At 61.3% G+C, this 461,373-nt stretch carries 368 protein-coding genes, 2 tRNA genes and 20 pseudogenes (2 of these 390 running past the window's edge); 180 read left to right on the plus strand and 210 right to left on the minus strand.

Annotation, left to right across the window (positions count from 1 at the left end):
* The 5 genes from V1294_RS32965 to V1294_RS32985 form a co-directional block, all read right to left on the minus strand.
* Positions 1-209: the 5' end (the start) of a sensor histidine kinase KdpD gene (locus V1294_RS32965; protein WP_334503086.1), read on the minus strand. 2,506 nt of this gene lie to the left of the window's left edge; 209 of the gene's 2,715 nt are visible here — the first part of the coding sequence; its start codon is at positions 207-209; the stop codon falls past the left edge of the window.
* A gap of 41 nt (positions 210-250) precedes the next feature.
* Positions 251-853, minus strand: a complete 603-nt coding sequence (locus tag V1294_RS32970) for a K(+)-transporting ATPase subunit C (RefSeq protein ID WP_334503087.1) — start codon at positions 851-853, stop codon at positions 251-253.
* A 141-nt stretch (positions 854-994) separates the two neighbouring features.
* A complete protein-coding gene (gene kdpB, locus V1294_RS32975) occupies positions 995-3,112 on the minus strand; it encodes a potassium-transporting ATPase subunit KdpB (RefSeq protein WP_334503088.1) in 2,118 nt (705 codons plus the stop codon).
* A 24-nt stretch (positions 3,113-3,136) separates the two neighbouring features.
* Entirely contained in the window at positions 3,137-4,840 is a 1,704-nt protein-coding gene (gene kdpA / locus V1294_RS32980) for a potassium-transporting ATPase subunit KdpA (RefSeq protein WP_334503091.1), read from the minus strand.
* Positions 4,841-4,957: 117 nt separating this feature from the next.
* Positions 4,958-5,047 carry a K(+)-transporting ATPase subunit F gene (locus V1294_RS32985; RefSeq protein ID WP_016846764.1) on the minus strand — a complete coding sequence of 30 codons (90 nt, stop codon included), beginning with the start codon at positions 5,045-5,047 and terminating at the stop codon, positions 4,958-4,960.
* A gap of 434 nt (positions 5,048-5,481) precedes the next feature.
* Here V1294_RS32985 and V1294_RS32990 point away from each other — a divergent pair.
* The 3 genes and pseudogenes from V1294_RS32990 to V1294_RS33000 form a co-directional block, all read left to right on the plus strand.
* Positions 5,482-6,031, plus strand: a pseudogene (locus V1294_RS32990) (dihydrodipicolinate synthase family protein); the annotation flags it as partial.
* A 403-nt stretch (positions 6,032-6,434) separates the two neighbouring features.
* A complete protein-coding gene (locus V1294_RS32995; protein ID WP_334503093.1) occupies positions 6,435-7,451 on the plus strand; it encodes a magnesium and cobalt transport protein CorA in 1,017 nt (338 codons plus the stop codon).
* 113 nt (positions 7,452-7,564) lie between these two features.
* Positions 7,565-8,716, plus strand: coding sequence for a LysM peptidoglycan-binding domain-containing protein (locus V1294_RS33000; RefSeq protein WP_334503094.1), 1,152 nt, complete (start codon positions 7,565-7,567; stop codon positions 8,714-8,716).
* Positions 8,717-8,773: 57 nt separating this feature from the next.
* On the opposite strand, the gene fdhF is transcribed toward V1294_RS33000, so the two are convergent.
* The 8 genes from fdhF to mobB form a co-directional block, all read right to left on the minus strand.
* Positions 8,774-11,539 (minus strand): formate dehydrogenase subunit alpha, encoded by a 2,766-nt coding sequence (fdhF, locus tag V1294_RS33005; protein ID WP_334503095.1) that lies wholly within the window; start codon positions 11,537-11,539, stop codon positions 8,774-8,776.
* Entirely contained in the window at positions 11,536-13,254 is a 1,719-nt protein-coding gene (locus V1294_RS33010) for an NADH-ubiquinone oxidoreductase-F iron-sulfur binding region domain-containing protein (protein WP_334503097.1), read from the minus strand. Before V1294_RS33010 ends, fdhF begins: the two co-directional genes overlap by 4 nt.
* A gap of 305 nt (positions 13,255-13,559) precedes the next feature.
* Positions 13,560-15,215, minus strand: a complete 1,656-nt coding sequence (locus tag V1294_RS33015; protein ID WP_334503099.1) for an OFA family MFS transporter — start codon at positions 15,213-15,215, stop codon at positions 13,560-13,562.
* A gap of 407 nt (positions 15,216-15,622) precedes the next feature.
* Entirely contained in the window at positions 15,623-17,647 is a 2,025-nt protein-coding gene (locus tag V1294_RS33020) for a sensor histidine kinase (protein ID WP_334503100.1), read from the minus strand.
* Positions 17,640-19,028 carry a sigma-54-dependent transcriptional regulator gene (locus V1294_RS33025; RefSeq protein WP_334503101.1) on the minus strand — a complete coding sequence of 463 codons (1,389 nt, stop codon included), beginning with the start codon at positions 19,026-19,028 and terminating at the stop codon, positions 17,640-17,642. Before V1294_RS33025 ends, V1294_RS33020 begins: the two co-directional genes overlap by 8 nt.
* A gap of 132 nt (positions 19,029-19,160) precedes the next feature.
* A complete protein-coding gene (locus V1294_RS33030) occupies positions 19,161-19,412 on the minus strand; it encodes a sulfurtransferase TusA family protein (protein WP_334484736.1) in 252 nt (83 codons plus the stop codon).
* A gap of 41 nt (positions 19,413-19,453) precedes the next feature.
* Entirely contained in the window at positions 19,454-20,710 is a 1,257-nt protein-coding gene (locus V1294_RS33035) for a molybdopterin molybdotransferase MoeA (RefSeq protein ID WP_334503102.1), read from the minus strand.
* Positions 20,711-20,718: 8 nt separating this feature from the next.
* Positions 20,719-21,246, minus strand: coding sequence for a molybdopterin-guanine dinucleotide biosynthesis protein B (gene mobB, locus V1294_RS33040; protein ID WP_334504917.1), 528 nt, complete (start codon positions 21,244-21,246; stop codon positions 20,719-20,721).
* A gap of 188 nt (positions 21,247-21,434) precedes the next feature.
* On the opposite strand from mobB, the gene V1294_RS33045 reads away from it, so the two are divergent.
* On the plus strand, positions 21,435-22,322 hold the full coding sequence (locus V1294_RS33045; RefSeq protein ID WP_334503104.1) for a formate dehydrogenase accessory sulfurtransferase FdhD: 888 nt from the start codon (positions 21,435-21,437) through the stop codon (positions 22,320-22,322).
* Positions 22,315-22,950, plus strand: a complete 636-nt coding sequence (gene mobA / locus V1294_RS33050; RefSeq protein ID WP_334503106.1) for a molybdenum cofactor guanylyltransferase MobA — start codon at positions 22,315-22,317, stop codon at positions 22,948-22,950. Before V1294_RS33045 ends, mobA begins: the two co-directional genes overlap by 8 nt.
* A 67-nt stretch (positions 22,951-23,017) precedes the next feature.
* Here the strand turns inward: mobA and V1294_RS33055 are convergent, their stop codons facing one another.
* From V1294_RS33055 to V1294_RS33075, 5 genes are all read right to left on the minus strand, one after another.
* Entirely contained in the window at positions 23,018-24,169 is a 1,152-nt protein-coding gene (locus V1294_RS33055) for a reverse transcriptase family protein (protein ID WP_334503108.1), read from the minus strand.
* Positions 24,170-24,342: 173 nt separating this feature from the next.
* On the minus strand, positions 24,343-25,188 hold the full coding sequence (locus V1294_RS33060; protein ID WP_334503109.1) for a phosphoribosyltransferase-like protein: 846 nt from the start codon (positions 25,186-25,188) through the stop codon (positions 24,343-24,345).
* Between the two features lie 629 nt (positions 25,189-25,817).
* Complete coding sequence (locus V1294_RS33065; RefSeq protein WP_334503111.1) at positions 25,818-26,948, minus strand: FAD-dependent monooxygenase; 1,131 nt, start codon at positions 26,946-26,948, stop codon at positions 25,818-25,820.
* A 51-nt stretch (positions 26,949-26,999) separates the two neighbouring features.
* Positions 27,000-28,961: a molybdopterin biosynthesis protein gene (locus V1294_RS33070; protein ID WP_442895401.1), complete on the minus strand. Its 1,962-nt coding sequence runs from the start codon at positions 28,959-28,961 to the stop codon at positions 27,000-27,002.
* A 1-nt stretch (position 28,962) separates the two neighbouring features.
* Positions 28,963-30,075, minus strand: a complete 1,113-nt coding sequence (locus V1294_RS33075) for a molybdopterin-binding protein (RefSeq protein ID WP_334503115.1) — start codon at positions 30,073-30,075, stop codon at positions 28,963-28,965.
* Between the two features lie 183 nt (positions 30,076-30,258).
* Between V1294_RS33075 and V1294_RS33080 the strand changes: the two genes are divergently transcribed.
* Complete coding sequence (locus V1294_RS33080) at positions 30,259-31,470, plus strand: ABC transporter substrate-binding protein (protein ID WP_334503117.1); 1,212 nt, start codon at positions 30,259-30,261, stop codon at positions 31,468-31,470.
* Between the two features lie 79 nt (positions 31,471-31,549).
* On the opposite strand, the gene V1294_RS33085 is transcribed toward V1294_RS33080, so the two are convergent.
* On the minus strand, positions 31,550-32,515 hold the full coding sequence (locus V1294_RS33085; RefSeq protein ID WP_334484754.1) for a TAXI family TRAP transporter solute-binding subunit: 966 nt from the start codon (positions 32,513-32,515) through the stop codon (positions 31,550-31,552).
* A gap of 167 nt (positions 32,516-32,682) precedes the next feature.
* On the opposite strand from V1294_RS33085, the gene V1294_RS33090 reads away from it, so the two are divergent.
* The 3 genes from V1294_RS33090 to V1294_RS33100 all read left to right on the plus strand — a co-directional run bounded on the left by V1294_RS33090 (position 32,683) and on the right by V1294_RS33100 (position 34,970).
* Positions 32,683-32,758 (plus strand) — tRNA-Ile (locus V1294_RS33090).
* Positions 32,759-33,537: 779 nt separating this feature from the next.
* On the plus strand, positions 33,538-34,200 hold the full coding sequence (locus tag V1294_RS33095) for a DoxX family protein (protein WP_334503119.1): 663 nt from the start codon (positions 33,538-33,540) through the stop codon (positions 34,198-34,200).
* Between the two features lie 29 nt (positions 34,201-34,229).
* Positions 34,230-34,970 carry a class I SAM-dependent methyltransferase gene (locus V1294_RS33100; RefSeq protein WP_334503120.1) on the plus strand — a complete coding sequence of 247 codons (741 nt, stop codon included), beginning with the start codon at positions 34,230-34,232 and terminating at the stop codon, positions 34,968-34,970.
* Position 34,971: 1 nt separating this feature from the next.
* Here V1294_RS33100 and V1294_RS33105 read toward each other — a convergent pair whose 3' ends face one another.
* From V1294_RS33105 to V1294_RS33125, 5 genes are read right to left on the minus strand one after another with little or no spacing between them, the layout of a single operon-like run.
* A complete protein-coding gene (locus V1294_RS33105; RefSeq protein WP_334503122.1) occupies positions 34,972-35,706 on the minus strand; it encodes a glycosyltransferase family 2 protein in 735 nt (244 codons plus the stop codon).
* 35 nt (positions 35,707-35,741) lie between these two features.
* Complete coding sequence (locus V1294_RS33110) at positions 35,742-36,821, minus strand: radical SAM protein (protein WP_334503125.1); 1,080 nt, start codon at positions 36,819-36,821, stop codon at positions 35,742-35,744.
* On the minus strand, positions 36,818-38,191 hold the full coding sequence (locus tag V1294_RS33115; RefSeq protein ID WP_334503127.1) for a hypothetical protein: 1,374 nt from the start codon (positions 38,189-38,191) through the stop codon (positions 36,818-36,820). The genes V1294_RS33110 and V1294_RS33115 overlap by 4 nt, the downstream gene beginning before the upstream one ends.
* The gene (locus V1294_RS33120; RefSeq protein ID WP_334484766.1) at positions 38,188-38,892 is read right to left on the minus strand and encodes a TIGR04282 family arsenosugar biosynthesis glycosyltransferase; all 705 of its coding nucleotides are present in this window, start codon (positions 38,890-38,892) and stop codon (positions 38,188-38,190) included. The genes V1294_RS33115 and V1294_RS33120 overlap by 4 nt, the downstream gene beginning before the upstream one ends.
* Complete coding sequence (locus tag V1294_RS33125; protein WP_334489933.1) at positions 38,889-39,698, minus strand: nucleoside phosphorylase; 810 nt, start codon at positions 39,696-39,698, stop codon at positions 38,889-38,891. Before V1294_RS33125 ends, V1294_RS33120 begins: the two co-directional genes overlap by 4 nt.
* A gap of 317 nt (positions 39,699-40,015) precedes the next feature.
* Between V1294_RS33125 and V1294_RS33130 the strand changes: the two genes are divergently transcribed.
* Both V1294_RS33130 and V1294_RS33135 read left to right on the plus strand, forming a co-directional pair.
* The gene (locus tag V1294_RS33130) at positions 40,016-41,161 is read left to right on the plus strand and encodes an acyl-CoA dehydrogenase family protein (protein ID WP_334503129.1); all 1,146 of its coding nucleotides are present in this window, start codon (positions 40,016-40,018) and stop codon (positions 41,159-41,161) included.
* A 123-nt stretch (positions 41,162-41,284) separates the two neighbouring features.
* The gene (locus tag V1294_RS33135; protein WP_334503131.1) at positions 41,285-42,130 is read left to right on the plus strand and encodes a phosphate/phosphite/phosphonate ABC transporter substrate-binding protein; all 846 of its coding nucleotides are present in this window, start codon (positions 41,285-41,287) and stop codon (positions 42,128-42,130) included.
* A gap of 49 nt (positions 42,131-42,179) precedes the next feature.
* On the opposite strand, the gene V1294_RS33140 is transcribed toward V1294_RS33135, so the two are convergent.
* Positions 42,180-43,226, minus strand: a complete 1,047-nt coding sequence (locus tag V1294_RS33140; RefSeq protein ID WP_334503133.1) for an Rv1681 family radical SAM protein — start codon at positions 43,224-43,226, stop codon at positions 42,180-42,182.
* A 618-nt stretch (positions 43,227-43,844) separates the two neighbouring features.
* Here V1294_RS33140 and V1294_RS33145 point away from each other — a divergent pair.
* Positions 43,845-44,855 (plus strand): IS110 family transposase, encoded by a 1,011-nt coding sequence (locus tag V1294_RS33145; protein WP_334503135.1) that lies wholly within the window; start codon positions 43,845-43,847, stop codon positions 44,853-44,855.
* Between the two features lie 765 nt (positions 44,856-45,620).
* Here the strand turns inward: V1294_RS33145 and V1294_RS33150 are convergent.
* Positions 45,621-46,304, minus strand: a complete 684-nt coding sequence (locus V1294_RS33150) for a TetR/AcrR family transcriptional regulator (protein WP_334503137.1) — start codon at positions 46,302-46,304, stop codon at positions 45,621-45,623.
* A 115-nt stretch (positions 46,305-46,419) separates the two neighbouring features.
* Between V1294_RS33150 and V1294_RS33155 the strand changes: the two genes are divergently transcribed.
* From V1294_RS33155 to V1294_RS33180, 6 genes and pseudogenes are all read left to right on the plus strand, one after another.
* Positions 46,420-47,313: an NAD(P)/FAD-dependent oxidoreductase gene (locus V1294_RS33155; RefSeq protein WP_334503139.1), complete on the plus strand. Its 894-nt coding sequence runs from the start codon at positions 46,420-46,422 to the stop codon at positions 47,311-47,313.
* Between the two features lie 21 nt (positions 47,314-47,334).
* Positions 47,335-47,808 carry a methyltransferase family protein gene (locus tag V1294_RS33160; protein WP_334503142.1) on the plus strand — a complete coding sequence of 158 codons (474 nt, stop codon included), beginning with the start codon at positions 47,335-47,337 and terminating at the stop codon, positions 47,806-47,808.
* Between the two features lie 73 nt (positions 47,809-47,881).
* Positions 47,882-48,187: pseudogene (locus V1294_RS33165) on the plus strand (SAM-dependent methyltransferase); the annotation flags it as partial.
* 591 nt (positions 48,188-48,778) lie between these two features.
* Positions 48,779-49,375 (plus strand): glutathione S-transferase N-terminal domain-containing protein, encoded by a 597-nt coding sequence (locus V1294_RS33170; RefSeq protein ID WP_334503145.1) that lies wholly within the window; start codon positions 48,779-48,781, stop codon positions 49,373-49,375.
* A 5-nt stretch (positions 49,376-49,380) separates the two neighbouring features.
* Positions 49,381-50,118 carry an SDR family NAD(P)-dependent oxidoreductase gene (locus V1294_RS33175; RefSeq protein WP_334503147.1) on the plus strand — a complete coding sequence of 246 codons (738 nt, stop codon included), beginning with the start codon at positions 49,381-49,383 and terminating at the stop codon, positions 50,116-50,118.
* A gap of 2 nt (positions 50,119-50,120) precedes the next feature.
* Positions 50,121-50,678, plus strand: a complete 558-nt coding sequence (locus V1294_RS33180; RefSeq protein WP_334484799.1) for a TetR/AcrR family transcriptional regulator — start codon at positions 50,121-50,123, stop codon at positions 50,676-50,678.
* A gap of 157 nt (positions 50,679-50,835) precedes the next feature.
* On the opposite strand, the gene V1294_RS33185 is transcribed toward V1294_RS33180, so the two are convergent.
* The 3 genes from V1294_RS33185 to V1294_RS33195 form a co-directional block, all read right to left on the minus strand.
* Positions 50,836-51,861 carry an alpha/beta fold hydrolase gene (locus tag V1294_RS33185; protein ID WP_334484801.1) on the minus strand — a complete coding sequence of 342 codons (1,026 nt, stop codon included), beginning with the start codon at positions 51,859-51,861 and terminating at the stop codon, positions 50,836-50,838.
* Positions 51,862-52,057: 196 nt separating this feature from the next.
* Positions 52,058-53,506, minus strand: a complete 1,449-nt coding sequence (locus tag V1294_RS33190; RefSeq protein ID WP_334503150.1) for a DUF4403 family protein — start codon at positions 53,504-53,506, stop codon at positions 52,058-52,060.
* Positions 53,507-53,965: 459 nt separating this feature from the next.
* Positions 53,966-54,982: a sugar ABC transporter substrate-binding protein gene (locus V1294_RS33195; RefSeq protein WP_334503152.1), complete on the minus strand. Its 1,017-nt coding sequence runs from the start codon at positions 54,980-54,982 to the stop codon at positions 53,966-53,968.
* A gap of 399 nt (positions 54,983-55,381) precedes the next feature.
* On the opposite strand from V1294_RS33195, the gene V1294_RS33200 reads away from it, so the two are divergent.
* Together V1294_RS33200 and V1294_RS33205 are read left to right on the plus strand one after the other, a co-directional pair.
* Complete coding sequence (locus tag V1294_RS33200) at positions 55,382-56,740, plus strand: HlyD family type I secretion periplasmic adaptor subunit (RefSeq protein WP_334503154.1); 1,359 nt, start codon at positions 55,382-55,384, stop codon at positions 56,738-56,740.
* A gap of 11 nt (positions 56,741-56,751) precedes the next feature.
* Complete coding sequence (locus V1294_RS33205) at positions 56,752-65,196, plus strand: VCBS domain-containing protein (protein WP_334503156.1); 8,445 nt, start codon at positions 56,752-56,754, stop codon at positions 65,194-65,196.
* A gap of 442 nt (positions 65,197-65,638) precedes the next feature.
* Here V1294_RS33205 and V1294_RS33210 read toward each other — a convergent pair whose 3' ends face one another.
* Entirely contained in the window at positions 65,639-66,922 is a 1,284-nt protein-coding gene (locus V1294_RS33210) for a sensor domain-containing diguanylate cyclase (protein ID WP_334503159.1), read from the minus strand.
* Positions 66,923-67,164: 242 nt separating this feature from the next.
* On the opposite strand from V1294_RS33210, the gene V1294_RS33215 reads away from it, so the two are divergent.
* From V1294_RS33215 to V1294_RS33245, 7 genes and pseudogenes are all read left to right on the plus strand, one after another.
* On the plus strand, positions 67,165-68,775 hold the full coding sequence (locus tag V1294_RS33215) for an ABC transporter transmembrane domain-containing protein (RefSeq protein WP_334503161.1): 1,611 nt from the start codon (positions 67,165-67,167) through the stop codon (positions 68,773-68,775).
* A 188-nt stretch (positions 68,776-68,963) separates the two neighbouring features.
* Positions 68,964-71,024 (plus strand): ATP-binding cassette domain-containing protein, encoded by a 2,061-nt coding sequence (locus tag V1294_RS33220; protein WP_334503163.1) that lies wholly within the window; start codon positions 68,964-68,966, stop codon positions 71,022-71,024.
* A 407-nt stretch (positions 71,025-71,431) separates the two neighbouring features.
* Positions 71,432-72,370 (plus strand): zinc ABC transporter substrate-binding protein AztC, encoded by a 939-nt coding sequence (gene aztC / locus V1294_RS33225; protein WP_334503166.1) that lies wholly within the window; start codon positions 71,432-71,434, stop codon positions 72,368-72,370.
* Between the two features lie 52 nt (positions 72,371-72,422).
* Positions 72,423-73,628, plus strand: a complete 1,206-nt coding sequence (gene aztD, locus V1294_RS33230) for a zinc metallochaperone AztD (RefSeq protein WP_334503170.1) — start codon at positions 72,423-72,425, stop codon at positions 73,626-73,628.
* A gap of 130 nt (positions 73,629-73,758) precedes the next feature.
* Positions 73,759-74,709 carry a hypothetical protein gene (locus tag V1294_RS33235; RefSeq protein ID WP_334504919.1) on the plus strand — a complete coding sequence of 317 codons (951 nt, stop codon included), beginning with the start codon at positions 73,759-73,761 and terminating at the stop codon, positions 74,707-74,709.
* 248 nt (positions 74,710-74,957) lie between these two features.
* Positions 74,958-76,141, plus strand: a pseudogene (locus V1294_RS33240) (integrase core domain-containing protein).
* Between the two features lie 259 nt (positions 76,142-76,400).
* Positions 76,401-77,993, plus strand: coding sequence for a hypothetical protein (locus tag V1294_RS33245; protein ID WP_334503173.1), 1,593 nt, complete (start codon positions 76,401-76,403; stop codon positions 77,991-77,993).
* A 187-nt stretch (positions 77,994-78,180) separates the two neighbouring features.
* On the opposite strand, the gene vapC is transcribed toward V1294_RS33245, so the two are convergent.
* Both vapC and vapB read right to left on the minus strand, forming a co-directional pair.
* Complete coding sequence (gene vapC, locus V1294_RS33250) at positions 78,181-78,579, minus strand: type II toxin-antitoxin system tRNA(fMet)-specific endonuclease VapC (protein WP_275198039.1); 399 nt, start codon at positions 78,577-78,579, stop codon at positions 78,181-78,183.
* Positions 78,579-78,812, minus strand: a complete 234-nt coding sequence (vapB, locus tag V1294_RS33255) for a type II toxin-antitoxin system VapB family antitoxin (protein WP_334432905.1) — start codon at positions 78,810-78,812, stop codon at positions 78,579-78,581. Before vapB ends, vapC begins: the two co-directional genes overlap by 1 nt.
* A gap of 280 nt (positions 78,813-79,092) precedes the next feature.
* On the opposite strand from vapB, the gene V1294_RS33260 reads away from it, so the two are divergent.
* Positions 79,093-80,520, plus strand: coding sequence for a Fic family protein (locus tag V1294_RS33260; protein WP_334503176.1), 1,428 nt, complete (start codon positions 79,093-79,095; stop codon positions 80,518-80,520).
* A gap of 606 nt (positions 80,521-81,126) precedes the next feature.
* Here the strand turns inward: V1294_RS33260 and V1294_RS33265 are convergent.
* Positions 81,127-81,516: a type II toxin-antitoxin system VapC family toxin gene (locus tag V1294_RS33265; protein WP_334432897.1), complete on the minus strand. Its 390-nt coding sequence runs from the start codon at positions 81,514-81,516 to the stop codon at positions 81,127-81,129.
* Entirely contained in the window at positions 81,497-81,778 is a 282-nt protein-coding gene (locus tag V1294_RS33270) for an AbrB/MazE/SpoVT family DNA-binding domain-containing protein (protein WP_334503178.1), read from the minus strand. The genes V1294_RS33265 and V1294_RS33270 overlap by 20 nt, the downstream gene beginning before the upstream one ends.
* A gap of 699 nt (positions 81,779-82,477) precedes the next feature.
* Between V1294_RS33270 and V1294_RS33275 the strand changes: the two genes are divergently transcribed.
* The 7 genes from V1294_RS33275 (at position 82,478) to V1294_RS33305 (ending at position 88,285) form a co-directional block, all read left to right on the plus strand.
* Positions 82,478-82,801, plus strand: coding sequence for a helix-turn-helix domain-containing protein (locus V1294_RS33275; protein WP_334504921.1), 324 nt, complete (start codon positions 82,478-82,480; stop codon positions 82,799-82,801).
* Between the two features lie 119 nt (positions 82,802-82,920).
* A complete protein-coding gene (locus tag V1294_RS33280) occupies positions 82,921-83,514 on the plus strand; it encodes a hypothetical protein (RefSeq protein WP_334503180.1) in 594 nt (197 codons plus the stop codon).
* Between the two features lie 275 nt (positions 83,515-83,789).
* Positions 83,790-85,895, plus strand: a complete 2,106-nt coding sequence (locus V1294_RS33285) for an AAA family ATPase (protein ID WP_334503182.1) — start codon at positions 83,790-83,792, stop codon at positions 85,893-85,895.
* A 135-nt stretch (positions 85,896-86,030) separates the two neighbouring features.
* On the plus strand, positions 86,031-86,288 hold the full coding sequence (locus V1294_RS33290; RefSeq protein WP_334503184.1) for a hypothetical protein: 258 nt from the start codon (positions 86,031-86,033) through the stop codon (positions 86,286-86,288).
* 88 nt (positions 86,289-86,376) lie between these two features.
* On the plus strand, positions 86,377-86,709 hold the full coding sequence (locus V1294_RS33295) for a hypothetical protein (RefSeq protein WP_334503186.1): 333 nt from the start codon (positions 86,377-86,379) through the stop codon (positions 86,707-86,709).
* Positions 86,706-87,281 carry a hypothetical protein gene (locus V1294_RS33300; RefSeq protein WP_334503188.1) on the plus strand — a complete coding sequence of 192 codons (576 nt, stop codon included), beginning with the start codon at positions 86,706-86,708 and terminating at the stop codon, positions 87,279-87,281. The genes V1294_RS33295 and V1294_RS33300 overlap by 4 nt, the downstream gene beginning before the upstream one ends.
* A 584-nt stretch (positions 87,282-87,865) precedes the next feature.
* Positions 87,866-88,285 carry a hypothetical protein gene (locus V1294_RS33305; RefSeq protein WP_334503190.1) on the plus strand — a complete coding sequence of 140 codons (420 nt, stop codon included), beginning with the start codon at positions 87,866-87,868 and terminating at the stop codon, positions 88,283-88,285.
* Between the two features lie 455 nt (positions 88,286-88,740).
* Here the strand turns inward: V1294_RS33305 and V1294_RS33310 are convergent, their stop codons facing one another.
* On the minus strand, positions 88,741-89,703 hold the full coding sequence (locus V1294_RS33310) for a hypothetical protein (protein ID WP_334503192.1): 963 nt from the start codon (positions 89,701-89,703) through the stop codon (positions 88,741-88,743).
* A 628-nt stretch (positions 89,704-90,331) separates the two neighbouring features.
* On the opposite strand from V1294_RS33310, the gene V1294_RS33315 reads away from it, so the two are divergent.
* On the plus strand, positions 90,332-91,603 hold the full coding sequence (locus V1294_RS33315; protein ID WP_334503194.1) for a hypothetical protein: 1,272 nt from the start codon (positions 90,332-90,334) through the stop codon (positions 91,601-91,603).
* A 303-nt stretch (positions 91,604-91,906) separates the two neighbouring features.
* Here V1294_RS33315 and V1294_RS33320 read toward each other — a convergent pair whose 3' ends face one another.
* Complete coding sequence (locus V1294_RS33320; RefSeq protein ID WP_334432891.1) at positions 91,907-92,149, minus strand: helix-turn-helix transcriptional regulator; 243 nt, start codon at positions 92,147-92,149, stop codon at positions 91,907-91,909.
* Positions 92,150-93,686: 1,537 nt separating this feature from the next.
* On the opposite strand from V1294_RS33320, the gene V1294_RS33325 reads away from it, so the two are divergent.
* The 5 genes from V1294_RS33325 to V1294_RS33345 all read left to right on the plus strand — a co-directional run bounded on the left by V1294_RS33325 (position 93,687) and on the right by V1294_RS33345 (position 97,439).
* A complete protein-coding gene (locus V1294_RS33325; protein ID WP_334503196.1) occupies positions 93,687-94,214 on the plus strand; it encodes an MbcA/ParS/Xre antitoxin family protein in 528 nt (175 codons plus the stop codon).
* Positions 94,211-94,879 carry an RES family NAD+ phosphorylase gene (locus tag V1294_RS33330; protein ID WP_334503198.1) on the plus strand — a complete coding sequence of 223 codons (669 nt, stop codon included), beginning with the start codon at positions 94,211-94,213 and terminating at the stop codon, positions 94,877-94,879. Before V1294_RS33325 ends, V1294_RS33330 begins: the two co-directional genes overlap by 4 nt.
* A 496-nt stretch (positions 94,880-95,375) precedes the next feature.
* On the plus strand, positions 95,376-95,630 hold the full coding sequence (locus V1294_RS33335) for a class I SAM-dependent methyltransferase (protein WP_334503200.1): 255 nt from the start codon (positions 95,376-95,378) through the stop codon (positions 95,628-95,630).
* A gap of 211 nt (positions 95,631-95,841) precedes the next feature.
* On the plus strand, positions 95,842-96,606 hold the full coding sequence (locus tag V1294_RS33340; RefSeq protein WP_334432879.1) for a DUF899 family protein: 765 nt from the start codon (positions 95,842-95,844) through the stop codon (positions 96,604-96,606).
* A 653-nt stretch (positions 96,607-97,259) separates the two neighbouring features.
* The gene (locus V1294_RS33345) at positions 97,260-97,439 is read left to right on the plus strand and encodes a hypothetical protein (protein WP_275190303.1); all 180 of its coding nucleotides are present in this window, start codon (positions 97,260-97,262) and stop codon (positions 97,437-97,439) included.
* Between the two features lie 395 nt (positions 97,440-97,834).
* Here the strand turns inward: V1294_RS33345 and V1294_RS33350 are convergent, their stop codons facing one another.
* A complete protein-coding gene (locus V1294_RS33350; RefSeq protein WP_334503202.1) occupies positions 97,835-99,619 on the minus strand; it encodes an adenylate/guanylate cyclase domain-containing protein in 1,785 nt (594 codons plus the stop codon).
* A 545-nt stretch (positions 99,620-100,164) separates the two neighbouring features.
* Here V1294_RS33350 and V1294_RS33355 point away from each other — a divergent pair.
* The 4 genes from V1294_RS33355 to V1294_RS33370 all read left to right on the plus strand — a co-directional run bounded on the left by V1294_RS33355 (position 100,165) and on the right by V1294_RS33370 (position 103,642).
* A complete protein-coding gene (locus V1294_RS33355; protein WP_334503204.1) occupies positions 100,165-100,956 on the plus strand; it encodes an alpha/beta fold hydrolase in 792 nt (263 codons plus the stop codon).
* A complete protein-coding gene (locus V1294_RS33360; protein ID WP_334503205.1) occupies positions 100,940-101,503 on the plus strand; it encodes an adenylate/guanylate cyclase domain-containing protein in 564 nt (187 codons plus the stop codon). Before V1294_RS33355 ends, V1294_RS33360 begins: the two co-directional genes overlap by 17 nt.
* A 71-nt stretch (positions 101,504-101,574) precedes the next feature.
* Positions 101,575-103,239 carry a pyrroloquinoline quinone-dependent dehydrogenase gene (locus V1294_RS33365; protein ID WP_334503207.1) on the plus strand — a complete coding sequence of 555 codons (1,665 nt, stop codon included), beginning with the start codon at positions 101,575-101,577 and terminating at the stop codon, positions 103,237-103,239.
* A gap of 64 nt (positions 103,240-103,303) precedes the next feature.
* Positions 103,304-103,642: a c-type cytochrome gene (locus tag V1294_RS33370; RefSeq protein ID WP_334503209.1), complete on the plus strand. Its 339-nt coding sequence runs from the start codon at positions 103,304-103,306 to the stop codon at positions 103,640-103,642.
* A 735-nt stretch (positions 103,643-104,377) separates the two neighbouring features.
* On the opposite strand, the gene V1294_RS33375 is transcribed toward V1294_RS33370, so the two are convergent.
* The 5 genes from V1294_RS33375 to V1294_RS33395 form a co-directional block, all read right to left on the minus strand.
* The gene (locus V1294_RS33375) at positions 104,378-105,073 is read right to left on the minus strand and encodes an ABC transporter ATP-binding protein (RefSeq protein ID WP_334503211.1); all 696 of its coding nucleotides are present in this window, start codon (positions 105,071-105,073) and stop codon (positions 104,378-104,380) included.
* Between the two features lie 23 nt (positions 105,074-105,096).
* Entirely contained in the window at positions 105,097-105,900 is an 804-nt protein-coding gene (locus V1294_RS33380) for an ABC transporter ATP-binding protein (RefSeq protein WP_334503213.1), read from the minus strand.
* Positions 105,897-107,006 carry a branched-chain amino acid ABC transporter permease gene (locus V1294_RS33385; protein WP_334503215.1) on the minus strand — a complete coding sequence of 370 codons (1,110 nt, stop codon included), beginning with the start codon at positions 107,004-107,006 and terminating at the stop codon, positions 105,897-105,899. The genes V1294_RS33380 and V1294_RS33385 overlap by 4 nt, the downstream gene beginning before the upstream one ends.
* 55 nt (positions 107,007-107,061) lie before the next feature.
* On the minus strand, positions 107,062-107,982 hold the full coding sequence (locus V1294_RS33390) for a branched-chain amino acid ABC transporter permease (RefSeq protein ID WP_334503218.1): 921 nt from the start codon (positions 107,980-107,982) through the stop codon (positions 107,062-107,064).
* Positions 107,983-108,044: 62 nt separating this feature from the next.
* Positions 108,045-109,223 (minus strand): branched-chain amino acid ABC transporter substrate-binding protein, encoded by a 1,179-nt coding sequence (locus V1294_RS33395; protein ID WP_334503220.1) that lies wholly within the window; start codon positions 109,221-109,223, stop codon positions 108,045-108,047.
* A gap of 324 nt (positions 109,224-109,547) precedes the next feature.
* Here V1294_RS33395 and V1294_RS33400 point away from each other — a divergent pair, with 324 nt between their 5' ends.
* Together V1294_RS33400 and V1294_RS33405 are read left to right on the plus strand one after the other, a co-directional pair.
* The gene (locus tag V1294_RS33400) at positions 109,548-109,916 is read left to right on the plus strand and encodes a tripartite tricarboxylate transporter permease (RefSeq protein WP_334503223.1); all 369 of its coding nucleotides are present in this window, start codon (positions 109,548-109,550) and stop codon (positions 109,914-109,916) included.
* 432 nt (positions 109,917-110,348) lie between these two features.
* On the plus strand, positions 110,349-111,380 hold the full coding sequence (locus V1294_RS33405) for an IS110 family transposase (protein WP_334503225.1): 1,032 nt from the start codon (positions 110,349-110,351) through the stop codon (positions 111,378-111,380).
* Positions 111,381-111,730: 350 nt separating this feature from the next.
* Here V1294_RS33405 and ku read toward each other — a convergent pair.
* Positions 111,731-112,245, minus strand: a pseudogene (gene ku / locus V1294_RS33410) (non-homologous end joining protein Ku); the annotation flags it as partial.
* Positions 112,246-112,435: 190 nt separating this feature from the next.
* On the opposite strand from ku, the gene V1294_RS38155 reads away from it, so the two are divergent.
* The 4 genes from V1294_RS38155 (at position 112,436) to V1294_RS33425 (ending at position 114,625) form a co-directional block, all read left to right on the plus strand.
* Complete coding sequence (locus tag V1294_RS38155; RefSeq protein WP_442895471.1) at positions 112,436-112,546, plus strand: hypothetical protein; 111 nt, start codon at positions 112,436-112,438, stop codon at positions 112,544-112,546.
* Positions 112,506-113,195 (plus strand): haloacid dehalogenase type II, encoded by a 690-nt coding sequence (locus V1294_RS33415; RefSeq protein WP_334503228.1) that lies wholly within the window; start codon positions 112,506-112,508, stop codon positions 113,193-113,195. Before V1294_RS38155 ends, V1294_RS33415 begins: the two co-directional genes overlap by 41 nt.
* A gap of 453 nt (positions 113,196-113,648) precedes the next feature.
* On the plus strand, positions 113,649-114,455 hold the full coding sequence (locus V1294_RS33420) for an aldo/keto reductase (protein ID WP_334503230.1): 807 nt from the start codon (positions 113,649-113,651) through the stop codon (positions 114,453-114,455).
* On the plus strand, positions 114,452-114,625 hold the full coding sequence (locus V1294_RS33425; RefSeq protein WP_334503232.1) for a hypothetical protein: 174 nt from the start codon (positions 114,452-114,454) through the stop codon (positions 114,623-114,625). The genes V1294_RS33420 and V1294_RS33425 overlap by 4 nt, the downstream gene beginning before the upstream one ends.
* Positions 114,626-114,683: 58 nt before the next feature.
* Here the strand turns inward: V1294_RS33425 and V1294_RS33430 are convergent, their stop codons facing one another.
* The gene (locus V1294_RS33430) at positions 114,684-115,427 is read right to left on the minus strand and encodes an MT-A70 family methyltransferase (protein ID WP_334503235.1); all 744 of its coding nucleotides are present in this window, start codon (positions 115,425-115,427) and stop codon (positions 114,684-114,686) included.
* A 508-nt stretch (positions 115,428-115,935) separates the two neighbouring features.
* On the opposite strand from V1294_RS33430, the gene V1294_RS33435 reads away from it, so the two are divergent.
* Complete coding sequence (locus tag V1294_RS33435; protein WP_334503237.1) at positions 115,936-116,490, plus strand: thioredoxin family protein; 555 nt, start codon at positions 115,936-115,938, stop codon at positions 116,488-116,490.
* Positions 116,491-117,099: 609 nt separating this feature from the next.
* Here V1294_RS33435 and V1294_RS33440 read toward each other — a convergent pair.
* From V1294_RS33440 to V1294_RS33465, 5 genes are all read right to left on the minus strand, one after another.
* On the minus strand, positions 117,100-117,495 hold the full coding sequence (locus tag V1294_RS33440) for a DUF1127 domain-containing protein (protein WP_334503239.1): 396 nt from the start codon (positions 117,493-117,495) through the stop codon (positions 117,100-117,102).
* 1,432 nt (positions 117,496-118,927) lie between these two features.
* Positions 118,928-120,892 carry a PAS domain S-box protein gene (locus V1294_RS33445; protein WP_442895402.1) on the minus strand — a complete coding sequence of 655 codons (1,965 nt, stop codon included), beginning with the start codon at positions 120,890-120,892 and terminating at the stop codon, positions 118,928-118,930.
* A gap of 568 nt (positions 120,893-121,460) precedes the next feature.
* Positions 121,461-122,006: a DinB family protein gene (locus V1294_RS33455; RefSeq protein ID WP_334503241.1), complete on the minus strand. Its 546-nt coding sequence runs from the start codon at positions 122,004-122,006 to the stop codon at positions 121,461-121,463.
* A gap of 198 nt (positions 122,007-122,204) precedes the next feature.
* Positions 122,205-122,966 (minus strand): Crp/Fnr family transcriptional regulator, encoded by a 762-nt coding sequence (locus V1294_RS33460; RefSeq protein WP_334504923.1) that lies wholly within the window; start codon positions 122,964-122,966, stop codon positions 122,205-122,207.
* A 1,870-nt stretch (positions 122,967-124,836) separates the two neighbouring features.
* Positions 124,837-128,004, minus strand: coding sequence for an alpha/beta fold hydrolase (locus V1294_RS33465; RefSeq protein ID WP_334503243.1), 3,168 nt, complete (start codon positions 128,002-128,004; stop codon positions 124,837-124,839).
* 443 nt (positions 128,005-128,447) lie between these two features.
* Between V1294_RS33465 and V1294_RS33470 the strand changes: the two genes are divergently transcribed.
* Both V1294_RS33470 and V1294_RS33475 read left to right on the plus strand, forming a co-directional pair.
* A complete protein-coding gene (locus V1294_RS33470; protein WP_334503245.1) occupies positions 128,448-128,912 on the plus strand; it encodes a cupin domain-containing protein in 465 nt (154 codons plus the stop codon).
* 518 nt (positions 128,913-129,430) lie between these two features.
* On the plus strand, positions 129,431-129,847 hold the full coding sequence (locus tag V1294_RS33475) for a GFA family protein (RefSeq protein WP_334503248.1): 417 nt from the start codon (positions 129,431-129,433) through the stop codon (positions 129,845-129,847).
* Here the strand turns inward: V1294_RS33475 and V1294_RS33480 are convergent.
* Positions 129,844-130,824 carry a Bug family tripartite tricarboxylate transporter substrate binding protein gene (locus V1294_RS33480; RefSeq protein WP_334503250.1) on the minus strand — a complete coding sequence of 327 codons (981 nt, stop codon included), beginning with the start codon at positions 130,822-130,824 and terminating at the stop codon, positions 129,844-129,846. The two genes, V1294_RS33475 and V1294_RS33480, sit on opposite strands and share 4 nt — an antisense overlap.
* A 167-nt stretch (positions 130,825-130,991) precedes the next feature.
* Between V1294_RS33480 and V1294_RS33485 the strand changes: the two genes are divergently transcribed.
* On the plus strand, positions 130,992-132,563 hold the full coding sequence (locus V1294_RS33485; protein ID WP_334503252.1) for a winged helix-turn-helix domain-containing tetratricopeptide repeat protein: 1,572 nt from the start codon (positions 130,992-130,994) through the stop codon (positions 132,561-132,563).
* Between the two features lie 230 nt (positions 132,564-132,793).
* Here V1294_RS33485 and V1294_RS33490 read toward each other — a convergent pair whose 3' ends face one another.
* The 5 genes and pseudogenes from V1294_RS33490 to pdxR form a co-directional block, all read right to left on the minus strand.
* Entirely contained in the window at positions 132,794-134,566 is a 1,773-nt protein-coding gene (locus tag V1294_RS33490; protein WP_334503254.1) for an adenylate/guanylate cyclase domain-containing protein, read from the minus strand.
* Between the two features lie 414 nt (positions 134,567-134,980).
* On the minus strand, positions 134,981-135,388 hold the full coding sequence (locus V1294_RS33495) for a hypothetical protein (protein WP_334503256.1): 408 nt from the start codon (positions 135,386-135,388) through the stop codon (positions 134,981-134,983).
* Positions 135,389-135,571: 183 nt separating this feature from the next.
* Complete coding sequence (locus tag V1294_RS33500) at positions 135,572-138,676, minus strand: helicase-related protein (RefSeq protein ID WP_334504925.1); 3,105 nt, start codon at positions 138,674-138,676, stop codon at positions 135,572-135,574.
* A 358-nt stretch (positions 138,677-139,034) separates the two neighbouring features.
* Positions 139,035-139,259, minus strand: a pseudogene (locus tag V1294_RS33505) (SDR family NAD(P)-dependent oxidoreductase); the annotation flags it as partial.
* Between the two features lie 168 nt (positions 139,260-139,427).
* A complete protein-coding gene (gene pdxR, locus V1294_RS33510; RefSeq protein WP_334503259.1) occupies positions 139,428-140,900 on the minus strand; it encodes a MocR-like pyridoxine biosynthesis transcription factor PdxR in 1,473 nt (490 codons plus the stop codon).
* 124 nt (positions 140,901-141,024) lie between these two features.
* On the opposite strand from pdxR, the gene V1294_RS33515 reads away from it, so the two are divergent.
* Positions 141,025-142,284, plus strand: a complete 1,260-nt coding sequence (locus V1294_RS33515; protein WP_334503261.1) for a hypothetical protein — start codon at positions 141,025-141,027, stop codon at positions 142,282-142,284.
* 491 nt (positions 142,285-142,775) lie between these two features.
* On the opposite strand, the gene V1294_RS33520 is transcribed toward V1294_RS33515, so the two are convergent.
* The 9 genes from V1294_RS33520 to V1294_RS33560 form a co-directional block, all read right to left on the minus strand.
* The gene (locus V1294_RS33520; RefSeq protein ID WP_334503264.1) at positions 142,776-143,249 is read right to left on the minus strand and encodes an RHS repeat-associated core domain-containing protein; all 474 of its coding nucleotides are present in this window, start codon (positions 143,247-143,249) and stop codon (positions 142,776-142,778) included.
* Positions 143,250-143,450: 201 nt separating this feature from the next.
* The gene (locus V1294_RS33525; protein WP_334503266.1) at positions 143,451-143,729 is read right to left on the minus strand and encodes a hypothetical protein; all 279 of its coding nucleotides are present in this window, start codon (positions 143,727-143,729) and stop codon (positions 143,451-143,453) included.
* A gap of 1,056 nt (positions 143,730-144,785) precedes the next feature.
* A complete protein-coding gene (locus tag V1294_RS33530) occupies positions 144,786-145,232 on the minus strand; it encodes a hypothetical protein (RefSeq protein ID WP_334503268.1) in 447 nt (148 codons plus the stop codon).
* Positions 145,232-145,507 (minus strand): hypothetical protein, encoded by a 276-nt coding sequence (locus V1294_RS33535; RefSeq protein WP_334503271.1) that lies wholly within the window; start codon positions 145,505-145,507, stop codon positions 145,232-145,234. Before V1294_RS33535 ends, V1294_RS33530 begins: the two co-directional genes overlap by 1 nt.
* Positions 145,508-145,856: 349 nt before the next feature.
* Positions 145,857-146,261 (minus strand): DUF4259 domain-containing protein, encoded by a 405-nt coding sequence (locus tag V1294_RS33540; RefSeq protein WP_334503273.1) that lies wholly within the window; start codon positions 146,259-146,261, stop codon positions 145,857-145,859.
* A 154-nt stretch (positions 146,262-146,415) separates the two neighbouring features.
* A complete protein-coding gene (locus V1294_RS33545) occupies positions 146,416-146,931 on the minus strand; it encodes an Imm26 family immunity protein (RefSeq protein ID WP_334503276.1) in 516 nt (171 codons plus the stop codon).
* Between the two features lie 12 nt (positions 146,932-146,943).
* A complete protein-coding gene (locus V1294_RS33550; RefSeq protein ID WP_334503278.1) occupies positions 146,944-152,826 on the minus strand; it encodes an RHS repeat-associated core domain-containing protein in 5,883 nt (1,960 codons plus the stop codon).
* Between the two features lie 96 nt (positions 152,827-152,922).
* Entirely contained in the window at positions 152,923-153,561 is a 639-nt protein-coding gene (locus tag V1294_RS33555) for a hypothetical protein (protein ID WP_334503280.1), read from the minus strand.
* A 288-nt stretch (positions 153,562-153,849) separates the two neighbouring features.
* A complete protein-coding gene (locus V1294_RS33560) occupies positions 153,850-154,074 on the minus strand; it encodes a hypothetical protein (protein WP_334503282.1) in 225 nt (74 codons plus the stop codon).
* A gap of 759 nt (positions 154,075-154,833) precedes the next feature.
* On the opposite strand from V1294_RS33560, the gene V1294_RS33565 reads away from it, so the two are divergent.
* The 4 genes from V1294_RS33565 (at position 154,834) to gspD (ending at position 159,237) form a co-directional block, all read left to right on the plus strand.
* The gene (locus V1294_RS33565; RefSeq protein ID WP_334503283.1) at positions 154,834-155,796 is read left to right on the plus strand and encodes a PilN domain-containing protein; all 963 of its coding nucleotides are present in this window, start codon (positions 154,834-154,836) and stop codon (positions 155,794-155,796) included.
* Between the two features lie 8 nt (positions 155,797-155,804).
* Positions 155,805-156,386 (plus strand): type II secretion system protein GspM, encoded by a 582-nt coding sequence (gspM, locus tag V1294_RS33570; protein ID WP_334503285.1) that lies wholly within the window; start codon positions 155,805-155,807, stop codon positions 156,384-156,386.
* A 73-nt stretch (positions 156,387-156,459) separates the two neighbouring features.
* On the plus strand, positions 156,460-156,933 hold the full coding sequence (locus V1294_RS33575; RefSeq protein WP_334503287.1) for a hypothetical protein: 474 nt from the start codon (positions 156,460-156,462) through the stop codon (positions 156,931-156,933).
* Positions 156,934-156,948: 15 nt separating this feature from the next.
* The gene (gene gspD / locus V1294_RS33580; protein WP_334503288.1) at positions 156,949-159,237 is read left to right on the plus strand and encodes a type II secretion system secretin GspD; all 2,289 of its coding nucleotides are present in this window, start codon (positions 156,949-156,951) and stop codon (positions 159,235-159,237) included.
* 27 nt (positions 159,238-159,264) lie between these two features.
* Here gspD and V1294_RS33585 read toward each other — a convergent pair whose 3' ends face one another.
* Positions 159,265-160,089 (minus strand): GntR family transcriptional regulator, encoded by an 825-nt coding sequence (locus V1294_RS33585; RefSeq protein ID WP_334503290.1) that lies wholly within the window; start codon positions 160,087-160,089, stop codon positions 159,265-159,267.
* A 570-nt stretch (positions 160,090-160,659) separates the two neighbouring features.
* Between V1294_RS33585 and gspG the strand changes: the two genes are divergently transcribed.
* The 7 genes from gspG (at position 160,660) to V1294_RS33620 (ending at position 166,232) form a co-directional block, all read left to right on the plus strand.
* The gene (gspG, locus tag V1294_RS33590) at positions 160,660-161,115 is read left to right on the plus strand and encodes a type II secretion system major pseudopilin GspG (protein WP_334504927.1); all 456 of its coding nucleotides are present in this window, start codon (positions 160,660-160,662) and stop codon (positions 161,113-161,115) included.
* A 77-nt stretch (positions 161,116-161,192) separates the two neighbouring features.
* Complete coding sequence (locus tag V1294_RS33595) at positions 161,193-162,941, plus strand: GspE/PulE family protein (RefSeq protein WP_334503292.1); 1,749 nt, start codon at positions 161,193-161,195, stop codon at positions 162,939-162,941.
* Entirely contained in the window at positions 162,938-164,173 is a 1,236-nt protein-coding gene (locus V1294_RS33600; protein ID WP_334503294.1) for a type II secretion system F family protein, read from the plus strand. The genes V1294_RS33595 and V1294_RS33600 overlap by 4 nt, the downstream gene beginning before the upstream one ends.
* 38 nt (positions 164,174-164,211) lie before the next feature.
* On the plus strand, positions 164,212-164,658 hold the full coding sequence (locus V1294_RS33605; protein WP_334503297.1) for a GspH/FimT family pseudopilin: 447 nt from the start codon (positions 164,212-164,214) through the stop codon (positions 164,656-164,658).
* Between the two features lie 11 nt (positions 164,659-164,669).
* Complete coding sequence (locus V1294_RS33610) at positions 164,670-165,095, plus strand: type IV pilus modification PilV family protein (protein WP_334503299.1); 426 nt, start codon at positions 164,670-164,672, stop codon at positions 165,093-165,095.
* Positions 165,092-165,733, plus strand: coding sequence for a prepilin-type N-terminal cleavage/methylation domain-containing protein (locus V1294_RS33615; protein WP_334503302.1), 642 nt, complete (start codon positions 165,092-165,094; stop codon positions 165,731-165,733). The genes V1294_RS33610 and V1294_RS33615 overlap by 4 nt, the downstream gene beginning before the upstream one ends.
* Before the next feature lie 13 nt (positions 165,734-165,746).
* Entirely contained in the window at positions 165,747-166,232 is a 486-nt protein-coding gene (locus V1294_RS33620; RefSeq protein WP_334503305.1) for an A24 family peptidase, read from the plus strand.
* 26 nt (positions 166,233-166,258) lie between these two features.
* On the opposite strand, the gene V1294_RS33625 is transcribed toward V1294_RS33620, so the two are convergent.
* From V1294_RS33625 to V1294_RS33695, 15 genes and pseudogenes are all read right to left on the minus strand, one after another.
* Positions 166,259-167,227: a general secretion pathway protein GspK gene (locus V1294_RS33625; RefSeq protein WP_334503307.1), complete on the minus strand. Its 969-nt coding sequence runs from the start codon at positions 167,225-167,227 to the stop codon at positions 166,259-166,261.
* A gap of 504 nt (positions 167,228-167,731) precedes the next feature.
* A pseudogene (locus V1294_RS38160) lies at positions 167,732-167,833 on the minus strand (aldehyde dehydrogenase family protein); the annotation flags it as partial.
* Positions 167,834-167,973: 140 nt separating this feature from the next.
* On the minus strand, positions 167,974-168,360 hold the full coding sequence (locus tag V1294_RS33635; RefSeq protein ID WP_334503312.1) for a helix-turn-helix domain-containing protein: 387 nt from the start codon (positions 168,358-168,360) through the stop codon (positions 167,974-167,976).
* 872 nt (positions 168,361-169,232) lie between these two features.
* On the minus strand, positions 169,233-170,315 hold the full coding sequence (locus V1294_RS33640) for an SDR family oxidoreductase (RefSeq protein WP_334503314.1): 1,083 nt from the start codon (positions 170,313-170,315) through the stop codon (positions 169,233-169,235).
* 33 nt (positions 170,316-170,348) lie between these two features.
* Entirely contained in the window at positions 170,349-170,864 is a 516-nt protein-coding gene (locus V1294_RS33645; RefSeq protein ID WP_334503316.1) for a hypothetical protein, read from the minus strand.
* A complete protein-coding gene (locus V1294_RS33650; RefSeq protein ID WP_334503319.1) occupies positions 170,857-171,900 on the minus strand; it encodes a hypothetical protein in 1,044 nt (347 codons plus the stop codon). The genes V1294_RS33645 and V1294_RS33650 overlap by 8 nt, the downstream gene beginning before the upstream one ends.
* Positions 171,897-172,334, minus strand: a complete 438-nt coding sequence (locus V1294_RS33655) for a type II toxin-antitoxin system RatA family toxin (RefSeq protein WP_334503321.1) — start codon at positions 172,332-172,334, stop codon at positions 171,897-171,899. Before V1294_RS33655 ends, V1294_RS33650 begins: the two co-directional genes overlap by 4 nt.
* A 17-nt stretch (positions 172,335-172,351) precedes the next feature.
* Positions 172,352-173,584, minus strand: a complete 1,233-nt coding sequence (locus V1294_RS33660) for an aspartate aminotransferase family protein (protein WP_334503324.1) — start codon at positions 173,582-173,584, stop codon at positions 172,352-172,354.
* Positions 173,585-173,619: 35 nt separating this feature from the next.
* Entirely contained in the window at positions 173,620-174,819 is a 1,200-nt protein-coding gene (locus tag V1294_RS33665; protein ID WP_334503326.1) for an acyl-CoA dehydrogenase family protein, read from the minus strand.
* 228 nt (positions 174,820-175,047) lie between these two features.
* Positions 175,048-177,807, minus strand: a complete 2,760-nt coding sequence (locus V1294_RS33670; protein ID WP_334503327.1) for a PEP/pyruvate-binding domain-containing protein — start codon at positions 177,805-177,807, stop codon at positions 175,048-175,050.
* Positions 177,804-178,601: a hypothetical protein gene (locus V1294_RS33675; RefSeq protein WP_334503330.1), complete on the minus strand. Its 798-nt coding sequence runs from the start codon at positions 178,599-178,601 to the stop codon at positions 177,804-177,806. The genes V1294_RS33670 and V1294_RS33675 overlap by 4 nt, the downstream gene beginning before the upstream one ends.
* 173 nt (positions 178,602-178,774) lie before the next feature.
* The gene (locus V1294_RS33680; protein ID WP_334503332.1) at positions 178,775-179,554 is read right to left on the minus strand and encodes a hypothetical protein; all 780 of its coding nucleotides are present in this window, start codon (positions 179,552-179,554) and stop codon (positions 178,775-178,777) included.
* Positions 179,555-179,672: 118 nt separating this feature from the next.
* Positions 179,673-181,124, minus strand: a complete 1,452-nt coding sequence (locus V1294_RS33685) for an MFS transporter (protein WP_334503334.1) — start codon at positions 181,122-181,124, stop codon at positions 179,673-179,675.
* Positions 181,125-181,152: 28 nt separating this feature from the next.
* Positions 181,153-182,157, minus strand: coding sequence for a hypothetical protein (locus V1294_RS33690; protein ID WP_334503336.1), 1,005 nt, complete (start codon positions 182,155-182,157; stop codon positions 181,153-181,155).
* 4 nt (positions 182,158-182,161) lie between these two features.
* Entirely contained in the window at positions 182,162-183,391 is a 1,230-nt protein-coding gene (locus V1294_RS33695) for a cytochrome P450 (RefSeq protein ID WP_334503338.1), read from the minus strand.
* Positions 183,392-183,810: 419 nt separating this feature from the next.
* Here V1294_RS33695 and V1294_RS33700 point away from each other — a divergent pair.
* Both V1294_RS33700 and V1294_RS33705 read left to right on the plus strand, forming a co-directional pair.
* A pseudogene (locus tag V1294_RS33700) lies at positions 183,811-184,813 on the plus strand (transposase).
* Positions 184,814-184,987: 174 nt separating this feature from the next.
* A complete protein-coding gene (locus tag V1294_RS33705; RefSeq protein ID WP_334503340.1) occupies positions 184,988-185,728 on the plus strand; it encodes a metallophosphoesterase family protein in 741 nt (246 codons plus the stop codon).
* A 900-nt stretch (positions 185,729-186,628) separates the two neighbouring features.
* On the opposite strand, the gene V1294_RS33710 is transcribed toward V1294_RS33705, so the two are convergent.
* Complete coding sequence (locus V1294_RS33710) at positions 186,629-188,110, minus strand: cytochrome P450 (RefSeq protein ID WP_334503342.1); 1,482 nt, start codon at positions 188,108-188,110, stop codon at positions 186,629-186,631.
* 11 nt (positions 188,111-188,121) lie between these two features.
* Here V1294_RS33710 and V1294_RS33715 point away from each other — a divergent pair, with 11 nt between their 5' ends.
* A complete protein-coding gene (locus V1294_RS33715; RefSeq protein WP_334495671.1) occupies positions 188,122-189,471 on the plus strand; it encodes an IS5 family transposase in 1,350 nt (449 codons plus the stop codon).
* Positions 189,472-189,893: 422 nt separating this feature from the next.
* Here V1294_RS33715 and V1294_RS38165 read toward each other — a convergent pair whose 3' ends face one another.
* Entirely contained in the window at positions 189,894-190,343 is a 450-nt protein-coding gene (locus V1294_RS38165) for a helix-turn-helix transcriptional regulator (RefSeq protein ID WP_442895403.1), read from the minus strand.
* A 10-nt stretch (positions 190,344-190,353) separates the two neighbouring features.
* Positions 190,354-190,950, minus strand: a pseudogene (locus V1294_RS33720) (cupin domain-containing protein); the annotation flags it as partial.
* A 288-nt stretch (positions 190,951-191,238) separates the two neighbouring features.
* Here V1294_RS33720 and V1294_RS33725 point away from each other — a divergent pair.
* The 15 genes and pseudogenes from V1294_RS33725 to V1294_RS33790 all read left to right on the plus strand — a co-directional run bounded on the left by V1294_RS33725 (position 191,239) and on the right by V1294_RS33790 (position 204,497).
* Positions 191,239-192,912: a helix-turn-helix transcriptional regulator gene (locus tag V1294_RS33725; RefSeq protein ID WP_334503347.1), complete on the plus strand. Its 1,674-nt coding sequence runs from the start codon at positions 191,239-191,241 to the stop codon at positions 192,910-192,912.
* A 126-nt stretch (positions 192,913-193,038) separates the two neighbouring features.
* Positions 193,039-193,308 (plus strand): DUF4242 domain-containing protein, encoded by a 270-nt coding sequence (locus V1294_RS33730; RefSeq protein WP_334503349.1) that lies wholly within the window; start codon positions 193,039-193,041, stop codon positions 193,306-193,308.
* Positions 193,309-193,405: 97 nt separating this feature from the next.
* The gene (locus V1294_RS33735) at positions 193,406-194,608 is read left to right on the plus strand and encodes an NAD(P)/FAD-dependent oxidoreductase (RefSeq protein ID WP_334503351.1); all 1,203 of its coding nucleotides are present in this window, start codon (positions 193,406-193,408) and stop codon (positions 194,606-194,608) included.
* Positions 194,609-194,677: 69 nt separating this feature from the next.
* Entirely contained in the window at positions 194,678-195,298 is a 621-nt protein-coding gene (gstA, locus tag V1294_RS33740) for a glutathione transferase GstA (protein WP_334503353.1), read from the plus strand.
* A gap of 200 nt (positions 195,299-195,498) precedes the next feature.
* Positions 195,499-196,242 carry a class I SAM-dependent methyltransferase gene (locus V1294_RS33745; protein ID WP_334503355.1) on the plus strand — a complete coding sequence of 248 codons (744 nt, stop codon included), beginning with the start codon at positions 195,499-195,501 and terminating at the stop codon, positions 196,240-196,242.
* 66 nt (positions 196,243-196,308) lie between these two features.
* Positions 196,309-197,055 carry an alpha/beta hydrolase gene (locus V1294_RS33750; RefSeq protein ID WP_334503357.1) on the plus strand — a complete coding sequence of 249 codons (747 nt, stop codon included), beginning with the start codon at positions 196,309-196,311 and terminating at the stop codon, positions 197,053-197,055.
* A gap of 73 nt (positions 197,056-197,128) precedes the next feature.
* Positions 197,129-197,956 (plus strand): flavin monoamine oxidase family protein, encoded by an 828-nt coding sequence (locus V1294_RS33755; protein ID WP_334503359.1) that lies wholly within the window; start codon positions 197,129-197,131, stop codon positions 197,954-197,956.
* Entirely contained in the window at positions 197,946-198,623 is a 678-nt protein-coding gene (locus tag V1294_RS33760; protein ID WP_334504928.1) for a flavin monoamine oxidase family protein, read from the plus strand. The genes V1294_RS33755 and V1294_RS33760 overlap by 11 nt, the downstream gene beginning before the upstream one ends.
* A 300-nt stretch (positions 198,624-198,923) precedes the next feature.
* A pseudogene (locus tag V1294_RS38170) lies at positions 198,924-199,121 on the plus strand (cupin domain-containing protein); the annotation flags it as partial.
* Between the two features lie 9 nt (positions 199,122-199,130).
* Positions 199,131-199,343, plus strand: a complete 213-nt coding sequence (locus tag V1294_RS33765) for a hypothetical protein (RefSeq protein ID WP_334503361.1) — start codon at positions 199,131-199,133, stop codon at positions 199,341-199,343.
* A gap of 223 nt (positions 199,344-199,566) precedes the next feature.
* Positions 199,567-200,178: a class I SAM-dependent methyltransferase gene (locus V1294_RS33770; RefSeq protein ID WP_334503363.1), complete on the plus strand. Its 612-nt coding sequence runs from the start codon at positions 199,567-199,569 to the stop codon at positions 200,176-200,178.
* Positions 200,179-200,489: 311 nt separating this feature from the next.
* Positions 200,490-201,128 carry a FecR family protein gene (locus tag V1294_RS33775; RefSeq protein ID WP_334503364.1) on the plus strand — a complete coding sequence of 213 codons (639 nt, stop codon included), beginning with the start codon at positions 200,490-200,492 and terminating at the stop codon, positions 201,126-201,128.
* 105 nt (positions 201,129-201,233) lie between these two features.
* A complete protein-coding gene (locus V1294_RS33780) occupies positions 201,234-203,366 on the plus strand; it encodes a CHASE2 domain-containing protein (RefSeq protein ID WP_334503366.1) in 2,133 nt (710 codons plus the stop codon).
* 77 nt (positions 203,367-203,443) lie between these two features.
* Positions 203,444-203,926: a hypothetical protein gene (locus tag V1294_RS33785; RefSeq protein WP_334503368.1), complete on the plus strand. Its 483-nt coding sequence runs from the start codon at positions 203,444-203,446 to the stop codon at positions 203,924-203,926.
* Positions 203,927-204,083: 157 nt separating this feature from the next.
* Positions 204,084-204,497 carry a hypothetical protein gene (locus V1294_RS33790; RefSeq protein WP_334503370.1) on the plus strand — a complete coding sequence of 138 codons (414 nt, stop codon included), beginning with the start codon at positions 204,084-204,086 and terminating at the stop codon, positions 204,495-204,497.
* On the opposite strand, the gene rocD is transcribed toward V1294_RS33790, so the two are convergent.
* Complete coding sequence (gene rocD / locus V1294_RS33795) at positions 204,440-205,654, minus strand: ornithine--oxo-acid transaminase (protein WP_334503372.1); 1,215 nt, start codon at positions 205,652-205,654, stop codon at positions 204,440-204,442. The genes V1294_RS33790 and rocD overlap by 58 nt on opposite strands.
* 497 nt (positions 205,655-206,151) lie before the next feature.
* On the opposite strand from rocD, the gene V1294_RS33800 reads away from it, so the two are divergent.
* Entirely contained in the window at positions 206,152-207,090 is a 939-nt protein-coding gene (locus V1294_RS33800; RefSeq protein WP_334503374.1) for a metallophosphoesterase, read from the plus strand.
* 123 nt (positions 207,091-207,213) lie between these two features.
* Here the strand turns inward: V1294_RS33800 and V1294_RS33805 are convergent, their stop codons facing one another.
* On the minus strand, positions 207,214-208,245 hold the full coding sequence (locus V1294_RS33805; RefSeq protein ID WP_334503376.1) for an alpha/beta fold hydrolase: 1,032 nt from the start codon (positions 208,243-208,245) through the stop codon (positions 207,214-207,216).
* A gap of 217 nt (positions 208,246-208,462) precedes the next feature.
* Here V1294_RS33805 and V1294_RS33810 point away from each other — a divergent pair, with 217 nt between their 5' ends.
* Positions 208,463-209,044 (plus strand): TetR/AcrR family transcriptional regulator, encoded by a 582-nt coding sequence (locus V1294_RS33810; protein ID WP_334503379.1) that lies wholly within the window; start codon positions 208,463-208,465, stop codon positions 209,042-209,044.
* Positions 209,045-209,500: 456 nt separating this feature from the next.
* Here V1294_RS33810 and V1294_RS33815 read toward each other — a convergent pair.
* The 7 genes and pseudogenes from V1294_RS33815 to V1294_RS33845 all read right to left on the minus strand — a co-directional run.
* Positions 209,501-209,963: pseudogene (locus V1294_RS33815) on the minus strand (IS110 family transposase); the annotation flags it as partial.
* A 192-nt stretch (positions 209,964-210,155) separates the two neighbouring features.
* A complete protein-coding gene (locus V1294_RS33820) occupies positions 210,156-211,247 on the minus strand; it encodes a HupE/UreJ family protein (protein WP_334503381.1) in 1,092 nt (363 codons plus the stop codon).
* A complete protein-coding gene (locus V1294_RS33825) occupies positions 211,244-211,798 on the minus strand; it encodes a hypothetical protein (RefSeq protein ID WP_334503383.1) in 555 nt (184 codons plus the stop codon). The genes V1294_RS33820 and V1294_RS33825 overlap by 4 nt, the downstream gene beginning before the upstream one ends.
* Positions 211,795-213,354 carry a GldG family protein gene (locus V1294_RS33830; protein WP_334503385.1) on the minus strand — a complete coding sequence of 520 codons (1,560 nt, stop codon included), beginning with the start codon at positions 213,352-213,354 and terminating at the stop codon, positions 211,795-211,797. Before V1294_RS33830 ends, V1294_RS33825 begins: the two co-directional genes overlap by 4 nt.
* 3 nt (positions 213,355-213,357) lie before the next feature.
* Positions 213,358-214,059 (minus strand): ABC transporter permease, encoded by a 702-nt coding sequence (locus V1294_RS33835; RefSeq protein ID WP_334503387.1) that lies wholly within the window; start codon positions 214,057-214,059, stop codon positions 213,358-213,360.
* Positions 214,056-214,790 (minus strand): ABC transporter ATP-binding protein, encoded by a 735-nt coding sequence (locus V1294_RS33840; protein WP_334503389.1) that lies wholly within the window; start codon positions 214,788-214,790, stop codon positions 214,056-214,058. Before V1294_RS33840 ends, V1294_RS33835 begins: the two co-directional genes overlap by 4 nt.
* A 111-nt stretch (positions 214,791-214,901) precedes the next feature.
* Positions 214,902-216,077, minus strand: coding sequence for an N-acyl homoserine lactonase family protein (locus V1294_RS33845; RefSeq protein ID WP_334503391.1), 1,176 nt, complete (start codon positions 216,075-216,077; stop codon positions 214,902-214,904).
* 20 nt (positions 216,078-216,097) lie between these two features.
* Between V1294_RS33845 and V1294_RS33850 the strand changes: the two genes are divergently transcribed.
* Positions 216,098-216,499, plus strand: a complete 402-nt coding sequence (locus tag V1294_RS33850; protein ID WP_334503393.1) for a hypothetical protein — start codon at positions 216,098-216,100, stop codon at positions 216,497-216,499.
* Positions 216,500-216,967: 468 nt separating this feature from the next.
* On the opposite strand, the gene V1294_RS33855 is transcribed toward V1294_RS33850, so the two are convergent.
* From V1294_RS33855 to V1294_RS33865, 3 genes and pseudogenes are all read right to left on the minus strand, one after another.
* Positions 216,968-217,438, minus strand: coding sequence for an SgcJ/EcaC family oxidoreductase (locus V1294_RS33855; RefSeq protein ID WP_334503394.1), 471 nt, complete (start codon positions 217,436-217,438; stop codon positions 216,968-216,970).
* A gap of 825 nt (positions 217,439-218,263) precedes the next feature.
* Positions 218,264-218,704 (minus strand): cupin domain-containing protein, encoded by a 441-nt coding sequence (locus V1294_RS33860; protein ID WP_334503395.1) that lies wholly within the window; start codon positions 218,702-218,704, stop codon positions 218,264-218,266.
* Positions 218,705-219,258: 554 nt separating this feature from the next.
* A pseudogene (locus V1294_RS33865) lies at positions 219,259-219,508 on the minus strand (Crp/Fnr family transcriptional regulator); the annotation flags it as partial.
* 87 nt (positions 219,509-219,595) lie between these two features.
* On the opposite strand from V1294_RS33865, the pseudogene V1294_RS33870 reads away from it, so the two are divergent.
* Positions 219,596-219,885, plus strand: a pseudogene (locus tag V1294_RS33870) (PaaI family thioesterase); the annotation flags it as partial.
* 203 nt (positions 219,886-220,088) lie between these two features.
* On the opposite strand, the gene uraD reads toward V1294_RS33870, so the two are convergent.
* From uraD to V1294_RS33900, 6 genes and pseudogenes are all read right to left on the minus strand, one after another.
* The gene (gene uraD / locus V1294_RS33875) at positions 220,089-220,976 is read right to left on the minus strand and encodes a 2-oxo-4-hydroxy-4-carboxy-5-ureidoimidazoline decarboxylase (protein WP_334503397.1); all 888 of its coding nucleotides are present in this window, start codon (positions 220,974-220,976) and stop codon (positions 220,089-220,091) included.
* Between the two features lie 39 nt (positions 220,977-221,015).
* A complete protein-coding gene (gene hydA / locus V1294_RS33880; RefSeq protein WP_334503399.1) occupies positions 221,016-222,425 on the minus strand; it encodes a dihydropyrimidinase in 1,410 nt (469 codons plus the stop codon).
* Between the two features lie 21 nt (positions 222,426-222,446).
* Positions 222,447-223,172 carry a maleate cis-trans isomerase family protein gene (locus V1294_RS33885; RefSeq protein ID WP_334503401.1) on the minus strand — a complete coding sequence of 242 codons (726 nt, stop codon included), beginning with the start codon at positions 223,170-223,172 and terminating at the stop codon, positions 222,447-222,449.
* Between the two features lie 115 nt (positions 223,173-223,287).
* Complete coding sequence (locus V1294_RS33890) at positions 223,288-224,064, minus strand: ABC transporter ATP-binding protein (RefSeq protein ID WP_334503403.1); 777 nt, start codon at positions 224,062-224,064, stop codon at positions 223,288-223,290.
* Complete coding sequence (locus tag V1294_RS33895; protein WP_334503405.1) at positions 224,064-224,915, minus strand: ABC transporter permease; 852 nt, start codon at positions 224,913-224,915, stop codon at positions 224,064-224,066. The genes V1294_RS33890 and V1294_RS33895 overlap by 1 nt, the downstream gene beginning before the upstream one ends.
* Positions 224,899-225,845: pseudogene (locus tag V1294_RS33900) on the minus strand (ABC transporter substrate-binding protein). The gene V1294_RS33895 and the pseudogene V1294_RS33900 overlap by 17 nt, the downstream one beginning before the upstream one ends.
* 183 nt (positions 225,846-226,028) lie before the next feature.
* Between V1294_RS33900 and V1294_RS33905 the strand changes: the two are divergent.
* Complete coding sequence (locus tag V1294_RS33905; RefSeq protein WP_442895472.1) at positions 226,029-226,808, plus strand: GntR family transcriptional regulator; 780 nt, start codon at positions 226,029-226,031, stop codon at positions 226,806-226,808.
* A gap of 2 nt (positions 226,809-226,810) precedes the next feature.
* Entirely contained in the window at positions 226,811-227,560 is a 750-nt protein-coding gene (locus tag V1294_RS33910; RefSeq protein ID WP_334503407.1) for an aspartate/glutamate racemase family protein, read from the plus strand.
* On the opposite strand, the gene V1294_RS33915 is transcribed toward V1294_RS33910, so the two are convergent.
* A complete protein-coding gene (locus tag V1294_RS33915; protein ID WP_334503409.1) occupies positions 227,561-228,949 on the minus strand; it encodes an amidase in 1,389 nt (462 codons plus the stop codon). It lies immediately after the preceding gene.
* Between the two features lie 85 nt (positions 228,950-229,034).
* Between V1294_RS33915 and V1294_RS33920 the strand changes: the two genes are divergently transcribed.
* From V1294_RS33920 to V1294_RS33935, 4 genes are read left to right on the plus strand one after another with little or no spacing between them, the layout of a single operon-like run.
* Positions 229,035-230,129 carry an ABC transporter ATP-binding protein gene (locus V1294_RS33920; RefSeq protein WP_334503412.1) on the plus strand — a complete coding sequence of 365 codons (1,095 nt, stop codon included), beginning with the start codon at positions 229,035-229,037 and terminating at the stop codon, positions 230,127-230,129.
* Between the two features lie 34 nt (positions 230,130-230,163).
* Positions 230,164-231,207: an ABC transporter substrate-binding protein gene (locus V1294_RS33925; protein ID WP_334503414.1), complete on the plus strand. Its 1,044-nt coding sequence runs from the start codon at positions 230,164-230,166 to the stop codon at positions 231,205-231,207.
* A gap of 11 nt (positions 231,208-231,218) precedes the next feature.
* Positions 231,219-232,082: an ABC transporter permease gene (locus tag V1294_RS33930; protein WP_334503416.1), complete on the plus strand. Its 864-nt coding sequence runs from the start codon at positions 231,219-231,221 to the stop codon at positions 232,080-232,082.
* Between the two features lie 3 nt (positions 232,083-232,085).
* Positions 232,086-232,901, plus strand: coding sequence for an ABC transporter permease (locus V1294_RS33935; RefSeq protein ID WP_334503417.1), 816 nt, complete (start codon positions 232,086-232,088; stop codon positions 232,899-232,901).
* A gap of 8 nt (positions 232,902-232,909) precedes the next feature.
* Here the strand turns inward: V1294_RS33935 and V1294_RS33940 are convergent, their stop codons facing one another.
* Entirely contained in the window at positions 232,910-233,251 is a 342-nt protein-coding gene (locus tag V1294_RS33940; protein ID WP_334504932.1) for a hydroxyisourate hydrolase, read from the minus strand.
* Between the two features lie 98 nt (positions 233,252-233,349).
* Here V1294_RS33940 and V1294_RS33945 point away from each other — a divergent pair, with 98 nt between their 5' ends.
* The 4 genes from V1294_RS33945 (at position 233,350) to V1294_RS33960 (ending at position 237,558) form a co-directional block, all read left to right on the plus strand.
* The gene (locus V1294_RS33945; RefSeq protein WP_334503420.1) at positions 233,350-234,474 is read left to right on the plus strand and encodes an MFS transporter; all 1,125 of its coding nucleotides are present in this window, start codon (positions 233,350-233,352) and stop codon (positions 234,472-234,474) included.
* Positions 234,471-235,832 (plus strand): amidase, encoded by a 1,362-nt coding sequence (locus V1294_RS33950; protein ID WP_334503422.1) that lies wholly within the window; start codon positions 234,471-234,473, stop codon positions 235,830-235,832. The genes V1294_RS33945 and V1294_RS33950 overlap by 4 nt, the downstream gene beginning before the upstream one ends.
* A gap of 405 nt (positions 235,833-236,237) precedes the next feature.
* A complete protein-coding gene (locus V1294_RS33955; RefSeq protein WP_334503424.1) occupies positions 236,238-236,534 on the plus strand; it encodes a hypothetical protein in 297 nt (98 codons plus the stop codon).
* A gap of 328 nt (positions 236,535-236,862) precedes the next feature.
* The gene (locus V1294_RS33960) at positions 236,863-237,558 is read left to right on the plus strand and encodes a phosphoribosylanthranilate isomerase (protein ID WP_334503426.1); all 696 of its coding nucleotides are present in this window, start codon (positions 236,863-236,865) and stop codon (positions 237,556-237,558) included.
* 375 nt (positions 237,559-237,933) lie between these two features.
* On the opposite strand, the gene V1294_RS33965 is transcribed toward V1294_RS33960, so the two are convergent.
* From V1294_RS33965 to V1294_RS33990, 6 genes are all read right to left on the minus strand, one after another.
* Positions 237,934-238,821 carry a hypothetical protein gene (locus V1294_RS33965; protein ID WP_334503428.1) on the minus strand — a complete coding sequence of 296 codons (888 nt, stop codon included), beginning with the start codon at positions 238,819-238,821 and terminating at the stop codon, positions 237,934-237,936.
* A gap of 187 nt (positions 238,822-239,008) precedes the next feature.
* A complete protein-coding gene (locus tag V1294_RS33970) occupies positions 239,009-244,732 on the minus strand; it encodes a hypothetical protein (protein WP_334503429.1) in 5,724 nt (1,907 codons plus the stop codon).
* A gap of 12 nt (positions 244,733-244,744) precedes the next feature.
* Positions 244,745-250,240, minus strand: a complete 5,496-nt coding sequence (locus tag V1294_RS33975) for a hypothetical protein (RefSeq protein ID WP_334503430.1) — start codon at positions 250,238-250,240, stop codon at positions 244,745-244,747.
* A gap of 1,591 nt (positions 250,241-251,831) precedes the next feature.
* Positions 251,832-253,472, minus strand: a complete 1,641-nt coding sequence (gene groL / locus V1294_RS33980; RefSeq protein WP_334504935.1) for a chaperonin GroEL — start codon at positions 253,470-253,472, stop codon at positions 251,832-251,834.
* A gap of 1,883 nt (positions 253,473-255,355) precedes the next feature.
* Positions 255,356-256,384: a caspase family protein gene (locus tag V1294_RS33985; protein ID WP_334503433.1), complete on the minus strand. Its 1,029-nt coding sequence runs from the start codon at positions 256,382-256,384 to the stop codon at positions 255,356-255,358.
* 1 nt (position 256,385) lies between these two features.
* Positions 256,386-257,741, minus strand: coding sequence for a hypothetical protein (locus V1294_RS33990; protein ID WP_334503434.1), 1,356 nt, complete (start codon positions 257,739-257,741; stop codon positions 256,386-256,388).
* A 395-nt stretch (positions 257,742-258,136) separates the two neighbouring features.
* On the opposite strand from V1294_RS33990, the pseudogene V1294_RS38175 reads away from it, so the two are divergent.
* Together V1294_RS38175 and V1294_RS33995 are read left to right on the plus strand one after the other, a co-directional pair.
* Positions 258,137-258,495: pseudogene (locus V1294_RS38175) on the plus strand (hypothetical protein).
* Positions 258,496-258,536: 41 nt separating this feature from the next.
* Positions 258,537-258,782 (plus strand): annotated as a pseudogene (locus tag V1294_RS33995) (hypothetical protein); the annotation flags it as partial.
* A 40-nt stretch (positions 258,783-258,822) separates the two neighbouring features.
* Here V1294_RS33995 and V1294_RS34000 read toward each other — a convergent pair.
* Both V1294_RS34000 and V1294_RS34005 read right to left on the minus strand, forming a co-directional pair.
* Positions 258,823-259,413, minus strand: a complete 591-nt coding sequence (locus V1294_RS34000) for a hypothetical protein (RefSeq protein ID WP_334503435.1) — start codon at positions 259,411-259,413, stop codon at positions 258,823-258,825.
* Positions 259,414-259,570: 157 nt separating this feature from the next.
* Positions 259,571-261,586 carry an AAA family ATPase gene (locus V1294_RS34005; RefSeq protein ID WP_334503437.1) on the minus strand — a complete coding sequence of 672 codons (2,016 nt, stop codon included), beginning with the start codon at positions 261,584-261,586 and terminating at the stop codon, positions 259,571-259,573.
* Between the two features lie 113 nt (positions 261,587-261,699).
* On the opposite strand from V1294_RS34005, the gene V1294_RS34010 reads away from it, so the two are divergent.
* The 3 genes from V1294_RS34010 to V1294_RS34020 all read left to right on the plus strand — a co-directional run bounded on the left by V1294_RS34010 (position 261,700) and on the right by V1294_RS34020 (position 265,122).
* A complete protein-coding gene (locus V1294_RS34010) occupies positions 261,700-262,914 on the plus strand; it encodes an ABC transporter substrate-binding protein (RefSeq protein WP_334503439.1) in 1,215 nt (404 codons plus the stop codon).
* A 7-nt stretch (positions 262,915-262,921) separates the two neighbouring features.
* A complete protein-coding gene (locus V1294_RS34015) occupies positions 262,922-264,151 on the plus strand; it encodes an FAD-dependent monooxygenase (RefSeq protein WP_334503441.1) in 1,230 nt (409 codons plus the stop codon).
* Between the two features lie 83 nt (positions 264,152-264,234).
* Positions 264,235-265,122, plus strand: a complete 888-nt coding sequence (locus tag V1294_RS34020; protein WP_442895404.1) for a DUF1127 domain-containing protein — start codon at positions 264,235-264,237, stop codon at positions 265,120-265,122.
* Positions 265,123-265,659: 537 nt separating this feature from the next.
* Here the strand turns inward: V1294_RS34020 and V1294_RS34025 are convergent.
* The gene (locus V1294_RS34025; RefSeq protein ID WP_334503442.1) at positions 265,660-267,294 is read right to left on the minus strand and encodes a winged helix-turn-helix domain-containing tetratricopeptide repeat protein; all 1,635 of its coding nucleotides are present in this window, start codon (positions 267,292-267,294) and stop codon (positions 265,660-265,662) included.
* 76 nt (positions 267,295-267,370) lie between these two features.
* On the opposite strand from V1294_RS34025, the gene V1294_RS34030 reads away from it, so the two are divergent.
* Positions 267,371-268,348 (plus strand): Bug family tripartite tricarboxylate transporter substrate binding protein, encoded by a 978-nt coding sequence (locus tag V1294_RS34030; RefSeq protein WP_334503443.1) that lies wholly within the window; start codon positions 267,371-267,373, stop codon positions 268,346-268,348.
* A gap of 25 nt (positions 268,349-268,373) precedes the next feature.
* Complete coding sequence (locus tag V1294_RS34035) at positions 268,374-269,390, plus strand: methyltransferase (RefSeq protein ID WP_334503444.1); 1,017 nt, start codon at positions 268,374-268,376, stop codon at positions 269,388-269,390.
* Between the two features lie 1,061 nt (positions 269,391-270,451).
* Here V1294_RS34035 and panE read toward each other — a convergent pair.
* Both panE and V1294_RS34045 read right to left on the minus strand, forming a co-directional pair.
* The gene (panE, locus tag V1294_RS34040; RefSeq protein WP_334503445.1) at positions 270,452-271,372 is read right to left on the minus strand and encodes a 2-dehydropantoate 2-reductase; all 921 of its coding nucleotides are present in this window, start codon (positions 271,370-271,372) and stop codon (positions 270,452-270,454) included.
* Positions 271,373-271,436: 64 nt separating this feature from the next.
* Positions 271,437-272,675 (minus strand): MFS transporter, encoded by a 1,239-nt coding sequence (locus tag V1294_RS34045; protein WP_334503446.1) that lies wholly within the window; start codon positions 272,673-272,675, stop codon positions 271,437-271,439.
* A gap of 243 nt (positions 272,676-272,918) precedes the next feature.
* Between V1294_RS34045 and V1294_RS34050 the strand changes: the two genes are divergently transcribed.
* Positions 272,919-273,506 carry a bifunctional transcriptional activator/DNA repair enzyme AdaA gene (locus V1294_RS34050; protein WP_334503447.1) on the plus strand — a complete coding sequence of 196 codons (588 nt, stop codon included), beginning with the start codon at positions 272,919-272,921 and terminating at the stop codon, positions 273,504-273,506.
* Between the two features lie 359 nt (positions 273,507-273,865).
* On the opposite strand, the pseudogene V1294_RS34055 reads toward V1294_RS34050, so the two are convergent.
* Positions 273,866-275,234, minus strand: a pseudogene (locus V1294_RS34055) (transposase).
* A gap of 175 nt (positions 275,235-275,409) precedes the next feature.
* Between V1294_RS34055 and V1294_RS34060 the strand changes: the two are divergent.
* On the plus strand, positions 275,410-275,808 hold the full coding sequence (locus tag V1294_RS34060; RefSeq protein ID WP_334503448.1) for a RidA family protein: 399 nt from the start codon (positions 275,410-275,412) through the stop codon (positions 275,806-275,808).
* Between the two features lie 258 nt (positions 275,809-276,066).
* On the opposite strand, the gene V1294_RS34065 is transcribed toward V1294_RS34060, so the two are convergent.
* From V1294_RS34065 to V1294_RS34100, 8 genes are all read right to left on the minus strand, one after another.
* Complete coding sequence (locus V1294_RS34065; RefSeq protein WP_334503449.1) at positions 276,067-276,420, minus strand: hypothetical protein; 354 nt, start codon at positions 276,418-276,420, stop codon at positions 276,067-276,069.
* A 302-nt stretch (positions 276,421-276,722) separates the two neighbouring features.
* Positions 276,723-276,974 carry a DUF1272 domain-containing protein gene (locus V1294_RS34070; RefSeq protein WP_334503451.1) on the minus strand — a complete coding sequence of 84 codons (252 nt, stop codon included), beginning with the start codon at positions 276,972-276,974 and terminating at the stop codon, positions 276,723-276,725.
* 37 nt (positions 276,975-277,011) lie between these two features.
* A complete protein-coding gene (locus V1294_RS34075) occupies positions 277,012-277,926 on the minus strand; it encodes an alpha/beta fold hydrolase (protein ID WP_334503453.1) in 915 nt (304 codons plus the stop codon).
* 39 nt (positions 277,927-277,965) lie between these two features.
* Positions 277,966-278,265 carry an Ada metal-binding domain-containing protein gene (locus tag V1294_RS34080; RefSeq protein ID WP_334503455.1) on the minus strand — a complete coding sequence of 100 codons (300 nt, stop codon included), beginning with the start codon at positions 278,263-278,265 and terminating at the stop codon, positions 277,966-277,968.
* A gap of 4 nt (positions 278,266-278,269) precedes the next feature.
* Positions 278,270-279,106 (minus strand): alpha/beta fold hydrolase, encoded by an 837-nt coding sequence (locus tag V1294_RS34085; protein WP_334503456.1) that lies wholly within the window; start codon positions 279,104-279,106, stop codon positions 278,270-278,272.
* Positions 279,107-279,131: 25 nt separating this feature from the next.
* The gene (locus tag V1294_RS34090) at positions 279,132-279,980 is read right to left on the minus strand and encodes an isocitrate lyase/PEP mutase family protein (RefSeq protein ID WP_334503457.1); all 849 of its coding nucleotides are present in this window, start codon (positions 279,978-279,980) and stop codon (positions 279,132-279,134) included.
* Between the two features lie 73 nt (positions 279,981-280,053).
* Positions 280,054-280,617, minus strand: coding sequence for a methylated-DNA--[protein]-cysteine S-methyltransferase (gene ogt / locus V1294_RS34095; protein WP_334503458.1), 564 nt, complete (start codon positions 280,615-280,617; stop codon positions 280,054-280,056).
* Between the two features lie 63 nt (positions 280,618-280,680).
* Positions 280,681-281,433 carry a glucose 1-dehydrogenase gene (locus V1294_RS34100; RefSeq protein ID WP_334503460.1) on the minus strand — a complete coding sequence of 251 codons (753 nt, stop codon included), beginning with the start codon at positions 281,431-281,433 and terminating at the stop codon, positions 280,681-280,683.
* 148 nt (positions 281,434-281,581) lie between these two features.
* Between V1294_RS34100 and V1294_RS34105 the strand changes: the two genes are divergently transcribed.
* Positions 281,582-283,210 (plus strand): AlkA N-terminal domain-containing protein, encoded by a 1,629-nt coding sequence (locus tag V1294_RS34105; RefSeq protein WP_334503462.1) that lies wholly within the window; start codon positions 281,582-281,584, stop codon positions 283,208-283,210.
* A gap of 310 nt (positions 283,211-283,520) precedes the next feature.
* Here the strand turns inward: V1294_RS34105 and V1294_RS34110 are convergent, their stop codons facing one another.
* The 3 genes from V1294_RS34110 to V1294_RS34120 all read right to left on the minus strand — a co-directional run bounded on the left by V1294_RS34110 (position 283,521) and on the right by V1294_RS34120 (position 286,138).
* Positions 283,521-283,757 (minus strand): hypothetical protein, encoded by a 237-nt coding sequence (locus tag V1294_RS34110; RefSeq protein WP_334503464.1) that lies wholly within the window; start codon positions 283,755-283,757, stop codon positions 283,521-283,523.
* Positions 283,758-283,979: 222 nt separating this feature from the next.
* Positions 283,980-285,371 carry an ATP-binding protein gene (locus V1294_RS34115; RefSeq protein ID WP_334503467.1) on the minus strand — a complete coding sequence of 464 codons (1,392 nt, stop codon included), beginning with the start codon at positions 285,369-285,371 and terminating at the stop codon, positions 283,980-283,982.
* Positions 285,371-286,138: a response regulator gene (locus tag V1294_RS34120; RefSeq protein WP_334503469.1), complete on the minus strand. Its 768-nt coding sequence runs from the start codon at positions 286,136-286,138 to the stop codon at positions 285,371-285,373. Before V1294_RS34120 ends, V1294_RS34115 begins: the two co-directional genes overlap by 1 nt.
* Before the next feature lie 191 nt (positions 286,139-286,329).
* On the opposite strand from V1294_RS34120, the gene V1294_RS34125 reads away from it, so the two are divergent.
* The 4 genes from V1294_RS34125 to V1294_RS34140 are packed head-to-tail and all read left to right on the plus strand — an operon-like array spanning position 286,330 to position 289,524.
* A complete protein-coding gene (locus tag V1294_RS34125) occupies positions 286,330-286,572 on the plus strand; it encodes a hypothetical protein (protein WP_334503471.1) in 243 nt (80 codons plus the stop codon).
* A 50-nt stretch (positions 286,573-286,622) separates the two neighbouring features.
* A complete protein-coding gene (locus tag V1294_RS34130) occupies positions 286,623-287,780 on the plus strand; it encodes an ABC transporter permease (RefSeq protein WP_334503472.1) in 1,158 nt (385 codons plus the stop codon).
* Positions 287,777-288,520 carry an ABC transporter ATP-binding protein gene (locus V1294_RS34135; RefSeq protein WP_334503473.1) on the plus strand — a complete coding sequence of 248 codons (744 nt, stop codon included), beginning with the start codon at positions 287,777-287,779 and terminating at the stop codon, positions 288,518-288,520. The genes V1294_RS34130 and V1294_RS34135 overlap by 4 nt, the downstream gene beginning before the upstream one ends.
* Positions 288,520-289,524, plus strand: a complete 1,005-nt coding sequence (locus tag V1294_RS34140; RefSeq protein WP_334503475.1) for an efflux RND transporter periplasmic adaptor subunit — start codon at positions 288,520-288,522, stop codon at positions 289,522-289,524. The genes V1294_RS34135 and V1294_RS34140 overlap by 1 nt, the downstream gene beginning before the upstream one ends.
* A 253-nt stretch (positions 289,525-289,777) precedes the next feature.
* Here V1294_RS34140 and V1294_RS34145 read toward each other — a convergent pair whose 3' ends face one another.
* Positions 289,778-290,179, minus strand: coding sequence for a winged helix-turn-helix transcriptional regulator (locus V1294_RS34145; protein ID WP_334356919.1), 402 nt, complete (start codon positions 290,177-290,179; stop codon positions 289,778-289,780).
* A 106-nt stretch (positions 290,180-290,285) separates the two neighbouring features.
* Here V1294_RS34145 and V1294_RS34150 point away from each other — a divergent pair, with 106 nt between their 5' ends.
* Positions 290,286-290,672, plus strand: coding sequence for a hypothetical protein (locus V1294_RS34150; RefSeq protein WP_334503477.1), 387 nt, complete (start codon positions 290,286-290,288; stop codon positions 290,670-290,672).
* Positions 290,673-290,674: 2 nt separating this feature from the next.
* On the plus strand, positions 290,675-292,327 hold the full coding sequence (locus V1294_RS34155) for an amidohydrolase (RefSeq protein ID WP_334488975.1): 1,653 nt from the start codon (positions 290,675-290,677) through the stop codon (positions 292,325-292,327).
* Between the two features lie 146 nt (positions 292,328-292,473).
* Here V1294_RS34155 and V1294_RS34160 read toward each other — a convergent pair.
* The 10 genes and pseudogenes from V1294_RS34160 to V1294_RS34205 form a co-directional block, all read right to left on the minus strand.
* Positions 292,474-292,851: pseudogene (locus V1294_RS34160) on the minus strand (amidase family protein); the annotation flags it as partial.
* 32 nt (positions 292,852-292,883) lie between these two features.
* Positions 292,884-293,567 (minus strand): DUF2848 domain-containing protein, encoded by a 684-nt coding sequence (locus V1294_RS34165; protein ID WP_334503479.1) that lies wholly within the window; start codon positions 293,565-293,567, stop codon positions 292,884-292,886.
* A complete protein-coding gene (locus V1294_RS34170) occupies positions 293,551-294,243 on the minus strand; it encodes an ABC transporter ATP-binding protein (protein ID WP_334503481.1) in 693 nt (230 codons plus the stop codon). The genes V1294_RS34165 and V1294_RS34170 overlap by 17 nt, the downstream gene beginning before the upstream one ends.
* The gene (locus V1294_RS34175; RefSeq protein WP_334488969.1) at positions 294,243-294,989 is read right to left on the minus strand and encodes an ABC transporter ATP-binding protein; all 747 of its coding nucleotides are present in this window, start codon (positions 294,987-294,989) and stop codon (positions 294,243-294,245) included. Before V1294_RS34175 ends, V1294_RS34170 begins: the two co-directional genes overlap by 1 nt.
* Positions 294,986-295,909: a branched-chain amino acid ABC transporter permease gene (locus V1294_RS34180; protein ID WP_334503483.1), complete on the minus strand. Its 924-nt coding sequence runs from the start codon at positions 295,907-295,909 to the stop codon at positions 294,986-294,988. The genes V1294_RS34175 and V1294_RS34180 overlap by 4 nt, the downstream gene beginning before the upstream one ends.
* Entirely contained in the window at positions 295,909-296,808 is a 900-nt protein-coding gene (locus V1294_RS34185; protein ID WP_334503485.1) for a branched-chain amino acid ABC transporter permease, read from the minus strand. The genes V1294_RS34180 and V1294_RS34185 overlap by 1 nt, the downstream gene beginning before the upstream one ends.
* A 47-nt stretch (positions 296,809-296,855) precedes the next feature.
* Positions 296,856-298,151: an ABC transporter substrate-binding protein gene (locus tag V1294_RS34190; RefSeq protein WP_334503487.1), complete on the minus strand. Its 1,296-nt coding sequence runs from the start codon at positions 298,149-298,151 to the stop codon at positions 296,856-296,858.
* Between the two features lie 68 nt (positions 298,152-298,219).
* Positions 298,220-298,600, minus strand: coding sequence for a cupin (locus tag V1294_RS34195; protein ID WP_334488959.1), 381 nt, complete (start codon positions 298,598-298,600; stop codon positions 298,220-298,222).
* Positions 298,601-298,616: 16 nt separating this feature from the next.
* Complete coding sequence (locus V1294_RS34200) at positions 298,617-300,086, minus strand: 4-hydroxyphenylacetate 3-hydroxylase family protein (RefSeq protein ID WP_334503488.1); 1,470 nt, start codon at positions 300,084-300,086, stop codon at positions 298,617-298,619.
* Between the two features lie 21 nt (positions 300,087-300,107).
* Positions 300,108-300,650: a flavin reductase family protein gene (locus V1294_RS34205; protein WP_334503489.1), complete on the minus strand. Its 543-nt coding sequence runs from the start codon at positions 300,648-300,650 to the stop codon at positions 300,108-300,110.
* Between the two features lie 116 nt (positions 300,651-300,766).
* Between V1294_RS34205 and V1294_RS34210 the strand changes: the two genes are divergently transcribed.
* Both V1294_RS34210 and V1294_RS34215 read left to right on the plus strand, forming a co-directional pair.
* On the plus strand, positions 300,767-301,378 hold the full coding sequence (locus V1294_RS34210; protein WP_334503491.1) for a MarR family winged helix-turn-helix transcriptional regulator: 612 nt from the start codon (positions 300,767-300,769) through the stop codon (positions 301,376-301,378).
* 615 nt (positions 301,379-301,993) lie between these two features.
* Complete coding sequence (locus V1294_RS34215) at positions 301,994-302,653, plus strand: hypothetical protein (RefSeq protein ID WP_334503493.1); 660 nt, start codon at positions 301,994-301,996, stop codon at positions 302,651-302,653.
* A 360-nt stretch (positions 302,654-303,013) separates the two neighbouring features.
* Here the strand turns inward: V1294_RS34215 and V1294_RS34220 are convergent, their stop codons facing one another.
* The 3 genes from V1294_RS34220 to V1294_RS34230 all read right to left on the minus strand — a co-directional run bounded on the left by V1294_RS34220 (position 303,014) and on the right by V1294_RS34230 (position 304,874).
* The gene (locus V1294_RS34220) at positions 303,014-303,520 is read right to left on the minus strand and encodes an RES family NAD+ phosphorylase (protein WP_334503495.1); all 507 of its coding nucleotides are present in this window, start codon (positions 303,518-303,520) and stop codon (positions 303,014-303,016) included.
* Positions 303,517-304,002 (minus strand): type II RES/Xre toxin-antitoxin system antitoxin, encoded by a 486-nt coding sequence (gene parS, locus V1294_RS34225; protein ID WP_334503497.1) that lies wholly within the window; start codon positions 304,000-304,002, stop codon positions 303,517-303,519. The genes V1294_RS34220 and parS overlap by 4 nt, the downstream gene beginning before the upstream one ends.
* Positions 304,003-304,541: 539 nt before the next feature.
* Positions 304,542-304,874 carry a hypothetical protein gene (locus V1294_RS34230; RefSeq protein ID WP_334503499.1) on the minus strand — a complete coding sequence of 111 codons (333 nt, stop codon included), beginning with the start codon at positions 304,872-304,874 and terminating at the stop codon, positions 304,542-304,544.
* A 217-nt stretch (positions 304,875-305,091) separates the two neighbouring features.
* On the opposite strand from V1294_RS34230, the gene V1294_RS34235 reads away from it, so the two are divergent.
* From V1294_RS34235 to V1294_RS34260, 6 genes are all read left to right on the plus strand, one after another.
* Positions 305,092-306,087 (plus strand): helix-turn-helix transcriptional regulator, encoded by a 996-nt coding sequence (locus tag V1294_RS34235; RefSeq protein WP_334503500.1) that lies wholly within the window; start codon positions 305,092-305,094, stop codon positions 306,085-306,087.
* Between the two features lie 78 nt (positions 306,088-306,165).
* Positions 306,166-309,489, plus strand: coding sequence for a TM0106 family RecB-like putative nuclease (locus V1294_RS34240; RefSeq protein WP_334503503.1), 3,324 nt, complete (start codon positions 306,166-306,168; stop codon positions 309,487-309,489).
* A gap of 147 nt (positions 309,490-309,636) precedes the next feature.
* Positions 309,637-310,950 carry a DUF2130 domain-containing protein gene (locus V1294_RS34245; RefSeq protein ID WP_334503505.1) on the plus strand — a complete coding sequence of 438 codons (1,314 nt, stop codon included), beginning with the start codon at positions 309,637-309,639 and terminating at the stop codon, positions 310,948-310,950.
* A gap of 318 nt (positions 310,951-311,268) precedes the next feature.
* Positions 311,269-317,259 carry a DUF3320 domain-containing protein gene (locus V1294_RS34250; protein ID WP_334503507.1) on the plus strand — a complete coding sequence of 1,997 codons (5,991 nt, stop codon included), beginning with the start codon at positions 311,269-311,271 and terminating at the stop codon, positions 317,257-317,259.
* Between the two features lie 356 nt (positions 317,260-317,615).
* The gene (locus tag V1294_RS34255) at positions 317,616-318,881 is read left to right on the plus strand and encodes an exonuclease domain-containing protein (RefSeq protein ID WP_334503509.1); all 1,266 of its coding nucleotides are present in this window, start codon (positions 317,616-317,618) and stop codon (positions 318,879-318,881) included.
* A gap of 69 nt (positions 318,882-318,950) precedes the next feature.
* Positions 318,951-321,257 (plus strand): AAA family ATPase, encoded by a 2,307-nt coding sequence (locus V1294_RS34260; protein WP_334503511.1) that lies wholly within the window; start codon positions 318,951-318,953, stop codon positions 321,255-321,257.
* Between the two features lie 267 nt (positions 321,258-321,524).
* On the opposite strand, the gene V1294_RS34265 is transcribed toward V1294_RS34260, so the two are convergent.
* The 3 genes from V1294_RS34265 to V1294_RS34275 all read right to left on the minus strand — a co-directional run bounded on the left by V1294_RS34265 (position 321,525) and on the right by V1294_RS34275 (position 324,302).
* A complete protein-coding gene (locus V1294_RS34265) occupies positions 321,525-322,376 on the minus strand; it encodes a hypothetical protein (RefSeq protein ID WP_334503513.1) in 852 nt (283 codons plus the stop codon).
* Positions 322,377-323,162: 786 nt separating this feature from the next.
* Positions 323,163-323,696 carry a DUF1353 domain-containing protein gene (locus V1294_RS34270; protein ID WP_334503515.1) on the minus strand — a complete coding sequence of 178 codons (534 nt, stop codon included), beginning with the start codon at positions 323,694-323,696 and terminating at the stop codon, positions 323,163-323,165.
* Between the two features lie 243 nt (positions 323,697-323,939).
* On the minus strand, positions 323,940-324,302 hold the full coding sequence (locus V1294_RS34275; protein WP_334503518.1) for a hypothetical protein: 363 nt from the start codon (positions 324,300-324,302) through the stop codon (positions 323,940-323,942).
* Positions 324,303-324,407: 105 nt separating this feature from the next.
* On the opposite strand from V1294_RS34275, the gene V1294_RS34280 reads away from it, so the two are divergent.
* The 4 genes from V1294_RS34280 to V1294_RS34295 all read left to right on the plus strand — a co-directional run bounded on the left by V1294_RS34280 (position 324,408) and on the right by V1294_RS34295 (position 331,551).
* Complete coding sequence (locus V1294_RS34280; RefSeq protein ID WP_334503520.1) at positions 324,408-325,148, plus strand: matrixin family metalloprotease; 741 nt, start codon at positions 324,408-324,410, stop codon at positions 325,146-325,148.
* A gap of 129 nt (positions 325,149-325,277) precedes the next feature.
* Positions 325,278-326,594 (plus strand): hypothetical protein, encoded by a 1,317-nt coding sequence (locus V1294_RS34285; protein ID WP_334503522.1) that lies wholly within the window; start codon positions 325,278-325,280, stop codon positions 326,592-326,594.
* Positions 326,591-328,636, plus strand: a complete 2,046-nt coding sequence (locus V1294_RS34290; RefSeq protein ID WP_334503524.1) for a hypothetical protein — start codon at positions 326,591-326,593, stop codon at positions 328,634-328,636. The genes V1294_RS34285 and V1294_RS34290 overlap by 4 nt, the downstream gene beginning before the upstream one ends.
* Positions 328,633-331,551: a DEAD/DEAH box helicase gene (locus tag V1294_RS34295; RefSeq protein WP_334503526.1), complete on the plus strand. Its 2,919-nt coding sequence runs from the start codon at positions 328,633-328,635 to the stop codon at positions 331,549-331,551. Before V1294_RS34290 ends, V1294_RS34295 begins: the two co-directional genes overlap by 4 nt.
* Before the next feature lie 39 nt (positions 331,552-331,590).
* Here the strand turns inward: V1294_RS34295 and V1294_RS34300 are convergent, their stop codons facing one another.
* The gene (locus V1294_RS34300; protein ID WP_334503528.1) at positions 331,591-332,361 is read right to left on the minus strand and encodes a DUF2779 domain-containing protein; all 771 of its coding nucleotides are present in this window, start codon (positions 332,359-332,361) and stop codon (positions 331,591-331,593) included.
* A gap of 113 nt (positions 332,362-332,474) precedes the next feature.
* A complete protein-coding gene (locus V1294_RS34305) occupies positions 332,475-333,170 on the minus strand; it encodes a metallophosphoesterase family protein (RefSeq protein WP_334503530.1) in 696 nt (231 codons plus the stop codon).
* A gap of 415 nt (positions 333,171-333,585) precedes the next feature.
* On the opposite strand from V1294_RS34305, the gene V1294_RS34310 reads away from it, so the two are divergent.
* The 4 genes from V1294_RS34310 (at position 333,586) to V1294_RS34325 (ending at position 339,648) form a co-directional block, all read left to right on the plus strand.
* Positions 333,586-334,779 carry an ADP-ribosylglycohydrolase family protein gene (locus V1294_RS34310; protein WP_334503532.1) on the plus strand — a complete coding sequence of 398 codons (1,194 nt, stop codon included), beginning with the start codon at positions 333,586-333,588 and terminating at the stop codon, positions 334,777-334,779.
* A complete protein-coding gene (locus tag V1294_RS34315; protein ID WP_334503534.1) occupies positions 334,776-336,038 on the plus strand; it encodes an MBL fold metallo-hydrolase in 1,263 nt (420 codons plus the stop codon). Before V1294_RS34310 ends, V1294_RS34315 begins: the two co-directional genes overlap by 4 nt.
* Positions 336,039-336,101: 63 nt before the next feature.
* The gene (locus V1294_RS34320) at positions 336,102-337,229 is read left to right on the plus strand and encodes a hypothetical protein (protein WP_334503536.1); all 1,128 of its coding nucleotides are present in this window, start codon (positions 336,102-336,104) and stop codon (positions 337,227-337,229) included.
* 1,246 nt (positions 337,230-338,475) lie between these two features.
* Positions 338,476-339,648 (plus strand): LLM class flavin-dependent oxidoreductase, encoded by a 1,173-nt coding sequence (locus V1294_RS34325; RefSeq protein WP_334503538.1) that lies wholly within the window; start codon positions 338,476-338,478, stop codon positions 339,646-339,648.
* Positions 339,649-339,924: 276 nt separating this feature from the next.
* Here V1294_RS34325 and V1294_RS34330 read toward each other — a convergent pair whose 3' ends face one another.
* The 6 genes and pseudogenes from V1294_RS34330 to V1294_RS34355 form a co-directional block, all read right to left on the minus strand.
* A complete protein-coding gene (locus tag V1294_RS34330) occupies positions 339,925-340,512 on the minus strand; it encodes a hypothetical protein (RefSeq protein WP_334503540.1) in 588 nt (195 codons plus the stop codon).
* Positions 340,493-340,747, minus strand: coding sequence for a hypothetical protein (locus V1294_RS34335; RefSeq protein ID WP_334503542.1), 255 nt, complete (start codon positions 340,745-340,747; stop codon positions 340,493-340,495). The genes V1294_RS34330 and V1294_RS34335 overlap by 20 nt, the downstream gene beginning before the upstream one ends.
* A gap of 211 nt (positions 340,748-340,958) precedes the next feature.
* Positions 340,959-341,231 (minus strand): hypothetical protein, encoded by a 273-nt coding sequence (locus V1294_RS34340; protein ID WP_334503544.1) that lies wholly within the window; start codon positions 341,229-341,231, stop codon positions 340,959-340,961.
* A gap of 138 nt (positions 341,232-341,369) precedes the next feature.
* The gene (locus tag V1294_RS34345; RefSeq protein WP_334503546.1) at positions 341,370-348,902 is read right to left on the minus strand and encodes a SpvB/TcaC N-terminal domain-containing protein; all 7,533 of its coding nucleotides are present in this window, start codon (positions 348,900-348,902) and stop codon (positions 341,370-341,372) included.
* 37 nt (positions 348,903-348,939) lie between these two features.
* On the minus strand, positions 348,940-353,625 hold the full coding sequence (locus V1294_RS34350; RefSeq protein ID WP_334503547.1) for a hypothetical protein: 4,686 nt from the start codon (positions 353,623-353,625) through the stop codon (positions 348,940-348,942).
* A 213-nt stretch (positions 353,626-353,838) separates the two neighbouring features.
* Positions 353,839-354,021: pseudogene (locus V1294_RS34355) on the minus strand (IS256 family transposase); the annotation flags it as partial.
* A 191-nt stretch (positions 354,022-354,212) separates the two neighbouring features.
* Here V1294_RS34355 and V1294_RS34360 point away from each other — a divergent pair.
* On the plus strand, positions 354,213-354,440 hold the full coding sequence (locus V1294_RS34360) for a hypothetical protein (RefSeq protein ID WP_334503548.1): 228 nt from the start codon (positions 354,213-354,215) through the stop codon (positions 354,438-354,440).
* Positions 354,441-354,681: 241 nt separating this feature from the next.
* On the opposite strand, the gene V1294_RS34365 is transcribed toward V1294_RS34360, so the two are convergent.
* Positions 354,682-355,701: a hypothetical protein gene (locus tag V1294_RS34365; protein WP_334503550.1), complete on the minus strand. Its 1,020-nt coding sequence runs from the start codon at positions 355,699-355,701 to the stop codon at positions 354,682-354,684.
* Positions 355,702-356,684: 983 nt separating this feature from the next.
* On the opposite strand from V1294_RS34365, the gene V1294_RS34370 reads away from it, so the two are divergent.
* On the plus strand, positions 356,685-358,352 hold the full coding sequence (locus tag V1294_RS34370) for a recombinase family protein (protein ID WP_334503552.1): 1,668 nt from the start codon (positions 356,685-356,687) through the stop codon (positions 358,350-358,352).
* 738 nt (positions 358,353-359,090) lie between these two features.
* Here V1294_RS34370 and V1294_RS34375 read toward each other — a convergent pair.
* The 4 genes from V1294_RS34375 to mnmA form a co-directional block, all read right to left on the minus strand.
* A tRNA-Met gene (locus V1294_RS34375) sits at positions 359,091-359,167 on the minus strand.
* 115 nt (positions 359,168-359,282) lie between these two features.
* Complete coding sequence (locus V1294_RS34380; protein ID WP_334484937.1) at positions 359,283-359,612, minus strand: hypothetical protein; 330 nt, start codon at positions 359,610-359,612, stop codon at positions 359,283-359,285.
* A gap of 178 nt (positions 359,613-359,790) precedes the next feature.
* Positions 359,791-360,429, minus strand: a complete 639-nt coding sequence (locus tag V1294_RS34385; protein ID WP_334484939.1) for a class I SAM-dependent methyltransferase — start codon at positions 360,427-360,429, stop codon at positions 359,791-359,793.
* 20 nt (positions 360,430-360,449) lie between these two features.
* On the minus strand, positions 360,450-361,649 hold the full coding sequence (mnmA, locus tag V1294_RS34390; RefSeq protein WP_334503554.1) for a tRNA 2-thiouridine(34) synthase MnmA: 1,200 nt from the start codon (positions 361,647-361,649) through the stop codon (positions 360,450-360,452).
* 454 nt (positions 361,650-362,103) lie between these two features.
* On the opposite strand from mnmA, the gene V1294_RS34395 reads away from it, so the two are divergent.
* From V1294_RS34395 to flbD, 8 genes are all read left to right on the plus strand, one after another.
* Complete coding sequence (locus V1294_RS34395) at positions 362,104-363,603, plus strand: flagellar hook-length control protein FliK (protein WP_334503556.1); 1,500 nt, start codon at positions 362,104-362,106, stop codon at positions 363,601-363,603.
* Between the two features lie 11 nt (positions 363,604-363,614).
* Positions 363,615-364,316 (plus strand): flagellar hook assembly protein FlgD, encoded by a 702-nt coding sequence (locus V1294_RS34400; protein WP_334503558.1) that lies wholly within the window; start codon positions 363,615-363,617, stop codon positions 364,314-364,316.
* 207 nt (positions 364,317-364,523) lie between these two features.
* Complete coding sequence (gene sciP, locus V1294_RS34405) at positions 364,524-364,799, plus strand: CtrA inhibitor SciP (protein WP_002714638.1); 276 nt, start codon at positions 364,524-364,526, stop codon at positions 364,797-364,799.
* A gap of 171 nt (positions 364,800-364,970) precedes the next feature.
* On the plus strand, positions 364,971-366,587 hold the full coding sequence (gene fliF / locus V1294_RS34410; protein WP_334503559.1) for a flagellar basal-body MS-ring/collar protein FliF: 1,617 nt from the start codon (positions 364,971-364,973) through the stop codon (positions 366,585-366,587).
* A gap of 6 nt (positions 366,588-366,593) precedes the next feature.
* Positions 366,594-367,676 (plus strand): flagellar motor switch protein FliG, encoded by a 1,083-nt coding sequence (gene fliG / locus V1294_RS34415; protein ID WP_108521341.1) that lies wholly within the window; start codon positions 366,594-366,596, stop codon positions 367,674-367,676.
* Positions 367,676-368,302 (plus strand): FliH/SctL family protein, encoded by a 627-nt coding sequence (locus tag V1294_RS34420; protein WP_334503561.1) that lies wholly within the window; start codon positions 367,676-367,678, stop codon positions 368,300-368,302. The genes fliG and V1294_RS34420 overlap by 1 nt, the downstream gene beginning before the upstream one ends.
* Before the next feature lie 19 nt (positions 368,303-368,321).
* Positions 368,322-368,672 carry a flagellar motor switch protein FliN gene (gene fliN / locus V1294_RS34425; RefSeq protein ID WP_108521346.1) on the plus strand — a complete coding sequence of 117 codons (351 nt, stop codon included), beginning with the start codon at positions 368,322-368,324 and terminating at the stop codon, positions 368,670-368,672.
* Positions 368,673-368,727: 55 nt separating this feature from the next.
* Complete coding sequence (flbD, locus tag V1294_RS34430; protein WP_334503565.1) at positions 368,728-370,107, plus strand: sigma-54-dependent transcriptional regulator FlbD; 1,380 nt, start codon at positions 368,728-368,730, stop codon at positions 370,105-370,107.
* Positions 370,108-370,181: 74 nt separating this feature from the next.
* On the opposite strand, the gene V1294_RS34435 is transcribed toward flbD, so the two are convergent.
* Together V1294_RS34435 and V1294_RS34440 are read right to left on the minus strand one after the other, a co-directional pair.
* Positions 370,182-370,361: a hypothetical protein gene (locus V1294_RS34435; RefSeq protein ID WP_334484955.1), complete on the minus strand. Its 180-nt coding sequence runs from the start codon at positions 370,359-370,361 to the stop codon at positions 370,182-370,184.
* 63 nt (positions 370,362-370,424) lie between these two features.
* Positions 370,425-371,633, minus strand: coding sequence for an LLM class flavin-dependent oxidoreductase (locus V1294_RS34440; RefSeq protein ID WP_334503567.1), 1,209 nt, complete (start codon positions 371,631-371,633; stop codon positions 370,425-370,427).
* 187 nt (positions 371,634-371,820) lie between these two features.
* Here V1294_RS34440 and V1294_RS34445 point away from each other — a divergent pair, with 187 nt between their 5' ends.
* Positions 371,821-372,936, plus strand: coding sequence for an ATP-dependent DNA helicase (locus tag V1294_RS34445; RefSeq protein ID WP_334504937.1), 1,116 nt, complete (start codon positions 371,821-371,823; stop codon positions 372,934-372,936).
* 137 nt (positions 372,937-373,073) lie between these two features.
* On the opposite strand, the gene V1294_RS34450 is transcribed toward V1294_RS34445, so the two are convergent.
* Positions 373,074-374,783 carry a caspase family protein gene (locus V1294_RS34450; protein ID WP_334503569.1) on the minus strand — a complete coding sequence of 570 codons (1,710 nt, stop codon included), beginning with the start codon at positions 374,781-374,783 and terminating at the stop codon, positions 373,074-373,076.
* A gap of 252 nt (positions 374,784-375,035) precedes the next feature.
* On the opposite strand from V1294_RS34450, the gene msrA reads away from it, so the two are divergent.
* The 5 genes from msrA (at position 375,036) to V1294_RS34475 (ending at position 377,574) form a co-directional block, all read left to right on the plus strand.
* Positions 375,036-375,752, plus strand: coding sequence for a peptide-methionine (S)-S-oxide reductase MsrA (gene msrA, locus V1294_RS34455; RefSeq protein ID WP_334503571.1), 717 nt, complete (start codon positions 375,036-375,038; stop codon positions 375,750-375,752).
* A 24-nt stretch (positions 375,753-375,776) separates the two neighbouring features.
* Positions 375,777-376,187: a peptide-methionine (R)-S-oxide reductase MsrB gene (gene msrB, locus V1294_RS34460; protein ID WP_108521379.1), complete on the plus strand. Its 411-nt coding sequence runs from the start codon at positions 375,777-375,779 to the stop codon at positions 376,185-376,187.
* A 123-nt stretch (positions 376,188-376,310) separates the two neighbouring features.
* Positions 376,311-376,685, plus strand: a complete 375-nt coding sequence (locus V1294_RS34465; protein WP_334503574.1) for a hypothetical protein — start codon at positions 376,311-376,313, stop codon at positions 376,683-376,685.
* Positions 376,686-376,899: 214 nt separating this feature from the next.
* Entirely contained in the window at positions 376,900-377,064 is a 165-nt protein-coding gene (locus tag V1294_RS34470) for a DUF3309 family protein (RefSeq protein ID WP_108521384.1), read from the plus strand.
* A 225-nt stretch (positions 377,065-377,289) separates the two neighbouring features.
* Positions 377,290-377,574, plus strand: a complete 285-nt coding sequence (locus V1294_RS34475) for a hypothetical protein (protein ID WP_108521386.1) — start codon at positions 377,290-377,292, stop codon at positions 377,572-377,574.
* Positions 377,575-377,655: 81 nt separating this feature from the next.
* Here the strand turns inward: V1294_RS34475 and V1294_RS34480 are convergent, their stop codons facing one another.
* From V1294_RS34480 to V1294_RS34510, 7 genes and pseudogenes are all read right to left on the minus strand, one after another.
* Positions 377,656-378,192, minus strand: coding sequence for a DUF4112 domain-containing protein (locus V1294_RS34480; protein ID WP_334503575.1), 537 nt, complete (start codon positions 378,190-378,192; stop codon positions 377,656-377,658).
* A pseudogene (locus tag V1294_RS34485) lies at positions 378,192-378,386 on the minus strand (helix-turn-helix domain-containing protein); the annotation flags it as partial. The pseudogene V1294_RS34485 and the gene V1294_RS34480, both read right to left, overlap by 1 nt.
* 350 nt (positions 378,387-378,736) lie before the next feature.
* On the minus strand, positions 378,737-379,159 hold the full coding sequence (locus tag V1294_RS34490) for a DUF5413 family protein (protein ID WP_334503577.1): 423 nt from the start codon (positions 379,157-379,159) through the stop codon (positions 378,737-378,739).
* Between the two features lie 223 nt (positions 379,160-379,382).
* Positions 379,383-380,519 (minus strand): DUF2336 domain-containing protein, encoded by a 1,137-nt coding sequence (locus V1294_RS34495; protein WP_334484972.1) that lies wholly within the window; start codon positions 380,517-380,519, stop codon positions 379,383-379,385.
* A gap of 399 nt (positions 380,520-380,918) precedes the next feature.
* A complete protein-coding gene (locus tag V1294_RS34500; protein WP_334503579.1) occupies positions 380,919-381,425 on the minus strand; it encodes a hypothetical protein in 507 nt (168 codons plus the stop codon).
* A 264-nt stretch (positions 381,426-381,689) separates the two neighbouring features.
* Positions 381,690-383,309 (minus strand): hypothetical protein, encoded by a 1,620-nt coding sequence (locus tag V1294_RS34505; RefSeq protein ID WP_334503581.1) that lies wholly within the window; start codon positions 383,307-383,309, stop codon positions 381,690-381,692.
* Positions 383,310-383,359: 50 nt separating this feature from the next.
* Positions 383,360-384,652 (minus strand): adenylosuccinate synthase, encoded by a 1,293-nt coding sequence (locus V1294_RS34510; RefSeq protein WP_334503583.1) that lies wholly within the window; start codon positions 384,650-384,652, stop codon positions 383,360-383,362.
* 279 nt (positions 384,653-384,931) lie between these two features.
* Here V1294_RS34510 and ybaK point away from each other — a divergent pair.
* Positions 384,932-385,401, plus strand: a pseudogene (gene ybaK, locus V1294_RS34515) (Cys-tRNA(Pro) deacylase).
* A gap of 23 nt (positions 385,402-385,424) precedes the next feature.
* On the opposite strand, the gene V1294_RS34520 reads toward ybaK, so the two are convergent.
* Positions 385,425-385,589 (minus strand): hypothetical protein, encoded by a 165-nt coding sequence (locus V1294_RS34520; protein WP_334484977.1) that lies wholly within the window; start codon positions 385,587-385,589, stop codon positions 385,425-385,427.
* Between the two features lie 407 nt (positions 385,590-385,996).
* On the opposite strand from V1294_RS34520, the gene V1294_RS34525 reads away from it, so the two are divergent.
* The gene (locus V1294_RS34525; protein ID WP_334503585.1) at positions 385,997-386,926 is read left to right on the plus strand and encodes a DMT family transporter; all 930 of its coding nucleotides are present in this window, start codon (positions 385,997-385,999) and stop codon (positions 386,924-386,926) included.
* Between the two features lie 2 nt (positions 386,927-386,928).
* Here the strand turns inward: V1294_RS34525 and V1294_RS34530 are convergent, their stop codons facing one another.
* The gene (locus tag V1294_RS34530; protein ID WP_334503587.1) at positions 386,929-387,918 is read right to left on the minus strand and encodes a zinc-dependent alcohol dehydrogenase family protein; all 990 of its coding nucleotides are present in this window, start codon (positions 387,916-387,918) and stop codon (positions 386,929-386,931) included.
* Positions 387,919-388,021: 103 nt separating this feature from the next.
* On the opposite strand from V1294_RS34530, the gene V1294_RS34535 reads away from it, so the two are divergent.
* From V1294_RS34535 to V1294_RS34545, 3 genes are all read left to right on the plus strand, one after another.
* The gene (locus V1294_RS34535; RefSeq protein WP_334484981.1) at positions 388,022-388,921 is read left to right on the plus strand and encodes a LysR family transcriptional regulator; all 900 of its coding nucleotides are present in this window, start codon (positions 388,022-388,024) and stop codon (positions 388,919-388,921) included.
* Between the two features lie 107 nt (positions 388,922-389,028).
* On the plus strand, positions 389,029-389,850 hold the full coding sequence (locus V1294_RS34540; RefSeq protein ID WP_334503589.1) for an MlaD family protein: 822 nt from the start codon (positions 389,029-389,031) through the stop codon (positions 389,848-389,850).
* A gap of 77 nt (positions 389,851-389,927) precedes the next feature.
* Positions 389,928-391,103, plus strand: coding sequence for an alpha-hydroxy acid oxidase (locus tag V1294_RS34545; RefSeq protein WP_442895473.1), 1,176 nt, complete (start codon positions 389,928-389,930; stop codon positions 391,101-391,103).
* A gap of 68 nt (positions 391,104-391,171) precedes the next feature.
* Here V1294_RS34545 and V1294_RS34550 read toward each other — a convergent pair whose 3' ends face one another.
* A complete protein-coding gene (locus tag V1294_RS34550; protein ID WP_334503593.1) occupies positions 391,172-391,576 on the minus strand; it encodes a hypothetical protein in 405 nt (134 codons plus the stop codon).
* A 76-nt stretch (positions 391,577-391,652) separates the two neighbouring features.
* Between V1294_RS34550 and V1294_RS34555 the strand changes: the two genes are divergently transcribed.
* Entirely contained in the window at positions 391,653-392,261 is a 609-nt protein-coding gene (locus V1294_RS34555) for a TetR/AcrR family transcriptional regulator (RefSeq protein WP_334503595.1), read from the plus strand.
* A 35-nt stretch (positions 392,262-392,296) separates the two neighbouring features.
* Here the strand turns inward: V1294_RS34555 and V1294_RS34560 are convergent, their stop codons facing one another.
* Positions 392,297-392,698 carry a DUF1330 domain-containing protein gene (locus V1294_RS34560; RefSeq protein WP_334503596.1) on the minus strand — a complete coding sequence of 134 codons (402 nt, stop codon included), beginning with the start codon at positions 392,696-392,698 and terminating at the stop codon, positions 392,297-392,299.
* A gap of 115 nt (positions 392,699-392,813) precedes the next feature.
* Here V1294_RS34560 and V1294_RS34565 point away from each other — a divergent pair, with 115 nt between their 5' ends.
* The 3 genes from V1294_RS34565 to V1294_RS34575 all read left to right on the plus strand — a co-directional run bounded on the left by V1294_RS34565 (position 392,814) and on the right by V1294_RS34575 (position 396,751).
* Positions 392,814-393,752, plus strand: a complete 939-nt coding sequence (locus tag V1294_RS34565) for a DMT family transporter (RefSeq protein ID WP_334503597.1) — start codon at positions 392,814-392,816, stop codon at positions 393,750-393,752.
* 151 nt (positions 393,753-393,903) lie between these two features.
* Positions 393,904-394,830 carry a Bug family tripartite tricarboxylate transporter substrate binding protein gene (locus tag V1294_RS34570; RefSeq protein ID WP_334489940.1) on the plus strand — a complete coding sequence of 309 codons (927 nt, stop codon included), beginning with the start codon at positions 393,904-393,906 and terminating at the stop codon, positions 394,828-394,830.
* A gap of 694 nt (positions 394,831-395,524) precedes the next feature.
* Positions 395,525-396,751, plus strand: a complete 1,227-nt coding sequence (locus V1294_RS34575) for a Spy/CpxP family protein refolding chaperone (RefSeq protein WP_334503599.1) — start codon at positions 395,525-395,527, stop codon at positions 396,749-396,751.
* 211 nt (positions 396,752-396,962) lie between these two features.
* On the opposite strand, the gene V1294_RS34580 is transcribed toward V1294_RS34575, so the two are convergent.
* The gene (locus V1294_RS34580; protein WP_334503601.1) at positions 396,963-398,099 is read right to left on the minus strand and encodes an OpgC domain-containing protein; all 1,137 of its coding nucleotides are present in this window, start codon (positions 398,097-398,099) and stop codon (positions 396,963-396,965) included.
* Between the two features lie 1,096 nt (positions 398,100-399,195).
* On the opposite strand from V1294_RS34580, the gene V1294_RS34585 reads away from it, so the two are divergent.
* On the plus strand, positions 399,196-399,915 hold the full coding sequence (locus V1294_RS34585; protein WP_334485001.1) for a response regulator: 720 nt from the start codon (positions 399,196-399,198) through the stop codon (positions 399,913-399,915).
* Positions 399,915-401,444, plus strand: a complete 1,530-nt coding sequence (locus V1294_RS34590) for a sensor histidine kinase (RefSeq protein ID WP_334503603.1) — start codon at positions 399,915-399,917, stop codon at positions 401,442-401,444. Before V1294_RS34585 ends, V1294_RS34590 begins: the two co-directional genes overlap by 1 nt.
* A gap of 50 nt (positions 401,445-401,494) precedes the next feature.
* Here V1294_RS34590 and V1294_RS34595 read toward each other — a convergent pair whose 3' ends face one another.
* Complete coding sequence (locus tag V1294_RS34595) at positions 401,495-403,180, minus strand: methyl-accepting chemotaxis protein (RefSeq protein ID WP_334503605.1); 1,686 nt, start codon at positions 403,178-403,180, stop codon at positions 401,495-401,497.
* Between the two features lie 252 nt (positions 403,181-403,432).
* On the opposite strand from V1294_RS34595, the gene V1294_RS34600 reads away from it, so the two are divergent.
* The 4 genes from V1294_RS34600 to V1294_RS34615 all read left to right on the plus strand — a co-directional run bounded on the left by V1294_RS34600 (position 403,433) and on the right by V1294_RS34615 (position 407,869).
* Positions 403,433-404,476: a C-terminal binding protein gene (locus tag V1294_RS34600; RefSeq protein WP_334485007.1), complete on the plus strand. Its 1,044-nt coding sequence runs from the start codon at positions 403,433-403,435 to the stop codon at positions 404,474-404,476.
* Positions 404,477-404,554: 78 nt separating this feature from the next.
* Entirely contained in the window at positions 404,555-405,901 is a 1,347-nt protein-coding gene (locus V1294_RS34605; protein WP_334485009.1) for an ABC transporter substrate-binding protein, read from the plus strand.
* Between the two features lie 122 nt (positions 405,902-406,023).
* Positions 406,024-406,980, plus strand: coding sequence for a carbohydrate ABC transporter permease (locus V1294_RS34610; protein WP_334503607.1), 957 nt, complete (start codon positions 406,024-406,026; stop codon positions 406,978-406,980).
* Between the two features lie 46 nt (positions 406,981-407,026).
* On the plus strand, positions 407,027-407,869 hold the full coding sequence (locus V1294_RS34615; protein WP_417021284.1) for a carbohydrate ABC transporter permease: 843 nt from the start codon (positions 407,027-407,029) through the stop codon (positions 407,867-407,869).
* A gap of 10 nt (positions 407,870-407,879) precedes the next feature.
* Here V1294_RS34615 and V1294_RS34620 read toward each other — a convergent pair whose 3' ends face one another.
* The 6 genes from V1294_RS34620 to V1294_RS34645 form a co-directional block, all read right to left on the minus strand.
* Positions 407,880-408,707, minus strand: coding sequence for an energy transducer TonB (locus V1294_RS34620; RefSeq protein ID WP_334485015.1), 828 nt, complete (start codon positions 408,705-408,707; stop codon positions 407,880-407,882).
* A 4-nt stretch (positions 408,708-408,711) separates the two neighbouring features.
* Positions 408,712-409,152 (minus strand): TonB system transport protein ExbD, encoded by a 441-nt coding sequence (gene exbD / locus V1294_RS34625; RefSeq protein WP_334503610.1) that lies wholly within the window; start codon positions 409,150-409,152, stop codon positions 408,712-408,714.
* Between the two features lie 4 nt (positions 409,153-409,156).
* Entirely contained in the window at positions 409,157-409,930 is a 774-nt protein-coding gene (gene exbB / locus V1294_RS34630; protein ID WP_442895474.1) for a tonB-system energizer ExbB, read from the minus strand.
* 43 nt (positions 409,931-409,973) lie between these two features.
* Complete coding sequence (gene hutX / locus V1294_RS34635) at positions 409,974-410,489, minus strand: heme utilization cystosolic carrier protein HutX (RefSeq protein ID WP_334503612.1); 516 nt, start codon at positions 410,487-410,489, stop codon at positions 409,974-409,976.
* A 12-nt stretch (positions 410,490-410,501) separates the two neighbouring features.
* On the minus strand, positions 410,502-410,837 hold the full coding sequence (locus V1294_RS34640) for an antibiotic biosynthesis monooxygenase family protein (protein WP_334503614.1): 336 nt from the start codon (positions 410,835-410,837) through the stop codon (positions 410,502-410,504).
* Positions 410,838-410,973: 136 nt separating this feature from the next.
* Positions 410,974-413,274 (minus strand): TonB-dependent hemoglobin/transferrin/lactoferrin family receptor, encoded by a 2,301-nt coding sequence (locus V1294_RS34645; RefSeq protein WP_442895405.1) that lies wholly within the window; start codon positions 413,272-413,274, stop codon positions 410,974-410,976.
* A gap of 319 nt (positions 413,275-413,593) precedes the next feature.
* On the opposite strand from V1294_RS34645, the gene V1294_RS34650 reads away from it, so the two are divergent.
* From V1294_RS34650 to V1294_RS34670, 5 genes are all read left to right on the plus strand, one after another.
* Positions 413,594-413,800: a hemin uptake protein HemP gene (locus V1294_RS34650; RefSeq protein WP_244608552.1), complete on the plus strand. Its 207-nt coding sequence runs from the start codon at positions 413,594-413,596 to the stop codon at positions 413,798-413,800.
* A gap of 16 nt (positions 413,801-413,816) precedes the next feature.
* Positions 413,817-414,770 (plus strand): heme/hemin ABC transporter substrate-binding protein, encoded by a 954-nt coding sequence (locus V1294_RS34655; RefSeq protein WP_334503618.1) that lies wholly within the window; start codon positions 413,817-413,819, stop codon positions 414,768-414,770.
* A 50-nt stretch (positions 414,771-414,820) separates the two neighbouring features.
* Positions 414,821-415,864, plus strand: coding sequence for a FecCD family ABC transporter permease (locus V1294_RS34660; RefSeq protein ID WP_334503620.1), 1,044 nt, complete (start codon positions 414,821-414,823; stop codon positions 415,862-415,864).
* The gene (locus V1294_RS34665) at positions 415,861-416,661 is read left to right on the plus strand and encodes a heme ABC transporter ATP-binding protein (protein ID WP_334503622.1); all 801 of its coding nucleotides are present in this window, start codon (positions 415,861-415,863) and stop codon (positions 416,659-416,661) included. The genes V1294_RS34660 and V1294_RS34665 overlap by 4 nt, the downstream gene beginning before the upstream one ends.
* Before the next feature lie 213 nt (positions 416,662-416,874).
* Positions 416,875-418,227 (plus strand): esterase-like activity of phytase family protein, encoded by a 1,353-nt coding sequence (locus V1294_RS34670; RefSeq protein ID WP_334503624.1) that lies wholly within the window; start codon positions 416,875-416,877, stop codon positions 418,225-418,227.
* Between the two features lie 83 nt (positions 418,228-418,310).
* Here the strand turns inward: V1294_RS34670 and V1294_RS34675 are convergent, their stop codons facing one another.
* From V1294_RS34675 to V1294_RS34725, 11 genes are all read right to left on the minus strand, one after another.
* Positions 418,311-419,996: a mucoidy inhibitor MuiA family protein gene (locus tag V1294_RS34675; RefSeq protein WP_334503626.1), complete on the minus strand. Its 1,686-nt coding sequence runs from the start codon at positions 419,994-419,996 to the stop codon at positions 418,311-418,313.
* Between the two features lie 180 nt (positions 419,997-420,176).
* A complete protein-coding gene (serA, locus tag V1294_RS34680) occupies positions 420,177-421,766 on the minus strand; it encodes a phosphoglycerate dehydrogenase (RefSeq protein WP_334503628.1) in 1,590 nt (529 codons plus the stop codon).
* Between the two features lie 191 nt (positions 421,767-421,957).
* A complete protein-coding gene (locus V1294_RS34685; RefSeq protein WP_334504941.1) occupies positions 421,958-423,130 on the minus strand; it encodes a phosphoserine transaminase in 1,173 nt (390 codons plus the stop codon).
* 79 nt (positions 423,131-423,209) lie between these two features.
* Positions 423,210-423,404 (minus strand): hypothetical protein, encoded by a 195-nt coding sequence (locus V1294_RS34690; protein ID WP_334485038.1) that lies wholly within the window; start codon positions 423,402-423,404, stop codon positions 423,210-423,212.
* Positions 423,405-423,636: 232 nt separating this feature from the next.
* Positions 423,637-424,107, minus strand: a complete 471-nt coding sequence (locus V1294_RS34695; protein WP_334503631.1) for a GNAT family N-acetyltransferase — start codon at positions 424,105-424,107, stop codon at positions 423,637-423,639.
* A 17-nt stretch (positions 424,108-424,124) separates the two neighbouring features.
* The gene (locus V1294_RS34700; RefSeq protein ID WP_334503633.1) at positions 424,125-424,715 is read right to left on the minus strand and encodes a glutathione S-transferase family protein; all 591 of its coding nucleotides are present in this window, start codon (positions 424,713-424,715) and stop codon (positions 424,125-424,127) included.
* Between the two features lie 78 nt (positions 424,716-424,793).
* Positions 424,794-425,621, minus strand: coding sequence for an outer membrane protein (locus V1294_RS34705; protein ID WP_334503636.1), 828 nt, complete (start codon positions 425,619-425,621; stop codon positions 424,794-424,796).
* 212 nt (positions 425,622-425,833) lie between these two features.
* A complete protein-coding gene (locus V1294_RS34710) occupies positions 425,834-426,670 on the minus strand; it encodes an outer membrane protein (protein WP_334503638.1) in 837 nt (278 codons plus the stop codon).
* 297 nt (positions 426,671-426,967) lie between these two features.
* The gene (locus V1294_RS34715) at positions 426,968-428,227 is read right to left on the minus strand and encodes an MFS transporter (RefSeq protein ID WP_334503640.1); all 1,260 of its coding nucleotides are present in this window, start codon (positions 428,225-428,227) and stop codon (positions 426,968-426,970) included.
* 146 nt (positions 428,228-428,373) lie between these two features.
* On the minus strand, positions 428,374-429,720 hold the full coding sequence (gene glmM, locus V1294_RS34720) for a phosphoglucosamine mutase (protein ID WP_108521483.1): 1,347 nt from the start codon (positions 429,718-429,720) through the stop codon (positions 428,374-428,376).
* 211 nt (positions 429,721-429,931) lie between these two features.
* A complete protein-coding gene (locus V1294_RS34725; protein WP_108521486.1) occupies positions 429,932-430,111 on the minus strand; it encodes a hypothetical protein in 180 nt (59 codons plus the stop codon).
* Between the two features lie 106 nt (positions 430,112-430,217).
* Between V1294_RS34725 and V1294_RS34730 the strand changes: the two genes are divergently transcribed.
* On the plus strand, positions 430,218-431,354 hold the full coding sequence (locus tag V1294_RS34730; protein WP_334503642.1) for an alpha-hydroxy acid oxidase: 1,137 nt from the start codon (positions 430,218-430,220) through the stop codon (positions 431,352-431,354).
* Positions 431,355-432,301: 947 nt separating this feature from the next.
* Here V1294_RS34730 and V1294_RS34735 read toward each other — a convergent pair.
* From V1294_RS34735 to V1294_RS34770, 8 genes are all read right to left on the minus strand, one after another.
* Positions 432,302-432,928 (minus strand): hypothetical protein, encoded by a 627-nt coding sequence (locus V1294_RS34735; RefSeq protein WP_334503644.1) that lies wholly within the window; start codon positions 432,926-432,928, stop codon positions 432,302-432,304.
* A gap of 74 nt (positions 432,929-433,002) precedes the next feature.
* A complete protein-coding gene (locus tag V1294_RS34740; RefSeq protein ID WP_334485056.1) occupies positions 433,003-433,629 on the minus strand; it encodes a hypothetical protein in 627 nt (208 codons plus the stop codon).
* A gap of 88 nt (positions 433,630-433,717) precedes the next feature.
* Positions 433,718-434,551, minus strand: a complete 834-nt coding sequence (locus V1294_RS34745) for a shikimate dehydrogenase (RefSeq protein ID WP_334503647.1) — start codon at positions 434,549-434,551, stop codon at positions 433,718-433,720.
* Positions 434,552-434,679: 128 nt separating this feature from the next.
* Positions 434,680-436,728 (minus strand): elongation factor G, encoded by a 2,049-nt coding sequence (locus V1294_RS34750; RefSeq protein WP_334503649.1) that lies wholly within the window; start codon positions 436,726-436,728, stop codon positions 434,680-434,682.
* 301 nt (positions 436,729-437,029) lie between these two features.
* Positions 437,030-437,854 (minus strand): alpha/beta fold hydrolase, encoded by an 825-nt coding sequence (locus tag V1294_RS34755; protein WP_334503651.1) that lies wholly within the window; start codon positions 437,852-437,854, stop codon positions 437,030-437,032.
* Between the two features lie 155 nt (positions 437,855-438,009).
* Positions 438,010-438,492, minus strand: coding sequence for a DUF992 domain-containing protein (locus tag V1294_RS34760; protein ID WP_334503653.1), 483 nt, complete (start codon positions 438,490-438,492; stop codon positions 438,010-438,012).
* Between the two features lie 311 nt (positions 438,493-438,803).
* Positions 438,804-439,325: a DUF992 domain-containing protein gene (locus V1294_RS34765; RefSeq protein WP_334503655.1), complete on the minus strand. Its 522-nt coding sequence runs from the start codon at positions 439,323-439,325 to the stop codon at positions 438,804-438,806.
* Positions 439,326-439,563: 238 nt separating this feature from the next.
* On the minus strand, positions 439,564-440,766 hold the full coding sequence (locus V1294_RS34770; RefSeq protein WP_334503656.1) for a pyridoxal phosphate-dependent aminotransferase: 1,203 nt from the start codon (positions 440,764-440,766) through the stop codon (positions 439,564-439,566).
* A 692-nt stretch (positions 440,767-441,458) separates the two neighbouring features.
* Between V1294_RS34770 and V1294_RS34775 the strand changes: the two genes are divergently transcribed.
* The 5 genes from V1294_RS34775 (at position 441,459) to V1294_RS34795 (ending at position 444,369) form a co-directional block, all read left to right on the plus strand.
* The gene (locus V1294_RS34775; protein WP_108521990.1) at positions 441,459-442,112 is read left to right on the plus strand and encodes a glutathione S-transferase family protein; all 654 of its coding nucleotides are present in this window, start codon (positions 441,459-441,461) and stop codon (positions 442,110-442,112) included.
* A gap of 206 nt (positions 442,113-442,318) precedes the next feature.
* Positions 442,319-442,492, plus strand: a complete 174-nt coding sequence (locus V1294_RS34780; RefSeq protein ID WP_247780862.1) for a hypothetical protein — start codon at positions 442,319-442,321, stop codon at positions 442,490-442,492.
* Positions 442,493-442,561: 69 nt separating this feature from the next.
* The gene (locus tag V1294_RS34785) at positions 442,562-443,722 is read left to right on the plus strand and encodes a PQQ-dependent sugar dehydrogenase (RefSeq protein WP_334503657.1); all 1,161 of its coding nucleotides are present in this window, start codon (positions 442,562-442,564) and stop codon (positions 443,720-443,722) included.
* Positions 443,723-443,827: 105 nt separating this feature from the next.
* Positions 443,828-444,106 (plus strand): type II toxin-antitoxin system Phd/YefM family antitoxin, encoded by a 279-nt coding sequence (locus V1294_RS34790; protein WP_247780866.1) that lies wholly within the window; start codon positions 443,828-443,830, stop codon positions 444,104-444,106.
* Complete coding sequence (locus V1294_RS34795) at positions 444,103-444,369, plus strand: Txe/YoeB family addiction module toxin (RefSeq protein ID WP_334503658.1); 267 nt, start codon at positions 444,103-444,105, stop codon at positions 444,367-444,369. The genes V1294_RS34790 and V1294_RS34795 overlap by 4 nt, the downstream gene beginning before the upstream one ends.
* A gap of 99 nt (positions 444,370-444,468) precedes the next feature.
* Here the strand turns inward: V1294_RS34795 and V1294_RS34800 are convergent, their stop codons facing one another.
* A complete protein-coding gene (locus V1294_RS34800) occupies positions 444,469-444,822 on the minus strand; it encodes a DMT family protein (protein ID WP_334503660.1) in 354 nt (117 codons plus the stop codon).
* 206 nt (positions 444,823-445,028) lie between these two features.
* Between V1294_RS34800 and V1294_RS34805 the strand changes: the two genes are divergently transcribed.
* The 3 genes from V1294_RS34805 to V1294_RS34815 all read left to right on the plus strand — a co-directional run bounded on the left by V1294_RS34805 (position 445,029) and on the right by V1294_RS34815 (position 447,644).
* A complete protein-coding gene (locus V1294_RS34805) occupies positions 445,029-445,841 on the plus strand; it encodes a PAS-domain containing protein (RefSeq protein ID WP_334485078.1) in 813 nt (270 codons plus the stop codon).
* Positions 445,842-445,956: 115 nt separating this feature from the next.
* Positions 445,957-446,418: a GNAT family N-acetyltransferase gene (locus V1294_RS34810; RefSeq protein ID WP_334503662.1), complete on the plus strand. Its 462-nt coding sequence runs from the start codon at positions 445,957-445,959 to the stop codon at positions 446,416-446,418.
* Between the two features lie 287 nt (positions 446,419-446,705).
* Positions 446,706-447,644: an aldo/keto reductase gene (locus tag V1294_RS34815; protein ID WP_334503664.1), complete on the plus strand. Its 939-nt coding sequence runs from the start codon at positions 446,706-446,708 to the stop codon at positions 447,642-447,644.
* A 167-nt stretch (positions 447,645-447,811) separates the two neighbouring features.
* Here V1294_RS34815 and V1294_RS34820 read toward each other — a convergent pair whose 3' ends face one another.
* The 3 genes from V1294_RS34820 to V1294_RS34830 all read right to left on the minus strand — a co-directional run bounded on the left by V1294_RS34820 (position 447,812) and on the right by V1294_RS34830 (position 451,030).
* Positions 447,812-448,156, minus strand: a complete 345-nt coding sequence (locus V1294_RS34820) for an endonuclease domain-containing protein (RefSeq protein WP_334485084.1) — start codon at positions 448,154-448,156, stop codon at positions 447,812-447,814.
* Positions 448,157-448,226: 70 nt separating this feature from the next.
* Complete coding sequence (locus V1294_RS34825) at positions 448,227-449,462, minus strand: DUF1501 domain-containing protein (RefSeq protein WP_334503666.1); 1,236 nt, start codon at positions 449,460-449,462, stop codon at positions 448,227-448,229.
* Between the two features lie 5 nt (positions 449,463-449,467).
* Positions 449,468-451,030, minus strand: coding sequence for a DUF1800 domain-containing protein (locus tag V1294_RS34830; RefSeq protein WP_334503668.1), 1,563 nt, complete (start codon positions 451,028-451,030; stop codon positions 449,468-449,470).
* Between the two features lie 301 nt (positions 451,031-451,331).
* Between V1294_RS34830 and V1294_RS34840 the strand changes: the two genes are divergently transcribed.
* Entirely contained in the window at positions 451,332-452,024 is a 693-nt protein-coding gene (locus tag V1294_RS34840) for an HAD family hydrolase (RefSeq protein ID WP_334503670.1), read from the plus strand.
* On the opposite strand, the gene V1294_RS34845 is transcribed toward V1294_RS34840, so the two are convergent.
* The 4 genes from V1294_RS34845 to V1294_RS34860 all read right to left on the minus strand — a co-directional run bounded on the left by V1294_RS34845 (position 452,001) and on the right by V1294_RS34860 (position 455,807).
* Positions 452,001-452,648 (minus strand): VOC family protein, encoded by a 648-nt coding sequence (locus V1294_RS34845; protein ID WP_334504947.1) that lies wholly within the window; start codon positions 452,646-452,648, stop codon positions 452,001-452,003. The genes V1294_RS34840 and V1294_RS34845 overlap by 24 nt on opposite strands.
* 215 nt (positions 452,649-452,863) lie before the next feature.
* Positions 452,864-453,040 (minus strand): hypothetical protein, encoded by a 177-nt coding sequence (locus V1294_RS34850; protein WP_334503672.1) that lies wholly within the window; start codon positions 453,038-453,040, stop codon positions 452,864-452,866.
* Between the two features lie 226 nt (positions 453,041-453,266).
* A complete protein-coding gene (locus V1294_RS34855) occupies positions 453,267-453,959 on the minus strand; it encodes a glutathione S-transferase family protein (RefSeq protein ID WP_334503674.1) in 693 nt (230 codons plus the stop codon).
* 303 nt (positions 453,960-454,262) lie between these two features.
* On the minus strand, positions 454,263-455,807 hold the full coding sequence (locus V1294_RS34860) for a peroxidase family protein (RefSeq protein ID WP_334503677.1): 1,545 nt from the start codon (positions 455,805-455,807) through the stop codon (positions 454,263-454,265).
* A 468-nt stretch (positions 455,808-456,275) separates the two neighbouring features.
* On the opposite strand from V1294_RS34860, the gene V1294_RS34865 reads away from it, so the two are divergent.
* Complete coding sequence (locus V1294_RS34865) at positions 456,276-457,163, plus strand: SDR family NAD(P)-dependent oxidoreductase (RefSeq protein WP_334503679.1); 888 nt, start codon at positions 456,276-456,278, stop codon at positions 457,161-457,163.
* Between the two features lie 58 nt (positions 457,164-457,221).
* Here V1294_RS34865 and V1294_RS34870 read toward each other — a convergent pair whose 3' ends face one another.
* The 3 genes from V1294_RS34870 to V1294_RS34880 all read right to left on the minus strand — a co-directional run bounded on the left by V1294_RS34870 (position 457,222) and on the right by V1294_RS34880 (position 459,217).
* The gene (locus tag V1294_RS34870; RefSeq protein WP_334485099.1) at positions 457,222-457,500 is read right to left on the minus strand and encodes a hypothetical protein; all 279 of its coding nucleotides are present in this window, start codon (positions 457,498-457,500) and stop codon (positions 457,222-457,224) included.
* 227 nt (positions 457,501-457,727) lie between these two features.
* Positions 457,728-458,435, minus strand: coding sequence for a glutathione binding-like protein (locus tag V1294_RS34875; protein ID WP_334503681.1), 708 nt, complete (start codon positions 458,433-458,435; stop codon positions 457,728-457,730).
* A gap of 281 nt (positions 458,436-458,716) precedes the next feature.
* A complete protein-coding gene (locus V1294_RS34880) occupies positions 458,717-459,217 on the minus strand; it encodes an autoinducer binding domain-containing protein (RefSeq protein ID WP_334504950.1) in 501 nt (166 codons plus the stop codon).
* Between V1294_RS34880 and V1294_RS34885 the strand changes: the two genes are divergently transcribed.
* Together V1294_RS34885 and V1294_RS34890 are read left to right on the plus strand one after the other, a co-directional pair.
* Complete coding sequence (locus tag V1294_RS34885; protein ID WP_334503684.1) at positions 459,216-459,650, plus strand: hypothetical protein; 435 nt, start codon at positions 459,216-459,218, stop codon at positions 459,648-459,650. The genes V1294_RS34880 and V1294_RS34885 overlap by 2 nt on opposite strands.
* A gap of 175 nt (positions 459,651-459,825) precedes the next feature.
* Entirely contained in the window at positions 459,826-460,578 is a 753-nt protein-coding gene (locus V1294_RS34890) for a hypothetical protein (protein ID WP_334503686.1), read from the plus strand.
* Between the two features lie 63 nt (positions 460,579-460,641).
* Here the strand turns inward: V1294_RS34890 and V1294_RS34895 are convergent, their stop codons facing one another.
* Complete coding sequence (locus tag V1294_RS34895; RefSeq protein WP_334503688.1) at positions 460,642-460,878, minus strand: hypothetical protein; 237 nt, start codon at positions 460,876-460,878, stop codon at positions 460,642-460,644.
* Positions 460,879-460,907: 29 nt separating this feature from the next.
* Positions 460,908-461,373 carry the 3' portion of a sulfite exporter TauE/SafE family protein gene (locus tag V1294_RS34900; RefSeq protein WP_108522006.1) on the minus strand. Its footprint extends 296 nt past the window's final position, so the window shows 466 of its 762 coding nt (coding positions 297-762); its start codon lies off the right edge, out of view; the stop codon is at positions 460,908-460,910.

A 461,373-nucleotide genomic window follows, 5' to 3' on the forward strand; every position in this document is an offset into this window, starting at 1 on the left:
CCATGGGTCTCGACCACGCCAACAACGACATCGGCGCCGGCCTTCTTCCTGGCATGGGCGCTCTGCAGCATTTCGTAGGTCTTGCCGACGCCGGGGGCGGCGCCGACGAAGATCTTGAGCCGGCCCGCGCGGCTGTCCTCGCGCCGGGCCGCCTCCAGGAGGGCTTCCGGCGAAGGACGCTGTTCAGGGTCGCGGCGGGTTTGGACCATGCGGCAATATAGTCCTCACGCCCGGGCCGGCCTAGCCGGTCTCATTTTGAGGCCTCGTCCAATGCCAGATTCAACGCCAATACGTTAACGTGGGGGTCGCCGAGCAATCCAGCCATGCGGCCCTGCGTATGCTCCACGACCAGTTCGCGAACGCGGGCTTCCGGCAGGTTACGGGCCTTTGCCACCCGGGGGACCTGGAACAGCGCGCCTTCCGGCGAGATATCAGGGTCGAGCCCGCTGCCGGACGTCGTGACGAGGTCGACCGGCACGGCGGCGGACGGGTTTTCGGCCTTCAACTTCTCGACGTCTTCCTTGATCCGGTCGGCCAGCGCCTTGCTGGTCGGGCCGAGGTTGGAGCCTCCGGAATTGGCGGCGTTGTAGGGGGCGGAGACCGTCTTGGTGGAATCGGCCGGGTCCGGGGCCGTGGTGGCGGACGGGCGACCGTGGAAATATTTATCGGTCTTGAACTCCTGCCCGATCAGCGCGGAGCCGACGACCTTGCCGTCCTTCTCGACCAGGCTGCCTTGCGCCTGCTTCGGAAAGATCGCACCGGCGATGGCGGTCATGGCGAGGGGATAGGCGACGCCCGTGATGGCCGTGAGCAGGAGCAGGATGAGGATAGCGGGACGGATTTCTCTGAGCATTGTGGTCCTCCGTAGGTGTATTGCGTCATTGCCTGCGACAAACGCGAAGCTTTTGCGCAAGGAAGCGAAGCGACGAAGCAATCCAGCTTTCTTGACGTCGTGAGATGGCTTGCCTCGCTTCGCTCGCAATGACGGTTGGGTTCAGGCCAGGTGCAAGGCAGCCACCACCAGGTCGATTACCTTGATGCCGATGAAGGGAACGATGATGCCGCCGAGGCCGTAGATCAGCAGGTTACGGCGCAGCAGTGCGCCGGCGCCGACGGCGCGGTACGCCACGCCTTTCAGCGCCAGCGGGATCAACGCGATGATAATGAGCGCATTGAAGATGATCGCCGACAGGATCGCGCTTTGCGGACTGGCGAGGTGCATGATGTTGAGCACTTCGAGCTGCGGGTAGAACGCCAGGAACATCGCCGGGATGATGGCGAAATACTTTGCGACGTCGTTGGCGATCGAGAACGTCGTCAGCGCGCCACGCGTCATCAAGAGTTGCTTGCCGATCTCGACCACCTCGATCAGCTTGGTGGGATTGGAATCGAGATCGACCATGTTGCCGGCTTCCCGCGCGGCTTGCGTGCCGGTGTTCATGGCGACGCCGACGTCGGCCTGTGCCAGCGCAGGCGCGTCGTTGGTGCCGTCGCCGCACATCGCAACCAGCTTGCCCTTGGCCTGCTCGTCGCGGATCAGCTTCAGCTTGTCTTCCGGTGTTGCCTGGGCGAGAAAGTCGTCGACCCCGGCTTCTGCGGCGATGGCAGCTGCCGTCATCGGGTTGTCGCCCGTGATCATCACGGTGCGGATGCCCATCCGGCGCAGTTCGGCAAAGCGTTCGCGAATGCCGCCCTTGACGATGTCCTTCAGGTGCACGACGCCGAGCAATTTACCGTCGCGCGCGACCGCCAGCGGCGTGCCGCCGGCTTTGGCGATCTCATCGGAAATCGTCCGGATCTCGCGCGCTGCCTCCGAGATGGCGCCCGACTGCAAAGCGCGCGCAGCATTTCCAGCAGCGACCACGCGCACCGCGCCGCCGCCATCGACGTAATTCAGGATCGCATCCACGGCGCCCTTGCGGACGGAGGATGTTCCGGCATCGATGCCGCTCATGCGCGTTTGCGCGGTGAAGGGAATGAAGGTGGCGTTGAGCTCTTTCATGTCGCGGCCACGGATGCCGTATTTCTCCTTTGCCAGCACGACAATCGAACGGCCTTCCGGCGTCTCGTCGGCAAGTGACGCGAGCTGTGCCGCGTCCGCCAGTTTCTGCTCGGTGACGCCGCGCACGGGGCGGAATTCCGTTGCCTGACGGTTGCCGAGCGTGATGGTGCCGGTCTTGTCCAGCAATAGCGTATCGACATCGCCCGCCGCCTCGACCGCGCGGCCGGACATCGCCAGCACGTTGAAACGCACCAGACGGTCCATGCCGGCAATGCCGATCGCCGACAGCAGCGCGCCAATGGTGGTCGGGATCAGCGTGACGAACAGCGCCACCAGCACGACCACCGAAATCGAGCCGCCGGCATAGGCCGCGTAGCTCGGGATCGTCACGGTGGCAAACACGAAGATGATGGTTAAGCCCGCAAGCAGAATATTGAGCGCGATCTCGTTCGGCGTCTTCTGCCGCTCGGCGCCCTCCACCAGCTTGATCATGCGGTCGATGAACGTCGAACCTTGCGCCGCCGTGATGCGGACGCGGATCCAGTCGGACAGCACCTGCGTGCCGCCGGTCACCGCCGAGCGGTCGCCGCCGGATTCGCGGATCACGGGCGCGGATTCGCCGGTGATGGCCGCCTCGTTCACGGAAGCCACGCCTTCGATCACCTCGCCGTCGGAAGGGATGTTGTCGCCCGACTCGACCAGGACGATATCGCCGACCTTGAGGCTGGTGCCGGACACCAGCCGATAGGACTTGTCGTAGCCTTCCAGCAGCTTCGCCTTGCTCTCGGTGCGGGTCTTCTTCAGCGATTCCGCCTGCGCCTTGCCGCGGCCTTCGGCGACGGCTTCGGCGAAATTGGCGAACAGCACCGTGAACCACAGCCACAGGATGATCTGGAAGGTGAAGGCGAGGCCCTCGCCGCCCATCACCAGATTGCGCAGGAAGATCACGGTGGTGAGGGCTGCGACGATCTCGACCACGAACATCACGGGATTCTTGATCATCAGCCGCGGATCGAGTTTTGCAAATGCCGCGCGGATCGCGGGCACGACGATCTTGGGATCGAGCATGGCCGACGCAGTCACTTTTTTCTGCAGTTTCATGGTTTCCATAGCCGTAGACTCCAAAGGCGCCGCTCAGAACAGGGTGTTGGCATTCATTGCGAGGTGCTCGACGATCGGCCCGAGCGCCAGCGCCGGGAAGAAGGTGAGACCGCCGATGATCAGGATTACGCCGACGACAAGGCCGACGAACAGGCCACCGGTGGTCGGCAGCGTACCGGCCGACGGCGGGATCGACTTCTTGGCGGCAAGCGAGCCCGCCAGCGCCATCGCCGGCACGATCATGAAAAAGCGGCCGACGAACATCGAACTCGCGAGCGTCAGGTTGTAGAAGAAGGTGTTGCCGGTCAGGCCGCCGAAGGCCGAGCCATTATTGCCGGTCGCGGACGTGAAGGCATACAGCACCTCGGTGAACCCATGCGGCCCGGAATTGGCCATCGACGCCACCGCCGACGGCAGCACCACGGCGACCGCGGTCCAGCCGAGATACATCAGCGGCAGCACCAGAATGGCAAGCATCGCCATCTTGACTTCGCGCGCTTCGATCTTCTTGCCGACATATTCCGGCGTGCGGCCGACCATCAGGCCGGCCACGAAGATCGCCAGCACGACGAACAGCAGCATGCCGTAAAGCCCGGCACCGACGCCGCCGACGATGATCTCGCCGAGCTGCATGTTGATCAGCGGGATCATGCCGCCGAGCGCGGTGAAGCTGTCATGCATGGCGTTGACCGCGCCGCACGAGGCCGCCGTGGTGATGACCGCAAAGAGCGAGGAGGCAACGATGCCGAAGCGGACTTCCTTGCCCTCCATGTTGCCGCCGGAGAGGCCAAGCGCGGTGAGCGTCGAGGTGCCGTTGGCTTCGGCCCAATAGGTGACGGCAACGCCCGCAAGAAACAGCACGCCCATCACGGCGAGGATCGCCCAGCCCTGGCGCTGGTTGCCGACCATGCGGCCGAACACATTGGTCAGCGCCGCGCCGAGCGAGAAGATCGAGATCATCTGCACGAAGTTCGACAGCGCGGTGGGATTTTCGAAGGGGTGCGCGGCGTTGGCGTTGAAGAAGCCGCCGCCATTGGTGCCGAGCATCTTGATCGCGACCTGCGAGGCGACTGGCCCGACCGCGATGGTCTGCTTGGCGCCTTCCAGCGTCGTGGCTTGGACATAAGCGCCGAGCGTCTGCGGCATGCCCTGCCAGACCAGGAACAGCGCGTAGACGATGCAGATCGGCAGCAGGACATAGAGGGTGCAGCGCGTCACATCGACCCAGAAATTGCCGATGGTGCGCATCGAGGAGCGGGAGAAGGCGCGGATCAGCGCCACTGCCAGCGCAATGCCGGTCGCCGCCGACAGGAAATTCTGGTGCGTCAGGCCGAGCATCTGCACCAGATACGACAGCGTGCTCTCGCCCCCGTAGTTCTGCCAGTTGGTATTGGTGATGAAGGAGATCGCCGTGTTGAAGGACAGGTCCGGAGCGACGGCAGATTGATCCGCCGGATTGAACGGCAACAGCGCCTGCAGCCGCATCAGCCCATAAATGATGACGAAGCCGCCGACATGAAACAGCAGCATGGCGACCGTATAAGTCAGCCAATGCTGTTCGCGCTTTTCGTCGACGCCGCCGATCCAGTACAGCCCGCGCTCGACCGGGCGCAGCGCCGAGGACAGAAAGGTGGACTCGCCGTTGAAGACGCGGGTCATGTACCAGCCGAGCGGTTTGACCAGCGCAACCACGATGGCGCAGTACAAAAGAATTTGGATCCAGCCGATGACAGTCATTTTTCGGGATTCCTTCAGAATCTCTTTGCAGGCAGCAGCAGGTGAATGAGCGCGATCAGCAGCGCCGAGGTGATGACAAACGCCAGGACGACTTCGACCAGCGTAATCATGGCGCACTCAGAAGCGCTCGGGCCGCAGCAGCGCGTAAGTCAGGTAAAACAGCAGGCCGAGCGAGACGAGCCCGGCGAGTGAATAATCGAAGATCATGGCTCTGCTCCGTTACAGCCGTTCGCAGGCATAGGCGTAGCCAATGCCGGCCACGAAGAAGCCGAGGGCGAGCGCCAGCATGACAATGTCCAGCATGGGATGTTCCTGTGCGTCGTGGACCGCGGGCCGAAGGTGCGGCTATCCGCGTTTACCGGACTGAGGTGCCACCAAGCGCATAGGTTTTCGAGACGGGGCAGATAGGAACGTTATAGGAATCTCATAAAGACGCCGATTTTGCGCCGCCTCGAAGTTTATCCGCACTTCCAGCTTGGCCCGAGATCGAATCGCGGTCTTCCGTGCATCGGCATCGTTTCCAGAAACGCACGCTTGAAATCTCTATTTTTCCGTCCCTCGCCTCATCTCGCTTTCAAATGGCGCTCTGACGACCTTGGAAGCGCGGTTGTCATGACCGCTCAACGAGTCGAGATGACGCCATGTCACTTCTTTCGGAACACTCAACCAACACCGACCTCGGCGACCGGCTTCACGACACCTGCGCCGTCGAGACCGTGCAAGGCCGTGCCCGCATCATTGCGGGCGCCGGATCCAATTCGACCGATCGCGCGATCGAGTTGACGCGGCAGGCCGAACGCGCCGGCGCCGACGCAGTGCTCTCGGTCGTGCCCTATTACAACAAGCCGATGCAGGAAGATCGCGCACTTCCGCGCAATCGCCGCCTCGACCACTCTTCCGGTCATCCTCCACGACATTCCTGCACGGACTGTCCGCGGGTTGCCCGACACGACGCTGGAGCGGTTGGCCGAGTCCGCGCAATTCGTCGGGTTACTGGATGGCGCCGGCGATGTCGCTCGCCCGTTGCGCCTGCAGCAGCGGTTACCACCGCATTTCCGCCTCCTAACCGGCGATGACGCCACGGCGCCGGCCTATATGATGGCCGGCGGCCATGGCTGCATGTCCGCCGTAGCAAATATAATTTCAGGGCTGTGCCGGGCGATCCATGCGAGCCCCAGTGAGGGACGGCTGCAGTCGGCACGACTATTGTCCAGCCGGCTGTCGCCGATCGCTGAACTACTGGCTGCCGATCATCCGGCCGCGGCGTACCGCGCGGCGGATGGAAAAGCCGCCGGCCGAGCCGTACCGCCGGTCATGGTGCGTGTAGAAATGCGTCATGCTCGTCTTCCCAATGTCGGCGCGAAGCGCGCACCGGATAAGCGAACATGCAAAGGCAGACGTAGGATTTCGAGAGGTCGGGGAGCCTTTCGCATAGGCACGGCATATAGATCGGCAGGTCGCACCGGCATGGTCGAAGGAGCTTGCGGGAACATCGTCGCCGCGATCGCGTTGACGGTGGATTCCATGGTGCTAGCCTCATTCGAAAACGTCGCCGCGAAGCAAGGTTCGGCAACAATCATCGAGGGTGGAAGCCATGAACGTCGCATCGTCAGGCATTGTGAAAACCGAGCCCGCCAGTTCCGGCGGCGTGGTCGCGGCCGGCGTCTACGTCGAAGGCCGGCGTGTCGCCAACATCGCCATCGATGAAGCCTCGAGCTGGCGCAGCAAGCCCGACCACGTGGTCTGGATCGGACTCCATGAACCCGATATCGCCGTACTGCGCCGCGTGCAGCGGCAGTTCGAGTTGCATGACCTTGCGATCGAGGATGCCGACCACGCGCATCAGCGACCGAAGATCGAGCAATATGGCGACGCGCTGTTCATCGTGGCGCGCACCGCGCAGCTCGACGGCGACAGCATCGCATTCGGCGAGACGCATCTGTTCGTCGGCGAAGGATATATCGTGTCGGTCCGGCACGGTGCCTCGACGTCCTACAAGCCGGTGCGCGAACGATGCGAAAGCTGCCCTCGGGCGCTGGCCCGGGGTGAGGACTACATTCTCTACGCCATCCTCGATTTCATCGTCGACAACTACTCCCCCGTGCTCGAAACCATTCAAGAGGAAGTCGAGGCGATGGAGGCGCAAGTGCTCGCAAGCGCCATGACGCAGGCGCAGATCGAGCGCCTCTATTTGCTCCGGCGCGACCTGCTGCGGCTGCGCAATGCGGTTGGGCCCCTGGTGGAAGTCTGCCGCCGGCTCGAGCATGACAATCTGCCGATGGTGCGATCCACGATGCAGCCGTTGTTTCGCGACGTCACGGACCACGTCCGGACGGTGCAGGAGCAGATCGATTCGCTTCGCGAGGTGCTGGCGTTTGCCTTTGAGGCAAGCCTTCTGGTCGGCCAGGCACAGGAGACCGCGGTGTCCAAGAAACTGGCGTCATGGCTCGCCATCATCGCCGTCCCGACGGCGATCGCCGGCATCTACGGCATGAACTTCAAGCATATGCCGGAACTGGAATGGCAATATGGCTATTTTGGCGTAATCAGCATGATCCTGCTCGTGTGCGCAGGCTTGTTCTGGCGATTCCGGCGCGTCGGCTGGTTGTAAGCCTGTAAGCTGACCCCCAAAGGCCGCATTTTCTTGTCGCAAACCGGTACCCACCCTGCTCGATACGATATAGAGTATCGGCGAGCCAACGATCCGGCAGACGGGTGAATATCATGACTGCCATATCGGCGAGCCGAACGATCATCCCCATCCTGGCGTTTGTCGCCTGTGGCGTGGCGCTCGCCTTCGCCATTCAGCACGTCCGCGAACCCCCGGCTGACAGCCTGGCGGCAACGACAGCGCCGATGATCTCAAAGCCTGCATCGGACGCGCGAGAGCAGAGCCCGGCCCCGCTCGCAACGGCTAAAGCGGAAGCCAACGCCATCGTGGACGCGCTGGCCGGATCACCCCCACCGCCAGAGAACAGCGACGGCGTGCCGACGTTCGACGTTGCCCGCATCGAGCCGACGGGCGAAGCCGTCATCGCCGGCCGGGCGGCGCCAGGCGCAACGGTGGAGCTGCTGCGTAACGGCGAGGTGCACGATCGCGCGGTCGCGGATCAATCCGGACAATTCGTCATCGTCCCGCCCCGGCTTCCGTCAGGCACCTATGACCTGACGCTGCGCTCCAGGCAGCCGGACGGCAAGCAGACCACGTCCAAACAGAATGTGACGGTGGCGCTTGAGCCGAAAGCGACTGACCGACCGGTCGTGGCGCTGATCACGCCGAACAAACCCACGGTCATGTTGTCGCAACCAGCGGCGCCAAAACCGGCGGCCGGCGCAGTGGTCGTGGAAACGGTCGAGATGGAGCCGGGCGGCAAGTTCCATGTCAGCGGCCAGGCGCGTCCCGGCGCAGCGCTGAGGCTTTACCTCAACGATAGTTTTATTACGTCGGTAATGGCCGGCACGGATGGACGTTTTGCAGTCACCATCAATGAGGGGGTCGCAGCGGGCAGCTACCGTGTCAGGGTGGACGAGGCGTCGAGCTCCGGCACGGTGCGTGCACGCGCCGAGGTGCCGTTCAGCGTTCCCGATACAACCGCGTCCGTGACGGCGCAGGCCAAGCGCGCGGACATAGCAGCTCCCCGGCTGGCCGCCGCAGGGACTACCGTTTTGCCGGATAGCGGCTCGCCGCCCTCCACCGTGGTGGTACCGAAGATTGCAACCACCACCGTCTCACGCGGAGATAGCCTCTGGCGTCTCAGCCAGGTCTCGTACGGCGCGGGCACGCGCTATGCCGTCATTTACAAGGCGAACCGGGAACAGATCCGCAATCCCAACCTGATTTATCCCGGGCAGGTATTTGTCGTTCCGGCGAAGTGAAGCGCCACCATCTTCGCGATGACGCGGTCTTAATCGCTGTTATCGATTGCCTCTCGCCTATTCCGCCGCCGACTGCAATTCCACCTTTTCGGCGCGCACGGCGCAGAACTTGAATTCGGGGATCTTGCCGAACGGATCGAGCGCCGGGTTGGTCAACAGGTTGGCTGCCGCCTCCGCGTAGCAGAACGGCATGAACACCATGTTCTCCGGCACGTCGCGGTCGGAGCGCACCTTGACCTCGACGGCGCCGCGGCGGGTCTCCAGCTTAATGAAATCGCCGGGCCAGACGCTTAAGCGCCGCATGTCCTTTGGCGACATGAACGCCACCGCCTCCGGCTCGATCTGGTCGAGCACGCTGGCGCGGCGGGTCATCGAACCGGTATGCCAGTGTTCGAGCACGCGCCCCGTGGACAGCACCATCGGATATTCGGTGTCGGGCACCTCGTCGGGTGCGACCACCTTCGCCGGAACGATCTTGCCGCGGCCGCTTTCGGTCGGGAAGCCCGTGGTGAAGATGATCTCGTTGCCGGGCTTATTGGGATCGTCGACAGGATAGGTCACCGCGCCCTCGCGCACCAGCCGGTCCCAGGTGATGTTCTTCAATGACGGCATCACTTCCGTCATCTCGGTGAAGACATCGGCCGGACCGTCATAGTTCCACGGCAGGCCCATCCGCTTGCCGATTTCCTGGATAATCCAGAGATCCTGCCGCGCATCGCCGGGCGGCCGGATCACCTCGCGCGCGAGCTGCACGCGGCGGTCGGTGTTGGTGAAGGTGCCGGACTTCTCGGCAAATGCGGATGCCGGCAGGATCACGTCGGCATGGAACGCAGTTTCGGTGACGAAGAGATCCTGCACGACCAGATGGTCGAGCATCGCCAATGCTCCGCGCGCGTGCTGCAGATCGGGATCCGACATCGCGGGGTTTTCGCCCTCGATATACATGCCGGTGATTTCGCCGGCATGGATCGCGTTCATGATCTCAACCACCGTCAAGCCGCGCACGGGGTCGAGGTCCTGATGCCAGAGCTTCTCAAAGGGCTCGCGCAGATCAGTGCGGCCGACCGGCTGGTAGTCCGGCAGGAACATCGGGATCAGGCCGGCGTCGGACGCGCCCTGCACGTTGTTCTGGCCGCGCAGCGGATGCAGCCCGGTGCCGGGACGACCGACCTGACCTGTGGTCAGCGCCAGCGCGATCAGGCAGCGCGCATTATCTGTGCCGTGGATGTGCTGGCTGATGCCCATGCCCCAGAAGATGATCGAGGCCTGCGATCGCGCGTAGACCCGCGCCACTTCCTTCAGCGTCTCGGCAGGGATGCCGCAGATCGCTTCCATCTTCTCCGGCGGGAATTCCTTGATGCGCTCGGCGAGTTCATCAAAGCCTTCGGTGTAGCCCGCGATGTACTGCTGGTCGGTCAGCCCTTCGGTGATGATGGTGTGCAGCATCGCGTTCAGCATCGCGACGTCGCTGCCGGGCTTGAACGCGAGGTGCTTCCAGGCGTGGCGCGACAGCGACTGCGTGCGCGGATCCATCACGATCAGCTTGGCGCCGCGCTTGGCCGCGTTCTTGAGGTAGGTCGCGGCGACCGGATGGTTCACGGTCGGGTTAGCGCCGATCACGATGATGACTTCGGCGTCCATCGCGGCCGCAAACGGCGCCGACACCGCGCCCGAGTTCAGCCCTTCCATCAGCGCCGCCACCGACGAGGCGTGGCACAGTCGCGTGCAGTGATCGACATTGTTGGAGCCAAAGCCGGTGCGCACCAGCTTCTGGAACAGGTAGGCCTCTTCATTGGAGCCTTTGGCCGAGCCGAAGCCGGCCAGCGCCTTGACGCCCTTCTCATCGCGGATTTTCACGAGCCCCTTGGCCGCGATATCAAGCGCCTCTTCCCACGAGGCTTCGCGGAAATGCGTGAACGGATTGGCCGGATCGACCTGGTCGTTGGCATCCTTCTTCGCATTCGGCAGCCGCACCAGCGGTTTTGTCAGGCGATGCGGGTGGTGGATGTAGTCGAAGCCGAAGCGGCCCTTGACGCAGAGGCGGTTGTGGTTGGCCGGGCCGTCGCGGCCTTCGGCATAGATGACCTTGTCGTCCTTGACCTGATAGGTGACCTGGCAGCCGACGCCGCAGAACGGGCACAGCGAATCCACCTTCTTGTCCGCGTAGGTGACGCGGGTCTGGTTCTCGTCCAGCATCACCGAGGGCATCAAGGCGCCGGTGGGGCACGCCTGCACGCATTCGCCGCAGGCAACGCAGGTCGATTCACCCATCGGATCGTCGAAGTCGAACACGATCTTGGCTTCGTGACTGCGATAGGCCATGCCGATAACGTCGTTGACCTGAACCTCGCGGCAGGCACGCACGCAGAGGCCGCACTGGATGCAGGCATCGAGATTGACGCTCATCGCGGGGTGGCTGCTATCGCCCGCCCAGCGCTCGGCGGCCGGGAAGCGGCTCTCGGTCACCTCGACCTTCTCGGCCCAGTGCCAGAACTTCGAATCGGGATCGTGCGAGGTTTCGCGCGCCGGCTGGTCGGCGACCAGCAATTCCATTACCATCTTCTGCGCCGCGACCGCGCGCGCGCTCTCGGATTTCACCTTCATGCCAACGCTCGGCGTGCGTTTGCAGGACGCGGCCAGCACGCGCTCGCCCTCGATCTCGACCATGCAGGCGCGGCAATTGCCGTCAGGCCGGTAGTCCGGCTCCGGCGAATAGCAGAGATGCGGGATTTCCTTCTGGTGGCGTTTTGCCACTTGCCAGATGGTTTCGCCCGCGTTGGCCTCGACCTGTTGGCCGTCGAGCTCGAACTTGATCCTGGTCATTCCGCGGCCTCTTTCGGCACGAATTCTTCCGGAAAATATTTAATCACTGACGTCAGCGGATTCGAGGCGGCCTGGCCGAGCCCGCAGATCGAGGCATCGCGCATCGCCTGGCTCAACTGGTCGAGCAACTCGCGGTCCCAGACCGGGCGCTCCATCAAGATCGCCGCCTTCTGGGTGCCGACCCGGCACGGCGTGCACTGGCCGCAGCTCTCATCCTCGAAGAATTTCATCAGGTTCAAGGCCGCGCCCTTCACGCTGTCCTGCTCGGACAGGATGACGACAGCGGCCGAACCGATGAAGCAGCCGTATTTTTCCAGCGTGCCGAAATCGAGCGGGATGCTGTCCATCGAGGCCGGCAGGATGCCGCCCGAGGCGCCGCCCGGAAGGTAGGCATGGAAGGTGTGGCCGTCAGCCATGCCGCCGCAGAACTCGTCGATCAGCTCGCGTACAGTGACGCCGGCCGGCGCCAGCTTCATGCCGGGATTTTTCACGCGGCCCGAGACCGAATAACTGCGCAGGCCATGACGGTCGTTGCGGCCGTGGCTCTTCCACCAGTCGGCGCCCTTCTCGACGATGTCGCGCACCCACCACAGCGTCTCGATGTTGTTGATCAGCGTCGGCAGGCCGAACAGCCCGACCTGGAACGGGTAAGGCGGCTTGTGCCGCGGCAGGCCGCGCTTGCCCTCGATGGATTCAAGCAGCGAGGATTCCTCGCCGCAGATATAGGCCCCTGCGCCGCGGCGCATATGCAGGACGGGACCGCCCGGCGGCAGCTTTGCAATCTCGCGTTCGAGAATTTCGCGCGAGGCCGGATATTCATCGCGGAGATAGATGTAGACGTCGGTGGCCTCGACCACGTGCGCGCCGATCAGCATGCCCTCGATGAAGCGATGCGGATCAGTTTCGAGATAGAAGCGATCCTTGAAGGTGCCGGGCTCGCCCTCGTCGCCATTGATCGCCATCAGCCGCGGACCGGGTTCGCCGAGCACCGCGCGCCACTTGCGTCCGGTCGGAAAGCCCGCGCCGCCGAGCCCGCGCAGCGAGGCGTCGTCGAGCGACTTCAGCAAATCCTCTTTCGTCATCGCGCCGGAGCGCAGCCGGTTCAGCAGCTTGTAGCCGCCATCGGCGACATAGGCGTCGTAGTCGACATATTTCGGCAGATGCGTGTGGGTCTCGCCGGCCTTGGCGGCGGCGAGTACGTTCGTGACCGTGGCATGATCGACGAAGTGATGGCCGACCTCGGCGGCAGGTGCGGTGTCGCAGCGGCCGACGCAGGGCGCGCGCACCACGCGAATGCCGGGGCCGGCACTGTCCTGCAATTCATGCAGCAGCTTTTCCGCGCCCATCATGGCGCAGGTAAGCGAATCGCAGACGCGGATGGTCAGCGGCGCGATGTCAGGCTCGCCTTCCTTCACCACGTCGAAATGGGCGTAGAAGGTCGCGGTCTCGAACACTTCCGCAAACGACAGCTTCATCTCGTCAGCCAGCGCCGCGAGATGCGCCGCCGAGATCTGGTGATATTTGTCCTGGATCAGGTGCAGGTGCTCGATCAGAAGATCACGCCGCCGCAGCCGGTCGCCGAGCAGAAGCTCGATCTCGTGGGCGGCGGTGGGATCGACCTGGCGGCCCTTGGGGGTCGCCTTGGCCCGCTTCCGTCCCGCGCCCGGATGTTCGAACGAGCGGACTTTCTGTAAGTCCTGTACGTCGTGATCCATTGAAAAATCTCATCCCTGCTTATCGTCTAGCGCAAGCTTAGTTCGTGGCATGCCAGATGCCAAGCGAATTGTGGCGTCTTGATAAGCGTTTAAGTTGCTGCCGGTAGCGCGGCTTGGCGTTCGAGCCCTCAGCGTTCCTCGCCGGTGCCACCTTGGCTGCTGGAAAGATGAGTACTCGAAATGACCGCAAGATCAATAAAGCCATCGCATGCTGCGATTGCGAACACCTATCGATCGGCCGGTCGGAACCGAGGTCGGAAGACGCCGCGGGAAACCATGATAGCGGTCCCGCGACGTCTCCGTCGTCAGAGTATCTTGACGGCGCTTTCCAGCGTCTTCCACACGCCCCAGGCTAGCGGGATGCCGACAAACGCCCAGAACAGCGCGGCCTTGGCGTCGAGCCCGCCGAACCCGATGCCGTAGGAGCCCGACGGTCCCGACTGGCCTGCGCTGGCCGTCGCCGCCTGCAACTTGGCGACCTCGGCATCGCTCATGTGCCATTTTTTATCGACCGGCTTGATCAGGTAGTTGCAGATCAGGCCCGCGATCAGCATGGCACACAGGATGTACATCGTCGTGTTGTAGAGCTGGTCACGCGGCACGCCGGCGGCAAGCTGGAACTCGCGGATGTAGTTCACAACCACGGGACCGATGATGCCGGCGGTCGACCACGCCGTCAGCAGCCGGCCGTGGATGGCGCCGACGAACTGGGTGCCGAACATGTCAGCGAGATAGGCCGGCACCGTGGCGAAGCCGCCGCCATACATCGACAGGATGATGCCGAAGCCGAGCACGAACAGAAGCTTCGAGCCCATTGCGGCGAAGGTCGGCGCCAGCGCGTAGAGCACGATGCCCAGGATGAAGAACGTGTAATAAGTGTTCTTGCGGCCCATCTTGTCCGACAGCGACGCCCAAAAGAAGCGGCCGCCGATGTTGAACAGCGAGAGCAGGCCGGCGAAACCGGCCGCGATGCCGGCAATCGTCGCCTTCTGCGCCGCATCGAGCTGGTTGAAGCCAACGTCGGGCAATCCGATCAGCTTGCCGGCGAAGATTTCCTGCAACATCGGCGAAGCCATGCCGATCACGCCGATACCGGCCGACACGTTCAGGCAGAGCACCCACCAGATCAGCCAGAACTGCGGCGTCTTATGCGCGTCCTTCAGATGAACATGATTTTGCGAGATCATCGCATTGGCTTTGGTCGGCGGAGTCCAGCCCTCGGGCCGCCAGCCCGCCGGCGGAATCCGGTAGCGGAAGGCGCCGATCATCATGAACACGAAATAGATGGCGCCCATCGCGATGAAGGTTTCCCAGGCGCCGACCGAGGTCGGCGACTTGAAATAGTTCATCAGCAGGTTCGCCAGCGGCGCACCGATCATGGCGCCGCCGCCAAAGCCCATGATGGCCATGCCGGTCGCCATGCCGCGCCGGTCCGGAAACCATTTCACCAGCGTCGACACCGGCGAGATGTAACCGAGGCCGAGCCCGATGCCGCCGATGACGCCGGAGCCGAGCCACAGCAGCCACAGTTGATGGGTGATGATGCCGATCGCGCCGAGCACGAGACCGCCGCACCAGCACAGCGCCGACACGAAGCCCGCCTTGCGCGGTCCGACGCGCTCCAGCCAGCCGCCCCAGATCGCGGCGGAAACGCCGAGCAGCACGAAGAACAGCGTGTACATCCACCCCATGCTAGCGACCTTCCAGTCGCAGGTGGTGGTGAACAATTCCTGCATCAGCGTCATGTCGGGGCAAGCCTTCGGCGCGGTCACGCCGATCGCGCGCGACAGCGGCAGCCAGAACACGCTGAAGCCATAGGCCATGCCGATGCACAGATGAATGCAAAGCGCCGCCGGCGGCACCAGCCAGCGATTGAAGCCGGCGGTCGCAATCGTCCGCTCTTTGTCAAGGAATCCCGTTCCGGCACCGGGTATACTCCCGGCGCTGCTGATTGTTGTCATCGCTATTTTCCCCTGCAGCCCATGTTGAATTGGGCGTTTTTTGACGTCTTCGATCCCGTCGTCTTCAGCCATGCAGTGGAACAGCCCCATCCTGCTGTCCCACGCAATTCCGGAACGCGCGGGGACCGCCACGCGCATTCGAGAATCCACCCTGATGTTTTGATTGTGCTCGCAGCCATGCCGGCCAATTGAGGTGAGATTTTGCCGGCATGAGATGCGCGGCCGACAGCTCAACCCGACTGCACACCGCTGGTCATCGCTCCTCCCCTTTCAACTTGTTGAAGAGGAGTGAGCAATCCGTGTGCCAAATCGCACGATGCAAGAAATCAATGACTTGTGAGTGACCGCGCGGCGACTCAAGACAAAATGTCCGGACTCTCCGGACAAAATGTCCAATCCGTCGGGGATCAGTCGGCTTCCGGAAGCCACACGCGGAATATGCTTCCGCGGCCGACTTCACTTTCCACCGTGATCTGGCCGCGCTGGCGCTTGATCAATGTCTGACTTATGGAAAGACCAAGGCCCGTACCCTCGCGGCGCTTCGTCGTGAAGAAGGGATCGAACACCTTCTCCACCATATCCGCTGGCATGCCAACGCCGGTGTCGGCCACTTCGATGACGATGCCCGGATTGCCGTCCCGCTCGGCGTCGAATGACCGCAGCGCAAGCATCCCGCCGTCCGGCATGGCATGGATCGCGTTGACGATCAGGTTGATCACGACTTGCTGCAGTTCGGTGCGGTTCATCAGGACCAGGCGGCTGGCCCGATCCTCTCTCACCACGTCGATTTCCGTCTTGTTCAGGAGATGCTGCACCAGCGGCAGGCAATCCGCCACGACGCTTCCGGGCGCATGACGCTCGACATAGCCGGCATACTCTTCCGGCCGGGCAAACTGCAAGAGCTTGGTGATGATCTGGCTGATGCGATGGATCTGCTCGTCGAGCAGGCGGAATTCGACCTTGGCCTTTTCGACGTCAGGGCCGATCACGCTGCGGATGACGTCGAGATTGCCCTGCATCACCGCGATCGGGTTGTTGATCTCATGGGCGACGCCGGCGGTGATTTCGCCGATCGCGGCGAGCTTTTCGGACATGATAAGCTGCTTGGTGGTCGCCTCCAGTTTCAGATTGGCGTGCTCGAGATCCCGCGTTCGCTCGCGTACCCGCGTGTTCAACTCCTCGTTCCACTCCCGCAACTGGCGGTCGCGCTCCTGGATCTGGTCGAGCAGGGTATCGAGGTGAAACGCCACGCGACCGATCTCGTCGCCCGACGCGGGCAGTTTGGTGCGGGCGGACAAATTGCCGCTCTCCACTTCGCCGATCGTCGTCGTAACGCGCTCGAGCGGCATGAATATCGACTGCGCCCAGCGCAGGAAGATCGGCACGGTTGCCGCCGTGATCACGATGAATGCGAGCGCGATGATCAGCAGCGTCTCAAACTTCGCGTCGCTGAACGGCTTTTGCAGGAAGCCGACATAGAGCATGCCGACACGCTTGCCGTAGCTGTCGACCAGCGGCTCATAGGCCGAAATGTACCAGTCGTTGACCACGAACGCGCTATCGAGCCAGGTGCGCCCCTCGTCCATGACAGCAGAACGCACGGCCGCTGATACGCGCGTGCCGAGCGCGCGGCGCCCTTCAAACAGCCGGACGTTGGTGGAGATCCGCACGTCGTCGAGGAACAGCGTCGCCGTGCCCTGGCTGCCCTCAGGGAGGCTGGCCGCCCGATAGACGAGGTCGTTGATCGTATCGATGAATTCCAGGTTTTGATTGAGCAGAATGCCGCCGACCAACGCAGCCGGCGCTCCCCCCGGAGTCGTTGCCCGGCTCGCCGCATGCACGACCATGCCGTGCGTTTCCGTGCTGCGGTCGGTCGGCACGGCGTTCGGCGTCGGCACCAGGTCGAGACGCGCACGTTCGGCCAGAACAGGCGAAATCGCCGCAAGCTCATCATTGGTGAAGATGTCGATGCCGGCTGACGAGGCTTCCCCCGACAACGCCGAAGTGATGATCGGCCAGTCGCCCTTTGGCCGTCCAGGAAACGCGGGTGACGAGACGAGGATCTTTCCGCTGGAGTCTACCAGGTAGAGAAAGTCGAGACCTATCTCCTTGCGGGAGCTTTCGAGCAGGTCGCCCACGGCGGACAGCGGATCATGCTCTTCCACATCGCGGAAGCGGGCCGAGAGACCGAGCGCGCGGATCTGAACGCCAGTTTTTTCGAGAATGCGGGCCAGATATTGGTGGGCGATGGTGAGATCGCCATTCACCTTCGAGATCAGCGTCGCATCGAATCTCGCGTTCCAGCGATAGACGGCAACTCCGAGCAGCAGCGGCAGGATGACCAGCATCGGCAACAATGCAATGGCGAGCAGCCGGAAGCGGACGGATCGCCCGCGCACCGGTCCGTCCGTGCGGCCTGCCCGGTCAGCCATTCCATAACGCAAGCTTGCGATCGATGGTCTTGCGCGAGACCCCGAGCCGCCGCGCCGCTTCCTCACGGTTGCCGCCGGTCTCCTTCAGCACTGAAAGAATGTGGCGACGCTCCATGTCCGCCAGACTGTCGGCGGTGGCGACCTGCCCGTCGTTCCGCGGTCCGGCGAAATCGTCCGGGAACGCGCCGAGAATCAGCGTGCGTTCGATCAGATTGCGCAGCTCCCGCACATTACCCGGCCAGTCGTAACTCGCCAATGCGGCACGAACCGCGCTGTCGATCGTAACCGGCGGCATGCCGAGCTGTGTCGAGAGCTTGCTCATGAAGATGGTGGCGAGCTCCTGCACGTCGTCGCCGCGGTCCTTCAACAGCGGCAGGTGAATCTGCATGACGTTCAGGCGGTAGTAGAGGTCGGCTCGAAAGCGCCCCTTTTCCACTTCCTTCGGCAGGTCGGCATTGGTCGCAAAGATGAAGCGGAGATCGACCGGCACTTCACGCTCGGAGCCGACGGGACGGACGCGGCGGTCCTCCAGAACGCGCAGCAGCTTGCTCTGCATCGGCAACGGCAGTTCGCCGATTTCATCCAGAAATAATGTGCCGCCATGCGCATAAAGGAACAGGCCCTCGCGCCCGCTGTCTGCGCCGGTGAAGGCTCCCTTGATGTGGCCGAACAGTTCGGCCTCGATCATGTCGGGCGGAATGGCTGCGCAGTTGACCGGCACGAAAGGTTTGTCGGCGCGGTCGGACAGCGAATGAATCGAGCGCGCCGCGACTTCCTTGCCGGTGCCGGATTCGCCGGTCAGCAGGATCGACGTCGGCAGGCGGGCGACGCGGGCAATGGTTTCCCGCACGCTGCGGGTCGCCGGCGACGCCCCGATCAGATTGTCGCGCAGGAAGGTGCGATCGGAGGAAGCGCGCAGCGCATAGCGCAGCACATAATTCTCGCGCTGCAGCCGGACCCGGTCGAGACAACGCGCCACCGCGTTCAGGATCTGGTTCGAGCGGAACGGTTTCAGCACGAAATCGACCGCGCCGGCGCGCAGCGCCTGAATCGCGGTGTCGAGATCGGCATAGGCCGTGATCAGGATCGCATCCGCAAAGAAGCCGACGGCCCGCTGCTCGGCGAGCCAGTCGACGCCATTCTTGCCCGGCATGATGTTGTCGAGGATGACGACGTCGAACCGGCTCTTGTCGAGCATGCGCGAGGCTTCGTCCGTGTCGGCCGCCTCCGCCACATGCTTGCAGCGCGGCCCCAGCGTGCGCACGAGAAAATTGCGCATCCCGGGCTCATCATCGACGATCAGGATCGAGGCCTGCGCCAGCGCGCTGAACTCAGGCCCACCGGCCGATCTGCCGAGTTTCCCCGCCGGTTCATTGACCATGGCAAGAGATGCCGCTGCGCTTGCCTTCGATGTCGGGAGGTTCATGCCGGGATTTGTAGGGCCGAATGTCGCACCCGGCAACCGCTCGGTCGTCTAATTGACGAGCGAGGATCTTGTCCCCGCCCGGTCCGCTCAGGCATTTGTCTTTTCCGCGGAACCCATTGCTTTTTCTATCAAAAAAACAATCCGGCCCTGGCTGCGCTCGGTAATCTCGACCTTGTCGCCGGTCTCGCGAATGAGGTTCGGGATATCGATCACCGACAGCGGATCGGTACAGAGCACTTCCAGCCTGTCGCCGGGCGGCAACGTCTTCAGCGCCTTGCGCGTCTTCAATGCCGGCAAGGGACATTTCAGCCCGGCAAGATCGAGTTTTGTCGTCGTCATGCTCCGACCATGGCGAAGGGGCCCTGCATCGTCAACGGACATCAGTTGATCAGGCTTGCATAGGACAGGAACCCGATCGTCTGGCCAGGCGTCACCTGCGTGACTTCTTCGCCGAGTTCGACCAGGCCGTCAGTATCCGCCAGCGAAGACAAGAGGCCCGCGCCTTCGCGCGGAAACTTCACCGCTTCGAGCGCACCATCGGCGGCCTTGCGCAGGGTGACGCGGACATATTCGCGGCGGGCAATCTTCTTCTTGTAGCTGAATGCGGCGCGAACCGGCATCGGCAGCAGCGGCTCCGGCTGCGCACCGGATAGCGCCAGAATCGTAGGCCGCACGACGTGGACGAAGGTGACAAAGCTCGCCACCGGATTGCCCGGCAAGCCGATGAACGGGGTGCCGCCGATGATTCCCATCGCGACGGGACGTCCCGGCTTGATCGCCATCCGCCACAGCACCAGGCGGCCTACGCTTTCGACGCTCGCCTTGACGTGATCCTCTTCCCCGGTCGAAACGCCGCCGGTAGTGAGGATCAGATCGTGGCTGCCGGCCACCTCCTGCAGGGCGCGCGCGAGCGCGGCGCGATCATCCCTGAGGATGCCGAGATCGCTGACCTCGCAGCCGAGCCGCGACAACATCGCCATCAGCATGAAGCGGTTGGAATCGAACAATTGCGCCGCGGCGCGTGCTTCGCCCGGCGACGCCAGTTCGTTGCCGGTGGAGAACACCGCGACGCGAATACGCCTGACGACATCGAGCCCTGTCAGGCCGAAAGCTGCCGCGAGCGCGACATCCTGCGGCCGCAGCCGCTGACCGGCCTTCAGTGCCACAAAACCTGAGGGGATATCTTCGCCCGCCGGCCGCACATTGGCGCCGGGCTTGAGGCCCGCGGGAACCACGACCTTGTCCCCGTCGACGCGCACGTCTTCCTGCATGAACACGGTATCGGCGCCTTCCGGCATCGGCGCGCCGGTGAAGATGCGCGTCGCCTGCCCCGGCTTGAGCGGCGCAGATGCGGCGCTGCCCGCCTGAACGCGGCCGATCACCGGAAACGCCTGTTCTTCCTTTTGCGGCAGGTCGCGGCTGGAGACCGCATAGCCGTCGACGGCGGAATTGGTGAAGGGCGGCAGCGGCAGCGGCGCCAAAATATCGTGCTCGAGAATGCGGCCATCGGCGCGCGCGAGCGTAACCGTCTCGACATCAACGACCGGCGTCACGCGCGTCGCAATGAGACCGACCGCCTCATCGACCGACATCATCGGACCGCCGAAGGCGAAGCAATCGTCGGACAATTGCGCCATGTGCCTGATCAGCCCTCAGTTTCGCATTTCGCCAGCACGTCCTCGAGCGATATCGCCGATTTCAGCATCATCGCCGCCACCGCTTCGATATCATCGAGATGGGCGGTCGGCAGCGTGGTTTCAACCGGGGTGTCGGTCGCTACCCCGACGATGCCGGGATCGTCGGGGAACAGCAGCGGTTTTTCATTCGCGGCGCGATAGACCTCGACCTTGCGGTGCGGCTCGCGCTTGAAACCCTCGACGACGACGAGATCGACCGGCGACATCTTCGCCAGCAGTTCCGGCAGCCGCGGCTCGGCGGCACCACGCAGCTCGTGCATCAGGGCCCAGCGCTGGCTGGACGACACCAGCACTTCGGCCGCACCGGCCTGCCGATGCTTCCAGGAATCCTTGCCGGGCACGTCGACATCGAAGGCGTGATGGGCGTGCTTGATGACGGAAACGCGCAGGCCCTGTTTGTGCAATTGCGGGATCACCCGCGTCAGCAAGGTGGTCTTGCCGGCGCCGCTCCATCCCGCGAGGCCTATTACTTTCATTTCATGCTCCGGCACCGGCGTCAGTATCGCCGTCATGCCCGGGCTTGTCCCGGGCATCCACGTCTCGAACCGTCTCCGAAAGAAGACGTGGATGGCCGGGACAAGCCCGGCCATGACGGGTAGACCGTGACTTGTTCACTCCGGTGCTTATATCAGCCCCGGGACAAAGTCATGCTAACCTGCGTGCTATGATGAAGATGGAAAAAGCCCCCGCCCCCCTGATCGTGCCGAATCCCGAGGATCCGCGGCTGACCGAGCGGGTCGCCGGCACCGACCAGACGGGTGCTGCGGTCGAAATCCGGGTGCCGGTGGAGCGGCCGCTGACGCTGTATCTGAACGCCCAGGAGATCGTCACCATGATGACGATCGGCGACTATCCGGAATACCTCGCGCTCGGCTATCTCCTGAACCAGAACATGCTGAAATACGACGACGTCGTCACCGAGGTCGAATATGACGACGACCTTCAGGTCGTGGTGGTGCGCACCGAGCACCACACCAACTTCGAGGCAAAACTGAAGAAGCGCACGCAGACGTCAGGCTGCGCGCAGGGCACCGCGTTCGGCGACCTGCTGGAAGCGGTCGAAAGCGTGGCGCTGCCGAAGGCGGAATTGCGCACGTCCTGGCTCTACCAGATGACGCATGCAATCAACACCATGCCCTCGCTCTATCTGGAAGCCGGTGCGATCCATGGCTGCGTGCTGTGCAAGGAAGGCACGCCGGTGTGCTACACCGAGGACGTCGGCCGCCACAATGCCGTCGACAAGATCGCAGGCTGGATCTATCGCCACGGCGTCGATCCCGCCGACAAGATCCTCTACACCACCGGCCGCCTCACCTCGGAGATGGTGATCAAGACGGTGCGGATGGGAATTCCCATTCTCGTCTCACGCTCCGGCTTCACCGCCTGGGGTGTCGAACTGGCGCGGCAGGTCGGACTGACACTCGTCGGGCGCACGCGGGGAAAGCGCTTCATCGCGCTGTCCGGACAGGAGCGGATCGTGTTCGACCAGGACCTCGACTATGTCGCGGAAGAATCCGCACGGCACAAGCGCAAAGGCGAAAGCGATGACTGATGCGACGGGGACCGTCAAAATTCCCGGCGTGCTGCTCGCCGGGGGCCTTGCGCGACGGATGGGCGGCGGCGACAAGCCGATGCGCACCATCGCCGGCCGCACCATTCTCGACCGCGTGATCGCGCGGCTGAAGCCGCAATGCGACGGCCTCATCCTCAACGCCAACGGCGATCCTGCACGCTTTGCCGCGTTCGGGCTGCCGGTCATCCCCGACGGCGTCGCGGATTTTCCCGGCCCGCTCGCAGGTATCCTCGCGGCACTCGACTGGGCCGCAGCCAACCGGCCAGACACAAAACTCGTTCTCAGCGCCGCCGCCGACAGTCCGTTCCTGCCGCGCGATCTGGTGTCGCGGCTATGCGGCGCGCTGGAAGCAGAGAAGGCTGAGCTGGCCGTTGCTGCCTCCGACGGACAATCGCATCCGGTGATCGGATTGTGGAGCGTCGGCTTGCGCGAAAAGCTTCGCCACGCGCTTGTCGTCGAGGACATCAGAAAGATCGACCGCTGGACCGCGCGCTTCAGGCTCGCCACCGTGACATGGCCGATCACGCCGCTCGATCCGTTCTTCAACGCCAATACCATGGACGATATCGCGGAGGCGGAGCGGCTGGCGGCACTGGATGGGGGCTAAGCGAGAGAAGCACGCTGCTATCGGCGACGAAGCAGTGCGGAGTATCAGGTAACAACACCTTTACGGATCAAGCCTTTGGGAGATTTGGCCAACCTTCGCGCGCGAGTACTGCATCCAATTTTTTACGCAGCGAGTCCATTGCTTCGAGACCTTCCACAGCAATAGCGTAATTCAATAGACCCCGAACATGGCGCACCATGCCCCAGATCGACGCGAAGTCGCGGTGTTCAGCGTGGGCGGCTAAACCAAACCTATCGAGGCCGCGGACGTGATCTGCAAGACGAGCGCGATAATCCTTAGTCAAACGCAGCCGATCGCCATGGACGAGGAGGCCTAAAACAACTTTACGCGCGCCAGGTGGCGCTACCGAAACCTTCTTCCGATGAAGCGCATGCCCGAACGACTTGAAAATTCGATCCACTTCATTGAGCAGCGTACCTGCTCGCTTCCCATCAAAATAGCCGCCAGTTGAAAAAACGATGTCATCTGAATATCGAGTATAAGTCAGGCCATTTCGATCAGCGAGTGCTTGGAGCACACTGTCTAAGCGTAAACTAGTTAGATTGGCTAGCATCGGACTGCTGGGCGCACCTTGAGGCAAGTGACCCACGGCCCACGTTCGATAGGGTTTGATTGTGCCCGATCCACGCCGTTGTATGCGCCATTTCGAATTGCCAGCTTCTTGTCCATGCGGCAATCGCGTGCAGAGACGCGCGAACTCGAGTGCAATTAGCGGCTGGTAACCTGCACCACGAAATACGTCATAGACGGATCGCTCCGAGATGCTCTCGAAGAAATCGTGAATATCGACCTTCACGACCCATGTTGCGCCGAGATGGCGAGTTGCGCAGTGTATTGGCGAAGACCCTGGCGCATAAGCAGAGGAAGCCACATGAGGGCGCAGCTTATTCAGAATATTGATAGCTATCCACTTCTGAACTGCCGCCAGTTGCGGTTCGGGCGCCGAAATAGCGCGGGCTCCGCCCCTGCGTTTGCGAATTAGGAAGGGTTTGTAAGCATCGCTGCTGCGTTCAACGATTTGCCGCAAATAAGAATAGCTGGCACCGGTTAAATGAGCCAAATGGCGAAGCGTCAAGACTGCCGGCAGCCCCCGCGACTCCGGTGGCCCTGCCTGCTTTAAGGCTCGCTCGATTATCTGAGGATCAATTGAGCGTTCCGCACCGATCTTGCGGTAAAGGTTGGGTGAGGCGGAGATCATTTACTTTGGCGCATTCGCGTGACGATGGTGGAGGGGACGCCTTGAGACCCCGAGAGATCCAGTCCGCTTCACCACCGGCGCGTCTGGCGTTTGCTTTTCCCAGCCTGGCGCGACGCGCTGGCCGTATCGGTTACCCGACGTGGACGTCGATACTCCATCGACATTGCTAAACGTCACCGCCCCACCCTTAAGGAACGAGGATAATAGGGTTCTTCAGAACCGCGCAAGTCCGCAATCTCTTCCCGCAGCGGAATAGTTTTTGCATGGGCTAATTCGCGCAGCCCTGCGTCAGTGAGGCGCAAGCTCGATCCGACCAAGCCCCACCTTCTGCAGGCGGCAAGGGTACGAACGATCTGTGCGGAAGGGAGCCCCGTCAGCTCTAATACTTTGGTCAGACTTCGAGGCCTCCGAGCGAGCGCCGCCAGGAGCAGCATGACGCCAGCAGTATCACCCTCGGCGACCTCGTGCCAACCGCCGGTCGCCATCCTAAGCTGGCCCAATCGAGCTAACGTTTCGTTTGCCCTTTCCTCTGGTGTCGCATTTCCAAATAAGGGCTCCAGCTCGACGGGCACCGCCTTTTCGACAAAGAAGCTAGACCACGGTTTCTTGGTTGGTCCTGACCTTTGCCAAAGGATCGGTGGGATATTATTCGGCACAGAGTGTGAAAAGGCCATGAGAGCCCGACTTTCCAGAAAGCCGTATGGACTCACGAAATTTCCGGACCGGTGATATTTACGACAAAGCGCCTCGACAGCCGCTAGTTCACGCGCATTCCAGGACTTGGTTGCGAACGTAGGGCAGATTTGGTGATAGTGCACACGCTCATCCCCAAAGCACCTCTTGAGCCGAGCTTCGGCCTTCACCGTCATTGCGAAAACCACTACATGAACTCTCACTAATCCATATGACAACCAACTTTGCACTGTCCGATGGCGACGAAAGGCATCATAAAAATTGATCAATCGATTGCCTGAACCGGAGAAATCTTCCAGAAAAAAAAACCGAACGGCATTTAGCATCCCGCATATTCGCTAAACTTGGCGAGGCGACAAAAGCGCCTCGCGGCCCTTCCTCTCGCCGAAGCCCACCTGCTACGTTCGCGATGACGGCTTCGCTTCCAGGAAATGAGTTCGACAGGAGAAGTTGTGCCTTCGCGTTCTTGTCGCCTTTATAATAGCTCTGCCCGTAAGCCATTTCTCGCACGGGTATAAGAGCAATCGGACTAGGCACCGTCTTCGCGAGCCCAAGTACCAACTCAATCAAGCCGGCTCGGAGGCGATCCTGACCAACGAGATCAAGCCCATCCAAGAGCATGCGCGCTGTCGCCTGCTCGTGTTCTTCAAAATTCGCGAGCCACGCTTGTCCTCGTTCCGTTTGGCTAAGTTCCACTGCACTTGTTCCGATAGGTCAAGACCGGACGATCGTACGATTCTGACTAAGCAATTGTAAGAGGTTTCTAATGGGCTTGCTGTCTGAAACATCGTGACGCATCAGGCTAGACTCCGAAGTCCTTTTTTCAGACCTCGTGTCCGTGTGACGCGGCACGGGCGCACAACGCGCGCTTGGAGAGATCGAACAGCGTCACATCGGCGGCGTCTCCTTTATCAACAAATCCGTCAGCGCGTTCTGCAAGTAACGCCGGGCACCGTTACGCTGCCAGCAGCGCCGTCCAGGCATCGTAGCCATAAACCCAATCGGTATCGGTCTTCCCGCTGAGCCAGGTATTGGCGCGCGAGGTCTGCTGGATGCGCTCGGTGCGTTCCTTGCGTGTCGCCTCGAAGCGACGGAAGGCATTGGCGACACCGTCAAGATCGACACCGTCGAGACAGCGCGACAGCACCGCGGCGTCCTCGATCGCCATCGCCGCACCCTGCGCCATGTAGGGCGTCATCGGATGGCAGGCATCGCCAAGCAGCGTAACGTTTCGATCCGTCCAGCGCTCCAGCGAGTTACGATCGACAATCGCCCATTTGTGTACGTCGGGGCATGCGGCCAGTACTTGCTGAACCTGACGGTCGAAGCCGGCAAACGCCCTGCGCAATTCCCTAACGTCGCCCTTCGCCGACCACGACTCGATCCGAAACTCCGGCTCCGGCTGGCTGGTGACGAGGTAGATCTCGCTGCGGTTCGGCTTGACGTAATAGATGACGATGTGGCGCTCCTCGCCCCACCATTTGGTGCAATCGTCGATCTTTTCGCCGCCGAGCAGCGCGGCGGGATAGGTGGTGCGGTAGGCGATCCGCCCGGTGAAATTCACCGGCGAGATGCCGAACAAAATATCTCGCACGACCGAGTGAACGCCGTCGGCGCCGATCACCGCGTCGGCAACTGCGGTCGCGCCGTTAGCAAAGGCGAGCCGGACGCCCTCGCCGCTTTCCTCCAGCCCGACCAGTTTGTGATTGAGCTTGACGCATTGATCTGGAACGGCGCTGGCGAGCGCCGCATGAAGATCGCCGCGATGCGCCAGCAGATAGGGCGCACCAAACTTCTGTTCGGCGCTCTCGCCGAAGATCATATCGAATTTGACTTCGCCGGTGCGCCAGTCGCGGTTGTTCCAGGAGCGCGGATAGAACGACTGGCCGCGCAGTCGTGCCTCCAGCCCCAACCCGCGCAGCACCTTCATGGCATTGCAGCCGATCTGGATGCCGGCGCCAATCCGCGCGAATTGCGTGGCCTGCTCGTAGACGGTGACGTCGAAGCCCACCCGCCGCAGCGCCGCGGCGGTCGCGAGCCCACCCATGCCGGCGCCGATGATCGCAATCGATAGCGGTCTTGCCATTCCCGTCCCTGCCCGAGCCGCTTCTAATGACAGCTTCTCACAAGTCGCGCGTCAGGCCGGCCGAAATCCCGCCTGCTCCAGCGCCGCGCGGCTCGCTTCCGATACCAGCGCATCAAGGAAGGCCTGCACCGCCGGCCGCTGCTTGCGCGCCTTCACCAGTGCAAAATCATAATGCTCTTCGGCAAAGGGAATGAAACCCAGGTTTGACGCATGCGCGACCGGCGCAATGGTCATGCCCCAGTCGGCGCGATGCTGCGCGACCGCGGCCGCCACCGCATTGTGCGAGCGCGGCTGATTCCAGTAGCCGTCCGGGCGCGCGCCGCCGAGCAGCCGGTCGATCAGGATGCGCGTGCCCGCGCCCTGGTTGCGATTGACCATGATACAGGCGGGATCAGCGAGTGCGGCGCGAACTGCGTCTTCGGCCGACAGCCCTTCGAAGCGCCGGTCGACCTTGCGGAATACGATGCCCTGCATGCGCCGCCATCCCGGCACCAGTTCGAGCCCGTCGCTGAGATAGGGCGTGTTGTAGGTCTCGGTCTTCTCGTCGAACAAATGGATCGGCGCAAAATCGCATTCGCCGCGCTTGGCGGCGGAGAGCCCCCCGAGACTGCCGACGGCGATCGAGCGCACGACAAATCCCGCATGCGCCAGCGGCGCGGTGACGAGATCGAGCCCGGTGCAATGGCTGCCGACGATGACCAAATCTGGCACCCGCACATGCGGCGTGAACAACGTCACCTCGGCCTCGACGCCCGCGGGCATCTGGTCGGCCAGCGCATCGATGCGCAGAAAGCCGTCGGCCTGCGCGAATGATGTGATGGCGCCGGAGCCTTTGCCTGTCGGGTACGCGATCAACCCGTCCGCCCCTTCGACCAGCGACACCATGACGAATTCGGTGCGGCCGAGTTCGGAGGCGATCCGCACCGGCACGCGTGCGGCCACCTTGGCGTCCGAACGCGGCGGCAGGCCGGCCATCCGCCGCAGCACCGGCACGATCATGTCGTGGAAGGTGAACATGGCCGAGGTCGGAAATCCCGGCAGGATGATCACGGGCTTGCCGTCGCATACCGCAAGGCACAGCGGCTTGCCGGGCTTCAGCGCAACGCCATGCGCGATGATGCCGGGCTTGCCGAGCCGGCCGATGATGCGGTGGGACACGTCGCCCGCGCCCTTCGACGTGCCGCCCGACAGCATCAGCATGTCGCTGGTCTCGAGCGCCCGGCGCATGGCAGATTCGAGTGCTTCCTCGTCGTCGGGAATCGCGCCCAGAAACACCGCCTCGCCGCCGTTCTCGGAGATCGCCGCGGTGACGATGGCGCCGTTGGTGTCGTAGATCGCGGCCGGGCGCAACGGCGGGCCGGGCTGCATGAGTTCGTCGCCGGTGGAGATGACGGCGACGCGCGGAGGCCGCGCGACGGTGACATCCGCGATGCCGCAGGCGGCCAGCATGCCGATCTCGCGCGAGCCGATGATGGTGCCGGCACGCAGCAGCGCCTCGCCACGGGCGATATCGGAACCGGCATGGGACACGAATTGCCCTGGGGAAGCGGCGCGGCGGATTTCGATCGCGCGAGGTCCGGATGGCTGCGTATGCTCCACCATCACGACGGCGTCTGCCCCGCGCGGCACCGGACCGCCGGTCGCGATCGGCGTGGCCGTCCCCGACAATACCGGCCGCGTCGGCGCGGTACCGCAGGTGATCACCTCGTCGTTCAGCATCACGCGCACCGGTAAAGCCTCACCGGCGGAAGCAAGATCGGCCGAACGCACCGCAAAACCATCGACATTGGAGCGGTCGAACGGCGGCACGTCGATCGGCGCCACGACATCCTCGGCAAGCGCACAGCCGAGCGCGTCGGCGAGCGGGCGCTTCTCTGCCGGCACCGCACGCGGGAACAAGGCTGCCTCGAAACGTGCCAGCGCATCCTCGCGCGACAGGATCGTCAGGAACTGGTCCTGCTCGCTATTGTCGCGGTCTCTTGGCGAAGGCGTATTGGTCATTCCCGAACTCATATCACTCCCGCAACATATAGGCATCGACCGGGCTGCCTGCCGCAAAGCCTTCGGAGCCGCCTGATACCACGAGCCAGGCTTCGGCACGCGCGATCGCGTCGAGCGACAATTCGCCCACCGCCAGCGTGGCCCACATATCCTGCTTCCGCTCCAGCAACACGATCTCGGCGATGCCGACGCTGGATGCAATCTTGCGCGACAGCGGCAAATTGACTGTTTTGCGCTGGCGCCGGCCCGCGAGGCGATCGAGCACGGGAAGCGCCAGCGTCCACCATGCCGCGAGGGCCTGATCCGGTGCGCCCGGCAGCACCACGACGGGCGTCTTGCCGAGGCGCCCGACGGCCGAGGTGCGGCCGGGTTGCAGGGCAATGCCATGGCTAAGAATTTTGCCGCGCGCGGCCAATGCGGTCACCGCCGCATCGGTGCGGCCGACGCCGGAGCCGCCGACGATCAGGAGCAGATCGGACGCGCCGTCATCGAGTGCCGCCGCAATCGATCCGGCATCGCGGCCCGCAGCGGTGAAGGAGACGGTTTCGGCACCTGTCGCTTGCGCGCTCTCTGCGATCAGATTCGCCGCCACGCCGCCACCGGGGACATTGACGATGCGCAGGCGCGGACGGCGGACGTTCAATCGCTCTATTCCGGCAGCGCGTGCCAGCAGGAGATCGCGCGGCAGCACGCGCCGCCCGGCCTCCACGACGAGACTACCGGCCGCAACATCGCCGCCGGCCCGGCGCACGCCCTGCCCCGGAATCGCTTCCGCCAGCACCTGCGGCATCGGCCCGGACAAATCGACGGAATCGGAATCGAGCACGCAGTCGCAGGCCTCCGGGATGGCCTCGCCGGCCTCGACCCAGACCGGCGGCGCCGATAACGGCAACGGCGAATAGGAAGATGCGCCGACGAGATCGCGCGCGCGGAAGGTGTAACCGTCGACGGCGGCGATGTCGCGTGACGGACGGGCCTCGAGCGGCGGCATTTCGGCGGCAATGCAGCGCAGTGCTTCCTTGAGCGATAATTCCACCGGCGCGACCGGTTCCACGCCCTGCAGCAAGGCGTCGAGCGCCGCATCGAGCGGCGTAAGTGAGTTCGGGAGGCGCTGGGGCGAGGTCATGGTCCGGCTATGCCCTGAATCGGGCCGGAAATAAACAGAACCGGGGGCAGCCTATCGTCGGGACCCCTCCACGGAACCACGTTGACGCCGCCCGAAAATAGTTGCAAATGAGACCAATTGGCGGATCAAACCGCCTGCCAAAACCAGCGGCCAACGCGCCGATTCCAGGGAGGAGAAGACAGGATGTTCGCCAGGAACCTATCCAGGCTGGGAATACTTGCGGCCGCGCTGCTGGCGTCGACCGCCGCGCTCGCGCAAGTTTCAGACGATGTGGTCAAGATCGGCGTCCTCACCGACATGAACGGGCCGGCGGCGACGCCGACCGGCCAGGGCTCGGTCACATCAGCGCAAATGGCGATCGACGATTTCGGCGGCAAGGTGCTGGGCAAGCCGATCAGCATCATCGTCGGCGACCACCAGCTCAAGCCGGATATCGGCGGCGCGATTGCGCGGCGCTGGTATGACGTCGATCAGGTCGACCTGATCGTCGACGTTCCGGTCTCCGCGGTCGGCCTTGCGGTGCAGAACATTGCCAATGACAAGAAGAAGCTGTTCATCACGCATTCGACCCTGGCCGCGGATTTCCACGGCAAATTCTGTACGCCCTACGCGATGCAGTGGGTGATCGACACCCGTTCGCTCGCCGCAGGCACCGCGCAGGCGGTGGTGAAGCGCGGCGGCGATAGCTGGTTCTTCATCACCGACGACTATGCGTTCGGCCACTCGCTGGAACGCGACGCTTCCAGCGTCGTCGCCGCCAATGGCGGCAAGGTGCTGGGTTCAGTGCGGCCGCCACTCGCAACGCCCGACCTGTCGTCCTTCGTGCTGCAGGCGCAGGCCTCAAAAGCCAAGATCATCGGCATCGCCGCCGGTCCGCCGAACAACATGAACGAAATCAAGACCGCCGCCGAGTTCGGTGTATTGAAGGGCGGCCAGCAGATGGCGGCATTGCTCGCGCTGATCACCGACATCCATTCGCTGGGATTGCCGGCAGCCCAGGGCCTGTTGCTGACGACCTCGTTCTACTGGGACATGGACGACAAGACGCGTGAATGGTCAAAACGCTATTTCGCCAAGATGAACCGAATGCCGACGATGTGGCAGGCCGGCGTCTATTCCTCGGTTATGCACTATCTCAACGCCATCAAGGAGGCCGGCACCGACGAGCCGCTGAAAGTGGCGGCGAAGATGCGCGAAAAGCCGGTCGAGGATTTCTTCTCCCGCAACGGCAAACTGCGCGAGGACAATCTGATGGTGCATGACCTGTGGCTGGTGCAGGTCAAGAAGCCGGAGGAATCGAAATATCCGTGGGACTATTATCAGATCCTCGCCAAGATCCCCGGCGATGAGGCGTTCGGTCCGCCCGATCCGGCGTGCGCGATGGCGAAGAAGTAGTCGAGCGAATGGCGAGTAGTGAGTGGCGAATGGTCGGCAGCGAGTTCTTCCATTCGCTACTCGCCATTCGCTATTCGCCCTATTTCACCACGCCCACCTCGCGGAAATATTTCATCACGCCGGGGTGGATCAGCGCCGCATTCGGCGCGGCCGCGACCGTGTTCGCGGCCGTGGTCTCGCAGGCCTGCGGCAGCTTCTTGCAGAGCGCAGCCTCAGCCCTGTGCAGCGTGCGCGCCAGCCGGTAGGCGATGTCGTCAGGCAGGCTTTCGCGCGCGAGCACAAAACTCCATGAGCCGACGGAATCGATCGCAGTTGGCTGGTTCGGATAGCTGTCGGCCGGCACCGTCAGCGGTTTCAGGAACGTATGCTTGGCGCGGATGCGCGCGATTTCGGAAGCGTCGGGCGCGATGAACCGTGCGCCGCCGGGCGCTTGCGCCATCGCGGCAAAGCCCGGCCAGCCGATGCCCGCGCCCCACAGCGCAGCGGCGCGACCGTCCTGCACCATGGCGGGGCCGTCGCCGGCGCGGTCGAGATAGATCGATTTGAAATCCTCGTCCTGCTTCAGCCCAATACCGTCGAGCATGTAGCGCGACAGGATCGGCAGGCCGGAGCCCTTGGCGCCGAAGGCAACCGGCTGGCCGACCAGATCCCTGATCGTCTTGTAGGGACTGTCCGCCCGCACCACGAACATGCCGGGGCTGGAATACATCGCGGTCAGGATTTTCAGCTTTGTCGCCGCCCGCCCGATGCCCATGAAGGCTTCGTAGGACGGCTCGCCGGCCACCAGCGCGATGTCGAGCTGGTCGGATTCCAGCATTGGAATATTCTCGTAGGAACCCTTGGTGTTGCGCGGCTCGATCGACAACGTAGGATCGGCTGCATTCAGGATTTCCGCGAATGCATTGCCATAAACCGGGAAGCCGCCGCCCGGCGTCGCGGTCCCCAGGCTGATTGTGGTCTTGGTAATGGCCCTACCTCCCTCCTGCGCCGCAGCGGCGCCGGCGAACAGGAGCAGGCCGGCCCAGACGATCCCAGCGAGTTTCATTTCTAGCCTCAAGCGTTCGGTGACGAATGATGCAACGGAGGTTGTAGGCAAGCGCGGGGCCCGATGAAAGCCTGTTCTTGGCTGCCAACCCGGCATTGCCGTATCGCTGTCATGCCTGTAAACGATGGCGGCACCGTTGCCGGCCGCCCCCGCGGCCGTTCGCGGCGGGGCCTGTAGCTCAATGGTTAGAGCCGGCCGCTCATAACGGTCTGGTTGCAGGTTCGAGTCCTGCCGGGCCCACCACGCTTCGCCCTTCGGGCTACGCGTGGCGCAGCCAAGCGGGGCCGAAGGGGCGAAGCGTGGTGTCCGGCGTAGCTTGAGCAAAGCGAAAGCGAAGACGGACTGGAGCGGCGAAGGGCGGGCCGCGCTCCCGACCAAAAATATCGAAAACAACCCCATGCAAAGTAGCCGGTGGTCGCTGCATGGTTTGAGCGATCCCTCGAAAACATTTTGACACGTCGGGCAAATCACCGGCACTATTCCATCATCGCGCAATTTGCAGAACCGCCCATGGCGTTGCCTCGGCGCGATTACAGGCCAAAATTCCGACATTGAAGTTGTACCGGCTCGCTATAGCGAATGATCGCCTGCGGGTTGCCAAACCGCAGGTGCTTGCTTGACGGCCGATATGCCGGCTATTCCGATAGACCGTTTGCAGGCTACCCTGCGGCTGATGAATGAGGCGCTCCCGACGGCGATGGTCAGCGGGTATGAGAAGCACATCCCGATGGACATAACGGCCTGGTTGCAGGTTCGAGTCCTGCCGGGTCCACCAATCAAATCAGTGGTTTGCTGAGGCTGGTTTCGCAACCATCGCACAACGCGGTCTCTTACGCGGGGAAGACCAGGAAGCCTTCCCGGGCGAGATACGGGCGCTATCTAAGTTTTTTGACGGGCCTTCTGCGTAATAACCACGCGTTCTACTGCGTAGTAACCTGGTATGTGTCCTCGATCGCCCGCGCTGCGGCGCGCCAACTGGCCGATAGGCAGAGCAGCTATTCAATTCATTGGAGCACGCGCCTATGCCCAAGAATCCATTTACCGATGTCTGGCAGTTCCTGACCGCGACTACCGGCGACTATCTTCAGCTCGGAAACTGGCGCTTTCTGATCCTGGCGCTGTTCTGGGCACTGCTGCTCGCCGGCATTGCAGTGGCCTTCCAGAATTGGCGGGAGGATTCGGCGCAACGTAGCGGGCGACATCTTGGAATCTGGCTGGCCCGGGTCCTGATCGGCTGCATGTGGTTCGAGGGCATGTTGTGGAAACTCCCGCTGCCCGTGTCCGGCGGCCTGCAATACTGGACCGAGCAGGAAACCACCCGCGCGGCGTTCGAGTTTCACGGCACCTTCGTGAAGGATATCGTGTTGCCCAACATGAATTTCTTTGGGCCAATTGCTTTTCTTGCCGAGCTTGCGTTCGCCACTTCGATGATCCTCGGGCTTGCGGTACGGTTCGTGGGCGTGCTGGCCCTCGCCTATACGCTGCAACTCTGGCTCGGCATTTATCGGCCGGGCGATCCGGCCGAGTGGCCGTGGTCGTACATGTTCCTGGCCATGCTGATGTTCCTGTTTGTGCTCGAGGGCGCCGGCCGCAGTCTCGGCCTTGATGCCTGGTTGCGCCGCAAAGTGCCCGCCGTGCGCGATGGGAAGGGACTTGTTGGCTGGTTCTTCAACATCGCCGGTTAGTCGGCGTCGTTCTACGTGGGGAGACGAGCATGATAGCACTGGCCCGCGCGGTGACGCTTCTTGTGGGCCTAGGCGCAAGTTGCGGACACGCCGCTGACATCGGCTATCTTGCTCCGCCGGGTGTCCCTGCAAAGGAGTTTCCCGCGCCTCAGCGCCCGGTTGCGCAGATCGTCAGCCCAGGCCGTGCCTCCGAGGAGCACCGCGATTCCCTGAATGAGGCCGGTGAGGTCGCCCGCCTTCTCGAACTGAAGCCAGGCATGACCGTCGGCGACATTGGTGCAGGCAGCGGCTACCACACGGTGCGTCTCTCCCGTCTCGTCGGTCCCACCGGCTCCGTCATCGCCCAGGACGTCACGCGAAGTTACCTCATCGCGCTCGCCAAGCGAACGCAACGCCTGAGGCTGACAAATGTCACATTCGCGCTGGGCAAACCACACGACCCGCGCCTTCCCGCTTCCTCGCTCGACGCTGCCATCCTCGTGCACATGTATCACGAAATAGCTCAGCCCTACGCCTTCCTCTACAATCTGGCGCCCGCCTTGAGGTCGGGCGCGCGGGTCGGAATTGTCGACCTCGAGCGTCCGACGTCGGAGCATGGCACGCCAATCGAGCTGTTGCGTTGCGAACTGACCGCCATTGGCTATCGCGAGGTCGCCACACATCAGCTCGCAGGCGACGGCGGATACCTGGCGGTGTTTTCGCCACCGGAGCCAGGGAATCGAAAAGCCCCCCGGGACATCGTTGCTTGTCGGGGTGCCGGCACTCGCTGATCTAGCCGCGCCTCTCTCCCGGACCCCTTTGGTGTCGCAGCTCAATCGCGAGGCGAACAAATGTCGTCGAAATCGACCAAGCCGCCTTGATGCCGGCAATGAGATTGCCGGAGACCTTCGATACCCCACCGATCCGGCGCCGCTGCCCCACGGCGATCTCGAGTGCCGGCAAGCGGGCGGCTGCAACCCGCATCAGCATTTCCAGGTTCCAGCCATATGTCTCCTCCTTCATACCGAGATGTCTGAGCTCATCCCGCCGGATGGCGCGAAACGGCGACAGGTCGGTGAAGCCTGCGCCATAGACGAGGCGCAGGAGCAGCCTGGCGACATGGGCCGCGAGGAGCTGCTGCGGCGACAGGCTGCCGGATTCGCGTGAACCGCGAACGCGCGAGCCGACAACGAAGACGGCCTGCCCAGTTACGATCGGCGATACCAGATCAGAGATGCGCTCTGCAGGATCACTGCCGTCGCCGTCGAGAAAGACCAGAATGTCGGCGTCACCGCGCGCAGCGGCGATGCCTGCCTGGATGGCGCGACCGTAGCCCCGTCGCGGCTCGACAATCACGCGAGCTCCGGCGGCCCGTGCCCGCTCGGCCGTGCGGTCCCGCGAACCGCCATCGACAACGACGACCTCACTCACGTTCTGTGCCAGCGCTGCAGCTACGACCTGGCCGATTGCCGTTTCCTCGTCGAGGCATGGAATGATCGCCGAAACGACCGGCGGTTGGCAAAACACGGGCCGCTTCCCGCCGATCCCGTGGGTCACCTCGTTCATAGGCTCCAGCGCAGGCCGCAATTGGCGCAGCTCTTAGGCGGCTTGTCCGATAGAAGGGCCGCACGAAACTCCCGATACGCGGACCCGTTCCAGATGTCGTGTAAGGACTGCTGACCTGCATGGCCAAGCGTGTAGTTCTCGTAGCCATGTTGCGAAAATGGCGCGATGCAGCATGGCAAGGCGCGGCCATTGGCCGTGAAATACATCAACGACCACGGCCGTCGGCAGAGCGACCACGGCGAACCATCACCACTGCCCTTCAGGCTTAGTCCCGGCTCGCTCGCCGCGCCCGACGCGCTGAAGGTCACGCCGAGGGAATGCGCCAGATCCTCCGCCTCTTTCAAGTAGGCCGCTTCTGCCTGCGTCAGGCGCTCGAACAGGGCCTGATCCGGTTGCGCCATGCCAATGGCGGATTCAGTGAAGAACACGAGCCGTTGCAGATAAACCTCTTTGACACCGATCTCCGCCGCAACTTTCACAAATGCAGGCAGTTGCTCGACAGTCTCTTTCAGACCGGTGAGCCAAACGGAAACTTGCGGCCTTGCGTACCCCTCCCGCTCCTGTAGCTCGCGAAATGCACGAACATTGCGGACGATCCGACCGAAATAGTCCCTGCCACGAATCGCCTTGAAGCTCTCGCGATTTGACGCGTCGAGCGATACACGCAGCTCATCAAGCCCGGCGTCGATCAGCGCACGGCCGTTGCGCTCACTGAGGACCGTTCCATTGGTGTTGAACAGGACGTAAACGCCGCGCTCTTTCAGGTATTTGACCATTCGCGGCAGGTTCTGGACCAGCATCGGCTCGCCAACGCCGTGCAGAACCACGCGCGCCAGACCGGGAAGCTGGTCGACGATCGACGTGAACAAACCCCAGCTCATGTCTGCCGGCGGCTCGAGCTCCTCGTAGGTGCGAGGACAGGTGGTGCACAGCAGATTGCAGCGGTTGGTCACTTCCAGATAAGCGCAGACCGGCGGACGGTGGGCGACCTCGGTGCGCTCGCCCGTGACCGTCTCGTGATAGCGGCGCGGATCGAACGCCGCGCGAGTGCCCTGCACTTCGCCGAAAACGTTCATTGCGATGCCCCCGAAACTGCAGTTCGCTGCATGCGGGCTCTCCACGCCGTAAAGGCGCAAGCCAGGAAAAGACCTCCGAACAGAATTGATTTGCTCACAATTCGCGGAATGTAGAAATCCCAGTCGAGCTGTTCGGACAGCAACAGCGCTCCGATCGAAACGGCCCACGTAGGCGCGGATCCACACAGGGCGACAAACGGCATTATAACTAGAAAATGCCAGGGATAGTTGGGCGACAACAACAGGAGCGTGAGAAGTAACAGCATGTTGATGTCGGCAAGACGGGATGCGATGCTGTGATGAGCGCTGCGGGCCACGGAGAGCCCTGTGAACCAAAGAACCAGCGCGGCCAGTGCGACGTAGGCGGCAACATCACCTTCATGATAGCCAAACACAAGGCGCCAAAGTGACAACAGCCAGAGATCGTTGCCGCCACTGATGCCCTGTTCTGCCAGATAGCCTTTGGTGAGGAATCCGAAAACTCCCGAGCCGACCGACAGATAGGGAAGATAACAAAGCGCGACGGTAGCGATCACGACGAGCGGCATCTTGACGTCCCAGGGGCGCCAGATCCCGGCCAGCACCGGCGCCGCATAGGGCTTGACCAGCACTGAAAGCGTGATCACCACGGCTCCGCGGAGCGGACGGCCGGTCAGGGCAATCCACAGACCCAGCAGCATCAGTGCAACCATCAGCGCGTCGACATGGCCGTTGTTGGCAATCTCCCACACAGGCAGCGGATGCCAGAGATAGGCAACTACGCGCGTCACCGGGCGGTCCATGCGCCGCAGCAGGACCACGATCAGTATCACTGTGACGGACTCGCACCCCAGCAGCGCGAGACGCATCGTCGTCACGCTTTCGCCGATCCGCGTGACAATGAGGAAGAAGAATTGCGCCACGGCAGGATAGATGGTTACGGCCGTATCAGCGCGGTTGATGTGAGGAAAGACCATCCCGTCGCGCAGAAACGCCAGCGACTCATCGGCTGGCATGAAGCGATAAGGATTGATGCCGGCGGCCTGAACCCTGCCATCCCAGACGTAGCGATAGACGTCACTGGACAGAAGTGGATCGAACAGCAGCACATAACCTCTCAGCACGATCCCAAGTCCAACGATAAGCCATAGTGCGCGACCAGTTGGCGAACGCTCCGCCAGACTTGTCGCTACGATCGTCAGCAGACCTGCAAGGATGCTCAGCGCAATGAAGGCATTGTCGCCGGCAGCCTCGAAGGCATAAGGAGTCACCAGGGTAAGACCGCACAAGACAACTCCGATGCCGGCCAACAGGCAAAGTGGGGATATCTTGTGGTCGGAACGCACCAGTCGACCGAATTGACCGGCGATCGCTCCTGGCAAGGGCTTCATTGGCTTACCTGCGGCGCGTCCTTCAAAAAGGCCCGGCTCGCCGCGGCAAATCCGCCGCCGCGAAAGCGGATCGAATGCCCGGCCAGCTCGTCCTGCAGCCAGCGCAAGGTTTCGATATCGTCGACATCGTACCATTCCGGTAGCAGGATCGTAGCAAGCCCGATTTCGGCAGCGCGCTCGCGCGTCCTGCGAGCTACGGTTTCAGTTCCCCATGCGATCTGCGTAAACAGGTGCTTGTGCGGATGCTTCAAGCCGATGAGATAGTAGCCACCGTCGCTTGCTGGCCCAAGCACCATCCGATCTCCGGACTCGCGCATGGCTTCAATAGCCTGTACCAGCAAATGGATTGGCAGCGTCGGGCTGTCGCCATTGACGAGCAGGACACAGTCGTGTCCGGCGTCCAGGAACGCGCGCGTCGCGCCCAACAACACATGCCCCAAATCGTCGCCAGCCTGTAGCAACAGTCCGAACCCTGCCGGAAGCAGTTGCCGCATGACGTCTTCGGTGCCCGCCGGCGCGTAGACGCCGTAGCCGCGCCTGCCGAGTGCCTCAGGGACCGCCTCGATTGCCGCGGCCACGTCGCGCAGAAAGCAGGCGGACAGCTCGGAAGCGGCAACGTCGCCAATGACCGTCGCAAGTCGCGTCTTTGAGCGGCCGGGCAGCGGCGCCTTGCATACAATCCCGATCGCCGCGACGCTCATGGCAGCCGTGACCGCAGGCGATCAGCGGCGATCGCGATCAACTGCAGCGCGTCATGGCTGCCGTCTGCTTCGCCCTTTTCAAAATCCCCGTCGACGCGCCCCATTTGATTTGTCACATGTGCAAAGCACAGCACGGGCTTTTGCCTGATTTGTGCGAACGCATAGAGCGCGGCTGCTTCCATTTCGACTGCCATCAGATTCCTTTTGACCATGGCGTCGATCGCCGGCTGGGTCTCGCGGAACGGCGCGTCGGTTGTCCAGGTCGCGCCTGTGAGCACCGGCACGGGAAATCCACCGAATGCGCCGTTGAGCGCCGCGATCAATCCGGCATCCGCATCCGAATAGTCGGACGGCGCCATGTAGTGATAGCTGGTGCCTTCGTCGCGCAGCGCGCGTTCGATGATGATGAAATAAGGCGGCGGGCGCATCGGCACGATCTGCCCCGAGGACGTGACGCTGATCAGGAGCTTGCAGCCTGATGCGAACAATTCCTCGGCGATCAGCACCGCGTACGAGGCGCCGACGGCGCAGCCGACAATTCCGAACTCAATCCCGTCGCGACTGAAGCTGTAGAGCTGCGTGTGATAGCAGGCCCATCCCGCTTCAAGCCGGGCCTCGCCACGGGCGAGCAGGCTGCGCACGATGTCGCCGTCCGGATCGAGGATGCAGATGTTCGGGATGCCGGCGTCCGTAATCCGCTTTTGCCTGCGCGCTTCGCGCAGCAGATTTTCCGGCGTGAAGGCGGACGGCTGCGCATAGTGCTTTTGCGCGAGGATGGGCGGGACCCCGCCCTCATTGACTGCCATCACCAGACAAGCCTCGTCACCCGGTTGCCGGTCATTGGTAGCGTTCTCTCCGACAACGGGCAAGCTCTCCGCAACAGCGGGCAAGCGCCGCCAAGGTTTCGGCGACGTCAAAAAAAAGATTTCAGGTGGTGTAACAAGATGGCCCTGAAGAACGTAATAACCGCGGCCCGTACTCGCTGCCGGCATGGCAAGGGCTTGCCATGCCCTAAGCCAGTCGTGTTGATCCGATGGTGCGCGTGGCGTAGCATTGGTCGCAAAGGTAGCGGATGCGATATTTTCGAACTTTGGTACGCAACACCTAAGCGTCGAGGGTCGCCATGAATCACGAGACCGCAGTTTCGAATGCCAAAGAAATCGCCGATCGCATTCTCGCACCGGCGGCCAGGCAAAACGACAAGGAAGCTCGATTTTCGTCCGAGGCAATCGCGGCGCTCGGTTCGGCCGGATTGCTGGGGGTCATGCTTCCCGCCGAGGTCGGCGGCTCGGCCCTGGGACCGCGGACGTTCGCTGCCGTCGTTGCGGCGCTCGCAGAAGCGGACGCGTCCGCCGCGATGGTTTATTTGATGCACATGAGCGCTACCGCAACGATTGCGGCGGCCCGTCCGGGTGCCACGGTTGCGCAGACGCTAAAGGATATTTCAGCCGGAAAACATCTAACTACCCTGGCATTCAGCGAAGCCGGATCGCGTAGCCACTTCTGGGCGCCCGTTTCGCGAGCGAAGCGCAACGCCGCCAACGTGCACCTCACGGCCAAGAAATCATGGGTGACGAGCGCCGGTCACGCACAAAGCTACGTCGTCTCGGCGCTCGCGCCTGAAGGCAAGAGCCCAACGGATTCGACCATTTATCTTGTCGCCAGTGACACGGCCGGACTGTCGGTCGCCGGCCCGTGGGATGGTCTCGGGATGCGCGCCAACGCTTCCGCGCCGATGATCCTCGATGATTGCAAGATTGAAGCCGATCTCCAACTCACGGACGACGGCGCCGGGTTCAAGGCGATGCTGGAGGTCGTGCTTCCGCTATTCAACCTCGGAACATCGGCGGTCGCGCTTGGTCTTTGCCGGGCTGCGGTGTCGGGGACGGCAGCACATCTCAACGGCGCTCGCTTCGAGCATTTGGGCCAGACGCTCGGCGAGAGCCTGCCGACGCTTCGCGCACAGCTTGCAACGATGCAGATCGACACCGATGGGCTTGCAGCGCGCATCGACGATCTCGTTGATCACCTTGAGCGCCCCCGAGACACCACTATGCTGCGCGTGCTGGAGAGCAAGGCGGCGGCGGGTGATGTTGCCATCGCCGTCACGTCGGCGGCGATGCGGGCGTGCGGAGGCGCTGCGTTTTCCAAGCATCTGGCCATCGAGCGATTGTTCCGCGACGCACATGCAGGCGCCGTCATGGCGCCGACGGGCGATGTGCTGCGCGAGTTCATCGGCAAAGCCGTTTTGGGAATACCGCTGTTCTAGTGGTCCGATCCTAACATTCGCATTCCATTCGGAACCACGTTTGCGAGCGTTAGGATCAAAGGACCACTGGCAAACTATAGTGATCGCATTTGAAATATTGAGCTCGGGAAGCGAGATGCAATCATGAGCCGGACGATCTGGGTAGGCGCCGTCGCATATGACCAGAAGGTGGTTGGTATCTGGGAGGGCATGCGACGCTACTTTCACGAGGAAGCGGGCCTCGCCGTAGAGGTGGTACTGTTTCAAAGTTACGAGGCGCAGGTCGCTGCCCTCCTGGCCTCGCCGAGCGAACGGCTGCCGCGCATCGACATCGGATGGAATACGAACCTCGCCTATATCCAGGCCGATGCCTGGAGCGACCATCGCTGCCGACCGATCGCGATGCGCGATACGGATGTGGGCTGGATGACCAAGATCGTTGCGGTAACCGGGGGGCCGGTCGCCACGCTTGCCGATCTTAAGAGCCGCGCCCTCGCTCTCGGCAGCCGCGACAGCGGCCATGCGGCAATCCTCCCGGTTTATTTTCTGCACCGCGAGGGACTGGTGGAGGGGAGGGACTACCAAACGCTGCGCTTCAACACCGACCTTGGCAAGCACGGTGACACGGGTACAAGCGAGTCCGAAGTCGTTCGCGCGGTTCTCGACGGCCGTGCCGATGCCGGCGCAATCGGCAGCCCATTCTGGAACGCGGTGCGTACCGAGCGTCTGGTGCCGCAAGGTGCGCTGACCGAGATCTGGACCTCGCAGCCCTATAACCACTGCATGTTCACTGCTCGGTCCGATCTGGACCCCGCGTTGGAGCAGCAGTTTGCCAAAGCATTATTTGGGATGAGCTACGATAACCCGGCCCATCGTCCTGTGCTCGAAGCGGAAGGGTTGCGCCAATGGATAGCACCGCAGCTTGATGCGTATGCGCAGTTACGGGAAGCGTCGACGCAGCAAGGTTTCCTAACGCGGCCCTTGGCCTAACAGCCGAGCCAAAGCCCCGATCCGGCGTTGAGTGCGCTCCGTGCCTTTGTCAGGCGCAATTGAAGATCATCGCCAAACTGCGCTGATGCTCGGATTCGCGATCGAAGGCGCGGCGCACGGCTGCGAACGAGTCGGCGAGCGGGAAGATTTCACGGCTGACTAGCAGATCGTCATCCTCGGCTCCAACCGGGTGCCAAAACACGCCTTCCGCCGTAATCGTCATCTCGGGAACCAGATCCGCCCTTGCCAAAGCGATGCCCTGCGTGGCGGAGCCTCGCAGCGCAATCCGCCTGATCACCCGGTTCTCCTCGCTAATATGATGAGCGTCAAGGAAGCTGCGGAACTCATCGGCCTCTGCGTCAGTCGACACTGTAGCCGCCAAACGCACCCGGAATCCTTCAGCGCGGGCCCGTTCGATTCCCTTCCAGGCGCGTGCCCATGTCCCCTTTCCACGATGGCTGTCGTGGCGCTCCGGCGTGGGACTGTCGAGGCTAATCTGGAAGGTTACGCGCTCGCGCGGCAACGAGCGCAGCGTTGCGAGCCGACTCCCGGCAAACAGCATGCCGTTGGTGAGAACTGTCGTCGGCGCCGCCGCGGCGCACGCGGCAATGATCTCGCCAATATCCGGCAGCATGAATGGCTCGCCGCCGGTCACAAAGATTTCACCTACGCCGAGCTCCGCTGCCTCGGTGGCGATCTGTCGCACCCGCTCGATACCGAGAGCCCGCCGCGGAGCTTTGGGTGACGAGCGTACGCAACAATAGTCACAGCTCAGGTTGCAGTCGAAGTTGGTATAAAGCCACAGACGAGAGCCGACAAGCCGATCTTCTCCGACGTTCTCGGGAGCGTCTCCGTACCGGAGCACCCAACGCGTGCGACCTTTTTCGACGGCTGTGTCGACCAAACTGTTGCGGGTGAAACGACACCATGCCTCGAGTTCGGGACCGATGCTTGGATCGCCGCTGATCACGGCCACGAGATCGCCTTTACGGCTTCGGCGGAGCGCAGCTATCAAATCCGGCAAGAGGCCGGAGGCGAACGTCTTGGTGCCGGCGTCGAGCTCAACGTTTGCGTTCGTTCTCATGAAGAAGCCCATGGTCCTACAGACGTTCCGCGTGGAACGCACCAGTTTCGCACCAGAAACGATCCAACCAGACCGCAATGAACAGGATCAATCTCCGCCGAAAATCCAGGAAAATCAACGATCGCGTGCGATATCCTCGCGCTCATAACGGTCTGGTTGCAGGTTCGAGTCCTGCAGGGCCCACCAGCAAATCAATGGCTTTGTGCGGACACCGAAAGAGTGACTCGATTCCTCTATAAGACTGACTCGATTGCCGCCTTTAAGAGTGACTCGACTTCGTAATCCGCTGATTTGATTCGCCAAATCCGCCCGGATTTTTTCCGTACCGATTCTGAGCGCGAAAGAACCGAGGGGGTCTTTTTCGATCCTAGCGTCGCTTCGCGAGCTCCGGCTGGGCAAGCCCGTGCCACGAACTCCCAGCGAAGCGAACGAAGGCTGTCAAGCCGAAGCCCGCAGGGCGAAGGCGGACTGGATTCGGGGAAATGCGCTGCCGAGGGTTCGCCGCTTCCGCTTGATGGGATGTTTTGTGCGCTGAAGATCATCTAGCCGGCCTTCGTGACCAAGAAGGCGGTGGAGCTAAAGTGAGTTCGAAGTCATCGAATCACTTTTGGCCACGAGGAGGCGAAGATGATGTACAGCGGAATTGATCTGCATTCCAACAACAGCGTTGTCGCTGTTATCGACGATGGTGATCGGGTTGTTGCGCAGAAGCGCCTGCCCAACGACACCGGGAAGATCACGGGCTTTCTGGCCCGGTGGCAAGACGAATTGGCCGGCGTGGTGGTCGAGTCGACCTACAACTGGTATTGGCTGGTCGACGGATTGCAGGACGCCGGCCTCCACGTGCACCTCGCCAACACGGCGGCGATCAAGCAGTACGAAGGACTGAAGCACAGCGGCGACGAGACCGATGCGCAGCACCTTGCGCACCTGCTGCGACTGGGCATCCTGCCGACCGGTACGATCTTGCCGAGGGAGCACCGAGTAGTGCGTGACCTGGCGCGCAAGCGCATGCAGCTGGTGCAGTCATGCACGACACATGTCCTCGCGGTCGAGAACATCATGGCCCGGCAGTTCGGCGGGCGGATGACTAGCAATCAGATCAAGCGGCTGACCGACGACACGATCGACAGCCTGCCCCTGGCGGCGGATGTAGGCTTGGCAATCAAGGCCAACGTTGCTGTTATCGCGACACTGCAGTCACAGATCGAGCTTCTGGAGAAGCGCCTGCAAGAACGCGTCAAGCCGCGTCCGCAATATGCCTTGTTGACCACCGTGCCGGGCATCGGCCAGACGCTTGCCACGGTCATTGTTCTGGAAACCGGCCCGATCGATCGGTTCGCCGAGGTCGGCAACTTTGCGTCATACGCGCGCTGCGTCGACAGCGTGCACACCAGCAATTGCAAGAAGAAGGGCGAAGGCAACGTCAAGAACGGCAACAAATATCTCGCCTGGGCATTCGTCGAGGCGGCGAATTTTGCCAGGCGTTTTTGCCCCGAGGCCAAGCGTTTCCATGAGCGCAAAAAGGCCAAGACCAACAACATTGTTGCCACCAAGGCGTTGGCACACAAGCTGGCGCGCGCCTGCTACCACATCCTGAAGGAGGGCAAGCCGTTCGATGTAACGCGCTGCTTTGCCTGAAGGACGACGACGATCCGGAGAGCCACGTACGGTGACTGGGGCTGCAACCAGCTGCACTGAATTGGACGCCGGATCGCCGTCACCAGTTGCGGTGACAGCGGATCGCCCGCACCGTAAGCCATCCGGAGATTGGCGCCGGCCTGCCGGCAACCACAGTTCTGCGAAACTCTTTTGGATACGGGACGGTACCAACGTTCTTCTGGGGCGGCTATGCCGCCAGGGCGCAGGCCTCACTCGGGCCGATGCTTGATCCCGATGGGTGTCTGGCGCGATCCGCAATGCGGACGCAGCCATCAACCGAAGAAACGGGCGCGGTACGAGCACAGTAGCTGAAAGCGACCAATCAAAGATGTTGGCAGCTGCCGCTGCCAAAAAAAAATTGCTCTGCATCTTGACGACCGGCCGGCTAATGGGTGCATCTTGACGACCGGCCGGCTAATGGGTGCATCTTGACGACCGGCCGGCTAATGGGTGTCACCGTAATGCCGAAATGCGCGTCCGAAGCTGCCAGCGTGTTTGTACGCAAGACAGATCGATTCCCGCTGAGTGGCGCCGGCGACGTGAACACATACGCATTATTTGCGGAGCTATTTTCCCAACTGACAAGAGCGGGTGGGCGCGCGGGAATCATCGTGCGGACTGGTATCGCAACCGATAGTTCAACAAGCGTATTTTTCCGCGATCTTGTCGCCAATCGAAAGCTCTTCAGCCTCCATGATTTTCAATCCGGTGTCGGTTATTTTGGCAACATCGGTCACGCGCGATTCAAATTTTCTCTTTTGACCTTGGGGCAGGCAAATATCCGCCCACATGGTCGTTGCCACCGTGCGCGGCGATGAACATGGCGACGGCCGACCGGCAATAGGATTCGATTTCGTTGTCGTCCTCTGCTCTCGCCTCATCGAAGCGTGCGATAATCAGGAGATCGGATCCTTTGAAAAGCGCGGCAAACAAGCGGGCGGACCGGAGAGGATCGGGCACGTTCAGAAGCGCCTTCGCGTGCAACTGACGCAACAGGGCCTCGATTTGGGCGATGACATGGGCGGGGCCGGCTTCGTAATGGAGCTTGCTTAACGAGTTTTGATTCGTCTTGTCGGCCATTACCATGGCTTCGACACTGCGGACGTCTGATCTCAACAGCGTGCGAAGCAGTGATGATCCCACCGCCATGAGCTGATCTTCGACCGAACCGTCGACGCCTTCAAGAAGGGCCTGTGGTGCAAACAACTGATGGCAGCCGGCCGCGATGGCCGCGCTGAACAGCGCCTCCTTGTTCTCGAAGTGCCGATAGATGCTGAGCTTGGATATCTTCGCTCGCTGGGCGACCTTGTCCAATGTCGTCGCTTGAAAACCCAATTCCACAAAGAGTTCGCGCGCGGCGTCGACGATCGTTTGGCCAAGCGCCTCGTTGGCGGGCCGGCCGCGCCGACTCTGTCTGTTTTCGGTCACGAAAATTCCAGTACTTGACAGTATTCTAATTCTTGAATTACGATACCATGCAGTGTCTGAAATGTGCAAGCCAATGGGTAGGTTTCGACCTGTCCTCCAAACGGAGCCCATCATCATGGATGACGTCATCATCATCGGCGGCAGCTTTGCCGGTCTCGCCGGCGCCCTGCAGCTCGGCCGCGCGCGCCGCAAGGTCACCGTTCTCGATACCGGCCTGCCGCGCAATCGCTTCGCCGGTCACTCGCATGGTCTGCTCGGCCACGATCACAAGCCGCCGCTGGACATCCTGGCAGAGGCGCGCCAGCAGCTGGCGCGTTATCCCACGATCAGGCTGGTCAGTGCCCGGGCCGAAGGTGTCTCCGGCGCCATCGACGATTTCAACGTCCTCACTTCCGATGGCGATAGCTTCAGGGCGCGTCGTGTGATCCTGAGCTATGGCGTCGCCGACCAGATGCCTGATGTTCCGGGCTTTGCCGAAAGCTGGGGCACGTCCATCGTGCCCTGCCCCTATTGCGACGGCTTTGAAGTCGCCGGCCGGCATTGGGGCCTCGTCTGGTCCGGCCCGCAGTCGCACAATCAGGTCAGACTGTTCCTCGATTGGACCGACAAGTTGACTGTCTTTGCCGATGGTCACGACATTCCGCCTGATATCAAGGCCGATCTGGCGCGTCGCAACATACCTGTCGTCGATGGCCGGATCGTCGAGATCGCCCATCACAAGGGCCGTATCGCCACCGTCAATCTCGATACTGGCCGCACTATCGCGGTCGACATCCTGTTCGCCCATCCGCGCACCAAGCCGTCCGCAAGCCTGCATGAATCACTGGGTCTCGCCACGGTGGATACGCCCCTCGGCATCGCCCTCAAGGCCGACGAGCGCCGCGAAACCAGCATGCCCGGCACCTACGCCGCCGGCGACCTCGCCAACCCCCTCATGCCCTCGGTCACCACGGCATCATGGCAAGGCGCGATGGCGGGTATCTTCGCCCAGCAGTCGATGCTGGTTTGAGAGCACAGATTGGAGATGAGCATGGCCGTCGAACCGGACAGCGCGGGTGTGCGCTTCCCTCCGCCCTTCGTCTATCTGGGAGCGCTGCTGTTGGGGCTGGCGGCGGAGCGGTTCGTCACCCTGCGCTCTTTCGGCATCGACTGGCGGTTGCTGGTCGCGACGGGCGCGCTGCTGTTCGTTGCCGGCGCGGCGATGATGCTTGCAGCGGCGGGGCTGTTCCGGCGGCTGGGCACCAACGTTCCGCCGTCGCAGCCAACGACCCTCATCGCAACTACCGGCCCTTATCGGTGGACCCGCAATCCCATGTATCTCGGCATGGCGCTTATCTATGCCGGCCCTGCGATCGGTTTCGACGGGCCGATCGCCTTCGCCTTGCTCCCGTTGGTGCTGATCGCGATCCAGACGCAGGTGATCGCCCGCGAGGAGCGCTATCTCGAAGCGAAGTTCGGCGACGACTACCGCCGCTACAAGGCCGAGGTTCGCCGCTGGCTCTGACTATTCCGCCGCTGCCGCCTGCGTGGCCTTCTTATAACCAGCACCGGCTTCCTTGCCGCGAGCTATCACCGGGTTCGGCGACCGGGGGCGGGTGGCTCGCATCCTGACGGCGGCCGGCTTCACCGATATCGCTATCGCGCCCTTCGATGCTTCCGTCCCGTTTGGCGAGGGCGCGACGCGGGACGCGGCGATCGACGACGCGGTGAAGATGACGTTCGAGGTCGGCCCGCTGTCGCGCGCGCTCGCTGATCAGCCCGACGACATCCGCGCCCGGGCCTCGGCCGCGGTTCGTGCCGCCTTCGCGGGCCGCCCCCGCGAGCGGTCGGTGATGATCGACGGCGCGACGTGGATCGTCATGGCGCGCAATCCGGCAAGCTGACAGGGATTAGCAGGGGAGACGCCCCGCTCGGTGGAGGGGGGCGTCTTTGGCCGGTCAGCGGGACCAGATGAGGGCGTATTCGCCGGCGGTCTCGGTCTCGGAGAGTAGTGAGTTAGTTAGTTGGCCAATCGGTCAGGGTACGCAGAAGAGATGGGTGCTGACATGAGTCACCGGCTTATCGATGCCGCTCCCTCGAATGCGTCCGAGCTCTCCGCTTATGTGGAGAGTCTCCGCGAGGCATGGCCGTCGCCGGCTGGCGCTTCGAGCCACGCCGACGGCATTTGAGATGTCAGGCAAATCGGCGGGGAGACTGCATCATCGGGCCGACGATTGAGCGTCGGATTGTCCTGCGATCACGCACTTCCTCCCCTCCATTTGACGGCCATGGCAGCGGCCCCGGCACCTTATCAAACAATGTGAAAGTCCGACTGAGGCAAGCTGGTTAGAGTCACATTCTGCAGAACCACACTATTGTTGGCGTCGATCATCATCGGGATATTGCCATTGACTTTATAGACGACCGGTCGTATGTTGAATACGACCGGTCGTCTTGGCAAGCGCGTTCCGAAATGCCCTTGTAAGGAGAGCTGTATGAAGCTGATTGGCACCTATCTGTCGCCCTATGCGAGGCGGGTCGCAGCGGCCCTGATCTCTCGCGGTATGCCTTTCGAGCATGAGGCCGTGAACGGCTACCGAGAGTTCGAGATCGCCAGCCGGTATAATCCCGTGGCGAAGGTACCTTCGCTCGTGCTCGACGATGGCGAGGTCCTGATCGACAGCACGGCCATCCTCGACTACCTCAATGAACTGACGCCTTCGGCGCCGCTGATTCCCGCCGGGTCGAGAGCGCGCCGGACGACGCTCAAGCTCGCGGCCATTGATTACGGCGTCTATGAACAGGCCGCCAGCCTCTCGTTCCGCGGACGCGAGGTCCCTGAGACCGAGGCCAGGCGCTGGAAGGCGCAGATCCTCGGAGGCTTGCGCGCGCTCGACGAGGCCGCGCGCGACGGCGGACCGCTCAGGGCGACGCCAATGGACGCGGCAGCGATCACCGCCATCGTAGCGGTGGAATACCTCGCGCGGACGAATCCGGATTTGGACGCCCTTCCCGCAATCCCCGCCCTGGCCGCGCTTGCGGCCGAGTATCGCGACGCACCGCCCTTCGCGCTGACAAGGGCAACGGCTTGAGGCGCATGGAGGAAAGCATGACTGATCGGATTGCTCTTATCGCAGGTGTCGGCGGCGCCACCGGCGCCGCGCTCTCGCGGCGCTTCGCGCAGGGCGGGTATCGTGTGGCGATGATCGCCCGCAACGCCGAGCGGCTCGCGGAGCTCGAGGCCCAGATACCTGGTGCGCACCGCTATCCTTGCGACGTAGCCAACCTTAACCTGCTCGGCGAAATTGTCGAGCAAGTGCGGACCGAGCTAGGGGCACCCCATGTGCTCATCCATAACGCCGTGGCGGCGACATTCGCCAAGATCCTCGATGCATCGGTCGAGGATCTCGAGCGAAATTTTCAGGTGAACACTACTTCCCTGTTCTTTCTGGTGCAGAAGCTCGCGCCGGCGATGATCGACCGCGGCGAGGGAGCCATCATGGTCACCGGAAACACGTCGTCGTTCCGGGGCATCCCGCTGCGCCCGGCCTTCGCGCCGACCAAGGCCGCCCAGCGCATCCTCGCCCAGTCCCTCGCAAAGGATTTGGGCCCGAAGCGCGTGCATGTTGGATACATCACCATCGATGCCGCGATCGACGCGCCGTGGAGGAGGAACACCTCGCCGCTCCCGGATTGGCAAGATAAGCCGGGCGACTATTTCGCGCATCCCGATGCGATTGCCGACGAGGTTTACCACATCGCGCATCAACACCCCTCAACCTGGTCGTTCGATCACATCATCCGGCCTTTCGCTGAGAACTGGACCCTGAACTGACCATGCCGAAACCTAATCATAAGGAAGCACTCCTCGACGCGGGCCTCGCGGCGTTTCATCGCCGCGGCTATCACGCGACCGGTGTTCAGGAGATCGTCTCGTCGGCTGGTGTGCCGAAGGGCTCCTTCTACAGCCATTTCGAAAGCAAGGACGCCCTCGGCCTGGCAGCGCTCGCGCGCTACTGGGAGGACCGCGCCAAGGCGCGTGCCATGCTGCGGGACGCGAGCCTTCCCGGGCTAGAACGGATTGACCGATACTTCGCGGCGCTCGGCTATAGCGAAGACGGCTGCCTGATCGGCAACTTCACGGCCGAACTCGCGCAACTCGACGCCTTCCGCCAAGATTTGTCGCGCCTGTGGCGTCAGTGGACGGATGCGCTCTCCGAGTGCCTGGCGGATGGGCAGCGCGACGGCAGCGTGCGAACCGACCTGCCTGTCACCGAGCTCGCGCGCACGGTTCTGGCGCTTTGGGAAGGCGCTGTGCTTTCAGCAAAGGTCGAGCGCGGCCCCAAGCCGCTCAACACAGCGCGCCGCACGCTGCGGCGTTTGCTGGCACCGTGACGCATAGCCCACGCCCCGCACCAGTTTCGCACCAGAAACGACCTCGCCAAAATGCTGAGGGCAGCTGTTGCGGTGAGGCGAACGTCACACGTGAAGTCGAAATTGTCTCTACGCATCGAGCAGATAGCCGACTCCTTCGTAGCTCTCTGGCCAAACTCTATCTGACGCAGTCGTCCGGAGGTGTTTTCCCGGCAAAACGATCAGTCAGCCAGTTCACCGCCGCCATCGTGCTCGCTTGCGCGGCGCGTCCGTGGCCGATACCGGGCAGCATGACCATCCTGACCTTGCTGCCAGCCTTGCACAGCTTGTCCATGTAGGCCCGGGTAACCACCGGCTGGATGATCTGGTCGTTGGTTCCCTGCGCTAGAAAGATGGGGATCTCAGGGGAGAGCACGCCGGTGCTGTTCTGTTCGAGAAGCGAGCGCCAAGGTTCGGCCTTGGTCGGATCTTGCACCGTCAGGAAATATTGCTCGAGCGGCCGCCCTGTTCTCTGCCTGACGATCAAATCGAAAGGGCCTTCGATGCATTCTTGCGCGAGCCTGTCGATCGCCGCCATCGCGCGCGGATCGACCATGTTGTCGATGGCCGCTCCGTAGACCCGGTGCCACGACCATAAGGTCATCGCCGTGATGTTCTTGCCGCCGATCGAGTTGATATCGTCGCTCATCAGCTTCGCGAGGTCCGTTGCCGGCGCCGCCGCAGCGACGCCGAGAAGCCTCAGCTCAGGAGCGTACGCGCTTGCCAACATCCCGGCGAACAGCGCGGCTTGCCCGCCCTGCGAATGTCCCCACACCGTGAAGTCCTTTCCCTCGCCTGCGCGGAGAAGGGAGCGTGCCGCACGCACGATATCTAAGACGGCGCGACCTTCGCTCTCACCCACCAGATAAGGATGCGGGCCCGGCGTGCCGAGACCTGGATAATCGGTCGCCGCCACGACGAAGCCACGGGCGATCATCGAACGAAGGCCCTGGATCTGCTGAAACAGAAAAATGGCGAGCGACGGCGCGCAGCGCGGAACGATGCCCGAGGTAGGATGTGCCCAGGCAACGATCGGACGGCCGCCGGGCGGAGGCGCGCCTTGCGGAACAATGACGACGCCGGATACGAAGATGGGCCGGCCATTCAGCCCCGTCGAGCGATAGAGCACGCGATAGGTGGAGGCGCCGAGCGGCGCGCCGTCCATCGGCTCCTGCCGCACCAGGCTTCCCGGAGCACCGGCGAGCAATGATTCCGGCGCAGCATAAAATGCCGTCTGGGCCGGCGCTATTCGCGCCAAGCAAACGATAGCTGCGACCGCGACGAACGCCTTCGGCATCCATCTGCGCCGCCAGCGGCGAACGCGATTGGTGGTGAAGTATCGCATGGTCCAGCTCATGCGCTTACAGACCGTAAAGTATCTTCAGACCGCCGCTGGCACGAACGGCGATCGTGATGCCATCACCCAGCAACTGCAATTTTTCGAGGCTTGCCGAGTCGAGGCGGCCTTCCATGCGAAAGCCATCTTTCAGCGGACGCGTCAGGCGTTCGTTCGCCGCGTTGAGCAGGTTCTGGTAGGAGATGCCGTAGTCGAGATTCGCGACATTCTTCAATTGCGCCGCGAGGTGTTGCACGGCAGATCGAATTTGGTCGTCATCTGATGAAGTTGTCAGGCCGATTTCACCGAAGGTGAAGGTCTTTGCGTTGGTATCGACTTTTGGCGTGGCGGAGAGATAGGTCCATTGGCCCGCGCTGGAATCAGTGTCCGAGCTCTTTGCGAGGCGCAGGCCGATCACGAGTTTGCCCGAAGACGGATAAACCTGAATCTCGCGCACGGATATGTCCTGTGCCGGCGCGGCTGCGATCGCCTGGCCTATCTTGTCCTTAAGCGTCTCGTAGCTGATGCGGACGGGAAGAATGACATCAAAGGTACCCGGCTCGGCCACGGCGGTGCCGAGCGGCGGCAGGACTGTCACGGTGACAGCCGGCGGTTGCTGCCCGATCACGGTTTCGGCGGAGCCAGCAAGCTCAAGTGATCCCCACAATACCTTGGCATTGGCGTGGACTCCCGCGAAAGCCGCGCTCTGCGGCGTCAGCTGCAGCCAGACCGGCGGATTCTCCGCGAGTTTGATGGGTTCAAACGCGTGACGCCAGGCCGTCTCGGCCTTGCCGTGCAGGTCGAGTGCGCGCGCAGCCGCCAGCGCCCGCGACCGGATGCGGCCCAGCTGCGTCCGGATGTTGGGCTCGACATACGGCGCAAGGTCAAACTCGCGGCCGAGCACGTGAAGGTAGGGATGTTCGCTCCAGTGGAAGGAGTCGCTGATGTTCAGCTGGAGCGACCCGTCCCTGCGCAGCGCCGGGCGCGCTTCAACCTCGATCGTGGCGCGCGCCTCGGTCTCGCCGCGAATGCGCGCCGTGAAACGATTGGCTCCCTGGCCTTCGGCCGCGCCATAGATGGAGACGGCTCCGAAGACGCTGTCGCCCCGCCCATAGAGCGAGACGGGGCTGGTCCGGTCGACGTGACCCCAGACGTCGCAATTGGCGTTGACGCGGAAGATGAAAACACGACGATGAACGCAGTTGACGCGCTCGTCGATGGTGGCAAGCCGCTTTGGAATATCCCGCTCGATCGCCGCGGCCAGGGCCGGCAGCCCGAACTCGACCGTCGCAGAGATGCGCGAAGTCGTTACGAGCGGCGTTGCTGCATCCGGGCTCAACGCCGGCTTATCGGCGGCGAACGCGATCGACGGGAGCGCCCCAAGCGCGAGCGCGGCGAGGCGCGCTATGCCCATGCGTGATTTATTCACGATCGAATCGTATTCCGGCTGATATGTGCGCAATGGATGGATCATTTTACTACTCCAACAAAGGCTCATCGCGGAGCTTCAGGAAGAGCAGAACCACAGTTGGTACTGAGTGCGCTCGCGAGCAACTCCGTTAGGGCTGCACAAGCGGCGGAGGCTGCTTCTCGATCCGGCCCGGCAGAGCTGGCAAGCTCGAGCGATCCCGAGATCGAGCTACCGCCATTCTGTATCCGTTTTCGACAAGAGTTGGGCGGATCCGATCCACGAGCTGGTGAACCTCAAAGCCAACTTCACGGTGAACGCCTGACGTCTCGCAAGAAAAATCACAAATGACGCAAGTCGATGGCTTTCAGACCCTCCGCATTTCCGCACCAGTTTCGCACCAGAAAAATCGCACATCAGTTGTTATGGCAAAGCACGTACCTGCCCGATACGAGCTGCGATACCGCGCCAGTTTCGCACCAGAAACGACCTCACTGGTCCGCAACAAACGCTAGCCACATCAGATTAGATCAAGAATTGATCCTGCAACCAGCGTACGCCGGCGGCATTTTCGAAGGTTACGACAGGACCATCCGTAATGACGCGCCTGGGGAGGTTGATCCCCGGCTTGTTCCCCGCGGTGACCGCAGCGATACCGGCGAGGATGGCTCCGCCATGAATGAGACAGGACGGATTGCGCACGGTGGCAAACATGCGTCCTTCAAAGACGGCATCGAGGGCAGGCGGCATGGCGTCGATGCCGCCGATGAGGATGCTGGTGCGGCCGCGCGCCTTCATCACGTCGTAGGCCGCGAGCGCCATGTCGTCGCTGTGAAAGAAGGCCGCGTCAATTCGCGCGTGCTTGGCGAGGAGCGCTTCCCATAGCCGTGTCACCTTTGCGAGGTCCCAGTCGGCCGCCTGGGTGTCGAGCACCTCGATGCCGGGAAACCGTTTCACCACGGACTCAAAACCCCTGGCGCGTTCCTGCGCGGCGCTGTGGTCGAGCGGCCCCTGGGTCATGATGATCTTGCCCTGACCGTCGAGCTTGGCGACCAGCGCGCGGGTCACAGCCCGGCCCATGGTCTCGTTGTCGGCTCCCAGGTGACTGTAGATGCTGAGCTCGCTGGCGGGCGCGATCACGGTTTCCATCTCGATCACGGGGATGCTGGCGTCGATCATTTTCTGCACCGGCTCCATCAGCGTGCCGGTGCCAAGGGCCTGAATGGCAACGAAGTCCCACTTCTGCGACGCCATTCTGTCGATCGCCGCGCGTTGCTTGTTGGCGTCGAGTTCGCCATCGAACCAGGTCACATCGACGTTGCGCAGTTTGCCCCAATACTCAGCGGCGGCCTTGCCCTGAGCGCACCATGTCGATTGCAGTCCGCCATTGGAGAACGCAGCTTTCAGCGGCTTGTCCAGGCGAACAGCAGCCGCTTGTGCTCGCGCCTCGCCGAAAGCCAGGGCGCCAAACGTTGCTGTCGCTCCTCCAGCGGACACTCCAGCCAGAAAGTCACGCCTGCTGCTGTTCAACGTGTCGGTCATCCCTGCCTCCTGGGTCAACTCGTCCAGCGTCGATATCGCGCGGAAGTCTGGCAGTACAGGAATCGCGTTGCAAGCTGATCATATTAAATCAACTTGTAACTTGTCGGCCTGCTGCAGGCTGCCCAACGTCGGGAGTTCGCCAGAGTTCCGCACCGAGAGTGAAACTTCGGCTGCTATCCTAGGATGTGCTATCGTAGTAGCATTACCGACGAGCTCGATCGGCGAACCCCACGCGTCGAGATGGGGATAGCGCTGCGGCCAAAGAGCTGCGCTCTCCGGCTGCAATCGGGAAAGTAGGGCCATCGCCTGACCTGCCCGAAGCAAACCTCGTTCTCGAGCCGGAGGTGCACCGTACCCCGACGACATCGCAAGCGGTTGTCAGAATGACGGGAGACGAAGGTGGACAGCCTAGCAAAGAGCCAGGACTACAAAGGAATCGCGACGCCGATTGCCCGCGACCGTCGGGCGACACCGCAGATCGGCAGCGATGTCGGCTACCTGAGAGTGACGCGCGGTGTCCGGAATCTTCTCATCGCCGTCATCGCACTGGTGGTACTCCTCGTTCTCCTGTCGCTATTCGTGAAGATCGAGGAAGTCGCCCGGGCTCGCGGTGAATTCATTCCGGCAGCGCGCGTCCAGAATATCCAGACCGCCGAGGGCGGCCTGCTCGAGGCAATCCTCGTGCGCAATGACGATCGCGTTGCAAAGGATCAGGTCCTCGCCAAGTTCCGCGCCACCGACCTGTTACGAGATATCGATCTGACCGATGTGCGCATCGGCCGGCTCCAGATCGAGGCCGAGCGGCTCGACGCCTTTGCCAACGGACGGGACCCCGACCTGGAAAAGTACCGGGCCCAGCATCCGCAGATGGTCGATGAAGCCCTCGCGCTTCACAAGCAGCAGGTGCTGCGGTTGCAACGTGACCTCGAACAGAAGGATCATACCATCAGCGAGGTAAAGACCGCGATTGCATCCGCGGAACAAAAGATCCCGGCGGCGAGAGCGAGCCTCAAGTCCACCCAGGAACTGCTCGAGCGCACGCGCGAAGGCGTGCGCCTCGAGGTGATCGCGCGCAATCGCCTGGCCGGGGTCGAGGAACAGGCGGCACAATCCGAGCGGACCTATGTCGAGCTCGTATCGTCGCTCGACGAGCTCAAGTCACGCATCAGGAGCATCGAGGCCGAGCAGGCCTCGATGACGGCCAAGGCGGCGAGCGATGCGCGCAATGAGCGCGCCGACCGCATTGCGCAGTTGAACGAGGCCAATGTCACGCTCGCAGCGCTCCGCACCCGCTCGCAAGGCATCGAGGTTACGGCACCTGTCAATGGCATCGTGCACAAGGTGTCGGAGACGCCGGTCGGAACGGTGATACCGGCCGGCGGAACGGTATGCGAGATCGTGCCGACCGATGGCGGCGTGCTGATGCAGTCACGGGTCACGCCGCGCGATATCGGTTTCGTGCATGTCGGTCAGAAGGCGCTCGTGAAAGCCGACGCTTTCGAATACGGCCGCTTTGGCGCGATCGAGGGCAAGGTGGCCCGCATCTCGCCCTCGAGCGAGAAGACGCCACAAGGGCAGGAACCGTTTTTCGTGGCGGAGATAGAACTCGACCGCGATCATGTCGGCGTTGACCGGGCCCATGTCGTGACTCCGGGGATGACCGGCGAGGTGAGCATCCTCACCGGCGACAAGACGATCTTCCAGTATCTGCTGAAGCCAATCTACGTCACTTTGGATTCGGCCCTGCGCGAACGGTGAAGGAGCGTAGGATGGCAAAGTCAGGCCAGCCCAGGGACAAGACAAGGTCTGCCGTCCCCTCCAGTCGCAAATCCGGCACGGAGTCGGACAGCAAGCTGAGCAAGGCCATCGATAGGCCCATCGGTGCACCCGACAAAGCGCGCGAGGAAGCGCCGATCGGTTGGGACTTCGGCCCGGATGGCCACCAGCCGCCGATCATCCCCGTCCCCGATGAAGGCGCGCCGGCGGACGCGGCTCCTCCTTCTGGGACAGACCAGTCGAGCGCCCGTCAAGGCGACGAAAATCTGCCGGACGGGACCGGCGGTGCTGCACCTGTTGCGTCCGATGCCGGCTCGGCAGCCATAGCCGGCGTCGATGACGTTGCGGGAGAGGACGGCCGCATCTCAGGGTCGGCGCTGCATGCCCGGGGGAGCGGTTCGCTCGATGCCGCAGCGCCCGTGCTGCGGCCAGTCGATCCTGGCGGCGATTCACGGCCGGCGCCCGCACCACCGGCAGGTGGCGGCGGCGGGGGCTCCAGCGGTGATGATCGTGGCCAGCCGGAGGAAAGCTACCCGGGTCAGCAGGAGGACGACACTCCCGGCACCGTTAGCCCGAACGCGCCGCCCATCGTCAGCGGCGGGCACGAGAGCGAGGTTACTGAAGACACGATTCTCACCTCCAGCGGCCAGCTCATCGCGACCGATGAGGCGCCAGGTTCCATCAGCTGGAGCGTGCAAGGCGGCACCGGCGCCTATGGCAGTCTGACCATCGATGCGGACGGACGCTGGACCTATACCATGGACAACGACAGCCCCGCTGTGCAGGGGCTGAAAGCCAGCGACACCGTACAGGAGATCTACACGGTGCGCGTCGCGGATAGCGCTGGTGAAGTCGTCGACCAGCAAATCACCATTACGATCAAGGGAACCAACGATCTGCCTGTGATCAGCGGCACCCACACGGGCGAGGTTACAGAAGACACAGCCCTCGAAGCCGGTGGCACGCTGACGACCACCGATGTCGACGTCGGCGACACCGCGACCTGGTCTATGGTCGGCGATAGCGACGGCACCTATGGCGCGCTCACCCTCAATCCCGACGGCTCCTGGTCCTATGCGCTCGACAACGATGCGGCACAGGGTCTGAAGGCCGGCGAGACCGTGCAGGAAATCTTCACGGTCAAGGCGACGGACTCTGAAGGCGCTTCGGTCACGCAACAGGTGACGGTGACGGTCACCGGCACCAACGATGTCCCGGTGATCTCCGGTACGGCCACCGGCACGGTCGCCGAGGACGGCACCTTGGCCGCGCAGGGTGCGCTGACGGCGGGCGACGCCGATGTCGGCGATACCGCGACGTGGTCCGTGGTCGGCGACAGCGACAGTACCTATGGCGCACTGACGCTCAATTCCGATGGCTCCTGGTCCTATGCGCTCGACAACGATGCGGCACAGGGTCTGAAGGCCGGCGAGACCGTGCAGGAAATCTTCACGGTCAAGGCAACGGACTCTGAAGGCGCTTCGGTCACGCAACAGGTGACGGTGACGGTCACCGGCACCAACGATGTCCCGGTGATCTCCGGTACGGCCACCGGCACGGTCGCCGAGGACGGCACCTTGGCCGCGCAGGGTGCGCTGACGGCGGGCGACGCCGATGTCGGCGATACCGCGACGTGGTCCGTGGTCGGCGACAGCGACAGTACCTATGGCGCACTGACGCTCAATTCCGATGGCTCCTGGTCCTATGCGCTCGACAACGATGCGGCACAGGGTTTGAAGGCCGGCGAGACCGTGCAGGAAATCTTCACGGTCAAGGCGGCGGACTCTGAAGGCGCTGCGGTTACGCAACAGGTGACGGTGACGGTGACCGGCACCAACGATGTGCCGGTGATCTCCGGTACGGCCACCGGCACCGTGGCTGAGGACGGCACGCTGACGGCGCAGGGTACGCTCACAACGAGCGACGCCGATGTCGGCGATACCGCGACTTGGTCCGTGGTCGGCGATAGCGACGGCACCTATGGTGCGCTCACCCTCAATCCCGACGGCTTCTGGTCCTACGCGCTGGACAACGATGCGGCGCAGGGTTTGAAGGCCGGCGAGACCGTGCAGGAGATCTTTACGGTCAAGGCCACCGACTCCGCCGGCGCCGAGGTCACGCAGCAGGTGACGGTGACGGTGACCGGCACCAACGATGTGCCCGTGATCTCCGGCACCGCCACCGGCGCGGTCGTCGAGGACGGCACGCTGACGGCACAGGGTACGCTCACAACGAGCGACGCCGACATCGGCGATACAGCGACATGGAACGTGGTCGGCAACGACACCGGCCAGTACGGTGAGCTCACGCTCAACTCCGACGGCTCGTGGTCCTATGCGCTCGACAATGATGCCGCCCAGGGCCTGAAGGCCGGCGAGACCGTGCAGGAGATCTTCACGGTCAAGGCGACGGATTCCGAAGGCGCTTCGGTCACGCAACAGGTGACGGTGACGGTCACCGGCACCAACGATGTCCCGGTGATCTCCGGTACGGCCACCGGCACCGTGGCCGAGGACGGCACCTTGACGGCGCAGGGCGCGCTCACAACGAGTGACGCCGATATCGGCGACACCGCGACTTGGTCCGTGGTCGGCAACGACGCGGATCAATACGGCGAGCTGACGCTCAATGCCGATGGCTCGTGGTCGTACGCGCTCGACAACGATGCCGCGCAGGGCTTGAAGGCCGGCGAGACCGTGCAGGAGATCTTCGCGGTCAAGGCGACGGATTCCGCCGGCGCCGAGGTCACGCAGCAGATCACCGTCACGGTCACCGGCACCAACGACGTCCCGGTGATCTCAGGGACCACCACCGGCGCAGTCGCCGAGGACGGCACGCTGACGGCACAGGGCGCGCTGACGACCACTGATACCGATGTCGGCGATACTGCAACCTGGAGCGTGGTCGGCAACGACACCGGCCAGTACGGCGAGTTGACACTCAACACCGATGGCTCGTGGTCCTATGCGCTCGACAACGATGCAGCGCAGGGCCTGAAGGCCGGCGAGACCGTGCAGGAGATCTTCACCGTCAAGGCGATGGACTCGGCTGGCGCCTCGGTCACTCAGCAGGTGACCGTCACGGTCACCGGCACCAACGACGTCCCCGTGATCTCCGGCACGGAGACGGGCTTAGTGGCCGAAGATGGCACGCTGACGGCGCAAGGATCGCTGACTTCCTCGGATGCGGACATCGGCGACAGGGCGACGTGGTCGCTGGTCGGCGACGACACGGGCCAGTACGGCTCGCTGACGCTCAACCCCGATGGCAGCTGGTCCTACGCGCTCGACAATGACGCGGCCAATGTGCAGGGGCTTGCGAACGGCGACACTGCGCAAGACATCTTCACCGTCCAGGTGACCGACTCGTCTGGGGCGACTGTGACGCAGCAGGTGACGATCACGGTCACCGGCACCAACGACGCACCGTTGATTTCGGGGACAGGGACAGGGACGGTCGAAGAGGACGGCGACAGAACCGCCAAGGGGGTCCTTACCGCCACGGACAACGAGGGCGGACGCCTCACCTGGCAACTCGTCGGTGACGGCGACAGCCAGTACGGCAGCCTCAGCCTCGACTCCCGCGGCAATGACGCTGGTTGGCATTATGTGCTCGATAACAAGGCCGCCCAGGGCCTGAGGGAAGGCGAGACCGTCCAAGAGATATTTACGGTGCGGGTAACCGACGCTTCCGGCGCCAGCACCGACCACACGGTGACGGTTACAATCGTAGGCACCAACGACGTGCCCGTGATCTCCGGCACCACCACCGGTGCGGTGAGAGAGGACGGCACGCTGACCGCGCAGGGGACGCTCACCTCCTCCGATGCCGACATCGGCGATACGGCGACGTGGTCGCTGGTCAGCGACGAGACGGGCCACTATGGCGAGCTGACGCTCAATGCCGATGGCTCCTGGTCTTACGCGCTGGACAATGATGCGGCGCAGGGGTTGAAGGCCGGTCAGAGCGTGCAAGAGATCTTTACGGTCAAGGCGACGGACTCCGCCGGCGCCGAGGTCACGCAACAGGTCACGGTGACGGTGACCGGCACCAACGATGTGCCGGTGATCTCGGGTACCACTACCGGCGCAGTCGGCGAGGACGGCACGCTGACGGCACAGGGCGCGCTAACGGCGAGTGACGCCGATGTCGGCGATACCGCGACATGGTCGGTAGTCGGCGATAGCGACAGTACCTATGGTGCACTGACGCTCAATCCCGACGGCAGCTGGTCCTACGCGCTGGACAACGATGCGGCACAAGGCCTGAAGGCCGGCGAGACCGTGCAGGAGATCTTCACGGTCAAGGCCACCGACTCCGCCGGCGCCGAAGTTACCCAACAGGTCACCATCACGGTGACCGGCACCAACGATGTGCCGGTGATCTCGGGTGCCACCACCGGCGCAGTCGGCGAGGACGGCACGCTGACGGCACAGGGCGCGCTGACGACCACTGACGCCGATGTCGGCGATACCGCGACCTGGAGCGTGGTCGGTAACGACACCGGCCAGTACGGCGATTTGACACTCAACACCGATGGCTCGTGGTCCTATGCGCTCGACAATGATGCGGCGCAGGGGCTGAAGGCCGGCGAGACCGTGCAGGAGATCTTCACCGTCAAGGCGACGGACTCAGAAGGTGCTTCGGTCACTCAGCAGGTGACGGTGACAGTCACCGGCACCAACGACGTGCCCGTCATCTCCGGCTCCGCCACCAGCGCGGTCGCCGAGGACGGTACGCTGACGGCGCAGGGTGCGCTCACAACCACTGACGCCGATGTCGGCGATACCGCGACCTGGAGCGTGGTCGGCAACGACACCGGCCAGTACGGCGAGCTCACACTCAATGCCGATGGCTCGTGGTCCTATGCGCTCGACAACGATGCAGCGCAAGGTTTGAAGGCCGGCAAGACCGCGCACGAGATCTTTACGGTCAAGGCCACCGACTCCGCCGGCGCCGAGGTTACCCAACAGGTAACGGTGACGGTGACCGGCACCAACGATGTGCCCGTGATCTCCGGCACCGCCACCAGCACGGTCGCCGAGGACGGCACGCTGACGGCGCAGGGCGCGCTGACGGCGAGTGACGCCGACGTCGGCGACACCGTGACCTGGAGCGTGGTGAACGATGGTCGCGGCACTTATGGCGATATCACGGTCGACCAGGATGGTCACTGGAGCTACGTGCTGGACAACGACTCCGCGCAGGGATTGCGAGATGGCCAGAACGCTCAGGAGATCTTCACGGTCAAGGTGACCGACAGCTCGGGCGCGACCAGCGAGCATCAGGTGACGGTGACTGTAGCCGGCACCAACGACGCGCCGGTGATCTCCGGCAGCTTCACCGGCGAGGTGACCGAGGACCAGGACCTGACCGCGAGCGGCAGACTTTCGGTCACCGATCCGGATATCGGCGATACCGCAACGTGGAGCATCGGGGACGAGGGTCAAGGCACCTACGGACACCTGACGCTGGATCAGGATGGCCACTGGAGCTACGTGCTGGACAAAGACTCCGCACAGGGATTGCACGATGGCCAGAACGCGCAGGATGTCTTCACCGTCAAGGTAACCGACAGCGACGGCGCCGTCTCCGAGCATCAGATTACCATGACGGTGACGGGCACCAACGACGCGCCGGTAATCTCCGGCGCATTCACAGGCGAGACGCAGGAGGACGTGACGCTGGTGACGAGCGGCGATCTCGTCGCGAAGGACGTCGATGTCGGCGACACTGTAACCTGGTCGGTGGATGGATCGGCGACGTCGGACTACGGCTCGCTTACCGTCGACCCCGAGAGCGGCCACTGGGTCTATACCCTGAACAACGATGCCGCCCAGTCGCTGCAGCCAGGACAGGTTGTCCACGACAGCTTCACTGTTCAGGCAACGGACCAGTCCGGCGCGACGACAACGCAGGTCGTGACGGTCAACGTGACCGGCACCGCTGACGAGCCTCCTCCTCCGGTTGATGCGGGGGGAGACATCACGCTGGTCAATGTCAACGACTGGTACAATCCGGCCTGGGGCGGCGGCTATAACGCGACTTTCGAGCTTACCCTGACCGACGACATGCTGCAGGGCGGCAGCCTCGAGGCATGGATTCTGCAGGTCGTCGTCAACAATCCGAACGCGGTCATCTCGGGCGGCTGGCTCAACGGCTTCGATGGCACGGTCTCCTTCGACCCCGCCACGGGCAAGTTCAGCAACGTAGGCCAGGGTTATCAGCCCGAGTTGCATGCGGGCGATACCATCCAGTTCACCATCGAGGTGCAGGGCACCGGTTACAACAGGGATGATATCTCGTTCTCGTTCCAGGACGCCGATCTTGCGCCCACAGCAACGGCGAAATTCAGCGCCGTCGTCGCGGCAACAGCGCCGGATATCGATACATCTTCGGATGCCGCAGCATCGGCCGCGAATGCCGCGGCGACCGCAGTCGCACTGGATCACGACGCGTCGCCATCGACGGACAGCACACACGCGACGACAGCGCAAACCAGCGATCAGGCTCCATCCGATCATCTGGCAGACACGACGACAGCCGGCACCAGCGATGCATCCGGGCCTGCCACCCATCCAGCCGACCAGACGGTCGCGGCCACGGATGGACAAGAGGCCACTGCCCCGGCGTCGAGCGATGCAACAGGGACCGCGGCCGCCGCGCAGCCGGCAGCCGAGCCGCCGGCCCCATCGGACGCGCAGCAGCCAAGCGCTGCGCCTGGAGAGGATATCGCTCATGTGGAGCCGACTGTTGCTGCGAACGCCGGCGATGCGCCTGCGACGGATGCAACTCATACCGACAGCGGCGCCGCAGCAGTCGGCGGTGACCAGCATGATGCGACTGCATCTGCGGATACCAGTTCGCAAGCAGACACGGTTGCGTCGTCAGGCGCGAGCGAGCCTGGCCAGCAGCCGAGCGCACAGGATGCTGCTCAGCAGGCGGCGTTACCATCGGATGCCCTGTCATCGGCACCTGATTCCGGCAGACCTGCAGCGAGTGGCGATGCAGCCTCCGCGCCGGCTGCGCATGACAGCGTCAGCGAAGTTGCGCCTCCGGTCGATGCAGGCGGACACATCACGCTGGTGAGCGTCAACGACTGGTACAATCCGAGCTGGGGCGGCGGTTATAACGCGACCTTCCAGCTCACCCTGACGGACGACATGTTGCAGGGCGGCAGCCTCGAGGGATGGAGCCTGCAGATCGGCGTCAACAACCCGAACGCGGCCGTCTCGACTGGCTGGCTTGATGGCTTCAATGGCACGGTCTCCTTCGATCCCACGACAGGCACGTTCAGCAACGCCGGACAGGATTACCAGCCCGAGCTGCATGCAGGCGACACCATCCAGTTCTCCATCCAGGTGCAGAACGCTAGCTTCGACAGGAACGACCTCTCGTTCTCGTTCCAGGACCTCGATCCCGTGCCCGCATCGACGACTGCGAGTACCGGCACAGGCGTCGCAGCAACAGCGCCAGATGCCGGTACATCTTCAGATGCCGCCGATGTGCAAACGGCGTTCGTGCCGGCGGAGGTTGGCGCCGGCGAACAAGTCGCGCACGATTCCCCTCATACAGGCAGTGCTGCAGGCGACGCTCAACCGCAGCCGGCCACCGTTGTGACGGAAGAGGCTGCGGCACATGCCGGTGCCGCTGCTGCTGCAAGCGATGGTCAGGGCGCCGATCAGAGCCAGACGACAGCAGATGCGCAAACCGGTCATGCATCGGTAGCCGATGCGGGCGCGGCCGATCGCGATACTTCGGTCACGAGTGTCGGCGATGAGCATCAGGCGGTGGCCGGAAGCGGTGCCGCGGACGTGACGACACGGGCCGAGTCGGATGTAGGGGCGAGCGCCGATCAGGGCCATGGCCATGAGGACATGGGACTGCATCTTGGTCAGGACCCGGCCAGCCACGACGATCACGGCGACGGAGGACTGTACCTTGGACAGGATCATGACGACCATGGCGACAGGGGACTCCATCTTGGCGAGGACCCGGCGGCCCACGATGACCACGGGGACATCGGACTGCACATCGGACAGGATCATGACCCGCTGGGCGGCGCAGCACAGGCGGGCGTAGGTCCCGTCACTCCGGATCAAGCAGCCACGACCCCTTCGACGGCAGGCGCCTATCTGGATTTCGTCGAGTCGCCGAGCATCGATCACGCGTCAATGGCACAAGCGGCCGACCAGCAATCGGCGGCGGGCGCCGCCGATTATCTCCACATGGTCACGGGAGCCGATCAGGGAGCGCACGAACCGCCGCCGCCCGATCATCTCTTTGCCGACGCCCAGATCGACCACAGCCACGACTCCGGGGCCGGCCTTCACGACTCGCACGCGGACGCCGTCCACGATGATGCGAGCCTCGCCGCCGCGGCTACGCCCCCGGAGCCGATGCCCGCGGAGCAGGATCAGGGCCATGGCGGGCACTAGCGTCACGGCCGGCGGTTCGAACCTTCGGGCACGCCAGGCGGTGGAGCATCCTTATTCGGCGCGCCGTCCGGATCGAGCCCGATTTATGAACGACATCGACATCTTGATCGGTGATCTCCAGCGTGTCGACGGGCAGATTGCGGTCGTTGTCATCGATGCTGCTACACCAGACCAGTACGACGAACTCACACGTACCCTGGGAACGGCCGCCGCCGATTTGTTCGGCGATGCCATGGCCGCCTCGATCAGCGCGTGCTTGCCGACAAGGGCCCGGCTCTACAGTTTCTCGGCCGCGCGGTTCGGCGTCCTGCAAGTCGACAAGCCCGGCCGCATCGAGGCGTTCCTTGACAGGCTCGCGTACGGCATGCGGGGCTGGGAGACGATCGGGCCGACTATTCCGGCGGCGACCTCGCTGGTCGGACGGTTCCGGAGCCTTGAAATCCTATCCGACCTCCACCCGGTTTCGTCCGTTTTCCTTTGCCTGGTACAGAGCCTCGTCCGCGCGCTTCATGATCGCGTCCAGATCATTCTCTCCATCGGCCCGCGTCGCTACGCCGATACTGACTGTGAAGGGAATGGCATGACCGATGCTCCAGTCATGCTCGAAATCCTGCTTTTCGAATGTCGTTCTCAGCTTCTCTGCAGTCGCGCGCGCGTGCTCGGCGTCCAACCCCGTCAGCGCCGCCACGAATTCCTCCCCGCCCCATCTGGCGAACACATCCATCTTGCGGCTGGCCGCCATCCCGATCTTGGACAGAACGCGAAGCACCTCATCGCCCGCGTCGTGGCCATATGTATCGTTGACCTTCTTGAAGTAGTCGATGTCAAGCATCAGCACCGCCAGCTGCTCGTCCGATTCCAGAACTTTCTCCATGATCTCGAGGAATTCCCTGCGGTTTGGAAGGCCGGTCAATTCGTCCGTCACGGCCTGCTTCTGAAGCAGGTCCATCAGTCGGACACGGTCCGTGATATCCCTGATGACGGCCGTGAATTCCAGCAATCCGCCAACGTTGATCTTGGATATCGCGATTTCGACCGGCAGTAGCGTTCCATCACGATGCTGCCCCCAAATCCGATTGCGCTCGTCCATTTGCCGCGAATTGACGGGCGAACGGGAAAACTGGTGGATGTAGGCGGAATGATGTGAGCGAAACTTCTCGGGCAGGAGGTTTACGAGGGGATGGCCGATCACCTCGGATGCGTCATATCCGAACAGATTCTCCGCGGCCCGATTAAACAGGGTAATGTTGTGCTCCTGATCGACCGTTATGATCGCATCGTAGGCCGCATCCACGACGGACCGAAAGCGCGACGTACTCACCTCCAGCTCGTGCGTGAGGATCATTTTCGGCGTGATGTCGAGACCGGTGACAAGAATCTCGAGCACGCTGGAATTCCCCCCCGCGTGCCGGAACGGCTTGAGCGAAAGACGCCACCAGCGCGTTCCTCCCTTGAAGTCGTAGGCCTGCTCCAGTTCCTGGGCGATCCCGGTGTTGAAGCACTCCAAAAGCTTCTTGCGGAACTCGTGCCGCGCATAGCTCGGCATCTGCGCGTCGAGCAGCACGGACGAACCGCGGAGCCCGCCACGCCGCCCGCCGGTCATGTCGAAGAAGCTGTCGTTACAGGCGGAGACGATCAGCTCACCTCCCTGACCACGCCCCACGATCGCAACACTGGCCGCGATTCCATCAACGAATTGCTGGAGTGGATTGGACTTGTCCGCCATGTGAACCTCGCTTCCGAGCCCCGAATGAACGTCGCATCCCCCGCCATCAACAGAATGGAACTGATGAACTTGAATCGAACTTGATGCGCTGTCGCACCTCAAGAATAGCGCCAACGACCAGAGGAGAGAAGTCGCCTCCAAACAACGGAGGGTTGAACGCCTCTTGGTAAGAGGCGTCACCAGGGATAGAATATTTGCCGGAAATAGTTCCTCCGAACGTGCGTGCGGAAGGATGGTGAGCCATGGCAACCTTCGACGCAGCCAAGCCTCCAGGAGCGGTCTCACTCAGTGTGGCCGCATCGCTCACAAGCCACACGCTGGCCCTCGCCCTTCCGCTCGCGCTGCTGCAGACCTACGATCGCATCCTGCCGAACCAAGCCTATGGCACGACCTTCGTGCTCGCCGTCGGTGTCACCGTGGCCATTCTGCTGGAGGCCATGCTGCGATATTCCCGTTCAGTGTTGTTCGCCTATGTGGGATCGGCATTCGAGTCGGAGATGACCGTCCGCGTGGTCGATCATGTGATGCACGCCAACAGCAAGGCTCTCCATCAACTCAGTGTCCCGGACCTGTCGGATGCGATGCGCGCCACGGGAGAGGTCCGCGACTTCTGGTCCGGCAATGCCGCCGTGGGTTTGCACGAATTGCCGTTCGCCGTGATCTACATCGCCTTGATCGCGTATCTGGGTTCGTGGCTTGCGTTGATTCCTCTTGCCTTTACAGCCCTCGCACTGCTTGCGGCGCTGGTAGTCATTCGGTCGGCAGCCATTGTCCAGCGCGAAGCCCAGGAAGCGCAGGTGCAGCGCCAGAAGCTTGGCTGGGGAATCTTCCTGGGCCTGCTCGAGGCAAAGGCCATGGCCGCCGAGACGCTGCTGACGCGACGCTATCGCGATGCTGTCGGGCGCGTCATGGATACGGCGGCGCAACTGGAGAACCGGATGGCGCTGATCAGCGAGAATGGCAAGCTGATGGCGCAGCTCTCGACGATTGGCATCGTCACCGCCGGCGCCTTCATGGTGGTCGGCGGAGAATTGACGACAGGCGGCCTCGCTGCATGCACGCTGCTGGCAGGGCGCTCGGTGGGGCCGGCGATGGGCGCCTTCGGCTATCTCAGCCGTCGCAATCAGCGGGGCGAGGCCGAAGGGCGAATAAGCAAAGTCCTGTCGCTGCCGCGGGCGCCGGTATGGACCACCGTTGGTGAGACGCGCCCCTTTACCGGTGGCACCATCGTCTTGTCGGGCCCTGCCTTGCACAGGGTGGGCGGTTCCGTCTCCATCCCGCAGGGCACCTTCGTTCATATCGACGCACCGAATGCTCCGGTCGCCACGATGACGCTCAGAACGGTGATGCGGCTGGAGGACTCGCTCGATCTTTCGATCACCTTTGACGGGTTACCGAACAGCGTCTATGACCCGCAGAGCTTTCGGCAAGGCGTGGCGGAAGCAGGTTCGCGCGGCGAACTGATCCGCGGCACCCTTCTTGAAAATCTCACTCTGTTCAGCCCTAACTTCGAAGCGGCGGCGATCCAGTTTTCGGAGCTGCTCGGCCTGAGTACGTTCGTCGATGGCTTGCGCCAGGGCTTCATGACGCCGGTCGGCCCCGGTGAAGTGGAGATCATAAGTCCCGGCATCGCCGCCCGCATCGGCCTAATCCGGGCACTGGTGCGACAGCCGCTCGTCCTGTGCCTCGACAATGCCGACGGGTCGCTCGATCTCGACGGCGTGGCGAGACTCCGTGAAATTCTGAAAGGGATGGAGGGCCATACGACGGTGTTCCTCGTATCGAGCAGGCCTGCCCTTACCGAGCTCGCGGATATGAAAATACGCGTCGATCGCAGAAAGACATCGACATGACGGACGCATCCATTCCCTCTGCTTTGCCGAGCGCCCCAAGTGCCGCCTCGAGTGCCCCCCCAAGTGCGACGGCCGGGGCGCCGAAGAGGCCGCCAACGTGGACCGAGACGGTGTGGCTGGAGCGCCTGGAAGCAGCCGTCGGACCCGATCGGCGCGCGGCGTCAGCGGTTGCGGATGCCTTGCCCGCGATGCTTGTGGCGCTCGGCTGGCTCGGCACGGCGCGAAGCTTGGCGGCCTTGCTGCCTGCTGCCGACGTGCCGATGACGCTGGATCATCTCGAGCAGATTCTTCCCGTCATCGGATTCCGCACCCATCGCTTGCCGGCGACGGGTACGCCGTCGGACACCAACAAGCTGCCCGCCGGCAGTCTCGTCCAGACACGCGCCGGAGATGTCGGAGTCTATCTCGGCCGGCCCGACGGCGAGGATCTCTGGCTCGCCAGGGACAGCTACTGCCGCCTTGCGCTTGGCAAAGATGACACGATCCTCGCAGTCGAGACTGACATCGACTTCCACCCGGTCAATGAGGCCCGGCCAAACTGGTTTCGCGGTCTCTTCGAACAGATACGCGATGAGCTTTTCAAGCTCTTCGCGATGAGTTTCGTCATCAACCTGCTGGCACTGTCCGTGTCGCTGTACACCATGCTGGTCTACAGCATCGTGATCCCCTCGGGCGCGACGTCTGCGATTTGGGGCGTGATGCTGGTGGCAAGCGTCGCCGCGATAGGCGGCTGGGGGCTCAGCATTGGCCGTCAGGTCGTCAGTTCATGGATGGGAGCATGGGTGGGTACGCGCATCGGGGCCGTGACCATGCGCAAGATGCTGGCGCTTCCCGCCGAAATGACGACGCGGCTCGGCGTCCAGAACAACATGGTTCGCATGCGCGGCTTCGAGAACGCGCGCTCCTTCCTGAGCGGCGCCGGCGGCCTCAATCTGATCGATTACCCGTTCCTCGTGATCTTTCTGGTGGTGGTGGCCCTGCTGGGCGGTTGGCTTGTCTTTGTGCCGATCGTTGCTCTCTTCGCCTACGCCGCGCTGGCCTTGCCGATGTCCGACTACGTGTCAAGCAAATCGACTGCTGCGGGCGTTGCTTCGGGTCGTCTCGAGGAGCATGCGGTGTCCGCCTTTCATGGCATGAACGCTTTCCATCAGGCTGGCGCGGACAGCCAGTGGCTCAGCCGGCTTGCTCAATTCGCGCGGGAATCGGCGGTACGTAACCGTGACTACGCGATTGCTGTCGCCCGCGCCCAGGCGATTGGACAGATGTTGAGCTCGCTGACGGTGCTGGCGACGTTGTGCGTCGGCATTGTTCTGGTCCTCGGCGGCACGATGCATGCTGGCGGATTGGTGGCGACCATGATGCTGATCTGGCGGATCACGACGCCCGCGCAGCAGGCGTTCAGCTCCGTGGTCCGTCTTCGCCAGGTGCAGAGTTCCGTGCAGCAAATCGACCGGCTGATGGCGACACCGGCGGAAAGCTCGGGCTCCGAATTCACCAGTCCGGTGGGCCTCGCCAATGTCATGCTCACCGCCGACCGCATCTATTATCGACCGGACGCCGACTACGATGCCGCGCTGAACGGCGTATCCTTCAATGTGCGGGCCGGAGAGCGGACCGCCATTGTCGGCCCCAGCGCCGGCGGAAAGACGGTGCTGCTGGAGTGCCTGGCCGGTTTGCGACGTCCTCACTCCGGCCGCGTTCTGATCGGTGGACGGGACATCCGGCAGTTCGACACCACGGAGTATCGCGCCTGGATCGGCTACGTGCCGCAATTTGTCCCGGCATTGCCCCTGACCGTCCGCGACTATTTTCGCCTGCGCGCGCCGACACTGACCGATGAGGAGGCCTTTGCCGCGCTCGATCGGGTGATCGGCGCCGACTGGCGGGAACTTCCACTGTTCGGTCGCAGCGCCGACAAGGTCCTGGATCGAGAGCTAAACCCGTTCTCCGACGACATGGCCGAACTGCAGTTCCGCCACCTCATGGCCTTTGTCGCGGCGACACTGAACCAGCCGGCAGTTCTGCTACTCGACGGCGATGGCATCGCCGGCACCCCAGAGTGGGACACGCGCATCCTGCGTTATCTCGATTCCATTCGCGGCGAGACAACGGTCATTTGGGCCCCTCATATCGCGGCCCATATCCAGGCCTGTCAACAGATCGTCGTTCTAGAGCGCGGCAGTGTGGTGCGCGCCGGCCCGACGGCGCAGCCTCCCGCACCGGCGGAACGGACGACGGTGAGCGGATGATGAAGTACGCTCGATTTGGTAGCGGCGAGCGACTCGCCCCCCGACTCTCGTGTTGTCATGCTTTCTTTGCGATCAGCCGCGGGACGACCTGTAGTTTTCACGCGATAACTGTTATGTTATAACATTACAGTTCGGGCTGAAGCGAGCATCGCATGGACGCGATCATTAGGAAGTGTAGGCACCGCGTTCGGTCAATCCGCGCGCCTTTTGGCGAGGATACCTCGTTTCGCCCTTTGCAATCTGGGCTGCGCCGTCAATGCGGTCACCTCTGTCCCGGCGCGGCTCCAATCCAGCGATCATCGGAAAGCCTCCGGGTGCGGTCGGCAAACGCAGCGATCGATTCCTCGCCAAGAGCTGTCCAGCGCTACCGCCATCAAGCACCTGAAACAACGAGAATACGACGGCTCATGCTCAAGACGTTAAGAACGGTCGTGCTTGCGGGACTCGTCTCACTATCACCGCTTGCTGCTGGTGCCGCGTCCGCCAAGAAGCTCAATGTGGTCGCCAGCTTTTCGATTATTGCTGACTTTGCGCGTCATGTCGGCGGAGACCGTATCGATGTCAGCTCACTCGTCGGAGCAAACGGCGATCCCCACGTTTACGAACCCAGGCCCGCGGACGTCAGAACGATTGCTGCCGCCGATATCGTACTCGTCAATGGCCTTCAGTTCGAAGGCTTTTTGAGACGTCTTATCGAAGCGAGCGGAACAAAGGCGCCGGTTGTCGAGCTTACGAAAGGAGTCCAGCCGCTCAAGAGCACTGAGCAAGCGCACGACCGCGAGCGATCTGGCCATCACCATCATCACGGCGACTATGATCCCCATGCGTGGCAAGCGGTTCCGAATGCCCGGATCTACGTCAAGAATATCGCCGACGCGTTCTGTTCGATCGATCCACCCGGCTGCAACACGTATGAGACAAATGCCAAAACCTATGATTCAACTCTCAGTGCACTCGATGACGAGATCAGAGCGACGATCGCACCCATCCCGACGCACAAGCGCGTTGTCATCACCGCGCATGAGGCGTTCGGCTACTTCGCTCACGAATACGGTTTGACATTCCTCGCGCCAGAAGGCCTCTCAACAGACGCCGAGGCCGCAGCATCCGACATCGCCGGTCTCATCCGGCAAATCAAGCGGGACAAGGTCGCCGCGGTCTTTGTGGAGAACATCACCGATCCCCGTCTCGTGCAGCGAATTGCCGCGGAAACAGGGTCGAAGGTCGGCGGAGAGCTCTATTCCGATGCTCTGTCCCGACCCGACGGGCCGGCGGCCACCTACGTTGACATGATGAAGCACAACGCCTCGACAATTCGGAATGCCATCATGCCTGCTGTCCCCTGATCGAACGCGGCTTGTTTCGGAGCGCGAATGCTGTTTTGAGAGGAAATATCCGATGACCAGAGTTCAAACCGGCACTATCGGTGTCCTTCTGACGACACTCGCCCTCAACTGCGCTGCTTTGGCTGGCGAGAAGACGGCGTGGCGCCTGTTCGTCTCCGACCATTCCGAGCCAATTGTGAATGTCATCGATCTCCTCAAGCAAGAGAAGATCGAAACCTTTGCGACCAAAGCGCCAGCTCGTCTCTACCGCAGCAAGACCGGACGGACGGTCCTTGCCGTGCAGAGAGGCGCGGACCTGGTCACAGCGATTGATAGTGGCATATCATTTGAAGATCATGGCGATCACGGCGACATCAAAGTCAAGGCGCCGGGATTGCTTGGCGTTGAGATCGCGGGCAAGCAGCCATCGCACGTGGTCGAGTATGGTGGTGAGATCGCGATCTTCTTCGACGGCGAGGGCCGCGCTCGAATCGCATCCGAAAGGATGATCCAGGAATCGAAGTCTGTTCTGCGCGAAACCGCGCCGGGGACGCCTCACCATGGGGTAGCGGTTGCGAATGATCGCTACACGCTCATTTCCGAGCCTAACGTCAAGAACTCAGATGCATTGCCCATTGGCATCAAGATCGTTGACAAGTCCGGTGCGCAAATCGGCGGCGTTCATCCGTGTCCGGACCTGCACGGCGAAGCAACATCGGGAAACATCCTTGTTTTCAGTTGCGCTACCGGACTTCTCGTTGCCAGCATGGATGGGTCCACGCCGCTGGTTAAGCACCTTCCCTACGCCGCCGCGCTGCCAAGTGGCAAGACGACTACCATGCTTGGCGGACGAGGCTTGCAATACTTCCTTGGCAACTACGGGTCGGACAAGGTCGTTCTGATAGAGCCGACTGACGCGGAGCCGTTTCGCCTGGTGACATTGCCAATGCGGCGGGTGGATTTTGCCGTCGATCCAGTCCGCGCAAAATTCGCGTACGTTTTCACGGAAGATGGACGATTGCATCGATTGGACGTTATCGCCGGAAAGCTCGACGGATCGCTACGAGTGACCGAGCCCTATTCCATGGATGGTCATTGGAATGATCCGCGACCGCGGCTGGCAGTCGCTGGTGACATGGTCGCGGTCACTGATCCAGCAAGAGGCGTCGTTGCGCTCGTCGACGCGATGAGCCTCACGAAAGCCGGCGAAATTACTGTCGGCGGGAGGCCCTTCAACATTGTGGCGGTGGGCGGGTCAGGTCAGTCTCATGACGAATAGCAGCTGATCTGAACCAACGCGGCCTTTGCAGAACGTGGCGACATCCGAGCCGAGTGCAAGATACGTGGACAAGAGAGTTGTTGCATTGCAGTCAAGAGTGCACCTTCTGAACATTGTCGGCCTCGTCAGCATGACTGTCTTGTCCAGTTCGGACCCAGCTTTTGCGGTAGGCCAGTCATCGGCCGTGCCGGCCTGGTTGCAGCCCCATGTCGGCGACAGCGAAGGTCAAATCGCACCAGTGGTCTTGGAGAGGGCTCGCGAGCTCTACCTGAAAAAGTTGCGTGCAGGCGCGGTCAAAAATCCCTGCTACTTCGCCATGGACGCTACGCGACCCAACTATTCAAGTGAAGGCTACTTGGGGCGCCGGTTCTACATTATCTGCGAAGCCGACCGGTCGTTCCGCGCAATTTCAGCGGGTCACGGCAGCGGTCGCGATTTGAAAGGTATCGTGGATTTTGCAAATGGGAGGCGGTGCGCGAAGAACTTCGGCAATGCGATAGATTCCAACCTGACAGCCGGCGGCGCGTATGTGACGGCCGAGACGAAGACCTCCGTCAAAGGCTACTACCGCGTTTCGGCAAAGCAAGACGCGATCCTCATACGCTCATTCGTTCAGTTTGACGGTGAAGGCGAGACCGCGAATGCCAGACAACGCGCGATCGGGGGACATGCAGCCGTATCACTAAAGGGAGTATGTCTTCGAAGGAACCCGCGCAGCCCCTACGCGAGTCATGACGGTTACGTTCCATTTGGAACGCTGGTCGATTACTCTGCAGGCCGCAGCAATGGTTGCACCAGTTGGTCGCCATCGGACGCCGAGCAAGTCATCGCGTTGACGAAAGACAATCCGACCACGGTCTACATTTATCCTGAATCACACGACATCGACGCCATCGCCCAGGCAGTTGCGGCTGACCAGTTGCCATCGCGCCGGGGGCTATATTGGAACCGATCCTGCTTGAAAGAAATCAGGTCTCCGAAATTTTGGTCAAAAGAAGCTCTCGAGCCAATCCTTGCTCAATACAAGAAGAATAATCCGGCGCCGCCGTCGCAGCCGGCGCCGATTTGCAAGGAGCCGTGAATCAACGCCGGAGATTCCGAGGCGACGGAAGCAATTCGCGACCTCGTTGAGACAGTGACGGTATTTAGAGACCCTACGCGGCCAGGCGGCGTCACGGTCGAAATCGCCGGGCGCTTAACCGCCTTACTGCACGAACCTATATTCCCCAACAACGTTCGAGGAGTGTGGTGAGCGGCCCGAGACATAGGTGACAAAACGTACCGGACACATGGGTTACACTTTCCGCTTTTGTTCTGCGGGAGGTGTGGATGCCGTGGAAAGCGAGTTCGGTGATGGAAGAACGCCTTCGCTTTGTCGCCCGGCTGCTGGACGGCGAAGCCATGACGGACGTCTGTCGGGAGTTCGGCATATCCCGTAAGACCGGCTATAAGATTTTCGACCGCTACAGGGAACAGGGGCTGGCCGCCCTGAGCGACCGGTCGAGGAGACCGGTACGCTATGCCAATCAGTCCCGGAGCAAATCGAGGGCCTGATTGTTCGCCTGAAGGCTGAGAAGCCACACTGGGGGGCGCGCAAGATCCGCGAACTGCTGGTTCGGCGGCTCGATGGCGATGTCAGGATTCCCGCCAAAAGCACCATCCATGCGGTGCTCGATCGCCATGGCCTGGTCAAGCGTGGCGGCGGGCCGCGCCACCGCGCGCGCGGCACGCCGCTGTCCGCGGGCGGTGGACCCAACGATTTGTGGTGCACTGACTTCAAGGGAGAGTTCAAGCTCGGCAATGGTCGGTATTGTTATCCGCTGACCGTCACCGATCATGCCTCGCGCTTGCTGTTGTTGTGCGAAGCGCTCGATTCAACGCGTGAAGACCCTGCAATTACAGCCTTCGAGCGCCTGTTCCGCGATCGTGGTCTGCCGCTTGCCATCCGCTCCGACAATGGCGTGCCCTTTGCCAGTCCCAATGCCTTGTTCAATCTTTCCAAGCTCTCGGTGTGGTGGCTTAGGCTTGGCATTGCCATCGAGCGTATCAAACCAGGGCATCCCCAACAAAATGGCCGGCATGAGCGCATGCATCTAACCCTCAAGAAGGAGGCCACTCGTCCGCCGGGCTTCAACAGCCTGCAGCAACAGGAGCGGTTCGATGCCTTCCTCCGCGAGTTCAATGCCGAACGTCCGCACGAAGCACTCGACATGAAGTGTCCTGCCGAACTCTACACCGCCTCGGCGCGCTCCTACGTCGGCCTGCCGGAACTGATCTACCCCTTCCACGACCGTGACGTCGTCGTCACTGCGTGCGGCCGCCTCTGCCTGCATCGCAAGAGGATCAACATCTCAACCGTCCTGGCCGGCCAAAAGCTCGGCATCAAGGAAGTCGACGAGGGCATTTGGCTCGTCAGCTTCATGCACTATGATCTGGGATACTTCGACCTGGAGCAGAAAACCTTGCAGCCCCTCGACAACCCGTTCGGCACTAGGTTGTCACCCATGTCTTAGGTACGTTCCGTTACCCATGTCTTCGGGCCGGACATGGTGAAAGGTGGTAGCGAGAGAGGGACTCGAACCCCCGACCCCAGGATTATGATTCCCGTGCTCCGACGGTTTGAGTCCTTTGGCGCGGACATTTCCGCATGGATCGGCCTGAAATCCGCCAAAAAACTCAACCTCAATAGGGCCTTGTCGGGTCGGTTTTCGCGGACGACCGACCGCGATGCGCTACCGATCTGCTACGGGCTGGGGGCCAACGGAGTTGGCCATGGCACCCAAATCCCAGCGAAAGGAAATCACCCAGGCAGTCGTCGACGAGGCCTTGGCGCGCGCCTCGCGCGCCAAGGATTCGAAGGAAATTCACGACTACTTCGACACGACGCAGCGCTACTTGCAGCTGCGGCAGCGGGGCCGCTCGGTCAGCTGGTTCGTGCGCGCCAAGGGGCAGTCGCGGAGAATCGGAAGCGCGAGCCAGGCCCCCGGGGATCGGGAATTTCTCAGCCTGAAGGCAGCCCGGCGGAAGGCCGGCGAAGTCTTCTTCGCGATGAAGCCGAGGAGCGCCCTCAATCTCTCCGGCAGGTCCGGCTGGACATGGGCGGAGCTCGATCGGCAGTACCAGGCGTCGCTCAAGCTGCTGCGCAAGAAGGGCAAGAAGATCAAGCGGCCTTCCAAAGGGACCCAGGACGACGTCCGGCTGTGCTTCGGCAAGCCGGAGTTCGTCGGCTGGCGGAAGATCAGGCTCGCCGACCTCACCGACCTCAACCTCATCAAGCTGATCGGTGAGGTGCACACGGCGCGCGGTCATCGGGCCTGCGAGAAGACGCTGGCTTACGTCAAGGCCGCCCTGTCGTGGGCACACTCCGAACAGACGATCGAAAGCGGGCTCGCCGGTGCGATGCCGTGGTGGGCAGCGATCAAGCCGCCGCAGCCCAAATCGGATGAAATCGGGCAGATGGAGACGCGGCAGCGCACGCTGGTCGCCGCGAAAAACGATTTCACGGTCGAGAACTTGGGCGATCTGCTGGCGCGTCACGAGCGGTTCTGCGCCGATCGTGCCGGGAACGAGCGGATCTCACCGGCCGTGCGCTGGGGCGTATGGTGGTTCGCGTTGACCGCCAACCGTCGTTTCACGCTTAGTCAGCTCAGGCGCGACGACCTGCAGCCTATCGATCCCCTCAACCCGTATTCCTCGCCGGATCAACCCTGGGGCATTGCCGAATGGCCGGCCGAAGCGGTCAAGAACAAGGTGCCATTCATGCTCCCGGTTCCCCCGATCGGGCTCCACGTCGCCAATTCGTGCATGTGGGATTGGAGGCTGCTTGTCGGCAAAAAGCGTGGCTTCCGCAGCGCCACCGAATGGCTGTTCGCATCGACCAGGCGCCGAAGCCGTCGCGATCACCCCGACAATCCCGATCCCGGCCTGTACCCAAATAGCCTGAACGCGCATCTCCGAGCCATGCGAGGAAAGAAGAAGAACGGAATGAACAGGATAGACTACCTGAAGGGCCTCCCGCCTGTCTGGCCTCACCTGGTCCGGTCCGTAGCCACGAATTTTTTCGCTCGGCACCGCCGGACCTTACCTGCGGCAGCCGCATCCGCGATGCTTGGCCACGTTCTGCCGAACGACAACGATGTTGACTGGCGCCGGATGTCGAAGACAACGGAGGACTACTACCTCACCGCCCAGCACATGGACCTGAAAGCGGAGGCGATGAAACTCTGGAGCGAGGCGCTCGTGAAGGCTTATGTCGAAGCCGGAGGAATGCTCCCGATGCCGCGCGAGCAGGCCCCGCTCGCTACAGGTCCGACCTGGATACTACCGAGGCTACCGAAGGCGAAAAGCTGGCCGCGCGCCGCGTGAATGACGCGCCGGGCATAGTTTGTCCCCTAACAGCTCTCCAACCTGCTGGAATCGCTAAGTCGAGATTCTACCGACGCGCGCAGAGAAACGCCGACATCGAGCAAAGTGCGTCCTCTAAGGCTGATGCATCTGGGTGCGACGTGGAAGCCGTGCGTTGCGCAGGTACTTCTGACCTTCCTGTCCTCAGTCAGACCCAGTTCTCGACTCTAACCCCCGGCATGCGAGTAAACTCGCGCATGTTGTTAGTGACGATGATCAATCCTTCGCTGCGGGCATGTCCACCGATCTGCATGTCATGAGGACCACAGGGCGTTCCCACACGCTCGAGTTCTGCCCGGACCTGACCGTAATGCGCGGCCGCCTTGTCCGCAAATGGCAGCACGTCAAGACGGGCCACGAAATGCTCGATAGCCGTTAGATTGTCGGCGCGGCGTGCGGATTTCTCTGCGCCATAATGCAACTCGCCAAGCGTGATGCTTGAGATGCAGAGTTGTTCGGCCAGTGCATTGAACTTTTCGCGTAGTTCCAGTGGATAGTTCTTTATGACGTAGATGCAGATGTTCGTGTCGAGCATATAGGTGAGCATCAGAGCGGCTCGCGCTTCTCGGCTGCCGGCTGTCCACGCTCAACCATGAAATCCTCGCTGACGCGCGGTCCGTTCTGAAACAGATCATCCCATCGTTTGCCTTGAGGCACGATCACGCGGCTGCGGCCAATCTTCAGAATGTCAACCTGATGTACGTTCTCTGGAAAGGCGACTGCCTTGGGCAGGCGGACGGCTTGGCTGCGATTACTGATGAACACCGTCGAGGTCGTCATGTTGCTTCCTAAGTGTATATCCAAATGGGATATACATAGACCAGCGATGATATTTTACAAGACCGCCCTGTCTGGCCATTTAGTCCCTACGGGTGGAATCCAAGTTCCGACCGTGGAGAGGGGCGCGTCCGACGCTCCGATCCGCCATCAAGTTCGTTCCCTCGTTCGGAATCGGCAAGGAGATCGGCAAAAACAGGGGCGAAACTCTTTCCAACATGCCTGAAAATAGTGCAATATTATGGTGTTATAGGTAAATCGCGAAGGCAGAAAGATCGGCAAAATGACCAGTATCGCTCACATGGAACCGATGCTTCCGGACCTTGATCCCGGCCTCAGTGATCAGGTACTCGCTCTGGTCGAGAAGTCCAGCTCCTTCAGCGGAGGCCTCAACGCGTCGCTTAAAGCTTCCGTCGGCGACATCGTCAGGGCGATGAACTGCTACTACTCCAACCTCATCGAAGGTCACGATACCCATCTCGCCGACATCGAGCGAGCGATGAAGAACGACTATTCGAAGGAGCCGAAGAAGCGGGACCTTCAGCTCGAGGCTAAAGCTCACATCGAAGTGCAGGGGATCATCGATCGCGGAGAGATGCCGTCCCCGGCTTTGTCGGTCGAGGGCATCTGCTGGATCCACCGGGAGTTCTGCAGCCGTCTTCCTGACAGCCTGCTGGCAATCGAGGACCCCGTCATGAAGACGACGATCCGCATGACGCCTGGCGAACTCAGAACGCGACACGTAAAGGTCGGCGAGCACCTTGCCCCCGAGCCGGCAACGCTGCCGGCTCTTCTTGCCCGCTTCGTCCAGGCCTACTCGTCGCCGATGCTGAGCAAGACGCAGCGAATTCTTTCAGTCGGCGCCGGTCATCACCGCTTGGCCTGGATCCATCCTTTCATGGACGGAAACGGCCGCGTCACCCGCCTCTTGTCGCATGCGCTCCTGAAAGAACTCGGCATCGGCTCGGAGTTGTGGTCCGTATCGCGCGGCCTGGCGCGCAACGTCGGCCGCTACAAGGAACTGCTGCAGGCCGCGGACGAGCCTCGTCGCGGAGATCTGGACGGGCGCGGCACCTTGACCGAAGCCGGCCTCGCCGAATTCTGCCGGTTCTTCCTTGAGGTCTGCATCGATCAGATCGACTTTATGAGGTTTCTGCTCAATCCTTCCGAGCTTATGAACCGCGTCGAGGTCTGGGCGGACGAGGAGGTTCGAGCCAAGCGTCTTCCCAAGGGTTCATGGCGGCTCCTGCGGGAGGCGATCTTGATCGGAGAGTTTCCGCGCGCACGCGCTGTCGAATTGACAGGTTACCAGGATAGGCAGGCGCGCACGGTACTCGGCGAGTTGGTCGCGAAACGCCTCCTAGTGTCCGATACGCCGAAGGGCCCTGTCCGTCTTGGCTTCCCGTCGACCGTCATCGAGCGCTGGTTTCCTGGACTGTACCAGCCGCGTCCGTCGGTCGTCGCCGAGGCGAGCAAGACCCCAGCCCCGACCGCAGCCAGCGACGGCGAGAAAGCCAAGCTGGCCGAGGAATTGAGCTCGCGCATGGCGCGGCGGGGCTGGGCGGTCCCGGACAATTTCGCAGAGACGATCACCATCTATGCCGACGAGAGCGCCCTCGCTGCCATGCTGGAACAGGTCTGGCGAGCCAGCACGCTCAAAGACCTGCTCGACGAGCACCAGATAGTCATGCCGGGAATGGCGAACGACTAGGGTCACCCTGAAAAAAAGCCCCGCCGTTTCGGCGGGGCTTTTTGCGATCGCTGGCCTATGCCCAAATCGCGGACGTTCTATGGTGTGAACCAGACCGGTGGCGCCGAGTAGAGGACCTACTTTGCCCCGATTAGGGGACGTACTTGTAGGGGACGAACTTTGCCCGTCGCTGCAGTGAACCGGTTGCTCCCGGTAAGTTCGAGGCTGCATCAGCTCGTGCGCGCGGCAACTTGGGGGACCTGCGGAGGACGGCTTCTCGCGTTCGGGTCCTATAGGGTGCGCATCCTCAAGCCAGTGGTTCAGAGAAGGTCTCGTCGATGCATGGAGAACGCGACGGGACCGCCTGATCTGGAAGCCGCACCTCGGGATTTTGTCTTGCATCGTCTGAAGGCCGCCCGGGCGACCGGAGCGACGATGCTCCAACGACGGGCCGGTGGTTTGTGAAAGGTCTGACCGAATCTTAGGCCATTCGGAATTCGTGTTGAAACATCGCGCCGGGTCAGCTGGAGGCCAAGCCGGCGTCCCGGCGGGTGTCCTCGGTTGATTGGCTTTCCGGCCTCAGTCAGGTACGCCCTTAAATTTTATGTGCGTTCTGCGCGCCCGGTGTCAGGGCGCGCGCACCTTGATGCCGCCAAGGCCGTTGGCGGCTTTGGCGAAATCCTGGTCAAAGCTGATGAAGGCCTCACAGCCTCCCGCCTTGGCCAGATGCAGACCATCCGCAAAGTCCACGCCCTGCCGCATCCAGCCCAACGCCATCGCCGCGGCGGTAGCATCTTCCAGACTCACGCGCGGCAGCCCCGCGAAATCGGAGAGGGCCTTGGCGCACTGGGCAGCGGAAAACCCATAGACGCTCCGCAGCACCCACTCGGTCTCCAGCAGGACTGTGGTGCAGACGAAGACGTCATTGTTGTCGATCAGCCTGCGTGCCCGGCCAGCCTGTCCGGGATCGTCGCCCACGAGATAGCGGACGATGAGCTTAGTATCGATTGCGAGCATGCCCCCGTTTCGCCTCGGCGGCGATCCCCGCCTCCATATCCGCGATCGACTTTGCCGGCCCCTCATAGGATAGGGAGCCAAATACGTCTTTCGGGCGGGTGGGCGCAAAGGCGGGCTTCGCCTTCAGCAATACGCCCTCGGGGTTATCCTCCACCATCAGTTCCGTTCCGGCAGGCCAGTGCCGCTGTTCCCGGATCGCCTTGGGCAATATCACCTGGCCCTTGGTCGAGACGGTGGTGGTCAGTTTCTGCTTGGCGGACATGGCGGCTTCATCCGGTAAGACAAAAGTAAGATAGTCGGGCCTGGGCCGGATGGCAAGGCCCACCTATATCGGGACCGTCCGAGGTGCAATGCAGGTTGTGTTCGACGCACTCGCTGATCTCTCGACGGTCAATGGCGCGCGCCAGCGACCGGACACGCCGATCTGGAAGCTGGAGGCATCGCTGCGATACCGGCACGGGCAAGCGGCACCCAATTGCCGGTGGAAGCCGGCGGCGAACGTCGTCAGGCTGCCCGAGAGAAAACGCTCGCTTCGAGCCGTGGTATCCGGAGAGCGAACGCTGACGAGGTCGCAGCAGAGGAGACGATGAGCGACCGCGACGGGAGAGGCGTTTTGCTGACCGACGGGCATCAAGCGCTCGCTCGCCCATGGCGTCATTCCACACGATAATCCGGATAGCCGAATCTTAGAGTAAGGATTCGGTCAAGCAGCCTGACCGGCGAAGAGACCCGGCAGATGTCGCCGGATGTAGCGACCGCAAATCCTTGCAGACGAGCCCGTCGCGATGGCGGGAGCATCCCAAACGTGGCAGGTTGGACGGCCTTTGCAAAGTTGGACGTCCGCGGAGCAAAGGATTTTCCCGGAGGAGCCGTGACGAAATCTGAATCCTTCGTAAGGATCAGGAAACAACTTAGGGAGACTCTCGGCCGCAGGGTTAGGGAGCTAAGGCTATCTTCGAAAATGTCTCAGAGGGACTTGGCCGAGGACTCCGGAATCCGTCAGGCGCTCATCAGCCAGATCGAGCGAGGGAGAAGCGAACCCGACGCTCGACTCGGTCGTGAGGATCGCAATGGCGCTGGACGTCGACCTTGCGGAACTTTTCGAGCAATGAGTTGCGAAATCAGTACTACCAGCCGACTGGGTTCCGGTCGCGCAGTCCGATCCAAGCGCGAACCTCCAAGGCAGAACTTTCGCGCTCGATCGCCATATCTTCGGCGCAATTTTCTGACACGCTATAACGTATCACTGCGACGCAACGCAGCTCCACCCCCTTTCTCATCATAGAAGTTCGCATTCGAGCACGTCGGATTCGACCTTAGGAAAGGAGCGCACCCCATGTTCATCGATCATCATCGTTCTGACCGTGTCGCCTTTCTCACGCAACATGCTCAGGACAATGTGCCATGCGCAGCAATCAATTCCGCAATGGATCGACCGCCCCGGTCTTCTTCTCGAGCCGCAAATGCAAAGTCGCGATTCCCGTACGCCACATCCTTCTCCGCGACGCGCTCCAGCAAGCGAGCCTTGAGCCTTCGGTTCGCGCGATCCGCTATCGGCAGACTCCGGACCTACATGGTACGCAGGCCTCGCTAACGGGAGTGGTTATAGACAGGATAGACGGCGATTTCCTGCTCGTGGTTTGCGAAACGCGGCCGCGACGCAGTGCGGAGGAGTTGGTCCGCCTCGGCAGCATCCTGGAGCGCAACGGACTGCGCCTCCTCGAACGCGATGCTTTCGACATTAGACGCGAACCACTGTTCTCAAATGCGAGAACAGTCTGGTCCTACGAGCGCTATCACGTGCCCCTCAACGATAGGCTCAGGATCGCGGCGGTGCTTGCCGAGGATGGCCCTCAGTCGATCATCGAGATCGAAGAGCGTGCTTGCCCTACCTGTGACATTATCGCTGCCGTTTGCGCGATGGCCTGCGAAGATCTTTTGGAGTTCAATATCCAGGAGGCCCCTTTGGGGCCATCTAGCATGGTGCGCGGACGCTAGGGGATATGGCTGCCGAAGAAGGGCCTTACAGCACGGCAGGGGCGGGCCTGCGGAATGCGCCCAGTCCAATCGACCGCACGGCGGCACGCGGCCAGCATAGGTGACGTCGCTCGCGCCGTGGCGCCGGATAGCGTTCGGACTGTTCGGCGCCACGGCGACCGCATCACTTAGCCGGTCGCTGGATCACCGACGACTATTCAAAAGCCATCGTGCGCCGTGGCTGGTTTTACCCCTCTCAGCTCTGCCACCCGACGGTCTCTCGACGGAGTGAAGGAATGAACTTGCACGTAGCGGGTCAGCGCGACCTCCTCGCGCGAGCCTACCTTGACATGTTGGCCGCCGAAGCCGGCACGAGCAGTGGTCCGCTCCTGCGCAGCGGCAACCCCGACGATCCCATCGAGCGGCTCATCGACGATCTGTCGACCAGCCCCGAGTCAGTGGGACGGACGTCGATCCGAGCAGACCTCGCGGCCGCCGCGGTGCTCGTCGCGCGCGCAATCGAGCCGGTCAGCGGACTCACCCGTGAACTGCGACGAGGCTGTCCGGTGGTTTCGCTCGCCACCCATGGAGCGGAGGTGGTCTCCCTGGTCCGGCAGGTGCTAAAAATATGCGCGTTCGGCGCCGAGGCGAAAGTGCTCGACGATCGAACGTTCGACCGTGGTGGATATACGCGCCCTGTACTGCTTCTTGCCAGAGACGGCACGTCAAACGAACACAAGGCGGAACGAGGAAACGACACGGTAGCAAGCGCCCTGCACGCTCGGGCACCCGTTTTCGGAGTCGCCCCCGATCCTCGCCGCCACCTGCCGAGGGATCTCCTTCGCGCAGCCGAACATCACCTCTCGCTCAGCCAACTGGATTCTTCCGCCATCGCGCTCGTGATCGAAGCCGTGACCGGAAGATCTCCGAGCGCGACCGTTGATGAGCAAGTCGTCCGCGCGATCGACATCTCGGATCTTGCTCTCTCGGTTCGCTCGGATCGCATGGCAGACGATTGCGTAAAGCGGCTGGAAAGGATCGTCTCGACGAAATCGTTTTTCGACCATCGAGGTCCATGCCTTGAGGAGCTCGCGGGCTATGGCGCGGCGCGCGAATGGGGTCTCAACCTCGTTGAGGACCTCCGCGAATACCGGGCCGGCCGCCTCGAGTGGGAATGCATCGAAAAGGGCCTCCTCCTGGCTGGCCCGCCCGGCGTAGGTAAGACGCAATTCGCGCGCGCGGTCGCGAAGTCTGCAGGTGTGCCTCTGGTGGCCACTTCCGTTGCCGATTGGAACGCTGCGGCTTACCTCTCGGGTACGTTGGCGGCCATCAAGGAGGCATTCTCGCAGGCGCGCAAGCTCGCCCCGTGCATCCTATTTATCGATGAATTGGACGGAATATCGGATCGCGCAACTCTGACGACGGAGTACAAGGAATATTGGACCCAGATCGTCAATCTCCTGTTGGAGCTGTTGGCAGGCATCGAAGAGCGGCCCGGCGTGGTCGTGATCGGGGCAACAAATCACCCCGAGCACATCGACGCTGCGGTACGGCGCGCAGGACGCATCGATCGCACGATCGAGATCGAGTTGCCCGACGCTCAGAGCCTCGCTGCGATCTTCCGCTTTCATCTGGGACCGGAGGCCCTGCCCAACGTGGATTTGATGCCCGCCGCACTCGCGGCGGGCGGCAAGACAGGGGCAGACGTTGAGGCTTGGGTCCGGAGGGCGAAGTCGCGCGCCCGCCGCGCCAAGCGCGAGCTTCAGCTGAAGGATGTCATTCACGAGGTCAGGTGCGGTCGCGAAGCAATGCCGGAAAACCTGCGGTGGTCCTGTTCGGTTCACGAGGCCGGACACCTCGTCGTGGGCGTCGCTTTGGCCGTGTTCGAGCCACAAGCGCTGACGATCCTGGATCGCGGCGGCGCAACGCGCGTCGAGCTCTCGCGGGCCAACTCACAGACCCAATCCGGAATCGAAAATTACATCATAGCGCTTCTGAGCGGCCGCGCCGCCGAGGAGGTTATCTTGGGCGCATCCCAAGCCACAGCCGGAGCGGGTATTGGGGAAGACAGTGATTTTTCACGGGCGACCCAAACCGCAACCGACCTGGAACTTCGGTTCGGCTTCGGAGCGATCGGCGTCGCACATTTCTCAGACCGCGCTACAGAAATGCTTCTGCACGATCCATCCGTCGTGACTCTGATCACAAAACGCCTGGATCGTTGCTTGACGCGAGCGCGCGAACTCATCGCCGGAAACCGCAAACCCGTCGAAGCGGTGGCGCGCCGATTGGAAGAAACGGGTTATCTGGATCGTGCCGCGATCGACGAACTGCTGAAGGCGCACCCGGTCCGGAACATCGTGCCGGACGACCACGGCGGAGAGACCGGAGGATCGAGGTAACGCTCGGAATATCGCGCGACGCGCATCCGCTTCTTGTCCGAGCAGCAACCTTCCGGAGGTGCGCACCGACGGACCGGAGACGCGGTCGTCGGAGGCATCGCGATGCGAAATTTCACCGGACATGGAGGTCAGCGCATGCTGAGGGTGACGGTTGAGCTTGTGCCCGCGGGCGTGGAGGAGTTCCGACGCACGATCGGATCGATGGCCATCGGCAATATCGGCGGCCCCGCCGAGTTGGCCGACTATCGGATCAGCGTCACGGAGGCGGCGAACCCGCTGGCGGGGACGCCGCCGCAGGTTCGTCATTTCACCGTGCGCGGCCACGCGCGACGACAGAGCGTGTGGAAGCTGCTCGCGCGCGCCATCGCCGAGATGGACGGCGAAGACCCCTGACCTTCGAGCCGTCGTGCTGCTGTCGGGCCGAAACGAGGATGGTTACGAGGTCGCGGCGGCGCCTTGGCCGCGCCGCATTGGAGCGTCGATGGATTACGTCACCTACATCTCGAGCGAAGCTTGGCGCACAAACCCGGTCCGATTGCGCGAGTTCGAGGCGGCGGGATTCCAGTGCCGCCTATGTCCGAACTCGGTGGCAGATGGGTATGAACTGGAGGCCCACCATCGGACGTACGAGCGTCTGTGTCGGGAAATAGACGGTGACCTGACTTCCCTGTGTCGCGAGTGCCATCAAGGCGTGACGGCGATGCTGCGGGCGCGTCGCTACGCCGCTACATTGCCACTCAAACCGTCCGACTTCGTACCGGCGATCTCGAATCCCGAGCCGCTGTTTGATCCTTCCATCGGAGAAACGACATGAGCGTCGAACGCATAGCCTTGCGACTCGTCGGAGTGGGCCCCATGCTGATGCACTCCGCCCGGCTCGCCGATCCGTTGGATCCGCTGACGAAGGCTCTTGCCGCGGTCACTTCGAAGCGGATGAAGACGGAAGCCGATCACGACCGCATCGCCGAGCTCGAATGGCACGGCGGCTTGTGGCTGCACGACGGTCGCCCTTGTCTTCCGCCACATTGCCTCAAAGCCGTGCTCGTGGACGGCGCAAGAAGACGGAGAAAGGGAAACGTCGCCAAGGCTGCGTTCTTGGCGGACGGCCCCGCGACGCTCGATTATGACGGGCCAAGCACCCTTCCCGAACTTTGGGCTGACCAGCGCTTTCGCCACCGCGAAATGGTGCGCGTCCGGGACTCGCTGACGATCCGCACGCGCCCCTGCTTCCCGAGGTGGAGCGCGCGCGTAACGGCCACCTTTCTACCATCCATGATCAACCGCGCCGAGGTGACCGAGTTCTTCAAGCTGGCCGGCCCTTTTGGGCTCGGAGATCACCGCCCTGAGTTCGGCCGCTTTACTGTCGAGCAGATCGGCCCGGAATAGTTCGCGTGGCGTGGCGGGGCGTGACCGGCGAGGCATGGCACGGCCCGGCGTGGCAAGGGGAGAGGCGGCGAAAGCCGGCTGCTCCGGCTTATTCCGCCGGCTCGGCGGCGGCGCGGGCCTCCTGCGTAACAATTCGTCGCAGGAACACGAGCGGCGGAGAATTAACCGGCATCCTAAGAGGAGATTGCGGTCGCAGCCGATGAGAAGAACCGCGGTCTCGCGGGCCTCGGCGATCACCTCCCGAAATCGGGCACCTCCTCGTTGAGGATTCGGTCGAACCAACTGCTCCGTGCCGGAGCGTGGTCAGGACTGGCTTGCCGCGCCTGGGCCAGCAGGCCTGCACCCACTAAGCAGAAGGACAAAGGAGATGCGCGGAGCGCGCGCCACCCGCGGAGGGACTCGTGATGAACACCCGAATTGAGACTGGCGTCGGTGCGCGGGCAGTGGAGGCGCTTCCGCCGAAGCGGCGAAGGATCCGCGTAGATGGAAGAGCGGCCCGGCGAAACGACTTGCTGCGTGCTCGGCTGGCTGACGCATTGCGTGGATCAGGTAGGTACAGCGTCCGGCGGAATGTCCGAGTGCCGTTGACCGCCGAAAGCCGACGATGGGTGCGCTGGGCGAAGGGTGCGTACATCGGCACCTCGCTCCCTTGCGGAGATGCTGCTGCCGAGAGCACACTCGTCGACATGGTCGTGATTGACGAGCGCAACGGCTGGGCGGGTGGATACGCCTTTTGCTGGGGAGGCTCGCATTCCTCGCGGGCACGGCGGCGGATCGCCAGAGATCTGCTCGCCGTCGAGCTGGTGCTGCGCGCCTATCTGGCTCGATCGTCGGCGTCGAAAGACATCGCTGCGGTGACGGTCGGCATCATCGACGGCGCAGCGCACATTGCCGAGTCGGACGATCTCACCCTCTCGCTCGACGAGATCGCCGATCACTTCGACATCCGCTGCCGCCCGGCGGCGAACGCTACCTCGCCTCGCCGTCCCGGATCCAAGCGATGACGAATGCACAACCGATGGATGGTCGCCCGCGCTTTCGGCGCCAGGCACGGATCGGCCGCAGGGTCGACGACTCCGCATTTTCGGCGGAGGCAGTCTCCACGGACCCAGCAAAAAGCGTGCAGGACGTACGCGCGGGTCTGCGCAAGCAAATCGTCAGAGTGACGAACCGGCCCGCCAGATTCCCACCCACTGGGGTGTGGCCGTTCGAACTGCGCGCGGACATGGTGGCAGCGCTGCTGGATTTCGATACGACGAGACAGCTATGCAAGGCTATTGCCCATGGAACGGCCCCGCGACCCGGGGCTGTGCGTGGACGAGGCGCTGAGCTCGAGGTGGTGTGGTCGCGGGAAGCCGTGAGAGCCTTCGTTGCTGCCAGGCATCGTGGACTGCAACCGAACTTGGAGGAACGCGGTTGGGAGACTGGTTAGTCGCCCATCCCGCGACTTTTTGGGAGATCAACGATTCGGATGCAGGCCGCCAGCCACGCCACCAGCGGAGCTAGTCCGCGTTTGCGATCCATTTGGCTTACTCGCGCATGCGCTCCGTCGCTGAACAACTGAAAAATTTCCGTCGGCATCACGCGTGAAGCGAGGGTTTTTGGCACGCAAGTGATTGCGTAACATCAACGCGAATTTCGCCCGCTGTTGGATGGGCACGTCCAAGGCTTCCATGATTTCTTGTCGACTCACAGGATGTTTCGAGGTGATCATGAAGGAAATTGCGTCTTCGACTAAGGGGCGATTGCCCATTCGGATCTGAGAAAGAGAGGTCCCACGTGGGACGTAACGCGTTGTGACCTTTCTATCCCCGTACCCTGTCGGAAGAGGCCGATCGCGCCGCCACCATCTACCTTCCCTGCTCGGATTGCTCTCGTCCCTCACTCTGTACACGAGCCGGGATTGTTTCTCGATCTTCTGAAGGTCTCGACTGATGTGGTACTCGTCGGTCAACTCGGCCTGCTTATCGGTCAACCGGCGATAGACGTCGATGGCGGCGACCGGTTCACGGATCAGACTGCTGCCCCTCGCATCAGGACGCAGCATGAATTCGACGGTCTTTTGCAATGCAACGATCCTGGCAGTACCTTTGATCGGCGTCGGCCGTCGCTTCCGGATGACTCGCGGCTCCGGCTGAGCTCCTCCCCGCTGCAGCTCCATTTCACCGGCCGTAGCCAATGCAATCTCCCAAACCCTGGTTGCGAATTGTTCGGTTAGTTTCACGACGCCTAGCGGCAGTCGCACTATGTCCTTCTGTTCGTCCTTGAAGTCCCTGATCATCTTAGGCAAATCGCGATGGGAACCGGGCCGTGCCCCATCCTTCACCATCTGCCTGCGGACTGCTGCGATTGTGATATTTGGCAGTGCGACCTCGCGCATCACGCGATAAGCCGCCATCCGCACCTGTCCAAGGTTGGGCATCGCTCTCTCCTTCTCTGTCAGACGTGGCAGTGAGTGGCCCTCCCAAGAGCAACCGTTGCGGGTATCCGACGGTAACGAGCAGTTACCCGGATCCTTGGGAAGGCGTGTGAGTTGGTGGAAGAAGCTCCAATTGAACCGAAGATCAAAACGGTTCAAATCGGAAATGGTTCGAATCAGATGGTAACAAGTATTCGCAAACCCGCATCCCGACTCTTGCGGCTCGAATCCTTCCGTTTGGGGGCACTTTTCATGTTCGCGAGTCGGGATGGGATTCAGGAAACCCTATAAAAATCGATATTCCACGAATTTCGAGGACCGCCGAAAAGGAGGTTCGAGTCTCTCTTTCTCTGCTTCGGCCGACGCAAGTTGCGCCCGTTTTATTGGGATTTCTCAAGCTGTCCCGACTCGTTCGCCGAGAGGTATCCCGACTCGAGAGCCGGAACTGGTAACGGTGCTTCACCTCGCGAACTGCTCGTCTGTACTCGGGCGTGACGATGCAAACCTGAGCAATACCACATATTCTACCCGACGATAGTTTTCCTCATCCAAAGATTCTGGTGACGTTCAAGCGGTCTACAGCGCTGCGCGTGCGACAATGAGGCGTGAAACCCATACAGAGGAGCTTCAGATGTTCCAAAATACTCAGAGCGCCCCTCAGCCGGTGCTGCCGCCGTACGTGCGGCACCACTGGTCCGAATCCAAGCAGAATACCTTCTTCCGATTCGAGGCGTCGACGAGAATGCGGAAGGAAGGCTTCCCTATCCAATACCTTTCGCTTGGCACCGACCTCATCACGGCTCTCGCGACATACGAGAGCGAGGTACTGCCACTGCTTGAGGCCAGAAGGCAGAATGCCCTGGCAATTCCGGTCGAGGGCGGGCCAACTTACGGGACGCTCAGCTGGGCATGCGAGATCTACGAGAAGACCACCCGCTTCCAGAACTTGGCTGAGCTCACACAGAAAGCGTATCGCAAAACCAATCGGCTTAGCTGTAATCACATCATGCGGGCCGGGCCCTACGCTAGACGCAGGTTCGGTGATGTCCCCCTGCCGCAGATTACGCCGGCATTGGTGGATAGCTTCTACAACGAATTTCTCTTCGTGACCGAGACCGACAAGAACGGCAAGACGGTTGCACGCAAACGCAGCGGCACCGCCGCAAACTGCGTTCACAACCTGCGGGCAATGGTCAATGGCATTAGGCGCCAGTATGGTCATTTACTGCACAATGGCGTGAACCCGTTCGAGGGAGTGTACGCGCCCCACAAGAAGAAGGGCCCTCCGGCCGTAAAGATTCCTCAGCTTGCGACATTCGTTCGCGCCGCCGATCGCAAGGGCCTCTTCTCTGTGTCGGCCATCGTACTGTTCGCGTGGGAAATGGAGGCACGCATCAGCCACTTTCCTCACAAGATGACGGTGAATGACTACCGCGGCCCGCACCATGAGGAGGAAGTGTTCGTGCGCGCGGAAAAGGTTGATCGGGAGCGGTATTTCCTGTTGCACGATGACAACGGTAAACCGCTGTATCCCGCCCTGATACAGCGGTTGGACAAACTCAAGGCCAATCGCACTTCCGGGCCGCTCTTTGTCTGCGAGGAATCAACCCCTGGCGAGCCGAGGGCCTGGACGAGCGGGAAGTTGAACAGAGTAGTGTCGGATATCTGCAAGGAAGCCGGATTGCCTCACCTGACGCTCACCCAGTTCCGGAAGGGCGGTCTGACGGAATCGGGCACTGCTGGCCTGACGACCACGCAGATCATGAGCCAAAGCATACACCTCACGGAACAGACGGTTCAGATCTATCTTGAGAAGAACCAGGAGGTCGCGATGGAGGGACAGAAGCTCCGTCTCCGCTGGCGCCGCAAGAAGGCCAAGCGCGGCATCGACATCGTGACATAACCGCAAGGGATTCGTTTCCCTCCCGCCGCCTGCGAGCGGCGGGAGGAGCTCTGATTGTCAGAGCTCTAAGTGATATCGCTTGCCTCGATCACCCTATCTCGGCTTTCATGCGGCGTTGACCGCCGCGAACACCGAACTGCAGAAAACCGTCCACTTTTCGACGGATTGCCACGCACGCACGGTCAACGCGTCGAACCCGAGCGCAGGTGCGGCCACGACGAGCATTCTCCCGGCCAACCGATGACACCGATTAAGTTGTCACGCGCGATGGTGCCGCCTCGGCCGATCACGTGTGGGATGCCGCTATCGTGCCTTCGACGCATGCGGGACAAGAAGATCGGCGACCTCGGTACCGAGCGCGGCTGCAATCTTGTCCAGCGATTCCAACGTCGGATTGGCTGTGGCGACTTCCATTGCGCTGACGAGCGCCTGACGCACCTTCGCCGCATCAGCGAGGTCATCCTGCGACCATGACCTCTCAAGGCGAAGCTGACGCAGGTTGCGGGCAAGCAGCCGCTTCGTGTGTTTCGGATGTCGTCGCCTCATCCGTCAGGATGATGCATTTGCAAGCGAACTGCGCCACACGCTTTAGCGTTTAAAACACGCTTAAGCGTGTAATGCCGACCCCATGATCGTCACGAGCGCATCCTCTTCTGAGGACGACGATCACCGCGAAACGGCGTTCATCATGCGGCTTCCGATCTCCGCTTCCGCGTTTTCGTTCCGACCGTCGGGAAGACGATGATCTTCGGCATCGGCATACCCACTCCGCGCCCCACAACAACTCAGCCGAAGGCGCATCACGCCTGATCATCTGCACGCCTGAGTTTTGAAAACCAAAAGCTCAACTCAAACTGCCGGCGTCCGGCAATGTCGTGGTGCGGCTGAGCACTATGGGATTGCTGGTTGCACGGTGCTCACCATAGCCTCACTGCAGGGGCAATAAGGCCTGACAACCGAGCCCACGAGAGAGGACCAGGGTGCCAACGTAGCGACGGCTGACTGTCGGCGATTTGTGTGGCATCGGCGGCGTCAAGCTCACAAGAGACTACAGAGCTCAACGCGGAGCATCCGGCGTCAGCAATTCGCATCGGCCCGCGCAGTAACTCAAGGCATGGCTTCAGCTGTCCGGGCCCCAAAGCGGCCAGTGCCGCCGACCCTGCCACCAGCTTAACCTCTACGGCGAACATTGCGGCGCCGGTCGGCGATCCCATACGACGGGGCCACAAGGTCGCCGAAAAGAGGCACGAGGAGCTGGCGGATGTATTGCCGCGGCCATCTATATGACAATTGTCGTTGCGGTGGCCATCAAACTCCGCGTTGCATCCAATTTTAGAGATCTCTCGAGGCTACTTTTCAAGCATTCGCGCTATCAGTTGAATCACGAGCACACCAATTCATACCCTGCTCGCGCGCTTTAAGAGCGCTGCCGGTAGTCTCACTGAAACATAGACCTTCGCCCCATCTCAGGAAATAATTCTCGCAGGCCAACTCGTCTGCGAACGGCGCAGCTTTGCCCGCGGACAGGACCAGCGATGACCGTCTCTTACTTGAGCTTCCGCGTGCCCTACGCTGCTAATCGGGACTGCATGATCGTCATCCAGCCGCAGAGCTCGGCATACCGCGCGGTCTGCGTCGACGCAGCGACCAGATGGACAATCGGCTGCCCGTCAGTTCCGCGTGAGCCAGATGGCGCGCGGCCGGCAATCTCGGCCACGGATGTCATCGGCATGATAGGCGGGTATCGCCTGGCGTCGGCCGCCGTCGATATCGAGGCCGACGAGCTGGCAAGGCGTATCCGTCGGATGTCGGGCGAGTTGCGGTTGCGCCGGCGCTTGTGGCGTCGGCGGCGCGGGCATCGGATCGGGAATTTTGCTCCGAGCGACCGCTGACCCCCTATTTTTAGCTAAACGCGCCTCGTGAAACTTGCTCCCACTACAGCGGCCGCACCTATTCTGTCACCTTGGCAGGATCCGCAGAACGGAGGTCAACGACCTGAATCCCTGCCCATCCATTCCTCCAGACAGGCAGTTGCATTTTGTCTAGATTTGGACTATGTCTATATCTGACACAAGGTGCACCCATGTCGAGCAATCCTAAAAGACACCCGTCTGAAGCGGGAAATGGGCCTCAGCGCCTCGACAATTCACGCTTTGCCCCGGCCAATCGAAGGCGGCTCAGCGCTCCTGCTTTGCGGACTTTCCTGGCCATTGCGGATCTATGGGGATTGACCGAAGAGCAGCGTCTCCTGATCCTCGGTTATCCCTCTCGATCCACGTACCACAACTGGTGCAGGCAAGCTCGCGAGCACGGCGCTTTCACCCTCGACGTTGATGTGCTCACACGCATCTCGGCGGTGCTCGGCATCCATCAGGCTCTCGGCATTCTGTTTCCGACGGAGCGGCTTGGCGTCGAGTGGTTGCGAACCCCGCACAACGCTATCGTGTTCGGCGGGCGACCGCCCGTCGACTTGGTGACCAGCGGCTCCCAGGATGGATTGCTCTCGGTGCGCCGTTTCCTCGACGGCGCGCGAGGCGGTCTCTACATGCAGCCGAACACCATTGACGAGGCATTCGCGCCTTACGACGACACGGAAATTGTCTTCCGGTGACGGACGCTTTCGCACCCTCGCCACGGCCCGCCTATCGCCTGATCCCGTCGCAGTTCCCTCCCGTCGGTCTGTTTGATACCGTTGCAACCGCAGCTGATCTTGCGGCCGTAATGGAGTTGGTCGGCTGGACCAACGATCGGCTTGTCGCTGAGCGTATCGCCCGACTACCGCAGGCAGAATGGGTTTATGGCGTCCCCAACGCCAGCATCGTCATGGCGGCTTTTCTACACGTTGCGCCTGGTGGGATGCGATTCAATTCCGAACTCGGGGCCTGGTACGCAGCCGAGGATATCCACACCGCCGCTGCCGAGGTCGGTCATCACCTGCGGCGTGAAACGGTCGCTCGCAATGTAACCACGATGACCCGGACCTACAGGGCGTATGTCGCGACGTTGTTAGGCGACTATGTCGACATCAGAGGCCAGCAGGCCACGCGCCCCGACGTATACGCAAGCGACCAATATGGCGCCTCGCAGAAGCTTGGAGAGGAAGTTCGCGCGTCAGGTGGTGCGGGACTACTCTATGACAGCCTGCGGCGGCGGACCGGTGTCAACGTTGTCGCGCACCGGCCGCGCAATATTTCGGACATCGTACAGACAGATCATTTCGAAATTACGATCCTGGCAACATCGCGTACGATCGACGTCCGCAAACTGTCGCTTTGATCAAACTGCTGACCGCCGGCACCATCGCGCCCGGCGAATGGCCGTTAGCATACGGTTTTCGCACCGCTTGCTGGCCTATCGGACGCTACTAAATTGAAGGTTCATCCCTTGGGAGGAAGAACCGTGAGGAGCTCTATGATGGCGGTCGCACACCACGACTTTATTCCAGCGGCGGGGCGCCGCTGGCTGCTGCCGCTTTATGACCCGATGATCGCTCTGCTGACACGCGAGCGGCGCTGGCGCGGCGAAATTCTCAAGTCGCTGGACCTCGAGCCCGGCGACATCGTTGTCGATGTCGGCTGCGGTACCGGCACGCTTGCGATCATGGCGAAGGAACAGGTGCCGCAGGCGCGCAGGTCGTCGGCGTCGATCCCGATCCTAACGCCCTGGGGCGCGCGCAGAAGAAGGCGGCTCGCAGGGAATCGGCGTCACCTTTTATCGCGGATTCGGCAACGAGACCGCGAAACTCATAGGCGCCGCGCGCGCGACAAAGCTGGTGTCCTCGCTTGCCTTCCACCATATGCCGCGCGAGATGCAGGCCGAGACGCTGGCTTCCATGCATGCGGCGCTGGCGCCCGGCGGAGCGTTGCGGATCGCGGATTTCGTCGGCGGACATTTCGGCGGACCCGGCGAAGGAATGTTGGTCCGTGACTTAACGGCGGCGGGCTTCGAGAATGCGCGCACGATTGGTCAGTTTCGCTTGGCCTTCGGCAAGGTCACCCTTGTCGGCGGGGAAAGGCCCCGCGCTTGATCAGGGCCGGCGCCGCAGACCGACCGATCACGAGGTGAGCGGGAACTGGGCGAGCCGGCAAGGCGTGCCATTCGACACATGGCGCGGCAGGTGATCTCGCACTTGGCCGATCTAGGTGGGCCGGCTGAGCTGCTCCGAACGTTCCCAAGGTGCAGATGGGCTCAGGTTCGCTGGAGTCGTGCTATACTTAGTCGCCTCGACGGAGTCGTCCATGGGCGTGACCTTTCCAAATGAAAGTCCGGCGTATCGCGCCGCTCGGAACAGGCTGCTGCAGCGCGAGGTAGCACTCAGGCGCGAAATGGAGGCAGTGGCCGCGGAGATTCGAGCACTCCCGCCGGGTGGAGCCGTTCCCGAGGATTACGAATTTGACCACATTGACTCAAAGGGGGCACCAGCGAAGGTGCGGCTATCCGAACTGTTCCGGCCCGCTACCGATACGTTGATCCTCTACCATTACATGTTCCCCCGGCACCGCGGCGACAAGCGGCGGGGACCGAGCAGTGGGCCAATGGCAGAGCTTCCGGTTGAGGAGGGGCCGTGCCCCTCTTGCACTGCTTTGCTCGACAACTGGGAGGGAGCGGTGCCGCACGTTGAGGGGCTGGGAGCAAACATCGCGGCCGTGGCCAAGGCACCGATCCAGCGGGTCGCGGCTTGTGCAGCGCATCGCGGCTGGCGCAATTTGAAGGTGCTTTCAGCCGCCAACAACAGCTTCAAGCGCGACTATCATGGCGAGGATAAGGAGGGACAGCAGGTGCCGATGCTCACCGTATTCCACAAGGGCGCCGATGGGGTGATTAGGCTGAGCTGGGCCTCCGAACTGTTGTTCTTGCCGACCGAACCGGGGCAGGATCCACGACATGTCGGCACGGTCGAGCCGATGTGGACCCTCTTGGACCTCACTCCTGGAGGGCGGCCCGACGCGTACGAGCAAATCGAATACGAATGCTGTCGGCCCGAAGCGCCAGCGAGTACTTAGCGAGCATACAGCAACTTCGAAATCGCGCGCTCGTGCTTCAGAACAGTGGCTTTGCCGACGCCTGTGCAGAGTTGCCAGGGTCTGAAAAGAGTCGACTCCAGCCGTAGCCCGAATGGGCGCTCTGGAGAGCGCCGCGAATGTCTGGAACTCCCCGATAGTGTTGAAAAACGTCTCTTTGGGGTGATGACCAAGACCAAGCCGCCGTCGCGGCTATCGTGGCGCTTGCGAAGACACAATGATTGTTGTCGAAGCGCAGAAAGAAATTGCTAGTTTCCGTCGCGACTATCGACGTGGGCACTTTGCTCTGGCCTCTTTGACGCCCGATCACGCGCTGTCTGCGTTGTGGTCATATCGTCGTAATTGTCCGCAAGACGCAACAGCCGTCCTTTGATCAATGGGTCTGCCTCCGTCGCAAGTTCCCGGAGGACGCGCGCTCTATTCCTGTAAAATCGGTCGTCCATGCTGGGTCGCCCCCTCGAAAAGAGAGGTAGATGCCCGCTTTCTCCGACCAATAACAGTAATGTAGATCACATATCCCGTTTTTCACGTAGCGAGGTCGCATTCACATTCTCGCAATGGAAGTTTGTTCTTGCTCGCCAGCGCAGACAGTCATGATAGAAGCCCGGCACTGCCCAATATGATTCGGAGTAAGAATGGCAAAAGCTAAGAAAGTAGTTCGCCGCGCGTGGACAAAAGACGATGTTCGGACAATGAAGACGATGGCAAAATCCAAGTCAGGCGTCGCCAAGATCTCAAAGGCGTTGAAGCGAACTCCCGGTGCCACCAGCGTCATGGCTGCAAAGCTTGGTGTGTCTCTTTCAACGCGCGTTTAACCCACAGTGCGACGGGGCCGGGGTACGGTCTGTCCCAATTTTCACAATTCTTTCGTACGCAAATAGATCGAGCCACGCGGCTGCACGATTCCTGACGCGACCGCGTGGCCGAATTTGTCGAGCGATTTACTGTTGGTCACGCTGCGCGCGGATTGACTACGGTGTAGCCCCGCAGTGAGCGCGCGTGAATTCTCGTTGCGCGCCCGCCCGAGTTAGCATCATACGCCATCCAGGCGTCACCTTCGCCGCCGCACTGCGCCAACAGACGATCACCTGCCCGTTGCGGGTGGGCGCAGACAGAGCCAATAGCGTTGCATCACCGCTCATTACGCGAACGGCCGCTTTGCGCCAACACCGGACGTCCCCACAACGACGCGATTGACCCAACTCCGACATCACCCCTCAGGCACCCCGGCCAAGCGCATACCCTCACGGACGCGCTTGCTCCCCGCAACGAAGGTCGGATCGTCACTTATTCTGCCTCGAGTACGGCGAATGTTGAAAGTTGGATCGAGCTCAAACCCCGCCTTTGCCGCAGCACGCGCTTCCTCCATCGAGCCGAGCAGCGCAAGCGCGGCCGCCAGCTGGAAATGTGCGATGGGATAATTCCGGTTGGCTTCGAGGCACCGGCGCAGCCATGCCACTGCTTCAACGTCGGCGCCAAGAATGAGTTTGGTCAAGCCAGCGTAGAACATCCACCGAAAGGCAATAGGATCGCGGGGAGAGAGCCGAAAAGCTTCCTCGATATGCCCCTCGGCTTCCGTGCCTCGACCGATTAAGACCTTCGCCGAACCGATAATACCGTGAGCGTCGGCCAAATTTCGATCTAGAGCCAACGCCCGTTCGCATTCCCGGATGCCTTGGGCCGCGCGCTTCGTTGAGCATTGCACGGCACCCAAATACATGTGAGCCCGAGCGTGCTGCGGTGAAATGGATAGAGCTTTGATCAACGCTGCTTCGGCCGCTGCAAAGCGCGCCTCACGGTCGCTGAAGATAAAAAACGCAGCGCTTGCCGCATCTACAGCCGCTATACCGACCAACGCTTCTGTATTTTCCGGGTCGAGCACCAAAGCTCGCTCGTAAAACTCCCTTGCCTGCGCCATGTGTTCGGCGGTGAACCCCTTATTGAAGCAACAGTTGCCCTGGAAACTCAAGTCGATTGCATCCGGATGCAGTGAACGCGCCGCGCGTCGCGCCTCAGCCTCAATGAGCTGGGCATTCAATGTATTGGCGAGCCTGCAGACGATTTCGTCCTGCATATCGAATAGATCAGCAATAGGCTTGTCGAAGCGTTCGGCCCAGAGGTGGCTGGCAGTTTCGACGTCGATAAGTTGCACGTTAACTCGCAGCCTGTTACCGCCACGTTGTACCGAGCCTTCGAGGACATAGCGCACATTCAGTTCTCTACCGACCTTTTGAACGTCCACGTCTTTGCCTTTGAAGGTGAAGGCCGTGCTGCGCGCGATAACAAACGAGCCGCTGATCCGCGACAAGTCCGAGATCAGGCTCTCAGTTACGCCATCGATGAAGTAGTCCTGCTCGGGACCACCGCTAAGGTTCGTGAAAGGCAGCACCACGATGGAAAGACGAGGCGGTGAATGTGCGCTCGACTTCGCGTACTCAGCTGGTGGGCTGGATGATCCCTCCCGGACCACGGCGTAGACCCGGACCGGACGGTCGATGTTTTTGAGGTTATGCTCACCCAGATCGGCGAACTCAACCCCGACCTTGCCTCGGACGTGATCGTAGGCGGCAGACGAGATGCAGACACCGCCAGGTTCTGCAATGCTTTCAAGCCGTGCCGCAATATTCACACCATCGCCAAAGATGTCATGGGGCTCGACGATTACGTCCCCGATGTTGACGCCTACGCGGAAAGCAATACGCCTGTTTTCCGCATCGCCATTTGTAAGTTCGCGAATGCGAGTTTGGAACTGCAGAGCAGCTCGAACCGCTTCGACCGCGCTCGGAAACTCTGCCAAGAGCCCGTCGCCGGTGTTCTTTACGATGCGGCCGCCGTGTTCCGTGATTGCGGGCTCGACATCGTCCGCGAGGAGCGTCCTCAGTTTGGCGTGGGTAGCCTCTTCGTCGTGGTGCATAAGCCGCGAATAGCCAGCCACATCGGCGGCCAATATCGCCGACAACCTCCGCTCGATCCGGAATGGCCGCTCTTGCACCATGGCATGCAATCCAACCAGCGCATAAAGTACGACGGATCAGACGGCAGTGCCAAGTGAAGGAATGTCCACCTTACGTCTGTTCTTGGCACCTTTGAGACATGCCGACGGACACTGAAAATGTCTGCTTATCGGGATAGATCGGAAGTGGTCGGCGCACGGTCGAAATGACGCGTTTGACCCGCACCAGACATGCTCGATACACCAAAGAGGCCGACCATCCGGCTCCAACCAAAGGGATGCGCCCCTGTGTCTCACTCTCTGCCATGCTGTATGTGATAGCATTGCATTGTCGGAGAGACGAGCACGGCGTAGCCTGTCAGGCGGTGGTCCGGTGGAGCGAAACGATGCCATCGCAGGGCCTATCGTCAGAGGCCACGATGGTGCCTGCCCTGCGGCCAGAAAAAACTCGGAAAGAATACCGCGCAGCGACTCTTGGTCCCAGCGCTCCCGTTCGTTGGCCACAATCGAGTTAGAAGCCGCACCGAAGCGGCGAACAACTACTCAGTCGATCGCGAGTTATTGCCCGCCTTTGAAGGACAGGAGCAATGGCTGAGGTACCCTCAACTCACTACGTCAAGAGCGATGACGTATACATCGCCTATCAAGTGTTCGGCGAGGGCCTGCTCGATCTGATTTTCGTGCCGGGCTTCGTGTCGAACATCGAGGCCATGTGGCAGTCGCCGAATCGAAGCAGATTTTTTCGGCGTCTCGCCTCGTTCTGTCGCGTCATCATTTTCGACAAGCGTGGCACTGGAATGTCTGATCGAAGCTCTCAGATTTTCACGCTCGAACAACGTATGCACGATGTGCAGAGCATCTTGAACGAAGTCGGGTCCGAGCGTGCGGCGCTGTTTGGCATTTCCGAGGGCGGCCCGATGTCCTTGCTGTATGCCGCCACCTATCCGGAACGAACCTCGGCACTGGTTCTGTACGGCTGCTACGCCAAGCGTTCCTGGTCACCGGATTATTCGTTCGGCTGGAAGGACGAGCACTGGAAACGTGTTCTTGACAACATTGAACACCACTGGGGTACCCCGCAAGGAATAAGCGTCACGATGTGGGCGCCCAGCATCGCCAGTGACCCTCGTGCCGCGGAGGGCTTGGCTTCATATTTCAGGGCATCGGCAAGTCCTGGCGCGGCGGCGGCTATCATGAAAATGAACCGCGAGATCGACGTTCGCCATATCTTGCCCGCGACCCGCGTGCCGACGCTCATTCTACACCGTACCGCAGAGCGCGTGATCGACGTGGAGCATGCACGCTACATGGCTCAGCGTATCCCACGGCGCAAAGCTAGTCGAGCTTCCAGGCGAGGATCACATGGCCTGGTTTGGTGATCAAGATTCGATTCTTGATGAGGTCGAACAGTTTCTGACAGGCAGACGCCATGCTCACGAACCAGAGCGGGTGCTTGCAACCGTGCTGTTTGTGGATATCGCAGGTTCGACAGCACGAGCGGCGACACTTGGCGACAATTCCTGGCGAGAGTTGCTTGAGACGTTTTATGCCAGGGTGCGTGAGGTCTTGCATCAGTACCGCGGGTGTGAAATCAACACATCAGGTGACGGCTTGCTCGCCACCTTCGACGGGCCGGCGCGAGCGGTGCGCTGTGCCAGTGCCATCCGCGATACGGTGCGCTCGCTCAATCTTGAAGTACGGTGCGGCGTTCATACTGGTGAATGCGAACTCGTAGGTAACGACATTGCTGGAATCGCAGTGCATACCGGCGCGCGCGTTGCCTCCATCGCGGCTCCGAGCGAAGTGTTGGTCTCGCAGACGGTGCGCGATCTAGTGGCTGGCTCCGGCTTGGTCCTGGAAGAATGCGGCACTTATGCGCTTAAAGGTGTGCCCAATGAGTGGCGCCTATTCCGTGCAGCGAACTGAAAGAATTACGGCATCCAGGCGGAAGCCGCGGCTTAAGGAGAACATCGAAACCATCAGAGGGAGGAATGACAATGGGCAAATTGATCTTAGCGGCAAGTTTGGGTCTGACTTGCTTGCTCAGCATCGCAACAGTCGCTCTCGCTGAGGCCCCGGGCACTGAAGATCCCAACAATTGGCCACAATACAATCGGACTACCAACTCATGGCGTTACAGCCCGCTCGATCAAATCAACAAGGACAACGTCAGCAGACTTTCTGTGGCATGGATCGCCCAGGGCGGCGATATCACCATGGGCATTCAAGAGACGCCTTTGGCGATAGACGGCGTGATCTATTCGATAACCTCCGGGAACCGGGTGGCGGCGCTGGACGCGAAGACCGGGCAGGAGCTCTGGAGCTATCAGCCGAAGCTCGATCCGCTCACCAAGAAGGTGTTGTTCTCACCGTATAGCCGTGGCGTCGCGGTCGGCGACGGCAAGGTCTTCATCGGAACAGTGGATGGGCGCGGCATCGCCCTCGATCAGAAAACAGGCAAGGAGATATGGCAAGTCCAGTTGACCGATTTTCCGAACTGCCATGGTTGCAATTTCACCTCGCCGCCCGTCGTTGCTGGCGATATGCTGACTTTCGGATCGACTGCAGGCGAATTGGCGACGCAAGGGAAAATCTTCGGTGTCGAAGCCAAAAGCGGGAAGAAGATCTGGGAGTTCAACACCATTAAGGACGACCCGAAGAGTTGGCCTGGCACGAGCGGCAAATACGGCGGTGGCGGTGCCTGGATGCCGGGCACCTACGACGCGGAGACGAACACGGTCTTCTACGGCACCGGCAATCCGGGGAAGGATTTCATCAATGAGGACCGGCAGGGTGACAACCTCTATACCGATTCGATCGTCGCACTCGATCCCAAGACCGGCAATCTGAAATGGTACCGGCAGGAGATTAAGCAGGACGTATGGGACTACGATTCGGCATATGAGGTGCTGCTGTTCAAGAAGGACGGCAAGGACTTGATCGTCCACATGAACAAGAGCGGCTACGTTTTCGTGTTGGACAAGAATGATGGAAGCATCGAGAACATTTGGCCAGTCAGCGACCTCAAGAACTTTGTCAAAGACATCGACAAGAGAACCGGCGAGTTGATCGGCCGCGTCGAATTGCCGATGAACCAGGAGACGCTGATCTGCCCGTCCACCTTCGGTGGACGCAGCTGGAATTCCGGCGCCTACAACCCCAACACCGGACTCTGGTACAACAACGTGCTGGATTTCTGCGGCTACCTCAAACCAGTGGCGCAGAAGGACGATCCCAAGGACTATGGCACCGGCCATATCGGCGCCAGTGATTTTGGACGGCTGGTGATGGCACCCGATGGGCGCAAGCCCGGCCGGCTCGATGCACGCGATCCATTTACTGGCGAGCGCAAATGGACGCATGAGATGGATGTCCCCGGCTTCGCCAGCGTCCTGACCACCGGCGGCGGGCTCGTGTTCAACGGCGACCCGACCGGCATTCTGCGGGCCTTCGATGCCGATACCGGAAAGGTGCTGTGGAGCTTCAATACCGGATCGGGAATGCGCAGCGGCATCATCAGCTACGCCGTCGCTGGCGAGCAGTACATTTTGGTGCCAAGCGGATGGGGCTCCTACGCTGCAATCTTGCTTCCCGCATTGTTCCCTCAACTTGAGAAGATGCCTGCGGCTTCGACCCTTATCGCGTTTAAGCTGCCGAAATAGCGAACTAAACAGGGGGCGGCCGGGAGCAGCCGCCCCTATCGCGCTTTAGTCGCGGACTAGTTCCATGATGTACAAACTGGTGCTGATGACGATTGCCTGCATTTTCGTTGGCGACGCCGCCTATCCGCAAGAAGACGTTCCGAACCTGAAAGACCCCACAATGATTGCGGCGGGCCATGATCTGTTTTTGCAAAAACAGTGTTCACGTTGCCATGGGGAGGGCGGCCAAGGCGGGATCAATCTCGCCCGCCGCGCCCTTGACCCCAGAGGTGTGTTCCAAGCGATCGCCGACGGCCGAATGGGGAGCGGTCTCCGGATGCCAGCGTCGCGCGATGTGCTGACCGATGAAGAGATTTGGAAGGCCACCGCCTACGTCATGTCGATCAGCCAGCAGCCGAAGTAGTTTTAACCCGGATGGAGGAAGTCGCCAGTGTAATAATCGTGGCTGGCCCTCGGAGCTTTGATTTCGGGCGTCTTTGCTGGAGGGCCCGTCGGTCACTTTGCCTGCCGGCCTTGCGTCTCACTCAAAACCGATGCGCAGACACACACTGCGGCGCCGATCAACCGAGCGGGCCGCGCCGCTTATTGTCGCTCGGCCGGCGAGGTCCTTCGCGCCGTTTCTTCGCGGCCCTTCGCCAAATGCGATCATACAATAACGAGACCAACTACCGCCTGAGCGCGTTCTGCGCAGGTTCGTTGCAGACGACCTTTCGTGGCCGCATGTGCGTCATGTTCGCAGGATCGACGGATAGGGACGCTATCGGGACAGCGCGACTGCGCTCATTCTTTTGCAGATCGGCCGCAAGAATCGAAAAGCAAATTGGTCTCGAAGGACTGCAGGATTCATGTCCGTTGGTGGCACCTTTGAGACATGCCGACGGACGCTGAAATCGTCCGCTTATCGGGTCGGTCGGAAGTGATCGCCAGACGGTTAAAACGACGCTTTCGACACGAAGCGGACGACGATTTGGGAGCAACCTGCTTTGCAATCCGAGGCGTATGTCATCCCATCGCTGTACTGCTTTGACGGTCGCGGCACGAAACAACCCCTCGGTGTTGCGCGCCAGCACCCTCGTTGCTGGGCCAATTGACTGTCGTACAGCCGACCAGATCGCCGCATCAGCTCAAGTGAGAACCATTATCCAAAGTACGCCTCGTGCACTTGCTTCGTTTGACTGAGCTCGCGTGGCTCGCCAGCGGCGACGACGCGGCCCTTGGAGAGGACGTAGCCGTAGTCGGAGATCGCGAGCGTCTGGTGGACGTTTTGTTCGACCAGAAATACGGTGATGCCCTGCTGGTTGATGCGGCGGATGATATTGAAGTTCTCCCGCACCAGGATGGGCGCGAGGCCGAGCGAAGGCTCGTCGATGAGGAGAAGCTTCGGCGCGCGCATGAGTCCCCGGCCAATCGAGACCATCGCCTGCTCGCCCCCCGACATGGTGCCGGCAAGCTGATCGCGGCGCTCGCTGAGCCGCGGAAAGGTGGCATAGACATGCGCCAAGCGCTGCGCAACAGCCGCGTCCGATGTCTCCTGATAAGCGCCGATGCGCAGATTTTCTTCGACCGTGAGCTTTGCGAATACCCGCCGACCTTCGGGAATACAGGCAATGCCGGCCGCGATCACCCGGTGGGTCGGGAGTCCCGCAAGGTCCACACCGCCGAATCGGATGCTGCCCCTGTTCGGTGGCGTCAGTCCGAGGATCGAGCGGATCAACGTGGTCTTGCCGGAGCCGTTGGAACCGAGGAGACAGGTGATCTTGCCCGACGCTGCCGTCAGCGAGACGTTCTCCAGCACGTTGGCCTGATCATAGGCGGTGGAGACGCCTTCGATCACGAGCGCGTTGGCCTCGTGGTTTGTCATTGCAGACCCAGATACGCTTCTTGCACCATTCGGTCGGCGGCGATCTCCGCGAATGTACCAGCGGCAATCTTGCGGCCGAAATTGAGCACCACGCAGCGATTGGTGATGCGTTCGATGACACCCATCTCATGCTCGACGATCACGATCGAAAGCCCATCGAGTCGCTTCCGCACTTCCAATATATCGTCCATGAGCTGGCTCGTTTCCTCGTGCGTCATGCCGGCGGAGGGCTCGTCCAGCAGCAGCAGCTGGGGGCGGCTGATCAGCGCGCGGCAGATCTCGATGCGGCGGCGGTCGATCATGGGCAGGCCCGCGACCGGCTCCAGCATGCGCCGAGCGAGCGGCGGATCGAACACCTCGACCAGCGCTTGCGCTTTGGCAAAGCTCTCCTCGAATTCGGCCTTGAATGCTTGGCGCCTGACGAGGTTGAACCACAGGCCCTGGTTCAGGCGCTTGTGGTTGCCGATCATGATGTTGTCGAAGATCGACAGCGGCAGGGACAGCCGCGAACGCTGAAAGGTGCGCGACACTCCTGCATGATAGATGGCTTGCGGGGTGGCCCGTGTAATCTCGGCGCCGTCCAATGACACGTGACCTGCATCTGCCCAGTAGATCCCGGTGATGACGTTGAAGAATGTGGTCTTGCCGGAGCCGTTCGGGCCAATCAGGCCAACAATTTCGCCCTGTGCAACATCGAAGTCGAGATGATCGAGAGCCAGGACGCCGCCGAAACGCCTGGTCAAACCCCGTGCCTCGAGCACCAGCGGCATTTCTTCACGCGGCGCGGGATTTTGCGTCATGGTCGCCATCCGGGGAAATATCTACGCACCGGCCGCGGCAACAGGCCCTCGGGCCGGAACAGCAGGACCATCATGACCAACGCGGCATAGAGCATAAAGCGATATTCCTGGATGACCTGCAGCTTCTCTGGAACGATGACGACGATCACGGTTGCCACAGCCACGCCCCAGGGATTGCCGATGCCCCCGAGCAGTAGGATCGATACCAGGACGAGCGAGTCGGCGAACGTATAGTTGTTGGGTTGGACGAAGCCGACGACCATCCCATGCAACGTGCCGGCAACGCCGATTAGGAAATTGCCGAGCAGGAAGGCTGTTATCTTCCAACGTACGATATTGAGTCCGAAGCAACCGGCGGCGGTCTCGTCCAGCCGCAGCGCATCGAGATTGAGGCCGATCCAGGACCGCTCGAGCCGTCGTACGACGACGAAAGCCAAGACCACGATCATCATGCTTATGACGAAATAATTGAGATAGAACGACAGCTCGACTCCACCGATCTCGATATTGTCATTGAACGACCAGCCGAGGATCGTCATGCCTCGCACCTGAAGCCCCTGGGGACCTCCAAGGACGTCGTTCACTTCCAGAAAAGTCTTGAACAGGAGCGCAAACGCGATGGTGACCACCGCCGCGTAATGACCGCGCGTGCGCAAGACGGGCAGCAGGAGGAGCGATCCGATCAGCGCCGCCATGAGCCCGCCAATCAGCAGCACGAGCAGGTGCGGAACGGCGGTGTGCTGATTGAGCACCGCAGCGGTGTAGGCGCCGATGCCAAAAAACGAGGCGCCTGCAAAGTTCAGCACCCCCGCATAGCCGAATTGGATGCTCAGCCCAAGTGTCGCGACGGTGTAAAGCACCACGGTGCAGACAAGCAGCAGGACGAAATGGTCTTCGTGGAAGACCGCGCCAACCGCGAGCGTCGCGACAATCGCGAGCAGCCCCAGCGCGTCTTCCCGCTCGCTAAAACTGTGCGCAACGGACTTCAACAATCCGAGCCGGTTGGCCGCGATAACGGCGCCGATACCAAGGGCAAGCAGTGCGATGATCGCTTTCTGATTTTCGACCCGCAAGAGGATGATCAGGAATACCGTGACCAAGACCACGGCAGCGGCTCCCGGCAGGAGCGACCGCCCTCCATCGTTCCCCGAAAGCGCCATGTCACACCCGCTCGCTCAACTTCTCGGGAATGAGACCGGTCGGTCGCCATGCCATGAGCGCGATCACCACGGCGAACGCAAACACGTCCTTGTAGGCGCTCGCGAAGGGCAACGCGACGGCGCCGATGGTCTGCAGCCCGGCGAACAGAAATCCGCCGAGTATCGCACCGTAGATACTGCCGAGCCCGCCGATGATGGCGGCGCTGAATCCCACCACGCCGAGATAGAGCCCAATACCGAAATTGATTTCGTTGTAATAGAGACCGTTCATCAATCCCGCGAAGGCAGCCAAGGCGGAGCCGATAGCAAACGTAGTCAGCACGATGGCATTGAAGTTCACGCCCATGGTCTTGGCTGTCTCCTCATCCTGTGCGACGGCACGGATCGCGAGCCCGAGCTTTGTCCGGTTGAGCAGAAGCTGCAGACCGACGATCACAAGCGCGCCGGCCGTCAGGAGGATCGCGTTGTCCAGCCTGAGGTTGAAATTGCCGATGTTGATGGAATCAGCCGGCAGCAGCCGCGGAAACGGCTTGGGATTGGCGCCGTCAGGATAAAAGAGCCGCACGGCTTCACGCAGAACCGTGCCCAGCATCAACGTGATCAGAAGTGTGTTGAGGGCCGGGGCGGAGCGCAAAGGCAGGATGAATGCTCGCGCGATAAAGGCCCCTAACAGCGCCATGGCACCGAGGGCCGCTACCAGCATGGCCAGGAGCTCCACCGCATCGGAGGTGAGGCCGATGCTCTGCAGTCCAATGAATGAGGCCAGCGCCGTGAAGGCGCCGACCGTGAGCACGTCGCCATGCGAGAACTTGATAACGTCCAGCACGCCGAAAAACAGTGTAAAGCCCACGGCAACCAGCGCGTACATCATGCCGAGCATCAGCCCATTCATAGTGTACTGGGCAACCAGCCCCAGATCCATGCCGCGCCTCCAGCCTGTCGGGAGCAAGACGAAGGTGCTAAACCTTTGCTCCCCTGCCTAGGCTATTTCTGGCCCGGAAGTTTGCGCTTTCCGGACGCATATTCGCTGTCCTCCCAGACCACCCATTTTCCATCCTGGACCACGAAGGCGGTAATGAGGGCGACCGTGTTCTGCCCGTGGTCGTCAAAGGTGATCTTGCCGACGATCGAGTCGCGATCCTTCACCTTGTTGAGGGTTGCTTGCACCTTCTTGCGATCGGACCCCACCTGCTCGATCGTGTCGAGGATCAGGTTCATGGCTGCGAAGGCGAAGCCGCCATAGGCCTCGGGCGGGTTCGGGTAATTCTGGTCGTTGTATTTCTCCAGGAAGAACTTTCCACCCGGCAGCCGCTCCGTTGGGGCGCCTTCAATGAAGGAGAGCGAGCCTTCCGCCAGCTTGCCGAGACCGTCGATATAGGAATCGGACTTGATCCCCGATGTTCCATCGAGCAGCACAGTGTTCAGCCCGAGCTTGTCCATCTGACCGCGGATGCGCACGCCGATCGGCGTCAAGCCGCCGAAATAGATTGCTTGCGGATTGAGCGACTTGATCTGGGTGAGTTCGGCGCTGAAATCCTGCTGGTCGGAGGTGACACCGAAGGTGCCGACGATCTTGCCGCCGTGCTTGGCGAGCGCTTCGCTAAAATACTTGTTGTGTCCCTTGCCGTAATCGGTTGTGTCGTGAATCACCGCAAAGGTCTTGTAGCCGAGGCTCGACAACAACTCCGCGTTGCGCTCGTTCTGATTGATCATCGTGCCGTTGACGCGGTGCACCTCGGCATACTTGTTCCGATAGGTGATGTCGGGCAGCACCGCGCCCCACACGATCACCGGCAAGCCGAACTTGTGATAAACGTCGACCGTGGCGATGGCCACCGCCGAGCAGTAATGCGTCGCAGCCGCGATGATCTCCTTGTCGGTTGCAAGCTTGGTCGCCTGTTGAACGCCGACATTCGGCTTGCATTCGTCGTCGAGCGCGACCATCTCGTATTCGTACTTGGCCTCCGCATCCGCATTGCGGAGTCGCACAGCGAGATCTGCGGAATTGCGCCCGCCGAGACCATTGGCGGATGTGCCGCCGGTCAACGGACCGACAAAGCCGACCTTGATCTTCTCCTTGGCATGGGACGACGACACGACCCCAGTAACGCCCAAGACTCCGGCGCAAATGAAAGCGGCTGCAAGCGACAGAAACCTGTTCATGCGGACCTCCTTCAAGTCCGTCTTGCCCCAGCCGGCGAAATTGCGGATGGACGGTTGCGACGGATGATGCTGCAGCCTAGCGCTCGCGTTTTCCCATGGCTAGTCAAGCCATGGCCGACCTCTTAAGGCGCTGGTGACCGCAACTCAGAATTGCGCATCACGTGTGGGGCAGACGACTGCTTATAACACTTCTGCGGAGCGCCTCAAAGACACCCGTGGACTCCGCCCCACGAATTTGGATTTGGCGGAGCGCCGCACACGCCGCCGGATCATCCTTGTCGCATCATTGTTTGCGAAGTCCTGGCGCCTTGCGACAAGGTAGGAGTGCCAAAGGAGCCCGAGGCCGCGCTGGCCGTGCGGCCGAGTCCCAGGGTTTCCCACGTCAAGGTGAGCGGCGAAATCCTCGGCCGTCCGTTCCTGCTGCTGTGGTCGGCGATCGTCGGCATTCCGATCGGCGTGCTGCCGGCGATCGGTGACAGCGCCGCCAATATGCTGGCCTACGACCAGGCGAAGAAGTTCTCGCGCCACCCCGAGCGTTTCGGCACCGGCGTGCCCGACGGCATCCGACAACGCCAACGTCGGCGGCTCGCTCGTGACCATCATGGCATTCGGCATCCCGGGCGACGCCGTGACCGCCGTCTGGCGTGTTCGGCTATGCGCTTGTCAAGGCCGGATTCCCGCTGGCAGCGGTGATCCTGGGCCTCATCCTCGGCGTCAGATCGAGATCAATCTTATCCGTGCGATTATGACGGACGACAACCTGCTGCTGTTCTTTACGCGGCCGATTTCCGGTGGGCTGCTACTCTGCGCGGCGCTCTCGGTTGGGCTCGCCGTCTGGCAGCACGTGCGTCTTCGGGAGCGAATCGCGCGTGAGGAAGCGCACGACCTCTAACGCCGAGTTCCATCCTGCGATATGGGGCTGGGTCGAGAGCCTCCATGTCCGGACATGGCACCTTTGAGACATGCCCGCCTATCCTGAGAATGTCCGTTCACCGGGGTAGACCGGAAGTCGCCGTGGTCCGGCAAAATCGACGCGAATGATGTGGTGGACGACGCCCGCTCCCGGCATCGAATGTGCCAAAGGGTGATTGTTCAACAACGAATCACCGGAGGGGGGTCGTCCACATGCAGGTTAGCACCATCGGCGTTGATCTCGCCAAGAACGTGTTCCAAGTGCACGGCGTGGATAGTGCGGGCAAGGTCGTCATCACTCGTCAGTTGCGGCGCAAGCAGGTCATTGACTTCTTTAGCAGGATTCCCCCTTGCCTGGTCGGCATGGAAGCCTGCGGAACCGCTCATCATTGGGCACGTGAAGTCTCCAAGCTCGGTCACACCGTGCGCCTGATGCCGCCGAGCTACGTGAAGGGCTATGTCAGACGGTCGAAAAACGATGCTGCCGACGCAGCCGCCATCTGTGAGGCCGTGACACGCCCATCGATGCGGTTCGTGCCGATCAAGTCGGCCGATCAGCAAGCCTTGCTGATGTTGCATCGAACGCGGGATCTTTTAATCCGTCAGCGCACGCAGCTGATCAATGCGCTCCGAGCCCACCTTGCCGAGTTCGGCCTCGTTGCGGAGACGGGGCGCGAAGGTCTCGCGCAGCTTGCCGCGATCATCACGGACGAAAGTAACCGCGAAGCTCTTCCATCTGCGATGAAACAGGCGCTGCAGGCCCTTGTCGATCAACTCGCTGCTCTGGAATTGCAGATCGGGACTCTGGATCGCGCCATTCACGCCCATCATCGTGCCAATGACATGAGCTGCCGCCTCGAGACCGTGCCTGGGATTGGCGTGATCGGGGCCACGGCCATTGCTTCTACTGTCACAGACCCGAGTGACTTCAAATCCGGTCGGGATTTTGCGGCATGGATCGGACTTGTGCCGCGGCAGCACTCGACGGGGGGCAAGGAGCGGCTCGGCGGCATCTCCAAGCAGGGAGATCGCTATCTCCGACGGTTGCTCGTCATCGGTGCAACAGCCGTTGTTCGACACGCCCGGCAGCAGCCGCAAAAGCCCCCCTGGATCATCAGGCTGCTGGCCAAGAAGCCGGCCAAGCTCGTCGCCGTTGCCGTTGCCAACAAGATGGCGCGCATCGCTTGGGCGATCATGGCCAAGGGAGGATACTACCGAGCGCCGGAGCTTGCTGCAGCCGCCTGAAGAGGCTTGGCAATAGGAGCCTGAGGCGACGGCGGAGCAAGACAACCGAATTGCGAGGGTGATGATGGCGTGATGCGAAACGGTCGAGCCGTCGATTGGGACAACCCGCTTCTGGGTCATGGGCGTCAAAGCCCGTGCGAATGATTGGGACCCGATCCGCGGACTACATCAGGGCCAGCGGTCATGGTGCCGCGCAAACAGGCCGGACACATGACTTGCACCCGACCGCAAGCCGAACGTCAGATTCTTCTTGCAACGCGGGCGTCGTCCACACATGACCCAAGTCGGACGTCCCGCTGACACATGTGAAAATCCGCAATGGATGGAAAGCAGACGGTCGTGCCGTAGGAGAACCGTCCCGACTTCTGGTTGACGATGTGCTTGGCGAGGTCGAGCATGTCCTTGGTGACCTAGACGTCTTGGATCTCGTCGAAAAATTCCTGCTCTGTGCGGACCACGTACGGATAGCGCAGCAGCGTGCCGACCAGGCCCTTGTCCAAGGGTGCTCGAGCGCGATGATGTGCTCGCGGTTGGTCAGCACCACCCGGCCGATCGCCACCTTGTTCATCTCGCGGATGGTCTCGCGGAACACCGCGAAGGCATCGTGGCCGACCTTGCCGTCGGGCCGCAGGTCATAGGGGCGGATAAGGTAGCGCGGATCAATCTCCTCGCGATCGACGAACTCGTCGATCTCGATGGTGCGGGTCGATTCAAGCGCGACGTTCTCGAGTTCTTCCTTCGTCACTTCGATGAAGGTGTCGGTATCGATCTTGTAGCCCTTGACGATGTCTTCGTTGGCGACTTCCTCGCCGGTGTCGGCGTCGACCTTGGCGTACTTGATGCGGTGGCCGGTCTTCCGGTTGAGCGCGCCACCGCATGGATCGCTGCCGATCGGCCTTGCGCCGAGAGCCAAGCAGGCAGACTCTCACGCTCGGCGTTCGGCTCACTCGGAAGATTGGGTAAAGTCACCGCCAACGACTATCGACCTTCCTCTGAGAGAATGAGTAACGGCAATCCACAAGGAGGCGAAAATGTCGAGAGATCGTAGAGAGTTCATGAAACTCGCCGGTGCCACGGCGGGAGTCGTGGGCACGGCATGGGCTGCGACACCGGCCGCCGCCCCAGATGAGCGGGCAGTTCAAGTCTATCAAGGCGTTGGCATTTGATGCCTACGGCACACTGTTCGACGTCTTCTCAGTTACGGCGTTGTGCGAGCAGTTGTTCCCTGGCAAGGGCAACCAGCTGGCGCAAATCTGGCGGTTCAAGCAGTTGCAATACAGCCTAATGCGCAGCCTCATGGGCCGCCATCGCGACTTCTGGGGCCTGACCGAGGACGGGTTGGTCTGGGCGAGCAAGAATCTCCAGCTCGACCTGACGGCCGACAAGAAGAAACAGCTGATGGATGCTTATTTAAGCCTCGCGGCCTTCCCGGACGTGAAGCCGGGCCTCGATGCACTGAAGAAACAGGGGATCAAGCTTGCGATCCTGTCCAACGGTGAGCCCAGAATGCTCGAGGCGGCCGCGAAAAGCGCAGGCATCCGCGATCTGCTCGACGAAATCATCAGCGTCGAGGAGGTGAAGATCTTCAAGGTCAGCCCGCGCGTCTACAACCTCGCGCCCGAGCGCATGAAGGTAAGCAACCCCGAGCTCGGCTTCGTCTCGGCGAATAACTGGGACGCTGTCGCCGCCGCGTCGGCCGGACTGCGGACATTTTGGATTCAGCGCAGTACCGTCGAGGTTCCCGAGGAATTGGGATTCCAGGTTGATACAATCGTCAAGGCGATCACTGATCTCGCGCCGCTGCTGCGCGGCTGAGCACTGGTAGGCCATCGCTCAAGAGGACTATAGGGCCTATACTCAACGAGCGGTTCTAGAGATCGGCCGTGCTAACGGAGAGTGCCGAATGCCCGGGTTTGGCCCAGCCCGGACCCACGGGCATGTCCGTTTTTGCCCCGCTATTGGGGGACAAGCGGACATCAATTCTGCCTCATCTGACCGCCTCGGTCTGCTCGGCATTCCCGTTCACCCCGCGAGCCTGATCCGGCTTGCCGGTGCAACCTTCCTGATCCTTGGCGTCGTCCTGATACGGACGTAGCCGCAGAAGATGATGCGGCCGTAGTCGCTATGGCGTAACCTTGAAACGCCAGCGTCATCACACCAGCCAGCCAACGGCGCTTTCGCCTTGTGAGAGGTCCAGCGATGCCCGCAGATCATGATACGCGCCATGATACGCGCCCTCTGGGTCGAACCGGCATCCATGTGCTGCCCTTGGGCATCGGCACGAACAAGTGGCGGCGTGCCGATCGTGGGGCCGTGTTGGAAACCTACAGGACCATTCATGATGCCGGCCCGTGCATGATCGACACGGCTGAGATCTATTTCTCGGAGCGCGTCGTGGGTGACTGCTTGCGCGCCGGTCCCACCCGCGCGGTGATAGCATCAAAGTTCCTTCCCTTTCCGGGCCGAACCTCTCCGCGCCGCCTGATGAGCGCGCTTGACGGTTCGCTCGCGCGCTTGGGCCTCAAGACAATCGATCTCTACTATGTCCATTATCCGCTGCCCTTCATCGACGTGGGAGTGTTCGCCGAAGGGCTCGGCGAAGCGGTGAAGTCCGGCAAGGCACGCGCGGTCGGCGTGGCAAATTTCAATGCGGACCAGATGCGCCGCATCGCCGATCACCTCGCAAGGGCAGGCGTTCCGCTCGCCGCCAATCAGGTCAACTACAGCCTGCTCCGACGAGCAGCGGAAACGAATGGCGTGCTCGAAGCCTGCCGTGAGCTCGATGTGGCACTGGTGGCGTATTTTCCCCTTGCGTCCGGCCGCCTCACGCAGCCGTCGGACAGCATGGGCACGAAAGCGCTGCTGACGTGTCTCGCCGATATTGCCCGCGCGCACGACGCCAGCATCGGCCAGGTCGCCCTGAACTGGCTGTTGGCGCGCGACAGTCACGTGATTCCCATCCCCGGCGCGACCAAGCCTCATCACGCCAGGACCAATCTCGATGCACTCGGTTGGCGCTTGAGTGAGACCGAATTCGACGCGATCGACCGAGCCTCAGCAAAGAGTGGAACATGAATCCGGCGCACATCAAACCCCTCATCTCCATCTCTGACCTCGACAAGATCGACGTCCGCGTCGGGACCATTCTCACTGTCGAGGACGTGGCACATTCGGAGAGGCTCGTACGGCTGCGTGTCGATTTCGGCGACCACGCGCGCTCGATTCTCGTCGGCATGAAAAAGTAGCGGCCGGCGTCTGGTTTGCCCCCTTTTGGCGTCCAATATTGACCCCACTATGGATCGATTAACTGACTGAGGCCGCGTCCGAAAAGATTGCCGCGACCGGGGTCAAGGTTGGATGCCGAAAGGCGTCAATGTTCGGAGCCGGAACACAATCCAGCTTTGGGGCATCGCTTTCGCCTATCGTTTCCTTTTGCGCCTGGCGCTGCTTGATGCCAGCCTGACGGATTGGGGCGCCGCGCACCTCATCATCGTACTTGCCAGCCTCGCTACCCCACGCGTGCCAGCCGTGGCGCGTCTCACGCGAGAAGATGTCGGCGCGCCGCCAACCCGGCGTGCGATCCGCGATCATCTGATAAAGCTCATCCGGCTTGCGGCTGTGCTGGCGCGCGATGCCGTCAAAGATCGATGGAAACGTGATCAGTGGCGGCTTTCCGATGGTGCCGATCAGGACCTGCTCGTGCATTGATCGCGTCCAAAATCCGCAACCCATACGCAGCTTCCCGCGCCTCGTGACCTTGCGCCAGACGATGTTACTCTTATACGTGACACGCCACGCTTCAAGGCAGGCGAGCGCGTCCGGCAGCATAGGTATGGTGGCCCAACACATTACGATGGCGTCATCCTGGCAGAGATCGCGGACAGGAAGCGCCTTGATCGCGTCGAGCGGCATCACGGTGTAATGTGCCTGAGCCGACTTGCCTTGTCCGGCACGCGAGTAGGTTTGAAATTCCCACGGCGGATCAATCAGCACGAGCCGGAATGAACACGGCAACAACGGCTCGAAAAACCAGGGAATGATCGACACGGTACACCTCACGATCCTGCCCCAACGAAATATCCACGCTGGCCACATCGCTCGGCCGAAGACCGGCAGCTCGCAATGCGAATGCTCCTGGCAACGCCTGTGAGCGCCTGTCCCGCCCTGGCAGCTTTGTCGCGCCCGGCTTGTCGTTGTCCGCAAGGTAAATGACATCGCGTTCCTTGAACACGGCCGCGATCTCTTGGATCCAGACGGCGGCGACACCATGTTGCCGCGCATCGGCACCAATTCGAGTTCCTCGTCAATCTGTAGACGGCCAAGGCGCTCGGGATTGAACTGCCGCGGGCACTCCTCGCCATCGCCGACGAGGTGATCGAATGACCGCTTGTGGCCCTGACCGACCAACCTGAACTCTTCTTTCCACGTCGGCGGTCAGGGGGTAGACCGGAAATGGCTGACGTATGGCCAAAACGACGCGACCGGCGAGCAGGCTTGGGAAACTGTGCCCCGGCAGGCCGTCGCCAGCATATATTTGGGCACAAGGAGGTGCGATATGGCGACAACAGCTACCCAAGCCGTTCTTGATACGCCGGCGGCGGAGTTCCAGCTTCCGGCGACCGACGGCAAGACTTACGCACTGGACGACGCTGCAGGCGAAAAAGGCACGGTCGTCGTCTTCATCTGCAACCATTGTCCCTATGTTAAGGCGATGATCGACCGTATGGTTTCGGACGCCCGCGTGCTGATGTCGGAGAGCGTAGGCTTTGCGGCGATTTGCTCGAACGATGCGGCGAGCTATCCCGAAGACTCATTTGAGAATATGAAGCGTTTCGCGAAGGCCCATGATTTCCCGTTTCCATATCTCCACGACGAGACCCAGACAGTCGCTCGGGCGTATGGAGCGGTCTGTACGCCGGACTTCTTCGGTTACAATGCCGACCGCGAGCTCAAGTATCGCGGCCGGCTCGACGAAGGCCGCACAACTCCGCCTCGCGCGGGGGCGCCCCGAGAGCTTGTCGAGGCTATGCGTGCGATTGCGACCACCGGTGTGGCGCCGGCTGACCAAAAGGCGTCTATTGGCTGTTCGATCAAATGGAAGGACAAATAAAGCCGGTCGCGGGTTCCACCGGGTCCTCGAGGCAAACCGAAATTATTCAGTCGCGCATTTCCATCTCGCCGCGGCGCTTGCGCACCAGGCACGGGCGGTGGTGCAGACGGGATCCAAGCTTCACTGTCCGCCGCTTGCGTACGACCATTACATGGAGCGAGAATCCGGCCTTCCTTGCCGGGCGCGAACGCGTCATTGAGGGCATGCGGATGGCAGGGGTGCCTGAGGGATGACGTTCAAGGATACCCGTTCTGCTTATTGCAGCGCATGAGTCTGAAAATGACCCTGGCTGTGTAAAAACGCGAAAAATCAAAACGCCGCGAGAATTACATTCTTCAGTTCGTTCTCTGAGTTCAGTTCGCTTGCGAATGTGAGGGCGAAAACAGTCTCAGACGAACAGTTTCTTCTCTCGCCGTTGAGCGACCCTTAGCGGACGAAAAAGATGGCACCATCGGCAAGTGGTGTTGGTCGCGATCGCAGCTCGATGGCGGATCGGCGTTGGCGTAATCCGCCATGTCACGACGATTGTAGAAAAGTGGCGGATCACGCTTCGCTGATCCGCGACCGCCTGCCACTAAACGTGCAGAACTGGCGGTGACTTACCATCAGTTACGGCCATAGATACGTCGTGCCACCTCTGAGCCTTTCAATAGCTCGGCCAGCGACGATGTAGTCGATGTCACTGGGTGTCAGGCCGATATCCATCAGCTCTCTGTCACTTAGGTCGTGCAAACTGACTAGCAACCTCTCGCGTTGGCGCCGTTTTCGAAACGCACGCCAATATCCCTGGAGCAAACTCAAGACGCTCCGCGTCGATGCGACTGGTGGTCCAGCCGCTTCCTTTTCCGAAAAAGCGTCTCTCAGCGCTGCGATGGAGGCATCGGGGCACGCCTCGGCCAAAGCATTGCCCGTGGCGTCTTTCACCAAAGCGATGGGGAGGTCGAGGCGGAGCCCTGAGGCATCGCGCCCGGTCTCAGATGTGAGGTTCGTCTGTTGGGGTGACATCGGATGCTCCTGCTGTTATGCCGGCAAGGAGCGTGGCCAAACAAAAGGCCCCGTCCGATGCCGGCGGGGCCTGGTGAAAAGATCGCGTCGTCGAATTCCTAGCGCACGACTCCTTCCACGGCCCAGCGAGAGCGGGTCATGTGTTTACGGGTCCACGATACGCACGACGTTTTGATCATGAAGCGTAGTTACCACGGAGATCGCGCAAAATCAAGGGGTGTGCCGGTGCTGCTCGCATCCTGGAGGCGAGCTCTCCTGACCCGACGCGAAGTCTGCCTTGGATCTGAGATCGTCTGGTTGTTTGATACTTCCCGAATGCAAGAAGTTGGCTATGTACTATGTCCGCTTCTGGCACCTTTGAGACATGCCGACGGACTCTGAGAATGTCCGGTTATTGGGGTCGACCGGAAGTGGTCCGCACATAGTCAAAATGGCGCGTTTGGTAGAGTCGAGATGTGGCGCGGTGGCGTTAGGTAGAACATATCTGTTGCCGCCCCTTTCGTCTGGCGGTGCCTTAGTGGTTCCACCATGGCTCCGTTTCCACATCCCGCTCATCGAACCGGACAGGCAGATTTCCCGCATCCGGCTCTCGGACAAGACGTCACGCTTTCGCGTGCAACGCCATCTGCAGCTTCTGAACATTTATTGGAGTTGATAGGTTTCCCAATCTCCAGGTCCTTCACCACGTATTGCGTCTGTCTTGAACTGAGGTCCCTTCCCTCCACCGGCGTTACCCGGCTTCCGCGGTACTACGAACCTCTCCGCCACCCCAGGGCGCCCAGCCTGTCCCTCACGGGCTTCCGGTTGGTCATCGCTGACCACGCCTTGGGGCTTCCCGTGTTTCGTGCGCTTTCCTTGTGTACATGCCGCCGCCACTACCCCGGCGCAGCGTCTGAACGTATCGCTTCGCTCATTTCATCCAGACGTATCAGTCTTCCCCGATAGGGTTGTCGGGTCGACCTGCGCATTGTCCTTTTCGAGGATTGCTCGGCGTTCACTCGCGTTGCGGCCTGCACACTCGCGCTGTCACCAATTCGTGACACGCTAATCGAAGGCTTCAGCCACTTCGTTACCTCCATGACTGCTCCGATTGCTTCCGGCTGGAGCGGTTGCCGGGTGGGGCTTGCACCCACTGGAAAGCGCCGCCTTTGCACGGCGCACACCCGGAACGGACATTGACCCTGGCCGTACTGTCCGGGACGCACCAGCGGTCTAGCGGCAATCCTCTTTTTTCGTTGCTAGTCAGGGCGAGATTGCTGGAGTTGTCTTCTTGGGCGAGGTAAGCGCCTATCTGCGCCCCTATTACTGCCGACGCACGATTGCTTTGGGAAATCGACACGGCGCGCGACTACGCTACCGTGAATGGCGTTTCGGCACGCGGTGGTGCCATGGAGGGATCCAGTCCAACCATCACGCGCGCGGCGCGAACGGGCTATTGTTCGGGAGGCAGGGTGAACCGGAACACTGCCCCCCGCGGTTCATTCGCGGTGACCCACAGCCGCCCTCCGTGCGTCTCGATGATCGAACGGCAGATGGCCAGGCCCATACCCATGCCATTCGGCTTCGTTGTGTAGAATGCCTCGAACGGACGATCCTCACTCTTCGGATCCAGCCCCGGACCGGTATCCCGCACCGCGAAGAGCACACCGTTCGAGGTATCCGTATTCGTGCTGATTCGTAGGTCCCGCGCCCCTTCGTCGAGGCAGCTCATTGCTTCGACCGCATTGAGGATCAGGTTGAGAATGACCTGTTGTAGCCCGACGCGATCGCCTTTGATGAGCGGCAAGCCGGTCGCGAGGTCTATCTGCAGCGAGACGTCATGTCTGAGCACTTCGCTTCGGGTCAGGGCGATGACGTCGAGGATAGTGTTATTGACGTCCATGCAATCTTTTCGCGCGGGTGCTTTCTTGATGAGGGCACGGATCTGGTTGATGACCTCGCCGGCTCGCTTGGCGTCATTGACAATGCGAGCAAGCGTCTGTCGCACCTCCTCCAGATTCGGAGGTTGAGAACCGAGCCAGCGCAGCGCGGCCTGGGCGTTGGTAAGAGTCGCGGCCATGGGCTGGCTGACTTCGTGGGCGACCGAGGCTGTGAGCTGGCCCATCGTTGCGACACGGTTGGCGTGCGTCAGCTCCACCTGCTTCTCGCGGAAAGCCTCAGCGGCTCGCTTACGTTCGGTGATGTCGCGGCTCAGGGAAATGAACAGTCGCCGGCCGCCGCCTTGGCAGAACTCTCGCACGCGAATCTCGACGGGGAACACCGTGCCGTCTTTTCGGCGATGGCGACTCTCGAACGTTACGATGTCCCCCGCCTTGAGGCGCTCGCCGTAACGCTGCCACGTCACTGTGTTCAGATCCGCATCGAAATCGAACGGAGTCATCCCGATCAGTTCGTCCCGGCTATAGCCCAAGCTTTCGCAGGCGTTTCGATTCACGTCGAGAACAATTCCATCCTGGTTGTGGAGCATGAAGGTGTCGATCGCGTGGTCTACGAAGGTGCGGAAACGCGCCTCGCTCTCCCGTAGCGACTGTTCGGTGCGCATGCGCTCGGTAATGTGCCACCCGACGCCGCGATAGCCTACGAAGCGCCCCGCCTTGTCAAACACCGGGAGCCCCGAGACGGACACGTAGCGCTTGCCGCCGCCGGGCGTCGGCCGGGCGAGCTCAAAATCGTGGAACGGGAGGTGCGCATCAAGCATCTCCCGGTGCTTGCGCCAAGCCTCTTCGTCAGGCTCCAGGTACGGCACTTCCCAGCGCGTCTTGCCGATCTCGGAGCCTGGCGTTGGCGCGTCGGCAAGGCGATCGGCGAACTCCTGGCGGATAAAGCGATGCTGCGCGTCGGTCTCCCAGTACACCTGGAAGGAGAATTGCACGAGGATGCGAAAGCGCTCCTCGCTCTCCTGCAGCGCCTCTTCCGCACGCTGGCGCGTTGCCAACGTTTCCAAGTCGGCCTGCAATACGTCGCGCCACAGCAGCATGAGTCTGAGGTAAAGCCCGCTATACTCGTTCCTTTTGTCGTCACAAACACAGAGAGTTCCGAATATCTCGCCGTCGGGCCAAGCGATCGGGACACCCAGGTAAGAAATCAATCCCAGATCACTGTCAGGGCACAACTTCCACCGTTCGTCCTCGCGGACGTCAGGGACAAGCAGCGATTGGCGGGTCTTCATCACGGTCTCGCAACAGAATCCCGTATCGAGCGACACGACGTCGCAAGGATCCCCCTTGGCGCTGCTGGATATGAAGACCTTGATGCTGGGCGGTTCCGCCCGCATGATCACGGCGGAAGGGACGTGCACGATCTCGGCAAGTAGATCCACGATCTCCTGCCACTTGCTGACGATCTCAGAGGGTACTTGAGCAGGATGTGGCATGGTCATTTTGTTGCCGAAGAACAATTGATCTCATCGCATCATATTTTTGGGACGAGTAGCTCGCCGTCGCGCGTCCCGCAGCGGCAGATTGCTCCCCAACGGTCTTGAACATTGGATGCCGGTCAATCTCGCTCCAGCAGCGAATGATCGATCATGGCATATCGCGTGACCACTATACTTACGTATGGCAGTGGCTAGACCTTCGCACTCCGACCGGGATTATTCCTGACCGCTCGCTAGAAACTATCAACGTCGAATTGGAAACCAACCTAATGTACCCGCGCCTCCTGCGTCACGTGTTCGGACCGGTATCGGGGAGACAAGAACCATCATGGTCGGTAGGCAGTACTTCACGCGCCAGGCGGCGACCATGAGGGAAGTAGAACTGCCTCCTACTTGAACGAACAGAAAACCACCTCGGTTGGCGGCTTCCTTCAGACTGTGCCCGACGAGGTGATCGAATGATTCTGACTTCCGCCCTTGGCCCATCGCGTCGATATTGGCATGTCTGCTTTTGCGCCGCTTTTCGGGGCTAAGCGGACAAGATCAATTTATGAGTACACGGCAAATAAAACTATATTGGCAGTGACCCTTATCGTGGGGGATACGTAGAGCGCAGCAGCTTTTCAAGATCGGGGGCTGTACCGCCCCTCTGAAAGACCAGCAAGTCCAGCGAAGGTGGTTCGCTTCCTGTTAAAATTGAAAGGCAAGCATGTGCCTGTCCCCGGTGGTGAGTCTGGTGATTGAAGATGTGCATCAGAATATCGGAGAGAACTTGGGATTTCGGCATTCCGGATGTGGTCCGATAACTGTGAAGGCCCTTTAAGGTAGTATCATCAAGTTTTTCGACCACCTCGATCAGCCGTTCATCTTCTGCAATTCGGGCTCGAGTAAGTTCAGCACGATCCTCATACAAAATAGCATTAAGCTGCTTTGGATGGTCCCCTTCCCCAGTCAGCCGCTTCAGCCAAAGGCGGTCGGTGAGTAGCAGATGGTTCAGAGTTCCGTGCAGGTTGCCAAAGAAGACTCCAATGTGGAGTCGATATGAGATCTCCGATAGATCGAGAGCAGCCGCATACAGTCGAGCATTGGCCCAGCGGTTATATCTTGCAAATTGCCGAAACTGCTCTGAAGTCATGGGGTGAAGCCTCGATGCTCACAATTAGCATTAGGGCGTGTACTCATAAATGTGCGTTGGTCCGCTTTCAGGGGCAAGGACGACATGCGTTCAAAGACCTGGGGATGCCGCCTTTGACCCGCAGCCGAAATTGGCTGACCGCTAACGCTCTCTCTTACCTCAGCAAGCGGGATAGTGGTCGGTCGGGCCGAAACGCCCTCATATCGCATCGCCCGATTCAACTCCTGAGACGCGCCACCGCGCGAGATCGGGCATATTGATCGAGAAGATCTCCTCGACTTCGAGACGCATGGTATCGTGGCATTCGCACGCTGCCGCCGCGAGCCGCAATCGGTCGATCTCGATTCGGCCTCGTTGATCAGACCTGATCGCCCCACGCGCGCGCAGATTGCGCATCAAGAGCGTCACCGTCGTTCGTCGTACACCGAGTATTTGCGAAAGCGCCTGCTGGGTGATCGGGAGTATTTCGTGGTCGATGCGGTCGCGAAGCTGGAGTAGCCAGCGAGCCATGCGGGCTTCGACCGGGTGCAGCGCATTGCAGGCCAAGCCGAGCTGGAACTGTATCAGCATCGCCCTGACGTGATTCTGGACCAAATTCCGGATCGCCGGACTGCGGTTGAAAGCGGCGTGAAAACGCGACGCAGAGATCCGCGCGGCGGCGCCCGCCGCGCGGACGACTGCAGTAGCGGCCGACGGTGACGGCCCGAGCACCGAGAGCATGCCTACGGCCCCCTCGCGTCCGACTGCGGCTGTGGCTACCGTCTGTCCGTCCGCCATGTCGATCATCAACGAGATGGCCCCGCCATGAGGGAAGAAGACATACTCTATCGGCTCACCCGCGCGCGAAAGGACCGCGTCCTGATCGAGCGCGACCATCGTTAGCTCGGGCCTCAGAAAATCGAGGTCCGTCGCCGGCAGCGCTGCAAGAAGGCCGTTAGAAATTCCGCCGGGAGCCGTCACCGCGGGGAACCAGCGGTGAGGCATCCGCAGCCTGCTCCATTTGGAGCGTCGCGGAATGGCAGTCTCAACATAGGTTTATCCTCTACGCGCACCGATAATAAACTCACTTTCGAGACACTTTCACTCGGAAAAACAAACTCCAAACGGTTTGGCTGCGAGGCGGATTTTCTGCTCGCAGCATCGTGAGGCGGGTTAGATGCAAATGGCTGCCGGACGCAACTGTCAAATGTGCATGGGTAACGCGCCCTCGGCATCACCTGAACGAGCGGCTTCGCGCCGACGGTCGGTCGCTTTGCCGGTGTTGCGCCTTGACCGAGCGCAAGCGTGGGAATGGCAATATAGCGAAACAAAGCGCTGTCCTCATAACGTGGTTCAAAAAGGGCGCGTGCCCCGCAAAATCAGCTTACCAACTTGTTGGCGCGCGCCAGGTCCTCCAGTGCGTCGGACAAATCAAAATCGGCTCATCGGCCCAAGCATTGTACCAAACCCCCAATTTTCGACGGCATGGAAAACCCAATGGCATAATGCCAGTCTTATCAAGTTCGCCAACTTCCAAAACGCAATCTTCCGGCGCGAGTTGGATCGGTAGCCACCGCAGAGCCCGACACGACATCCCTGAGAGCCTAAAGGGGGCGTGCAATTAATGCCGCCACCCGCCTATGAAAGCTACCAATCTGTCTGAACGCATCCTGCCGCTCTGATCCCTCAGGAAGCCGTTGCGCGGCTTCCCATAAGCTCGCTAACAACCTCGTCATGTCTTTCAATTCATCGGCCTCGGGCATTCCAACGGTGCGTCGGCTCAACGTTAAGTCCTCATTGTACGAACGGATAAATGTGAGCGCGGGGGGCCGCGCGGCGAGTAAAGGAAGAGAGTAAGTGCAAATCGCAGTCTCGATGCAGTTGCCGCGCGGAAGCACTGACGCAGCAAAAGGTGCTCTCTTCACAAGCGTCGCGTAGCACCGATATCCGTCTCCTACTCATGTTGAATACGAGGACCAGCCAGCGGTTGCGGCATACATTCACGGGGGTTCCCTACGTCATTGGGAATAGCTGTCCTTTCTGACGCGTTTCGCCAAAAACCGAGGGGACGTATGAAAGAGCCGCAACTCAATCCGCAAGTCGCTGATCTCGCGCCTGCCGGTCCAACGCTCACCGTAGGACGAGGATCATGCCGTCACCTACGTTCGCCTGATTTGATGCTGATGCGGAAGGTGCCCAGGTAACGCTAGTGGGGACAGCGCGCGCTCAAGATTTTCCGCTGCACCATGCGTTCTTGGTTACCTGTAAGAACGCCATCAATCCGCGCGTCACGAATGGCGCGATAACCGTTGCGGCTGAAATGCGTTTCCCGCGCTGGCTCGAACCTACATATGTCTGGCTCTGGCCCTTTTCCTCATCTGGATTTCGGCAGTCGCCTTCTCGAGTGGCTGACGACGGGACAGCTTCGCGTCTGGTCGTTCTTCGGAAATCTCGATCGCTACGTGATCTTTTCGCTGGAACCGGTTTTCTTCGCGTTTGGGTTTGTCACGATGTCGGTCATGATGGTGGCTACGCCATCGTGGTCTTAAATGTCGAGGACTGAACAGGCAGCCTTGGCGCAACGCTACTGACTGCGATGTCTCCTGTTGGCACTTTTGCGACATGCCGACCGGCTCTGGCGATGTCCGCTAGTCGGGGAAGACCGGAAGTGAACGGAGCACAGTCAGAGCGACGCGAATGACCCCGGAGCGGTCACTTGGTCTGCCGTGCCTGCTTCGGGACGATCGCTCTAAGATCCATTGCCGTGGCCCGCAAGGGACACATACTGACTGCTGTCGCGTTTGCCTGCATTTCAGCTTGGGATTGGCCGGCAAGTAGAGCGGTAACGCCGTCATTTAACCGGGCGGCTCGAGGCGAGACTGCGCGCGAAGGCCCGAACGACGTGGCAGAACTCGGCGGTGTCCGTGAAAAGAGGCAAGTGACCCTTGGCTTCGAATATGTGCAGCGTTGCGTCGGGAAGCAACGATGCAGTCAACTCCGCGGCCGCGAATGAGACGAGCCGATCCTCTCCGCCATGCGTGACAAGCGTCTTCGTGTGCACGAGTGGGAGAATGCCTGTCACGTCGCCGTCCGTCGCGTCCAGGAAGAAACTCAGGAGCGTCTCCTTCGGAAGCCTGAGCCTGGATCGAACGACGGAATCCAGCATTTCATGCATTTCGGGCTCCGAGAAGACCTCGCCGACGTGGAGCCGCAGCATAGGCTCCACCTCCCCGGTGCGTCGCATCTCTTCCTGAAGCGCGATCCAATGTTCTGAGAAATGTTCCTGGCCTTGGCCGGCCGAAGGCGCGCCGATCGTAACGATACCACTCAGGAACTCCGCCCCTTGATGCGCCACTCGAAACAGGACGTTGGCTCCCATCGAGATTCCGACACCGATCAGCTTCGACGCCCCAAGTTCGCGTATCACGGCGAGCGCGTCGCTCGCATGCTCGGCGATCGTGTAGGGCCTCTGCAGCGCGTTTGAGCGACCGGACCCGCGCGGATCGATGGTGACAACCCTGAACTCATCGCAGAGGCGCTCGAGCACAGGCTGGAACATGGCCAATCCGAGCGCCTGAGTGCTGACGAAGAGGAGCGTGATGTCACCCGCGCCATGCTCGTAATAGGCAATGCGCGCCAAGCCACGCTTCGCGATTCGGCAGTGGTGGCGCTTTTTCTCGATGCCTTCGCGTACTGCGGGATCGGCGACCTCCTCGATTGCCTGGCGATAATACTCGTTTGCCGCAGCAATATTCTCTGCAAGACTCGCGAGGTCGCCAAGCATGATCAATGCGTCGGTGCGGAAGCGGCGAAGCTCCGGCAACGGTTCGACCTCAGACCGGGTCGCGTCGAGACAGGCGGTGAGGTGAGAAGCAGCTTCACGGGTGGCGAACGTAGCCTTCGCCAGCCGGGCGGCCTCGAGCCAAAGACCTGCCGCCCGAATCGTCTCCCCCGCCTCGGCATAGTGTCGCGCAAGCCATTCTGGCCGTGGTCCAGAAAGCTCGGACAGGTGCGTCTCGGCCGATTCGGCGATGCGGACGTGCAGCGACCGACGCCGGCTTTTCAGGATGGAGGCGTAGGCCGCCTCCTGAATGAGAGCATGGCGGAACCGGTATGTCGCCGCCGTGCCCACACCCTCGCGGACAATGAGGCCGCTCGCGACAGCGTGGTCCAGGGCCTCACCGACAGCACCGACGTCGCTTCGCGATACCGCGACAACCAGGTCGTGGGAGAACTCCCGCCCGATCGCGGCGCCGACTTGCAAAACCTCCTTTGTTGAACCGAGGCGGTCCAGCCGGGCCGACAACAGGTCGCTCAGAGTGCTAGGAATCTCCGCGTGAGCTACCTGCGAGCCTTCGCAGAGGCTAGGCTCGGCATCGCTGCGCTGCGCGCTCTCAAGAACTACCCGCGACAGCTCCTCGATAAAGAGTGGCACTCCATCCGCACGGGCGACGATACGCTCGACGGCCGCCGGCTTCAGGCGTCCGGCGCCTGCCGTCTCTTCGACAAGCGCTGCGGCCTCACGGCGGTTCAACCGATCAAGCCTCAGCGAAAGCACGTGCGGGAGATCACCCCACGCCGGCGAGAACTCGGGCCGATGACTGACGATCATCAGAATGGAGAGGCCAGCTACCGTTTCAGCCAACCGTCCAAGCAGCTCAAGGGAGCTCGGGTCCGCCCAATGCGCATCCTCAAACACAAGAAGGAGCGGCCCGCGCTGCGCCAAGGTCTCCACCTGCGCCGCGAGCATCGCAAGCATCTTCGCCTTGAGCTGCTGCGGCGTAAGGTCCGCGGAGAGCGAGGGCACGCCGAGAAGGCTCGCAAGAACGGGCGCAGCAGCCTCGGCTCTTGTCCCTAGCCGGTGCTCGAGTAGCGCGCAAAGCTTTGCGTGCCGAGCTGTGAGGCCATCTTCGAGGCGGAAGCCGGCGGCCCGTGCGAGCTCGCTCGCGAAGGGATGGAGCGCAGTCTGGGCGTGGAGTGGTGAGCCTTGATATTCGAGGCGCGAGCGGGGCGCGCGGCCGAGCCGCTGCCTCAGGGCCTCGATCAGTCGCGATTTGCCGATCCCGGGCTCGCCGACAAGCAGGACCACCTGCCCCCGGCCGTTCGCGGCCGCGGCCCATGCGTCGCACAGGATTTTCAGCTCGTGTGCGCGTCCGACCAGTTGCGTAAGGCCAGGTCCACGCAGCGCACCAAAACGGCTCTCGGGCGCCCGGCTGCCGGCGACGGCATAGGCGCAGATCGGGTGGTCGTAGCCCTTGAGCAGCAGGCTGTCACGCTCGGAAAACTCGAAAAGCCCGCCCAGCAGGCGCCGCGTGCTCTCCGCAACCAGAACCTGTCCGGCCTCGGCACAGGCCTGCAGCCGCGCGGCAAGGTTTGGGGTATCGCCGGTGACCGCGCGCTCTTGGGCCGACCCGACGCCGGCCAAGTCACCGACTACGACCAGCCCGGTCGCAATCCCGACCCGTGCCGCAAGGCGCTGGCCATGGGGTCTCGAAATGTCCCCAACGGAGCGGGCGGCGGCGAGGCCAGCGCGCACCGCTCGCTCGGCATCGTCCTCATGCGCGCGCGGCCAACCGAAATAACAGAGCACTCCATCGCCCATGTATTTGGCAATGTGACCTCCGAACCGTGTGACGTCCGCAGAGACCGCTCCTTGATAGAGATGGATCAGGTCGCGCATCTCCTCCGGATCGAGCCTGGACGCGAGCGCAGTGGAGCCGACGAGATCAATGAACATAACGGTCAGCTGCCGACGCTCGGCTCCTGCCCGCGCCTCCAGTGCGTGTTCAATGAAATGCGCAGGCTCGTCGACACCTTCGACGGAGGTTCGGAAGGATCTGCTCCGCAGCTCCGCAGTTGCCGCCAGAAGCTTTCGGCGGTGCCCCACCGATCGGACCCCAATGTCCTTAAGGTCTTCGGCCGTTAGCCGCAGGAGCACATCGGCCTCGACGTTGTTCTCACGAAAGGCCGTAACGTACTGCTCCAGCCCTAACCCGCGCAGCCAAGCCTCAATATCCATGTCCCACCTCCCGGTGGGCCCGTTCAAACCAGCACAATACCACGGCCGATGCGGGAGGTCGCGCATGACGTCGGCTCTTGGCACGGAACGGACCAACCCGGCCAGCGTGGCGATGTCCGTTAATCGGGGTAGACCGGAAGTGGCTGGCAGAGGGGCAAGACGACGCGATTGACCCTAAGCGGTCCTCTGCGCCTTCCGTCAACCGAGTGCCGAGGCGAAGCCCTCCGTTCACTAAGCCCGGCGCAAGCACGTTCCCCCAAATGGTTTGGGAACCAGGCCCGACATAGGCGGCTGGGCGCGCATCGAGGTCACTCGTAGTGCTCAATTTTATATAGCCGCCGCTCATTGACTGCCCTAATGTTACGAACCTTTGGCGCGTCGTTGGAACGCGTGTCGGTCGCGGCGCGCAGAACTTTTAGTCAACCATGCCAGGGAGGACTTCCATGAAAAAGCTTCTGATCTTGGTAGGCTTGATCGCGTTGGCGGGTTCGGCATTAGCGCAAGATGCCATGATGGGGATCGTGGTGAAACCCGATGCGCTGACTTGGAAGGACAGCCCGACCCTTCCGAAGGGTGCTCAATTCACGACCATTCTGGGCGATCCGACAAAAGCTGAGATGGTCGTCCAACGCGTTAAGTTTCCACCCAACTATCAAATTCCGCCACACACTCATCCCTTTGTCGAGGTTGCCACCGTGATCAGCGGTACCTTCGGGACCGGCGAGGGTGAAAAGTTAGAAAAGAAAAGCGAGATGTTGAAGGCGGGTTCGTTGTATACGCACCCGGCAAAACACCCACATTACGCTTGGACAGGGAACGAGGAGGCGATCGTCCAAATTCAGTATCTCGGGCCAGCAGGCATCGACTACATCAACCCGGCTGACGACCCGCGCAAGAAGACGCAGTGAAATAAATACGCCAGCGGGAGAGCCTGGCTTAACGGCCGGGCTTTTTCTGGCGCGACTGACGGCAGGTAATGGCACCTTTGAGACATGACGACCGGCCAATACGACGTCCGCTTAAAGGGGGAAGAGCGGAAATAGCCGGCCGAGAGCCAAAATGACGCGATTGACCCGTAGCGGACGTGGTGCGTTTTGCAGCGCTTAACGTGTGGCCGGGATGCTGCCATTCTATGCTAACCTGAAAGGTGCAGAACGACCTCGCGAGATTATTTTATGGGGGCGTCAGATGAGAGCATGCGGGTCTTTACAAACCAATACACCGCCGACCTTCACGCGCCAGCCAGAGAGCCATCCAATGTCGCTCGTTACAATTATGTCGGCTTTCGCACGAGCCACCGAGGCCAACTGCCAGACCAACGACCGTCCCTGCAACAAATCTTGCCATGTGGTTGTCACCCGTTCAGACAACCTGCTGGTCTACTACTTTGCGAGTGAGACTCGGAAGACGATGGGGAACTCTTACTATGGGCTACGCAAGGTGCAACTGCGGTGCAGTCACCCTCTCGCTTCCGGAAGAACCGTCCAAGATAGTCGTTGCTTGTCACTGCATCGACTGTCAACGCCGAACCGGCGCGCCGTTCGGTGTAGGCGCTTATTACCCCGCAGAGGTTGTCACCATTTCAGGAACCTCAAAAGAGTTCACGCATGCCGCCGCAAGCGGCGGGGAAATGCATAACTATTTTTGTCCACAGTGCGGATCAACAGTCTATTGGAAAGTCACTAACTTGCCTTCCATGATCGGTGTTGCAGTCGGCGCGATGGCAAATCCAAAATACCCAGCCCCCGTCATATCGGTTTTTGAGCAATCGAAACATGACTGGGTTCAAATTGAGGGTGCCGCTAAGCACTTCCGCGAAAACTACCACCCGAACGACCTTTAATCCGTCGGGACGAATCCGGTTGCCTGCACGATCGCTTTCCATCGTTCGGATTGCGATGCGACCAGCCGGGCAAAATCCCCCATGGAGATCGCGCCAAGTTCGACTGCTAATTTTGCCATGCCGGACTTTACCTCGTCGGTGCGCAGGGCCCCTTGGATGGCAGCATTGAGCTTTTCGACGATATTTGCTGGCGTCTTCGCTGGAACGAAGACTCCATACCACGTGAGGTCCTCAAGCGACGGATATCCAGCTTCCCCCACCGTTGGTACAGCGGGAAGAAACGGACTGCGGTGCGGTCCGGTGGTCGCCAGCGCACGAAGATCTCCGGATCGGACGAGGCCCAGGGAGCTGCCGACTGGCATGATGGCTGATGCGATCTCCCCTTTGAGCAAATCTTGGATCGAGCCATTGCCTTGATAGGGTACGTGAAGAAAATCGAAGCCCGCGGTGCGGCCCAGCATCGCACCGAGGAAATGCAGCGTGGTGCCGGCACCCGCCGTGCCGTAGGTGGCCTGCTTTGGGTTGGCGCGGCACCAGGCGACGAAATCTGCAAGGGTCCTTATGTCACCCGGCACCTTCGGACCTACCGTCAGCAAGGTTGGGGTTGAGGCGACGGTCGACACTGGGGTGAAATCCCGCGGCTCGTATCTGAGTGTCTTGTAGACGTGCGGAAAGAGCATCATGAATCCGAGCGGCGCGAGCAGCATGACCGATCCGTCTGCGTTAGCGGTCTTCACGGCTTCCACCGCGACACGACCAGCCGCACCCGGCCGGGTCTCGACCACAATGGTCTCCGCATAGTCGTTCATCTGGCCGGCAATGAGCCTTGCCAGGGCGTCCTGCAACCCTGGCGTGAAGCCCGTCAATATATGCGCGGTTCTTGTGAGTGGTTGCGCGATGACCGGCTGAACGAGACCCGCAGCGGAGAGCGCGATACCGGCCGCTGACCTGGTCAATATGTCACGACGAGTGATCATCCAACTGTCTCCCCGATCTCATCTCAATTTCTCCAGGACTCTACCTCTAGGAGTACCACCGTAAGGATGGACTTGCTTGGTCGCCGGCTTACTTTTTCCTTACCGACAGCTTATTCTTGCGCTCAGGTATGGGATTGCGAAGATCGGCCGCCGGCTGAGGAGGTGGCTTGCGCTATTTCTTTGAAGATTTTTCATTCGATACCGCCCGCCGCGAACTTCGGCGCGGGACGGATTTGATTGCTGTTGCGCCTAAGGTATTCGACTTGCTCGATTATCTGATCGGCAATCGGGAACGCGTCGTCAGCAAGGACGACCTCATAAGTGCCATCTGGGAAGGCCGCGTCGTTTCGGATGTGGCCATGACTACCCGGCTGAATGCGGCGCGGAAGGCGATTGGCGATTCCGGAGATGAACAGCGCCTCATCAAGACATTTCCGCGCAAGGGCGTCCGCTTCATCGGCACGGTGCACGAAACGCCCGGCCCGGCGGGCGCAACGCTCGCGAGCGGCGCGCCGAAACCGGGCCTTGCCGTTCCTGATAGACCCTCGCTGGTGGTTTTGCCGTTCACCAATTTAAGCCCTGATTCCGAACAGGAATATTTCGCCGACGGCGTGACCGAGAGCCTGACCACGGATCTGTCGCGCATGGCTGGCATCTTCGTGATTGGTCGCAACACTGCTTTCACCTACAAGGGAAGGCATGTCGATCTGAAGCAAATCGGTCGGGAACTCGGCGTTCGCTATGTCCTTGAGGGGTCCGTGCAGCGTGGTGAAGGCCGCATGCGCATCAACGTTCAGCTCATCAATGCCGAAACGGGCAACCATCTCTGGGCCGAACGGTTCGACAAGCCTATCGCCGATCTCTTCGACATGCAGGACGAGATCGGCGCCCGCCTTGCCAATCAGCTCGGAACGGAGTTGGTCACGGCCGAGGCACGACGAGCGGCGCGGGCGCCACATCTGGATTCGATGGACCTGTATTTCCAGGGCATGGCGAGCGTGCACCGGGGATCAGACCCTGCAAACTTATCGCAAGCGCGTAAGTTCTTCGAACAGGCCCTCTGCCTGGACGCCGGCAACGTTGAGGCGATGGTTGGCATGGCGTTCGTCGATGCCATGCGGGGAACTTCCATGCAGACCGGCGACCGCACTGCACGGCTCCTGGCGGCGGAGATGGCTTTGGCCAAGGTGCTCGCGTACCTGCCAAACCACGCCACCGCGCATTGCCTCCTTGGCATCGTCCAAATTTTTACCAAACGTGCCGCTCAGGGCATCGCCGAATGTGAGCGCGCGTTGGCGCTGGATCGAAATCTAGCCACCGCTTATGCGTGGATTGGGCTTGGCAAATGTTATCTGGATCGAGCCGAGGAAACCGAAGCCTACATCATGCAGGCATTTCGGCTTTCTCCCCGCGACAATAGGGCATTCACTTGGATGATTAATGCCGCTGTCGCGAAGTCATATCTTGCGGCCGATGAAGCTGCTGTCTACTGGTTCAAGCGGGCCATCGAGACAAATCCGAATGTCGCCGCGTTCGTTCACGTCTACCTTGCCGCGGCGTTGGCTCATCTCGGCCGGATCGAGGAAGCGCGGGCTTCGTTACAGACGGGACTGGCCATCGATCCCAATTTCACACTCTCCCACTTCCACGCCAGTTCGCCAACCGACAACCCGACGTGTCTCGCACAGCGTGCGCGGATTGCCAAAGGCATGCGAAAGGCAGGGCTACCGGAGGCGTGATCGGCGAGCAGGCATTCTCTTTCTGGATAGGTCAAAAAGGACCGACTCCCACGAATGACCGCTGTTGGCACTTTTCAGACCTGCCAACCGGCTCGGAAATTGTCCGCTTGTCGGGGCAGACCGGAAGTGATTGGCGCGCGGCCAAAACTGCGCTTTTGACCCATATCGGACACTCGCCTGTAAATCACCGGCCGTCCGGATCGGGTACGGCGACGGACGTCAATGCGGCCTCAACCCTTCCAGCCGGCCTTGCGCAAACCCTCGACGAGATGAGCGTGGTCCTCCGGACGAAACCACGGAGTTCTCTTGCGGACATACATGTCAAACGCCGCCGGTGCGCGGGAGATGGCCTTCTCCAATGCCTCCCTTGCTTCCGCTGTGCGCCCAAGCTGGCCCAGCGCCGCCGCGGGCCAGCGGTAGATCATCGGAAAATCGGGATACGACCGGATCAGCCGTTTCGAGGCTTCGATCGAAGCCTCGTATTCGCTGCAGAAATACAGACCACACGCAACGTGCAACAAACGTACTGCTAGATACGGATCGCGGGGATCGAGCCTGATGCAGGTTTCGAGAGCCGCGAGTCCTTCCCTTGGCCGTCCTGCGAAAATCAGCGTCGCGCCTCTGTGGCCATGCGCGATGGCCAGATTTGGACTCATTGAGAGAGCTCGCTCGATCTCCGCCAACGCACCGTCGGCGTCGCCGCGCGCTTGCAGGGCCCAGCCGAGGCATGAACGGGATTCTGCATCGGCGCCATCGAGCGCGACCGCGCGACGGGCCAGGGCTTCGGCCGAGCGTTGCGCGTTTGGCAGATCCAGCTTCTGGTAGATCGCGGCCGCTTGCAGCTGATACAAGGCGAGCGCGCTGTAGCCGCCGGCGAAGGTCGGGTCGAGATCGATTGCCTGCTTAAAAAAACTCTCTGCCGTCGCATCGTCGTCTGGGGTAGCTTTGCTCAGATGCCACAGACCGCGCTGATAGGCCGCCCAGGCATCAAGGCTCTCCGGTGGCTTGCGCATGGCGCGCCGCAGCTCGGCGTCTGCAATGGCGGGGGCCAGGGCGGTCGTCAGCGCTTCGGTGAGTTCGTCCTGCATCGCGAAAATATCGGCGAGATCGCGGTCGTAGCGCTCGGCCCACACATGGTTGCTGGTTCCCGCCTCTATTAATTGCGCAGTGACGCGGATCCGATTGCCGGCCTTGCGCACGCTACCTTCGAGCACATAGCGTACGCCGAGCTCGCGTCCGACCTGTTTCACGTCGACCGCTCGACCCTTGTAGGTGAAGGACGAGTTCCGGGCGATGACGAACAGCGAGGGATAGTGCGATAGTGCCGTGATCACATCCTCCGCGATCCCGTCGGAGACGAACTCTTGCTCGGGGTCGCCGCTCATGTTGGTGAATGGCAGCACGGCGACGGACGGTTTGTCGGGCAAGGCGAGCGCCGGGATCTCAGCTTTGCGCGTCGCGGGCCGCTGGCTGGGATCGATGATGATACGGTAAACGTGGACAGGCCGCGCGATATTCTTCAGCGTTTGTTCGCCCGCGTCCTCGACGTCGAAAGGCACCTTATCGCGCGCGTGACTGAGGACTGTACGAGAGATACATATGCCGCCGGGTTCGGCCAGCGCCTCAAGTCGCGCCGCGATGTTTACGCCATCGCCATAGAGGTCTCGGCGTTCGATCATCACGTCGCCAAGGTTAACCCCGACGCGAAACTCAATTCGCTTTTCCTGCGGCACGTCGGCATTGCGGTCAACCATGCCCTGCTGAACCTCGATCGCGCAGCGTACTGCATCCACCACGCTTGGAAACTCAATTAGAATTCCATCGCCGGTCGTTTTCACGATGCGGCCGCGATGTTGCTTGTTCTTTGGATCGATCAGCTCGTTGCGAAGCACCTTGAGGCGAGCAAGCGTGCCCTCCTCGTCCGCACCCATCAGCCGGCTATAGCCGGCAATATCGGCGGCGAGAATAGCGGCGAGCTTGCGTTTGGTCTGATCTGAGGCCATTGGGGTCGGTTTCCCCAGTTCCTCTTCATGTTATCACGGAATGCTATGCCTCTGGGATAATTCACGCGGGATGGCCGGCCGAGAGACTCGGACCTTGCGCTGATGCCGGATGCGGATCCCAGCGCCACCGCGATGAGGAACGCCATCGTCATTCAACCAGCGTTGCACGAGTCCGGAACTTGGCACTTGTCGGAAGTAACGGGTCGAGCTGACGATGTCCGCTCATTGCGGCAAGCCAGACGTGGCCCTAAACCGCGGAACTTCCGTGTCTGACCCAACTCAGAATCTCGGCGGCGGCGCCTTCTCGCATCTTTCAGGGCAGCCTGTGTGCTCATTGGCAGCATTCCGCGCGGATGGCGCCTCTTCGAGTACGCCATCCGCACCAGCAATTGGTCTCTTGCGAACAAGCGAGAGTTAAGCCTTCAGGTCTGTGATCCGCATGATTGCGACCACGTTCCCATCGTTGTACACCTGCTCTTTTGTGTTCTTGTTGCAGGTCCAGACATAGTTCTTCTTGGCCGTAAGGGTCTTTCCCTCCTGCTCGACCCGCATCTCCCCTTCAGTGATATGGCAGACCATGGCATTCTCCATCGGGGGACCCATAGTCTTCGATCCCGGTTGCATGATGACATCGCGCATCGAGACGGTCTTAAAACCGGGGATGATGGATGGTGTCTCGCCATCATAAGCACGCACCACGACACCAGGCCACGGCGTCGCATCCTTGTAGCCCGTGGTTTGAGCAGCGGCGGGCTTCATCATAGCCGCCGAAACCGTTGCCAACCCAATTCCCAATGCTGATCTTCGATCGATCTTGTTCATTGCTTTTCTCCTGAGGTTACAGCAACAAGCCGCCGCAGAAGCGGCGCGCAGATTTCGTGGAATGTGAATGGTGGTGCGAAACCGAAAAAAGGGTCGGTCTCTTCAGAGAGCGTGCCTGCCGATGGCACCAGTGCTGCTCGTTTGCCCCGAACGAATGTTATGGAACGGCTCTAGTCTAGCCAACTACTCGTCCAGCAACTCAAGGAAGTCGCTTATTCGTTCGAACGGCTTCGCATTGCGATTGCCGATATAGACCACGCGATCGCCTTCGCGCTCCAGCGACTTCGCTCTCGACTTGCGAAGCCGACCAGGGAGAAACGTCGCCGCAACAGCCTCGGGGCCGACGTCGAGCCTCATAATGCCGCGCCGCTTGCAATCGAGCCTGAGCCTTGCGGCCGCGAAAAAGTCTCGCGCTTCCGGCGGCAGCCTGCCGAAACGACGTGCGGTTTCGTCGTCCAAATCCTCGAGATCATCCTCGGTGCGGCATCTGGCAATACGGCCATAGATTTCCAGGCGAACAGCGTCCGACTGTATGTAGCCCGTGGGCAGCATGTCGGCGATCGGCAGGTTCAGATCAGGCACCCACAGCTCGGCGCCACCGTCGGTGTCCTTCTCCGACGCCCGCTTGAGAAGATGGCTATAGAGCATCGGCCCGAATACCTGCAGATGGCCAGACTGCTGTTCGGAGAAGAGGTCTCCGGCGCCCCGGAGATCCAGATCACGCTCGCTGATGGCAAAGCCGGCGCCGGGCTTGCTGAGCTCTTCCAGCACAGCCAAACGCTTCTCGGATTGTTCGGAGTTCGACTCGTTTAACAAATACGCGAAAGCACGCGTGCCGCCCCGTCCGACGCGGCCCCTTAGCTGATGAAGCTGCGACAGACCAAACTTCTCCGGCCAGCAGATGACGATGGTGTTCGCCCGCGGAATGTCGAGGCCACTCTCCACGATATTGGTCGCGAGGAGCACGTCCGCTTCACCTTCGACGAAGCTCATCATTCGATCGTCGATATCTGCGGCTGGCAACCGACCATGGAGACATACGATGCGAAGGTCCGGAGCAGTCAATTTTATCCTTGCCAGCATCGGCTCCAAATCCTGGATACGGGGGCAAATCAGGAAGCTCTGCCCATGGCGCCTTTGCTCACGCAGCAAAGCCGCGACGATCGCGGCGTCCGATAGCGGAGCAACCTTGGTGACGATAGGCAGCCGATGAACTGGGGGCGTAGCAATAACGCTCAGATCTCTGAACCCCGCAAGACCCGCCGCCAGCGTGCGCGGTATCGGCGTGGCGCTCATCCAAAGAGTATGAACGCCCTTCGCAAGACCCGAAAGTTTCGCCTTCTCCGCCGCACCAAAGTGCTGCTCCTCATCGATGATGACAAGGCCGAGGTCGGCAAACCTCACGTCAGTCGAGCCGAGAGCTTGTGTGCCAATAACGACTTTCAGTAGGCCGCGACGGAGGTTTTCTTTCGTATCTCTTATCTCCGCTGCCGTTGCCGACCGCGACAAATTCGCCACTTCGATTCCCAGCGGGCCGAACCGCTTGCGAAACGTCTCGACATGCTGTCTGGCCAGGACGGTGGTCGGAACCGCAACAGCGACCTGTTTTCCTGACAGCGCGACAGCCGCCGCCGCCCGCAAGGCGACCTCAGTCTTGCCAAAGCCGACATCACCACAGACCACCCGGTCCATCGGGTGACCAGCCGCCAGATCGTCCAGCACGTCCCGGATCGCCTTGGCCTGATCAACCGTCGTGAAATACGGAAAGCGCGCGACGAATCTTTCATAGGCCGCCCCCGGAGCGACCAGCTTGGGAGCACGCCGGCGCCGTCGTTGGGCGATATGTTTCGCAAGCTGCTTGGCCGCTGCTTCGATTTCTTGCTCGGCCTCGCCACGTCTGTTCCACCACGTGCTGCCATCGGCCTTGTCTAACGCGAGCTTACCGGGCTCTACAGCGTAGGGCCAGATCAAGGCGAGATCGGCAGGCGGAACAAGCGCAGCATCATCGCCGGCGAATTCGAGCCTGATCATCTCGCGCTTTGTACCGTTCCCCATGTCGAGGGTCTGCAAACGATCAAGTAAAGCCAACCCACGCTGGAGATGAACGACGGCCGCGCCGCGCTCGGGAATATCCGGGTGATTGAAGGCGACTGTCCAGGCTTTGGCCATCGGTTGCGGATGATGGGCACGGCTGCCGAGCACGTCAGACGCGGTCACAACCAAGGTCTGCTTTTTCCCGGGAGCGAAAAAGCCCGCGTCGAAGTCGGCCAACAGCGCGCCCTCGCGTCTTCTCGCCTCCACCGCCTCGTCCCAGTTGGCGAAACGCTCCGCCCTGACCCCACTCATGCGCTCCATCGCGCGCAGATCGTCTTCGACCGCGGCGACGAAGAGCAAACGAGATCCGGCGCGTTCCGCACGGGCCACGAACGCGCGAAGCGCTTTCCTCGGTGCCGCAACCTTCGAGAAGTCGGGCGTGGCTACAAACGCCGCCTTGGCAGGAAGCACACTCGTGCACTTCTTCAGTTTCTTCCAGTCCCCTCGCCCCAGATACTCGCGTTCCGAATCCCTGCGGCCGGCCGCCTCCTCGATCGTACTCAGCCAGCTGTCAGCGTGGGCCGGAACTTTTGCATCCGCGAACCATCGCGCCCGATCGCAATAGTCCAGGAAGGTAGCCCCCTGCGCCCGGTCGCCGCCCAGCGCGAGGCGTTCCGACATCGGATCGATAATCAGTTCCTTGAAATCGGAGATGACGTCATGCTCATTCGGATCGACGGCAACAATTCTGCGGATCGCACCGCCGGAATGCTCGATCCGGTACGGCCCGAGAGCACCGGCCGGGAAGATCTCGAACGTCGCGCCGTGAAAGAGCGCGGCGCCCGGATATTCAGCCTCTTCGTCGAGATCGTAGCCCAATTCCGCAATGCGTGCCTTGAGGTCGTGCTCGGCATACGACGCTTGCACCTTGAGGCTTAGGCTGATGCGCGACCAACTCGCCGGCAAGGGCAGCCGCTCCATGATCGCCTCTGCCGTCGAGATGAGCAGAATGGGCCTCTTTCTTCTGGCAAGACGGCGCAAGACCGAACTCCGCCTGCCCGCGATCTCGCGCGACGGTTCCAGCCCATCGAAGGGCAACGTATTCAATCTAGGGAACACGAGAACATCGAGCGATGGATCAAGTGCATGGACGATGCCGCCGAGCCGCTCGGCCCTGTTCTCGTCTTCAGCGAGAAACACTAACCCGTCACGACCGAACTTTTTCCACTGCTCGCGAAGATGGAGCGCCAACATGCCGAGGGGCGAGGACGTCGAGATCGCCGAACCCGAGATTTTTTTGCCTTTCTTGGTCGCGCTTTTCCTGGTCGCATCGCTGGCGCCGACCTTCCTGCTTTTCTTCACGAGACTTCCATCGTCATTCGAGAACCTGGCTGCTGCGAATCGCCAACAAAATACTAGTTATCCACTTTCTACGCTTCCTTGGATTCATCCGGGCGCTGTAAATCTTGATCTTGCCGATCATCCACGTGTCAGTTGGAATTATCCCGACATAGGCTTTGAGGTCGACATCGACCTAGCTATCGTTGCATCGGCCGTGGAACTTATCTGCAAAACCCTTTACCTGAGGCGAATTACAACTCCGCCTCTGGCGCTTCGTGCGCACCCAGCCGGGATCGACCGCATTGCTCAAGGCCTGCGGCCAGCGTCGCGCCACTGCGAATGCCAGCGCGACGACCTGCAGCTTGCTTTCGGCGTAGGCCTTTGCCGGATCCCAGGTCCGCTTCGGCCAATCGAGGTCCCGCAGCGAACCCTCCCCGCCGCGATGCAGGCCGCTGCTGAGGTAAACCAGCCGAGCGGGACGATTGATCAGCCCCGTCTGTCGAAAATCGAACAACGCGAAAAATCTCGCGAAAGTCGATCTCAGGGTTTCTCTGCTACTGCATGCCGGCCATCCGGCTCTATCCAGAACCGCGCCGCCATGCCAGCAGTCCGCTTCAAATACGGCGCCAGCCGGTGATGCTCGTCAGCGGCTTCGACCATGTAGCTAAGCTCGGACACGCTTGTCGAGGAGTGTCGCCAGCCGAGCGGCCGACGGTACGATCGACTGCCGCGGAAACCCGCTAAACCCCAGCATGAGACCTGCGCGGGGTTGCGCTGCGCGATAGAAACGGCTGATTGCGCGCACGACGATACCGGCGCGTTGGGCGCTGGCCTCGACAGCGAGGTCAGACGATCCATCGCGCAGATAGGCGACAAGGTGCATGCCCTGATCGGGCACCGCAACTTCGAGCCGATCCGCTGCGCGCCGCATCAGTGTCTCCGCCAGCGCGTCGCGCTGGTCGCGATATAGCTGGCGCATGCGACGAATGTGCCCAGCGAAATGGCCTTGTTGCATGAACTCGGAAACGACCGCCTGCTGCAGCGTCGCGGGTTGGCGATCGACGAGATAGCGCGTGCCTACAAAGGCCTGCAGCAGTGCGCGCGGCACCACGGCGTAACCAATGCGCAGACCTGGAAATAACGCCTTGTTGAGCGTGCCGACGTAAATCACCTGCTCGGTGTCATCGAGACCCTGCAGTGATGCGAGCGGCGGCCCCGAATAGCGGAACTCGCTGGTGTAGTCATCCTCGACAATGAACGCGCCGCTCTGCCGCGCCCACGCCAACAGCTCCAGGCGCCGCGCCATGGACAGCGCAACGCCGGTCGGAAACTGATGCGAGGGTGTGACGAACGCGACGCGCGCCCGAGGTGCCATGCGCAGGCCAGCGTCGACGACCAGACCTTGGGCATCGACGGGAATGGGATGCGGCCGCGCCTTGGCGAGCAGCAATTGCGCGTGGGTCAGCGGATAACCAGGATCTTCGACCCACACCTCGTCGCCGGGCGCGAGCAGCACACGGACTGCGATATCGATTGCTTGCTGGGTGCCGGCCGTGATGACGATCTGCGCGGGGTCGCAACGCACCGCGCGCGCCGCTCGTAGATAGTCACAGATGTTCTCGCGAAGCTCGGCCAGGCCGGCGGGATCGGTGTAGCCGAGGTCATTCGCGCCGAACCGGCGCACCGCGCGATGGGTCAGGCTGCGCCACGTCTCGGCGGTCCGGGCATCGATCAGCGTGCGGCCGGTGTTGAACGGGCGGGCGTCGCTCTGCAGCGCCGATCGCTCGAAGTCGGAAAAGGTCTGCGCCGATATCGGCACGGCGCGCTTTGTCGCGCGCGGAACGCCGCGACGTCGTGATGCAAGGCCGGTCAGATCGCCCGCGATGAACGTGCCAGAGCCGTGGCGGCTCTCTACATAGCCTTCGGCGAGCAGGTGCTCATACGCCAAGACCACGGATGCACGCGCCACGCCGAGCTTCGATGCCATGGCCCGGGAGGACGGCATCCGCGTGCCCGGACGGAGCGCGCCGGACAGCACGGCGGAGCGCACCTGCATGTAGATCTGCCGAGTGAGCGGCGTGCGGCTCGCCCGATCGAGCTGCCAAGCGTAGAGATCGGCCCATCCGCGCAATGTCATAGGAAAAAGTCAGTCACAAGTGGTCTGCTACAATGAGCGAAAGTGGACCATCTTGCCATTCCAGTAAAGAGCTAGGTTTCTGCTCGTTCCGCGCTGGTCGCGGGTTCCTGCGAGGATCGAGCTGATGACACCGTCTGAACTGCTGGACCTGGCCTGGAGCTACCCACTGTTCGAGGCCCTCTATGCCCGGCGCTCGCGGCGGTTCGGTCTCGGCTTCGAGATGCCGGAGGGGCCCTTCCGGTACAAGTCCGCGCACACGCCGGTCCCCCTGAGCGAGATCGAGGAAGCGCTGCTGGTCGGCGCGGGCGCCGGATTTTCCGGACTGGCGCTCTGGGATCTGCCGACGCCGGCACCTTACCGTCGCCGCAGCGGCCGCACATTCCCGACGACGCGGCCTGGCGGCCAAACGGCGCTTTTCTTCACCAACGATGAAGGGCTTTATGTCCTCGATGCCAACGTCGCGGCGAGCAAGCTGCGCGAGATCGAGACCCCGGACGAGCGCACCAAGGTCCTTGAAGCGTACCAAGCACAGCGTCGGGAGCTCCGCCGGGGACGGCTCGACATCCCGCGCCATATACTGCCGATGAGCGGGCACGACCTTTGGGATTCGAACCAGCCAGGTTCGACGCTGTTTCTACCGGTATGCGATGTGAGCGCGTCGTTGATCTCATTGATCGCGCAGTTCGTCGATCCCGCCCTGCGCCGCTACGCGCCTGCGGGCGGCGGCATGAACATTGTCGATGACCGCCACGGCTGTCGGCCAGCCGGCACAGAGCGCTGGCTGAAGGACGGCTTCCTGGATGCCGAACGGATGCTGCCGCTATCGATCGTCGAGCGGCAGGCCTGCTACTACGTCTTCAGCGAGCCCGCGGCAATCTGCCAGAACATATTCCTGGCAACCGAGGCTCTGGGGCTGGGCGGATGGAAGCACTGCGGATTTCTCTCGCTCGAAATTCTTGGGCGCATGGGCTTCCGCACCGTCGCGGCGAATGGCGGAACGACATTCGCCAATCCGGTCGGGCTCGACGGCGTGTTCGAGGCAAGCTGTCCGCCCTATCACCCGACCATGGATGCGGCCGTTGATGCCGTGCTTGCGCCGCCGTCAAGCGGCAGCAAGGAAACGGGGCCCGTACCGCACCGTATGTCAGAGGCGGAGCATCGCGTCGGCGCGATCCGGATCAGCCCGGAAGGGCTCGACTGCACCAAGGCGATCTGCAACTACATATACGACACTTACGGCCGCTTTCCCGGCGGCACCGATGCGATGCATCTGATGTGGGTGATGCAGGCTCATCATATCGACACCGACTACTACGACCGGTTCTTTGGTCCCGGCGCCTACGGGCCGGCGCACGCGGCGCACATGGGGACCTGGCACCCGTGAGCTCGGCGTCATATCGAAATATCATCCGGTGGCCGCTGCTCCCTCTTGCCAATGAGGTGATCGATTGATCGTTTGCCCCCAGGAGCAGACATTCCTCCGACCGGCCGCTTTGCGCCAACAGCGAGCGGCCAGTCGGAAGCCCGCGCAAGTCGGTTCAGGGTTCACATTTCGGTCCGATGATATTGCGCGCTCCATGTCACATTCTGCGGGCCAGCGTTGTCATCTCTTCCGCAACGTCGAGCTTCAAAGGAGGACGACGATGGCATACGACGGCAACGATTGATCCACAATCCGAGCGGCTGACACTCATCAATGTCTATGAGGTGGAGCCCGAGAAGCGGGCAAAGCACTCTGCTCCTATCGCAAAGCCCGCACTAGAGCTGGTGGGAAGAATCCTTCCGCGTTCAGAATGAATTGCTGCGCGCCCCTACTGGCGACTATCTAACTTGGATCACCGTAGCCGGAAGTCCTCCCAGAGTAAACTTGACCTGTTATCGGGTGGGTTCTTGTATAAGTTGCGTAAATGGGAGGAGGCCTCTCAGTTGGGGGGTGTCGCCTGAGAGAAGTAAAGGCAATCCCACAACCGCCACCACGCCGAGCCCGACACCTCCGACCCCTGCTCCGACTGCCGGAATGGCCAGGGTGGTATTAACGAAGGCAGGACTCACACCAACGGTCTCCTGGGTCGCCAGCCCCGATGGATCCGTCGCGTTCAGCGGATCATTCCCCACATACGCATAGAGATTGATCCCGCCCTCGGTTCCGATGGGATCGGTCTGCAGGAAGCGTCCCAGCGCCGGCGAGTATGCCCGGTTGCGATAGAAGTAGAGACCGGCTTCAGGATCGTACCTGCGGCCGGTGAAGCGGTAAGCGGCCGAATTGGCGCCGGCGTAAAGAGTGATGCCGTAACCCGCGTAGCCGTATTTTTCGGTGATCTGGCCGGCTGCGTTGGTGGCGAGGATCACTGACCCCAACGCATCCTAGAATTGATAGGTACGGGCATTGGCGGCGTTCACCGCGGCGATCGGCTCATCGAGCCCGGGGCCAAACACAAAGCGGCGCACGAGAGTCTCTATCACCGAAGGGCTTTGCGATGATTCGAGGAGTGCCCCGATGCCGACAGAGTGTATAACGAGAAGTAAAAAACGACCAGATCAGTCTCATCATCACGCGTCGGTAATTGCGTATTGAATGAGCCGGGCACACTTCTCTTGGAGTATCGGTTCCGCATCGAGATTTGCACTCCAATCTTCAAGAAAGTCACGGGCGATAGACACTTCGAGAAAGTATTTCAAGGCATGCTTCTCCGCCTCCGTCGGCAGACCTCCCGATTCGGGTTCGGGCGCAACAACCGCCATTGAATCCGCCGTCCAAGGTTGCGCAGCGTATATCGTGCTCTCTCCTTCGAGAGAGTCCAAATTCTGAACTGCTTCAATGAGTGTCATTTTATTGACCTCAAATTGAGTAACCGCCTTGTCCGCCCGGATGTAGCAACGCATTGGCAAGCGCGATGACCGAGCCCAAGCGGATCGTAGTTGTAGCTGACGGACTGCCCGGCGATTGGCCGGCGATCAGCCGGTTTCCGCATCGTAGGTAGTGGAGCCGCGCGACCTGCTCTTTATGCAACTAACTTCGACCACGTTTCATAGATATGCCTAAGACTGTCACCCGTTTTTCTTTTGACTGACTACTCCATATGCGAAGGTAACCACCATGCGCGCTGGATTGAAGGCACCAGACTTAAGCGCGACAAGAACGGGCTGCCCGTAGTCTATAAACTTCTTGTTGGACAGCGGCTGTTCCCACTTCAAGGAAGGATGGCTTTTTAAAAAGACCTAGCTCAAGTACATTCCCATATCCATCGCGAGAGACAGGGTGTGGTCGGTCAATTCCTCACCAGGTACGTCAATCGGCAACTTCGTTTTGTCCTCGATGTTTTTAATCTCATTTTCCGAACGCGGACGGACGGCAATCTGGGCTACGAACCACTGCCCCAACAAGTCGAGAGAAGCTGGCCTTTGATCCGATTGCCAGCTTTCATAGCCAGGGCCTGCGGCTGCGTCTGCGGCGACCGCGCTCCCACCTCTGACCAAACCATTTGGCCTGCTCCGAAAGGGGTAATCGCACTCCTGCCGTGGAGGCCAATACGCTCCTAGAATACACAGCGGGATCATGTCTCCACCTCAAGGAGGAGCGACTGCCGGAGTGTTGCCGACTGAGATAGGTCCGGATGCCCATACCTCGCGGCTCCATCCTGCTAATAGCCGCGAAAGCGCTCTAGTGTGCTCTTGGCAGCCTCACATGGATCAATGAACACCGGCGGAATGGCTTCGGAAAGCCAGACCAGATCGTTGCCGCGATAGAATCTTACGCTGCCAGCTCGGACCGCCTTCGCCCTAACGCACAGGACAACAGGCGCCTTGCGTCGGCAACCTGCTGCGCAGTGGCGGCGTCGGCGGAATAGATATCTTGAGCCGCTTACGTCGGTTGCCGACCAAACATCAATGCCTGCGACTCCTCAACGCCTCATCTGCTGCTCGCACTGCTTCCGCTTGATCGTCCGACGCAACAATCGCCTCGTATATGGCTTCGTGAAGCTGTCCTGGATCAGGAGATAGGGCGAACGCCAACGCTGCCGCAGCTCTCGCCTTCCGAAACACGAGTAAAGCCCCTGGTGTTGTCCGGTCAGCACCTTCGCTGAGTTCAAAGTATTGCTCATCGAGCTTCTCGGTTAAGAAGTCGAGCGTGCGCCGCGCAGCGAGTTGATCTCCCCCGCCATGACGAAGAAGGGAAACGGCAGCGTCTATTTCTTTGCCCTGCAAGCCAGATCGCGCAACAGCGACGAGACATGTTGCCAAGGCCGCATGTCGCCGTTGCTCATCGTCAGCCTTTCGGAAGGAATCCGCTAAACTTGCAGATATCGAATCAAGACGCAGACGAACTCCCATCAACGCACCTTTAATGGTGTCACGGGGGTTGCTCCAGCTCCCGTGATTAGCGATGCGCAAGAGGAGCAGATCGGACGTGTTGCGCCAACTTCAAGCAAATTGAGACCATTTTTCTGAGCAAAATTCACGATATCTTCCTCGGCATGGCCAAGACCAGACGCAAGGGTTTCTCCAGGCCTCAGCGTCACGCCGGGCCGAAGATAACCCATCGGCTCGCTGGTGCCGATTAAAACTTGTCTCACCCCATTGGCATCTTCTGCGAGACCGACGCCCATTGTTATACGCCCTTGTTGTGCGAGTGGAGCCGATTTATGGCGGAAATGTTGATTGTCTGGCCGGACCGGCGCAATGCGGATCGCAAACGCGTTTTCGTCAGAAAATTTTCTTAGCTAATCAAAAGACCGATCCCGCGCATCGGGTTTCACTGTGAAGTTACACAGCGCGGACAGCAGACCCTGAATCAGACTTTGCAGGCATAGCGTTTCCGTACATACTACCCGAGCTCACTATGGCCAGTAAGCCGATTACAACGAAGGTTCGAAGGTGCCCTTTGATCAACGTCATCTCAGAATCCTCCTTCAAGACGATTGAAGATCATCGGCCACAAAGGATGTGCCCTGCTTCCTAATCAAGTCGGGCAAGGACACCTTTTACATCATTTTGCCACTTCTCGAACTCATCCCTGCTTAGTGCCGATCTAAGCTCCTTCGTTTCAGACGACGTCAGCACGCTGCGGACTGCGATTCTGGCTGCCGCAACCAGTTCCATTGATGGCGGGTTTCCTATCCGAGATGCTACTCTGCGTGCAGCCTCAGGTAGCCGCTCTTCCCTTCCGTCCTTGGCGGCGGCTATAAGCTCGGCGGCAACCAATGCACGTACACCGGCGTCCTCTTCTATGTACTCACCATTCGGCAAAGCCACCGCAGCAGCTAGGCTTGGCGACACATCAATCGCATCAAGCTCTTCAAGCTCATTCAAAAAATCCAATGCCACATCGTTCGCAAAGATACCGATATCCCATGCGCCCATCGCGGATCCTATTGTAAGAGTTTCCGATTTCTGATGCAGCTCCCGAGCACATGCGCCAGACGTGACGCAAACGATACTGAATAGAAAGCATGATAGAAAGCATGAAACAAAAGGACTTTTCATATGAACCTAAGGCCCGAAAGATAGTGACTCGTTATCGAGCGGAGCGCCCCGGGCTGACCGGAATTTCTTGATGAGTGGAGGGATCATATCTCTTAATTCGACTCAGAAACTCGAAAGCCTTATTTGGTCGGCCCTCAAAGTGATCTCGTAACCGCTCCTCAATATGCATTGGGAACCAAACGACAAGAGGTTCAAGATCTTTGACTTCATCATAAGCTGCTGGTGTAAACTTTTGAGCCTGGTACACAAACAGATCATTTGATCCGACCGGCTGATTCCTATATTTGCACGGTTTCAAGAGGTCACCTGTCAGCGAAATGCTACCAATGATTTTCCATTGCCCGGAAAGCAAGCCGTCCTCAGCTACATACACCCTAAATAAAATCTCCCGAGCCGTCAGCATATCAAGAGATGGTGTTGATGGAGCTAGTACATCATAGAAAGCAACATCGTTTCCCGTGGCGAGCACGCCGTAAGCGAGACCAAGCATGCCAAGGTTGATCTCAAATACATCTCCGGGACTAAGCTTTCGACGCTTTGCCATCATACACCATCTCTATTAGTACAGCCGGAGCCGCGGGGGAGAGTTGTCCGGAAGGGCGCCGAACGTTGCTACGGAACTTGCGATATACCCGGGCCCATTTGGATTGAAATCCGCAACACCGTTTATCATGTTTCGCGCCGTTCCTCCGACGCTCTGCGCACCTCCGTGAAAATTGATGAGTTGCTGCTCACGTCCACGTATCGCACCATAAGCTTGCGTACCCGTCGCGGCGACGTCTGGAACCGGGGGGAGGAATCCTTCCGCGTTCAGAATTGACTGCTGAGCGCCCCTATTGGCGACAATCTGATATACGTCACCATAACCGGAAGTCCTCCCAGAGTAAACTTGGAGTGTTATCGGGTGGGTTCTTGTATAAGTTGCGTAAATGGGAGAAGGCCTCTCAGTTTGGGGGGTGTCGCCTGAGAGAAGCAAAGGCAATCCCACAACCGCCACCACGCCGAGCCCGACACCTCCAACCCCTGCTCCGACTGCCGGAATGGCCAGGGTGGTATTAACGAAGGCGGGACTCACACCAACAGTCTCCTGGCCAGTCTCCTGGGTCGCCAGCCCCGATGGATCCGTCGCGTTCAGCGGATCATTCCCCACATACGCATAGAGATTGATCCCGCCCTCGGTTCCGATGGGATCGGTCTGCAGGAAGCGGCCGAGGCTGGCGGAGAAGGCCCGGGCGCGATAAAAATACAGGCCCGTCTCCTCGTCGTAGCGCCGGCCGGTGTAGCGATAGGGCGCGGTCGGCGTCCCAGCAGTGACCGTCTTGCCGAAGGCGGTGTAGGCGTATTTCTCGGCGACGAGGCCGCTGGAGTTAGTCAGCGCGACCGTCGAGCCGAGCCCATCCTGGAAGTAGTAGGTGGGCACGTTCGCCGCGGAGATGTTGGCGAGCGGCTCGTCGAGCCCGGCGCCGTAGACGAACCGGCGTGTCAATGAGACGGTGCCGGTGCCGACATACTCGGCGATCTCCCGGTTGCCGAACGACGGCCAAGCGGTGGTGACGCCATTGATGGTCTTCCACATGCGCCGGTCAAGAGCGTCATAGGCGTAGCTGATGGACGCGCCGCTGCCGGTGTTGGACGCCGAGATCAGCCGGTTCTCGGTGTCGTAGCCATAGGTCCAGACTCCATCGGAGGTCAGGTTGCCGCGCTTGTCGTAGGTGTGGGCGACGCCACTGATGGTGGTATACTGGTTGAGATTGTTCGAGGTATAGGCGCTGGAGCCGGCCGCGAGACCGGAAGGCAAAAATGTCGCGTCGGTGGCGGATACACCGCTGCGCTGGTGGTCATTGTTGTAGCTGTAGCTGAGACCTAGCGAGCTACCACTCCAGGTGTGGAGGAGCGAAGCCAGCTGTCCGCCATTGGTGTACGTGGTCGCGGTCGAGGCGATGGCGCCCGTCGCCGGTCCGTAGCTCGTGCCGGAGCGTTGCGACAACGTGTTGTAGCTGTAGCCACCGACGCGAATGCCGGTTGCGACAGAGCCCTGGTAGACACCAGCCATTCGGTTGAGCTGGTCGTAAGAGAAGCTCGCGGTGAACGCGCCCCCTGGATAAACCAGCGAGGTGAGATTTCCGTTGCTATCCCTCGTCGCGGAGATTGGGCCGAACAGCGGCGAGGACTCGCCCACCACGCGGCCTGCTGTGTCGTACGAGACCGAGAGTGCGACCGTCTCGGTACTCTTCTTCGCAGTCATCAAGCGGCCGACCTTGTCATAACCGTATGTGATCGTCGCCTGGCCGGCTGGGGCTTTGGTCAATCGTCGATTGAGTGCGTCAGATGTGTACTGGATCAGCGCGAGCGAGCGCGTCTGTTTGATGACAGGGTTGCTGTTGGCATCGTAGCCGAACAACTCGTAGCCCTGCACACCCGACACGTAGTCGGGGTATTTGAGCTGCCTCAGGCGCGAGAAGCCATCGTAGATGTAGCTCAATGTATTACCCTTGCCATCGGCCAGGGTGGCGAGCAAGCCGCCTGCTTGGTAGGTGCGCTGCTCGCGGATGACGGCGCCAAGATTGACGGTGATCGAGGGATCGAGCGCGCCCGATACCTGATCGGTGACTTTGGTGATGCGCGAGGCAAGATCGTAAGTGGTGAGCACCTGGCGTCCGCTCGAGGAGGTCGCAGTCAGCGGGCGGCCGACGGCGTCGTAAGCCGTCGTCGAGGTCGTGCCGTCGGGTAGCGTCACGACCAACGGTTTGCCGGAGGCATTGTAGGTCGCGGTGGTGGTCAACCAGGGTGAACCGACGTTGCCAGTGGCCCGGGCCACGCTGATCTGGCGCCCGTCGGCGTCATAAGCGAACTGGGTAACGGTGCCGGTGAATGGCGATGGCGCGGTGGTCTGGGTCAATCGCCGCATCGTGTCGTACGCGAGCGTGGTAACGGCGCCTTTGGGGTCCGTGATCGACGTTCGATTGCCTGTCGCGTCGTAGCCGGCACTGGTCGTCAAATTGAGCCGGCCACTGCCACTGTCAACGACCGTCGTCAACAGATTCAAGGTCGTCGCGTCATAGGTATTGGTCGTGACCATGCCCTCTGCATCGGTCACGGTGAGCAGGAGCCCGCGGGTGTTGTAGGTTATGGTTGTGACCGGGATCACAGTGCCGGCAACGCCGGGCTTGGTAACCGCTGGCTGCGTGATCTGTGTCAGGTTGCCTTTCATATCATAGGCATTGGTTGTCACATTGCCGCGACCATCGGTGGTGGTCAGCAGCTTGTTAAATGTCGCATCGTACGTGAAACTCACCGTGATCGGCGTCGCCGGCAGTCCGGTTACCACATCGGTCGAACCAGGGACGGGCGTGGTCTTCTGCGTCAGCACGTTCGAGCGGGCGTCATACGTCAGCTCAAGGGTATCCAGTCGCGGGTTCGTTTTCTTGGTCAGACGGTTGATGCCATCATAGATCAAGGTCCGTCGATCACCCGCCTGATCGACATCGACGGTCTGATTGCCGTTCCTGTCATGCCACAGGGCATGCGAGCCACCCGCGGGATCGATCTCCTGCGAGCGCCGACCGTTGGCAAAGAGGTAGTGCCAGATGTTGCCTAGGGCGTCGGTTTGCGTCTTGATCCGGCCAAAGCCATCATAGACGTTCGTCATGAATGGCGTTGTCGGGAACGATGGGTACTTAATCTGCGTGAGCAGCCCCACCGGACCGTAGACGAACGTGGTGGTCTGCGGTGTGGGCGCAGTATCCCGGGCAGTCGCCAGGTTGCCCGATGCATCGTACGTGTAGACCACAGTGCGCACGCCGTCGCTGACGCCGGTCAACTGATTAGAAGCGTTGTAGGTAAGCGTCAGGATGCGGCCCATGCCATTCGACACGTTGGCGAGCAGTTTGGTCGTGCCGGTGCCGCTGTAGGTAAACGTCACCGTATTGTTGTTCGGATCTATCCAGGAGGCGACCTTGCCATCGACATCGAACGACACAACGTTCTTCGATTTGTCGGTCAACACCATCGACTTGTCGGCGTTGACGACCAGCGTCGAAACTTCGCCAGGCGGCGGCACGTATGTTCCGATACCGTTCGCGGTCGGGATCTTGACGAACCGCCTGGTGCCGCCAACCTGCGACACCGTCACCGCGTTGTTCACCAACTGATCCATCAGCCAGCTGGCCGCGAGCTGCGCCGCCACCGTGTTGCCGATAGCGACGGTCGTCGAGGTCATCAATTCGCGGATTGCAACCATGGCCACCGCGGTTGGTACCCCCGACAGCGGATTCTCATCGCCAAACGCAAGGAAGGTGTCGCTGTCGACCAACGTGCTGATGCTGAAGTTGTGGTTCCAGCCGTATCCGAGCGGACCGTTCCGGAATCTGTCGGAAGAGCTATACGACCGCTTCAGCGCAAGACCGAACGGATATGCTGCCGAGCCGACGCTGATATCAACATGATCAAAGACGTAAGCCCCGGTACGCATGTCGATCGGATCGTACGAAACAACCGGATTAGAAGCGTGATTATTCGACGGCGGTACTTGGAAGGGAGGGTACGGATCGAATGAGGGGGTCGTGCCGTACCCGCCTTTATAACCGCCCGAGACAAAATACCCGACAGTCAGCAAAGTCGTGCTGCTGTCCATTAGGTAATATCCGCTACCGGTCCAGGCATTGACGACGCGATTGCCGACCTGTGGCAGGATGATGTTGCCCGTCGGATTGGCGGTGAGCCAATTTCCCATCTTCGTAAGCTCGGCGGCAGGCCATCCTGTCAAGAGCGGGGTTACGGTCGTCCAGTTCGCGCTGGTCGCCTTGATGAAGCCTGTGCCGTCGGTGTTGGCATAGTCGATCATCCGGACAGTCGAAATCGCAGCGTTCTGCTGGATCTGAGTAACGGCTGTCGACTCGAGCATGCTATGGAGCGCTTCTGCGACGAGGCCAACCTGAATGAAGCTCGTTGCCGGCACACTCGGATCGGTCGGAGCCGAACTCGACAACTGGACTGGGAAATCGACATAAGCCGACGTTGTCTTGCCCGCGATCCCCATCGACACGTGCCGCACGCAAATGGTCTTGCTAATCCGCGCGACAAGGTCGTCAATCCGCGCCGACTGGGCCAGATATGCCGAGCCGACCGCGGCGAGCGCCTCACCAACCACCCGCTCGTCCGTTGTCGCGACGTTGGTCTGCTTGAGGCTTGCCTGACTAAGCTGATGCCGGGTCAGGGTATCACGGCCCATTTCGCCCGCGTGCAGCATGATCGCGAACGCGTTGGCCGCGCCAACCTCAACTGAGGGGATAGCGGTCCTGTTGAACGGGGTTGCGTAGGGGATCTGTACCGTGAGTAAGACGTACTGCCTCGTTGCCACCGTTGCCGCGCCGGTCGCGAGCGTGGCGCCTTCGAGCTTCAGGATGGGCTGCTTTGTCGCCGAATAGGTCAGTGTCAGGCGCTTCCCCGCGATCTCGCTGCCGTACAGCGTGGTGGTGAACGTCGGACTGGCACCCGAGGCATTGTCAGACACCGCAATCGTGAAGATCGTCTCGAAATTCGTCGGTGTCGTTGCCGGCGCAATGATGCATGAGGCGAGGCTCGTGCAGAGCGATCCAGTAGCTGGAAACGTCGTGCCATAGAAGCTGTTTGTGATCTCACTACCACCATAGATCTGCTTGGGCAAACTCGACGGGTTGTTCGTGCGGATGTAGTTCGATAGAGCCTCCGAGTAGCCGTTCAGCGTGGAGTTGACGTTCGCTTTGTTGAGCGCTTTGATCGAATCGGTGCCGGCGGGAACGCCGGGCACCGTGGTCGAGCCTGCAAGCGCGCTGGACAGGAACGTCGCCTGGTTGAAACCCATCGCCGTCTTGAGATCGATCGCCTGAAATTGGGTGAACGATTTGAACGACGGATCCAGCTGATACGTCGTCGTCCCGACCGTCACCTCCGTCCAAACGCGGTTCATCGAAACGAATGCAGCGGCCCCACCGCTCGTTACGCACGCACCGCCGCTCACCAGTCGAATGCATCCAGGAATACCGCCGTTGCCCAGGACCCTCACGAACGTCGCCGCGTCGTTGGTCACCCCCAATAGATTTGCGGCATCAGCTGCGGCAAACTGGACATTGGCAAAACGATAGTTTGCCGTCAGGCAGGACTGCCGCAGCAATGTTACGAACAAAACGTTCTGATCGAAATTGTTTCCACGGCGATCGAGAAGCGTTCCCAGAGCGCCCTTTTTCGAGCCAAACGAGTGTGAAACATCGATGTCGTAGTAAATATATTCATAAATTTGAACGAAATTATAATTTAGAGCGCGCGCCAGCGTCGCGATTTCTGGATCCGCCGCCGGCGGCGTGCACGACAACGTCGGAGGCGAGGTCTGAGCATGCGATTGATGATTTGTGAAAAATGCCATCGTTGCGAGAACAGCACCAAATACAACCCTTAAGCCGCGCATGGCTATCTCCCTAGATTCTATTTCAACGAATTAGTCTTCACGCGCTTTCAAGCCAGTAACCTCGTAGCCACTTGAGACTCGCTTAATCGGCATTGCTCATTGCTTGCCGATCAGCGGCGGCACCTCACGAATGACTGTCGTTGACGGGCTCGACGCTGGACCATCGGTGCCACTAGCCACCCCATTCCCCTTGACCTTGTCAGGCTTGGCTATGGCGAAATCTGCCCGCGCCATCCCGGATGCGGTTGTCGCATCCGTTGGCAGCGGGTGACCCAGCACCGGCTCTATTGGCAATGGTTGAATGGGGTCCGCAGGCGGTCTCGAACTCAATGGCGGAGCATCGCTTGGAGCAGCGGATCGAGTTGCGAAGAACGCGGCGGCTTGTTCTGGTGACACAAGTGGCATTTGCACGTTCGACGCCGGCGGCTGTGCAGCCCCTGTCGGCGTTGACTGCGCCATGGCTGCACTGCCGCCTGCGGCAAACAATGTCAAGCTGACTACATGCAACAACAAAGCCGCAAACCGCCGAGGTTGGGTGGCGTTGCATCCGCTTTGTGCGGCGACGCGATAAATCGCATCAAGACCCCAGGCTGAACGCCCTAAACATCTTCGACACAAATTGTTGAACGAAGCGATGCTGCCTGAGGCATATCCGCACCACTGCAACTGACACCGCACTGAAACGTATTCGGATTGCTGTGTTGAATACCGACTGCCACTCAGGAAACGCCGCATTTTCTGCTCCAACTCGCATGCAGCCGTTTACTGCATGCGAAGGATGATAAACCAGAACTGAGCGTACCTCGGTATATTTGGAAATATACTTTAGAGCTTTCACTCGAAATACATTTTGAAGGCAACAACGAAAACCCCAACAAGATCCGAAACTCGTGTCGGCACTCCTGCGGGGCTTCGGAGAGCGCACTTCGACGAGTCCGATCGTCTTGCGGAGGTAGCCGCCGAATTCCTGGGCAAATGCGGCAGCCATCGTACGGGCCCCACAAGCGACCGGATGCGTCCTGCTTAGTTCTGGGTAAAGCTGGTCCGGTTGTCGGCCGCATCATAACTGTAGGCGGCGGAGTTGGCCGGATAGATGTCCTGCGCGACGCGTCCGAGGCTGTCATAACGATAGGTTGCAGAACCAGGCGTCGGCGGCGTCTGCGCCATAGTGCGAGAGGTGACAAGCGCCGCAGCCGCGCCGGCGAGAGCGATAGCGGCGACGATCAGGATGCGAAGACGTCGTGTCATGATTGTTTCCTGCTTGGGGCATATAATCAGCGAACATAAGCGCGAATTCGAACCATCGTTACGCATTCGAAAATATATTTGCCTGATCTCATCAGATTCATTTTTCATCACCGATTTGGCTGCTGAAGGACCTGAGATATTGAGTCTTCGTTTCATAGTTGACAATTCGATCTGAAGGCTGCTGGCTGCATCTGCACGTTCCAGACCGAAGGCGCTACCTGCACCACCGCCCGGGCGCCTGCAATGCCGCACTGTGAACGGTAGCACTAACGGTGCCGCGACGTACGACGGTTACCCCTCATGGTTCCCCGACCCGCTTATCGACTGCTCTCGCGCGCTCGCTGCTGAGTGCAGTAATGTCGTTTGTCGGAACGCTCATACACCACGACTTGCAATGTTAAGATGAGAAGGCCACATCGCTCCGAATATCACAAAGTAAGTTGGTTGAATGATCGATGCGCAGCTCCATGTTCAATATGTCTGTTCGCAGAGAAGCCGGATCGCATTCCCGATTTATATTTCAAAATATACCGCAGCATCTGGTGTAGATTGGCCGCTGATTAATTCAGAGCCGCCAGCATGAACGCAATACGTGAGCTGCTGTTTGCCGATTGGCCGCTGGCGTTCATTTGGGCGCAGGCGCGTGCAAGCTGGTGGCGTTTTGCCGCCTGGTGGCTCGCCGAATTCCACGACCTGTGGCCCGAATTCCTTGTCACCCGACTCTTCGGCCACGGCGAGCCGGTGATCCGGTTGCAAGCCGTGAACGACGGCGTTCGCTTCGAAGTTTCTTCACGTCGCGGATGTGTGGTGCACAGCGGATTTATCGGTCGGTCCGACTATTCGGCAGCAGCGCTCGACCGTCATCTCACCGACATCGGCCGGAAACGCCGCGACGCGATGGTCGGCATTGTTCTGCCGCTAGGCTCATTCTTCCATCGCTCGTTCGGAATTCCCGCGCGCGCGCGCGAACGCATTCACATGATCGCGCGTCAGGAACTCGAGCACCGCACACCGTTTCAGGCGGAGGATATCCATTTCGGCACGGCGCTTGATCCGCAGCAGCGGGATGCACAGACACTTAGGATCCATCAGTGGATCGTGCGCCGTGATCTTGTTGAAGCCGCCACTCGCGACCTCGAACTGGCACTGGCGGAGATTTCCTTCGTCGCAGCCGACGCGCAACAGAACGGTTCGCTTGTACCTGCCATTTCGCTTCGGCCTGACGCCGATCACAAGGCCTCGTCGACCAGGCGGCTGATCCTTGCGCTGGCGGCGGCGGCCGGAATCCTAACCTGCGTCGACGCCGTGGTTTTCTGGTGGATGCAAGAGCGTACCATCATCGCCGTCGAGGTGCGGGCGGCCGTCGAACGCGACAAAGCGTTGGCCGTACGCCGCCTCGAGGACGAGATAGCACGGGTCCAATCAGCTCTGAACGCACTCGAGGAACGCCGCCGGCTGCCATCGACGGCGAATCTCTGGCGGGAGACGAGCCGCGTTCTGCCTGACAACACCTGGGTGACCGATTGGCGCCGCCGCAACGGATCGCTCTCAATCGCGGGCTTTTCCGCGAAGGCAACCGAGTTGGTCGGGCTGTTTGAAAAATCGTCCTTGTTTGGAGAGGCAAGTTTGGATGCTCCGATCACCTTCGATGCTCTCACAGGGCACGAGCACTTTTCACTTATCATCCGGACGCGTGCAGACGCACGCTTGGCGCAGCGTTAGGAGGCTGCATGGCGAAGCATCAAGATTTCCTCATGCGACGCGGCCTGTTCGTCGGCTTGAATCTTTGCGTGTTCGTCTCCGCCTACCTGCTGGCGATCAGGCCCGTCGTCTCGTTGTTGTCAGACCAGGCCGATCGTCTTGCGCAGGCGCGCGCCGCACTTTCGAACTACCGCACAATCGCCGCACGGGATGCAGCGGTTCGAAGCAAGGCCGCACGCGCCGGTGACGCAGCGTCTTCGAGCGCGTTCCTGCAAGGGGCAAGCGATGGCGGCATCAATGCCGATCTGCAGGCGCGCCTCAAGACCGTAGCAGACCAAGCAGGCGCCCGGGTCCAGTCCGTTCGCGCCCTCGAGCCGGGTACCGACCGCGATACCCGTTACCTGGGGGCGCACCTGGAACTGACCGGATCGATTGCGGCGATCTACACGACGTTGCAGACGATCGAGGGGAGAGAGCCGTATTTGTTCGTGGACACAGCGACGCTGCGCATGCCAGCAACCCCACCCGGCGCAGTACCGACGCAAGAGCCTTCGATCGAAGCCCAGTTCGACATCTATGGACCCCTTCGCAATCATGCCGTTGGTCGCTAAGCAAGTCCCCTCCCGCATCATCGGCATTGCAGCGCTAATGTGCCTCGATGCCGGACTAATCGCGTGCGGATACATGATCAGCTCGGAGCCGGCGGCCATCGACAGCGAGGTGGAGCGGCCCTGGATAGCGCCGCCGCCCGACGCGCCGATCGCATCGGCCGGAAAGAAATCGGAGGCGTCCAGTGACGATCCCACCTTGATGCGGCCGATCTTCTTCGCTTCGCGCAAGCCGTTCGAACCGCCGCCGCAAAGAGCGACGCCCCCGGCACCAACAGCCAGACCGCCGCCGATTGAACCGACCCTTGTTGTTGGCGGTATTGTCCTGACCGCCAAGGCCCGCCGTGCGTACTTACGCCGGCCGGCCGAAGCCGACGGTCGCTGGCACGAAACCGGTCAGGTCATCGACGGCTGGACAGTCGCTGAAATTGACCGCACCGGCATTGTCCTCGAACAGGCCGATCGACGTTTTTCAATTCAGCTTTACCCGACGGATCTGCGAGCCTTTAGGCTGGAGCGCCCGAGTCCCCGCTCCAGAAGTCTGCGTTGAGTCAAGGAGGCGCCCGTGCCGGAGATCTTCCTGTTCCAAGCCAGGATCGAGTCCAGATGGCTTGTTGTTGCCGTGGCACTTGGCATGACGGGATGCCAGACAATCTCCGAGAGTCCTCCTCCCGCGGATGAAACGGATCGGGTGATGTCAGTCGCTCGACTTGATGATGGCAAGTCCGCCGCCACCCGAAGCCGGGCAATGGCTCTTCCTGCGAACAAGAACGATCCTGCTGCTGGTGCTGAATTGATCCATCGCGGCACCGGCCAGTTGATCGGTTCCGCCAAAGCCCGCCCATCCGCCGGCTCAAGAGACGAGGATGGCGTAACGGTCAACCTCGTCAATGCGTCGATAGCCGAGGCGGCCAAGACTATTCTCGGCGACATACTTGGGCTCAACTATTCGCTCAATACAAAGCTCGAGGGCAAGATCACGATTCAGACATCGACACCGATCTCCCAATCGGAGCTCGTCGCGTTGTTTCAGAATGCCTTGCGCGCAAGCGGTGTTACCCTTGTCAGGAGCGGCAACGCATACCAGCTAGAGCCGGCCGATCAGGCGTCGAGGAGCATTTCCGAAATCGCCGTGGGCGGCAACATCGAACCCGGCGGAATTGTGGGATCTTCCGTCAGGGTGGTGCAACTGAAGTATGTCGCCGCATCCGAGATGCGCCGTATTCTTGAACCAATGGTGCAGAAAGGTGCCATCCTGCGTGCCGACGATGCCCGCAATACGTTGACACTGTCGGGAACCGGATCCGACGTCGCCGCCATGCTCGACGCCATCTCCGTGTTCGACATCGACATCATGAATGGCATGTCGGTCACGTCCGTCCCCGTTCGCGCAACCCAGCCCGACGCGATCGTCGACGATCTGCGAGCGATCTTCGGCACCGACAAGGAAGGGCCGATGAGCGGAATGGTCCGTTTCATTCCCAACCAGCGTCTCAAGTCGATCCTCGTAATCTCGCCGCAACAGCGCTACTTAGCCCGTGCGGAACGCGCGATACGCAATCTTGACGCCAACGCGCGGGGTCCCGACAAGCAGTTGTTCACCTACAACGCCCGGAATCGCCCCGCAAAGGAACTTGTCGGCGTCGTCGAATCGATCTTCTCATCCTCACGCGGATCAACACAGAACGGCCGCGAAGTCGCGCCTCGCTACCAGGAGGCCGCGGTGCAGACCGCTCAGGCCGCACCCAGCAGCAATGGCACACCGTCCTATGGTGCCCCAGCGTCTTCGGCCGGTGCCGGCTCACCGATTGGAGGAGGCATCAATCTGAATGGGCAAAGCGCTGTTTCAGCCTCCAGCGCGGGCAGTACGCCATCCGATGCGTCATCGCAATCGAAGCCATCACTCAGCGCGGCCCAGCCCGGCGAGGACGAGCGGGTTCGCCTGAGCGTAGACGAATCGAACAACACGCTTCTCATTCTTGCCTCACGCCAGGACTATCGGCGGGTGCTACAGATCGTTCAAAGCGTCGACGTTGTACCCGACCAGGTGCTGATCGAGGCGACAATCGCCGAGGTGTCCCTCAACGACGATCTCCAATTCGGCGTGCGGTGGAGTTTGGATAGCAAGAAGGGAAGCTTCAGCCTTACCGACGCGGCGGCGGCTGCGTTTGGATCCACGTTCCCGGGATTCTCTTATGCCTTGGCCGCGGTAAACGCCAAGGTTGCGCTTAACGCTCTCAATGCAATTACCAAGGTCAACGTTATCTCGTCACCGACGCTGACCGTTCTCAATAATCGTACGGCGACGTTACAAATTGGCGATCAGGTTCCGATCGTCACCCAATCCGCGGTAGGCGTCGTAGCCACGGGGGCACCTATCGTGAATTCTGTCAATTACCGCGACACCGGGGTCATCCTGTCGATCACGCCACGAATTAACGAAAGCGGACGTGTCCTGCTTAGCATCGAGCAAGAGGTCTCGAGCGTGGCGTCGACCACTACATCCAGTATCGATTCTCCGACTATCAAGCAGCGGCGCGTGAAGACGACGGTCTTGGTCAACAATGGAGAGTCGCTAACACTCGGCGGACTCATTCAGGACCAGGTCAGCGACGCACGCAACCAATTGCCCATCCTGGGCGATATTCCACTGATCGGAAACGTCTTCAGGCAGAAGAACGGATCGATCGGAAAGACCGAGCTGATTATTCTCATTACACCGCACGTGATGCGCAATCTCAATGAGGCGCGCGAAATCACTGATGAATACCGAAGAAAATTCGACGTCGGCGTCCCGCACTTGCGGGGTGCCCGCCGGCCGATCGAGCGAACAATTATGAGAACGCTGAATTGAGCTGACCGCCGGATGATTGGCGAGCGCTCAGCGTCGCGGAAATACGGATCTGTTGGCCACCACCGGCTTTCTGAGCGTCGGCAGACCCGCATCGAATTGTGAGGCGATCAGCATCCGGGACGGAGTTGTATAGGCACGGCTTATGCCTTCCTTGACCAGAGCCGGCATCCTTTCGGTGAGTTCGTCCCGGTAGTTCTTCAGAACGGCGACGACTCCAGCTACATCGCTTCGCTGCAACGCCAAGCACAACTCGTCCAGCATTAATTGAACTTCCATCAACCGTCCGACTCTTTCGAGGTCGATCATACAAACATAGTGCGTGCGATCGTTCATATTTTCGAGCGCGCGCAGAATAGCGTCGTTATGACAGAGTGCGGCAACAGATTCCGAGGCTTCTTCGATGTACCGGACGGCTTCGTCGGGCTGGTCGAGCGTAGTTCGATTCGCGGTGCGAGCCGTGGATCTGGTATCGCCTACCCCAGCGGAATCCGGGATAATCCAGCTGAGCGCGATTGCCGCGCCATTGGCAATCACGTCTGTCGCCTGTTCGATCGCGCCCTTCAGGATCAGAAATCTAAGCTGAACCAGATCACTCATTTCCTTCAGGTTGAGCGTCTTGGCAAAAAAGCCGCGGCGCGGCGCGGTTTCAAGCAGCGCTTCGGTCTGAAGGCGGATCAACGTCTCGCGCACGGGGGTTGAGCTTACACGCAGACGTTCAGCGAGTTCGCCGATCATGATTTGCTCGCCGGGCCGAAAGCGATAGTCGATTGCGGCTGCTTTCAAGCATGTATACACACGGCCATGATCGGCATTGCTATCTGCATTTCTCCGCCCCAGGTCCCCGACAGACATGCTGCGCTCCCCATGTCCGAAGCCGCTCCCGCTCCGAATGCGGAAGACTTCCAACACTCCCGTAGGTTGAAGAGTCTAAACGAACGTTGCGAGAAAGAGCAACCAAAATTATTTGCTTTACTTTTCCTGATCTCGGTTGGCAGTGACCGGCACATTATTCATTGTCCAGACTCCGCGTTGACGTTCCCTGACCGGCGCGTAGTTGAACAATGGATGCAGCGCGCCATCGCAACACAATCTCGCAACGAACCTACATTGGTGTGGCGCACGTTCGGACTATATCTGAAAATATATTGCTCACGGCAAATGCAAGAACCTCTGATCACAACACGCCGAAATACATTTCGGCTAACATTTTGAGATACACGAAGCTTTCGGGTGTAGGATCGCGGTCGTGATCAGAGGGCGCGTTCGCGAACTGACGCGCGAGAGGGTTTTGGAGCAACCTGCATGAGCCCAATGGATAACATGTTATGCCCCAATTGGTCTTTCGAGCGGATCCGAGACCATGCCCGAATGGGCTGGCAGCGTTTTGCAGACAGATGCGGCTCAGGCTCTCGTCGACTACCGATGAGCAGAAGTGTCAGCGCATCATGCCGACGAGATGGCCCGCGTCATGTGCTCCATACCGCCGGCTTCACACTCGTCGAAGTTCTCGTCGTCCTTGCCATCATCAGCCTGTTGATGGGACTCGTTGGACCGCGCGTTCTGGCCTACTTGTCGGATTCCAGAGTCAAGGCTGCCAGTCTTCAGATCAAAGGGCTTACCGGCGCCCTCGACCTCTATTATCTGGATCTTGGCCGTTATCCAAACTCGGCTGAAGGCCTTCAGGCCCTCATCGAAAGGCCCGCGGCGGCGGGACGGTGGAACGGGCCCTATCTGAAGGCAAACGTGCTCCCGGCCGATCCCTGGGGCCGAGCTTATATTTACAGGTCGCCCGGCAAGCACGGTGCCTTCGATATCGTTTCGCTTGGACCGACTGGCCAGGACGGCGACGTCGGCAATGTCACGAGTTGGCAGCCTTGACGAGACAAGGCGGAATCGAACCAGGATGACCTTGTGATGACCGCATCCGTGTACGAGCCACCTCGGACGATCGAGCCGTGACGGCGCTCGCGCGTTCGTCGCAGGCCACCAACCCCGGCGCGGCGGCGCCCAATGAGGATTTTGCCGACGCGTTCGGCCGGCAACTGATCGCGGAGAATATTCTGGATTCCGGAAACTTCGATCGTGCCAGGCGTGCCGCAGCGAAGACCGGCGAGCGCTTTGACCACGTGCTTGCCAAGCTCGGGCTGGTGGCGGATGCGATCCTTCTGGACGCGCTTGCGCGTCATCTCGGCCTTGCCGTTGCGACGCCGCGCGATCTTCCTGACACGCCCATCATGCCCGAGACGGTCCGCGCGCAATTCATCCGAAGTCGCCAGGTCCTGCCGCTGGCTGCCGACCCCTCGCGTCTCATCGTTGCCACGGTCGATGCGTTTGACGACGAGCCGGCACGCGCCCTGGCCTATTTGACTGGCCGCGAGGTTTCGACGGTTCTGATTTCTTCGGGCGACTTTTCGAGCGCAGTCCAATCACTCTACGGCGAACGCGAGCATGACCCAGCAAGCCCTGCCGATCCCCACGCCGACGAGGCGAGCGAAACGGATGTCCAGAGGCTGCGCGACATCGCCAACGAAGCCCCCGTCATCCGCCTCGCCAACCAGATCATCTCCGACGCAGTAGGAGCGAAGTCATCCGACATTCACATCGAGCCTGGCATCGACGGCGTCGCGGTCCGCTACCGGGTCGATGGTCATTTGCGGCAAACACAGCTCTTGGCATCCGGCCTGCGCGCCGCCGTGACCTCGCGCATCAAGATCATGGCAAAGCTCGATATTGCAGAGCGACGCATGCCGCAGGACGGCCGCATCAAGATTCCGGTGCGCGGCGTCGACATCGATTTCCGGGTCTCGACGATTCCCACGGCTTATGGTGAAAGCGTCGTCATGCGCATTCTCGATCGCGCGCGCGTCGAACTCGATTTCGTGAAACTTGGCTTCGACGCCGGCAGGATCGCCATGCTCGAAGGGCTAATGGATCAACCGAACGGCATCGTGCTGGTGACCGGGCCAACCGGATCCGGCAAGACCACGACGCTCTATGCGGCCCTGAAACGCCTCAACCGGCCGAACGTGAAGGTGTTCACCGTTGAGGATCCGATCGAATACCAGATCGGGGGCATCAATCAAGTTCAGGTTCATCCGGCGATCGGGCTCGACTTTCCGCACGCGTTGCGGTCGATCCTTCGCCAAGACCCCGACATTGTCATGATCGGCGAGATCCGCGATCTCGAAACCGCTCGCATCGCGATCCAGGCCTCGTTGACCGGTCATCTCGTCTTTTCTACCTTGCACACCAACAGCGCGGCCGCGACGATCACACGACTGATCGACATGGGCGTCGAAAATTATCTTCTCGCCTCGACGGTCAACGGCATTTTAGCGCAGCGGCTGGTACGGCGGCTGTGCCCGCACTGTGCCCTGCCGCATCCGAACGCTGCGCAGTGGCGGCAGCGAATGGAACGGGAGATTCCCGGATCTGGCAACGCCCGCGACATCACTGTGCTCGCGCCCGGCGGCTGCGACGCCTGTGAAAGCACCGGCTTTTCGGGGCGAACCACCATCGCAGAGGTGCTGGCCATGAACGACGACGCCCGGGGGCTAGTGCTCGGCGGGGCTCCGGATTCAGAGCTCGAAGCTGCCGCCCGCCGTAGCGGCATGACGACGATGTATGAGGACGGCATCGACAAGGTCAGCCGCGGGCTGACGACGATCGAGGAAGTCCTGAGGGCAACGCGGATGGCGCCATGACCCAACGCGCGCGGAACTATCGCTATAGCGCCTACACGCGGGCCGGAAGCCTGACCGAAGGACGCCTGCAGGCAAGCACTCTCGATGAGGCCATCGAGACGCTGTGGGGACGAGGCCTCACGCCATTCGAGACCCTTGAGGACAGCGCGCCGGGCACCGCTCGCTGGTGGCGGCGCGATTTTCTCTCGCCACACAAGGCGTCGCCGCGAGATGTCGCTGCTTTCACCCGGGAGTTCGCAACGCTTGTCCAATCCGGCATCGCGATAGATGACGCACTTCGCATCGTCGCCGAGCAATCGGGCACCGGACGCATGCGCCCGGTGGTCGCTGGCGTGCTCGATCTGGTCCTCGATGGCGCGCATCTCTCGGATGCGATGGCCCATCATCCGGAAGCGTTTCAGGACGACTATGTCAGCATGACGCGAGCCGGAGAGGTCAGCGGTGATCTGGCCAAGGTGTTCGGGGAACTCGCGGACCTGCTGGAGCGCCGCCAGGAGCTCGCCGGCAAGGTCACGTCGGCGCTGGTATATCCTTGCGTGCTGATCGTGTTGGCGGTCGTGTCAGTCGGCGTCGTCGTCGCCGTTCTCGTCCCGGGTCTCGCGCCGATCTTTGCGCAGAGCGGCAGGCCCATGCCACCGATGATCGCTTTCATCGTCCGCTGCGAACAATCCTGGCCAACGATCGCGATGTCCGGCGTCGCAATCGCGATCTGTATGCTCGCGATCGGCGGAGCTTTATCGCGCTCCGAATCCCTGCGGCTTGCCGCCGACCGCATTCTGCTTGGCCTTCCGCTGGCCGGTACGCTGAGCGCCGAACAGAACCTCGCCCGTTTCGCCAGGACGCTTGGATCGCTGCTGCGCGCCGGCGTTCCGATGCTGGCCGCGCAGACCTCCGCCGGCTCGGTCGTCCGCAACCGCCACATTGCCTCCGGCCTCGCCGCCGCGCTGGAAATCGTTCGCGACGGCCGAAGTCTCAGTCAGGCGCTGTCCGGACGCCCCGGCGTTGCGCCGGTCGCGTTGCGGATGATCGCGGTCGGCGAGGAAACCGGCAAGCTCAGCCAAATGCTATTGCGAATCGCCGTCATCTTGGAGCAGCAAAGCCAGCGCCGCATCGAGCGCCTGATGACGCTACTCACCCCAGCTCTGACCATTGCGATTGCCGGCCTCGTCGGCGCGCTGATCTTCACGGTGATGAATGCGATTCTCTCCGTCAACGAACTGGCGGTGCGATGAGGACCCAAACGACAGGATCGTCGACCGACCCGCACCATTTGGCCGGTTTTACGCTGATCGAAATGCTCGTCGTCCTGGCGATTCTCGCGCTGGGGTCGGTACTCGCCTTGCCCGCCTTGCGCCCCCCACCTGACGATCTGCGCCTCGAGGCAGCGGCGCGAACGGTGACGAGCGCGCTTCGCCTCTCGCGCACCCGGGCGATCGCTGTCAATGCAGACGTCGTGCTGACGATCGACGCCGGCCGCAGGCTGCTCGAATCTTCGGCAGTGTCTGCAATCCACATTGATCCGGAAATCTCGATCGAGATGATCCTTGCCGCGCCAGAACGGAGGGCGCGCAGCATAGGCGCTATCCGTTTTTTTGCCGACGGCACGTCAAGTGGCGGCGACATCGTGCTCGCGCTTGGCGCGCGGCGCGCGCGCATTCTGGTTAACTGGCTGACGGGCCAAGCACGTCTGGATCTTGCCGGCGTCGGATCGTTATGACTGGAAAATGCGTGATCCGCCGAGGACGCAAGCAGCGGCACGGCATTGCTGCAGAGCAAGCCGGTTTCACATTGATCGAGACGCTTGTCGCCTTTGCTGTGCTCGCGCTCATGCTCACCGTGCTGTTTGGCGGCCTGTCACCGCTAATGACAGGCGGACAGCGTGCTGAGGTCCTGCGCGAAGCCCTCCAGCTGGCGCAGGCGCGGCTTGACGGGCTTGGTATTGTCGAGCCGCTCGTGTCGGGCGAAAGCTCCGGCCACTTCGAGGATGGCTTCGACTGGCGTTTGCGTGTCGGGGACATGCACAGGAGTGCGCGCAGCGCCGGCTCGGGCGGCGCCTGGGTCGAAATCACGGTGTCGGCAACCGCCGGCGCAATGCTCACGCCACCTACGGTGTCCCTTATTAGTTTCAAGCTCGCGGGAGCACCGCGCACATGACGCAAGACAATCGGCGCGACGGACAGGCAGGCTTTACCTTGGTCGAGCTTCTCATCGCGCTGGCGGTGACCGCGGCGATCGCGTTCTTCGTCCTCGGCGGGCTGGATTTTTCCCGGCGTGCCTGGGAGATTAGCCGCGGCCGCGAAGGCGCCGAGGAAGTCGACGCGGCGATGACCCAGTTGCGGGGACTGCTGGCGCGAACAACGCCGGCGATGGCCATCGACGAAGGCGATCGCATCGCCCGTGTCCTGTTCGAGGGCCACGAACACCGACTCACATTCGTGACGTTGAGCGAGGCAACAGCGTTCCCGGGCGGATCGATGCGCGTCCGCCTGTACTGGGACAACGCCTCTGACGCCCGCGGCCGAGGCACCCTCATGCTGCGTACAGCGGTGTACCGGAGCAACCCACGCCTGGTCGTCGACGCTCAGCCAATCGTCCTGGTGCGCGATGTGGTCCGACTGTCGCTGCGTTACTTCGGCGTGATCGAAACCGGCAGGGCTCCGCAATGGCTAAGCGATTGGCCAAGCCTCCGGGGCACGCCTCAGCTCGTTTTGGTCCAGGTCGAAGTCGCGACCAACGGCCGCCCCCTCCACCGCGTTCTTCAAGTGCCACTGCGCGTCGCAGCCGCGAACTGACGGATAGCCATCCATGCCTGCAGACCTCGCATCCGGCGCCGCATTCGGTCTCTTGCTCCTGCTCGCAATGTTTGCGGCCATCGTCGATCTGCGCTGGATGATCATCCCGAATTCGATCACGCTGGCACTCGCGCTGTCCGGCTTGGTTGCAGCGTTGCTGCTGCCATCGCGAAACATCGTTGAGGCTTTGTTTGGCGTTCTGATCGGCGGGGGCGGCGCCTACGTGTTGCGCGTTGCACATCGGCGGCTGCGGGGCATCGAAGGGCTCGGGCTGGGGGACGTGAAGTTCGTCGCTGCAGGCGGCGCCTGGGACCGGGCTCAACGGTCTGCCGGCCTTCCTGCTGGTCGCCGCCCTCTGCGGCCTCGGCTACGTCGCGCTGCGTGTGGTGTTGCGGCGGCCTTTAGCGGAAGACGAGCGAATTCCTTTTGCGCCGTTCCTTGCCAGCGGCCTAATCACGATCGGTACGCATCAAATAGCAGGAAGCTCATCGGTCTGTGATCTTCTGCTGTTGCATTGACTCTTGCTCAACACGGCTGCCACCCATTCTCGCCGCCGGGACGGCGGGCGGCAGCATCGAGGCGTGCCGCGAAGCGGGTGCCGCCCCGCCGCCATTCGCGCACCACGTCCGGCGGTTCGCCCGCCGCCAACTCGATGATGGCCTCCTGGACAAACGAACCGCCGGCCGGCATGCGAATCTCCGCGCGAACGAGAAAGCTGCGACTCGTCGATGGCGACAGCAACTCCGGAGGCAGGACAGCAATATCGGCCCCTCCCTCGCCGCCCTCAAGCCGAGCCACTCGGGCGGGTTCATCGCCGGCCAGGGCAGCGAGCAGCGCCGGCGCCGCGACACGCGGATCCACGCCGGGCTTGCGCGAATAGACTGTCACGTAAGGCAGGATCGCGCGCAACAAATCGGGCCGCATGCCAATGACCTGGTCAAGTTCCAGGACGCTCTCGAACGGAGCTTTCTTCGGCCCGTAAGCGCGGCCTTCCGTCGCGTAAGCGGCAAACACGACATCGTCGAGAACGGCGTTACGTGAGGTCCGGGAGAATTCGGCGATCGCTGCCGCCAGGCGGTCAGATTCGTCTAATCCGGCGCCAAAGCCACGCAACAGCGCGGACATCAGCTTCGGCGAGGCCGTATTGAGGTCGGCTTTGCCACCTTCGTCCTCGACGGCGAGCGCCGCTAGGGCCCCGCCTGGCATGGCGCAAACAAGCGGCGCACCGTTAGTCGCAAACCGAAACCCGCTCGCCGAACCGCCGCCCATCGCCGAAATCAGCTCGACCCTGACTAGATTGACGCCGGCCTCGGCGAGCGCTTCCGCCCTGGCGCTCACAATCAGGTTCGCGGTCGCCAGGATGCGAAAGCGCTCAGCCGTCATCACGGTGATTGCGATCAGGGAAATCAGGCCCAATCCCCAGATTACCAGCACGAGGGCGAAGCCGCTCTCGCCCGCATGGTCGCGATTCGACTGGCTCAGCGGCAACCTCATCGATCAACCTTCATCAGTTCAGCGTGAAGCACGTTCGTTTGAGCGGCATCGCAATTCTACGCGGCCGAATTGCCGGGTAGATTTCCCGAATAACGCTCCCGAGATTGTCATAGGATCATGACACGGTCACCGGTGGCGGAACCAGTTGTGCCCTGCTGCGAGACATAGCAGGGCACGCCCGGGGGCGCTGAGACCGCCGATTGCCGCAATGATCAGATAGCGAAACCTTCGCGTCGTGATTGTCTCCCTTCGAGGGACACAGTGCAGCAGTGATCATATGCGCGATCATCGTGCTTTCGTTTTATTTTTGAAGATATATTCAACAACCGCTTGGGAGCACCGCAACGAGCGCTGCCACGGCGAAAGGAAATGATGGAAAGCAGTTGAGACGTGCACGACGAGCCATCCAACAATTTCGCGTGCACCTCTTGTAGGACATCATAGAGACCTCTCCCGGAGCCCGCCATGTCCTTGCGTTCTTCCAGAAGGTGCCACCATGTCTGGTTTGTCCTGGGCGTAGAAGCGGTTGGCGCAGACGCAGGTCTGGCCCATGTTGCGATATTTCGAGACGATGGCGCCCTTGACGGCGGCGTCGATATCGGCGTCAGCTGGGCAAGGCAATCAAGTGCCGCCTCACGAATGTCCGAAAAACCGAAGCGTGTACATGGCAACTGTTTGTACGTCACGCCAACGTAATCCCGAGTCAGTGAGCGTTCTTGTAGGAGCCGATCACACCGCTGAACAAATTATTTCGCCTGGCAACGAGCCATTTCCTCCGCAAGCTCCACGACTGCGGATTTCAACCTGCGATCTTTCAAGCTCTCAAAAGCCTCGACAAGGCGCAATAGGTGGCGGTCCGTGAGCTGATCGAGCGAGCGAGCAGACTTCTTTTGCCTGCCATCCGCCGGGAAGTCAGTGAAAAATGTGTCGATTGAAACCTTGAACAGCTTAGCCAGCTCAAACAGCTGGCTTGCGCTGATCCGGCTGATTCCCTGTTCGTACTTTTGAATCTGTTGAAACGTCAACTTGAGATGTCCAGCGACATCGTTCTGCGACACCTTCTGCCGCAAGCGTAGATTTCGAATACGCCTGCCGACAACGATGTCGATCGCCTTACTCTCGTTAACTCCCACACAATTCTCCTCAATTTAAAAATAAACTATCACAAATTGCCTTGCTTCACAACGGTCGACCAAATGACGAGATTCCAAACGGATGATCCCTCGCATTCCATTGTAAGGCAATCCAGAGTCCGTACGAGACAAACTTCCTTCGGTGCACAAACTTCCGCAAGTTGCCTTCGGCTCAAACGTCGCCGGAAGGACGTGGGCCGCGCTGCGGCACTGATCACGTGAACTGCGAGCACTTCGCTTCAAGTGACATCGAAGTTTCGCATAAACGCCATAATTGTTATATACTTCCATTTCGCACACAGGTAGAATGCCACCTAGGCACAAAATCGTTGCGGACGGGGATCCATTCGGGCGCTTTCAGGTCAATTGAACAATGGAGTCGGCCCAGTTGACGAGTATTTGTCGACTGCCTGCGATCGAGCGAGCAGCAGCCTGAATCACGCGCTGAGCAATGCAACTAAACAAAACGCAACTGAGCAAAAACGATTGGGAACAACTCACCATCTGTCTTCGGACAGCGCGAATAAAGAGAGTAGAAGCGTCGTGCCTAATCTCCAGCATCTAACCGAACTGCTACGATCGCTTGCCGAGGTAAAGATCCAAGCAGCGAAGATCCGACAATTCGAACCGGATATATTTGTTGATCTGGTCGACCGGGCCATCCATGAAGTAGGGCGGCAGCTGCATCACAAGAAAGACAACAGTAGAACGAAATAGCGTTCCTGCCGCTGCCGGGCATCAGCGTGCGGCCCCTCGCAGAACGGGACGGCTGTAGCAATAAAGCCGCCCAACCGGAATGCTCTCAGCGCGAATACAGCCCCAGACGCTGAGTCCGGTCCAGTTGGACAGCCGAAGCGCAGCACTGGCGTCGGTCAGTTGGCGTTCCGCGCGGCCCACGAGCGACGCGGCGTTAAAGCAGCCTTTGCATTCCTGGCGCACCACGCCGTCACGCATTTCGCATAGTACTTCTCGTACTCTGGCACGTCATAGATCTCTGCGTCAGACCTTGCCTTCAACGCCGTAACACGATTGAGATAAGGAAAAAACGCTTCCATTTGCGTCACACTTCTCCGAAGAGAGTCGCTCATGGCTTCTTTCATCATTGGCTTGTACAGGCGCTCGTAGGTGCCCAGAGGGACGAACGGCGGCACATCTAGCCGCTCGACACCGTGACGTGCGCGAAAGTCGTTCAGCACGCTCACCGTGATGTTCAGTACCGCCTTCAGTTCCGGGGATTTGTCCAGACCAGCGCACATCAGAATCTTGCCGCTTAACTTTTCCTGGAACGCTGCATCCCTTATTGCGCGAGAAACGACGTCCACCGGAACGATATCAATGACGGCCGTCGGCTCGCCCACGATCGCAGGCGCGAGACCTAGCGCTATCTGCCTGAGCACCTGATAGAGGCCATTGAACCGCGAAACCTGTCCATTCTCCTCGCTACCAATTACGAGGCTCGGCCTCACAATACAGAACGGGAGTTGCGCCTGAGCGACATAGCCTTCCCCACGAGCTTTCGAGTACTCGTAAGTGTTGTTGTAATAGCCGCCGCCAAAAGCCAGCTTTGGCGCCTTGTCCGTGTGGTCATAAGAGTCCACGAATGCGGTCGAAACGTAAACAAGCCGGCGAAGTTTTGTAGCAAAACGCCTGCTGAGCTCAATCAGGTTAGCGGTGGTCTCGGCGTTTGCCGCCATCGCCTGGTCTACAGGCTGGTTCCAGCGTATGTCCGCTGCCATATGAATTATGTGCGTGACATCGCCAAAGAGCGTCTTGGCTTCTGATGGTGACGGTCGCCAATCCATCAAATCGGCCCTCAATGCGGTCACCCCCGCGGGAAGCGCCTCCTGATCCTTCCGAGAAATTGCCACGATCCTTGCGCCGGCCAATGATCCAGCTAACAGCTCGATCACTTCTGCCCCTACCGCACCCGTTCCACCAGTAACCAGGATCGTCATATCACCACCACCCCAAGTACGGACACTCCACGCTTAGGCGCCCTTCCAGTAGCCGGACAACGCCGAAGGCAAGCCGAGTGCGGCCAGAAGTCTCTCCCAATCACGAACAAAGCGAATGAACAGCATCGGTCCTTCAGGAGAACGCAGAAGCTTGGGATCCTGAACCGAGAGCATCTGTTCAAGCTCACGAACCTTCTCTTTGAGGTCCGCAACGATTGCCAATTTCTGATCGTGTGTAACGGCACCAAAGGCAGACTGAGCCGCGGAAAGCACCTCTCGCGCAATCGCCGCATCCACGTCGGAGATTGGATCAAAGTTGATGTAGTCAAACTCGCTCGAAAAATCGATCGAATCCGCCCCCTTGTTCAGACCGAGGATGGAAAGGTAGTGCAGGAGCGCCAGCCGCAAGCAGTACGCCGCTTCGTGCAACTGCCCTGCGGCCAACGTCCCCTCAACATCCTCCACCGCGGCCTGCAAATGGATCAATATCCGGGCCAATCCGCGAGCATGAAAATTGACCCACCGACGCGGGTCCACCAGTTTAGCCATGGATGACGCCTCCCGCAGCAACAGCGTTCACAGAAAGCCAGCACATGCCGTGTTGATAGAGCTCCATGACGTCCCGTTCCGGCGCGTCGTTGATTGAGCCAGCAGCTACGATCCCAGTCTTCGAATCAAACGAACGCAACTCGGCCGGCTCGAACAGCAGCCCCTTCATTCCCCATTGACTGACCAACCTCCCTGTTGGCGCGTCGAGGATTTCAGTCTGCTTCGCCAAGCGTAACACGTACTGATACTCGTAGTCCGGCACGTCCTTCAGCAGCAGTTCGCACTCTTGATCCAGCCGCTTGTACTTTGCCAGATCATCAGCGTCCGACATCGTAGGATCGAACACTCTTTCGTATGAGCCGAGCAATCTCTCGTCATTGAGCCGCCTCAGCTTCTGGCCTATCCATTTCCTGTGGAAGTAAATCTCTCCCCGTTCAACCGCGCATTTGTGCAATGCTGTGAGTAGAGCGTCTCCCATGCGTATCGACGCAAGAAGCGGGCTCCGGCTTACCGTCCAGCGGGCAGCGAGCCGGCAACGCAAAGCTTCGGTGTGCCACCAGCTCACCAGGCTTTGCCGCAGCCAATCCTCACCAAGCGTTTGGAGAACTTCCTTCCACTGTTCGGTAACGATCAACGGATAACTCGCCTGGAGCCGGGTCGCCAATTTGAACCCGCGCACGAACTTCTGCCAGCGCGGAGGATCGAGCGGCTCCTGCAGCGGCCACTTGCTAGATTGAATCAAATGAATATTGCTTCTGACGTCGTCCGCGTCGTAGTACTCGGTGTCGACCTTCAGATTGCTTGGGAATGACATGATCGGCAAATCCGACAGCGACTTGTTCCTGACGACGACGATCAAATCCACATCGCTCATCGAATTGCCTAACCCTGCCAGGATCGATCCCGTCGCCAGCACAAGTTCGGGCGTTCCAAACACCTCCTCCACTTCGGACAACAGCTTCTCCGGCGTATAGTCATTCTTCCCGAGAAAGGAGCTGAGATACCCTCTTGCTTTCGTGACCTGATCCTCTCTCATTCTTTCACCGCGACATTGAGGGATCGAAGCATGACACGCGCATTGTCAGACAACGCGCGTACGGCGATTGGATTGAGCATATCGCGCAGCATCGGAATGCCGATTTCGAATTCGATCTGAAGCAGGGCCTCGGTGCGTCCGTTTTCAAGTGGCCTGAGAAGCCAGTATCCTCGGAGCATTTCCAGATCGCCCTGCAACTGTTCATAGGTGATCCTGTACTCCTCCGGCTTTCGCTCCTCGGTCTCGGTCCACCTCAAGATGCTGCCCTTCAACTCCACTTCCCACTCGACAATCGACTCGTGGCCTTTGCTCGACAGTACCTTTACTGCCCTCACCGGCTCCATGAGCTTCGGATATGCTTCCAGGTCGCAGATCAACTTCCAGACCTGCTCTACCGAACTGTTCAAGGTTTCCTGTACGTCAATTTTGGGCATGTTCGCTTATCCGCTTGTCAGAGATCCTGGCTGGTAAGATGCGCGGCTGCTTCAAGCGCCTGGTCGGCGAACTCCACTTCGTCATCCGTTAGAATGGCGGGAGGCGTTATTCGAACAACATGAGGAGTGGTCAGACAAGGCGTGACCAGTACCTGGCGACGAAGACAATTCCGTATCAAGAGCGCGGAGACATCGGGGCGACGGCAGTGGAGGCCGAGCATTAGCCCGCGACCACTGACATGGCCGAACAGCGTCGGCCAGCGCGAAGCAAGATCGATCAGCCTCGTCCGGATTTTCGCACCGAGATCGGCCGCGCGCTGCACAATCCTTTCCGATTGGATGGCCTCGAGTGCGCTTACAACCGCTGCCGCAGCGAGTGGATTACCCCCGAATGTCGAGCTGTGAACGATTGGATCGCGATCGTAAGGCCCGAAACATTCGGTCCTTGCGACCACAGCGGAGACGGGCATCACCCCGCCTCCAAGCGCTTTTCCGGAAAGCAGGATATCTGGCACAACGCCGGCGGCCTGTGACGCCCACATCGTGCCGCACCTTCCGAGTCCGCACTGGATTTCGTCGAAGATCAGAAGGGTTCCGGTCTCGTCACATGTTGATCTAAGCGCTCGCAGGAATTCCGGCGCGATCTCGTAGACTCCGCCTTCTCCCTGGACCGGCTCCACAAAGATTGCCGCCGGCTTTGACGATCGTATTGCCGCAACGGCCGCGGTTATGTCCGACCGGCTCACGGCTTGCGTGAACGGCAGTAGCGGTACGAATGGACGTCTGAACAGCTCCGCGTCAGTAAGGGATAACGCGCCGAAGGTTTTTCCGTGATAGGATTTTTCCAGGTGCAGAAGCAATGGGCGCCCCGTTGCGGCGCGCGCCAGTTTCGCCGCAGCTTCAGTGGCTTCGGCTCCTGAATTAAGGAGCATCACTTTTGGCGACTTCATCGGAACCACCGCCGTCAAGGCTGCGCATGCCGCCGCAAGGGCCTCATTCGGAAAAGCGCGAGAGCTTCCCGGCAGTGTGTTCAACTGCGCCGACACTCCACCAATGACTCGCGGGTGACGGTGCCCGAGCAGGAATACGGCGTAAGATCCGAGGTCCAGGTACTTTAATCCCGATGAAACCGTAACCCACGCCCCCGCCCCCGATACTTCGATGTCCCGTGCGCCGGTCACCTCGAACAGAAAGCTCCGTCCGGTGGATCCGTGCGATCGAAGAACCTGGTGCACCTCACTCGCATTCATCGCCGATCGCCTCACACGATTCGTGCTGGTTCCGTTTACTCAGAAAGCTCAAACGAGAAGGGCAATCCCAACATCCACTTCCCAAGCATCTGTCGCGACGCCAGCCGGGTTGGCGGATGAAATCCAATCGCATTGACGTCACGCAACAGCCGCGCAAGCAGCCCGTCTTTCGCGTATGCTCTGCCCCCGACCATTTCCATCGCCTGGGCGACAATGCGACTGCACCGATCTATCGACGACTGCTTGACACTTAGTGCGAGCGGCAACAGCTTCGTCGCGCCCGCGTGATCGTGATCGTACCGGCTGGCCAATCCAAAACACGCGCATTCAAGGGCCGTCAGGTCTGCCACCAGATCGCCGAGCCACCCCTGGTGTGATGAATTCTTGTCCCGCTTGACACCAAGATGTGACAGATGCGAGGAGCGCAGAAGCTCCGACGCCACGGCGAGCGCGCTATGCGCAAGGCCCACATAGGTCGAGGTGGAGAGCAGGCAGAACCAGCATATCGAAGCAGCGAAGACCGGATCATCACCCGATCCGGGCACACATCGATGAAACACCAGATCATTCGGAACAAAGCAGTCTTTCAGGATGATTGTATTGGATTCGGACGCGCGCATTCCTAAAGCGTTCCACGAGTATTCGACATGAACACCCGACGCCACGCTCGGTATCAGCGCGACTATCAGACGATCTGGCCGATCTTCGTTTGTTTCCATTTGAAGACAGATCAGGTCAGATCGACCGGCGAGCGAGCACGGAACCTTTTTACCTGACACAACATAGCCGCCCTTGCTCGGAACGGCGGTACAGGTGGAACGAAGCACGCTTCCCCCCAACGAGGGCTCCGCGAAAGCCGAAGCAACAACGCGATTTTGGGTGGCTATCGCCTCCATTAAAACCCAGGAAAGATCGCGATGTCTGCGCCAATGTTCGAGCAGCACGCCTACAGTAAACAGGTGCATGTTGAGACCGATTGCCAGTCCCGCATTCGCTGCACCAAGTCTCATCTGAATGGCGCAGCACTCCACCATTCCTGCGCCTGCTCCTCCGAACTCCTTCGGGATCGGAAACCCGAGATAGCCAACGCGACGCAGCAACTCGATGTCACTGGCCGGTATCTCGCCGCCGAGATCCGCTCCGGCAGCACGCGACCGTATTTCTTCCAAGCACTCCCGTGAAATGAGCTCGTCAGTCGACGGCCAGATTGCGCTGCTATCGATTCGATTTGACATTGTTATCACGTCAGCGCGTCCGGCAAACTCCCCAGGCGTCGGCGGGAGACTCGAAGCTCAACCCTGGTCATGACGACGAAATCGAAGTCAGAACCGGGATTTCCCCAGCACTCGGCGATCGATCCCTCCAAGGCTGTTCCGCGGCCTTCGGGGATCTCCGTCCGCTTTTCAACCTTTTGCCACCGTTCCTCGATCTCGTTTGATCGCATCCCGCCCTCTCCATCGTAATCAGTTCGCCGCGACGCGCTTCCGCTCGGGTACCGCGGCGGCGGCGGCGTCAGCCTCAGCCTCTGCCCCCGCGGCTGCGTTTGAGTGCACAAGAACGGTCCCGCGGCTTCCGTCTACCTCGAGCTCGGCGCCGGTTCTGATGCGAAGGGTCAGATCCTTGATTTGTATGATGGTTGGAATGCCGAGCTCCCGGGCAACGATCGCCACGTGCGTGAGCGGACTACCGCGTTCAATCAGAAGGGCCGTTACGCTTGGCAAAGCAGCGCACCAGCCCGGGTCAGTCCGGTAGGTTACGAGTATCTTGCCAGGCACGTTGAGCGGCTCGGAGATCACCGCAGCCTGCCCTTTCACCCGACCGCCGCCGCACGGCGTGCCCCTCATCTCGGCGCCCGCTTCCGCAAGCATGGCCCCGAGGTCTTCTTGATTGCGCCAGCCAATCTCCGGATAGTCGGACGAGGCAAGGAATCTGGAGGACACAAATCTTGGCGGCGCCAGCCCCATTTCTTCGAACCGATGTTGCTGTGAGCGCCGGTGGGCAATCAGAACCGACAGATCATCGAGCGCCAGGACGCCGTCCGCCCAATCCCGCAATTCCTCGGTCCTGGTCATGAAGATATCCTCGGGGCGCAAAAGCATCCCTCGCAGCACCAGGTCATCCGCCATCGCCTTGATCATTCTCCTTACAGAACCAAAGGCGCGTGTTCTGCAGAACCGCACCCGCTCCCGCGCCGCGAGGCACGCGTTCACTTTCGACGCTGTAAGTCTGATCAACGTTCTCTTCCAGAGCGGCAGGCCCGCAAGAACGGCGTCGACACCAGTCTTGCCGCTTTCCATCCGCTCCTGCGCAGGCTGCTGCAGATGCGACCTTAGCATCGCAAAGAACGTCTCCGGCCTTTCTCGCAGGTCCGGCGCCTCCAATTTCAACTCGTTGAGGCTGCGATAGCCGAACTCGGCCACATATAGTTCGACTTGTCGCAGAAAATGCCGCGCATGAGGATGATCGTTGGTCCGGAGCGACTGTAGAATCTCGCCATCATCGCCAGCGGCAATAATCGCCATCACTTCCGGCATGCCGCGAACCTGCTCCGCCAGCTCGGTCATGCGCGCGACAGGCAGCATCGATTCCAGCGGCTCCGAAGGACGCATCAGATCGAACAGGAATTGCTGCCCCGCGTTGGGAAGCCATCTGCGAACGAGCACACTAAGAACACCGACCGAGAGGCCGATGGTCTGCTCCAGAAGGATCATCCGTCCCCAGCGGGAAAGAAACTCGATTCGAACCCTGCGGAACTCGCCATGAATCTGTTCGGCGCTCATTTCCTGAAGTGGAAGCTGCTCGACGGCTAGATGACGGCGATGAAAGTCGCTGACGAAGGCACGGACGTACCACAGTATGGACAGGAAGTACCAACCGAACAAAATCGCGCACTTGACGCGGGCCAAGGCGCTTCGCCAGCCAACCAAGCCCGGCATTGGGGTCAGTTGGAGTGCGCTATCTTCTGGAAGCGCCGTCTCAACGCCGATTGCAAGATCCAGCATCCGCCGATTTACCGAATAGAACGGCACCAGCCGCACCACCCTGTACCAGCTCAGCAGGTCATAATAGACGTGGCCATTATGGTACCCCAGCATGTGCCGCAGCCACTCGTTCATCTGCACCAATTGTTTTCGGGGCACGCCGAGCAGCCGCGCGTATTCAAAATAGATCTGGTGATAGACATCCCGCGCAAAGCTGAAGGTCAACGGAGAAGTGACACCGCTGAAATTCTCGGTGATATTCGAGTTTTCCCAAAGATGCGCTCCGAAGCCGTTCCGTCGACCGACGATTGGTGTCGTGATCGGGCGCGATTGCAGCACATACACCGCGCCGTCCCTGATGCTCCACTCCAGGTCTTGTGGGCAGCCATACAATACTTCAGCAGCGAGCGCCTCCCTCGCAATCGCAACCGCTTCGTCTTCGGTGATACACAGGCCGCCCTGCTCTCCCTCCACCTTGAGTGTGACGATCCCTGACCCTTCGGCGGCCGCCACTTTTTCGGAGCGCTCGCCGAAAGTGGCCGTCTTGCTCACGTAAGTGTCCTTGTCCAGCGTTACGGTATCTGCGTCGATCCTGCCGGAGACCAATCCCTCGCCAAGGCCCGGCACGGCACTTATCACGATCTCATCCGTCGCTCCCGTCGAGGGGTTGGCAGTGAAGGCGACTCCGCTTACGTCCGCGACGACCATCTCCTGTACTATCACCGCCATGGGAGCAGGTTTCAGAGCAAGTCCTCGCACCTTTCGATAACTCAGCGCGCGCGATGAGTAGTTCGAAGCCCAACAACTTTTGACAGCCGAATACACCTCTTCGAGCCTGTTAAGATTGAGAAACGAGTCGAATTGTCCGGCGTAGGAGTGCGTTGGCCCATCCTCGTCCGTACCCGACGACCTGACGGCTACCCGCTCGACTCCGACGTATTCGTAAGCGCTCTCGATCAGGGCTGAGGTCTCGGCGTCGAACTCCGCCCCGGCTATCAGGTCGGAGATCGCCTTGCTGCAGGCGTCGAAATCGTCGCCTTCCACCGCGTTCAGGATTCGATCGATCGCCGGCATCAAGCCGGTTTCGCGGGCGAAGCGGAGCCAGGCGTCGGAAGGGACGATGGCCCAGCGCGGCACAAGGAGCTTCGCAATGCTTAGCGCATGGAGGCTTCGCCCCTTGCCGCCGGCAGAACGTTCGATCAGCTGGGGCGCACTCTCGCTGTTGAGAATCTGCATGTTCATTTGTTCTTCCGGTTAGCCGCGCTGAGATGAGGCGGCAGTTGGCCGTCAGGGATCAGCGCATCAAGATGCACCAACGGACGCGAAACCGCTGCTGACACCAGGACCTCTGAACCGGCTTGGACGGGGCGATACCCGGCGACATCGAGGATGTGCTGAAGAGCAACATCCACGGCTTCATCTATCCCGACGCGCGACGTGTCGATGATGATGCGCCGTCGATGACGCCTGAAGACCAGCCGGTAGGCGGCAAGAAATCGGTGATGGGACTCAATGGAACGGCGGTCGATGCGCGAGGGCGCATTGCGCTGCGCCAGTCGCGCTTTGCGCGTCGCAAGATCGGCTTTAACCAGTATGGCCAAATTGAACCTCGGAAAGATGTCACGCACCCTCAAGGCCAGCTGGGCAGGCCAACCGAGCCCCCTCGCGATTCCGTACGCTATGCTTCTGTCGACATATCCTTCGGTAATGATGATCGTGTTTTTCGGTACGGGGCGATCACGCAAATGATCAAGCAGAGCTTGCGCAATGTAGGCCGAGTTCAGGAGGGCACTGTCGGGATGTTTGTTGGGACTAATCCGGGCGATTGTGCGCACTCTCCATCGATCGTCGCGCCCGCCTTTGTTGGCTTGCACCGTCCAGCCGCGCGCCCTTAGCCGCGCGGACACCGCTTCGACGAGCGTGGTCTTCCCACTCAGATCCGGGCCATCGACGAGCACCCGCAGGCCTTGATCGTTCCCTGCGGCCACCCTGTACCGACTCGTGCAGTCTCCCACGCGATCCTCCCGCAGCGACACCGATCACTCCGTCAACGCTGTTCTGCCGTCCCGCGGAAGCCGACCCTTGCTCGTCGGCGTTTCCGAATTTGCGCGGAAGGTGCAGCCTGCCCTGTGCCCGGCCCTATGAAGATGATCCGCGAGATCGGCACCGATAAGCCCCGTGACACTCGCAAGCGGTATCTTCATGGCGTTCACGCTGCGACGTTGAGGAAAGCGCAATAGCGTTCGATCAGCTGCGCCACCTGGACGTTGTTGAGGCGCTGCTCGCCAAAGGAATACGACGAAGCGTGGGTCGGCTGCTCGTGGTAAACATTCGAGTAGCTCCTTGCCGGCGGCGCCGTGATCACGAGCGTGGCCGCTATGGCGCCGTCCTGCCCAAACACCTGATGAGGCTCAGTCGGGGCGAGCGTGTGGCTCGATCCAGCGAACATGATGTACTCCGACGCCACGGTAAGAGTCGCGGCCCCATCGGCCTCCACGCATTTCTTGCCGTCGGCGGTCGCGTCGGCATATTTGTATCGGTACCATATGGCGCCGGGTACACCGCTGCCGGGGCGCGGTTCGACGAAGTTGCGAATGCGCAACGAACCGGATAGCAGCTTGGAATAGAATGACCACCGATGCTCATGCGGAGAATCGTCGAAGGCCTGCACACCCGTCCACCAGATGTGCAACCTCACTGAGAAGCCGCTTACGCTCGAGCGGTAGAGCGCGAGCTTCGTGAAGCCATGCGCATGCTGGTGCGAGTTGCCCCTGATCAACCTGTCCTGCCTGATGTGCTGCGCGGCCTCTTGGAGGAAATTCGCCGTGCCGTTCGCCCCGGCAAGGCCGCGCGACACGATCGCATCGAAAACATCGTATTCTGCAGGGCCGATAGCAGTCTTTTCACTGGAGAACACACCTTCGAGAGCTTGAATGAATGTGCTGAAGCTCCCGCTCGAGTCCAAGTCCCGGACGCTCTGCACCTGCATGGAAGCCTCCATCTTGTTCTCATTATAGTTGAGTGAGTGTTTTTATAAACTCTACCTACGAGCGAGTCAACAGAAAGGATATTTGATCCAGGCGACTCGGCTGCAAGGTTTGGTCGGGTCAGTCTCTGGCGTCTGCGGCGGAGATCCGGAGGGCGATCAACAGCGCGAGAAGCGGCGCGAGACCGAAGCTGAGGAAGAGCAGTTGCCCACCGTGGGCGACCTCCGATGGGGTCGTGCTCGTGGCACCCGAGAGATTTGCCACAATACCGGCGATGGCTGCGCCGAACGTTCCCGCAAGGATCTGCAACGTGGTGATGGAGCTCCCGGCAAGCGCCCGGGAATTGGGAGCGGCAGACGCGATGAGGCGCGCAGCCAAATGAGGCCACACCGCGCCGACACTTCCGCCGTACAATGCCCACATCAGACCGGTGACCGGCGCGCTTCCTGCGTCGATCGCGAACCCGACCCCGAGCATTGCCACCGCGACAAGAAGCGGAACGACCATGGGGACCCCATTGGGCAGACGGGTTATCCGGCTGGCAGAGACCAGCGCTGCAACGGCCCAGGCGAGGCTTGAAAAGGCAGCGATGTAGCCGGCGAGAAGCGTCGACGCCCCTTGCGCACGCGCCAATATCAAAGGGAGAAACCCGCCAGCGCCCGTCCCGAGCACGAGCAGAAACATGAACGTCGAAATCCTTCCGACTTCCGTGGAAATCCTGAATGCGCCCTCGATCAGCACACTGGACGAGTTCCGTCCATCGGCCCAAACAGCGATAACGAGGAAAGCCGCGGCCAGAATGGTACCCGATGCGGCGGCCCAAGCCTGGCCAGGTATGCTGGCGATGGACAAGACAAGGGACGCCCCTACGACCAGAATTAGCTGGATGGCGGGAAAACGGGATCGACGCGCATCGTCCTGTGGAGGGATCGACGGCAGTTGCAACCAGGCCAGTATTCCGATTGCGCTGGCGAGCGGGAACGCAAGCCAGAACGAAGCTCGCCATTGCCCGAGCCCGGCGAGCAGTCCGCCAACCAAGGGCGACGCGAGGGCCAATGGTCCCCAAACGCTGGAGACCAGGGCAATGGCCTTCGCTCGGACGTCAGCGGGGAACACCACCGGGATGATTGATGTTGCCGTGGCGGCAAGCCATCCTCCGGCCAGCCCCTGGAGAATGCGTCCCCAAATAACCATGTCGATGCTGAGCGCCGTCGCGCACAGCGCGCTTCCGATCACGAATGCAATGACCCCGGCGACGAACATCGCGCGAGGTGTGAGCTTTCTGAGATAAGCGGGGACAAGAAATGCGCCTACGGTCGAGCTAATGCCGAACAGGGTCGGGACCCAGGCATAGTAGGCATCACCGCCAATCTCGGCCACGACCGCCGGCATGACGGTTGCGGTGATGAACATGTAGAAGGCATGTAACGTAACGGGCCCCATGAGGAGCAGCGAACGGAGCCGAAGCTCTCGCGAAAAAAGCGTTCGCCACCCGGAAGAGCTCGACTCCCGGGGTTTCGTGCTGATCGGCTCCGCAGCAGTGGAAATCCGTTGGACAGGCTTTATTCTCATGACGGTTTCCGCTCTGGAACGCCAGGAATCAAAAGAAGTAGGCGACAAGAAGCACTTCGAACTCCAGCGCTGCGACAAACAGGATTCCGATGTGCCGCATCAGACCGGAAACAGGGTGATCGCCACTGGTCTCGACCTTCCCCAGGAAGACAAGAACGCCGAAGACGCCGCAGAGCGCAACGTGCGCAAATACGAACTTCCAGGGAACGAGCGCCACGAACGCAAGTGCTCCTCCAATCATCTGACTCAAGATCAGAATGCTCAACAGAACGCGACGCGTCCCGGTCCACTCAAATCCGTAACTGTTCCATTGCGGGTGCGTCACATGACGGGAATACTTCCAGAATTCATAGGCGCTCCAGAACAAGAGCGCAATCAATAATTGATACTGTGGGGCCACGCTGATCCTGGGTGGAGATTGCCACGCAGCCATCGGGTACAAGAACATCAGAAGTGGCGCCCCCTCGTAGAGCGCAGCCAAACTCAGCCAATGCAGCAACCCAATTTGGTTTTTGGAGGTCGCTGCATCGATTCTTCTTTTGGCGTGGAATTCTCCCAGAAGTGCCACACCGAATGCCAGGACGAAGACCGATAGCGCCGCCAACGTTCTACTCAGCAGCACGATTGCGACGCTCGTCACCGCCAGCGCAAGGCCCATGGCAAGCTTGCTGTAGCGGCTGTCGGAACTGAATCTGCCGTCCCGATCGTCGGCCATATCTGCCAAATCATCCATAAGCCTGAGTTGGAGGAACAGTCCCCAGAAGGCAAACAGTACCGTCAAGAATTCCTGGCTGTTCAGCCTTTCACCCGCTGCACGCTGGAACAGAAGAGACATGCAGAAGTAGGCCGCCGCGAGACTTGCAAGCTCTTTCAGCCCGAATTTCCTGCGGACGGCATCAGCCGTGTCCACCACAACGGACCAGAAGGACGACGGGACGTCTGCCGGGTTGTGATGGGATTGCTGCGCAGGACGGCTCCGAACAAGTGTGTGGTCCCGCACGTTCGGCCCGGCCGTGTCCGGTTGGCTGGGCACGGCGTCACCCCCACTGCGCGCGCAGGCTTTCTAATCCGCGCCAAACGCAGCTCGGCCGCCAAATGACCTTTTCGATGTCAGGGAGGCGGATCATGGGGAAGGCTTCGTACACGGTCCGCAACGCGATTTCGAGCTCAACCCTCGCGAGCTGGGCACCAATACAAAAATGAATGCCTCCCCCGAAATAAAGCGGTCGGATGTCACGCCGGGAAACATCAAGGCTGTCTGGATTCGAATATACCTTGGGATCCCGATTGGCCGAACCCAGGGCGAGAACCACGAAATCACCGCGCGGAATTGTTCTTCCGCCGATTTGAACGGTCTCGAGCGCCGAGCGGGCGGTAAGCTGGACCGCAGACTCGAATCTCAGGAGTTCGTCGACTGCCGCCGACAGCTTCTCGGGATGCCGCTTCAGTTCCTCCAATTGATCATGATGAGAATGCAATGCGTACATCGAGTTTGCGATAGAGTTGCTGGTGGTCTCGTGACCTGCGACGAACAGCAATATGATGTTTGCCAACAGCTCGTCCGAGCCAAGGGTGTCGCCGGCCTCCTCGACCCGCACCAGATTGCTGATCAGATCGTCCCCTGGTTCTCGGCGGCGGACATTGATCAGCTGGGTGAAATACTGCTTCAGGATGTCCAGCTGCGCGATCGCTTCTTTTTTCTCCGCGGGCGTGAGCGGAATAAAATCGAGCACCCGGCTCGTCACTCTGAAGCTTCGCGCGAAATACTCCCGATCGGGTTCCGGCACTCCGAGCAAATTGAACATGACGGTCATCGGCAAAGGTAGCGCGAAATCAGCTACGATATCCATTTCCCCCCGGCTTCGCACCTTACCCAGGAGATCGGCCGCGACGCGTTCAATCTGCGGTCTCAGCTCCTCGACACGACGCGCGGAGAACGCCTTGCTCACAAGTTTTCGAATCCTTGTATGGTCGGGCGGATCGAGGAAAACGAGCATCTTGCTCAAAGCGATGTTTAACGGATCTTCCATCGCCCCCGGACCATTAACGACCGTCGTTTCGCGCGCGAAATCGCGTTCAAACCGCCGGTCGGTCAAGACTGACGAGACATACTCGTGAGCGGTCACCAACCAGAAACCGAGGGGTGTCTTATAGACAGGCGCGGACTCGCGATAAGTCTGGTAAAAGCTGTACGGATTGGCGACGACCTCAGGGGCAAGAGGATTGAACACCTGAGGAGGGTAAGCCGCGACCTGCGCTTCCGACATTTCCAGTCTCCTTTGCCTGCTCTTTCAACACTCCAGGTACGGCCGCCGCGATTCCTCTGCAGGGTCTTCGGCGTCCGAGACAACAAACAGAGGCGTGCGCTCCAATACCTTCCATAAGCACACTCAATAGTCGAGTGAGATATTATTTACACTCTACTGTGCTGCGAGTCAACCGGACCTGCCCCGCACCTCGAAAGCGCCCCTCTATAGGCCAGAGAGTCGGATCCGAGCTTTCCGACGAGAGAGGCTCTTAGGGACTGCGTAACCCACTTAGATGAGTCTTTTTGCGCGTGTTGGTGATCGCGCGTCACTAATGTGGGTGTGGGCTGTAGGCCGATTTTGTTGCAAGAGACCGTTGAGACAGCCCGCGAACCGTGATTCCGTTGTGTTGACGCGATTCTCGGCGAGGTCGATCCATGATGCGCCGTCTGAAGAGTGACGAAGGTCAACTGTTCTACGAGTTTCGCCTTGGCGATGCCGTTCCCGAAGTTCACATGGTGCGGAAGATCAACGCGGCTCTCGATCTGTCCTGGCTCCGCAGCGAACTTGAACCCCATTAATCGTCCATGGGTCGCCCGTCGATCGATCCGGAATGATGATCAGGATGTTGATCGTAGGTTATGTCTTTGCGATCCACTCAGAGCGATTGATCTGTCGCGAATAGCAGGTGAACCTCGCCTATCGCTGGTTCTGCAAACTGGTACGAGAATGCTTTCCCGGATCATTCGGCGTTCTCGCGTACTCGGAACGAGCGTTTTCCTGAAGATGATATTTTCCGGCGGCTGTTCGAACGGGTCGTCGACGCTTGCATTGCGACCGTCTAGTTGGCGGCGACGGCTTTGCCATTGATGCGAACCTAATCCAAGCCGACGCCAACAAGCAGCGCGCGATCGCGGGTCAGATTGGCGTAGAGATCGTGACCCGGCGATGTCAAGCCATCTAACGACCCTCGACGATACGGCGTGGGGTGCAGCCAGCGAGATTGTCCCGAAGTTTGCTTCGCCGTCCGATCCAACCACCCATTGGACCGGAGCTCACAAGGGACCGGTATTCTTCGCTTACTTCGACAATTTTCTCATCGACGCGAAATTCGGCGTCATTGTTGATGTCGAGGCCTCCCGTTCCGTTCGCCGGCCGAAGCAAGATCCCGCGCGACATCCATGAGCACGCCCGGGACGTCGCCTGGTCGTTCGCTGACACCTAGGGTTTCGAGACGTCGCGACGTGAGCGCAAGAAGATCGAGATGCGGGTTGCGCATCTGAAGCGCATCGTGAAACTGGGCCACTTCGACTGCGTGGTCCACGAGGCCCCTGGGATGAAGTCCTGGCCGCTATCGCTCAGAACCTACGGCAATCGCAACGCTGGTTGCACGCCCACCACCGACACAGGTTCTGTGTATCGAGTAGCGTTGGGGTTGCGTGAGAAGCGTTGAGCACACGCGTCAAAGCCGCGCCTCAGGCCCAACGGGCCAATTCCTTACGGCCGACTTTTGCAAGAAAATCTGCCATAACCTAACTTCCTGGTGACACCACCTACGATGAATAGCTAAGCTTTGGTAACAAAACAGTCTGTTACGTCAGTTGGGAGGAACGATCGATGCGATTGGCAGTCATCTCAGACGTTCACGGAAATCTTCCTGCTTTGGAAGCCGTGCTCGCTGACGTCAAAAGCCGTGGCGTCGATTGTACAATCAACCTAGGTGATTGTGTCACCAGCCCTCTGTGGCCAAAGGAGACTTTTGAGGCTCTCCAATCGCTCGCGCTTCCTACCGTGCGCGGAAATCATGACCGATGGATCGAGGAGTTTCCCGAAGATAGACTTTCATCAGCGGGACGATTTGCACGGAACGCTCTAGATGCGGAACAGCGGCGGGCGCTGCACAACCTACCTCCGCGCATCAACTTGGAGAATGGAATTCTAGCCTGCCACGGCACTCCTGATGACGATAGCACTTGCTTGCTGGAGGAGTCGCTCGATGACGGACGCTTCGTTCCGGCGCGCCGCGACATACTAAAGGCCCGCCTAGAAAATGCAGCCACCGCGCGGGTCGTCCTATGCGGACACAGCCACCGACAAAGCGTCATTCATGGGCCAAGCGGTTGCCTTATTCTGAACCCGGGTAGCGTTGGATGCCCAGTCTTCGCAGATATCCCCTTTGCTGCGAACCTTGAACATCGTTCTCCACATGCCCGCTATGCTATCCTTACCAGGAGCAATGGAAGTTGGCGTGTAGAATTGCTTGTGCTGGAATACGATTGGGCATCTGCATCGGCACGTGCCCTCGCAAATGGACGACCAGAGTGGGCCTGTGCCCTTTCGACGGGGGCCGTCGATTAGGGCTTAATTAGCAGCATACTTTCGATATTTTGGGTCATTAAGCGACATCGCGCTCCGTTTTCGAAATGACCCGATGATTAAGAGTTAGCAGGTCCAAGGGTGAAATCTGCTGCACGATCCCAAATCCCCTAAACGTTTTGTCACCGCACCAGTTTCGCACCAGAAACAACCTGAACAAACCAAAACAAACACGATCGAAATCGCACGACAACCAAGTAAAATCAACGAACCTGATCGATTTTCGGCCGCTCATAACGGTCGTTGCCACGGAAGCGGCTGGTGATTGGCTGTCGCGACATCTCGATTGGGCCGAGCGCTCCTGCTGACACTTGCTTCGTTGTTAGCGATGAACTGTCGCTCACGTTGGTTACTGCTAGATTTTCTTTGATCTCCCGGTGCACACATCGTGCACACGGCACCTTTTAACCAATTGAAAAACCTGAACTCTCCGTCCAATCCATCATGTGGAAGTGGAGCTAGGTCCAGCCAGCGGAAGCCAGTCAGATCCGCCGTCCAAACTCGAACGACCGCTTTGCGCCGATTGTGTTGAAAAACTCGAAAATCGCCGGGCTCCGAAAATCTCGCAAATGTAGCGCATTGGCGATTTCAGCCGCTGCAAGGCGCTGTAGAATCGATACGAGGGCCAGCGACAGTTTTTGCGGTAATTGACATGGTCCCTCACCTCGCAGCGAGAGAGACGCACCAGCGGTCCTGAGAATTTTCACTCGTCAGCGAGAGAGGACTTTTTCAACACAATCCGCCAAGACCGGACGCATCGGTCCGGCGCATTTGTAGCAGGTTTCGAAGCACGTCCCCATGGTCACAATTCAACCTATCGGTCGCGGCTTCCGCAAGCTCTGCTGGCACGTCGAAGGAGCAATCAGCGCCGCTCGATCCCCGTCAATTTAGCACCCATAGGCGTAGCGGCACGGAACTCGGCTTCATGGTAAAGGAAAAGATCTCGCGAACCTCGCTCGGGTCCCCGGCGAACTCGATCGAAAAATTTCGTGACAGCATAGAAAGAACCATCCGAATCTCACGTATGGCGAGCGACCTGCCCGGGCAGACTCGAGGGCCCCCACCGAACTGGGTAAAGGCCTGACGGGAGGAAGTCCCCTCGGCTCGGCGAGACCATCGGCTAGGCTCGAACGCCTGGGCGTTGGTGAAGTACTTGTCATCCATCATAGCAGGCCGCGCGCAAAGAAATACCTGCGTACCCGCGGGCAATGAGATGCCGTCTAGAACGAAGTCTCGATTTGTTTCTAGACCAAGCAGCGGGGTAACTGGCTTGAAGCGCATAGCCTCAAAGGCGACACCATCGAAAAGCGTCAACTTTGCTGTTGTTTCGTAATCCGGAGCGATTGCGGCTTCGCCAAGCGCTTTCTTAGCCTCACCCCGAAGCAAGGCCTGCAGGTCGGACCGTTGCGAGAGAAAATATAAGGTCCACGCCAGCGCATGCGCCGTAGTGTCTTCGCCGGCAAGAAGGAGCGTCAATACGTTCGCATAGACGTCTCTATCCGTAAGGCCAGAGTTTGGCTCAGCAGCGGCGCTCAACATCGATTGCAGCAAATTCTTCGGAACGCCGGACTGAGCTTTCAGGTCCACGTGAGCGCGGTTAATGATATTCTGGATGTGCGCTCGAATTTCCCCGAGCGACCGTTCGAGTTTTCGATCGCTCGGCAATCTCACGTATTGCCAGTAAGGCACCGGACTGAAGATTCGAGAGGTAAGCTTAGGAAAAATAACTCCAAGATGCCGCTGGACTGCATCCTCTTCATGTTCAAGCGTGTTGACATCCTGGCCGAAGGATAAGGTCGAAGTTACATCGACGGTGTACCGGGTGAGATCCTCAACGACGTCTGTGACTCCGCCGATCTTCGCGACGCGTTCCCATCGGCTTCGCAGCCGTCCTGTGATCGTGCGGAGTGTCGGAAAAAACTCCGGCAGCTGGTTTGGACCAAGTGCCTGGAGGATCAAGTTGCGTTGTCGAAACCAAGCCGCTCCTTCGACCGAAAACAGGCCGTTCAGATCCAATTCGTCGGCAACTGTCTGAATGGTCGATAGGCGCCGAAACGCCTCTGGTCTCTCGTTCAAAACAATGTCAGCGAGCTTGGGATCTGAAGTAACCAAAACCAACTTTGAAAACATGCGAAAGGTGAAGGACCTTCCAAGCTCTGCTTCCCAGCCCTCAATGCGTCGATGCAACTCCTCAAAATTAAGTAGTCGGCCGTGAAAAATTTCCCAAGCCGTTGAGAGGGAGTCGATTTTCCTGGCTCGGCGGCTTTTGAGATTGCCAGCTTTTGGGGCTTGATAGCGGGAAAGCTTGCAATTTTGTTTTTTTGGTTTCCCTCGAATCGGGGGTCGTGATTCTCTTGGTGGCATCGGAGGGGACGATGCGGCCAAAGGAACGACGAGAGACGGGACAGAGCGACCTTCTGCGCTCGCGGCTGGACGCGATCATCGATATGGGCCACCCGCTGGTGAAGCTGGCGCGGACGATCGACTGGCCCTTCCTCGAGCAGAAATTCGGAGCGGTCTACGAGGACAAGCCCGGCCGGCCGGCATTGCCGACGCGGCTGATGGCGGGGCTTGCGATCCTCAAGCACACCTACGACCTCTCCGATGAAGTGCTGTGCGAGCGCTGGGTGGAGAACCCCTATTACCAGTTCTTCTGCGGCGAGGAGTTCTTCCAGCACCGCCTGATGTTCGACCGCTCCTCGCTGACGCGCTGGCGGCAACGCATGGGCGAGGAGAAGTTGCAGGCCTTGCTGCAGGAGAGCCTTGCGGTGGCCAGCAAGACCGAGGCGATCAAACCGGCCGATCTTAATCGGGTCATCATCGACACGACGGTGCAGCCCAAGAACGTGATGTTCCCGACCGATGCCAGGCTGCTGAACCGCGCCCGCGAGATCCTGGTCCGGCTGGCGAAACGATATGGTGTCAAGCTGCGCCAATCCTATGCCAGAGTGGGCAAGTTCGCGCTGATCAAGCACCAGCGTTATGCCCACGCCAAGCAGTTCAAGCGCGCCAACAAAGCCTTGAAGAAGCTCAAAACCTATCTCGGCCGTATCATCCGCGACATCGGCCGCAAACTTGGTGGCAACGCCGACTTGCTCGGTGGGATCGTGTTGGAGCGCATGCTGGCACGGGCGCGACGCGTGCTTGAGCAGAAGCAGCACCAGCGTGGACCGAAGGTCTACTCGCTGCACGCGCCGGAGGTGGAATGCATCGGCAAGGGCAAGGCGCACCGACCTTACGAGTTCGGCGTCAAGGTCTCGGTCGCCACCACGCTGGCGCACGCCAAGGGTGGGCAGTTCGTGACCCATGTGAAGGCGCTGCCCGGCAACCCCTATGACGGCCATACACTTGCAACCGTCATCCCCGAGATGGAGGAGCTGATCGGCAACACCATCGAGCGCGCGCTCCTCGACAAGGGCTATCGCGGCCACAACGCCCCGCCCGATTACAAGTTCAGGGTGTTCATCTCAGGACAGAAGCGGCGGGTGACACCACAGATCAAGCGCGAGCTCCGACGGCGTTCCGCCGTCGAGCCGGTCATCGGCCATCTCAAATCCGAGCACCGCATGGGCCGCAATTACCTCTGGCATCGCCAGGGCGATGCCACCAATGCCGTCATGGCCGCCGTCGGCTACAACTTCCGCCGCCTCATCCGGTGGCTGAGCTTTCTGCTGTTCGAAATCCTCTCTCGGCTCAGCCTCAAATTGCGGCTCAGCCCAGCCTGAAATCCCGATTCTTCACGGACGACTAAGTAATTGATGAAAATTGCCGACTAACGGCAGCCCGCGCGGCGACGGGAGATCCTCAAGGCGCCTAACAGAATCCGTCTCGGGTGAAGCTATCGCCAAGGTACCCTCCTCCGTTGCGCGCTCGACTATATTAGACCGAACGCAAGAGGATCGGAGCTGAGTTGGCTTCCGTGCTTGCTTCCCTACCCTTACAAGAGCGCCGCCAGGTCAGTCGGGTGAAGTTCGAACTAGCTAGTGTCACTGTATCCCCCGTTCTGAGCGCCCGATGGCGCGCTGGGGAGCTCTAGTACGGAAGTTGAGACATCGGCCCTTGGAAGCCATTATAGCTCTTAGTAAGCCGCTCGTTTGTAAGCTAATTCACACGGTTCTTCTCTGTCTGCTTTGCGGGCTTGATGATCTCACTCGGCCTGAGAGACGTGGTGACTCGACCGACGCCGCGTTGACCCGTCGTCCGCAATCTGCTCCCCGGCTGAATTTACTTGCCTGACCTGTGACCACTGCCTGCGATACCGCGTTGGCGACATGCCGACCTCGCGCTTGAATGCACGGCAGAATGCAGCCTCCGACTCGTAGCCGACGTCGAGAGCTATTTGCAGGACCGTGTCACGGCACATCTGTAGCTTCCTCGCGGCGAGCTGCAGGCGCCAGCGGTGCAGGTAGGTGCGCGGCGGCTCGCCGACGAGGCGCGTGAACCTTTCGGCAAGGACGGAGCGCGACGTGCCGCACGCGGCGGCCAGTTCGGCCAGCGACCACACCTGACACGGCTTGCGGTGGAGCCACGAGCGCCGAGCCGACCACGGGATCGCGGGCGGCGGCCAGCCAGCCGCTCTGTCCCGGCGGCATCTCATCCATGAAGCGACGCAGGCTCTCGATGAACAGCGCCTCGGCCATCTTTGCGAGCAGCACCGCTCGTCCAGGGCGGACCGACGCCACCTCGCACAGCAGATGCCGGATGGAGCTCTCGAGCCACCGGCCGGCAGCGTCGTGGCGGACATTTATGGTGATGACGGATGGCAGGCCGGAGAGGAACAGCCGGGCGGCATGCCGCTCGCAGCCGAAATAGCCGCACACGAAGCGCGTCTCCTCGCCGCCGCCGCCAGTGCGGAACGTGCTGAGATCGCCGGCAAGGAAGCCTTCGATCGCTTTTGCGCTGTCGACCAGCATCCTCGGCGCACCGCTGCTGATGGTATGCGGATGGCCGTGTGGAAAGATCACGATATCCCCGCTGGTCACCGGGATCTCGCCAACGCTGTCGAGGCCGACGACAGCCTTGCCTTCGGCGACCAGGTGGTAACCCACCAGCCTGTCGGTTCCCGGGGCCAGAATGGGCGCACCCTGCTCCATCGACGGCACCGAAAAGCCCCACGGCGCCGTGCAGATCGCATCGAAGAAAATGGCCCCGGTCATGCGCACCGAACTGAGCGCTTCGGACAGCGCATCCATTGCGCACTCCATTCACGGAAGCTGCCGCCGTAGTATCCCTGTGTCCCCAAAAAACCCGGACGCGCGGCAAAGGTTCCCGATCCCCCTCGCCGTCGGGCAGCCCAGAGGGCACGCGCTGGTCCACTAACGGCGTAGCGGGCATTGGCCTCCAAACGCTGTGATCTGCGAGCCAGAGCCATGGACCACTGTCATTGGCGGGCGCTTCGCCTGCTCGGCAGTGACATTGCTCTTGCTCGCAACGGCTACCGTGTTCTACTGGACGACCGAGCGCGTTCCCTTCGGGGGCTTGAAGCCAAGTGGATGAAGCAGATGCGTCGGCGCCGGCAGAAGGCCGTAGACCCGAGCAAACGCCACGGGCTCGATCGCGGCCGCCAGCACTATCGGCAGCGCGCCTGGGCCGATGCCTATCAGGCGCTTTTGCTCGTCGATCGGGAAACTCCGCTGGAGGCCGAGGACCTTGATCTGCTGGCGATGGCGGCATACCTGACCGGTCGCGACGACGAATACCTCAGCACGCTTGAGCGTGCCTACAATGCGCATCGGGATATGGGCGAGAAACTTCGCGCCGTGCGCTGCGCATTCTGGCTCGGCTTTCGCCTGCTCATGCGCGGCGAGACGGGGCGCGCGAGCGGTTGGTTTGCTCGTGCCCAACGCTTGCTGGAACGCGACGCACGCGAGTGCGCCGAGCGGGGCTATCTCCTGCTGCCGACGGTCGGACAGGGGCTCGTTTTGAGTGACTACGAGGCCGCATACGCTGCTGCAGCCGAAGCCGCAGCGATCGGTGAGCGCTGCGGCGACCTGGATCTCATCGCCTGCGCCCGCATGGAGCAGGGCCGGATTCGATTGCGGCAAGGGCGGGTCGAAGCCGGGCTCGCGCACCTTGACGAGACCATGGTTGCCGTTCTTTCCGGAGAGTTGTCGCCCCTCGTGACGGGCCTGATGTATTGCAGCGTGATCGCGACCTGTCAGCAGGTATATGCATTCGACCGCACCCGTGAGTGGACGGTCGCCCTGACGCAGTGGTGCGAAGGCCAGCCCGATATGGTCGCGTTCGCCGGCGCCTGCCAAGTGCATCGCGCGGAGATCATGCAACTGCTCGGCACCTGGCCAGAGGCCATCGAGGAAGCACAGCGGGCGTTTCTGCGTTCGCAGGGGGTCGACCGGCGGGCTGCCGCCGCCGCGCTCTACCATCAAGCAGAGGTCCATCGTTTAAAAGGGGAGTTCGAGGCGGCCGAGGAGGCGTATCGAGGTGCAAGCCAGCTGGGCCTGGAGCCGCAACCGGGCCTGGCACTGTTGCGCCTCGTGCAGGAACGCACCGACGCGGCCGCCACCGCTATTCGCCGTGTCGCGGGCACGACCACGGACCGACTGAAGCGCATGAGCCTGCTGCCCGCCTATATCGAGATCATGCTGGCCGTCGGCGACGTCCCGGACGCGCGCAACGCCTGCCGGGATCTGGAGGAGATTGCCCGGAGCCTTGATACAGGGGTGCCGGGTGCGATTGCCGCTGAGGCGTGCGGAGCGGTGGACCTAGCCGAAGGCAACGCGCGGGCCGCATTGGGCTCGCTGCGCCGTGCCTTCGAGGTATGGCAGCGGATCGATGCGCCCTACGCTGCCGCGCGCGTGCGCGTGCTGATCGGACTGGCCTGCCACGCTCTCGGGGACGAGGACGGGGCCAGTCTGGAGATCGACGCCGCTCAGTCCATATTCGAGCGTCTGGGCGCCGCACCGGATCTCGCCCGGATCGACTCACTGATAAAGGGCGCCCCCTCCGGTCATGCCCATGGGCTGACCCCGCGCGAGCTGCAGGTGTTGAGGCTGGTTGCGGCCGGAGACACGAACAAGGCGATTGCCGCCGAGCTCTGCTTGAGCGAGCGGACGATCGAGCGGCACCTGAGCAACATCTTCACCAAGCTCGACCTTTCGACACGGGCGGCAGCCACCGCCTGGGCTTACGAGCATGACCTGATCTGACCACCGGTGTTGCACATGGGTGGAATCACCCATGCGGCCGGTCCGCACACATTGAGTAGTATCCCCGAAGCGCGAAGGCCGCTGCCGGCGTAGTTTCGGCCTGTATCGGCTGAGCAGGAGGCAGAAATGACGCTACAGCGTTTTATCATCGAACGGGTGCCGGCAGTCGGCTCGCTTGAACGGGAGCAGCTTCGCGCCGCCGTTTCCAAGTCCAAGGACGTGATGCGCCAGCTCGGCCCAGATATTCAGTGGGCGCAAAGCTACGTGTCTGACGACAAGACATTCTGCGTCTACCTGGCAAGCGACGAAGCCATCATCCGGAAGCACGCGGAGATGGCCGGCCTCCCTGTTACGCGGATCGTGCGGGTCGGCAGTATCATCGACCCGGCGACCTAGCGGCGATCCAGGTTCGCAACAGGGATCACGATCCCGACGTGATCGCGCGCCCCCGATCGTCGCAAACTGATTGTCACAGAAACGGAGCAAAGCTGCGATGAGCATAGCATTCGACGCGATTGTCGTGGGCGCGCGCTGCGCCGGTTCGCCGACGGCGATGTTGCTGGCCCGGAAGGGATATCGGGTGCTCGTGGTCGACCGCGCGACCTTTCCGAGCGACACGGTGTCCACCCACCTTGTGCATCCCCTTGGGGCAGCAGCGCTGTCAAGATGGGGCCTTCTCGATCGCCTCACCGCGACCGAATGCCCGCCAATCCACACCTACGCCTTCGACTTTGGCCCCTTCACGATCTCTGGTGCGCCAGGCACGAGAGACGCACCGGTCGCGTACTGTCCGCGGCGGACGATACTCGACAAGTTGCTGGTCGATGCAGCGGCCGAGGCCGGAGCGGAGGTGCGCGAAGGCTTTACCGTCGAGGAAGTCTTGTTCGAGGACGGACGTGCGGTCGGCATAAAGGGCCGCTCTGGGCATGGCGGCTCCACCATCGAGCGCGCTCGCGTCGTGGTGGGTGCCGATGGCTTTCGCTCGTTTGTGGCCGAGGCAGTTCGGCCTGAACATTATGACGAGAAGCCCCCTTTGTGCGTCGGGTACTATACCTATTGGAGCGGGCTGCCGATGCACGGCAGATCCGAGGTCTATATCCGCGACGGACGCGCATTTGCGGCCTGGCCAACCCATGAGGATCTGACACTGATCATTGGCGGCTGGCCATACGCGGAATTCGAGGAAAACAAGAAGGACATCGAAGGTACCTACCTGAGGACGATCGAACTGGTGCCGGCTTTCGCCGATCGCTTACGCGGCGCCAGGCGGGAGGCGCGGTTCGTCGGCATGGCCGTGCCGAACTATTTCCGTAAGCCTTACGGTCCCGGCTGGGCACTCGTGGGTGATGCCGGCTACAACAAAGACTTTATCACCTCGCAGGGAATCATGGACGCCTTCCATGACGCCGAACTCTGCGTGGACGCACTGGACAAATCATTCTCTGGAGCGCGTCCGTTCGTTGATGCAATGGCTGAATACCAGCGCACGCGCGATGCGCGGGTGAAACCCATGTACGAGTTCACTTGTCAGTTGGCAACGCTGGAACCCCCGCCGCCCGAAATGCAACAGCTCTTTGGCGCGATTCATGGCAACCAAAAGGCTATGGACGCGTTCGCACGGATGAACGCCGGGACGATATCACCGGCGGAGTTCTTCGCGCCGGAAAGCGTCAATGCGATTACAGCCGCCGCGTAGGACCGGGTGGCCCTGTGACGATCTCGTCATCTCCACAAACCTCAGTTCGGAAGCGGACGGAGAAAGCGAATGAAGCTCTACTACCTGCCGGGCACCAGCTCTCTTTTTCCGCATATCGTTCTTTTTGAATCGGGGCTGTCCTTTGCTGCCGTCAGGGTCAATGGACGCACGAAGACTCTGGAGAACGGCGGCGACTACCGGGCTGTGAATCCCCTGGGGTACGTTCCGGCCTTGCAAGTCGAGGATGGGAGCGTGCTTACGGAAACTGTCGCAATCGCGCAATACGTGGCCGACCGTGTGCCCGCCATGAAGCTCGCGCCGCCGAATGGCACGTTCGACCGGGCAAGACTGCAATCATGGCTGAACTTCATCTCCTCGGAGATGCATTTGGGCTGCTTCTGTCCGCTTTTCGATGGTGAGATCCCCCTGCCCGTAAAGGCGATCTTTCGTCGGCGCCTCGACAATCGCCTCGCTCACGTCGAACAGCATCTCCTTCAAAGAACGTATTTGCTCGGCGACGACTTCTCAATCGCGGATGTATACCTCTTCGTCGTATCGAATTGGGCCCGGTCGGTGGCGCTCGACCTGTCCCCGTATCCCGGCCTACTGGCTCTTCGGAAACGCGTTGGCACACGCCCCGCGGCACAGGTGGCGATGAGAAGCGAGAACTTGATAACAGGATGTCGATGAACGCGATGAGATTCGCGCCATGACCATCGTGCGCGGTTGCTGCTGCAAAAAAACGCGGACGCGCGGCAAAGGTTCCTCGGCCGGGACATGATACGCGTTCAGCTGTCGGCCAAGCCTCAGGCAAGCGTACGAGTCGAGGGTGAGCGACTTCAGTTCCACGAGCGCTGCTCGATGCAGCCGACGCTTACGAGACGCTGTTCGTGCCGGCGCTGTTCGGCCACTGGGCTCCCATCGTCGTCGATGCCGCCGCAATCAAGCCCGGAGATCGCGTGCTGGACATAGCCTGCGGCACCGGCGTCCTGGCCCGCGAAGCAGCCGCGCGGGTGGGAGCCGCGAGGCAGGTCGCCGGCATCGACCTGCATGCCGGAATGATCGCCTTGGCGCGACGCATCGCGCCGGGGATCGACTGGCGCGAGGGGAAGGCCGAGGCACTTCCATATCAGGACAAAGGCTTCGATGCCGTCGTCAGCCAGTTCGGCCTGATGTTCTTCAGCGATCGCGACCAGGCGATCCGCGAGATGCTGCGCGTACTGGCGCCCGGCGGGCGCTGCGCGGTGGCCGTCTGGGATGCCATCGATAACGTCCCCGCCTTCGCCGACCTCGTGGCCCTGCTCGACCGCTCGGCTGGAAAGGCGGCGGGAGACGCCCTGCGCGCGCCGTTTGCGCTGGGAGACAAGCCGGCGCTTGTGCGCCTGTTCGAGAGAGCCGGAGCAAGCGCCGTCGAGGTCGCAACCCGGCGTGGCACAGCGCGCTTTCCCAGCATCCGCGATCTGGTCGAGGCGGAGTTGAGGGGCTGGCTGCCCGTGATGGGGGTCAACCTGACCGAGCCCGAGATCAGCGGCATCCTAGCCGAGTCGGAAGCGGTTCTCGCGCCCTGTCGCTCGAGCGGAGGCGAGCTCGTGTTCGACATTCCGGCGCATATCATCAGCGCGAGGAAGTCATAGCCTCCGCGGTCTCGTTCATCGGCCAGTCGCAATCATGACCCAGCGATGCATTCGCAGGAGACCCGCATGATCAGCATTCTACTCGTCCATGGCGCCTGGCATGGACCTTGGTGCTGGGACAATTTCATCCGCTACTTGACCGACCGCGGTCACGAGGTCGGCGCCGTGCGGCTGCGGGGGCATGATCGGCCGCCGGGCCGGATCTGGCATCGTGTGCCCCACTATGTCGAGGATGTGGAGCGCGCGGTGGCGAGTCTCTCCTCTCCCCCAGTCCTGGTCGGCCATTCTTTGGGGGGACTGATCGTGCAAAAATATCTTGAGAGCAGGCCCGCCAGAGCAGCCGTATTGATGGCCACGTCGCCCCCTCGAGGATCGATCGGAGCCGTAGCTCGACTGGCTGTGCGTCACCCAGGCGCGTTGCTGAAAGCCAACCTTCTTCTGCGACTCGCACCGTTTGTCAGCTCGTCCAAACTCGTGCGCGAGATGTTCTTCGCGCCGACGACCCCACAATCGATCGTCGATCACTGTTTCGCGCACGTTCAGGACGAATCCTATCTTGCCTTCCTCGACACAATGTTCGTCCTGCCGCGCCCGCAAAGGGTTCGCGTTCCGGTGCTCGTCCTCGGCGCGGAGTGCGATAGCATTTTCACGACTGCGGAGGTGCAAGCGACGGCGAGCGCTTACGGAGCAGAAGCGGAGATCTTCCCCGGCATGGGGCACGACATGATGCTGGACGAAGGCTGGCATGAGGTGGCGGATCGCATCGATGCGTGGCTGCCGGGCTCCGTTCGGACGGGACCCAACCTCGCATGAACGCTGCATCGCCTGTCAGGTGGTGCCGCACGATGCCGGCGATCCCACCGTACAAACCAGACAGGAGTGTCTTATGCACAAACATATCGATCGGCGGAGGCTCCTGGAATTCTTGGCTGCTCTTGGTGCCGGTTCATTGTCCGGCTGTGGCGACGACGTTGCGAGCACCAGTACCGGTGGCAATCTGGGCACCAACGGCAAGGGGGTGATCGTGCTAGGCGGCGGGCTCGCGGGACTGACCGCGGCGTACAACCTGATGCACAAGGGCTATGACATCATCTTGCTCGAAGGCCAGGACCGCGTTGGGGGCCGAGTATTGACCGTGCGAGACGGCTTCAAAGCTGGAGGCCATGCAGAGATGGGCGCGACGCGCATCTTCAGCACACACGCGGCCACCCTGAAGTACGTCAAATTGTTTGGCCTCGGCCCCCTTAAGGCTTACGATGAGGGCAAGCCCGTCTTTTTTATGCGCGGCCAGCGCTTCAAGCCCCCGTCGGCGGGGTATTCGTGGCCCATCGCCGACATGACTGAGGCGGAGAAGGCCGACCCCGCCTCGTTCTTCGGGCCCTACCTGCACACGGGCTTCGAAAAAGTCGGCGATCCCCACGCCGCAAACTGGCCGAACGACCAACCGTCCGCGCTCGACCTCGACAAGGTCGCCTTCGAGCAATACCTGCTCAACCAAGGCGCCTCGCCGGGCTGGGTCGATTGGTTCCGCGCGATGGAGGGCAACATCAAGCGCATCAACGCCTGCGCCGGCTTCGCCGTCGAGAAAGTCGCGGCAGGCGTCGACGGCGAGTTGCCTACGAGCATCCCCGGTGGCAACGACAGGCTGCCCCAGGGCCTTTTCCGCCGCGCTCGGCGAGCGGGTCAAGCTCAACAGCAAGGTCGTGCGCCTTGAGCAGAGTGCGAGCGAGGTTACCGTGACGTACATCGATGCTCGGGGTCGGCAGAATGAAATGCACGCCGCTCGCTGCGTCTGTGCGCTGCCCTTCTCGACTTTGCGCAACGTGGTCATCGCGACGCCCTTTGCCGACGACAAGATGCGCGCCATCGATACCCTCCGATACATGCCCGCCGCGCGCTGCCACTTCCAGACCAGGATGCGCTTCTGGGAGAGCGATTCCATCGGCCCGATCGGGGGGCTGAACCTGGTCGGCACCGACACCTTCGCCGGCCGCATCTGGAACACCAGCTCCCAGCAGGCTGACGCGACCATGGGCATGATTCACTCGTACATGTTCGACGTCGAGGCGAGTGAATACGCATCGATGCCCGATCGCATCAACGCCATGCGCCAGACTATCGGCGACAAACTGTTGCCGGGCCTGACACCGGACCAGGTGATCGCCACCGCCGACAAGGTCTGGCAAGACGACCCCTGGGTGGGCGGCGGCTGGGGTTGGACGGGGCTCAACGAGATGCGCAGCATGTACCGGGCGAGAAAGCGGGCCGAAGGGCATGTGCACTTCGCCGGCGAGCACACCTCGGTCTGGATCGCCTGGATGAACGGCGCGATCGAGTCGGGCGAACGGGCCGCGAACGAGATCATCGCCGCCCGCTCCTAGGCGTGCCCAAAGCCATTGATCCAACCTAGCAGTGTCCGACACGCACTCGGCAGTCGGGGCGCCCATGGAACAGCCATACCGGGTGGCACCGCGACGCTGCGTACGGAAACGCATCCTGGCCTGAAGGAGTTCAATTTCGAACGCTGGCATCGCCCGTCACGCGATGTCGCACGATGAAAACAAGGAACCAAGTCACCATGCAAGGACCTTTTAAGAGACAAGCCTCGCCTGACACAACGATATCGTTCATGGGCGGCCTGTTGACATTCCTCGTCGAGGGTTCAGACACAGCAGGGCGCTATACGCTGGCGGAATACTCGGGCACGGAAAGACAGCGAACCGCCCGCTCATATCCATGCAAACGAGGACGAGATATTATATGTCGTCGAGAGCCAACTGCGCGTGTTCGTTGGCAGCGAGAGTTTCGCCGTGGACCCCGGAGAGTGCGTTTTCCTGCCAAGGACGATAGCGCACGCATTCCAGATCGAATCGCCTGTGGCGCGGCTAATGGTTGTGATCGAGCCGGCTGGCCTCGAAGATTTTTTCCGCGCCTTTGGCGAGCCTGCCACGAGCCTCGAATGGCCTGCCGAAGGGGCGATCTCCCCGCCACCCGATTCAAACCGCTTCGCCGAGCTTGCAAGAAAACTCGAATTGAGCTTCCCGTCCGGAGCCGAGCTTCGCGAGCAACTGCCCTCGTTCGCCGGCCAGTCACCCGTATGACCCAGCCGTCGAAGCGTGGCCGAGCCTGCTGCAAAGAAACGCGGACGAGCGGCAAATGTTGCGACGTCGTTTGCTCCTAAGGTGCGCCTCACCGGCCGCGGCGGCGTTGCGTCCTGCCTGCCTGCAGCCAGCTGTCCTGATCAGCATCGGCATCGAAACAAAGTGATGCGCATAGCGGAAATTGGCGGGGCAAGAAGAACGAGATAAGCAAGGATTGCAACGCATGCGCCTCTTTTACACCGTGGCCTACTGGGTTGGCGTGCGGCCCTGGGAGCAGATGGCGACGTTGCCTGTCCGGCATCAGGTCGATGCCCTGCTCGACCGCGAGGAAGCCGAGCGCGAGCCGCCCTTCGGGCAAGCGCTCGACCTCGGCTGTGGGACGGGCATCTGGGCGGTGAGGCTCGCAGCACGTGGCTGGCATGTGACGGGCATCGACATCGTCGGCAAGGCGCTGCGACAGGCGCGCAGGCGTGTGCGTGACGCGGGCGTCGATGTGCGGCTGGTCCATGGCGACATCACTCGGATTGGCGCGGCCAGCATTGGCGCCGGCTACCAATTCGTCCTCGACCTTGGCGCCATTCACGGACTCGGCGAGCGCGAGCGTGCCGCTGTGGGGCGCCAAATCACTGCCATCACTTCGCACAAGGCCACGCTCCTGACGGTGGCTTGGGTGCCGGCACGCAGAGGCCCGCTGCCTCGGGGCGCCGGCCGCGGCGACATCGAGACGGCCTTCCCGGATTGGACTGTGGTCGACGATGAGGCCTGCGACGTAACGGGTGCACCTCGGTTCGTGAAAAACGCGCAACCGCGTTTCTACCGGCTGCGCCGCGGCTGATTTGGAGGTCGGGTTGCGATATTCGAAACCGTCACTTCTGCAGACCCATCGCAGATCGGTTCTGCGGTCGCACGCACATCGATACCGCCCCATCCAGCAGGTGATCCCTTTTCGCGCGCGTACCGCGTGGATGAGGCGATCAAAACGCCGGGAGTTCATTGTACTTGTCGACGGCACTGCGGCGTCGCAAGACGGGTTCCATCGCGTCCGTTTATTTGCGCCCCTGTGACCCAGGTGACAGAATGCCCCGCTGGCATCCGCGACAATGAGGGGCACTGCTCCCTGGAACACCAAGCTGACGGAGATCGACGATGACCGATCTCGGCAAGATCAAACGCGAACGGCCCTGCAATCGACGCTGGCTTCTCCGCCATGGAGCGCTGGCACTCCCGTTCATCCTTGTCGGCATACCGGCGCGCGCCGTCGAGCGGGTGGGCTCGGTCGAGGACGTCAAGGGTGAGGCATTCGCCGAACTCGACGCGGTTCGCCGCACGCTCGATCGGGCCGCGCCGGTCTTTCTCGCCGACGAAGTCGTGACCGGCGTCGCGTCCCGGCTGGGAATGCGGCTCGGCCGCAATACGACGATGAGGCTTGGCGAACAAGCGAGGCTGAAGATCGATCGGTTTCTTGTCGATGCCGGCGGGGAGATGACGCTGCGCTCCGGGCCGTTGCTGTTCGATCGACCGCAGCGCAGCGCGCCCGCGGGAGTGCGGATTCGCAGCCCCTTCGCGCTGATCGCGGTACGCGGCACGCAATTCTTCGCCGGGCCGAGCAACGGGCCCTTCGGCGTGTTCGTCGCGCGCGGCTCGGTAGCGGTGACCTCGGCGGGTCAGCAAGTGATCCTGCGCGAGGGCGAAGGTACGGATTTTGTCTCGCCCGGCACGCCGCCGACGCCGGTCAAACGATGGGCGCCACAACGCATCCGCGCCGCGCTCGCAAGCGTCAGCTGAGCGCGTGAAGCCACTGGCTTCTATATTGGAAAAACATGGGCCAGCAAACGAAGTGGCCCTTTCACTGGTGCAAGCTGTTCGCCGCGATCGCACGGTGGTATCTCGATGGGTAGGTTGCGCCGAGCATTGCAGCAGCGCCTGCCGGTTGCGGCGGGAACCGCGACGCTGACCGTATTTCTTGCGGCAGCTATCCTGCTTCCCAAGACCACGAGCGAGGTACTACGCGACAGCGCCTTCGACATCGAGCTCGCTGGCGACCAATGGCTGCGAAGGCCCTCACCTTCCGACCTGAAGGTGATCGTCGTCGACATCGATCGTGCGTCCATCGATGCGTTGGGCACCTGGCCGTGGCCGCGGGAGACGATGGCGCGGCTCGTCGAGGCGGTGGCGACCGGGCGGCCCACTGCGATCGCGATCGATGTGCTGTTCGCTGAGCCCGACGACCGCTCGCCAGCGGCGCTCGCACGCCAACTTGGATCGGTGACCGGCCGCGCCGAGATCAGTACGCTGGGAGAAAGTCTGCCGGATGGTGACAAGCGGCTGGCGCGAGCCATCGGCAGCGTCCCCGTCGCGCTCGGCTTTGTGCTCGATCCCGATCGCGACGGCACATTGCCGGGTCCCGCGATCGCGAGCCGCGGGCCCCTGCCGTTCGACGATTTGTGGCAGGCCCGGGGCGCGATCGGGCCGACGTTGCCGCTCGCGGCCGCGGCGAGCGGATTCGGCGCGCTCTCGTTACCTGGTAGCGCCGATGGAGCCATCCGTCAGGTTCCGGTCTTCATTGCCGCCGGTCGTGTCCTGATGCCTGGTCTGGCCGCCGAGGCGCTGCGCCTCGCATCCGGTGCCTCGAGCTATCTTGTCGAAGGCGAGCCCGCGACGCTGGTGGTCGGCAGCCGGCGGGTTGCGCTGTCGCGCGATGCGCTGCTCCGGCTCGTGCCGGTGGCAGCATGGCGTCGCGTCGCCCGCACACTATCCGCGGTCGATGTCCTCGAGAGACGGGTCGACGGCGGCCGGCTGGCGGGCGCGTTGGTGCTGCTTGGCGGTTCCGCACCGGAACTCGGCGGCTTGCGCAAGACACCCGCGGACCCGCTGATGCCCTCGGTACAAATCCAGGCGGATGCGGTCGAGCAGTTGCTCGCCGGCCGCGTGCCGCGCACGCTGGCTGCCGCGCCAATCGCGCAGCCCCTCACGGTCCTGGCGATCGGTTTGCTTGCCGTCGTGCTTGGCGCCGCCTTGTCGCCGGCCTCCGGCACCGCGATCTTGATTGCCGCGGTCGCGCTTCTGTGGATCGCCGCGATCGCCGTCTCGGGGCTCGCGGATCGCCTCGTCGATCCGTTGACCCCCTCCATTGCGGCCGTGCTGGTGTTCACGGTGACGGCCGGCACCGCCTACTCGTTGACACGCCGGCGGGAAGCGTTCCTGCGCCGTCGGCTCGAACAGCATCTCGCGCCGGCGGTCGTCCGACGCATCGTCGAACAACCAGACCTGGTCAAGCTCGATGGCGAACGGCGTGAGATCACCGCGCTGTTCACTGACATCGAGGATTTCACCGCGACGACGCATCGCGCCGGCCCCGAGGATTTGGTGGTAATGCTCGACCAGTATTTCGAGGGCGTTGCCGACATCGTGGTCAATCACGGCGGTATGATCGACAAGATCGTCGGAGACGCCGTGCATGCTCTCTTTAATGCACCGCTCGACCTTGAGGATCATCCGCAACGCGCCGTCGAGTGCGCGATCGTCATTCAGGCATGGAGCGAGGGCTTTCGCCGACGCGCTCCTGCCGCCGCAGTCGAGCTCGGCCGCACGCGTATCGGGATCGAAACCGGGCCCGCGATCGTCGGCGACGTCGGCATTCGATCCAAGCTCGACTACACTGCTCACGGCGATGCTGTGAACATGGCGGCGCGGCTCGAAGCCTGCAACAAGGAGCTCGGCTCGGCGATCTGTATCGGGCCGGCTGCAGCTGCGCGGTGCGACGCGGCAGTGCTGCGCCCGCTTGGGCAGCTGGCAATCCGCGGGCGCGCGGAGCCGATCGCTGTCTTTGAACCCTGGCCGAGCGATGCGCCACCCACCTGGCGCGAAGCATACCTGGCGGCCTACGCCATACTCGACAGTGATGTGGCCCACGCCGCCGTGCTGTTGCAAAAGCTGATGGCCGAGCGTCCCGCGGACCTGGCCGTGCGCCGGCTCGCCGAGCGACTGCCCCCGATGCGGAAGTCCGATCGGTCGCCGACGTGAAGAACCGCGTGACAGCCGGCGCTTGCAAGTACCCTTCCAATCGGGTGTAGAGTGCACATCCAGTAGAGAAGGAGGGCATGATGAAAACCGCCTTTCTTTCAACCCTGATCCTTGCACTTTCGACGAGCGAAGGCTTCGCACAACAGCCCGCGCAGTGCCGAAAGTTTGAGGCGACAATTGCGCTTCAGATGATCAAAGAAGGTTGCTTAAGCCAGATCGACCTTTGCACCGTCGGAACAGTCATGAGCAACGAGCCCGCTCTAAGCGGCGCAATGTGGTTTTTCACGGCGCACGGAATGGCCGAAACGGCAGGACTGCCTTCGTTGCCCAAGACACTGCAATCGTACGCGGGAACGGTGGTAGTCACGGCAAAAGGGGGAACATTCACGACCACCACTGCTGGCATGTACGACAGCGAGTCACAGGCCTTCAGCCAACTGGATAAGGTCGTCAAGGGAACCGATCGATTCAGCAACTCCACCGGCCGGCTCATTTTCTCACCGGCATCGGTCGCCAAGGCGGCGGATTTGATTCGCACGCTCGCGGCGAGTTATGCGTGAACGAGTAACGAGGCCAGAAGCCGGGGTGGAGCTGGACCACGCGGGACCACGAACGCGCGACGTAAACGTGGAAGACCCGGGTTGTTCTTTCCCGTCAGATATTGAATTGGCGCGCCGCCGCTTGCCGAAGTCCCGATGACGTCACCACCACCACATAATGGCACTGCCGGCTCTCGTCGAGAGCGGCGACCCCTCCCGGAGCGAGATCGTCCAGGCCCCGGTCATCGCGCGCCGCCGCAGCGATCGATGCGAGGGTTCGGCACTGCTCCGCAATCGGTTCGACGCGCACGACGCGGAGAAGCTCGTCAAGCCGAGCGCCCTCTGTTGGCGGTCTCTTTCATTTCAAGCCAAGCCTGCAACGTCGCCTGTCGGCATGGAGCAGACTTTACCGCAATCGAAACAAGCTTCGGCGTTCAACGCTATTGCCGACCATTTCGCCGACGTGAGTATCGCATCTGCGAAGATCGTATCGAGACCAACAGAACTACGGCAATCGGCGGCGCTGGCCAATGGTCATGAGAAATCCTGCCTCAAAGTGGCGGCGATCTGTTCCAGCGCCCAGTCGACCTGATCGCTAGAGATAACAAGCGGCGGGGCGATGCGAATCGTGTGCCCATGTGTGTCCTTGGCGAGGATGCCTCGGGCCTGCAGGGCCTGACAGTAGCGACGTGCACCGCCTGCTTCCGGGTGCAGCTCGACGGCCAGCATCAGCCCACGTCCGCGCACTTCCCGGATCGTGTTGCTGCGGATGCTGCTCAGGCCATCGAGAAAGCGGGTGCCCTGGGCGGCTGCGTTCTCGATCATCCCTTCCTCGACCAGCACGCGCAGCGCGACCCGAGCCACCGCACAGGCCAGCGGATTGCCGCCGAAGGTCGAACCATGCTGGCCAGGTTTCAGGGTGCCGAGCACCGCGTTGTTCGAAAGCACGGCCGACACTGGGTAAAAGCCGCCGGACAACGCTTTGCCGAGCAGCGTGACATCCGCCTCGATGCCCTCGTGCTGTTCCGCGAGCAGCTTGCCGGTGCGGCCGAGCCCGGTCTGGATCTCGTCCAGAATCAGCATCACGTCGTGCGCGGCGCAGAGTTCGCGCACTTCTGTAAAGTAACCTGACGGCGGGATGACGACGCCCGCTTCTCCCTGGATCGGTTCGACCAAAAAGGCGACCGTGTTGGGCGTGATTGCCTTCTTCAGCGCCGCGGCATCGCCGAAGGCGATGATCTTGAAGCCCGCCGCGAACGGTCCGAAATGGTCACGTGCCGCCGGGTCGGTGCTGAAGCCGATGATGCCAAGGGTGCGGCCGTGAAAATTATCGGCGCAGACGATGATTTCGGCCTGCCCGTCCGGCACTCCCTTCACCTCATAGCCCCATTTGCGCACCGACTTGATCGCACTCTCCACCGCTTCGGCACCGCTGTTCATCGGCAGCACCTTGTGGGAGCCGGTCAGCGCCGCGATCTCTTCGTAAAAGAGGGCCAGCTGGTCGTTGTGAAAGGCGCGCGACGTCAGCGTCAGCCGGCCCGCCTGCTCCACCATCGCGGCCAAGATCTTCGGATGGCAGTGGCCCTGATTCACCGCGGAATAGGCGGAGAGGCAATCGAGGTAGCGATGGCCCTGCGTATCCCAAACAAAGACGCCCTCGCCGCGCGACAGAACGACGCCGAGCGGTTCGTAGTTCCGGGCGCCAAAGCGCGCCTCCCTCGCGATGAAATCAGTGACCGATGGATCCATGTTTCGTCACTCCCGTTGGAGCGAACTGGCAGGAAATGAGCTTTGGCCATTTTCCAGCCTGCGAATGCCCGATGACATCATCAAGTTACCACAGGCATTTTGCTTGCGAACACATTGGGTGACGCTAAACAGCACTGCCGCTCCCTATCGGGCTGGACAGAAACAACCCAGCGGGCCTCCTTGCCAACTCTCATTATGAGATATTGACTAATAGGACGATTTGGCAATGCTCACCCCGAGAGACCGCACCGTGTGGTGCACTCGGCTGGCAACATCCTGCGGACTTATCAACATCGGACGTCGAACCAGCGCTCTGCGGGTCTGCTACTTTAGAGCGGACATCGGCAAAGCTTGCCGGCTAACCGACCACTTCCAACTAGCCTGCCTCAATCTAAGCCATGGCCTGAAATGGCGCGCCGGCCGGGGCCGACTACAATGGACCTATCATGTTGTTCCTGCTTTTGTTTGGAACGCCCTCCAACTCGAGAGACTAGAATTTGGATCCTACTCTGCAAGACCTGATCGAGCGAATTGGCTCAGAACATGTTGAGCGGCGACTGAAAATCGAAGTCGAGCATGAGGCCCAGCTGTTTGGACAAGGACTGATCATTTTCAATCTTGAAAACTGGTACGCAGCGCCGTGGATTGTCAGAACTGCGCTGAAGCTGACTGGACTTTATGGCCGTGCGCGTCGAAACGCTGACCACGTCGTTGTCAAACAACATAGCGTGGCTTTCGCCAATCTTCCCCCGGCATTTGACAATTTCACTATCCTTCACATCAGCGATCTGCATGCCGACATAAGTGTAGGCGCGATGCGGCATCTGGTTAGCGTGGTCGGCGGCCTTCAATACGACATTTGCGTCTTAACCGGCGACTATCGCGGCAAGACATATGGTCCATTCGAAAAAAGTCTAGAAATCATCGATGAACTGCAGGCCCAATTGAAGGGGCCAGTTTATGGGGTGCTTGGTAACCACGACAGCATCCGTATGGCCCCTTCAATGGAAGCCATGGGAATCTGCATGCTGTTCAACGAGTGCGAACCGATTGTTCGTGACGGACAACGTATTTTCCTGGCCGGCGTTGACGATCCGCATTTCTATCGGGCAGACGACATTGAGAAAACCGCGTTGCAAATTCCTTCAGATGCCTTTTCGATTTTGTTGGCGCACACGCCTGAAGTTTACGATCGAGCGATGAGCGCCAGATTCGATCTCATGTTATGCGGACACACCCACGGAGGCCAGCTTTGCCTACCCGGTGGAATTCCGATCAAGCTGGAGGCAGCATTACCTAGATTCATGGGCGCTGGACCATGGCGCCATGGCGCCATGGTCGGATATACCTCGGTGGGCGCTGGCACGAGCCTTCTGCCGGTCCGCTTAAACTGCCCGCCGGAGATAACTCTGCATACCCTGCGCGATGGGCTCTAGCTCACGAGCAGGTCCGTTGCCGAAAAACAAAACGCGGTATCAAAATATCCCGTCGCGGCATCCAAGGAATGGCCGCTTTGCGCCATGAGCGGCCATCGACCCTCCACCACCGCGATACTGGGCTTAGTTTCCTGAATCTTTTAACCAGGAGGAAATCGTCTGGTTAAGATAGTCGGGCACTTCATGCTGAATGAAGTGGCCAACTCCAGGAACGATTTTGACCGTGAGATTGCCGGGATTTTCCATCCATGACTTTTCAAGATCAAGAGTGCTCAGCAAAGCATGGCTCTCTTCGATTCCGTGCACATGCAAGACCGGGCATTTGATCACGGCACCGTAGATTTTCTTCATGGTCGGATCGAAGAGGTTAAGCGCAAACTGAGAGAAACTGTAGTTGGCTTTGTAATAAGCCATTATGGACAAGATGGACGATTTTACGAAAGCCTCAATATAACGACGCTTAACCTCTGGATTTACAATCCAGTATGCCAAATCTTCCGCAGCCAGATTGTCGCCTTTGCCTCGAGCGAAGAACCGTGTGGCGTAAGCGCTGGCCCTCGCCTGCGCGATAGGATGATTCCAGGGGAGCAGTTCCTTGGTGATGGCGCCAGGATGAGGAACGCTGAGGACTACAAGTCTTTCGACCAGATCCGGATTTTGCCCGGTGAATAGCCATGACAAGGCGGCACCCCAGTCGTGCCCAATCAGGATGACCTTGCGACCGTTTCTCTCTGCGTTGATCACGGCGCGGATGTCATCGAGGAGAACCGGAAACTTGTAGTTCTCGACGCCTTCCGGCCGATCGCTTAAATCGTACCCGCGCAGATCAAGAGCGACCACCTGATAATTTGCTGAAAATGCTTGGATCTGATTTCGCCAAGAATACCAGAAGTCGGGAAATCCGTGCACGAACACCATAAGCGGCTTCTCGTCGGATCCCATGGTGACGTAGTGGATTTTCGTTCCAGCATTGTCCGCATACTTGTGCAGAAGGTTCGGATCCTTATCGACATCAACGGCAGGCTCGCTCAAAGCGGCCGGGATTTTATTGTGCCAGACGGCCTCGTCTGAAGTCTCCCCGGAAGCAACGTGAGTGAACATCGCAGTGAACATGGCGGCTCCTAAAAGCATCATCGAGCAGGTTCTAAGGGTCATCTCAGTGATCCCTTTCGCCAGAACAGTTGACGAAATCGATGTCGCTCGAACTCATTTGAGTATTTCCTGCAGCAATCTGGGCGCGAGTCGTATCGCGGTGCGCAACTTTTGGGTTTACGATTTGATCGGGTGGAATGGCGGACACTTTTACTATGGCGATTACCATAGTATGGCGATCGCCATAGAAGTGTCAAGCCAAGCATGGTAGGTTTGCGGGATGCCCCGTAAGACTGACGCCCGCGCTCGCGCGATTGCCACGGCCGAACGACTGTTTCGCCTCCAAGGCTACACTGCGACCGGATTGAACCAGATCATTGAAGAAAGCGGCTCGCCTAAAGGATCGTTCTATTTTCATTTTCCGCGCGGTAAGGCACAGCTCGCAGAAGAAGCAATCGATCATTACGTTACGAGTAGAATTGCTGTATTGCGGGATATCTCGGCGAATACGACGGGTGACGCGCTGAGTTTTGTTCATCAGATTTTCGGCACGTTCGCGGCCGAAATGGTCGCCTCTGATTTCCAGTATGGATGTCTAATGCAAAATCTGGCGAATGAGCTTCCTGCACTCGACGCTGATCTAACCAAACGGGTAGCGCGCGGATTTGTTGATTCGACCGAGATTGTTGCGGAGCATTTTAGGGGGTGCGGTTTCGCTTCCGCGCGCGCATCTTCTACCGCAGCGGCATTGGCAGCCGCCGTCGAAGGCGCGCGAACGATCGCTCGCCTAGAACGCACGCCGGCGATATTCAAGGCTCTGGCGGATGTTAGTGTCCAGGGGTGGGCTGCCCCCAAAGGGTGATCCAGGATCAGTGTTAGCGCCCGGCGGCGCCGATAGTAGCTGCGACCCTCGACCGTCTTGGCGCCGCAATTGCTGTCACCGGCCGCCCGTAACGCCTCCTCTCGATAGCGACGATGTCAGCTTCGGGCCCTTTCAGACGAATTCAGCGGGACGCGATCTCGTCCGCAACACGGTGTCAATATGATCGATCGACCGCTTTGCGCCACAAGCGGTCGTTCGAGCCAAGTTATGTGTTGCAAGAAGATTTCGACGAGCTGGCGGTAAGCGGTCCTGCATCAATGTATCCGGCCTTTGGTTGGAGGCGATGCTCCGGGCCATCATGGATATCAGCGCGCCCGTGACCTCATTAGCGGATAGATCTTGGACGGGCCATTTGGGTCACCAGTTTTCACAGGTGCCGGAAAGACCGAACCTCCATCTCGTGTCATCCTCTCGCAGACTTCGGCAGGTAAGTGATCACGCGACTTGAAGCTTGCTCGCCTCGAAGGCTCGACCACGGGCAAGCACACTCCAGGCGATGCGCGCAAGCTTGTTAGCGAGCGCGATTGCCAGCACGTTGTGATGCAGCCGCTTCTTGGCAGCCTCGATCCAAGGTTTGAGCCCATGGCCCGCCCTGGCTTGACCCTGACCAACACGACCCATGCCGCCTGCACGAAGAGGACGCGCAGCGATCGATTGCCGCGCTTGGATATCTTGCCGAGGATCTGCGATCGCCGGTCGAGATTTGTCTTGGCACCAGACCAAGCCATGCAGCGAAGTCACGCCCCTTGGCGAAGGCATCACCGATTCCGATCGCCGCAACCATGGCGCTGGAGATGATCGGTCCAATGCCGGGAATGCTCATGAGCCGTTCGCACCCAGCGTCCCGTTTTGCAAGCTCCTCGATCTCGCTGGACTGCCCCTCGATTCGCATTGCGAGGTGAGAGCGTGTCGGAGGGGGTGGCGAGGATGCAGCATCGTGAAGCGATGCGTCTCGAAGGACGAAGCCACTAAACCGGAAAATGCGCTAGACGCGGATATTCGGAGCTTCTTTGATTCCGTTTCGGTTCACCTTATCATCCGACAAATGTAGGCATGCGAACATTCTGGGTATGCGTGCCCTGCGCGCGGGTCACATGCTCCAGACGAGCGCTCGTTCAGCCAGCAGTACAAGCCCGACCGCCATTATGGCAATCGACGAGACTTTCGTGAGCCGCGGCTCCCATGGGAACCTCTGCAGCCATACAATAAGTGGCAGCAATACGCCAATGATAAGCGCCTGCCCTGCCTCGACGCCGAGGTTGAAGCCGACGAGGGCCGCGGCGAGTCCGCTCGCAGGGAGCCCTACCTCGGCGAGCGCCCCCGCGAAGCCAAAGCCGTGCACCAATCCGAAAAGGAAGCTGACCGCCCAACGCCGCGACACCACGCTCTTCATGGTCAGGTTTTCGAAGGCGACGTAGGCGATCGACAGTGCGATCACTGGCTCGACAATCTGAGTGGGGAGGGTGACGAGTCCAAGCACCGACAGCGCGAGGGTGATGCTGTGCGCCACTGTGAAGGCGGTGACTATGGCCACCAGCGAGAGCAGACGCCCACCGGGCAGAATGAGAGCAACCACGAACAGCAAGTGGTCGAAGCCAAGCAGGATGTGCTCTACGCCGAGGCCGAGATAGGAAACGAACGTGCCTGCCGCCCGGCGCTCAGGCGCAGCGTTGCCGGTTATAGCAATGCTCACCAGGCGGTGCTCCTTCTCGAATACTACCTGCTTGGCGCCGCCCGGCCATTGAATGTCGGCGATCGTGTGATGGTCAGCGCCGAGCACGGCGTCGATGCCGTCACGAATCGAGAGATGGCGGATTGGCGCCGCACACGCATAGAGCAGCACGACCTCAATGCTTGCACGCCCAGCCGATGGCGGCCTTATCTCTGCCGGAACACCGGAGCAAGCGGTGCCGTCGGCTTCGACTGCGACGTGCCGCGTAACCGCAGCCGCGAAATCACGTAGGTCTCGCGCAGCATCGCCCGAAATCAACCCATTAGCCGGCAAGGAGAGCGCATAGCGCACCGTCTGCCCGGCAACCGACACCGTGGCGTAACCGGTCGTCCCTCCCTTGTGCGCGACGGCGGGGCCGAAAGCGAGGGACACGGCCGCGACCGCGACCAGGCCCATCACCCACACACTCTTCCAACACCACGCGTTGATGTTTCCTGCCGCCCACATCATCGCGCCTTCACGCCCTCCAACGCCGCAGTCCATTCGGCGCCAATAAAGCGCGACATCAGGTAGACCCTGGGATCACCATCGATCCGCATGTACTGCAGGAAGCCCTCCGGATTGAGGGCGCCAAAGCGCACCGTCAGCACATGGCCGCCAGGTCCCGAGAGCGCCGCCACGATTACCGGCTCTTCGAGGCCAAACGGACGCGTGTCGACGCCAGACAGGTCCTCCGAGGCGATCTCGCGGACCGGTGGCGAACGGTGCAGCATCTTAACCGCGGTATCGAGGTGCGTCGCCACAACAAGCTCGACCGCGCCGCCAGGCTCCAGCGCCCAGCCTCCCTCGCCGCTGCGCGCAAGCACGACCTGCCGTCCGCCGCGGCCGAGCGTGATTCTCTGCACCTCCTGCGGCTCGATCTGCAACACGCCCTTCGCCTCGAACTTCACGAGCTGGCGCTGCACCGGCTGGGCACCGATCACCACCATCGCAACAAGATAGGCTGACGCCAGCGTGGCGAGGGACGGCATGACGAGACGCGATAACGACACCACGCTCATCGCCTCCACCACCAGACTAGGCCGCCTATCCCGATCACTGTCAGCGGAAGCAGGATGACGATCAACGCGAAGAGGGACCGGCTCTGCGCCGCCGTCAGCAGGATCATCGGCGGCACCGGGATGCGGGTCCGGACGGCGGTGCCGCGCTCCTCGCGAGCGAGCCACCGTATCGCCGCCAACAGCAGGTCGCTGTTCGCCATGTATGGCAGGAAGGAATTGCTGGCGAAGTCGCCGTCGCCGATCACCACAGCTCGCAACGGCGGCGCGCCCGGCGCCAGTGCCCCCTCGGCAGCGATACCCAGCACGCGCGGCCGCACCTCCGCCACCGGAGCGGCAGGGGGAACCAGCTCTCTCGTGACTCTTCCCGCGGCGGCGGAGAAGCTCTCGATCGTGCGTGCATCTGCGGGCGGCACCGGCCGTGCGTAGCTGTCGCGGCTGCTCTGGAGGATTGGCGTCGCCACCACGCCGGACGCCGGCTCCGTCAACGTCAGCGGCCGGATGCCGGGGAAAAAGGTCAGCGAAACGGTGCGGGTGATCGCGTGCGGGTCGTAGCCTGTAACCGCCACCATCTCGGGATCGCTCTGGTAATGGCTTAGCGGATCGACGACCACCTGCTGCTCGAGCCGGGCGCCAAGGTCTGAGAGCAGCCGCGACAGACCCGCCTCCGGTACAAAACCGAGATCGAGTAGCAACAAAGCACTGCCGCCGCCAGCGAGATAGGACCGAAGCGCCGCGCTTTCCGCCGGCAGGAACGTGGTGCGCGGGTTGGCTGCGAGGAGCAGCGTGCAGTCGCTAGGGATCGCACCGGTTGTTGCCAGCACCAGCTTGCGGGCGGAGTAACCCTGCGCCTCTAGAGCCCGGCGCAGCCGGCCGACACCGTGCCCGGCGGTCTCGATGACGTGGGAGGACGAGTCGCCGTGGCTGTGGTCGGTTACGCCCTCGAGATGCGTATGGAACTCGAAGCCGTCCATCGAAAACTCGCCATGGCCCTCGAGGAAGCAAATGGTGAGGGCACGCTTGCGCAGCACGCGCTGGATGCCGATGGCGATCTCCGCTTCGTCGGTGCCCTGGATGAGGACGCGCCGGCCGGCGGCCTCGACGATGGCGGCGTTGTAGAGGCGGATACCCTCGCGGCGTGCGACTTCCGACTGCTTGTCAGGATCGACGGTGAGGACCGTGAGCAGCGGATTGCGCCGGCCCATCACTTCCAGGATGTTGCGGGCACGCCGCCCGCTAGGATCCTCAGAGCGGTAGAAATAGATGATGCGGACCGGTGTCCTCAATTCGTCGACCACCGCCATCGCGTCGGCCGACGGTGTGTAGACCTTCTCTCGGGTTAGGTCGATATGGGTATCGTTAAGCACCAGCGCGACGTTTGCCAACACCCATACGCCGAGCCCAGCGACGACACAGCTTGCAGCATAGAGCCTAGCCCTGACGCCTCCTAGGCCTGTCGCGAGCGGCAGCCGAAGCCCCACCGCGAAAAGGAGGAGCACGGCCACGAGCCAGCCCGCCGCCCACAACAGCACATTGAGCTCGACGGCATGCTCCTGCATCGCTCAGCTCCGCGCCAGTGCCCGCACCGTCAGGAATATGCCGAGCAGGACGACCGTGAGGAAGAATCCGAAGTCGGATAAGTACATCGCGCCAACTGCGAAGGGCGTGAAATGCGCCAAGAGCGACAGGCCGAGCAGCCAATTCTCGAAAGGTTGCGGTAGCAATGACGCCAACGTGTCGATCGCCCAGAGGATCCCGAACAGCCCGAGGGACACCACTGCTGCGACGATCTGGTTGGTGGTCAATGCTGAGATCATAAGGCCAATCGAGAGCAGTGCCGCGCCCAACATGACAAGGCCGACGTAGCCACTGTAGATCGGACCCCAGTCCGGATCGCCATAGGCCGACAGCACGGCAGCATAGATCAGCGTGAGGCTCGTCATCACTGCCAGCACCACCATGCACGCTATGAACTTCGCGACAACGATGTCGATTTCCCTTATCGGTGCCGTCAGCAGCAGTTCGAGCGTGCCACTGCGTCGCTCCTCAGCGAACTGGCGCATCGTGATAAGTGGTACCAGCAGGATCAGTTGGACGGCCGCCTGAAAAAAAATGTGCACCAAGGTCGCCTGCTTACTGACGAATAGCGAGACGGTAAAAGTGTAGCCGCTCAGCACGATGAACACCGCGATCACCGCGTAGGCGATCGGAGATGTGAAAAGTGTGCGGACTTCTTTCGCCGCCAGCGTCGCCATCTGGCTCATCGAATTGCCTTTGCTTGCGTGAGCTCTAGGAACAGCGCCTCAAGGCGAGACGGTGCCGGCGCCGGCGCCGTTTCACGGGTGATCTGCTCGACGGTTAGGAGCCGTCCGTCGAGCAGAATTGCCGCGCGGTCGGCAGTCCGCTCGATCTCGGCCAGAATGTGGGAGGTCACCAGCACGGCGCAGTCCTGCGCAAGGTGCCTGAGCAGCCCCCGCAATTCGATGATCTGCCGGGGGTCCAGGCCGTTGCTCGGCTCGTCAAGAACGAGTAGTTCCGGCTCGTGCAGCACTGCCTGGGCGAGCGACACCCGCTGCCGGTAGCCTCGTGACAGCCGCTCTATGATGACGCCGCGCACGCTGCCGAGTGCCAGCCGTTCGACCGCGGCGTCGATGGCGCGGCCCAGCGCCTGGCCCTTGATCCCACGAAGCCGACCCATGAACGCGAGGAACTCGGCGACGCGCATGTGCCCGTAGAGCGGCGAATCCTCCGGCACGTAACCGATGCGCTCTCGGGCAGCGCGCCCGTCGTGCACGACGTCGACGCCGGCGACCCGAACAATCCCCGAAGTAGGATAGAGGTAGCCGGTGACGAGTCTCAAGATGGTGCTTTTGCCGGAGCCATTCGGTCCAAGCAGGCCGAATACCTCGCGCTCCTGCACCTCAAAGGAAACGGCATCGACCGCCACCCGGGCACCAAAGTGCTTACTAAGCCCGTCGAGCGAAAGGACGGCCATGTATAACTCAGTCAGTTCGACACGACGGCGAAGCCGATGTCGGCCTCGCTGCTTCGTCATGTATCTTCCTGAGGGGCCCTCGGAGGTTCAGAAGGGCGCCCTCCCCGCCGATCAGTCGTAGAACTCCGGCGCCTTCTTCAGGGCCTTGAAGGCATCCGGATCGTGGGCCGTGAAGAAATCCGCCTTCTCAGTCGCCATCAGGTGGCGGATCCACTCGTACGCGGTGAGGATTCCGCTCGGATTGTAGGCCAGCACGATATTCGGCGGCAGGTTCTTTTCCACGTTCTCGCGAAAATACACGTTGTCGCCGGTCAATATGATGAGGCCGGTGTTCTTTAGCCGTACGGTCATCATTTGGCTGCCGGGCGTGTGAGCGACCCAGCGCTTGACCATGAGGGTTCCGTCTCCAAACAGGTCGAGGTCGCCCTCGAGCTGCAGCATTTTCACGGCATTGGGGTAGTCCTTGTTAGCTGCCCTGAGCGGCAAGAAGTCGTCGATCATGTAGGGACCACCCGTCCCCGCCTTCGGCCAGAAAGCATTCTGGATCTCATCCTTCTGCACAACAATCGTCGAGTTTGGGAACTTGCCGACGTTGCCGCCATGGTCCAAATGCAGGTGGCTAACGACAACATATTTGATGTCGTCGGGTTTGAGACCGATCTTCCCTAGCTGCGTGTCAATCGCCACGTCCGGCGTATTGACTGGTTTCAAAGCATTGAAACTGGCACCCCAATAGCTCGGATCTGTGATGATGCGATCGTTGTTGCCGGTATCGAAGAGCACGTTACCCTTAGGGTGCTTGATGACGAAGAAGCCGACCGGGATTTGGATGGGAGGTTCGACCGGTGCTAGATTTTGCAGGATCCCCTTTCCGATCGTAAGGGCCCCGGAACTGAAGGCATACAGCTTGATATCCTGCGCCTGCGCCACGGAGAACCAACTGCTCATGGCGATCGCGGCGATTCCTCCTAGCGCTCTGCCCAACATGTGTTCCTCCCTGGGTGGTCGGATTTTTTGTCTGGCATTGATGGCCCGAAAGCCGCTTGTGTCACGACTCTGACAGTTAACACCCGCGATTCTTCCGAAGTCAATCGGAAAGGGCTGCGCTTGCCGCCTACAAGGCAACTCAAACAGTTCCGATCGTTCGCCTTCGCCGCCGTTGATCCGGTCGCGTCGCGACTGGCGGATAGCCCTCGCGCGCCTTGGTCGCAACGCGACCGGTATCGGGGTTTCTTCTGAAGAAACCACCGTTAAGCGTCGGAGCGGATTCGGGAGGTCGTCCCGCATGCGTCCGCCTCCGAACGGTGATGACAAAAGTAACTAGCGGCGCACAGAACCTGGAGCCCGTTTTGGAGACCGACCGTAAGCTCGGTTTTACGGTTGAAGTCATCAACATTGATGACCCCGCCGATCTTGCTAAGATACTGAGTCCGGAAGTCATCGCCGGATTTGACACACTGGTGTTTGTCGCCGAATGTTGTGATCAACGCTCACATGGCCGAGGTCATCAAGATGGTCGGCGCGTCGGCGCGAGCAACAAACCGGCGATTTTTCCTTCGTCCGACTGGGTCGCCAATGGGGGCTTTATGTCGTTCGGGCCCGATTTCTCTGACGCTGCGTGTCACTTGATCTCACAACTTGATCGCGTTTCTGAAAGACGTAAAGCCGGGCGACTTGCCTTTCCAACGTTCCACCAAATCCGATCTTAGGATCAACCTCGGCATCGCCAAAGCACACTGGGCATCGAGCTGTGGCGCTTAGCCGACGTCGGTGTTTCTCCAAATGTCCGCTTTGTGCGCACTTTGCTGACGTCGATGCTTTGCCCGATGTCCGCTTTGCGCCGATTGCGTTGAAAAACTCGAAAATCGCGGGGCTCCGAAATCTCGCAAATGTTGTGCATTGGCGATTTCAGCTGCTGCAAGGCTCTGTAGAATCGATACGAGCGCCAGCGATCGTTTTTCCGGTAATTGATGTGGTCCCTCACCTCGCGGCGAGAGAGACGCACCACCGGTCCTGAGAATTTTCAGTCATCAGCGAAAAGGACTTTTTCAACACAATCCGCCAAGACCGGACGCACCGGTCCGGCGTACTAAGTTCGGTTGCAGCTTCTGGCACGTCGAAGGAGCAATCAGCGCCGCTCGATCCCCCTCAATTTAGCCCCCGTAGGCGCAGCAGAGCTATCTCGGGGGTGACGGCATGGCCGAGGAATGGTGATCGACGATCAGCCAACGCTGGCCGTTCTTGACGTAGGTGAAGCTGTAGCGCGCGGGCAAGCTCTTCGTCTCGGCATCCTTGACATAGGAGAACGTGTAGTAGCCGGTATTGACCGCCGCATTGCCGTACACGCGGATCAGCTGATCGCCGAAGGTGACCTTGAGGCCGGGCAGAACCTTGAAGGCGGTCACGAAATAGTCTCGTAGCGCCGCGCGGTCGGAGCGCACGGTCGGCGACAGCGTGCCCCAGAGCACGGCATCGTCCGAATAGAGTGGTAACACCTTTTCGGGATCGCCTTCGCCAATAGCCTGCCCCCATGCCAAGCTCGCCACCGCCACCTCCGCTTTCGGCTCGACCAAAGCGCTGGAAGCAAACGACAATAAGACCATGCACAGGACAAGTGCTGCGCTCGCTACGTTTGGAGAAGACCGCATGACATCCTCCCTTGCGAATAGCGGACAGACAAGTGTCCGCTTGAGACGGCCAGTTGCAATGCGCGCGGCTACCGTTTGCGCGGATCGTCAGCCGGATTGATGTAATCGATGCCACCTGGGCCGGTAAATTGAACTTGAAGTATCCCTTCCTCGCTTCCGGTCCAGTAGAGTCGAGGAGAGGCGCGGTGACTTGGGCCGTGCGGCAACGTCCCGTTTCCTCTCCCCGCTCATCAAACCGGACGTGCCGATTTCCGGCATCCGGCTTTCCGACTGGTTTCATCGCACAACACACGGCAGTGGACCAAGATGCACGCGGCGGAGTCTTGCACCTGCACCGTCCCATCTGCCTTCGCCTTGCGACACACACAGCTTCATCTGAAGGCTCCCTGATCGTTACCGGTGTTGCCAGGCTCATCGCCAATCACCCGATCCTCGCCTTCTTCGTCAGCGCACCAGAAGTCAGGGTCCTTCCCTCCACCGGAGTTACCCGGCTTCATCGGTACTACGTCCCTGTCCGACTCCCGTCGGGGCCGCCGCCTTGAAGCGACGTTGAGGCCGCTACCCTCGCCGCAACGGGTCTCCCCTGTTACCCGCATCACCTTTCCAGCGTGCCGTTCCCATTACCCCGGCGGATCGGACAGGTGCTCACGTCGATTGCTTCCCCATCCGTACGGCCTTCCCCGTTACGCTGGCGGGTCGGCATCCGCATCTTCACTTTCGAGGCCTGCTCAGGCTTCACTCATATTATGGCCCGCTGGATCGCTCAGCCGCCCAAGGCGACCTTTGTCACGAGGCTTCAGATCAGCCAGTTACCCAACCGACCTGCTAGTCAGCTACCAGACTATCGACAATTATCTGGGTGGATTCCTCCTCCACTGGTGACACGCGCCCTTCGGGGCACACAGCGTAATGCGGGTGTTTTGCGGGGTAAACCCATAGCGAGCCTGGCTTTAGGAGATCACCTTTCTTTTCAAATTTTTCACCATGGCTACTGCCGACGTCGCCATTTATGACTGTGACAACTTCGGAATAGGGATGAGTATGCGGAGGCATTTGGAAATTAGGTGGAAACTTGATGCGTAAGACGACAGTCTCGCCCGCTTTCGTGGGATCACCGACCAAGGTGGCAATCTGAACGCCCTTCGGAAAGGCTGGATTATCCTTCCATATGAGCGTATCGGGCATCACCCGGACCTCAGTATTTTGCGCCATTGCCGGAACAGAGAGTGCAATCAAAACGATTGCCGTTGGCACCAATTTTTTCATGCGAGTTCCTCCCAAGCTGAATGCAGCAGGAGACGCACATCGCAATGCGCGGTCAGTGTGGAAAATAGATTGAAGCTGCGCGCCACAATGTTGCGTGCGTCAACACGAGTCAGACTACATCATCAGCGACGGGCGAACCATAAGTCAGAGATGTTGACTTAATGGTTGCCAAAAAAAGATCCATGTCCGCTTTGGGTCGATTTGACCTACAACGGAATAGATCATCGGCTTTACGTCAGGCCCCAGGCCACCAATGATCGAGTTTCCGTTTAGCGCTTCATCGGTCTTTTAGGCACCCTTAGGAGCATGCGTCTAGCCTTCGTCTCCGCACGCTTTTTGACCTCGGCCTTGATCTTTTCAATCAAGGTTCTTGTTTCCGGGGTGTGAACTTTGAGGGTTGAAATCATTGCTTTCCCCTCCGGCGAGATATTTTGATAGATTAGTCAAATTGTAGAACAGCGCAATCGCCAAAGCGCCAAACCATCGTTGCCTCGCGAGACCTACTGGGTCGGGAGGTCCTGTTACCCAAAGTGCGGGACATCAAGAGCCAAGGATTAAACTATGTTATCCGTGGCTATAGTCTGCCGCGCGGCTTTTTCTTGTGCGATAACCCCTTCTAGCCGCGACATGTTCTCCAGCAGGCGCTGGCTGGTCAGCACGAGAAAGTAATAGCCGAATTGCGGATTTTGAAAGTAGATTTCGAGCAGCCTTTCGTAGGTTATGGTCATCACTTGCCCGTCTTCAATGCATTCGACGGGCGGTTCGCAGTTTATTGGGAGTAAGAAAACCAAGTTCGCCCGTGAGCAACCTGTCCGGGAGCCAGTCGCCACTCTCGACGCCATAGCATCGAACTCCCCATGGCCTCGCATCGTCATGCATCTCAACTGCCGCCTGCCCGCCATCCACGGCGGCATGACCGGCGCCTTCCTCGAAACGACGGCGATTGTGCGTGTGACGCGCGAGCTCGGTGCCGTGGCGCTGCCCAAGCCGATCGGCCTGACGATCAACTACCTGCGCTCGGGCCGCGCGCTGGACAGCTATGCCAAGGCGTCGATCGTCAAGCAGGGCCGGCGCGTCGTCGCTTTCGAGGCACAAGCCTGGCAGGACGATCCGTCCAAGCGATCGCCTCGGCCTTCGGTCACCTCATGCTAAGGCGCACGCCTGACGTCGATCGGCAGTAAGCGTGTCCACACGACGTCCACCCTAGGGTTATGTCCGCTGTGCGCCGCCAAAAGTGGTCATTCGATAGCCGCTCATCTCGCGAATTGAGCCCTCAGTTAAATCCGCCTCAATAGCTTTAGCACGCCACCTGGTGCGCACATCCGCCCAGCTCGAGGCCGCTCGAGCGCGCCCTCATCTGCGCGGCGCGATCGGGATGGTCTGCTCAGCTACCCCGATAGGTCGTGTAACTCCAGGGCGTCACCAGGAGCGGCACGTGGAGATGGCTTTCCGGCCCGCTCACGGAAAAGCGCAGGGGAATTTGGTCAAGAAACGGCGGATCGGATGTCGCTACTTGCTGTCCGGCAAAATAGTCCCCCACGCTGAACGTCAATTCGTAACAGCCGATCGGGACCGGCCGGTGGTAGATCAGTGGCTGATCGGTTCGGCCATCCGCGTTCGTGATCGTACGGGTCACGACGCGGCTTGCGCCGAGATCCGACAACTCAACCAATTCGACCGCAACGCCCTCTGCTGGCCTGCCGCTGTGAGTGTCGAGCACATGGGTCGACAAACGCCCGTACACCCCGAGCCGATCGCCTGACACCACAAGCTCGGCAACACGCAGCGCCGCAATCCGGTATATTTCGTTGATCGAGTTCTGTACCTCGGTCGCGGTATCGTTTGGCAGGCGGCGTTCGAAGTCGCGCAGGATGGAACCCTTGGTGTGGCGACGTGCGCATACAATGTAGGGAAAACCAAACTTGGTGCGGTAGGCGCTGTTGAGCCGCTCAAAGGCCTTGAATTCGGCATCCGACAACCGATCGAGTCCAGCGCCGTTCTGCTCAGCGCAGGACTCCGCGGTGAGGCCGGCGGCACGCTGCGTCTTGTTGGCGAGATCTGGATGACCCCTGATGAGAGCAAGCCGACGGTCCGGTGCTGTTTGGTCGACGACAGTCTTCATCGCGTCGAACAGTTGCTGCACGCCCGCAAAAGGCCTTGCGATAGCAACGCGTTCGGCGATCCAAGGCGAATACTCGAAGACATTGCCGAGAGCCGCCACGAACTCGTCCCTGCTGCAATCGTTCAAAACGGAGAGAAGTATTGACGACATTTTACCCTTGCTACCCGTTAGAGCTGGAGGGGCGGCAGTTCAGACCAGGCTCGACTTGCCGCGGCTTAGCACTTCGCCGGCGCCTTTGGTCCCGACGATCTTTCCATTGTCCGCAACGACCTGCCCCCGGGCGATGGTCATGACCGGCCAGCCTGTTACCTCAAATCCTTCCCACGGCGTATAATCAGAGCCGTGATGCAGATCGGACTGCCGGATCGTTTTCTTGAGCTTCGGGTCCCACAGGACGATATCGGCGTCGAAGCCGACGCCAATCGAGCCCTTGCGCGGATAAAGGCCATAGATCCGCGCGTGATTGGTCGACGTCAGCTCCACAAATTTCTGAAGACTGATCCGTCCCTTCGACACCCCTTCCGAGAAGAAGATCGGCAGACGCGTTTCCACTCCGGGAATCCCGTTTGGCACCCAGCGAAACGAAGTGCGCGAATTAGGAGTTAGCTTGCCCTTCGGATCGTCATACCGAAATGGACAATGATCGGATGAAAACGTCTGAAAGACGCCGCCGGTGATACCTTCCCAGATTGCTTGCTGACTTTCCTTGTCACGCGGCGGTGGCGAGCAGACATACTTTGCGCCGCTCATGTCCATGTTCAGGCCCGTCATATCGTCCGCGGTCAGGGTGATATATTGCGGGCAGGTCTCCGCGTGCACGGGCAAGCCCCGCTGCTGAGCCCAGCGTACCTGCTCCATGGCCTCCCTGCCCGACACGTGAACGATCATGATCGGGACGCCAACAATTTCGGCATGACTGATCGCGCGGTGCGTCGCTTCTCTTTCAACAATCTGAGGCCGCGAAGTTCCGTGAAAATATGGCGCGATATGCCCTTCGCGTTCCAGTCTTTCGGTCAGGTGACGGATGGCATCGTACCCTTCACAATGCACCATTACGAGCGCCTGCTCGCGGCGGGCCACCTCGAAAACCTCGAGCAACTGCTTGTCGCTTAGAACAAGGTCGTCATAAGTCATGAAGACTTTGAAGGACGTGTAACCATCCTTGACGAGCGCCGGCAGTTCTTGACCGAGAACGACCGCCGTCGGGTCAGATATGATCAGATGAAACGATGTATCGATGTAGCATTCGCCTTCGGCGAGCTTTCGGTATTCCTCGACGCATGCACGTAGCGATGAACCTTTGATTTGCAATGCGAATGGCAGGATCGTGGTATTGCCGCCGGCCGCGGCGGCGCGAGTAGCCGAGGCAAAATCGTCGGCCATCACGACGTCAGGGCCTGACGGTTGCGAAATGTGGACGTGGCTGTCGATGCCACCGGGCAAAGCCAGCAAGCCCGTTGCATCGATCTCCCGCGATGCCCCCTCAATACGGTCGGCGATGCTTACGATGCGGCCATCACAAACGCCGATATCAGCCCGGAATTCGTCGCTGGCCGTTACGATGGTGCCGCCGCGGATGGCGAGGTCAAGCTGTACCAAGTGAAATGCCTCCGGTCGCTTCTAGGGGAATGGGGACTGAAATACCCGTCCCCACACCGACAATATTCTCGGGTCTGCATTGGCAAGCAACATTGTTCGCCACAGCGTGACTGCGACGGAATCGAGAATCAAGACATTCAGTTCACGCTCCAGGGCCGCCGTAATGGCTGCCCCGTCCATGTTCGTGCACAGGATCACGATCGCGTCGCAGCCCTCTGCAGCAACGGCCCGGATCATGTCAGCTATCTCGGCAGGAGTTACCTCTCCGAACGAGAAATTATCGCGCAGGCCGAGATGCCGCTCGGCATGACAGGCAATGCCATCACCAGCCCAAACCTTGCCGATGCGCAGTTGCACATCATCGGTATAGGGCGTCACGAAGCCAACCCTTTGCGCGCCACTCGACCGCACCGCATCGATGCAGGCCAGTGTCGACGTCGTGGCAGGCTTTCCAGTGCGCGCACTGATCGCTTCGCAAAGGCTCCGGTCGCGCTCGATTCCAACCCAGCTGGCCGAAGTGCCGTTCCAGGCCATGGCATCGACCTTGGCGTCGGCAAGCAAATCTGCCGCCGGCAACATCCTGGATGGATCGAACTGATCGAGCGCCTGGGCATCCAACGCGATCTCGGTCACCCGGAAGCGGGAGAAGTGCGCGCTGATCCCGGGGGCTCCAGCGAGCATGGCGCAGGTCACCGGTTCGAGAACCGAATTCGACGACGGCGTGAGCATCCCAAGGCGCGTTCGCATTGCATTCACCATCGGTCCATGTTGTGGCCGACCATGGCGATCAGCGCAATGCCGTGCTCAAGAAGGCTTCCCGGTAAATCCCAGGCCGGGAGATTTGGCGCGATCACCTCCATGGCTAGGCCACATGAGCACCGCGCGTCGATTCCTCGCGGATAAGCGCGAGGACGCGGCGCTTGGCGTCGTTGAATTCGGGGCTAGTGATGTCGCGTGGCCGCGGCAGGTCGAAGGTGACGGATTCACGAATGCGACCCGGCCTTCGGGTCATGACGACGATCTTGTTGCCCAGCACGAGCGCCTCATCGACGCTATGCGTGACGAACACAATCGTGCAGCGGTGCTTCTGCCAGATCGCCACGAGTTCTTCCTGCATTTCGAGCTTGGTCTGCGCATCGAGCGCGGCAAACGGCTCATCCATCAAGATAACGCGCGGGTTCATCAAAAGCGCTCGTGCGATGCCGACGCGCTGGTTCATACCGCCCGACAATTCGGCGGGATGGTGATGCTCAAATCCCGTCAAGCCGACGAGATCGATAAACTCCATGGCCCTCCGCTGACGCTCCTGCTTCGCAACGCCTTTGAGCTTCAGAGAGAAGGCAACATTGTCGATCGCGGTCAGCCAGGGCATTAACGTCGGCTGCTGGAAGACCACGCCACGATCAGAACCCGGTCTTTCAACGATCCTGCCGTCGACCAGAGCTTGTCCGGAAGTCGAGTTTTCGAACCCGGCGATGATGTTGAGCAAGGTCGACTTGCCGCAACCCGACGGGCCTAGCAGGCAAACGAAATCGTTCGCATCGACGTCGAGGTCGATATTGTCCAGTGTCAGAAGTTCGCGACCGCGCTTGGGGTCGGCAAATATCTTGACGACATTGCGAAGTTCAATCGCAGCCATCAGCCGGCCCTCCCCTGCACGGTCGTTGCGCTCTGCCAGTGAAGCACGCGCGCCATGATGGCCTTGAGACCGAGGTCGGACAGATATCCGAGCAGGCCGATCGAGATCATGGCGGCAAGGACCAGATCGTAGCGAAGAAAGTAATAGGAATCCCACAGCACGTAGCCGAGGCCGCTCTTGACCGCGACCATCTCGGCCGTGACGGTCAGCATCCAGGCCGAGCCGATCGCGATACGCAGACCGGAGAAAATCGAAGGCAGCGCCGCGGGAAAGACAATGCCGGCCAGCAACTGCCGCTCGGTAGCGCCCATCATTGCGCCGGCGCGCACGAGATTGTGGTCGACCGTTTTCACGCCATGGATCGTGTTCATGAGGACCGGAAAGAAGGCGCCGAGAAAGACCAGGAATATCGCCGGCTTGTCGGCGATGCCAAACCAGATGATGGCCAGTGGTATCCAGGAGACGGGTGGAATGGGCCGCAACATCTGCAACGTCGGTTCAAGGGCCTTTTCAAAGAGACGGGACCAGCCGATGGCGACGCCAGCCAGGATGCCCAATACACTCGCCAGAGCGAAGCCACCGAAAACGCGCAGGCCGCTGGCCCAGGCGTCGCGTATCCAGTGACCTGAATAGGTCTGCGTTGTCTCGTCGAAACCGAAAACCCAGTCGCCCAGCGCGTGCAGCACCGCGCTTGGCGCAGGCAGCAGCGCCGGAGGCAGATAGCCGGATCGGGCGAAAGCTTCCCAGCCTGCGATCAGGAGCGCGGGAACGACGAGGCGCTCCAAGGCTTGAGATGCGCGAACCGTGCGCGCAACCGGTTTTGCCGGTGAAATCTCAATAGCCGAGGTCATTTTTCGTCTTGCCGGTCGCCTGCTCCAGGAACGAATAGTCCATGTTCTTTTCCGCTTCAGCGGAAACATCCTTCGAGATGTACTTGAGGTCGCGCATCATGGTCGCGATGGCGAGCGTTTGCGGACGGTGAATAGCCGCATCCGGCGACGCGTTTTTCAGTGCCTCCATGGCAACGGTCTTGTCGAGCCCGGTCAGCTTGTTGATGACGTCGATCCAGGGACCATTTTCGACTGACAGTTTGTCATTGAGCGCGACAACGGCGCCGACCACGCCCTGGACGCCGGCACGCTGGCTCGCGACGACGTCCGAACGGGTGACGATCAGGTTCGTGAGGTTGCCGGCCGCCTGGTCATAGGGGAAAACGAAATGCTTGCCGGCCCCGGCAAGCCTGATCTGCGAGGCGAACGGCTCCACGGAGCAGACCATGTCGATTTCCCCGCGCTGCAGGGCGGCGAAATGATCGGCAGGGTTCGGAAATTGACGAATTGAATGTCCTTGTTGGGATCGACACCTTGTTTGAGGAATGCGCCGCGCATGTGAATGTCCTGCGCGTTACCTCGGGAGGCTGCAATTTTCAGGGGCTGTCCGTCGGACTTTGCTTTTGCGACGATGCTCTTGAAGGCGGCCCAATCCTCGCCCGCCAGCGCGAGCTTGTTGGATGAGAGGCACTCCGAACCGCCATTGATCTGGCCGGAGACCGCGACGACGTCGAAGCCTTTGTCGAGCGCCGTCACATAGTGAAGGTAAGTCACCTGTGCGACGTCGATACTCTTCGACACCAGTGCAGTCAGAACGTCATTGCCGGAATTGAACCCGGTGGCCTCGATCTCGACGCCCTTGGCGAGGCCAGGGGTCAGCGACATCGGTAAACAGTGCGCGCACTTCGCAAAACCGAGTTTGATCTTCGGCGTTTGCGCGGCGGCAAACATCGTTCCCGCCAGCGTCACTGCGATCAGAAGAAAGGCTCGGTGGAAAGGCTTCGCCATCATTGCGCTCCGTTGGTGGCGCCTGCGACGCCGCGATTTACGATCATCCTTCCGTGCGCACACCAGTGCAATGGTGATTTTGCACACTGCATACAATTTACTCGATATGCTATTGTTTTCATCTATATACGCCGATACTTTGGGCAGGACATGAGCCCCAAAACGGCTAATCTCGAATTCAATGAGGCGGGACACGTGCGGAAAAAATCGGACGTCGGTACGGGTCGAAAGACAGTCAAGCTCAAGCGGACAGGCCTGCATGAGCGCGCCGCGGCGCGGATGCGCGACATGATCATCCGCGGAGAATTGGAGCCTGGATCGTCGATGCAGGAAACCAGGCTGTCAGAGGCGCTTGGCGTTTCCCGAACGCCGTTGCGTGAAGCCATGAAGCTGTTGGCCGCCGAAGGGCTGGTGGAATTAAGACCGAACCGCAGCCCGCGGATTGCCGATATCGAGACAGATAACATACTCGAATTGTTCGAAGCGCTCGCAGGGATCGAGCGGCTTGCGGCTGAACTCGCGGCTCAACGTGTCACCGAACGCGAATTGCAACGTTTACGCCTCCTGCAGACGCGTATGGAAAGCTATCACCGGGACGGCAAGCTCGACGATTATTTCTCCATCAATGGGGAGATACACGGCCTGATCGTTCGTGCAGCACGGAACGCGCCGCTGCGCGAGGCGCACGAGACCTTGCTGTCGAGGGCAGAGCGCGCCCGCTATCTGGCGCTCGGTGCGGAGCGGCGCTGGAGCAATTCCGTTGAGGAACATGCGGCCATTCTTGCGGCACTCGAGGCTCGCGATGGCGAAGCGGCCGGGCGCCTCCTCTCGGCGCATGTGCAACGCACCGGCACGGCGCTATTGGAGGTTCTGCCCAAAACCCCGATCAGCAAACCGGCGGCCTGACGATGGATATCCTGCTGCTCAATCCGAACACACGCGCAGATATCACCGACCTCATGCTGAAGGTCGGACAGCGTGCCGCTGCGCCGGGAACATCGTTGATACCTTTCACCGCGCCGCGCGGCGTGCCCTACATATCGACGCGCGCCGAAGCTCAGATCGGCGGAGCCGTAGCGCTGGAAATGCTCGCGGAACGCCACCGGGAATCTGACGGTGCGATCATCGCGGCCTTCGGCGACCCCGGACTGTTTGCAGCCAGGGAACTGTTCGACATTCCCGTCGTCGGCATGGCCGAGGCCGCGATGCTCACGGCATGCATGGCTGGGCGTCGATTTGGCCTTGTGACATTCGCCCAGGCGCTGGGCCCCTGGTTCGAGGAATGCGTTCGTTCCCACGGGCTCTGGGAACGATGTGCGGGCATCCGCATGCTCGATGGCCCGTTCCGTGAGATCGCCGAGGTGGGGGCCGAAAAGGAAGACCTTCTGGTTGAACTTGCGAAGCGGGCTGTGGAGGAGGATGAAGCTGACGTCCTTATCTTGGCTGGCGCGCCATTGTCGGGACTGGCCGAGCGGGTCGCCGATCGAATTCCGGTGCCTGTCATCGATCAGGTCGTTGCAGCTGTGAAACAGGTCGAAGCCCTGCACGCGCTCCGGCTGCGAAAAGCGAGCGCGGGGACATTTCGCCGGCCCGACGCGAAACCGTCGAGCGGCCTCGCAGCTCCGCTCGCCGCCCGCCTTGAACATCGCGACGCTTGATCAGATAGGCTGCGGACGATGACAAAAGCCCAGTTGCTCTTCGATCCGACGGCCGAATGCGAACAATTTGGACTCTTCCCCCGGGACGCCAATGATCTGAACGCCGAACGGCTTCTGATCCGGCCGTCTCGGCGTCGGCAAGGTGAGCACCGGGAAGCCGACCAGCGAGACGATGAAGGTGACGGCGAGATAGTCGATCGGCGTTTCGAGGCGCATATCGTCGATCAGCATCACATCGCCCTCGTCGTTCTTCCAGGGAAGAACCGATGCCGCGGGCACGACAAGGAAGTCCTTGCGGGAAAATACGTCGCGAAAACTGCGGAAGATCGCGGTGCGCCGCCGCTCGGCGGCGAGATAATCCTGCGCCGTAAGATGGGCGCCCGCCTCGATGTTCCAAATGACGGTCGGCGTAAGCTCGGCCCGCCTGTCCCGCAGCAAAGCGCCATAACTGTCGGCGATATGAGCGGCGCGCAGCGTACGGAATGCTTCGATGGCGCCGCCACAGTCGGGGGAGAATTCTTCGAGATCGGCGATGCGGCAGAGCGCATTGCAAACCGCAGCAAACCGCGAGCAGACTTCCTTCGCAACCGGTGCGACGCCGAAGTCAGGCGTGACTGCCAGCTGCGGCCGTCCCGCCGCAGCCCCCGTGCGAGGCTCGGTGCCGATGGACAACGGATCAAGAATGTCGGGTCCGACGCAGGCAGAGAGCCCAAGTTCGAGATCGTCGACGCTGCGCGCCAGAAGACCGTGCGTCGCGAGCATGTCCCAGCCAAGGGCGCGCGCGGGCGCCGCTATCCGGCCGGGTGTCGGGCGCATCGAGGCTACATCGCAGAAACTTGCCGGCGTACGCACCGAGCCACCGAAATCGGTGCCGTGAGCGAGAGCGGCCATTCCCGTTGCGACGGCCACGGCAGAACCGCCCGAGGAGCCACCGGACGTCAGCGCAATATCGAACGGATTGCGCGTTGGCCCGCACAGCCGATTTGTGCACACCGCGCCAAAACCGAATTCCGGCGTGTTGGTCTTGCCAATGATCACAGCGCCTGCCTGCCGAAGCCTCGCTATGACAAGTTCGTCCTGCTCCGGGACATTGTGTTGGAACAGCAACGATCCATACGTCGTGCGCAAGCCCCTTGTGTTGGTCAGGTCCTTCACGGCGATCGGAACGCCATGCAGAGGTCCTGTCGGCCCGCGTGCCGCGTCGCATGTGTCGGCTTGACGGCGCGCACCATCCGCATCGACGGTGATGAAAGCCGAAAGCTCGGCGTCGCGCGCGGTGATGCGCGCGAGATGGGCCTCAAGCACAGCACGTGCAGAAATCTCGCGCCGCGCCAAAGCCTTGGCAAGAGTGGCGGCCGTCAATTCGCAGAGATTGGCTTCAATCGTCATCGAGTAAGAATGCACGAACTCCGCGGAAATGACGATAGCACAGGCATGGGATTTGCTTTCCCACTAATGTCGGGAGGAATGCCCCATGGCTGAAGCAAAGGGCGGTCGTTCGCTCGTATTGGACGCGATCACGCACCGCTATCCCGGTGGCGCGATCGCAGTGGAAAATATCAATCTCGACGTGAAGGGAGGCGAAATCATCGCATTGCTCGGCCCGTCCGGCTGCGGCAAGACCACGCTGCTGCGAATCGTCGCCGGCTTTATCGCTCAAACCCAGGGGCGGATCATTATCGGCGACGAGATCGTCGACACGTTGCCACCCAACAGGCGCGCCGTCAGCATCGTCTTCCAGAATTACGCCCTGTTTCCGCATCTGACTATCGCCGAGAACGTCGCCTATGGCCTCGCTGCCCGCGGCGTCGACACGGCGACACGTCGGCGCGAAGCGCAGCGCCTGCTCGAACTCGTCCAGCTTCCGGCGATGGCCGAACGTCTGCCGCGCCAACTCTCCGGAGGCCAGCAACAGCGCGTGGCATTGGCGCGCGCACTAGCGATCCAGCCATCGATCTTGCTGCTTGACGAGCCCTTTGCGGCGCTCGACAAGAACCTGCGGCTCGATATGCAGATCGAAATCAAGCGATTGCAGCGGGTGTCAGGCATTACGACACTCATTGTGACGCACGACCAGGAAGAAGCGCTGTCGATGGCCGACCGCGTCGCCGTTCTCAGCCAGGGACAGCTCGAACAATTTGGATCGCCATCCGACGTCTACGACCGCCCGCAGACCTTGTTCGTGAACACGTTTGTCGGCTCCACCAACCGCATGCCGGGCACACTGGTGTCGGCCGATCCGACCGGCGCGAAAGTTCACCTCGACGCCGGCGCCGAGATCATCGCGAGACCCGCGTCGAAGTCAATGGCGGAAGGCGGCCGTGTCACGGTTTGCATTCGACCGGAGCATTTGCAATTCGTGACCGACGATTCCGGCTTCGCCGGCGTGGTCGGAATGGCCCTGCCGCTCGGCGCCACTGTCGTACATGAAGTAACGACGGCCGATGGTTCAGGCGTGAAAATATCCCAGGCGCGCTTCGGCGATACACGCCTGCTGGAGAGTGGCGTTGCGGTGCGTGTTGCACCACTCGCTGCTGCTCTCGCCACCGCTTTTCCGGCATCACTTTGAGAACCGCGTCAGACTACAACGGGAGTAAAACCTCATGATCAATCGCAGAACACTTCTAACGACCGCATTGACGCTCGGGGCCATGAAGGCATTCCCGGGACTAAGCTATGCCCAGGCCCGCCCGCTGGTTTTCGCCACTTTCACGGGTAGCTGGGAGGAGGCCCACAAAGCGGTGCTGGTGCCGGCCTTCCGCAAGGCGAACGCCGATGCATCGATCGTGCTCGACCCGATGCTGTCCGTCGACCAGATCGCAAAAGTGAACGCGGCGCGTGCCAATCCGCCGATCGATGTGATGCTGCATGATCCAGGTCCGGCGCTTGTTGCGATCGGGCAGGACATCGTCGAAGCGTTCCCGGTCGAGAAGAGTACTTACTACAAGGACCTCATTGCCGAAGCACAGGAGCCGATGGGACCGGCACCGTTCTTCCAGGTCGTCGGGCTCACCTACAATCCCGACACGATCAAAACTCCGCCTACCTCGTGGGCCGATCTCTGGAAGCCGGAGTTCAAGGGAAAAGTCGGCATCACCAACCTAAATTCGACGCTGGGCACCGGATGGCTTGTCGAAATCGCCAAAATGCATGGGGGCTCGGAAGCCAATGTCGATCCCGCGTTCAAGGCATTGGAAGCGCTGAAGCCCAATCTGGCAGCGGTCGCGGCCAATCCGGGCGCATTGGCGACGCTGTTCCAGCAGGGGCAGATCGATATCTCGCCCGGCAATTTCAATGCCATCCAAATCCTCAAGGCGCGCGGCGTTCCCGTTGAATTCGTGGCACCAAAGGAAGGCGCGATCGCCTTCAAGACCACGATCCATGTCGTCAAAAACTCGCCGAACAAGGAGCTCGCTTTCAAGCTTATCGAAGCCTCCCTCTCGCCGGAGGTACAGACGACCCTGATGAATTCGCCGTATCTGATCGTGCCGACGAATTCAAAGGTCCCGATGGGCGGCGAGATCGCCCGCGTGCTGGCGAAAGACACGGCGGAATTGAAGAAGAAGTTCGTCTTCCAGGACTGGAAGAAGATCAACGAGCAGCGTTCCGCCTGGATCGAACGGTTCAACCGCGAAATCAAGCTCTGAGGACCACGACCATGGCTGCCGCATCGGTGCCGCGCGACGTCACATCATACGGCATAGGGCTGGCCGCACCGCTGGCGCTGTTCTTTCTGGTGTTCTTCGTCGCGCCATTGGTGCAGCTCTTCGTTCTGTCGCTGCACAACGATGCGGCCGGTGTCGTCTGGGGCATCGGCCAGTACGTTCATTTCCTGACCGATCCATTCAGCCTGAGCGTACTCGGCTCGACGCTGCTCCTGGGCGCGGAAGTGACCGCCTTGTGCCTTGTGCTGGGCTTTCCCATCGCGTGGCTCTACCACCGGGTCGGATCGCGCGCCCAGACGCTCATCATCCTCATCGTCTTGCTGCCCCTCCTGACGAGTGTCGTCGTACGTACCTTTGCGTGGATCGTCATTCTGGGCCGTCAGGGCATCATCAACTCGACGCTCCTTTCGATCGGTGCAATCGACACACCAATGCGCCTTCTCTACACCCAGGCCGGCGTGGTCCTTGCCCTCGCCCAGGTGCAGATGCCGCTGATGACATTGCCGCTCATTACGGCGCTCGGGCGTATTGACATGAACCTCGAGGACGCATCCTGCTCGCTCGGCGCAGGGAGCTGGCGCACCTTCTGGAAGGTGGTTCTGCCGTTGTCGCTGCCCGGCGTTATCGCCGGTTGCACGCTGACCTATGCCGCCGCTATCACAGCCTTCATCACGCAGTCCCTCGTTGGCGGTGGACAAATGCTCTTCATGCCGATGTATCTCTACCAGCAAGCCTCGACACTGCAGAACTGGCCATTTGCGTCCGCGATCTCGATCATTTTTCTTCTCGCGGTTCTCGCCGTCGTGACTGTGTTCGGCATGCTCGGCCGGTTGTCGCGCGGATATGGTGGGGCCTGACCGATGGGCGGCCGGAAACGCACATGGGAGGCGATCAGCTTCGAAGTCGTCATGACGGCGGTCGCGCTGATCGCACTGATCGTCATCATCGCGCCCTCGCTTGTCGTCCTGATCGTCTCGTTCACCAACGGATTCTCGCTCAAATTCCCGCCACCGGGTTATTCGGCGCGATGGTACGCCGAGCTATGGAACGCATGGCAATTGCATTTTGCCGCAAAGAACAGTTTTGTCGTCGCAATGTGGTCGACGGGCCTGTCCATCGTGCTCGGTGTTGCCGCAGCACTGGCCATTGCACGCTCGCCTACGCTATCGGCACGCGTACTGGACTCGTTGTTCATGTCGCCGCTGGTGCTTCCCGCACTCGCTTTTGGGCTCTCCGCCTTGATGCTGTTCTCGCTGGTAGGCCTGCCGGTATCCCCGCTCACGCTGGTCATCGGCCACACCGTTGTTTGCGTTCCCTATGTGGTGCGCAACACGGTGGCGGCGCTCGCCCAGCTGGAGACCACCCTGCTGGAAAGCTCAGCCATTCTCGGCGCCAGCCGTTTCTACACCTTTCGAAGGGTCGTGTTGCCCCTGATCCGCCCCGGGGTCATTGCGGGCGCGTTCATCGCCTTCATGTCCTCGTTCGACAATGTGCCGGTCTCGCTGTTCCTGCGGGGTGCGGCAACCGACATGCTGCCGATCCGGATGTGGCAGGACCTTGAGGGCAAGCTCGACGTGACGATCGCCGCATTGTCCGGTGTTCTGATCATCGCTACGGTGGCGCTCATGGCGATCATGGAGCGTGTCACCGGCCTGTCGAAGCGATTGACCAGCTGACGCGCGCCTCACGCTCCCCGAAACAGGGAATAGCCCCAGCGGGTGAACTTCATTGGCAGATGAAAATGCTCGTCCACCTCCTCAATCCTGAAGCGGAAGGGCGCGACGGTGAGGAAACTGGCGCCGGCTCCGCTTGCGAAGAATTCGCCGAGGTGAAAGCGAACTTCGTATTCGCCGGCCTCGATTCCCGATCCGCCTACGATTGGGTGATCGAGCTGGCCATTCGAGCCAAGACGGCCTTCCGCTACTCGCGTGGGCGAGGGTTCAATGCACCATATCTCGACACGCAGGCCCTGGGCCGGATGCCCGCTTGCGACATCGACTGCATGAATAGATATTCCGCCGGCCATTTTCACTCCTGCCCCTTGGTCCCCTGTCTGCCAGGCCCGGGCGCATGATACACGCACCCTTGGCAGGTCGGCCAGCACTCCTGCCAGCACTCGCGGCCATGACGTGGCTCCAGGCGCTCGTGGCGCTCGCGCTGTTTGCACCGGGAGCTGTCGCCCCCTCCGCCCATCTCGATATTCCCAGCCTTTCGATCTTCTCTACGGCGGTTTTCGCCGTCGGCGTCGTCACATCTTTTTGGACGGGTGGCCTGATCAACCGCATCGGATCTCTTCGCATGGCAAGCCTCTGCGCCGGCGCGGTGCTCGCCAGCATGGCACTCGCGGCGCTAGGAACAGGTCCTGCACTGCTTGTGGCAGGACTTTGCCTTGGCCTCGCCTTTGGCCCAGAGACCCCCGCCAGTACGGCACTGCTGGGCAAACTGGTTACCAATGAGCGGCGTCCCCTGGTTTTTTCGGTGCGCCAGACCGGCAATCAGATTGGTGCTGTCTGCGGCTCGCTTACGTTGCCGGCTATCGCTATCTGGCTTGCGCCGCAATGGTCTTACGCAGTGGTGGGGACCTGCGCTGTCGGCGGGATTATCTTATTCGAGTGGCTGCGCCCCCGATATGAAGGCCTGGCGCAAGCGCCTCCGCAGCTCGGCATGCGTGCACGGCTGGCGTTGGTAAGCTCTGATCGGCGTATCGCAGTGCTCGCGGCGGCTTCGATGCCCTTTAGTGGAATGCAGCTTGCCCTCAACACCTACTTTGTCTCGCTCGGTGTACGCGAACTCGGGCTCAGCCATCTCGAAGCGGGGGCCGCGCTTGCCTGCGCGCAAGCAGGCGGCTTGTTGGGACGCCTCGGGTGGGGCTTCCTCGCGATGCGTGTCAGCTCCGTGCGATTGGTACTGATCAGCCTCGGGCTGGGAATGGCCGTTTGTGCAGCCGTATTCGGGCTATGGGGCGATATGCTCGGCAAATCGGGACAATATGTGCTCGCCGCCGCCTTCGGTCTTACGGCCAGCGGCTGGAACGGTATCTTTCTCGCGGAGGTCGCCCGGCTTGCACCGCAAGACCGCATCGGCGAGACGACTGGAGCTGTGCTGACAGCTTCGTATGCCGGCTTGTTGGTGACGCCGGTCCTGATGTCAGCCGTTGAGGCCCTCGCCGGCCTTGCCGGCGCGTTCGTCGGCCTCGCGATCCTCGCGTTTGGTGGGACGGCAGCGCTCATCCGGGGAGGCGCACGATGAATGCGCACGAAATCGTCGCCACAGTCTCGAGCAAGCGCGCCTCAGCCGTCGAAATCGTTCGCGCCGCGCTGGATCGCATCGCTGCCGCCAAAGCGCTCAACGCTGTCGTGACCGTGGACACCGAGCGGTCGCTTTCGGACGCGGCCACGATAGATCGTCGCCTGCAGCTCGGTGAAAGCATGCCTCTTGCCGGCGTCCCCGTTGTCATCAAGGACAATATCTGGGTCGACGGCTGGCGGGTGACGCAGGGGTCTCGGCTTTTTACCGACTTTGTGGCGCCCTGCGACGCCATTGCCGTCGAGCGATTGAAGAAGGCGGGAGCTATCGTTGTGGGCATGGGCGCCACGTCTGAATTCGCCTGCAAAGGCGTGACGACGTCGTTGCTGTTCGGGCCAACACGGCATCCGCTCAATCCGGAATTGACACCCGGTGGCTCGTCGGGCGGCCCGGCAACGGCCGTCGCAGCCGACCTTGTACCGCTGGCAATCGGCACCGACGCTGGCGGCTCGAGCCGGCGCCCTCCCGCCCATGTCGGCGTTGTCGGCTTCAAGCCATCATATGGTGCCATTCCATATGGCCCGGGGTTCGCCGAGCCGTTTTTCGACATATCCGTGATCGCACCGATCGCTCGCAACGTCGCGGACACTGCGCTCGCATTTGAGGTGATGGCCGGCCCCGATGTCCGCGATTCTGATTCCGCGCTGGTTGAGACCGCAGATGCAGAATCGTCGGAGCTACGCATCGCATTCTCGCCGAAGCTTGCGCTGGATATCCCCGTCGATCCCGTCATCACCGAAAGGCTCGAGGCCATCGTCGAGCATCTCGGCGAAAAGGGACTGCGAATTGTCCGTCGAGACCCAGTCTGGCCGCAAGGCGCAACCGAGGAGGCGCTGATGCCTCTGCAGCATGTGGGACTTGCAGGGCTCTACGGCGCGGCCTTCCAAAAAGATCCGGCGCAATTCGACCCCGACGTGGCCAGGCAGATCGAACGCGGTCTCTCCTTGCGCGGAGTGGAGGTAACCGCCGCCCTCGGCGCAAGTGCCGCAATCAGAGCCGCGTTCGCCGCATTCTTTTGCGAGTTCGACCTTCTGCTCGCCCCGACCGTTCCCTGTGTTGCTTGGCCTCTTGTACAACTGGGCCCCAAAATGGTCGGTGGCAAGGAAGTAAGCCCTCGGGCTCACGCCGCCTTCACGCCTTTCGTCAATCATGCGCGCTTGCCCGCAATTACAATTCCCTGCGGGCACGATCGTAGCGGCCTTCCGTTTGGTATTCAGATCATCGCGCGAAGGAGACGGGACCGGATGTTGCTGCACGCGGCAATGCGCATTGAGGCTGAGATACGCACGCTTCCTCGCTGACTTGTCCCAGCTATCATGAGCAAGCTGGTTCTGGATTCATCAAGCGTGAGTTGGCCAAATCGAACATCCACAGGTCAATGACCGCTTTGCGGCCATGACCGGTCGTTCGCATCGATCTGCGGCGCTGATTTCAGTTCGAACCAACGGCGGCTCTCGGCTACCCGAAATCTAGCACTTCTGGTGAGGCACGAAGCGCGCTGTTAGGAAGTAACCACTGATGGGTAGGCTGCCGGCGTCATATCAACGAAGGTGTGTTTCAGTCGTATCGCTTCTGGGCGAGCGCTCCTTCGAGGATTGCGAGCGACAGTGCGTGCGCGGTGGTCGCACGCGGATCGCCAGACAAGCCCTTGTTTCCGGTCTTGCAAAAACGTTGAACAACTGTTTTGTTCAACAATGGAGGTTGTCATGGTTGTGCGGACCCGCACGTCGACAGAGACCGAGGAGCACATTGCGCTTAAGCGCAACCGGCTCGTGCTGGAGCAGGCGCGCGCCGTCGGGCTGCTCGGTGAGGCCAAGAACACCCGCTTGTCCGGCCGCGTGCCGGCAGGCCTGATCGAAGCGGCAAAGAAGCGGGCTCACATATCTTCCGATACCGAACTTCTAGAGCTCGCATTGTCGCGTTTGGCGCTCGAAGACGATTTCGGCGCGCGTCTTGTCCGGCGCAAGGGAAGCGTCCCGGCAGATATCGATCTTGCCATTTGATCTCCAGGGAACGTTGCGGAGGCTGAAGCCGCGTTCGGAGCGGTTGACGCGACGAGCAGATTCCGGCTTGCCTGTTTCATCGGGGCGAAAGCGTCATCAGGCACTCCGGGGCTCCGTTTCCTGGAAAACGCTTCGTTGAGCGACCGCGATGAGGGAGTTGGCTCCGGAGAGCGGCTCTGCCGGAGACCGGCACTGGGGGTTTCATGCCTCGCCGGCCCCGAGGAAGGCAGAGATGGGCTGCGTGGCGCGCGGCAGCGGCCGTTCGATCAGGCGCAGCCGCAGTGGGCCAAATTCGACGTTGCGTTCGGCACAATTGGGGATTTGCTCCATGCTGACCCAGATCTATGAGATTTCCAGCCCGGAGGAAGCGCGGGGCGTTTCGGAGATCGGTATCGACCACGTAGGGGTTCTGGTCGGCGACGGCGAGTTTCCGCGCGAACAGCCGCTCGCTCGGGCGGCGGAAATTGCGGCTGCGATGGCGGCGCCGGCGAGGTTTTCGGCGCTGTTTCTCACAGCGCGAGCGGACTTGATCATCGAATGGGCGCGCGCGCTTCAGCCCGCGATCGTCCACCTTGGCGCAGCGCCTGAGCTGCTCGCTCCGGATCAGGTGGCCACAATCAAAGCTGTGCTGCCGGGCAGCCTGATCATGCGGAGCGTGCCGGTCTACGGGGAGGAAAGCGTCCGCATCGCTCGGAGCTATGAGGGCGTTGCGGACTATCTTCTGCTTGACAGCCACCGCCCCTCGGACAAGCAGATCGGCGCGCTTGGCGTGCCGCACGACTGGAGCATCAGCCGACGCATCGTCGAAGCGGTCGGCACCTCCGTCATCCTCGCCGGAGGCCTCGGTCCCGAGAACGTCGCGCAGGCGATAGGCATGGTTCGGCCCGCCGGCGTCGATTCGAAGACGAAGACCGACAGGGAAGGCTCTCACGCCAAGGATTTGGAACGCGTGAGGCGGTTCTACGAAGCCGCGCGTGCCGCTGCGGGCCGTCCTGATAGGTTCGGGCTGGATCGCAGTAGGTGAGCTTGTCCGTTATCGCGCTGCTACCCTTACAAATCTTAGTTTTACAATTTTGCTCCTGTCTTTTGTTTACCCCATACGGGGCCGGGAGTTTTAGAAAATCCTTACAAAGGCGGTGAGCACTCTGGGCCTAGCGCTCACCGCGGTGCTTCCGGATTACAGGTGATCCCCAAGGCGAACGGGACTTGCGGTGGCCGTCACCCATTTTAATGTGCGTTGGCAGCAAATACTCACCGCCGCAAGCGCTCTGGACGTTCGCCAATCCGCAGGTTTCGAATAATGCCGCGCGAAAAGCGAGTTTCGCACTTGGTGACAAAACCGGCCAGCAAGTTCAGCCTATACGTGAAGAAGATTCGCGCCAACGCGCATCGCCTGCGGTCAAGAGCCCGCGAGGGCAACCCCGCAATACTTGAAGATGTAGATATCGTCCCCGATGGGCGTAATGGGATTTCGGAACGGTCCATATTTTTCCGTAATCTTGCTCTTTTCGTCATATGGCCAGTCGTCTTTGATCCGGTCCGGCGTATCCGACGGACCATTCCCATTGCTTGCGATTCTCCAGATCACGAAATGGCGGCATGTCCCAACATCCGTTCCCTGCGCCGCTTGCGCGGCTGCCACACAGAGTTCCCAATGTTTCTTGATATGGGGAACGGTTAATTCCTGTTCGGTTGGATGCCGCGGTGGCGCAAATCGCGACGGGTCCTCCAGATAGCGATCATAGGCGACCGCAGCGACGAATTTCCGACCATCCGCAAGAGCCGACTCGTTGCCGCCGGGTGCCCTGAGCGTTCCGCTCTCACCGAACACGACTTCCGCGCATTTCTCCTTGCTGAGTTCGGCGTCACTCCTGACAGCCGCCTTGGGTGATGGCGTTCCGAAGACCTCCAGAGTGAGGCAATTCACTTCATTCGAAGGGGATCTGACGATCAACGAGCCGATCTCGTTGGCCACAAACCCCGCCTTGCCCAGATTGCCCGTCTGGGCAACCGGAATAGTCCCTAGATGGCGGCCCGCCGGGTCATATACTTCAACGAAACCTGCGAACGCGAAGATCGAAACATGAAGCAGAAACCCTTCAACCGGCTGCTGGAAGGTGATGACGGCTTCAAATCCGAGTCCGGCGCCCACGAAACCACCGTCATCCCGTATTGGGATGGGAGAAACGTTACCAAAAAAATCCCTGACCAGAATGGTTACGCCACCTTGTGAGTACGGATTAGCCAACGGAATGCCGACGGGGAAAAGTTGAAAGTTCAAAAGCATTTTCGGTCCTTGAATACAATTGCGAAGTACGAGCTGGAATGAATTTACGATGCGCTAAGGCGTCGAAGCGCGAGACATCCGTCAGCTCGAGTCGACGTTCAAGAAGATAGGCGCGTAGATTTCGATAATTTGTGCGGACACATCCGGCGGACGATGCTCGCCGAACACCTGTGAAGCATCCGGCTTTTCAGCGGCCGCCTCGGCCGGAAAGAAAGCCTGCCAGGGGATCCTGCTTCCACTTGTCGATTTGGCTGGCCTTAATGTCCGGGTTGCCAACGCGAACGGTGAGAATGCGGCCGATCAAGCTCTTCTCGTTCGCGAGATTTGGCGGCGACGCGGTGCCGAATGAAACCAGCCGCACGGCCTTTGGTCCCGTTTCGTAGCCAGCCGGCGAGTGATAGAGCCCGACGTAAGCCTCTTCGTCCGTCCCCGAAACGCTGGCTACGCTTTTTGTCAGCAACAGGAGATTGAGGAGGCCCTGATTTTCTTTTCCGGCGATCCGTGCGCCGGTGCCCATCAGCTCATTTGTAGCGAGCCAGACTAGCGCGTTGCCCGCAGACGCAAGTCGCAATTGTGTGTTCGTGTTCGGATCAACGGATAGATCAAGCGACGTCAGCGGAAGTTTGCTGGTGCGGCCAAGCACCTCCGCATTGGGCATGAACTGAGCCCAGCGACCTTCGGTCGCCTCCGAGACCTGAAGTACGGTACTGACCTTCCGACTTCCGACTACGGTTCCCGTCTGGGAATCGATGACGAAGTCGATTTCCAGTTCGGCCGCCGAGCTGTCTTGTCCCGCAAAAAGGTCTGGATCATTGAACCATTGCGTTTGCCACGCCGTTCGCCATGGAAGATCGTTTGGCTTGACCAGCACCATGATTTCGTACCACGCGTATTGTTCCGGCTTGTCTGGAGCGATGCGCGAAAGTCGGCGTGCGGCGAGGATGCGCAAGTCGAATGAGGACTCGCCAATACTGAATTGATCGGTGATGCTGCCGGCCGCGACTTTTATGCTCCACGACTTCTCCGACCAACTGGCCTCAACGCCAACCTCAGTTTTCGGCGTGTTGCCGAATAGCAAATTTCCAACTGCCCTCAATTTTAGAAGGGCATTATCCGCGCTCGCCCTAATCGAATGCAGCGTCGCGGAGACTTGCGGCAGGTCGTTTGTCGACTTAACCGGCGTTTTTCCGGATTTGCTCCAATAGTCAGTGGTGCCTTCTGCGATCACGAAACGGCGGAATGCCAGCTTTCCCATCCACCACGCGGTCACATCGTCCGCGACAAGGTCCGGCGCTCGAATGATGAAAGAGCTGTTGAGGTAGAGCCCGGTTGCCGTGCCGGTGTCGAAGCTGTGGCCAAGCGGACCGGCGACCGCGAGCGGAACTGCCGTTCGTAGATTTTCGGAATCCGGCGTCGTCTTCGGCTTTTTGCCCAACCCATAGGTTCGCAATAACGGATCGGGACCCATCTCAGCCGCGGCCCTCGCAACAACGCCCGAATTCGTTATGAGCTTCTTGCGATACGCGGTTTCGACTTCGGCGAGCATCCAGTCCGCGAGGCCGGCATGCTCGAACCAGGCGCCATCGGCGACCGCCAGCACGCCGGCGACGGGCGAGATCGCCTCACTCTCACGCAGCGCGCGCGTCAACGGAATAAGGGCGCGGATGCCCGGCTTCGGTACGGCGTTCGGTTGCTTCGCCGGCCGCAACACGCGATACCATGGTGTAGTCCATTTGCCGCTCGCACTCTTCCATTCCGCGGCTCGCGTCGTAACGACCACGCGCGCCGCTGCGTAGGCGGCCGCATACCGGCTCGATGCGACGACCCCGAAACGCATATAGCGCGCGGTGTCGAGGCGCGCGGGCGAGCGAAGTGCAATGCGCGTTGGCTGCGGCTTGCTCGCAGCCACGCCCTTGGTTATCTCGATCTTTTCGTTGACGGGGACAGCAACGCTCTCGTCATCCAGCGTCTCATCAAGGCGCTCGGCGAATCCCGCGACGTCCCACAGCAGGGCGTACTGCGAGGGGGACGGCGGTTCGGCGACGCCAGGGTCGTCCGGATCCTGCGGCGGGAACCGGTTCAAGTCCGACGCCTGCATGAACGGAAATGGCATCAGCGGCCTGCCGGTCCACCGCCACGCCTGCGAGCCGACGGTGATCTCGCCGACCGCATCCATCGCGATCGACGGCGCCCGCTTGAAATCCAGCCGAATATCGCCGGTGTGCTCGTCGAAAGCCGTCGGCGCCTCGCCCACGATGCTGCTACTGATCGTGACTGCCAGTTCGTCGTCGGCGGGAAGGCTGACCGAAGCCGCTTCCACGGCGAACGCGTGTAGGGCAAACAGGCGATACTTGGTGCCGTCAGAATCCGTGACCAACACCGCACCCGTACTGTCCTGAAGCGCCGCCTTCTCCAATACGACGCTGTCGAACCGGCGCTTTCCGGCAGGAGCAACCCCGCCGGTAAAGAGCTCGTCGGCCACGGCAGCGAACAGACGCACAATGACGACATCGCCTGTGGCGACCCAAATACTGTTGTCAGATTTGTCGAAAACCGGCTTCGCGCGGCTGCGGTCGAGTATGCATGTCAAATCGATCGGCTTGCGCTTTTTCGCAAACGGCTGTTTCGGGTCTAGGTCCGGTTCCCACTTCCACGACCATTCGATGAATTCGGGCTTGAAATCCGCTACCGCGCTATCCGTCAGCGCACCGTCGCGGCGAACACGGGTCGCCGCTATGGCGAATGCGCCAACCGCGGGATCTTGGAGATCCAGTGAAGCCTTGATTGTCTTGATCTCGTCGCGAAGGGCCTTTGCCTTCGCCATATCACCAGCAGCCACTTGGAGTTCGGCCTCCTTGTCATGCAGCAGCGCGACTTGGGCGTGGTGATGAATGCGTACGCCCTTGCGAAACTCGCGCAGCTTTGTCCGGTCCGGTTCATTCGTTATCGCTTCCTCGAGTGCGAGCCAGCGGTCGAAGTCTTCCAGCGGTGTCACCGGTGCGCTGACCTGTAACTTTAGCTCGCCGCAATTTATTCCTTCCGGCTTGTTGACGAGCGGATCGCCCTTTTCGTCGCTGAGCAGCAACGCTGTCTTCATCTTAAGGGCGCGATCGGGCAAACCCGACCTCTTGTCCCAAGGCTCAATCGCGCGCGTGGGAACCAAGATCTCTTCCGCCAGAGGTTTTGTCGCTTTTGGGAGAACCATCGGATGGAATACGCGGCCCTGTTGTTGTACTGGCTCAAAGTGCGACGCCACGTGCAGTGACCCAATGCCCGTCCGACGCAAATACGCGAACTGCCGTACGAAGGCGCGCCCTGCAAAGTTCGGCAGCTTGGCCGGGTCCAGGATCGCGGGATAGTCGTCACGCCGAATAGGCTCGGGAAGCGCGCCGTGATTTGAGATACCAAACGGCGCGACCTCGTACGTCGCTCCGTAGGCGAGAAAAGGCAGCAACGTTTCCGCCGGAGGGGTAGTTTGGACTACGGGTTGGAGTATACGCAAGATACGCGGTTGCGGATCTTCGCCGGTCTGATCCTCGGTCGGGGCATCGGCAAGACTGTCGCCGACGATCGGCCGGTTGTCATACACGACAATGGCCTGAGGCATCTTGCTCGTATAGCCGACCGGCAAAGCGCCCATGACGGTTCTCGGCGCGGTTTCAAACGTCACCTCGATTGCAGCGGCGCCGTAGGCATTGTCCGGATTAATTTCAGCGAACATTGCAGTCAGGCACCGCCAATCGTCAGGCGGCTGCGACCGGCGCATCAGCACACCGAACCCAGCGATGTCTTCATTGAAATCCGGAGCATCTCCCGGGCCCACGACCAGACGGTCGATCTGCAGGGCAATCGGATGCGCATCGGCGGCGAGATCGCCCTTCAACAGCGGCCCACTTCCACCATCCTGTTGAGGCTCCCTGAACCATTCTTCGAGCCGCACCTTCAGCGCGGAATCTACCCTGTCACTGATGATGTCGCGCGCCCCAGCCGGCAACTTTCCCATGCGGCCGTGTGTATTCTGATAGACTATCTCCAGGCCAGCGGGCATGCCCTGGGGTTCGCAAAGCGTCCCGAGCAAGTACGCCGCGATCGCTTCGCGGATGTTTCCCTTCTGGCCGGCCTTCCCTTTCAGCACCTCGATGTCGCGGTCGCTGTTGTTGGCCGCCTTTTTCCAAATCCCCTGCTCGTCGCCCCAAGGAAGATCGATATTTGCTTTGCGCAAAATCTCCACCAACCTCAACCCGCGACTCAAGAGGGCATCAAAAGCCGTGCTCGCGGCCGAGAACCAAGCTTCAAGGTCCGGGGCGGCCTTGCGCCACATCGCAATCTGCAGCGCGGCCGTAGTGGCCGGCGATGCCGCCGCATCGACCACGCGGCGCAATGGTGCGGGATCGAACGGGCCGATCGCGGTGGGGTCGATAGCGACTGCTTCGGCGATTGCCTTGACGAACGCATCACCGGTCACCGGCAACTCAAGAAGCGGGCCTAAAACACCGGCGAGGACATCGAACCATTGCAGGGCATCGCCAGCGCCCGTGGCAAATCCTTTGCGGAAGTCGCGGTCATATTTTGTGACGGCCGCCAGCAGGGCTTTCTTCTGCGTGTCATCAAGCGGCCTTCCGGTTCGGAACTCGTCAACAGCCCAATTTACCTGTTCGACAATGGCTGCATGTGCGGGCGAGCCGTTCGGGCCCTTCACGACCTGGTCGGTCGAGTGAGCGACGCAGCCAGGACCCACAACATCCCGCAGCGCGAGCAATACCGCGTCCGAGATCAGCAGCGCACCAAACTTGCGATCGTTCTTTGCGATCTCTTTGGTGAGCAGAAAGTCCGCCGCTTTGGCGTCGTCCTCCATCGCCTGCAGCACCAACTGCGGCAGGTTGAAGGTATCGGCCAGCATTTCCGGTAGGCTCGCCAGCCAATCGTCGAAGCCGACGCCGTCGCGGCGATCGCCGGCGGCGCCGTCGTGACGCCGGGCGACCCAGAGCGTATCGCGCTGGAGAAAGCTAGAGCTGCTGGTCAGGGCTTCGTCAAGATTGACGGCGCGGCAAACGACCTCGATTCGATGCCCGCCAAAATCGGATTGATATGGAATCGTCGCAATGTTCGGCCGGTACTGGTTCCAGACAACCGGATCGGCATGGTCATCGAACTTCGGTTCGAGCCATGCGCCGGTGCCACGCGGCTTGAATCGCGGTGCAGCGACTACGAGAGCTATGTGCTCGTCCGGCGCTGGCTTCACGTTGGACAGTTCGGCGAAGCGGACCAAATTGAGACGCCCATGCGGAACAGGCGCCGGGAGAGACGCCAGGCCCGCCATGAAGGCTTCGTAACGGAAGTTCGCGGGCAGATTGCTGTCATGGTCGATTTCGCCGATCTGCTGCGGGCCGTTGGCGTCGTCCCAACCCGCCAGCTTGAACGGCTCGAGAACCGTGAACTTGTCGCTACGAGGCGGCTTGGAAATAAGATCCGAGAGCGCCGTGTAAAGCAGGCCTTGAAACACCGAGTCGGTAAGCTCAAAGTTTGCGTGTTTGGATGCGTCGCTGATCGTCGGAATGAGAATTGGCGCAGCCGTGACACCGGCTGGATCTGTTTGATCGGGAATCATGCCTGGTTTCGCCGCGGCCCACAGGAATGAAAATTGGAGCTCGCCGCCGATCCACGGAAACAGCGGCCCCGCGCCTTTACCCAGCGCGTCGAGGTATTGGTCGAAAGTGAGCGGGCCCGATTCACCAGGTTTCAGCAGCGGTCTTCCAGCAACGTCCTTGAAGAGATCCTCAAGTTTGGCGTCCAACTCGGCGTCGGTTTCGCCCAGCGATTTTCGCACGGCCGCTCCGGAGAACCGCGCGCCGACAACGGTCTTGTTCTCGTCGGGAGCGCGCAGTAGGTCGCAGAACAATACGATCTTCATTGGCGGCCCCTGTCAGGCGAAGTTATCTAGATAGTGCGCAGACGCTGTGCTGACGCTGCTGCTGCTACCCTTTTTGAGATAGTAGGTTACGCCTTGGCGGACTTTGATCTCGCAGCACCAGCAGATCTTGAAGCTAACCTCGATAGTACCGCGCCCGATCAGCGAGCCGTCCTGCTGGTAGATCAGTTCCAGCAGCAGATAGAGACCGATATTGAATCGGCCGAGGATCACGATCCCACCGCGAACGAGAAAGATAACCGCGATCGAGAAGCTGTTGCCGGTGCCGCTCTCGAACTCCACATAGGCGCCGACCATGACGAAGACGTATCCGCGGCAGGGACCGAACGCGAAATCCAGACCAAGCCCGGCGGTAAGGCCGATCGAGACGGCGCTCGTCAGCTTGCCGCTGGATGGGAAGTACTTCGCGCGTGTCTCAAGCCATCCGCCTCCCACGAGAATCCAGACGCGCAGGACGAAGGGCTCCTTCTTGAGGCCAAGCGCCAATGTCGTCCCGAGCGCGAAATCGGCGCGCTTGCCGCCGCTACCCTTAATCATCAGAAGTTCAAACGAACTAGAGAACCGCAGCCCGGTAATGGAGAACGCGCCAAAGGAAAGCGGCGGCAACGGCAGTTCGACGCGGGCCGCAAGACCCGCCGGTGCGCCGTTGTCTTCGAGCATTTCTAGGAAGAAGCCGGAATTCGGATCGCTGAATGATTTGATGAGGTCAGACAGGAACTTGATCGCCTTGTCGAAGCGGACGCGGGTGGGGTCAATATCGACGTCCAGACCTTTTCCGTTCTCGAAGAACACCCGCGTCTGTTCCAACGTGACGAGCGGCTGTCCGCTGAACGCGAGTTCCCAATCACCCACGACTTCAGCCTTTGTCGTACGCCTGGTCTTGCCGTCGATGCCGACCGCGATGTCCGCCAGCGCATCGAAACCTGAATCGAGCACGGAGAGTTTGAGTGGGCCAAATGCGAATATCTCGGCCCGTTTCGGGAACGGAGCCTTTGCCTCGGCCTTGGCCCACGCCGTGAGGCTGGCCTTGTCGAACCCATGCGTGACCTTAACCTTGTCGTTCAATGATGGCGGCAGACGAACGTTCTTGAACAGGCCGTCGAGCTTGAGCCCGCCGAGATCGGGAAAGATCTTTCCGAAGTCGATCTTGTCCAGATCCTTCGGGATCAGGCGATCGAGGAATTCGCCGGTCGGCACTCGGATTCCCAGGGCTTTCAGGTCGTCGCCCAGGCGATTCATCAGGCCGACGACGGGAGAGCTCTTCACCGCATCGCGCGCATCGTCGAAGAAATAGGCGATGCGGTCACGATTGAACTTGAGGTTCGGTAGAATCGGGGACGAGCCGGCGGCACGGATCAGCGCCAAGGTCTCGTTCGGATTCTGAAAGGTGGGCGCGCTGGCAAGCCGCTTGTACCCTTCTTCCAGCACGCGGATGTCATCGGCAAGCCCGGGCGGGATCTTGTCACGGAGCCCATTGACGATGTCGGTGGCGCCCTTTTTCAGCGCTTCGGAAGCCTTTTCAATCGCCGCGGCGAGATTGCCTGCCTGGCCCCGAATCTGTGCGATCGCACTGTCGATGGCATCTACCAGCTTGCTTTCCAGATCACCGACGGTAGTATTCGCGGCTTGCGTCGCCTGATCGAGCGCGCCCTTTAGTTTCAATTCCTGCTGATCGATGGCGACGCCGATTTCGTCCAGCAGACCGCCGACTGCCGTCAACACGTCGTTGACGACTTTATCGACTTTGGATCGCAGATCGATCGCAATCTGCCTCAGCGCCTTTAGCTCGTCCGCCACCTTTTGCTTGATCACCGGGATGCCGGATGCGGCGTCACCGCAAATGACGTGAATCTTCTTGATCACGCCGTCATATGTCGCTTCGAGGCCCAGCCCGAATTCGGCCAGCGCCGTGTCGGCGGCGGCAACCAACCTAGCGGCTTCGTCGGTCAGACACTGCATCTTATCCGATACGGCGCCAATGACCGCAACGACATCATCGACCGCCTTAACAACTGCATCGCGCGCGTTGACCAGCGTTTCACCTTGGCGAGTGATTTCCGCGACGACGCTGTCATGAGCTGCATTCAATGCGTCGCGTGTATTCCTGAGAAACTCCTCGAGCTTCTTCTGGTGGGGAAACAGCTTGGCATCCTTGATCGCTTTCGGAAGATCGCGGCGCGCCAGCCGGTCCGCCGCGTCAAGTGCGGCAAGCGCCTTGGAATTGTATTCCTCATAGAGTGTTAGCAGGCGCCGCCAGTCCGCCTCTGCTATTCTTCCCTTGAACTCGATGGCGTCGCGCACCAACGCGCCATGAGACGCGTCGATTTCTTGCCGCAGAGCTTTGACGCTCTGATCAAGCCGCGCCAGTCCTTCCCCGATCATGCTGATCGCGCTGAAGATGGTTAGGCGGACCGGCGCGAGCGCTTCCTCGATCCGGCGGGCCAGCACTTCCGCCTTGTCGGCATCGACTCCGTCGAGGAATTCATCTAGCCGCCCGACGACCTTGTCGATTTCGCTGGACAGCGTGTCCAGCCGGGACAGCAGGGCTTTCTCAATCTCCGCCTTGAGGCGCGCCTGGACCTGGTCCCTGGCATCGGTCCAGCCGGACTTGGCGCCCTCAAGGTTACCCTTCGCCCGGTCGGCGGCCGCCGCGATCGTCTTGCGTAGCGCCGCGGCTTTGCGATGGATCAGGTTCTTCACCTCGCCGAGACGATCGATTTCCGAATTGATCGCGTCTTTGATTTCATCTTCGCTCTTCCCGGCCGCGCCCAGTAGATTTCCTAAGGCTGTGCGGCCGACCGACAAGGCTTCGTTGAGAACGTCTTCCAGACGACGGGCGTCGCCAAGGATGCGATCGAGCTCCTGGCGAAGCGCCAACGCCTGTCCGGGCGCCCCACCGCTGGTTCCGGTCGGTCCCGACCGCACCATGGTGACGGTTTCGAACACCACCCCGATCGGGTCTGCGCTAGTTCGCGCGGTTACGAGATTTGCTGCGGCATTCTCGGAGTCGATGTCAAATGTGCAGCTTCCAAGCAGCGGATCGCGCATGATATCGTCAGGCGCTTTTCCGTCCGGCGTATTTGGATCCAGATCGGGCTCGCCTACCGGAGCTGGATGAGGGACGTTGATGTAATCGATATCGGGCCGCGGCGGCCACAGATTCGGGTTGTCCCCGTCCTGCTTGCGCGTCGACGTGAAAAAGACGAGCTGGTGCGGCTTCTTGAAACGGCCCGGAATAGTGGCGGCGGCATCGGTTTGGGCGCCGGTGAGCTGCAGGCGAACGTCCGGCTTGGGATAGATGTCCGGATCCTCTCCCTCCTTCCACAACGGCACGATCCGGCCGTCCGGGACGTCGCGCCCCCAGCGGCTGTTCACCGCGATCCGCCGCGTCCGGAACAGGCACGCTTCGACAAAACCGCGGGTCTTGAGCGCAGCGCCGTTTTCCGGATACGCCCGCTCGGATTCCAGGATGTCAACGTATTCCTGCACTTTGCGCAGGACGGGCCGTCCGAAATGCTGGCCGGCCTGCTCCTTGTTGAACTGATCTGGAGGAAGAACGGTTCTCTGGTAGACGATGACGTGTTTCGCCACGTTCCAGAACACGCCGATGCGTCCGATACGTTCGACCGCATAAGTGTGGGTGCGGCCGAAGTCGGTATCGGATACGATCCTCGTCTTGCCGTTGGCAAAAAAGGCGCGCACGAAGCCCGAACCGCCGAGCGCGGAGAACGCCGGATCGATGATCTGGCCGCGCGTGCTGACGGGTGGCAAGGACGAGTCCTTGTCGATCAGCTCGTCGTAGATATTCTTCGATTCGAAGCCCCAGGTCGCTCCGCCCTTGAGGCCCGGAGACGCGCTTTTGTAATTCCACGGTTCCTGATCGAGGTCGGCCGCGGGATCGTCGGCTTTCGCCTTTACCCGCAAGGTAAAAGCGACCGTCTCTTCAAGAGCCAGCGGATCGTCGCTGCCTTCGCGGTACGATTCGAACAGTGCGACCCGCGTTCCCCACACCTTGGTGAAGGACGCGGACACGCCACGGAAGCGGTCGTACAGTTCCGCTTCCACCAGCGGCTGCTTCGAGGCCGCAATGTTCTCTATCGTTTCGGTATCGTCGAGCAGCGACCGCGTAATCCCGCGCGGCCGCGCCGGCAACGGATCGCGTACGCCGCCGATGCGGGAGCCGACTTCCGCGAGACGCAGAGAGGGCCCCGTGAAACGCGAGGCCAGTCCGTACAGGAATTCAAACCGCGCCGTGTTGATTCCCGCACCCGGCGCACGCTGGCCAGCAAAGCCAAGGACGCGCCGCAAATTCCACGGCGCTTCCGCATACCGCTGCTTGAAATAGGAAGAGTTCAGACGGAGCCGCGCCGTGGTGCCCAACCGGTAGTCCAGGGTTTTGGCGCTGACATTGTCCGGCGACACCGCGGGCCACGGCTCTCCTTTTTCTGCCGCCTCTCCGACCGCCTGCGGCGGGAAAAACAGATCGAAGCCGTCGCTGATCCTGGCGATCTCCCAGCGCGATCCTTCCAATTCGGAAGTCTGCCAGTTGGCGACCTCGCCGTCATTCTCGGCGACGTCGGGACTCTCCAGCTCGAATGCGGGAACGTCCACCAGCGCAACGGTCATCGGCTCGGGATCGATCACGATGGTGCGGTAAGCGGGACTTGCTACGTTGGTGGAAGCTCGCCTGTGAAGGGTCAGGCTAAGGCGGCGATTCTTGCTGTTCCTGGTGACCTCTTCACCATGCAGGAAAAACGGAGTATCCTTCGGGGGCTGCACGGGAAGGATCTTGGTCCTTGGAACAGGGTCCACGATCACGATCGGCGGCTCGCGGCGGAGATCGCCTTCGATCCGCTTTTCCCGCCAGATAGCCTTGTAACTCGGATTAGCCGTGCCTTCGGACGTAGCCCGCGCCAGCTCCTCAACGATCGCATCGAACGCCTGGCCCGCATCCGGCACCGCATCCTGCGAACCCGGCAACACGCCATAGAGATCGAACCGGTCGATACGCGCCGCGATGCGTGGAATCGCTTCGCCGTGCCGCGGTAGCCGCGCTCGCCCCGACTTGCCCTTCGGATCGCGTTCCGCGCTCGAACTGCTCGCGCGTGCCGGATCCGCCGAATCGAAGGTGACGTTGTATCGAATCTTGATTCGTCCCTGGTCGTCGTCTGGGCCCCCCAACACCCGTGGATCGAACTTCTCCGGAACGTCCAGATCTAAGGCCCCGATCCTGACCTTGCCGCCTGCAAGCCCCTGAGCGAGACTCTCATCCGTTTCCATGACAATGGTGATTTCCGGCCGCTTGTTCGCATCGGGCGGCGGAACGTCGAACCACTCGAAGGTTTCCTCGAAATGCTGCCGCTCGATCGTTATTTTCAGACGGCGGCGAACGACCTTGCCGTCATGCGTGATCAGGCCCGGAAATATGGCGTCGGCGGCAAGCTGAACGACCTTTGTAAGCGGCCGCAGCACCACAAGTACTGGCGGCATCGAACTGTGGCTCGAAACCTGCTGGACGACGTCAAACAATGCCTCAAAATCGGCGTCAATCGCCTTCTTGAAAGGGATTACATTCTCCAGCAACGGAACAAATGAAAGATCACGCGCATCGTCGACGGTCCGAAGCGCCGCAAGATATGGCCTTGCAACGCACTCATTCCAGACCGAAGCGAACACAGAAGGCGGGAGCGGCCGAACTCGCAGATAGGAAAACAATGATTTGTCGGCCCTACCGCTGAGCGTCGTCGTGTCCGTCTGCCATATCGAATCTTGTATCAGGTCAAAATCGATGTCCTTCGAAACGCCAATCTGGGTATCGAGAGCTGGAAAATCAGGATCGAGAACGAGTGTTGCCGTACCCTCTTTCTTTGAATCCTTTGCACCGACGGCAACGTTTGCCCGCACGACGCAATGATCATGCTTGGCGCTGCCGCCGTCTCGGCGCCGCGTGCCTTCGAACCGGAGGCCAATTGCACGCGGATCCGGAAAGTCGGCGCTCGTATCCAGGTTCGCATGGTCCTTAAACAGAACCCCGGTTAGCTCCTTCAAACTATTTGCAAGGATCGGGAAGTTCAGATGCTCGATGACCGGCTTTGCATTTGTGCCGAAGATACGAAGATCGAAATCGGTGGGGTTGCTAGGATTCGATAACTGCGCCAGCGAAACCCGATCTTCAAGCCCTGCGTCCACGTTGGGGGGAAAGGTGCCCTCATAATTGGTGGTCGAAACTGTCAACCCTACGTTTAGCGAGCCATCCGCTGCGAACATTTCCTTCACCAGCGTGCGGATATCGAACCCGCCGAGGAATTCCGGCTTGCCCGGGACCGCTACTGGAATTTGGTCATACCGCACCAAAGGAAACGGGCGCGCCAAGCTGAAAATAAGACTCTCGGGAAAACCGTTAAAATAGTCGAACAATCCGTCAAGGGCTCGCGCACTGAACCTCAGATCGCTTTCGCTACCGTCGAACAGTTGAATATAGTCAAAACTCTGCTTCTGCAGGTTTCCCGAGTAAGCGAGCTTCCCTGCGGAATCGAGACCTACCTCCAGCACAAGCTTCCGGCTGCCGTCTAGTTGAACGTTGTAAAGGCGCGCTGCGAGCTTCTTTATCGCCAATGTGCCCTCCCGAGTTCATGATCTATGGTCAGCACCAAGCTGCGCTTGTGCACTGCACTTATTTCTTGGCTGAGTTGCTTGTCCTATTCGGCCCGAAGGTCTCAACTTTTGATTTGCAATAGCTTATGTGCCGTAAAAATATCGGCGGCATCCGCTCAACAGGCATGACATCCGGACCGCGCCGAGCAACGGAAAAGGTCGGATTTACCGCTGCCGCTACAGCCGCAAATTGTCCATGCGTTATCGGCCTGCGCCGAATGCCGTTACAGTATCGAAGGAAGAATTCCCAAGCCCGATTGTTCGGAGGTTAGGGCACTCATTTTGGTTGTTCAAGCGAAAAATACACCGAATAGAAATAACACGTCAAAGATGTTGCGGAGCAATGCGACTGTCCGCCGCAAGGAGCGGCACGACGCGGTTACTACGGAGTGGTCGTCTTTGCGTGGCGACCACCGACTATCCAAGCCTAGTCGGCGGTATGGGTTTCGGGCGGCGTCGGGCGAGCTGCGGCCTCTCGACCTACAACCTTACTTCGTGCCGGCCGAGTGACCACCGCCTCGGTCGTGAGCAAGAGACCGGCGACGGAAGCCGCGTTCTGGATCGCGGTGCGGACGACCATGGTCGGATCGATGATGCCCTTGGTGACCAGGTTGCCGTACTCGCCGGTCTGCGAGTCGAAGCCGTAATTGTACTGGTCCTTCTCGAGGATCTTGCCGACGATGACGGAGCCGTCTTCACCAGCGTTGACCGCGATCTGGCGGGCCGGCGCGGACAGCGCCTTGCGCACGATCTCGACGCCGGTCTTCTGGTCGTCGTTGGCGGTGCGGATGCGCTTGAGCTGCTCGGAGGCGCGGAGCAGGGCGACGCCGCCGCCCGGCACGATGCCTTCCTCAACCGCCGCGCGGGTTGCATGCATCGCGTCATCCACGCGATCCTTGCGTTCCTTCACCTCGACTTCGGTCGCGCCGCCGACGCGGATCACGGCGACGCCGCCCGCGAGCTTGGCCAGACGCTCCTGCAGCTTCTCGCGGTCGTAATCCGAGGTGGTTTCCTCGATCTGCGCCTTGATCTGCTGCACGCGGGCCTCGATGTCGGCCTTCTTGCCGGCGCCGTTGACGATCGTGGTGTTTTCCTTGTCGCTCATCACCTTCTTGGCGCGGCCGAGCATCTGCAGCGTGATGTTCTCGAGCTTGATGCCGAGATCTTCCGAGATCGCCTGGCCGCCGGTCAGGACCGCGATGTCCTGCAGCATGGCCTTGCGGCGCTCGCCGAAGCCCGGCGCCTTGACCGCCGAAACCTTCAGGCCGCCGCGCAGACGATTGACGACGAGGGTGGCAAGGGCTTCGCCTTCGACGTCTTCGGCGACGATGACCAGCGGCTTGCCGGTCTGCACCACTGCTTCCAGCAGCGGCAGCAGCTCGTTCAGCGAGGACAGCTTCTTCTCGTTGATCAGGATGTAGGCGTCGTCCATTTCAACGCGCATCTTGTCGGCGTTGGTGACGAAGTAGGGCGAGATGTAGCCACGGTCGAACTGCATGCCCTCGACGACGTCGAGCTCGGTCTCGAGCGACTTGGCTTCTTCGACGGTGATGACGCCGTCATTGCCGACCTTTTTCATGGCGTCGGCGAGGAACTTTCCGATCTCGGCATCGCCGTTGGCCGCGATGGTGCCGACCTGGGCGATCTCCTCGTTCGAGGTGACCTTCTTTGAGTTCTTCTTTAAGTCCGCGACGACGGCGTCGACCGCGAGGTCGATGCCGCGCTTCAGATCCATCGGATTCAAGCCGGCTGCAACTGCCCGCACTCCCTCTCTTACGATCGCTTGAGCGATCACGATCGCGGTGGTGGTGCCGTCCCCCGCGAGTTTTCCGGTCCTTGTGGATGCCTCGCGCACCAATCGAGCACCCATATCCTGGAATCTGTCCTCGAGTTCTATCTCCTTTGCGACAGTCACCCCATCCTTGGTTAGCCGCGGCGCTCCAAAGCTCCTTTCGAGCACAACGTTACGCCCCTTCGGACCGAGCGTGACCTTCACTGCGTTGGCGAGGATGTCGACGCCACGCAAGATCGACTCGCGAGCATCCGAGGCGAAGACGACGTTCCGCACATTGAAGACGGGGGACGGCGCCGCCAGTCGTGGTACCTTGGATGAACGCTCTACGGCTTCGCTGTTCATGTGGGCTACGACTGCGTCGCTCGCAAGCGCCAATAACTTCAGCAGCAAGATCGAAAGCCCGGCTTCGATCTGACTCGCCGGAATTCCGATGCTACCGACCATTGCGGAGAGCCGGAGGGGATCGAAATCCTGCAGCTCATCTCGATTTGATGGCCTACGACTCACATGGTCTAGGTAGACCAGAAGGACGGTTTCGATCTGCTCTGCATTCAGCTTGGCCGAAAGCGCTTCGAGGCCAATTCGATCAAGGAGTGTCCGGAGGGCAGGTAGGAACCCTCGTAGGATGATCTGGAGCTGGTTTCGATCCAGCCCGCCGCGGAACGGAACTGTCAGCCTCTCAAGAAGATTCGACCATCGAGGGCTTAACCGGTCGGCAATCTTGCCTGCGGCGGCAAACCCGAGTGCAGACAGAGCTGCACGAAATTCGTCCGTCCCGAGGCCGAGACCCGATACGACGAGCCGGAGTGCTTCGATCCTCCGTGCAGTTGATCCCGTTTCTCCAGGTACCGGCCCTTTACCGTCCGGCAAGTTCAGAGATTGCCTAAGCTGCTCACCCAACTCGGGCGCGATGCGCTTGCGTAGCGTCTCGGGCCCATCGTCGCTGGGTACGCGCCAGATCAACCAAGCGCCGGCGCCCCATAGGCGCGTCCCGATCCGTCCACACAAGGAGTCTGCAGGCAGGAGATCGGGATCACGTGCACTCGCGCGCACCAACATGTGCCAACTTGCTCGCAGCATAGGCGGCGTCGTTATTGGAGAATGCCGATACTTCCGTCCCGATCGGTGGGCGACTTCAATGGCGAGCGCTTCTACATCAGGATGTTCCGTCTCGAACAGGCGCCGGAGGTTTTTGATGACCACGTTTGCCAACTCGAGATCCGGCTTCTGCTCTCGAAGCAGCAGATGGGCGCCGAAGAGACCAAGTATCGGATCATTCCATTTTCCATAAAGGAGGCGCTTCAAATCGGATTTGTCGATCCCTCCTCGCCCCTCCGCAAGCGCGTGCCGTGCCAACTCGGCAACGCCAAGGTCCTGTCCGGCCTCATCGGCTCGAAGTGGTTGGTTGACTGCACGATAGGGCAAGAAGCTGCTGCCTCTTGGCGCGGTCATTTGCGCAGCGTCTTCCAGATCGGGCAATAGGAGCAATCCGCTTTCTTCTTCCGCCCTTTGGAACCTTCTAAGCAGAAACACCCGCGCCTGACGTCCCCAAGGCGCGTGCAGGATCGTTTCGATGGCCTCCGATCGCGCAATCTCGACACGCAGCCTATAGAAGCCCGGATCGAGTGCGATCAGACATCCTTCGGAAGCGGCTTCACCTCTCCTTCGCCCCTGCCGCCTTCGCATTAACTCATTCAGCGGGAAAACTGATGAACCGTCTAGCCGCAATAAGCTCACGCCCTCCGCGAGATCGCTAACTCGGCGACTGTCATCTCGCTCCCGGGGATCGATTACAGCCACATCGCGGATCAAGAGGAGTAGTTCCGAACCCGACCCGAGCGGCACCGGGGGTTTCAGGCTGAGCTCGTAGGCGTGCTGTTGATGGTACTCGTGAGAGGTCCAAGTCGACTCGAGTGGCGCCGGCGACGCGAATGACAAGGACGGCGGCTCGCTCAATACGACCGTGGAACCCGGTCGAAGCTGAACCCTTCTCTCGTCCTTTGCATCGGCCGCTCGATACCTTACCGTATAGCTACCCGCCGGAAGCGTAGCCTCGAGCTGACCGTAAGCGCGGGCAGCAAGGTTGAGATAGCCATCGATTACTTCGATATGCACCGCTGGATTGCCGGCGCGAATCTGTAGTTGCGCGGATCCGCTCATGGCAGCAACTCCTCAGGAGAGCCGACATGAACTCTGAAAGTCCTAGACGTATCGCCGATTTTGAGGCCGTAGTCGCCGGGCTCCAGCAACCAACACCAGGGATCGGGGTCGTCGCCGGCCTGCTTTTGCACAAGAGGAGCCGGAAATTCGGCCAGCCGATAGATCTTCGGGGCAGGCATTCCCGCCTGGCGGCTTATTCTTATCTGGGTTCGCGCTAGAGGCGCCCCTTCCGAGAACCAGATTCTAGTCAGATCAGGATCCCCACGAACGACCGGCTGACGCTTGCCCACCGCCTCCTTCGGGAAGCCTTTGGAAAGTAGATCCTTCTCCACGAGATGTTCGACCGATTCCTTCAATTGGTGGCCGGTGATCTTCCCGGCCTCGAGACAAGTGATGATCGCCCGCGTGAACGCGCCGCGCTTGCTGTTGCTCGGAGGATAGGAAAATTCGTGAGCTTGGCTGTCCCAACTCGTGGCATAGGCCTCGACCAACGTGCCTCCTTGCGTCGTATCGCCGAGTATCGCGTAGTACGGAAACGACAAGGCGTTCTGCGCCTGAGAGCGACAGCAATCCATTATCAGGATGACCTCATCGAAATAGCCTCCGCGACGCATGAACTTCGCGCAGGCAGTGGCCGGGAAGTTGAATAAGGTGCCGGTCGTCCGAGCGTTCGCCATCAACAGCGCCACGCTTTCGGCTTGCTCGGCATTGATCGGAGTACATCCATGGCCGGACATGTAGATGTACAGACGCCTGCCCCTTTCATCCTGGCCGTCCAGCGAACTTATGATGTCTTCGCCCGCCGCGTAGATGTCGTCTCCGGTAGGCTTTGCTTTAGACGGCGTCGTCGGACGTCCCAACGATTTCACGAGCTTGATGCGGGCAGGATCGCAAATATCGCCTCCCTCCGGTCGGACCAACCAATTGAAAAAGCTCTGGGCATCGCTGATCGGACCTTCGAGCGTGTTGAGACTTGGATCCAGATAGTCCTTGACGCCAACGATGATCGCCCAGTCCCCCCTCATTCTATGCTCCGTGCCGAAGAATATGCTTCACGCTTTTCAGCGTCGTTTCCTCGAAATCGAAGCCGCCATGAGATACGGAGGAACAATCCAATCCCGCCCCGATCGTCGAGACCGACCAGATCCAAGCATTCTGGCGAGAGCCGATCGCATCGAGCACCCGTTTGATGCGAGGGAACTTATCATCGAGGAAAGGAGATCGACGAGAATGAAAGCGTTGCATGCCCAAGAGCGGTTCGTCGGCTGCGTCTTCCAGAGCTCCGGAAACCAAGTATAGCAGCGACCGCGGGTATACCTTTCCAAGCAAATGATCCTTCTGTTCGAGCTCGTCCGACATCGCAAAGCATCGGAACTCCGCAATGCGGTCGGGCGCCAATGTCAGCATGTCGTCGAAGAGAGCGAAGGTACAAGCAGGTGCGAGCAGAATGACGTCGAACTTGAGATCTACTGGCAGCTTCCGCTTTGCCGCTGCTATCAGCATTTCGCAGGCGAATATGGATCCCGCGCTGTGTCCGACAAGTACGACGCGAGGGCGCAGCCCATGTCCCCAGAGCAGATCGAGCTCGGATAGAAGCGCCGATCCCCCGTAGCGATCGTCACCCTCGCTGAAGGCGTCCTTTGCATCCTTCTTCATGGAATTCCAGGCGAATCGTCCGAATACGTCCGCCGCGAAGATTGCCTTGGCGACCTCCTCTACGGCCGTAGGGTACAATCCATGGTCTCGGCCCCTATTGAACCGGCGCAACGCGCCCATCAGAGCCTTTACGGCGACACCGAGCACGAACGCCGTGACGATACCCTTCTCCCCGGTGGCGACTTCTTTCCGACCTTCCCGGATCGCCTCCTGAAGTTCCGGCTCGAACTGATTCACGTCAGCCTGTTGCAGGACCGCATGAGCGGACGTCGAGAGCCGTCCGTCACTCTGGATCGCGTTCTTGAACTGTAGGTCTTCCGCTGGCGTCAAGTCCGGAGCCATCTTGGACTCTTCCGGGACGAGGCGATGGTATGGCTCCTCTCCAATCTCGAGCTTGGCCACCTCACTTCGGATCTCGTTCGGGTGCCGAAGCTGAAGTTTGCCCGCCTTGGCGCCCTCCGGCTGTTCGGCCCTTCCCACCAGAAATTGTAGCACCCTCTCCAGAACGCCTTCGAAGAACTCCTTGCTAAAAATGTCCTTCCAATTGTTCTGCAGTGTTTCGAGAAGACCCGTTTGCCAGATGACGAAGATCGGGACGACACCAGTAGCCGCATATTCCGGCGCGAGCTGCGCCGCTGCGCGTTTAGCTTCCGACTGCCCGACAAGTCCTCCATGAAAGTGAACCACAATGGTCGGACTTCCGCCGGTATTGCGAACTGCCTCCATGGCAGTCTGCAAGTCGTCCCGACTGGAGCCCGTCAATTTGCCGTCATTCAGAACTATCTGGCATCCTGGTTCGGACACGTGAGTATTCTCCAATTCGAGTGGACCTAGACTTCAAGGTTTGTTGGTGGATATCGCGTTCGAGACCGCGGGAGTATCTCTCGTAAAGCAATGTTGCGAAGATTAGCGAGACGCGCGCCTTTAATGAGATAATAGGACAGCACCTACCTTAGCGAGCTACGTGCATACTTCAAGTCGGCTCAATATCAACGTGTGCCGTACTGCGACTCCTTCGCTCTCGCAGCGAAGGCCGCGTTCGCCGGGCGCACCTCGGAAGGCATAGTCGACCTAAGTTTCGCGACCGTCCGGAAATATCCTGCCGAAGTTCTAATTTGGGTATGTCTGATCGACCCACGAGCTGGCGCATGCCGACACTAAACAGATGGAGAAATTGACGGCTGCCGCCGAAATGCCAGCCGAATATTGGGAATCCGTCTGAACGATCCCTCGGTTGCGGCCAGGCCGAGCATTCCGATTCAACAACGTCGCCTATCCGAGATACCGCGGCACGTGTTGCGGGTCGCCTGTCGACGATTCGACCGGTTCGTCGAGCTTCAAAAGGCGGATGCCGTCCGCTTCTACGGGCAACACGCCGTATGGAAGGACGTCGGACAGAAACTGTTGGAACAACACGTGCCAGCAACGTACCGGCAGATGTGAAGAGGATGGTTGCTGGCCATCGCTCGAGACTTCCTGATGCGGGCCTCGCGGTGCGCCGCCCGAACCTGATTGACCGGAATGGCACCGAAATTTCATCCGACGCCGCTCTCCGGAGGAGACCGGAAAGCACTGAAGAAGGAACTCGGTAAGGCGCGCGCCATGGCCAACATCCTCGCCGCCCAATCCACGGAGCTGCGATCCAAAGGAAATGCGCTGATCAGGCAGGCGGACAAGCTGCTCTGCGAAAGCTGGAATGAGCGGATGTGGGCCGACGGCGAGCCGTTCGATCCTTCGCCCACCGTCGATCAGGCGATCAACGGCGGTTAGCCCATGATTATCGCAGGCTCGCCCGCGGGAGCGACGGTCAACGCCTCCTGGTCCGCCCGCGTCCGCCGCCGCTTCTTGCCGTGCCCGCGTAGCGGTCGAATACACGCTCGACCTGCTGCTCGATGAAGAGTCTGTCGTCCTGCCATATGAACCCAAGAGCGCGCGCCAGCGGCAGGAATCCTGGCCCTGGCGCGGTGCGGCCGGCGGTCTTGCGATGCACGATCGCGGAAAGGAGCACCTTGTCCCGGGCGAAGCTCTCCTCGGAGACCGCGCCCAGAATTTCGCCGATTTTCGTCCGGTCGGCTGGCACCGTCCTGGACAGGCCGAGTACCTTCATGACCGGATCGTAGAACACGATACTCCTCTTCGCCGCCGCCTCCCTCAGGTAATCCCGCGCCGTCTCGACCTGGCGCTCGAATTCCTCGGTCAATTTGACGAGGTCGCCGGCCAGGACGCAGCGCGTGTTCTTGATCTTGACTTCTTTCAACCGCCCGACACGGACCATCCGGTCGATGGCCGCGCGGCTGACCTCCCGGAAGTCGGCCGCCATCTGCATGGAGACGACCGCGAGGGCGGGATTGCTGCGCAACGCGGCGATGTATTCCCTGATATTGGCGTACTCGATCACTTTGCCATCGTAATTTGTTATGTAACGGTTTTGTAACATAACGAAGATGCGCCCGCCTGTCTACCCCGTGCGGCAGTGTCGACTAGCTATCTGTTCGGCTCAGGTCCGGGGCAGCGCACGTTCGCGATAGCAGCCCCTTCCGCGGCTATTGTGGGCATCAAGAAGGCGGCATATCGATCGCGCGCTCGCGCCACTCGGCCCAGGGTTCGATCTGCCAGTCATGCATGAAGCAACCGATTGGGAGGCCGTCGACGACCACATCGCAGCCCGGCATGCGCCGGAAGCCGGTGCCTTCGAGAAGAGGCGCGAAGTGGTTCGGATGGACGGAAGCCACGACATAGAACCGTAAATTGGGCTCGGTTGCCCAAAGCATGGAATGGCACATCTGCAAGGCGTTCATTGCCGGGTTTGGTCCGCGCCTTTCGCCCTCGGGTATGGTGAAGCGGGACATCAGCGATATGTTTGCGGGGTCCCGAAGTACGTCGCCGAGCACTTGCCAGACCGCATTCACCACCGGATCGACCGCCACGCTGCGGTCGACCAACTGGTCCAGCCGCAGAACCACGGTCACCCCGCACACCTGACCGTCACGGTGGCGCGCCGCCAGCGTGCGCGCCACGCTCTGTCCACGCCAATGTTCGAATAGCACGCGTTCGGCGGGCGGCAGGCCGGCATCACGCAACCGCGCGATGCCGCTCGCGTCAGCCTCCGTGGCCGGGCCGACTGTCACGCTACCCAGTGTGGAATAGTCGAAGTAGCGCTGCATCAGCGGCGAATGGCGACCAAGGAATTGCAATTCGACTACGGTGCGCGAAATGTCACGTCCTTCCCGGAGCCGCCGAATCAGATGCTGATTGATCGCGTGTTGAAGCGCTCGCCAGGCCCGAGGATCTCGCCAACGCGCCTCTTCGTCGATCGCCACCCGCACAAGCTCATGGAGCTGAAGGCCGTGCGGGCTCGTTTTCACATAGTTCTGCGCGGCGAGCCACTCAAACAGCATGGCAGCATTTGCCGCATCCACTACGTCCGCTAACAGCGGGATGGTCGTCGTCAGCGCTTGCGCACAGGCCTCGAGCGCTGCTCGATGCAGCGGGGTCGGAGCTTGGGCAACGCAACGACGAGTCAACTCTCTGACAAGATCTGGTCCCAATCCCTGGGGAACACGATCCGAGCGCCGCGCTTCGGCAGCAAACATGACCAGGGCCAGTGGATGTCCATGGCAGAGATCTAGGATCGCAGCTTGGGAGCCCTCGTCAACGTCGTGAGCCGTCAGCAGACGCGCGGACTCCGCGCGGGACAGTGAATTCAGACTGGTGAGATGCATTGCTGCGCCCCACAAGGGATGCGCGGTCCACCGTGAGTCAGGCGGTTGACGTCCGGCCAGCACCACGGACATTTGCGAGGGTAGGCTTGGAAGCAACGTATCGCGTACCCAGCCGCTGGCCGGCTCGAGGTGTTCAAACGAATCGATCACCAGCACGTTACGGGCGGATGCGAGCCGACTTGAAGCGAGCGCCTCCAGTCCGCATGTTACGCCATCCAGTTCGAACGCGTTCATTACCGCAGCGATGACTGCGTCCGGTCTCGGCAGGACGCCGGCGGCATCAACCATGACAAATCCGATGCCATCTGTCGTCGCTTCAGCGCGTAGGCGTTCCAGCAAAGTCGTTTTGCCGATGCCGCCTGGCCCGTGAATGAAGAAGAGCGGCGTACGCGACGGAGCGGTCGAAATTGCACTGCGAAGGTGGTTGAGTTCGGCATCTCGTCCGACGAAGCGCCTTAGCGCCTCGTTGCGCAGGAGGTCGCCCAGACGGATGGTGCTCGTCTCCGTGGGACTTCGCTGGATACCGCTACCGGTACCGCCTTCTGCTGCCACCAGCATATAGCCGCGACGGGGCACGGTCCGCACGGCCGTCCGACCCAATTTCCCGAGCGCCCGACGGATGTCACCGATGGCCTGAACAAGAGAGTCCTCGGTAACCGCGGCGTCAGCCCAGACTTCCCGTAGGAGTTCGTCCTTGCTGACCAGGCATCCGCTACGGCCCGCGAGAAGCTTCAGCACCAGCCAGGCCCGCGGACGCAACGGGATGGCGGCGCCGCGGGCGTCAATCAACAACTCGCGAGCCAGGTCCACGGTGTAGTCGCCGATTGCGATCGTCAGTGGAGACGGCATGACCAAATCTCTGCGTGGGGTGGTTTCGGAAAATTTCGTCCGCTTTTCGGGACTTCGCGCCAATCATACCGCATTATGCGCCGGTGGTTCAAAGCGAGGAGAGGCGTGCGTCCATGAAACGTTCTCTGGCTCTTGCGACCCTGCTGGCCGCAGCACTCCACTCGCAGGCATTTTCCCAGAAAAGCTATGGGCCGGGGGTAACGGATACCGAGATCAGGATTGGACAGACGGTACCCTATAAAGGCCCGCTCTCGGCGCTGGCCATCTTTGGCCGCGTCGAGGCGGCCTACCTCAGGAAAATCAATGAGGCCGGCGGTATCAATGGTCGCAAGGTCACATTGATTTCGCTCGACGACGCCTTCTCGCCGCCCAAGACGGTCGAACAAACGCGAAAACTGGTGGAGGACGATGGGGTCCTTGCGATCGTCGGGTCGATCGGCACTCCGACAAACCTCGCAATCGCCAAATATCTCAACGCCAACAAGGTCCCACAAATCCTGATCCTGGCCAGCTCGCCGAAACTTCACGATCCGGAAAGCCTGCCATGGACCACCACATTTTTTATGTCGCAGCTCGTCGAGACGAGCTTTTATGCCGACTATCTCCTGAGCTCGAAGCCCGACGCAAAGGTTGCCGTGCTCTATCAGAACGACGATCTCGGCAAAGGCAATCTCAGCGCGTTTCGGACGGCTCTCGGAGCCAAGGCTCCAGCCATGATCGTGGGGGAAGCAGCCTATGACGTGGTAGACCCGACGGTCGACTCGCAGATTGTGGGACTAAAGGCGTCCGGCGCAGACACGCTGTTCCATGCATCGTCGCCAAAATTTGCGGCGCAATCGATCCGCAAGGCCCACGAGCTCGGCTGGAAGGTCGAGCATATCCTGCTTTCGGGTGTCAGCGACATTCCGACTGTGCTTCGGCCCGCGGGACTCGAGGCCTCGCGCGGGGCCGTGACGGCGCGCTGGGTCAAGGCGCTTGACGATCCGACTTGGGCCGATGATCCCGCCGTGAAAGACTACCTCGCCTTCATGAAGCAATGGATGCCACGGGAGACGACCGACGACCCGGGGACGGTCTTGGCCTATTCAACGGCACAAATGATCGAGGAAGTGCTGAGGCGGTGCGGTGACGACCTCTCGCGTGGAAATCTGCTGAAGCAGGCGACAAACGTTCGCGACCTTCGGCTTCCAATGTTCCTGCCCGGCGTGAAGGTGAACATCTCGCCCAACGATCGCATCCCTTGGCGCCAAGCGCGGATGGCCCGGTTCGACGGCACCCAATGGGTGTACTTCGGCGACCTCGTTGGCGTCCCGACGTCTAACGATTAGGTGGGCGATGAAGCGTAAACTTGAAGTCGCCATCGCTGGTGGGGGTATTGGCGGCCTCACGGCAGCTCTCGCCTTGCGAGCACGCGGCTTGGACGCGTTCGTCTTCGAACAGGCCCCTGCGTTTCGGGAGATTGGAGCGGGAATTAGCCTGGGTGCCAATGCGGTACTTTTGCTCAAAAGGGTCGGACTTGAAAATCGCCTTAAGAGCAACGGCTCGGCCAACACGGGTCTCACGCTGCTCACATGGCAGGGAGTTCCCGTCGCCACTTCACCACGGCCGGCAAATCCGCTGCCGCCTGGGGAAGTCAACAGCTACACCGTTCACAGGGCCGAATTTGTAACACTGCTTATGGAGGCCCTGCCGAAAGAAGCGCTCCACTTCGGTCATCGATGTGTCAAGGCAGAAGAGAGGAGCGACAGGGTACGGCTGACCTTCGCGAACGGGTCCGTAGCAGAAGCGGACGTATTCGTCGGAGCTGATGGCATCCACTCGGTCAGCCAACGCGAGATCGGTCTCAGGACGCGCCCGACGAGCGAAGGCTGCATGGCCTACCGAGGATTGATCCCCGCAGAAAGGCTGCCTTGGGCGAAAGATCTCAACTCGCTGAAGATGTGGGTCGGCTCAGGTCGAAGTTTCATCTGCTATCCGGTCTCGCGGGGGCGACTCGTCAACATAGTCGCGTTTGTGCCGACGGATCTGGATTGCGCGGAGTCCTGGTCGGCCCCCGGGGATATTGAAAAGCTGGCCGCCGAGTATGCGGGCTGGGACACTCCCGTGCTGCAGATGATCGGTGCTCTCGATGAAACATTGCGCTGGGGCATCTATGATCGCGCACCGTTGCCTTACTGGTCAACGGCTCGAATGACGCTGCTTGGCGATGCCGCCCATCCGATGGTACCGCACTTTGGGCAAGGCGCCGGACAGGCGATCGAGGATGGCTTTGCGCTCGCCGCCTTGCTGGAAGATGCGGACATTGAACAAGTCCCCGCGCGGCTGAAGGCATATCAGCAACTACGACGGGACCGCACGAGCCGGGTGCAAGCCGTCTCGCGCGAGGCGGGCCGATTCTATCGCTCCGAGCATCGAAGTTCGGCTGAGAGAGAGAAGCATCTGGCAACCTGGACGTCAGCCGGAAGATGGATATTCGACTACGACGTCGAAAAAGCCGCGACAGAGTTGCTCTCTGAACTGGGAGCGCCAGCACCGTCTGGAACGCAAAGAGTAAGCCGCCGGTGAGGAAAATGTAAGCCGATTGTCAAGCGTGCCCTCGCGCGCCTACGCACTCTCATTTGCAGAAAAACACAAGGAGAGATACCGCGATGATCACGACCCGTGTCGCAACAGGGTTGGGACAGCCCCCCGCTTCATCGCAACGTGTCGCCGGCCTTTTCAAGAGAAGCCGGGATGCATTTCAGAAATGGCGCAAACGCCAAGGGTTGCAAACCTTGTGCGATCTAAGTGATAGGGAGCTAATGGATATTGGCACGACATGCGACAAGATCGAGTACGTCGCTTCGACAAGATGGCGCATGAGCAACGCTCCCATCATTCTGATGCTCTGCAGCGCGTGCGTCCTCGTCTTCGCGAGTGAAGCTGGAGCTCAGTGTGCGGCGCGAGATGTCTTGAACAATCGCCTGGGACTCAAGGAGGCTCCCTCAATTCGCGTGCCGCAGACCCTTGTCAGATCCGCCGTCGACGTTCCCACGTGGAAGAAGATTACGGTCGGGACGTTTTCGGATTCGTTCGCTCTTCGCGATGCGTTGAACGCGGCTGGTTGCGGCGTCGGAGGGACGGCTGAGGAGGTTCTCGCTCGACCCGCTTTTAGTCTCAGTGCCACCAGAACAGATGTGGAGCTTCTTGCCGTATCGGCGGCGGAACTCGGCTTTCAGGCCGAGACTGTGTCGCTGGGGCAAATCTATGCACGCGCTCAACAGCTAGGCTTTGCACTTGCGGCAGCAGAGATCGGCCCTCAGCTCAGGCTTCAATATTTCGATCAGCCGATCGGTGAGTTTCTCATCATTGCAATGGAGCCAATCAAGACCTGGAAGGGCGAACCCGTGATCTTGACTGTTGCCAACGGCGGAGCGGGACTCATCCTCATCGCCCAAGACGGCCGCATCGACGCAGAAATCTTTGTGGGGTCCCGCCTTCTGTTCGTGCGGTCCAACAAGGTCGAGCCTAGGGAGGCAGCAGTCGTGCATTATTGACCTTCACTAGCCAGCGCGTCCTTCGGCACCGTTAGAACCAGGCCGTGTACTCGGGAGCTTGGGTCAGGCACGCCTGATGTCCGCTTTTCCCGCCAATAGCAGCGCAATGGCGGACGCGGTCGGGAGTCGCTGAAGGGCCAAAATGCGACCTGCGCTCTACGAAGGCTCCTAGGCCCGACCGGACGTTCACCAACGCGGGGGCGACCGGCGAACGTCGGCCAGTAGGATTCCGACAGACTCCGAATTGCCCTTAATAGACTCGTTTTGGCCTTAGGGCACACATGATGTGCCCTAAAGCGAACTACGAGTCCGTTGGGACAAGAACGTCAATATTTTCAAGTTGGTCTATCAAACGGATTTCGAGTCAAATCCTCATCAACTTCGAGTCCCGGGCGCTCGACGTGGTCGAATTCCGAGTCCCGTCGGCGCGACCGGTTTTTGCGTAAACCGGACATCCGGTCGGAACCACAAGCTGAGAAGGGCCAACAGCAGAAGTTCGCAAGATTGATACCTCAGCCTCGACTACCTGCTCGCCATTCACTCCCCGGGAAGTCCTGCCTTGCGTAGACCCTCGGCGATACGAACTCGCTGCGCGAGACAGATCGGATTGTCCGTTGGCGAACTAGCGTGGAATTGGGCGATGAGCCCCGCTTGCACATATGCCCCTGCTTCCTCGATCTGACCGAGATGAGCCAACGCGGCGGCGAGATAGAAATGGACGAACGGGGCAATGTTCCGGTTGATCTCGATGGAGCGCTTGAACCAGTGAACAGCCGCCCCGTCGGCTCCAAGATATGACTGCGCTACGCCCGCCGTATTCATCCAGGAAGAGGCCTTGTTGTCGCGAGGAGAGAGCCGGAATGCTTCCATGATGTGGGCTTCAGTCTCCTCGGCTCGACCGAGATTGCATTTACCGAGCCCAATCCACGCATGGGATGTGGCCAGATTTCGATCCAGCGCCAACGCCCGCTCACATTCGGCAATGCCCTGGGCGGCGCGTTTTGTGAAAATCTGGACAACGCCCATCAGGCAATGCGCCCTCGCGTGATTGGGCGTGTGGGCAAGTATCCTGGCCAAGGACGTTTCGACCGCCCGCAGAGGCGCCGTCCGGTCGATCAGCATGGAGGTAGCCCGCATGGCATCGACGTCGGCCATTCCCACCATGGCTTCGACGTTCGCGGCGTCCAGGCGGAGCGCTTGTTCGAAGAACGGGCGCGCCTGCGACAGGCTTACGGGATCCGTTCCACGGTTCCGATATGCCATGCCCTGGAAATACAGATCCATCGAATCCGGATGTGGCGCCCGCGCTGCGCGCCGAGCCTCCACCATGACCAGCTCGGTTCCCAGTTGATTGGCAAGACGGGCACCGATCTCGTCCTGCATGTCGAAGAGGTCGGCGACCTGTTTGTCGAAACGTTCGCCCCACAAATGATTGCCGGTCTCGGCATCGATGAGCTGGACGTTGATGCGCATCCGGCCTCCAGCCCGCTGTACCGAACCCTCGAGCACGTAGCGAACGCCGAGCTCGCGGCCGATCTGCGTCAGATCGATATGCTTTCCCTTGTAGGTGAAGGCGGTGTTGCGGCCGATCACGAAGATGCCGGCCATCCGCGACAGATCCGTGGTCAGGCTCTCGGTCACGCCGTCGACGAAATAGTCCTGCTTAGGATCAGGGCTCAGATTGGCGAACGGCAGAACGATGAGCGACGGCTTGCCAGGGACCGGGCTCGGTAGGTTGCCGGCGATAGCCGCTGCCGCCGGGCCGGGCGCTTCGCGCACAGCGGCAACGAAGCGGACACCCTTGCGCGGGAAGGTCTTGATGAGGCGCTGCTCGTCCCCTGAATCGCCAACCGCCCTCCGCGCCGCATTCAGGCGCGTAGTCAGGGCCACGTCGGAAACGACGCGACCTTGCCAGATGGCGCTGACGAGGTCGTCCTTGCTGACGACGCGTTCTCGGTTGCCGATCAGATAGTCGAGCAAGTCGAACACCTGCGGAGCGATCGCGATCACATCCGTGCCGCGACGCAACTCGCGCCGGTCGGTGTCGAGAGAAAAGTTTTCAAACAAATAGCGCAAACCACTTCCCCGCGACCGCGCGTCCATCGTCGAAATATCATGCTGCTCGCGCGCAAAGATAAGCTGCCGGTAAGGAAAAAGTAAGCCGGCGACCAAGCATAGCGATCCCAGAAATGGTACATCCAAAGTAGCAGCTTCGCGGACACATTAACTCGGGCCAGGGAGACAGGTGATGATCACGCGTCGTGATATGTTGACCGCGTCGGCTGGTATCGCGCTCTCCGCCGCATATCGTGCGCCGCGGGCGCTCGCGCAGCCGCTCGCGAGAACCGTGCATATCCTGACGGGCTTCACGCCCGGGCTACAGGACGCCCTGGCGCGGCTCGTGGCCGGTCAGATGAGCGGCTATGCGCAAACCATCGTGGTCGAGAGCCGGCCGGGCGCAGGCGGTCGCATCGCGGTGGAGGCGGTGAAGAGCGCCGACGCCGACGGAGCGGTCATGCTGTTCGCGCCGCTCGGCTTCATGATGTTTTTTCCGCACGTCTATAAGACGCTGAGATACCAGCCGCGGGATTTCACGCCGGTGTCGACCGTCGCCTCGACCCCGACATTGCTGACGGTCGGCCCGAAGGTGCCGGCCGACGTCAAGACGCTGGCAGATTTCGTTGCTTGGTGCCGCGCCAATCCGAAGCTCGCCACCTTTGGCACGCCGGGCGCTGGAACCACGCTGCATTTTCTCGGTACGATGCTGGGCCGCAGCGCGGGCTTCGATTTTCTTCACGTGCCCTATCAGGGCAATGGCGCGATTCAGGATCTGGTCAAGGGCGTGATTGCAGCGGCCGTCATGCCGATCGGCAGCTCGCTCGGACTCGTCCAATCTGGAGATCTTCGTGCGCTGGCCACCACCGGGCCCCGCCGCTGCCCGTTCGTTCCGGCGGTACCGACGGTGCGGGAAGCCGGATATCCGTCGCTCGAGGACCTCACATGGTTTGCGTTCTTCGTTCCGGTGAAGACGCCGGCGTCGATCGTCGACAAGCTCAATGCCGCGATCCAGGCGGCTTTGCGCACCGACGAGGTCAGGGCCGGCATGGCAAAGCTGGCCGTCGAGCCCGACGCGATCGCCATGGGAGACTTCGCCCGGCTGATCGCATCCGAATCCGACCGGTGGAAGGCGATCGTGCAGGCAACGGGGTTCGCCCCGACGGATTGAACCCGGCATTGACAGGAGGCAACGCATGAGCCGGCCAGCATCCGTGCATGATCTCGTGCAGTCGCATCGCATCACCGCGGTGATCTATGCGGCGGCGAAGCTCAATCTCGCCGAGGCCATCGGCGGTGAGGCGAAATCGGTGGCCGAGCTCGCGCGGCTGGTGTCCGCCGACGAAAGTGCGCTGCGCAGGCTGCTCGTTGGCCTGAGCACGCTTGGCCTCTGCAGGCAGGCCGACCGGGACCGGTTTGCCATCACCGATCTCGGCCGGCAGCTCAACGAGACCGCCGATCCGTCCTTCAAGGACTGGGTCCTTTTCGAGGGCGAGATGCTCGCGCAATCCTGGAGCGGACTGATCGACTCGGTTCGCACCGGTAAGACCGCGGCCGAGTTGCGCGGCGATGGAGACGATCGCTATGCCGAGACAAGCAACGCGCCGGAATGGACCCGTCGATTCAACGCTGCGATGGTCAACCTCACGCGGAGCATCGTGCCAAAAATCGTTGCGGCCCACGACTTTTCCGACGCGCGCGTCGTCATGGATATCGGTGGCGGCACGGGCGAATTGATCGGCGGCGTGCTTAAGCGCAATCCGCATCTTCAGGGCATCACCCTCGACCTTGCGCGCTGCGAAGCCGAGGCGCGCACGCATTTCGATCGGCTTGGCATCGCCGATCGCTGCCGGTTCGTCGCCGGCAGTTTCTTCGACAAAATCCAGAGTGGCGCGGACACCATCCTAATGAAGAGTATCCTCCACAATTGGAAGGACGATCGCTGCCTGATCATCCTGAAGAATTGCCGGGACGCACTGCCTTCCGGCGGAACGCTGATCGTCATCGAACGGATCATGCCGGAGCTTGCCACAACGGAGCCCGAGGACCGCTCCTGCGTCATGAGCGACCTTAACATGCTGCGGGGACCCGGCGGCTGCGAGCGGACGGAAGCCGGGTATCGCAGGCTGGCCGTCTTGGCCAGCTTCGCTTTCGTCGGGACAACTGGTATCGGCTCGTTCAGCTTAGTCCAATTCAGAAAAGTTGGTAATTGAGGAGGCTTTGTCTGTCGTGGCGCATGAGGACAGTGATTGTGCCCACCGTCGCGCCTCAATGGCAAAGCTAGATTTTCGTAGAGGATAACGGGAACGATTTCCGCCCTGCCGGACGTCCGCTTCGGGCCGTCTGCCATGAGTACCGGTGATGCGCAACTGTACGAGAGATGAAGGAGGGCCCTTCGGGTTCGGCAATCAGGCGCCGATCTCAAGCCACCGCAAGCTGCTGCGGTCAAAAGCCGTGGTGGTGAGCGTTGCGGAGACGCCGGGACAAGATTCCGGCAGGCACGGTCGAGAGAGGCGCGCAAGCGAACCGCTGCAGAAGTGTCGAAAGCGGATTAGGCGATGTCAAAACCGGGGGGTGACCCTTCCTCCGGGATCAGCTCGGGGGATACCTGAGACTGCCCGAGCGGCATCCGGCATGTAGGCGGCGCGAGCTCGACCAGGCTTTCGTACGGAACGTGAGAACCTGATCGGCGATGCCAAGGGAAAAGGCGCAAGCGGCTCCAACCGCGAGGCCGAAAGTACCGATGCGCCAGGCAGGGGCGGACTGCCTCGTAGCAGCGATGAAGCGGGTGTAATGCCTGCGGAGCGAAGGGAGCGGGACCATCGCCATTTGGCTCGGGTCAACCGGCAGCGGGAAAAACCCGATGTTCAATGGAAGGCGGCAGCCTTCGTGCGGTGGCACGAGCCGGATGACGCGAGACTGTCAAGTCCGGTTCTGTGAGGGGCTCGGGGGAAAATCCCCGGGCCTACTCGGCAATCGCGTCATTTTGTGCTTAGCAGCAGGACGGCAGCTTCACCCCAATAACCGGACGTGTTTGAAACCGGCCGACTCGTCTGCGTCGGGCCACAAGCGACCGTCCGACGACACAGATGATCAGACGTCGTGTGCTTTTCGTTGTGCGCCATTCGGCCGTGCTGCCAACCGGATTTGCTGCGACGCAGAAAGGTGCAATTTGCTTTGGCGCACCAGCTTATGCGTCTCTCTCGGCCCACACGCGCGCCCATTCGTGAAGCAGTTTCAGAGTGGCTGACAGCGAGTGTTCGGGCTTTGTCAATCAGCCGCGCGTTTGCTCGTAAGCCTTCAGATGCGTGTAGGCCGTGCGGAGCCGCGGCACCGGAACCTTTGCAGTGTCAGCGCGCGCAATCAGGTCGCCAATCACATGATCGGCTTCGATGGGTTGGCCCGCCTTGATATCGCGGAACATCGATGCGGTGAGTGGCGACCCTTCCGCGGTCAACATCCCTGTCGCGCGTTCCAGCGCTGGCGCGCGGGGCGGATAGCCTTCCGCGGTCGCGACTGCCCTGCATTCGTCGAGAATGCGAAGCAGAAAGTCCTTGCCGCCGGGCGCCGCCAGGATCATGCCGATCGGGGCGCGCATCAGGCTGGTCGAGGCCGCATTCGACGCGAGGAAAACCCATTTCTCCCACATGTCCTGCAGGACGGTCTCGCTCGCCGCGCCGTCGAAATTGCAGCTTTTCACGACGTCCGCTATGGCGCGAATCCGATCTGACATGTTGCCGTCGCGCTCGCCGAAACCAAGCGACTGCACCGGGCCCAGCTGCACCACTTCGCGCTTCTCGTTCAGTGTCACCGCACTCAGGCAGAGCCCTCCGAGCACGTGGCTCGCGCCAAAGTTTTTGTCGAGAACGTCCAGATGACGCATACCGTTGAGCAGCGGAATGATCGCGGTCCTCTCGCCTATCGCCGGCGCGAACGACTTGACCGCATCGTCGAGGTCGTAAGCCTTGCAGCTCAAAAGCACCGCGTCAAACTTGTCCTTGATGGTGTCGGCCTGGACGACAGGCGGATCCTTCAGCGTTACGTCGCCGTTCGGGCTCTTGATCACGAGGCCTGCGGCGGCAAGCTCCGCGGCACGGCGCGGCCGCACGAGAAAAGTGACGTCGCGGCCGGCTTGCAGCATCCTGCCGCCGAAATATCCACCAATGGCCCCGGCGCCAACGATGAGAATACGCATCTCTCAGTTCCTCCTGTTGTTGGATAGGTAACGTTTGGCTTTTTGAGACGATTGCTGCAACGCGTCAGCTAGGTCCGCGATCAGCTGACACCCCGTTACGACCAATTAGCACAACACCGGCCGCCGCGACTTGAATGGTCGCCGCAATGGCAAACGACGCAGTGTAGCTAGACGCGAAATCACGCACAGCGCCTAAGATTGCCGGCGCCAAGGCGAAGACCGCCTGGTTGATGGCAACGACGAGTGCGACGACGGTGCCGACGTCGGCCGCTCGAAACTCCTGTTGGGCGATCAGTGTAGGCATCGATACCACATTGCCAACGCCAAGGCCGAAGAGCACACAACCCAGCAGAAGCATTGGCGCCGCATCGGCTACGCAAAGTATGCTGACGCCGATGGTCTGCACGAGAAAATTGGCGCAGGCCGCATATCGTCGGTCGTTGTTCCCGATCAGTCTCGCCAGCAGCATGCGTCCCGCGACGGCCGATAGCGTCGTAACGCTAACTGCAATGGCCGCTCCGCTGGCTTCCAAGATGGTCGACAAGCGCGGCAGCAGGTGGGACAGCACGCCGACTTGGGCGAATAGAGCCAACGCGAACGCCGCTGTGAGCGTCACGAATGCGCGTGAGTTCATAAGGACGCGACGTGATGATCGAACGGAGTTCCCCGCACCCGAGGTCGCGGCCGCACCACCCGGCATGCCGTCTGCGGCCAAGCTCGGCTGCTCTGGACCGTGACGCAGCCATTGATGGGCGAGCGGCGCAACGAGCAATACCATCGAGCTGCCAACGATGAGCGCGGTTTGCGGGAAGCCAAGTTGCGAGATCATGGCGACAAGCAGTGGTGCGAATATCACGCCGCCGAAACTAGAGCCATTGAAGGCGTGACCGATCGCCTTCGGCCTTTCCTTGTCGAACCACGGAACAATCATCGCGTTGATCGCCGCGCCACTGGTCAGCGCCCAACCGCTGCCGGAGAATATCGCAGCCGCGAACAGATGCGAAGGTGATGCAGAGATCGACCAGCTCACGATTCCGAATGCCGTCAGCGCGGCGCCCAGTATCGTCGACTTTGCCAGACCCAGCTTGCGGTGCACTTCCGGTAGGTAGACCACGACTGCGGCGCCGATCAGAAAGTGCGCAGTGATTGCTGCCGAGATCGTCGCGATAGGCCAGCCTTTCGTTGCATGAAGCGTCTGAAGAAAAACGCCCATCCCGTGGAAACCGATGCCCCAGGCGAAAAAAGCAACGATAAAGGCGACCCAGACGACGGACCAACCCGGATAGCGCTGCTGTGCGGTCATGCCGGCACTATAATGGGCTTGCGCGACAGCGCTGGCGGAAACGGCGCGTCCAAAAGACGGTGCCGGGCAAAACTATGCCTCAGGGCCACATTGGCATGTGGACCATTCAATGCATTACAAACTGGATTGTCGAGCACGTGGCGCATGCGTCCTCCTGCGTAGCTGGACACGTGCATATCATAGAGGATATTCTCGATGCTCGCCGGATTCGGACTCTGTCATCGGTCGAACATGAGTGCCGCTATGCTCGACATCAATCAGTGCGAACAAGCACGCGTCAGACGGGACCGCCGCTTCGATGGTATGTTTTTTTCTGGCGTGCGGACGACACGCATCTATTGCCGCCCAGTTTGTCCGGTGAAACCCGCTAAGGCAGCCAACGTGACGTTCTATCCGTCGGCAGCGGCCGCCGAGCTTGCGGGTTTCCGACCGTGCCTGAGGTGTAGGCCAGAGGCCGCGCCATTCTCGCCGGCATGGATAGGGACACGGACAACCGTCGAGCGCGCACTCCGGCTCATCGCGGACGGCGCCCTTGATGACGGCAATGTCGAGGCATTGGCCGACCGCCTCGGGATCGGTTCAAGGCATCTGTCCAGGTTGTTCCAGAGACACCTGGGCGCCAGCCCGGTGCAAGTCGCTCAAACCACCCGCGTCCAGCGGGCCAAGCGGCTTCTCGACGAGACCGACCTTACGATGTCGGAGATTGCCGTGCACGCTGGTTTCGGCAGCTTGCGTCGATTCAACACCGTGTTTGCGGAAGTATATCGACGTCCGCCAACCGAGATCAGGCGCGCTCGCAACCAAGTAGTTCGTAATGTCGGCTCGCGGTGAATACCGCAGATCGCGCACTTGATCTTAATTCGAAACAGCTACAGAAAATTCCCTTAGCCAGGTAGATCAGATTCCTTCGATTTGCGATGCGCAACGTGCTTGTGAGAGCTCCGCGCGCTTTGCCACGCAGGTGTTGCCCACCGGCACTGAGTCTGCTTCGGGTCAATAGGCGGCTTCGCCGACTGATACAAATCCGGTCAGCTCTCTCCCTTAAAGCCGACACGGGCGGCAACGGTGGACACTTCGGCTAAGGGCCGATTTTGTTGCAAAAGTCGGCTGCAACGGATTTGGCCGTTGGCCTTTCGTGGAGAGCCGCGCTGTGAAGCGCTGGCCCTGACGCATTTTACGCAACTTCGACGCTACGCGATGCACGGAGTCTGAGCGGGTGGCGGTCGCGCGACCAGCGATGCGATCCGCCCTAGGTTCTGGGCGATGGCGGCGAGAACAAACTCATCCTGGGCACCTCGCGGACCGCGCAGTCGGAGCCGACCTAGCTTCAGGATGCGCTTCAAATGTGCGAACCGCATCTCGATCTTCTTGCGCTCATGCCGAGACAGCTCGAAGCCCTCGGTGCCAGCGAACGACCGGGCAACGTCTCGAGCATGCTCATGGATATCGCGCGGGATCTTGCGTGATGGTTCCTTTGGACAGCACTGCGGTTTGAGCGGGCATACATCGCAATCGAGCTTGCTTGCACGATACAGAAGGGTCTTGCCCTCGTGCACGGTACCGCTGGTCCCAAGCCGCTTACCACCCGGGCAGTGATAGACGTCGCTGGCCGGGTCATATCGAAAGTCGCTCCGCGAAAAGGTGCCATTATCCCGCTTCGATTTATCGAACACAGGAATATGTGGCGCGATGCCCTTCTCCTCGACCAGCCAGTTTAGCATCGGAGCAGCTCCGTAAGCGGTATCTCCGATAAGCCGCTCTGGCTTGAGACCAAAGCTCCTCGGTCCGTTCGATCATGGTCTTTGCTGCGCCGACCTCGGCCTGGCGAATTGCGCGGGAGGCCTCGACGTCAACGATGACACCGAACTTCACGTCGATGAGATAGTTATCGGCGTACGCGAAGAATGCCGCCCCCTTGTGAGCCCCGGTCCACTGCGCTGCCGGATCGGATGGCGAGATAAACTTCGGGACGACATCACTGGCGGCGCCCCATGCCGTATCGTTGAGGGTCGCCAGATACTCCTTCACCGCGCGGCTAGACCTGGCCGGATCGCGATCCCTGCGCCAGTCCTGACCTGCGATCGAGCGCTGTTTGTTCGCGTCGGCCGCAATCAGGCTCGCATCGACTGCAAGTCCTTCGCCATCAACCAAGGCCGCGGCAATGCATGTCTCGACGATCCGTTCGAACACGCGGCGGAGAACATCGCCATCGCGGAAGCGCTCGTTGCGGGCGCGCGAGAACGCCGAATGATCCGGGACAGCGTCCTCGATACCGAGTTTGCAGAACCAGCGATAGGCGAGGTTCACCTGCACTTCACGGCAGATCAGCCGTTCAGAGCGGATCGCAAAGACATACCCCACGATCAGCATCCGGATCATCAGTTCCGGATCGATCGACGGGCGCCCCATCGACGAATAGTGAGATACAAGTTCACCGCGAAGCCAGGACAGATCGAGAGCAGCATCGATCTTCCGCACTAGATGATCTTCCGGAACCACGTCGCCAAGACGAAACTCGTAGAACAGTTGACCTTGGTCACTCTTCAGACGGCCCATCATGGATCGACCTCGCCGAGATTCGCGTCAACACAACGGAATCACGCCTCTCGGCCTGTCTCAACCGACTTTTGCAACAAAATCGGCCATGAGCCGACATGGCCAGCATAGGGTTCGCCGTTTGAGGATTTGTGATAAGCCAGCAGGAACACATTGAGACAACTGACAGGAGAATGCCATGCCCAGGACAAAGCTATCGGTCCCTGATGTAGCCGAGGCCGGCCCTGCTCTGTGGTCAAACGCCATACGGGCAGGCGACATGCTGTTCATCTCCGGCCAGGTGGCACGTCCGTTCGATGGCGGCACCGAGATGGTCGGCAAGGATGAGTACGGACAGAGCAAGCAAATATTTTCACGCATTGACCGCATCATCAAGGCGGCAGGTGGAACGATGGACAATTTGGTGAAGATGACGATCTACGTCGTCGACATCAAGAACAACACCGAGGTCTGGCGAGCACGCCGCGAGTTCTTCACGGGCGATTTTCCCGCTTCCACGCTTGTTGAAGTGCGATCCCTTGCGGGGCCGGAAGTGTTGGTGGAGATAGAAGCCGTTGCCTATCTAGGCAGGAGTTGAGATCCGCTTCGGGTCCAAAAGGCGACTTCGCCGACCCATCCGCACTTGATCAACACTCTCCCGAAGGCCGACATGGGCGGCCAAGATGGCCACGTCGGCTAAGGCCCATTAACGGGGATCCACCTCTGGAATACGCTGCGGCGCGCGATGTGGCGCAATGTCCAACGCGATGCGATCGTGTTCCAAAACGAACTATGATTCGGTTTAACAGCCCGCCGGCGTGAACCGGCGGGCTGTTCTTGTTGAGTCCTAATTTCCTCAAGCTGTCCTGGCGAAGATCATCAGGACGCCGTTGGCGACGGTGATAGCCACAACGTGTGACGAACTCAGGCCCTTGGCCTTAAGCGCGGATACCGCCTCCGGTGTCGTGTCGATGGAATCCCGAAGCTTTTGCAGGTCGTTTTCACTTGTCGTTGCGACGGCATCCTCGACCTTTGACCGCACCTCGGGCTTGAGGTCCTTGATGTTGATGACCTGTATGCTCCGGATGACGGTGGACTGGTCAGACTCAGCCTGTGGCGGCGCCTTTGGTTGCGCTCCTTGCGCTTGCACCCAAGCAGGCGCTCCGAGGGAGAGCGCTGCAATGATGACGGATGCCGTAAAGATACGCATGAGCATTCCTTTCTTGGTTTGCCCCCAACACCTCGCAGAACGCGTTTTCCTCGCTTGAGGTTCCTTGGTTGCGAACGGCTTTAATCTCTTCCGCGTTTCGCTTTGCTATCGGTGCTGGCATTGCCAATCGCCTGCTGAGCCCTGCCTACCCGGAACAGTGTGCCAAGATTGTGTCACTTGCTGGCCCCCTTACAAGCTTGCGGCATTTCAGAAATGCGATAAAAACTCAAGACGCTGCATCATTCGCTACGCAAGCGCACGACGGAAGCGCCGCTCGTGTTCGGTCCTCCATCAGCGCTTGGTCATACCGGCGCATCACTGCAGGCTGTCGCGCGCGGGATCTCGCGCGTGGAGGCCGGATAGCGTTCGAGGGCCTTTGCAGGCCGGATCGGCCGACGGGAAAACTCGCCGCCGCAGTTTGGGCAGCGCCCCTTGAGCCGCCCCTCCGCACAGCTCCTGCAGAAAGTACACTCAAATGAGCAGATCATCGCTTCCTGGCTGTCCGGCGGCAGTGGCGTACCGCAGCATTCGCATCCTGCTCTAAGCTCAAGCATCATCGTCATCCTTTGTGATGGCTAGGTTGCAATTGAGTTATTGGGCCGCCTGATGTCGCGCTGACGCGCTTTCCAAAAACGCGCGAATATAGCGATTGATGAGCGCCGGATGCTCATCCAAGATCCAGTGGCTTCCGCCCTCGATGCGGTGGATCGTCAAGTGGGGAACATACTTGTCGAGCCCATCATAATTTTGGGGTACAAGGAACTTGTCCCGGTCGCCATAGATGACGAGAGTCGGCATGGTAATGATTTGCGGAGATATCTCGTGGACATAGTTGCCATGGGCCGGTGACAATCCATCGGCAGGCCCCCACCCTTCCGCATGATACCAGGCAACCATTCCTTCAATAGCACCTGGCTGACGCCATGCAGCGAGGTAGGCTTCAAGGTCTTCCTTCGTGAAGAAGGAATGCTCAGCAAATGTCCGCTTCAACGCCTCGAAATCGTTTGCTGCAATTTTTGCCGCGCTATCCGGCCGGCGCAGCATTAGCCAATGCTTGCCACCGACTATCTGGCTCTCGTTGCAGTGAAGCTCGCGGTCGAATGTTGCAGGGTGCGAACCGGACATGACCACCAGGCGGTCGAGCATCTCGCGATGGTGCAGGGCGAACGAATAGCCGACGGCTGTCCCCCAATCATGACCAACCATGATGCAGGTCGAGAAGCCCAGATGCTGGACCAGACACTTCATGTCATCTGCCGCAACCCAGACCCCATTGTCCCGGAGATTTTTTGGCCGCGACGACAGATTCACGCTGCGCAGATCGACTGCCACAACCGTGTGGTCCTTTGCGAACTCGGCGAGCTGATGGCGGAAGGCATACCAATGCTGTGGAAATCCGTGCACGAACAACATGAGCGGGCCGGAGCCAGCAATGACATAGTGCAGGCGCGCCCCCTCCACATCCACAAACTGGTGTCGAAGCTCGGTCGCTGCGGTGGTGCTCATGGGAGACTCCTTGCAAGAAGCTGGAAGTTCGGTTGCGGGCTAAGTATTCGGGCTTTGCGGGGCCGCCAAGCTGGTCTTCGCCCACTGGGCGCGGTCTTTGCGCCAAAGAGCGTAGCGGTCAGGAAGACATCGCGCGCAAGGTCGGTAGCCGGCGGCGATAGCGGTCGTTTCATCGGCGAAGAACACGCGATGGCGCGTGTAATGCCCGCGCGCGATCCATTGCCGGGCGCTCCGACAATCGAGCCTTCCATAGCCTTTGAGCCGCCGATGCCCTCCGAGCAAGCCGGGCATATCACTAAGATACGAGCGACCATCGGCGCCAACCAGCTTGTACGGCATGGCCTTATCTCCGCGCCACGGCTCCCGCCGAGACCGATGAGCTCTCTTCGATTTCGTCGAGAAATGCCAAGACCGCGTCGGCGAAATCATCGGCCCTGTCGATCATCGGGCAATGGCCGCTTCCGAAGATGCAGGTCTGCTTTGCCCCGGGTATCCCTGCGGCTAACTGTTCGGCGTGCAACTTCTGGAAATCTCGGTCTTCATCACCCCAAACGACGAGCGTAGGAGAGCGGATCGCGCCGAGGCGGCCGAGTGTGTCGGCCTTCCTGGCGGCTGCGATTTGCCGCCGGACCGCCTCTCGCGGCGGCCGCGGGCCAGAGGCGAGAAAGACTTCGACGATCTTGGCAATCGGCGTCTTGCGAAAGAATGAGGGCCCGAAATTGAAGTAGATGCTCTGAGTAGCAAAGGCCTCATCCGATAGTTCTCGGCTGAAGGCTTCACGTATAGTCAGTAAAGCATCCAGCTCGCCATCGCCCTTCGACCACGTATTGGCGAGGATGAGGCCATTAACGCGGTCTGGCGCGCTCAGGGCGAGCTCCTGCGCGATCTGTCCGCCCAGCGAGTGTCCCATCACATGGGCCTTCTTGAGCCCGAGATGATCGAACAAGGCCAGGACATCGCCGGCCATGTCAGCAGGACCGTAGCCGGGCGCCTCGCAAACGCTGCTCCTGCCCGCATCCCGATTGTCGAACGAGATGACCCTGTGCGTGGCGGAGAGCTTCGGTAGAACGCGCCGCCATAGCCGCTCGTCGCCTGTTACCCCGGGAATCAGAACTAGCGGTTCGCCCGCTCCTTCCTCTGTGTACCAGAAGGTCAAATCGCTGTGCTTGAATGTTGCCATGGCAGGCTCCTTGGAAGAATGACGGCTATCGGCCGGCGGGAAAAAGCGCTTCCGCTTCGGCAAACCCATAGAAGCGGTCGGCAATTGCGTCCCACGTACCGGATGAGCGGATCTCCGATGCGATGTCGCGAAGATGTGCGAGAACCGAAAGCATGGCTGTTTGCCCAATGCTGACCCGGCTCGCGCCCGCCTCGAAGAGCGCCTTTGCGCTGGGCGCTCCAGGCATCGCCATGAGGCTAATGGGCCCACCGATGGCTCCCGAAAGATTTCGGATCGTGTCAGGATCCGTCAGCAAAGGGATAAAAACGATGTCGGCCCCGGCTTTCAGATAGGCGGCTCCACGCTGAGCCGTGATTGCTGCGCGCTCGGCCGCATCTGCCCCGACGCCGGCAAGGAAAGTGTCAATGCGGGCGTTGATGACGAGGGGTACACGGCTGTCGTTCGCGGCTGAACGCGCAGCTGCGATCCGGTCCTCCTGCGCTGCGATCTCGAACAATGGGGATTCGCCATGCTCATGCCTGCTATCCTCGAGATTGACGCCCGCAATACCCAAGTCGAGAACACCTCTCACGGTCCTTTCGACGTCATAGGGTGATGCCCCATAGCCAGCTTCAATGTCCGCATTGACCGGCACCGATACTGCCGCGACGATCGATGCAAACTCGCGCATCATCGACCCGCGAACGAGCTTCTCGCCGTCCCTGCGGCCACGTGCGTACGCTATTCCCGCGCTCGTTGTGCCGACCGCTGGAAAACCTGCTTCCTCAAAGATTCTGGCGCTCGCCGCATCCCACGCGTTCGGCAAGATGAGGCTGCCGGCGCGGTTTAACTCCAGAAACTTGGTCGCACGATCGAGGTGCGCATCGAATTTCATTGACGTTTCTTTCTCGGCTGGTCGCAGAGCATCTGCCTAAATCGCGCGCACATCTCCGTAATAAGCACCAGGATCAAGGCGCGGCCGATCGGGTTGGCAGGAGCACGCCTTCATGCTCGAGCAGCCAGCGCTTGCGCTCGAGCCCGCCGCCGTATCCCGTCAGCGACGAGTCCTTACCGATGACGCGATGGCAGGGAACGACAATGCCAACGGGGTTTGAACCATTTGCCATGCCGACGGCGCGAATGGCGTTCGGGCGGTCGATCTCGGTGGCAAGCAATCCATAGCTTGTCGTCTTCCCGGCAGGGATCTTGCGCAGGGCCGACCAGACTTCTCGCTGAAACGGTGTGCCGCCCGTCTCGACAGAGATCTCATCGATGGCTCTGACATCTCCCGCAAAGTACTTCTCCAAGCTCTGGCGCGCGGCAGATTGGTCAGCCGCTTGGACAAGACGATAGCCACCGACGCCAGAATGCAATCGCAGAAGGCGGTGCATGCGATCCTCGAAATTGAGCCAATCAAGGGCTCGCAGGGCGTCACGCTCGTCGGTCACAACGAGCATGTCACCCAGAACTGTCGACACCCGCTCAAGGCGGAGGACGAGGACGTTCGAACCGTTTCTTGCATTCCTAGCCAACGGACTCCCTCTCTCCTTTCCCGTGGTACCGACGCTTCCTGTTTCGCGCTTGGATCGGTTCGGCTATTGAGCGACGAAGCCGCCGTCGATGACAAACGGATGGCCGGAAACATAGGATGCAGCTTCGCTCGACAGGAAGAGCACGGTCCTCGCGACCTCGTCCGGCTCTGCGATGCGGCCCGCGGGCATCGCGCCAGTCACGCGTTCTTCGACGCCAGGCATCGAAAACCACCGCTTGACCATTTCCGTGCGCGTTGCGGCCGGACAAATTGCATTCACACGAATGCCCTTCTTTGCGTATTCGAGCGCAGCGGCCTTTGTCAGGCCGAGAAGGCCATGCTTGCTCGCGATGTAAGCCGATTGTCCAGGGCTTGCCACAAGACCGCTGACGGAGGCGGTGTTGATGATCGACCCTCCGCCATTGGCGAGCATCGCCGGGATTTCATATTTCATCGACAGGAAGGCGCCGAGAAGATTGGTCGCGAGCACGTTAACGAAGCCAGCTTCTTCTTCGTCGGCGATCAGCTTGCCCGCACGACCGATGCCGGCATTGTTGAAGGCGATGTCGAGCCGGCCAAATGTTTCGACCGTGCGCGACACCATGGCGCGGCAGTCATCTTCCTTGGACACATCGGCCTTGACGAACGCAGCCGTGCCGCCCGCATCCTTGATTGCGGCGACCACTGCCTCGCCCTCCTTTTCCCGGCGGCCAACGATCATTATTTTCGCGCCTTCTCGCGCAAAAAGCTGAGCCGTTGACTGCCCGATGCCGGTATTGCCACCGGTGACGAGCGCTACTTTGCCTTCCAGAATCATGCTCTCTCTCCAAAATTGAGCCTGCTGCATCGCAAATTGCGAGCTGGTTTTCTCGCAGGAATCGGACCTGGTCGTCGAAAACACCCGGGAGAGGTGATAGAGTCCGGAAACTGCCAGACTTCACTGGAGCGATATGAGATTGAGTCTCATGGATCTTAACCATGACGCCTGTTACCGAGCGATCTCGACCCGGGATGTTCGGTTCGATGGCCGGCTCTTCATCGGCGTTAAGACGACAGGCATCTATTGTCGGCCGATCTGTCCGGCGCGCGTTCCAAAAAAAGAAAACGTAACATTCTATTCGACGGCGGCGTCCGCCCACGAGGCGGGATTTCGTCCGTGCCTTCGATGCCGGCCCGAGGCCGCCCCCGACCTTGCCGCCTGGCAAGGAACATCCAGCACAGTGTCGCGCGCCCTCTCTCTCATCGAGGGAGGGGCTATGGACGATGGAGACGTCGTAGCCCTTGCCGATCGCTTGGGCGTTGGCGAGCGTCAGCTGCGTCGCCTGTTCCGCCGGCATTTGGGGGCATCGCCCATAACCGTAGCCCAAACGCGCCGCGTGCTATTGGCGAAGCAACTGATCCACGAAACCAGCCTCCCGATGACCGAAGTGGCGCTCGCCTCTGGTTTTGGCAGTGTGCGCCGGTTCAATCAGACGTTCCAACAATTGTACGGCCGCGCGCCAAGCGCTTTGCGTCGAAGCAGGGCCCCTGACGTATCCTCGGACGCTGCTGGCAGTGTGACGATCCGCCTGCGTTATCGTCCGCCCTATGACTGGTCGGCTATGCTGGGGTTTCTGCGGCTCCGCAGCATTCCCGGGATTGAGACGGTCGCTGGAGACGCCTATGCCCGCGCCATCGAACTCGACGGAGCGCAAGGGATCATCGTGGTTCGACCCACCGGCGAGAATGCGCTTGAGGCCATGGTCAGGTTTCCGAAACTGTCAGCGCTTCCCGCTATCATCGCGCGCTTGCGGCGCGTGTTCGATTTGGCTGCTGATCCCGCGGCGATCGAGTCGCATCTCACCAAGGACCCCGCGCTCGCGGCCATGATTAAGGCGCGGCCGGGATTGCGTGTGCCAGGCGCTTGGGACGGCTTTGAGCTTGCGGTGCGGGCCCTGCTCGGCCAACAAGTTACCGTGACTGCCGGCATCGCGCTTGCAGGCAAGCTGGTTGCCGCTCACGGTAAGCCGCTGAAGACGAGGCATGCCGACTTTCCCGAACTGACCCATGTGTTCCCGCGTCCGAAGCGGATTGCGGAAGCGGATCTTTCGCATCTTGGAATGCCAAGGAAGCGGATTGCCGCGCTGGCGGCCCTTGCCAATGCCGTGGTCGCCGACCCCAAGATCTTTGGTGCGCGTCGAAGTCTCGACGAAGCGATCGTGCAGCTGCGATCCCTCGCTGGTGTCGGCGAATGGACAGCCCAGTACATCGCGATGCGTGAGCTTCGTGAACCGGATGCCTTTCCGGCAGCAGATATCGGCCTGATGCGCGCGATGGAGGACTCGACGGGGCGGCGCCCAACTCCAACAGAGTTGCTAACACACGCGGAGGCTTGGCGGCCATGGCGCGCCTATGCCGCACAGCATTTGTGGTCGTCTTGGGCTGATCGAGCCGCCCAGGAACGTAAACCGAAAGAAGGCTCAAGAAAAACGCATGCAAAGGAACTTGTAAGCGAGCTTGAGCCTAGTATCCAATCCGCTGGCGCGATCTTGTCGCCCGAATTTAGCGATGAGGTCCGAAAAGCGCTTGGCGATCAATCCAGTTCCGCGACGTAGAGCGCCTCCTCGTCCATCGAGGCCATCATCGGCATCAGGAGATCGAGCCACTCGAGGAGGCGGCGTTCCGGACCGATCGTGCGGCCGAACACCATGCAGAGATGCGTATGGGCATTGACAAGCCTGGGAGCACGATCCTGCCGGTGGCATCGATGACTAGATCGCAATTCGGCACGGGATCAGCGGTACAACGCTCAACGGCGACGATTTCGCGGCCACGCTCCACGTGCGATCTTGCTAGGGTCTTTCCACTCGATCGTGGATTCGGCGGCCCTTTCGCGCGAAAAGCTTAAACAGCATGCGAATAGCCTCACAGCAGCGTCTCGACACTAGACGCAATCTCCAGTAAGCGCCGGTCTGCGTTCCTGCGGCCGATCAGCATCAACCCGGCGGAAAGACCGTCGAGCGACAACGGCAACGAGATCGACGGACAATCGAGCATGTTGGCGACGCGTGGATTGCGAAGTACCAGTCCATTGAACTCATGGAACGCGCTGTCCTCCTCCACCGACGACAGAAACTGCGCACGGATTGGCGTCGTCGACACGGCCGGTTGCAAGAGTCGGGCCCGAGTTGTCAGAGCCGGACAGTCTGTCCCCTTCACGGGACAGCCGCTCGAAGATCGCCCGGCGTGTCGGGTGATGCCGTTGCTGATTAACTCAAGAGACGAGCTTGGATTTGTGCTGACGTGCCTCTGTACTCGACACCGCAACGACTGAGCGCGTTTCTCCTCTAAGGACAAGAATAGGCAGTACCCACATAACTGGAGTTATTTGATATTAAGAGATGGTGCTGCATAGGCCCCAACCGCTGGCGCAGGCTCGCGCGCGGGTTCGTTCTCATCTGCTCGCGGGACCTGGATTCGGACTATCAAGCCAGTCGGAAGCCGCTGGAGCAGGCTGATCTCACCGCGGTGCCCGCTCACGGCATCGCGCGCAATAGAAAGCCCAAGACCGAAACCATCCCCCGCGAGTGCGCGCGCGTCATCACCCTTGAAAAAAGGTTCGAAGACCTTGGTTCGGAGAGCGGCCGGGATGCCAGGTCCGTCGTCAGATATGTCTATTTCTGCTGTCCCATCGTCACGGGCTCTCAGGTTCACAGTGACGAACGAGCCGTGCTTCACACCGTTCGCAACGATATTGCTGATCGCGCGCGTGAGAGTGGCCGGTCTACACGTCCAAGTGAGCCGACCCGGTCCCTCATAGGAAACGTTATGGCCCACATCGGCGAAATCGGCACAGACAGTTTGCAGAAGGCTGGGCAGATCGACGCGTGACATTACCTCGGTTCTTGCGTCATGGCGGAGATAATCCAACGTCTCGTTCAGCATGTGGCTGATCTGCTCGATCTCGCGCAGCATGCTTTCGCGCAAGCTTTGATCGGCAATCCTTTCCGCTCGCAGCCTCAGACGCGTGAGAGGCGTTCTGAGGTCATGACTGATGGCGGCGAGCATGCGCGTTCGATCATCAAGAAGGTTGCGGATACGGATCCGCATTTCATTGAGCGCGTCCGCGACCTGGGCGATCTCACGAGGAGCGCGGCGGTTGACCGCGTGATTGCTATCAGGAGAACGTCCAAATGATTGCGCTGCCGCGACGACGGCGGAGAGCGGCGCAATGATCCACCGGACAGCATAGATTGAAAGGAACAGGACGAAGACCAGAACGGTCGTTAGCGTCAAAGTGGTCGGCGCCAGAAGGAAGCTGTATGCGCTTGTCCCTGGAGATGCTTCAAAGATCAGGGCGGCGCGATCGTCCATTTTCACGACCAGTTGATAAGCGGGACCGGCCGGATATCGGGAGTCGGCGATAACCTCGATATTCTGACTAGATTCCAATTGGTGTGCGATTAGTCCAGACAGCACAGGCAGCTTGGCGTTGGGAGGCGATTTCTCCAGATCGGCCAGAGCCACGTATCTCACGTCGATGCCAGAACGCCGGGTGGCGGCTATGATGACGCCCACCTCAGTTGGACTGGCTGCAGAACGTACAAGCCGGGTAATGTTGGCAATCCGTCCGGCTGCAGCCGACGGGCCATCTCTGATGCCAAAGAACAGCAACATGGTGACGGTGAGCACGACCCCGAGCACCACGGAAACTGCGACAATGCTGGTGATTTGCGTTGTAATGCTGCGAGGGATCAGCCGATCCGGAAATTGCATCAGGTTTCCTCTACGTCCGGCGTGAACAGGTAGCCGCCTAGGCGTACCGTCTTGATCAGCATCGGATCTCGCGGATCGGCCTCAATCTTCTGGCGAATACGGCTGACGTGAACATCGATGCTGCGTTCGACCGGTCCTGCCAGGCCGCCATGAACTAATTCTAGCAGGCGCTCGCGCGAGAGAACGCGGCCGGGATTTCTACAGAAAGCCAGGAGCAGGTCGAACTCTACGCTAGTCATCGCGATCCTAACCCCTTCGGGGTCTTGTAACTGCCGCGTCGTGGGATTGATCCGCCATCCGGCGAACGCCAACTGTCGCGCGCGGAGGCGCGCGATCTCGCGCCCGTCTTGCGCGCGGCGCAGGAGCGCGCGGATGCGCGCCACCAACTCCCGCGAATTGAACGGCTTGGCAACATAGTCGTCAGCACCGATTTCCAGGCCGACGATTCGATCGACGTCCTCGCCCCGCGCTGTCACGATGATGATCGGTATTGTGGACGCCGCCCTGAGCCTGCGGCAAATGCTGAGGCCGTCTTCACCCGGCAGCATCACATCCAGTACGACTAGATCGACCGTTTCTCGTGCAAGGAGCGCATCCATCTCCACGGCCGAACCGACGGACAAGGCAACGAACCCGCTCTCCGATAGCACGTCCGTTAGCATCCGCGAGATCTCCGGGTCATCCTCCACGAGCAGGATGTGGGGTCTTGCAGCCGGGTGAGCGGTGTAGGCGGGTGGCACGACTTCGCCGCACTCAAATATCGACATTTCAGTAGACTCCGCAGATAGACCCATTATCCCAGCGACAATCTCTGACGTCACGGGCTCAAGTGCTTATTTTTATTACGGCATCGGCGCAAAGAGGCCCCACGGCAACATAACTTAACATTACTTAAACCTGGACTCCTCCGATGGCGACTATGTGTGCGTCGCAACGTTGCGCACGGAGGTTGCCGATCATGAGACGAATTCCACTCGTCCTCGCCACAATTGCTGTCGTTCTACCCAATACTGCCGAGGCTCAACTGAAGCAAAGCCCGCAAGCTGAGGTGAGCCAAGAGGTCAGACAGATGTGCCGGCAGGAAATCCAAAAAATCTGCCGACCGGGATTTGTGCCGAACCGGGCTGCGATCCAGCGCTGCATTAGTGAAAACAAGGAAAAGCTCCCCAAGCAATGCCTGCCGATCTTCCAGGGCAATTGATGCCCACCGCAGCAGCGTCCTCTTCGCGAGCGACTGAGCGGCGAAAGGCGATGGTCTTAGTCGCAATCAAGATGCTCACTGGAGATCGAGGAAAGTACCTGGGCATGGTACTGGGGCTTGTTTTTACGACCTTCATCATGACTCAGCAGCCGGCGATGTTCTTCGGGCTCGTGAAGAGGAGTTACGGCTTCGTCTCGGACGCGGCACTTGCCGACATCTGGGTGATGGACCCGATGGTGCGCTATATCGACGACGTCAAACCGCTGTCGGACACGACCGTCGCACGCGTACGCGGCGTTGAGGGTGTTGGCTGGGCCGTGCCGATCTATAAGGGCACAACACGGGTCCGTCTCGCCGACGGCAATTTCCAGAATTCCGTCCTGATCGGCCTCGACGATACGACATTGATCGGTGGGCCGCCCATCATACTGTCCGGCAAACTCGCTGACCTTCGGCGAGCAGACGGAGTGATCGTGAGCGCTGACGGGGCGAACAACCGCTTTGCTCGCCCAAGTCCACGCTCCAACGAACCGCCGATTCCACTCATGATCGGTGATGTCATTGAGATGAACGAGCGTCGGGCGGTGGTCGTCGGCATCAGCGAAGCCACCACAACCAACATGGGCGTGCCAACCATCTACACGACTTATTCTCGCGCCAAGTCTTACGTACCGAGCGAGAGGAAAACGCTGTCCTTCGTTTTGGTTAAGGCGAAGGCTGGAACTGAAGTGGGCCCAGTGATCTCCAACATTCGCCATTGGACGGGGCTTGCCGCCGTTACCAGGGAGCAATTCGAGCAGATGACGCTCTGGTACGTCATCCAAAACACGCCCGCGTTCACTCTCTTCGGACTCTCCGCCATCATCGGCTTTGGTGTCGGCGGCCTAATTGCCGGCCAGACCTTCTACAACTTCACACTTGAGAATCTACGTTATTTCGGCGTCATGAAGGCAATGGGTGCGACGAATCGAACGCTCCTCACGATGATCATGGCGCAGGCGCTCGTTGCTGGCGCGATCGGTTACGGTCTCGGCGTGGGTCTCATTTCGCTGTTCAGCCTTGTGATCGGACCCCGATTTCCGTTCGAACTGAGTTGGTCGCTGTTTCTCGTCAGCGCCTGCGGAATCGTTCTTCTATGCGTGATCGCTTCGGGCCTGAGCATGCGCAAAGTCATCCGTCTAGATCCGGCCTCCGTGTTCAAGACATGATCGCTGCAGCTGCAAGACAACATCTCGATGCTGGAGCAAGCGTCGTCTGCACCGACCTCACCAAAGTTTATGGGCAAGGCGCGCAGCAGGTGACCGCGCTACGCGGTGTCGATCTGGAAGTCGCCCGGGGCGAGCTCATCATGCTCGTCGGCCCATCCGGCTGCGGAAAGACGACGTTGATCTCGATTATCGCCGGCCTTCTCGATCATGACGGCGGGCGATGCGTTGTGCTCGGCGAGGATATTGAACGTATGGATCAAACGACCAAGGCCTCATTCAGGCGTCGGTCGCTTGGCTTTGTGTTCCAGGCTTTCAACCTGATTCCTCAACTGACGGCCGCTGAGAACGTCATGATTCCGCTCCTTCTGAACGGGATGAATGAAAGCGACGGCATTGCTAAAGCGCGTCAGGCGTTGGAGCGGGTCGGGCTCGCAGAACGTTCCGAACACTTTCCTTCTCAGCTGTCTGGTGGTCAGCAGCAAAGAGTCGCGATCGCTCGTGCTCTGGTCCACGAGCCGGAACTGGTCGTTTGTGACGAGCCGACCAGCGCGCTCGATCATGCGACCGGGCAACACGTGCTCGAGATCCTGCGCGGCATCGCCACAGGTGAAGGCCGTACTCTCATCGTCGTCACTCACGATCAGCGCATCCTCAGCTTTGCCGACCGGATCGCGCATATGGATGACGGCCGCATTACCCATTTCGAGGAGCCACGGAACGCAGCGGGAGCGACGTCTTGATGAAAAGCCGGCTTACCCTCCCGACACTAGGTGTGCTCGGCATTCTGGGCGGCCTCTGGCTTGTCCTCCAGGCAGGTACACCGCGCCCGGTAGCTCAGCCGATTGTGCAGCCGGCAGCAGCACCCTATCAAAGCTATGTTGCCGGCGGCGGCATGATCGAGGCCAGCACCCGCAACGTCGCTATCAGCACGCCAACCAGCGGGGTGATTGCGAAAGTCAATGTGAAGGTCGGCGACCGCGTGGAGCAGGGCCAGGCGCTATTTCACATCAATGGGCGTGATCTGGAAACCCAGCTTATCACGCGCCGGGCCGCTACGACGCTTGCGAAGATGCAGGTTCGAGAGGCCGAATTGTTGCTCGCTAATGCGCGTCGCCGGTTGGATCAAGCCAAGCCTCTTCACGACAGAAACGTGATTAGCCCGGATGAGTTCGCCGGCCGCGGACACGAGGCAGCGCTTGCGGACGCCAGACTCGCCTCTGCACGAGCCAATGCGGATCTAGCGGCCGCTCAACTGCAGGAAGCCGAAGCGGCGGTCGAGCGCCTCACGGTGCGTGCTCCCGTTGCCGGAGATATCCTTCAGGTGAACGTCGCCCCAGGAGAATATGCCCAGACCGGCACACTCTCCAAACCTCTCATCTTGATGGGAGACACGCAGACGCTCCATGTCCGGATTGATATCGACGAAAATGATGCATGGCGCTTTATTCAGGGCACACCAGCCAAGGGTTTCCTTCGGGGCAATAGCGCGATCAGCTTCGATTTGCGCTTCGCCTACGTCGAGCCCTTTGTCGTGCCAAAAACTTCCCTAACGGGGCTCAGCGCAGAGCGCGTCGACACGCGCGTACTCCAGGTCATCTACAGCGTCAATAGAGGGGATCTCCCGCTCTATGCCGGCCAACAGGTCGATGTCTACGTCAAAGCCGACGGCCGTGCCGTCGCGCCCAGGCGGGCAGATCCACAATCGGTCGAACATCGCCATCGGCCAACCGTGACCGTTCGATGAGGCAGGTCGGAAGGGAAATACCTTTTTGCCAGCTTCGATCATCCCGTTGATATGGCCGAGTCCTATCGCCCTGTCTGGATTTCGCGTGTAGATCTCTATGGCAGTTCCGAGATCAGTGCCTGCTCGGCCGAGAGTGCGCCTGAACAACCACCCTTGGGATTACGTCGCGCGCAGGCACCCCCTCGGCGCGATCCTGCCTCGCGCGTGAGAAGATCGGATAGTGATCTTACAACGGGATAATCGGTGATACTGGTCACCGCGCCGTTTCAGACGTGCCACCAGAGCTCCATGATTTGCGGCGGATGCGGGGCGCGCGCCACAACTCTCCCTTTTCGGCGAGAAGCCCGTTGCCCCAATCGGACAAGGGCAGCAGCAGCTGGACGAGTTCGCGCCCACGTTCTGTTAGTGCATAACGCGTTTCTTTTGCATTGCAATCGTCCGCGCGTCGCACAATCCCGCTGGCCCTCATTTCGGAGAGAACGGTCGCAAGCACCTGCTGGCGAATATTGCCAACCGAAGCACGAACTTCGCCGAAGGTGAGATCGTCGAGGGACAGAAGATAGAGCACGCGCGCCTTCCACTTGCCGGCAACCATCGCGAGCACGGCTTCCACGGGACAGGGGTCGAGCGCCGGACGTTTTCGATGATAGACCATCGGAGCCTCCTAGTCATAATTTTATGTGTCTAGCTCGCCTCAAGTCTATATGTAACCATTCCCTGCCAAAATGAGAGTACCGCCCGCAGGCGGTGAAGGGAACTCGATGGCGGACAAGATTCTCGGCGGATTGCTGTGGGCCGGCGTGGCCTATTTCTGTTGCATGGCGGCGGCGCATTTCGTCGGCTTCAAGATGCCGCTCCTATTCATCTACTATGATGCGCCCTTCTACGCCTATCAGGACAAGATCATCGCTTTCGCGGTCGTGGCCTATATCTGCCTTTTTTATTCCGCCGCGCGCATACCGGATGTCGTGCCTGCGGCGCTCGCGGCCCTCCTGCCTCGTCAATCTGTCAGACGCGCTGCGCATCGTTCTTGCAGGCAAGGGCACGACCGCCTATTGGCTGCAGACGTCGCTACTCGGCGTCTACACACTAACACTAACCCTTTGCTGGCGACGGGCGAAATCGCAGCCTGCGACCTGAGTCCGTGACAATGCAAGCCGCAGCCGATCTTATTCTCGAAAACGCGAAGATCTACACGGTCGACACGGGCAATCCCTGGGCCGAAGAAGTCGCGGTCCGCAAAGGTAAGATCATCTATGTGGGGTCGGCTGGCGGCGCGCACGCGCTCCGCAACGCCCAAACACGGGTTATCGACGCAAAGGGCCGCATGGTCCTGCCGGGCCTGGGCGACGTGCACAATCACCATACGCGCGGCGGCCAGCTTGACCTGTTCGAACTCTCGTTTCCCGCGAGCGCGACTTTCGACCAGATCATCGCGCTCGTTGGCGAACGCGCGGAGCGGCTCGGCTCGGACGAGTGGATTTGCGGCGGCATCTGGAGCAGCGAACTCATTCCGCGCCTGCGTACCTCCGAGGCGCGTGCCGCGCTCGATGCCGCGAGCGGCGGGCGTCCGGTGATGCTGCGCGACGATAGCCTGCACAATCGTTGGGTGAACAGCCGCGCGATCGAACTAATGGGTTTGACAGCCGCTACACCTGATCCGGAACTCGGACGTATCGAACGCGATCCCAAGAACGGCGCTCCAGTGGGTCTGCTTCTGGAAAAGTCGTCTGCGCTGGCGGAACGGGCTGCCCTTGTGTCAATCGCTGATCCGATCGCCCGAGAAACAGCCTCGACGAAGCGGGCAGTCGAAATCCTCAACGGATACGGCGTCACCGCCTATCAGGACGCTAATACCACGCTCACCATGTTGCAGGCACTGGCCGGACTCGACCGGCGCGGCGAACTCAACGCTTGGTGCGTTGGATCGCTGCCGGTTTTCGACACTTTGACCGGCACGGAATTTTTCGGCGAGGCGTTGATCTCGCGAAGCGAGCAATATCGCACGCCGCATGTGCGGCCGGATTTTCTCAAGCTGTTCATGGACGGCGTGCCGATGACGCGCACTGCCGCCATGCTCGAAGCCTATCTGCCCGACGAGCATGGTCGCGCAACGGTCTGCCATTCCTTTCTGCGCCTGCCCGATGTTGTGCACTGGCTCGTGCGCGCCGAGACGCTCGGGAAAGGAGTGAAGGTCCATTGCGCGGGCGACGCCGCCGTGCGCGACATTCTCGACGCCGTCGAAATCGTGCGGCGGATGCGTGGCCCGGGACCCGTGCACCATATCGCTCATGCGAGCTTCATCGATCCCGCCGATATTTCGCGATTCGCGGAACTGAATGTTGTTGCCGACCTCTGCCCCGCGATTTGGTTTCCTTGCGCCATCACGGTCGCCAATGCGGCGGTGATCGACGCCGGCCGAGCCGAACGCTACTGGCCAAACCGCGATCTGCACGCGACGGGCGCCTTGCTGGCAGCGGGCTCCGACTGGCCGGTTGTGGGTCTGCCCGACCCTTGGTTCGGTCTCGAGGGCCTGGTCACGCGGTGCAATCCGAAGCGACTGCATCCCGGCGCGCTCTGGCCGGAACAGGCGCTCGATCTCGAAACCGCGCTGGAAGTCTATACGCGCAATCCGGCGCGTGCGATGGGTCTCGGCCATGTAACCGGCTCGATCGAAATTGGTAAGTCCGCCGACATGGTTGTCCTGGAACGCAATCTCTTCGAGATCGAACCCGGTCGCATTTCAAAAACGCGCGTGCTCGCAACCTTCTTCGAAGGACGCCTCGTCCACGGCGAGATCTGAGGGCGGCTTGAGCAACAGCTCAGGCAGTTAAACCGGGAAATCGAACGACCGGCGGATGCGATTGCAAAAGGACATGGCGATCCATCCGATGACGAGCCTCCCGGAGCGCGCCTGCGGTCTCGGGGGTTGCCCGGCGTGCCGTCGTGGGGATTCGTGCCGAGCGCGGAAAAGGCAAACTCGGTCGTCTGTGCCTTGCCGACGATGATAGCACCCGCCTCGCGCAACCGCCTGACAACTTCAGCGTCCTCAACGGCGGGCGGCAGACGGCGCAGCACGGCGGAGCCCGAGCTCGTCACCGTTCCAGCGACATCGAACAGTGCTTTCACCGAAACGATACGGCCATCAAGCGGGCCGCGCGTCGCACCGGCGGCGGCACGCCGATCCGCGGCCTCAGCCCCGCGCCGGGCGCTTTCCGCGAACACGGCGGTGAAGGCCTTTTCAGCCTCCGGCGAACGAATTCGCGTCAGCGCCGCTTCCAGCCGCGCAACGGCCGACGGCTGTGATCTGTCAGATGAGGCTGTCATTTGGTGCCGAAACCGGTTCCGCGGACTGATGATCAGCAAACGACAGGCAGCACGTCGATGTCGTAGCCGTGGGTCAGCGCGCGGTCGAGGACCGGATCATATAACTCCATGTCAAAACGCGTCCCCGGCCGAATGCCGCCGATCGCACCGGGCGTGCCGCAAAACATCAGCGTGCCGGCCGGTAGCGTGTCCGAGCCAGTGTGACGGCGAATGAGATCGCGCGGCGTCCTTAGCGACGAAACCGGGCTCTCCTGGTAGAGAACCCGCTTGCCGTCGATCGTGGCCCACGAGCGAAGGACCAGTTCATCCCAATGCCCTTCGACATCAGCGTAAGACCAGAGCCGCGAGCCGACCGGCTTGCCGCAAAGCTGCTTCGAAAGGGCGATGCCTGACGCTTCCGCCTTGCGGTCGGTATGGTCAGATCCGATGCCGATCCAGAGCCCGTCAGCCATGGCGACAATGACGGGCTCGACCTCGCCAGAACCATCCGGGCCGAGCACGGTCAGGCGGCTTGCCTGAGTCAACGTTTGTGCTGCGACGCGGTAGTAGAGCGGTGTCGTCGAGGGGCGCGGAATGCCGAGCGCAGCGAGCTCCTCGATGTGGTGCTCGATCGCCGCGGCATCCCTGCCGGCCCACCCCGCGATGACGAGAGAGTTGATCTCGACCCCGACACGGTCGGTCCGGTCTTTGGCGATGCGGTCAAATTGCAGCAACATGGGATTCCCTATCCTTGGTCGATGTGGCGAGGATTTCGCCGCGCTCGATCTGCAGTGTCCTGTCGGCGATCCGGTCGAGCAGCGCCGGCGACGATTCGGTGATCAACAGCGAAAGCTCCGGTCGCCGCTTGCGCAACTCGCCGAGCGTGCGCGCATAGTTGAGCGCCAGCGCCGGCGCAAGACCCTGGAAGGGTTCATCGAGCAATAGCACCTTGCGTGCCACCGTGAGCGCGCGGCCGAGCGCAACCATCTTGCCCTGCCCGCCGGAGACGCCACCTGCCGGCCTTGCCCGCATGACATGCAGCTCGGGCAGCAAGCTGTAGACCTCATCGAGCCTTCGCTCGATCTCCGCCTTCTCGAGCTTCAACGCCAGCGCCGGAAGGCGAATCTTCTCGTCCACGCTCAATTCCGAGATCAGCCGGCGATCCTCCGGCGCATAGCCGATTCCGGCGCGTGCGCGGTGATGGGCCGGCATACGGCCGAGGTCGTCGGCGTCGAGACGGATGTTGCCGCCATCAAGGCCAAGCAGCCCCATGATCGCGCGCAGCGTCGTCGTCTTACCAGCGCCGTTGCGCCCGATCAGCACCGTCGTCTTGCGCTCGACGATGTCGCAGCTCACCTCGCGCAACACGCGAACGCCTTCGATCGAGACACAGACCTTGTCGAGGCTGAGCATCACGCCACCCCCACGACGCGTTCGCGGACCTGCGCGTTCTTGAATACCTCGTCGGGTCGCCCTTCGGCCATGATGTTGCCGGCGTTCCAGACCAGGACACGGCTCGCGTAGCGGGCAACCACGTCCATGTCGTGCTCCACGAACAGCGCCGTGATGCGGCGCTGGCGGAGCGCACCCATCAGCGCCTCCATGAGCTGAAAGCGCTCGAGCGCGCTGACGCCGCTGGTCGGCTCGTCCAGCAGCAGAAGGCGCGGCTTGAGAGCCAGCGCAACCGCGATGTCCAGGAGCTTGCGATGCCCTTCGGGCAAGGTGCTGCTGATCCGCTCACTGTCGTCGGCGAGCCCAACCAGGTCGAGCAGCGCCTCCGCCTCCTCGCGTCGCGCCGCGGTCTCGAGCGGGCGGCCCGCGCTCCACAATCCATCCGTTGCCGCCAGCGCCAGCATCATGTTGTCGATGGTGCGTTGCGCGGAGAACAGCTGCGGAATCTGGAAGGCGCGAGCGACGCCGCGGCGCGCGATGGCGCGCGGCGACAGGCGGGTGATGTCGTAACCATCGAGCTGCACGCTGCCGGATTTCGGCCGGATGTAGCCGGTGCAGATATTGAGCAGGGTCGTCTTCCCCGACCCGTTCGGTCCAATGATTGCGAGGAATTCGCCGTCGTGAATCGCGATGCTCACACCGTCGGCAGCCTTGATCCCGTTGAACGCGACATGAAGGTCCTTGGCCTCGAGAATGGGACGCGTCATAGGCTTGACGCCTCCTTGCGCGAGAGCAGTCCATAAAACCCTTGCGGCATGAACATGATCACGGCGATCAGGGCCACGCCCACGATCAGATTCCAGGCGTCGGTCACGGTGACGGCGGCGCTGTGGAGCAACTCCAGGAACAGCGCTCCGAGGAAGGCGCCGGGCACGCCGCCGATCCCGCCGAGCACGGCGATCAGCACCAGATGGCCGGACGCGGTCCAAAAGGCGAATTCAGGCACCACTCGACCGATCGCGAAACCGGCGATCACGCCACCAAGCCCCGCCAGCGCCGCCGAAATGGCGTAGGCAATCAGGAGGATCGCCCAGACGGGTATTCCGAGATACTCAAGCCGGATCTCGTTGGTGTGGACCGCCGAGAGCGCATGGCCTAACGGACTGTACAGGTAGCGCTGGACGGCAAAGCCGACCAGCACCATCAGCGTCAGGCTAAGATAGAAGAGCACGCTCTTGAAGACAGGCTCGGTCACCACAATGCCGAAGATGCCGGGAATGGGAACGGGCAAGCCGTCGGTCCCACCGGTGACCCCATAAAGCTTGGAGCATAATGCGTAGAAGACCATGGAGACCGCGAGGTTCAGCATCGCGAAGAAGATCGCGCGATATCGGACAAGGAACGATCCCGCGATGGCGCCGACCAGCGCGGCGGACAGCACCGAGAGAACCAGGAGCAGGCCGAAATCATTGATGCCGGCACGCGCTAGGAATGCGACACCATAGGCGCTGGCGGCAAAGAACATGGCATGACCGATCGAGATCAGCCCGGCGCGGAGCAGAATCGCAACGCCCAGCGCCGCAAAGCCCTTGGCGATCGCAAGCGTCAGCACGAATTGCAGCCAGGGTGCGGCGACCGGCAGCACGGCAAGTGTGAGCATCGCGGCGGCGGCAAAGATCGCTCGCATCATATCCTCCGCGCCGTCACCGATCCGAACAGGCCGTAGGGACGGATCAGGAGGACGACAAGCATCGCCGCATAGGGCGCAACGGCATCCAGCGACGGCGCCAGATAGATCGCGAGCACGCGCGCCAGACCGACGATTAGCGAGGCCACCGCGGCCCCTTCGATCTGTCCGAGGCCCCCGATCGCCGCCACCGCAAATGCGAGCACCATGGTGTCGGCCCCGAGCCCCGGGGCGATGCCGGACGTCGGCGTCGCCAGGGCCCCTCCCAGCGCCGCTAGGAACACGCCGAGCGAGAACGCCAGGATGAAAATCCGGTTGGTATCGATGCCGATCGCCTGCGCCATCTCACGGTCGGTCACGACAGCCGTGATCAGGCGCCCAAGCCGGGTATGGTTGATCAACAGCCGCAGACCGATGACGACGAGAAGCGCCATCCCGATCAGGAGGATCTGGTAGTTGAGATAGACGACCCCGCCGATGCTCGACGTGCCGAGCAATCGCATAGGCGCATCCTCGTAAAAGGAATTCACGCCGAAGATCACGCGCTGCAGGTCCTCCAGGATGAGGAACAGCCCGAACGTGATCAGGATTTGGACGGCTTCCGACTTGCCGTAAGTCCAACGGACCAGACTGCGCTCGATCAGCGGACCGAATATCGCCGCAACGAGGACGGCGCTGAACAGCAACGCCACGAACGACAGATACGGGTTGAGCTGGCGGCTCGCAATGAACAGGCAGATCGATGCCGCGACATAGCCGCCTATCGAATAGAGGCTGCCATGGGCCACGTTGAGGACGCGCAGCACGCTGAAGACCAGCGTCAGGCCAACCGCCGCAAAGAATATCAGTGCGGCGCTGGCCAGACTGTCCAGCAGCAGGGGGATGATTGCATTTGACATCGGCCTATGCCTTGCGTGATTGGAGACAAATCGCGGCTACCGGCCGCCTATTTGTAGCTTCCCGGCTTCGGCAGGCTCTTCGCGAACTCCGGCTTCAGCGTCGAAATCCAGGCCAGCGGGTCCTGCCCGGCCTGTGGCATCAGGCTGTCGCCCTTGTAGCGGACCATGTCACCGATCACGGGGAACTGCTGCGCCGCTGTCTTCACGGTGACGCCGACGACCTGGTCGACGAGGCCGTCATTGTCGGCGCGCATCTGCGCGGTGCCGGTCAGGGTCGCGACCTTGCTGCCCTTCATGGCGTCCGCCAGCTCGGCGCGCGTCGGCCACTTGCCGCCATTCTTCTGCATCGCAGCCTTGTAGGCAGCTTTTACGTAGATCAGCGCGTTGGCCATCTTGATGGACGGGAACACCGGATATTCGCCGAAACGGGCCTTGTATGCCTCGGCAAACTTCGCCGTCTCGGGATTGGCTTTGGCGTCCGGCGACATCCACCAGCCGTCGCCCAGAACCCCGACTATCACGCCGTCGGGTAACGGCACACGCTGCAGCACGGTCTCGCCGAGTGCAAGGACCACTTGACTGGACGTGAATAGCCCACGCGGCGCGGCCTGACGAACGAAATTTTCGAGGTCGGCGCCCCAGAGGTTTGAGAAGACCACATCTGGACGCGCGGTGGTGAGGCGCGAAATCTCGGTCTGGTAGTTTGGCGAGCCGAGCCTCGGATAGAGCTCGGCGACGATCTCGACGTCTGGCTTCAACGCCTTCAGCGCTGCGGTGAATATCTTGGCTGCATCATGACCGAACGCGTAGTCGGGATTGATGATCGCGACGGTCTTCACGTTCGGCTTACGCTCCAGAAGATAGATCGCGTAGGCGATGAATTCAGGCACGGTGTTGCCGTTGGGGCGGAATACGTATTTGCTTTTGCCGTCGATCAGAAGCTGATGGGTGTCGCAATTCCACCCTACCGTCGGGACCTCAATCTGCTCCGCGATCGGTGCCAGCGCGAGGCAGTTGGCGCTCGACAAGGCCGCGACCATCACCTGGTTCTTGGCGTCACCTGCGAGGCGGCGATACTCCGCGATGACGCCCTGCGCGCCTTGTGCTTCATCGACATAGGTCGCACTAACAGGCACACCCTCGATGCCACCCTTGGCGTTGATCTCGTCAATCATCAGGTCAGCCGCGTTCTTGCCGGGCATCCCGTAGGCTGCTGCAGGACCCGAGGTAAACGTGAAGATTCCGAGCCCCAATGAGGCAGGCTTTTGCTGCGCGGCGGCTGACGCCGCCGACGCAAGACCAATGACAAGCGAAACCGCAGACAAGCCGCTTCTCAGCTTCATGATTCTCCCCTCTCGTCAGATTGTTTTGGTGTTTTTGATCGAATGCGATGGTGACGCCGCTGTTGGCGTCACACCGGATCGAAGTAGTGCATTTCCAGCAGCAGGCAGCCGTTGACGGATTTGAACGGCCCATGCGGTGCATGCGGCGGCCGGCAGGCGTAGGTGTTTGGCGGGAAACTCTTGCCGCCCTCGCCTTTTTCGTCATTGCCGACGATCAGGTCGCCCGAGACCAGATAGACCTCTTCCCAGTACTCGTGCGAAAACGGCGCGGTCGTATAGACGCCTGGCGCGAAGCGAAGCAACCGGGTGCGCGTACCGCGCCGATTCGTCTCGTCGAGACCGCCCGCAATGATCTTCTGCTGGATGCCCGGCGGATACCCCACCGGGACTTCCCAGCCGGTATTCATGTCGAGCGTGTAGAATTCGTCGTGCTTCTTGTTGACAGGCATGGGTTGTCTCCTTGGTTCAGGCGGCTTTGCTGGAAGAAGAGACGCCGTTGAGGTCGTAGGAATCGAGCATGCTCTGGACTAGCCGATCGGCGCCGGCCCAATCATAGGTGCGATAGGAGTGCCCCTTGGTGACGAAAGTCGCGCCGGCGTAGAACATCTCGTACTGCTGATGGCGCGAGCCGAACTCGGAGCCGACGGCATCCCAAGCGAGCTTGTAGAACTTCACGCGATCATGCGAGTTCGCCTTCGGGGACTGCTGGGTCTTGCCGATCAACGCCGCGATCTCGGGATTGGCGAAGTCGGCGACTGACGAAGGCAGCATGATCATGCCGCCGCCGGCGAGTTCGCGCAGCGAGCTGAGGATGTGCGAATAAAGCTGCTGCGTCAGCACCTGCGCGGAATAGAGCGTGTGACGGTCCGGGATGAAATAGGGACCGATCTGCTTGCCCTTCGCCTCCATGGCCGCAACCAGCGCGTCGACCATACCGGTCTCGGCTGCAAGCTGGCCGAGCATCTCACGCACCTGCGGAAACTGGGTGACTCCGTTCATCTCGGCGATCCGATGAGCAAGACCCGTCAGGAACTTGAGCTTCACGCTCAATCGGATCATCGCCTGGTAGTTCTGGTACACATGACAGGGTGTGGCGTGAAACTGCTTCTGGCACATCTCGACATTGCTTTCGATGAACACTCGGTCCCACGGCACCTTGACGTCGTCGAAATAGAGAACGGAGTCGTTCTCGTCGAACCGGCTGGACAGGGGATTGTCGAACACGGCGCCCGCCGCGTTCTCATAGGATTTGCGCGACAGCAGCTTCAGGCCCTTCGTACTCATCGGAATCGCAAAGGACATCGCATAGCGCTCCTCACCCGCGTGCATCGGCTGGATCGTCGTGACAAAGACCTCGTCGGCCACGACGCCGCCGGTGGCCAGCATCTTGGCGCCACGGATCGTAATGCCCTCAGCATCGCGATCGACGACGCCGGCGGTGAGAAACGGATCCGCCTGGTCGGCCGCACCCTTCGAACGGTCCGCCTGCGGATTGATGATGACGTAAGTGAGGTAGAGATCCTTGTCGCGCGCGTAACGGTAGTAGCTCTCGAGCGCCCCGGCGCGGGCCGGATCATACTCCTTGAAGACGTCGAGCCCCATGTAGAGGCCGGAAATGCAGGACGCCACGTGGTCCGGGGCGCGGCCCATGAACCCCGCATGCAACGCGGCCCAGGCCTCAAGCGCCTTCCGCCGCTTCACGAGCTCGGCATAGGAGGCCGGAAGCTGCCAGATACGGTTGGCGCGGCCTGCGCCTGTGTCGAACGTCATCAGATCCGCATTCTCGGGCGCGCTCGCAAAGCCGAACAACCCCGCCATCGAGCCAGCGAGATTGCGGAAGGCATGGTGCGCCGTTACATCGCCGACTGAGGCGCCGTCGATGTAGATGGTCCGGCCATCCTTCAAGCCCGACAAATATTCCTTTGCGCTACGCATCGCGGTTTCTCCAGTTCGAAGCTAGTAGTGAATGGGAAGCGGCCAGGTCGGCTCGCGTTCGGCTTCGTCCACGAGATCTCGGTAACGACCGCGAAAGAAGACCAGTGGGGCGGCCGCCTCAGAGCGGGTCGTGTGACGGACGACGCGCACGACAAAGATGACGTGATCCCCGCCGTCATAGTTCGCGTAGGGCGCGCATTCGAAATGCGCCATCGCGCCCGAGATCAGCGGGGCCTCGGCATGGCCGACCGAGGTCTTGACCTGGTCCCATTTGTTGGAGAGGGCTCGCGCAAATTGATTGGAGATGTGCTCCTGGTCGCGCGCAAGGATATTCACGGCGAAGCCCTTCGCTTCGAGCATCGCAGATAGGCTGCGCGCCTTGCGGTCGACGCTGAAAAGAACGAGCGGCGGATCAAGTGAGACGGAGTTGAACGAACTCATGGTCACACCGATGAGCTCTTCGCCCTTGCCGCGCGCGGTCACTACCGCAACACCGGTCGCGAACTCCCCGAGAGCACGCCTGAATGCACGGTCTTCCATTGGTACACGCGCCTCGATTCCCATCCCTGAAATATAATTCCTAGATAGCTTTCTGACAAAGCTATTAGGAGATGTCAAGCCCTCTTGCTGAGCAGGCCCACGCATGGTTTCTAGGCAAGACCCATGGAATCGCCGGGAGAATGACTTTGATCGATGCGCTTTTGACAGCGTCCAAGCCCGAGCTGCTCGATAAAGATGGAGACCGCACGCTTCGCGGCCTCCTCTACGACTATTTCGCTTTCGGGCGCAGCCTGGAAGCCGCCCGTGAGACGTTCGCGAGCTTTGTCGGTCTATCGCCTACCCAGTATCTGATATTGATCGCGATCAAGAATTCGACGGCGGAAGAGCCCATGGGGGTCAACCAGGTCGCCGAACGCTTGTATCTAAGCGGCGCCTTCGTCACCAACGAGATCAACAAGCTGGTGTCTGACGGGCTGATCGAGAAGACCCCCCATCCCGGCGACGGACGCCGGGTGCAACTTGCCCTCACCCAGCACGGAGTGCGCCGACTGATCCGCCTTGCGGCCTTGCAACGCCCGGTCAATGACGCATTGTTCGGAATGCTGACGCGCGAGGATTTCAAAGTGTTGTCCCAGCTGCTGTCTCGTCTTGCTTCGAACGCCGATAGCGCGTTGAAGCTCGCCGAACATGTTCAAGCGACGCTCAAGTTTCAGGAGAATCAGCGGGCTTCAGCGGCCAATTTGCCGGAGTCCCGCAAGAAGCGGCGTGCGAGGCCCCGCAACGGTCGGTAACGCCAATAGGGCAGCTATCGTTTGCCACATCGCTCATGTCACCTCTGAGCGGACCGTTGTCTGTCTCAATTCAAAGACGGAAGTCACGGCGCGCAGAAGGGGGGAGCTCAGACTTGCCGAGGCCGTCCAAAATCTGCGGTGCCCCAATTCGCCGATGGCCGGCAATTGGACCTACGACATTTAGCAGGCGATGAGACGTGCAAAGTTCAAGATCGTGTGCATTTGCCAAATCGACTCATGAATTTTTGTTTTAGACAAAAATCAACTCGCGAGTCTTTGGTTTTTCGACTCGCGAATTTTTGGCGACGAATAAGAAATCAATGACTTAGGCGACTCGCCTTTTCGGCCCCACCGACCACTATCCCGCTTGTTGAGGTAAGAGAGCGCATTAGCGGTTAGCCAGTCAGCCCCGTCTCCGGCACTTCCGTTCTGCCCGCGAGAACGGAAGTTGCCCATCGTGCTCCTCATGTCTGAGATGGGCCAGCTGCGGAAGTGGCGACCTGCTCGATTACGTCGCGAGCGCAGCGAAATGCGAATGATCGACGAGGGTAGCCGGGAAACAGCGCATCACTCTGGAAGTCCTGCTTTGCGGAGACCGTCGACAAACGTCTGATCTTGCTGTCGGCCGCTACGGGCCACCCATTCAGAAACGCGAAAATCGGGTTCGACGACTTCCTTTCGGACGGGTCCGCATCCGACGACGACCTCCCGCGTCTGCTCGGCGGACTTCCGGAAGGCGTCCTGAACGTCTACTCGATGCGCGATCCGCTTTCGGTCGAATTCGCTGGCGCGCACTGCGAAAACGCGGTCGTCGGCGGCTTCGCGACGATGCGCAGGAAGGACATGGTGTGGTGGACGGCGGTGGGTGGGGTGCTCGTCGACTTCGGCGACGTCGAACGGCAGCTCAAGACCTTCGTATTCAAGGGACTGGACCACGGGAAGGACCGCACGATCAGACCCAAGGTGGTCTCGCTTCCCGGTCGTCCTGACGCGTGGAAGCAGCGGCTTTGCGGCATCGTCGATCTGTCCGGTCGCGAGCTCAATTCGGTCTGCGAATGGTTTCTCGACCCGGAAATCAGGGTCGAGCGCGACGTCACCGGAGCCGGCCCGGACGACGACGTGTTCCGGCATCTCAAGAAGGCCGCCATGCTCTGCCTTCGGCTGCCGGCCTATTTCACGGAGCGGCCGACCGCGGCGCGCCGCGTCTACTCGCTGACGCCATCCGGTCCGGAGAGGGGCGACGAGGAGCCGCGGTCTCCGTCCCGCGGACGTTGATCGAGGCGTCCCGGGGGTCCGTCATTAACCCTCCCTCCGCCGCCCCTTCGACCACCGGTCGTCAGCCCCTGGCCGGCGCCGACACAACCTGAATTGTGGCGGCCGGCGAACTGAGTCAGGGTTCTGCGTTAGAGGACCTTCGCAGAGTCACGGGATTAGATTACTTGGGTCAGGGATATGCGTCCGGCGCGACAACGGCCGTTAATTGCGATGGAGAATTTCAGACGTCGGAGTCAAGGTTTGGGTTGCCCGACATCCGTCGTCTCTCGGCGCGAATTTGTAAGGTTTTGCGGAGTGGTTGGGCTACGCGAATGCTTGAGGCTTCGCCCATGGAGCCGGAGGTCGCCAACCCTTGACCGGCTAAGGCTTGGCCGGAGGGTGCAAGCGAGGATCGAGGGCAAACGGCTCCTGCGACTTTAGCTCGTAGGAGCCGACGGCGTTTGAGCCGACGAACATCAGATTCCAGCTCGCGGTCGACACTACACTCGGAATCAGCACGACCCTATGTCTGCCGAGCAGATCGTCGCCGAACGCTTGCTGTCCGGCACTGGGGATGCCGGGCCGAAGCCAATTCGGGTTGGGGATCATTGTCGGATCGACCACGAACACGCTTGTTGGGTCTACCGTGATGGCGGTGAGCACGTGGCGGACCGTGTCAAGCGCCCTGAAGCCCTTGTGGACGGCGACCTCCAGAATCGCGGTAGCGGGATCGACCGAGCAGTACACGGCCCGAAGTCCTCGGCTGTTCCAGCGGCCGCCGACCAGAAAAGCTCCCTCGCCGCTGTCCCACGTGGACGCGTATGTCGCTTGGTCCAACCGCCAAGCGACAAGCTCGGTGCCACCGAGCGCCCCAGGCAATGGCGTCACGCGTAGACACCGTGCTCAAGTCGGACGAGGAACTCCTCCACCAGTTCAACGCCGGCCGGCGTTGCCAACAGCTCGATCGGTTTGTGCTGATTCAGGCCCATAGCTGGCCGCTCCAACCACTGCTCGGCTTCCTGCTTGGAGCCGAGAATGGAAGTCGCTTTCGCCAGGACTTCCGCGAGCTTCCATGTTCGCCCGCTCTGCTCGGGGCTCAGTGGCTTGGCTCCCGCGGCGACGTGGCGTTGGTAGGTGCGATGACTCATTCCAATCGCCTTGGTGAACGAGTCATCCCAGCGGAGAAATAGAAGGTTCTGAACCAGGTGCGACAGCGCTCTGGACGGCAGGCCGTTCAGAAGCATCTCATGCGCTTCCAGCGGGCTCCGCGGCACCTTTCGAAGCGTGGATGGCGCCCCAAGCAGGCTCGCGACTGCAGCCAGTCGTGCCTTCTCGACCGGCTCAGGCTGGTCGGTTCTTGGATTCGGCATTGAAACCTCCGTCACGTGTCATCTTATATATGACAGTTGACGCAATGTTCAAGACAGGCGGATCGGCGGGTCTCAGGAGGCGCTCCAGCAGTATGTGACGACTGGCGACGACCTTAGGCTCGATCCGCTTGCCAGCACCGTTCCTTGACAAATCTCGTCCTTACAGATCGAACGGAGGCCGCAATAGAAATCCGGGTGAATCGTTGGGCACTGCGCGTTTCTTGACAGAATCGGTGAGCACTAAAGCTCTCGTGCTCACCGTCGCCCGGTTGCGGAAAGTGTAAGGCACCGCGGACCTAATCGAGATAGCACAAGGCCCGGAAGCCTGCAGGCTTCCGGGCCTTGTGCTGAATCTCCGTCGCCTATTGCCGAGAGAGCTTGTGCTGCCGACGCTCGCGCTGCGCGATCAGGCGGCCGCGCTTGTCCATCCGGCGCGCTTCAGCTCACACTCCCGCATGTCGCTCGGCAGCCGAGCGGTCGGCAGCGCTTGGTTTATCTGGTCAGCCCGCACGCCGCGAAATTAGGCATGACTAACGAAGTCACGAATTCTCGATCAGGGCGTCGTTCTCCTCGCGCAGCTTCCGGTTCTCGGCCTGCAGGACGGCCACGCACTCGGCCAACGGCTTCCGCTTCGCAGGTGGCGCCCGGCGCGCAGCCGCCTTTTTCGTGTCGCGGGTTCTCGCCCAGGGAATCAGGAACGTTGCGAGCCCGCGACGAGATTGACGATTACCGCCGGGAGCGAAGAACGGGCGCGGCCAAGGTAGCCACGGCGGCCGCTCAGTTGCTTCAACAAGATAATCTGAATGGCCGATATTGATGCCTACGTTCGCTTCCAGTGCTTCGCCGCCAGCCCTTGCAGCCGCGCCAGCCATGGCGGCCTCGGCGGTGATTGTGGTCCCCGAGGTGCGCGCTCAAGAATCGAAGAGCTCGCCGTTAACGGCGAGCTCTTCGATTCTTGACGTCTTTTCAGACCAACTCCGAACGGTTGTGACCCCCGATGCACTCTCGATCAGCATCAGGGGCACACAACTCCGAACTGCCAAAAGTACCCCGATCTCTTCCCTACGACAAAATCGGTCGTAGGATTCTATGCGCCACGAGAAGGCGGCAGCCCTCCTGAATCTCGCGCGGACCCTGGCCTCCAGCGCCGAAGGGCTGACGCTGGACGAAATGGCCCAAGAATTGGGTGAAAGCCGACGAACGATCGAGCGCATGCGCGATGCGCTGGCCTCGGTCTTCCCTCAGCTCGAAGAAGTTCAGGACGGCGCCACGAAGCGTTTCCGCATTCCGGGCGGGCTAGACGGCTTCATCAACGCCCCGACCAAAGAAGAGTTGCTGGAGCTGAACAAGGCAATCGAGGGCTTGCGCCGCCGGGATGCGAACGCCAGCGCCGACACGCTGCAGACGCTCGAGAAGAAGATGCGCTCCGCGATGAAGCGGCCGGCCCTGAACAAGGTGGCTCCGGATCTGGAAGTGTTGCTACGGGCGGAGATGATCGCCGTGCCAGCAGGACCTCGGGCCGTGGAAGATCCCGACGTGCTTCTCGCGATCCGCGATGCCCATTTGCAGATGAAGGTTCTGCGGTTTGTTTATCATGGCGGCTCAAGGCCCGGCGCCACGCGCGAGGTCGTGCCGTTCGGCATCCTGTTCGGGCGCTGCAACTACCTTATCGCCGCCGATTTCGGGACCACCAAGCCCAAGCATTGGCGCCTCGACAAGATCGAGGGCGTTGCGGTCCTTGAAAAAAACGCGGCACGGCCCGATGACTTTAACCTGGTCCAGTTCGCCACCGGGTCGTTCGGCTTCTTCCAAGGCGAGCAGGAAGACGTTGTGCTTCATGTCCTTCCCCACGGCATGGACGAATTTCAAAATTGGCAATTTCATCCCAACCAGACCGTCGAGCAGCTCGCCGACGGAAGTGCCTTGGTGCGATTCCGCGCCAGCGGCATGCTAGAACTTGTCTGGCACCTCTTTTGTTGGGGCAATCAGATCGAAGTCATCTCACCTGTTTCCTTGCGTGAGCTCATGACCACGGAATTGCGTGCGGCACTGTCGCGGCACGAGGGCCGCCCCGATTTTCACTGACGGTGCCGGACTCCGCCGCCACCGAATAATTTTTTGCCTACGACCGTTTTTGTCGTAGGTCGCTGGTTGATTCGCTCCATGAACACACCGCTCTCACCCTCGCGCCTGAACGATTATCTCGGCTGCCCGCATCAGGCAGCCCTATGGCTCGCCGGCGCCGAAGCGCCCGCGCCCGACGCCACCATCGAGCTTATCCGCACCAAGGGATTCGAGCATGAAGCCAGGGTTCTGGCACGCCTCGAAGCCCAATATGGGAAGGCCGTTCATATTTCCGCGTCGGCACCGGCCGTGGAGCGCGAGGCGGCGACACGTGCAGCCATCGCCGCTCAAGCTCCGCTTATTTACCAGGCGGCCCTGATCCATGGCCACTGGATCGGCTTTCCCGATTTTCTGGTGCGGAAGCCTGCGACAGGCGGGGCTTTCGTCTATGAGCCGGAGGACGCCAAGCTCGCCCGCAAAGCCAAGGTCGAACACCTCCTGCAGCTTGGTATCTACGCCGAACTCCTGGGCGAAACGCACGGCATTCCGGTCGCGCGCGGCACCCTCCACGTCGCCGGCGGCGAGCCGCAATCCCTCGATCTCGCGCGCAGCCGGCACATTCTGCGGCGCCTCATGCGCCGCTTCGAGTCGTTTTGTGCCACCGAGGGCCGAGTCACGCGCGCCATACCTTGCGCCGCCTGCGCGCAGTGCGACTTCAAGCCCACCTGCGAAGCGGAATGGCGCGCGGCCGACAGCCCCTTCTTCGTCGCGGGCGTCAGCGGGGCGCAGGTCGTCAAGCTTGAGGAAGCGGGCATAAAGACACTCGCGGAGCTCGCCGCCATCCAGCCGGACGTGAAGGTGGCGGGGATGGGGGCCGAGACGGTCGCGAAGCTCGCAGCACAGGCCTCGCTTCAGCTGCGCGCACGTTCCGACGGCAAGCCGCATGTCGAGATCCTGCCGGCCGTTCCAGGCCGCGGCTTCCATCTCTTGCCCGCGCCCGATGTCGGTGACCTCTTCTTCGACCTCGAAGGGGATGCGCTCTATGACGAGGGCCTCGAATATCTCTTTGGCGTGGTCGGGCCGCTCGACGGCGCGCCGCCGGATACGTTTCATATTTCCTGGGCGCACAACCACACCGAAGAGAAGGTGGCCTTCGAGGCGCTCATGCGGCGTTTCGTCAACCACCTCGCCAGACATCCCAACGCCCATATCTACCATTATGCCGCGTACGAGCCGGCCGCACTGAAGCGCCTTGCAATGCGGTACGCGACGATGGAGGCCGAGCTCGATGCCATGCTGTACGAGCGCCGCTTCGTCGATCTTTACCGCGTGACCCGTCAAGCGCTCCGCGCCTCGACCGAAGGCTATTCGCTGAAGGATCTCGAACAGATTTACCGCGGCAAGCGGGACGGCGATGTGACCACGGCGGCCGACAGCATTGTGGAATACGAGCGTTGGCGCGTCACGGCCGAGAACACCATTCTCGAATCCCTTGCCTATTACAACAAGGAGGACTGCTTCTCGACCATGCAGCTGCGGGACTGGCTCGAAGGCATGCGCCCCGTGGGCGCCACGTATCGCATTGCCGACGAAGCGCGTGATAAACCCGAGCAGAGTGCGGAGCGCAAAGCGCGCGAAGCAGCAAAGCAGGACCTGGCGCGGCGGGTGCGTGCGAGCAGTTCAGGCGATCCTCGCCTGCGGGAGCTGGTCGCCGATCTGCTCTGGTTTCACCAGCGGGCGCAGAAGCCCGGCTGGTGGGCCGTCTTTGAGCGGCAAAATTGGTCGGAAGAGGAACTGATCGAAGACGCAGAAAGCCTCGGCGACCTCTCGCCCGATCCAAACTTGACGCCTGTTGCCGACAAGAAGTCGATCGAAGTGACGTTTCGGTTTCCGCCACAAGATACGAAGCTGCGCGTCGGGAACACGCCGAAGATCGCCGCAACCCTTGCTTACGCCGGAAAGATCGTAAAACTTGAACCGGAAGACGGCGTCGCGGTACTTCGTCGCGCAGCGAAATCGGGCGGCTATCCGCAGGGCTTCAGCCTCTTATCAGCGCCGCTCGATCAGCGAGGCTTGCCCTCCGCGGTTATGGCCTTCGCCGAGCGGTTTGCCGCGGGCATCCTTGCTTCCGATGGCGCGCTCATGGACTTCCTGGAAAGGCGTCCGCCGCGGCTGAAAAGCCGCGCGCTTGGTGCCCCGCTGCAGCATCCCGGTCAATCACCGAGCTCCGCCGCGATGCGGGCCGTCATGGATCTCGACGACAGCTATCTCTTCATTCAAGGCCCGCCCGGCACCGGCAAGACATACAGCGCCGCCCAAATCGCGCTTCAGTTGCTGGCAAAGGGTTATCGAGTCGCCGTCACGTCGAACTCGCACAAGGCCATCAACAACACGCTTGCGGAAATCGAAACGGCAGCCGCTGCGCTCAAGTTTCCCTTCCGCGGCGCCAAGAAGGGGCGTCAGGACGAACCGGATACCCATTTCGACAGCACCAACATCCGCACCGTGATGACCTCCGACGATGTCGGCCGGGAGTTTCAGCTTGTCGGCGGCACGGCGTTCCATTTCTGCCGCGAAGATCAGCGGCAACAATTCGACTATCTTATCGTCGATGAGGCGGGACAAGTCTCGCTCGGCAATCTCGTCGCCATCGGCCCGGCGGCGCGCAATATCGTGCTCGTCGGCGACCAGATGCAGCTCGCCCAGCCGGTGCAAGGAGTCCATCCCGGTGAAAGCGGACTGTCCTGCCTTGAATACCTGTTGCAGGACAAGGCTACCGTTCCCGTCGACCGGGGAATCCTTCTCAGCGAGAGCCGCCGGCTTCATCCCGCGCTCTGCACCTTCATATCAGAGGCGATCTATGACGGCCGCCTCACCGCTCACCGCGATGCAGCTGCCCGCAAGCTTGTCCTCGCTCCCGGTGCCCATCGCGCACTACAGCCGGCCGGCATCACGTTCCTAGGCGTGAAGCACGAAGGATGCACCCAATCGTCATTGCAAGAAGTCGAGGCCATTGCGAAGCTGGTCGAGGATCTGCTGACCCATCGCGTTCAGAGAAGCACGACGTTGATAACTCCCTTGACGCTCGGCGACATACTTGTCGTCGCGCCCTACAACATGCAGGTCAATCTGCTGAAACAGCGCCTGCCGGCCGGCACGAAAATCGGCACGGTGGACAAGTTTCAGGGCCAGCAGGCGGCGGTCGCGATCCTTTCCATGACCACGTCCCGGGGTGAAGACGCGCCTCGCGGGACGGAGTTCCTGTTCAACCGCAATCGTTTCAACGTCGCTATCAGCCGTGCGCAGTGTCTTGCCGTGGTTGTTCACAGCCACGAGCTGCTTGAGGGGTCCTGGTTGCGGACGGACGATTTGCAGCGGCTGAACTTGCTCGCGCACGCCGAGGCGGTCGCGAAGCGCGTGTAACGTTCGGAGTTCTCGGTGGAAAAAGCTGGTGCGAATGGATACGCCATTCGACCAGGAAGCAGAAATAGGGATACATCGGGGTAGCGGCGAAGTTCGCGGGCTAAAAGTAGAAACAGGCTCCAATGAATGCTGAATAGGAGAGGAACAATGGACTTCAAGGCAACCGCCGCGGAAGCCTCGAACGAACCGACACTTCACTGTCCGAATTGCAACCATGAGATTCGGCTGACCGAGTCGCTTGCGGCGCCCCTTATCGAGGAAACTCGTCGCCATTTCCAGCAGCAACTCGCCAGGAAGGATGCGGAGGTCTCTCAGAAATTGGACGCGGTGCGGCGGGAGCGCGAGCAGCTCGCCGAGGCGCGAGAGCAAATTGAAGATAGGGTTGCTGAACGACTTGTGGCCGAGCGCAGCCAAATAGCCAGCGCCGAAGCGAAGAAGGCTCGCGAGGCGACCGCCGCGGAGCTACAGACCAAGGTGGCTGAAGCTGCGGAGCTCCGCCGAACATTGGATGCTAACAATGCCAAGCTTGCCGAGGCACAGCAGGCTCAGGCCGAATTAATGCGCAAGCAACGGGCGCTCGACGAGGAAAAGCGCGAGCTCGACCTCACGATCGAGAAGCGGGTGCAAGCTTCTGTCGAAGACATACGCGCCAAGGCAAAGCAGGAGGCTGACGAGGGGGCCCGGCTTCGGGTGCTGGAGAAGGATCAAACAATTGATTCCATGGCGCGTACCATTGAGGAGCTGAAGCGTAAGGCCGAACAGGGGTCGCAGCAGTCGCAGGGCGAGGTGCTTGAGCTTGAACTCGAGCAACTCCTTCGCGGACGCTTTCCGACGGATCTCATCGAGCCCGTCGGCAAGGGCGAGCTGGGCGCTGACGTCGTCCAGCAGGTCAACGGCTCCATCGGCAACGCCGCCGGGATCATCCTCTGGGAATCCAAGCGCACCAAGGCGTGGAGCGATGGCTGGCTTGCCAAGCTTCGCGATGACCAGCGCCGCTGCGGAGCAGATATCGCGCTGATCGTCTCGCAGGCGTTACCAAAACACGTCGAACAGTTCGACCTGGTCGACGGGGTTTGGATCGCCCACCCGCGCTGCGCCCTGGCGGTTGCAGTTGCGCTCCGTCAAACACTCATCGAAGTCAACGGCTCGCGCCTGGTGCAGCAAGGTCAGCAAACCAAAATGGAGCAGGTCTACGACTACCTGACCGGCACGAAATTCCGGCAGCGGGTGGACGCCGTTGTCGAGAAGTTCAACGACATGCGCGAGGATCTCGACAGGGAGCGCAAATTCATGGGTCGGCAATGGGCCAAGCGCGAGACGCAGATTGTCGCGGTCATAGAATCGACGGTTGGCATGGTCGGAGATCTGCAGGCTATTGCCGGCAAGGCGATGCCGGCGATTCCGAGCCTCGATACGCCGCTGCTGGAGAACTCGGCCGATGCCGAACGAAAAGCCGGGTGACCGGCCGACATCTGTCCTTGTTCGCGTCATGAGAGTGGCGAGTAGACTGGGTCCCGCAACAAGCCCCGTCCGCCGCTCTAATCGAATGTGTGCTGCTGCGCCACTAGCCGAATTTCCGAAGCATGAACTTCCGAATATGCTCGAAATACGAGAGCAAACCACCCTATAGTCGCGTCAAGTGAATAACAGCCCGAGAAAAATCGGCAGAAGTTAGTGGGCAAGCCCGTAATTGTACGGTCGTCAGGATGCACGCCTGTAGTGGCGCCCAAGGGCCGACCTTAACGGTGTATGCCGCATGTTCTATTTTGGGGGCAGAGTATGTTGGAGCGAGATCGATTGGAGAATGCGGCTACAGGGATAAAAGTCACCTGTACGGTTGCGGACAACATCAACGTCGCGTTCTATCAGAATGCCGTGCCGATCATCCGGGACCTCGCAGTCGAAAACGCCCTAGGCAGCGACCTAGCGGGAATTTCGGTCCATCTCACGTCCGAACCGCCATTTCTCACGCCGGGGATTTGGCGCATCGAGCGCATCGCGGACCAGGCAGTTCACCATATTCGCAGTCTCGATCTGAAGCTTGATCCCGCCTTTCTCGCCGGCATCAACGCCTCGCGGCGCGGCGAACTGCGCATTCGGGTCGAAGCTGGCGGGACCGTGCTCGCCGAGCAAGCCATCGAGATCAACTTGCTGCCGCCCTCGCACTGGGGCGGCGTCAATTCGGCGCCGGAACTGCTGGCCGCCTTCGTCAGACCGACCGATCCGAGCGTGGACGTCATCCTGCGTGAGGGTTCCGACAAACTTGCCGCCGCCGGTCGCGACGAGGCCATGGACGGCTACCGCAAGGGCACCAAGGCCCGCGCCTGGGAGATCGCCGACGCGATCTGGGCGGCGTTGGTGTCGCATTCGATCGCCTACGTCCTGCCGCCCAAGAGCTTCGAGCGTTCGGGCCAGATGGTCCGGGGCCCAAGCGATATCCTGTCACGGAAGGTAGGTACCTGCCTCGATCTTACGCTGCTCTACGCCTCATGCCTCGAGCAGGCGGGCCTCAACCCAGTCCTTGCCCTGACCGAAGGCCATGCATTTGTTGGTATCTGGCTGGTCGACGAGGATTTCTCCGGTCTCGTCATCGATGACCCTCAAATGTTGCGCAAGCGCGTGCAGCTGGAGGAAATGGTCGTGGTCGAGACCACGCTGCTGACAGGCGCGCACCCGGCGCGCTTCAAGCAGGCGGTCGAAGCAGCCAAGAAACTGATTGCCGAGGATGCCGCCTCGCCGTTCGAGCTCGCCATCGACGTGCGCCGCGCGCGTAGCGCCAAGATACGTCCGCTCGACCTCTCGGGCTCAGCGGAGCCGGCGATCCGACCCGTCACCGCCACAGCGGCCGCCCAGGAAGTCGGCGAAGTTCCGCATTTCGAAGAGAATCTCGACAAGCGTCGCGAACCGGTAGCCGAGAAGAACCTCGACAGGCTCGAAATCTGGAAGCGCAATCTTCTCGATCTCTCGCTGAAGAACCGGCTGCTCAACTTCAAGGACTCCAAATCTACCATCGCGATCGAGTGCCCCGATCCCGCGATGCTCGAGGATAGGCTTTCCGACGGCGACCGCTTCAAGCTGCTCGGCAAAACCACCGTGCTCGACGGCAGCGACGGACGCGACACGACGCTGCTCGCCGATCGTCAGGACGAGGAGGCGCGCAAGGATTTTATCCTCGACGCGATGAAGCGGGGCGACCTGCACACCAACGTCGCCGACGCCGAACTTGATGGCCGGCTCACCGATCTCTACCGGGCTTCGCGGCTTGCTTTCGAGGAGGGCGGCGCAAATATCCTTTATCTATGCCTCGGCTTCCTGAAATGGACGCCGCAGGACGGTGCCGGGCCGTACCGAGCGCCGTTGATCCTGATCCCCGTACAACTCGAACGCAAAAGCGTGCGCTCGGGCTTCCGTCTCGCGCTGCACGAAGACGAAGCGCGCTTCAATCCGACTCTCCTACAGATGCTGAAGCAGGACTTCGATCTGTCGATGCCGGAATTCGACGGCGAACTGCTGCAGGACGCCACCGGCATCGACGTCGCTGGGATCTGGAAGACAGTCCGACGCCACATCAAGAGCATCAAGGGCTGGGAGGTGACGGAGCAGGTCAAGCTTGCGACGCTGTCCTTCACCAAGTACCTGATGTGGAAGGACCTTGTCGACCGCACCGACCTGCTCAAGCGCAATCCGGTCGTTCGCCACCTGATCGATACCCCGACCCACAGCTACGAGGGCTCCGAGGCGGGCTTCATCGACGCGCGGACCATCGACGAGGTCGTCGACCCGGCTGAACTGTTCGCACCGCTCTCGGCCGATTCCTCGCAGATCGCTGCGGTCGTCGCCGCCCAGCGCGGCGCGGACTACGTGCTGTTCGGCCCGCCCGGCACCGGAAAGAGCCAGACGATTGCGAACGCCATAACGAACTGCCTTGCCCACCAGAAGACCGTGCTGTTCGTCTCGCAGAAGACCGCCGCGCTCGAAGTCGTAAGGCAGCGCATGCAGGCCATCGGACTAGGCAACTACTGTCTTGAGGTGCACTCGACCAAGGCCCAGAAGTCGAGCGTGCTGGAGCAACTCGCGACCGCCTGGCGCGAGCGCAATCTGGTCACTGAAGAGCACTGGTCAACGGCCGCCGGCGAGCTGAAGAAGAGGCGCGATCAGTTGAACAGGCTGGTCTCGGCCCTGCACCGCAGGCGCGCGAACGGCATGACGGCCTACGAGGCCTTCGGGCGTGTGGTCGCGGATCGAAACCGCCTCGCCGACATCGAGCTGACTTGGCCGGCCGGAACGGTGCATTCGCCGGACCAGCTTGCCCGGATGCGGGAGAGTTGCACGGACATCCGCACCGCATTGGAGGCGGTCGGCGACCCGTCGGTCCACCCGTTGCAGGGTATCGACCAAACCCGCTGGAATCCTGCCTGGGCGCAAGCTCTGCAGCAGGCGATCGATCGGCTGCAGGCCACGCTGCAGCAAATGCGCGAGGCGGCGGACGCGCTCGTCACCTCCCTTGGACTGAACGAGGTCACCGACGACAGCTCATTGCCGCAACTCGTCAAGCTCGTCGCGCTGATGCTGAACCCGGATGCCGCAGATGGCGTGCTGCTGCTCAACGAAGAGGCTCCCCACCGTATCCGCGCGCTGACTGCCCTGGCCGATGTGGTCGGCCGCATCCGCGACAAGGCGCCCGAACTGTCTGCCGAATACGATCTCAAGGCAGCGCTGCTCGACCTATCGGCCCTGCAGCGGGAATGGACCGAAGCCTGCGCATCCAACGTGCTGGTGCGCAGCGGCCGCAAGAAAAAGGTACGTCTCCATCTGCAGCCCTACTGCCCCGGCGAGGTACCCGACGAGATCGGACGCGACCTCATCGTCCTGCAAGACCTTTGCGATCTGCTTCGCGGACTGGAAGCGCTCAGGCCGCATTTCCGCGGCATCGAACGGTTGTGGCGGGGGCTGGATAGCGACCCGGCACGCATCGCGGCCCTGATCAAATGGGCTCAGGACCTGCAAACCGCGGTCGACGCCTTCCAGGTCGACGACGTGCCGCCGGAACGGATAACCGCCCACGTCGCCGGCCTCCTCGCCCATGACATCTCGCGCTTCCGTTCCGGCGGCCAGGTACGCAGGGCGTTCGACGCCATGCACCAGGCCTTCCCGGCCATGCATCAGGCAGCCAAGGATGTCGGTGCTTGCATTGGCCTCGATCGCCCGGAAGAGATCATTCGGCTGGAGCCCGGCTGGATCGATGCGTTGCAAGAACGGGCGGCGCGCTGGAAGGCCAACATCATCAAGGCGCCGCAATGGGCGACATGGCGGGCGGCGGCGAAGACGACGCGGGCCGCCGGACTTTCCCCGCTGGTGGATGCCGTCGAGGACGGCCGCGTTACGCGCGACGAACTCGTCGGTGCGTTCGACTACGCCTATGCGCGCTGGGTCGCGGAGACCATCGTCAACGAGGACGAGGTTTTGAGCGGCTTCCTCGCCGAGAGGCACGAGGCTGCCATCGAGGCCTTCGTCGCCGCCGACAAGAAGATCTGCGAACTCGCCAGGCAGATCGTCAAGGCGCGGATCGGCACTTCGGTACCGACCCAGACCAATTTCGGCAAGGATCCGGAATGGGGCACGCTGGCGCGCGAGATCAACAAGAAGGCACGGCACATGCCGCTGCGCCAGCTCTTCGGACGAATTCCGAACGTCATGACCCGGCTCGCGCCGTGCATCATGATGAGCCCGCTTTCAATCGCGCAATACCTTCCGGCAGAGGCGAAACCGTTCGACGTCGTAATCTTCGACGAGGCTTCGCAAATCCCCGTCTGGGACGCCATCGGCGCCATCGCGCGCGGCAGCCAAGTGATCGTCGTGGGCGATCCGGAACAGCTTCCGCCGACCAGCGTCGGCCAGCGCGGCGTCGACGACGAGGAGGACGACGGTTCAACCGTGCAGAGCCAACAGAGCATTCTCGACGAATGCCTCGCCTCGAACATCCCGAGCATGCGACTGTCCTGGCACTATCGCAGTCGCCACGAAAGCCTGATCGCGTTTTCGAATGCGAAATACTACCGCGGCGAACTGATGACCTTCCCGTCGCCGGTGACCCGCGACACTGCGGTCCGCTACGTCCACGTCGAGGGCGGTATCTACGAACGCGGCGGCGCGAAGGTAAACCGTAAGGAAGCCGAGGCCGTGGTTGCCGAGGTAGTCCGGCGCCTGAAGACGTCAACCAAATCGATCGGCGTCGTCACCTTCAATGGGGACCAGCAGCGGCTGATCGAGAACATGCTCGACCAGGCGCGACGTAGCGATCCGGCGCTGGAGCCCCATTTCGACCGAAACCAGACCCCCGAACCGATCCTCGTCAAGAACATCGAGAATGTTCAGGGCGACGAACGCGACATAATCATCTTTTCGGTGGCCGTCGGCCCCGACAAGACCGGCCGCGTTACCGCGCAGATCTCCTCGCTCAACAGCGAGGGCGGCCACCGCCGGCTCAACGTGGCAGTCACCCGTGCGCGCAGCGAACTTCTTGTGTTCGCGACGCTGCGTCCAGAACAGATCGACCTCGGGCGCACCAGCGCCAAGGGCGTGGTCGACTTCAAGCACTTCCTGGAATTCGCCGAGCACGGCGCGCGCGCCATCGCCGAGGCCTTCTCTCCGACGGGTCGCGAAACGGAATCGCCCTTTGAGGATGCGGTGATGGGCGCGCTGCAGAGGCGCGGGTGGGAAGTTCACCCCCAGGTGGGGGTGTCGTTTTTCCGGATTGATCTTGGTGTCGTGCACCCCGACTTTCCAGGCCGCTATCTCGCCGGCGTCGAATGCGACGGCGCCACCTATCACCGCTCAGCGACGGCCCGGGATCGCGATCGCCTGCGCGAGATGATCCTGACCAGCCTCGGCTGGCGTATCCGGCGCATCTGGAGCACCGAGTGGTGGATGGACGCCTCGTCGGCGGCGGATAAGATCCATTCGCGCCTGAGCGCCGATCTCGAAGCCGACCGCGCATCGCGGCCTCCGGCCGCCTCCCCCGACGAGGCCACCGATACTGACGCGTCGATAGCCAGGGAGGAGATGACCCCGGCCAGCGCTGAAAATCCGCCGGAGGAGGCTCAAGGCATCCCCTCCGACCAACCGCTGAGCCCTATTGTGGCAATCGAGCACGAACCGCAACACTTGCCACAGGTTGTCCCTGATCCGGCGAACGACCGCGAACTCGTCGAGGAGCCGAGGATGTACGCGCGCGGACCGACGCCGGCTGTAGCGGCCCCTGCCGCGATGCCTGGTACCTACACTAAGGCCGACCCGAGCACAGTCGCCGCGCCGGACCGCGAACGCTTCTACGACACTGCCTACCGCGGCAATATCCGCAACATGATTGACCATGTGATCGAAATCGAAGGACCGATCTATTTCGACGTTTTGATCGACCGCATCGCCCGCGCTCATAGCTTCCAACGTTCGGGCGAAACCGTGCAGCGGATCGTCCGGGCGGCGCTCGGACGAGGCCGCTTCCCCGCAACCCGGGACGGCGATCGCGAGATCATCTGGCCGCAAAACACCTCGCCCGGCGCCAAATCGCCCTATCGCCGCGCCGGCGGCCGTGAGCACGGCGACGTACCGTTGCCCGAACTGGCGAGCCTTGCCGATTTCCTTCGTACACAGGGCCTGGAGGAGAATGAAGACCTGATCCGCGGCATGCAGGAGCATTTCGGACTGGGCCGGCTCGCGATCTCCACGCGTCAGCGCTTCGAGGCGGCTATAATGTCTAATGAGGACTGAGCAAGAGCCGGCATCCCAGTCCGAATTATTTGAAGAAGAAACCACCCACCGGGAGCGCGAGCGAGCCACACTAACTTAGTTCGTGCGCGCCTCAAGTTGTCCCCCTGACACACGGACCGAACGGCTTTGGCCTGGTAGCTCGGTGTCAGGGCCCCTCTCCGGCGACGCTCTATCAAAGTGGATTGAACGAGGACGAGTCCTTCTGGCGCTTAAACCCCTACGCAGCCCCCCCAATCCGATAGTCGCAAATCGAAATATGTGAGGTTGACACACCCGTACCCGGGATGCGGCCCAGGCTGGCCTTGCTCTCGCTCACTAGTTGCGGAATGATACGAGTGGGCCGGGGGACCGCTAAGGTGTCAGAGGTAACTGATTTCATTGCGCTCGACGTAGAGACTGCAAATGCTGACTTTGCTAGTATTTGCTCAATCGGGCTCGTTCACTTTCGATCGGGTGCCGTATTCAAATCACTGACAATTCTTGTCAATCCCGAAGATGAGTTCGACGCGCTAAACATCGGAATTCACGGAATCCGTCCAGAAGACGTCGCCGGGAAGCCAACGATGGCGCAGGTCTTTCCTGCGATAAGCGCCTCATTGTCTGACGTTGTAGTCATACATCACAGTCACTTCGATAGGACAGCAATGGCGCGTGCCGCAGCCAAATACGGGGCTGGGCCGCTTCCAGGTATTTGGTTGGATAGCTTGCGAGTGGCGCGCCGCGCTTGGCCTCTCTTGAACGACGGCGGCGGCTACGGAATTGCCCGTCTCGCTTCCGAATTCGAAATCAGCTTTGCCCATCATGACGCAGCTGAAGATGCCCGCGCCGCTGGGCTCTTGATGCTGCGCGCGATCGCCGATACCGGCTACGGACTGGAAGATTGGCTGAAGCGGGTAGACTTGACGATATCCGGCCGAGACCCGCGGCGATCTGCGAGTGCCGGCGACCCATCAGGGGTGCTGGCTGGGGAAACCGTCGTGTTTACTGGAAAGCTAGAAATTCCTCGCGGCGTAGCTGCCAAGGCAGCGGCCGGCATGGGCTGCGATGTCGCCGACAGCATTAACAAGCGCACGACCATTTTGGTCGTAGGCGACCAAGACTTGCGTCGCACCAAGGGAAACGAGAAAAGTTCGAAGCACCGCAAAGCTGAGCAAATGATCGATGCTGGCGTCCCGATTCGAATTGTGGGCGAAAGTGACTTCATGTTGATGGTCGGACAAGCTGCTTTTGACGAAGCGACGTTGACGCATCCTGAGACCGTCTCCCCACCGTCTGACTCGAGCAGAATCCGAGAACTCGTTATTGAACTTGCACCCGAAGCAAGCCGGATTAACGATTTGGTTGAGCGGATAAAGCTGCTGAAGCGGTCCGGCGACTATTCAGCAGCACTTGACCTCCTACTGGCCGAGATAGAGTCGCAGGAGCGGGTAAGCGTTGAACAAAAATGCGGAGTTGCGCCCTGGTATTACGAGCAGGCTGCAATAATCTACCGGAAGCTCGACGCTCCACATGCAGAGATTGGAATCCTAGAGAGATTTGCACAGCAGCGGCATGCTCCGGGTGTTGGGCCGGGGGAATTGTTACTCAGGCTGCAAAAAGCCAAGTCGCGCCTAACTACCTGATGCCAAGAAGGAGCCTCACCAGTCAAAGCAATTCATTTCGGAAGAGCGGTTCACAACTGGGCCGGCCATATGATGCTTATTGTTAATATTGCCAAGCTTTTTAATGCCGGCGTGCTGGCCGAGCGGAACCAGAAGTCTCCCAGTATTGGGTTCAAGCGCTTCAATCTGATCTATGGCTTCAATGGTTCCGGCAAGAGCACCTTGTCGCGCTGCTTTGCCACATTGCAGGCCGACGTGACGGTGGGCCGCCTTCCCAGTGGTTGCGAATTTGAGTTTGTTACCGACACCAACGCGACCGTTTGCGCTGGAGCCAGCAATATTCTTAGCGGACACATTGCGGTCTTTAACGAGGACTTCATCGAGGAAAACCTTCAGTGGTCGACTGGACGAGCCAAACCGGTGTTTTACATCGGCCGGGAGCAGGCCGAATTGGCGGCGGAGCTCGCCAAAGCTGAAACGGAAATCCCGCTTGCAAACGAACGTAAGTCAGCGGCGGATCGGCTATTGCGCGCGAAAGAGCAGCAATTGACGACCTTCAAGCGTCAGCATGCAAAAGCTATTTCTAATGAGCTTCGGCAAGCGAGCCGCAAATACGAGGCGCCGCAGCTGACCGCCGATTATACCAATCTCGATCTCGGTGAGGATGCAACACTTGATGATGAAGCGCTGGCTGCAGAGCGCGAAGTCTGCCGGCTGGAAGCACCCATGCCGCAGCTCGATGAGATCGCATTCGGGATAGAGGGGATTGCGGGCGCATTGAAAGCCGCCGGCGAGCTTGCGGTGCATACGCCTTCCGTCTCAATCATTGCCGAACTCGAAAATCATCCGGACATGTTGATATGGGTGAAAGAAGGGAGCACTTACCACATCGACCATGGGCTCGATGCCTGCCTGCTCTGCGGGGGAGAACTGACGGCTACGCGCAAGCAGCGTTTGGAACGGGCGCTCGATGAGGGGTTTCAACTTTATGTCGACGGGCTGGAGCGGAGCAAGAGTGTAATGGAAGGGGCAAAGCAAAGCTGCCTGCTTGCGGCCGACGACCTGCCCGCGGCGAAAGAAGTTTCGGCAGATCTGCGAAGTTCCTACGAAAGCGCAATGGAGCAGCTGAAGAACGGTCTCAAAGGTATTCGCGAAACGTTCCTCGATCCAGCGATTGCGACGATAGACGCCAAACTCGCGCGACCGACGGCGAAGCTGGCAGACGATGATCTCGCATGGCATGGCTCTAGTAAGTCTCGAAAAGTGCTTGACGGCCTCGACGAAGCGACTTTGAGCGTCAATCGCATCATCAGACAGCATAATGAGGCCACGGCCGGCTTCGTGCAGCGTCAAACTGATGCACGCCTCGCGCTTCGACGCCACCATCTAGCAGACAAGCATGACGAATACAAAGGTGCAACGATCGGCGTGGCCTCAGCCGAGGACGAAAGGGATGCGGCCGCACGGGCACTTCAGGATCTTCAGGACCAAGCCTTAGATCTGAGGGCGCGTATCAGGGAGCACGGTCGCGCGGCTGAGAAAATCAACCAACTGATTGCGGCGTACTTGGGCCATAAGGAACTTTCCATTCTGAGCGTCGAAGAGGGTTATGTAATCCGGCGGCGCGACAAGCCGATCGAGGGGAGCCCTAGCGAAGGTGAGAAGACCGCGATCGCGCTGTGCTATTTCCTTTCGACCTTGGAGGCGGAGGGACGGTCGATCCGGGATCGCATCGTGGTTATCGACGACCCGATCTCGAGCCTGGACAGTAGGGCGCTCAATTACGCTTGTTCGCTGGTCCTCAGCCGGCTCGCGAATGCGGCCCAGATGTTCGTGCTTACGCACAACCAAAACTGCATGAATGAGTTTAAGAAGGCTTGGAAAAACTTGCACAGGCCGCGCAACGAGGCGATTGCGCCAACTGCGGCCCTGCTGTTCTTAGATGTGAAAATACCGAAAGGAACGGACCAGCGGTCGACTTCGATCATCGAGATGTCAAAATTGTTGCGTGAATACGATTCCGAGTACCACTACCTTTTCGATCACGTGCTTAAGTTCGACGCTAGTAGCGATCCCGACTACGAGTACGCCTACATGATGCCGAACGTGTTGCGGCGCGTGCTTGACGTATTTCTCGCGTTTCGATGCCCCGGCAGCGCCGGATTCGGTTCAAAGATGGGACAGTTACGCAAGGACCACACCGCACTTGACACCGAACGGGTGTCGGCGCTGGAGCGGCTGGTCCAACTTGAGTCTCACTCCGACAACCTCGATGATCTCATCAGCTTTTCATCCATGACGCTGGAGGAGAGCAAGACAGCCGCGACAGCCCTTATCGGGATGATGGATATCGTCGACCCAACGCATCTCGCTGGCTTGCGCCGACTTTGCCGGTAAAGCCTAGCGGCACGAACCATTACCTGATGCTACGACCGCTCTGGCAGGTAGGATGCGCCGTTGGACCGAGGGCCCTGACAACATTTTTTCTGGTAATCACTTGCCCACGCCGAGGATTGCTACCTCAAAGGTTGCGCTTGGCCGAAATGAAATCCGCAAATTCCGGGGCCAGGTCGCGGTGATTTGCCTCGCAAAATTCCTGAACGATCGGACGAATCCGTCGAAGCGCTGTTCGATGGTCCCCCTGGGAGGGGCCAGGTTGGCAAGTTATACCAGTTTTGCCTCGACGAGCACCCGTCGATAGAGATCAATGAACTGGCTCACTAACCCCCAGCCCTTGTTCGACGGCGCGTTGCCGACGAGCAGGCAGAGCGTCCACAGCAAGTCCCGATACGCCTTCGAGAACTGCGATGACATCAGTTCCGAAAGGCTCTCGTTCATTCCGAGATGTCCGCCGTCTCCGGCATACAGGAGCAAATTGCGAAACTCCGCCCTAGCGGTTACGAATTCGCGGACGGTCATGCCACTCTGCTCGCGCACTTCATTTTCAAAATCTCGGTAGAGCTCCTCGACTATCTCTTCATGATCGAGATCTTCGCGAGATACCGATACGTCCAACGGATTGAATGGGATCGAGGCGTTCGTCCCGCCGCGCTCTTCCCGGCCAAGCCGAAGGACGAGGCGGCCGTCCACGATCGAAGGTTCGATCCTCATGAGCAGGACCTCTTCAAACCCGGGAAACGTGATGCCGTGAGAGATCATGTCGCCCAGCACGAACCTGAACTGCGACAGGACCGGATAGAAGGCCAGCTTTACGCGATGATTCTTGTATTTTCCGATGAAATCGCCGTGCGCCGGCAGTCGATCCGAATTCAACTTGAGCCACTCGAAGATCGCGACGACGAGTTCCTCTTCGGCGGCGATGCATCTAATCGCTCCCATCTCGTCGTCAATTCCGCGCAGTTGGGTTGCTTTGATGAAGTGATCGAGCGCCTTCGCGATCCTCGAGACGACCTTCCGCGGCGCGGCGTCGAACAGGAATTCGATGAATTCCTGCCCGATTAGGTCGGCGAAGGGCCGGAGCACGTTGTCCTCCTCGCTTTCGATGGTGTCGGTCACTGGAACCTCACAAACGCCTTCAAAAACGACCGGCCCCGCTTGCGCGTCTCCACACGGGCCCCGGACGCGGTACGGCGATCAAAACAGGAAGATATCTTGCCGAGACGGGCGGACGCACTCGCGGTTCTTATCACGTCGAATCGGGCTAATGCACCTGGGCCGAGGTTTGCCGACGCCGCGTAGACGCCGCCGGTCGACGGTCGCCGCAGCCGCCACGTCGTACCGCTGATGCTTCAGTATCTCGTCGGGGTACATAAAGTCGGATGGCGCTTCTCCGTACCTCTGGCCTTCGGTACAGGGGTATCATTATGAATAGCCTCGAGGATTGGCCGATCAATCTTCGACTTCCGACGGAGCGTCTTGAACCGGTACAGCCACCCGTGGTTGGGCGCGACCTTTCTCCCGTTACGTCCAAGCCTCTGACTCACTCGGGGAGCTGTTTCCGACGTGCGTGTACGTCAGGTTCTTCCGATCCGCATTTCCCCCGATGGCCTCGGCGCTCATTGCCGCGTGCAAATGGCGCTTTCGAACAGAACCGAGCACTTGAAGGGCCCCGGTGTGGCCTTCTGGTCCGACGCATCGACCGTGAAGCTCTGAAGCCTGCCGCGCGCTCCGAGAGCACGCGACAGTTTCACCGCCTTGGCTTCCGATCTGAATGCCACGCAACTGCAGTCGCAACAGCCGTATGAACAGCAAGCGGCCTGACCGGACGTCGCACCTACCAACAAGAGCCCGACAGCGGTTAGCAAAGTAATTCCGAGACGCGTCATAAGGTCCTCCCGTGCTTCAGCGAAGCAGAACCGGCTTACCGATCTCCAAGGTCTTGATCTGGTCGTTGAACGAAGCGTCCGACTCCTTCAGCGCCTGTTCCAGCGAGAGCTCCCCGCTTTCGATTCTTGCCTTCAAGGAGTCGAATTCCTTCTGGTCGAAAGGTGGGGTGAAGGCTTCGACGTGATAAGGCACGGCCAAGCAGTTCGGACATGCCGGCCTGTAGTCGAAGTCCCAGCGCGGTCCGAACCGATACACGGCCACATACATTAGCTTGGCCTGAATCTCGTTCACGCCGTTGGCGAGCATCGCCGTGTAGAACGTCCAATGAACGGAGGTCCATGATTCCTTCCTAGTATCGCAGAGGTAATCGTGGATTACCGACGCTTCGCGATATTTACCGGTCCACGGGCTTCCGATCAGCGACCACAACGGCCAAGGGATTGACGCTCCGTCGACCTTCCAACCGGCCGGAGTCACCCACTCCTTTCCCTGCGGATCGACGTAGGCGAACGGAGCCAGCAGCATCGCCGTGCGGCCGTCATGGCTCATCCGCAGATCCAACGTACCGACAAAGGAGCCGAACCTCGGTCCCGGGTCCGCCGCTTGCGCACTTGTGGCCATAAAGAAGATGCTGGCAGCCCACAACAAAATTCGCACAGCCACTCACTGAATGGTAGTATCAATATTAAAATGCAATCCATCATACGATGGAGTCACTATCTGCCGTCAAGGCCTATATCGATCGGTTTGGGGGAATTCTTGCGAGACCTGTGCGTCGTGACAGCTGCGCTACTAATCGCATGCAGCTCCGCATCGAGCGGTCGCGCGGATGTTCTTCGCGGCAGTAGCGGCGCCGTTGAGAACGTCCGGGTTATCGCCTTTGACCGAGCTACCCTCCGATACGCGGAAGGTTGCGGCGGAACGGGCGAGCGGTTGGCCGCCTGGACCGAAGTCGAAAGCGTTACCTTCGAAGCCGCTTGCGGGTCCACCGCCCTTGAGCCGGCACCGGCGCCTCCGGATTGCGCCGACGGGTCGCTGGACGTTTTCGTCGTCGATTTCGGCGTCCCCACCGCTCCCGTCATTGCCGAGAGCGCCGCCCTGACGGTCGATCACAACATCCATCTCGATACGTTTCGCCCATGGGAACAGGCTCACGGGCCGATCTCCGCCGTCAGGAGCGTTGCGAAGCGAAGAGTCTGCAGGAGCCACATCCCGGAGAGTTTCGAAGTGCCGGCCTCGTTTTGCCACGAAGGTCGGCAAGTGGCCGTCGCGTTCGACTATAAGGCGCCGCTGAGCAACAAGATCCTGACGAACGGCTTCTCCTTTGTGCTGCGGACCGTCGGTCCCGTTCCTGCAGCGTTCGACATCGATGCGTTCGGAGCGGAGGTGAGAAGCGCCTTCCAATCGGGGATTTCGTTGTGGACGTCTTCGATGAAGGACATCGAAGCGCGGCTTAGTCCGGATCTCCGAAAATTCCTGGACGGAAGGACGAGCCGAAGCTCCAACGGTTATTCTCTGTTCATCCCACCTCAGGTCATCCGCCTCGCATGTCCGCAGAGCGCTACATTCGTGGTCGAACTCGGCTTCGATGACGAGGAGCTCTTCCCGAAGTTCCCGCTTGTCCTAGCGAGGGCCAAGATCGAGGGGCGCACAATCGCCCTCAACATGCGGGCGTTCCAATGCTTCAGGTCGGAATTCAAGTTCGACGCGAACAAGAGGCTCAGCTTCCAGCTCGACGACGGATGCATCAATCTCGTGCCAATCATGGCACACGAGTTGGGGCACGCGTTCGGCCTCAACCATTTCGACGATGCGGCGACGCACGCCCTGATGGATAGCCAATTTTCCCGTGACGCGCTGGCGCCGACCGAGCGCGACACCCTCGCTCTGGCCGCGGTGCTAGAACAGTCGATCGTTGGCGCGACGCCCGGAGTCCTGCGATTTGTATCCAGTTCCGGAGTCAGACCGCCGGCCGATTGGGCGGGCTTTCCTCCAAACTGAATTTCGATAGCGGGAGCTCAGCTACTTGAAGGCGCGTGGACGAAGATCGACGATCTTAGCCGCCTGAATGCCCACGTCGAGTCCGTCGCACTGCACCGGCCACTAGTCATTGCTTAAGAGTTGGAAAATATGTTGAGAGCACCTTTCAGTTCCGAGTTTGATCCCTCTGAGGAAGCCGAAGGCAGTTCCGATCCTCTCGGACTGTTCCCCGGCTATGAACGCCTTGCCGACCGTTTGCTGCCGGCCGTGACCGTACGGATGGGCCATCCGCGCTTTGTAACAGCTATCGCGATCGGCGCGCGCATCTGCGACGATTGGGAGGCCGACGCGGTTGCTGCGGACGGCCTAACGCCGCCCTGGCTTGTGTGGGAATGGTTTGTCGTCGAGGCGTTCGTGCGCGCGGAGGACTCGTCCTCGGCGACTTTCGGCGTACCCGGCATTCAGAAGGTTCGGCGATCCTTGCGCAACCAACGCCCCGTGTGTGCGACCGCCTATCTCAAGACTCCCAATGCGTTTGGCTTCACCGGCGTGTTTCGCCGTCTCGCCCGCGGCATCGGAATCATCACAGACGATGGAACGCTCGACGACGGGGGCTACGAATTGGTTTCCGCTTGGGCGAGGGATCAAGGGCTCGACGGGTTCCTTGATGGGTCGGGGGGCGTCGGGCCTGCCTTTCGCGAGCGGCTTCGGCGCGCGGTCGCTCAAGGGATGGAGAAGGGGCACACCACATACCAGTCCGGAGACTTTTGGCGCGAGCTCGCCAGCCGGGTCGATCCGATAGCACCGGGCCGCCGCGAAAAGGCGATCCTGGCCCAACGCATTCTGTCCCGCGCCGGCCAAGCCGAGATGGTCGCACACCTGAAGAACGCGCTGATTGCACAAGGCGGCGTGAGCGGGCGCGACCACGAGGCGCCTTTTCTCCGCAAGCTGAGCCGCAAGGCTCCGGCCGAGCTTCAACATTTGCTCACCGCGATCGACGCTTATGAAACGTTCGGGCGTGCGATCACCGATGCGTTCGATGGCTTGCGCTATTGCGCATCAAGTCACGGGGGCGCGCCGGTAGATGCTCAGAGCTTCGCAGCGACGAAGCCCGCCAAGTCCGCGCTCGCGCTCCTGGCACCGAGCCTCGCGCGTGTTCGCTCCCATCCAACGCTGCTGGAATGGGAGCGTGACCAGAAGGGCATCGCCCAAGCCATCGATCGGTTCGAGGACGTTCGAACCGCCGCCGATCTCTTTGAGGCGATTCTCCATCATCACGAGCAGGTTCAGCGCAACAAGCCTCCGAATGGGAAACGCACCTGGTTCGAGCGCGGCACGCGCGGACGGGTCGCCTTGCGCGCCGGCTATACTGTGCACGAACCGCCCTCCAGTAAGGGCGGCTATGTTCACGAGTATCGTATTCCGACCTTTTCCGGATTTCTCTCCGACCTCGGAGTCCTCCGATGAGCGGCCAGCGTTCGTCGACTTCCGAGCAAACGCGCGCGCGCCTGCTCGATCTGTGGACCGGCGAGGAAGCTTATGGCCGTCCCGTCGGCTGCGTCACGACAAGCTTTACGTTCGACGCCGAGCTTTTCGAGGAACAGTGCCTCGCGCGCTTCTTGTCGATTCAGAGCAATCCCAATGAAACCGCGAAAGCCTATCTCATCGAACGTGAAGAAAAACTCGCGCAATGCTTTGCCTGCGTTCTCGTCGATAGCGCACATGCCGCCGCCGACCGCAGCCTGCGCTGGCACATGCTGCCGGTCAGATTGCTGGGCGGCGGCGTGTTACATGCCAAGTTGACGCTACTTGTGTGGGAGAACTTCATCCGGATTCTGATCGGGTCCGCCAACCTCACGGAGCCCGCCTACCGCCGCAATCAGGAAGTCATGACCGCTCTCGATTTCGGCGGGCAGGAAAATCCGGCACCCGAACTGCTGAGCGAATGTGTCGCGTTCCTCCATCGCGTGCGAAGGCTCGCGCCTGGATTTGACCGCTCCGATGTTGGGCCACAGGCCGCTTTAGCCAGTTTCCTCGCGTCGATTGAACGACGGGCACGCTCTCTGCCACCCGCGGATCGCGACGATGCCGAATGCACGCTGATCCCCCTCGTGCCCGGCGGCGATACGGTGGTTCAACAACTCAACGCCCGATGGGTTGGACCAAGGCCGGACCGGGCATGGGTCTTGAGCCCGTTTTTCGACGAAGACGCTCGCGCCGGAGCCACGGCCGCAGCCTTTGCGGCCATTCTCACCACGCGCGGCGAACGCCGGTTGAGCTTTGTCGGGCCCGGACGGACCTTGCCGGACGGGACCGTGCAGATTGATGCCCCGGCTGCGCTCAAAAAGCCGTCGCATCCATCCCTCCGGCATGCGTTTTCCGTCGTTGAACAGGGCATTGAGATCGAAGGCATACAGGAGGATCGGCCTCTCCACGCGAAATCCGTCTGGCTGGAGCGCGACGACCGCGCGCTCTACATGCTTGGATCGAGCAACTTCACGGCCGCGGGCCTTGGCCTCCACCCTCGGCACAATATCGAATTAAACCTTGCCTACACCATCCGTGATCGCGGGTCGCGCTTCGGAAAACTCTGTGCGCAGTCTTGGCCGCAGGAGCATGAACTCGACAACATCGAGGGCGTCCAGTTTCTCGGCGGCTTGCCCGACTCGGCTGACAGCGCGGACGCGCCTCCCTTGCCGGCCGCGTTCGGTCTGGCCCTCTTCTGCCTGGACGAGCGGGGCGCACGCCTCGAACTTGAGATCGGGACAGGCGCGCCGCCCGTCTTTTCCGTTCTTTCCAAGGAGCATGGTGAGCTCCTGGACGGTCAGGGCTGGGCGCGCAGCGGAAGCCCGCGTACTGTTGTTCTTCCGTGGGACACGAAACGACCTCCCAGCTCGCTCGAAGTCCGTTGGCAAGACGATGCAAAAAGCGAATGGAGCGCGCCATGGGTCGTCAATGTTGCCGATATGTCAGCCTTGCCGCCTCCCGACGAACTCGGAAGCCTTTCGCTTTCGGAACTGATCGAAATTCTCACCTCCGCCCGGCCACTGCACGAGATCGTCCTGCGCATCCTCCAGCGCCGAGAAGGCCAGAAGTCATCCGGAACACTTCTTGAGGTCGACCCGCACAAAAAGGTGGATACCAGTCAATTTCTGCTGCGCCGCATGCGGCGCGTTGCTCAGGCACTGGAGGGCATGCGTGAGCGCCTACAGCAGCCCGTAAGCTCCCTCGACGCTCTCCGCTGGCGCCTGCGGGGACCAATCGGGCCTGTTGCCTTGGCAAAGCGGCTCTCGGCTGAGGACCCGGAAGGGGCCGCGTTTATGATCACCGAGGTCGCCGCCACGCTACGCAGCGTCGCATGGAAGCCTTCGGGGGCACTGCGTCCCCATGCCATCGATCCGGAGGTCACTGAAATCACGCGCTCATTGCAGGACCTCGCCCGCCAAGCGCCCGCGCCGCCCAGTCTTGTTTCATACGTCACGGCCTCTTTTGAGGAGCTGCTATCGTGACCTGGCCCATCGATATTGGCGATCTCGGCGAGCGCCTTGATCTCAGAAACGATCGCGTCAGCAATTCCGATGCGCTTCGGCAGCAGCGAACGATCGCGGAGATTCTGCGTCGGCTGGGCAATCAGCCGGGCATCGTGCTGGCCGATGAAGTGGGCATGGGAAAGACGTTTGTCGCTCTCGGCGTCGCCATGCTGGCCGCTCTCGCTGACCGCGGGAGGCGGCCGGTCGTCATTATGGTGCCTTCATCGCTCCACGAAAAATGGCCCCGCGATTTTGCTGTATTTGCGGAGCGCGCGATCAAACGTCCCGGCGAGAAGGCGCTTCGCGCCGTCCCTGTTGCGTCCGCGTTGGACTTTTTTCGACTCATCGATAACGGAGCGACGCGCCGACCTCAGATCATCTTTCTCAAGCATGGCGCGTTCCATGTGCAGAATATCGACCAGTGGGTGCGCCTCGCGGTGATCAAGCGCGCGATCAGCGGCATGCACCTGGGCGAAAAACGGAACGCTCTGCCCCGCTTTGCCGCAGCTTTGCTGCGAACCAAGTCCTCCTACAACGACCCGGATCTCTTCGCCAAGCTGCTGCGCATTTCGAATCGGGAATGGCGCCATGTCATCAACGACCACTACCGGGACCGCCCCGAACTTCAGCTCACCGACACGCCGATTCCCGACGCCATCCAAAGAGTGCTCGAATCGAGCGATATTGACATCGCCGCTTTGCGCGATTGCTTGCGGGAGCTGCCGGCGCGGGAATCCGTTTCGATCGAGGACCGTTTGGAGCGTGCGCGCCGTGCGATCAACGATGCGCTGCGAACGATGTGGCCATCGACTCTCGCAAAAGCCCGGTTTCGCTCGCCGCTTCTGATTCTCGACGAAGCTCATCACCTGAAAAATCCGGCGACCCGTCTGGCGTCCCTCTTCGTGACCGATGACGCGCAGGAGGACGCCGGTACAATTACGGGCGCGTTGGATGGCTCGTTCGAGCGGATGATGTTCTTGACGGCCACACCGTTTCAACTCGGCCACCATGAATTGCTGAATGTGATTGGCCGATTTCGAGGCATCGCCTGGAAAACGTTGTCCCAATCCACCAAGGAGCAGTTCGAGGCGGAACTCGCATCGCTCGGCAAGACACTGGACCGTGCGCAGCACCGCGCGGCCGAACTCGACAAGCGCTGGTCCTCCCTTCGTCAGGAGGATCTCGTCGACACGAGAGGCCGAGAGGTCTCCATCGAAGATTGGTGGGGGCGCACCGCCGCCAATCCCGAGGATCGAGCGGAGCGCATTCAGATGGTCATGCGATCCTTCCAGCAAGCGCAGGACGCCATGAAGGAAGCCGAAGTGCCGCTGCGCAAGTGGGTTATCCGACATCTACGCGATCCGCTGCTTCCGGGCGCCAACGTCCCGCGGCGTTCGCGCCGCGTCGGCCGGGGTATTGCCTTGTCAGCAGATGGCGATGGCGGCCTGCCGGTTGGAGACGACGCTTTGCTCCCCTTCCTGCTTGCCGCACGTGCCCAAGCCGTCGTGATGCGTGAAGGGATAAAAGCCGGACGAGCTACATTTGCGGAAGGTTTGGCGTCGAGTTACGAAGCCTTCCTTGAGACGCGCCGCAATGGATCGCCCGGCGAAGATGAGGAGGAGGAAGCAAAAGCAGCCTCGTCCGACCAGCTTGTGAACCGCTACATCGCGAAGCTGGCGGCCGCGCTTCCCGACGAAGCCGCCTATGCGCAGCATCCGAAGATTGCTCCGTTGGCAGCGCGGGTTCTCGATCTTTGGCGGCACCGTGAGAAGGTGGTGGTCTTCTGCCATTATCGTGAGACCGGGCGCGCCATCGTAAGGCACCTTTCCGCAGCGCTAGAGCGACAGCTTTGGAGCGACGCCGCACAGAGGTTTGAGCTGGGGCAGGAAAGCGTTCGAAAAGCCGTGACCGATTTCGGGGCGCGCTTCGACACGGATCGGGGTATGCGCCAGCCTTTGCACGACGAATTGACCCGGCGCCTCGCGCCATACGTTGAATTGAGCAAAGACGAGCAGGAGCGGATACACGACGTTGTCCGCCGCTTCGTCCGGACGCCGCTGTTCGTCGCCCGCTATTTCGACATTCGCCAGCGCTCCGGCGAATCCACGTTGCAAGAGGCGTTCGATACCCGCGACTTGTCAGGCATCACCCTCGGGGAGAAGATCGATGCCTTTTTGAAGTTTATTGCTCGGCGGTGCTCGCCGCTTGAGCGCCATGATTATCTCGACGCTTTGAGCCGAATGCAGCCCGGGATTCGCGGGGAGACTCAGCGCGACAATGACGATGATTTGAGCCAGATGAAGGAAGTTGGCGTGATGCCCAATATCCGACTCGCGAACGGACTCGTGAAGCAGGAAACGCGTCAAAGGCTGATGCTTGCGTTCAACACCCCGTTCTTCCCGGAAGTCCTCGTTGCCTCAAGCGTTCTCGCCGAAGGCGTCGATCTCCACCTAAGCTGCCGCCATGTGATCCATCATGATTTGAGCTGGAACCCCAGCACCCTTGAGCAGCGGACCGGCCGCGTCGATCGGATCGGCGCCATAGCCGAGAGCGTCGGCAAACCGATTGAGGTGTTCCTTCCGTACGTAGGCGGCACGCAGGACGAAAAGCAATTTCGCGTCGTCATGGATCGGGAGCGCTGGTTCCAGGTGTTGATGGGTGCCGACTACCGGACCGACGAATCCTTCACGGAAAAGGCTGCGGAGCGGATACCGCTGCCGGCTGCCGCCGCAAAGGCTCTGGCATTCGACCTATCCGTCAAATCGGACTTTGATGCCAAAGACGGCAAACAATTGCCAATCGTTACTTCTCTTTCCACCGTGCGGGCATCGTCCAGTCCGCATTGCTCGGATAGCCTCACGCCAATCCCGCCTCCCCTCGAAAGACGAACTTGAATCATCGAAATATCCGGGAATCCCTCAACAGATCCTAGATTACTGGCTGCTTCCCAGCAGTGCCGATGCCAGGACGATCATGGCCTTTGTGTCGCGCCCACAGTAAGCGCGCAGCGCGGCATCGATGGCGCGCCGACGCGATTGACTCGTGTCTGCCGCAATCGCCTCGCGATAAGCCTTCTGAGCGCTGCCTCCGTCTTTCACCTCAAGGCCCGCGTAGTCGAGTTCGACAGCAACTGTTGGCAGGACGGCCTTAATCGACCAGCTGCCGCGTTGATCCCGGTGATACCAGTTAGCCCGCGTCACCGGCAGCAGATCGACCACCCGATCGGCAATGGCACGAAGCCCCGCCTCGAGATCCGGGAACACACTCGCCAATTCGATGATACGCCTCTTCTCGAAACTGGCACCGTAGGCGATCACCGCACCGGTCGACGGGATCATTTCGACCAGTGCCTCGGCACAGGGGCGACGCGGGTCGGCGCCGTCGAGGCTAAGGAATTCCTGATGCTCAATGTCGCCCTTGCTTTGCTCGATATGCGCGGAAAACTGGAAAGGAATCGGTTGATGAGGACGCGTGCCGCACCAACGCGGAACCGGGAACCCGATCGTCTCGAAGTCGAGCCAAGTCCGCGGATAGGCCCAGCCCTCCATCGCCGCGCGCGCACCTTCGGCATCGCGATAGACCTCTCCCGTTAGGGTCGCGTCGTAAACCCTTCGGTCGATCACGCGCGTCAGTTGGGCAGGGTCAATTTTGAGTAGGTCATCAATGCCCTGCGCAAGCCACCGCTTACCGCTGCCGTTGGGCAATACCGTTACGGGCCATGCCGGTCCTGAGGGCACCGCTGACGCGGCCAAGTCCAAGCGTTGAGATGGTCTTTTCATGCGATCATATCGACCTAGTCTGCAAGTGTTATTAGATTCTATTCGCCCGGTGTTGAGATCTCACCGGAATCCGTGATGAAAAATAGCGGAGCGCTTTCTTTGTCAGAAAAAGCCGCGGCTGTGAGCGGTCCCCCAAAGCAGGCGCCGGTATCGATGTTCAATCGGTTCGGCCGTAGGTCCGGTTTCCGAGAGGGAGTTGGAGTATGGCCGTGCACCACGAGGACGCCGTGATCTTCTTCGGAAGACAGAAACGGCTCTCGCATCCACAGAAGGTCCTCTGCGGATTGTGATGATGGCGCCACGCCCGGCCTGATCCCCGCATGCACGAATAATCGGTGCGTGTCCCTTATCTGCAGGGGCAGGTTGCGCATCCAGTCAAGGTGTTTGGGAGGCAGGTCGCTCGGGTCATCCACTCTGTAGCTCTCAAGTGTCTGTTCGCCGCCGTTGCCCCACCACGTCATGAGATCACGATCCGAGCGGTGCTTATCGGCGGCCCGGATCAGCATTTCCTCGTGGTTGCCCCGCAGGCAGACGAAGCGGTCGCTCTGATCGATCTGCCGCCCAATCAAGAAGTCCAGGACATGCTTGCTGTCAGCCCCCCGATCAATGTAGTCGCCGACAAAGAGAAACCGAGCCCTCCATCCGGCACCAATCCCTTCGCAGGCCGTAAGAAGTGACTGCAGCTTGTCGAAGCATCCGTGAATATCGCCGATCGCAAACGTGATCAAATTCAAGGCCAAATCTCGGAAAGTGTATATCGGGTCAACTACGGGTTTCTAAATCGGATGCCGGAGCCAGATCTTTGCGTTTCTTTGATTCCCATACTATTCGACGAACCTCTAAGGGCAGTCGCCACCGAAAGCAAAGACAGCAGTCTATGTGTCCGAAAAGCCACTGTTAATCTTTCCTTGAAAATATCCGCAATTTCTCGGGCCCTAAATTGAATCTCTGAGTATCGATACTAGTCAGGAATTCCTACCATTGACCTCCTCCCCTCGAAGCGCGGTGTTCTGGTTCGTTGCCGAGCCTGGCGCCGAGCCGAAGCCCTCGCGCATGGCTGGCTACTTTTCGGAAATTCCGTCGGATTTGGACTTGTTGCCGGATCGATACTACAACCTCCCGCTCTACAAGGACGAGATCTGGCCCAACGTGCAGGCCGCCTTCGACTTCGTCGGGTTTCGCGACGTGAGCTGTCGGCCGGACGGGTCGGCGAGCTACCTCATTGACCCCGCGCTCAACACAAAAGCGTTTCTCGATGTCATTTCGGCGCAGACCGGGACGTCACTCGGGCAGGCGAAAGTGACGCTCAAAGATACTCGCGCCCCTGGGCGCATCGGGGCCCCGATTGCCGAAGATTACGATGCACACATTGAGTTCGGCCGTTCGGCGACAGAGCGGCCCAAGCCGAAGTTGGGCCCTCTGATCGAAGATCGGGCCTACGGCGCGATGTTGGGTCTCGCCGTTGGAGACGCCCTCGGGGTGCCGCTGGAATTCTCCGAGCGCGATTCCCTGCCGCACGTGTCCGAGATGATCGGCGGCGGCCCATTCGGGCTCAAGCCGGGAGAATGGACCGACGACACCGGCATGGCACTCTGTCTCGCCGATTCGCTGATTGCCAAAAGCACGCTCGACGAGATCGACCTGCTGAACAGGTTCGTTCGGTGGTGGAGGCAAGGCGAGAACAGCGTCAACGGCCACTGCTTCGATATCGGGATCACCACGCGGCAAGCCCTTGATCGCTTTGTCCGGCTCGGGACCCCGGCCGGGAGCGGTCCCCACGACAAGAATCACGCGGGAAACGGCTCGCTGATGCGATTGGCACCGGTCGCGATCTTTGCTGCATCGGATGTGACTGAAGCCGTCCGCCTCTCGCATCGCCAGAGCATGACAACGCATGCCAACGCTCTGGCGGCAAAGGCCTGCGAATTCTTCGGCACACTCCTGGTCGAGGCCATGCGAGGCTTGGACAAAAACACGGTGCTGCGATCGAGGTTCTGGTTCAGCCACGACGAACTCAACGGGATCGCCGCCGGCAATTGGGTCGGCAAGACACGCGATGAGATATCGTCCACCGGATACGTGATCGCGACACTGGAGGCTGCGCTCTGGTGCGTGCACCGCACGTCATCCTTTGAGAAGGCCTTGATCCTCGCGGTCAATTTGGGTCACGATTCCGATACCGTGGCCGCTGTCACCGGCCAGCTCGCTGGCGCCCTCTACGGCCGGGCCGGCATCCCGCAGCGCTGGCTCGAAAAGCTTGCCTGGCAAAAGCAGATCGAGGATCGCGTGGCGTCCCTGCTGCGCGCCAGGAAGCAAGCTCGCAAGACGAAAGCCCAATCATGATCGAATTGCCTTCCGGGTTTCGCGGCCGCATCCACCGCGGAACCCAGCAGATTGGTGGGACCTGCGTCGAACTCGAAGCCAGCGGGGAGCGCATTCTGCTCGATCTAGGGCTGCCGCTCGATGCCGACGAAGTTTCCGAAACGCTGCTGCCGGATGTCGCGGGCCTGCGCAGTCCGAATCCTGCGTTGCGAGCAATCGTGATTTCGCACGGACACGGCGATCACTGGGGACTTCTGCCGCTATGCAAGCCGAATGTGCCGCTGGCAATGGGCGCCGCGACGGCCCGGATCATGAGCGCAGCGGCGCCCTTCGTGCCGAACTTTTTCGCTCCTGACCTCTCTTACGAATTGCGCGATCGCAAGCCTGTCGAAATCGGTCCGTTTCGCGTCACGCCCTATCTGGTCGATCATTCGGCCTATGACGCCTACGCCCTGCTCATCGAAGCAGAAGGCCGTCGCCTGTTCTACAGCGGTGACATTCGCGCCCACGGCCGCAAGGGCGCGCTGTTCGAGAGAATGGTGACCCATCCACCGCAAGGCGTCGATACCATGCTGATGGAAGGCTCCAGTCTCGGCCGGCTCGACGAGGATGCGCGATTCCCAACCGAATCCGAAATTGAGGCCCGACTGGTCGAGAGTTTCACGGCGCCAGGCTTTGTCGCGATCTCAGCCTCGGCTCAGAACATCGACCGCATGGTCAGCATCTACCGCGCCTGCAAGCGCACGGGCCGGACGCTGCTACTGGATCTCTACGCCATGGAGATGTTGAAGGCCACCGGCAATGCCAACCTTCCCGCGGCCGGCTGGTCCAATTTGTCGGTTTACGTCCCGGAGTACCAACGCCGGCAGATCAAGAGAACCGAACGGTTCGACCTGCTTGAGCCCTACAAGCAGGCACGAATTTACCGCGAACATATGACCGAAATCGGCGATAGGACCGTGATGCTGTTTCGCCCGGCGATGATGCGCGATGTCGAGGCGGCCAATCTGTGGCCGAAAGCCAGGGCCGTGTGGTCGCAATGGGATGGCTACCTGAAAGACGGACCGGGCGCGAAGCTAAAGTCCGATCTCGCCGATCTCGGTGTCCCATTCGAAGTGATCCACACATCGGGACATGCAAGCATCGCCGATTTGAAGCGACTAGCAACTGCCATCGAAGCCAGCCGGCTCATTCCTATCCACACCTTCGAAGGGGATCGTTTTCAGACCTATTTCAGGAATGTCACCCGTCGCCAAGACGGCGAGTGGTGGGAGGTGTGAAGTCTCCCTGCCCTTGCCGCGGCATCAACTAACGCTCCCATTTCCCGAGAAGGAATAAGCACAATGAGCCAGATGATATCCGATCAATATCTTCAGTATCTCCCCAAAGGCGACCGTTCGGCTTTGCAGGAGAAAATTTATAAGGATGATGGGATAGAGGGCCGAGGCCTGAGTCCAAAATATCTTAGCAAGCTGGCGGAGTTGCTGGATCCCGATAATCGCGAGGGACAATGGTGGCGAGACGTTCTTGCCGATCGGGATGTCATCATCGCTGTGCGACGCGACAGCCTCAATGTCTACCATCGTGGTGGGTCCATATTTTTGGCGGAGCTGCGTGATGGCCGTATCGTGCCGAAGACGCATGCCAAATATTTGGTTCGGCAGGAGCAAGCTCACGCCGAGATGAATCCCGACCTTTCCTTCGCCGGCCCCGTCGGTGGCACCGTGTGGAAGAGTTACAAGGGACCGGCGACCTTGAAAGACATGCTGAAGGCAGCCGCTGCCCTCGCAGGACCCGAAAAATTTGGACTCCACAATCTGATCAAGAATAGCCCTGACATCATCGATGTCGAGATCGCATTGGATGGTTCGACGGCGGCGCCAGTTGAGGCAACTACCGTCGAAGAGCAGACTGAGATAGGCGAGGCGATTGAAGCGGCGGAAGCAGCGACCGACCTTACTTTGGGGTCGTCTGATAAATCGGGCAAAGACAACCGGCTCGACGTTGCCACCTTGAAGGATCGCAACGGCAGCATCCATCTTGTGTTTCACGAGGCCAAACATTTCGGCAACAAGGAGCTGAGAGCCAAAAGAAGGGCAAAGGGGGACGCCAAACGGTCGGACCCGAAGGTGCTTGAGCAAATCGACCGGTACGCCACAACGCTCAAGACGCATGAAACCCGATTGGTGTCAGAGTACGCAGCACTATGCCGCTCGCTGCTGATTATCGATGCCATGCGCCAGTCTGTCCTCGGCAACTGCCAAGCGTTAGATTCTGATTCTCTCATCAAAAGGGTCGCTCTAGGAGAGTCGCTAAAAGTGGATCTCGAACCGCGCCTTATCATCTTCGGCTTCGACGACGATCAAAAGAAGGGTACGGTTTGGAAGCCTCACCTAGAACTTCTGAAGAAACGCCTGGGGCGCCGCTTCCACGCGATCGGTAAGACGAGCGACAGTTGTATTAGGTCGTGATCAAAGGGATGGACGATCAATTGATCCACGTGGACGAAAGCGGCCCTAAAGCAGGGACGCCTTCGCCCGCGGTCGGCATCTTCTGGCTCATACCCTCTGCGGGGAAGACTGTACTTTTTGCGCAACAGAGCGCCCTGAGGAACGCCGAGTCATATGGCAATTGCCTGACCCATCCGGTTGGTCACTACGAGCTTTGGGAACGTCTCCGGGCCTTGCCGTTCCTCACTTTGAAAACGCGGCCTGCCGGTCGAGATTAAATCGACCGAGTACGAACACTATCCCCGCGGCCGCGTCGTCTACGAAAAACCTTCGGAGACCTTCGTCATCTATGCCGATGCCAGACTTCACGTGCCGGAAGTAGTCTCGAAGATCATGCAGGCCTTTCAACTTGAAGGACAGACAAACGTAAACGTCAAATCAGATTCTCACTATCGCACGAGGTAATCTTCGTCGCCGGGCAAAGCAGATGCCCGGTGCGAGGGAGCGCTGATGAATCTTGCCGAAGACAATTGGACGCCGCAACAGCATGGGTCAGACGGCTGTGTTCTAACTGCACTTCTTCTCCGGTCTGCCCAGGTGTTGGCGTTCGGGATGGCTTCACCCCCGGGTCAGCATCTTCTGGTCCATACCTTCCGCAGGGAAGACAGTCCGTTTCACACAACAGAGCAGCGGCGTACGCGGACGAATCGTTCAGTGTGGGCCGAATCGCCGCCGTGAGTGTCAATCGCTTGCAGATTTGCCCCTCATCGGCGTCAAATTTTGACCCCTTGAGCGGCGGGGTTTGGCGATAGCACTCGTCTCGTCGGAGCTGGCCCGGATTGGAGACGAGACGAGCGCGGGGTTGCGTGATCGTCGTCGCGGCATGGACCCGTCTCGCGAAGAGACTCGCTGATGTTGATGACGTCCTCAAGGATCGCCTCAAAATGCAGATGAGTACCAGGTGGCGCGCCACGGCCGAAGAAGATGGGCACTACTGCTTCGCCGTGGCGCTATGATGCTATAGTCGATTGCGCGCTCCAACCGAGTCGGGTTGCGGGTACAGCAAAATCATTCATGTCAGCTGGCTCGACCAAACCGCTGCCGCCATCGACAATACACGACCTGGTGGCGCAGGGCCCCTCACCTGACTGATGTCTTTTCGAGGAATACGCGAAACGCCTGCGCGCAAACCCGCCTTGTTCCGGTCAAAGAAGCGGAGAACTATCCCAACGAGAAAGACCACATAACAAACCGCGGAGGATCGTCCATGAACCGCCTGCGCTTCGGTATCTTTCTTGCGCCCTTTCACAAGCCCGGCATCAACCCCACGCTCGCGCTGCGAGGCGATCTCGAGCTGATCCAGTGGCTCGACCGCTGCGGCTATGATGAGGCCTGGCTCGGCGAGCACCATTCGGCGGGAACCGAGTTGTCGGCCTCACCTGAAATCATGATCGCCGCGGCCGCCGAGCGAACCCGTCACATCAAGCTCGGCACCGGCGTCATCAGCGTGTCCTATCACAACCCGCTGTGGGTGGCTGAACGCATCGTGCTGCTCGACCATCTGACTCAAGGGCGTGCTATGCTCGGTCTCGGTCCGGGCTCGCTGCCGACCGACGGCATCATGATCGGCTTGCAGCAGAGCCAGACCCGCGGGCTGCTGGAAGACGGGATGGGCATCATCACGAAGCTTCTCACCAGCGACGAGCCGGTAACGTTCAAGAACGATCGCTGGGATTTGCGCGACGCGCGGCTGCATCTGCGCCCCTACTCCAATCCGCTGTTCGACGTGGCGGTCGCGGCGGTCGCCTCTCCGACCGGCGCGAAGCTCGCCGGCCGGCATGGTGCCGGCATGCTCTCGGTCGGGGCCACCACCGCCGCCGGCTTCGACGCGCTGGCGCTGCACTGGGACGTGCTGACGACAGAAGCGAAGGCGCACGGCAAGACCGCGGACCGCAGCAAGTGGCGGCTCGTCGGTTTGTGCCATATCGCAGAAACCAAGGAGCAGGCGTATCGCGACGTCGAGTACGGCATCGAGCACTGGTTCCGCTACTTCCAGCAGGTCGCAGCGTTTCCGCAAATGGCTGTGGTCGGCAACTCGGTCAGCGAGATGATCGAGTTCATCAACGGCTCCGGTCTCGGCGCCATCGGCACGGCGGACACCTGCGCCGCGCAGATCGAGCGGCTGTGGCAGCAGTCGAATGGCGGGTTCGGCGCGTATCTCCTGCTCGCGCACAACTGGGCCAATCCGGTGGCGACGCAGCGCTCGTACGAGCTGATCGCGCGCGAGGTGATGCCGCAATTCCAGGGCCACGCCCAAGCAACCCTCGATGCCGCGCGCCGCGCCAAGAATGTGCGTGAGAATCTTGCGGCAGCACAGGCCCAGGCCGTGGAGGACGCGAGAGCGCGCTACGGCGCGGAGGTCGCCAAGCGAGGCGGCTGAGGTTCGCGCATCTTCACGTCGACTGAAGAGCCAGCGCCGCCGCGGTCGCGCAGCAGAAGATGAGCGGCATAGCTGCGGCGACGAAGTGCGGCATTCACACAAAATCGTACAGTGGCGCGCCACTCAGAATAAAACTGCGAACTCTTATGTGATTGAGATTGCTATCTAATTCCTTCGCCTACGGAAGGTATTAGGCGCTGAGGGAGCGACACTGTCAAGTTCGTTCATCGGGAGTTCGACGCGAAAGCTATGAGGTCTCGGTCACGCACCGCAGGCTCACTGAGAACCAGTCCCGTTGAGTTTGTCGATCATAGCGAGCGCGCCACGGCCAACCGCGTCAACCTGATCCCGCGTCAGGACATATTGCGGAGTATACCGGATTCCGGCCGGGTCCATAGAAGCCATCCGGCATGCCAATAAGCCTTTGCCCTTGCCGATTTCCTTAGCGATGTATTTCGACAGCAACCGCGGACTACCGGCATCTGCTGTTCGACAGACCGACACGTCTGCGAGCCAATCGCCATAGACGGTCCACGCGTGACCATTCCAGTCGATATTCGATTCTGAGAATGCCCTTTTGCCGTCGAACTCGCCGTCTTCTCCGAAGATGCGCTTGTCACCGATGTAGAGCGAACCAGCGACGACATACACGCGCTGCGACCCGAGCTTTTCCAGCGCGAGCGAATACAGGCCGCTCATCAATGCGCACAGGCCCGGCATGCGACCGGGAAAGACTTTCAACACTTTCATTGCGGCTTCGTGCAGCACGAGCTTGTCAGCCTCACCGACCTCGAACTTGCTCCACGCATCAGCCGCCGCAACATCGAATGACGCCGTTATCAGATCACGTAAATCCCCAGGCATTGCGAGTTGCCCCGCTAGATGTGTCATCCAGCGTAGCAATACCATTTACGGGAAGAATGGAATAGCCGCCTGAGCCAAAGCACTGACCGCAGCGCAAACCGCAGCAATCGCACTCCACCTCGATTGTCTCTGAACGATGCGGCAAATCAGGCACGCGTACCAACGCCGAGATGAGCCAAAACAGAGCAGCCAAAACCGCGCCACCTACATTTGCAATAGCCAAATACACGCGCATTCCTACTTCCTCTGACGCTTAGAACTCGCCTTTTTCTTCGCGGGATTGAGGCTCAAAGCTCGCTTCACGGCATTGTCCGTGATCTCGCTGATACGGCGGATTAGCCGATCTTGTTCAGCTCTGTTTTTTGCATCCCCAAGCTGGCCGCGGAGCGATCGCGCCAGATCACCGGCCGCTTCCGTGTAGTCCAAGGGGCAGCGATGGGGGCGCGCTAGTGAAACCCGTTCGCCGCCCGATGCAGGGCTAAGTTTGCCCGGTGCGCGTCACGCAGTCCGGAAAGCGGCGAGACCTCGCGGAGGTTGAGCGCTCTTCGGGCCATCGCGCTCAGCTGCGGGCTCTCCAAAACCGAGCCGTCGTCGGCAAAACTGACAAGCCCGCGACTAAACGCGGCGTTCCACAGGGCGGGAGCAACACCGTTATGCACGTCGAGACGCTGTTCGTCGGTGCAATTGGCGCACGGGACAATACGGGACGCCCGCAGCAATCCCGGTTGATCTCCGTCGGCGGACGACGACCGGTCCAGTAGTCCATCAAGGCATCGCGAAAAAGACATCCTGGCCGATGCGTTGAACTACCAGCCGCTCGGCTTCGTTTGTGCGGCGAAGGGCGGCGGACAGTGCTGCTACTTGAGCCGTTCAACGGTCCATTTCTTGTCCGACTGAATGTACCTGTCCATCTGGGACGCGATGTTTTCGATTTCGGAGGCTGTTGGATTTTTCAACCCCTTCAGTTGTTTCTGCCAGAGCTCGTGCGCATATAGATGGAAGCTCTGCCCGAGTCCCGTATGAATGTTCTCTCGCGCCTCGCGATCTGTGATCACGATCAGATTGTCGAGCCGGTTTGGATCGAGGTGCGGTTGCAGGTGGGCAAATTCGAGTGGAATCCGATGATGGACATCGCTCCCGTAGGGCAGGCGCTTGCCCCCTCTTGCCTTCTCCGCGATCGCTCTTGCTTCCGCTCGAAGTTTGTCCTTCTCCGCGGACGTCAACTTGCCGGTGACGTAGTAATGGGGTTTGGCCGGCCGCTTGCCTTGCGGATCGTGGTGTCCTCCGCCGGAGCCCTTACCTTTTATGACCTTCTTGCCGACTTTCAGCGCCGTGTCGATCGCCTTGTCCGCGAGCGTGTTGATCGTCAGGTTCTCGCCGGCCTGGAAGAGACCGCTTTCGCGCGCATCGCCGATGAACTGGTAGCCGCGGTATCCGAGCACCAGCCACTTGGGACCAAACCCCCAGCTGAGTGCCGTGCCAGCCCAGCCCGCGACCGTGGAGGTCCAATGCTCTTCTTCCTTGGGGGCGGAACCGGTTACGGAGATGACTTCCGTCGTCGACGGCAGCCAACCTTCGAACGTAACCGTCGGCTGGATGCGCGTCACCGCCCGAAGGCCGTGATGCACTACACGCTCGCGCTTGTAGAGCCAGAACGACCATATGTCGAACCTAGTTTCTTCCGTCTCCCATTGGGATTCAAGCTGCGTGACGGGTCGGTCTTCGTAGATCGTCACGTAGTTCCAAACATCACCGGATTCGTTCGTGTAGGTCCAGTGACCGTTTTCCCATTTGATTTCGTTCAGCCCGGTCCACGCCTCCGATTCATTGCCGGTGCGATCCACCAATGCGATAGGGTTGTCTCGACAGAAGGCGTAGAGATTCGGGCCGTCCTTGATGCCGGATGGATCGCACGTCGTCCACCTGCCGAGCCACGCCGCGTAGTACCGCGCACCGTGATGATTCAGGCCGCTCTCTTCATCCCGTTCCATCCCCGCATATCGGCACCGCTTCGACCTGACCTCTGCCACCGTTCGCCCCGCCTGATATGACGTACTGCCGTATGGGTAATACTCTTCGTAAGAAATGATCTGCCCGGTGTCATCCAACTCCAACGATGCCGAACCGAGATGGTTGCAGAGTTGGTACCGAATGAGTCGTGCCGGTGAGCCGTCTTCCCCTCGCGTGCGCGTCTCGACACATGCGATCCGCTGCTTGTGATCCATCACATGCAACGTCTCTCGCTCCAGCGTGACGCCGGTTCCCGTGCCATCGTATTCGCGATACACCTCGAACCCGTCGAGGTAGGTGCGTTCGCTCTTGCGGGTACCGTTCTGCCGCTCGGTGAGCTTGCGCACACGCTGGCCGGTCGCGTCATACACATAATAGGTGGTCTCCGGCGTCCCTTCATTCACCACCTGCCGCGAGGTCACTCGTAGCTGATCCTTGAAGTCCCACTGCAGCAACGACAGATGCGGCATGGAAGTCATGTTGCCGTGCGCATCGTGCGAGTACACCTCGGTTGGACTTGAACCGACGGTCGTGCTGCTCAAACGGTTGCTCGCCCTGCTCGGTTCGATGAGACTCGCTTCGTTGTGCGTATAGCTTCGCGTCCAATTTCCGGCGGGCGCCAGATGAATCAGCTGCAGGAAATTGCCGACTGGATCGTATTCATACCTTTCGATGTAGCGACGCATGGCCTGTCCGTCACCAGGGTGCGGCAAGCGCACCCTGAAGCGATCGTCCCAGGTGCTCTGGGGTTGCGCGGCTTGCCCGATATGCTCCCGACCCGCTGCTGTGATCAGACGGTAGGTGGCGTCATACGTGTAGTTGCCCTCGGGCGTGACCACCTGATTGTCGAAGAAGATGATCCGCTGTGCGTCGTCCCGGATCGACGTGATGTTCTCGCCCGGGTCATATGCGTAGCTCAGGTCTTGCAAGCGCGCGGGATCCGTCGTACGGGTGCTATTGAGGTTGATCAAGCGGAAGGTCAAGGCATCGTAGGCATACTCGATCTTCACGCCGTTGCCATACTCGATGCGCGTGCGTTGACCCTTGGCGTTGTAATCGATGTTGGTCACGAACGGTGTGGCCGTCTGCGCTCCGCACAGATCGACGTCCACCTTCTCCAGCAGATTGGCTTCATTGAAAGTCGGGCGATAGACGCTGCGGTCCGGCGAGGTCACCGTCAGCGGGCGATTCAGGGCATCGTAGGTCGTACTGCTGATGAAGACCTCCGGCTCCAATTCCGGATTATCGGACCAATCGAGCGTGGTCTTGTAATCTTTGGCCAACTGCCTGCTGTTTTTGAGCAAATTGCGCTTGAAGTCGTAGTCTTCGGTGGTGACGACTCCAGCTTGGTCGAAGAGCCGAACGACCTTGCCACGCTGGTTCCGGGCTTCGGGGTCAGGTTGGCTTTCTCCATAGACGGTGCGGCCGATAAGGCGCTCTGGTGCCGCACCCTCACGCAAGAAAGTTTCGACCGGGCGGCGGTGTACATCGTAGACCGTGCGGAACTGATGACCGCGGCTGTCCCACGCACGAATCGGTTGACCTGCGACGTCGTTGAGCATCCAGCGCTCGCCCGCCTCCATGCTCGTGTGGTGAATGCGCGCGCCCAGCATGGCGTAGTCGCAGCGCATGACCACGCGGTCAAGAGCATCGATCACCTCGCGCTGGTTGCCCTCGATGTCGAGGACGACGCGCGTCGCATACTTTTCTTCGACGCTTGCGCCGTTGCGCTCGAACCGGTTGTGCGCAATGGTGAGGAAAGATCGCCCGAGCGAATCCGCGTGCGCGACCGAAGGTGTACCTGCGTGCTCCGCGGTTTTCGCGGCAGCGTCCTGCTCTTCTTCCCCGAGCGCGCCGTCCTGCCGCTGTGCGTACCAGGTGGGGAGATATTCGGTGTCGGCCAAACCTTGGAGGAACCTGCCCACGTCGGAATCCGTCCGGGGATCGGTGATCAGGACCGTGTCGTTGACGTCCCACCTCTCCTGCCGCCAGGAATCGAACACGACTTTTTCCCAGGTGTGATCGGCGTGCAGGGTCGCTACCACGCGCTCGACCGGATCGTAAAAGAGCGTGGGGCTCACTCCTGCCTGGTTGGCGAAACGGAATTCATGCGTATCGTCGAAGAACGGTTCGTATCGTTTGACCGGTTTCCCCTTGTTGTTGAAAATCGTCCACCCATTTCCGACCCAGCGCGGGCTGACCGAAGCGCCGCCTTCGACGAGTGGCCCGGGCTCGGCCTGGATCTTTTTTTGGATCTCGCGCCCGAAGCCGTCGGAGTAGCTCACGCCAACCTGTACCTTCAGCCCGCCCGGGGGAAGTGGGTCTGTCGCGTGGGTTTCGCGGCCGAGAGTGACCGTCAGGATCGGTTGTTGCGCCGCGCGATACCGGTCCAGGTCGTACACGAAGCGGCTGGTGGCCTCGCCCAGAAGGAGGGCGGCGCTACTCAGTGGATCGGCGAGGAAGGCTTCGCGCTGCGCCGCTGTCAGGTCCGGTGCAAAACCTGCGAGCGAATCGCCCAGGTTTTCGGTCGCCTTGCCCATCGCTGCGGTCCCCACCAGCAGTCCCAACGTGTCGAAAGCCACCTCGGCGCGGTTGCCGTTGGGATCGGTCACACGGAAAGGCTGGAGCAGGCGGTAGTCGTGCTGGGCGACGACCTGATTGCCGAGTGGGTCGGTCGTCCGCCTGATCAACAAGTCGTACGCATCGTAAGCGATCAAGGCGGTATTGCCGAAGGGGTCGCGCGTACGCCGCGCGGTGAAGAAATGACGGCGCGCGAAGGCAAGCTCTTCAGCGGGTGTGTGGAACGCGTTCGGTGAGAGAAAGACCAGTCCCGAAGGAATCCACCAGTCAGCGTCGTCCTCTGCGTGGACATAGCCGCCTTCGGTCAGCATCGGGTCCGCGACGCGAGCGCCGTAGACTTGTGCCAACAGTCCCGGTGTAAACGCCAGCGTGTAGCTCTCGCCCGGGAGCGCGAGCGATTCGAGCGAGCCATGTGGAAGCAGATCGGCCAGGTCGTCTTTGCGATAGCGCGTGCGGACGTGTTTGATCAGGCGCTTTTGCTCCTGAACGAGGTCGCCGGTTTGTTCGTATTTGATCTCGAGTGCATCGTCGAGCCGCGCGAAATCGTTTGTCGTCCATTCATCGAGACTAAATCGCGGCGCATCGTTTGCTGGCCTGAATCCGGTCAGCTCATAGTTGCGCGTTTCACTCGGTAGGGGCGTCCGGTAGTTGTTCGGGTCCAGGACGGGGTCGTCGATCCCGTTCGTGTATCTGTTTTCGGTGTAGGTGACGAGCGTCCGGGTCTGCTTGTCCCGATCCGCCTGCGTTGGGAGGATGGGATCGGGCCGGCGGCGGCCGTAGGAAATGGCGAGCGACCGCAACGCATTGCCGAAGTCATCCACTTCTAGGGTCAGGGTATGGTTGATGCGCGGATCGGCTGGATTTCGCTCGTACTGGTAGCTCAGGCTCTCCATCGGATGGCTGAGATACACGCCGTGGTTGCCACCGACGCTGGGCTGCAATTGCGTGACCCGATGGCGTGTTTCGGTCACCTGGTAAGGGTGCTCGGCCTTCGCGCTTCCGTCGTGTGCATAAACTTCTGTTCGCAGCACGGCCCCGCGCAACGCGCGGTAGGCCTCCTGTGGCGTTTCTCCCGACTCGACTTCGTGCTCCGCGACAGCGTAGGCCTCCGCGTCCCCTTGATAGAACTCCTTGCGAAATTCGTCCGTCAGCTCGCGATAGCTGAAATTTCGGTCAGGGTCGAAGTAGATGCCGGTGTGGAACCAGGAGCGGGTCTCGACGGGAGGAACGTGATACGTCGAGACGGCATTGGTGAAAGACTCCGCACCGACGTGCAGGCCGGCTTGTGTGAAATCGTCGAAGGTCTCCGTATCGAACTGGTCTACCCGCCCGAAGCCGCGGAACTCCCGCTCCCGTCCATCGAAATAGCCGTGATGATACTTGTAGGTCGTGACAAGCTTCGTCTTGCTGATGTGGTCAATAACCTCCACCTTGTCGACGAGCTGCACCGGGAACGGCAGTCTGGTCAGCCACGGCGTGCCGTTTGACTCATCTTCGAGGAAGTAACGAGTCGAAGGCGCATAGCTCACCCGCGTGGTCGCTCCCATGTTGTTGCTCATCTCGGTGAGCACGTAGGGCTTGATGCCGCCGCAGAGGTCAAGCGCCTTGTAGTTTCCTTCCGGCATGTCGGCAAAGTCGTAGCTCCAGAGAAGCGTGGCCGTACCGGTGCCGAAGAAGTCCGCAAGCTGGACCGAGTCGGCGTCGCTCGCGGTCGGGGCTCCCAGAATGGTCTCTGTCTCACTCCATCGGTTGCCCGACTGGTTGAACCAGAAACGCACGCGGTCGAAATCGACATACACGAGGTCGGCGCATCCCGTGCCGTTCAGGTCGGCGAGAAAGATGCGCTGGGGATCGAAGTCAGTTCCGAGCCGGGGCGCGTTCCCCATCGTGATGCGTTTGCCGAAGTGGCCATAGCCGAGGTTCGGCCAATAGTCGATGCGGCCGTTGTGAATCAGGACGATGTCGTTCAGCCCGCTTCCTGTCATGTCGGCCAGACGGACTCTGCCCGCGGGATCTTTGAAAAAGACGTCGGGGAATCGATCCAGATCCCGTTTGCGCGGGATGTACGCCGGCGGTGCAAACCCTTTTTCGCCCAGGCACTGGAACCACAGGAAGTGATCCTCTCGCGTCATCAGCGCGTCCGCGAGGCCGTCTCCGGTGAGGTCCGTCAGGCGCACGTCGGGATCCGCCAGGTCGAAGCTGGGAAATGCCTCGTAGGGCCTGAACGTCTGCCAGGTTCCGCTCGGCGTCGTTTCGAAAAATCCGGGTAGCGGACCGAAATGCACCAGAAGGTCGGCCTGACCATCGCCGCCCATGTCGCCGAATCCCACGCCGGGCTGGCCGAGCGCGACGCCGGCCGGGATCTGGGGCAGGAATCGGGGGCGGTCCAGGCGCCCGCTGCCGAGGTTCCTCCAGTATCGGAACCCGCCGGGGGTGCCATGGAGCACATCCGGCAACCCGTCGCCGAACAGGTCGACCACGGCAACGTTCGGGTCGTTGAGCGCCAGCGGCGGCATGTCGTTGCCCTGCGCGGCGAGAGATTGGTAGCGCTGCTCGTGCGGCCTGAACTGGGAATAGGCGAACGTCACCGGCGGCATGCCGGCCGATTGATAACCGGCCGTCGCGTCCTTGCTGTAACCGCGCACTGTGACTGCCGTGAGGAAAGAGAGCAGGGTATCCGGGTCGTCGTGATAGTCGAAATCCGTCGACCGCACGAGTGTGGGTCCGCCGAGCTCCGCGAAGTGGTGGAACATCAGGACCCGGCGGCAGCGGCGGAGGGTTCGAATTTCAAATCGTCCGCGGAAGTCGGAAAAGCGATCCGCCCGGATCGGAACAGGATTCTGCTCCGTGGAAACGGACGGATCCTGACCGAACAGCTCCTGTTGTTGCGCCGGTAAAGGGTCAGGGTGGGGTTCTTTCGTCGGAAGGTCCCAGTCGCCGTAGTCGAAGATCACTTCGAACGCAAATCGGCGTCCACCGCGCTCGTGGCCGACAGGTGTCCCGTCGGGATACGTAACGGCCTGCCCCTGCTCATCGAGGAGCGGATCAGGCAGACTTCCGTAGTAGATACGGCGAATGTAAAGCTGGGTCGCCTTGCGATTCTGCTCGAAGATCTCGTCCAGGCCGAGGTCCCCATCCTCGTTGCTGTAGAGCTTGGGGTTGTCTCTTGCGTATTCGTACAGCACGTGATTGCCGGTCACGTCGAACATTTCCTGCAGGAGCCATTGGTGGACGCGTCGTTCATCGTCCGGGTCGGCGATGCGGGAGAAGGCACTGGCTCCGTAGATGCTGGTCACGTTGTCCTTCGTGATCACGCGCCAGTGCATTTCGTCGGTATCGTCGTTGCGCCACTGCTCGATGCGTGCGAAGAGTCCCTCGGTACGCGGACGGTAGCGGTACACGGTGTACGGCGGCCGAATGATCGGATCCTCGGGCCTCCAGGCATCCTCGCCGCTATCGGGATTGACCGCCTTTTTCAGGCAGGGCACGAGGTCTTCTGCGCCCGACATAACAAAGAGGTCGGTGTCGTCGTATTGCGGAAGGCCTCTTTCGGTTTTGCGGGTAATGCGCGGGATCGTGAGCTGCCACCCTATCCCAAACGAGCCGTTTCCATTTCCTGAGCTGTATTGGAGAGAGAGCGTCGGCCCGAATCCATTGCGGCCGGGGGAGACCGCTATAGGGACGGAGTAGTTGCCGGTTCCGCTGAACAGGTTCGGCTGAAATGTTTCGCCGATCCCCTTGAGTGCGCCGCCACCCTTGGGCAGGCTTATTGCATTCTGTGCTGCGTCCGACTTGCTCATGCGTCAGCTCATGCCATCCGATGCAACGTAACGGGCGTTACACGTCGTGAACCGGGTACTCGAGCGCCAGCAGCGCGTCGCCCAGCTCACCAAGGTCGTATTGCAGGACATCCGCCGTCGACACGCTCACGACGGCGGGGTTGATGTCGAGCGGCAGATCAAACGTCCACGTATCGGCGGGCGCCAACGTGCCGGACGCGAACACATGTTGACCGAACGCGTTCAAGGCGGTCGTTGTCTCCTCGCCGGTTTGCGGATCGAACGTTCGATTGCTTGCGACGCGCAGACCGTCTACGGTGATATTGACGTTGGGGACATACCGCTGACGACTGTAGAACCGGCCTTGCAATTGGCGTGCGGCAAGGAATCGCAGCACATGGCGCTTTGGCGCCTCGCCCGCTGGCGGAATATCGAGGGTGAACGTGACGGGACCTGGAGCTGCATCCGCTGCAACGCCATCGACTCGCCACGTCACGAACGGCGGCGGTTCGCCCGCGGCGACCTGCGCTGAAGGCTGCAGCTTGAGCTTGCCGGCATCGATCGAGGTCTGCAAATCGGGGATCACGATCAGCGGCGGCAGCACCGGGTGCTGGCGCGATACGACGATCGTGGCGCGATACTCGGCCAGCCGACTGTTGTGTGCGATCCGCAGCGTCAATTCGTAGCGGCCGGGTCGCGCATACCGATGCGGCAATGCGCTGCTATCCTGAATCCCTGAGCCGTCGCCGAAGTCCAAGGTGACGACCGCACCGCTCGGTGTGTTCAGTTGCGCCGCAAGTTCGAGGCCGCTCGTGGTGAGCGTAACGCTCGGCAGGATCGTCACCACGCGAATAGATCCGTCGACCTGCACTTCCAGCTCGACCGGATAAGAACACATTAGGCGGCCGAGCGCGGGCCGTTTCGCGGACGGTGACATCACGACGGCCAGATTGCGCAACTCGCCGGGTGAACCGCGCAACGCGAGGACATCGGGCGTGACGTCCCAATCCATTCTTCCGGCTCGATTGAAAGCGTAGAACGCATCGGGAAAAGTCAGATGCGCGGAGAGCCAGGTGTCCGTGGCACTGATCTTGCGCGGCGCAGTTTCGATCGCCTGGCGCAATGCGGAATCGTAGTATCCGGCGAGCGTGAATGTCACCAGCAGATCCGCCAGCGTGCCTGGCACGATGCGGTTCTCCCTCATCGAGAGATCGACCCGCCAGGAACTTGCCCCGGCGAGTCCCTCAAATGCGCCACGCTGATTCGAAATAAAGAACGACGGGAGGCCAACCAGGTCCTGGCGCGTGAGCCCGGAAAACACCGCTGTCTCGGGCCCGGTGACACGCGCTTTCACCGGCCACTGCGTTTGCAAGCCGATGAGCCAATCTGCGGCGAGCGTTTCGGCGAGTGACAGGATTTCATCACCGGTCTGCGCGTCAGCCTGCGATTTGAGCCTGACGTAGCCGCTGCCGAGCTGCGTCAATTCCAGGCTGAAGCGCGTTCCGTCCATGAGCGCGATCGGCATTACCTCGACCGAGGAGACGCGCAGATTGAAAAGTCCTGGAAAGCGCCGTTCGAGTTGCTCGAGGCGCAGACTGAACGTCGTGTGCCCGATGTCGCGCAGCTCCTGCAGCGCGTCCGGGAACTCGCGCGCCAGCGATAGAACGTAGCGGACCTGCTGCTGGCGCTGCTGCTGGCCGATGATCAAGTCGTTCTCGAGCGTATCGAGATCGCGCAGCAGGAAATCGCCGGCGAGCATGTCACCGAGGTCGCTCACGTCGTAATCGAAGCGGATCACATTGATGCGCTTGTCGAGCTCGAATTCGTATGCCTGCTCGGCCAGGAATGCTGTCTCGATGCCGTAGCGAAGGTACGTGTCGGCAACATGCCGAATGGCGGCCGAGAGCCGATACCAAAGTTCCGCGTTCAGTGTGCGGTTGCGCAGGAAGCTCAAACTTTGCACGGCGAATTCGTGGCGAAGCACGGCCGCGGCACGCTGCATTCCTGCGACCATTACGCCCACTTCGGCCGCCGCAAGCTGCCGGTCGGCAACAGTGGCCGCCTGGTCGGCCTCCGCCACCGCGAGCTCGAGATTCTGCTCTTCGACACCCCGTTGCGCATCGGCAAGGAGCTGCTGTTTGCGGTTCGAGATCGCGCCTCCGGTAAATAAATCTCCGACGCCGGTGAGAACGGCATTCAATCCGGGAATGTTATTCGCAATGTCGGACAAAAACTCCAGCGGATCGGGCCCCGTCGTGCCGAACAGGCTGTCGGCGTACTCGTCGAATTTCTGGTACCTGTCCAACCGCGTTTGAGCATGGTCCGCCGCCATGCTTGAAAGCTCGGCGCTTTCCTTCGCCGCTTCGAGCTCGGCCTTGACCTGCTCCACGCGCGCAGTTTCCGTGCGCACATTGCATTTCTCCATCTCCACGCTCTGTGCGACGGTCAGCTCCTGGAACTCTTCGCGTTCGGCGTTGCCGAGAAAGTTGAGATACTCGCGTTGCGCATTCTTGGCATGCTCGACGAAGTACCGCGCGCGATCGAGCAGGAACTGAAAGCGCCAGGGCGGCACGAAGTCGTCCCTGTACCCCAGGTAGTTGAGTCCCGATTCCATCTGCAGCAACCGTGCGCGTGCCTCGATGATCAGTGCGTAGATCACGGGGTTGGTCTCGAGCAGCGTCGTGGGTGTTTCGCCCCCTTGTGCCGGTGGCTCGAACCTCAGCAGCGACTCGTGTGGCCGGGTGCGCCGATCGGGGTCCGGATAAAGCCCTTTCCGCGGTACGAGCGTTTCGATCGTCAGCTTCTTGCCGACCAGCGCAAACGCTTCGCGATCGGCGTCGGTCATGGGCGGAAGGCTGCCGGGCCTGGCTTCCGCGACAGCGATCGGATGAAAGGTGCGCTGCATCAGATCGCTCAGCTCTGTCTGCATGGTCGCGAGACCCGCATTGACGCGATTCACGTATTGGCCTTGATCCTCGAAATTGACCAGCACGCCTTGATAGGTTTCCGCGGCTTCCAGCCCCTGGTATTTGAGCGAGCCGTCGGGATTGGTTGCCGGGCTGTTGGCGAGCGCTCGCGATTTATATTGGGCGTCCGCCTTGTCGCGCAGAATCTGCGCCTTGAGGATCTTGACGAATGGCTTCTCGATGACTTCGGAGAGGATGCCGAATTGACTGTGCCGGCGCAGCATCCCGTTGCACTGACTGATCGCCTTGTCGAAATGACGCCGCAGGCGATTCGCTTCGGCGATCGCAAGAGGACAGAACACGAGCGCAATCGCCAGTAGCGGCGCATCGATTTTCTCCTCGACCTTCTCGCCGGAGGTCTGCAGGCTCTTCAGAATGCTCATCTGGATCAACAGCCGCGCCAGCGCCGTCGCAAAGTCGGTTGCCTCGCCGTAATTCGGAAGCGGCGTCGCGAACTCGTATGCCAGGGGCACGACGTTCGGACGTCGCCAATCGTGCTTGTACAGCTCCTCGAGCGTCACCGTCATGTACCGCTCGCGGAAGAAGGTCCAGATGTTTCGCGTGAGCGGTGCGAAACGAATCAATTCGCTCGCCAGGGCTTGAAGCGCGTTGTCGAGCTGCTGCGCGGGCGTGATATCGGAGCCCGATTCGTCCGGCGGAGACGGTAGCGACAGATCGAGGCTGTCGTAGCGACTCACAAAGTAATCGACAATTGCACGCTGGCAATCTTCGTAGTTGCGCACCGCGCTCGCGTACTTGCTGTGCTCCATGTCGGCATTGCCCTGGTTCCAGAGCAGCAAGCTCGCGAGGGCCTTGCCGCCGTCGATCGCGCGCTCCTTCAGATCGTCCAGCACGACTTGCGGAATGCCGAGGCTCACCCAGGTGGTGACGACTTCGCTGTTGTTGGCGAGCGCAGAGAGCACTTGCTGCATGCCGCGCAGCGCGTCCGGGTCGGCGAGCGTGTAGCGATACGTATAGAAGTTGCATGGCCAGGACAGCCATGGAGCATCCGCCGACTCCGGATCCAGCAGCGGCATAAGGACGTGTCGGACCGGCGGATAATCGCGTGCCTTGTTCGCTGCTTCCAGCGCGGCCGGGTAATGCCCCACCATCACCTCATAGCGCGCGAGCCAATAGTGGAGGCCTTTCGACTCCGGCATCCGTGCTGCTGCGTCTTTCAGATCGGCCCGCAGGCGAGGACTGTTGCCTTCGAGCATGAACGTCGCTTGCGCGGCGATGAGGTGCAGGCGCGCATCGGGTCGCAGTGGCGTGCCGAGCACCTCGCGCGCGGTTTCACGTCGCAGACGAATGCCGTCACGAGCGGCCTTTGCCGCAGCATGCCAGCGGCGTTGCGCACCTTCGAGTATGGCCATTCGCGCGCTGTTCTTGCTCAATGCGACAACGAGCCGCCGCTTCAGCTTCGCCGTGTACGGCTCGCGCGCAGGGGGAATCGGTTGCGCGTCCGTGTCGCTGCCGGTGCGGCCGGACTCGAGCTCCTGTAACCGCGCGGACGCGTAGTCGTGCCACGTACGTAACGCCTTCAGATACAGACGGCGCCTGACCCCAGGGCTCAAGCGTCGCTCGCGGCCGCGCCGTTCCTGCGGCAATTGCGTGAGCTCTGCAGCAGCCAATGTGCGCAGCTCGGCACGACGATTGGTAAGGGCGAGCACGTGTTCGAGATACGCATCGGGCTCGCGCGGAGGCGGCGTAACGGCCAGCGGGATCGGCGGCTTTGCCGGTTTGCCGGCGATGTTGGGCGTTTTCGGACCTGTGGGCATCGCAATCCTCTGTGGACCGCTTGCGCTTCTGGCCTTATTGGACTAAAGTTTCATCAAGCGATCGTCGTGCGGTGTAACGAATGAATTCTGTACGGCGCCAACGCTTCCTGACCAAACCCCTTCAGCATCGAGAGAGGTAACGCTTCTCAACGAGCTGTAGGGGTTTCCCATTTGTTCGGCGCGCCAGGAGCTATTTGGTGACGGCCTGAAGGATCAGTCGGCGGCAGTTTGGGGCTGAGAGTCGGTCGGCTTGGCGGCGACCTCGAGCCCGTCCATAAACTTCACACGTTCGATGATCTTTCGCAACTGGTTATGGCCGTCGAGACGCCGCCAGCTCTTTCGTGCGCCCTCGACCAACTTGAACACCATGGCGAGCGCGGTCTTGCTCGAGAGGCACGGATGGTCCTGTGCCGCATGCGGACCACCCAAGGGCAGACCAATATCTATCCCGGCAATTGCTGCGGGGGCTCAGTGGGTGCCAAGGACGGCAAGCTATTCTTGTCTTCCCAGCTGCGCGGCCGTTCCTCACCTGCGATAATGACAAATTCGCCTACGTCTCGAACAAACCCTGCCCGCAATCGAAGGCCGTGACCATCGCTGCGATCATCAGCGACCGAACCATGATCAACGAGCAGGGCCTCGTCCAGAATGCCGAGGAGGTGGTGCAGGCTATCATCGAGTACCCTACACCGCTGCTCACCGATGAGGGTCTCGATGAGGATGAGGATCTGGACAGGCAGGAAGGAAAGTTTTCCACTTGGCGAGGTCCACTGGGAGGTCCCCTACCATGTGAACCACTGCCAGATGCTGAATAAATCTTTGATTTCGCTGGCGCGCCACGGTCGATGAAGATGGGCACTATTGCTTCGCCGTGGTGCTATGATGCCGCAGCCGCCGACGCGATCCGGCCAGATAACGTCCGACGGCCTGCGATCTTGCGCTACGCCTCATGGGCGGCTGTGTCGCGATTTCGCAGGTGGTCAGGTTACCCTTCGATGCCGGCCCTTTCGATCAATCGCGGGATGAGCCAAAAAAAGCGACGTACCTTGACGCGAGTCAATGCGGGTTCTTTTCAGGTGTTTTCACCGCGTCTCTGAGGATATACGGAAGCACGTCACGGCCGTGAGGCCCGATTTGGCCGAGCGTTTTGTTGTAGCGCGCCCATCCAGCATAAGTCACAGTCGTAAGAAGCCCAGCTGCGGTCGCGATCTGCAAGGGCGTCGTCAAATCGATTAATATTACCTCAGTGCGGCGATAGAGCGTCGCTCCGCTAGTATTGGAGATCTCGAGTCGATTGACGACCGGGGGCCCGGGTTGAAGGGACCAAGGACGTTGGAAGATGGTCGTGCCCTTTTGGACGTGCCGGTACGAGATTGTCGCGGTCGCCTCCTCTAGATGACCATCACCTTCCATCAAACACTCGCCGCCAGCGATGCGGGCTCGCACTCGGTCTTCAGGCGTGTCGCCTCGCGTTAGGGGAAAGTCCGTCGTCCACCTCACATCAAAATTTAGGTTTGGACGGTCGGGACAAACCTCGCGCCGCTCGATCCAGAAGGCGGCTGTTGACCCGTAGGCCGGGTCTACGGCAATCACGCGTGCGACCGACGAGTTAAATAGAAGCCGCACGCAAAGCGTTTCACAAAAGGGCTTTTTCTTTGGCCAATTGTAATTCCCATCCATGACGAGAGCGACCGTCTCCGGTAGGACAATCGGTTCGTCAGGCTCCCGATCGCTGTCCCGCAGGCGCTGAGCGACCTCCTCAGCCCGCATGTTGTTCAGATACGGTATCAGCACCGCTGGAACTGCGATGATCGCCGCGCTGAAAGCAGGGACGACGAACCGAAGCAAGCCTGCCTGTGCACGCCTTGCGATTGGCGTTTGTTGTATTGCGGCGCGCGTGCTCCACCAGAGCAGTGAGTACACAAAAAGTGAGGGTGCGACCCAAAAGAAAATGCCGGGAACAACCCCAAGAAAGAGGCCAAACAGCGCAATAGGTGGCCATGCAATCACGACTAGCGTGGCTACGCCTAACAGACCGATATAGATCGCAAAGGGTCGGCTCATCGTAAGAATCATCGACAACTTATGGGCGAGCATCCTCTTCTAGTTGCTTAGAAGTTCCTTTCAAATTGTATGGACCGATTAGGAAGGCAAGATAAAAGCGGGTACGGCCCGCTCGCCCTGGTCGCCAGCAGGCCCTTGTCTGCACATTGGTTTTGGAGGTGGCGCATGGCTGGCACGGAAAGGGGAGGTACTGGCGCCTTATTCAGAAAACCGATCGGCATCAAGGCTCCGAGCGCCAGCCGGCGTACTCTGTCGCCCTGAAGGGCTGGGTCGATCGATCCAAGCCATGATCGCTTGCCCGAGCACTGCCGGCCCGGCGTCAGCCGGTCATGGCTCGCGCTCCGCGCGACCGGCTCCGCCCGGCTTGCGGCCTTGACCGGCTGCCGACGAGCCGGCTCTTTGCCGCCAAGCGACCATGGCTTGCTGTGCGCGAGAGTATCTGCGCCAAGGTCGAAAGGAAGCAGACCGGATCGACACGAAAATGATCGTTGCTGGTCATCTTGACCGCCGCAGGGTGTCAAAAGCTTTGCACCCACAGCGCATTGGTAAAAATGACAGGTTGTGCCGGATACCGCGCAATGTTACCCGTCATTGGAATTTGCTGCTGTTTCCGCCCCAACCGACAGCGCGCACCTTGCGTGCTTTTATCCTGCCTTGAGCGGCTGGGCTCTCTCGCAGCGCTGTAGCGTGACATGGCGTAGACATCGGCCGTTCTGTGGATCAGACAAGATTGCCACAGTGGCGCCATGGCTCCCCCTCACAAATCGAAACCAGGGCGTCGGCTGAACGGCGCGCCACTTGACGATCTGTACGACTATGCGCGTGCGCCCGCGCGTCCTGGTCGGCGACGACCGACGCGCGATTCGGTGACATGGACGGCGACAGACGACTGGCCGAAGGACGTGCCGGTGACCGAAGCCGAGATCGATGTCTTCGAAGCCTGGTTCGGTGATCTGTTCGACGAGTTGTTTGGAAAAGAATGAGGGGACATCACCATGCCTGCGACGGTTCGGGCGGCGCTCTACCTGCGGGTCTCGACGGGACGGCAAGCCGACAGTGATCTCTCGATCCCGGACCAGCATCGCCAGGCGAGGGGCTATTGCACATCGCGCGGCTGGGAGATCGTCGCTGATTATGTCGAGCCCGGCATGTCCGCAACCGACGATCGGCGACCGGAGTTCCAGCGCATGATCGACGTGGCGACGGCCAAGCCGCCGGCGTTCGATGTGATCCTTGTCCATAGCTTCAGCCGCTTCTTCCGCGACCAGTTCCAGCTTGAGTTTTACGTCCGCCGGCTTGCCAAGAACGGCGTGCGTCTGGTGTCGATCACGCAGGAGCTCGGTGACGATCCGATGAGCAACATGATCCGCCAAATCATGGCGCTGTTCGACGAATATCAGTCCAAGGAGAACGCCAAGCACACGCTGCGGGCGATGAAGGAGAACGCGCGGCAAGGCTTCTGGAACGGCGCACTGCCGCCGATCGGCTACCGCATCGTGGAAGCTGCCGAGCAGCGCGGCCATCGCACCAAGAAGACGCTGGAGGTTGATCCCATCCAGGCCGAAACGGTGCGGCTGATCTTCCGCCTGGCGCGCGAGGGAAACGGCTCGTCGGGGCCAATGGGCGTCAAATCGATTGCCAAGCATCTAAATGAATCTGGCAACCGAACCCGCGACGGCGGCCGCTGGGGCGTTGACGCCGTGCACAAGGTGCTGACGCGAACGACGTATATCGGCCGCCACCGCTTCAACACCAAGCATTGGAAAACGCGCGAGCGCAAAGCGGAGGCCGAGGTGGTCGAAATGGCAGTGCCGCCGATCATCGACAATGCCGAATTTGAGGCCGTGCAGACGCTGCTCAAGTCGCGCAGCCCGGCACTCTCCGCGCCGCGCGTCGTCAGCGGCCCGACCCTCCTTACCGGCATCTGCTTCTGTGCCGCGTGTGGTGGCGCGATGACGCTGAGGACCGGGAAGAGCGGAAGATACAGGTATTACACTTGCTGCACCAAGGCCCGACAGGGCGAAACCGGCTGCAAGGGCCGCAGCGTTCCGATGGAAAAGCTCGATAGCGTTGTAGCCGAGCACATCGAGCGCCGCCTTTTGCAGCCCAAACGTCTCGAGGAAGTCCTATCGGCCGTCCTCCATCGCCGGAAAGAACGCGCCGAACGCCGGACGACGCATATCGCCGAATTGCGCAAGCGTGCGGCCGAAGCAGAAGCCAAGCTCAAGCGGCTCTACGACGCGATCGAGAATGGCATCGCCGACGTCTCCGATCCGCTGCTCAAGGAGCGCGTGACCGAGCTCAACGCGGTCCGCGACCAAGCCCGCGCTGACGCAGAGCGTGCCGAGCGTGCGCTGGATCGGGCCGGGCCGGGCATCACACCGCAGGCGCTCAAGACCTTCGCGAGCCAGGCTCGCAGGCGGATGCGGACCGAATCGGGCGGCTACCGCCGCGACCATCTCCGCGCCTTGGCCCAACGCATCGAGGTGGACGCGAAAGAGGTTCGCATCATGGGGTCGAAAAGCGCGCTCTTACGCACGCTCGTCGCCGCATCAAGCGCAAAAACGGCAGGTTTTGGAGTGCCCAGTTTTGTACCGAAGTGGCGCGCCCGAAGAGATTCGAACTCCTGCCCCCAGATTCGTAGTCTGGGGCGGGCACTTTGAGATCGTCCGCCAAGGCGCATCTGATCACGACTTATTCCGCAGCGCGACCGCAGCAGAATCACGGTCCAGTCCTCGATTCCGGGGCTCCCGGTTTCTCGAACAGCGTCGTGCTTTGGCCGGTGACCTGCATTGGCATGCAAGATTGGAGATGCCCCCATCCCTTCGGATCGCTGAAGCCGGACTCAAGGACTCGGCCGTCAAGAAACTGGCTTGGTTTCGAAGGATTCAGACTTTCGCCATTGGTCTAATGATGGCAATTTGAGCTGATCGCGGTTCTCCACTGCGGTTCTCCACCGTCCGAATCCGGTGGCTCGAGAAATGCCCGGTTTTATTGGGTTTTTCGCACGTCGCGGTCAGCTGGCGGAGAGGGAGGGACTCTCACCGCCGTTTTGCGGGCCCTCCCACCAATCGGAAGACCCCTCACCAACTTCCGGAAAACTGCGAAACACAGATGAACCACTGAAGCCCCGGTCGAGCGCGTCAAGCCGGGTCACCTACAACAAAAGGCGGTCCATGAACCCATGCATCTCAAGGAATCGCTTATGCCCTTGAACACGTGCATCGACATTCCTCGTTCGATAGCCGATTGGGATGCGGCGAGATAACTTTGCCTATTAAGAGGATTCGATTATCGCGCGCGACGGTCGTGTTTGCTACGAGACCCTGCTACGGGCAGATCTCTGCCGACATGGGCAGCAGATGAATTCGATGTAAGATGCTGATTCGAATGGTATTTTTTGGTAGCGAGAGAGGGACTCGAACCCCCGACCCCAGGATTATGATTCCCGTGCTCTAACCAGCTGAGCTACCTCGCCACGGTTCACCTTCGCGGCACACCATACCGCATTCGCGAACGCGCGGCATATAAGGAGTGGGTTAAGGGCCTGTCAAGCAAAGCCGGCGGTCCAGCCAACCGCCTGCGAAATAGCGCTATTTCGGCCGGATTGTCGGGTCGCCGCCGGGGCTGCCGGGCGGCGGAATCACCGGCGTCTTGCCGCCGTTCGGCGGCGCAGGCGCGTGCATTTCGGGATCGACGCCTGGGGGCGGACACAATACGCCGTCCGAGCGGGCAAGCTTGTCGCCGAGCGGCTCGGCTCGCTGACCGGTGGTTGTTCCCTCGGGAGCCTTCTCGCCGGGCTTCGGCAACGGCTGCATAGGCGCGCAATCGGCGGCGCGCTGCGGCGATGGCGGCGCGGTCTGGGCCGGCGGTGTGGTCGGACCCGGCGGAGCCTGTGCCGCCGCCACGTCAGCGGCTGCCATCAACACACATGAGAGAAGAAGTGCGCGTTTCATTGCCATGCAGGGGAAACGGCCTGCACTTGCGGAGGTTCCGCAGTCAAACTGTCGCTTTTTGTTTGACGCGTTTTCCTAACGCGAAACCGGGCTCCACCCCCGGATCAAGTCCGAGGGACTGCTTTGCTCGAAAACGCTATTTGCTTCACGACTTCCGGAAACGGATCAGCGAGAAATGCCCCATCGGCGGCATCGGCCGCCGTTCGGTCAGGGTGACGCCGCCATGTTTGTCAGCCCAGTTGGTCAGGCGCTCCCATGGGAATTCCGGCCGCCAGCCGAGCCGCCGCGCCAATGGCGCGAATGCCAGTTCGAACATCCGGCGCGGACCGCTTTCGGCACCGATGTGATTGACCAGAATGAGTTCGCCGCCGGGTTTCAGCACGCGGATAAAATCATCCAGCGTACGTTCCGGATCCGGCACCGCCGTGATGACATATTGCGCCACCACCGCGTCGAAATATGAGTCCTTGAACGCGAGATTCTTGGCGTCCATCACCGCAAGCGTTTCGACATTGGTCAGGCCGAACTCGCGCACGCGCTTCCGCGCCCGCCGCAGCATTGGTTCGGAAATATCGACGCCGCATAATTTCGTGTTGCGCGAATATTCGGACAGCGACAGCCCGGTGCCGACGCCGACGTCGAGAACGCGCCCGCCGATCTTGTCGGCTTCCGCGATGGTCGACCGGCGGCCCTCGTCGAACACCTTGCCGAACACGAGATCGTAGACCGGCGCCCAGCGCCCATAAGCCTTTTCGACCCCCTCGCGGTCGATATCCCCAGCCATTCCCTCTGCCCCGATTTTTCTTAAGTGCGCATCACCTCGGGGAGCGGCGTCATCGTTTGCTGCGCCCCTGCCCTTGCCACCGTATTCGTTGCGGTCGCGCTCTTGATGAATCCACCGCCGAGCACGCGTGCCTGTCCCGCCGGCGCATCGTAGAACACGCAGGCCTGGCCGGGCGAGACGCCCTCTTCGCCGGCAACGAGTTCGACCTCATAACCGCCATCGACCGCGCGCAACCAGGCCGGCTGGGGCGCGCGGGTCGAGCGCACGCGCACGAACATCTCGATGCCGTCGCCGATGACGCGATCCAGCAGCCGGTCGCCGATCCAGTTGATGTCGCGAAGGCGGATGCGATCCATCCGCAATGCCTCGCGCGGCCCCACCACGACGCGGCGGCTGGCCGCATCGAGCTTGACGACATAGAGCGGCGCGCCGGCGGCGATGCCGAGCCCCTTGCGCTGGCCGACAGTGAAATGAACGATGCCCTGATGACGGCCGATGACGTGGCCTTCGAGATCGACGATGTCGCCGGGCTCGATCGCGCCCGGCTTCAGGCGACCGATGATGTCGGTGTAGCGCCCGGTCGGCACGAAGCAGATGTCCTGGCTGTCCTGCTTGTCGGCGACTTCGAGGCCGAAGCGCCGCGCCAGTTCGCGCGTCTGCGGCTTGGTCATGTCGCCGAGCGGAAAGCGCAGGAAATCGAGCTGCTCGCGCGTGGTCGCGAACAGGAAATAGCTCTGGTCGCGATCGGCGTCCGCAGCGCACACCAGCGCGCGCGACCCGTCGGCGAGGCGGCGCGAGGCGACATAGTGCCCGGTCGCGAGCGCACTCGCGCCGAGTTCGCGCGCGGTCGCCAAGAGATCGCGAAACTTGACCGAGCGGTTGCACTCGATGCAGGGCACCGGCGTTTCGCCGAGCGCGTAGCTGTCGGCAAAATTGTCGATCACGGATTCGCGGAAGCGGCTTTCATAGTCGAGCACGTAATGCGGAATGCCGATCCGCTCGGCGACGTTGCGGGCGTCGTGGATGTCGCGGCCGGCGCAGCAGGCGCCCTTGCGGTGGGTGGCCGCGCCGTGGTCGTAAAGCTGCAGCGTGATCCCGACCACGTCATAGCCCTCGGACTTCAGCAAGGCAGCCGTCACCGAGGAATCGACGCCGCCAGACATGGCGACCACGATCCGCGTGTCCTGCGGGCGGCCTTCGAGATCCAGACTGTTTCGCATGCCAGAGGTCATCGACTTCAATCGCAAGCGCGCTGCGCGGCTCGCGGCCAGGGTTAAAAAGCCTTTTTATTATAAGGCCTTAAGGTCTCGTTCGGCCATACCGGGCCGGATCGGATGCCGCTCTTTAATATAGGCCGTATTGGTGCGAGGCAATCAGCCGATACCCATTTTTGGAGAGGGTCCAGGACGGCAAATCTTGCCGCCGGGCAGAAAAGGGGGCTGCGATGATGCCCCGCAATTTATCCGTCGCCCCCTCAAGTCTTTGAAATAACGTGATATTTTTTGCCGCGGCGGGTGGCCCGGTCCTTGCTGAATGGTAACCGAGAGCTCAGCGCGAGGATCGCCCGTGGTTAGTGTCACGTCAGAAGTATCGGCAAACGCATCTTTTCAGGGCGCGCAGGCAAGGTCCGCACGGGCCGATTCCGGTCAATCAGCCGGAAACGACAGTTTCGCGATGCTGGTCGACAGCAATGCGGCCGCCAGCAAAAACGACAATCGCGCCCAGGACTCAGCGCCCGCCTCGCGCCGCTCTGACGATTCGCATGCAGCTTCCGACAACCGCGCGCGCGACAGCAGTGCCGCGTCGGACAAGGCTGCATCTAATAAAGCCGCGGGCAACGATTCCAACGACCGCGGCGCCGCGATGAAGACACGCGACGACGCCAAAGCCGACGATACGGCCCGCAAGGCCGAAACGACCCGCGTGGCCAAATCGAAGTCCGATGCGCCGAAGTCCGGCAAGTCCAATGAAACCGAGCAGGTATCTTCCGGCGACGACGCTGCAGCAAAGGATCAGACCGAGGTGGCGCAGGATGGAACGGCCGTGGTGGCGGTCGACGCCATCGCCAATGCCACTGCTGCCGTGCCGGTGGCAACGGCTTCCGCGACGCCTGCAGCCGACAAGGCGACGGCGCCGCTTGCCATCGCCGCCGCAGCAATGGCCGCGTCGGCTTCGCTGGCGAGCGAGACCGCTCCGGCCATCCCCGCACCTGAAGGCGCCGGCACCAGGATCAACCCGCAAGGCGTCGTGGGCCAGGCCGTCAGCACGGCGGCCACTTCTGCCGACACCACCGTCACCACGGGTATCGCGCAGGCCGCTGCAGCGGTCGCGGCGACGCCCGCGGCATCGAAACCCTTCGTTCAGCTCAAGAACCCTGTTGTCGCGAAGGAAGGCGCAGCGACTGCCGGCGAGCAGGACGGCGTAACCAGCATGGCAGACGCCTCCGCAACCGCAACGACAGATGCAGGCACCATCGCTCCCTCCGCCACACCGCAGACGGAAGCCGTGGGCAAGCCGAAAGCCGAGAACGGCATGGCGGAGACCGTGAAGGCCGACGCGTCCGGCAACGCTGCCACGCCACCGGCCGCCCACGCCAACGCGCATTCAACGATCGCGGATGTCGGCCAAACGCCGGTGAATTCTTCCGGCAACGGCCTGCAGGCGGCCGGCGCGATCCAGACGCAGCAACCATCTGCTTCGACCGCCCCCGCCGCCGCGGCTCAACTCACCGCAACCGCAGCTACAAGCGCCGCGGTGCCCCTGAGCGGGCTTGCGATGGAAATCGCCGCTTCCGCCAACAGCGGCAAGACCCGCTTCGAAATCCGGCTTGATCCGGCAGAACTCGGCCGCATCGATGTCCGCATCGATATCGATCGCCACGGCCAGATGACGTCGCATCTGACCGTCGAACGGCCGGAAACGCTGTCGATGCTGCGTCAGGACGCCAACCAGTTGCAGCGCGCGCTCGACAATGCCGGGCTCTCGACCGGCACTAGCGGATTGCAGTTCAGCCTGCGCGACCAATCCTCGCAGGGGCAGAACGACGGCAACCAGTCCAACCCCAACGCCCATCGCCTTGTTGTCAGCGAAGAGGACAGCGTTCCTGCTGCCGTCGCCGGCCGCAGCTATGGCCGCATGCTCGGTTCGAGCGGCGGCGTCGATATCAGAGTTTAACGGAGAGCGCCATGGCAGTCGATGCAACCATGCCGACGAAGATCACTTCGGCAACCAGCACCAGCAACAGCACCACCAGCAACAAGACGGCTTCGACGGCGACGACCGGGATTGCGGATAATTTCCAGACCTTCCTGACGCTGTTGACCACGCAGCTCCAGAACCAGAACCCGCTCGATCCGCTCGACACCAACCAGTTCACCCAGCAACTCGTGCAATTCGCCGGCGTCGAGCAGCAGCTCAGGTCGAATGACCAGTTGAAGGCGCTGGTGGACATCGAAAAAAGCGCGCAGGCGACCCAAGCATTGGTCTATGTCGGCAACACCGTTGCCGTCGACGGCAGCAAGGCACAGTTCGACAAGTCCGCGACCTGGAATTTCCAACCTGACAAAGACATCACCGCGACGATTACGATCACCGATTCGACGGGACAGACGGCCTATACCGGCAACTTTCCGCTGACGAAGGCAGGCTCGAGTTTCATCTGGGATGGCAAGGGCAATGACGGCGTCCAGTGGCCGGCCGGCACCTACACAATGACCGCCACCGGCAAGGACAGCTCCGGCAACAGCGTCGCAATCTCCACCGAGGTCCAGGGCATCGTCGATTCAGTCGATCTCAGCGCCTCCCCGCCGCTGCTCTCGATCGGCGGCCAAAACTATACCACCGACAAGATCAAGCGGGTGGTCCGTCCGACCACCACCTCCAGCTAGCGCACCCACCACTCGCATCGTTAGATCCGTCACTTCCGACCCGGCAACCCCTGATTGTACGCAAAAGCGTCACAGGGAACCCGGGCGGACGCATTTTCCGTCATTTTCAAGGAGATTCGTATTGAAGCCGTAGGCTTAGGCAATTTTTAAGCCGCGGGGCGTAGGTTGTCATGGTGAGTTCAGTGGTTGAGAGTTTGTGAGTACGCCATGACAGAACCCCATCGCCCGAGGGTAAAATACGTCATCGGGCCTGACGGCAGCCCGTTGACAATTGCCGACCTGCCCGCGCCCGGCACGAAACGGTGGGTTATCCGCCGCAAGGCCGAGGTCGTTGCAGCGGTCCGCGGCGGCCTGCTCTCCCTCGAGGAAGCCTGCAGCCGTTATACCCTGACGGTCGACGAATTCCTGTCCTGGCAGTTTTCCATCGATCAGCATGGTCTGGCAGGTCTCCGGACCACCCGGATCCAGCAATATCGGCAGTAAACTCTCCCGAACCGAAAGATTTGATGAAAACCGGCTCCGTTTTGCGAAGCCGGTTTTTTTCATGCCGGAACTATTCGTGGCGGCTTTAACGGCTGTTAACCATATGGAAACCATCCCCTAGGCAATAATTGCCCAGTCGGTCCCAGGGACCGAATCCCCTGGGGGCGGTTGGTGCAAAGTCTCGTTGCTTTCCTGAGAGGCCTGGGCGCGTCACGGTTGATGGCCATGGTCGCGGTGACGACCGCGCTGCTCGGCTTCTTCGCCTTTGTCATCATGCGCGTCACGACGCCGCAGATGACCACCCTGTTCACCGACCTCTCCGCCGAAGATTCCTCCGGCATCATCAAGGATCTGGAACGCCAGGCGATTCCCTTCGAGCTGCGCAACGAAGGCGCCGTCATCATGGTGCCGAAGGACAAGGTCACGCGGCTGCGGATGAAGCTGGCCGAAAGCAATCTGCCCAAGGGCGGCGGCGTCGGTTACGAGATTTTCGACAAATCGGACGCCCTCGGCACCACGAGCTTCGTCCAGAACATCAATCATTTGCGCGCACTGGAGGGCGAACTCGCCCGCACCATCCGCGCCATCGACCGCATCCAGGCGGCCCGAGTGCATCTGGTGCTGCCGGAGCGGCCGCTGTTCTCGCGCGAAACGCCGGAGCCGTCGGCCTCGATCGTGCTGAGGGTGCGCGGCAGCCTCGAACCCCAGCAGATCCGCGCTATTCGCCATGTCGTCGCCTCCGCCGTCAACGGGCTGAAGCCGCAGCGGGTATCGATCGTCGACGAGGCCGGCCGGTTGCTGGCCGACGGGGCCGGCAAGGACTCCGATAACGCGGTCGGCGACGAGCGCCGCACGGCGTTCGAGAAGCGCATGCGCAACGAGGTCGAGGCGATCGTCTCCTCGGTGGTCGGCCAGGGCCGCGCCCGCGTCCAGCTCACCGCCGATTTCGACTACAACAAGGTCACCCAGACCTCGGACAAGTTCGATCCCGAGGGCCGCGTGCTGCGCTCCACCCAGACCCGCGAGGAATCCTCGCTGACCGCCGAGAACAACGGCCAGGTGACGGTTAACAACGAACTGCCCGGCAACCAGACCAACACCACCGGGCCTGCGGCCCGCGACCAGAGCAAGAAGAGCGAAGAGACCAACAATTACGAGATTTCCCGCACCACCAAGACCGAGGTCACCGAGGCCGGACGGGTCAACCGGATCTCGGTCGCGGTGCTGGTCGACGGCGCCTATACCAAGAACGAAAAAGGCGAAATGGTCTATCAGGACCGCAACAAGGAACAGCTCGACCGCATCGCCACCCTGGTCCGCTCGGCGATCGGCTTCGACCAGAAGCGCGGCGACCAGGTCGAGGTCGTCAATCTTCGCTTTGCCGAAGCGCCGACCGTGCCTGCGGTCGTTGAGCCGACCGGCCTTCTCGGCATGCTGCAGTTCACCAAGGATGACGTCATGTATGTCATCGAACTCGGCGTCATGATGCTGCTCGGCCTGGTGGTGCTGTTCATGGTGATCCGCCCGCTGGTCAAGCGCATCCTGGCTGCCGAAGTCATTCCCGCGCTGGCCGAACCGGCGCCGGCTTTGACCGACGGCACAGCCGAACTCGGGCCCGGGCAGGCGCTGATCGCCGGCAACAGCGGCACCGCCCAATTGATCGACGTCGCCCAGGTCCAGGGCCAGGTCCACGCGCAGGCCGTGCACCGGGTCGGCGAACTGGCCGAACGAAATCCGAACGAGACCGCTTCCATTGTTCGCCAATGGCTCAGCGAACCCGCCGAGTGACCTGACATGGCCGTACCGCAAACCAACAATGCCAACGACATCACCACCGTCATCTCGGCGCTGGCGAGCCGTCAGAACGCCCGGCCCAAGGGCAAGCCGTTGAGCGGCCCGAAGCGCGCCGCCATCCTGATGCTGGCGCTGGGCGAACAATATGGCGGCAAGGTCTGGGGACTCCTTGCTGACGACGAGGTGCGCGAACTGTCGATCCATATGTCGACGCTCGGCACCGTCGAGGCCGATGTCGTGGAAGACCTGCTGCTCGAATTCGTTTCGCGGATGTCGGCATCCGGCGCCCTGATGGGCACCTTCGACGCCACCGAACGGCTGTTGCAGCAATATCTGCCGTCCGAGCGCGTCACAGGCATCATGGACGAAATTCGCGGCCCCGCCGGCCGCAACATGTGGGAGAAGCTCTCCAACGTGCAGGAAGAGGTGCTCGCCAACTACCTCAAGAACGAATACCCGCAGACTATTGCCGTGGTGCTGTCGAAGCTGAAGCCGGAGCACGCCGCACGCGTGCTGGCGATCCTGCCCGAAGATCTCGCGCTCGACGTGGTCGGCCGCATGCTGAAGATGGAAGCGGTGCAAAAGGAAGTCATCGAGCGCGTCGAGCAGACGCTGCGCACCGAATTCATGTCCAATTTGTCGCAGACCCGCCGCCGCGACGCCCACGAGGTGATGGCCGAAATCTTCAACAATTTCGACCGCCAGACCGAAACCCGCTTCATCACCTCGCTGGAAGAGGAAAACCGCGAATCCGCCGAGCGCATCAAGGCGCTGATGTTCACCTTCGACGACCTCATCAAGCTCGACTCCGCCTCGGCCCAGACGCTGATGCGTAATATCGACAAGGCCAAGCTCGGCATCGCGCTGAAGAGCGCCAATGAGGAGGTACGTGCCTTCTTCCTCGGCAACATGTCGTCGCGCGCCGGCAAGATGCTGATGGACGACATGGCGGCGATGGGACCGGTTCGGCTGCGCGACGTCGACGAGGCGCAGGCGCTGCTCGTCAACCTCGCCAAGGACATGGCCGCCAAGGGCGAAATCACGCTGACCAAGAACCGCGCCGACGACGAGCTGGTGTACTGATGGCCGCACCCGCAAAATTCCTGTTCGACACGGACTTCGCGGCGCCCGACAGGACGCGCGAGCGTGCCGCCACGGCCGCCGAGATCGCGCAAAAGGTCGCGGAGGCCGAGGCACGCGCCTACCGCGCAGGCTACGAGGCGGCCCAGCACGAGGCCAGGGTGGAGAGCGACCGCCGCGCGGCGCTGGCGCTGGAAGAGATCGGCATCACCATCCGCGGCATCGCCACGCGTTTCTCCGGCATCGAGGCCAGGATGGAGACCGAGGCCGTCGAAGTCGCGGTCGCGGTGGCGCGCAAGCTGTGCAGCGAACTGGTTGCCCGCGAGCCGCTTGGCGACATCATGGCGCTGGTCAGCGACTGCTTCTCCCATCTGGTTGCCACCCCGCATCTCGTCGTTCGCATCAACGACCAGCTCTACGAGGCCGCCCGCGAGAACATCGAACGGCGGGCAGCCCAAAGCGGCTTCGAGGGCCGGCTGGTGATCCTGGCCGAGCCCGGGATTGCGACCGGCGACTGCCGGATCGAATGGGCCGACGGTGGCGTGGTGCTGGAACGCGCGGTCATCGAAGCGAAGATCAGCGAACTCGTCGGGCGCTATCTGGCGTCCCGCGATCAGGCCGGAACGTAGAGGCCATGAGGATTGAACCATGAGTGATACCGACGCACAGGTACCGTTGCCGGATCTCAACGCCGCGGACGCCCCGCCGATCGATGATCTCGCCTACAACGAGGACGAACAGGCCTCGCGCATCGCGGCCGACCTCGAAGCCGTGTTCGACGTGCCGGTGCAGGTCTCGGCCGTGCTCGGCCGCTCCAAGATGGACGTCGGCGAGCTGTTGAAGCTCGGCCCCGGCACCGTGCTCGAACTGGACCGCCGCGTCGGTGAAGCCATCGACATCTACGTCAACAACCGCCTGGTGGCGCGTGGCGAGGTCGTGCTGGTCGAAGACAAGCTCGGCGTCACCATGACAGAAATCATCAAGGCGGAACGCAGCTAACAATTTTGGCGACACGCGCCGCGAACGGCGCGAACAGACGAACAGGAGATAAAAAATGCGGCTTCTCATCGTTGGCACCTTGAAGGGCCAACTCACGACCGCCACCAAGATCGCGATGGAAAACGGCGCATCGGTGACCCACGCCGAGGCAATCGAACAGGCGATGGCCGTGCTGCGCGGCGGCAAGGGCGCCGACCTCCTGCTGGTCGACGTCGCCCTCGACATCCGCGACCTGGTGATGCGGCTGGAAGCCGAGCACATCCACGTGCCGATCGTGGCCTGCGGCATCTCCAACGACGCCCGCGCTGCGGTCGCTGCGATCCACGCCGGCGCCAAGGAATACATCCCGCTGCCGCCCGATCCGGAACTGATCGCCGCGGTGCTCGCCGCCGTCGCCAACGATTCACGCGATCTGGTCTATCGCGACGAAGCCATGGGCAAGGTGATCAAGCTGGCGCAGCAGATCGCAGGCTCGGATGCCTCCGTGATGATCACCGGCGAATCCGGTACCGGCAAGGAAGTGCTGGCGCGCTACGTCCACTCGCGCTCGACCCGCGCCAAGCGGCCGTTCATCTCGATCAATTGCGCGGCGATCCCTGAGCATCTGCTGGAGTCCGAACTGTTCGGCCACGAGAAGGGCGCCTTCACCGGCGCCGTCGCCCGCCGCATCGGCAAGTTCGAGGAAGCGACCGGCGGCACACTGCTGCTCGACGAAATCTCGGAGATGGACGTCCGCCTGCAGTCCAAGCTGCTGCGCGCCATCCAGGAGCGCGTCATCGACCGCGTCGGCGGCACCAAGCCGGTGCCGGTCGATATCCGCATCATCGCGACCTCGAACCGCAACCTCGCCGACGCCGTGCGTGAAGGCACTTTCCGCGAGGATCTGCTGTTCCGCCTCAACGTCGTCAATCTGAAGATCCCGCCGCTGCGCGACCGTCCGGCCGATATCCTCGAACTGGCGCAGCATTTTGCCAAGAAATATGCCGACGCCAACGGCGTACCGCTGCGCCCGATTTCCGCCGACGCACGGCGGGTGCTGACCTCCAACCGCTGGCAGGGCAACGTCCGCGAGCTGGAAAACACCATCCACCGCTCGGTGCTGATGGCGCAGGGCGACGAGATCGGCGCCGACGCGATCCTGACGCCTGACGGCGACCGCCTCGACCTCGCCAAGACCGCGCCGGCGGTGGCGCACGCGACCTTCGCCGCCGAGCAGGTCACCCGCGCTTTGGTCGGCCGCACCGTGGCCGACGTCGAGCGCGATCTGATCCTGGAGACGCTCAAGCATTGCCTCGGCAACCGCACCCATGCCGCCAACATCCTCGGCATCTCGATCCGCACGCTGCGCAACAAGCTGAACGAATATGCCGATGGCGGGATACCGATCACGCCCGCAGGCGCGGGTGAGCATCAGCGTTTTGTCGCGGCGGGTTAAGCAAGACCCTCGCCGTCATTGCGAGCGTAGCGAAGCAATCCATAGCGCCACAGGCGGAGAGGTGGATTGCTTCGCTACGCTCGCAATGACGTTGAGACACCGGAATAACTAGGCGCGTCGGGCTTGCGAAAGATGCGAATGGGATCGCCGGGCTGCAGGTCGCGCCCGGTAAAGACCGCATAGGCGTACAGCGCGAGATAAGCGATCGCGACTGCGCCGATTCCGTAAAATACCCAGGTCGCCAATCGCTTCATCAGACAGTCGCACCACGTTGAGCCTTCGCTAGGCTAACACACCGTGGGGCACCGGCCCAACCACTATCCCGCCGCCACTTTCTGCGCCGGCGCGACGTTGACTGCGAGCTTGCCGTAACGATCCCTGAACGCCTCGGTGTCGATCTCTTCGAGCTGAATGGCCCCGCTCATTACGCCCTTCTTCCACGCGTCATGCTCGGGGTCGTTCTGGAATTCCGGCATCACTTCCTTGCCGAACAGCTCGAGCGACTCGCAGATATGCTCATGGGTGTTCTTGCCCGCCTGGTTGAGCAGGATCACCTGGTCGATATGGGAGGAGCGGAAACGCCGCAGCTTCTTTCGGATGGTTTCCGGTGAACCGATCAGGCCGCCGCGCAGCGCCGCCTCCTGCGCCTCCGGATTGTCGCGCTTCCACTTGTTGTACTCGTCCCACATGTTGACCGTGCCCGGGTCCGGGCGCTGCCGATTCTGCGCCGCGCCGTAATAGCGCAGCGCGAACTGGAAGAAGGTGGCGCCATCGGCGCGGGCGCGCGCCTCCTCGTCGGTCTTGGCGCACATGAAAAACGAGACCAGCGCCATGTTCGGATTGATCACGTAATCGGCGAGCTTCTTTAAGCGCTTGGTGATCGCGTTGTAATAAGCGTGCACCCAGGCATGCGCCGCTTCCGCGCTGACAAACTGGAAGCCGAGCGCGCCAAAGCCGTTCTCGCCGGCGCGCTCAATGGTCGGCAGTTGCGAGCACGCCATCCACAGTGGCGGATGCGGCTTCTGGACAGGCTTGGGCACCACGTTGCGCAGGGGAATGTCGAAATACTTGCCATGATGCTCAGTGCCGACTTTCGTGAACATCGGAAAGATCGCTGCGACAGCCTCCTCGAACACCTCGCGCTTGGTCTCCATGTCGCGGCCGAACGGCGTCAGCTCGGTGATCGACGCGCTTTCGCCCATGCCGAATTCGCAGCGGCCGTTGCTCAGGAGATCGAGCACCGCAACCCGCTCGGCGACCCGGGCGGGATGGTTGGTGGTGAGCTGAAAAATGCCGTGTCCGAGCCGGATATTTTTGGTCCGCTGGCTGGCCGCAGCCAGAAAGGATTCCGGCGCGGGCGAGTGCGAATATTCTTCGAGGAAATGATGTTCCACCACCCAGGCGTGGTCATAGCCAAGCCGGTCGGCGGTCTCGAGTTGGGTCAGCGCGTTCTGGTAGAGCCGGAGCTCGTCGCCCTCTCCCCATGGGCGCGGCAGTTGCAGCTCGTAAAAGATGCCGAATTTCATGACGCCTCCCAAGGACCGCTTGTTGTTTTCAGGCAGTGTATTCGCCATGCATCCCAAGTCCAGCCTCGACCGCGAAACAGCAATTCCGTGGCGCGGAAGCAGCCTTGCATGGAGCGCGCGAATGGTTAGCTTTACGCTTCCGTTGAGTCGCGGCCTCACCGCCCGCTCTGCTCTCCATCTGGGCCCCATGACCTCGTTCACGCCGCATCAGGATTCCGCGCTGAAGGCCGTTGCCGACTGGCTGAAGGCCAAGCCCGGCAGGGGCGGCACGCCGCCGGTGTTTCGCCTGTTCGGCTATGCCGGCACCGGCAAGACCACGCTGGCGCGGCACATCGCCGAAGGCGTCGATGGCGAGGTGAAGTATGCCGCCTTCACCGGCAAGGCCGCGCTGGTGATGCGCAACAAGGGCTGCGACAACGCCTCCACCATTCACTCGCTGATCTATCGCGCCAAGGAATCCGGCGTCGAGCAGCCGAGCTTTGAGCTGTGGGACGACGCGCCCGCTTCCAAGGCAAAGCTCATCGTGATCGACGAATGCTCGATGGTCGATGCCGAACTCGGCCGCGACCTGATGTCATTCGACTGTCCCCTGCTCGTGCTCGGCGATCCCGCGCAATTGCCGCCGATCCAGGGCGGCGGCTTCTTCACCGACTGCGAGCCCGACGCGATGCTGACCGAGGTGCATCGCCAGGCGCAGGACGATCCGATCGTGCGAATGTCGATGGATATCCGCGAGGGGCGCGAACTCGAAATCGGCCGCCATGGCGAGAGCGAGGTGGTGCCGCGCAGCGAACTCGATCCGAATCGCGTGATGGGCGCCGACCAGGTGCTGGTCGGCCGCAACAACACCCGCCGCGCCTACAACATGCGCGTTCGCCAGAAACAGAACATCGAGGACCCCTTTCCGGTGGCCGGCGACAAGCTGGTCTGCCTGCGCAACAACCGCAAGAAAGGCCTGTTCAACGGCGGGCTGTGGCGGGTGAAGTCGCGCACCCAACCGCGAGCGAAATCAAAAATCCTGACCATGCGGCTCTCGCCCGACGAAGAGTTCGGCCACAAGGTCACCAAGGTCTCGGTGCGCCACGACTGCTTCGAGGGCGGTATCGAGGCGATCCCGTGGGAGGAGCGCAAGCCCTATGACGAGTTCGACTATGGCTACGTGCTCACCGTGCACAAGTCGCAGGGCTCGCAATGGGACGACGTGGTGCTGTTCGACGAGAGCTTTGCGTTCCAGGACAGCCGGGCAAGATGGCTCTACACGGGGATTACACGCGCGGCGAAGCGGCTGAGCGTGGTGGTGTAGACACCGTCATTCCGGGGCGATGCGAAGCATCGAACTACGATGTGCAATTGCACATCGGAGAATCTCGAGATTCCCCGATGCGCAATTGCGCATCTGAGGTCTGGTGCTACGCACCATCCCGGAATGACGCTGGCGCGTCACTTCCCCGCCACGAAGTAAAAATCCTCGCGCCCCGGCAGCGAGCCGTAGGTGAACGGCTGCTGGGTGCGATTGGTCGCCTTCCAGACATCATCGCGGACAATGTCGAACAGCTTGCGCACCTCGATCTTCGGTTCCTTGATGACGCGCGCCAGCACCGTGGCGAACGGGCTGTTGAGGGAATCGCCGTCGAGCGCGGTCTCGCCGTGCTTGGCGGCATAGACCACCATGAAGCCGGCTTCCGGCTCGATATTGGAAAAACCGCGGTTGACCAGTTTTAGCGCAATCGTCCGCTGCATGGTCTTTTCAAAGGGATTGTCGCGGCAGGCGTCGAGCATCACCAGCCGCAGTTTCCGCGCGCCGGCCACGGATGCGATCACCTGCTCCAGCGCAACCGCCTGCGTCTCCGCATCGTTATCGGCCTTCAGCCTGGCATCGACCGGGATCAGATAATTCACGCCGCCGATCTCCATGCCGTGACCGGCATAATAGACGACAGCCCAATCCGCCTTTTCCGCCTCCATGCCGAACTCATGCAGGGTGGCGAAGAATTTATCCCGGGTGAGATCCGGCGCCAGCGTCACCGTGACAAAGCCGAGTTCGCGAAAGGTCGACGCGAGCAGTTTGGCGTCGCGCGGTGGATTATCCAGCGGGGCAACATTCCTGTAGGCGCCGTTGCCGATGATCAGCGCGACCTTGCGCGGCCCGGCCGGTTGTGGCGTCGACGACGAAGCCTTGCCCGCGGGCGCGGCCGTGCCCAGCAAGGCTTCCAGCCGTTCCTTGGCGACAGCGCGCGCCAGCGTGGTGTCGATGTCCTCGCGCCGGACCGCCACGGCGTTGGCGGCCGAGCGATAGTCGGCGCGTGCGGCGGTGAGGTTACGGCGTTTCTCGAAAAGCTGCCCGCGGCCGACATAGGCGCGAACGTAGTTCGGATTGATCTTGAGCACCTGGTCGTAATCGCTGAGGGCGGCGTCGAGATTGCCCTTGCCGAGATAGGCATTGCCGCGGCTGGTCAGTCCGTAAACATTGTTCGGTGACTTCGCCAGCGCCGCATTGCAGTCGGCGATCGCATCATCGAACCTGCCCATGCCGGTGTAGGTAATGCACCGGTAGGCCGGAACTTGCGGACCGTCGGGATTGATCTTCTGCGCCTCGGCGAAGTCGGCAAGCGAAGCGTCGTACCGTTTCATCAACCCTTGCAGGCGGCCCCGGTTGTAATGGTGCAGGTAGCGGCTCTGATCATTGGAGATATGCTTGACCGCCAAGTCGAATTCATCGAGCGCGCGCTGCAGTTCGCCCCTGCGCATGAAGATCAGGCCGCGGTTGTTGTAGGCACTGCCGTAAGTCGGACGCAACTGCAGGCACAAATCGTAGTCGGCGAGCGCACGCTCGTCGTCGCCCTTGTAGCTGTAGGCGATGCCGCGCGCGTTGATGACGTTGATATTCTGGGGCGCGATCTCGTGGGAAGCGGTGAACGCCGCGATCGCGCCATCGTAATCGCGCTTCTTCACCAGGCTGTCGCCACGATACCAGAAGGCGGCTGCCTGGGACGCGCCGGTGATCTTCTCGTCGGCGATCACGCTCTCGCAGGCCGCCAGGCGTGCCGTGGGTTCCGCCGTGGAATTCCGGCAGGTGTCGATATCGCCGGCGGCCCGCGCGGGGCCGGTGGCGGCAAGCATGACGAGACCCAGCCATAAGGCCCGCAACATCGGCAGAACGCTCCGGCGCATGGATTTTGGTCGCGGGGCGCGACCAGCGGTTCATTGTGGAAAGGGAGGCCCGCACCGGTCAAGCGCCCCCTCTAAATGCTTGGGCAAATGGCCTTATTCACGAACTCGTGTGGCGCACGCCGTAACAATCCGCAAGCAGCGCCGTATCTTGGGCATCGGAGAGAACTGAGCCGATTGCGAAACGCCGATCCCGCTCTAGACTGCCCCCAACCATTGCCGAAAGAGGAAACCATGTCCCCTCGCCATCTCAGCCTGTCGCTGTGCGCTGCCGCCATCGGCGCGCTGGCCATCGCCGCGGTCGCCATCAGCCCCTCGCGCGCCTCGGAGGAAGCCGTCATCATTCCCCCGCCCGCGCTCGACGTGCAGGCGGCCGACGGCATCCAGACCGCCGTGATCGCCGGCGGCTGTTTCTGGGGCGTGCAGGGCGTGTACCAGCACACCGCCGGCGTGCTCAACGCGGTGTCCGGCTATTCCGGCGGCAGCAAGATGACCGCGAACTACACCATGATCGGCACCGGCACGACCGGACACGCCGAGGCGGTCGAGATCAAATACGATCCGAAGAAGATCAGCTACGGCAAGATCCTGCAGATCTTTTTCTCCGTCGTGCACGACCCGACGCAATTGAACCGCCAGGGCCCGGACACCGGCACGCAATATCGTTCGGCGATCTTCACCGCCAATGACGAACAGAAGAAGGTGGCGGAGGCCTATATCGCCCAGCTCAACGCCGCCAAGGTGTACAAGAAGCCGATCGTGACCAAGGTCGGCCCGCTGCAGGCGTTCTATGCGGCGGAGGACTATCACCAGGACTACCTGACGCTGCACCCGAACCAGCCCTATATTGCCTTCAACGACATTCCGAAGGTCGAGAACCTGAAGAAGATCTTTACGGAGAACTACATCGAGAAGCCGACGCTGGTGAGCAACGCCAAGGGCACCAATTGAAAGGCTAGCAATTAAGGAGGCTAAATGTCCGACACCAAAACGTCCGGCAAGGTCGTCAAGAGCGAGGCCGAGTGGCGCAAGGAATTGTCGCCGATGCAGTATGCCGTGCTGCGCGAGAAGGCGACCGAGCGGCCGTTCTCCGGCGAATATGAGCACGAGCACCGCAAGGGCACCTATACCTGCGCCGGCTGCGGCCAGACGCTGTTCGAATCCGACGCCAAGTTCGACTCCGGCTGCGGCTGGCCGAGCTTCACAGCGCCCGCCGTGGACAGCCATGTCGACGAGGAGCGCGATGTCAGCCACGGCATGGTCCGCACTGAAGTTTTGTGCTCGAAATGCAACGGCCATCTCGGCCACGTCTTCCCCGATGGCCCCGGCCCGACCGGCCTGCGCTACTGCATCAACTCGGCGGCCTTGAAGCTGCAGCCGAAATAGTTTCAGCAGAGGTCGAACTTGTTCCAATCCCCGCGCGACCAAGGGCTGGTCGCGCGGGGATTTTGTTTGGTGGGACACTTTTCCCGGTTTGCCCGGCGCGCAAACTTCAAGGAAAATTTCGAAATGCACATTTCCAAACGTCTGCTGTGCGGTCTGGGGCTTGCCGCCCTCATCATGGAGAGCGTCGTGATCCAGCCTGCCTTTGCCGCCGACAAGGTCTCCCTGTTCAAAATCATCACCGCCAAGGACGAGATCGTGATCGGGATCAGCGAGGGCGACCTTGCCCAGATCGAAGGCCAGAACGCCGGCGGCGTCGCCAAAATGCTGGTCGCCAAGGGCTCGATGAGCGCGTGGCAATACGCGGTGCGCAAATCCGCCGGCGGCGATCTCGAACAGGCGCCGCTGCACAAGATCGGCCTGATCGCCAGCGATAGCCTTCGCGTCGAGCCCTATGCGACGCCGTTGAAGGTGCTGCCGATCGACGAGACGAAGAAATGACGGCGTAGCCGTCATTCCGGGATGGTCCGAAGGACCAGACCCGGAAGAGATTCTCCGATGTGCAATTGCACATCGTAGTTCGATGCTTCGCATCGCCCCGGAATGACGGTGTGAGTTTCAGCGGACCGACCAAGGACTTGCGGCTTGGAATATGCTTTGATCCGGGCCGCGGGGACGTCTTGGGGGGCGCCCGCGGGCCTTCGGGGAGCGCGCCATGTCGCTTGGAACGATACTCGTCATTATCCTGATCATATTCCTCCTCGGCGGCTTCTCCGGCCGGTTCGGCGGCTATGGCTACGGCCGCGGCCATTCCACGATGGGCCTCGGTGGCGTGATTTTAATCGTGCTTCTCATCCTGCTCCTGCTCGGCAAGCTATAAGCCTAATAAGCCATTGAAATAACTTAAATTAATTTGTGTTCCACGCAGCCATGCGTGGATTCATCATCACCCCCGATGTCAGGCTTCAGGGGTCGCATTTCCGTCAAAGAAGCTTATATTGGGACCTGAAATGACGTGCACGGCGCGGCCCCGCCATAGTGGCCCACCGTCATCCAATCCCCATTGCTCACACGCAAGAGCCGAAAAAGATTGAGGTCACCGTCCATGCGTCCCTTCAGCTACAACACCGCCGCCGAACTGTTTCCCGCCGCGATCCGCAAGAAGAAGCGGGCTGGTTTCGCCTATCGGCGTTTTGGCACCGCGGCGGAAGCAGTTCGCTTCGCGATCGAGGAGCTGCCGGCGGACTCGCTGAATGGCGCCTACCTGCAGGTCGAGGAAGCCCGCTTCGACCAGAGCGGCATCCGCACGCTCTATGAAAGCGAAGCCTTCCCGCTGCCGCGCCGTCCGCGTGCGCCCGCCAGCGCCGAAGACAAGGCCGACGCGGCCTGACATTCCGCATCGATAAATCGACTGCCCTCGGAGCATCTCCGAGGGCATGTTTTTTGGCGACATCTTTTCCAGCGTCATGCGTCAGCGCGGCTGCTTGTCGAGCCAGCGCTTGAGCATGCGCACGTTGCGGACGTTGGCGCGGAACATGACGTCGAAGGCGTCGCCCGCGACCGGCACCAGGCCGACCACGCCGTCAACCGCGACATTGCCCAGCATCCGCGCCGTGATGTGCCAGGGCGCGCCCAACGCGCGCGCCTCGCGCACCACCCACAGCGCAATCGCCGTCGTGATGATGTCGCCGACCACGGGGATCAGGCCGATCAGCCCATCGATGCCGTAGCGGAATTTGGTGCCGGGCACGATGAAGGCCACGTCCAGCAGTTTGGCGATGGCATCAAGCCGCGCCAGCCGCTGCTCCCGCGTCAGATCGCCGAACGGATTGGCGGCGGAATGGCCGAAATCGAACCGCAAGCCCTCGAACTGCGTGTGCAGGTTCGCCTCGGGGAGCTCGCGCCCCTCCTGGTCGATGACCGGGCCGCGCCCGGGCGCGCGCGTCCGGGAAGACTGCCCGGAGCCTGAACGGTGCGGCGTATAGATATCGTCGTTTGACATGGCCATCAGATGGTAATGCGAATGCGAGGTACAAGTTGCGTCAAATTATCACTGCGTATTAGCGCCGCCGTCGGCGTCAGGCCGAAGCGGCGGCGGAAGCAGCGGTTGAAATAGGACAGGTCGTTGAAGCCGCACGTGAAGGCGATGTCGCTGATGCGCCGCTCGGCGGCATGCGCCAGCAAGTCCGCCGCCTTGCGCAACGCCCCGACCCCGGCATTTACCGGATAGATCGGCCGCGAAAAAAATCTATAGTTCAAGCCTCAACCACGGTTGAAGCGGCTCGGGGCTTTTTTCACGTAAGCGTATTGCAATCACATTGCGCATGAGCGGCGGACCGAAAGGTCCGCCGTTTTTGTTGCAGCGTCGGCTGGTCCAGGCGGGTCGTCGTCCCTGCGAACGCAGGGACCCATACTCCGCGGCTGTTATTGCTGGAAAAGACAAGATAACAAATACCTCGCAAAACCAATTGCGGCCGGTGGTTGTGGGTCCCTGCGTTCGCAGGGACGACGGAAGAGAGCCCGTTGGCTCCTCCCATCCTGCGCTCTATCGTTCAGGTCGAATGCGCCGCCTGCGGCGTGTCGGCGTATTTGTGCGTCAGCCAGGACGACAGCATCGCGGGCACCAGGCCGCCGACGCCATAGAGCACAAACTGCATCACGCCGGTATCCGGCCCGCGTGAGCCATAGAGCAGCGAGGCGGCGGCAAAGCCGATGGCGCCCAGGATCAGCATCCGTACTGCGGGAGAAATCCGCTTGACGTGATAGAGAATGTCGTCGATGGCACCGACCATCAGCGCCGGCACGATGCCGAACAGATAGCTGTACTGCAGCGTCTTGACGAACGCGCCGAGGAATTTTCCGATCTCCGACCAGCTGGTCTCATTCCAGTAGCCCGAGGCCATCGTGGTCGCGAACAGCATCAAAAACCCGCCGACGAACGGGCCGATCGCTCCGAAGATCAGATAGCGTTTCATGGCGACCTCTGCGTTGAGTCTTTGGATCGAGAAAGAAGAATCACCATCGGACCAAGCGCGCGCTTCCGTAACCGGACATGATCCGGCTTCTCATCAACGCCCTGACCGCAGGCAATTTCAAATCCAGTCAGGATGGAGTCAAGGGGCCAAGAGCTTTACAAGAGCTTTACAAGAGCTTTCCAGGAACCTTCGATGCAGCCTTCGCGCGTCGGCAAAGCCGGCGTCAAGCAGGCTGGCTCATCTTCTTGCCCACCGCCGGCGCCGCAGCAGGCTCATTCTTCTTGGCAAGAATCCGATCCGACCCCCATCGAATGGTCCATTGCGCCACCGACAGCAACAACGACTCAAACACCGCGACGCATTGTTCGAGTTCCCGGTCGGTGGACGGCGGACAGCCCGGCCGGTTGCGGACGATCATCGTCGTTGTCGACCAGCTCAGCCGGGCGGCCTTGCAGGCGACGATCAGCCCATACACCCGGTCGGGTTCAAGCAAGGGTTCGATCGCCTCGACCTTGACGTCGGCCTTCAAGGCAAGGGCTGCGACCACGTGGGTGTATTCGCCCCTCACCGCAAACCGGTTGACGATCGAATCATTCAGCTTGCCGGTGCGATTGAGCGCAACGACCTCGCTTTGCGCCTGGGTGTAGTCGATCGCCTTCCGGGCCGCGCCGCCCTGTGCGGCGGGGGCCGCGGCGGAATTTTGGGCTTTCTCCCGCACGACAGCTCGCGGCGCCGTCAGGAATCGCGCGCGAACCACGTCGGCAACCTTGCCAATGAGCTCCCGCAGCAAGCTGCCGGGAATGTCCAGGCGAACGCCGAGCTTTTCCGCCAGCCCTTCGTCACGCTCCGCCCGCCCCACCAACGTCGCGTAGCCGCATTCGGAGAAACGCGCACCCGAGTTCCGGGCGAGCGCGTTGGAGACGTTGACGTCGCCAAATCTCATCAGCGCGTCCGTCAGCGCTTCGTTGAGCGTCTTCCGGTCGCAGATCGCCAGCAGGTGCTGCTGGCTACGGCTTTTGACGATTTCAAGAAGGTCTGCTTCCGAAACGCAGCTGGAGTTTCTCAGCACCGGCGCGGCCACCTGGGGCTGTTCGTGGAACGCAAGCTGGCGGATGGTCTGGCGCGGGGCCCGCTCGATGGTGGAGAGCGCCTCGCTGAGCTGGATCACGGTTGCGGCTTCCACCCGCGCGACGAGGTGGGCGAGGACGCCATCGACGGCTGCGATCTGGGAGTCGCCGAGACGGCCGACATTGGACAGGAACAGGTCCGTCACCTCGCCAAAAATCCGGGCGTCGTGCTCGGGTCCACTCTCTTCGGCGCCGTTCAATTCTTTACGCAGATCCGACGAAGCGGCAGGCATGGCTATCCCACCTCCGCATCGATCGTGCCGGCCCGCCGCATGACGCCATTTCCGCCGGCTCGCGTCATGCCTTCAGGCCCACGGTTGGGAACGCTTCCCGCGGCCGCGCCATCGTGCGGATGGCCGGGGTCGTCGTGGATACATCGGTAGCGGAATGAACAAGCATTTGGGTGCCATTCGAAAGGCCAGTGTCGGCAGCCTTTTCACTCCAACGAAAGCAACGAGCCGGGTGCGAGCAATAGCCACCGATCGTACCCGGGCTTCCCTAACGGGTGGTTGTTTCGAACCCGGGATTATCCGCATTTGTACTAAGTTTTGTGGCGTGGAAGGCGAGCCCGGCCGGCTGGGGCCCGCCGGGCCGGGCAACATCCGCCTCCGGAGGTCCGTGGGATCGCAGGGTCAGGGAAGCCGTTCCATGGAAGGGTGGGGTAGCGGGCCCGCATCTGTTCCTTCCTCGAAAACCGCGTTGTCGCGCATCTGCGCTTCGTTCGACGTGTCGTGCACGCAACAGTTAGGAAAGTGTTGACGCGAGCCATTGCAGCTTCGCAGCATTGGCGCATAATTCGCGGTGGGGCGGCGCAGCACTTTTGATTCGAACATCGGCAGAATTCGAGCAACCACACCGGGTGACTCCCGGGTGATGGATGACGTGTGCGGCAGCGCAAGCCGCGTGCAGCGCCCCCAATGAACAGCGGCCAGCACCGCGCGCGCAACCTTGGGGATCGCATCGATGACTTTCCACCGTACAAGCAGGATCGCACCTCTCTTCGCCATCGCCCTCGCGGCGACGGCGCTTTTCGCACGCCCGACCCTCGCCTTCTCGGAGGCGCAGCAGATGTGCACCGGCGACGCCATGCGGCTATGCGGCCATGAAGTCCCCAACGTCCAGCGAATCACCGCCTGCATGGTCAGGCACCGCGCGCAGGTCAGTCCGGGCTGTCGTGCGGTGATGGACCGCGAGCACGCCGCACGGAGGCGAGCCGCCACCGCCGAGTAACCGGCCGCTGCGCTCGAAGACGAACGCGAACGGCCTTAGCCGGATGATGTGCAATGCTGAGGCTGTCTTCCTGCTGGACTCTTTCGCTACCCGCGCAGCGATCGATTTAACGATCGATCTCCTGGCTCAACGGAGATCAGCTCAGGCCTGAGAGCGCATCCGCTGCGCTCCAGCTACTCCCCCCACATCGCGAACGCGTCGTTGAACGCGCGTTCGCCGGGGGAGCCCTTTTCGATCGCGATGATGGCGCGGCGCTGGTTGACATAGACCAGCGGAACGTCGAACCAGGAGCGCTCCTTCAGGAGCTGCAAATTGCGGGCGCGGTCGGAATCGACGTTGGAGAGGCCGACCAGGAAGAAGCCGTCGGTGACTTTGACGGCGAGGCCTGCCAGCGGCGTGCCGCGCGCCTGCTCATTGGACTTCATCAAAATGCCCGGCACGTTGCCGACGCCTCCGCCGGAGAAATCCTGCGGCAGGATGAAGGTCAATTCCGCGGTGTGGCTCGCCGGCAGCGAACTGTCGGTATTGCGGCGGAACGACATCGTCATCTTGAACTTGCGGTCGGGAATCTCGATGTCGGCGCGCACGGCGACATCCGGCTTCTGGTTGCCGCTCGCCTTGATCGGTTCGGTGCGCCAGATCACCGAGCCGACATATTGCTTGCCCTTGGGATCTGACGGGTCCTCGTCATACAGCACGACGCGCTGCGCCACCGGCGCGACGTTCTCGCCTGGCGACGGCTGGCCGACGCGATCGGGAATTTTTGGGCGCGACTGGGGTGCGGCCGGATCCTTCGGCGCTTCCACCACAGTGGAGGATTTGAACAGGCCGCCCACGGCCGTGACGGCCGATTTGCCCCACAGGATGCCGGCGCCGACCAGAATGAGCACGATACCGACCGCAATCGCGCTCTTGAACGGAAACACCGCCGCCGACCGTGCGCGCTGTTTCTTCGGCTCGCGGTCGCGATCCTGCGACAGCCGCGAACGCTCACGCGGCGGCGGCATTTGCGGCGGCTGCGGCGCGTAACGGTCGGCCTCCTCCAGCGATTCGTCATACGAATAGGGCGCGTCGGGATCGGCGCCGCGGTTTTCCATGCTCGGCTCGAGCCGGTCGAATTCCGGCGAGGGCGACGGCACGTTGGCATAGGTTTTTCGCGCGGCGCGGTTGGCCTGGGCCGCGGCGCGGCCGAGATCGTCGGCGTCGGCGGCGATGTCGCGGAAGCCGCGCATGCCGGGCGGTGGCGGTGGCGGCGGCAGGCCGTTTTCGGGACCGCGGCGAGGGCCGCCGCCACGCGCCGGCGGGCCGGCGTCCTGCATCGGAATCTGCGGCGGCTGCGGACGCGGCGCGCCGGGCGGCGGCGCATCGGCGCGCAGATTGCGCGGCGGGCGTTGCTCATCCTGGCCAAGCGGCGGACGGGCCTCGCGCGAAGGAGGAGAAGGCGGACGCTGGCGCATCGCTCCGGGCGGCGCGCCCGGAGGGCCTGCGGATTCCGGCGGCCGGGCATTGGCGCGGCGGAAAGCATCGCCGCCGCGCGCGGCGCCACCGCCGCCGCCGGGCCGGCTTGCCTCGCGGGCGCGTTGGGCAGCTTCCGATTCGACCTTGCGCACGGCCTCTTCCAGCGACAGCCGTTCGCGGGTGATTTCGGATTCGGAAAGCGGCGGCTGAACGCTGCGCAACTGCGCGATCAGCGCGGTGCGAGCCCGCTCATAAAGCGCACGGCGGCTCTCGCCTGGAGCATTGGGGTCCAGGCCGGCGATAGCACGTGCGATCAGCGGGTAATAATCAGCCATTTCTCTTCAATACTGCAGGTCGATATTGGAGCCTTGGCGGTAACATCCCGTTAAGCCTCGAACGGGTTCTGTACCAGAATAGTATCCTCGCGTTCGGGGCTGGTGGAAAGCAATGCGATGGGACAACCCACGAGTTCCTCGACCCGGCGGACATATTTAATGGCCTGGGCCGGCAGATCTGCCCAAGAGCGGGCGTTGGCGGTGGGCTCCTTCCAGCCCTCGATGGTCTCGTAGATCGGAACCACCCGGGCCTGGGCGCCCTCGCCCGCCGGCAGATGGTCGATCTCCTTGCCGTCCAGCATGTAGCCGGTGCAGACCTCGATGGTGTCGAAGCCGTCGAGAATGTCGAGTTTTGTAAGTGCGAGCCCGGTGATGCCGCAGGTGCGGACGGTCTGGCGCACCAGCATGGCATCGAACCAGCCGCAGCGGCGTGGACGGCCGGTATTGGTGCCGAACTCGCGGCCGCGTTCGCCGATCTTGCGGCCGATGTCGTTGTCCTGCTCGGTCGGGAACGGTCCCAGCCCCACGCGGGTCGTGTAGGCCTTGCAGATGCCAAGCACGTAACCAACCGAGGCCGGCCCCATGCCGGTGCCGGTCGCCGCCTGCGCCGCCACCGTGTTGGACGAGGTGACGTAAGGGTACGTGCCATGGTCGACGTCGAGCAGCGCGCCTTGCGCGCCCTCGAACAGGATGCGCTTGCCCTCGCGGCGTTTGATGTCAAGTAGCCGCCACACGGTCTCGGCGTAGGGCAGCAGTTTTGGCGCCAGCGCGGTGAGCTCTTTCAGGATGCCGCCGCCGTCGATCTCCTCCAGATTGAGCCCGCGGCGCAGCGCGTTGTGATGCGCCAGCAGGCGGTCGATCTTGTGCGGCAGCGTGTCGAGGTCGGCGAGGTCCATCAGGCGGATGGCGCGGCGGCCCACCTTGTCTTCATAGGCGGGGCCGATGCCGCGACGCGTTGTGCCGATCGCGGTGACCGCATTGGAAGATTCCCGCAAGGCGTCGAGATCGCGGTGCAGCGGCAGAATCAGCGTGACGTTCTCGGCGACGCGCAGGTTTTCCGGGCTGATGGCGACGCCCTGGCCCTTCAGCTTTGCAACTTCATCGAGGAAGGCCTGCGGATCGAACACGACGCCATTGCCGATCACGGCGAGCTTCGAAGGGCGCAACACGCCGGACGGCAGGAGCGCCAGCTTGTAGGTCTCGCCATTGATGACAAGCGTATGGCCGGCATTGTGGCCGCCCTGGAAGCGCACGACGATATCGGCCTGCTCCGACAACCAGTCGACGATCTTGCCCTTCCCTTCGTCGCCCCATTGGGCGCCGACGACGACAACGTTGGCCATTTCTAAAGTGTTCCCTGCAAATCTGATGGTCCCAGCATGACCCTTCCGGAAAACCGGTCTCCACATTTCCGGATCATGCGCTAGCCTGCCCAGCCAAAATCACGGCCGGGGCCGTTCGCATGCGAGGCAGCCCCACCGGATAAAGGAAGCGGGTGCTCTAGGCAAGCAAGAAGGCAGTTTTAGGGGGGCCTTAGAACGGCTCCAACCCATTGATATCCCCGTAAAATTCCTGACCACCGGGCGAGAGACCCATTAACATCCGGCAATGACGGAAAGGCCATGTCGAAAACCACCCGTGCAACGCAGGCGCTGGAAAAGCTGGGCGTGAAATTCACCCTGCATGCCTACGACTACGACCCGGATGCGGCGAGCATCGGGCTGCAGGCGGCGGAAGCGCTCGGCGTGCCGCCGACGCGCGTGCTCAAGACGCTGATGGCCGAGGTCGACGGCAAGCCGGCGCCGTGGTGCCGTCGGACTGCGAAGTCAGCATGAAAAAGCTTGCGAGCGCCTTCGCCGCCAAGGCGGCCAAGATGATGCGGCCGGCGGATGCCGAACGGCTGACCGGCTACCATGTCGGCGGCATCTCGCCGTTCGGGCAGAAGAAGCGCGTGCCGGTCGCGATCGAGGAAGCGGCGCTCGGCCATGCGAGCGTGTTCCTCAATGGCGGCCAGCGCGGCTTGCAGGTCGAACTCGCTCCCCAGGACGCCGTGAAGGCTGCGGGCGCGATCGCGCGCGCACTGGTGGCGTGAGCGCCCCCGGCTCCGGCGGGGCCCTACGTGGAGAGTTGTGGCTGCGTCTGCGCCCATAGCATCGCCTCGATGATGGCCCTGCGCAGTTTCGGGCGCTGCTCCTCATCGCATTCGATGAACGCCAGTATAGAATTGGCGCGAACGGCAAACTGGTGACGTGTTTCGGCTTCGGCTTCTTCGGCCGACATTGGCTTGTTCAAAGGAATAACCCATCATCTCTAGAAATTCGCCTCACGGACAGACGAAGCTGCTGCGCAGCCGCCGCCTGCAAAACCGTGGTCCCAGCGATCGAACGAACGCCCTGTACTGAAATTAAACCCGGAATAACCCACGCCATGCGCCCGGAAAACAAACCAGGGTTGGGTCGCATGAATCAATCGTGTTTTGATTGCATAATCGCGTACCCGCTGGCAACCCCAAACAACGGGCAAGGAACAGACAGGGGGACAGTCTAGGCGGCTGCATGGTCGCGATGCATCCTGCACCATTGATGAGCACCGCAAATCCGTGTCTGTGGCGGGGGCCGGGCCACATTTCCGGCCCGGCGACGTCGGCCGGGCGGGCCGCGGCGCCATGAACCGGGCCTTATCCTGAAATGTCGGCTTCCGAACAGACTTCATCCGCCCGATCCGGGAACTGGCTCGCCAACCAGCCTTATCTGCTGCTCAGCATCACCGCGCTGTGCTGGGCCGGCAACGCCATTGTCGGGCGCATGGCCGCCGGCCATATCGCTCCGGTGACGCTTTCGTTCCTGCGCTGGTCGTTCGCATTCCTGATCATCCTGCCGTTCGCCTGGAGGCATCTGGTCCGCGACTGGGCCGCGATCCGGAGCCGCCTCGGCATCATGATCCTGCTCTCGATCACCGGCATCGGCGCGTTCAATACCCTGCAATACTGGGCGCTCGAGCACACCCAGGCGCTGAACACGCTGTTGTTGCAGTCGGCCGGCCCGCTGGTGGTCGCGGTGTGGTCGCTGCTGCTACTTGGGGTGCGGCTGACGCTGGCGCAGGCGGCGGGCGTGATGCTGTCGATGGCCGGCGTGCTGATCATCCTGATGCATGGCGACCTCACCAAGCTGTCCGGCATCGACTTCAACATCGGCGACCTGATCTTCATCGTGGCGCTGGCGATCTTCGGGATCTATTCGGTGCTGTCGCTGAAACGCCCCGATATCCACGACCTGTCGTTCGTCGCCTTCACCTTCGGCGCCGGCGCGGCCTGCCTGATCCCGCTGTTCATCTGGGAACTGTTCGCGCGACCGCCGATGCAGATCGATACGGCCAATCTGCTGACGCTGTTCTATGTCGCGCTGTTTCCCTCGACGATCGCCTATCTCTGCTACAATCGCGGCGTGCAGCTGATCGGCGCCAATCGCGCCGCACCGTTCTTCCACGTGGTGCCGGTGTTCGGAACCATCATGTCGATCGTCTTCCTCGGCGAGCACCCGCAGGCGTTTCACTTCATCGGCTTCGCGCTGGTGCTGGCCGGGGTATTCGTGGCGTCGCGAAAACCGAAGACGGGCTGAGCTCAAAGCGTCACGACAATCTTGCCGAACTGTTCGTTGGACTCGAGAAATCGATGCGCCTCCACGATCTGATCAAACGAAAAGGTCTTTGCGATTACCGGCTGTAGCGAACCCGACTTCAGCCCCGCGAGCACGAACGCCTTGGCGGCTTCAAGCCGCGCCGGGTCGCCGACGATCTCGTGCATGAGGTAGCCGCGCAGCGTCAGGCGCTTGCTCAGCACATTGAACAGCGGAAAAGGTGTCGGCTCCGAACTCAGGCCGCCATACTCGATGAGGATGCCGCCTGTCGACATCGCCGCCGTCAGAGGCTCAAAGATCGGGCCTCCAACCGCATCGAACACGACCCGAACGCCCGTGGGGCCGGCGATTTCCTTCAGCCGCACTTCCAGATTCTCTTCCGCTGAAGCGATTACATGCGCGGCACCGAACCCTAGCAAGGCCCGCTTTTTACGGGACGTCCGCGTGACCGCGATCGCAGTCGCGCCGGTCTGGTTGGCAATCTGAATGGCGGCAAGTCCGACACTGCTGGATGCCGCCGTAATGACCACGAAATCCTCCCGCCGCAGCGTGGCGATCTCGATCAGTGCGCCATAGGCGGTGACGGTTGGCATCCAGATCGCTGCCGCCGCCTCAAAGCTGAGCGAACGCGGGTGCTGGACGACGAGTTCGGCAGGGAAGCTCGCCAGCTCGCCATAGGCGGGCCACCGGACCATCGATAGCGGAGGCACCACGCTGACGGCATCGCCCAGCGCGAAGCTGTCGACGCCTGCACCGACCGCTTCGACGATGCCGGCTGCTTCCAGGCCAAGCCCGGAAGGTAATGTCGGCGTCTCGATATAAGAGCCGGAACGGAGCAGCACTTCGGCACGGTTGAGCCCCAACGCCCGAACGCGGATTTGCACCTCGCCCGGAGCGGGCGGTGGCACATCGATATTCTCGATGCGCAGCACCTCGGGACCCCCATGCTGATGAAAACGGACGACGCGAACCATTCGACAAACTCCAAAACAATTGAGCTGAATAGGTAATGCCAAGCTTCACTGGAGCAATAAATCCCTTCCCAAGCAGGACAGTCGAAACTAATGGTTTTGAATTATGGATCGTCTTTCCAGCATGGCCGTATTCGTCAAAGCCGCCGACCTCGGCTCGTTCGCGGCCGCGGCGGATGCGCTCGATCTGTCTGGACCCATGGTCGGCAAGCACGTCCGGTTTCTCGAACAACGTCTGGGGGTTCGCCTTATCAACCGCACCACGCGCCGTCAGAGCCTGACCGAGTTCGGCCGCGCCTACTATGATCGGTGCCGATCAGTGCTCGCTGAAGCCGAGGCCGCGGACGCACTCGCGGCCGAACAACTTTCCGAGCCGCGCGGCAAGCTGCGGGTCACTATGCCCGTGCTGTTCGGCCGCCGCTGCGTTGCTCCGGTGTTGCTGGAGTTGGCGGGGCGGCATCCCCAACTCGAGCTCGATCTGTCTTTCAGCGATTCTCTCACCGAGCTTTCTGACGGCGGCTTCGACCTCGCAATCCGCACCGGCACGCTGCAGGACAAGGCCGGATTGATCGCCCGTCGCATCGCGCGCCAGCGCATGATTGTCTGCGCCTCGCCATCCTATCTGGCGACTCACGGAACCCCGCGAGAGATCGAGGATATAGGCAAACATCAAGCCATCCTCTATGGCCGTTCCGGTCATGCGAGCCCCTGGCTGTTTCCGCGCGACGATCAGCCTCCGATGCAGCTCATGCCGGTCAGCCGCTTCCGGCTCGACGATCTCGACGCCATCGCCGATGCTGCGGCTGCGGGGATGGGAGTTGCGTGGCTACCCTATTGGCTGGTTCGCGAACGGATTCAGGCAGGCGCCCTTGTGCCGTTACTGCCCAATCAAACCGGTTTCCTGTACGACGGCTATGCGCTTTGGCTGCAGGCACCTTATTTGCCTCTGAAGGTTCGTCTTGCGGTCGACGCGCTGGCGGCGGCCTTGCCGGGGCTGATGACGTGAACGGCGATCACGCCGCCCGCCACGGAAACGCTGGCAGCGCATGCATCCGCGGTGACTTTATCTGCCAGATCCGCTACTCCTGAAGCGTGTTTCGCTTAAGGCATTCGATGAAGGTTCGCGCCAGCAATCTGTTGATCGGCACGCTCGTCCTGGCCCTGATCGGGGGATCGCTGGGCGGGTTTCTCGGCTACCAGAAGTTCGTCAGCGCCAAGCAGAAGGTGCCGTTCCGGGTGATCTTCGAAGGTTCGGCGTCCGGCCTGCGCAAGGGCGGCAGCGTGAACTTCGCCGGCATCCGGGTCGGCGAGGTAGTGTCGCTCAAGCTCGACCATCCGCGCCGCGTCGTGGCGCTGGCCATGATCGACGGCAACACGCCGGTGAAAAGCGACACGCAAGTCGGCCTCGAATTTCAGGGGCTGACGGGTATCGCCGCGATCTCCTTCACCGGCGGCTCCGATGAGGCGCCGCCGCCGCCAAAGGGCCTGGACGGCATTCCCGAGCTGACCGCCGATCGGGACGGGACGCTCAACACCCAGGAAAAAATCCGGGTGGCGCTGCGCAACGTCGACCGGGTGATTGCCGACAATGAGGTGGCGATCAAGGATACGCTGCGGAATTTCGAGACCTTCACGGCCTCGCTGACCGGTGACGGCGAGAAGATCACCAGCATCATCGCGACCGCCGAAAACGGCGTCAACGCCGTCGACGGCGCGCTGACCAAGACCAAGGATTTCTTCGGCAGCCTCGCCAGCGACAAATATGGCGGCGAATTGCTTCCGACCGTGATCTCGATGCGCGAGCTGATCGAAAGTTTTGACAAGAAATCCGGGACGCTGATGGCGGACACGCGAAAAATGTTTGGCGAAATCAGCCAATCCATCAACAATAGCAAGTACGGCAGCAGGCCCCCCGCCTCGCCCGCCAGACGATAGCTTGAATCAATACCAGAAATAACGGAACGCCCGACGTGCTCGACAAATCCACCGCTGTGACCGCGCCGCCCGCGACCGTGACCCGCACCGAGAGCGCGGTCCCGCGCGCTTTACAAAAATATCTCGCGCTCGACGATTTCGAGCCTGTCGCACGGCGCCGGATTCCAAAATTCCTCTACGGCTACATCTCCGGCGGCGCAGAGACCGACGCGGCCATGCGCGACAACCGCAAGGCCCTCGACGAATACGGTTTCGTACCGCGCGTGCTCAACGACGTCTCCGGCCGCGACCAGACCACCATGCTGTTCGGCAAGACCTACGCCTCGCCGTTTGGCATTCCGCCGATGGGCTCGTCGGCGCTGTCAGCCTATCGCGGCGACATCGTGCTGACGAAGGCGGCGAAAGCCGAAAACGTGCCGATGATCCTCAGCGCCTCGTCGCTGATCACGCTGGAGGATGTGCGCGCCGCCAATCAGGCCGCGTGGTATCAGGCCTATCTGGCAGGGTTGCCGGAGCGGATCGAACCGCTGGTCGATCGCGTTGCAGCCGCCGGCTACGATACCTTCGTCGTCACCGCCGATGTGCCGGTGCCGCCGAACCGCGAGAACAACATCCGCAACGGCTTTCAGGTGCCGCTCGCGATCACGCCGCGCGTGTTCTGGGACACGGTCACCCATCCGCACTGGCTGTTCGGCACCTGGGCGCGCACCATGATGAATTTCGGCATGCCGCATTTCGAAAACATGGATGCCAAACGCGGCCCGCCGGTGCTGGCGAAAAACCTGATGCGCAATATCGGCGCCCGCGACCAGCTCGCCTGGAAGCATGTCGAGCTGATCCGCAAACGCTGGAAGGGCAAGCTCGTCGTCAAGGGACTGGTCTCGCCGGCGGATGCGCGCATCGCGCGCGAAAGCGGCGTCGACGGCGTGATGCTGTCCAACCATGGCGGCCGCCAGCTCGACTACACGATGTCGGGCCTGCGCACGCTGCCGGAGATCGCGGCTGAAGCAAAGGGTGTGACAATCATGGTCGACGGCGGCATCCGCCGCGGCACCGATGTGATCAAGGCGCTCGCGCTCGGCGCGCATTTCGTCTGGGTCGGCCGTCCCTTCCTCTATGCCGCGATCGCCGGCGGCGAAGCCGGCGTGCAGCGCGCGATCGCGCTGCTGAAAGCCGAGATCGACCGCGACCTGGCGCTGCTTGGTATTCGCTCGATAAGCGAGATCACGCCGGACCTGGTGCGGAAGTTCTAGAGACCGAAAAGGCTTTCACCTCAACGGGTCGTGGCACGCCCTGCCCGCGGATGGAAGCCAAGTCAGGCTCACGCATAACGCGCTGCACCCATGCACACCGCCGTCACCGCCAGCAACAAGGCCGCGACGCGCTGGGCGGTAGCGATGCGCGAGCGCGCATCTGCCGCATCGGCCTTGCCATTGCGCAAGCTTCGGATCGCGCGACCGCCGATCGCGCCCTGGACGGTGGCGGCAAGCAGCGCGGCGAGTGCGCCCACAGCCAGGATTTGCTCGGCCGTACCGAACATGCCGGCATGAACGGAGTGTCCGAGATAGGCGCCGGTCAGTATCGTGACAACAGCAGCGCCCATCTGCGGACCAAGCAACTGCTCGCCGCCGGCGCCACCGGTTCGCGCCAGCGTAAAGCTCGATCCTGCCCAGAACACCGATGACAATACGTGAAGGGACAGGGCTATGATGAGGGGAATCTGCATGGGGCTAGCTCCGGATCGGATGTTGAAATTAGATATACGTACTGTATAGTCAATTCGTCAAAAGGATGGCGAGTGAATGAAAAAGCGCGCCTATGTGAGTTCCGTGCGGTCAGAAGCCGCGGCGGAGAAGCGCGATCGCGTCATCGAAGCCGCGGCGAAATTGCTGCGCGAGGATGCGAGCATCGCGCGGTTTTCGCTGGACACGGTGGCGAAGGCGGCCGGCGTGACGCGGCTTACCGTCTACAATCAGTTCGGATCACGGCGCGGCTTGCTCGAGGCAGTGTTCGACGACATCGCCCGCCGGGGCGGGCTTCATGAAATCGCCGATGCCATGGCGATGCCGGAGCCGTTGCTGGCGCTGGATCGCGTGGTCGAGATCTTCTGCGGCTTCTGGGCCAGGGACCCCGCCATTGGCCGCCTCCACGAGGCGATGGCGACCGATCCCGAATTTGCAGAGGCGCTGCTCGAACGCAACGAGCGGCGGCGCAAGCTGGTCAGGATGCTGGTCGGACGCATCGCCGCGAAGACCGCATCGCGCCGCGCGCGCGAGAACGCCGTCGACATGATCTTTGCGCTGACGAGCTATCCGATGTTTGCGATGCTGAACCGCGGGCGGCCGACCAGCGAGGTCTGCCATCTGGCACAAACGGCCTGCCGCGCGGCGGTCGATCCGCTGTCGCGCTAGCGCCGTAGCCCGGATGGAGCGCAGCGAAGTCCCGGCTACGGGATCTTGAACTTGCTGTAGGCTTCCTCCGTCGCGATGATCACATGCTCCGCGCAGCCATTGGTGCGGTGCGGGTCGCAGCGCTGCTCGTAATCTTTCGACGTCATCATGTCGATGAAGGCGGTCACCGTGGGATAATACACCAGCGCCAGATAATCCCACTGATTGCCGTCCTGCTGCCCGAGCGCGACCGCCTTGGCGTCGCCGGTCCACAGCAGCGTGCCGCCGCGCGCCTTGATCATCGGCACCGTGAGCGCGCTATAGCGCAGATAGGCGTCCCATCCCGATCCGTCACCGTCGAGCGAACGCTCGCGAAACCGCATCAGGTTCACCATCACCACCGGCCCGTCGTGGTCCAATTCCTCAAGACCCCTGACATTCAACAAATCCACGCCCATCGATCGGCACCTCGCAGGTCAACAAAAGCGCAAAGACAATGCACAGGACATTGTAGCATTGCACGCATGGGACTTGTCGTGTGGCGGAAAATCCGGCCTATCTCGACTCGCGACCATGACCCAGCCCGCACCAGCGCCGCCTGCTCTTCATCCTCTCAGGTGGCTGAACAACCAGCCTTATCTGTTGCTGAGCCTGACCTCGCTGTTCTGGGCGGGCAACATCGTGCTGGCGCGCCATGTTGCCGGCCATGTGCCGCCCTTGACGCTGTCCTGCGTCCGCTGGATCGGCACCTTTCTGATCCTGCTGCCCTTTGCCTGGCCGCACCTGAAGCAGGACTGGCGGGTGCTGCGCGCGCATCTGCCGATGATGCTGTTTCTGTCATTGGTCGGATTCGCCTACAACAACGCGATCTCCTACTGGGCCCTGCAATACACCGAGGCGCTGAACGCGCTGTTGATCCAGTCGGCCGGACCGCTGTTTGTCGCGTTGTGGTCGCTGGCGCTGTTCGGCATCCGCCTGACCGGCGCACAGCTCGCCGGCATCACCATCTCGCTCGCCGGCGTCCTGATCATCATCCTGCGCGGCGATTTTGGCGCACTCGCCAGCATCAGCTTCAACCGCGGCGACCTGATGTTTGCCAGTTCACTGGTGTCGTTCGGGCTGTATTCGGCGCTGATCCCGCGCCGGCCGGTGACGCACGCGCTGTCGCTGATTTCGTTCACCACCTGTTGCGGCGCGCTGATGCTGGTGCCGTTCTCGATCTGGGAATTCTCGACCGGCGCCACGCTGAAGTTCGACTTCATTTCGATGGCGACGCTGGGCTATGCCGTGATCTTTCCCTCGACGCTGGCCTATCTGTTCTTCAACCGCGGGCTGGCGCTGATCGGGCCGAACCGTGCCGCGCCGTTCTTTCATCTGGTGCCGGTATTCGGCTCGGCGATGGCGATCCTGCTGCTCGGCGAACAATTGCGGATATTCCATCTGGCGGGCTATGTGCTGGTGCTGGCCGGCGTCGTGATCGCTTCCAGGCGGGCCTCGGCGAAGAAGACTTGAGCCGGCCTGCGGCGTGGCGCCGTACCGGCTTCCCCTTTCGATCCGGGCAGGCTAGCTTGCCGGCCAATTCAACATAAAAATAACTTGAGGAAACAACGATATGTTCGCGTTATGGAAACGGTACCGGCACGTCGCCGCAGCGGCTCCCCTGATGCTGGCGATGATCGCCACGGCTTCCGCGCAGGCGCCCTACCCGAACCGCAACATCACGCTGGTGCTGCCGTTCGCCGCCGGCAGCGGCACCGACACCACGACGCGCCTGATCGGGAAAGAACTCGGTACAGCCCTCGGCGTCAGCATGGTGATCGAGAACAAGGCGGGCGCCAACGGCTCGATCGCGGCGAGCCATGTCGCCCGCTCCGCGCCCGACGGCTACACGCTGTTCGTGACGACGAATACGTCGCATTCGGCCAATCCGTATCTGCTGAAGAACATGACCTACGATCCGGTCAAGGATTTCACGCCGATCGCGCGGACCGGCGACCTGCCGTTCATGCTGGTGATCCATCCGGACGTCCCGGCCAATTCGGTGGCCGAACTGATCGCGCTCGCCAAGAAGGAGCCGGGCAAATACTCCTACGCCAGCGGCAGCTCGTCGGCGATCGTGTCGGGCGCCACGTTCGCCCGCCTCGCCGGGATCGATCTGCTCCACGTCCCCTACAAGAGCTCGCCACCTGCGCTGACCGATTTGATCGCCGGCCGCGTCTCGATGATGTTCATCGATGTCCCGACCGGCCTGCCCCACGTCAACGCCAAGGCGCTGAAGGCGCTTGCGGTTACGACCAAAAAGCCCTCGGCGCTGCTGCCGCATCTGCCTACCATGGACGCCACGGTGAAGGGTTTCGACATCACCTCATGGCAGGGTTATTTCGGCCCGGCCAACATGCCGAAGGACGTGGTCACCAGGTTGAACGCGGAAATCCGCAAGGTAATCGAACGGCCCGACATCAAGAGCCAGCTCGCCGAGCGCGGCATGGAGGCGTTTTCCGGTACGCCGGAAGAGTTCGACGCCTTTGTGAAGGACCAGCTCAAGGTGTGGGAGAAGCTGATCACGGAAGCGGGGATCGAGAAGCAGTAGGACGGGACCGCACTGCGTAAGGTGGGCAAAGCGAAGCGTGCCCACCTTTTACGTTGCGAGCCGTTGATGGATGGTAGGCACGGCGCAAGGGCGCCTTTTTCCCACCCTGCGGGTGCGGGCCTCAAATGCTACGAACTTGCCAATTCCTTTGTGCTTGATCTCCTCGAGCAACTTCGGATCGTGTAAGGAAATCGTGCGACGTGAGAATGAGCAGCGGACCGCTCGCCGTGAGCAGTAAGAGCGATTTCATCGGACTCTCCCTCGCGGTTGGGCTGAATTCACGCGTCATGTCCGGTCTGGTTGGACAGTTTCGCTGACGCTCCCAGTATAAGCCAGTTCACCGGTCATAACGATTCCAAGGGGCATGATCTTGTACTGTCGGACGGTCCCGGGATGCTCGGTCGCATCGAGGTGAGTGACGCGCATGTCCGGGAAGTCGGGTTCACCATTCCGCCTTCGCTGCTAGCCTCGCGCTGACGAGGCGATCGAATGAGTGCGTTCACTTCCGAAATTGGCACCTTGAGACATGCCGACGGACTCTGAGAATGTCCGCCCATCGGGGAGGACCGGAGGTGATCTGGTTATCGCTGGCTTTCAGCGCGATGCCTTGGTCTGTATGGCAAATGCAGGGAACTTTCGGTTCCTCTCCGCGTCATCCAAAGTGACGCGATAAGGCTTGGCGCGGGAGAGTGCCATGTCGAAGACCCGCATTGGAATCGCCGTTGTCGTTCTGGCAACCCTGCTGTCGAGTCCGGCCCTGGCCGGAGTGCGTCTTGGCATCGGTCCCCTTGGGGTCGCAAGATTCGCGGTAGCCCGCGTATTGTCACTAGGGGGAGTACATCACGGTCGTGCCCTTGCTCGTCACGGCCAAATCCGAACGGCTTCCCTCAAATCGCAAAACGTGCGCAACGCCATGGAATCGGGGCTTCGCAACCCGGCGGTGCGCAGGCAAATCGTCGCGGCTGCAGCGTTGGCGGGTTGGCATGGCGGTCAAACCGCGAAGGGGTGGTGGCGGCACGGCGACGGCGGATATGGATGGGTCGGGCCGCTGTTTTGGCCATTCGCCATTTACGATATCTACGACTACGCCATCTGGGAGGACGGCATCGGCTTCTGGGACTACGGTTATCCTGACATCTATGCCGCGATCTTTGCGCCTTACGGCCGTGATGATCTCGCCGCCTATACGGGACCGAGCCCACGCGGCCGAAGACATCGCAGAGTCCCTCCGCTACAGCAGTTCTGCGGCGATGACAGCCGCGAAATTGCCGACCTCCCCATCAATCAGATTCAGCAGGCGATACAGCCGAATGAGGCGCAGCGCGCCGCTTTGGACGATCTTGCCAACGCATGGATCTCGGCCGCCCAGAGGATTCGGGCGTCGTGTCTGACGCAGACGCCGTTCACGGCACCGGGCCGGTTGACCGTCATGCACCAGCGCATCGGGGCGATGATCGAGGCAGTGTTAGCCGTGCGGCAGCCGCTGGGGAAATTCCATGACCTGCTGGAAGACGAACAGGAAGCACGTCTCAATGCACTCGCCGAGGATCGACGCAGGACGTCCGCCGCAAGCAGGGCCACGGAAGCGCCTGCCCAAGGTTGCGGCGCGGCGCAACAACCAGCCGTGTTGCAATGGCCGGCGGACGAGATCGAGGCCAGGCTACGACCGAACGATACTCAACGCGCGGCTCTTAAAGTGCTGCAGGACGCCAATGCCAGGGCTGTCGACATCCTGACCGCCGAATGCCAGCCGAGAGACGCGATCACACCATCCGCTCGCCTCGACGCAGTGGACGTGCGGCTCGTTGACATGCAGCAAGCGGTCTATCTGGTGAGCGCCGCGCTCGAGGGCTTCTATGCTACGTTAAGCGACGAGCAGAAGGCGCAGTTCGAGGCGATCGGACGAAAACGAACGGCGTAATTTCCCGATCGGTTGCCATCGCTGAACCGCAGCCCGATCCAGAGGACTGCTACGTCCCCACGGTCGCAGCAGCATAGGACAAGGTAAGCTGCTGCAATGGCGCGAGCGCACAAACTAAATGCCATCAGCGCCGCAGCCTGGCGGCGATCTCGGCGATGACGGCATTCTTCGTCTTTCATTGATATTCTCGCTGATCGCAGTGTTCGCTAAACTATTGCTGCCTGGGCTTGATGCTAACCAGGTTCAGCAGCGTTGCGGTCGCGATCATCGCCGCAATGCCAACGAGACTCACCGCTATCTGCATCGCAAGCCCGTCCGAGATGTCGAACAGCGCCATGTGGCCGGCGAACGCCAGCAGAACGCCGAGGCAAAAGATTGGCAGCGAGTTCTGGCCACAGCAGATCGCGCCGCGCATCACCGGCGTCGTCAGCCCTCGCCAATTGCGAGGCACGAACCATGCTGTCAAGACCGCTATGGCCAAAAAATGCAGCAATCGCAATGGATCGAGATTCGATTTATCCAACGGGTGCAGCTTCGCCAGCGCCTGCGGGATCAGGGCTTCCAGCGGCTTGATGCGCCAGCTCAAGGCGATGACCAGGCTGAAGAGCAGATACAGGACCGCAAGTCCAAGCACCGTGCGTGAGGTGACCCACGGCCGGACTCTCTTTTCCTCGAGCATCCACCACGCGCCAAGCACAACGAGCAGCTGCCAGGCCAGCGGATTGAAGGCCCAATGGCCGCTCGGCCACGCCGGGACGGTCCAGCCGAAGACATGCACCAGCACATAAAGCGCCAGCGACGCGCCAAGCGTCACGTTCGGCAGTCGCAGCAGCAGCCACAGCAACGGCGCGAACAAGAGATGAAGAAGCACGAAGATCGGCAACACGTCGGTGTTGACCGGACGGTATTGCAGTATCGCCGCGTGCGCGAGCGTCGCGCCCGGATGGTCCAATAGAATGCGCGTATTGCTCTCGTCAGCGAGGCGCCCGCCGCCTGTGAGGTGAACCAGGATGGCGCAGGCGAGCGTGAGCAGCAGAAATGCGACATAAATGTCAAAGCTTCGCCGCAGCGTCCGGCGGATCACTGCGGTCCAGCCCTCGCAGCGCCATGCCTTGCCGTAGGCCAGCGCGCAGGTTACGCCCGAGACGAACATGAATATTTCCGCAGCATCGCCGAAGCCGTAGTTCCGCAGCGTCAGCCAACTTCCGATGTTGTTGGGGACATGGTCGAGAAATATCCACCACAGCGCGATGCCTCGGCAGGCATCTATTCGCAGGTCGCGGGCGTTGCCTTTCAGCTCCGGAAGCTCGCCGACGATTAGCTTGGGGATGGTGACTCGATCGTGCATCTGGGTTATCCCAAGCCGGCAAACTGAACCTGCCGCTGGAGGCTCTGGTGTGAGCTGGTTCACCTTCAAAGATTATTTTTGCGCTGTCGCTTGAGACAAATTTGCGCGCCAACGTTGAGCGTTGCTGGCTTCGCAATTGATCCGTTGAGCTACGCAATTACGGCCGCCCGCCTTCGGCGCTTGACGATTTCTCCTCAAGTCGGCTCTTGGAGAAGAGCGTTTTGTACGCGACGGCAGTCAGGCTGATCGGCCGAGGATGAGCTTTCGTGACTGACACGACATGGCCCGCAAGAAGTAACGGCGGGCACTCTGCACACGAACTTAGGATTCTGCTCGGACGTCAAACCGTCGTCCTCCGTCACGAGGCGAGAAACAGCCATGCGATCTCCACTGTGCAGCAAATCAAGGGGCGGGGTCGAGGTCGAGGTATTCCGCAACACCAAAACGAGCAGCCAGCTTATCCGCACTGCGGCTCTGCGAAGAAGCAGTCCCTTCGGTGTAGCGTAGTCTTCATCGCCCCCGGCCGATGAGCCTTTCGAGATTTCCGAAACGCCCCCGTGGCAAACGGCGTGCCTCGCATCGTACATGTAACACTCCTGCTTCGTTGAGCGTGCGCACGATGAAGTCCGGATGTCGCAGAACTTTGCCGACCGCTGCCGGGAATTGTCGCGATCTGTCTCAGGAATGCTGCATCGCATGGTCCGCGACAATTGCGGCCTCGGTGATGGCCACTCCTGCTACTTTTTAATGACCTTGCTCTCAATGCGGTTTCTTAAGTTGCATCAAGTCTTGGCGGGCATACGGGTCTGCGACAATTTGCGACAAAGTTGGCTCACCGGGACAACGTTCTGCGACAGCTTGTGCCTAAATTGCTTCAGCCAGATCGGGGAATCATGCACATGAGGCCGGTTCCCGCTCGGATCGGCCGGCATCGGCATCGGGATCCTGCGATCCCGATCCGATGCCGCGACGCTGTAAGCGAAGCCAGCCACAAGCATTTGATTTCGGTCGATCATGCGCGACCGATACATTCTGATACACTTTTCCGATGGGTTGGGTGCAGGACTTCAGTATGATCCGGGACGGAGCAAACTAGATGGACTCGGCACCTCACATCGCCGTCGTGGATGATCATCGCGATATTCGCGATCTGGTCGGCAAGTACTTGATGCAGCATGGCTACCGCATCAGCCTTGCGGAGAGCGCTGTTGCACTCCGCCGTTTGCTCGAGCGAAGTGCTCTGGACCTGGTGGTTCTTGACGTCATGATGCCGGGCGAAGACGGACTGTCCGTCTGCCGCCATCTGCGCAGCACCACGGACCTTCCCGTTATCCTGTTGACTGCGATGGCTGAAGAAACCGATCGAATCGTCGGCCTGGAAGTAGGTGCCGATGACTATGTGAGCAAGCCATTCAACCCCCGCGAACTTCTCGCCCGTATCAAAGCGGTGCTTCGACGAGTCCAAAGCCTGCCGCCGCAAAAGGGCCGGCTCGCGACCAAGGTTGTACGTTTTGATCGATGGACCTTTGACGTCAACCGGCGCGAGTTGACGGGCGACGACGGCGTCGCAGTGCCGCTCAGCACGGCGGAGTTCCGTCTGTTGTGCGCATTTCTCGATCATCCGGGCCTGGTACTCAGCCGCAATCAGCTCCTTGATCTGACGGTCGGCCGAGATGCCGATCCATTCGACAGGAGCATCGACAATCAAGTCAGCCGCTTGCGGAAGAAGATCGAGGCTGACCCGAAAGTACCAGCATTGATCAAGACCCACTGGGGCGGTGGATACAGCCTCGCCGCACAGGTCGAGCAACCATGATGAACTTGTGGAAGCGTAGTCTTGCGGCCCGTTTCATCTGTTTCACACTGCTGTCCCTCGTGCTGTCGCAAGCAATCGTGTTCTTCATTTCGTGGGATGAGCACGGGCAGACGATTCGGAAGGCCGCCAAGGGTGAGATACTCAGCCGGTGCGCTTCGCTCGCCCGAGTGTTGGAGGCGACGCCTCCGGCGCTTCAAACCGATATCCTTAACGCCAGTAACACCAGTACGGCGAGATATTGGATATCGGCCAACGGTCTGAAGGATGCCTCCGCGTGGCGAGAGGAAGCATGGGAGCGTTTGGCTCAGCCATTGCCGCGCGTGTCCTTTCCCGGCCATACCGTGCCGGCCGAAGCGAGGCCGGATTTCGCCCGAAATAATGCCAGCAGTGGCAGCGCCTCCTCCTCGCAATGGATCGATCTAAGGCCGGAAGCCTGGCCGCTGTCTCGACCAGCGAAATTTCTTTATCTCGATGACGCCACCGGCATGGGATTGGCCGTCCGGCTGGCGAACGGTGCATGGCTGAACACTGCATTTGCCAAACCCGCGCAAGACGGCTTCTGGACCTCCAAATCCACCCTAGCGCTCGGCCTCTCCGCGTTGTCGTTGTCGATCATTGCCGTATTCGCCGCACGCGGCATCGCGCAACCATTGCGCCGGCTCGCCGTAGCGGCTGAAGCCCTCGGCCGTGGTCAGGAGGTCGTACCGCTGCCGGAAACCGGCCCCGACGATATCCGACGCACCGCCGAGGCATTCAATCGCATGCAAGCGCGTCTGCACCGTTTCGTCGACGACCGCACCAAAATGCTGGCCGCCATCGGCCATGACCTGCGTACACCCCTGACCTCGCTCCGTTTGCGCGCAGAATTCGTGCCCGACGACGACGTCCGCGAGAAAATGCTCTCCACAATTTCGGAGATCCAGACGATGACAGAGGCAACCCTCGCATTCGCTCGCGAAGACGCAACCGCCGAAAACACGCGGACCGTAGACCTCTCAGCTCTCGTGGAAAGTCTCTGCGACGATCTTGCCGAACTCGGTCATGACGTCTCTTTCTCCGAGGGACAGAAGATCAGCTATAGCTGCCGACCGGACGCGCTGCGCCGCGCATGCCGTAACCTCGTCGAAAATGCCGTTCGTTATGGCGAGCGGGCGCGCGTCAGCGTGGAGAGACGAGCAGACAGTATCGAAATCATCGTTTCGGACGATGGGCCCGGGATTCCCGATACCGCCAAGGAGCAGGTTTTTACGCCGTTTTTCCGGATGGAGAGTTCGCGGAACCGCGAAACTGGAGGCGTAGGCCTCGGCCTTTCCATTGCCCGGTCTATTGTCCGTCACCACGGCGGAGACATCGCCTTGATCAATAAGAAAAAGGGACTGCACGCGGCCATTAGCTTGCCAGCGCTGGATGGCGGACCGCCGTCCATTAGCCGACCGGTCACGATCGCAGGAGCGAAGGACGTCATCAACGCTCCGGCAAAACCTTCGCCGGTGGCCACGATCTTGCAGCGCGCGTCGAAATCATATTGATCGTTAAGCAGACCGCCGATGCGCGAAGGGCCGGAGGATGAGTGCGCGCCCTACGCCGCCCGCACCTTGCCCAAGAATTCATCCACCGCGCTGCGCAGCATGCCGGACTGGGTGTCGAGCTCGCGGGCATTCGCCAGCACCTCGGAGGCCGCCTTGCCGGTCGCCGCCGCCGCCGTGGTGACACCGCCGATATGGGTGGATATCTCGTTCGATCCGGCCGCCACCGACTGAATGTTGCGGGCAATCTCGCGGGTGGCGCCGCCTTGCTGCTCGATGGCGGTCGAGATCGAAACCGTGATCTCGCTCATCTGCCCGATGGTTTCGGTAATGCCGCCGATCGAGGCCACGGCTTCGCTGGTGGAGGCCTGCATGGCCGCGACCTGCGAGGAGATTTCCTCGGTCGCCTTCGCGGTCTGGTTGGCAAGCGCCTTCACTTCCGACGCCACCACCGCAAAACCGCGGCCGGAATCGCCGGCGCGCGCCGCCTCGATGGTGGCGTTGAGCGCGAGCAAATTGGTTTGCGCTGCGATCGAGTGGATCAGCTTGACCACTTCGCCGATCTTCTCGGCGCCGATCGAGAGCGCGCCGACGGTGGCGTTGGTGCGTTCAGCGTCGCTGACCGCCTTGCTGGCGATCTCGCTGGAGCGCGCCACCTGACGGGAAATCTCGGTCACCGAGCTGGAGAGCTCTTCCGCGGCGGATGCGACCGTGCCGACATTGTCGGATGAACGCTGCGAAGCCGCGCCGACGGTCGCAGCCCGCGCGCTGGCGTCGCTGGCGGTAGCCGTCATGGACTGCGCGGTGGTCTGCATGCCGGCGGCCGCCGTCGACACCGAGCGCACGATGCCGGTCACGCTGCGTTCGAAGTCGCTGGCGATGCTTTCCATCGCCGCCCGCCGCTCGGCCTCGGCGCGAGCCTGCACTTCGGCTTCCTTCTGTTCAAGCCCGCGGATACGCACCGCATTGTCCTTGAAGATCTGGACGGTCGCGGCCATCGCGCCGATCTCGTCGCCGCGGCCGGCGCCGGGAATTTCGCCGTCCAGCTTGCCGTCCGCCAGCTCCTGCATGCGGGCGCCGAGCTCGCCGAGCGGCTTACTGATGCTGCGGCCGATCATCCAGGCGATGCTGCCTGAAATCAGCGCGATGCCGAGAATGGCGAGCCCGAGCACCCAGGCGATCGGCTTCATCTTGGTGTCGAGATCGTCGAGATAGGCGCCGGTGCCGACGAACATGTTCCAGCCGGGCACCGCGACCGCGTAGGAAATCTTGCGGCTCAGTTCCTCCTTGCCGGGCTTCTTGAATTCGTACGTCAGGGTCACCTCCCCTTTCGCCGCGACGCCGTCGCGGAGCTCGCGCGCGAGCTTTCTGCCGTTGGTCTCGACATCGAGGCGGTTCTGACCGATCTGCTTGGGATCTGAGTTCAGGACCGTGATTCCATCCATCATATAGGCGAACACGTAGCCGGAGCCGTTGTCGAAAGTCAGCGTATTGCCTCGCTTGCTGAATTCGGCAATCGCCGCTTCTTTGGTCAGCTGGCCCGCCTCAACCTGCTTCTGCAGCCCGAGCGCCATGTTGCGCGCCATGTCGACGATCGCCCTGGTCTGATCAATCCGCGCGTTCAGCATCTCCCGCTGCATCAAATAACCCGCAAGCGCGCCGGCGGCGCAAAGGCCCAGCAGGGTCACGCCCACCAAAATACCGAGTTTGGGGGTGATCTTCAGGTTGGTCAGGTTCACGGGGGATCTCCGGGAAAAGGGCGCCAGGCGCGTTTTGGCGGATTGATTCGGCGCACCATATCGTGAGACCCTTTAGCGCTTTGTTACGCCACCTGCGTAAAAGTCCCGATGCGAAGATAATGCCTGCAAGGGCAACCGGGAATTGTGCGGAGAACCGGCCAGCTCGCGTAAAGGTCGCGTAACAGATCAGGGCGGCGACGCGATGCCACCGCCTTAAACCAACACCGAAAAGTCAAATCGGGAGAGCAGGAAATGCCGAAATACAGGGTGCTGACGCCGAAGGGCGCGAGCTTCACGGTCGCCGGCGGCGGCTACGATTATGAAAAGGAAGCGCTCGATCCGATCGGGGCCGAAATCATCGAGGCGCCGGCCAACGAGGCGGAATTCATCGCCGCCGCAAAGACCGCGGACGCGATCTACGCCAAGGGCATGCCGATCACCAAAGCCGTCATCGACGCGCTCGAAAACTGCAAGGTGATCACGCTCGGCAGCGTCGGCGTCGATTCAGTCGACGTCAAGGCCGCCACCGCCCGCGGCATTCCCGTCACCAACATCCCCGACACCTTCATCGAGGAGGTCGCCGACCACGCCATGATGCTGCTTCTCGCTGGGTTCCGCCGGCTGGTCGAGCAGGACAAGATGGTGCGTACCGGCCGCTGGTCGGAGGGCCGGCCGGCGCTTTTGAAGATCCCGCGGCTGATGGGCCAGACGCTCGGCTTCATCTCGTTCGGCCGGGTGGCGCGCGCGGTCGCCAAGCGCGCGGCGCCCTTTGGCCTGCGCATGATGGCCTACGATCCGTTCATCCAGGAAACGCTGATGTACGATCACGGCGTGATGCCGGCGACGCTGACAGAGGTGCTGTCGCAATCGGATTTCGTCTCGATGCATGCGCCGGCCCGGCCCGAGGTCCATCACATGCTCACTGAGAAGCATTTCCGCCAGATGAAAAAATCCGCCGTCTTCATCAATACGGGCCGCGGCGCCACGGTGGACGAGGAATCGCTGATCAAGGCGCTGCAGGAGGGGTGGATCGCGCATGCGGCGCTGGACGTGCTGGAAAAGGAGCCGCCGTCCCACAACAACCCGATGCTTTCGATGGAAAACGTTACCCTGACCGCGCATGTGGCGTCGGCATCGGCACGTTTTGACGAGGCGCGCAAGCGCCGCGTAGGCTACGAATTGTCACTGGTCCTGCAGGGGATGTGGCCGGTAAGCTGCGTCAATCCGTCGGTGCTGCAGAATACTGCGCTGCGGCGATGGCAGCCGGTCAGCATGGACCGCGGCCCGAACAGCTAGCATGATCGCGATCATGCCTAAATAAAACGACCGTTCACCGGCGGTTCAACGCCGGGAACCGAAACAGGGGAGAGAACCATGAAGAACGAGATCACGCGTCGCGATGCGCTGGCGCTGGGCGTCTCGGCTGCCGCGCTGGCTGCGACCGGCGCCTCGGCCCAGACCGCCTCCGTCATCAAGGCTGCCGACGTTCCGGCCCCGAAGTGGGCAATCGAAAAGGGCGCGTCTCTGCGCATGTTGCGGCCGGTGCGTTTCGTGCAGGCCGACGAGGACGTGTTCCGCGCCAATGCGAAGGCCTTCACCGACAAGACCGGCGTCGAGGTCAAGGTCGACTTTGTCGGCTGGGAGGACATCAACCAGCAGACCGCGGTGACGTCGAACTCCGGCGCCGGCCCCGATGTGATCATCGGCTTCTCCGACGCGCCGCACATCTATATCGACAAGCTGGTCGAACTGACCGACGTCGCCGATTACCTCGGCAAGCGCTACGGCGGCTGGCTGCCGCTGGCGCAGAAATACGGCAAGCGCAACAAGAGCGACGCCTGGATCGGATTGCCGTTCGGCGCCACCGCCGGCCCGCTGATCTACCGCAAGTCGGTGTTGCAATCGATCGGGTATGACAAGATCCCGGAAGACAGTGCCGGATTTGTGGACCTCTGCCAGAAGCTGCACAAGGCCGGCAAGCCGGCCGGCTTCGCGCTGGGCAATGCCAGGGGTGATGGCAACGGCTTTGCCAACTGGGCGCTGTGGTCGCACAACGCTTCCCTGCTCGATGAAGAGGGTAACATCGTCATCAACAGCAAGGAGACTATCGAAGCGCTGAAGTGGGTCAAAGCACTGTACCCGACTTTCATCGCCGGCACGCCGTCGTGGAACGACGTCAGCAACAACCGCGCCTACTCCTCGCAGGAAATTTCGCTGACCGCCAACGGCGTCTCGCTGTACTTCTCGCTGAAGAACGATCCGGCGACCAAGGCGATCGCCGAGGACAGCGAGCATCAGTTGTTGCCGAAGGGCGTCGCCAAGGTCTCGCCGATGGCGGGCCTGACGCTGAACGCGATGCTGTTCAAGCACAGCCAGTATCCCAATGCCGCAAAAGCATTCCTGCAATTCATGCTGGAAAAGGAACAATACGAGCCTTGGCTCAACGCCAACTCCGGCTACTGGTCGCAGCCGCTTTCCGCCTATGCCGACGCTGCGGTCTGGTCCGGCGATCCCAAGGTCTCGATCTTCAAGAACACCATGCAGAGCACTTACTACGACGGCTACAAGGGGCCGATCTCGACCGCAACAGGTGCGGTCGGTGCCGACTACGTGCTGATACAAATGTGCGCAGCGGTTGCGACCGGCGCCTCGACGCCGGAGGCCGCGGCCGCAGAGGCGGAGCAACGCTGCAAGCGATATTTCCGGCGCCAGACCCGGTAAAGGGAGCGTCATTGCGAGGAGCGAAGCGACGAAGCAATCCACTCTTTCTTTTCATGGAGACATGGATTGGTTCGCTTCGCTCGCAATGACGTTCTGACGTAGCTCCCATCGGGATATTGTTGATGTCTGTAACGACTCTACCATCACAACGCGCGACGCATCGGCAACCCGGCTGGATCGTGCGCCTGTTCGACTACAAGCCGTTCCTGATCGTGATGTGCCTTGCACCCGCGATCGGGCTGTTGACGGTGTTCCTCACCTACCCGCTGGGCCTTGGCGTCTGGCTCGCCTTCACCGATACCACGATCGGCCAGCGCGGCGTCTTTATCGGCCTGGAGAATTTCCAGTATCTGTGGACCGATCCCTTGTGGTGGGGCGCGGTGTTCTACAGCGTGTTCTACACGGCGATCGCAACCTTCGGGAAATTCGCGCTCGGCTTCTGGCTGGCGCTGCTGCTCAACAACCACTTCCCGCTCAAGAGCCTGCTGCGCGCCATCGTGCTGCTGCCGTGGATCGTGCCGACGGTGCTGTCGGCGCTGGCGTTCTGGTGGATCTACGATCCGCAATTCTCGATCATCTCCTATCTGCTGGTGGATGTACTGCACATCCGAACCACCAATATCGATTTCCTCGGGACACCGTGGCCGGCGCGGTTTTCGCTGATCGCGGCGAATATCTGGCGCGGCATCCCCTTTGTCGCGATCTCGCTGCTGGCGGGCCTGCAGACCATCTCGCCCTCGCTCTATGAGGCGGCGATGCTGGACGGCGCCAGCGCCTGGCAGCGCTTCCGTTACATCACCTTCCCGATGATGATGCCGATCCTCGCGATCGTGATGACGTTCTCGATCATCTTCACCTTCACCGACTTCCAGCTCGTTTACGCCATCACGCGCGGCGGGCCGGTCAACTCTACCCACCTGCTCGCGACGCTGGCGTTCCAGCGCGGCATCGCCGGCGGCGAACTCGGCGAGGGTGCGGCGATCGCGGTGTCGATGATCCCGTTCCTGGTTTTCGCGACATTGTTCAGCTACTTCGGCCTCGCGCGCCGCAAATGGCAGCAGGGAGAAGCCAATGACTGACGCAGTCACCCAATCGACCAATGTCGCCAGCGCCACGCCGGACACCATGGCGTGGGATTCCCGCGCGCGGCGGGTGATGATGATCTATCTGCCGCTGTCGTGCTTCGTGCTGATCCTGCTGTTCCCGTTCTACTGGATGGCGATCACGTCGTTCAAGCCGAACGCCGAGCTTCTGAACTACAAGGAGCACAATCCGTTCTGGATCTCCTCGCCGACGCTCGCCCATATCAAGCATCTGCTGTTCAACACCGCCTATCCGACCTGGCTCAAAACCACGATGTTGGTGGCGATCGGCTCCACGTTCCTGTCGCTGTTCGCCTCGACGCTCGCTGCCTACGCGATCGAGCGCCTGCGCTTCCGCGGCAGCCCCTACGTGGGGCTCGGCATCTATCTCGCCTATCTGGTGCCGCCCTCGATCCTGTTCATTCCGCTGGCCACCGTGATCGTGCAGTTCGGCCTGTTCGACTCGCCGATGGCGCTGATCCTGGTGTATCCGACGTTCCTGGTGCCGTTCTGCACCTGGTTGCTGATCGGCTATTTCAAGTCGATCCCGTATGAGCTGGAGGAATGCGCGCTGGTTGACGGCGCGACGCGCCTGCAGATCCTGCGGCGGATCACGCTGCCGCTCGCCGTGCCCGGCCTGATCTCGGCCGGCATCTTCTCCTTCACGCTGTCGTGGAACGAGTTCATCTACGCGCTGGCCTTCATCCAGAGCGGCGCCAACAAGACGGTGCCGGTCGCGATCCTGACCGAGCTCGTCACCGGCGACGTCTACCAGTGGGGCGCGCTGATGGCGGGCTCGCTGCTCGGATCGCTGCCGGTCGCGCTGTTTTATTCGCTGTTCGTGGATTACTACGTGTCGTCGCTGACCGGCGCGGTGAAGGAATAAGCGGTTCCTGCTATCTGGGGACGGTAAAAATTACTGGAATGTTGAAGCCTATCGAGCCCTGCGTAATTTCCGGCGGAAACGGCGGAAACGGCGAGGCTTGGCGAAGCATTGACATGGCCTGAGCGTCGAGCGCGGTGACACCAGATGATCCAGCAAGCCGGCCTCCAGCTACCTGCCCGCTGCGGCTGAGTGTGAAAGACAGTCTCGCTACGCCGGGCTGGCGGTTGGCCCCCGACGGGTACTGGTGGAAGCGCATCAGATGCGCACGGACGCGCTGATTATAGGTCGCGACCGCCAAGGCGGTTGCGCCCGCGCTGGCCGCGGAGGCGGCTTGTGCCTGACGTTCAACGCGCGGCGGCGCCGCAGTGCGCGGCGCAGGCGTCGAGTCGCTCGGCTTCTTCGCCTCGGGGCGGACGACTTTTGGTTTGACTGGCGTCGGCTTTGCTTCAGGGACGGGCTTGGCGGGCTCGGTCGCCGGCTTCAGTTCCACCTTCTGCTCGGGCGGCGCCACCACCTCCGGGTTCTCCTGCGGCGGAGTGGGCGCGATCTGCTCTTCGACCACCTCCTGCTGCTTGACCGGTTCGGGCGGCGAGGCGTCGGCCTGATCCATCAACTGATCCGGGGCGCGCTCCAGCGGCGTCGATTGCGGCGCCGCTGATACCGGCGCCATGTCCACCATGATCGCCGGCAGGGTGACTCCCGGCTCCGGCTGTGGTCGCATCCAGTTCATGCCGATCGCGATCAAGGCGGCATGGACGGCAAGGATCGCCACGGCCGACGCGCCCCAACGGCGCAATACGGCTTGGTCGGAAACATCATGAAGCGCGAAGGCGTTCACGGCACTAGCTTCTTCCGTCGAGGCCGACCAGCGCGATCTTGAGATAGCCGGCGTTGCGCAGGAGGTTCATCACCTCCATCAAATCGCCATAGCTGACGACCTTGTCGGCGCGCAAAAAAATGCGCTCGTTCTTGTCGCCCTTGGTGGCGGCGTCGAGAGTGGCGGTCAACGTATCGCGTGCGATCACGTCCTCGCCTACCGCTACCGACAGGTCCGGCTTGACAGTGACGAATACAGGCTTGTCGGGCCGTGGCGACGGCTCGACGGCGCTGGCGGGGAGATTGACGCCCAGATCGACGGTTGCGAGCGGGGCCGCGACCATAAAAATGATCAGGAGCACCAGCATCACGTCGATGAACGGCGTGACGTTGATCTCGTGATTCTCGACAAGGTCATCGCCGCCGCGCGATCGTCCGCCGAGTGCCTGACCGAGTTTCGCGCCCATTGCCTTACTCCGCAGCGCGCGCGAGCCGGAACGACCCGCGGTCGCCTTCGCGGCTGATCAGGAGCAGCACCATCGCCGAGGCATCGCCGAGCAGTGCGCGATGGGCTGCGATGGTGCGGGTGAGATGGTTGTAGATCACGACCGCCGGGATCGCCGCGACGAGGCCGAGCGCGGTCGCGAGCAGCGCTTCCGCGATGCCTGGCGCGACCACCGCGAGGTTGGTGGTCTTGGCTTCGGAAATGCCGATGAACGAATTCATGATGCCCCAGACCGTGCCGAACAGGCCGACGAACGGTGCGGTGGCGCCGATGGTGGCGAGCACGCCAGTGCCGCGCGCGATCTGTCGGGACATAGCGGCCTCGACCCGCTCCAGCCGCAGCGCCACCCGCTCCTTGAGTCCGTCGTCGAAATGACCGCCGGAAAGGCTGGCCTCGCGCGCCGCGGACTGGATGATCTGCGCCACGGCATCGCGGCCCTCGCGGGTTTCCTGTTCAGCCTTGGCCAGCACCGTGTCGGCTTCCAGCATGCTCAGCCGCCGCCGCGCCGTCGCCGTCTTGCGGCGGACCTCAATGGTCTTGGCTAGCCAGATTGTCCACGTCACCAGCGAGGCGAAGGCCAGGCCCGCCATGACAGCCTGCACTACCACGTCCGCATTCAGGAACATGTTCCAGGGTGAGAGGTTGCGCGGCAGCAACGCGATGTCGGTGGCGGCGAACGCCGCACTCGGGAAGGCGGCCACGCCGGCCGCGCTACACCAACGGATCATAACGTTCAGCATTGTTCGCTGCATGGCCACCTCCCGGACTGACAATGCGGATCGGCTACGCCGCGCGGGCGGTCGCGATCCTTTCGGCCAACGCATGAAAGCGTTGCAACTGGTCGGCGCGCAGCGCGCGCGTCTCGTCGCGGCCGACGAACACCTTGAACATGATGCCGCCGTCCACGTTGATGAACGCGATGAACGCCGACGACTTGCCCATGAAGGGCCGCTCGACAAAGGCGATTGCCGCACAGCGCTCGTAGCGAAGATGGCCGTGCAGGCCCTTCGGCTGCATCAGGTTGAAGTAGCCGCGGCCGACCTCGCCCGCCGGGATCGCGCCCGTGAACTCGAAGATCGCATCGTCGGTATGGACGATCAGCGTCACCTCGCCCCATTGCGCGACATCGTTCATGGCAGCGCCAAACTCGCCGCCGGCGCCGATGCGCACCATCGATTCAGGCATCGCCTCCAGGACGGCGCGCGGGCTCACTTTCCGCTCCCGCGCCACGTCCTCGATGACAGCGCCTGGGTTCTCCGCCATGTGGGCCTTGAGGCCGGCAAGGTCCGTGCTCGACATCGCACCCTCCCCTTACGCGGCGGCGCTGGACTTACGCTCGCTCAGGATCACGTCGAATCCCTCGAACTTGGGATGGCCGAGATAGAGGCTTTCGCCGGTCTTGTTGTCGGCGCGGGCGTGGGCCCGGCGGAACTCGTCTGATTTGGTCCAGGCTTCGAAGGCAGCCTTGTCGGCCCAGACCGTATGCGAGGAATACAGTGTGTGATCCTCGGCGACGGGTCCCTTCAGCAGATGAAACTCGACGAAGCCGGCCATGCTGCTGAGGTAGGATTCGCGCGTGCGCCAGACATTTTCGAAGGCCGCTTCAGAGCCAATCTTTACCTGGAACCGGTTCATCGCGATAAACATTTCAAAATCTCCTTGCTGGGGTGCTGGGGTGCGCCTGGCGTACCGTTTGAGTTGGTTGGAAACATGGACGCGCCGCAGCCGCGCTGGAGCATCAGCGCGGCCCGGTGCAACTTGATCGCGTTGTCAGCTCGTCGAACTAAACTCCGCCAAAGTGAATCTTCAATCCGGCCTTATAGACCCTGCCCGGTCCGGGGCTCGACCACAACACGTCGTTCTGCGAGGTGCCGTCGGTGGAACTGCCGGGGATCGCATAGGGCCGGTAGTACTGGTTCAACAAATTGTCGATCGATGCCGAGAAGACAATGTCCTTGGTCGCGTTCCAGGTCAGGTACAGATTGACCAGTTCATAGCCGGTTGCGGGCAGATAGCCCGCCGGCACGTCGTTGTTGGGGCCGAACGAGGACCATTGCGCCGCCAGGATCAGCCTGCGGTCGAGCAGCCGCACGCCGCCGGTCGTGGTGATCTTGCGCGGCGTGATGGTTGCAAGGCCAATATTGGTCGCGACGTTCTTGCCGCGCATCAAGTGGCCGGCGACGCCGACATACCACGGGCCGGCATCATACAGCGTCTCCACCTCTATGCCTTCGATCCGGGCCTGTGTGATGTTCTGGTACTGATAGAACTGGCTGAAAAGTCCCGGGGTAGCGAAGAGGATGGGCGGCCGCGGCGTCGATCCAACGAGATCGATGTAATCAGAGACATCGTTGCGGAACACGTTGATCTTGCCACGGAAGCTATCACCGGCGTTGAAGATGTTGTCATACTTCAGGTTGATGCCGACTTCCTTGTTCTTGCCGACCTCCGGCCGCAGGTTCGGATTCGGCAGGAAGCAGAACAATCCGACCGTACCACCCGGGCAGGGGAAGAACGGAGGGCCGCCGCCGGTCGCGTGTTCGCCGGCAATCAGCGTTTCCGTGATCGAGGGCGCACGATAGCCTTCGGCATAGCTGACATAGGGCGTGAAGCCCGCCACCGGCGTCACACCGATGGTGATCTTCGGTGAGAAGCGGTCGCCGCCGCCACCGGTCGCCACCGTCGGCGAATGAAGGTCGTAGCGGTCGTAGCGGATGGCGCTGACGGCCTCGAACCAGGTCGAATAGTTCTGCTTCAACTGCGCGAATCCGCCAGACACGGTGCGCAGGCCGCCGGGTGTGGTAATGTTGGAATTGCCGCGGCTGTCGGAGGTTCTCACGTCATCCTGAAATGCATCGACCCCGATCGTGACCGCGTTGCGCCAGTCGCCGACATTGAACCGCGTCGTATTGTAGACGTCGATCCCGAGCGTATCGAGCACGTAGCCTCGCTTGTCACCCACGCAGCCGGAAACGTTGTTGCCGAAGCCGCCGCCGCAATAGGTCGAGGGCGTCGTGCTGAGGTGGGCGGTCTTGATCTGGTCATTGTCGGTGCGGTTACCGTAGAGCGACATATTCCAGTCCCAGAGATTGTCATCCGGCTTGCTGTATTTCCAGGTGACTGTCCCCGTGTAGTTCTTGGCATCGGACGCATAGACCGACGATCCCTGGTTCAGCGCGCGCAGTGCAGCGGTCGTCGTCGGCCCGCGATTGAACTGGCCGATGCTGTACTGATAATCCTGGAATATGGCGCCGAACTTGATCTCATGGCCATCGGCGGGGCGCACGGTCAGCTTCATCAGGCCGGCCGCGATCTCGTTGCCGGTATTGCCGATCTCGGTGCCGTTGCCGTCCTTGTAGTTGCCCTGCGTGCGGTAGACCGCGCCGCCGAAAACATCGACATTGGGATCGGCGCGGACGCCGCCGAAGATCGATCCGAGGCCGCGAGCACTGTTGGTGCCGCCGGAGCCGGTCATGTCGACGCCCCAGCGCTCGCCGGGGCGCACCACGTCATCGATGTCCTTGGTGCGGAACGAGACCACGCCGCCGATCGCGCCGGAGCCGTAGATGTTCGCGGTCGGGCCGCGCACCACATCGACGCTGCCGACTAGCTCGGGATCGAGAAAAAACGAGCCGTTGGCGTTGTGGCCGGTGCGCTGGTAGTTCTGCCGCGCGCCGTCGACGACGACCGCGACGCGGCCGAAATCCTGCAGGCCGCGGATGTTGATGACGGTCGAGGGATCGTCGCCGCGCTCCTGGACCGACACGCCAGGTATTTGGTAGAGGATGCCGGACAGCCGGTTCGGCTGCAGGCCCTGGATCTGCTCCAGCGTGACCACGCTGACCGGCGCCAGCGCGTCGATGGCGCGCTCCTCGGTCTTCGACGCCGCCACCGTGATCGCATCGAGCGACTGCACCGGCACGGCGCCGATCTGCGCCCGCGCGTTCATGACCGGCGCCGGCGCCTGCGTATCCTGCTGCGGCTTGGCTTGCTGGCGCTTGGCCTGCTTCTGTTTCTTCTGCTCGGGAGAGCGCGTGACGGCCTCCGCTTCGAGCGCCTGCGTGAACGCTGCGCTCGACGACATCAATGCGAACGAAAATGCCGACGCGCCCAAAACCAAGGCGCGCGAATGCCTGACCCCGAAAGCCATACTGCCCCAACCTGTTGTTTCTCTTGGGTTTGGCTGGCGGGCGCCGCGGTGATGCGCGGCTGCTTGCTGGCTAACGATTTTCGCGACCGGGCACCCCCGCTCGTATCGCGTTGATCTTGGTTACGCCGCGTTGCGGAACTGGTCAATGACGGCACGGCGCACTTTATATCGATTGTAAAGTGCAGCAGTTGGATTGCGCGTCGATCAAATTATACAAGCAGCTAGTCGGGAACATTGGGACACCACAGCAATTATGGCGGCACCTTCAGGAGACAATGTCGGAGGCGCCGGAAAACATGCCGAAAATCCGCCGTCTGCGAGACGCCTTCTCACCATGAACGGCAGCCGGATCGACAGCCGCGAGCTGTTCGCGACCGAGCGCGAAATCATCATCGCGCACGGCGAGGACAATTATCGCCTGCGGCTGACGTCGCAGAACAAGCTGATCCTGACCAAGTGAACCAGGTGAACCGGCAATGACATTATGTCGCATGCTCGCACTGTCGGCCGCCGCGGGCTGCTTCCTGCTCGGCAACGTCGCGCTCGCCGCAGGCATTACGGTGCATGATGCCCGCAACCGCGACGTCACGATCTCAGATCCCGCGCGGATCGTCTCGATCGGCGGCGCGATCACCGAAATCCTCTACGCGCTGGGCTTCGAGGACCGCCTCACCGGCGTGGACTCCACCAGCTTCTATCCGCCCGCGGCGCTGCGCGACAAACCGAATGTCGGCTACATGCGGCAGCTTTCGGCCGAGGGCGTGCTCGGGCTCAATCCCTCGCTGGTGCTCGCGGTACAGGGGTCCGGGCCGAAGGAAACCATGGACGTGCTGGAGGCGGCCAACGTGCCGCTGGTGCTGGTGCCCGAAACCTTTTCCGAACAGGGCCTGATCGACAAGATCAAGCTGGTCGGCCACGCGATGGGTGCGGACAAGCGGGCCGAATGCCTGACGGAAGTCGTCACCGGCGATCTTTCGCAATTGCGCGAGCTGCGCGCCAAGGTGACCAAGCCGGTGCGCGTGATGTTCGTGATGTCACTGCTGAACGGCCGGGCGATGGCCGCGGGCCAGAAGACCGCCGCCAACGAAATCATCGCGATGGCCGGCGCCGTCAACGCGATTGATGGCTATGACGGCTACAAGATCATCAATGACGAGGCGATCGTGGCTGCAAAGCCCGACGTGGTACTGTCGATCCAGCGCGGCAAGGACTCGGTGGACGCCGAAGCCGTATACGTCCATCCCGCCTTTGCGCTGACCCCCGTCGCGGCCAACAAGAGCTTCATCTCCATGGAAGGCCTCTATCTGCTCGGCTTCGGGCCGCGCACGGCGGCAGCCGCACGCGATCTCTCGATCAAGCTGTATCCGGCGCTGGCGCCGCAGGCCGAGAAATTCAAGCCGGCGGCACTCTCCGCAAACTGCCGGCAGTGACGGCGCTATCCGACAGCACGGAACGGGCGAAGCGCCGCAGCGGATACGCGTTGCGCCCTCCTGCTTCGCTGACCCTCCTCTGTCTGTTGGCGGCACTTGCCGGTGCGGCGCTGGTCGCACTCACCATGGGCGCCGCCGGCATTCCGCTGGCGCGGCTGCCGGCCGCGCTCGGGCTGTGGGCTGACGCCGTCCCCGGTCCAACGCTCGCGCGCGACCAACTCGTGCTGTGGTCGATCCGGATTCCGAGGATTGCTGCGGCGGCGATGGTGGGCGCTCTGCTCGCGGCATCCGGCGCGATCATGCAGGGGCTGTTTCGCAATCCTCTGGCCGATCCTGCCCTCGTCGGCGTTTCCTCCGGCGGCGCGTTCGCGGCCGCCGCGGCGATCGTATTCACCGACAGCCGGTTCGGCCAGAGCCTCCACTTTATGCAGAATCAATTGTTGCCGCTCGCAGCCTTTATCGGTTCGCTGGCAACGACGATCATCCTCTACTCCATCGCCAGCCGCTCGGGACGGACGTCGATTGCGATCTTTCTGCTGGCGGGAATTGCGATTGCCGCCATCGCCAATGCCGGCGTCGGGTTACTCGTGTTCATCGCCGACGATCGCCAGTTGCGCGACATCACGTTCTGGATGCTGGGCTCGCTGAGCGGCGCAACCTGGCCCAAGCTCGCCACGCTGGCGCCGGTGCTGGGGCTCGCCTTGATCGCCTGCGTCTCGATCGCGCGCGGGCTCGATGTGCTGGTATTGGGCGAGGCCGAGGCGTTTCACAGCGGCGTCGATGTCGAACGCTTGAAGCGGATTTCGATCGTGCTGGTGTCGGCAATGACGGGCGTTGCGGTCTCGGTCTGCGGCGTCGTCGGCTTTGTCGGCATCGTGGTGCCGCATCTTTTGCGGCTGTTAATTGGCCCAGCGCACCGGCTGCTGCTGCCGGCCTCGATGCTATTCGGTGCGGTGCTGCTGGTGGGCGCCGATGCGCTAGCCCGCACCATCGTGGCGCCCGCGGAAATGCCGATCGGCATCCTGACGGCGGCGATCGGTGCGCCGTTCTTCTTAGGCATGCTGTTGCGCCAGCGCGGGCTGGTTTCGCTATGACCGCGATTCTCGAAGCGCAATCGATCTCGATGGTGGTCGGGGGCGCCACGCTGGTCGACGGCATCGATCTGAAAATTGCAGCCGGCGAGATGGTCGCGATCGTTGGCCCCAACGGCGCCGGCAAATCGACCCTGCTGCGGATGCTGTCCGGCGATCTCCGCCCGACGCGCGGGCAGATCAAATTGAAGCAGCGCGAGATCCATCTCTATCCACCGCGACAGCTCGCTTATCACCGCACGATGCTGTCGCAGCATGTCAACGTCACCTTCCCGTTCACGGTCGAGGAGATCGTCCATATGGGCGCAGGCGACACCGGCCGCGCCGCCGCGCAACGGCTGGTCGATGCCGCTCTCGACGAGGTCGGACTCACGCATTTCAGTCACCGGCAATTGCCGACGCTCTCCGGCGGCGAGCAGCAACGCGCGCATTTTGCCCGCGTTCTGGTGCAGCTCGCCTGCGGCGAACAACAGCACGGCCCCGGCCTGCTGCTGCTGGACGAGCCGACCTCCAGCCTCGACATGCGCCACCAGATCGATCTGGTGGAGACGGCAAGAGGGCGCGCTCAGAATGGCACGGCTGTCATCGCCGTGCTGCACGACCTCAATCTGGCGATGCGTTTCGCCGACCGGATCGTGCTGCTGCATCGCGGCAAGCTCGCCGTCGACGGCGGCCGCACTGACGCGATCACGGCCGAGACCATCCGCCGGATTTTTGAGGTAGACGTCACGATCGACTACACCGATCAGGGCGTGCCGTTCCTGCTGCCGCAAACCATGCGGCCCGCAGGCCCGCCCTAGAGCCCGGTTCTGATTGAATCAGAACCGGCTCTAGGTTTTTGTTTTGACGCGTTTTCTTGACGCGAACCGGGGCCCGCTTCGCTGGAAAACGCTGTGACGGCATAACGCCGCAAGGCTTATCCAACGGCGTTACAGGTTCTTCACAGAACTGTCAGCCAACTGTAACAGCCGCTCCGCAAGACACAGCGCGCCATCATTCACAGGAGGTCCGCCATGCGCGTGTCATTGCTCTGCTCCGTCGCGTCGATATTTCTGGCCAGCGCCGCCTTCGCCCAAGGCGAAGGGGAGTTTCCCGCCACGCTGAAGGGCCACGCCGTGCTGCCGGCGCAGAGCTTCATCGATGCGCCCACGGACGCGCCTGACGATCTCAAAACCACCGGCAAATACACCACCGGCAAGCGCGTCGACACCGTCGGCAGCGTGATGGGCAAATCCTACGAGCGGCCGACCGGCGTATCGCTGCCGTTCAAGGGCCAGCCGCTGCAGGGCCATTCCGGCATCAAGGTGATGCCGGACGGTTCGTTCTGGGTGCTCACCGACAACGGCATGGGCTCGCGCTACAACTCGGCCGACTCGATGCTCTATCTCAACCGCCACAAGATCGACTGGGCGACCGGCAAGATCGAGCGGCAGGAAACCATCTTCCTGCACGATCCCGACAGGAAGGTGCCGTTCCGCATCCTGCATGAGGACACCGCAAAACGTTATTTCACCGGCGCCGACTTCGACACCGAAGGCTTTCAGATCATCGGCGACACTTTCTGGATCGGCGACGAGTTCGGGCCGTATGTGCTGAAGGCCGACAGGATGGGCAAGATCCTGGCCGTGTTCGACACCATGGCTGACGGCAAGCCGGTGCGCTCGCCCGACCATTGGTCGGTGCAGTCGCCGGGCGCACCCGGCGCGAGCTACACCACGGTCAATCTGCGCCGCTCCAAGGGCTATGAAGGTTTTGCCGCGTCGAAGGACGGCAAGTTCCTCTACGGCCTGCTGGAAGGCCCGCTGTGGGATACCGAGAAGAAGGATTTTGAAAAGGTCGACGGCAAGGAAGCCTCGCGGATTCTCGAATTCGACGTTGCCGCCGGAAAATTTACCGGCCGCTACTGGCACTATGCGTTCGAGCAGAACGGCAACGCCATCGGCGACTTCAACATGATCGACGCGTCAAGCGGCCTGATCATCGAGCGCGACAACGGCGAAGGCACCGCGGACAAGGCCTGCCCGCAGGGTCAACGCGGCGAAAACTGTTTCCCCGACCTCGCCAAATTCAAGCGCGTCTACAAGGTAGAATTCTCCGACGCCAATGTCGGCAAGCCGGTGCGCAAGATCGCCTATATCGACCTGATGAAGATCAAGGATCCCGACAAGAAGGCGCGCAAGCCGCTCAACGACGCCGTCTTGACGTTCCCGTTCTTCACCATCGAGAACGTCGACCGCGTCGACGACACCCATATCATCGTCGGCAACGACAACAATTTGCCGTTCTCGTCGAGCCGCGATCCGAATAAGGCCGACGACAATGAGTTCGTGCTGTTGGAAGTGGGTGAGTTCCTGAAGGCGAAGTGACGCTGCCCCTTCTCCCTCTCCCCGTGAAGAACGGGGAGAGGGAGAAGTCCGTGGCGAGCACTGCCGCATAAGCACAGAGCGCCCTACCCCGCCGGCACCATCACCACGCCCTTGTCCTTCGGCCAGCGTATCCGCCAGGCGAAGTTGATGTCCCTGACCTCGCCCGCCTTCGCCTCAAAAGCCCATTCCAGCACACCGCGCCTGTCGCGGATGTTGCTCGCGGTCGGCGCTGTCGTCGACGGCAACATCTCGACCACGATGTCCTCGTTCTCGCTGACCGGCAACTGATCCTCGATCGCGATCCGGATCGGGAAATCATGGCCGTTGCGCACATTGGTCTTGAACGCGCGTTCATCGGTCTTCGACGTCGTCACGATCAGGCCGGCCGAGCCCTCGTTGCGTTTGACGACGGTGCGCTCGATCTTGATCTTGTCGTCGGCGCCAAACCCGAGCCGAACGGTTTCATCCTTGCTGGCGGCGGCCATCAGCCCGCGGCCGACGAAGACACCGTCGCGATAGATCGAAACCCGGCCGGGCAGCAATGGCGCGTCCTCGGTCTGCTTGAAACTTGCTTCCAGGAACGCGGTCGGATCCAGCACCGGCGCCGCGCGCACGGCGAGATCGGGCGCGATGGTCGCGGTGGAGACGCGCAGGCTCTTGGCGCCTTCGCTGGCGCCGAGGCTGACGCGACCGGGAATCTTGAACACCACCTGGAAGCCGCTGACGTCAGCCGCGGCCTGTTGCTCGGCCGCCTTCTCCATCACCGGCTCCTCGGCTTTCCCCCCGCTAGCGCGGAACTGCCTCGACCTCTCCGGAGCTGGCGCAGCCAAGTTCATCGCAGTATCCGATACGGAGCCCGCGGCCACCGGGCGCGGTACTTGCGGGTATTGAACGACGAGCGACTTCAGGTCGGGCACGTTGCCGCCGCGCGCGGTGCGCACGGTCGAGACGCTGAGCGCGACATTGGACCAATCCTCGCCGGTGTTTTGGGTGATTTCGGCGCGGCGCACCAGTTCGAGCGCAGGCTTGCGGTCCTTGGCGCCGGTGTCGAGACGGGCGTCGTAGAGCGGCGTCCAGCGCGCGTTGCGCACGGCATAAGTCACGCGCAGCGTCGCTTTCGTCGCGGCGGCTGCCGCGAGCTCGATCCGGACTTCCAGTCTGCTCGGCGGCTTCTGCGCCCGGTCCTGCTCGAGACGCGCGATTTCGCGGTCGAGCTCGCGCTGCTTGCGCCCGGCGTCGCGGATCGCGGCGTCGGCGCTGGCGATTTCATCGCCGACCGCGGCAAAGGCCGCGCGCCATTCGGAAATCGGCCGCGCCTCACCCTTGTCGCCGATGCCGGTCGGAGAGGTATCCGCAAATCGCTCGGCGAATTTGCGCCGCGCGGTCGCGGCATCGATCGCGCCTTGCAAGTTGGCGCGCTCGTCCTTCAGCGCCTCGATGCGCTTGTCGAGTTCGGGCAGGTTGACCGGCGGCGCCGCGCGCGGCGGTTTTGCGTCGATCGCGCCGATCGTGAGTTTTGCGCCGGCTTCGCCCTCGACCCTGAGCGATGACGGATCCAGCGCGAGCGGAAAATCCTTGAGAACGGCGAAATTCTCGCCCGCCGGCAGATCGAGCGAGATAATCCGCGTGACGCTGGCGCCATCGGGATAGACGGTGACGGCATCGACCGCCGAACTGGCGGCCAACTCAGCCGCCCGCACCTCACCCGCGCCGAGCGCCGTGAGCAAGACGAGGCTCGTCGTAGAAAAAACGTTCGCAATCAATCGCATGGATACCCTCCTGAACCGTTCGCCGGATGGCGACGCGCAACAACGCCCACCACCACTCCCGGTCATGAGACGCAGCGAGGGAGAAACTGGTTCGATCGAGATTTCCATGTGGCTTCGCCGCGGCGGGACCGCGGCGAAGGATAAGCAATCCCCTCACCGAAGGGAAAGAGCGATGCGCGGTTAGAACACCAGCGCCTTGGCCTGCTTCACCTGGGGCAAGGCTTGCACCTTGCTCAGCACGTCCGCCGGGACCGGCCCGTCGATCTCGACCAGCGCGATGGCGTCGCCGCCCTGCTTGGTGCGGCCGAGATGGAAGGTCGCGATGTTGATCTGGGCCGCGCCGAGCAGGCCGGCGAAGCTGCCGATGAAGCCCGGCTTATCCTCGTTCGTAACGTAGATCATCGACTTGCCGAACTCGGCATCGACCCGGATACCCTTGATGTCGACCAGCCGCGGCTTGCCGTCGTGATAGACGGTGCCGGACACCGAGCGTTCCTGCCGCTCGGTGGTGACGGTGACCGTGATCAGGCTTTCATAGTCGCTCTGTGCCGCGCGCACGATTTCGTCGACCACCATGCCACGCTCCTTCGCGACGACCGGCGCGGAGACCACGTTGACGTCGCCCAGCATCGGCCGCAGCAGGCCCGACAGCACCGCCGAGGTGATCGCCTTGATCTTCATCTCGGCGACATGTCCCTCATAGGTGATCTGGACTTTCAAAATTCCGCTCTCGGTGAGCTGGCCCGCGAACGAGCCGAGCTTTTCGGCGAGCTCGATGAACGGTTTCAGCTTCGGCGCTTCTTCGGCCGTGATCGAGGGGAAGTTCACCGCGTTCGAGATCGCGCCGGTCAAGAGATAATCCGACATCTGCTCGGCAACCTGCAGCGCCACGTTCTCCTGCGCTTCCGTGGTGGAAGCGCCGAGATGCGGCGTGCAGATCACGTTGGGATGGCCGAACAACACGTTCTTGGTGGCGGGCTCCTCGACGAACACGTCGAAGGCGGCGCCTGCGACATGCTTGGAATTCAGCGCGTCGAGCAGCGCCTGCTCGTCGACCAGGCCGCCGCGCGCGCAGTTGATGATGCGCACGCCCTTCTTCATCTTGGCGATCGCCGCCGCGTCGATGATGTTCCTGGTCTTCTCGGTCAGCGGCGTGTGCAGCGTGATGAAATCGGCGCGCTTGAGCAGTTCGTCGAGCTCGACCTTCTCGACGCCAATGTCCTTGGCGCGCTCCGGCGACAGGAACGGGTCGAACGCGATCACCTTCATGCGCAGGCCAAGCGCGCGGTCGGCGGCGATCGTGCCGATATTGCCGCAGCCGATCACGCCCAGCGTCTTGCCGGTGATCTCGACGCCCATGAAGCGGTTCTTCTCCCACTTGCCGGCCTGCGTCGAGGCGTCGGCCTGCGGAATTTCACGCGCCAGCGCCAGCATCAGCGTGATCGCATGCTCGGCGGTCGTGATCGAATTGCCGAACGGCGTGTTCATCACGATGATGCCCTTGGCGGTCGCCGCCGGTATCTCGACATTGTCGACGCCGATGCCGGCGCGGCCGATCACCTTCAGCTTCTTTGCTTTCTCGATGATCTTGGCGGTCGCTTTCGTCGCGGAGCGGATCGCAAGGCCGTCGTAGTCGCCGATGATCTCGGCGAGCTTGTCCTTGTCCTTGCCGAGATTGGGCTGGAAGTCGACCTCGACGCCGCGGTCTTTGAAGATCTGCACGGCAGCGGGAGACAGCGCGTCGGAAATGAGAACTTTGGGTTTGGACATTGGTGTAATCCTTCACACCCTCCCCTGGAGGGGGAGGGTCGGCGCGAAGCGCCGGGGTGGGGTGAAACTGTCGCTGCGAACTCTGCGTGCGTCGGGTGTGGAGAGATCACTCCACCCCGACGCACCCTTCGGGTACGTCGACCCACGAGCGAGCTTTGCTCGTCTCGGCCCCCTCGAGGGGAGGGTGACGATCAAGCCGCCTTCGGCAGCGCTGCCCTGGTCTCGGCGAACGCCCAATCGATCCATTGCGTCAGCAGCGCGACGTCGGAGGCTTCCACGGTGGCGCCGCACCAGATCCGCAGGCCCGCCGGCGCATCGCGGTAATAGGCGAAGTCGTAACCGGCGGCTTCCTTCTCCACCAGCGCAACCAGCTTCTTGGAAAACTCCGCCTGCGCGTCCGCGTTGAGCGAGGTGATCGCAGGATCCGTGAACTTCAGGCACACCGAGGTGTTAGAGCGGATCGACGGCTCCTTCGCCAAGAAATCGATCCACGGCGTCTTCGCCTTCCAGTCGGCCAGCACCTTGGTGTTGGCGTCGGCGCGCGCGATCAGCGCCTTGAGGCCGCCGATCGATTTCGCCCAGTTCAGCGCATCGAGATAATCCTCGACGCACAGCATCGATGGCGTGTTGATGGTTTCGCCCTCGAAGATGCCCTGGTTGAGTTTGCCGCCCTTGGTCAGGCGGAAAATCTTCGGTAGCGGCCAGGCCGGCTTGTAGGTCTCGAGCCGCTCCACCGCGCGTGGCGAAAGGATCAGCATGCCGTGCGCGGCCTCGCCGCCCAGCGCCTTCTGCCAGGAGAACGTCACCACATCGAGCTTTGCGAAATCGAGCGGCTGCGCGAAAGCAGCCGACGTCGCGTCGCAGATCGTGAGGCCTTCGCGGGTCGCGCTGATCCAGTCGGCGTTGGGCACGCGCACGCCGGACGTCGTGCCATTCCAGGTGAAGACGATGTCGGACGCCGGATCGGCCTTGGAAAGATCGGGAAGGTCGCCATAGCCGGCATGCAGCTTGGTGACGTCCTTCAGCTTCAATTCCTTGACGATGTCGCTGACCCAGCCCTCGCCGAAGGATTCCCAGGCGATGGTAGTGACGGGCCGCGCGCCGAGCAGCGACCACAGCGCCATTTCGACCGCGCCGGTATCGGACGCCGGCACGATGCCGATCTTGTAATCGGCCGGCACTTCAAGCACTTCGCGTGTCAGTTCGATCGCGAGCTTGAGTTTTGCCTTGCCGACCTTCGCGCGATGCGAGCGGCCGAGGGCTGCGTCCTTGAGATTTTGGGGGTTCCAGCCGGGGCGCTTGGCGCAGGGGCCGGAGGAAAAATGCGGCACGTTGGGCCGCGAAGCGGGCTTCGCTACGGTCATCATCTATCCTTCCAGATAGTAAGCCTCCCGTTGGGGGGAGGTGTCCCGCCGCGGTCATTAAGGGAATCGCGCCCGATCGTCAAGGAAGTTCGGGAGCTTCATGCCCGATTGATGGATGCTCGTCCGAGACTGGAGCCGGCTCCTGCTGCAGGAGTTCTGCGGCATCGGTGATCAGCTTGTCGGCCTCCCGCCGGCTCGAGACCTTCAGAATGCTGGTCTTTCCGGCCTGCACGACATATTCGCTTCCGATCCGGACAATCGAATATCTTTTCATTGGAAATCCCCAAGCTGCCCAAAGCCCCATGGGAGACGTCGGCATAGCGGAGACGTTCCGGTCCGTAAAATCACGGACGCACGCGTAGTTTATCGGTTGTTAACCGGATCGTAGAGTTGACGACTACCTCAGGCATTCGTCGCAAATAAGCTTCAACCGCAATTGACCTTTGTTCTGACGCGTTTTCTTTTCGCGAACCGGGGCAGGCTTTCGCTCAAAAACGCTACGGGTATCAAAATCGCACAGTCATGCCGACATGGCTGCGCGCAAAGCCCAGCCGCTCGTAGAATCGCTGCGCATCGACGCGGGTGTGATGCGTCAGCAGTTCGACCACTTTGCATCCCCGCGCGCGTGCTTCCACAACCGCCCATTGCACCATCTGCTCGCCGATGCCGCGGCTACGGCAGTGTTTGGCGACGCGGACATCCTCGATCAGTCCGCGCGAGGCGCCCTGCGAACTCAGCCCCGGCAGGATGCAGAGCTGCAGGCAGCCGACCACGGCGCCATCGCCGTCCTCGGCGACGACGAGCAGGATATTCGGATCGCGCGTGAGCTGCTCGAACGCCGTGAAGTAGGATTGCGGCAGCGGGTCTTCGATCCGCTCACGGGCGCCGCCGAGCGGATCGTCCGCCAGCATGGCGACGATGACGCCGACATCCTCGCGACGGGTACGACGGATGGTGACCTCTGAGATGGCAGACATGACAATTTCCGGTGTGGTCAGCGCGCCGGCGGCAAGACAAGGAATTTTTCGGTCTCGCCGATCCAGCGGCGCACCGCGGCATAGCCGTCGAGGTGAAAGCCGCCTTCATGCGCGACGCGGGTATAGGCCAGCAGCGATATGTCGGCGAGCGTGACGGCGTCGCCGGCCAGGAAGGGCGTGATGGCGAGCTGGTGCTCCATCCGCGCCAGCGCCGCATAGCCGCGCTTGACTTTGTCGGGATCGAGATCGGAAACCGGCTTCTTCAAATAGAACATCTGGAAGCGGCATACGGCGATATACGGCTCATGGCTGTACTGTTCCCAGAACAGCCACTCGTCCATCTTTCCTTCCGCGAACGCATCCTGCGGAATGAGACGAGAACCGCGTGCGAGATAACGGATGATGGCGTTGGATTGCGCCAGCGTGCGGCCGTCGTCGAGTTCGATCGTCGGCACCTGGCCGGCGCCGTTGAGCTTGAGGAACTCCGCGGTGCGCGTCTCGCCCTTGAGGGTGTCGACCGCTATCCAGGTGTAGGGCAGCGCGAGATGGTCGCACACCCACTTCACCTTGAGGCAATTGCCGGAATTGGTATCGCCGTAGACCTTCATGCGCCGCCCTTCGTTACGGCGCACTGCAACAGGCGGCGGCAGATCTGTCAACGGCGCCGTGTCGAGGCGCCGCGAAGATCAGAACTTGTAGCCGAGGCCGGCGCGGACCGTGTTGATGGTAGTATCGACAGTCGAAGTGAACCGAAGATACTCCCACTCGGCGCGAAGGAAGAGGCCCGCGTACAGCATCACGTCGACGCCGACACCGCCGGCAAAGCCGGTGATGAAATGGGAGTTGGCGTTGTCCGTCAGGACACCACTTCCCGAGTAGTCGGGAAGCGCTGGAATGGCCGAGCCGACATATCGATAGTTGGCGGAATAAGTGGCCCAGCGGTTGATATTCGCCTGCCCCATTGCAATGCCGGCAAATCCATAGGGCAGGAAGTTGTCAATCGCGTATCCGCCGCGCACCCGCAGCGAACCGTAATCGGTGACCTTCATCGTGGCGGCCGAGGCGATGGTAGCGGTGGTTACGTAATCGGTCGGATACTGAAACGAGCGGGATTGCGAGCCGCCGTTGGCTCCAAAGAAATTGCCATGGGTATAGTTCAGTTCGATGGCGACGACGGCATCGGTCCACTGCCAATTATAACCGATGAACCCGCCATAGCCGCTGTTCTGCATATGGGCCTTGCCGAGCAACGGCCACTTCGAGATGTTGAACTGCGATTCAATATCGACATTGTTCAAGAGCTTGGCGAGCAGGTCCTGTCCGGAATTGGTGAAGTCCATGTCCGCCGCGCCGTGAGAAGCGTGGGCACCGACATAGGCGCCGCCCCAGTTGACGGTGCCTCTGCTCAGCCCCTCGGTGAAGCTGCCGCGGAGAAACGGCAGGTCCGGCATATCGGCCGCCGAGGCGACACTCGCCGCTCCGCACATCACAGCCACCAGCAACAATCGACGCATCGCAACGCTCCATCATACACTCTGAACTTGCGTCGATCATCGCCTGTTAACCTTAACCAATCGTTGTCGCGGCATCTAATTGGCGAGATCTTGTCGGAAAGCTGGCAAACATTTTTCGTCAGCCGCTACATCCGCATCGGCATGCGTCAAAAGCAAAACGGCGCGGGAAACTCCCGCGCCGTTCGGCAACCGTTAACGAATGGAAGTCGCGATTAACCTTTGCGGATCAGCGGCGGCGGCGCGTAGACCTGCGGATTTTCCAAATTCCAACGCACACCGAGCTTCAGGTCATGCGAGGTGATGTCCTTGAACGTCATCGGGTTGTTGCGAAAGTTGTTGCCGTCGAAAGTGCGGAGGTCGCCGGTCAGGCCGTCGCCCATATCGAGATAGCGATAGGCGAGTTCGACGGTGAAGTTCGGCGTGACTTTGTAGGCAAGACCGGCGTGAACCGCCCAGGCCAAGTTCCACTTCGAAACACTGTCTCCGTAGGCCAGACCCGCCAGTGCGGGGCCCGGCTGCACTGGATTGCTGGCGATGCTCTGATCGGTGAAGCCGTTGATCGCAACCCGCGCGCCACCGACGCCGGCGCCGATGAACGGGGTGATGCACCACCAGGTGCCGAGATCGACATAGGCGTTGGCGAGAACGACCCACTCGTTCTTGGTGGCGCGATAGGTGTCGGTGCCGACGCCGCCCACATAGGTGATGCGGTCGGTGCCGTGGAACTGCGAGTTGCCGCGGTATTCACCGGTGACGTCGGCGCGGAACCAGTTGTTGACCTTGTAACCGACGCCGAGGCCGAAGATGCCCGCGGTGTTGAAGTTGTTCGTCTGTACCGACGAGGTAAGGGTCGAGTCATCCAGGTTGTTCAGCCGACCGACGCGCTGATTGCTGAAGCCGATGTCGCCGCGCAGATACCAGCCGCCGAAATCCTCGACTACCGCCGGCGCATATGCCGGAGGAGGCGCAATAGCCATGTCGGCAGCAAACGCCGCCTGGGACAATAATGTGGCCGCACCGGCGGCAATGAAAGACTTAACGCTACGCATGGGCTTCGTCCTTTGTCCGGTGAGGCTGACTGCGATGAGCCCCACTTCAAAAACTCACGGACGGACGATGGCATTAAATGCTTAAGCGGCGCTTAACCCTAATTTTTAAGGTTGACAATCTCTGACTTTTTTCGCGGCGCCGTTTGCGAGTCGAGTGACGATGCATTTGCAACACGACAAACGAGACGAAACCGCCATACATCCTAACGATGTGTTGCTGCGCCATTAAGACTTTGTTGATGTCGTGAGCCGCGCCCTCGCCTCGCGGAAATGCGTCGGCGCGTCAGCGCGCGTGCTTCAACGTACATGCCTGGGCATCTTCGGCAGGAACACCGCGAGCAGGCCGAGCGCGGGCAGGAACGCGCAGAGGTGATAGACAAAGGCGATCCCGGTGTGATCGGCGAGCTTGCCAAGCACGGCCGCGCCAAGTCCGCCGATGCCGAAGGCGACGCCGAAGAATACGCCCGAGATCATCCCGAAGCGGTGCGGCATCAGTTCTTGCGCGAACACGATGATCGAAGACGTTGCCGACGAGAGGATGAGGCCGATGAAGACTGTCAGCACGGCGCTGCCGACGAGACCCGCATATGGCAGCGCCAGCGTGAACGGCAGCGCGCCGAGGATGGAGAACCAGATGATGTATTTGCGGCCGAAGCGATCGCCGAGCGGCCCGCCGAAGAACGCACCCGCCGCGTTGGCGGCAAGGAAGATGAATAGATAAAGCTGCGCCGCCTGGGTCGAGACTTGAAACTTGTCGATCAGATAGAAGATGTAATAGCTCGACAGGCTCGACACGTAGAGCTGTTTTGAGAACAGCAGCGCGACCAGCACCGCGAGCGCTATTTTCACGCGCCGCGAATCCGGCAGGTCCGGATGGCGTTCCACCACGGCCGATTTCTTCGTCACGATCTGCGGCTTGTACCAGACGCCGATCCGCCACAGGATCACGATCGCCAGAAACGCGATCGATGAAAACCAGGCGATCGAGGGCTGACCGAACGGCACCACGATCAGCGCCGCCAGCACCGGCCCCATCGACGTACCAAAACTGCCGCCGAGCTGAAACACCGATTGCGCGAATCCGTAACGCCCGCCCGAGGCGAGACGCGCGATCCGCGCCGACTCCGGATGAAACACCGCCGAGCCGAGGCCTACCAGAGCGGCTGCGATCAGGATGATGGGATAGAGATGCGCGACGCTGAGCAGCAGCAATCCGAAAAACGTAAAACCCATGCCGATCGCGAGCGAGAAAGGCTGCGCCTTCTTGTCGGTAAAATGCCCGACCAGCGGCTGCAGCAGCGATGCGGTAAACTGGAACGCCAGCGTGATCATGCCGATCTGTCCGTAGTCCAGCGCGTAAGCATCCTTCAGGATCGGATAGACCGAGGCAATCAGCGACTGCATGGTGTCGTTGAGGAAATGCGAGAAGCTGATGCCGGTCAGCACGACATAGGCCGGCCCCGCAACAGCCGCCTTGACGGCGAGGCCTGGCGCCGCGTCAGGCACGACCACCTGCGCGGTTGGCGTTTCCTCTGAGACGATGACCGGCTTGTTCAAGGGCGCATTCCCGAAAAGAATCGCGGACAGACAATGTCTCGTGTTCTACGGCCGGGCCATGGTCGCGACCAGCATCAATAGCTTATGGCTGCGATGCGTTGCCGCACCACCGATCAGCGATCGCGCACCATCAAAATAAAGCTGGCTTATGCCGCCGCAGCGTGACCGAGCGCGGTGACGATCTGATCGACGACATCCTCGACCAGGATGCGGTCGTCGCCCTCGCCCATCACGCGGATCACGGGCTCGGTGCCGGACGAACGGACCAGCAGCCGGCCGTGGCCGTTGAGGCGATTCTCGCCGTCCATGATCGCCGATTTCACCTCGGCATGGTCGAGCGGCTTGCCGCTGCGGTAGCGTACGTTCTTCAGGATCTGCGGCAGCGGATCGAAACGGCGGCAGACCTCCGACACCGGCCGGCGAAGTTTTTGCACTACGGCCAGCACCTGCAGCGCAGCAACGAAGCCGTCGCCTGTGGTGGCGTAGTCGGAGAGGATGATATGGCCCGAAGGCTCGCCGCCGAGATTGTAACCCTGCTTGAGCATCTGCTCGAGCACGTAGCGGTCGCCGACCGGCGTGCGCACCATGCCGATGCCTTGCCCTTCGAGGAAACGTTCGAGCCCGAGATTCGACATCACGGTGGCGACGATGCCGGGCTTCGAGAGCCGGCCGTCTTCCTTCCAGCTTTGCGCGATCACCGCGAGCAACTGGTCGCCATCGACGACATGGCCGCGTTCGTCGACCAGGATGACGCGATCGGCGTCGCCGTCGAGTGCGATGCCGATATCGGCGCGCATCTCGCGCACCTTTTTCGCCAGCGCCTCCGGCGAGGTCGAGCCGCATTCCTTGTTGATGTTGAAGCCATCGGGTTCGACGCCGATCGCGATGACATCGGCGCCCAATTCCCACAGCGCTTCCGGCACCACCTTGTAGGCCGCGCCGTGCGCGCAATCGATCACGACGCGCAGGCCGTCGAGCGAGAGCTCGCGCGGCAGCGTGCGCTTGGCGAATTCGATGTAGCGGTCATGAACGCCGTCGATACGGCGGGCGCGCCCGAGGCTGGCGCTCTGCGCGAGGCGACGGTCGATCGGCTCGTCGAGCAACTGCTCGATCTGCTTTTCGACATCGTCGGAAAGCTTGAAGCCCTGCGGACCGAACAGCTTGATGCCGTTGTCCTCGAACAGATTGTGGGAAGCTGAAATCATCACGCCGAGATCGGCGCGCATCGACTTGGTCAGCATCGCGACCGCGGGCGTCGGCATCGGGCCGAGCAGCAGCACGTCCATGCCGACAGAGGTGAAGCCGGCCACCATGGCGTATTCGATCATGTAGCCGGAGAGACGCGTGTCCTTGCCGATGACGACGCGGTGGCGATGCTCGCCGCGCTGGAACACCAGGCCGGCCGCCTGCCCCACCTTGAGCGCGAGCTCCGGCGTGATCAATCCATTGGCGCGGCCCCGAATTCCGTCGGTACCGAAATATTTGCGGCTCATGTGACCCCCAGCATTTCGGGGCTTCTTCAGGCCATAATAGCCAGGAATCCCCGAACGCGCTCCATGGTAGCGTGCAGCCGTTATAATCCCTCAGCTGCAAAAATGGCTTCAAAAAATATGATGAATCATTACGGCCATCGCGACCGTTTTCATGTATAACTAATTGTTATAACTTGATATTTTTAAAAACAGGCCGCGTCGGACCGAAGCGCTAGTCCCGCCGCTTGACGTGATGGTCGCCCTTCGAGGGCGGCGGCTGGGTGACACTGACCGGGTCGGAGGCCGGAAAGGTCTCCTCCAGCCCCTCCTCCAGGGCTTCGTCCAACCGGCGCTTTTCTGCGCGATCCTGTGAGCCGGCGTCGGTACTGGAAACTTTGCGCGGTCCGGTCATGGCATGTCCTTGCCTCGGCAATGGCGCCGCGAGATGCGATTTGGCTCCCCAACCAACCATGATAGATGACAACACAACGAAGGAATTCAAGAAGGCCGGGACGTCCATGAAACACATCACCTGCATCGAAGATCTGCGCCAGCTGCACAAGCGCCGCGTTCCCAAGGCCTTCTTCGACTATACCGATCGCGGCTCCTATACCGAGGATACGCTGCGCGCCAATTCCGAGGATCTTGCGCAGATCAAGTTCCGCCAGCGCATCCTGGTCGACGTATCGAAGCGCGACCTCTCCACCACGATCCTCGGCGAGCCCGCCGCAATGCCGCTGATCCTGGCTCCCGTCGGCCTGCTCGGCATGCAGCATGGCGATGGCGAGATTCATGCCTGCCGCGCCGCCCAGGCCGCCGGCATTCCCTTCACCCAGAGCACGATGTCGATCTGTTCGATCGAGGATATCGCAGCCAGCGTCGACAAGCCGTTCTGGTTCCAGCTCTACGTGATGAAGGACCGCGGCTTCATCAAGTCGCTGATCGAACGCGCGATCGCGGCGAAATGCTCGGCGCTGGTGTTGACTGTCGACCTGCAGGTGATCGGGCAGCGCCACCAGGACATCAAGAACGGCATGTCGGTGCCGCCCGAATGGTCGCTGTCGAAACTGCTCGACTTCGCCAGCAAGCCGTCATGGGTCGCCGGCGTGATGCGCGGCAAGCGCCGCAGCTTCGGCAACATCGTCGGCCACGTCAAAGGCACCGAGGATCTCACCAAATTGTCGGAATGGACGGCGTCGCAGTTCGACACCTCGCTGAACTGGAAGGACATCGACTGGATCCGCTCGATCTGGCCCGGCAAGCTGATCCTCAAAGGCATTTTGGACGTCGAGGACGCCGAGCTCGCTGCGAAAACCGGCGCGCAGGCGCTGGTGGTGTCCAACCATGGCGGCCGTCAGCTCGACGGCGCGCCGTCGTCGATCGAGGTGCTGCCCGAGATCGTCGACACGGTCGGCTCGAAGATGGAAATCATGTTCGATGGCGGCATCCGCTCCGGCCAGGACGTGGTGCGCGCGCTCGCGCTCGGCGCCAAATCCTGCATGATCGGCCGTGCCTATGTCTATGGCTTGGGAGCCGGCGGACAGGCCGGCGTCGCCAAGGCACTCGACATCATCGCCAAGGAAATGCTCACGACGATGGGATTGTGCGGCGTCAACACGATTGCCGAGATTGACGACAACGTGCTGGCGGTGTGAGGCGGAGTTAGCACGAATCCCGCAACGGGTCGTCCCCGCCCAGTGCGCAATTGCGCTCGGGCGCGGGGACCCATATGCCGCGGCCCTTCGGTTAAGCGATGCGGTAGACGCCTTCCATCCACAGTAAGCAATTATGGTTGTGGGTCCCTGCTTTCGCGGCACGACTCGCGAATGGAGCGCGACCTTCCTTCTCCCCTTGTGGGAGAAGGAAAGTACGTAGCGCATTGACCGCCTCAGGCTCCCGGCGCGTGTCAGTATCGATACTGGCCGCCGCAGATATAGTTGCCGTACGCGTCGTAGCAGTTGTTGTAAGAGCCGTAGGCACCGTAGGCCGCGGCACCAACCGCTGCGGCCCCCACCGCCGCCGCACCGTATCCGCGACGCGGATAATACCCTCCCCGGTAACCGGCATATCCGACCCGCCCTACGCGACCGGCACGAACGGCTCCACCTCGGTAAACGCCTCCGGCTCGGACGGCGCCGCCGTGGAATCCTCCACCGCCTCGGTACCCGCCACCCCCACGGCGCGCGAACGCGTCGTCCGGGATAAGGCTGGCCGTAACCAGAACGAGTGCTGCAAGAACCGGTAGAACATAGCGAAACATGGCGCTTCCTTCCTGTTGATTGGGCCCGAGCGTTCGGGCTGCAACCAACCCAATTCGCATCCACCCCCTGGCAGGGTTTGACTCTGGCTGAACAGGCGCTTGACCTAGATCAAAGCTCTGGCTGGATGACGCGGTTCCGCCTTGGCAAGGACGTGATGCGCACAACCAAGCGAAGCGTCCTGCCTCCCTTCTGCCCTTGTGGGAGAAGGTGGATCGCTGACGCGAAGCGGCAGCGAGACGGATGAGGGGTCTGTCTCCGCGGAGAGAACCCCTCATCCGGCACGGACTGCGTCCGCGCCACCTTCTCTCCCACAAGGGGAGAATGGAAGTAAAGGCTTCGCCTCACATCGGCGGCGTGATCCCGTTGCGGCCGACATTGACGCGGGCCGCCTCCAGCGTGCCGTCGTCCTTCTTCACCGCGCTGAAGATGATCACCTTCGCGCCCGGCTTCAGTTCGGACTTGTCGCCGGCGACGAAGGTAACGATTGGCGTCCCCTCCGGCACCACGACTTTCTTTTCACCGTCCTTGTATTTCACCAAAATGTTCTGGCCATCGGTGCCCTTCACGGTCTGGGCGACGGTGGCATTCGTCATGGTCGAGTTCGGCCGCTGGTCCCAGGGCCGGAAACCTTCGGCCGCGCCGCGCTGGTTCTCCGGGAAGATATGCACCGCGACCGCCTTCTGGGTGCCGTCCGGCTCCGGCATCGCGGTGACGCCGATATAGGAGCCTTCCTTGATCTCAGAGAGTTCGGTCTTGGCCACGCCGAACACCGCGACATTGTCGGTGACGCGGACCTTCATGTCGGTGCCCTCGCGCGATTTGATCGACAGCATGGGCAGGTCTACGGCCTCGATGGTGCCGCGAATGCGGACCGTCGGCGGCTGCTGCGCCCACGCCGCCGATCCAAGCAGGGTGACAAAGGTCAGCGAGGCCGCAAGCATCCGCGGCCAGGAAGAAGATTTTGGCATGGTATCCCTCCCAAGATGTTAGCGCCCAACTCAACGCAAACACCGCGCGGGAGGTGCTATTCCAGGAGGCGACTTCACATCGGCGGAGTCAGTCCGTCGCGGCCGACGCTGACCCGGCTGGTCTCGAGCGAGCCGTCCGGCAGCTTCTTCATGAAGGCGATCACCTTGGCGCCCGGTTTGAGGTCGGACTTGTCGGCGGGAACGTAGGTCACGACCGGCGTCTCCGGGGAGACCACGACTTTCTTCTCGCCACCCCGGTATTTGATCATCAGGGTGTGACCGTCATTGCCGACCACGGAGTCCGCCACCGTGGCGTTGGTCATGGTGGAGTTGGGACGCAGATCATAGGGCCGCGAGCCCTCGCCGGTGCCGCGCATGGCTTCCGGAAACACGTGCACTTCCACCGCGTTCTGGCTGCCGTCCGGCCCCGGCACCGTGGTGGTGCCGATGAAGGAACCGACCTTGATGTCGGACAGCGCGATTTTGGTGATCCCGACGATGTTGATGTCGCCGGCCATATGCAGCCTGACGTCTTCACCGCCGCGCGACTTGACGGCGAGCACGTCGCCATCGACGGCCTCGATGGTGCCGCGAACGCGCGTCGGCGTCGGCGGCTGCTGGGCGATGGCGTAAAGCGTGGAGCCAGCGACCATCGCAACGGCGACAAGCGGGCGGACGAACTGAAAGCGACGAACGGGCATGGGCAGGAATCTCCGGTGGCAGACCTGACGTAGCCATTGACCCCGGCCATTCAAAAAAATTCCGGCTCAAGTCTCCGCGATCAGCCGATCATGTATTCGTGAGATCGGCCTCGACGAGCGCGCGAAGTTCCGGCGTCACCTCGGGGCGCCGGCCGAACCACAATTCGAAGCCGCGCACCGCCTGGTGCAGCAGCATGCCGAGCCCGTCGGCGGTCTTGAGGCCGCGCGCGCGCGAAGCCGTCAGCAGTGGCGTATCGAGCGGCACGTAAACGAGATCGGCGACGACGGCATGTGACGGCAACTGCCCGACATCGAGTTCGAGCAGCGGCTGCCCCTTCATGCCGAGCGAGGTCGTATTCACCAGTAGCCCGGTGCGCGGCAGCAAATCGCCGATCGCGTCCCATGCCACCGGCAGAACGTTCGCGCCGAATTCATCCGCCAGCGCACGGGCGCGCTCGATGGTGCGGTTGGCGAGATGCACCCGCTTGATGCCGCGGTCGAACAGACCGAACAGCACCGCACGCGATGAGCCACCGGCGCCGAGCACCAGCGCATCCTCGGCCTTGTCCCATCCGCTCGCACAGGCATCGAGATTGTTGATAAAGCCCTCGACGTCGGTATTGGTCGAGCAGAGTTCGCCATTCTCGAACCACAGCGTGTTGGCCGCACCGACCGCACGGGCGCGCGCGTCCGGCTTCGACAGAGAAAGCGCGCGCTCCTTGTGCGGAATGGTGACGTTGGCGCCGACGAAACCGCGCAGCGACAACCGGAAAATGAAATCCTTGAACTCGTCGGGCGGCACCGCCTCGATGACGTAACCGCCTTCGATGCCGAGCGTCCGCAGCCAGTAATGATGGATCAGCGGCGAACGCGAATGCGCAGCCGGCCATCCGATCAGGCAGGCGGCGGGGGGTTTGGTCACGGCAGAAATCTCCTAAAGACGTCGATGGCCGGGATAACCCGGCCACGACGATCAATTTATCTTCCGCTGTGCTGTGTCAAGCCGAACGCGAGCCGCCGCAGACGAAGCTGCGGCGGCCCGCCGGCAACTTACGCCGCGACGCGGTGCGCGGCGATGATCTGGTCGGCGGCGCGGCCGGTGACTTCGGCCATGCGATCGAACGCCCGCGTGAAACTGCCGGCGCCGGCGGTGGCCGAGCGCAATTCCACGATCAGATCGCCGATCTCCGCTTCCGGCATGGTGGCGCGGACGCAATCCCAGCCCGGCCAGTTGTCGCGGGTGTCGAAGCCCAGGATCTGGCCGCGCCGCGCCGACAGGATGGCGTTGATCTTCGCCGTCGCTTCCGTCGGGCAGACGATCTCCACCATGTGAATCGGCTCCAGCAGTACCGGCTGGCACTGCGGCAGCGCCTCGCTCATGCCGATCCGCGCCGCGGTGCGGAAGGCGAGATCGGAGGAATCGACGCTGTGATAGGAGCCGTCCGTCAGCGTCACTTGCACGTCGATGACGGGGAAGCCGAGCGGGCCCTTCGTGAGGCCGTCGACCACGCCCTCCTCCACTGCGCCGATATAGTTGCGCGGCACCGCGCCGCCGACGACCTTTTCGTCGAACGCGAAGCCCGAGCCGCGCGGCATCGGCTTGATCTCCAGCACCACATCACCGAACTGGCCATGGCCGCCGGATTGCTTCTTGTGACGGCCGCGCTGGGTGATTGATTTGCGGATGGTCTCCTGATAGCCGATCGCGGGGGCTTGCGATTTGACGTTGACGCCGAAGCGATCCTTGAGCCGCTCGAGCGCGACGCGCAGATGCATCTCGCCCTGTCCCCACAGCACGATGTCGTGGGTCTGCTGGTTCTGGATCATCGTTAGCGACGGGTCCTCCTCGTTCAGCCGCAGCAGCGCCTGCCCGAGCTTGACGTCGTCCTTGCGGTCGGTCGCCGCGAGCGACATCGCCAGCACCGGTGGCGTCGGCACGATCTGCACCAGCGTCGGCGGCGCGGTCTTGCCGCTCGACAGCGTATCGCCGGTCTTGATCGCGTCGAGCTTGCCGAGCGCGATCGTGTCTCCCACCTCGGCCGCGGCCCGCTTGGTGTCGTGTCCGCCGCTCACCGCTTGAATACCGGAAACCCGCCCGGCCTCGCCGGAAGAGGATTGCAGTGTCGCGCCGTCATCGAGATGGCCAGCGAGCAGCCGCACCAGCGACAGCTTGCCGCCGTGCTGCAGGTGCAGCGTCTTGAACACATAGGCCAGCGCTTCCTTTTGCGCTGATACGCCGAGCCGCTTCGCCGTCTCGGCAACGCCGGGCGCTTCGTGCCGCAGCGCCTTCATCAGCCTCAGCACGCCGTTTTCGCGCGCCGCAGCGCCGAGCAATACCGGGCAGATCAGGCCTTCGCGCAATTCGCGGGCGAGATCGTCGAACACCGCGTCGCGCGGCGGCTGGATATCCTCAAGCAACTGCTCCATCAGCGCGTCGTCATGGTCGGCGAGTTTTTCCAGCATCGAGAACCGCGCTTCCTTCTCGCGGTCGAGATTGCCGCCTTCCAGCGCGACGACTTCGGAAGGCTTGTGTTCGCGATAAACAAAGGCGCGCTCCAGCGCGAGATCGACAAAACCTTCGATCAAGTCGCCGTTCCAGATCGGAATCTGTCGCAGCACCAGCGGCACGCGCGAAGCCGGCTGCAGGGTCGCGAGCGTCTCGCGGATGCGCTTGTTGGCGCGGTCGATCTTGTTCAAAAACAGAAAACGGGGAATGCCCAAATCTTCCAGCTCACGCAGAATGATCTGCAGTTGCGGCAGCTTCTTCTCATCCGCCTCGCAGACCACGACCGCGGCATCGACCGCAGGCAACGCGGCGCGCATGTCATGCGCGAACTCGATCGAGCCGGGACAATCGATAAGGGTGTAACTATCGCCCATGAAGCTGGTCGTGGCGGCGGAGAGGCCTACGCCCATCTTGTGGTTCCGTGCCTCGGGGCTGGAATCGCCGACCGAGGTTCCGGCATCGACGCTGCCGGCATTTTTAATGGCGCCTGTTCGCGCCAATATCGCCTCCAAAAGTGTGGTTTTACCGCTCTGGAAAGGGCCCACCAGCGCTATGCACCGTGGACCTCGGGGACTTCTGACGTCTTGTCCCATTGCCGCCTCCTTGTTTGGAGCTCGGCCCATGATTGGGTCGGCGGATTGGATGCTCCGCCTGTCTCGTGATTTTGGCAAGCGGGAAAAATTCGCTGCGCTGCGGCGTGAGGCGGGCTGGGACCTAACCCGTCATCGCGCATCGGATGGTCCTCCAGAGGAGCGATCCAATCAGCGAATTAGTGAACATGCACAGCAATGACGACGGAGGACGACGAAAGTTAACGTCCCGGCCGCAGTTCCAGGCTTTCCAATCCGGCAGCAATGCTGACGCCGAGCGTCACGCTGCCCTGCGCGCGGTTTGCTATGCCCGGCGGTCGGAATAGCCATCGATGAACTCGGCGAGGAGCCCCGTGATCTCGGTTGGTCGCTCCAGGCTCGGCAGATGGGCCATGCCGGTCAACATATGGCCCGACCCGTTCGGCATCGTCGTTGCGATATGACGGCATCGTTCCTGAATGTGCGGGAAATCGAGGTCGCCCCAGATCACAAGCGATGGCGCCGATATCTCGCCGAGACGATGGAAGGCGGGCGCGACATCGAGGTTCGAGCCAACCGGCGGCGACCGTAGCGCAATGGCGTTCATGTCGAGGAACAGTCGGCGCGCCTCACCCGTGACACGACCCTCGGGCTGCAGTGGACCGTCCAGCCAAAGATGAGCCTTGATGGCGCTCACGCGATCCAGATCGCCGGCTTGTTCGGCGTCCTTGAGCCTGGCTATCAGCCCCGCGATGTCAGGCGGATGGATCGGCTCAGGCGCGCCGCTCACGGCGGGCGCAATGAGAACGAGGGCGCGGACATGGGATGGATGCAGAAGCGCGGTGTCGAGCGCGACCCGTCCACCCTGGGAGCATCCAACAAGGATCGCCGGCGCGCCGTTCCCGACGGCGTCAATCACCGCCAGCAAATCCGCGACGGCGGAAAAGTCTTCCTTTTCCGCGCGGGTCTCGCCAAAGCCGCGCCGATCATACGCGATCGCCTTGTTGCTTGCGCCGACGGCATAGAGTTGCGCGCGCCACATGCGGCTATCGCAGACCGCGGCGTGCAGAAAGACAACGGGGTCGCCGTCGCCGACGACTTTCACAGCCAGCCCGGCTTGGCCGGACGCAATCTGATGATTTGAATTCATGATTCATGCTAGCCGATGCCGAAGGGAGCGGCCAGCAAGTAGCTCGCGCAGGCGCAACGATATGCGCTGAAAAAGACAAGCCGGAAGCCCCCCTATCCCCGTGCGGAGAAATGGATTGCTTCGCTTCGCTCGCAATGACGTGGAAGCAGCCTTAACTAACGCCCCGGCCGCAGTTCCAAACTCTCCAATCCGGCGGCAATGCTGACGCCGACCTGGCCCTGCACGCTCAAGGGCTGCAACGCGATCGAATTGGCGGAGCCGCCGACCAGCACGTTGCCGCCAACGCCGACGCCGAGGGTCGCGCTGCCCTGCGCGCCGACATAGTCGCCGGACAGGCCGCCCGGCCCGAGCCGCGCGACAGGCGCGAACACGCCCCAGGCCAGCGCCGATTCCTGGGTGATGCCGAGATCGAGTCCGACTTTGCGGATGGTGGCGATGTAGCGGTCTTCCGGCATGCCGTCGGCGCGCAGCACGCAGCCGAGATTGGTGACGGAACCGACGATGAAGCCGACGCTGGCGCCGCCGCGGCACTCCAGCACGCCGACCTGCACGCGCTGCACCTGCTGCGCATTGGCGCCGCCTATAGAAGTGGCCAGCATGGCGAGCGCGGCAGCGGCAAGGATGAGGGAACGACGCATGAAGAAATCTCCGGCAAAAAAACGGTGATGCGAGCAGAGAATCAAGAACAAGGCCGTGCCCGCGGCGCGTTCGATCTATGCCACAACGTGTCGGACAGTTCCAGAATTTGCGGGGAGCAGGTGTTATTCGCCGACGTCATTCCGGGGCGATGCGCAGCATCGAACTACGGTGCGCAATTGCGCACCTGAGAATCTCGAGATTCCCCGCTGTGCAATTGCACATCTGAGGTTCGCGCTTCGCGCGTCCCCGGAATGACAGCGGCCACCAACAAAAAAGGCCCGCTTGCGCGGGCCTTTTTCTTAGCGTGTCGTTAGCCGCGGTGACGGTGGCGGCGGTGGGTGTGCCGGCGCGGGCCGTAGCCGTTGAACGGCTGCAGCTCGAGGCCGGCGATCCCGGCAGCGACATTCAGCCCGGTCTGTCCCTGCACGCTGATCGGCTGCAGAGCGTAGGCATTGGCGGGACCGCCAACCAGAAAATTGCCGCCGCCGCCGACGCCGATCGATGCATTGGCGCCGACGCCGCCATAGCTGCCGGCGAGTTCGCCGCGTCCGAGCCGGCTGTTCGGCGCGCTGACCGCCCAGGACAACTGCGTCTGCTCGGTGACGCCGAGATCGAGACCGATGCGCTGCACCTTGGCGATGTAAGGTTCAGGACGGCGGCCTTCGCTGCGGAACACGCATTCCAGGCTCGTCACCGAGCCGACCACGAAGCCGACATTCTGGCCGCCCTGGCATTGCAGGATGCCGGCGCGAACCACCGGCGGCGCCGCGTCAGCGCTTGCGATCGGCGCGAGCAACGAAAGCGTGGCGAGTGTCAATGTCAGGAATCGCATGTGTCCCAGTCTCCGCATGTTGATGAACAAATTCAGCGGAGCGGACAGGATGGAAGCGCCGTGTCGAAAACATGGCGCGCCCATAAAAAACAGAGCGCCTCGATGAGAAGCCGTCAAAACTTCGCGCAGATCACGCGTGATGTGATTTGACGACCGCTTTTTTGGCGCGTTTCGCTGACGAGAACCGGAACCCATCCCGCATCGAGTGCGGGACGGGCCTGTGAGGCGAAAACGCCTCTTATCTCAAATTGCCGCAGAAGCGCTGGATGCGTTTGCAGGCGTCTTCGAGATCGGAGGTTTTGGTCGCGTAGGAAATTCGGAACGCCGGTCCAAGCCCGAACGCCGAACCCTGCACGACGGCGACGCCCTCATTCTCCAAAAGCTCGGTGACGAAGTCCTCGTCATTGGCGATCACCTTGCCGGACGGCGAGGTCTTGCCGATGGTGCCGGCGCAGGACGGATAGACGTAGAACGCGCCCTCGGGCCGCGGGCATTCGATGCCCTTGGCCTGGTTGAGCATCGACACCACGAGATCGCGGCGCTCCTTGAACACCTTGTTGTGCACCGGAATGAAGTCCTGCGGACCGTTCAGCGCTTCCACCGAAGCCCACTGCGCGATCGACGACGGGTTCGAGGTCGACTGCGACTGGATCGTCGACATCGCCTTGATCAGGTCGGCGGGGCCGCCGGCATAGCCAATGCGCCAGCCGGTCATGCAATAGGCTTTCGACACGCCGTTCACCGTCAGCGTGCGCTCGTACAGTTTCGGTTCGACCTGCGCGGGCGTTGCGAACTGGAAGTCGTCATAGACGAGGTGCTCGTACATGTCGTCGGTCATCACCCAGACATGCGGGTGCTTCATCAGCACATCGGTGATCGCCTTCAGCTCAGCGCGGGTATAGGCGGCGCCGGTCGGGTTCGACGGCGAGCACAGGATGATCCACTTGGTCTTCGGCGTGATCGCCTTTTCGAGATCCTCGGGCCGCAGCTTGAAGCCGCTCGACGCCGGGCACACCACCGGCACCGTCTCGCCGCCGGCGAGCGCCACCATTTCCGGATAGCTGACCCAGTACGGCGCCGGGATGATCACCTCGTCGCCGGGATTGAGCGTCGCCATCAGCGCGTTGTAGAGCACCTGCTTGCCGCCGGTGCCAACGATGATCTGGTTCGGCTTATACGTCAGGCCGTTCTCGCGCTGGAATTTTGCGATGATGGCTTCCTTCAGCTCGGGAATGCCGCCGACATCGGTATACTTGGTCTTGCCGGCCTCGATGGCACGGATCGCCGCCAGCTTGATGTTGGCGGGCGTATCGAAATCCGGCTCGCCGGCGCCAAGACCAATGACGTTGCGGCCCGCCGCTTTCAGCGCCCGCGCTTTATCCGTGACCGCGATCGTCGCGGACGGCTTCACACGGGCGAGCGAGGCGGACAGGAAGGGCATCATCATCTCCTGGCAAACGTCGTGAGCTGAAGAAATTCACGACTCTTTTTGATGGGAACGCTGCACCCTAAGGCGCGGCGCGCTGCATCGCAAGAAGCTTGGCCGGATAGGGGTCAACTTTAGGGAGCGTCGAACAGGCTCGGTACGATCGGAGCAATATCGGCGCAATATTCGCGAAGTTCCGCGGCGAATTGGCTCATATCTGACAAGGGGCCGGCAAGGCTAGAACGTCCGGCACGGATCGCGATGCCGGGAGCGGTTGACGGCCCGAGGCTGTGCTACGCGGCCACCGCCCTGCATGCCCGCAGCCGAAGGCTGCCCGGCATCCCGGTTCTCCACCACGCGCTGGCGGACGGCGTGGCGCACGCCTGTTCGCAACCCATGTCGATTCAACGCCAAGGTGTCTCGCACGCGATTCGGTTTCCCCTTCGCTCACGCCGGAAGCGGACGCGGACAGCTTGATCGCGAAGGCTTGAATCGGTCTCCTCCTCCGCTCTCGTCCACGTGATCCCAGCGCCGTGGCATGCCATGCTGCGCGCGTGCAGTGCAGTAGAGCTTTTCGACTTTTTCCATTCCGCGGGCCTTGCGACGCATTCGTATCGGCATCATTGTTTAGCCGCGTTGCGGCGCGAGAGCTTTCCGCAGTGCGCTTACCGCGTGCGCGATTCGAGCCTTAAGTGAACCCAACGACGATGTACAAACTCTATTCGATGCAGCGCTCCGGCAACAGCTACAAGGTCCGCCTTGCGCTGGCGCTGCTCAACGCGCCGTATCAGGCGATCGAAGTCGACATTCTCCGCGGCGAAAGCCGCACGCCGGATTTTCTGGAGAAGAATCCCAGCGGACAGGTGCCGCTGCTGGAAGTCGCCGACGGACGCTATCTCGCCGAGTCCAACGCTATCCTCTGGTATGTCTGCGGCGGCACTTCGCTGGCTCCGGAGTCACGGGTCGAGCGCGCCGAAGCGCTGCAATGGATGTTCTTCGAGCAGCACGCGCTCGAGCCCAATATCGGCGCCGCCTATTTCTGGCTGTCGCTGGTCAAAGGCGGCCGCGACCTGCAGACGCATGCGCTGGAGGACTGGATGGAGCGCGGCTATGCCGCGCTTCAGGTGATGGAAAACCATCTCAAGACCCGCGCCTATTTCGCCGCGGGGCAGCTGACGGTCGCCGATATCGCGCTGTACGGTTACACCCATGTCGCCGACCGCTGCGACTATGACCTGGCGACCTTCCCCGCCATCCGCGCCTGGCTGCGGCGGGTCGAGCAGACCCCCGGCTTCGTCACCATGGACTGGCAGCCGGAGGCCGAGGTCGACGACCAAGCCGACATCGCCGCCGGCGCATAACCGCCGCCGCGCCTGCCGCCGGCCTCCTCACTTTCGCGCGAGCATGCCGCCAAAGGTTAACAATAGCGGGCATAACGTTAACCTTTGCCGCATTCCCGCCATTTTCAGCCTTCGGTCGCCGCAATGTTGCCGGTGATCATTGCAAGATTTTCCTGACGTCGCGTGAGTCGCGGGTGATTCGTCCCGCGTTACAAGGATTTAGGCCAATGATACGGTCACCCGGCGCGGTCGGCTTCGAGAGCAGCCGAGCGCCTGTCGCTTCTTCCCGGTTACTTGGTGCCATCGCCACATCGCTCGCGATCGGCACGCTATCGCTTTGCCTCATGGTCACCCTGACGGTGCTGTCGATCAAGGCCACCGTGGCGATGCCCTTTCCGTAATGGTTGCGGCTTTTCCGTTTGCATCATTAGCGAACGCGCGATGACCGTCATCGCGATTGGACGGACAGGATGAAGACACCTGTCGGCCTTGTGACCGCGGCCTTGGCGGTCGCGATCCTGCTTGCCGTCTCGTTCCTGATCGCCACCAGCACCCGCGGCCAGGAACAGGCATTTGGTTCGTCGGCGGGCGAACTCGACGTCCGGACCATCGCCAGAGGCCTCGCTAATCCCTGGGCGCTGGCGTTCCTGCCTGACGGCAAGATGCTGGTGACCGAGCGTCCGGGTCGCATGCGCATCGTTACGACCGAAGGACAGATCTCGCCGCCGCTGAAGGGCGTTCCCGAGGTCTGGGCGTCCGGCCAGGGCGGCCTGCTCGATGTCGTCGTCGACAAAGCCTTTGCGCAGAACAAAACCATCTATTTCTGCTATGCCGAACGAACCGACGGTGGCGGGCGAACCACGGTCGCTCGCGCACAACTCAACGACGGCAGCGGCCGCCTCGACGACGTCAAGATCATCTTCCGCCAGCAAGGGCCGCTGTCATCAGGCAATCACTACGGTTGCCGCATCGCGCAGGCCGAGGACGGCAATCTGTTCGTGGCGCTGGGCGATCATTTCACTCACCGCGACCAGGCGCAGAATCTCGGCAACCATCTCGGCAAACTGATCCGGATCGCGCCCGATGGTTCGGTGCCATCAGGCAATCCGTTCGCGGGCCGCACTGACGCCAAGCCAGAGATCTGGAGTTACGGGCACCGCAACGTGCAGGCGCTCGCGATCAATCCGGCTTCCGGCGACCCCTGGGAAATCGAGCACGGCCCGCGCGGCGGCGACGAGGTCAATCTGATCGGCAAGGGCAAGAATTACGGCTGGCCGGTGATCGGCCACGGCATCGATTATTCCGGCGCCAAGATCCACGACGCTACGGCCAAGGACGGCATGGAGCAGCCGCTCAAATACTGGGTGCCGTCGATCGCGCCGTCGGGCATGGCCTTCTATACCGGAAAGCTGTTTCCGAAATGGAACGGCAGCCTGTTTACCGGCGCGCTGCGCGGCGCGATGCTGGTGCGGCTGACGCTGAACGGCAACGCTGTAACGTCGGAGGAACGCCTGCTGCAAAACCTGCATGAGCGTATCAGGGACGTTCGCCAGGGGCCGGACGGCGCGCTGTGGCTGCTGACGGACAGTTCGAACGGACGGGTATTGCGGGTGGCGCCGGTTGCGAAGTGAAGTTGCGCATTTGGTGGGAACGGCGGGAAACTAAACCTCTTGTTGACACGCGCACTATCTGTACATATATCCGTACATATCGCTGTGCAGCACGAGGTAGAAGAGATGGCGCACGTTTCTTACACTGAACTGCGTAACAACCTCGCGTCCTACATGGACGAGGTTTGCGATGATCGCGCCCCCCTGTTCGTCACCCGCCAGAATGCCCGCACCGTCGTTCTCATGGCCGAGGATGAGTATGAGAGTCTCATGGAGACCGTCCACCTCCTGAAGAGTCCCGCCAATGCAGTACGTCTTCTACGTTCCATCAAGGAAGCGGACGAGGGCAAACTAACTGAACGCGAGTTGATCGAGCCAACAAAGGCAGGTTCGGCCAAGGTATGAAAACCGCTTGGACGGAAGATGCCTGGCAAGACTATCTGCAATGGCAAAAGGAGGATGAAAAGATCCTCGAAGTCATAAACGGTCTAATCAAAGATATTAAGCGCCATCCGTTCAAGGGGCTTGGGAAACCAGAGCCCCTTAAACATGCGCTCCAGGGATGGTGGTCGCGCCGCATTTCAGGCGAACATCGCTTGGTGTATCGCGTTTCTGGAAAGGGTGACACTCAGCAACTCGACATTGCTCAGTGCCGCTATCATTACTAGCGGGCCATTTTTCCAGCTTTCTTTCTCTTTGCTACTTTCTCAGCCTTCAGAGGCTCATGCGGTTGAGCGGCGTTCCCCGAACACGCCGTTGCCATCAACTCACGCCCATTTGTGGAAAATCAAAAACGCGCCGAAGGCGATGAAGGCAAAGCCGAGCGCGTGATTCCAGCCCAGCGGCTCCTTGAGATAGAGCACCGAGAAGCAGGCGAACACCACCAGCGTGATCACCTCCTGCATGGTCTTGAGCTGCGCCGCCGAATACACCGCGCTGCCCCAGCGGTTGGCCGGCACCGCCAGCCAGTATTCGACAAAGGCGATACCCCAGCTCGCCAGCACGACCATCGGCAGCGGGCTCTCCTTGAATTTCAGATGGCCATACCAGGCAAAGGTCATGAAGACGTTGGAGGCGAACAGCATCAGGACCGGCAGCAGCGTCGGGGAAACAGTGGGCATCGATGTCCTCTTGCAATATGTCGTGCGGGCTCAACTTTCGGGTCTCTTAACCCGTTTCTCCGGCATTCGAATATCATTTGATTTCAAAAAAGCGAAAGCCCGCCGCATCCGCGCAACGCTCCCTTAAGACTGGCGGCAGAAAGGCGTGCACAATCGCAACAATCAGGCATGCTTGCGTCTTATTCCCGGCAAGTGACGAGAACGGCATGCAGTTAAACTGGCGCGCAATCTCCGGTCCGGCTCTTACGACAGCGACGGCGCTGGCAGCCTTCCTCGTCGATCGGCATTTCGTTCCTGTCCCCAATCCCGCGCCGCTGTTCGTCTGCATCGTAGCCCTTGCCGCTTCCGTCAGCGGCATCGTCTCCGGCATGGCCAGCGCCGTCATTGCGGTGGTGGCTTCCGCGCTGCTCTTCCTCAACCACCGCACAGCGCCCGGGTACGACATGTCGGACCTGGCGCGCATGCTGCTGCTGGCGGTGACCGCCGGCGGCACCGCGCTCATCACCGGCTTGCTGCGGCAGAAATGGGTCGATGCGTTCGCGTGGGAGAAGAAGCATCATGCCACCGCCGAACGGCTGTCGGCCGCGCTCGATCAGGTCGACATCGGCATCGTGCTGCTCGATGCCGATACCCGCGCCGAATTCATCAACCGCGCCTTCCGCGATTACTTCAAGCTGTCCGATGAGCAGGCCGACAGCAAGCCGCCCTTCATCGCGCTGATGTATCACGGCCGCGACACCGGCGCCTGGCAACTGCCGGAGGACGAATTGAACGCCTTCATCGCCAAGCGCACCGAAATGATCCGGGTCGGCGATTCCACGCCCATCAACATCGATCTCGCCGACGGGCAGGTGCTGCGCTTCATTTGCACGGCGCTGCCCGATGGCGGACGCATGCTGAGCTACACGCCGGTCACCGACCTCGTCCGCCACAGCGACGATCCCGGCAGCGCCGACTACTATCGCGCCCTGCGCGGCAGCTATCGCAGCCTTGCCCGCCACCTCGGCGCCGCGGAATAGCGGCGGCACACAGCGCTCGCTGCGACATTGATCCCCTCCTGCCCTGTCTGTAGTAATGAACGGGCATCCTTCTGCGCGGCCTCGACGCGCCACCCCGCTACAGACGGAATCCCGCATGTCCGGCGACCTCACCATCCGCTTCGTCACCCGTCAGGACTACGCGCAATGGCTTCCGCTGTGGGACGGCTACAACGCCTTCTACGGCCGCTCGGGTCCGACCGCGCTGGCGCCCGAGATCACGGCAATGACGTGGGCGCGCTTCTTCGACGCCTATGAGCCGGTGCATGCGCTGGTCGCCGAGAGCGGCGGCGAGCTGCTTGGGCTGACGCATTATCTGTTTCACCGCTCGACGATCATGATCGAGCCGAACTGCTATCTGCAGGATCTGTTCACGAGCGCGGCGGCGCGCGGCAAGGGCGTCGGCCGCGCCTTGATCAACGGCGTGTACGAACAGGCGAAGCTGGCGGGATCTTCCCGCGTCTATTGGCAGACGCACGAGACCAACCACACCGCGATGCTGCTTTACGACAAGGTGGCGGAGCGCTCCGGCTTCGTCGTCTACCGCAAGCTGTTCTGACACAGTTTTGTGAAGACAGTCCCGTCAGGCCGCCTGTGGATAAGTCCTGATGTCACCGCCGCGTAACAAAGCGCGGATAGGTTGCGCCTGCGTCTGATCAGGCCCCCCGTCTCAGATCACGCGCCCCAAGCGGCCCCCGTCAGTCGCCGCGTCTGACCGGGGCCGCATCTTTTTGTGCCGCATGGCTGCCAAGCGTGGCGGCCGATATTACAGCTGCTTGCGGGTCGAAGCCGTGCGGGCCACAATGCTGGCCCCCTCTCCCCGCGTGCTTTCCACAGGATCGATCCATGCAAATTCGCAACCTCGGCGGCTCCGGCCTGCGCGTTTCCGCCGTCGGGCTCGGCTGCAACAATTTCGGCCAGCGCACTGACCTCGAGACCTCGCGCAAGGTCATCCACAAGGCGATCGACCTCGGCATCACGCTGTTTGACACTGCCGACATCTATGCCGGCATGGGCGGCTCCGAGACCGTGCTGGGCACCGTGCTCGGCGACCGCCGCAAGGACATCGTGCTGGCGACGAAATATTCCAAGCCGATGGCAACCGACGGCACCAGGCAGGGCGCCTCGCGCCGCTACATCATGTCCGCGGTCGAGGCCAGCCTGACGCGGCTGAAGACCGACTACATCGATCTCTACCAGCAGCACGATTACGATTCGCTGACGCCGATGGAAGAGACGCTGCGCGCGCTCGACGATCTCGTCCGCCAGGGCAAGGTCCGCTATATCGGCAATTCGAATTTTCCGGCCTGGCGCATCGCGGAAGCGGAAATGATGGCGCGGCAGATGAATGTCAGCCGCTTCGTTTCCTGCCAGGACGAATACAGCCTGGTGGTGCGCGGCATCGAAAAGGATCTGCTGCCCGCGGCAACGGAATACAAGCTCGGCCTGCTGCCGTTCTTCCCGCTGGCCAGCGGCCTCCTCACCGGAAAATACAAGCGCGGCGCCGCCGCGCCCGACGACACCCGTTTCGCCAAGGCGCCGGCGCTGAAGGACCGCTACGTCACGCCGCGCAATGAAGACATCGTCGAAAAGCTGCAGGCGTTCGCGTTAGCCCGCGGCCACACCATGCTCGAACTCGCCTTCTCCTGGCTCGCCTCCCGCCCGCAAGTCTCAAGCGTCATCGCTGGCGCGACGCGTGTCGAACAGGTCGAGCAGAACGTGAAAGCGATCGGCTGGACGCTGAGCGCGGAGGAGATGGCGGAGGTGGATGAGATTACGAAGTAGCGGCATCGGCACTCTCTCCGCTCCCTCTCCCCGTCCTTCACGGGGAGAGGGTCGGGGTGAGGGGCACTCTCCGCGAGCCGTGAACGACGTGAGACCTGTACCCCCTCACCCGGATTGCTTCGCAATCCGACCTCTCCCCGCAAGCGGGGCGAGGTTGGAGCGAGTTTCTATTTCAAGAGCTCGGCCTGAATCGTGAGCAGCACGCCCTCGATATTTCCGAGCACATCATTGTTCCAGAAGCGGAGCACTCGGTAGTTCTCCTCCATCAAGCGACGATCGCGGATTGGGTCAGTTGCGGACTCACTATGCTGTCCGCCGTCGACTTCGATAACCAGCCGTTGCTCACGACAAACGAAATCGCAGATGTAACCGAGTATCGGCTGCTGCCTGACGAACTTGTGTCCATCAATTTGCCGGTTGCGAATGCGATTCCAGAGAACGGTTTCTGCATCGGTCTGGTTGCCACGCAGTCGTCTCGCGATTCGGATGGTCTTTTCATTGCGGCCGCGCATCGCCCTGCCCCTCACCCGCCGCGCAAGGGCGCGGCGACCTCTCCCCGCAAAGAGCGTGGAGAGGTTGAACCTACCCCACCAATCCCTGCATCGGCTTCACCGGCGCGCTGTCCGGAAACACATTCTCCGCCAGCACCTTCTCGGCAATCCCGAACTGGTCCTTCAGCACGCCCTTCATCACCGCGCGCAAGTCCGTGGTCGGCGCGAGGTCGCGGCCCTGATAGAGGCTCGCCGGCTTCAGCCCCGGCCAGTCCGCGATCACGCGGCCGCCTTTCACCGCGCCGCCGGCGACGAGCGCGATGGTGCCGGTGCCGTGGTCAGTGCCCTGGGTGCCGTTGATGCGCGCGGTGCGGCCGAATTCGGTGGCGACCACGATCACGGTGTCGCGCCAGCGTGGCCCCAGCCCGGTTTCGAATTCCGCCAAGGCGCCGTCGAGGCCACCAAGCAATTGCGCCAGCCGCCCGACTGGCCCGCCTTCATTGGCATGGGTGTCCCAGCCGTCGAAGGCGAGCGCGCCGATCCGCGGGCCGTCGTCGGCGGCCATCAGCTTGGCGGCGCCGCGCGCCACCAGCCGCATCGCAGCCACGCCATTGGTGCCGGGCTTCGGCTTCATGTCGTCGCCTTGCGCGGCCTTGTCGAGCGCCAGCCCCTGCTTCAACGCGCTCGCCAGCGCGGGATCGCGGTGTTGATAAAGTTCGACGAGCCGCATCGCGGTATCCTCCGCAGCCTGCGGCAGCGCGACCGGCGCCCAGCCGACAGTTGGCGCCGCGCCGCGCAGCACCAGCGGCGTGGTCGGGCCGACCGCAAGCCCGCTTGTCACCCGCTCGCCTTTCGGCAGGCCTTCCAGCGCGCGGTTGAGCCAGCCGGACTGCACCCGGCCCGGACCCGCAAAACCGCTTTCGAGCACGTCCTGCCCGTCGAAATGCGAACGGTCGCGATATGACGTCGCCACTGCATGGATCACGGCAGCCTTCTTCTCGCGATACATCCGCGCAAATTCCGGCATTGCCGGATGCAGCGAAAAGAAATTGTCGAGCCCTACAGCCGCGTTCGGGCCGCTCGACGACAATGCGATCGAACCATGCAGGCCGCCATAGTCAGGATCGCCAATCGGCGCGACGGTGGCGAGCCCATCGAGCGCGCCGCGCAGGATGACGACCACCAGCCGCGGATCGCGGCCGTCGGCGGCGCGCGCGAATTTCGGCAAATAGGCCCATGCCGCAAAGGAGGCGCCACCGAGCAATAGCGCGCGCCGCGACGTCACCAGCGATCGCATGTCCTCGCAGCAGCCCATTGTCGTTTCCATTGATGTCATCTCCTCTGGAATTCCGGCGACATCAACAGCAGCGCCAGCGCCTGCTGCCGCGATTCGGCGCGCTCGATGGTTTTCCGCGTCTCTGATGACGCCGCGTCCGCGGCAACGAGTTCGAGCAGGTCGCGCGGATCGACGCCGTCGGCGAGCCGGGAGGCGATCTGCGCTGAGATATCGAGCCGCAGCTTGATGCCTTCCGGCGCTGCCCAGGCCGCGTTCGTATCAGGGAAGCCGTTCGGCCCCGCGGGCGACCACAGCGGCTGGCCCAACGCGTTGAGGCCGCCGAGATAGCGGCCGGGATCGTTCGGGATCTGCGCGAGCAATCTTCCGGCCGCGACCAGGAATTCGTAAGGCGAGCGCATCTTGGAGAGCGGCGCCTTCCAGGCATCATCGGAATCCACCAGCGCCGTCGCCAGCGCCTTGAGATCGCCGTCGGTTCGCGTGAAGACGTCGGCGAGCCGCGCCACCAAAGCCGGCGGCGGATCGTCGGCCACGAAGTGACGCGCGAATTTGGTCGCGATGAATTTCGCAGTCGACGGATGGCGCGCAATGTCCGCCAGCACCGCCTCGCCCTGCCTGACGTCGGGGGCGTCGTAGATTTTTCCCATCACCCGCTGCGCGCCGGGCTGATGCGCGTTGGCATTGAACACGAAGCTGCCGGGCGCACCCAATTGCCCCAGCCTTCCCGCATAGGTCCAGCCCGTGATGATGTTCGCGAGCGACGTGACGTCCGCTTGCGAATAACCGCCGCCGACGCCGAGCGTATGCAGTTCCAGGATTTCGCGGGCAAGGTTTTCGTTCAGTCCGCGGTTGCGGTTTTTCCCGGCGCGCGAATCCGGGCCCAGCGATTGCTGGTTATCGAGAAAGAACAGCATCGCCGGATGCTGCTCGACCGCCTTCAGCATGTCGCCGAAACGCCCGAGCACGTGTGGCCGGATCGCCTCGCGCTCGAACGAGCCGGCCCACATCCGCGCCGGCCCGCCCTTGTTGGCGGAGATGCAGAAATGATTGGACCAGAACACCACCAGCCGCTCGGTAAATCCGCAATCGGCCATGACGGCCCGCTGCAGCCGCGCCAGCGCTTCGGCGCGAAAGGTTTTCTGGATGATGTTGAGCGGTGCCGGTGGCGGCTTTGGCGCATTCGGACGCATCGCTTCAGCAGGCGCCATGGCCGCGTTGGGGTTTTCCGGCGGTTTCGCCGGCTGTTCCTTTGACGGTTCTCTGGGCGCCATATCCATGGCGATGCTGTTGAGCGAAAGGTTTCGGCGCTGCGCTTTCGCATCCGGCGGCGGTTGACCTTCGGTGGCATGTGCCGCCGACTTGGCGGCGGCGTCGCGGGCCTGCTGGATCTCGAACTGATAGTCGAACACGGCCTTGCCGAGCGCCGGCGTCGACTGCAGTCCCGGCACTTCGAGCAGCACGCCATTGGGACGGGCAAGTTCTGCCTTGACGAAGCCGCGCGGATCGGAGGCGGCATTGAGAAAATCGCCGGATGCCCCGCCGCGCGCGCCCAGTCCGAAGCGATTGAGCGCAACAAGGGCTGCTTGCGAATCGCGGGCCATCGGATTTCCCTTAGAATTTCCCGGGCGTATAGTAGCTGCCGAGTATAACGCGCTTCAGCGTGAACCCGGGATTAATTCCGCGTCAGGATGCGGCCTCGTTGATGACAAATCGTTTGGAAAATCAGCCCACGCGCCGCCTCGCCTGCGCCGGATGCGGAACCGAATTCAATTGCAGCCTGTCCGGCCCCTGCTGGTGCAGCGACGAGGCGTTCCGCCTGCCGATGCCCACGGATGGCGACGATTGCCTCTGCCCGGATTGTTTGCGCAGACTCGCGGAACAGCGCACAGGCGCAGGCGTGACGTGAACGAGAAATGGAATGTCAGCGCCGTCCTCCTCGACATGGACGGCACGCTGCTCGACACCGAGAAAGTCTATTTCAACAGCCTGGTCGCGGCGCTCAATGCCGGTGGCTATGCCGATGACGCCGTTTCGCTCTGCCACGCCATGGTCGGCCTTCCCGGACCAGCCTGCGAGGCCATGCTGCTCGATCGCTACGGCAACAACTTTCCGCTCGCCGAGATCAACCACGCCTTCCTCGTCAATCGCGACAGATTCATGGAGGCCGGCCTGCCGCTCAAGCCCGGCACGCTGGAACTGCTCGACGGGCTCGCCGCCGCCGATTGCCCGATGGCGATCGTGACCTCGTCGTCACGCCGCTCCGCCGAGCGCAATCTTTCGCTTGCTGGAATCCGCTCGCGCTTCGACACCATCCTGACCCTGGACGATGTCGCGCGCGGCAAGCCGAGCCCGGACCTCTATCTCCTCGCCGCTTCGCGTCTCGGCCTCGCGCCACAGCTCTGCGTCGCGGTGGAAGATTCCAATCACGGCGTGACCGCCTCCCACGCCGCTGGCGCGATCACGATCATGGTGCCGGACATGGCGCCGCCGACCGACGAGACGCGCGCGAAATGCGCGGCCGTGCTGCCCGACCTTGGCGCGGTGCTGCAGATGTTGCGCGAGCGGTCGTCGTTACTCCGCCGGTCCAGCGAATAGCAGCAGATTGCCGTCCGGGTCTTTCACAATGAAATTGCGCGCGCCCCAGGGTTCCCGCCTCAGCGTCTGAAAGAACGTCACGCCCGCCGATTGATACGCGAGAAAGAGTTTTTTGATCTCTTCCGCGGTCGCGACCGTGAGCGAAGCGGCGAGCAACTCTTCGCGGTCGCGCAGTTCGGGATCTATCGGCGGTTTGGCGACGCAGCGCAAGTTGATCCGTGCCGCATTGCGCGCGACCTGGGCGTAAAATGGCGGCTCGCCATAGGTGAAAACCACGGTGAAGCCGAGCTTGCCCGTAAAGAAATCGCAGGACGCCTTGATATCGGCGACGAAGAGCTGCGGCTCGGCGGCGGTGATGACGGCTGCGGTGGAAGTGGTGTCTGCATGATCCGACATGGTCGAAAATCCTGTCTTGAGCGCCTGCCAGCTTTCAAAACCATGCTGCCGTGCGACCAGTTCCTGCGCATCGCTCAGGCGAAAACTGTGCGCGAGGATGTCAGGATCGGTCATCTGGCTGAAGCGGGGCAAGCCCGACCTGATCTGGGCGGCGGCCGGATAGTAACGGTCACGATGCCAGCGCAGGATGAGCTTGGCCTGTTTGCGAAGGTTTTCGAGATTCGGCATGGGCGCGGCTACGGTTGATGTCGCGTAGGTGGGCATTGCCCCTTCGGCCGAAAGCCGATGCGCCCTACATGCAGCGGGGGTCAGGATGCCGGGCCGTCTCGCGGCTGTCAATCGGCCTCTCGCGTGGCGCCCACGCTAGCGCCTGCTGCGCCGCCGCGTCATCGCAGCACCTACCAGAGAGGACGCTGCTGCGCCCGCCGTTTCTTTCTGGCGGACTAAGCGGCGTCTTTGGTCGCAATCAGCGTCCGCAGGTCGTCCGCCAGTTCGCGGTAATGCAAGCCGAGGCGCAGGTACAACTCGCGCTTCGCCCCATCCGTCGTCAGCTTGCCAATCAAATCGCATTCGGCAGCAAGAGTTTCAAACCGCTCCAATTTGGCTTCAAGGTCGGTCATGACACGCCTCCCCCTAACGGCTAGCAAGGAGATAAGACTACGCCTTCATTTTACGTCACAGCTAACATCGTTATCGGATAGAACTAATTTACAGCCTCGGCGATAGGCCGGACAGTCGCGCAATCATTGCCTGCTGATTTGCGTCAGCGAACGCCGTTGCTGCCGCCAACCGACGCCGCGATCGGCGCCGGCCGGCGATCTCGCCGGCCCACGCGCCCCGCTGACGCTACCCGTGATATCCCGGCGACTTCCGCGCCAGCCCATCAAACGCGTCAAACAGCCGCTCGCGCCAGGCATAAACCGGATCGTCCTCCAACAGCAGCTTGAACGGGCTGACCACCCGCGCCCACTGGAACGCGCCGAACACGATGTAGTCCGCATAGTTCGCCTTCGCGCCGCCGATATAGGCTTGCGTCCTTAGCGTCAGCCGCAACGGGTCGAGCGATTTGCGGAAACCTTCGACCGCCTTGTCGCGGCTGGCCATGATCTCTTCCAGCGGCTTGCCGAAACGCGCCTCGCGGCTTTTGCGGAAATAGGCCGCGTCCTCCGGCTTCAGGTTGAGCGGGATGTCGGCGATGATGAGCGGAAACATGCCGCCGATCACCCCGTCGCCCCACCAGTTCAGCATCCGCGCCATGGCGCGGCCGCCCTCGCCGCCGAACAGTGACGGCCGGTCCGGATAGGTGTCTTCGAGATAGTTGGCGATGGTCCAGGAATCGACGACCGCGCTATCGCCGTCGAGCAGCACCGGCACTTTTTCCGAACCATGCGGCGCGATCGCGCTTTTCTCGGTGAAGCACCACGGGATGGTTTCCGCCGACAGCCCCTTATGCGCCAACGCCATCCGCGTCCGCCAGCAGAACGGGCTGAAGGGGCGGGATGCGTCGGTGCCGACGAGTTCGAAAAGTTTGAGCGACATGGGCGACCTGTTCGAAAAATGATCGCCAGACTAGCCGTCATTGCCTGCGACAAACGCGAAGCGTTTGCGCAAGGGAGCGCAAGCGGCGACTTGTCCACCGTAGCCTTCGGCGAAGGCGGAAGCAATCCATCTATCCGTTATGCCGCGATATGGATTGCTTCGCGGAGCCTGTCATCGGGCGCGCAGTCGCGCGACCCGTTGGCTCGCAATGACGGTGGAGACGGAACATCGCCAGAGCGAGAACATCTCTGAAACGTCTGCGACTGCGCAGCTTTAGGCCGCGCAATCGCAGACCCGCAACACCTAGACCGTCGAGATGCCGTCGATCGGGCTGATGTCGCCGACAAACCTCAACAGATCGGCCATGGTGAAATCGCCAGGCGTCTGGGAGGGCATTGTCGGTTTCCAGTTCTTGCCCTTCAGCCACAGGAACGACTGACGGTCGCCGTGCACGAGGCCGACGAACACTTCCGCCACGATCGTGGCCCCGACCGGTCCGAGCTTTTCGCCGCCGCCGCGCTGCTCCGCTTCCTTGAGTATGTAGTACCAGAGCGGTGTGTGCTCATGCAGGCCGTGCTTCTTGGCCACCGCGCCGTCCGTTCCCTTCGCAATCTCGGCCGGGGTAAGCGGATTCTTGATCTTCATTGCCTTGGCGACATCCTGTCCCGACGGCAGCCCCAGCATCACGCCACGCTTCAGATTGCGGAACGGAAGACTGCCGCCACCGCCCGGCAGATCGTGCAACTGGGGTATCAGGAACGGATCGATCTTGCGCGAGGGATTGAGCCGCACATTGGGCGGATTGGCCGCCAGCACTTCATGATAGCGGCGCCAGTCGATGATCCAGTTGCTCGAAAGCACCGGAATCGGCAGCGGCGGCTGCACCGGATCAGGCGCGAGATCACCGATGATTCCGCCCGACAGGCCGGTGAATCTGAACAGCAGGTCGAGCGTGGCCGGAATGCCGCCGCCCGGCGTGAACTTGCGATTGTGGCTGTAGACCTCGCGCACCATGCTGTGGCCAAACCGGTACGCCGCCGCGGAGAACTCGACCGGCATGTAGGGCGTCTTCTTGAAGCGGTAGAAGCGGCGCCCCTGATCGAGGATCTTGGCGACGATCCCTTTCTCGGTGATGCGCTCCACGAGGTCATGCAGCACCATCCACTGGTAATGCCAGGTCACCATCTGGCGTGCCTGCGCAAATATTTCGCCGGTCGGCACCCCGGACGCCGCGAGATGGTCGCAGACCTTGTTGTGAAACTTCAGCATTGCCAGGTGGGTCTGCGCAACGACGAGATTTTCGTCATTACGATGATCGCCGATCAGCGCGAAGCCTTCCGCGCTGCGCGGCAGGTCGTTGCGCGGCGTGATGGTTACATCGTCAACGCTGATGGTCTTGCCGATCAAAAGTTTCGGACCGGGCGTCTTGCCGTCGGCATCGCCGGGATTGCGCGCGTAAAGCTGCCGGCTGCCGTCAGGGCCGAGACCGTAGACACTGTCGAGATCGAGCGCCGGTGTACGGAAATTCTCGACCGCGGTCGGGTCGGCTTCCTTGTCTCCGAACGAGGTGAGATCGAGCGTGATATCGTGATCGACGAACTGTCCGAGATAGGTAAACCCCGCGGGAATCTTGGTGTTGTTGCCGGCGGCATCGCCCGGATTGGCGTCCTTCATCGCGTCGGCAAGCTCTTTCAGCGGAGCGTCGTCGACGGCGAGTGGTTCGAGATTCGGGAACATTCGCCCGAACATTCCGGGATCGTCGTGCCCGGAAAGCGAATCCAGAAATTGTCGGGTCGGTTGGCGGCCAGCTTTGCCATGGCCAGGCTGGACATTCACTTGTGTTGCCATCACTTCCTCCAATCAAAAAATGTTGGGAGAAGAGGGGTACCGGTGTGTCGCGGTGTCAGGTCAATAAAGGTTCAGGTAAAATTAGCTCGATACCCCTCGAGAGGGTTCAATCAGCAAAACCCACCTCCAGATTGTGGCCAATCGGAGCGCGGTGCCAGCGGTTTATTTTTCGATTTGTGTGACCAGCTTCACTGACTGGGGCGTTTCGTCATTCAGCGGATTCGCAGGCCTGGCTCGAGTTGCTCCATGATACGGCCGACGCGAGCTAACACGCCCGATGGCTACCTTCTCGGCTCATACCGCATCGCCACGTAAGCGTACCACAGATCAAGGACGGTTACGGGAAGGACCTGAACGACTGACGCCTCACCTCATGCCCATGGTAATCTGGCTTTGCTAAAGCGCCCCAGCATTTGGTGTCGCGGTCGCACGGAGGGGCGTTGAATCTCGTCGGAAGAGGATATCGAGATGACTGAGCGAATTTCGTTGGAGGGGAAGGTCGCGGTTGTGACTGGCGCAGGCCGCGGGCTCGGGCGGGCATACGTCGAGCTTCTCGCTGAACGCGGTGCCCGGACCGTGGTGAACGACCTGGGGACCGACGTATCGGGGTTCGGGAAAGACTCCACGATAGCGGAACAGGTGGCCGACCTCATTCGGTCACGTGGAGGCGAGGCAGTCGCGAATGACAGCGATATTTCCACCCCTGAAGGTGGCAGTGACCTGATCGCGGCGACCATCGAACATTTCGGGAGAATAGACCTTCTCGTGAACAACGCTGGTATCTGTGGAAGCCAGCTATTCGAGGACGCCACCCTTGACGATTTCGATCACTATTGGCGCGTGCACCTCGGCGGGCCGGTTAACACGGTGAAGGCTGCTTGGCCGTATATGGTCGCACAGCGCTATGGGAAGATCATCCTTACGACGTCAGTCAGCGGTCTGTTCGGACTACGTGGCCAAACCACCTATGCGGCGGCCAAGTGCGCAGTAGTCGGATTGATGCGCATTCTTGCAATTGAAGGTGCTGAACATGGGATACTCGTGAACACCATTTCGCCAGTCGGGTACACAAGGATGCACCCGGCCGCGGGATCCCGCCTGTCTGAAGCAGATGGAAGAGCCAGCATGCCGGTTGAGGCTGTTGCGCCGGCGATCGTCTGGCTGGCAAGCGATAGTTGTTCGGAGACGAACCGCATCTACAACGTGGGAGCTGGAGCAATCCAACGTATCGCTATCGTCATGGGGCTTGGCTTCTACGATGCACATCTGACACCCGAGAGCATCGCCAAGAACTACGCCAAGGTCGAATCGATCGAGGGCTTCTCCGAACCGGGTCCGTTCGAGCCGAGTTCGTAAGCCGCCGCCGCACGGTCTCGGCCGACGCCTAGCGAGATGACGATTCGAAGAAAAGTCATCACGCTCTGGGTGCGATGTCGAACTCTTTGCGCAACTCGGCATCGGTGTAGAAGCACACGCCGCCATCGAGATCGCGCACCAGCCATTCACCGAGATACACGATCTGCGTCCCGCTTTGCCTTTCATGCCGAAGCTCGAGGTGCCCGTCCTCGCTTCGCTGCAGCGAGCAACTGGATTGGACCCAGTTCGGCCAGTCGTGCAGCGGCTGTCCGGTGAACTGCCAGGCGATCAACGCCACGTTGGTTGGACGTGGCTTCAACTTCAGTGTGGTGTTCACAATCGTCTCCGAAAGAGTGAGTCCTGCGGTCTGATAACGTCGGGGCCCGGCAAAAGTTGAGCGTTCAGGCCGCAATTCTCGCCGCGATTCGCCGATATTGCCTATGCGTCTTTGGGATAGATATCCGGGATTGAACGGACGAATCCTTCAATCCCATTATGGCGGGGCGATGGATACGCGGGGCCTGGCCCGCGCATCGCGGATGAATTTGCCGTAAGGGGACGCGGCTACCGCACCACCGCCGCGGTCTGACCGAACAGGATCCTGCGCTCCTCCTCGGTGCGGTTGACGGGCTGGCCGAAATTCGGATTGACCTCTTTCGCCTTGGCATAGGCGCGCTCCGTCGCGGGCCGGGCGCGGATGGTTTCCAGCCAACGCTTCAGATGCGGGAAGTCGTCGATGTTCTGGTCCTGGTTCTTGTAGGGCACGACCCAGGGATAGCTCGCCATGTCGGCGATCGAATAGTCGCCGGCGATGAACTCACGATCGGCGAGGCGCTTGTTGAGCACGCCGTAGAGCCGGTTGGTCTCGTTGACGTAGCGGTCGATGGCGTATTTGATTTTCTCTACCGCGTAATTTCTGAAGTGATGGTTCTGCCCTGCCATCGGGCCGAGCCCGCCCATCTGCCAGAACGTCCACTGGATCGCGTCATAGCGGCCGTAGAGATCGGCGGGAAGGAATTTTCCGGTCTTCTCGGCGAGATACAGCAGCATCGCACCGGACTCGAAGATCGAGATCGGCTTGCCCCCGCCCTTCGGCTCATGATCGACCATCGCGGGAATCCGGTTGTTGGGCGCGATCGCCAGAAACTCCGGCTTGAACTGCTCGCCCTTGCCGATGTTGACCGGAAAGATCTTGTAGGGCAGCCCGGCCTCTTCGAGGAACATCGTGATCTTGTGGCCGTTCGGCGTGGTCCAGTAGTAAAGGTCGATCATGGGGCGATCCTGCTATGCGTTAAAATTGTTGTTTTCGCAAGAAAGATGCGACTGCATGAATTTGGGCGGATCGCGGGCGCAAGTCAATTGGCGCCGGCCCCGCGCGCGCGAATGTGATGGACGCATGGACGTGGGGGCCCGCCTACCGCAACAGCCGGGCAATTCGAGAGGCAATCTGTCGCGCGTAAAACAATGATGAAGGATGGCTGGTTTGCGTACCCGGTGGCGGTCGGCACAAGCCACTTATTTGCTGGCGGTCTCTCTCCGGAGCAGGCAGATGATCATCGAACAAGGTCAAGTTGGATTGCTTTGGCAATCGTTTGCTCGAGTGTAGAACAGTTCAACTTCCGCTTTGCCGTTCGAAGGTAAGCATGGACCGCACTCGTGGACAGATCGAATGATGCTGCCATTTGACCAGGCGCCTTACCTTGCAACAGGCCTTCAAGGCACGGCCTCTCCCGAGCTGAAAGTGGCCTCAGTACTTCGTTGGAGCGCAAGCCCGCAAGCCGCATCGCATGGTCGTGAAAATAGTCGGCCAGCAAACGAAAATCCTTGAGGTATGTGAACCGCCACCGGTGCCAGTGCTCATCAGTAGCGTGCGCTGAGATTGAGAAGAGCGCTCGTTCTCCGGCTGGCCCGCGGATAGGCAAGGTAAATCCATGCCGGCCAACACCATAACGCTCCGCTTCCGCGAAGAAGTGTCGGGCCTCTTTCGTGTGATCGAACAACAACAGCAGCAGATCCGCCCGGTGCAGCGCCTGCGACGGAAAGAGGGCGACCATGGTTTCCACGATGAGGGCTCTACGGACAATTTGCGCCGGGGTTTTCCTGACCGGCATTCTCGCGATTGCGGGCTCGGGGGCGGCTTCCGCACAGGTAACCGCAAGCTTCAATCCCATTACGAACCAATTTGGTTCGACCATCACGCTTGATACGGCTAGCTGCTCGCCAAGCGGATCAATCTTTCCGACGTTCTCGATCAACAACAACGGAACCGGAAGCGGCACCGGCACCTCGAGCAATGGCTCGATGAGTTGTACCGTCCGATATCAGAGCGGAAGCTTCGGCTGCCAGTTCCAGATGCAGGTCAGCACATTCAGCTCGGGCTTCGCCACCGCTGGCGCATACAAGGGATCCGGTGGGCGGCCGCAATGCAGCGTAGTGACCACCAGCGGACCCGGTGACAACTTTACGGCCAGCTTCAAGATGCAATGAAACGCTACGGTAGGGCGCCTTCGGGTGCCCTACCACCACTTAGTGCAACATTGCGAGCCACAACTTAACCCTTCATTAATCAGCGCCCGCGAACCTATTGTAATTCTTCAGATTGTAGCGGTGCATGGATCTTGTACGCTCTTTGCAGGATTCAGCTTCTGAAATGAGGATTCCGATGAATACCGCAGTTACGACTGGCTCATCATCCGCTTACGCAAAGGCAGCGCAGCTACCTGGGGGCGGTGCGGGTCTCGGCAAAGCGCTGGGCAATGAGAAATTCGGCCAACCTTCCGCGGGCAATGATGCCGCCGACAGCCTTGATCTTTCGGACCATGCCAAGGCGATTCTCGTGCGCGCCAAGACGGACCAGGTCGCGGCCGACAAGCTGACGGCGTTCCTTCAATCCGCAAAGGAAAGCGTCACGGGCAAGCAGGCGCCGGCATCCAAGGATGGAACGGCGGGAGGAGAGCCCTCAAGCGCTGGTGATTTTGAAGACGCGGTTCTCGATCGATTGATCGAAGCCCATAGGAATGCCGACGGGACGGTGAGAAACTACTCGGCGGTTGCTCGCGACGTCTTTACGCCGGCCACTTCGGCGCAGCAGGTCAGCGATTGGTACAAAACGAATGGACAGGCTTATATTGACTCGGCGCAGGCGAGGCCCACCGAGTGGGGTACGAGTCTTGCTGCCGCCGTCCAGGCTCGCGAAGTTACTTTCCACAGCGCGGCTGATTTCGCCGACCTGAATTTCCACAACACCTACACATTCGAAGGTGGCGAGGGTGGTGGCTCGGCGAATGTGGATTTCACCTACAACCGAAACGCTTCCATCTTCAGTGATCCGACTACCAATTACCTTGTCTCTAGCGACGGGACAGTGGTTTCCTGGAAGAAGGCTGAGGGGGGCGCCGCGGCATCTTCGACATAGGTCGGAGACATTCGAATTCTCGAAGGGCGCCGAGAGGCGCCCTTTTCAGATCTGTCGGGTATCTCAGGCGGCCCGGCCGTGCTCTCGCAAAAATTTTGCGCCATTCTCGGTGATCGCGACGCGCACGCCCTGCCCGGCCGCCGGCTGGCGCGTGACATAGCCGCGATCGACGGCGTCCTCCCAGATGGTCAGGCGCGGGCATGAGGTGCGCCACGTCTCGATCACCTCGGAATAAAGCCGCGGCTCGCGGCCGATCCATTCGACGAGGTCGAGCACCAGTGCGTCGGTGGCCTCAGTCATCAGCGCCTCCGCATCAGAAGTGGTTCAACTCAAAACGCCATCGCGTTCGTTCGCGTGAACAACAGCCAGCCGCCGTAGAGGATGTAGTAGCCCGCGACCGTCGTGATCAGCCGGTTCGCCCAGGTGCGGAATTGCACGTCGCTCATCGCCTCCAGGATGCGCCGCGCCAGCGTGGTGCCGAGCATCGAGGCGGCGATGGCGACCGCCGCCAGCACCGGATCGAGCGTCGCTGCCTGGTCGACGATGCCGCCGAAATAAATCAGCTTTGTGAGATGGCTCGCGACCTGGCAGGTAGCCTTGGTGGCGACCACTTCGCGGCGGCCGAAATTGCCGCCGAGAAAGAAGGTGTCCATCAGGGGACCGGAGACGCCGGTCATCAGCATCAGGCCCATGCAGATGAAGCCGTAGAACGAGCCCTGCCAGATGCTGTCGGGATTGGGCTTGATGTTCTTCGGCATCAGCCGCGCCATGAACGGCGTCACCCCGAGCAGCAGC

It is taken from the genome of Bradyrhizobium sp. AZCC 1678, assembly GCF_036924765.1.
Lineage (GTDB): Bacteria > Pseudomonadota > Alphaproteobacteria > Rhizobiales > Xanthobacteraceae > Bradyrhizobium > Bradyrhizobium algeriense.

What these genes read in the sequence shown, in the direction of transcription:
- V1294_RS32970 (WP_334503087.1), bottom strand. Translation starts at nt 853, where the DNA reads ATGCTCAGAGAAATCCGTCCCGCTATCCTCATCCTGCTCCTGCTCACG.
- kdpB (WP_334503088.1), bottom strand. Translation starts at nt 3,112, where the DNA reads ATGGAAACCATGAAACTGCAGAAAAAAGTGACTGCGTCGGCCATGCTC.
- kdpA (WP_334503091.1), bottom strand. Translation starts at nt 4,840, where the DNA reads ATGACTGTCATCGGCTGGATCCAAATTCTTTTGTACTGCGCCATCGTG.
- V1294_RS32985 (WP_016846764.1), bottom strand. Translation starts at nt 5,047, where the DNA reads ATGATCTTCGATTATTCACTCGCCGGGCTCGTCTCGCTCGGCCTGCTG.
- V1294_RS32995 (WP_334503093.1), top strand. Translation starts at nt 6,435, where the DNA reads ATGAACGTCGCATCGTCAGGCATTGTGAAAACCGAGCCCGCCAGTTCC.
- V1294_RS33000 (WP_334503094.1), top strand. Translation starts at nt 7,565, where the DNA reads ATGACTGCCATATCGGCGAGCCGAACGATCATCCCCATCCTGGCGTTT.
- fdhF (WP_334503095.1), bottom strand. Translation starts at nt 11,539, where the DNA reads ATGACCAGGATCAAGTTCGAGCTCGACGGCCAACAGGTCGAGGCCAAC.
- V1294_RS33010 (WP_334503097.1), bottom strand. Translation starts at nt 13,254, where the DNA reads ATGGATCACGACGTACAGGACTTACAGAAAGTCCGCTCGTTCGAACAT.
- V1294_RS33015 (WP_334503099.1), bottom strand. Translation starts at nt 15,215, where the DNA reads ATGACAACAATCAGCAGCGCCGGGAGTATACCCGGTGCCGGAACGGGA.
- V1294_RS33020 (WP_334503100.1), bottom strand. Translation starts at nt 17,647, where the DNA reads ATGGCTGACCGGGCAGGCCGCACGGACGGACCGGTGCGCGGGCGATCC.
- V1294_RS33025 (WP_334503101.1), bottom strand. Translation starts at nt 19,028, where the DNA reads ATGGTCAATGAACCGGCGGGGAAACTCGGCAGATCGGCCGGTGGGCCT.
- V1294_RS33030 (WP_334484736.1), bottom strand. Translation starts at nt 19,412, where the DNA reads ATGACGACGACAAAACTCGATCTTGCCGGGCTGAAATGTCCCTTGCCG.
- V1294_RS33035 (WP_334503102.1), bottom strand. Translation starts at nt 20,710, where the DNA reads ATGGCGCAATTGTCCGACGATTGCTTCGCCTTCGGCGGTCCGATGATG.
- mobB (WP_334504917.1), bottom strand. Translation starts at nt 21,246, where the DNA reads ATGAAAGTAATAGGCCTCGCGGGATGGAGCGGCGCCGGCAAGACCACC.
- V1294_RS33045 (WP_334503104.1), top strand. Translation starts at nt 21,435, where the DNA reads ATGATGAAGATGGAAAAAGCCCCCGCCCCCCTGATCGTGCCGAATCCC.
- mobA (WP_334503106.1), top strand. Translation starts at nt 22,315, where the DNA reads ATGACTGATGCGACGGGGACCGTCAAAATTCCCGGCGTGCTGCTCGCC.
- V1294_RS33055 (WP_334503108.1), bottom strand. Translation starts at nt 24,169, where the DNA reads ATGATCTCCGCCTCACCCAACCTTTACCGCAAGATCGGTGCGGAACGC.
- V1294_RS33060 (WP_334503109.1), bottom strand. Translation starts at nt 25,188, where the DNA reads ATGCTAAATGCCGTTCGGTTTTTTTTTCTGGAAGATTTCTCCGGTTCA.
- V1294_RS33065 (WP_334503111.1), bottom strand. Translation starts at nt 26,948, where the DNA reads ATGGCAAGACCGCTATCGATTGCGATCATCGGCGCCGGCATGGGTGGG.
- V1294_RS33070 (WP_442895401.1), bottom strand. Translation starts at nt 28,961, where the DNA reads ATGAGTTCGGGAATGACCAATACGCCTTCGCCAAGAGACCGCGACAAT.
- V1294_RS33075 (WP_334503115.1), bottom strand. Translation starts at nt 30,075, where the DNA reads ATGACCTCGCCCCAGCGCCTCCCGAACTCACTTACGCCGCTCGATGCG.
- V1294_RS33080 (WP_334503117.1), top strand. Translation starts at nt 30,259, where the DNA reads ATGTTCGCCAGGAACCTATCCAGGCTGGGAATACTTGCGGCCGCGCTG.
- V1294_RS33085 (WP_334484754.1), bottom strand. Translation starts at nt 32,515, where the DNA reads ATGAAACTCGCTGGGATCGTCTGGGCCGGCCTGCTCCTGTTCGCCGGC.
- V1294_RS33095 (WP_334503119.1), top strand. Translation starts at nt 33,538, where the DNA reads ATGCCCAAGAATCCATTTACCGATGTCTGGCAGTTCCTGACCGCGACT.
- V1294_RS33100 (WP_334503120.1), top strand. Translation starts at nt 34,230, where the DNA reads ATGATAGCACTGGCCCGCGCGGTGACGCTTCTTGTGGGCCTAGGCGCA.
- V1294_RS33110 (WP_334503125.1), bottom strand. Translation starts at nt 36,821, where the DNA reads ATGAACGTTTTCGGCGAAGTGCAGGGCACTCGCGCGGCGTTCGATCCG.
- V1294_RS33115 (WP_334503127.1), bottom strand. Translation starts at nt 38,191, where the DNA reads ATGAAGCCCTTGCCAGGAGCGATCGCCGGTCAATTCGGTCGACTGGTG.
- V1294_RS33120 (WP_334484766.1), bottom strand. Translation starts at nt 38,892, where the DNA reads ATGAGCGTCGCGGCGATCGGGATTGTATGCAAGGCGCCGCTGCCCGGC.
- V1294_RS33125 (WP_334489933.1), bottom strand. Translation starts at nt 39,698, where the DNA reads ATGGCAGTCAATGAGGGCGGGGTCCCGCCCATCCTCGCGCAAAAGCAC.
- V1294_RS33130 (WP_334503129.1), top strand. Translation starts at nt 40,016, where the DNA reads ATGAATCACGAGACCGCAGTTTCGAATGCCAAAGAAATCGCCGATCGC.
- V1294_RS33135 (WP_334503131.1), top strand. Translation starts at nt 41,285, where the DNA reads ATGAGCCGGACGATCTGGGTAGGCGCCGTCGCATATGACCAGAAGGTG.
- V1294_RS33140 (WP_334503133.1), bottom strand. Translation starts at nt 43,226, where the DNA reads ATGGGCTTCTTCATGAGAACGAACGCAAACGTTGAGCTCGACGCCGGC.
- V1294_RS33145 (WP_334503135.1), top strand. Translation starts at nt 43,845, where the DNA reads ATGTACAGCGGAATTGATCTGCATTCCAACAACAGCGTTGTCGCTGTT.
- V1294_RS33155 (WP_334503139.1), top strand. Translation starts at nt 46,420, where the DNA reads ATGGATGACGTCATCATCATCGGCGGCAGCTTTGCCGGTCTCGCCGGC.
- V1294_RS33160 (WP_334503142.1), top strand. Translation starts at nt 47,335, where the DNA reads ATGGCCGTCGAACCGGACAGCGCGGGTGTGCGCTTCCCTCCGCCCTTC.
- V1294_RS33170 (WP_334503145.1), top strand. Translation starts at nt 48,779, where the DNA reads ATGAAGCTGATTGGCACCTATCTGTCGCCCTATGCGAGGCGGGTCGCA.
- V1294_RS33175 (WP_334503147.1), top strand. Translation starts at nt 49,381, where the DNA reads ATGGAGGAAAGCATGACTGATCGGATTGCTCTTATCGCAGGTGTCGGC.
- V1294_RS33180 (WP_334484799.1), top strand. Translation starts at nt 50,121, where the DNA reads ATGCCGAAACCTAATCATAAGGAAGCACTCCTCGACGCGGGCCTCGCG.
- V1294_RS33185 (WP_334484801.1), bottom strand. Translation starts at nt 51,861, where the DNA reads ATGGACGGCGCGCCGCTCGGCGCCTCCACCTATCGCGTGCTCTATCGC.
- V1294_RS33190 (WP_334503150.1), bottom strand. Translation starts at nt 53,506, where the DNA reads ATGATCCATCCATTGCGCACATATCAGCCGGAATACGATTCGATCGTG.
- V1294_RS33195 (WP_334503152.1), bottom strand. Translation starts at nt 54,982, where the DNA reads ATGACCGACACGTTGAACAGCAGCAGGCGTGACTTTCTGGCTGGAGTG.
- V1294_RS33205 (WP_334503156.1), top strand. Translation starts at nt 56,752, where the DNA reads ATGGCAAAGTCAGGCCAGCCCAGGGACAAGACAAGGTCTGCCGTCCCC.
- V1294_RS33210 (WP_334503159.1), bottom strand. Translation starts at nt 66,922, where the DNA reads ATGGCGGACAAGTCCAATCCACTCCAGCAATTCGTTGATGGAATCGCG.
- V1294_RS33215 (WP_334503161.1), top strand. Translation starts at nt 67,165, where the DNA reads ATGGCAACCTTCGACGCAGCCAAGCCTCCAGGAGCGGTCTCACTCAGT.
- V1294_RS33220 (WP_334503163.1), top strand. Translation starts at nt 68,964, where the DNA reads ATGCTTGTGGCGCTCGGCTGGCTCGGCACGGCGCGAAGCTTGGCGGCC.
- aztC (WP_334503166.1), top strand. Translation starts at nt 71,432, where the DNA reads ATGCTCAAGACGTTAAGAACGGTCGTGCTTGCGGGACTCGTCTCACTA.
- aztD (WP_334503170.1), top strand. Translation starts at nt 72,423, where the DNA reads ATGACCAGAGTTCAAACCGGCACTATCGGTGTCCTTCTGACGACACTC.
- V1294_RS33235 (WP_334504919.1), top strand. Translation starts at nt 73,759, where the DNA reads ATGACTGTCTTGTCCAGTTCGGACCCAGCTTTTGCGGTAGGCCAGTCA.
- V1294_RS33245 (WP_334503173.1), top strand. Translation starts at nt 76,401, where the DNA reads ATGGCACCCAAATCCCAGCGAAAGGAAATCACCCAGGCAGTCGTCGAC.
- vapC (WP_275198039.1), bottom strand. Translation starts at nt 78,579, where the DNA reads ATGCTCACCTATATGCTCGACACGAACATCTGCATCTACGTCATAAAG.
- vapB (WP_334432905.1), bottom strand. Translation starts at nt 78,812, where the DNA reads ATGACGACCTCGACGGTGTTCATCAGTAATCGCAGCCAAGCCGTCCGC.
- V1294_RS33260 (WP_334503176.1), top strand. Translation starts at nt 79,093, where the DNA reads ATGACCAGTATCGCTCACATGGAACCGATGCTTCCGGACCTTGATCCC.
- V1294_RS33265 (WP_334432897.1), bottom strand. Translation starts at nt 81,516, where the DNA reads ATGCTCGCAATCGATACTAAGCTCATCGTCCGCTATCTCGTGGGCGAC.
- V1294_RS33270 (WP_334503178.1), bottom strand. Translation starts at nt 81,778, where the DNA reads ATGTCCGCCAAGCAGAAACTGACCACCACCGTCTCGACCAAGGGCCAG.
- V1294_RS33275 (WP_334504921.1), top strand. Translation starts at nt 82,478, where the DNA reads ATGTCTCAGAGGGACTTGGCCGAGGACTCCGGAATCCGTCAGGCGCTC.
- V1294_RS33280 (WP_334503180.1), top strand. Translation starts at nt 82,921, where the DNA reads ATGCGCAGCAATCAATTCCGCAATGGATCGACCGCCCCGGTCTTCTTC.
- V1294_RS33285 (WP_334503182.1), top strand. Translation starts at nt 83,790, where the DNA reads ATGAACTTGCACGTAGCGGGTCAGCGCGACCTCCTCGCGCGAGCCTAC.
- V1294_RS33290 (WP_334503184.1), top strand. Translation starts at nt 86,031, where the DNA reads ATGCTGAGGGTGACGGTTGAGCTTGTGCCCGCGGGCGTGGAGGAGTTC.
- V1294_RS33295 (WP_334503186.1), top strand. Translation starts at nt 86,377, where the DNA reads ATGGATTACGTCACCTACATCTCGAGCGAAGCTTGGCGCACAAACCCG.
- V1294_RS33300 (WP_334503188.1), top strand. Translation starts at nt 86,706, where the DNA reads ATGAGCGTCGAACGCATAGCCTTGCGACTCGTCGGAGTGGGCCCCATG.
- V1294_RS33310 (WP_334503192.1), bottom strand. Translation starts at nt 89,703, where the DNA reads ATGCCCAACCTTGGACAGGTGCGGATGGCGGCTTATCGCGTGATGCGC.
- V1294_RS33315 (WP_334503194.1), top strand. Translation starts at nt 90,332, where the DNA reads ATGTTCCAAAATACTCAGAGCGCCCCTCAGCCGGTGCTGCCGCCGTAC.
- V1294_RS33320 (WP_334432891.1), bottom strand. Translation starts at nt 92,149, where the DNA reads ATGAGGCGACGACATCCGAAACACACGAAGCGGCTGCTTGCCCGCAAC.
- V1294_RS33325 (WP_334503196.1), top strand. Translation starts at nt 93,687, where the DNA reads ATGTCGAGCAATCCTAAAAGACACCCGTCTGAAGCGGGAAATGGGCCT.
- V1294_RS33340 (WP_334432879.1), top strand. Translation starts at nt 95,842, where the DNA reads ATGGGCGTGACCTTTCCAAATGAAAGTCCGGCGTATCGCGCCGCTCGG.
- V1294_RS33345 (WP_275190303.1), top strand. Translation starts at nt 97,260, where the DNA reads ATGGCAAAAGCTAAGAAAGTAGTTCGCCGCGCGTGGACAAAAGACGAT.
- V1294_RS33350 (WP_334503202.1), bottom strand. Translation starts at nt 99,619, where the DNA reads ATGGTGCAAGAGCGGCCATTCCGGATCGAGCGGAGGTTGTCGGCGATA.
- V1294_RS33355 (WP_334503204.1), top strand. Translation starts at nt 100,165, where the DNA reads ATGGCTGAGGTACCCTCAACTCACTACGTCAAGAGCGATGACGTATAC.
- V1294_RS33360 (WP_334503205.1), top strand. Translation starts at nt 100,940, where the DNA reads ATGGCCTGGTTTGGTGATCAAGATTCGATTCTTGATGAGGTCGAACAG.
- V1294_RS33365 (WP_334503207.1), top strand. Translation starts at nt 101,575, where the DNA reads ATGGGCAAATTGATCTTAGCGGCAAGTTTGGGTCTGACTTGCTTGCTC.
- V1294_RS33370 (WP_334503209.1), top strand. Translation starts at nt 103,304, where the DNA reads ATGATGTACAAACTGGTGCTGATGACGATTGCCTGCATTTTCGTTGGC.
- V1294_RS33380 (WP_334503213.1), bottom strand. Translation starts at nt 105,900, where the DNA reads ATGACGCAAAATCCCGCGCCGCGTGAAGAAATGCCGCTGGTGCTCGAG.
- V1294_RS33390 (WP_334503218.1), bottom strand. Translation starts at nt 107,982, where the DNA reads ATGGATCTGGGGCTGGTTGCCCAGTACACTATGAATGGGCTGATGCTC.
- V1294_RS33395 (WP_334503220.1), bottom strand. Translation starts at nt 109,223, where the DNA reads ATGAACAGGTTTCTGTCGCTTGCAGCCGCTTTCATTTGCGCCGGAGTC.
- V1294_RS33405 (WP_334503225.1), top strand. Translation starts at nt 110,349, where the DNA reads ATGCAGGTTAGCACCATCGGCGTTGATCTCGCCAAGAACGTGTTCCAA.
- V1294_RS38155 (WP_442895471.1), top strand. Translation starts at nt 112,436, where the DNA reads ATGAAACTCGCCGGTGCCACGGCGGGAGTCGTGGGCACGGCATGGGCT.
- V1294_RS33415 (WP_334503228.1), top strand. Translation starts at nt 112,506, where the DNA reads ATGAGCGGGCAGTTCAAGTCTATCAAGGCGTTGGCATTTGATGCCTAC.
- V1294_RS33425 (WP_334503232.1), top strand. Translation starts at nt 114,452, where the DNA reads ATGAATCCGGCGCACATCAAACCCCTCATCTCCATCTCTGACCTCGAC.
- V1294_RS33435 (WP_334503237.1), top strand. Translation starts at nt 115,936, where the DNA reads ATGGCGACAACAGCTACCCAAGCCGTTCTTGATACGCCGGCGGCGGAG.
- V1294_RS33440 (WP_334503239.1), bottom strand. Translation starts at nt 117,495, where the DNA reads ATGTCACCCCAACAGACGAACCTCACATCTGAGACCGGGCGCGATGCC.
- V1294_RS33455 (WP_334503241.1), bottom strand. Translation starts at nt 122,006, where the DNA reads ATGACTTCAGAGCAGTTTCGGCAATTTGCAAGATATAACCGCTGGGCC.
- V1294_RS33465 (WP_334503243.1), bottom strand. Translation starts at nt 128,004, where the DNA reads ATGGATATTGAGGCTTGGCTGCGCGGGTTAGGGCTGGAGCAGTACGTT.
- V1294_RS33470 (WP_334503245.1), top strand. Translation starts at nt 128,448, where the DNA reads ATGAAAAAGCTTCTGATCTTGGTAGGCTTGATCGCGTTGGCGGGTTCG.
- V1294_RS33475 (WP_334503248.1), top strand. Translation starts at nt 129,431, where the DNA reads ATGGGCTACGCAAGGTGCAACTGCGGTGCAGTCACCCTCTCGCTTCCG.
- V1294_RS33480 (WP_334503250.1), bottom strand. Translation starts at nt 130,824, where the DNA reads ATGATCACTCGTCGTGACATATTGACCAGGTCAGCGGCCGGTATCGCG.
- V1294_RS33490 (WP_334503254.1), bottom strand. Translation starts at nt 134,566, where the DNA reads ATGGCCTCAGATCAGACCAAACGCAAGCTCGCCGCTATTCTCGCCGCC.
- V1294_RS33495 (WP_334503256.1), bottom strand. Translation starts at nt 135,388, where the DNA reads ATGAACAAGATCGATCGAAGATCAGCATTGGGAATTGGGTTGGCAACG.
- V1294_RS33500 (WP_334504925.1), bottom strand. Translation starts at nt 138,676, where the DNA reads ATGTTGGCGCTCCATCTTCGCGAGCAGTGGAAAAAGTTCGGTCGTGAC.
- pdxR (WP_334503259.1), bottom strand. Translation starts at nt 140,900, where the DNA reads ATGACATTGCGCGGATGGGCCGATCTCTACGCTTGGCAGCTCGATCGG.
- V1294_RS33515 (WP_334503261.1), top strand. Translation starts at nt 141,025, where the DNA reads ATGACACCGTCTGAACTGCTGGACCTGGCCTGGAGCTACCCACTGTTC.
- V1294_RS33525 (WP_334503266.1), bottom strand. Translation starts at nt 143,729, where the DNA reads ATGACACTCATTGAAGCAGTTCAGAATTTGGACTCTCTCGAAGGAGAG.
- V1294_RS33530 (WP_334503268.1), bottom strand. Translation starts at nt 145,232, where the DNA reads ATGGGAGTTCGTCTGCGTCTTGATTCGATATCTGCAAGTTTAGCGGAT.
- V1294_RS33535 (WP_334503271.1), bottom strand. Translation starts at nt 145,507, where the DNA reads ATGGGCGTCGGTCTCGCAGAAGATGCCAATGGGGTGAGACAAGTTTTA.
- V1294_RS33540 (WP_334503273.1), bottom strand. Translation starts at nt 146,261, where the DNA reads ATGGGCGCATGGGATATCGGTATCTTTGCGAACGATGTGGCATTGGAT.
- V1294_RS33545 (WP_334503276.1), bottom strand. Translation starts at nt 146,931, where the DNA reads ATGATGGCAAAGCGTCGAAAGCTTAGTCCCGGAGATGTATTTGAGATC.
- V1294_RS33550 (WP_334503278.1), bottom strand. Translation starts at nt 152,826, where the DNA reads ATGCGCGGCTTAAGGGTTGTATTTGGTGCTGTTCTCGCAACGATGGCA.
- V1294_RS33555 (WP_334503280.1), bottom strand. Translation starts at nt 153,561, where the DNA reads ATGCGGCGTTTCCTGAGTGGCAGTCGGTATTCAACACAGCAATCCGAA.
- V1294_RS33560 (WP_334503282.1), bottom strand. Translation starts at nt 154,074, where the DNA reads ATGACACGACGTCTTCGCATCCTGATCGTCGCCGCTATCGCTCTCGCC.
- gspM (WP_334503285.1), top strand. Translation starts at nt 155,805, where the DNA reads ATGGCGAAGCATCAAGATTTCCTCATGCGACGCGGCCTGTTCGTCGGC.
- V1294_RS33575 (WP_334503287.1), top strand. Translation starts at nt 156,460, where the DNA reads ATGATCAGCTCGGAGCCGGCGGCCATCGACAGCGAGGTGGAGCGGCCC.
- V1294_RS33585 (WP_334503290.1), bottom strand. Translation starts at nt 160,089, where the DNA reads ATGTCTGTCGGGGACCTGGGGCGGAGAAATGCAGATAGCAATGCCGAT.
- gspG (WP_334504927.1), top strand. Translation starts at nt 160,660, where the DNA reads ATGAGCAGAAGTGTCAGCGCATCATGCCGACGAGATGGCCCGCGTCAT.
- V1294_RS33600 (WP_334503294.1), top strand. Translation starts at nt 162,938, where the DNA reads ATGACCCAACGCGCGCGGAACTATCGCTATAGCGCCTACACGCGGGCC.
- V1294_RS33615 (WP_334503302.1), top strand. Translation starts at nt 165,092, where the DNA reads ATGACGCAAGACAATCGGCGCGACGGACAGGCAGGCTTTACCTTGGTC.
- V1294_RS33620 (WP_334503305.1), top strand. Translation starts at nt 165,747, where the DNA reads ATGCCTGCAGACCTCGCATCCGGCGCCGCATTCGGTCTCTTGCTCCTG.
- V1294_RS33625 (WP_334503307.1), bottom strand. Translation starts at nt 167,227, where the DNA reads ATGAGGTTGCCGCTGAGCCAGTCGAATCGCGACCATGCGGGCGAGAGC.
- V1294_RS33640 (WP_334503314.1), bottom strand. Translation starts at nt 170,315, where the DNA reads ATGACGATCCTGGTTACTGGTGGAACGGGTGCGGTAGGGGCAGAAGTG.
- V1294_RS33645 (WP_334503316.1), bottom strand. Translation starts at nt 170,864, where the DNA reads ATGGCTAAACTGGTGGACCCGCGTCGGTGGGTCAATTTTCATGCTCGC.
- V1294_RS33650 (WP_334503319.1), bottom strand. Translation starts at nt 171,900, where the DNA reads ATGAGAGAGGATCAGGTCACGAAAGCAAGAGGGTATCTCAGCTCCTTT.
- V1294_RS33655 (WP_334503321.1), bottom strand. Translation starts at nt 172,334, where the DNA reads ATGCCCAAAATTGACGTACAGGAAACCTTGAACAGTTCGGTAGAGCAG.
- V1294_RS33660 (WP_334503324.1), bottom strand. Translation starts at nt 173,584, where the DNA reads ATGAATGCGAGTGAGGTGCACCAGGTTCTTCGATCGCACGGATCCACC.
- V1294_RS33665 (WP_334503326.1), bottom strand. Translation starts at nt 174,819, where the DNA reads ATGTCAAATCGAATCGATAGCAGCGCAATCTGGCCGTCGACTGACGAG.
- V1294_RS33670 (WP_334503327.1), bottom strand. Translation starts at nt 177,807, where the DNA reads ATGAACATGCAGATTCTCAACAGCGAGAGTGCGCCCCAGCTGATCGAA.
- V1294_RS33680 (WP_334503332.1), bottom strand. Translation starts at nt 179,554, where the DNA reads ATGCAGGTGCAGAGCGTCCGGGACTTGGACTCGAGCGGGAGCTTCAGC.
- V1294_RS33685 (WP_334503334.1), bottom strand. Translation starts at nt 181,124, where the DNA reads ATGAGAATAAAGCCTGTCCAACGGATTTCCACTGCTGCGGAGCCGATC.
- V1294_RS33695 (WP_334503338.1), bottom strand. Translation starts at nt 183,391, where the DNA reads ATGTCGGAAGCGCAGGTCGCGGCTTACCCTCCTCAGGTGTTCAATCCT.
- V1294_RS33705 (WP_334503340.1), top strand. Translation starts at nt 184,988, where the DNA reads ATGCGATTGGCAGTCATCTCAGACGTTCACGGAAATCTTCCTGCTTTG.
- V1294_RS33710 (WP_334503342.1), bottom strand. Translation starts at nt 188,110, where the DNA reads ATGCCACCAAGAGAATCACGACCCCCGATTCGAGGGAAACCAAAAAAA.
- V1294_RS33715 (WP_334495671.1), top strand. Translation starts at nt 188,122, where the DNA reads ATGCGGCCAAAGGAACGACGAGAGACGGGACAGAGCGACCTTCTGCGC.
- V1294_RS38165 (WP_442895403.1), bottom strand. Translation starts at nt 190,343, where the DNA reads ATGAGATGCCGCCGGGACAGAGCGGCTGGCTGGCCGCCGCCCGCGATC.
- V1294_RS33725 (WP_334503347.1), top strand. Translation starts at nt 191,239, where the DNA reads ATGAAGCAGATGCGTCGGCGCCGGCAGAAGGCCGTAGACCCGAGCAAA.
- V1294_RS33730 (WP_334503349.1), top strand. Translation starts at nt 193,039, where the DNA reads ATGACGCTACAGCGTTTTATCATCGAACGGGTGCCGGCAGTCGGCTCG.
- V1294_RS33735 (WP_334503351.1), top strand. Translation starts at nt 193,406, where the DNA reads ATGAGCATAGCATTCGACGCGATTGTCGTGGGCGCGCGCTGCGCCGGT.
- gstA (WP_334503353.1), top strand. Translation starts at nt 194,678, where the DNA reads ATGAAGCTCTACTACCTGCCGGGCACCAGCTCTCTTTTTCCGCATATC.
- V1294_RS33750 (WP_334503357.1), top strand. Translation starts at nt 196,309, where the DNA reads ATGATCAGCATTCTACTCGTCCATGGCGCCTGGCATGGACCTTGGTGC.
- V1294_RS33755 (WP_334503359.1), top strand. Translation starts at nt 197,129, where the DNA reads ATGCACAAACATATCGATCGGCGGAGGCTCCTGGAATTCTTGGCTGCT.
- V1294_RS33765 (WP_334503361.1), top strand. Translation starts at nt 199,131, where the DNA reads ATGGTTGTGATCGAGCCGGCTGGCCTCGAAGATTTTTTCCGCGCCTTT.
- V1294_RS33770 (WP_334503363.1), top strand. Translation starts at nt 199,567, where the DNA reads ATGCGCCTCTTTTACACCGTGGCCTACTGGGTTGGCGTGCGGCCCTGG.
- V1294_RS33775 (WP_334503364.1), top strand. Translation starts at nt 200,490, where the DNA reads ATGACCGATCTCGGCAAGATCAAACGCGAACGGCCCTGCAATCGACGC.
- V1294_RS33780 (WP_334503366.1), top strand. Translation starts at nt 201,234, where the DNA reads ATGGGTAGGTTGCGCCGAGCATTGCAGCAGCGCCTGCCGGTTGCGGCG.
- V1294_RS33785 (WP_334503368.1), top strand. Translation starts at nt 203,444, where the DNA reads ATGATGAAAACCGCCTTTCTTTCAACCCTGATCCTTGCACTTTCGACG.
- V1294_RS33790 (WP_334503370.1), top strand. Translation starts at nt 204,084, where the DNA reads ATGGCACTGCCGGCTCTCGTCGAGAGCGGCGACCCCTCCCGGAGCGAG.
- rocD (WP_334503372.1), bottom strand. Translation starts at nt 205,654, where the DNA reads ATGGATCCATCGGTCACTGATTTCATCGCGAGGGAGGCGCGCTTTGGC.
- V1294_RS33805 (WP_334503376.1), bottom strand. Translation starts at nt 208,245, where the DNA reads ATGACCCTTAGAACCTGCTCGATGATGCTTTTAGGAGCCGCCATGTTC.
- V1294_RS33810 (WP_334503379.1), top strand. Translation starts at nt 208,463, where the DNA reads ATGCCCCGTAAGACTGACGCCCGCGCTCGCGCGATTGCCACGGCCGAA.
- V1294_RS33820 (WP_334503381.1), bottom strand. Translation starts at nt 211,247, where the DNA reads ATGATGTGGGCGGCAGGAAACATCAACGCGTGGTGTTGGAAGAGTGTG.
- V1294_RS33825 (WP_334503383.1), bottom strand. Translation starts at nt 211,798, where the DNA reads ATGAGCGTGGTGTCGTTATCGCGTCTCGTCATGCCGTCCCTCGCCACG.
- V1294_RS33830 (WP_334503385.1), bottom strand. Translation starts at nt 213,354, where the DNA reads ATGCAGGAGCATGCCGTCGAGCTCAATGTGCTGTTGTGGGCGGCGGGC.
- V1294_RS33835 (WP_334503387.1), bottom strand. Translation starts at nt 214,059, where the DNA reads ATGAGCCAGATGGCGACGCTGGCGGCGAAAGAAGTCCGCACACTTTTC.
- V1294_RS33840 (WP_334503389.1), bottom strand. Translation starts at nt 214,790, where the DNA reads ATGGCCGTCCTTTCGCTCGACGGGCTTAGTAAGCACTTTGGTGCCCGG.
- V1294_RS33845 (WP_334503391.1), bottom strand. Translation starts at nt 216,077, where the DNA reads ATGCGGGACGACCTCCCGAATCCGCTCCGACGCTTAACGGTGGTTTCT.
- V1294_RS33850 (WP_334503393.1), top strand. Translation starts at nt 216,098, where the DNA reads ATGACAAAAGTAACTAGCGGCGCACAGAACCTGGAGCCCGTTTTGGAG.
- V1294_RS33855 (WP_334503394.1), bottom strand. Translation starts at nt 217,438, where the DNA reads ATGCGGTCTTCTCCAAACGTAGCGAGCGCAGCACTTGTCCTGTGCATG.
- V1294_RS33860 (WP_334503395.1), bottom strand. Translation starts at nt 218,704, where the DNA reads ATGAAAAAATTGGTGCCAACGGCAATCGTTTTGATTGCACTCTCTGTT.
- uraD (WP_334503397.1), bottom strand. Translation starts at nt 220,976, where the DNA reads ATGTCGTCAATACTTCTCTCCGTTTTGAACGATTGCAGCAGGGACGAG.
- V1294_RS33885 (WP_334503401.1), bottom strand. Translation starts at nt 223,172, where the DNA reads ATGCGAACGCGCCTTGGGATGCTCACGCCGTCGTCGAATTCGGTTCTC.
- V1294_RS33890 (WP_334503403.1), bottom strand. Translation starts at nt 224,064, where the DNA reads ATGGCTGCGATTGAACTTCGCAATGTCGTCAAGATATTTGCCGACCCC.
- V1294_RS33895 (WP_334503405.1), bottom strand. Translation starts at nt 224,915, where the DNA reads ATGACCTCGGCTATTGAGATTTCACCGGCAAAACCGGTTGCGCGCACG.
- V1294_RS33910 (WP_334503407.1), top strand. Translation starts at nt 226,811, where the DNA reads ATGGATATCCTGCTGCTCAATCCGAACACACGCGCAGATATCACCGAC.
- V1294_RS33915 (WP_334503409.1), bottom strand. Translation starts at nt 228,949, where the DNA reads ATGACGATTGAAGCCAATCTCTGCGAATTGACGGCCGCCACTCTTGCC.
- V1294_RS33920 (WP_334503412.1), top strand. Translation starts at nt 229,035, where the DNA reads ATGGCTGAAGCAAAGGGCGGTCGTTCGCTCGTATTGGACGCGATCACG.
- V1294_RS33925 (WP_334503414.1), top strand. Translation starts at nt 230,164, where the DNA reads ATGATCAATCGCAGAACACTTCTAACGACCGCATTGACGCTCGGGGCC.
- V1294_RS33930 (WP_334503416.1), top strand. Translation starts at nt 231,219, where the DNA reads ATGGCTGCCGCATCGGTGCCGCGCGACGTCACATCATACGGCATAGGG.
- V1294_RS33935 (WP_334503417.1), top strand. Translation starts at nt 232,086, where the DNA reads ATGGGCGGCCGGAAACGCACATGGGAGGCGATCAGCTTCGAAGTCGTC.
- V1294_RS33940 (WP_334504932.1), bottom strand. Translation starts at nt 233,251, where the DNA reads ATGGCCGGCGGAATATCTATTCATGCAGTCGATGTCGCAAGCGGGCAT.
- V1294_RS33945 (WP_334503420.1), top strand. Translation starts at nt 233,350, where the DNA reads ATGACGTGGCTCCAGGCGCTCGTGGCGCTCGCGCTGTTTGCACCGGGA.
- V1294_RS33950 (WP_334503422.1), top strand. Translation starts at nt 234,471, where the DNA reads ATGAATGCGCACGAAATCGTCGCCACAGTCTCGAGCAAGCGCGCCTCA.
- V1294_RS33955 (WP_334503424.1), top strand. Translation starts at nt 236,238, where the DNA reads ATGGTTGTGCGGACCCGCACGTCGACAGAGACCGAGGAGCACATTGCG.
- V1294_RS33960 (WP_334503426.1), top strand. Translation starts at nt 236,863, where the DNA reads ATGCTGACCCAGATCTATGAGATTTCCAGCCCGGAGGAAGCGCGGGGC.
- V1294_RS33965 (WP_334503428.1), bottom strand. Translation starts at nt 238,821, where the DNA reads ATGCTTTTGAACTTTCAACTTTTCCCCGTCGGCATTCCGTTGGCTAAT.
- V1294_RS33970 (WP_334503429.1), bottom strand. Translation starts at nt 244,732, where the DNA reads ATGAAGATCGTATTGTTCTGCGACCTACTGCGCGCTCCCGACGAGAAC.
- V1294_RS33975 (WP_334503430.1), bottom strand. Translation starts at nt 250,240, where the DNA reads ATGCCGCCAGTACTTGTGGTGCTGCGGCCGCTTACAAAGGTCGTTCAG.
- V1294_RS33985 (WP_334503433.1), bottom strand. Translation starts at nt 256,384, where the DNA reads ATGAGGGGGGACTGGGCGATCATCGTTGGCGTCAAGGACTATCTGGAT.
- V1294_RS33990 (WP_334503434.1), bottom strand. Translation starts at nt 257,741, where the DNA reads ATGGAGGCAGTTCGCAATACCGGCGGAAGTCCGACCATTGTGGTTCAC.
- V1294_RS34005 (WP_334503437.1), bottom strand. Translation starts at nt 261,586, where the DNA reads ATGCCGTCTCCACTGACGATCGCAATCGGCGACTACACCGTGGACCTG.
- V1294_RS34010 (WP_334503439.1), top strand. Translation starts at nt 261,700, where the DNA reads ATGAAACGTTCTCTGGCTCTTGCGACCCTGCTGGCCGCAGCACTCCAC.
- V1294_RS34015 (WP_334503441.1), top strand. Translation starts at nt 262,922, where the DNA reads ATGAAGCGTAAACTTGAAGTCGCCATCGCTGGTGGGGGTATTGGCGGC.
- V1294_RS34020 (WP_442895404.1), top strand. Translation starts at nt 264,235, where the DNA reads ATGATCACGACCCGTGTCGCAACAGGGTTGGGACAGCCCCCCGCTTCA.
- V1294_RS34030 (WP_334503443.1), top strand. Translation starts at nt 267,371, where the DNA reads ATGATCACGCGTCGTGATATGTTGACCGCGTCGGCTGGTATCGCGCTC.
- V1294_RS34035 (WP_334503444.1), top strand. Translation starts at nt 268,374, where the DNA reads ATGAGCCGGCCAGCATCCGTGCATGATCTCGTGCAGTCGCATCGCATC.
- panE (WP_334503445.1), bottom strand. Translation starts at nt 271,372, where the DNA reads ATGCGTATTCTCATCGTTGGCGCCGGGGCCATTGGTGGATATTTCGGC.
- V1294_RS34045 (WP_334503446.1), bottom strand. Translation starts at nt 272,675, where the DNA reads ATGACCGCACAGCAGCGCTATCCGGGTTGGTCCGTCGTCTGGGTCGCC.
- V1294_RS34050 (WP_334503447.1), top strand. Translation starts at nt 272,919, where the DNA reads ATGCTCGACATCAATCAGTGCGAACAAGCACGCGTCAGACGGGACCGC.
- V1294_RS34060 (WP_334503448.1), top strand. Translation starts at nt 275,410, where the DNA reads ATGCCCAGGACAAAGCTATCGGTCCCTGATGTAGCCGAGGCCGGCCCT.
- V1294_RS34065 (WP_334503449.1), bottom strand. Translation starts at nt 276,420, where the DNA reads ATGCGTATCTTTACGGCATCCGTCATCATTGCAGCGCTCTCCCTCGGA.
- V1294_RS34070 (WP_334503451.1), bottom strand. Translation starts at nt 276,974, where the DNA reads ATGCTTGAGCTTAGAGCAGGATGCGAATGCTGCGGTACGCCACTGCCG.
- V1294_RS34075 (WP_334503453.1), bottom strand. Translation starts at nt 277,926, where the DNA reads ATGAGCACCACCGCAGCGACCGAGCTTCGACACCAGTTTGTGGATGTG.
- V1294_RS34080 (WP_334503455.1), bottom strand. Translation starts at nt 278,265, where the DNA reads ATGCCGTACAAGCTGGTTGGCGCCGATGGTCGCTCGTATCTTAGTGAT.
- V1294_RS34085 (WP_334503456.1), bottom strand. Translation starts at nt 279,106, where the DNA reads ATGGCAACATTCAAGCACAGCGATTTGACCTTCTGGTACACAGAGGAA.
- V1294_RS34090 (WP_334503457.1), bottom strand. Translation starts at nt 279,980, where the DNA reads ATGAAATTCGATGCGCACCTCGATCGTGCGACCAAGTTTCTGGAGTTA.
- V1294_RS34100 (WP_334503460.1), bottom strand. Translation starts at nt 281,433, where the DNA reads ATGATTCTGGAAGGCAAAGTAGCGCTCGTCACCGGTGGCAATACCGGC.
- V1294_RS34105 (WP_334503462.1), top strand. Translation starts at nt 281,582, where the DNA reads ATGGATCTTAACCATGACGCCTGTTACCGAGCGATCTCGACCCGGGAT.
- V1294_RS34115 (WP_334503467.1), bottom strand. Translation starts at nt 285,371, where the DNA reads ATGCAATTTCCGGATCGGCTGATCCCTCGCAGCATTACAACGCAAATC.
- V1294_RS34120 (WP_334503469.1), bottom strand. Translation starts at nt 286,138, where the DNA reads ATGTCGATATTTGAGTGCGGCGAAGTCGTGCCACCCGCCTACACCGCT.
- V1294_RS34125 (WP_334503471.1), top strand. Translation starts at nt 286,330, where the DNA reads ATGAGACGAATTCCACTCGTCCTCGCCACAATTGCTGTCGTTCTACCC.
- V1294_RS34130 (WP_334503472.1), top strand. Translation starts at nt 286,623, where the DNA reads ATGGTCTTAGTCGCAATCAAGATGCTCACTGGAGATCGAGGAAAGTAC.
- V1294_RS34135 (WP_334503473.1), top strand. Translation starts at nt 287,777, where the DNA reads ATGATCGCTGCAGCTGCAAGACAACATCTCGATGCTGGAGCAAGCGTC.
- V1294_RS34140 (WP_334503475.1), top strand. Translation starts at nt 288,520, where the DNA reads ATGAAAAGCCGGCTTACCCTCCCGACACTAGGTGTGCTCGGCATTCTG.
- V1294_RS34145 (WP_334356919.1), bottom strand. Translation starts at nt 290,179, where the DNA reads ATGGTCTATCATCGAAAACGTCCGGCGCTCGACCCCTGTCCCGTGGAA.
- V1294_RS34150 (WP_334503477.1), top strand. Translation starts at nt 290,286, where the DNA reads ATGGCGGACAAGATTCTCGGCGGATTGCTGTGGGCCGGCGTGGCCTAT.
- V1294_RS34155 (WP_334488975.1), top strand. Translation starts at nt 290,675, where the DNA reads ATGCAAGCCGCAGCCGATCTTATTCTCGAAAACGCGAAGATCTACACG.
- V1294_RS34165 (WP_334503479.1), bottom strand. Translation starts at nt 293,567, where the DNA reads ATGTTGCTGCAATTTGACCGCATCGCCAAAGACCGGACCGACCGTGTC.
- V1294_RS34170 (WP_334503481.1), bottom strand. Translation starts at nt 294,243, where the DNA reads ATGCTCAGCCTCGACAAGGTCTGTGTCTCGATCGAAGGCGTTCGCGTG.
- V1294_RS34175 (WP_334488969.1), bottom strand. Translation starts at nt 294,989, where the DNA reads ATGACGCGTCCCATTCTCGAGGCCAAGGACCTTCATGTCGCGTTCAAC.
- V1294_RS34180 (WP_334503483.1), bottom strand. Translation starts at nt 295,909, where the DNA reads ATGCGAGCGATCTTTGCCGCCGCCGCGATGCTCACACTTGCCGTGCTG.
- V1294_RS34185 (WP_334503485.1), bottom strand. Translation starts at nt 296,808, where the DNA reads ATGTCAAATGCAATCATCCCCCTGCTGCTGGACAGTCTGGCCAGCGCC.
- V1294_RS34190 (WP_334503487.1), bottom strand. Translation starts at nt 298,151, where the DNA reads ATGAAGCTGAGAAGCGGCTTGTCTGCGGTTTCGCTTGTCATTGGTCTT.
- V1294_RS34195 (WP_334488959.1), bottom strand. Translation starts at nt 298,600, where the DNA reads ATGCCTGTCAACAAGAAGCACGACGAATTCTACACGCTCGACATGAAT.
- V1294_RS34200 (WP_334503488.1), bottom strand. Translation starts at nt 300,086, where the DNA reads ATGCGTAGCGCAAAGGAATATTTGTCGGGCTTGAAGGATGGCCGGACC.
- V1294_RS34205 (WP_334503489.1), bottom strand. Translation starts at nt 300,650, where the DNA reads ATGGGAATCGAGGCGCGTGTACCAATGGAAGACCGTGCATTCAGGCGT.
- V1294_RS34210 (WP_334503491.1), top strand. Translation starts at nt 300,767, where the DNA reads ATGACTTTGATCGATGCGCTTTTGACAGCGTCCAAGCCCGAGCTGCTC.
- parS (WP_334503497.1), bottom strand. Translation starts at nt 304,002, where the DNA reads ATGCCGAATCCAAGAACCGACCAGCCTGAGCCGGTCGAGAAGGCACGA.
- V1294_RS34230 (WP_334503499.1), bottom strand. Translation starts at nt 304,874, where the DNA reads ATGGCTGGCGCGGCTGCAAGGGCTGGCGGCGAAGCACTGGAAGCGAAC.
- V1294_RS34235 (WP_334503500.1), top strand. Translation starts at nt 305,092, where the DNA reads ATGCGCCACGAGAAGGCGGCAGCCCTCCTGAATCTCGCGCGGACCCTG.
- V1294_RS34240 (WP_334503503.1), top strand. Translation starts at nt 306,166, where the DNA reads ATGAACACACCGCTCTCACCCTCGCGCCTGAACGATTATCTCGGCTGC.
- V1294_RS34245 (WP_334503505.1), top strand. Translation starts at nt 309,637, where the DNA reads ATGGACTTCAAGGCAACCGCCGCGGAAGCCTCGAACGAACCGACACTT.
- V1294_RS34250 (WP_334503507.1), top strand. Translation starts at nt 311,269, where the DNA reads ATGTTGGAGCGAGATCGATTGGAGAATGCGGCTACAGGGATAAAAGTC.
- V1294_RS34260 (WP_334503511.1), top strand. Translation starts at nt 318,951, where the DNA reads ATGATGCTTATTGTTAATATTGCCAAGCTTTTTAATGCCGGCGTGCTG.
- V1294_RS34270 (WP_334503515.1), bottom strand. Translation starts at nt 323,696, where the DNA reads ATGAGCCATGACGGCCGCACGGCGATGCTGCTGGCTCCGTTCGCCTAC.
- V1294_RS34285 (WP_334503522.1), top strand. Translation starts at nt 325,278, where the DNA reads ATGTTGAGAGCACCTTTCAGTTCCGAGTTTGATCCCTCTGAGGAAGCC.
- V1294_RS34290 (WP_334503524.1), top strand. Translation starts at nt 326,591, where the DNA reads ATGAGCGGCCAGCGTTCGTCGACTTCCGAGCAAACGCGCGCGCGCCTG.
- V1294_RS34315 (WP_334503534.1), top strand. Translation starts at nt 334,776, where the DNA reads ATGATCGAATTGCCTTCCGGGTTTCGCGGCCGCATCCACCGCGGAACC.
- V1294_RS34320 (WP_334503536.1), top strand. Translation starts at nt 336,102, where the DNA reads ATGAGCCAGATGATATCCGATCAATATCTTCAGTATCTCCCCAAAGGC.
- V1294_RS34325 (WP_334503538.1), top strand. Translation starts at nt 338,476, where the DNA reads ATGAACCGCCTGCGCTTCGGTATCTTTCTTGCGCCCTTTCACAAGCCC.
- V1294_RS34330 (WP_334503540.1), bottom strand. Translation starts at nt 340,512, where the DNA reads ATGCCTGGGGATTTACGTGATCTGATAACGGCGTCATTCGATGTTGCG.
- V1294_RS34335 (WP_334503542.1), bottom strand. Translation starts at nt 340,747, where the DNA reads ATGCGCGTGTATTTGGCTATTGCAAATGTAGGTGGCGCGGTTTTGGCT.
- V1294_RS34345 (WP_334503546.1), bottom strand. Translation starts at nt 348,902, where the DNA reads ATGAGCAAGTCGGACGCAGCACAGAATGCAATAAGCCTGCCCAAGGGT.
- V1294_RS34350 (WP_334503547.1), bottom strand. Translation starts at nt 353,625, where the DNA reads ATGCCCACAGGTCCGAAAACGCCCAACATCGCCGGCAAACCGGCAAAG.
- V1294_RS34365 (WP_334503550.1), bottom strand. Translation starts at nt 355,701, where the DNA reads ATGATTCTTACGATGAGCCGACCCTTTGCGATCTATATCGGTCTGTTA.
- V1294_RS34370 (WP_334503552.1), top strand. Translation starts at nt 356,685, where the DNA reads ATGCCTGCGACGGTTCGGGCGGCGCTCTACCTGCGGGTCTCGACGGGA.
- V1294_RS34380 (WP_334484937.1), bottom strand. Translation starts at nt 359,612, where the DNA reads ATGGCAGCCGCTGACGTGGCGGCGGCACAGGCTCCGCCGGGTCCGACC.
- V1294_RS34385 (WP_334484939.1), bottom strand. Translation starts at nt 360,429, where the DNA reads ATGGCTGGGGATATCGACCGCGAGGGGGTCGAAAAGGCTTATGGGCGC.
- mnmA (WP_334503554.1), bottom strand. Translation starts at nt 361,649, where the DNA reads ATGCGAAACAGTCTGGATCTCGAAGGCCGCCCGCAGGACACGCGGATC.
- V1294_RS34395 (WP_334503556.1), top strand. Translation starts at nt 362,104, where the DNA reads ATGCTGGTCGACAGCAATGCGGCCGCCAGCAAAAACGACAATCGCGCC.
- V1294_RS34400 (WP_334503558.1), top strand. Translation starts at nt 363,615, where the DNA reads ATGGCAGTCGATGCAACCATGCCGACGAAGATCACTTCGGCAACCAGC.
- sciP (WP_002714638.1), top strand. Translation starts at nt 364,524, where the DNA reads ATGACAGAACCCCATCGCCCGAGGGTAAAATACGTCATCGGGCCTGAC.
- fliG (WP_108521341.1), top strand. Translation starts at nt 366,594, where the DNA reads ATGGCCGTACCGCAAACCAACAATGCCAACGACATCACCACCGTCATC.
- V1294_RS34420 (WP_334503561.1), top strand. Translation starts at nt 367,676, where the DNA reads ATGGCCGCACCCGCAAAATTCCTGTTCGACACGGACTTCGCGGCGCCC.
- fliN (WP_108521346.1), top strand. Translation starts at nt 368,322, where the DNA reads ATGAGTGATACCGACGCACAGGTACCGTTGCCGGATCTCAACGCCGCG.
- flbD (WP_334503565.1), top strand. Translation starts at nt 368,728, where the DNA reads ATGCGGCTTCTCATCGTTGGCACCTTGAAGGGCCAACTCACGACCGCC.
- V1294_RS34435 (WP_334484955.1), bottom strand. Translation starts at nt 370,361, where the DNA reads ATGAAGCGATTGGCGACCTGGGTATTTTACGGAATCGGCGCAGTCGCG.
- V1294_RS34440 (WP_334503567.1), bottom strand. Translation starts at nt 371,633, where the DNA reads ATGAAATTCGGCATCTTTTACGAGCTGCAACTGCCGCGCCCATGGGGA.
- V1294_RS34445 (WP_334504937.1), top strand. Translation starts at nt 371,821, where the DNA reads ATGACCTCGTTCACGCCGCATCAGGATTCCGCGCTGAAGGCCGTTGCC.
- V1294_RS34450 (WP_334503569.1), bottom strand. Translation starts at nt 374,783, where the DNA reads ATGTTGCGGGCCTTATGGCTGGGTCTCGTCATGCTTGCCGCCACCGGC.
- msrA (WP_334503571.1), top strand. Translation starts at nt 375,036, where the DNA reads ATGTCCCCTCGCCATCTCAGCCTGTCGCTGTGCGCTGCCGCCATCGGC.
- msrB (WP_108521379.1), top strand. Translation starts at nt 375,777, where the DNA reads ATGTCCGACACCAAAACGTCCGGCAAGGTCGTCAAGAGCGAGGCCGAG.
- V1294_RS34465 (WP_334503574.1), top strand. Translation starts at nt 376,311, where the DNA reads ATGCACATTTCCAAACGTCTGCTGTGCGGTCTGGGGCTTGCCGCCCTC.
- V1294_RS34470 (WP_108521384.1), top strand. Translation starts at nt 376,900, where the DNA reads ATGTCGCTTGGAACGATACTCGTCATTATCCTGATCATATTCCTCCTC.
- V1294_RS34475 (WP_108521386.1), top strand. Translation starts at nt 377,290, where the DNA reads ATGCGTCCCTTCAGCTACAACACCGCCGCCGAACTGTTTCCCGCCGCG.
- V1294_RS34480 (WP_334503575.1), bottom strand. Translation starts at nt 378,192, where the DNA reads ATGGCCATGTCAAACGACGATATCTATACGCCGCACCGTTCAGGCTCC.
- V1294_RS34490 (WP_334503577.1), bottom strand. Translation starts at nt 379,159, where the DNA reads ATGAAACGCTATCTGATCTTCGGAGCGATCGGCCCGTTCGTCGGCGGG.
- V1294_RS34495 (WP_334484972.1), bottom strand. Translation starts at nt 380,519, where the DNA reads ATGCCTGCCGCTTCGTCGGATCTGCGTAAAGAATTGAACGGCGCCGAA.
- V1294_RS34500 (WP_334503579.1), bottom strand. Translation starts at nt 381,425, where the DNA reads ATGCAGGCGGTGATTCGCTGGACGTTGGGGACTTCATGGCCGCATAGC.
- V1294_RS34505 (WP_334503581.1), bottom strand. Translation starts at nt 383,309, where the DNA reads ATGGCTGATTATTACCCGCTGATCGCACGTGCTATCGCCGGCCTGGAC.
- V1294_RS34510 (WP_334503583.1), bottom strand. Translation starts at nt 384,652, where the DNA reads ATGGCCAACGTTGTCGTCGTCGGCGCCCAATGGGGCGACGAAGGGAAG.
- V1294_RS34520 (WP_334484977.1), bottom strand. Translation starts at nt 385,589, where the DNA reads ATGTCGGCCGAAGAAGCCGAAGCCGAAACACGTCACCAGTTTGCCGTT.
- V1294_RS34525 (WP_334503585.1), top strand. Translation starts at nt 385,997, where the DNA reads ATGTCGGCTTCCGAACAGACTTCATCCGCCCGATCCGGGAACTGGCTC.
- V1294_RS34530 (WP_334503587.1), bottom strand. Translation starts at nt 387,918, where the DNA reads ATGGTTCGCGTCGTCCGTTTTCATCAGCATGGGGGTCCCGAGGTGCTG.
- V1294_RS34535 (WP_334484981.1), top strand. Translation starts at nt 388,022, where the DNA reads ATGGATCGTCTTTCCAGCATGGCCGTATTCGTCAAAGCCGCCGACCTC.
- V1294_RS34540 (WP_334503589.1), top strand. Translation starts at nt 389,029, where the DNA reads ATGAAGGTTCGCGCCAGCAATCTGTTGATCGGCACGCTCGTCCTGGCC.
- V1294_RS34550 (WP_334503593.1), bottom strand. Translation starts at nt 391,576, where the DNA reads ATGCAGATTCCCCTCATCATAGCCCTGTCCCTTCACGTATTGTCATCG.
- V1294_RS34555 (WP_334503595.1), top strand. Translation starts at nt 391,653, where the DNA reads ATGAAAAAGCGCGCCTATGTGAGTTCCGTGCGGTCAGAAGCCGCGGCG.
- V1294_RS34560 (WP_334503596.1), bottom strand. Translation starts at nt 392,698, where the DNA reads ATGGGCGTGGATTTGTTGAATGTCAGGGGTCTTGAGGAATTGGACCAC.
- V1294_RS34565 (WP_334503597.1), top strand. Translation starts at nt 392,814, where the DNA reads ATGACCCAGCCCGCACCAGCGCCGCCTGCTCTTCATCCTCTCAGGTGG.
- V1294_RS34570 (WP_334489940.1), top strand. Translation starts at nt 393,904, where the DNA reads ATGCTGGCGATGATCGCCACGGCTTCCGCGCAGGCGCCCTACCCGAAC.
- V1294_RS34575 (WP_334503599.1), top strand. Translation starts at nt 395,525, where the DNA reads ATGTCGAAGACCCGCATTGGAATCGCCGTTGTCGTTCTGGCAACCCTG.
- V1294_RS34580 (WP_334503601.1), bottom strand. Translation starts at nt 398,099, where the DNA reads ATGCACGATCGAGTCACCATCCCCAAGCTAATCGTCGGCGAGCTTCCG.
- V1294_RS34585 (WP_334485001.1), top strand. Translation starts at nt 399,196, where the DNA reads ATGGACTCGGCACCTCACATCGCCGTCGTGGATGATCATCGCGATATT.
- V1294_RS34590 (WP_334503603.1), top strand. Translation starts at nt 399,915, where the DNA reads ATGAACTTGTGGAAGCGTAGTCTTGCGGCCCGTTTCATCTGTTTCACA.
- V1294_RS34600 (WP_334485007.1), top strand. Translation starts at nt 403,433, where the DNA reads ATGCCGAAATACAGGGTGCTGACGCCGAAGGGCGCGAGCTTCACGGTC.
- V1294_RS34605 (WP_334485009.1), top strand. Translation starts at nt 404,555, where the DNA reads ATGAAGAACGAGATCACGCGTCGCGATGCGCTGGCGCTGGGCGTCTCG.
- V1294_RS34610 (WP_334503607.1), top strand. Translation starts at nt 406,024, where the DNA reads ATGTCTGTAACGACTCTACCATCACAACGCGCGACGCATCGGCAACCC.
- V1294_RS34615 (WP_417021284.1), top strand. Translation starts at nt 407,027, where the DNA reads ATGGCGTGGGATTCCCGCGCGCGGCGGGTGATGATGATCTATCTGCCG.
- exbD (WP_334503610.1), bottom strand. Translation starts at nt 409,152, where the DNA reads ATGGGCGCGAAACTCGGTCAGGCACTCGGCGGACGATCGCGCGGCGGC.
- exbB (WP_442895474.1), bottom strand. Translation starts at nt 409,930, where the DNA reads ATGCTGAACGTTATGATCCGTTGGTGTAGCGCGGCCGGCGTGGCCGCC.
- hutX (WP_334503612.1), bottom strand. Translation starts at nt 410,489, where the DNA reads ATGTCGAGCACGGACCTTGCCGGCCTCAAGGCCCACATGGCGGAGAAC.
- V1294_RS34640 (WP_334503614.1), bottom strand. Translation starts at nt 410,837, where the DNA reads ATGTTTATCGCGATGAACCGGTTCCAGGTAAAGATTGGCTCTGAAGCG.
- V1294_RS34645 (WP_442895405.1), bottom strand. Translation starts at nt 413,274, where the DNA reads ATGTCGTCGAGCGCAGCGTTCACGCAGGCGCTCGAAGCGGAGGCCGTC.
- V1294_RS34650 (WP_244608552.1), top strand. Translation starts at nt 413,594, where the DNA reads ATGGCGGCACCTTCAGGAGACAATGTCGGAGGCGCCGGAAAACATGCC.
- V1294_RS34655 (WP_334503618.1), top strand. Translation starts at nt 413,817, where the DNA reads ATGACATTATGTCGCATGCTCGCACTGTCGGCCGCCGCGGGCTGCTTC.
- V1294_RS34665 (WP_334503622.1), top strand. Translation starts at nt 415,861, where the DNA reads ATGACCGCGATTCTCGAAGCGCAATCGATCTCGATGGTGGTCGGGGGC.
- V1294_RS34670 (WP_334503624.1), top strand. Translation starts at nt 416,875, where the DNA reads ATGCGCGTGTCATTGCTCTGCTCCGTCGCGTCGATATTTCTGGCCAGC.
- V1294_RS34675 (WP_334503626.1), bottom strand. Translation starts at nt 419,996, where the DNA reads ATGCGATTGATTGCGAACGTTTTTTCTACGACGAGCCTCGTCTTGCTC.
- serA (WP_334503628.1), bottom strand. Translation starts at nt 421,766, where the DNA reads ATGTCCAAACCCAAAGTTCTCATTTCCGACGCGCTGTCTCCCGCTGCC.
- V1294_RS34685 (WP_334504941.1), bottom strand. Translation starts at nt 423,130, where the DNA reads ATGACCGTAGCGAAGCCCGCTTCGCGGCCCAACGTGCCGCATTTTTCC.
- V1294_RS34690 (WP_334485038.1), bottom strand. Translation starts at nt 423,404, where the DNA reads ATGAAAAGATATTCGATTGTCCGGATCGGAAGCGAATATGTCGTGCAG.
- V1294_RS34695 (WP_334503631.1), bottom strand. Translation starts at nt 424,107, where the DNA reads ATGTCTGCCATCTCAGAGGTCACCATCCGTCGTACCCGTCGCGAGGAT.
- V1294_RS34700 (WP_334503633.1), bottom strand. Translation starts at nt 424,715, where the DNA reads ATGAAGGTCTACGGCGATACCAATTCCGGCAATTGCCTCAAGGTGAAG.
- V1294_RS34705 (WP_334503636.1), bottom strand. Translation starts at nt 425,621, where the DNA reads ATGCGTCGATTGTTGCTGGTGGCTGTGATGTGCGGAGCGGCGAGTGTC.
- V1294_RS34710 (WP_334503638.1), bottom strand. Translation starts at nt 426,670, where the DNA reads ATGCGTAGCGTTAAGTCTTTCATTGCCGCCGGTGCGGCCACATTATTG.
- glmM (WP_108521483.1), bottom strand. Translation starts at nt 429,720, where the DNA reads ATGAGCCGCAAATATTTCGGTACCGACGGAATTCGGGGCCGCGCCAAT.
- V1294_RS34725 (WP_108521486.1), bottom strand. Translation starts at nt 430,111, where the DNA reads ATGACCGGACCGCGCAAAGTTTCCAGTACCGACGCCGGCTCACAGGAT.
- V1294_RS34730 (WP_334503642.1), top strand. Translation starts at nt 430,218, where the DNA reads ATGAAACACATCACCTGCATCGAAGATCTGCGCCAGCTGCACAAGCGC.
- V1294_RS34735 (WP_334503644.1), bottom strand. Translation starts at nt 432,928, where the DNA reads ATGCCAAAATCTTCTTCCTGGCCGCGGATGCTTGCGGCCTCGCTGACC.
- V1294_RS34740 (WP_334485056.1), bottom strand. Translation starts at nt 433,629, where the DNA reads ATGCCCGTTCGTCGCTTTCAGTTCGTCCGCCCGCTTGTCGCCGTTGCG.
- V1294_RS34750 (WP_334503649.1), bottom strand. Translation starts at nt 436,728, where the DNA reads ATGGGACAAGACGTCAGAAGTCCCCGAGGTCCACGGTGCATAGCGCTG.
- V1294_RS34755 (WP_334503651.1), bottom strand. Translation starts at nt 437,854, where the DNA reads ATGAATTCAAATCATCAGATTGCGTCCGGCCAAGCCGGGCTGGCTGTG.
- V1294_RS34760 (WP_334503653.1), bottom strand. Translation starts at nt 438,492, where the DNA reads ATGCGTCGTTCCCTCATCCTTGCCGCTGCCGCGCTCGCCATGCTGGCC.
- V1294_RS34765 (WP_334503655.1), bottom strand. Translation starts at nt 439,325, where the DNA reads ATGCGATTCCTGACATTGACACTCGCCACGCTTTCGTTGCTCGCGCCG.
- V1294_RS34770 (WP_334503656.1), bottom strand. Translation starts at nt 440,766, where the DNA reads ATGCCCTTCCTGTCCGCCTCGCTCGCCCGTGTGAAGCCGTCCGCGACG.
- V1294_RS34775 (WP_108521990.1), top strand. Translation starts at nt 441,459, where the DNA reads ATGTACAAACTCTATTCGATGCAGCGCTCCGGCAACAGCTACAAGGTC.
- V1294_RS34780 (WP_247780862.1), top strand. Translation starts at nt 442,319, where the DNA reads ATGATACGGTCACCCGGCGCGGTCGGCTTCGAGAGCAGCCGAGCGCCT.
- V1294_RS34785 (WP_334503657.1), top strand. Translation starts at nt 442,562, where the DNA reads ATGAAGACACCTGTCGGCCTTGTGACCGCGGCCTTGGCGGTCGCGATC.
- V1294_RS34790 (WP_247780866.1), top strand. Translation starts at nt 443,828, where the DNA reads ATGGCGCACGTTTCTTACACTGAACTGCGTAACAACCTCGCGTCCTAC.
- V1294_RS34795 (WP_334503658.1), top strand. Translation starts at nt 444,103, where the DNA reads ATGAAAACCGCTTGGACGGAAGATGCCTGGCAAGACTATCTGCAATGG.
- V1294_RS34800 (WP_334503660.1), bottom strand. Translation starts at nt 444,822, where the DNA reads ATGCCCACTGTTTCCCCGACGCTGCTGCCGGTCCTGATGCTGTTCGCC.
- V1294_RS34805 (WP_334485078.1), top strand. Translation starts at nt 445,029, where the DNA reads ATGCAGTTAAACTGGCGCGCAATCTCCGGTCCGGCTCTTACGACAGCG.
- V1294_RS34810 (WP_334503662.1), top strand. Translation starts at nt 445,957, where the DNA reads ATGTCCGGCGACCTCACCATCCGCTTCGTCACCCGTCAGGACTACGCG.
- V1294_RS34815 (WP_334503664.1), top strand. Translation starts at nt 446,706, where the DNA reads ATGCAAATTCGCAACCTCGGCGGCTCCGGCCTGCGCGTTTCCGCCGTC.
- V1294_RS34820 (WP_334485084.1), bottom strand. Translation starts at nt 448,156, where the DNA reads ATGCGCGGCCGCAATGAAAAGACCATCCGAATCGCGAGACGACTGCGT.
- V1294_RS34825 (WP_334503666.1), bottom strand. Translation starts at nt 449,462, where the DNA reads ATGGAAACGACAATGGGCTGCTGCGAGGACATGCGATCGCTGGTGACG.
- V1294_RS34830 (WP_334503668.1), bottom strand. Translation starts at nt 451,030, where the DNA reads ATGGCCCGCGATTCGCAAGCAGCCCTTGTTGCGCTCAATCGCTTCGGA.
- V1294_RS34845 (WP_334504947.1), bottom strand. Translation starts at nt 452,648, where the DNA reads ATGCCGAATCTCGAAAACCTTCGCAAACAGGCCAAGCTCATCCTGCGC.
- V1294_RS34850 (WP_334503672.1), bottom strand. Translation starts at nt 453,040, where the DNA reads ATGACCGACCTTGAAGCCAAATTGGAGCGGTTTGAAACTCTTGCTGCC.
- V1294_RS34855 (WP_334503674.1), bottom strand. Translation starts at nt 453,959, where the DNA reads ATGTCGCTCAAACTTTTCGAACTCGTCGGCACCGACGCATCCCGCCCC.
- V1294_RS34860 (WP_334503677.1), bottom strand. Translation starts at nt 455,807, where the DNA reads ATGGCAACACAAGTGAATGTCCAGCCTGGCCATGGCAAAGCTGGCCGC.
- V1294_RS34865 (WP_334503679.1), top strand. Translation starts at nt 456,276, where the DNA reads ATGACTGAGCGAATTTCGTTGGAGGGGAAGGTCGCGGTTGTGACTGGC.
- V1294_RS34875 (WP_334503681.1), bottom strand. Translation starts at nt 458,435, where the DNA reads ATGATCGACCTTTACTACTGGACCACGCCGAACGGCCACAAGATCACG.
- V1294_RS34885 (WP_334503684.1), top strand. Translation starts at nt 459,216, where the DNA reads ATGGTTTCCACGATGAGGGCTCTACGGACAATTTGCGCCGGGGTTTTC.
- V1294_RS34880 (WP_334504950.1), bottom strand. Translation starts at nt 459,217, where the DNA reads ATGGTCGCCCTCTTTCCGTCGCAGGCGCTGCACCGGGCGGATCTGCTG.
- V1294_RS34890 (WP_334503686.1), top strand. Translation starts at nt 459,826, where the DNA reads ATGAATACCGCAGTTACGACTGGCTCATCATCCGCTTACGCAAAGGCA.
- V1294_RS34895 (WP_334503688.1), bottom strand. Translation starts at nt 460,878, where the DNA reads ATGACTGAGGCCACCGACGCACTGGTGCTCGACCTCGTCGAATGGATC.